430 protein-coding genes, 1 tRNA gene, 1 other RNA gene, 3 pseudogenes, 1 CRISPR repeat array, 3 riboswitches and 3 other annotated features (2 of these 442 running past the window's edge) are annotated in these 461,373 nt (G+C 26.1%); of the genes and pseudogenes, 67 read left to right on the forward strand and 368 right to left on the reverse strand.

Annotation, left to right across the window (positions count from 1 at the left end; translation table 11 throughout):
• The 9 genes from smc to pta form a co-directional block, all read right to left on the reverse strand.
• Window positions 1-2,939, reverse strand: the 5' portion of a protein-coding gene (gene smc, locus J2Z53_RS00585) for a chromosome segregation protein SMC (RefSeq protein ID WP_209795278.1). 619 nt of this gene lie to the left of the window's left edge; 2,939 of the gene's 3,558 nt are visible here — the first part of the coding sequence; the start codon lies at window positions 2,937-2,939; its stop codon lies beyond the left edge, outside the window.
• A gap of 184 nt (window positions 2,940-3,123) precedes the next feature.
• On the reverse strand, window positions 3,124-4,149 hold the full coding sequence (locus J2Z53_RS00590; protein WP_209795279.1) for an elongator complex protein 3: 1,026 nt from the start codon (window positions 4,147-4,149) through the stop codon (window positions 3,124-3,126).
• Window positions 4,142-4,840 carry a ribonuclease III gene (gene rnc / locus J2Z53_RS00595; RefSeq protein ID WP_209795280.1) on the reverse strand — a complete coding sequence of 233 codons (699 nt, stop codon included), beginning with the start codon at window positions 4,838-4,840 and terminating at the stop codon, window positions 4,142-4,144. The genes J2Z53_RS00590 and rnc overlap by 8 nt, the downstream gene beginning before the upstream one ends.
• Before the next feature lie 108 nt (window positions 4,841-4,948).
• Complete coding sequence (acpP, locus tag J2Z53_RS00600) at window positions 4,949-5,179, reverse strand: acyl carrier protein (RefSeq protein ID WP_209795281.1); 231 nt, start codon at window positions 5,177-5,179, stop codon at window positions 4,949-4,951.
• Window positions 5,180-5,255: 76 nt separating this feature from the next.
• Window positions 5,256-6,254, reverse strand: coding sequence for a phosphate acyltransferase PlsX (gene plsX / locus J2Z53_RS00605; protein ID WP_209795282.1), 999 nt, complete (start codon window positions 6,252-6,254; stop codon window positions 5,256-5,258).
• A 54-nt stretch (window positions 6,255-6,308) separates the two neighbouring features.
• A complete protein-coding gene (gene rpmF, locus J2Z53_RS00610; protein WP_209795283.1) occupies window positions 6,309-6,491 on the reverse strand; it encodes a 50S ribosomal protein L32 in 183 nt (60 codons plus the stop codon).
• Between the two features lie 2 nt (window positions 6,492-6,493).
• Window positions 6,494-7,000, reverse strand: coding sequence for a YceD family protein (locus J2Z53_RS00615; RefSeq protein WP_209795284.1), 507 nt, complete (start codon window positions 6,998-7,000; stop codon window positions 6,494-6,496).
• A 176-nt stretch (window positions 7,001-7,176) separates the two neighbouring features.
• Entirely contained in the window at window positions 7,177-8,373 is a 1,197-nt protein-coding gene (locus tag J2Z53_RS00620) for an acetate/propionate family kinase (RefSeq protein WP_209795285.1), read from the reverse strand.
• A 45-nt stretch (window positions 8,374-8,418) separates the two neighbouring features.
• Window positions 8,419-9,420 carry a phosphate acetyltransferase gene (gene pta / locus J2Z53_RS00625; RefSeq protein ID WP_209795286.1) on the reverse strand — a complete coding sequence of 334 codons (1,002 nt, stop codon included), beginning with the start codon at window positions 9,418-9,420 and terminating at the stop codon, window positions 8,419-8,421.
• Between the two features lie 226 nt (window positions 9,421-9,646).
• On the opposite strand from pta, the gene J2Z53_RS00630 reads away from it, so the two are divergent.
• Window positions 9,647-10,849: a nucleotidyltransferase gene (locus tag J2Z53_RS00630; protein ID WP_209795287.1), complete on the forward strand. Its 1,203-nt coding sequence runs from the start codon at window positions 9,647-9,649 to the stop codon at window positions 10,847-10,849.
• Window positions 10,850-10,900: 51 nt separating this feature from the next.
• The gene (gene ylbJ, locus J2Z53_RS00635; RefSeq protein ID WP_209795288.1) at window positions 10,901-12,073 is read left to right on the forward strand and encodes a sporulation integral membrane protein YlbJ; all 1,173 of its coding nucleotides are present in this window, start codon (window positions 10,901-10,903) and stop codon (window positions 12,071-12,073) included.
• Here ylbJ and J2Z53_RS00640 read toward each other — a convergent pair.
• The 6 genes from J2Z53_RS00640 to J2Z53_RS00665 all read right to left on the reverse strand — a co-directional run bounded on the left by J2Z53_RS00640 (window position 12,063) and on the right by J2Z53_RS00665 (window position 17,921).
• Window positions 12,063-12,602 (reverse strand): ATPase, encoded by a 540-nt coding sequence (locus J2Z53_RS00640; RefSeq protein ID WP_209795289.1) that lies wholly within the window; start codon window positions 12,600-12,602, stop codon window positions 12,063-12,065. The genes ylbJ and J2Z53_RS00640 overlap by 11 nt on opposite strands.
• Before the next feature lie 11 nt (window positions 12,603-12,613).
• Complete coding sequence (gene coaD, locus J2Z53_RS00645) at window positions 12,614-13,099, reverse strand: pantetheine-phosphate adenylyltransferase (protein WP_209795290.1); 486 nt, start codon at window positions 13,097-13,099, stop codon at window positions 12,614-12,616.
• Window positions 13,099-13,659 (reverse strand): 16S rRNA (guanine(966)-N(2))-methyltransferase RsmD, encoded by a 561-nt coding sequence (gene rsmD / locus J2Z53_RS00650; protein ID WP_209795291.1) that lies wholly within the window; start codon window positions 13,657-13,659, stop codon window positions 13,099-13,101. Before rsmD ends, coaD begins: the two co-directional genes overlap by 1 nt.
• Window positions 13,660-13,727: 68 nt before the next feature.
• The gene (recG, locus tag J2Z53_RS00655; RefSeq protein ID WP_209795292.1) at window positions 13,728-15,758 is read right to left on the reverse strand and encodes an ATP-dependent DNA helicase RecG; all 2,031 of its coding nucleotides are present in this window, start codon (window positions 15,756-15,758) and stop codon (window positions 13,728-13,730) included.
• Between the two features lie 151 nt (window positions 15,759-15,909).
• A complete protein-coding gene (locus tag J2Z53_RS00660) occupies window positions 15,910-17,556 on the reverse strand; it encodes a DAK2 domain-containing protein (protein WP_209795293.1) in 1,647 nt (548 codons plus the stop codon).
• 14 nt (window positions 17,557-17,570) lie between these two features.
• Window positions 17,571-17,921, reverse strand: coding sequence for an Asp23/Gls24 family envelope stress response protein (locus J2Z53_RS00665; RefSeq protein ID WP_209795294.1), 351 nt, complete (start codon window positions 17,919-17,921; stop codon window positions 17,571-17,573).
• A 196-nt stretch (window positions 17,922-18,117) separates the two neighbouring features.
• Here J2Z53_RS00665 and rpmB point away from each other — a divergent pair, with 196 nt between their 5' ends.
• On the forward strand, window positions 18,118-18,309 hold the full coding sequence (gene rpmB / locus J2Z53_RS00670) for a 50S ribosomal protein L28 (RefSeq protein ID WP_024614610.1): 192 nt from the start codon (window positions 18,118-18,120) through the stop codon (window positions 18,307-18,309).
• Between the two features lie 214 nt (window positions 18,310-18,523).
• Here rpmB and J2Z53_RS00675 read toward each other — a convergent pair whose 3' ends face one another.
• The 73 genes and pseudogenes from J2Z53_RS00675 to J2Z53_RS01035 form a co-directional block, all read right to left on the reverse strand.
• Window positions 18,524-19,171: a thiamine diphosphokinase gene (locus tag J2Z53_RS00675; protein ID WP_234925738.1), complete on the reverse strand. Its 648-nt coding sequence runs from the start codon at window positions 19,169-19,171 to the stop codon at window positions 18,524-18,526.
• Complete coding sequence (rpe, locus tag J2Z53_RS00680) at window positions 19,164-19,814, reverse strand: ribulose-phosphate 3-epimerase (RefSeq protein ID WP_209795295.1); 651 nt, start codon at window positions 19,812-19,814, stop codon at window positions 19,164-19,166. The genes J2Z53_RS00675 and rpe overlap by 8 nt, the downstream gene beginning before the upstream one ends.
• Window positions 19,814-20,677, reverse strand: a complete 864-nt coding sequence (gene rsgA / locus J2Z53_RS00685; protein ID WP_209795296.1) for a ribosome small subunit-dependent GTPase A — start codon at window positions 20,675-20,677, stop codon at window positions 19,814-19,816. The genes rpe and rsgA overlap by 1 nt, the downstream gene beginning before the upstream one ends.
• A 209-nt stretch (window positions 20,678-20,886) precedes the next feature.
• A complete protein-coding gene (pknB, locus tag J2Z53_RS00690; protein WP_209795297.1) occupies window positions 20,887-22,929 on the reverse strand; it encodes a Stk1 family PASTA domain-containing Ser/Thr kinase in 2,043 nt (680 codons plus the stop codon).
• On the reverse strand, window positions 22,926-23,645 hold the full coding sequence (locus tag J2Z53_RS00695) for a Stp1/IreP family PP2C-type Ser/Thr phosphatase (protein ID WP_209795298.1): 720 nt from the start codon (window positions 23,643-23,645) through the stop codon (window positions 22,926-22,928). Before J2Z53_RS00695 ends, pknB begins: the two co-directional genes overlap by 4 nt.
• 11 nt (window positions 23,646-23,656) lie before the next feature.
• Window positions 23,657-24,688, reverse strand: a complete 1,032-nt coding sequence (rlmN, locus tag J2Z53_RS00700) for a 23S rRNA (adenine(2503)-C(2))-methyltransferase RlmN (RefSeq protein ID WP_209795299.1) — start codon at window positions 24,686-24,688, stop codon at window positions 23,657-23,659.
• A 14-nt stretch (window positions 24,689-24,702) separates the two neighbouring features.
• Window positions 24,703-26,016, reverse strand: coding sequence for a 16S rRNA (cytosine(967)-C(5))-methyltransferase RsmB (rsmB, locus tag J2Z53_RS00705; RefSeq protein WP_209795300.1), 1,314 nt, complete (start codon window positions 26,014-26,016; stop codon window positions 24,703-24,705).
• 23 nt (window positions 26,017-26,039) lie between these two features.
• Window positions 26,040-26,732 carry a zinc metallopeptidase gene (locus J2Z53_RS00710; protein WP_209795301.1) on the reverse strand — a complete coding sequence of 231 codons (693 nt, stop codon included), beginning with the start codon at window positions 26,730-26,732 and terminating at the stop codon, window positions 26,040-26,042.
• A 14-nt stretch (window positions 26,733-26,746) separates the two neighbouring features.
• The gene (gene fmt, locus J2Z53_RS00715; RefSeq protein WP_209795302.1) at window positions 26,747-27,676 is read right to left on the reverse strand and encodes a methionyl-tRNA formyltransferase; all 930 of its coding nucleotides are present in this window, start codon (window positions 27,674-27,676) and stop codon (window positions 26,747-26,749) included.
• A 23-nt stretch (window positions 27,677-27,699) separates the two neighbouring features.
• Window positions 27,700-28,143 (reverse strand): peptide deformylase, encoded by a 444-nt coding sequence (gene def, locus J2Z53_RS00720; protein ID WP_209795303.1) that lies wholly within the window; start codon window positions 28,141-28,143, stop codon window positions 27,700-27,702.
• Between the two features lie 12 nt (window positions 28,144-28,155).
• Window positions 28,156-30,351, reverse strand: coding sequence for a primosomal protein N' (priA, locus tag J2Z53_RS00725; protein ID WP_209795304.1), 2,196 nt, complete (start codon window positions 30,349-30,351; stop codon window positions 28,156-28,158).
• 48 nt (window positions 30,352-30,399) lie between these two features.
• The gene (gene coaBC / locus J2Z53_RS00730; protein WP_209795305.1) at window positions 30,400-31,590 is read right to left on the reverse strand and encodes a bifunctional phosphopantothenoylcysteine decarboxylase/phosphopantothenate--cysteine ligase CoaBC; all 1,191 of its coding nucleotides are present in this window, start codon (window positions 31,588-31,590) and stop codon (window positions 30,400-30,402) included.
• Window positions 31,591-31,596: 6 nt separating this feature from the next.
• The gene (gene rpoZ / locus J2Z53_RS00735) at window positions 31,597-31,818 is read right to left on the reverse strand and encodes a DNA-directed RNA polymerase subunit omega (protein WP_209795306.1); all 222 of its coding nucleotides are present in this window, start codon (window positions 31,816-31,818) and stop codon (window positions 31,597-31,599) included.
• Entirely contained in the window at window positions 31,799-32,428 is a 630-nt protein-coding gene (gene gmk / locus J2Z53_RS00740) for a guanylate kinase (protein ID WP_209795307.1), read from the reverse strand. The genes rpoZ and gmk overlap by 20 nt, the downstream gene beginning before the upstream one ends.
• A complete protein-coding gene (remA, locus tag J2Z53_RS00745; RefSeq protein ID WP_209795308.1) occupies window positions 32,428-32,697 on the reverse strand; it encodes an extracellular matrix/biofilm regulator RemA in 270 nt (89 codons plus the stop codon). The genes gmk and remA overlap by 1 nt, the downstream gene beginning before the upstream one ends.
• 13 nt (window positions 32,698-32,710) lie before the next feature.
• Window positions 32,711-33,592 (reverse strand): YicC/YloC family endoribonuclease, encoded by an 882-nt coding sequence (locus tag J2Z53_RS00750; RefSeq protein ID WP_209795309.1) that lies wholly within the window; start codon window positions 33,590-33,592, stop codon window positions 32,711-32,713.
• Window positions 33,593-33,726: 134 nt separating this feature from the next.
• Window positions 33,727-35,091: an NCS2 family permease gene (locus J2Z53_RS00755; protein WP_209795310.1), complete on the reverse strand. Its 1,365-nt coding sequence runs from the start codon at window positions 35,089-35,091 to the stop codon at window positions 33,727-33,729.
• Window positions 35,092-35,167: 76 nt separating this feature from the next.
• Window positions 35,168-35,267: riboswitch (purine riboswitch) on the reverse strand.
• Window positions 35,268-35,364: 97 nt separating this feature from the next.
• The gene (locus J2Z53_RS00760; RefSeq protein WP_209795311.1) at window positions 35,365-36,357 is read right to left on the reverse strand and encodes an asparaginase; all 993 of its coding nucleotides are present in this window, start codon (window positions 36,355-36,357) and stop codon (window positions 35,365-35,367) included.
• A gap of 206 nt (window positions 36,358-36,563) precedes the next feature.
• Window positions 36,564-36,959, reverse strand: a complete 396-nt coding sequence (locus J2Z53_RS00765; RefSeq protein ID WP_209795312.1) for a PBECR3 domain-containing polyvalent protein — start codon at window positions 36,957-36,959, stop codon at window positions 36,564-36,566.
• Between the two features lie 133 nt (window positions 36,960-37,092).
• The gene (gene spoIVA / locus J2Z53_RS00770; protein WP_209795313.1) at window positions 37,093-38,568 is read right to left on the reverse strand and encodes a stage IV sporulation protein A; all 1,476 of its coding nucleotides are present in this window, start codon (window positions 38,566-38,568) and stop codon (window positions 37,093-37,095) included.
• Between the two features lie 195 nt (window positions 38,569-38,763).
• On the reverse strand, window positions 38,764-39,756 hold the full coding sequence (locus J2Z53_RS00775; RefSeq protein ID WP_209795314.1) for an NAD(P)H-dependent glycerol-3-phosphate dehydrogenase: 993 nt from the start codon (window positions 39,754-39,756) through the stop codon (window positions 38,764-38,766).
• A 2-nt stretch (window positions 39,757-39,758) separates the two neighbouring features.
• The gene (gene der, locus J2Z53_RS00780; protein WP_209795315.1) at window positions 39,759-41,075 is read right to left on the reverse strand and encodes a ribosome biogenesis GTPase Der; all 1,317 of its coding nucleotides are present in this window, start codon (window positions 41,073-41,075) and stop codon (window positions 39,759-39,761) included.
• A gap of 498 nt (window positions 41,076-41,573) precedes the next feature.
• Window positions 41,574-42,230 carry a phosphate signaling complex protein PhoU gene (gene phoU / locus J2Z53_RS00785; RefSeq protein WP_209795316.1) on the reverse strand — a complete coding sequence of 219 codons (657 nt, stop codon included), beginning with the start codon at window positions 42,228-42,230 and terminating at the stop codon, window positions 41,574-41,576.
• A gap of 25 nt (window positions 42,231-42,255) precedes the next feature.
• On the reverse strand, window positions 42,256-43,005 hold the full coding sequence (pstB, locus tag J2Z53_RS00790) for a phosphate ABC transporter ATP-binding protein PstB (protein ID WP_209795317.1): 750 nt from the start codon (window positions 43,003-43,005) through the stop codon (window positions 42,256-42,258).
• A gap of 9 nt (window positions 43,006-43,014) precedes the next feature.
• On the reverse strand, window positions 43,015-43,899 hold the full coding sequence (gene pstA, locus J2Z53_RS00795; protein ID WP_209795318.1) for a phosphate ABC transporter permease PstA: 885 nt from the start codon (window positions 43,897-43,899) through the stop codon (window positions 43,015-43,017).
• 1 nt (window position 43,900) lies between these two features.
• Window positions 43,901-44,791 (reverse strand): phosphate ABC transporter permease subunit PstC, encoded by an 891-nt coding sequence (pstC, locus tag J2Z53_RS00800; protein ID WP_209795319.1) that lies wholly within the window; start codon window positions 44,789-44,791, stop codon window positions 43,901-43,903.
• Between the two features lie 28 nt (window positions 44,792-44,819).
• Entirely contained in the window at window positions 44,820-45,695 is an 876-nt protein-coding gene (locus tag J2Z53_RS00805; RefSeq protein WP_209795320.1) for a phosphate ABC transporter substrate-binding protein, read from the reverse strand.
• 312 nt (window positions 45,696-46,007) lie between these two features.
• Window positions 46,008-47,213, reverse strand: a complete 1,206-nt coding sequence (megL, locus tag J2Z53_RS00810) for a methionine gamma-lyase (protein WP_209795321.1) — start codon at window positions 47,211-47,213, stop codon at window positions 46,008-46,010.
• A 205-nt stretch (window positions 47,214-47,418) separates the two neighbouring features.
• Window positions 47,419-48,999, reverse strand: a complete 1,581-nt coding sequence (locus tag J2Z53_RS00815) for a sigma 54-interacting transcriptional regulator (RefSeq protein WP_209795322.1) — start codon at window positions 48,997-48,999, stop codon at window positions 47,419-47,421.
• A gap of 130 nt (window positions 49,000-49,129) precedes the next feature.
• Window positions 49,130-50,809, reverse strand: coding sequence for a sensor histidine kinase (locus J2Z53_RS00820; protein ID WP_209795323.1), 1,680 nt, complete (start codon window positions 50,807-50,809; stop codon window positions 49,130-49,132).
• Between the two features lie 5 nt (window positions 50,810-50,814).
• On the reverse strand, window positions 50,815-51,513 hold the full coding sequence (locus J2Z53_RS00825) for a response regulator transcription factor (RefSeq protein ID WP_209795324.1): 699 nt from the start codon (window positions 51,511-51,513) through the stop codon (window positions 50,815-50,817).
• A 13-nt stretch (window positions 51,514-51,526) separates the two neighbouring features.
• Window positions 51,527-52,261 carry a peptidoglycan editing factor PgeF gene (gene pgeF / locus J2Z53_RS00830; protein ID WP_209795325.1) on the reverse strand — a complete coding sequence of 245 codons (735 nt, stop codon included), beginning with the start codon at window positions 52,259-52,261 and terminating at the stop codon, window positions 51,527-51,529.
• 131 nt (window positions 52,262-52,392) lie between these two features.
• Window positions 52,393-52,842, reverse strand: coding sequence for a transcriptional regulator NrdR (gene nrdR / locus J2Z53_RS00835; RefSeq protein WP_209795326.1), 450 nt, complete (start codon window positions 52,840-52,842; stop codon window positions 52,393-52,395).
• Window positions 52,843-52,933: 91 nt separating this feature from the next.
• A complete protein-coding gene (locus J2Z53_RS00840; protein WP_209795327.1) occupies window positions 52,934-53,197 on the reverse strand; it encodes a YlmC/YmxH family sporulation protein in 264 nt (87 codons plus the stop codon).
• Between the two features lie 96 nt (window positions 53,198-53,293).
• The gene (sigG, locus tag J2Z53_RS00845; protein WP_209795328.1) at window positions 53,294-54,067 is read right to left on the reverse strand and encodes an RNA polymerase sporulation sigma factor SigG; all 774 of its coding nucleotides are present in this window, start codon (window positions 54,065-54,067) and stop codon (window positions 53,294-53,296) included.
• A gap of 78 nt (window positions 54,068-54,145) precedes the next feature.
• Window positions 54,146-54,853 (reverse strand): RNA polymerase sporulation sigma factor SigE, encoded by a 708-nt coding sequence (gene sigE, locus J2Z53_RS00850; protein ID WP_209795329.1) that lies wholly within the window; start codon window positions 54,851-54,853, stop codon window positions 54,146-54,148.
• Window positions 54,854-54,863: 10 nt separating this feature from the next.
• Complete coding sequence (locus J2Z53_RS00855; protein ID WP_209795330.1) at window positions 54,864-55,667, reverse strand: sigma-E processing peptidase SpoIIGA; 804 nt, start codon at window positions 55,665-55,667, stop codon at window positions 54,864-54,866.
• 257 nt (window positions 55,668-55,924) lie between these two features.
• The gene (locus J2Z53_RS00860; RefSeq protein WP_209795331.1) at window positions 55,925-58,603 is read right to left on the reverse strand and encodes an SH3 domain-containing protein; all 2,679 of its coding nucleotides are present in this window, start codon (window positions 58,601-58,603) and stop codon (window positions 55,925-55,927) included.
• Window positions 58,604-58,792: 189 nt separating this feature from the next.
• Complete coding sequence (gene ftsZ, locus J2Z53_RS00865) at window positions 58,793-59,947, reverse strand: cell division protein FtsZ (RefSeq protein ID WP_209795332.1); 1,155 nt, start codon at window positions 59,945-59,947, stop codon at window positions 58,793-58,795.
• Between the two features lie 13 nt (window positions 59,948-59,960).
• On the reverse strand, window positions 59,961-61,244 hold the full coding sequence (locus J2Z53_RS00870) for a cell division FtsA domain-containing protein (RefSeq protein WP_209795333.1): 1,284 nt from the start codon (window positions 61,242-61,244) through the stop codon (window positions 59,961-59,963).
• A gap of 125 nt (window positions 61,245-61,369) precedes the next feature.
• On the reverse strand, window positions 61,370-62,428 hold the full coding sequence (locus J2Z53_RS00875; RefSeq protein ID WP_209795334.1) for a type IV pilus twitching motility protein PilT: 1,059 nt from the start codon (window positions 62,426-62,428) through the stop codon (window positions 61,370-61,372).
• An 86-nt stretch (window positions 62,429-62,514) separates the two neighbouring features.
• Entirely contained in the window at window positions 62,515-63,216 is a 702-nt protein-coding gene (sigK, locus tag J2Z53_RS00880; protein WP_209795814.1) for an RNA polymerase sporulation sigma factor SigK, read from the reverse strand.
• Between the two features lie 117 nt (window positions 63,217-63,333).
• Window positions 63,334-64,941, reverse strand: coding sequence for a penicillin-binding transpeptidase domain-containing protein (locus tag J2Z53_RS00885; RefSeq protein WP_209795335.1), 1,608 nt, complete (start codon window positions 64,939-64,941; stop codon window positions 63,334-63,336).
• Window positions 64,942-65,017: 76 nt separating this feature from the next.
• Window positions 65,018-65,635: a uridine kinase gene (gene udk, locus J2Z53_RS00890; RefSeq protein WP_209795336.1), complete on the reverse strand. Its 618-nt coding sequence runs from the start codon at window positions 65,633-65,635 to the stop codon at window positions 65,018-65,020.
• Window positions 65,636-65,646: 11 nt separating this feature from the next.
• Entirely contained in the window at window positions 65,647-66,891 is a 1,245-nt protein-coding gene (locus tag J2Z53_RS00895) for a peptidase U32 family protein (RefSeq protein ID WP_209795337.1), read from the reverse strand.
• Between the two features lie 6 nt (window positions 66,892-66,897).
• Window positions 66,898-67,542 carry an O-methyltransferase gene (locus tag J2Z53_RS00900; RefSeq protein WP_209795338.1) on the reverse strand — a complete coding sequence of 215 codons (645 nt, stop codon included), beginning with the start codon at window positions 67,540-67,542 and terminating at the stop codon, window positions 66,898-66,900.
• A gap of 14 nt (window positions 67,543-67,556) precedes the next feature.
• The gene (gene mltG / locus J2Z53_RS00905; protein ID WP_209795339.1) at window positions 67,557-68,570 is read right to left on the reverse strand and encodes an endolytic transglycosylase MltG; all 1,014 of its coding nucleotides are present in this window, start codon (window positions 68,568-68,570) and stop codon (window positions 67,557-67,559) included.
• Window positions 68,571-68,668: 98 nt separating this feature from the next.
• A complete protein-coding gene (typA, locus tag J2Z53_RS00910) occupies window positions 68,669-70,495 on the reverse strand; it encodes a translational GTPase TypA (protein ID WP_209795340.1) in 1,827 nt (608 codons plus the stop codon).
• A gap of 179 nt (window positions 70,496-70,674) precedes the next feature.
• Window positions 70,675-72,342, reverse strand: coding sequence for a ribonuclease J (locus J2Z53_RS00915; RefSeq protein ID WP_209795341.1), 1,668 nt, complete (start codon window positions 72,340-72,342; stop codon window positions 70,675-70,677).
• Window positions 72,343-72,419: 77 nt separating this feature from the next.
• Window positions 72,420-72,881, reverse strand: a complete 462-nt coding sequence (locus tag J2Z53_RS00920) for a Fur family transcriptional regulator (RefSeq protein WP_209795342.1) — start codon at window positions 72,879-72,881, stop codon at window positions 72,420-72,422.
• Window positions 72,882-72,903: 22 nt separating this feature from the next.
• The gene (locus tag J2Z53_RS00925) at window positions 72,904-73,164 is read right to left on the reverse strand and encodes a DUF1292 domain-containing protein (protein WP_209795343.1); all 261 of its coding nucleotides are present in this window, start codon (window positions 73,162-73,164) and stop codon (window positions 72,904-72,906) included.
• Between the two features lie 70 nt (window positions 73,165-73,234).
• Complete coding sequence (gene ruvX / locus J2Z53_RS00930) at window positions 73,235-73,651, reverse strand: Holliday junction resolvase RuvX (RefSeq protein ID WP_209795344.1); 417 nt, start codon at window positions 73,649-73,651, stop codon at window positions 73,235-73,237.
• A gap of 45 nt (window positions 73,652-73,696) precedes the next feature.
• The gene (locus J2Z53_RS00935; RefSeq protein ID WP_209795345.1) at window positions 73,697-73,954 is read right to left on the reverse strand and encodes an IreB family regulatory phosphoprotein; all 258 of its coding nucleotides are present in this window, start codon (window positions 73,952-73,954) and stop codon (window positions 73,697-73,699) included.
• A 137-nt stretch (window positions 73,955-74,091) separates the two neighbouring features.
• Entirely contained in the window at window positions 74,092-76,737 is a 2,646-nt protein-coding gene (gene alaS, locus J2Z53_RS00940; RefSeq protein WP_209795346.1) for an alanine--tRNA ligase, read from the reverse strand.
• Between the two features lie 48 nt (window positions 76,738-76,785).
• Window positions 76,786-76,965 (reverse strand) — a binding site (T-box leader).
• Window positions 76,966-77,054: 89 nt separating this feature from the next.
• Entirely contained in the window at window positions 77,055-78,086 is a 1,032-nt protein-coding gene (locus J2Z53_RS00945; protein ID WP_209795347.1) for an AI-2E family transporter, read from the reverse strand.
• On the reverse strand, window positions 78,070-78,564 hold the full coding sequence (locus J2Z53_RS00950; RefSeq protein WP_209795348.1) for a PRC-barrel domain-containing protein: 495 nt from the start codon (window positions 78,562-78,564) through the stop codon (window positions 78,070-78,072). The genes J2Z53_RS00945 and J2Z53_RS00950 overlap by 17 nt, the downstream gene beginning before the upstream one ends.
• Before the next feature lie 202 nt (window positions 78,565-78,766).
• Window positions 78,767-78,946, reverse strand: a complete 180-nt coding sequence (locus tag J2Z53_RS00955) for a hypothetical protein (protein WP_209795349.1) — start codon at window positions 78,944-78,946, stop codon at window positions 78,767-78,769.
• 7 nt (window positions 78,947-78,953) lie between these two features.
• Window positions 78,954-79,826: an SPL family radical SAM protein gene (locus tag J2Z53_RS00960; RefSeq protein WP_209795350.1), complete on the reverse strand. Its 873-nt coding sequence runs from the start codon at window positions 79,824-79,826 to the stop codon at window positions 78,954-78,956.
• Window positions 79,827-79,867: 41 nt separating this feature from the next.
• Entirely contained in the window at window positions 79,868-80,308 is a 441-nt protein-coding gene (locus J2Z53_RS00965; RefSeq protein WP_209795351.1) for a GyrI-like domain-containing protein, read from the reverse strand.
• A 68-nt stretch (window positions 80,309-80,376) separates the two neighbouring features.
• Window positions 80,377-81,272, reverse strand: a pseudogene (locus J2Z53_RS00970) (helix-turn-helix transcriptional regulator).
• A 129-nt stretch (window positions 81,273-81,401) separates the two neighbouring features.
• Window positions 81,402-81,578 carry a hypothetical protein gene (locus tag J2Z53_RS00975; protein ID WP_209795352.1) on the reverse strand — a complete coding sequence of 59 codons (177 nt, stop codon included), beginning with the start codon at window positions 81,576-81,578 and terminating at the stop codon, window positions 81,402-81,404.
• Between the two features lie 31 nt (window positions 81,579-81,609).
• Window positions 81,610-82,092: a hypothetical protein gene (locus J2Z53_RS00980; RefSeq protein ID WP_209795353.1), complete on the reverse strand. Its 483-nt coding sequence runs from the start codon at window positions 82,090-82,092 to the stop codon at window positions 81,610-81,612.
• Between the two features lie 124 nt (window positions 82,093-82,216).
• A complete protein-coding gene (locus tag J2Z53_RS00985; protein ID WP_209795354.1) occupies window positions 82,217-82,393 on the reverse strand; it encodes a hypothetical protein in 177 nt (58 codons plus the stop codon).
• Between the two features lie 833 nt (window positions 82,394-83,226).
• Entirely contained in the window at window positions 83,227-83,775 is a 549-nt protein-coding gene (locus tag J2Z53_RS00990; RefSeq protein WP_209795355.1) for a hypothetical protein, read from the reverse strand.
• 254 nt (window positions 83,776-84,029) lie between these two features.
• Window positions 84,030-84,785 carry a toll/interleukin-1 receptor domain-containing protein gene (locus J2Z53_RS00995; protein ID WP_209795356.1) on the reverse strand — a complete coding sequence of 252 codons (756 nt, stop codon included), beginning with the start codon at window positions 84,783-84,785 and terminating at the stop codon, window positions 84,030-84,032.
• Window positions 84,786-85,039: 254 nt separating this feature from the next.
• The gene (gene mnmA / locus J2Z53_RS01000; RefSeq protein ID WP_209795357.1) at window positions 85,040-86,119 is read right to left on the reverse strand and encodes a tRNA 2-thiouridine(34) synthase MnmA; all 1,080 of its coding nucleotides are present in this window, start codon (window positions 86,117-86,119) and stop codon (window positions 85,040-85,042) included.
• A gap of 8 nt (window positions 86,120-86,127) precedes the next feature.
• Complete coding sequence (gene nifU, locus J2Z53_RS01005) at window positions 86,128-86,562, reverse strand: Fe-S cluster assembly scaffold protein NifU (RefSeq protein ID WP_209795358.1); 435 nt, start codon at window positions 86,560-86,562, stop codon at window positions 86,128-86,130.
• A gap of 2 nt (window positions 86,563-86,564) precedes the next feature.
• A complete protein-coding gene (gene nifS, locus J2Z53_RS01010; protein ID WP_209795359.1) occupies window positions 86,565-87,746 on the reverse strand; it encodes a cysteine desulfurase NifS in 1,182 nt (393 codons plus the stop codon).
• 2 nt (window positions 87,747-87,748) lie between these two features.
• A complete protein-coding gene (locus J2Z53_RS01015; protein ID WP_209795360.1) occupies window positions 87,749-88,201 on the reverse strand; it encodes an RrF2 family transcriptional regulator in 453 nt (150 codons plus the stop codon).
• 161 nt (window positions 88,202-88,362) lie between these two features.
• Window positions 88,363-89,631: a replication-associated recombination protein A gene (locus J2Z53_RS01020; protein WP_209795361.1), complete on the reverse strand. Its 1,269-nt coding sequence runs from the start codon at window positions 89,629-89,631 to the stop codon at window positions 88,363-88,365.
• 246 nt (window positions 89,632-89,877) lie between these two features.
• Window positions 89,878-90,849 (reverse strand): NrtA/SsuA/CpmA family ABC transporter substrate-binding protein, encoded by a 972-nt coding sequence (locus J2Z53_RS01025; protein ID WP_209795362.1) that lies wholly within the window; start codon window positions 90,847-90,849, stop codon window positions 89,878-89,880.
• A 6-nt stretch (window positions 90,850-90,855) separates the two neighbouring features.
• Window positions 90,856-91,569 carry an ABC transporter ATP-binding protein gene (locus J2Z53_RS01030; RefSeq protein ID WP_327786688.1) on the reverse strand — a complete coding sequence of 238 codons (714 nt, stop codon included), beginning with the start codon at window positions 91,567-91,569 and terminating at the stop codon, window positions 90,856-90,858.
• Window positions 91,562-92,326 (reverse strand): ABC transporter permease, encoded by a 765-nt coding sequence (locus J2Z53_RS01035; protein WP_209795364.1) that lies wholly within the window; start codon window positions 92,324-92,326, stop codon window positions 91,562-91,564. Before J2Z53_RS01035 ends, J2Z53_RS01030 begins: the two co-directional genes overlap by 8 nt.
• 281 nt (window positions 92,327-92,607) lie before the next feature.
• On the opposite strand from J2Z53_RS01035, the gene J2Z53_RS01040 reads away from it, so the two are divergent.
• Window positions 92,608-92,931, forward strand: a complete 324-nt coding sequence (locus J2Z53_RS01040; protein WP_209795365.1) for a thioredoxin family protein — start codon at window positions 92,608-92,610, stop codon at window positions 92,929-92,931.
• A 40-nt stretch (window positions 92,932-92,971) separates the two neighbouring features.
• Here J2Z53_RS01040 and J2Z53_RS01045 read toward each other — a convergent pair whose 3' ends face one another.
• From J2Z53_RS01045 to J2Z53_RS01145, 21 genes are all read right to left on the reverse strand, one after another.
• Window positions 92,972-93,385, reverse strand: a complete 414-nt coding sequence (locus J2Z53_RS01045) for a hypothetical protein (protein WP_209795366.1) — start codon at window positions 93,383-93,385, stop codon at window positions 92,972-92,974.
• Between the two features lie 41 nt (window positions 93,386-93,426).
• Window positions 93,427-93,840 (reverse strand): HutP family protein, encoded by a 414-nt coding sequence (locus tag J2Z53_RS01050; RefSeq protein ID WP_209795367.1) that lies wholly within the window; start codon window positions 93,838-93,840, stop codon window positions 93,427-93,429.
• Between the two features lie 33 nt (window positions 93,841-93,873).
• The gene (locus J2Z53_RS01055) at window positions 93,874-94,833 is read right to left on the reverse strand and encodes a DUF4003 family protein (protein WP_209795368.1); all 960 of its coding nucleotides are present in this window, start codon (window positions 94,831-94,833) and stop codon (window positions 93,874-93,876) included.
• 130 nt (window positions 94,834-94,963) lie between these two features.
• Window positions 94,964-95,779 (reverse strand): acetyl-CoA carboxylase carboxyltransferase subunit alpha, encoded by an 816-nt coding sequence (locus J2Z53_RS01060; protein WP_209795369.1) that lies wholly within the window; start codon window positions 95,777-95,779, stop codon window positions 94,964-94,966.
• Window positions 95,772-96,641: an acetyl-CoA carboxylase, carboxyltransferase subunit beta gene (gene accD, locus J2Z53_RS01065; RefSeq protein ID WP_209795370.1), complete on the reverse strand. Its 870-nt coding sequence runs from the start codon at window positions 96,639-96,641 to the stop codon at window positions 95,772-95,774. Before accD ends, J2Z53_RS01060 begins: the two co-directional genes overlap by 8 nt.
• Window positions 96,634-97,986: an acetyl-CoA carboxylase biotin carboxylase subunit gene (locus tag J2Z53_RS01070; RefSeq protein WP_209795371.1), complete on the reverse strand. Its 1,353-nt coding sequence runs from the start codon at window positions 97,984-97,986 to the stop codon at window positions 96,634-96,636. Before J2Z53_RS01070 ends, accD begins: the two co-directional genes overlap by 8 nt.
• A 9-nt stretch (window positions 97,987-97,995) precedes the next feature.
• Window positions 97,996-98,418: a 3-hydroxyacyl-ACP dehydratase FabZ gene (gene fabZ / locus J2Z53_RS01075; protein ID WP_209795372.1), complete on the reverse strand. Its 423-nt coding sequence runs from the start codon at window positions 98,416-98,418 to the stop codon at window positions 97,996-97,998.
• A 1-nt stretch (window position 98,419) separates the two neighbouring features.
• The gene (gene accB / locus J2Z53_RS01080; RefSeq protein WP_209795373.1) at window positions 98,420-98,935 is read right to left on the reverse strand and encodes an acetyl-CoA carboxylase biotin carboxyl carrier protein; all 516 of its coding nucleotides are present in this window, start codon (window positions 98,933-98,935) and stop codon (window positions 98,420-98,422) included.
• Between the two features lie 12 nt (window positions 98,936-98,947).
• Window positions 98,948-100,186, reverse strand: a complete 1,239-nt coding sequence (fabF, locus tag J2Z53_RS01085; protein WP_209795374.1) for a beta-ketoacyl-ACP synthase II — start codon at window positions 100,184-100,186, stop codon at window positions 98,948-98,950.
• Window positions 100,187-100,207: 21 nt separating this feature from the next.
• Window positions 100,208-100,948: a 3-oxoacyl-[acyl-carrier-protein] reductase gene (fabG, locus tag J2Z53_RS01090; protein WP_209795375.1), complete on the reverse strand. Its 741-nt coding sequence runs from the start codon at window positions 100,946-100,948 to the stop codon at window positions 100,208-100,210.
• Window positions 100,949-100,957: 9 nt separating this feature from the next.
• Window positions 100,958-101,899, reverse strand: coding sequence for an ACP S-malonyltransferase (gene fabD / locus J2Z53_RS01095; protein ID WP_209795376.1), 942 nt, complete (start codon window positions 101,897-101,899; stop codon window positions 100,958-100,960).
• Complete coding sequence (gene fabK, locus J2Z53_RS01100) at window positions 101,892-102,830, reverse strand: enoyl-[acyl-carrier-protein] reductase FabK (RefSeq protein WP_209795377.1); 939 nt, start codon at window positions 102,828-102,830, stop codon at window positions 101,892-101,894. The genes fabD and fabK overlap by 8 nt, the downstream gene beginning before the upstream one ends.
• Window positions 102,831-102,979: 149 nt before the next feature.
• Window positions 102,980-103,204 carry an acyl carrier protein gene (acpP, locus tag J2Z53_RS01105; protein ID WP_209795378.1) on the reverse strand — a complete coding sequence of 75 codons (225 nt, stop codon included), beginning with the start codon at window positions 103,202-103,204 and terminating at the stop codon, window positions 102,980-102,982.
• A gap of 48 nt (window positions 103,205-103,252) precedes the next feature.
• On the reverse strand, window positions 103,253-104,230 hold the full coding sequence (locus J2Z53_RS01110) for a beta-ketoacyl-ACP synthase III (RefSeq protein ID WP_209795379.1): 978 nt from the start codon (window positions 104,228-104,230) through the stop codon (window positions 103,253-103,255).
• A 10-nt stretch (window positions 104,231-104,240) separates the two neighbouring features.
• Window positions 104,241-104,693: a MarR family winged helix-turn-helix transcriptional regulator gene (locus tag J2Z53_RS01115; protein WP_209795380.1), complete on the reverse strand. Its 453-nt coding sequence runs from the start codon at window positions 104,691-104,693 to the stop codon at window positions 104,241-104,243.
• A 217-nt stretch (window positions 104,694-104,910) separates the two neighbouring features.
• Window positions 104,911-105,747: an MBL fold metallo-hydrolase gene (locus tag J2Z53_RS01120; protein WP_209795381.1), complete on the reverse strand. Its 837-nt coding sequence runs from the start codon at window positions 105,745-105,747 to the stop codon at window positions 104,911-104,913.
• Window positions 105,748-105,831: 84 nt separating this feature from the next.
• Window positions 105,832-106,839: a serine hydrolase gene (locus J2Z53_RS01125; RefSeq protein WP_209795382.1), complete on the reverse strand. Its 1,008-nt coding sequence runs from the start codon at window positions 106,837-106,839 to the stop codon at window positions 105,832-105,834.
• A gap of 182 nt (window positions 106,840-107,021) precedes the next feature.
• Window positions 107,022-108,416 (reverse strand): NCS2 family permease, encoded by a 1,395-nt coding sequence (locus J2Z53_RS01130; protein WP_209795383.1) that lies wholly within the window; start codon window positions 108,414-108,416, stop codon window positions 107,022-107,024.
• 74 nt (window positions 108,417-108,490) lie between these two features.
• Window positions 108,491-108,592: riboswitch (purine riboswitch) on the reverse strand.
• Between the two features lie 40 nt (window positions 108,593-108,632).
• Window positions 108,633-109,049, reverse strand: a complete 417-nt coding sequence (locus J2Z53_RS01135; RefSeq protein WP_209795384.1) for a DUF3592 domain-containing protein — start codon at window positions 109,047-109,049, stop codon at window positions 108,633-108,635.
• 114 nt (window positions 109,050-109,163) lie between these two features.
• Complete coding sequence (locus J2Z53_RS01140; protein WP_209795385.1) at window positions 109,164-110,048, reverse strand: NAD-dependent epimerase/dehydratase family protein; 885 nt, start codon at window positions 110,046-110,048, stop codon at window positions 109,164-109,166.
• A 136-nt stretch (window positions 110,049-110,184) separates the two neighbouring features.
• Window positions 110,185-110,397 carry a hypothetical protein gene (locus tag J2Z53_RS01145; protein ID WP_209795386.1) on the reverse strand — a complete coding sequence of 71 codons (213 nt, stop codon included), beginning with the start codon at window positions 110,395-110,397 and terminating at the stop codon, window positions 110,185-110,187.
• 141 nt (window positions 110,398-110,538) lie between these two features.
• Here J2Z53_RS01145 and J2Z53_RS12890 point away from each other — a divergent pair, with 141 nt between their 5' ends.
• Window positions 110,539-110,664 (forward strand): hypothetical protein, encoded by a 126-nt coding sequence (locus J2Z53_RS12890; protein ID WP_268835729.1) that lies wholly within the window; start codon window positions 110,539-110,541, stop codon window positions 110,662-110,664.
• Between the two features lie 30 nt (window positions 110,665-110,694).
• Here J2Z53_RS12890 and J2Z53_RS01150 read toward each other — a convergent pair whose 3' ends face one another.
• Together J2Z53_RS01150 and yaaA are read right to left on the reverse strand one after the other, a co-directional pair.
• Window positions 110,695-110,907, reverse strand: coding sequence for a hypothetical protein (locus J2Z53_RS01150; RefSeq protein ID WP_209795387.1), 213 nt, complete (start codon window positions 110,905-110,907; stop codon window positions 110,695-110,697).
• An 83-nt stretch (window positions 110,908-110,990) separates the two neighbouring features.
• Window positions 110,991-111,758, reverse strand: a complete 768-nt coding sequence (gene yaaA, locus J2Z53_RS01155; RefSeq protein ID WP_209795388.1) for a peroxide stress protein YaaA — start codon at window positions 111,756-111,758, stop codon at window positions 110,991-110,993.
• Window positions 111,759-111,890: 132 nt separating this feature from the next.
• Window positions 111,891-112,152: a binding site (T-box leader), on the forward strand.
• A 53-nt stretch (window positions 112,153-112,205) separates the two neighbouring features.
• Between yaaA and trpS the strand changes: the two genes are divergently transcribed.
• Entirely contained in the window at window positions 112,206-113,222 is a 1,017-nt protein-coding gene (trpS, locus tag J2Z53_RS01160) for a tryptophan--tRNA ligase (RefSeq protein ID WP_209795389.1), read from the forward strand.
• Window positions 113,223-113,336: 114 nt separating this feature from the next.
• Here the strand turns inward: trpS and J2Z53_RS01165 are convergent, their stop codons facing one another.
• The 10 genes from J2Z53_RS01165 to J2Z53_RS01210 form a co-directional block, all read right to left on the reverse strand.
• On the reverse strand, window positions 113,337-114,095 hold the full coding sequence (locus tag J2Z53_RS01165; RefSeq protein ID WP_209795390.1) for an acyl-CoA dehydratase activase: 759 nt from the start codon (window positions 114,093-114,095) through the stop codon (window positions 113,337-113,339).
• A gap of 8 nt (window positions 114,096-114,103) precedes the next feature.
• Window positions 114,104-115,255: a double-cubane-cluster-containing anaerobic reductase gene (locus J2Z53_RS01170; protein WP_209795391.1), complete on the reverse strand. Its 1,152-nt coding sequence runs from the start codon at window positions 115,253-115,255 to the stop codon at window positions 114,104-114,106.
• 201 nt (window positions 115,256-115,456) lie between these two features.
• Window positions 115,457-115,765 (reverse strand): nucleoside triphosphate pyrophosphohydrolase, encoded by a 309-nt coding sequence (locus J2Z53_RS01175; protein WP_209795392.1) that lies wholly within the window; start codon window positions 115,763-115,765, stop codon window positions 115,457-115,459.
• A gap of 3 nt (window positions 115,766-115,768) precedes the next feature.
• Window positions 115,769-118,261: a DEAD/DEAH box helicase family protein gene (locus J2Z53_RS01180; RefSeq protein ID WP_209795393.1), complete on the reverse strand. Its 2,493-nt coding sequence runs from the start codon at window positions 118,259-118,261 to the stop codon at window positions 115,769-115,771.
• An 8-nt stretch (window positions 118,262-118,269) separates the two neighbouring features.
• Window positions 118,270-118,683 carry an HIT family protein gene (locus tag J2Z53_RS01185; protein WP_209795394.1) on the reverse strand — a complete coding sequence of 138 codons (414 nt, stop codon included), beginning with the start codon at window positions 118,681-118,683 and terminating at the stop codon, window positions 118,270-118,272.
• A gap of 75 nt (window positions 118,684-118,758) precedes the next feature.
• Window positions 118,759-120,819 carry a DUF262 domain-containing protein gene (locus tag J2Z53_RS01190; RefSeq protein ID WP_209795395.1) on the reverse strand — a complete coding sequence of 687 codons (2,061 nt, stop codon included), beginning with the start codon at window positions 120,817-120,819 and terminating at the stop codon, window positions 118,759-118,761.
• 86 nt (window positions 120,820-120,905) lie between these two features.
• Window positions 120,906-121,805 (reverse strand): hypothetical protein, encoded by a 900-nt coding sequence (locus J2Z53_RS01195; protein WP_209795396.1) that lies wholly within the window; start codon window positions 121,803-121,805, stop codon window positions 120,906-120,908.
• Window positions 121,806-121,832: 27 nt separating this feature from the next.
• Window positions 121,833-125,081 carry a DEAD/DEAH box helicase family protein gene (locus tag J2Z53_RS01200; RefSeq protein ID WP_209795397.1) on the reverse strand — a complete coding sequence of 1,083 codons (3,249 nt, stop codon included), beginning with the start codon at window positions 125,079-125,081 and terminating at the stop codon, window positions 121,833-121,835.
• Window positions 125,082-125,238: 157 nt separating this feature from the next.
• Complete coding sequence (locus tag J2Z53_RS01205; protein ID WP_209795398.1) at window positions 125,239-125,859, reverse strand: nuclease-related domain-containing protein; 621 nt, start codon at window positions 125,857-125,859, stop codon at window positions 125,239-125,241.
• Between the two features lie 309 nt (window positions 125,860-126,168).
• Entirely contained in the window at window positions 126,169-127,278 is a 1,110-nt protein-coding gene (locus tag J2Z53_RS01210) for a 3'-5' exonuclease (protein WP_209795399.1), read from the reverse strand.
• A gap of 130 nt (window positions 127,279-127,408) precedes the next feature.
• Between J2Z53_RS01210 and J2Z53_RS01215 the strand changes: the two genes are divergently transcribed.
• A complete protein-coding gene (locus tag J2Z53_RS01215; protein WP_209795400.1) occupies window positions 127,409-127,831 on the forward strand; it encodes a PPC domain-containing DNA-binding protein in 423 nt (140 codons plus the stop codon).
• 63 nt (window positions 127,832-127,894) lie between these two features.
• Here J2Z53_RS01215 and J2Z53_RS01220 read toward each other — a convergent pair whose 3' ends face one another.
• The 15 genes from J2Z53_RS01220 to J2Z53_RS01290 all read right to left on the reverse strand — a co-directional run bounded on the left by J2Z53_RS01220 (window position 127,895) and on the right by J2Z53_RS01290 (window position 146,871).
• A complete protein-coding gene (locus J2Z53_RS01220) occupies window positions 127,895-130,069 on the reverse strand; it encodes a DNA topoisomerase III (protein ID WP_209795401.1) in 2,175 nt (724 codons plus the stop codon).
• A 111-nt stretch (window positions 130,070-130,180) separates the two neighbouring features.
• The gene (locus tag J2Z53_RS01225) at window positions 130,181-130,417 is read right to left on the reverse strand and encodes a DUF454 family protein (RefSeq protein WP_209795402.1); all 237 of its coding nucleotides are present in this window, start codon (window positions 130,415-130,417) and stop codon (window positions 130,181-130,183) included.
• A 159-nt stretch (window positions 130,418-130,576) separates the two neighbouring features.
• On the reverse strand, window positions 130,577-130,882 hold the full coding sequence (locus J2Z53_RS01230; RefSeq protein WP_209795403.1) for a nitrous oxide-stimulated promoter family protein: 306 nt from the start codon (window positions 130,880-130,882) through the stop codon (window positions 130,577-130,579).
• Window positions 130,883-131,281: a YbaN family protein gene (locus tag J2Z53_RS01235; RefSeq protein ID WP_209795404.1), complete on the reverse strand. Its 399-nt coding sequence runs from the start codon at window positions 131,279-131,281 to the stop codon at window positions 130,883-130,885.
• 20 nt (window positions 131,282-131,301) lie between these two features.
• Window positions 131,302-132,969: an ABC transporter ATP-binding protein gene (locus tag J2Z53_RS01240; RefSeq protein ID WP_209795405.1), complete on the reverse strand. Its 1,668-nt coding sequence runs from the start codon at window positions 132,967-132,969 to the stop codon at window positions 131,302-131,304.
• Entirely contained in the window at window positions 132,969-134,738 is a 1,770-nt protein-coding gene (locus J2Z53_RS01245) for an ABC transporter ATP-binding protein/permease (protein ID WP_209795406.1), read from the reverse strand. The genes J2Z53_RS01240 and J2Z53_RS01245 overlap by 1 nt, the downstream gene beginning before the upstream one ends.
• A 179-nt stretch (window positions 134,739-134,917) precedes the next feature.
• Window positions 134,918-135,829: a tetratricopeptide repeat protein gene (locus J2Z53_RS01250; RefSeq protein ID WP_209795407.1), complete on the reverse strand. Its 912-nt coding sequence runs from the start codon at window positions 135,827-135,829 to the stop codon at window positions 134,918-134,920.
• A gap of 181 nt (window positions 135,830-136,010) precedes the next feature.
• Window positions 136,011-136,166: a zinc-ribbon domain-containing protein gene (locus tag J2Z53_RS01255; RefSeq protein WP_209795408.1), complete on the reverse strand. Its 156-nt coding sequence runs from the start codon at window positions 136,164-136,166 to the stop codon at window positions 136,011-136,013.
• Between the two features lie 337 nt (window positions 136,167-136,503).
• Window positions 136,504-136,773: an ArsR/SmtB family transcription factor gene (locus J2Z53_RS01260; RefSeq protein WP_209795409.1), complete on the reverse strand. Its 270-nt coding sequence runs from the start codon at window positions 136,771-136,773 to the stop codon at window positions 136,504-136,506.
• 1 nt (window position 136,774) lies between these two features.
• Entirely contained in the window at window positions 136,775-139,093 is a 2,319-nt protein-coding gene (gshAB, locus tag J2Z53_RS01265) for a bifunctional glutamate--cysteine ligase GshA/glutathione synthetase GshB (protein ID WP_209795410.1), read from the reverse strand.
• A 7-nt stretch (window positions 139,094-139,100) separates the two neighbouring features.
• Window positions 139,101-140,450, reverse strand: a complete 1,350-nt coding sequence (locus J2Z53_RS01270) for an MATE family efflux transporter (protein WP_209795411.1) — start codon at window positions 140,448-140,450, stop codon at window positions 139,101-139,103.
• A 184-nt stretch (window positions 140,451-140,634) separates the two neighbouring features.
• Window positions 140,635-140,808: a hypothetical protein gene (locus J2Z53_RS01275; RefSeq protein WP_209795412.1), complete on the reverse strand. Its 174-nt coding sequence runs from the start codon at window positions 140,806-140,808 to the stop codon at window positions 140,635-140,637.
• 125 nt (window positions 140,809-140,933) lie between these two features.
• Window positions 140,934-144,200, reverse strand: coding sequence for a sensor histidine kinase (locus J2Z53_RS01280; RefSeq protein ID WP_209795413.1), 3,267 nt, complete (start codon window positions 144,198-144,200; stop codon window positions 140,934-140,936).
• 103 nt (window positions 144,201-144,303) lie between these two features.
• Window positions 144,304-145,569, reverse strand: a complete 1,266-nt coding sequence (locus J2Z53_RS01285; protein WP_209795414.1) for an alkaline phosphatase family protein — start codon at window positions 145,567-145,569, stop codon at window positions 144,304-144,306.
• Between the two features lie 36 nt (window positions 145,570-145,605).
• Complete coding sequence (locus J2Z53_RS01290) at window positions 145,606-146,871, reverse strand: M20/M25/M40 family metallo-hydrolase (RefSeq protein ID WP_209795415.1); 1,266 nt, start codon at window positions 146,869-146,871, stop codon at window positions 145,606-145,608.
• 396 nt (window positions 146,872-147,267) lie between these two features.
• Between J2Z53_RS01290 and yjeM the strand changes: the two genes are divergently transcribed.
• Entirely contained in the window at window positions 147,268-148,833 is a 1,566-nt protein-coding gene (gene yjeM / locus J2Z53_RS01295; RefSeq protein WP_209795416.1) for a glutamate/gamma-aminobutyrate family transporter YjeM, read from the forward strand.
• Between the two features lie 127 nt (window positions 148,834-148,960).
• Here yjeM and J2Z53_RS01300 read toward each other — a convergent pair whose 3' ends face one another.
• Window positions 148,961-149,650: a hypothetical protein gene (locus tag J2Z53_RS01300; RefSeq protein WP_209795417.1), complete on the reverse strand. Its 690-nt coding sequence runs from the start codon at window positions 149,648-149,650 to the stop codon at window positions 148,961-148,963.
• A gap of 155 nt (window positions 149,651-149,805) precedes the next feature.
• Here J2Z53_RS01300 and J2Z53_RS01305 point away from each other — a divergent pair, with 155 nt between their 5' ends.
• A complete protein-coding gene (locus J2Z53_RS01305; protein ID WP_209795418.1) occupies window positions 149,806-150,333 on the forward strand; it encodes a hypothetical protein in 528 nt (175 codons plus the stop codon).
• Between the two features lie 84 nt (window positions 150,334-150,417).
• Entirely contained in the window at window positions 150,418-151,065 is a 648-nt protein-coding gene (locus J2Z53_RS01310; RefSeq protein ID WP_209795419.1) for a PspA/IM30 family protein, read from the forward strand.
• Window positions 151,066-151,200: 135 nt separating this feature from the next.
• Here J2Z53_RS01310 and pdxR read toward each other — a convergent pair whose 3' ends face one another.
• On the reverse strand, window positions 151,201-152,646 hold the full coding sequence (gene pdxR / locus J2Z53_RS01315; protein WP_209795420.1) for a MocR-like pyridoxine biosynthesis transcription factor PdxR: 1,446 nt from the start codon (window positions 152,644-152,646) through the stop codon (window positions 151,201-151,203).
• A gap of 73 nt (window positions 152,647-152,719) precedes the next feature.
• Complete coding sequence (alr, locus tag J2Z53_RS01320; protein ID WP_209795421.1) at window positions 152,720-153,880, reverse strand: alanine racemase; 1,161 nt, start codon at window positions 153,878-153,880, stop codon at window positions 152,720-152,722.
• Between the two features lie 591 nt (window positions 153,881-154,471).
• Here alr and J2Z53_RS01325 point away from each other — a divergent pair.
• Window positions 154,472-155,656 (forward strand): class I SAM-dependent methyltransferase, encoded by a 1,185-nt coding sequence (locus tag J2Z53_RS01325; RefSeq protein ID WP_209795422.1) that lies wholly within the window; start codon window positions 154,472-154,474, stop codon window positions 155,654-155,656.
• A gap of 141 nt (window positions 155,657-155,797) precedes the next feature.
• Window positions 155,798-156,061, forward strand: a complete 264-nt coding sequence (locus J2Z53_RS01330) for a hypothetical protein (protein WP_209795423.1) — start codon at window positions 155,798-155,800, stop codon at window positions 156,059-156,061.
• 96 nt (window positions 156,062-156,157) lie between these two features.
• On the opposite strand, the gene J2Z53_RS01335 is transcribed toward J2Z53_RS01330, so the two are convergent.
• Window positions 156,158-156,715: a biotin transporter BioY gene (locus J2Z53_RS01335; protein ID WP_209795424.1), complete on the reverse strand. Its 558-nt coding sequence runs from the start codon at window positions 156,713-156,715 to the stop codon at window positions 156,158-156,160.
• A gap of 223 nt (window positions 156,716-156,938) precedes the next feature.
• On the reverse strand, window positions 156,939-157,391 hold the full coding sequence (locus J2Z53_RS01340) for a hypothetical protein (RefSeq protein WP_209795425.1): 453 nt from the start codon (window positions 157,389-157,391) through the stop codon (window positions 156,939-156,941).
• Window positions 157,392-157,589: 198 nt separating this feature from the next.
• Here J2Z53_RS01340 and J2Z53_RS01345 point away from each other — a divergent pair, with 198 nt between their 5' ends.
• Complete coding sequence (locus J2Z53_RS01345; protein ID WP_209795426.1) at window positions 157,590-157,892, forward strand: hypothetical protein; 303 nt, start codon at window positions 157,590-157,592, stop codon at window positions 157,890-157,892.
• Between the two features lie 62 nt (window positions 157,893-157,954).
• On the opposite strand, the gene J2Z53_RS01350 is transcribed toward J2Z53_RS01345, so the two are convergent.
• The 7 genes from J2Z53_RS01350 to J2Z53_RS01380 all read right to left on the reverse strand — a co-directional run bounded on the left by J2Z53_RS01350 (window position 157,955) and on the right by J2Z53_RS01380 (window position 167,033).
• Entirely contained in the window at window positions 157,955-159,994 is a 2,040-nt protein-coding gene (locus J2Z53_RS01350; RefSeq protein WP_209795427.1) for a YgiQ family radical SAM protein, read from the reverse strand.
• A gap of 292 nt (window positions 159,995-160,286) precedes the next feature.
• A complete protein-coding gene (locus tag J2Z53_RS01355; protein ID WP_209795428.1) occupies window positions 160,287-161,207 on the reverse strand; it encodes a lipoate--protein ligase in 921 nt (306 codons plus the stop codon).
• Window positions 161,200-162,894, reverse strand: coding sequence for a dihydrolipoyl dehydrogenase (lpdA, locus tag J2Z53_RS01360; protein ID WP_209795429.1), 1,695 nt, complete (start codon window positions 162,892-162,894; stop codon window positions 161,200-161,202). Before lpdA ends, J2Z53_RS01355 begins: the two co-directional genes overlap by 8 nt.
• Window positions 162,895-163,061: 167 nt before the next feature.
• Complete coding sequence (locus J2Z53_RS01365; protein ID WP_209795430.1) at window positions 163,062-163,415, reverse strand: carboxymuconolactone decarboxylase family protein; 354 nt, start codon at window positions 163,413-163,415, stop codon at window positions 163,062-163,064.
• Window positions 163,416-163,541: 126 nt separating this feature from the next.
• The gene (locus J2Z53_RS01370) at window positions 163,542-163,964 is read right to left on the reverse strand and encodes a MarR family winged helix-turn-helix transcriptional regulator (RefSeq protein ID WP_209795431.1); all 423 of its coding nucleotides are present in this window, start codon (window positions 163,962-163,964) and stop codon (window positions 163,542-163,544) included.
• A gap of 128 nt (window positions 163,965-164,092) precedes the next feature.
• Complete coding sequence (locus J2Z53_RS01375) at window positions 164,093-165,754, reverse strand: acyl-CoA dehydratase activase (protein ID WP_209795432.1); 1,662 nt, start codon at window positions 165,752-165,754, stop codon at window positions 164,093-164,095.
• Between the two features lies 1 nt (window position 165,755).
• Complete coding sequence (locus tag J2Z53_RS01380) at window positions 165,756-167,033, reverse strand: 2-hydroxyacyl-CoA dehydratase subunit D (RefSeq protein ID WP_209795433.1); 1,278 nt, start codon at window positions 167,031-167,033, stop codon at window positions 165,756-165,758.
• Between the two features lie 250 nt (window positions 167,034-167,283).
• On the opposite strand from J2Z53_RS01380, the gene J2Z53_RS01385 reads away from it, so the two are divergent.
• The 3 genes from J2Z53_RS01385 (at window position 167,284) to J2Z53_RS01395 (ending at window position 171,476) form a co-directional block, all read left to right on the forward strand.
• A complete protein-coding gene (locus J2Z53_RS01385; RefSeq protein ID WP_209795434.1) occupies window positions 167,284-168,714 on the forward strand; it encodes an anion permease in 1,431 nt (476 codons plus the stop codon).
• A 22-nt stretch (window positions 168,715-168,736) separates the two neighbouring features.
• Entirely contained in the window at window positions 168,737-170,365 is a 1,629-nt protein-coding gene (locus tag J2Z53_RS01390) for an NAD-dependent malic enzyme (protein WP_209795435.1), read from the forward strand.
• Window positions 170,366-170,600: 235 nt separating this feature from the next.
• A complete protein-coding gene (locus tag J2Z53_RS01395) occupies window positions 170,601-171,476 on the forward strand; it encodes a LysR family transcriptional regulator (RefSeq protein WP_209795436.1) in 876 nt (291 codons plus the stop codon).
• Here the strand turns inward: J2Z53_RS01395 and J2Z53_RS01400 are convergent.
• Both J2Z53_RS01400 and J2Z53_RS01405 read right to left on the reverse strand, forming a co-directional pair.
• Window positions 171,457-172,272: a hypothetical protein gene (locus J2Z53_RS01400; protein ID WP_209795437.1), complete on the reverse strand. Its 816-nt coding sequence runs from the start codon at window positions 172,270-172,272 to the stop codon at window positions 171,457-171,459. The genes J2Z53_RS01395 and J2Z53_RS01400 overlap by 20 nt on opposite strands.
• A gap of 145 nt (window positions 172,273-172,417) precedes the next feature.
• Window positions 172,418-173,074, reverse strand: a complete 657-nt coding sequence (locus J2Z53_RS01405; protein ID WP_209795438.1) for a TIGR01906 family membrane protein — start codon at window positions 173,072-173,074, stop codon at window positions 172,418-172,420.
• A gap of 389 nt (window positions 173,075-173,463) precedes the next feature.
• Between J2Z53_RS01405 and J2Z53_RS01410 the strand changes: the two genes are divergently transcribed.
• Entirely contained in the window at window positions 173,464-174,141 is a 678-nt protein-coding gene (locus tag J2Z53_RS01410) for a YczE/YyaS/YitT family protein (RefSeq protein ID WP_209795439.1), read from the forward strand.
• 64 nt (window positions 174,142-174,205) lie between these two features.
• Here the strand turns inward: J2Z53_RS01410 and J2Z53_RS01415 are convergent, their stop codons facing one another.
• Entirely contained in the window at window positions 174,206-174,493 is a 288-nt protein-coding gene (locus J2Z53_RS01415; RefSeq protein ID WP_209795440.1) for a hypothetical protein, read from the reverse strand.
• Between the two features lie 291 nt (window positions 174,494-174,784).
• Between J2Z53_RS01415 and J2Z53_RS01420 the strand changes: the two genes are divergently transcribed.
• Window positions 174,785-175,324 carry a 50S ribosomal protein L25 gene (locus J2Z53_RS01420; RefSeq protein ID WP_209795441.1) on the forward strand — a complete coding sequence of 180 codons (540 nt, stop codon included), beginning with the start codon at window positions 174,785-174,787 and terminating at the stop codon, window positions 175,322-175,324.
• Window positions 175,325-175,365: 41 nt separating this feature from the next.
• Here the strand turns inward: J2Z53_RS01420 and J2Z53_RS01425 are convergent, their stop codons facing one another.
• From J2Z53_RS01425 to J2Z53_RS01470, 10 genes are all read right to left on the reverse strand, one after another.
• A complete protein-coding gene (locus tag J2Z53_RS01425) occupies window positions 175,366-177,180 on the reverse strand; it encodes an AAA family ATPase (protein ID WP_209795442.1) in 1,815 nt (604 codons plus the stop codon).
• A 118-nt stretch (window positions 177,181-177,298) separates the two neighbouring features.
• A complete protein-coding gene (locus J2Z53_RS01430) occupies window positions 177,299-178,996 on the reverse strand; it encodes a diguanylate cyclase (RefSeq protein ID WP_209795443.1) in 1,698 nt (565 codons plus the stop codon).
• Between the two features lie 50 nt (window positions 178,997-179,046).
• Window positions 179,047-179,181 carry a cyclic lactone autoinducer peptide gene (locus J2Z53_RS01435; RefSeq protein ID WP_209795444.1) on the reverse strand — a complete coding sequence of 45 codons (135 nt, stop codon included), beginning with the start codon at window positions 179,179-179,181 and terminating at the stop codon, window positions 179,047-179,049.
• Window positions 179,182-179,207: 26 nt separating this feature from the next.
• Entirely contained in the window at window positions 179,208-179,849 is a 642-nt protein-coding gene (locus J2Z53_RS01440; RefSeq protein ID WP_209795445.1) for an accessory gene regulator ArgB-like protein, read from the reverse strand.
• Between the two features lies 1 nt (window position 179,850).
• Window positions 179,851-180,309, reverse strand: a complete 459-nt coding sequence (locus J2Z53_RS01445; RefSeq protein ID WP_209795446.1) for a hypothetical protein — start codon at window positions 180,307-180,309, stop codon at window positions 179,851-179,853.
• 13 nt (window positions 180,310-180,322) lie between these two features.
• Window positions 180,323-180,877 carry a DUF5317 family protein gene (locus J2Z53_RS01450; protein WP_209795447.1) on the reverse strand — a complete coding sequence of 185 codons (555 nt, stop codon included), beginning with the start codon at window positions 180,875-180,877 and terminating at the stop codon, window positions 180,323-180,325.
• Window positions 180,878-181,082: 205 nt separating this feature from the next.
• On the reverse strand, window positions 181,083-182,099 hold the full coding sequence (locus tag J2Z53_RS01455; protein WP_209795448.1) for a LacI family DNA-binding transcriptional regulator: 1,017 nt from the start codon (window positions 182,097-182,099) through the stop codon (window positions 181,083-181,085).
• A 140-nt stretch (window positions 182,100-182,239) separates the two neighbouring features.
• On the reverse strand, window positions 182,240-183,757 hold the full coding sequence (galT, locus tag J2Z53_RS01460) for a UDP-glucose--hexose-1-phosphate uridylyltransferase (protein ID WP_209795449.1): 1,518 nt from the start codon (window positions 183,755-183,757) through the stop codon (window positions 182,240-182,242).
• A gap of 9 nt (window positions 183,758-183,766) precedes the next feature.
• A complete protein-coding gene (locus J2Z53_RS01465; protein ID WP_209795450.1) occupies window positions 183,767-184,930 on the reverse strand; it encodes a galactokinase in 1,164 nt (387 codons plus the stop codon).
• A gap of 133 nt (window positions 184,931-185,063) precedes the next feature.
• Entirely contained in the window at window positions 185,064-186,095 is a 1,032-nt protein-coding gene (locus tag J2Z53_RS01470; protein ID WP_209795451.1) for an aldose epimerase family protein, read from the reverse strand.
• 316 nt (window positions 186,096-186,411) lie between these two features.
• Between J2Z53_RS01470 and J2Z53_RS01475 the strand changes: the two genes are divergently transcribed.
• Window positions 186,412-186,900 (forward strand): DUF1648 domain-containing protein, encoded by a 489-nt coding sequence (locus J2Z53_RS01475; protein ID WP_209795452.1) that lies wholly within the window; start codon window positions 186,412-186,414, stop codon window positions 186,898-186,900.
• 102 nt (window positions 186,901-187,002) lie between these two features.
• On the opposite strand, the gene nifJ is transcribed toward J2Z53_RS01475, so the two are convergent.
• The 5 genes from nifJ to J2Z53_RS01500 form a co-directional block, all read right to left on the reverse strand.
• Window positions 187,003-190,515, reverse strand: a complete 3,513-nt coding sequence (gene nifJ / locus J2Z53_RS01480; RefSeq protein ID WP_209795453.1) for a pyruvate:ferredoxin (flavodoxin) oxidoreductase — start codon at window positions 190,513-190,515, stop codon at window positions 187,003-187,005.
• A gap of 250 nt (window positions 190,516-190,765) precedes the next feature.
• The gene (locus J2Z53_RS01485) at window positions 190,766-191,740 is read right to left on the reverse strand and encodes a GH25 family lysozyme (protein ID WP_209795454.1); all 975 of its coding nucleotides are present in this window, start codon (window positions 191,738-191,740) and stop codon (window positions 190,766-190,768) included.
• An 89-nt stretch (window positions 191,741-191,829) separates the two neighbouring features.
• Entirely contained in the window at window positions 191,830-192,453 is a 624-nt protein-coding gene (locus tag J2Z53_RS01490) for a DUF975 family protein (RefSeq protein WP_209795455.1), read from the reverse strand.
• A 278-nt stretch (window positions 192,454-192,731) separates the two neighbouring features.
• Window positions 192,732-193,787, reverse strand: coding sequence for a DUF2776 family protein (locus J2Z53_RS01495; RefSeq protein WP_209795456.1), 1,056 nt, complete (start codon window positions 193,785-193,787; stop codon window positions 192,732-192,734).
• Between the two features lie 170 nt (window positions 193,788-193,957).
• Window positions 193,958-194,392, reverse strand: a complete 435-nt coding sequence (locus J2Z53_RS01500) for a GNAT family N-acetyltransferase (RefSeq protein WP_209795457.1) — start codon at window positions 194,390-194,392, stop codon at window positions 193,958-193,960.
• Between the two features lie 226 nt (window positions 194,393-194,618).
• Between J2Z53_RS01500 and J2Z53_RS01505 the strand changes: the two genes are divergently transcribed.
• Window positions 194,619-195,461 carry a patatin-like phospholipase family protein gene (locus J2Z53_RS01505; RefSeq protein WP_209795458.1) on the forward strand — a complete coding sequence of 281 codons (843 nt, stop codon included), beginning with the start codon at window positions 194,619-194,621 and terminating at the stop codon, window positions 195,459-195,461.
• 109 nt (window positions 195,462-195,570) lie between these two features.
• On the opposite strand, the gene msrB is transcribed toward J2Z53_RS01505, so the two are convergent.
• The 6 genes from msrB to J2Z53_RS01535 form a co-directional block, all read right to left on the reverse strand.
• On the reverse strand, window positions 195,571-196,023 hold the full coding sequence (msrB, locus tag J2Z53_RS01510) for a peptide-methionine (R)-S-oxide reductase MsrB (RefSeq protein WP_407927645.1): 453 nt from the start codon (window positions 196,021-196,023) through the stop codon (window positions 195,571-195,573).
• Window positions 196,024-196,162: 139 nt separating this feature from the next.
• Complete coding sequence (locus J2Z53_RS01515) at window positions 196,163-197,884, reverse strand: PAS domain-containing sensor histidine kinase (protein ID WP_209795460.1); 1,722 nt, start codon at window positions 197,882-197,884, stop codon at window positions 196,163-196,165.
• A gap of 248 nt (window positions 197,885-198,132) precedes the next feature.
• On the reverse strand, window positions 198,133-198,669 hold the full coding sequence (locus J2Z53_RS01520) for an ECF transporter S component (protein WP_209795461.1): 537 nt from the start codon (window positions 198,667-198,669) through the stop codon (window positions 198,133-198,135).
• A gap of 161 nt (window positions 198,670-198,830) precedes the next feature.
• Complete coding sequence (locus J2Z53_RS01525) at window positions 198,831-202,889, reverse strand: Ig-like domain-containing protein (RefSeq protein ID WP_209795462.1); 4,059 nt, start codon at window positions 202,887-202,889, stop codon at window positions 198,831-198,833.
• A gap of 143 nt (window positions 202,890-203,032) precedes the next feature.
• Complete coding sequence (locus tag J2Z53_RS01530; protein ID WP_209795463.1) at window positions 203,033-205,045, reverse strand: penicillin-binding transpeptidase domain-containing protein; 2,013 nt, start codon at window positions 205,043-205,045, stop codon at window positions 203,033-203,035.
• 194 nt (window positions 205,046-205,239) lie between these two features.
• Entirely contained in the window at window positions 205,240-206,052 is an 813-nt protein-coding gene (locus J2Z53_RS01535; protein ID WP_209795464.1) for a RelA/SpoT domain-containing protein, read from the reverse strand.
• Between the two features lie 105 nt (window positions 206,053-206,157).
• Between J2Z53_RS01535 and J2Z53_RS01540 the strand changes: the two genes are divergently transcribed.
• The 3 genes from J2Z53_RS01540 (at window position 206,158) to J2Z53_RS01550 (ending at window position 208,408) form a co-directional block, all read left to right on the forward strand.
• A complete protein-coding gene (locus J2Z53_RS01540; protein WP_209795465.1) occupies window positions 206,158-207,090 on the forward strand; it encodes a hypothetical protein in 933 nt (310 codons plus the stop codon).
• 111 nt (window positions 207,091-207,201) lie between these two features.
• Complete coding sequence (locus J2Z53_RS01545) at window positions 207,202-207,963, forward strand: DUF7852 domain-containing protein (RefSeq protein ID WP_209795466.1); 762 nt, start codon at window positions 207,202-207,204, stop codon at window positions 207,961-207,963.
• Window positions 207,964-208,207: 244 nt separating this feature from the next.
• The gene (locus J2Z53_RS01550) at window positions 208,208-208,408 is read left to right on the forward strand and encodes a hypothetical protein (RefSeq protein ID WP_209795467.1); all 201 of its coding nucleotides are present in this window, start codon (window positions 208,208-208,210) and stop codon (window positions 208,406-208,408) included.
• 54 nt (window positions 208,409-208,462) lie between these two features.
• Here the strand turns inward: J2Z53_RS01550 and pepT are convergent, their stop codons facing one another.
• Together pepT and J2Z53_RS01560 are read right to left on the reverse strand one after the other, a co-directional pair.
• On the reverse strand, window positions 208,463-209,692 hold the full coding sequence (gene pepT / locus J2Z53_RS01555) for a peptidase T (RefSeq protein ID WP_209795468.1): 1,230 nt from the start codon (window positions 209,690-209,692) through the stop codon (window positions 208,463-208,465).
• Between the two features lie 108 nt (window positions 209,693-209,800).
• Window positions 209,801-211,747, reverse strand: coding sequence for a GTP-binding protein (locus J2Z53_RS01560; RefSeq protein ID WP_209795469.1), 1,947 nt, complete (start codon window positions 211,745-211,747; stop codon window positions 209,801-209,803).
• Window positions 211,748-213,125: 1,378 nt separating this feature from the next.
• Here J2Z53_RS01560 and J2Z53_RS01565 point away from each other — a divergent pair.
• Complete coding sequence (locus tag J2Z53_RS01565; RefSeq protein ID WP_234925743.1) at window positions 213,126-213,464, forward strand: DUF898 domain-containing protein; 339 nt, start codon at window positions 213,126-213,128, stop codon at window positions 213,462-213,464.
• Between the two features lie 173 nt (window positions 213,465-213,637).
• Here J2Z53_RS01565 and J2Z53_RS01570 read toward each other — a convergent pair whose 3' ends face one another.
• The 26 genes from J2Z53_RS01570 to J2Z53_RS01695 all read right to left on the reverse strand — a co-directional run bounded on the left by J2Z53_RS01570 (window position 213,638) and on the right by J2Z53_RS01695 (window position 239,638).
• Window positions 213,638-214,588 (reverse strand): ABC transporter permease, encoded by a 951-nt coding sequence (locus tag J2Z53_RS01570; RefSeq protein WP_209795470.1) that lies wholly within the window; start codon window positions 214,586-214,588, stop codon window positions 213,638-213,640.
• A gap of 1 nt (window position 214,589) precedes the next feature.
• Window positions 214,590-215,681 carry an ABC transporter permease gene (locus J2Z53_RS01575; RefSeq protein ID WP_209795471.1) on the reverse strand — a complete coding sequence of 364 codons (1,092 nt, stop codon included), beginning with the start codon at window positions 215,679-215,681 and terminating at the stop codon, window positions 214,590-214,592.
• Window positions 215,671-217,200 carry an ABC transporter ATP-binding protein gene (locus J2Z53_RS01580; protein ID WP_209795472.1) on the reverse strand — a complete coding sequence of 510 codons (1,530 nt, stop codon included), beginning with the start codon at window positions 217,198-217,200 and terminating at the stop codon, window positions 215,671-215,673. The genes J2Z53_RS01575 and J2Z53_RS01580 overlap by 11 nt, the downstream gene beginning before the upstream one ends.
• A 62-nt stretch (window positions 217,201-217,262) precedes the next feature.
• A complete protein-coding gene (locus J2Z53_RS01585; RefSeq protein ID WP_209795473.1) occupies window positions 217,263-218,378 on the reverse strand; it encodes a BMP family lipoprotein in 1,116 nt (371 codons plus the stop codon).
• Between the two features lie 252 nt (window positions 218,379-218,630).
• The gene (locus J2Z53_RS01590) at window positions 218,631-218,999 is read right to left on the reverse strand and encodes an RNA-binding protein (protein WP_209795474.1); all 369 of its coding nucleotides are present in this window, start codon (window positions 218,997-218,999) and stop codon (window positions 218,631-218,633) included.
• A gap of 79 nt (window positions 219,000-219,078) precedes the next feature.
• On the reverse strand, window positions 219,079-219,558 hold the full coding sequence (locus J2Z53_RS01595) for a thioredoxin family protein (RefSeq protein ID WP_209795475.1): 480 nt from the start codon (window positions 219,556-219,558) through the stop codon (window positions 219,079-219,081).
• Between the two features lie 123 nt (window positions 219,559-219,681).
• Window positions 219,682-220,398 (reverse strand): purine-nucleoside phosphorylase, encoded by a 717-nt coding sequence (deoD, locus tag J2Z53_RS01600; protein ID WP_209795476.1) that lies wholly within the window; start codon window positions 220,396-220,398, stop codon window positions 219,682-219,684.
• Between the two features lie 146 nt (window positions 220,399-220,544).
• Window positions 220,545-222,029, reverse strand: a complete 1,485-nt coding sequence (locus J2Z53_RS01605; protein WP_209795477.1) for an amino acid permease — start codon at window positions 222,027-222,029, stop codon at window positions 220,545-220,547.
• Between the two features lie 107 nt (window positions 222,030-222,136).
• Window positions 222,137-222,309, reverse strand: a riboswitch (Lysine riboswitch).
• Between the two features lie 96 nt (window positions 222,310-222,405).
• Window positions 222,406-224,124, reverse strand: coding sequence for a sensor domain-containing diguanylate cyclase/phosphohydrolase (locus J2Z53_RS01610; RefSeq protein WP_234925760.1), 1,719 nt, complete (start codon window positions 224,122-224,124; stop codon window positions 222,406-222,408).
• 190 nt (window positions 224,125-224,314) lie between these two features.
• On the reverse strand, window positions 224,315-224,968 hold the full coding sequence (gene trmB, locus J2Z53_RS01615; protein WP_209795816.1) for a tRNA (guanosine(46)-N7)-methyltransferase TrmB: 654 nt from the start codon (window positions 224,966-224,968) through the stop codon (window positions 224,315-224,317).
• 77 nt (window positions 224,969-225,045) lie between these two features.
• The gene (locus J2Z53_RS01620; RefSeq protein WP_209795479.1) at window positions 225,046-225,828 is read right to left on the reverse strand and encodes a putative ABC transporter permease; all 783 of its coding nucleotides are present in this window, start codon (window positions 225,826-225,828) and stop codon (window positions 225,046-225,048) included.
• 136 nt (window positions 225,829-225,964) lie between these two features.
• On the reverse strand, window positions 225,965-226,762 hold the full coding sequence (locus J2Z53_RS01625) for a putative ABC transporter permease (protein ID WP_209795480.1): 798 nt from the start codon (window positions 226,760-226,762) through the stop codon (window positions 225,965-225,967).
• Between the two features lie 273 nt (window positions 226,763-227,035).
• Window positions 227,036-227,881, reverse strand: coding sequence for a DegV family protein (locus tag J2Z53_RS01630; protein ID WP_209795481.1), 846 nt, complete (start codon window positions 227,879-227,881; stop codon window positions 227,036-227,038).
• A gap of 130 nt (window positions 227,882-228,011) precedes the next feature.
• Window positions 228,012-229,184: a hypothetical protein gene (locus J2Z53_RS01635; RefSeq protein WP_209795482.1), complete on the reverse strand. Its 1,173-nt coding sequence runs from the start codon at window positions 229,182-229,184 to the stop codon at window positions 228,012-228,014.
• 29 nt (window positions 229,185-229,213) lie between these two features.
• Window positions 229,214-230,470, reverse strand: a complete 1,257-nt coding sequence (locus J2Z53_RS01640; protein WP_209795483.1) for a type II secretion system protein — start codon at window positions 230,468-230,470, stop codon at window positions 229,214-229,216.
• Between the two features lie 18 nt (window positions 230,471-230,488).
• A complete protein-coding gene (locus J2Z53_RS01645; protein ID WP_209795484.1) occupies window positions 230,489-231,070 on the reverse strand; it encodes a type IV pilus modification PilV family protein in 582 nt (193 codons plus the stop codon).
• Window positions 231,024-231,734 carry a hypothetical protein gene (locus tag J2Z53_RS01650; protein ID WP_209795485.1) on the reverse strand — a complete coding sequence of 237 codons (711 nt, stop codon included), beginning with the start codon at window positions 231,732-231,734 and terminating at the stop codon, window positions 231,024-231,026. Before J2Z53_RS01650 ends, J2Z53_RS01645 begins: the two co-directional genes overlap by 47 nt.
• Complete coding sequence (locus J2Z53_RS01655) at window positions 231,721-232,419, reverse strand: PilN domain-containing protein (protein ID WP_209795486.1); 699 nt, start codon at window positions 232,417-232,419, stop codon at window positions 231,721-231,723. The genes J2Z53_RS01650 and J2Z53_RS01655 overlap by 14 nt, the downstream gene beginning before the upstream one ends.
• A 1-nt stretch (window position 232,420) precedes the next feature.
• A complete protein-coding gene (gene pilM, locus J2Z53_RS01660; RefSeq protein WP_209795487.1) occupies window positions 232,421-233,458 on the reverse strand; it encodes a pilus assembly protein PilM in 1,038 nt (345 codons plus the stop codon).
• 11 nt (window positions 233,459-233,469) lie between these two features.
• Window positions 233,470-234,222 (reverse strand): prepilin peptidase, encoded by a 753-nt coding sequence (locus J2Z53_RS01665; RefSeq protein WP_209795488.1) that lies wholly within the window; start codon window positions 234,220-234,222, stop codon window positions 233,470-233,472.
• 64 nt (window positions 234,223-234,286) lie between these two features.
• Window positions 234,287-234,754, reverse strand: coding sequence for a prepilin-type N-terminal cleavage/methylation domain-containing protein (locus J2Z53_RS12815; protein ID WP_327786691.1), 468 nt, complete (start codon window positions 234,752-234,754; stop codon window positions 234,287-234,289).
• An 80-nt stretch (window positions 234,755-234,834) separates the two neighbouring features.
• Window positions 234,835-235,272 carry a prepilin-type N-terminal cleavage/methylation domain-containing protein gene (locus J2Z53_RS12945; RefSeq protein WP_327786692.1) on the reverse strand — a complete coding sequence of 146 codons (438 nt, stop codon included), beginning with the start codon at window positions 235,270-235,272 and terminating at the stop codon, window positions 234,835-234,837.
• Between the two features lie 40 nt (window positions 235,273-235,312).
• Window positions 235,313-236,518, reverse strand: a complete 1,206-nt coding sequence (locus J2Z53_RS01680; protein ID WP_209795489.1) for a type II secretion system F family protein — start codon at window positions 236,516-236,518, stop codon at window positions 235,313-235,315.
• 17 nt (window positions 236,519-236,535) lie between these two features.
• The gene (locus J2Z53_RS01685; protein WP_209795490.1) at window positions 236,536-238,212 is read right to left on the reverse strand and encodes a GspE/PulE family protein; all 1,677 of its coding nucleotides are present in this window, start codon (window positions 238,210-238,212) and stop codon (window positions 236,536-236,538) included.
• Between the two features lie 166 nt (window positions 238,213-238,378).
• Window positions 238,379-239,248 (reverse strand): methionyl aminopeptidase, encoded by an 870-nt coding sequence (locus J2Z53_RS01690; protein ID WP_209795491.1) that lies wholly within the window; start codon window positions 239,246-239,248, stop codon window positions 238,379-238,381.
• A gap of 243 nt (window positions 239,249-239,491) precedes the next feature.
• Window positions 239,492-239,638 (reverse strand): hypothetical protein, encoded by a 147-nt coding sequence (locus tag J2Z53_RS01695; RefSeq protein WP_209795492.1) that lies wholly within the window; start codon window positions 239,636-239,638, stop codon window positions 239,492-239,494.
• A 220-nt stretch (window positions 239,639-239,858) separates the two neighbouring features.
• On the opposite strand from J2Z53_RS01695, the gene J2Z53_RS01700 reads away from it, so the two are divergent.
• On the forward strand, window positions 239,859-240,014 hold the full coding sequence (locus J2Z53_RS01700) for a hypothetical protein (RefSeq protein WP_209795493.1): 156 nt from the start codon (window positions 239,859-239,861) through the stop codon (window positions 240,012-240,014).
• A 114-nt stretch (window positions 240,015-240,128) separates the two neighbouring features.
• Here the strand turns inward: J2Z53_RS01700 and J2Z53_RS01705 are convergent, their stop codons facing one another.
• From J2Z53_RS01705 to J2Z53_RS01745, 9 genes are all read right to left on the reverse strand, one after another.
• A complete protein-coding gene (locus J2Z53_RS01705; RefSeq protein WP_209795494.1) occupies window positions 240,129-240,521 on the reverse strand; it encodes a hypothetical protein in 393 nt (130 codons plus the stop codon).
• Between the two features lie 153 nt (window positions 240,522-240,674).
• Complete coding sequence (locus tag J2Z53_RS01710) at window positions 240,675-241,568, reverse strand: tocopherol cyclase family protein (protein WP_209795495.1); 894 nt, start codon at window positions 241,566-241,568, stop codon at window positions 240,675-240,677.
• The gene (locus J2Z53_RS01715; protein WP_209795496.1) at window positions 241,561-243,000 is read right to left on the reverse strand and encodes an FAD-dependent oxidoreductase; all 1,440 of its coding nucleotides are present in this window, start codon (window positions 242,998-243,000) and stop codon (window positions 241,561-241,563) included. The genes J2Z53_RS01710 and J2Z53_RS01715 overlap by 8 nt, the downstream gene beginning before the upstream one ends.
• 121 nt (window positions 243,001-243,121) lie before the next feature.
• Entirely contained in the window at window positions 243,122-244,231 is a 1,110-nt protein-coding gene (locus tag J2Z53_RS01720) for an ABC transporter ATP-binding protein (protein WP_209795497.1), read from the reverse strand.
• Window positions 244,232-244,250: 19 nt separating this feature from the next.
• On the reverse strand, window positions 244,251-245,117 hold the full coding sequence (locus J2Z53_RS01725; RefSeq protein WP_327786693.1) for a carbohydrate ABC transporter permease: 867 nt from the start codon (window positions 245,115-245,117) through the stop codon (window positions 244,251-244,253).
• A 19-nt stretch (window positions 245,118-245,136) separates the two neighbouring features.
• Window positions 245,137-246,042 (reverse strand): carbohydrate ABC transporter permease, encoded by a 906-nt coding sequence (locus J2Z53_RS01730; protein ID WP_209795498.1) that lies wholly within the window; start codon window positions 246,040-246,042, stop codon window positions 245,137-245,139.
• Between the two features lie 75 nt (window positions 246,043-246,117).
• Window positions 246,118-247,434, reverse strand: a complete 1,317-nt coding sequence (locus tag J2Z53_RS01735; RefSeq protein ID WP_209795499.1) for an ABC transporter substrate-binding protein — start codon at window positions 247,432-247,434, stop codon at window positions 246,118-246,120.
• 227 nt (window positions 247,435-247,661) lie between these two features.
• Complete coding sequence (locus J2Z53_RS01740) at window positions 247,662-248,195, reverse strand: 2'-5' RNA ligase family protein (RefSeq protein ID WP_209795500.1); 534 nt, start codon at window positions 248,193-248,195, stop codon at window positions 247,662-247,664.
• A 233-nt stretch (window positions 248,196-248,428) separates the two neighbouring features.
• Entirely contained in the window at window positions 248,429-249,208 is a 780-nt protein-coding gene (locus J2Z53_RS01745) for a histidinol-phosphatase (protein ID WP_209795501.1), read from the reverse strand.
• A 288-nt stretch (window positions 249,209-249,496) separates the two neighbouring features.
• On the opposite strand from J2Z53_RS01745, the gene J2Z53_RS01750 reads away from it, so the two are divergent.
• Window positions 249,497-249,919 carry a zinc ribbon domain-containing protein gene (locus J2Z53_RS01750; protein WP_209795502.1) on the forward strand — a complete coding sequence of 141 codons (423 nt, stop codon included), beginning with the start codon at window positions 249,497-249,499 and terminating at the stop codon, window positions 249,917-249,919.
• Between the two features lie 64 nt (window positions 249,920-249,983).
• Here the strand turns inward: J2Z53_RS01750 and J2Z53_RS01755 are convergent, their stop codons facing one another.
• On the reverse strand, window positions 249,984-250,439 hold the full coding sequence (locus tag J2Z53_RS01755) for a peroxiredoxin (protein ID WP_209795503.1): 456 nt from the start codon (window positions 250,437-250,439) through the stop codon (window positions 249,984-249,986).
• A gap of 153 nt (window positions 250,440-250,592) precedes the next feature.
• The gene (locus J2Z53_RS01760) at window positions 250,593-251,651 is read right to left on the reverse strand and encodes an endonuclease/exonuclease/phosphatase family protein (protein ID WP_209795504.1); all 1,059 of its coding nucleotides are present in this window, start codon (window positions 251,649-251,651) and stop codon (window positions 250,593-250,595) included.
• A gap of 215 nt (window positions 251,652-251,866) precedes the next feature.
• On the opposite strand from J2Z53_RS01760, the gene J2Z53_RS01765 reads away from it, so the two are divergent.
• Window positions 251,867-253,318, forward strand: a complete 1,452-nt coding sequence (locus tag J2Z53_RS01765) for a cation:proton antiporter (RefSeq protein ID WP_209795505.1) — start codon at window positions 251,867-251,869, stop codon at window positions 253,316-253,318.
• 84 nt (window positions 253,319-253,402) lie between these two features.
• Here the strand turns inward: J2Z53_RS01765 and J2Z53_RS01770 are convergent, their stop codons facing one another.
• Window positions 253,403-253,747 (reverse strand): hypothetical protein, encoded by a 345-nt coding sequence (locus tag J2Z53_RS01770; RefSeq protein ID WP_209795506.1) that lies wholly within the window; start codon window positions 253,745-253,747, stop codon window positions 253,403-253,405.
• A 187-nt stretch (window positions 253,748-253,934) separates the two neighbouring features.
• Here J2Z53_RS01770 and J2Z53_RS01775 point away from each other — a divergent pair, with 187 nt between their 5' ends.
• Both J2Z53_RS01775 and J2Z53_RS01780 read left to right on the forward strand, forming a co-directional pair.
• Window positions 253,935-254,837, forward strand: coding sequence for a M15 family metallopeptidase (locus J2Z53_RS01775; RefSeq protein WP_209795507.1), 903 nt, complete (start codon window positions 253,935-253,937; stop codon window positions 254,835-254,837).
• Window positions 254,838-254,867: 30 nt separating this feature from the next.
• Complete coding sequence (locus tag J2Z53_RS01780) at window positions 254,868-255,983, forward strand: amidase domain-containing protein (protein WP_209795508.1); 1,116 nt, start codon at window positions 254,868-254,870, stop codon at window positions 255,981-255,983.
• An 87-nt stretch (window positions 255,984-256,070) separates the two neighbouring features.
• Here the strand turns inward: J2Z53_RS01780 and J2Z53_RS01785 are convergent, their stop codons facing one another.
• From J2Z53_RS01785 to J2Z53_RS01805, 5 genes are all read right to left on the reverse strand, one after another.
• The gene (locus J2Z53_RS01785) at window positions 256,071-258,239 is read right to left on the reverse strand and encodes a HelD family protein (protein ID WP_209795509.1); all 2,169 of its coding nucleotides are present in this window, start codon (window positions 258,237-258,239) and stop codon (window positions 256,071-256,073) included.
• Between the two features lie 82 nt (window positions 258,240-258,321).
• A complete protein-coding gene (locus J2Z53_RS01790; RefSeq protein ID WP_209795510.1) occupies window positions 258,322-258,852 on the reverse strand; it encodes a DUF5662 family protein in 531 nt (176 codons plus the stop codon).
• A gap of 159 nt (window positions 258,853-259,011) precedes the next feature.
• Window positions 259,012-259,584, reverse strand: coding sequence for a hypothetical protein (locus J2Z53_RS01795; RefSeq protein ID WP_209795511.1), 573 nt, complete (start codon window positions 259,582-259,584; stop codon window positions 259,012-259,014).
• A gap of 146 nt (window positions 259,585-259,730) precedes the next feature.
• The gene (locus tag J2Z53_RS01800) at window positions 259,731-260,894 is read right to left on the reverse strand and encodes a class I SAM-dependent methyltransferase (RefSeq protein WP_209795512.1); all 1,164 of its coding nucleotides are present in this window, start codon (window positions 260,892-260,894) and stop codon (window positions 259,731-259,733) included.
• A 138-nt stretch (window positions 260,895-261,032) separates the two neighbouring features.
• Complete coding sequence (locus tag J2Z53_RS01805; RefSeq protein WP_209795513.1) at window positions 261,033-261,842, reverse strand: MerR family transcriptional regulator; 810 nt, start codon at window positions 261,840-261,842, stop codon at window positions 261,033-261,035.
• 132 nt (window positions 261,843-261,974) lie between these two features.
• On the opposite strand from J2Z53_RS01805, the gene J2Z53_RS01810 reads away from it, so the two are divergent.
• Complete coding sequence (locus tag J2Z53_RS01810) at window positions 261,975-263,306, forward strand: MATE family efflux transporter (protein WP_209795514.1); 1,332 nt, start codon at window positions 261,975-261,977, stop codon at window positions 263,304-263,306.
• A 67-nt stretch (window positions 263,307-263,373) separates the two neighbouring features.
• Here the strand turns inward: J2Z53_RS01810 and J2Z53_RS01815 are convergent, their stop codons facing one another.
• From J2Z53_RS01815 to J2Z53_RS01925, 24 genes are all read right to left on the reverse strand, one after another.
• On the reverse strand, window positions 263,374-264,711 hold the full coding sequence (locus J2Z53_RS01815) for an MFS transporter (RefSeq protein WP_209795515.1): 1,338 nt from the start codon (window positions 264,709-264,711) through the stop codon (window positions 263,374-263,376).
• Between the two features lie 589 nt (window positions 264,712-265,300).
• Complete coding sequence (cas2, locus tag J2Z53_RS01820) at window positions 265,301-265,594, reverse strand: CRISPR-associated endonuclease Cas2 (protein ID WP_209795516.1); 294 nt, start codon at window positions 265,592-265,594, stop codon at window positions 265,301-265,303.
• Complete coding sequence (cas1b, locus tag J2Z53_RS01825) at window positions 265,594-266,592, reverse strand: type I-B CRISPR-associated endonuclease Cas1b (RefSeq protein ID WP_209795517.1); 999 nt, start codon at window positions 266,590-266,592, stop codon at window positions 265,594-265,596. Before cas1b ends, cas2 begins: the two co-directional genes overlap by 1 nt.
• A 69-nt stretch (window positions 266,593-266,661) precedes the next feature.
• Window positions 266,662-267,153 (reverse strand): CRISPR-associated protein Cas4, encoded by a 492-nt coding sequence (gene cas4, locus J2Z53_RS01830; protein WP_209795518.1) that lies wholly within the window; start codon window positions 267,151-267,153, stop codon window positions 266,662-266,664.
• Between the two features lie 24 nt (window positions 267,154-267,177).
• Entirely contained in the window at window positions 267,178-269,823 is a 2,646-nt protein-coding gene (gene cas3, locus J2Z53_RS01835) for a CRISPR-associated helicase Cas3' (RefSeq protein WP_209795519.1), read from the reverse strand.
• A gap of 64 nt (window positions 269,824-269,887) precedes the next feature.
• A complete protein-coding gene (gene cas5b / locus J2Z53_RS01840) occupies window positions 269,888-270,682 on the reverse strand; it encodes a type I-B CRISPR-associated protein Cas5b (RefSeq protein ID WP_209795520.1) in 795 nt (264 codons plus the stop codon).
• 4 nt (window positions 270,683-270,686) lie between these two features.
• A complete protein-coding gene (locus tag J2Z53_RS01845; RefSeq protein ID WP_209795521.1) occupies window positions 270,687-271,649 on the reverse strand; it encodes a type I CRISPR-associated protein Cas7 in 963 nt (320 codons plus the stop codon).
• 6 nt (window positions 271,650-271,655) lie between these two features.
• The gene (locus tag J2Z53_RS01850) at window positions 271,656-273,419 is read right to left on the reverse strand and encodes a type I-B CRISPR-associated protein Cas8b/Csh1 (protein WP_209795522.1); all 1,764 of its coding nucleotides are present in this window, start codon (window positions 273,417-273,419) and stop codon (window positions 271,656-271,658) included.
• A 15-nt stretch (window positions 273,420-273,434) separates the two neighbouring features.
• Complete coding sequence (gene cas6 / locus J2Z53_RS01855) at window positions 273,435-274,127, reverse strand: CRISPR-associated endoribonuclease Cas6 (protein WP_209795523.1); 693 nt, start codon at window positions 274,125-274,127, stop codon at window positions 273,435-273,437.
• 13 nt (window positions 274,128-274,140) lie between these two features.
• Window positions 274,141-274,266, reverse strand: coding sequence for a hypothetical protein (locus tag J2Z53_RS12895; protein WP_268835739.1), 126 nt, complete (start codon window positions 274,264-274,266; stop codon window positions 274,141-274,143).
• Window positions 274,267-274,576: 310 nt separating this feature from the next.
• Window positions 274,577-278,483: a CRISPR direct-repeat array (repeat unit 30 nt; unit sequence ATTTAAATACAACTCTTGTTAAAGTTAATC).
• Between the two features lie 303 nt (window positions 278,484-278,786).
• Window positions 278,787-279,419: a hypothetical protein gene (locus J2Z53_RS01860; protein WP_209795524.1), complete on the reverse strand. Its 633-nt coding sequence runs from the start codon at window positions 279,417-279,419 to the stop codon at window positions 278,787-278,789.
• Window positions 279,420-279,925: 506 nt separating this feature from the next.
• Window positions 279,926-281,659, reverse strand: a complete 1,734-nt coding sequence (locus J2Z53_RS01865; RefSeq protein ID WP_209795525.1) for an NADH-dependent [FeFe] hydrogenase, group A6 — start codon at window positions 281,657-281,659, stop codon at window positions 279,926-279,928.
• 13 nt (window positions 281,660-281,672) lie between these two features.
• Window positions 281,673-283,562: an NADH-ubiquinone oxidoreductase-F iron-sulfur binding region domain-containing protein gene (locus J2Z53_RS01870; RefSeq protein ID WP_209795526.1), complete on the reverse strand. Its 1,890-nt coding sequence runs from the start codon at window positions 283,560-283,562 to the stop codon at window positions 281,673-281,675.
• Between the two features lie 9 nt (window positions 283,563-283,571).
• On the reverse strand, window positions 283,572-284,057 hold the full coding sequence (locus J2Z53_RS01875) for an NADH-quinone oxidoreductase subunit NuoE family protein (RefSeq protein ID WP_407927650.1): 486 nt from the start codon (window positions 284,055-284,057) through the stop codon (window positions 283,572-283,574).
• A 659-nt stretch (window positions 284,058-284,716) separates the two neighbouring features.
• Window positions 284,717-285,967 carry a phosphoribosylamine--glycine ligase gene (gene purD, locus J2Z53_RS01880; RefSeq protein WP_209795528.1) on the reverse strand — a complete coding sequence of 417 codons (1,251 nt, stop codon included), beginning with the start codon at window positions 285,965-285,967 and terminating at the stop codon, window positions 284,717-284,719.
• Window positions 285,968-286,055: 88 nt separating this feature from the next.
• Window positions 286,056-287,555 carry a bifunctional phosphoribosylaminoimidazolecarboxamide formyltransferase/IMP cyclohydrolase gene (gene purH / locus J2Z53_RS01885; RefSeq protein ID WP_209795529.1) on the reverse strand — a complete coding sequence of 500 codons (1,500 nt, stop codon included), beginning with the start codon at window positions 287,553-287,555 and terminating at the stop codon, window positions 286,056-286,058.
• 12 nt (window positions 287,556-287,567) lie between these two features.
• Window positions 287,568-288,182: a phosphoribosylglycinamide formyltransferase gene (purN, locus tag J2Z53_RS01890; protein ID WP_209795530.1), complete on the reverse strand. Its 615-nt coding sequence runs from the start codon at window positions 288,180-288,182 to the stop codon at window positions 287,568-287,570.
• Entirely contained in the window at window positions 288,170-289,171 is a 1,002-nt protein-coding gene (gene purM / locus J2Z53_RS01895; RefSeq protein WP_209795531.1) for a phosphoribosylformylglycinamidine cyclo-ligase, read from the reverse strand. The genes purN and purM overlap by 13 nt, the downstream gene beginning before the upstream one ends.
• A 10-nt stretch (window positions 289,172-289,181) precedes the next feature.
• A complete protein-coding gene (gene purF, locus J2Z53_RS01900) occupies window positions 289,182-290,618 on the reverse strand; it encodes an amidophosphoribosyltransferase (protein WP_209795532.1) in 1,437 nt (478 codons plus the stop codon).
• A 27-nt stretch (window positions 290,619-290,645) separates the two neighbouring features.
• On the reverse strand, window positions 290,646-291,356 hold the full coding sequence (gene purC, locus J2Z53_RS01905) for a phosphoribosylaminoimidazolesuccinocarboxamide synthase (protein ID WP_209795533.1): 711 nt from the start codon (window positions 291,354-291,356) through the stop codon (window positions 290,646-290,648).
• Window positions 291,356-291,835, reverse strand: a complete 480-nt coding sequence (gene purE / locus J2Z53_RS01910; RefSeq protein ID WP_209795534.1) for a 5-(carboxyamino)imidazole ribonucleotide mutase — start codon at window positions 291,833-291,835, stop codon at window positions 291,356-291,358. Before purE ends, purC begins: the two co-directional genes overlap by 1 nt.
• Window positions 291,836-291,851: 16 nt before the next feature.
• Complete coding sequence (locus J2Z53_RS01915; RefSeq protein ID WP_209795535.1) at window positions 291,852-295,604, reverse strand: phosphoribosylformylglycinamidine synthase; 3,753 nt, start codon at window positions 295,602-295,604, stop codon at window positions 291,852-291,854.
• Window positions 295,605-296,074: 470 nt separating this feature from the next.
• Window positions 296,075-298,705 (reverse strand): hypothetical protein, encoded by a 2,631-nt coding sequence (locus J2Z53_RS01920; protein ID WP_209795536.1) that lies wholly within the window; start codon window positions 298,703-298,705, stop codon window positions 296,075-296,077.
• An 18-nt stretch (window positions 298,706-298,723) separates the two neighbouring features.
• The gene (locus tag J2Z53_RS01925; protein WP_209795537.1) at window positions 298,724-300,814 is read right to left on the reverse strand and encodes an efflux RND transporter permease subunit; all 2,091 of its coding nucleotides are present in this window, start codon (window positions 300,812-300,814) and stop codon (window positions 298,724-298,726) included.
• A 205-nt stretch (window positions 300,815-301,019) separates the two neighbouring features.
• Here J2Z53_RS01925 and J2Z53_RS01930 point away from each other — a divergent pair, with 205 nt between their 5' ends.
• The 3 genes from J2Z53_RS01930 to J2Z53_RS01940 are packed head-to-tail and all read left to right on the forward strand — an operon-like array spanning window position 301,020 to window position 303,068.
• Window positions 301,020-301,922 (forward strand): DUF5685 family protein, encoded by a 903-nt coding sequence (locus tag J2Z53_RS01930; RefSeq protein WP_209795538.1) that lies wholly within the window; start codon window positions 301,020-301,022, stop codon window positions 301,920-301,922.
• Window positions 301,923-302,543 (forward strand): J domain-containing protein, encoded by a 621-nt coding sequence (locus J2Z53_RS01935; RefSeq protein WP_209795539.1) that lies wholly within the window; start codon window positions 301,923-301,925, stop codon window positions 302,541-302,543.
• Window positions 302,544-302,567: 24 nt separating this feature from the next.
• Window positions 302,568-303,068, forward strand: coding sequence for a hypothetical protein (locus tag J2Z53_RS01940; protein WP_209795540.1), 501 nt, complete (start codon window positions 302,568-302,570; stop codon window positions 303,066-303,068).
• Window positions 303,069-303,094: 26 nt separating this feature from the next.
• Here the strand turns inward: J2Z53_RS01940 and J2Z53_RS01945 are convergent, their stop codons facing one another.
• From J2Z53_RS01945 to J2Z53_RS02010, 14 genes are all read right to left on the reverse strand, one after another.
• Entirely contained in the window at window positions 303,095-303,925 is an 831-nt protein-coding gene (locus tag J2Z53_RS01945) for a pyridoxamine kinase (protein ID WP_209795541.1), read from the reverse strand.
• 17 nt (window positions 303,926-303,942) lie between these two features.
• On the reverse strand, window positions 303,943-304,470 hold the full coding sequence (locus tag J2Z53_RS01950) for an ECF transporter S component (protein ID WP_209795542.1): 528 nt from the start codon (window positions 304,468-304,470) through the stop codon (window positions 303,943-303,945).
• Window positions 304,471-304,638: 168 nt separating this feature from the next.
• Window positions 304,639-306,036: a peptide MFS transporter gene (locus tag J2Z53_RS01955; protein ID WP_407927647.1), complete on the reverse strand. Its 1,398-nt coding sequence runs from the start codon at window positions 306,034-306,036 to the stop codon at window positions 304,639-304,641.
• Between the two features lie 405 nt (window positions 306,037-306,441).
• Complete coding sequence (locus J2Z53_RS01960) at window positions 306,442-307,221, reverse strand: nuclease-related domain-containing protein (RefSeq protein WP_209795544.1); 780 nt, start codon at window positions 307,219-307,221, stop codon at window positions 306,442-306,444.
• Between the two features lie 89 nt (window positions 307,222-307,310).
• Complete coding sequence (locus J2Z53_RS01965) at window positions 307,311-308,915, reverse strand: ClC family H(+)/Cl(-) exchange transporter (RefSeq protein ID WP_407927648.1); 1,605 nt, start codon at window positions 308,913-308,915, stop codon at window positions 307,311-307,313.
• A 275-nt stretch (window positions 308,916-309,190) separates the two neighbouring features.
• Window positions 309,191-309,820: a DUF3793 family protein gene (locus J2Z53_RS01970; RefSeq protein WP_209795546.1), complete on the reverse strand. Its 630-nt coding sequence runs from the start codon at window positions 309,818-309,820 to the stop codon at window positions 309,191-309,193.
• Between the two features lie 22 nt (window positions 309,821-309,842).
• A complete protein-coding gene (locus tag J2Z53_RS01975; RefSeq protein WP_209795547.1) occupies window positions 309,843-310,268 on the reverse strand; it encodes a flavodoxin in 426 nt (141 codons plus the stop codon).
• Between the two features lie 182 nt (window positions 310,269-310,450).
• Window positions 310,451-310,876: a flavodoxin gene (locus J2Z53_RS01980; RefSeq protein ID WP_209795818.1), complete on the reverse strand. Its 426-nt coding sequence runs from the start codon at window positions 310,874-310,876 to the stop codon at window positions 310,451-310,453.
• A gap of 137 nt (window positions 310,877-311,013) precedes the next feature.
• Window positions 311,014-311,676, reverse strand: a complete 663-nt coding sequence (locus J2Z53_RS01985; protein ID WP_209795548.1) for an amino acid ABC transporter ATP-binding protein — start codon at window positions 311,674-311,676, stop codon at window positions 311,014-311,016.
• An 11-nt stretch (window positions 311,677-311,687) separates the two neighbouring features.
• Window positions 311,688-312,326: an amino acid ABC transporter permease gene (locus J2Z53_RS01990; RefSeq protein ID WP_209795819.1), complete on the reverse strand. Its 639-nt coding sequence runs from the start codon at window positions 312,324-312,326 to the stop codon at window positions 311,688-311,690.
• Entirely contained in the window at window positions 312,326-313,138 is an 813-nt protein-coding gene (locus tag J2Z53_RS01995) for an amino acid ABC transporter substrate-binding protein (RefSeq protein WP_209795549.1), read from the reverse strand. The genes J2Z53_RS01990 and J2Z53_RS01995 overlap by 1 nt, the downstream gene beginning before the upstream one ends.
• 91 nt (window positions 313,139-313,229) lie before the next feature.
• The gene (locus J2Z53_RS02000; protein WP_209795550.1) at window positions 313,230-313,571 is read right to left on the reverse strand and encodes a hypothetical protein; all 342 of its coding nucleotides are present in this window, start codon (window positions 313,569-313,571) and stop codon (window positions 313,230-313,232) included.
• Window positions 313,572-313,727: 156 nt separating this feature from the next.
• On the reverse strand, window positions 313,728-314,669 hold the full coding sequence (locus J2Z53_RS02005) for an SPFH domain-containing protein (protein ID WP_209795551.1): 942 nt from the start codon (window positions 314,667-314,669) through the stop codon (window positions 313,728-313,730).
• Window positions 314,670-314,680: 11 nt separating this feature from the next.
• On the reverse strand, window positions 314,681-315,109 hold the full coding sequence (locus tag J2Z53_RS02010) for an NfeD family protein (protein ID WP_209795552.1): 429 nt from the start codon (window positions 315,107-315,109) through the stop codon (window positions 314,681-314,683).
• 280 nt (window positions 315,110-315,389) lie between these two features.
• Between J2Z53_RS02010 and J2Z53_RS02015 the strand changes: the two genes are divergently transcribed.
• The gene (locus J2Z53_RS02015; RefSeq protein WP_209795553.1) at window positions 315,390-317,297 is read left to right on the forward strand and encodes an NAD(+) synthase; all 1,908 of its coding nucleotides are present in this window, start codon (window positions 315,390-315,392) and stop codon (window positions 317,295-317,297) included.
• 94 nt (window positions 317,298-317,391) lie between these two features.
• On the opposite strand, the gene J2Z53_RS02020 is transcribed toward J2Z53_RS02015, so the two are convergent.
• Window positions 317,392-318,045 carry a deoxynucleoside kinase gene (locus tag J2Z53_RS02020; protein ID WP_209795554.1) on the reverse strand — a complete coding sequence of 218 codons (654 nt, stop codon included), beginning with the start codon at window positions 318,043-318,045 and terminating at the stop codon, window positions 317,392-317,394.
• A 328-nt stretch (window positions 318,046-318,373) separates the two neighbouring features.
• Here J2Z53_RS02020 and J2Z53_RS02025 point away from each other — a divergent pair, with 328 nt between their 5' ends.
• Window positions 318,374-319,945 (forward strand): DEAD/DEAH box helicase, encoded by a 1,572-nt coding sequence (locus J2Z53_RS02025; protein WP_209795555.1) that lies wholly within the window; start codon window positions 318,374-318,376, stop codon window positions 319,943-319,945.
• 194 nt (window positions 319,946-320,139) lie between these two features.
• On the opposite strand, the gene J2Z53_RS12900 is transcribed toward J2Z53_RS02025, so the two are convergent.
• From J2Z53_RS12900 to J2Z53_RS02055, 7 genes are all read right to left on the reverse strand, one after another.
• Entirely contained in the window at window positions 320,140-320,271 is a 132-nt protein-coding gene (locus J2Z53_RS12900) for a hypothetical protein (RefSeq protein ID WP_268835743.1), read from the reverse strand.
• A gap of 100 nt (window positions 320,272-320,371) precedes the next feature.
• A complete protein-coding gene (locus tag J2Z53_RS02030) occupies window positions 320,372-321,226 on the reverse strand; it encodes an NAD(P)/FAD-dependent oxidoreductase (RefSeq protein ID WP_209795556.1) in 855 nt (284 codons plus the stop codon).
• Window positions 321,227-321,238: 12 nt separating this feature from the next.
• Window positions 321,239-321,553, reverse strand: coding sequence for a thioredoxin (trxA, locus tag J2Z53_RS02035; RefSeq protein WP_209795557.1), 315 nt, complete (start codon window positions 321,551-321,553; stop codon window positions 321,239-321,241).
• A gap of 224 nt (window positions 321,554-321,777) precedes the next feature.
• On the reverse strand, window positions 321,778-323,490 hold the full coding sequence (locus J2Z53_RS02040; protein WP_209795558.1) for an ABC transporter ATP-binding protein: 1,713 nt from the start codon (window positions 323,488-323,490) through the stop codon (window positions 321,778-321,780).
• A 9-nt stretch (window positions 323,491-323,499) separates the two neighbouring features.
• On the reverse strand, window positions 323,500-324,171 hold the full coding sequence (locus J2Z53_RS02045; RefSeq protein WP_209795559.1) for an ABC transporter ATP-binding protein: 672 nt from the start codon (window positions 324,169-324,171) through the stop codon (window positions 323,500-323,502).
• Complete coding sequence (locus tag J2Z53_RS02050; RefSeq protein WP_209795560.1) at window positions 324,164-324,925, reverse strand: ABC transporter permease; 762 nt, start codon at window positions 324,923-324,925, stop codon at window positions 324,164-324,166. The genes J2Z53_RS02045 and J2Z53_RS02050 overlap by 8 nt, the downstream gene beginning before the upstream one ends.
• Entirely contained in the window at window positions 324,900-325,892 is a 993-nt protein-coding gene (locus tag J2Z53_RS02055) for an ABC transporter substrate-binding protein (protein WP_209795561.1), read from the reverse strand. Before J2Z53_RS02055 ends, J2Z53_RS02050 begins: the two co-directional genes overlap by 26 nt.
• Window positions 325,893-326,115: 223 nt before the next feature.
• Here J2Z53_RS02055 and J2Z53_RS02060 point away from each other — a divergent pair, with 223 nt between their 5' ends.
• On the forward strand, window positions 326,116-328,737 hold the full coding sequence (locus J2Z53_RS02060) for a cation-translocating P-type ATPase (protein ID WP_234925747.1): 2,622 nt from the start codon (window positions 326,116-326,118) through the stop codon (window positions 328,735-328,737).
• Window positions 328,738-328,836: 99 nt separating this feature from the next.
• On the opposite strand, the gene J2Z53_RS02065 is transcribed toward J2Z53_RS02060, so the two are convergent.
• The gene (locus J2Z53_RS02065; protein ID WP_209795562.1) at window positions 328,837-329,667 is read right to left on the reverse strand and encodes a CvfB family protein; all 831 of its coding nucleotides are present in this window, start codon (window positions 329,665-329,667) and stop codon (window positions 328,837-328,839) included.
• 14 nt (window positions 329,668-329,681) lie between these two features.
• Window positions 329,682-330,182, reverse strand: a complete 501-nt coding sequence (locus tag J2Z53_RS02070; RefSeq protein ID WP_209795563.1) for a gamma carbonic anhydrase family protein — start codon at window positions 330,180-330,182, stop codon at window positions 329,682-329,684.
• Between the two features lie 117 nt (window positions 330,183-330,299).
• On the opposite strand from J2Z53_RS02070, the gene J2Z53_RS02075 reads away from it, so the two are divergent.
• Window positions 330,300-331,307, forward strand: coding sequence for a CehA/McbA family metallohydrolase domain-containing protein (locus J2Z53_RS02075; protein ID WP_209795564.1), 1,008 nt, complete (start codon window positions 330,300-330,302; stop codon window positions 331,305-331,307).
• A gap of 14 nt (window positions 331,308-331,321) precedes the next feature.
• Here J2Z53_RS02075 and J2Z53_RS02080 read toward each other — a convergent pair whose 3' ends face one another.
• Window positions 331,322-331,657: a hypothetical protein gene (locus J2Z53_RS02080; protein ID WP_209795565.1), complete on the reverse strand. Its 336-nt coding sequence runs from the start codon at window positions 331,655-331,657 to the stop codon at window positions 331,322-331,324.
• A gap of 252 nt (window positions 331,658-331,909) precedes the next feature.
• Here J2Z53_RS02080 and J2Z53_RS02085 point away from each other — a divergent pair.
• Window positions 331,910-332,377 (forward strand): annotated as a pseudogene (locus J2Z53_RS02085) (Lrp/AsnC ligand binding domain-containing protein).
• Window positions 332,378-332,457: 80 nt separating this feature from the next.
• Window positions 332,458-332,661, forward strand: coding sequence for a DUF378 domain-containing protein (locus J2Z53_RS02090; protein ID WP_209795566.1), 204 nt, complete (start codon window positions 332,458-332,460; stop codon window positions 332,659-332,661).
• 164 nt (window positions 332,662-332,825) lie between these two features.
• Here J2Z53_RS02090 and feoB (J2Z53_RS02095) read toward each other — a convergent pair whose 3' ends face one another.
• The 6 genes from feoB (J2Z53_RS02095) to J2Z53_RS02120 all read right to left on the reverse strand — a co-directional run bounded on the left by feoB (J2Z53_RS02095) (window position 332,826) and on the right by J2Z53_RS02120 (window position 338,489).
• Complete coding sequence (gene feoB, locus J2Z53_RS02095; protein ID WP_209795567.1) at window positions 332,826-334,829, reverse strand: ferrous iron transport protein B; 2,004 nt, start codon at window positions 334,827-334,829, stop codon at window positions 332,826-332,828.
• Window positions 334,830-334,856: 27 nt separating this feature from the next.
• The gene (locus J2Z53_RS02100; RefSeq protein WP_209795568.1) at window positions 334,857-335,072 is read right to left on the reverse strand and encodes a FeoA family protein; all 216 of its coding nucleotides are present in this window, start codon (window positions 335,070-335,072) and stop codon (window positions 334,857-334,859) included.
• 12 nt (window positions 335,073-335,084) lie between these two features.
• A complete protein-coding gene (locus tag J2Z53_RS02105; protein ID WP_209795569.1) occupies window positions 335,085-335,303 on the reverse strand; it encodes a FeoA family protein in 219 nt (72 codons plus the stop codon).
• Between the two features lie 34 nt (window positions 335,304-335,337).
• Window positions 335,338-335,595 (reverse strand): FeoC-like transcriptional regulator, encoded by a 258-nt coding sequence (locus J2Z53_RS02110; protein WP_209795570.1) that lies wholly within the window; start codon window positions 335,593-335,595, stop codon window positions 335,338-335,340.
• Between the two features lie 225 nt (window positions 335,596-335,820).
• Complete coding sequence (locus J2Z53_RS02115; protein WP_209795571.1) at window positions 335,821-337,572, reverse strand: phosphoenolpyruvate carboxykinase (ATP); 1,752 nt, start codon at window positions 337,570-337,572, stop codon at window positions 335,821-335,823.
• A 206-nt stretch (window positions 337,573-337,778) separates the two neighbouring features.
• A complete protein-coding gene (locus J2Z53_RS02120; protein WP_209795572.1) occupies window positions 337,779-338,489 on the reverse strand; it encodes a lysophospholipid acyltransferase family protein in 711 nt (236 codons plus the stop codon).
• A 78-nt stretch (window positions 338,490-338,567) separates the two neighbouring features.
• On the opposite strand from J2Z53_RS02120, the gene J2Z53_RS02125 reads away from it, so the two are divergent.
• On the forward strand, window positions 338,568-339,476 hold the full coding sequence (locus tag J2Z53_RS02125) for a ComEC/Rec2 family competence protein (protein ID WP_407927651.1): 909 nt from the start codon (window positions 338,568-338,570) through the stop codon (window positions 339,474-339,476).
• A 21-nt stretch (window positions 339,477-339,497) separates the two neighbouring features.
• On the opposite strand, the gene J2Z53_RS02130 is transcribed toward J2Z53_RS02125, so the two are convergent.
• The gene (locus J2Z53_RS02130; RefSeq protein ID WP_209795573.1) at window positions 339,498-340,214 is read right to left on the reverse strand and encodes a ribonuclease H-like domain-containing protein; all 717 of its coding nucleotides are present in this window, start codon (window positions 340,212-340,214) and stop codon (window positions 339,498-339,500) included.
• A 14-nt stretch (window positions 340,215-340,228) separates the two neighbouring features.
• Window positions 340,229-340,960, reverse strand: a complete 732-nt coding sequence (locus J2Z53_RS02135) for an HAD-IB family hydrolase (RefSeq protein ID WP_209795574.1) — start codon at window positions 340,958-340,960, stop codon at window positions 340,229-340,231.
• A 231-nt stretch (window positions 340,961-341,191) separates the two neighbouring features.
• Between J2Z53_RS02135 and J2Z53_RS02140 the strand changes: the two genes are divergently transcribed.
• Genes J2Z53_RS02140 through J2Z53_RS02150 form a run of 3 tightly spaced genes read left to right on the forward strand, consistent with a single transcriptional unit; the run spans window position 341,192 to window position 343,342 of the window.
• The gene (locus J2Z53_RS02140; protein WP_209795575.1) at window positions 341,192-341,410 is read left to right on the forward strand and encodes a FeoA family protein; all 219 of its coding nucleotides are present in this window, start codon (window positions 341,192-341,194) and stop codon (window positions 341,408-341,410) included.
• Window positions 341,411-341,423: 13 nt separating this feature from the next.
• Window positions 341,424-343,184, forward strand: coding sequence for a ferrous iron transport protein B (gene feoB, locus J2Z53_RS02145; protein WP_209795576.1), 1,761 nt, complete (start codon window positions 341,424-341,426; stop codon window positions 343,182-343,184).
• Window positions 343,185-343,198: 14 nt separating this feature from the next.
• Window positions 343,199-343,342 carry a FeoB-associated Cys-rich membrane protein gene (locus tag J2Z53_RS02150; RefSeq protein WP_209795577.1) on the forward strand — a complete coding sequence of 48 codons (144 nt, stop codon included), beginning with the start codon at window positions 343,199-343,201 and terminating at the stop codon, window positions 343,340-343,342.
• 41 nt (window positions 343,343-343,383) lie between these two features.
• Here J2Z53_RS02150 and J2Z53_RS02155 read toward each other — a convergent pair whose 3' ends face one another.
• Entirely contained in the window at window positions 343,384-344,496 is a 1,113-nt protein-coding gene (locus tag J2Z53_RS02155; RefSeq protein WP_209795578.1) for an AI-2E family transporter, read from the reverse strand.
• Window positions 344,497-344,615: 119 nt separating this feature from the next.
• On the reverse strand, window positions 344,616-346,310 hold the full coding sequence (gene argS, locus J2Z53_RS02160) for an arginine--tRNA ligase (protein ID WP_209795579.1): 1,695 nt from the start codon (window positions 346,308-346,310) through the stop codon (window positions 344,616-344,618).
• A 56-nt stretch (window positions 346,311-346,366) separates the two neighbouring features.
• Window positions 346,367-346,595: a binding site (T-box leader), on the reverse strand.
• A gap of 148 nt (window positions 346,596-346,743) precedes the next feature.
• On the opposite strand from argS, the gene J2Z53_RS02165 reads away from it, so the two are divergent.
• Window positions 346,744-348,255: a Ppx/GppA phosphatase family protein gene (locus J2Z53_RS02165; RefSeq protein ID WP_209795580.1), complete on the forward strand. Its 1,512-nt coding sequence runs from the start codon at window positions 346,744-346,746 to the stop codon at window positions 348,253-348,255.
• Window positions 348,256-348,298: 43 nt separating this feature from the next.
• Here the strand turns inward: J2Z53_RS02165 and J2Z53_RS02170 are convergent, their stop codons facing one another.
• Both J2Z53_RS02170 and J2Z53_RS02175 read right to left on the reverse strand, forming a co-directional pair.
• Window positions 348,299-348,943, reverse strand: coding sequence for a site-2 protease family protein (locus J2Z53_RS02170; protein ID WP_209795581.1), 645 nt, complete (start codon window positions 348,941-348,943; stop codon window positions 348,299-348,301).
• An 87-nt stretch (window positions 348,944-349,030) separates the two neighbouring features.
• Window positions 349,031-350,428 (reverse strand): LCP family protein, encoded by a 1,398-nt coding sequence (locus J2Z53_RS02175; protein WP_209795582.1) that lies wholly within the window; start codon window positions 350,426-350,428, stop codon window positions 349,031-349,033.
• A 259-nt stretch (window positions 350,429-350,687) separates the two neighbouring features.
• On the opposite strand from J2Z53_RS02175, the gene J2Z53_RS02180 reads away from it, so the two are divergent.
• Window positions 350,688-351,650, forward strand: coding sequence for a biotin--[acetyl-CoA-carboxylase] ligase (locus J2Z53_RS02180; RefSeq protein ID WP_209795583.1), 963 nt, complete (start codon window positions 350,688-350,690; stop codon window positions 351,648-351,650).
• 114 nt (window positions 351,651-351,764) lie between these two features.
• Here J2Z53_RS02180 and asnA read toward each other — a convergent pair whose 3' ends face one another.
• Together asnA and J2Z53_RS02190 are read right to left on the reverse strand one after the other, a co-directional pair.
• On the reverse strand, window positions 351,765-352,778 hold the full coding sequence (asnA, locus tag J2Z53_RS02185) for an aspartate--ammonia ligase (protein WP_209795584.1): 1,014 nt from the start codon (window positions 352,776-352,778) through the stop codon (window positions 351,765-351,767).
• A gap of 94 nt (window positions 352,779-352,872) precedes the next feature.
• Window positions 352,873-353,823: an L-lactate dehydrogenase gene (locus J2Z53_RS02190; RefSeq protein ID WP_209795585.1), complete on the reverse strand. Its 951-nt coding sequence runs from the start codon at window positions 353,821-353,823 to the stop codon at window positions 352,873-352,875.
• Window positions 353,824-354,019: 196 nt separating this feature from the next.
• Here J2Z53_RS02190 and J2Z53_RS02195 point away from each other — a divergent pair, with 196 nt between their 5' ends.
• Window positions 354,020-354,631 carry a 3'-5' exonuclease gene (locus J2Z53_RS02195; protein ID WP_209795586.1) on the forward strand — a complete coding sequence of 204 codons (612 nt, stop codon included), beginning with the start codon at window positions 354,020-354,022 and terminating at the stop codon, window positions 354,629-354,631.
• A 95-nt stretch (window positions 354,632-354,726) separates the two neighbouring features.
• On the opposite strand, the gene pflA is transcribed toward J2Z53_RS02195, so the two are convergent.
• The 16 genes from pflA to manA all read right to left on the reverse strand — a co-directional run bounded on the left by pflA (window position 354,727) and on the right by manA (window position 370,505).
• Window positions 354,727-355,434 (reverse strand): pyruvate formate-lyase-activating protein, encoded by a 708-nt coding sequence (gene pflA / locus J2Z53_RS02200; protein ID WP_209795587.1) that lies wholly within the window; start codon window positions 355,432-355,434, stop codon window positions 354,727-354,729.
• Window positions 355,435-355,574: 140 nt separating this feature from the next.
• Window positions 355,575-357,803: a formate C-acetyltransferase gene (gene pflB / locus J2Z53_RS02205; protein ID WP_209795588.1), complete on the reverse strand. Its 2,229-nt coding sequence runs from the start codon at window positions 357,801-357,803 to the stop codon at window positions 355,575-355,577.
• A gap of 216 nt (window positions 357,804-358,019) precedes the next feature.
• Complete coding sequence (gene pyrE, locus J2Z53_RS02210) at window positions 358,020-358,694, reverse strand: orotate phosphoribosyltransferase (RefSeq protein WP_209795589.1); 675 nt, start codon at window positions 358,692-358,694, stop codon at window positions 358,020-358,022.
• Between the two features lie 25 nt (window positions 358,695-358,719).
• Window positions 358,720-359,616: a dihydroorotate dehydrogenase gene (locus J2Z53_RS02215; protein ID WP_209795590.1), complete on the reverse strand. Its 897-nt coding sequence runs from the start codon at window positions 359,614-359,616 to the stop codon at window positions 358,720-358,722.
• 13 nt (window positions 359,617-359,629) lie between these two features.
• A complete protein-coding gene (locus tag J2Z53_RS02220) occupies window positions 359,630-360,370 on the reverse strand; it encodes a dihydroorotate dehydrogenase electron transfer subunit (RefSeq protein WP_209795591.1) in 741 nt (246 codons plus the stop codon).
• 14 nt (window positions 360,371-360,384) lie between these two features.
• Window positions 360,385-361,257, reverse strand: coding sequence for an orotidine-5'-phosphate decarboxylase (pyrF, locus tag J2Z53_RS02225; RefSeq protein ID WP_209795592.1), 873 nt, complete (start codon window positions 361,255-361,257; stop codon window positions 360,385-360,387).
• A gap of 14 nt (window positions 361,258-361,271) precedes the next feature.
• Window positions 361,272-362,468 (reverse strand): dihydroorotase, encoded by a 1,197-nt coding sequence (locus J2Z53_RS02230; protein ID WP_209795593.1) that lies wholly within the window; start codon window positions 362,466-362,468, stop codon window positions 361,272-361,274.
• A 25-nt stretch (window positions 362,469-362,493) separates the two neighbouring features.
• Window positions 362,494-362,919, reverse strand: a complete 426-nt coding sequence (locus J2Z53_RS02235; RefSeq protein WP_209795594.1) for an aspartate carbamoyltransferase regulatory subunit — start codon at window positions 362,917-362,919, stop codon at window positions 362,494-362,496.
• A gap of 1 nt (window position 362,920) precedes the next feature.
• The gene (gene pyrB, locus J2Z53_RS02240; protein ID WP_209795595.1) at window positions 362,921-363,844 is read right to left on the reverse strand and encodes an aspartate carbamoyltransferase; all 924 of its coding nucleotides are present in this window, start codon (window positions 363,842-363,844) and stop codon (window positions 362,921-362,923) included.
• Window positions 363,845-364,079: 235 nt separating this feature from the next.
• Entirely contained in the window at window positions 364,080-365,117 is a 1,038-nt protein-coding gene (locus tag J2Z53_RS02245) for a TDT family transporter (protein ID WP_209795596.1), read from the reverse strand.
• Window positions 365,118-365,283: 166 nt separating this feature from the next.
• Window positions 365,284-365,595, reverse strand: a complete 312-nt coding sequence (locus J2Z53_RS02250; RefSeq protein ID WP_209795597.1) for a hypothetical protein — start codon at window positions 365,593-365,595, stop codon at window positions 365,284-365,286.
• A 32-nt stretch (window positions 365,596-365,627) separates the two neighbouring features.
• The gene (locus J2Z53_RS02255) at window positions 365,628-365,834 is read right to left on the reverse strand and encodes a hypothetical protein (RefSeq protein ID WP_209795598.1); all 207 of its coding nucleotides are present in this window, start codon (window positions 365,832-365,834) and stop codon (window positions 365,628-365,630) included.
• Window positions 365,835-366,148: 314 nt separating this feature from the next.
• Window positions 366,149-366,928 (reverse strand): serine hydrolase, encoded by a 780-nt coding sequence (locus J2Z53_RS02260; RefSeq protein ID WP_209795599.1) that lies wholly within the window; start codon window positions 366,926-366,928, stop codon window positions 366,149-366,151.
• A gap of 155 nt (window positions 366,929-367,083) precedes the next feature.
• Entirely contained in the window at window positions 367,084-368,184 is a 1,101-nt protein-coding gene (locus J2Z53_RS02265) for a 6-phosphofructokinase (RefSeq protein ID WP_209795600.1), read from the reverse strand.
• Window positions 368,185-368,498: 314 nt separating this feature from the next.
• Window positions 368,499-369,359 carry an undecaprenyl-diphosphate phosphatase gene (locus J2Z53_RS02270; RefSeq protein ID WP_209795601.1) on the reverse strand — a complete coding sequence of 287 codons (861 nt, stop codon included), beginning with the start codon at window positions 369,357-369,359 and terminating at the stop codon, window positions 368,499-368,501.
• Window positions 369,360-369,527: 168 nt separating this feature from the next.
• Window positions 369,528-370,505 (reverse strand): mannose-6-phosphate isomerase, class I, encoded by a 978-nt coding sequence (gene manA / locus J2Z53_RS02275; protein WP_209795602.1) that lies wholly within the window; start codon window positions 370,503-370,505, stop codon window positions 369,528-369,530.
• Window positions 370,506-370,721: 216 nt separating this feature from the next.
• Here manA and J2Z53_RS02280 point away from each other — a divergent pair, with 216 nt between their 5' ends.
• Both J2Z53_RS02280 and J2Z53_RS02285 read left to right on the forward strand, forming a co-directional pair.
• Window positions 370,722-372,080 (forward strand): MurT ligase domain-containing protein, encoded by a 1,359-nt coding sequence (locus J2Z53_RS02280; protein WP_209795603.1) that lies wholly within the window; start codon window positions 370,722-370,724, stop codon window positions 372,078-372,080.
• Between the two features lie 15 nt (window positions 372,081-372,095).
• The gene (locus tag J2Z53_RS02285) at window positions 372,096-372,827 is read left to right on the forward strand and encodes a type 1 glutamine amidotransferase (RefSeq protein ID WP_209795604.1); all 732 of its coding nucleotides are present in this window, start codon (window positions 372,096-372,098) and stop codon (window positions 372,825-372,827) included.
• Between the two features lie 33 nt (window positions 372,828-372,860).
• Here the strand turns inward: J2Z53_RS02285 and J2Z53_RS02290 are convergent, their stop codons facing one another.
• Window positions 372,861-373,616 carry a polysaccharide deacetylase family protein gene (locus J2Z53_RS02290; RefSeq protein ID WP_209795822.1) on the reverse strand — a complete coding sequence of 252 codons (756 nt, stop codon included), beginning with the start codon at window positions 373,614-373,616 and terminating at the stop codon, window positions 372,861-372,863.
• Window positions 373,617-373,787: 171 nt separating this feature from the next.
• Here J2Z53_RS02290 and J2Z53_RS02295 point away from each other — a divergent pair, with 171 nt between their 5' ends.
• Window positions 373,788-375,095 (forward strand): D-alanyl-D-alanine carboxypeptidase family protein, encoded by a 1,308-nt coding sequence (locus J2Z53_RS02295; RefSeq protein WP_209795605.1) that lies wholly within the window; start codon window positions 373,788-373,790, stop codon window positions 375,093-375,095.
• Window positions 375,096-375,109: 14 nt separating this feature from the next.
• On the opposite strand, the gene J2Z53_RS02300 is transcribed toward J2Z53_RS02295, so the two are convergent.
• The 3 genes from J2Z53_RS02300 to ppaX are packed head-to-tail and all read right to left on the reverse strand — an operon-like array spanning window position 375,110 to window position 376,810.
• Window positions 375,110-375,817 carry a flavin reductase family protein gene (locus J2Z53_RS02300; protein ID WP_209795606.1) on the reverse strand — a complete coding sequence of 236 codons (708 nt, stop codon included), beginning with the start codon at window positions 375,815-375,817 and terminating at the stop codon, window positions 375,110-375,112.
• Between the two features lie 7 nt (window positions 375,818-375,824).
• Window positions 375,825-376,163 (reverse strand): arsenate reductase family protein, encoded by a 339-nt coding sequence (locus J2Z53_RS02305; protein ID WP_209795607.1) that lies wholly within the window; start codon window positions 376,161-376,163, stop codon window positions 375,825-375,827.
• Window positions 376,164-376,174: 11 nt separating this feature from the next.
• The gene (gene ppaX / locus J2Z53_RS02310) at window positions 376,175-376,810 is read right to left on the reverse strand and encodes a pyrophosphatase PpaX (protein WP_209795608.1); all 636 of its coding nucleotides are present in this window, start codon (window positions 376,808-376,810) and stop codon (window positions 376,175-376,177) included.
• 149 nt (window positions 376,811-376,959) lie between these two features.
• Between ppaX and J2Z53_RS02315 the strand changes: the two genes are divergently transcribed.
• From J2Z53_RS02315 to J2Z53_RS02340, 6 genes are all read left to right on the forward strand, one after another.
• Complete coding sequence (locus tag J2Z53_RS02315; RefSeq protein WP_209795609.1) at window positions 376,960-377,934, forward strand: acyltransferase family protein; 975 nt, start codon at window positions 376,960-376,962, stop codon at window positions 377,932-377,934.
• An 85-nt stretch (window positions 377,935-378,019) separates the two neighbouring features.
• Window positions 378,020-379,039 carry an ABC transporter substrate-binding protein gene (locus J2Z53_RS02320; RefSeq protein WP_209795610.1) on the forward strand — a complete coding sequence of 340 codons (1,020 nt, stop codon included), beginning with the start codon at window positions 378,020-378,022 and terminating at the stop codon, window positions 379,037-379,039.
• Between the two features lie 208 nt (window positions 379,040-379,247).
• Window positions 379,248-380,012 carry an ABC transporter ATP-binding protein gene (locus J2Z53_RS02325; protein ID WP_209795611.1) on the forward strand — a complete coding sequence of 255 codons (765 nt, stop codon included), beginning with the start codon at window positions 379,248-379,250 and terminating at the stop codon, window positions 380,010-380,012.
• On the forward strand, window positions 380,008-380,796 hold the full coding sequence (locus tag J2Z53_RS02330; RefSeq protein ID WP_209795823.1) for an ABC transporter permease: 789 nt from the start codon (window positions 380,008-380,010) through the stop codon (window positions 380,794-380,796). The genes J2Z53_RS02325 and J2Z53_RS02330 overlap by 5 nt, the downstream gene beginning before the upstream one ends.
• A gap of 179 nt (window positions 380,797-380,975) precedes the next feature.
• Window positions 380,976-381,362, forward strand: a complete 387-nt coding sequence (locus tag J2Z53_RS02335) for a CidA/LrgA family protein (protein WP_209795612.1) — start codon at window positions 380,976-380,978, stop codon at window positions 381,360-381,362.
• Complete coding sequence (locus tag J2Z53_RS02340; RefSeq protein ID WP_209795613.1) at window positions 381,346-382,062, forward strand: LrgB family protein; 717 nt, start codon at window positions 381,346-381,348, stop codon at window positions 382,060-382,062. The genes J2Z53_RS02335 and J2Z53_RS02340 overlap by 17 nt, the downstream gene beginning before the upstream one ends.
• Window positions 382,063-382,118: 56 nt before the next feature.
• Here J2Z53_RS02340 and J2Z53_RS02345 read toward each other — a convergent pair whose 3' ends face one another.
• From J2Z53_RS02345 to glsA, 12 genes and pseudogenes are all read right to left on the reverse strand, one after another.
• A complete protein-coding gene (locus J2Z53_RS02345) occupies window positions 382,119-384,083 on the reverse strand; it encodes a DNA topoisomerase (RefSeq protein WP_209795614.1) in 1,965 nt (654 codons plus the stop codon).
• A 93-nt stretch (window positions 384,084-384,176) separates the two neighbouring features.
• The gene (locus J2Z53_RS02350; protein WP_209795615.1) at window positions 384,177-384,677 is read right to left on the reverse strand and encodes a TspO/MBR family protein; all 501 of its coding nucleotides are present in this window, start codon (window positions 384,675-384,677) and stop codon (window positions 384,177-384,179) included.
• 57 nt (window positions 384,678-384,734) lie between these two features.
• Window positions 384,735-386,753: a PAS domain-containing sensor histidine kinase gene (locus tag J2Z53_RS02355; protein WP_209795616.1), complete on the reverse strand. Its 2,019-nt coding sequence runs from the start codon at window positions 386,751-386,753 to the stop codon at window positions 384,735-384,737.
• Entirely contained in the window at window positions 386,737-388,689 is a 1,953-nt protein-coding gene (locus J2Z53_RS02360; RefSeq protein ID WP_209795617.1) for a sensor histidine kinase, read from the reverse strand. Before J2Z53_RS02360 ends, J2Z53_RS02355 begins: the two co-directional genes overlap by 17 nt.
• 213 nt (window positions 388,690-388,902) lie before the next feature.
• Window positions 388,903-388,998, reverse strand: a pseudogene (locus J2Z53_RS12985) (PTS transporter subunit EIIB); the annotation flags it as partial.
• 185 nt (window positions 388,999-389,183) lie between these two features.
• Window positions 389,184-390,113: an alpha/beta hydrolase gene (locus J2Z53_RS02370; protein WP_209795618.1), complete on the reverse strand. Its 930-nt coding sequence runs from the start codon at window positions 390,111-390,113 to the stop codon at window positions 389,184-389,186.
• A gap of 117 nt (window positions 390,114-390,230) precedes the next feature.
• Window positions 390,231-392,387 carry a YhgE/Pip domain-containing protein gene (locus J2Z53_RS02375; RefSeq protein WP_209795619.1) on the reverse strand — a complete coding sequence of 719 codons (2,157 nt, stop codon included), beginning with the start codon at window positions 392,385-392,387 and terminating at the stop codon, window positions 390,231-390,233.
• A gap of 160 nt (window positions 392,388-392,547) precedes the next feature.
• Window positions 392,548-393,672 (reverse strand): glycosyl hydrolase family 8, encoded by a 1,125-nt coding sequence (locus J2Z53_RS02380; RefSeq protein WP_234925750.1) that lies wholly within the window; start codon window positions 393,670-393,672, stop codon window positions 392,548-392,550.
• A gap of 60 nt (window positions 393,673-393,732) precedes the next feature.
• Complete coding sequence (locus J2Z53_RS02385; protein ID WP_209795620.1) at window positions 393,733-394,275, reverse strand: lytic transglycosylase domain-containing protein; 543 nt, start codon at window positions 394,273-394,275, stop codon at window positions 393,733-393,735.
• A gap of 13 nt (window positions 394,276-394,288) precedes the next feature.
• Window positions 394,289-394,888 (reverse strand): dephospho-CoA kinase, encoded by a 600-nt coding sequence (coaE, locus tag J2Z53_RS02390; protein ID WP_209795621.1) that lies wholly within the window; start codon window positions 394,886-394,888, stop codon window positions 394,289-394,291.
• A gap of 17 nt (window positions 394,889-394,905) precedes the next feature.
• Complete coding sequence (gene polA / locus J2Z53_RS02395; protein ID WP_209795622.1) at window positions 394,906-397,497, reverse strand: DNA polymerase I; 2,592 nt, start codon at window positions 397,495-397,497, stop codon at window positions 394,906-394,908.
• Window positions 397,498-397,598: 101 nt separating this feature from the next.
• Entirely contained in the window at window positions 397,599-398,516 is a 918-nt protein-coding gene (gene glsA, locus J2Z53_RS02400; RefSeq protein ID WP_209795623.1) for a glutaminase A, read from the reverse strand.
• A gap of 172 nt (window positions 398,517-398,688) precedes the next feature.
• Between glsA and J2Z53_RS02405 the strand changes: the two genes are divergently transcribed.
• Window positions 398,689-399,924, forward strand: a complete 1,236-nt coding sequence (locus J2Z53_RS02405; protein WP_209795624.1) for an aminopeptidase — start codon at window positions 398,689-398,691, stop codon at window positions 399,922-399,924.
• Between the two features lie 35 nt (window positions 399,925-399,959).
• Here J2Z53_RS02405 and J2Z53_RS02410 read toward each other — a convergent pair whose 3' ends face one another.
• The 8 genes from J2Z53_RS02410 to J2Z53_RS02445 form a co-directional block, all read right to left on the reverse strand.
• Window positions 399,960-400,841 (reverse strand): LysR substrate-binding domain-containing protein, encoded by an 882-nt coding sequence (locus J2Z53_RS02410; RefSeq protein WP_209795625.1) that lies wholly within the window; start codon window positions 400,839-400,841, stop codon window positions 399,960-399,962.
• Window positions 400,842-400,881: 40 nt separating this feature from the next.
• The gene (locus tag J2Z53_RS02415) at window positions 400,882-401,178 is read right to left on the reverse strand and encodes a hypothetical protein (protein WP_209795626.1); all 297 of its coding nucleotides are present in this window, start codon (window positions 401,176-401,178) and stop codon (window positions 400,882-400,884) included.
• 167 nt (window positions 401,179-401,345) lie between these two features.
• A complete protein-coding gene (locus J2Z53_RS02420; RefSeq protein ID WP_209795627.1) occupies window positions 401,346-402,668 on the reverse strand; it encodes an NCS2 family permease in 1,323 nt (440 codons plus the stop codon).
• 337 nt (window positions 402,669-403,005) lie between these two features.
• On the reverse strand, window positions 403,006-404,319 hold the full coding sequence (locus tag J2Z53_RS02425; RefSeq protein WP_209795826.1) for a hemolysin family protein: 1,314 nt from the start codon (window positions 404,317-404,319) through the stop codon (window positions 403,006-403,008).
• Between the two features lie 79 nt (window positions 404,320-404,398).
• Entirely contained in the window at window positions 404,399-404,779 is a 381-nt protein-coding gene (locus tag J2Z53_RS02430) for an HsmA family protein (protein ID WP_209795628.1), read from the reverse strand.
• Window positions 404,780-404,956: 177 nt separating this feature from the next.
• Entirely contained in the window at window positions 404,957-406,000 is a 1,044-nt protein-coding gene (locus J2Z53_RS02435) for a polysaccharide deacetylase family protein (protein WP_209795629.1), read from the reverse strand.
• Window positions 406,001-406,545: 545 nt separating this feature from the next.
• Window positions 406,546-407,547: a GGGtGRT protein gene (locus tag J2Z53_RS02440; RefSeq protein WP_209795630.1), complete on the reverse strand. Its 1,002-nt coding sequence runs from the start codon at window positions 407,545-407,547 to the stop codon at window positions 406,546-406,548.
• A 31-nt stretch (window positions 407,548-407,578) separates the two neighbouring features.
• Window positions 407,579-408,271, reverse strand: coding sequence for an iron-sulfur cluster assembly scaffold protein (locus J2Z53_RS02445; protein ID WP_209795631.1), 693 nt, complete (start codon window positions 408,269-408,271; stop codon window positions 407,579-407,581).
• Window positions 408,272-408,539: 268 nt separating this feature from the next.
• On the opposite strand from J2Z53_RS02445, the gene J2Z53_RS02450 reads away from it, so the two are divergent.
• Window positions 408,540-408,623, forward strand: a tRNA-Leu gene (locus J2Z53_RS02450).
• Between the two features lie 263 nt (window positions 408,624-408,886).
• Here J2Z53_RS02450 and J2Z53_RS02455 read toward each other — a convergent pair.
• Genes J2Z53_RS02455 through J2Z53_RS02465 form a run of 3 tightly spaced genes read right to left on the reverse strand, consistent with a single transcriptional unit; the run spans window position 408,887 to window position 410,614 of the window.
• Window positions 408,887-409,573, reverse strand: a complete 687-nt coding sequence (locus J2Z53_RS02455; protein WP_209795632.1) for a hypothetical protein — start codon at window positions 409,571-409,573, stop codon at window positions 408,887-408,889.
• 7 nt (window positions 409,574-409,580) lie between these two features.
• Complete coding sequence (locus J2Z53_RS02460; RefSeq protein WP_209795633.1) at window positions 409,581-410,000, reverse strand: protein-export chaperone SecB; 420 nt, start codon at window positions 409,998-410,000, stop codon at window positions 409,581-409,583.
• A 26-nt stretch (window positions 410,001-410,026) separates the two neighbouring features.
• Entirely contained in the window at window positions 410,027-410,614 is a 588-nt protein-coding gene (locus J2Z53_RS02465) for a hypothetical protein (protein ID WP_209795634.1), read from the reverse strand.
• Between the two features lie 575 nt (window positions 410,615-411,189).
• Here J2Z53_RS02465 and J2Z53_RS02470 point away from each other — a divergent pair.
• Window positions 411,190-411,615, forward strand: coding sequence for a hypothetical protein (locus J2Z53_RS02470; protein WP_209795635.1), 426 nt, complete (start codon window positions 411,190-411,192; stop codon window positions 411,613-411,615).
• 115 nt (window positions 411,616-411,730) lie between these two features.
• On the opposite strand, the gene J2Z53_RS02475 is transcribed toward J2Z53_RS02470, so the two are convergent.
• Together J2Z53_RS02475 and J2Z53_RS02480 are read right to left on the reverse strand one after the other, a co-directional pair.
• Window positions 411,731-412,093 carry a hypothetical protein gene (locus J2Z53_RS02475; protein ID WP_209795636.1) on the reverse strand — a complete coding sequence of 121 codons (363 nt, stop codon included), beginning with the start codon at window positions 412,091-412,093 and terminating at the stop codon, window positions 411,731-411,733.
• Between the two features lie 4 nt (window positions 412,094-412,097).
• Window positions 412,098-412,286, reverse strand: a complete 189-nt coding sequence (locus J2Z53_RS02480; RefSeq protein ID WP_209795637.1) for a hypothetical protein — start codon at window positions 412,284-412,286, stop codon at window positions 412,098-412,100.
• 1,048 nt (window positions 412,287-413,334) lie between these two features.
• On the opposite strand from J2Z53_RS02480, the gene J2Z53_RS02485 reads away from it, so the two are divergent.
• Window positions 413,335-413,682 (forward strand): hypothetical protein, encoded by a 348-nt coding sequence (locus J2Z53_RS02485; RefSeq protein WP_209795638.1) that lies wholly within the window; start codon window positions 413,335-413,337, stop codon window positions 413,680-413,682.
• A 34-nt stretch (window positions 413,683-413,716) separates the two neighbouring features.
• Entirely contained in the window at window positions 413,717-414,100 is a 384-nt protein-coding gene (locus J2Z53_RS02490) for a hypothetical protein (RefSeq protein WP_209795639.1), read from the forward strand.
• 348 nt (window positions 414,101-414,448) lie between these two features.
• Here J2Z53_RS02490 and J2Z53_RS02495 read toward each other — a convergent pair whose 3' ends face one another.
• From J2Z53_RS02495 to J2Z53_RS02510, 4 genes are all read right to left on the reverse strand, one after another.
• Window positions 414,449-415,171 (reverse strand): GIY-YIG nuclease family protein, encoded by a 723-nt coding sequence (locus tag J2Z53_RS02495; RefSeq protein WP_209795640.1) that lies wholly within the window; start codon window positions 415,169-415,171, stop codon window positions 414,449-414,451.
• A gap of 536 nt (window positions 415,172-415,707) precedes the next feature.
• Window positions 415,708-416,142, reverse strand: a complete 435-nt coding sequence (locus J2Z53_RS02500) for a hypothetical protein (RefSeq protein WP_209795641.1) — start codon at window positions 416,140-416,142, stop codon at window positions 415,708-415,710.
• Window positions 416,143-416,397: 255 nt separating this feature from the next.
• Entirely contained in the window at window positions 416,398-417,417 is a 1,020-nt protein-coding gene (locus J2Z53_RS02505) for a pyruvate kinase (protein ID WP_209795642.1), read from the reverse strand.
• Window positions 417,418-417,539: 122 nt separating this feature from the next.
• On the reverse strand, window positions 417,540-417,977 hold the full coding sequence (locus tag J2Z53_RS02510; RefSeq protein WP_209795643.1) for an N-acetylmuramoyl-L-alanine amidase: 438 nt from the start codon (window positions 417,975-417,977) through the stop codon (window positions 417,540-417,542).
• A 117-nt stretch (window positions 417,978-418,094) separates the two neighbouring features.
• On the opposite strand from J2Z53_RS02510, the gene J2Z53_RS02515 reads away from it, so the two are divergent.
• Window positions 418,095-418,565 carry a DUF4883 family protein gene (locus tag J2Z53_RS02515; RefSeq protein WP_209795644.1) on the forward strand — a complete coding sequence of 157 codons (471 nt, stop codon included), beginning with the start codon at window positions 418,095-418,097 and terminating at the stop codon, window positions 418,563-418,565.
• A gap of 31 nt (window positions 418,566-418,596) precedes the next feature.
• Here the strand turns inward: J2Z53_RS02515 and folK are convergent, their stop codons facing one another.
• The 7 genes from folK to J2Z53_RS02550 are packed head-to-tail and all read right to left on the reverse strand — an operon-like array spanning window position 418,597 to window position 423,988.
• A complete protein-coding gene (gene folK, locus J2Z53_RS02520; protein ID WP_209795645.1) occupies window positions 418,597-419,409 on the reverse strand; it encodes a 2-amino-4-hydroxy-6-hydroxymethyldihydropteridine diphosphokinase in 813 nt (270 codons plus the stop codon).
• 13 nt (window positions 419,410-419,422) lie between these two features.
• Complete coding sequence (gene folP, locus J2Z53_RS02525; protein WP_209795646.1) at window positions 419,423-420,232, reverse strand: dihydropteroate synthase; 810 nt, start codon at window positions 420,230-420,232, stop codon at window positions 419,423-419,425.
• Window positions 420,233-420,249: 17 nt separating this feature from the next.
• On the reverse strand, window positions 420,250-420,726 hold the full coding sequence (locus J2Z53_RS02530) for an HD domain-containing protein (RefSeq protein ID WP_209795647.1): 477 nt from the start codon (window positions 420,724-420,726) through the stop codon (window positions 420,250-420,252).
• A 13-nt stretch (window positions 420,727-420,739) separates the two neighbouring features.
• The gene (folE, locus tag J2Z53_RS02535) at window positions 420,740-421,294 is read right to left on the reverse strand and encodes a GTP cyclohydrolase I FolE (protein WP_209795648.1); all 555 of its coding nucleotides are present in this window, start codon (window positions 421,292-421,294) and stop codon (window positions 420,740-420,742) included.
• A complete protein-coding gene (locus tag J2Z53_RS02540) occupies window positions 421,295-422,053 on the reverse strand; it encodes an aminotransferase class IV (protein WP_209795649.1) in 759 nt (252 codons plus the stop codon).
• Window positions 422,050-423,399 (reverse strand): aminodeoxychorismate synthase component I, encoded by a 1,350-nt coding sequence (pabB, locus tag J2Z53_RS02545; protein WP_209795650.1) that lies wholly within the window; start codon window positions 423,397-423,399, stop codon window positions 422,050-422,052. Before pabB ends, J2Z53_RS02540 begins: the two co-directional genes overlap by 4 nt.
• Complete coding sequence (locus tag J2Z53_RS02550) at window positions 423,389-423,988, reverse strand: anthranilate synthase component II (protein ID WP_209795651.1); 600 nt, start codon at window positions 423,986-423,988, stop codon at window positions 423,389-423,391. Before J2Z53_RS02550 ends, pabB begins: the two co-directional genes overlap by 11 nt.
• A 120-nt stretch (window positions 423,989-424,108) precedes the next feature.
• Here J2Z53_RS02550 and J2Z53_RS02555 point away from each other — a divergent pair, with 120 nt between their 5' ends.
• Window positions 424,109-424,942, forward strand: coding sequence for a PHP domain-containing protein (locus J2Z53_RS02555; protein ID WP_209795652.1), 834 nt, complete (start codon window positions 424,109-424,111; stop codon window positions 424,940-424,942).
• A 71-nt stretch (window positions 424,943-425,013) separates the two neighbouring features.
• Here J2Z53_RS02555 and J2Z53_RS02560 read toward each other — a convergent pair whose 3' ends face one another.
• The 4 genes from J2Z53_RS02560 to J2Z53_RS02575 form a co-directional block, all read right to left on the reverse strand.
• Window positions 425,014-425,229: a phage holin family protein gene (locus tag J2Z53_RS02560; protein WP_209795653.1), complete on the reverse strand. Its 216-nt coding sequence runs from the start codon at window positions 425,227-425,229 to the stop codon at window positions 425,014-425,016.
• Window positions 425,230-425,332: 103 nt separating this feature from the next.
• Entirely contained in the window at window positions 425,333-426,712 is a 1,380-nt protein-coding gene (locus J2Z53_RS02565; RefSeq protein WP_209795654.1) for an aminopeptidase, read from the reverse strand.
• Window positions 426,713-426,801: 89 nt separating this feature from the next.
• Window positions 426,802-427,713, reverse strand: a complete 912-nt coding sequence (gene hprK / locus J2Z53_RS02570) for an HPr(Ser) kinase/phosphatase (RefSeq protein WP_209795655.1) — start codon at window positions 427,711-427,713, stop codon at window positions 426,802-426,804.
• Window positions 427,714-427,727: 14 nt separating this feature from the next.
• Entirely contained in the window at window positions 427,728-427,922 is a 195-nt protein-coding gene (locus J2Z53_RS02575) for a DUF896 domain-containing protein (protein WP_209795656.1), read from the reverse strand.
• A gap of 308 nt (window positions 427,923-428,230) precedes the next feature.
• Between J2Z53_RS02575 and J2Z53_RS02580 the strand changes: the two genes are divergently transcribed.
• A complete protein-coding gene (locus J2Z53_RS02580; protein ID WP_209795657.1) occupies window positions 428,231-428,437 on the forward strand; it encodes a hypothetical protein in 207 nt (68 codons plus the stop codon).
• A 60-nt stretch (window positions 428,438-428,497) separates the two neighbouring features.
• Here the strand turns inward: J2Z53_RS02580 and ssrS are convergent.
• From ssrS to J2Z53_RS02615, 7 genes are all read right to left on the reverse strand, one after another.
• Window positions 428,498-428,691: non-coding RNA, 6S RNA (ssrS, locus tag J2Z53_RS02585), on the reverse strand.
• Between the two features lie 71 nt (window positions 428,692-428,762).
• Window positions 428,763-429,158 carry a hypothetical protein gene (locus J2Z53_RS02590; protein WP_209795658.1) on the reverse strand — a complete coding sequence of 132 codons (396 nt, stop codon included), beginning with the start codon at window positions 429,156-429,158 and terminating at the stop codon, window positions 428,763-428,765.
• 16 nt (window positions 429,159-429,174) lie between these two features.
• Window positions 429,175-429,417 (reverse strand): DUF1292 domain-containing protein, encoded by a 243-nt coding sequence (locus J2Z53_RS02595; protein WP_209795659.1) that lies wholly within the window; start codon window positions 429,415-429,417, stop codon window positions 429,175-429,177.
• Between the two features lie 133 nt (window positions 429,418-429,550).
• The gene (gene helD, locus J2Z53_RS02600; protein WP_209795660.1) at window positions 429,551-431,839 is read right to left on the reverse strand and encodes an RNA polymerase recycling motor HelD; all 2,289 of its coding nucleotides are present in this window, start codon (window positions 431,837-431,839) and stop codon (window positions 429,551-429,553) included.
• 94 nt (window positions 431,840-431,933) lie between these two features.
• Window positions 431,934-432,449 (reverse strand): ECF transporter S component, encoded by a 516-nt coding sequence (locus J2Z53_RS02605; protein ID WP_209795661.1) that lies wholly within the window; start codon window positions 432,447-432,449, stop codon window positions 431,934-431,936.
• A 168-nt stretch (window positions 432,450-432,617) separates the two neighbouring features.
• Entirely contained in the window at window positions 432,618-433,691 is a 1,074-nt protein-coding gene (locus J2Z53_RS02610) for a pyridoxal phosphate-dependent aminotransferase (RefSeq protein ID WP_209795662.1), read from the reverse strand.
• A gap of 122 nt (window positions 433,692-433,813) precedes the next feature.
• Window positions 433,814-435,193, reverse strand: a complete 1,380-nt coding sequence (locus tag J2Z53_RS02615) for an APC family permease (protein ID WP_209795663.1) — start codon at window positions 435,191-435,193, stop codon at window positions 433,814-433,816.
• A gap of 327 nt (window positions 435,194-435,520) precedes the next feature.
• Between J2Z53_RS02615 and J2Z53_RS02620 the strand changes: the two genes are divergently transcribed.
• Complete coding sequence (locus J2Z53_RS02620) at window positions 435,521-436,654, forward strand: DEAD/DEAH box helicase (protein WP_209795664.1); 1,134 nt, start codon at window positions 435,521-435,523, stop codon at window positions 436,652-436,654.
• Window positions 436,655-436,689: 35 nt separating this feature from the next.
• Here J2Z53_RS02620 and J2Z53_RS02625 read toward each other — a convergent pair whose 3' ends face one another.
• Window positions 436,690-438,669: a fructose-1,6-bisphosphatase gene (locus J2Z53_RS02625; RefSeq protein WP_209795665.1), complete on the reverse strand. Its 1,980-nt coding sequence runs from the start codon at window positions 438,667-438,669 to the stop codon at window positions 436,690-436,692.
• Window positions 438,670-438,914: 245 nt separating this feature from the next.
• On the opposite strand from J2Z53_RS02625, the gene J2Z53_RS02630 reads away from it, so the two are divergent.
• Window positions 438,915-439,433, forward strand: coding sequence for a ferritin (locus J2Z53_RS02630; protein ID WP_209795666.1), 519 nt, complete (start codon window positions 438,915-438,917; stop codon window positions 439,431-439,433).
• A gap of 104 nt (window positions 439,434-439,537) precedes the next feature.
• Here the strand turns inward: J2Z53_RS02630 and J2Z53_RS02635 are convergent, their stop codons facing one another.
• The 3 genes from J2Z53_RS02635 to J2Z53_RS02645 all read right to left on the reverse strand — a co-directional run bounded on the left by J2Z53_RS02635 (window position 439,538) and on the right by J2Z53_RS02645 (window position 442,580).
• Window positions 439,538-440,152 (reverse strand): DUF488 domain-containing protein, encoded by a 615-nt coding sequence (locus J2Z53_RS02635; RefSeq protein ID WP_209795667.1) that lies wholly within the window; start codon window positions 440,150-440,152, stop codon window positions 439,538-439,540.
• Between the two features lie 108 nt (window positions 440,153-440,260).
• Complete coding sequence (locus J2Z53_RS02640; protein ID WP_234925752.1) at window positions 440,261-441,184, reverse strand: CAP domain-containing protein; 924 nt, start codon at window positions 441,182-441,184, stop codon at window positions 440,261-440,263.
• A gap of 427 nt (window positions 441,185-441,611) precedes the next feature.
• Window positions 441,612-442,580, reverse strand: a complete 969-nt coding sequence (locus J2Z53_RS02645) for a Gfo/Idh/MocA family protein (protein ID WP_209795668.1) — start codon at window positions 442,578-442,580, stop codon at window positions 441,612-441,614.
• 139 nt (window positions 442,581-442,719) lie between these two features.
• On the opposite strand from J2Z53_RS02645, the gene J2Z53_RS02650 reads away from it, so the two are divergent.
• Entirely contained in the window at window positions 442,720-443,400 is a 681-nt protein-coding gene (locus tag J2Z53_RS02650) for a hypothetical protein (RefSeq protein ID WP_209795669.1), read from the forward strand.
• A gap of 55 nt (window positions 443,401-443,455) precedes the next feature.
• Here the strand turns inward: J2Z53_RS02650 and J2Z53_RS02655 are convergent, their stop codons facing one another.
• The 16 genes from J2Z53_RS02655 to J2Z53_RS02730 form a co-directional block, all read right to left on the reverse strand.
• Window positions 443,456-444,127 (reverse strand): TVP38/TMEM64 family protein, encoded by a 672-nt coding sequence (locus J2Z53_RS02655; protein ID WP_209795670.1) that lies wholly within the window; start codon window positions 444,125-444,127, stop codon window positions 443,456-443,458.
• A gap of 166 nt (window positions 444,128-444,293) precedes the next feature.
• A complete protein-coding gene (locus tag J2Z53_RS02660; protein ID WP_209795671.1) occupies window positions 444,294-445,148 on the reverse strand; it encodes a homocysteine S-methyltransferase family protein in 855 nt (284 codons plus the stop codon).
• Window positions 445,149-445,422: 274 nt separating this feature from the next.
• Entirely contained in the window at window positions 445,423-445,878 is a 456-nt protein-coding gene (locus J2Z53_RS02665) for an S-ribosylhomocysteine lyase (RefSeq protein ID WP_209795672.1), read from the reverse strand.
• A 373-nt stretch (window positions 445,879-446,251) separates the two neighbouring features.
• Window positions 446,252-446,803: a GNAT family N-acetyltransferase gene (locus J2Z53_RS02670; protein WP_209795673.1), complete on the reverse strand. Its 552-nt coding sequence runs from the start codon at window positions 446,801-446,803 to the stop codon at window positions 446,252-446,254.
• Between the two features lie 151 nt (window positions 446,804-446,954).
• A complete protein-coding gene (locus J2Z53_RS02675) occupies window positions 446,955-447,908 on the reverse strand; it encodes an MraY family glycosyltransferase (RefSeq protein WP_209795674.1) in 954 nt (317 codons plus the stop codon).
• Window positions 447,909-448,128: 220 nt separating this feature from the next.
• Entirely contained in the window at window positions 448,129-448,770 is a 642-nt protein-coding gene (locus J2Z53_RS02680) for a V-type ATP synthase subunit D (RefSeq protein WP_209795675.1), read from the reverse strand.
• Between the two features lie 3 nt (window positions 448,771-448,773).
• Window positions 448,774-450,153, reverse strand: coding sequence for a V-type ATP synthase subunit B (locus J2Z53_RS02685; RefSeq protein WP_209795676.1), 1,380 nt, complete (start codon window positions 450,151-450,153; stop codon window positions 448,774-448,776).
• On the reverse strand, window positions 450,146-451,924 hold the full coding sequence (locus tag J2Z53_RS02690) for a V-type ATP synthase subunit A (RefSeq protein WP_209795677.1): 1,779 nt from the start codon (window positions 451,922-451,924) through the stop codon (window positions 450,146-450,148). The genes J2Z53_RS02685 and J2Z53_RS02690 overlap by 8 nt, the downstream gene beginning before the upstream one ends.
• A gap of 18 nt (window positions 451,925-451,942) precedes the next feature.
• Window positions 451,943-452,254, reverse strand: a complete 312-nt coding sequence (locus J2Z53_RS02695; RefSeq protein WP_209795678.1) for a V-type ATP synthase subunit F — start codon at window positions 452,252-452,254, stop codon at window positions 451,943-451,945.
• Complete coding sequence (locus J2Z53_RS02700) at window positions 452,247-453,248, reverse strand: V-type ATP synthase subunit C (protein ID WP_209795679.1); 1,002 nt, start codon at window positions 453,246-453,248, stop codon at window positions 452,247-452,249. Before J2Z53_RS02700 ends, J2Z53_RS02695 begins: the two co-directional genes overlap by 8 nt.
• Before the next feature lie 12 nt (window positions 453,249-453,260).
• Complete coding sequence (locus J2Z53_RS02705) at window positions 453,261-453,860, reverse strand: V-type ATP synthase subunit E (protein ID WP_209795680.1); 600 nt, start codon at window positions 453,858-453,860, stop codon at window positions 453,261-453,263.
• A gap of 22 nt (window positions 453,861-453,882) precedes the next feature.
• Entirely contained in the window at window positions 453,883-454,368 is a 486-nt protein-coding gene (locus J2Z53_RS02710; RefSeq protein WP_209795681.1) for a V-type ATP synthase subunit K, read from the reverse strand.
• Between the two features lie 25 nt (window positions 454,369-454,393).
• Window positions 454,394-456,334: a V-type ATP synthase subunit I gene (locus J2Z53_RS02715; protein WP_209795682.1), complete on the reverse strand. Its 1,941-nt coding sequence runs from the start codon at window positions 456,332-456,334 to the stop codon at window positions 454,394-454,396.
• Window positions 456,321-456,647 (reverse strand): ATPase, encoded by a 327-nt coding sequence (locus J2Z53_RS02720; RefSeq protein ID WP_209795683.1) that lies wholly within the window; start codon window positions 456,645-456,647, stop codon window positions 456,321-456,323. Before J2Z53_RS02720 ends, J2Z53_RS02715 begins: the two co-directional genes overlap by 14 nt.
• A 208-nt stretch (window positions 456,648-456,855) precedes the next feature.
• A complete protein-coding gene (locus tag J2Z53_RS02725; RefSeq protein ID WP_209795684.1) occupies window positions 456,856-458,520 on the reverse strand; it encodes a B12-binding domain-containing radical SAM protein in 1,665 nt (554 codons plus the stop codon).
• A gap of 19 nt (window positions 458,521-458,539) precedes the next feature.
• A complete protein-coding gene (locus tag J2Z53_RS02730) occupies window positions 458,540-459,037 on the reverse strand; it encodes a hypothetical protein (protein ID WP_209795685.1) in 498 nt (165 codons plus the stop codon).
• 132 nt (window positions 459,038-459,169) lie between these two features.
• Between J2Z53_RS02730 and spoVB the strand changes: the two genes are divergently transcribed.
• Window positions 459,170-460,663 carry a stage V sporulation protein B gene (spoVB, locus tag J2Z53_RS02735; protein ID WP_209795686.1) on the forward strand — a complete coding sequence of 498 codons (1,494 nt, stop codon included), beginning with the start codon at window positions 459,170-459,172 and terminating at the stop codon, window positions 460,661-460,663.
• Between the two features lie 40 nt (window positions 460,664-460,703).
• Here spoVB and J2Z53_RS02740 read toward each other — a convergent pair whose 3' ends face one another.
• A protein-coding gene (locus tag J2Z53_RS02740) for a putative polysaccharide biosynthesis protein (RefSeq protein WP_209795687.1) crosses the window boundary here: on the reverse strand, window positions 460,704-461,373 show its final stretch. 953 nt of this gene lie beyond the right edge of the window; only the last 670 of its 1,623 coding nucleotides appear in the window; its start codon lies off the right edge, out of view; its stop codon occupies window positions 460,704-460,706.

Genomic DNA, 461,373 nt, shown 5'->3' on the forward strand with positions numbered 1-461,373 from the left:
GAATGTACATTTTCTTTAAAAAGAACTAAATTTTCAATAGGCTTTGCTATTTCTAATGCTTCTTCATAAGTTAGATCAAGTTCTTCATTAAGCTTTTTATAATAATTTTCTATTTCCATTTCACTTTTAGCTTTAAGAATTTCTCTTTTATTAAGTTCTCCCTCTTCTTTGTTTATTATTTCTCTCATTTCTATAATTAAACTATCAATTTTTCTAAACTCTTCTTTAAATTTTATTTTATTTATCTCATCTTCTTTAAATATTTCTTCAAGTATAATTATTCTTTTAGAATTTTCCTCTATAATATTTTTCTTTTCTTCTATTTCTTTTTTACTTCTATTTATATCTTCTAAAGCTTCTTTATTTTCTTTTTTTATTTTTTCAATTTTTAATTCTCCATCTTTAAATTCATTATCTTTTCTTATAATTTCATTTATTTTATTTTGAATATCTGCATCCGCTGAAGCCTTTGCTATTCTTACATCTGTTAATTTTAAGTTATATTCTTTAATATATTCTTTTTCTTTTTCAATAATATTTTCAAGTTCAACGGCTCTTTCTTTATTTAATGAATTTTCATCTGTTAGCTTATTAAGATTATACTCATATTCTTCTAATTTTTTATTTAAAGATAAAATTTCTTCATCTAAAGATTTTTTTTCATCTTGTAATGAATTTAAATTAATATTTAATTTTTTTATTTCATTTTCTAAATTTGATAATTCACTTTTATTAGTAACTATTTCTATCTTTATTTCATGAGCTTTATCAGTATAATTTAGTATTTTTTCATCAATAGTTTTTCTTTCATTTTTTAATTTTTCTAATTCTTTAGAAAGACTTTCTAGTATTTCCTTTTCAATTGAAATTCTTTTTTTAAGATCATCAATTTCTCTTTTTCTACTTAGTATGTTTGAAGCTTTCCCTTTTATACTTCCCCCTGTTAATGCACCACCTGCATTTAAAACTTCCCCTTCTAATGTTACAATTCTATTTTTATAATTAGTAATCTTTGCAATTTTAAAAGCACTCTCCATATTAGTGCATATTAAAGTACGACCTAAAGAATAATCCATGATTTTTGTATACTTACTATCAAATTTGACTATTTCAGATGCAATTCCTAAATATCCATCTATTTCTTTAACTCTATTATCAATAATTATTCTCTTACCATTTATTATGTTAAGAGGAAGAAAGGTTATTCTACCTAACTTATTTTTCTTTAAGTATTCAATTAAATCCTTCGCAACATTCTCAGTGTCAGTAATTACATTTGAAATAGCAGATCCTAAAGAAGTTTCTATTGCAGTTTCATATCCTTTTGGAACTTCAAAAATTTCTCCAAGTACTTCTATTCCTTTTGTATGAGGGGTTAAATTTTTAGAAACACTTTCCATTAGGTTTTTAAGAGACCTATTATATCCTTCATATTGATTTTCAAGACCTTCTAATATTGTCTTATTAGCTTGCAATTTACTTAAAGATATATTTTTAGCCTTTATTTCATTTTCCTTTTTAGAAAAAATATTATTAAGTTTTCCTAAACTTTGCTTATTTGAATAAAGTTTTTCTTTTAAAATTTCAAATTCTTTTTCTTCTGATTCAATTTTTAACTTTAATCCATTAAAACTGGATCTATTTATTTTTATATTACTATCAATATTTTTTAAAGATGAATCTATTCTATCTTTTCTTTCTTCTTTTCCTTTTATATTACTTTTTACTTCAGTTATTTTATTTTTTATATTAGAATTTCCTCTTAATAACTCTAATTCATTATTTTTTAAAGTTTTAAGTTCATATTCTAAATTATTTATTTTTAAATTTAAAGCTTTATTTTTTTCTTCTAATTTTAAAATTTCTTCATTTATATTTTTTTCTTCTTCTTTTTTATTTAACAACTGCTTTTGTAATAGTTCTTTTTCTTTATGTAAATCTGTATTTTTACTATTAATTCCATATTCTTCGAATTTATTTTTTTCTAAAATACTATTTAAATTTTTTATTCTTTCATTAAAAAGTTCAATATCACTTTTAGCCTTTGTTATATCTTCTTTTTTTGTAAAATATTCAAGTTTTTTATCTGTTGTTTTTCTGTCTAACTCTTCAATATTTTCTTCTATATTTTTTAAATCTTCTCTTTTTAATTTTAATTTTTCTTTTTTTAAATTTATTTCTTTTATTCTATTATTTAAATCTTCATTAAAAACATTTAAATCTTTTTCTATATTTTTAATAGTATTTACTATTAAAGAAACTTCTTTCTCCCTTAATTCATTAGATAAATCTTTAAATTTTAATGCTTTTTCCATTTCAATTTTTAAAGGCTCTAATCTTTCTTCATAAGTTGAAATTATATCTCTTATTCTTACTAAATTATCATCTGTATTAGACAACTTTTTTTCTGCTTCATTTTTTCTATACTTATATTTAACAATTCCAGCCGCTTCCTCTAATAAAGCCCTTCTGTCTTCTGCTTTTCCACTAAGTATAGCTTCTATTTTACCTTGTCCAATAAGTGAATATCCTTCTTTACCAATACCTGTATCCATAAAAAGATTTATTATATCTTTAAGTCTACATTTATTATTATTTAATAAGTATTCAGTTTCTCCAGATCTGAAAATTCTCCTAGTTACTTTCACCTCATTATAATCAGTTTTTAAAACTTCATCTGAATTATCTAATGTAATAGATACTTGAGCTAATCCAAGAGGTTTTCTATATTGAGTGCCTGAAAAAATTACATCCTCCATTTTTCCACCTCTAAGAGTTTTTACACTCTGTTCACCAAGAACCCACCTTACAGCATCTGAAATATTACTTTTACCACTACCATTAGGTCCTACAACTGCTGTAACACCTTTTTTAAATTTAAATTCTGTTTTATCAGCAAAGGATTTAAATCCTCTAAGTTCTAAAGATTTTAAAAACAAGCACTCCACTCCCTATTATAAAAATATTGGTATTAAGGTTACTAAAAATACTAAAACTAAAAATATAGCAAGGGCAACTTGCACTTTTTCTCTAGTTTTTTTTCTCAAATAAATCACCTCTAATTTAACGTTATATTAAATATTAACAATAATGGCACAAAACGAGAGTTTCCTCTCGCTTTTATTATATCATTATTTTTTTTTCATATTTTCCTTTAATAATTATAGTTCCTCTATTAATATTGTCTTCTACTTTTACTTTTAAATTATAACCTGCATCTTTAAGTTTATTAAAATATATTTTTTTGTTAGCATAAAGTTTGCTTAGATCTTTATTGTTAATTAAAATAGTACAAACTTCATCTTTACTAATTTCATCTCTTATTTTATCTATAATTAAACTACTTTCAACAAGTTCTCTAAAAGCTGGATGAAATGGTCCATCTACTATATCTTTACCAGTATTTATTGTATCAGTTGGTTGAAGACCTATTCTTATAACATTTACTCTTGCTTCATTAAAGATACTATATATCTCTTTACTTACTTCTACAGCTTTTTCTAATGTATATGGAGTATAATCTCCTCTTAAATACATTTTTTCCATAGGAGTATCTTTTATAACAAGAGATGGATATATTCTTACAATATCAGGTTCCATTTTTAAAGAATCCATTGCACTTTTTATATCCTTTTCTGGATTTGACTTTGGAAGTCCAGGCATTAATTGATGCCCTAAAGTTATTCCATACTCCTTTATAAGTCTTGATGCATTAATAGCATCTAAAACTGTATGTCCTCTTCCAGCAGCTACTAATACCTCATCATCTAAAGATTGTATACCAAGTTCTATTATATCTACGCTATATTCTTTTAAATAACTTAATATATAGTCATTTATGTAATCTGGTCTTGTAGACATTCTAATCTTTTTGACTATTCCTCTATCTTTATAAGCTTTAGCAACTTTTAATAGTTCTCTTTGTTTTTCTTCTCTTATAGCTGTAAAAGTTCCTCCAAAAAAAGATACTTCTATAATTGCGTCTTTATTTTCTATTGTTTCATAATACTCTTCTATAATATTTTTAACCTTTTCAGCATCTACTCTGTCTTTGACACCAGTTATTCTATCTTGATTACAAAATACACAATTATGCGGACATCCCTCATGTGGAACAAATATAGGTATAATGTAATGTTCTTTACTCATCTATTGCCCCCATCCTTTTCAAAGCTTGTTTTGCAGAAGCCTGCTCTGCTTCTTTTTTAGAGTATCCTTCTCCTTCTCCCATACATTCACCATTTATAATTACTTTAGTGAAAAATTTTCTTCTATGAGGTGGACCTTCAAATTTTACTAAATCATATACTATGTTTACTTCACCATTTTTTTGCAAATGTTCTTGAAGCTTTGTTTTAAAATCTAAAATTATTTTATTTTCTATTGCTTTGTTTATTATGTCTTTAAACTGATTTAAAATAAATTCTCTAGTAAACTCTAATCCTTTATCTAAATATATTGCAGCTATTACAGCTTCTACTGCATCAGCTTGTATTGAAGTCCTATTTCTTCCCCCTGTAAGTTCTTCACCTTTACTCATTCTAATAAAACTACCTAAATTTAATTTTTTAGCAATTTCAAATAAAGAATTTTCACAAACTATAAGACTTCTAATCTTAGTTAATTCCCCTTCTGCTTTATCCTTATAATTAATAAATAAATATTCAGTTATACATAATTGTAAAACAGAATCACCTAAAAATTCTAATCTTTCATTATACTCAACGTCCTTATATTGATTTGCAAAAGAACTATGTGTTAACGCCGCTTTTAAATAACTTAGATTAGTGAAACTCACTCCAAGTGAGTTTTCAAACTCTTTCAATTTTAATTTACTCATTTTATACACTCCTCTAAGTTTATTCTTCAGTTTGCTTTAGGTAAACAAATTCAAGAATAAACTATTTAATTTTAAAATATAAAATCCCGCAAAATGAGCGGGATTTTACTACTCTTCAACATGGTTTTTTACGTATTCTACAACATCTCCAACAGTTTTAAATCCCTCAACATCTTCATCTGGAATTTCCATATCTAATTCATCTTCTAATGCCATTATTAATTCTACTATATCTAGTGAATCTGCATTTAAATCATCAATGAAAGATGCATCTGGTGTAACTTCACTAGCATCTATGCTTAACTTTTCTGCTATAATTTCTTGAATTTTTTCAAACATATTATCACCTCCTAATTCCTTCCCTTAGATAATATTATATATTAAATATACAGTCAATATTCTATAATAATAAATTTTAATTATTTTGTCCTATTTCTGCCTTTATTTTTTCTATTACCTTACCATTATGGAATATTATAGTTTGTCTTATTGCGTTTTTAAATGCTCTTTCATCTGAACTTCCATGGGCTTTAATACAAATTCCATCCACACCTAAAAATGGAGCTCCACCAACTTCTTTATAATCAAACTTGACCATAAGAGATTTAAATACTGGTTTAAGTAAAGCTGCTCCTAATTTAGGAATAAATGCTGCTCCCATTATTTCATCTTTAATTATTCCAAGTAGATTTTTTGCAGCTCCCTCATAAAGTTTAAGGGCAGTATTTCCTACGAATCCATCACAAACTAATACATTTGTATCTCCAGTTGGAACTTCTCTAGGTTCAACATTTCCAACAAAATTAAACTTTTCTTCTTTTAAAATCTTATATGTTGTCTTTGTAAGTTCATTACCTTTTTCTTCTTCAGCACCAATATTTATTAATCCAACTGATGGATTTTTTTTATTAAATACACTTTCATAATATATTTTACCCATTTTAGCAAACTGAACAAGATAATTAGGTTTACAATCAACATTAGCACCAGCATCTACTATCATAAAGCTTCCTCGTCTTCCTGGCATAATTGGAGCTAAGGCTGGTCTTTCTACTCCTTTAATTCTACCTACAATAAGAGTACAACCTGCTAAAAATGCTCCTGTGCTTCCAGCTGATATAATTCCATCGCACTCTCCAGATTTAACTAGATTTAAAGCTTTTACAATACTTGAATCTTTTTTTCTTCTAAGAGCCATAACTGGATGTTCATTTGTTGTTATTACTTCATTTGCATCAATTACAGTAATTCTTTCTTTTGGATAACTATATTTATTTAATTCTTTTTCTATTTTATCCTTTGGTCCTGTTATATACATTTCAATATCATTATATTCTTTTACAGCATCAACTACCCCTTTGACTACTGCCATTGGTGCATTATCTCCACCCATTCCATCTATTGCAATTTTCATTTAGCTCACCTCTTTTCTCTATATATAAAGAAAAGAAAGTCATATGACTTTCTTTTATTCTTCTGAAGATGTTACTTCTTTACCCTTATAGTATCCACAGTTTTTGCAAACTCTGTGAGCTAGCTTCATTTCGTGACATTGTGGACATTCAACTATTCCTGGTAAGCTCGCTTTAAAAGTTTGAGCTCTTCTTGAATCTCTCTTTGCTCTATATGTTTTTCTTGCTGGATTTCCCATGCTTACACCTCCTTATTTTCAAGCAGTGCTTTAAGACCTGCTAATCTTACATCTACATCTTCACTATTGCAAGTGCAAGTTTCAATGTTAAGATTTTTACCACACTTGTGACAAAGGCCTTTGCAATTACTACTACAAAGTCTTTTAATCGGTAAGGTTGAAATTATTTCTCTTTCAACAAAATCTGTGATATCTAATTCATCACTCTTTACAAATATTACATCATCATTAGCTGATTCGTCAATATTTGTAAACCTTTCTTCTATTTCAAAATCTATTGGATAGATAAAGGTTTCTAAACATCTTGAACAAGCAATCTTAAGCTCTGTTCTAACGTGTAGGCTAATCACAAGCTCTTTTTCTCTTGAAGAAATAACTCCTTCAACAGAAACCTTTGAAACTGGTTCCATTAATTCGCCTTCAAAGTGAAAATTATCCATATCAAATTGATAGCTAATCTTTTTTTCTCTTTCTTTTCTTGAAAGAAAATCTGAAAATTGTAACTTCATAATTTTAATGCTCTGGATAAAATCCTTATGCTTAAATAAGCACATTATACCAAAATAATTGATATAGCTCGAGCGAAAGCGCTTTTTTCACCCCTTAGCTTAAAATATTTACTGAACAAACACAATTTATTATATAAAGAGGTGTATAAAAAGTCAAGAAATTTTATCAATAATTACTATTTTATTAAATCTAAAGTTTCTTTAGCAATCATTAATTCTTCATTTGTAGGAATAACAAAGGCTTTTACTTTGCAACCATCTTTTGATATTTCTGCAATTTTTCCTCTTACGTTATTCTTTTCTTTATCTATTTCTACTCCTAAGAATTCTAATCCCTTAAGAACATTTTCTCTAGTTTCAATTGAATTTTCTCCAACACCTGCTGTAAATACTATAACGTCAACTCCACCCATAGCTGCAGCATATGCACCTATTTGTTTTCTAACACTATATTCAAATACATCTAATGCAAGTTTAGCTCTATGATTATTATGGTTAAATGCAGCATCTTCAATATCCCTGAAGTCTGAACTTACACCTGAAATTCCTAAAACACCTGATTTTTTATTTAAAATTGTATTTACTTCTTCTGCTGAACAGTTAAGTTCTGACATTAAATATGTTGCTATAGAAGGATCTATATTTCCTGATCTTGTTCCCATAACTACACCTTCAAGAGGAGTAAATCCCATTGAAGTATCAATTGACTTTCCACCCTTAACAGCTGTTAGAGATGCTCCATTTCCTAAATGGCAAGTTATAATTTTTAAATCCTCTATGTTTTTATTCATAGCTTCAGCAACTTTAGCTGAAACATATTTATGTGAAGTTCCGTGGAATCCATATCTTCTTACAGCATTATTTTCATAATACTCATAAGGAATAGCATATGTGAAAGCTTCCTCTGGCATTGTTTGATGGAATGCAGTATCAAAAACAGCTGACATTGGTGTATTTGGCATTAAAGCTTTACAAGCTTCTATTCCTATTATGTTTGCTGGATTATGAAGTGGTGCAAGTTTTACACATTCTTCTAAGTATTTCATAACTTCATCGTTAACTAAAACTGATTCTGAATATTTTTCTCCACCATGAACAACTCTATGTCCAACTGCTGAAATCTCATCCATTGACTTTATAACTCCGTTATTTTCATCAATTAATGCATCTAAAACTAATTTTATTGCATCTTTATGATCATTCATTGGTTGTTTTATTATATATTTATCTCTTCCCTCAACTTTTTGAGTTAAGATTGATCCTTCTATTCCTATTCTTTCAACTAATCCTTGAGCTAATGCTTCTTCATTTTCCATATCTATTAATTGATATTTTAAAGATGAACTTCCACAATTTATTACTAAAATTTTCATTTTTGAAAACTCCCTTCCAACTTCAATGTAAACTTTTTATCAATATTATTTTGTAGATTGAGCTTGAACTGCTGTTAATGCAACAACATTAACTATATCTTCTGAACTACATCCTCTTGATAAGTCATTAATTGGCTTAGCAAATCCTTGACAAACTGGTCCTATAGCTTCTGCATTTGCAAATCTTTGAACTAATTTATATCCAATATTACCTGCTTGTAAATCTGGGAATACTAATACATTAGCCTTACCTGCAACTTTACTATTTGGTGCTTTTTGATCTGCTACTTTTTGAACTATAGCTGCATCTAATTGCATTTCTCCATCTATTTGTAAATCTGGTCTTAATTCTTTAGCTCTTTCTGTTGCTATTCTAACTTTATCAACTAATTCGTGATCTGCACTTCCCATTGTTGAGAATGAAAGCATAGCCACCTTTGGATCCATTTTGCAAAGACTCTTTGCAGTTTCTGCTGTAGCTATTGCTATTGCTGCTAATTGTTCTGATGTTGGGTTTGGGTTAACCGCACAATCTGAGAATAAAAGCATTCCTTCTTCACCATATTTTGATCCAGGTACAAGCATTATAAAGAAACTTGATACTACTGAAACTCCTGGTGCAGTCTTTATTATTTGAAGACCTGGTCTTAAAAGATCTCCTGTTGTATGAACAGCTCCTGAAACCATTCCATCAGCATCATCTAATTTTACCATCATTGTAGCAAAGTAAAGAGGATCTCTAACTATTCTCTCTGCCTTTTCTATTGTCATACCTTTTTTCTTTCTTAATTCATAAAAAGCTTGTATGTACTCATTAAGCTTTGGTGAATCTTCTGGATCTATTATATCTATTCCTTTAAGATCTACCCCTTGCTCTTTACCAGCTTTTAATACATCTTCTTTATTACCAATTAATATTGGTGTTGCTATTCCTTCCTCAACTATTTTCTTAGCTGCTACTACAGTTCTTGCTTCATTACCTTCTGGAAGAACTATTTTCTTTTTATCTGACTTCGCAGCTTCCCATATTTTGTTCATAAGTTCCATGTTCATTTCTCCTTTCAAAGATCCGTGTTTATCTCCACATACTACTATACTCCTAAATACTATTTATTTTCAACCTTTAGGGCTTAAAATTTTTCTTTTTACTTGAATTCATTAGATTTAAAATACTCTTAATTTTCTGAAAATTTATCTCAATCCTTTAAAAGTGCTATTTTTTTTTAATTATGATATACTTATTAATATTATTTTTTTAGGAGGAAATATTCTCATGAATTTAACAGGAATTGTTACTGAATATAATCCATTTCATTTAGGTCATAAATATCACCTTAAAAATTCCATAAAAGATACAAAAACTGATGGTATTGTATGTGTAATGAGTGGAAACTTTATGCAAAGAGGTAATCCTGCAATAATAGATAAATTTAATAGAGCAAAAATAGCTGTTTTAAATGGAGTTGATCTTGTTTTAGAACTTCCACTAGTATATTCTCTGTCCTCTGCTGAGAATTTTGCTTATGGTGGTGTAAAATTACTTAATTCATTAAATTGTATAAATAATATTTACTTTGGAAGTGAAAGTGGAGATATAAATAAATTAATTAATATTGCAAAAATACTACAAAATGAAAGTAATCTTTATAAAAATTTATTAAAAGTTGAATTAAAAAAAGGATTGCCTTTTCATACTGCAAGAATGAATGCATTAAATTCACTAAATGCTAATTTAGATGCAAATAATATTATAGGAAATTCTAATAATATTTTAGCTATTGAATATATTAAGGCATTATTAAAACTAAATAGTAAAATTAAACCATTTACTTTAAAGAGAGAAGGAAGCGATTATAATGATACTTCTTTAAATACTGAATTTTCATCTGCAACTTCTATTAGGGAAACTTTAAAAAATAATTTTAATTTATCATCTATAAAAGATTCTTTACCTATAGAAACTTATAATGAATTTAAAAGATTATATAATGAAAATTATAATTTTGTATTCGAAGAAAAACTTTTTCCTTTTATAAAATATAAACTTTTAACTTGTGGAGAAAGTCTTAATCTTATTAACGATATTTCAGAAGGTTTAGACAATAAAATTTTAAGAGAAATTTTAAATTCTAATTCATTAAATGAATTAATACTAAAATCTAAGAGTAAAAGATATACTTATACTAGAATATGTAGAGTTTTATCTCAATTTTTCATAGGATTTGAAAAATATGATATAAATACTATACAAAATGAGCCTATAAATTATATTAGACCACTTGCTTTTAATAAAAAAGGAGCCAAAATACTTAAAGAAATAAAAAACAATAGTAATCTAACTATATTAACCAAATTTCCTAAAAATATTGAAGATGAAATGTTAAAATTAGATTTGTTAGGTTCAAAAGCCTATTCATTACTTAACACTTCTGTCTCACCTATGGAAGATTATTTTAAAAGCCCATATATTTTATAAAGAATTTAACTTTTTTTTGTGCATATAAATACTATTGATGGGAGTGATTTCATGAATAGTATTTTTATTTTATCTTTTTTTATACTTATTTTTACTTTTATATTGTTAAAACTACTTAATATTAAAAAAAATTATATTTTTTGTTTTATTATTACAATATTCATAATTTTATTTGTATCTAATATTGAAACATCAATAACAGCTGCTATGGAAGGCTGTAAACTTTGTTTTAAAGCTATTATACCAACTGTATTTTCCTTTTCTTTAATTTGTAATTTACTTATTTCTTATGATGGAATATCAATATACTCAAAAATTTTAGGTCCACTTATATGCAAACCATTAAATCTTTCAGAAAATTGTTCTTTTCCTATTGTAGCAAGTATGCTATGTGGCTATCCCTTAGGGGCTAAGTATACATCTGATATATATGAGCTTGGCTATATAAATAAAAGTGAATATTCAAGACTTATTAATATAGCATCTAATGCAGGACCAATATTTTTAATAGGTGCTGTAGGTGCTGCTCTTTTAGGTAGTCCTAGATATGGTTATTTTCTTTTAATAAGTAATTATATATCAATGTTTTTTATTGCTTTTATAACTAAAAAAAAGTCTTTTTCTTATAATACTTTAAAGAAAAAGACTTCCAATAATTCTAATATAAATTTCGGACTTGCAATTGATGAAGGAATTAAAAATGCAATTAATACTACTTTATCAGTATGTGGTTATGTAGTTATATTTTCTGTAGTTATATCTATATTAAAAAATACTTCTTTTGTGTATAACTTTTTTAACTATATAGAAAAATTTTTTAATATACCTAAAAATGTTTTATATGGAACATTTTTAGGTAGCATTGAGTTAACTAATGGTTGCAACATAATTGCTTCAAGTAATATCACAATACATCTTAAATTAGCTATAATAAGTTTTTTTGCTTCTTTTGCTGGGTTATCAGCAATTGCACAAACTTCATCTTTTATAAGTAAAAATAATATATCTATAGTTAAATATATATTATTAAAATTTATACAAGGAATATTCAGTTTTGCCTTAAGTTTTATATTATCAAAATTAATATTTAAAACTATAGAAACTTCACCAACTGTATTATCAACTAATTTATTTAATAATATATTTTTATATTCAATTCCAATAGTAATATTATTATTAACTACACTAATAATAAAAATATTATCTAATAGAATTAATTCATAGTTCTTAACTCCTTGATATTTTCTTTTACAATGGAGCATGCATTTGTAAGATTCTCATCAATTTCCTTTGCAGTATCCTCAAAGCTTATTTGAAGAGATTTTATAAGCTCCATTTTATTTTTTTCCATTTCTCTATCTAAATCTGATAAAATTTCATCTGCATAATCTCTAGCTCCAACTCTAATTTTTTTAGAATCCCTTTTAGCTGATGCTAAAATTTCTTGAGCTCTTATTTTAGCTTCTTTAACAATATCATGATTTTCTATATTCTGTCTCATAAGTTGCATTGTTTCTTCTTTAACTGAATCATATTCTCTCTTTGCTTCAGCAAGTATTCTTTCTCTTTCATTCATTACCCATTGAGCTTTTTTAAATTGATCTGGAAGATAATTTATTATTTGATCTATAACACTTAAAAATTCTTTTTTATCTATCATAGTCTTCCCACTCATAGGCACCTTTGGTGAATTATCTACAAGATCTTGCAAATATTCTAAAAGTTCAATAATATTAATTTCTTGCTTATCCATTGAAAACACTCCTATTTTTCCCTATTAATCTTTTTTTCAATATCTTTAATAATATTATTTGGAACTAATCCATTAATGTTCCCACCAAACTTTGCTACTTGTTTAATTGCTGATGAGCTTAAGAATGAATTTTCAGCCGATGTCATCATAAATACTGTTTCAACATTTGAATTTAATTTATTATTCATTAATGCCATTTGCATTTCATATTCAAAATCTGACACAGCTCTCAATCCTCTTAATATTACATTAGAATTTTTTTCTTTAAGTAAATCTATAAGAAGACCTTGAAAACTTATAATTTCTATATTTTTAATATCATAAGTTGCTTTTTTTATAAGTTCTACACGTTCTTCTATATTAAATAATCCTTTTTTATCTACATTAATAAGTACAGCAACAATAATCTTATCAAAAATTTCTGCTCCCCTTTTAATAATATCTAAATGCCCATTAGTAATAGGATCAAAACTTCCAGGATATATTGCTGTTCTCATTATTCTTCTCCTTTAATCTTATAGAAACAAACTGTAGTATTTCCATATTTTCTACTTTTAGTAAGTATTATATTTTCATAACCTTCATATATTTCTTCTATACTATCTATTTTAGTAACTATTATTCCATTATTATCTAGCATATTATTTTCTTTAATTACCTTTATTGCTTCTGGAATCATCTCTTTACAGTAAGGTGGATCAATAAATATTATATCAAACACTTTTCCCTTTTTTGCAAGAATTTTAAGTCCTTCATATGCATCTATATTTAGCGGATGACAAAAATCCTCAAATTTAAGATTGTAAACATTTTTCTTTAATATTGGAAAAGTTACTGAGCTTTTGTCAAATAAGTAGCACTCCTTAGCTCCTCTACTTGCAGCCTCTAAACCTAAACTTCCAGTTCCTGCAAAAACATCAACAACTGTAGCGTCTGGTATGTATCCTTGAATCATACTAAACATAGCCTCTTTTACCCTATCTAATGTAGGCCTAGTTTCGTATGTTGCTGGTGATAATAATTTACGTCCTCTTGCTCTTCCTGCTATTATTCTCACTACTTTATCCTCCTTGGTGCTATATATCTTTTATTCTATCATAATAGGCTTTTTTATACAATTTATAATTAATTAAAACATATATATTTACTACTTTTTTCTAAATTATTCTTTATCTCCCTTATTAAAAGCTTATTTTTTTCAGTTTCATTAATTAAAATATTATTAGCTTCCATCCTAGCTTTCATTAAAATTTTCATATCATTATATAAATCTGCAAGTAAAAATCCTTCATCTCCACTTTGTCTCATTCCAAACATTTCTCCAGAACCTCTAATTTTTAAATCCTGTTCTGAAATGTAAAATCCATCTGTTGATTCTGTAAGTATTTCCATTCTCTTTTTGGTTGTATTACTTTTTGCCTTTGCAATAAGAATACAATAAGATTCATATTCCCCTCTTCCAACTCTACCTCTAAGCTGATGTAATTGTGCTAAACCAAATCTTTCAGCATTTTCAACTATCATAACAGAAGCGTTTGGTACATTAACTCCAACCTCTATAACAGTTGTTGAAATTAAAACTTTAGTATCACCATCTTTAAATCTATTTATAATCTCATCTTTTTCAATACTCTTCATTTTTCCATGAAGATACTCAACCTTAATATTTCTAAATATTCCATTAGTTAATTTTTCATATACACTTTCAACTGAATTTAGCTGTTCTTTTTCATCTTCTTCAATAAGAGGACATACTATATAAACTTGTCTTCCCTTTTTAATTTCACTTAAAGTTAAACTATATGCTTTATCTCTAGCTTCATCACTGAAAAATCTTGTATCTATCTTTTTCCTTCCAGGTGGTAGTTCATCTATTATAGATACATCTAAATCTGAATAAACATATAGGGCCAAAGTTCTTGGAATTGGTGTTGCAGTCATAACTAAAACATCAGTTTTTTTACCTTTGTTTATAAGTTTACTTCTTTGTTCAACTCCAAATCTATGTTGTTCATCTGTTATAACAAGACCTAAATTATTAAATTCAACATCTTCTTGAATAAGAGCATGGGTACCTACTACAACTAAAGGTTCCTTTTCTTTTATTCTCTCCTTTATTCTTTTCTTCTCTTTCATAGAAGTACTTCCAGTTAAAAGTTCTATTTCTATATTAAAGTTTTTAAAAATATTTTTAGCTTCTTTAAAATGTTGATTTGCAAGTATTTCAGTTGGTGCCATAAAAGCTGATTTATATCCATTTTTATAAGCATTAAATATTGCAATTAGCGCAACTATAGTTTTCCCTGAACCAACATCTCCTTGAACAAGCCTATTCATTGGATAAGAAGATTTTTGATCTTTAAGTATAGCTCTAACTACCTTTGCTTGTGCATTTGTTAACTTAAAAGGAAGAGACTCTCTTAAATCATTAAGTTCTTCGCTCCAATTAAATCCTATTCCATTTTTAATTCTTGACTTCTGCTTTAATAAAAGTAACTTCATAGAATATGTAAATAATTCCTGAAACTTTAATCTTTCTATTGATTTTTCTAATTTACTTTTATCCTTTGGAAAATGTATCTCTCTTATTGATTCATCAAGAGAAATTAAATTATATCTTTTTATAATATCTTTAGGTAGATTTTCAGCTACAACAATATTATCTAAAACTTCTCCAACTATTTTAGCTAAAAAATTATTAGTTAGCTCACCCTTTAAAGAATACTTAGGGATTATTTCACTTTTTAAAGCTTCATTAGAGCTTATTTGAGGATTAACTATTTCAAGAATATTTGAAACCTTCTTATACTTACCTAATAAATTATATTTTTCTCCCCGTTTAAATTTTGTTTTTATATAAGGTTGATTAAACCATTTGCCTACAATTGTTATTTCATTATGTTTAAATTCAATTGTAGTTATTATCTTTCCTGTTTTTGTTCTAAAGTCTCCTTTAATTCTGTTCATATAGCAAGTTATTATTTGTTTTTCATTTTCATCTATATCTTTAAGATCACTATTTCCATTTACAAACTCATAATCTCTTGGAAAATATAAAAGCAAATCTAATATACTAAAAATACCAGCTCTATTTAATCTTTCTGTAGCTTTTGGACCAACACCTTTTATATTATTTACAGGTGTATATATATTCATTTTTACCACCTCTTTTCCATAAATAAAAAGCACCTTTCGGTGCCTTTTATTTTTAGTTTAATATTTATCTTAATATAAAGCATCTTAATACTATTATCTAATAAAAGTAATAGCTTAAAATTATAAGCTTATATAGATAAAATTTAACTTATTATTCTACTGACATTAAGAAATAGTATAAAGGTTGATCTCCTTTATATAATTGAATATCACAGTCTTCATACTTTTCTTCTAATTTTGATACAAATGAATTTGCTTCATCTTCTAAAACACCTTCACCATAGAATATAGTTATAAGTTCACTATCATCATCAATCATATTTTCAAGAACTCTTAAAGCAACATTAAATTTATCTTCCCCAACTTCTTTAATTTTGCCCTCTACTAATCCAAGCATATTTCCTTCTTTAATTTGTATTCCATCAATCTCAGTGTCTCTTACTGCATATGTTACTGAACCTGTTTTTACTGTTTCCATAAGTTCTTTTAGTTCTTCTTCATTTTCAGATACATCTGCATCTCTATTAAACATTGATACACATGTAATACCTTGTGGAATTGTTGTTGTTGGTATAACAATAACATTTTTTTCTGATATATCTCTAGCTTGTGTTGCAGCCATTATTATATTTTTATTATTTGGGAAGATAAAAATATTTTCTGCATTAATCTTTTCTACACAATCTAAAATATCTTGAGTTGAAGGATTCATTGTTTGACCACCTTCAATTACATAGTCTACTCCTAGATCTTTAAATATATTTGTAATACCATTACCCATTGCAACAGTTACAAAACCATATTGTTTCTTTTCTTTTGAAATTGCAGCTTCTTCTTGTTTCTTTTGATCTTCTCTCATCTCTTCTGCTAAAAGTTCTCTATGTTCTTCTCTCATATTATCTATCTTTATTTTTGAAAGTTCACCAATTTTTACTGCCTTTGACAAAACAAGACCTGGATCATTTGTATGGATATGAACTTTTATTACATCATCATAACCAACAACTATCATTGAATCTCCTAAAGGTTCAATTTCATCTTGTAATTCTTTTGCATGAGTTGCATCTCCTAGTATTATAAACTCGGTACAATATCCAAATTTAATATTTGCATCTCCAGTAGATTTAGCTCCAGTAACACTTCCGCCACCTTCACCAATTTTTATATCGCTAATTTCTGCAACAATTCCTTCTTTTAATGCTTCAAGCATACCTTGAAGTATTATATAAAGACCCATACCACCTGAGTCAACAACTTTTGCCTTTTTAAGTGCTGGCAATAAATCTGGAGTCTTATCAAGCATATCCTTTGCAGCTACTGTAACTTCTTCCAAAAGTTCTGTTATATTATTAGCTCTTGAATGCATTCCAGCCTCTGCTGCCATTCTTACAACTGAAAGAATAGTACCTTCTGTAGGTCTCATAACAGCCTTATATGCAGCATTTGATCCTTCTTGTAATGCATTTGCAAATTCATGAACTGAAGCTTCATCAATTCCATTTAATCCTTTTGAAATTCCTCTTAAAATTTGTGAAAGGATTACTCCTGAATTACCTCTTGCTCCCATTAAAGCACCTTTAGCAAGTTTTTTTGATACTTCTCCTATAGAATCAGAATCTATATTTTCAATTTCTTTAACGGCTGCTTTAAATGTCATTGACATGTTAGTTCCTGTATCACCATCTGGTACAGGGAATACATTTAATGCATTAACAAAATCACTTTTTTCAGCCAATTTGTTGCTAGCATTTACAACCATGTTGTAAAAATCACGGCCGTTTATCTTATTAAATTCCATTAGTTTTTTACCTCCTAGACTCTTACCGCTTGAACATTTACTGATATTGATGAAACACTTAATCCAGTAAAGTTTTCAACATTATAACGTACTTTTTGAATTATGTTGTTTGCTATAACGGATATCTTTGTTCCATACTCTACCATAACAAATAATTCTATTCCTAATTTATCATCATCATTAACAGTTATTTTAACACCTTTATTAAAATGCTCTATTCCAATTAACTCCCAAAGACCTTCTGTAGCATTCTTTGAAACCATACCTACTACACCATAGCATTCCATTGTTGATAAGCCAACAATTTTAGCTAATACTTCTTCTGAGTAGTGAACTTTTCCATTTTCTCTTGAAAATCCTACCATCTCTATTCCTCCTCATACATATCATATATATATTTTATATTAGAAACTTTTAATATTCAAGATTTATATATAAATATAGAAAATATTATGTGTAATTTTTAAATATATACTTGCAAAAAGCTATAATATTATGATACAATGAATTCTGTCCTATTGAAGAGAAATATATCTTCACTTAACAAGGAGGTGTTTTCAAGTGGCAAGAAGATGCGAAATTTGTAATAAAGGCGTTGTTTCAGGTGTACAATACAGCCATTCACATCGTCAATCAAAGAGAACTTGGGCTCCTAACATAAAGAAAGTAAAGGCTTTAGTTAACGGAACTCCAAAGAAAGTTCATGTTTGTACAAGATGTCTTAGATCTGGTAAGGTTGAAAGAGCAATATAGTTCAAATAAAAAAAATGCATTGCATAAGCACTGCATTTTTTTTATACCATAAATTCTTATGTATATTATTTTTTTCTTCTAAAAAATTTTATTATATTAGATATAAATTTAGGTAACTTTATTGCTACAATCTTCATTTTTCCTCCAAATATAATTAATAATAAAACCAATATCCCTTTTTACATTATATGTGAAAAAGAAATATTGGTTACAATTAATCTCTAGTATACATAACTAGTATTATACCTTGAGAAAAAGTTATATTAATATCTCCATCTAAAAATTCATTACATATAGCCCTTGGCTCTAAAAGTTTCATATTATAATCGGTTAAATCATATTTTCCACCTCTTATAGTAAAGTTTTTAACAACTTCACTTAAAGCATGAAAAGATACATAACTTCCTTCTTCCTTTTTTATTACAGAACTTTTATCTACAATAAACATTCTATTATGTTCATCAATAATTTGAATATTTATATTATCTTTAAGACCATTAGATAATAATCCAATGTTTCCTAAAGTATGATCAAGTCTTGTTCCTGTAACTCCAAACATAAGAATTTCTGAAACATTATAAATTTCCTTAGCTCTTCTATATGCTAAATGAGTATCTGAATAATCTTTATGGGAACTATACCTTTCTAAATTTATCTCTTTAGATAAAAAGTAATTTAAAACATTTTTATCTATTGAATCAAAATCTCCAAGTATTAAATTGGGCATTATATTAAGTTTATATAATGTATTACATCCACTATCTACTCCAATTATAATGTCATCTTCTCTTAAATAAGATTTAAGTAACTTCTCAGATGGTGGAGTACCACCACTTACTATAATTGCTCTCATTTTATGCATTCCTTTTTAGTTCGCTAATATTTTTTAATACCTCTCCATTTTTATATACAGCTGAACCTGCTACTGCAACATCAACACCAGCTTCTCTAACTTTTTTAATGTTATTAACGCCAACGCCTCCATCTATTTCTATTATTAAATCTTTATTATATTTCTTTCTCATCTCATCTATTTCTCTTACTTTGTCTAAAGAATATTCAATGAAACTTTGTCCTCCAAAACCTGGATTAACACTCATAATTAAAACCATATCTAATTTTTGAATTAAATCTTTAATCATTATAGTTGGAGTTCCAGGATTTAAAACAACTCCTGCTTTAACTCCTTTTGATTTAATATATTGAATAGCTCTATCTATATGTTTTTCAGCTTCATAATGAATTGTGATTATATCTGCTCCTGCATCTACAAAATCATCTATGTATCTTGATGGTGATTCTACCATTAAATGAACATCAAATACCTTATCTGTTCTATTTCTAATAGCTTTAACTATAGGTGCTCCAAGAGTTATATTAGGTACAAAGGCTCCATCCATAACATCTATATGTATATAGTCTGCTCCTCCTTTGTCTAAAAGCTCTATTTCCTCCCCAAGCTTTGAAAAATCTGATGATAAAATTGATGGTGCTATTTTTATCATTAATACTTCCTCCCTTTTAATATTTCTTCTAATGTTCTTATATAAAATTCATATCTATATTTATTTATTTCACCATTTTCTACAGCTTCTTTAACTGCACAACCTGGCTCTTTATAGTGAAGACATCCTCTATATTTACATTTATCATTATACTCCTCAAAATCTGGAAAACAATATTTTAAATTTTCTTTTTCTATAAAGTTTACATCAAGTGTTGAAAATCCAGGAGTATCAACTATATATCCATTTAAAACATCAATAAGTTCGCTATGTCTTGTTGTATGTTTTCCTCTACCTATTTTTTCACTTACACTTCCTGTTTCCATATGACTTCTTTCAGTAAGTGTATTTATAAGTGTTGATTTACCAGCCCCTGAAGGACCACAAAGAACTGTTACATTTCCTTCTAATCTATTTTTTAATTCTTCTATACCTATTCCTTTTTTGGCATTTATAAATAAAACCTCATAGCCTATAGAATTAATTTTTTGCTTTAATTCTTCTCTTTCTTCATCATTTACTAAATCAATTTTATTTAAAGCTACTACAACTTTTATATTATTACTTTCACATAAAACTAAAAATCTATTTAATAAATCAAAATTTAAGTCTGGATTTTTTATTGCAAAAACAACAAAAGCTTGAGTTACGTTTGCAACAGTTGGTCTTATAAGCTCTGAACTTCTCTCTTCTATATCTTCAATTGTTCCTTTTCCATTTTCTATTTTAATTTCTACATTATCTCCAACTATTGGCTTAAGTGATTTGTGTCTGAATTTTCCTCTAGCTTTGCATTCTATTATTCCTTCATCTGTTTTTATATAATAGAATCCACCTATTCCTTTAATTATTTTTCCCTTCATAATTCCTCCAAAAAATTATTTCTTACCTTTTTATATAAACACTTTTCTTTTATTTTTGCAACCTTTTACTTTTAAATTAAATTTTAAATAAGGTATTAGTGTATTTTATAATATATGATTTATTAATATATACTGAAATAAAAAAGCGCACCTAAAATATTATTATTTCATAAACATTTTAAGTACACTTTTTTAATATATTTTATAGTTTATTCCTTTTTATGACCTTTTGGATCTTCATTGTTTCCACTATTTTCATTGTCTGGCGCCTTATATTTTCCAACTTTAATAGTTATACTTGTATTTTGATCAACCTTTGCTCCCGCTTGAAGAGATTGTGATATTACCTTACCATCTAATGATTTATCATCTGTATCTTGTGTAATAACATTAACATTTAATCCTGAAAGTTTATTTATAGCAACATCTTGAGATAAACCTGTTACTGGTGCTACTGTAATAGTATCTTTCTTTGGTTCCTCATAATTTCCAACTATAATAGTAATATTTGATCCCTTATTAACTGTTGTTCCAGCTGAAGCTTTTTGATCTAATACTTTACCATCTGAATCCTTGTCAGTTGTTTTCTTACTCTCAACAGTAACACTTAATCCAGCATTTGAAAGAGTTGATTTTGCATCATTTACTGACATACCAATTACCTTTGGTACTGTTACATTTGTAACTTTTTGGCCTTTACTTACAACTAATGTAACAGTTGTATCTTTAGAAACTTCTTCTCCACTGTTTGGTGATTGTGATATTACTTGACCTTTTGAAATGCTATCACTATATTCTTCATCTATATTTATATTTGTAATTCCTAAAGCTTCTAATTTTGCCTTTGCATCATTTAAATCATCTTCTGCTAAATTTGGAAGTTTTACTTTTTCTCCACCACTTACTGTAACTTCAACCGTTGTTCCTTCATCAACAGATTCACCAGCTTTAGGATTTGACTCAATAATTGTTCCCTTCTTTTCATCACTTTTTACTTCTTTTGCTTTAGTTACCTTAAGACCTACACTATCTGCTTCCTTTTTTGCTTCATCCATAGTCATTCCAACAAAATTAGGAACTTTTACTTTTTTAGATTCTTTCGAATTTCCAAAAAGAGAATATGCTCCAAATCCTAAAAGGGCAATAACAACAACTGAAACAACTCCTATTATAATGCCTTTAAGATTCTTTTTGCCTTTTCTACTCTTCTTTTTCTTAGCTGAATCTTCTTCTTCCGCATCATCATAGTAATCATCATCATAATAGTCATCATCATAATAATCATCATCTTCTGCTAAATCACCATCATCTAAATCTTCATTATCATCCTTTGTAATAATTGGCTCTTTTACTGGACTCATAATAATTGTATGCTGAGCAGTAACATCATTTTCATTTGTTTCTTTATTTTTTCCTTCTCCTATTTTAGCATTAGGATCTTCTTTTATTTTTTCAAGATCTGAAATTAAATCTTTAACATCTTGATATCTCTTATCAGCATCTTTTTCCATACATTTTAAAACTACTTCATTTAAACTATCTGGAATTTTACTATTTATATTTTTTGGTTGGACAACTTCTTCTTGAAGATGCTTTAAAGCTATTGTTACAGGAGAATCTGCTTCAAAAGGCACTTTTCCTGTTAACATTTCATAAATTACAACTCCTAAAGAGTATATATCTGTTCTGTTATTTATAAAGCCTCCTCTTGCCTGTTCAGGTGAAAAATAATGTGCTGAGCCCAAAATAGTACTTGTATTTGTTAGTGTTGCAGAGTCTGAGGATTTAGCAATACCAAAATCAGTTACTTTAACTAATCCATTCTCAGTAACTAATATGTTTTGAGGTTTTATATCTCTATGAATTATATCATTTCTATGAGCACAATCTAAAGCTTTTGCTACTTGTAAAGCAATTGCTATAGCAGTTTCATAATTAACTTTACCAAATTCACCAATAACTTCTTTTAATGTTTTTCCACTTACAAATTCCATTACAATGTAATTTGTTTCATCTTGGGTACCTACATCAAGCACATTCACTATATTGTTATCAGATAACTTTGCAATAGCTGTAGCTTCTTTTTTAAATTTATTTACTATTTCTTCATTATCTGAATATTCATCTTTTAATATTTTAACTGCAACATACCTATTTAGCTTATTATCTCTAGCCTTATAGACGATAGCCATTCCACCTTCGCCAACTTTTTCAATTAGCTCATATCTATCCCCTAATATTTCCCCATTCATATTATCTCTCCTCCAAACAACATTACTGTAATATTATCTCTGCCTCCATTTTCATTAGCTTCATTTACTAATTTTACACTGGCAAGTTTATTATCTTTTTCTGTATTTAATATACTAATTATTTTATCTACTGATACTTCATTAGTAAGCCCATCTGAACATATCAAATATCTATCATACTCGCCAATTTTAAACTTAAAAATATCAACATCAACTTCTTCACTTGTTCCAACAGCTCTTGTAATAATATTTTTATTTGGATGATTCATAGCTTCCATTTCAGATATGCTTCCTGCATCTAAAAGCTGTTGAACTAAAGAATGATCTTTTGTCAATTTATATATTTTATTATTTTTAATTCCAAAACAGGAGCTATCACCAACATTTGCCACTATTACTTTATTATTATAACATAAACAAGCAGTTATTGTTGTTCCCATTCCATTTAGACTATCATTATCCTTTGAATGATTATAAATTTGTAAGTTTACATATTTTATTGCTTCTTCAAGAACATTGTCATCAAATTTATTTATATTCTCACTTATAAATTTTATGACGCTATCTACTGCCATTTTACTTGCAACTTCTCCAGCTTTATGTCCGCCCATTCCATCTGCAACTATATATATTCTATATAAGTCACATTCAAAATAACCTAAATTATCTTCATTAAATTTTCTTTTTATTCCAACATCACTTTTATATCCTACCATATAATTTCCCCCTAACCTTGGGATTTAATGTAACTTCTTCTCAATTGACCACATGCTGCATTAATGTCACTACCCATTTCTCTTCTAACTGTAGCTTCAATACCTCTTTCCTTTAATATTTCAGCAAAGGTATCTATTGTTTTACTAGAAGATCTTTTAAAAGAATTTTCTTTTACTTCATTAACAGGTATTAAGTTAACATGACAAAGCATACCTTTTAATAAATTACCTAATGCTTTAGCATCTTCTACACCATCATTAACATCCTTTACCAAAGCATATTCAAAAGTTATCCTTCTATTTGTCTTATTAATATAATAATAACAAGAATCTAAAATTTCTTTTATTGAATATTTATTAGCAATAGGCATTATCTGTCTTCTCTTTTCATCACTAAAAGCATGTAAAGAAATTGCAAGAGTTATAGCCATTTCTTCATCTGCTAACTCATAAATTTTTGGTACTAATCCACAAGTTGATAATGTAATATGTCTTTGACCTATATTAAATCCATATTCAGCATTGACTTCTTTTAAAAATTTTAAAACATTATCATAATTATCAAGTGGTTCTCCACTTCCCATCAAAACAATGTTTGATATTCTTTCGCCTAAAATCTTTTGAGCTATCATTATTTCAGAAAGTATTTCTCCTGATGATAAATTTCTAACTCTACCATCTATTGTTGATGCACAAAATTTACATCCCATTCTGCATCCAACCTGAGTTGAAACACATATTGTATTTCCGTGTTTATATTTCATAATTACACACTCTATTAAATTTCCATCTTTAAGTGCTAAAAGTAACTTCCTTGTGTCATCATCTGATGATTTAAATTCATGAACTACCTCTGGAATAACAATTTCAAAGTTTTCACTTAATTTTATCTTTAAATTTCCAGGCAAATTTTTCATATCATCAAAATTCCATACATTTTTATAAATCCAAGAAAATACTTGTTTTGCTCTAAAAGCACTTTCTCCATTTTCTTTTAGCCATAATGAAAATTCTTCTAAAGTATAATCTAATAAGTTTTTCATATTTTTTCTCCTGCTTAAATTTTCTTAAGTTTAGCTATAAAGAAACCATCCATATATTCATTTGGTAATACTGTAAGCATTCCATTTTCATACTTTAAGTTCTCACCATTACCTATAAATATTTTTTCTAACTTACAATTTTTATATTTATTTAAAAACCATTCTATATTTTTTTCATTTTCTTCTTTATTTAAGGTACATGTTGAATATACTATATTACCACCTTCTCTTAAATATTGCCAAGCATTTTCCATAATTTTTCTTTGAACATTAATTATTTCTTTAAGATCTTCACGGTTTTTATTCCATTTTATTTCTGGTTTTCTCTTTATTATTCCAAGTCCAGAACAAGGAACATCTAATAAAATCTTATCACCAAGTCCTACAAGGTCTACATTTATTTTTGTGGCATCCATTTCTTTAAGAGTTACATTTTTTATTCCTAATCTATCACAGTTTTCTTTAATTAAACTTAATTTGTTTTCATGTAAATCAAAGGCTAATATTTTACCAGTATTTTCAAGAAGTTCTGCTATATGAGTTGTTTTCCCTCCAGGTGCACTACATAAGTCTAATACAGTATCCCCTTTTTGTACTCCTAAAAGAGGTGCAACTAACATTGCACTTTCATCTTGAACAGTAATTTTACCTTCATTAAAGACTTTGTTATTTTCTATACTTTTTCCACCTTTTATAAAAATAGCTTCAGGACATATATCTCCTTCTTCTACATTATAATCGCTCTCTTTTAACTCTTCAAATACTTCATCAAAATTACCTTTTAAAGAATTTACTCTAACTGTAACTTTAGGTGTTATATTTAATCCCTTTAAAATTTTTATAGTTTCTTCTTCTCCATATTGTTTTATAAACAATCTTATAAGCCATGGTTCAAAGGAATAAATATATGCTAATTCATATATTCTATTTTTAAATTTTAAATTACTTTCTCCTTTTTTGCCATAAGTTCTTAAAATTCCATTAACTAACTTACCTGATTTTTCAGATATTTTTTTAGCTTCTTCTACAGCCTCATTACATGCAGCATAGCTTGGAACTTTATCTAAGAATTTCAATTGATACAGAGCCATTCTTAATATATTTAATATTCTTTTATCCATTATGCTTATATCTCTAACGAAGGATTCTATAAGAATATCTAAACTTCTTTTTCTCCTTATAGTTCCATAAACTATTTCTGTTACTAAAGCTTTGTCTTTATCATTTAAATCTGAATTATTAAGTTCATTTGATAAGACTAAATTTGAGTAGGCACCTTCATTAAAAACTCTATTTAGTACCTTTAAAGCTATGCTTCTACTATTCATAAAATACCTCTTCCTTTAGTTTTTTAATCTCTATTATTATTACTTATTGCTATTAATCTTAATAATTGTGCAATTGCCATTAATGCTGATGCAATATATGTCATAGCAGCTGCTCCTAATACTTTTTTTGCTCCACTTACTTCATCTCCATATAGTATACCTCTTCCTTCAAGTATATTAATTGCTCTTTTAGATGCATTAAATTCTACTGGAAGTGTAACTAATTGAAATATTACTACTCCTGAAAACAATAATATTCCTAAATTAAGAAATAAACTACTTCCCATAAAAATTCCTACAAGAAATAAAATCCAAGAAATACTTGATCCAAAATTTACAATTGGTACAATTGAATTTCTTAATATAAGTGGTTGATATGCTTCTTTATCCTGTATTGCATGACCTACTTCATGAGCTGCAATTCCAGCTGATGCAATTGATGTTCCACTATAAACTTCTGGTGATAACCTTAAAACTTTTTGACTTGGATCATAATGATCTCCAAGTTTTGTATTAACTACCTCAATGTTTACAAAGGAAAGCCCTGCTTCATTTAACATCATTCTTGCAACTTGCTCTCCTGTATATCCATTTCTTGTCCTTACATTTCTATATTTATTGTATGTTGAACTAATCTTTGCTTGAGCCCATATACTAATTAAAAGGGCTGGAAGTAATATAAGCATTGTTTTATCAAAATAAAATGGATAATACATAAAACATCTCTCCTTTATTTACCTAAAATAAATTCTGTATTAATTTCATGCCCATTTATATATTCCTTAACTGTTAATGGTTTAGAATTCGGAAATTGCATCTTTTTAATTAAAAGAGTTCCTTCCCCTGTTGATACTTCTATTCCATCTTTTGAAACATTTATTATTTTTCCACATTCTTCCTTACTTTCTTTATTTAATACTTTACTTTCAAAAATTTTCATAGTGCTTCCATTATATAAAGTATGGGCAATTGGCCAAGGATTTAATCCTCTAATCATATTATTAATATCTTTAGCACTTTTATTCCAATTTATTTGGGCAATTTTTTTATTAAGCATCTTTGCATAAAAAGTTTCTTCTGTTTGTTTTTCTGGAGTTATAGTACCATTAACTATTCCTTCAATAGTATCTACTAGTAACTTTCCTCCTCTTTCTTTAAGAATGTCATAAAGTTCTCCAGCTGTCATATCTTCTGTAATTTCTACTTCATCCTTTAAAAGCATATCTCCAGTATCTAAACCAACATCCATAAGCATAGTTGTATTTCCTGATACTTTTTCTCCATTCATTATTGCCCAATTTATAGGAGCTGCTCCTCTATACATTGGAAGAAGTGATCCATGTAAATTTATGCATCCATACTTTGGAATATCTAAAACTTCTTTTGTAAGAATTTGACCAAAGGCCACAACTATAATAAAATCTGGATTCATTTCTTTAAGCATTTCAATCATTTCTTTTTCATCTTTAAGTTTTTCTGGTTGATAAATTTTAATATTATGCTTTAATGCTTCTTCTTTAACAGGAGAAAATGCTATTTTCTTTCCTCTACCCTTAGGTCTATCAGGTTGAGTAAATACTGCTTCTACTCCATATTTATCTATTAATTCCTTTAATGATGGAACTGCAAAATCTGGAGTTCCCATAAATACAATCTTCAAAAATATTCCTCCTTATTTTACACCTATTGTGCTCTATCTATAAATAATATACCATCTAAATGATCATTTTCATGTAAGATTGCCCTTGCAAGTAGTTCTTCTGCTTCTAATATAAATTCTTCTCCCTTTTCATTTAAAGCCTTTACCTTAACATAGTTTGCTCTATCTACTTCTTTACATTCTCCAGGTATACTAAGACATCCTTCTTCTCCAACTTGACTTCCACTTGTTTCAAGTATTTCTGGATTTATAAATACTCTTATTCCTTCACCATCATAAACATCTATAACAAAAATTCTTTTAAGTATTCCAACTTGAGGAGCTGCAAGTCCAACACCATCAGCTTCGTACATAGTTTCTATCATATCATTTATTAATGTTATTGTTCTATTATCTATTTTATCAATAGCCTTACTTTTCTTTCTTAAAATTTCGTCGCCTTCAATTCTTATATTTCTAATTGCCATAATAAATTCCTCCTATAATAAATTGTTTGGATTAATATCAATATTTATTCTTATTTCATTATATACACTCTTGTTCATTTCATAAAGTCTATCTTTAATTTTTTTGGCTAATTCATCTGTTATTTTACCTTTAATTAAAATTTGCCATCTATATTTATCTTTTATTTTTCCTACTATACACTGAGTAGGTCCTAAAAGATTTATTTCATCATTTAATATTTTTTTTATTTCTTTTCCTAAGGTATTCATAAATTTTTTTAATTTTTCTTCATCTTTTGAAATTCCTCTTATTAGTAATATTTTTCCAAAAGGTGGATATCCCATATTCTTTCTTATTCCAATTTCTTCTTTAAACATATCTTTATAATCATTGTTAACTACATATTTTAAACTAGGATGATCTGGATTATAAGTTTGAATAATAACCTTACCTTCCTTATCTCCTCTACCAGATCTTCCTGCAACTTGAGTGATTAATTGAAATGTTCTCTCTCCTGCTCTATAATCTGGTATATTAAGGGACATATCAGCAGCTAATACTCCAACTAAAGTAATTCCTTTAAAATCTAAGCCTTTAGTTATCATTTGAGTTCCTATTAAAATATCTGCTTCTCCATTTTTAAAGGAATTATATATTCTTTCATAAGAATCTTTACTTCTTGTAGTATCTGCATCCATCCTAAGAATTCTTGCATCTTTAAAATATTTTTTAACTTCATTTTCTACCTTTTCAGTTCCAGCGCCAAAAAATTTAACATATTTACTTTTACATTTTGGGCATACTTTAACTTGCTTTTCTGCTTTCCCACAATAATGGCAAACTAAATATCCATTTTTGTGATATGTCATTGCAATATCACATTTATCACATTTAAAGACATATCCACAGCTTCTACAAGATATAAAGGTAGAAAAACCTCTTCTATTTAAGAATAATATAATTTGTTCTTTTTTGTCTAAAGCTTCCTTCATTTCTTTATAAAGTTTTCTTGAAAACATAGAAAGATTTTTAACCTTTAACTCCTCTCTCATATCCACTATTTCCATAGTTGGGAGAGGCTTATTATCTATTCTATTATTAAGTTCTATTAATTCAAGCTTTGAAACCATAGCATCTGCAAAACTTTCAACAGATGGAGTTGCAGATCCTAATATATATTTACATCCCTTTATAACACTTAAAAATTCTGCTACATCTTTTGTATTATATTTGGGGTTATGTTCTGATTTATATGTTCCTTCATGTTCTTCATCAATAATTATTAATCCTAAATTGTTTACTGGTAAAAATATTGCACTTCTAGCTCCAACTACCAGTCTACAATTTCCTTCTTTAACTCTATACCATTCATCAAATCTTTCACCTTCTGAAAGTTTACTATGAAATAGAGCTACATCTTCTCCAAACCTACCTTTAAATCTTTCAATCATTTGAGGAGTTAATGATATTTCTGGTACTAAAACAATAGCACCTTCTCCTTTATTTAAAGCTTTTTGTACCAAATTCATATATATTTCTGTTTTTCCTGAACCTGTTACTCCCTTTAAAAGCACTCCATTTTTGTCTGTATTCTCAATTTTTATTATTGCTTTCTTTTGTTCTTCTGTTAATTCTTTTAAATTATCTTCTTCATAAACTCTCTTATTAAATCTATGAATTACTTTTTCTTCTACTTCTAAAAAATTTTTTTCTATAGATTTATTTATCACATATGTAGAAAATCCATATTCTTTTGAAAGTTCTGCTTTTGAAAATATACTATCATTTTCTTTAATAAATTCTATTAACTTTTTATATTTATCCTTATTTTTAAAATCATCATCTAATTCATTTATAAATTTAATAACATTTTTCTTTTTACTTTTAAGACCTTTAGTAAGTCCTGTAGGTATTAATACCCTTATTGCATCTATATATTTACAAAGGGTTTTTCTTCTTAAAAATTCTATTAAAAGTAAATCTTCTTTTGTTAAAATAGGTTCTTCATCACATAACTTAAATATATTTTTTAGTTTATATTCATTACTAAATTCAGTTGAAAGAGAAATAACAAATCCTTCTGTAGGCTTACTTTTAGTGCCAAAAGGAACCTTTACTCTATGACCTACACTAATTAAAGATATAAGTTCATCTTTAACTTTATAAGTAAATGGTTTATCTATATCTACAGCATCACTATTTACAATTACTTCAGCATACAGTTCCATTTAAGTTCACCCTTTCATAAACTTTGTAATAATAGAAGAAAGCGCATATTAGCGCTTTCCACAAATAATATCAAACAAATTACTAGCTACTTCTCTTTTGCTCATTATATCAAGTTCCTTAATAGAACTATCCTTTGAAATTACAAAAACTTTATTTTGATCACTTCCAAAACCAGTTTCCTTTGATGTAATATCATTTGCTATAATATAATCAAGATTTTTTCTACTTAATTTGCCTTTTGCATTTTCTATCAAGTTGCTACTTTCAGCTGCAAATCCAACTAATATTTGCTTATCCTTTTTCTCTCCAAGTTCCTTTAATATATCTACATCTCTTGTGAGTTCTATATTTAAATTCCCTTCGCCTTTTTTAATCTTTTCACTGCTGTATTCCTTTGGTTTATAATCTGCAACAGCAGCAGATTTAACAACAATATCAGATGAAGAATAATTTTCAAGGACAGCTTTTCTCATTTCTGAGTTAGTTTCTACTTCTATAACCTTTATTCCATAAGGTTTATCTATATTTTTAGCTCCAGTTACAAGTACAACTTCAGCTCCTCTGTCTCTAGCTTCTTCTGCAATTGCATATCCCATCTTACCAGTAGACCTATTTGTAATAAATCTAACTGGATCTATGTTAGCTCTAGTTGGACCTGCTGTAACAAGTACTTTTTTAGATACTAAATCTTTAATAGGGTAAAGGGCTGTTAATACATTTTCAAATATAACCTCTGGCTTTGGCAATTTACCTTTTCCTATGTCACCACAAGCAAGTCTACCAGAATCTGGCTCAATAAATTCATATCCATATTCCTTTAACTTTTTAATATTTTCTTGGACTATTTTATTTTCATACATATTTGTATTCATTGCAGGTGCAAAAATTACTTTTGCCTTAGTTGCCATAATAGTTGTTGAAAGCATATCATCTGCAATTCCATTTGCAACCTTACCAATTATATTTGCAGTAGCTGGGGCTATAAGCATTACATCAGCCTTTTGTGCCAAACTTATATGTTGAATTTCGAAAGCCTTTGGTTCTGCAAACATATCTGTTATAACCATATTTTGACTCATTGATTGAAAAGTTAAAGGAGTAACAAACTCAGTAGCTGATTTTGTCATTATAACTCTAACTTCAACACCTTTTTTGCGAAGAGAACTTACAACATCTAAAACTTTATAAACTGCAATTCCTCCACAAACTCCTAATACAACACATTTATCTTTATACATTGTATACTACTTTCCTTCTGAAGATTCTGGTATTTCATAACTTACTTTACCTTCATTTACCTCATTTATTGCTATTGTTAAAGGTTTTTGTGAATCTATATTTATAAGTGGTTCACTTCCTGCAATTATTTGTCTAGCTCTTTTTGAAGTTACAATAACTAATGAATATCTGTCATCTACCTTTTTTAATAAGTCTACTACTGATGGATTAATCATAGAGTTGTTCATGTATAAAACCCTCCTTAGAATCTATTACTTTATTTTTCATTCTATCTACTCTACATTTTTCTGCTGTTATTATTGCTTCAAGTTTTGAAACAGCAGTATCTATTTCATCATTTACTACAGCATAATTATATTTTGAAATATAATTTATTTCTTTATATGCTGATTTAAATCTTCTCATTAAAGATTCTGGCGTTTCGCTTCCTCTTTTAATGATTCTTTGTTTTAATTCTTCCATTGATGGTGGAAGTATAAAAATAAATATACCTTCTTCACAGTTTTCTTTAACTTTTAATGCACCTTGTATATCTATTTCAAGTATTACATCTCTTCCTTCATTTAGCATTTTTTGAACACTAGATTTTGGTGTTCCATAATAATTCCCATAAACCTCTGCATGTTCTAAAAAATCGCCTTCTTCAACTTTTTGAAGAAATTGTTCCTTAGTTGTAAAGAAATAATTTACTCCTTCTACTTCGCCAACTCTTGGTTCCCTAGTTGTTGCTGAAACTGATAAATATATGTCTTTATGCTTTTCTAATAATGCCTTACATATTGTTCCTTTACCTGCTCCAGATGGACCTGATATAACTAATAAAACACCTTTTTTCATTATTCTTCTACCTCATCTTCATGATCATCCTTACTTGATAATCTATGAGCTACTGTTTCAGGTTGAACTGCTGATAAAATTACATGGTCACTATCTGTTATAATAACTGCTCTTGTTCTTCTTCCATAAGTTGCATCAATAAGCATTCCTCTATCTCTTGCTTCTTGGATTATCCTTTTTATTGGCGCAGATTCAGGACTTACAATAGCAACTAGTCTATTAGCTGATACTATATTTCCAAAACCAATGTTTATTAATTTAATACCCATGTTTCTCCTCCTATTATTCTATATTTTGAACTTGTTCTCTAATCTTTTCGATTATATTTTTTATGTCAATGACTATATTAGTCATTTTCATATCATTTGATTTAGAAGCTATAGTATTTGCTTCCCTATTCATTTCTTGAACTATAAAGTCAAGTTTTCTACCTATTGGTTCATCTAAATTCAAAGTACTTCTCATTTGAGATATATGGCTTCTAAGCCTTATAATTTCTTCATCAACAGCAGCTTTATCAGCAAAAATTGCAATTTCAGTTGCAATTCTGTTTTCATCTATTTCAATTCCTTTAGTTAGTTCTTTTATTCTTTCTTCTAACTTTATTTTATATTGTTTTGGAATTAAATCTGCAATTTCTTCTATATTAAAAACAAGTTCTTCAATTACTTGAAGCTTTCCTAATATATCTTCTTTAAGTTTTTCCCCTTCTCGAACTCTCATCTCAACCATTTTGTCAAGAGAAGCCTCTATTAATATTTTTATTTCTTCAAAAATTTCATCAATATTTTCTTCTTTTTCCTCTATTGAAATGACATCTGGAAATCTTGCTATCTTAGTTGTAGTAACATCATTTTCAATTGAAAGTCCTTCTGCTATTTTATTTAAACATTCAAAATAACTTTTAGCCAGTTCTTCATTAAGCTTTGCAACTTCTCCACCGTTTGAAAAGTTTTTTAAATTTATATAAACATCAACTTTTCCTCTATTTAATCTAGCACTTATTAATTTACGAATCTTTTCTTCTAGAGGAAAAATTGACTTTGGCATTCTAATATTCATATCTAAATATCTATGATTTACACTTTTCATTTCAATTGAAAAAAGTCTATTTCTTCCTTCTTCGCTTCTAGCTCTTCCAAAACTAGTCATACTTTTAACCATTATCTTCCCTCCTTACTACAAAATCTAATCTTTAAATACATATTATTTTAGGAACAAAGTAAAGTCAATAGTTTGTTAACACATTATTTACATTTATAAAAAAGACTACCTTTTCGGTAGCCTTAATAATTTTATTATAATAAAAATAATTTAAATAAAAATATACAAGCAAGAACTATCATTACTATAGATACTTTTTTCTTTTCTTCTCTATTTCTAACAAATAAAATATTATATAAAATATTAACAAATACATAAGATAGTACTCCTAAAGTTAATCCATCCCCTATACTGTAAGTTAATGGCATTGCAACTATTGTTATAAATGCTGGGAAACCTTCTGTTATTTCGTGAAAATCAATATTTTTAACTGCTCCAAGCATTAGATAACCAACATATATAAGTGCTGGTGCAGTTGCACATGCTGGAATTGCCACAAAAATAGGTGAAAAGAAGATTGCAACTAAAAATAACATTCCTGTTGTTATTGATGTCCATCCAGTTCTTCCTCCTGCAGCAACACCTGTTGAACTTTCAACAAAGGTTGTTACTGTAGATACTCCAATACAAGCTCCTATTGTTGTTCCAACTGCATCAACTAATAATGCTTTTCCTACATTTGGTATATTACCATCTTTATCAAGCATTCCAGCTCTTGATGATACTCCAACTAATGTTACAATAGTATCAAAGAAATCAACAAATAAAAATGTAAAAACTATTGTTATAAAGCTCCATATTGTACTTGGATGTAACATATAGTGGAAATCAATTTTTCCTGCAATTGGTGCTATACTTTCAAATTTTATAATTCCATTTGGCAAAAATATTCCAAGTACCTTTGCATATTCAGGATCAAACATTGCATATCCCCATGCAATTAATGTTGAGACAACAATTCCAAATAAGATTGAAGCCTTAACTCCTTTTTTATCTAATATTGCAATTACTATAACCCCAATAGATGCTATAAGAACTGTTGGAGTAGAAAAATGACCTAATGATAAATATGTATCTGGATTTGCAACGACTATTTTACTTCCTGTAAGTCCTATAAATGCTATAAATAATCCTATACCTGCTGTAACTGCATATTTCATGTTCATTGGTATAGCTTTAACTACAACTTGACGAACTTTAAATAGTGACATAAGTATAAATATAATCCCTTCAACAAATACAGCAGTTAGCGCAATTTTCCATGATATCCCTTGTCCTATAACTACTGAAAAAGCAAAATAAGCATTAAGACCCATACCTGATGCTAAAGCAAAAGGTAGATTTGCAAATACTCCCATTAAGATTGTTGCAATAGCTGCAGCTAAACAAGTTGCTGTAACTAATGCACCTTGATCCATTCCGGTAGCTCCTAATATACTTGGATTTACAGCTATTATGTAAGCCATAGTTAAAAATGTAGTTATACCTGCAATAATTTCTTTCTTGAAATTAACATTCTTATTTTCAAGAATTTCAAAAAATCTTTTTTCTGTTCTCATATCTTTTCCCCCCACAGAATAAAAAAGTCATTATAAGCACCTTAATAGATAACTCATAATGACTTTTTTGAATTTATTATTCAAATAGTCTTCTCATAGTCAGATATTTACGGCATCTGATAGAAACTAGTGGTCCATATTACCACTATTATATGAGTATCCTCTTTCAATTACTATTCTATTAATAAATCCGAATATTGTCAATATATTGTTATATTATTATTTTTACCAGTATGAATATTTTCATTTTATGAATTAAGTTCATTCATATTGTTAATTATGTTCATATAATCCTTCTTCAAATAAACCTCTTATTTCATCTATTGTTTTACCTGAATTTATTGCAACTAAAAGTTCTATTCTAGCTTTTTGTCCTGGCATAGTATCTCCGAATATTACTCCAAGATTCATAAGGTGCTTTCCACCACCTTCATATCCATAACTTTCAAAAACTCTTCCTTCAAAACATCTAGATACAAGAACAACAGGTATATTTTTTTCTATAGCTCTTTTAATACCTGGAACTACTGTAGGAGGAACATTCCCTCTTCCCATACCTTCTATTACAATTCCTTTAAATCCCTTTTCTAAAGCAAAATCTATAAAAGATGAGTCCATTCCTGAAACACATTTTATAAGTGCTACATCTTTATCCATGTTTTTTGGAGATAATTTTTCTCCCTTTTTACCTTTTCTATAAAATATAACCTGATTATTATCAACTATTCCAACAGGTCCAAAATTAGGAGTTCTAAAAGCATTTAAAGCCATTGAATTTGCTTTTGTTACTTCTCTTGCATCATTTAATTCTCCATTAAAGCAAACGATTACACCCCTTCCCTTTGATTCCTCTGCTATTGCTGTACAAATTGATGTAGCTAAATTAAAGGGACCATCATATCCAAGTTCAGAACTACTTCTCATGGCTCCTGTTACAACTACAGGTTTTTCAGTTTTAACAGTTAAATCTAAAAAATAAGCTGTTTCTTCTAAACTATCTGTACCATGAGTTATAACTATACCTGAAATATCTTCTCTATCTGCTAATTCTTGTACAAATTTTGATAATTCAAGCATAATCTCTGGACTAACATGTGGTGATGGAAGGGAAGAAAAATTATAATTTATTATTTCAGCGTAATCTTCTATCCCAGTTACCATAGCCATAATTTCTTCTCCACTAAGGCTTGGAACCGCTGCCTTTATTCTTTCATCAACCTTCATTGATATTGTTCCACCATTAAATACAACTGCAACTTTTTTCATAACATCATCCTCCTAATCATCTTTTGTATTAAAAAGAACTTTTGGGATCTTCCCAAAAGTCTTTAAATATTTTTGGTAGGTCGGCGTATCCTACATCTCTGGTTACTAATTTTATTAGCGCGTGAGGAGCCTTTGCTCACCTCAAAAATTTTTATCTACTTTCATTATACATACATAATCAAATATTTTTCAAGGAAATATTAGTATTATACTGCTTCTTTTAAACTTCCACTATATATTTTATTTTTCATTTTGCTTTTAGTTACTGGATACATACTAGAAACATAAATATATTTTTTATCTATATCTACTGCTAAAACAAGCATTATATACGCATCTATTTTTTTAACAAGTTCTAACGATCCTTCTTTACTATTTCTTTTATTCATTCCTATAAAATCTGGATTTATTATTATTCTTTCAATTATTACTTTTAAATTATCTTTTATATTTCTTGTAAGTTGTTTTCCATGTTTTTTTATTATATGCTTTAATACCCCTGGTGAAGCATAGACATTACCATAAAATTTAAATCCTACCTTATCTGCTATATCTTTATCTATTGATCCAACCTTCTTATAATTTTTGTACTTATTAATCATAATACCTCACCATGCCTTTTTGTATTATATTTTTGTAATATATACTATATTATATGTTATTTAATTTGAATATAATCTAATAATAAGTAAAAGGCTAGTATAATGATAAACAAAATACTAGCCTCTTTACTATCTATAAAATTATACAGATTAATCCTCCGTTACCTTCATTTATTATTTTTTGAAGTGTTTTTTGTATTTTCACTTGAACATCTTCTGGCATTTTATAAAGTTTATTTTGCAGTCCTTCTTTAACTAAAACTTCTAATGATTTTCCAAACATATTACTTTGCCATAACATTGTTGGATCATTTTCAAATTGTTCTAGTATAGATTTAACTAACTCTTCTGATTCCTTTTCTGAACCCATTATAGGACTAATCTCAGTTTGGATATTAGCCTTAATAAAATGTAATGATGGGGCACTAGCCTTTAATTTAACTCCATATTGTGAACCATGCTTAACTATTTCAGGCTCTTCAAATTTCATTTCTTTAAGTTGAGGTGCAACTAATCCATAACCTGTTTCATTAACATCATTTAAAGCATCTTTAACTTTATCATATTCTTTTTTAGCATAATTTAATTCCTTAATTATTGAAAGAAGATCATTCTCTGAATGTACTTCCAATTCACATATTTCACTTAATACATTATAAAATATTCCATCCTTTGGTTTCATTATAACATTAGCAGTTCCAATACCTAGGTCTATTTCTTTTATAAATGTATCACCTAAAAATTCCTCATCTAAATTATCAAGAGAAATTTTTACATCTCTTACTTTTGATATGTTTTTGCTCATTCCTTTTATTATGTTAAAGAAATCTTTTTTAAGCCAGTGTTCAGATTCTAACTTTTCAAGCCATTCTGGCATATCAATATTAACTTCTTTTACTGGAAACTCTTTAAGAACATTCTTAAATAGATTTTCTATATCATCTTCATTCATATTGGCTATGTCCATTATTTGAACTTCAACATTATACTTTTCTTCCATTTCTTTTTTTATTTCTTGTGTTTCTTTTGAATTTGCTCTTGCGCTATTAAGTACTACTACAAATGGTTTATTTATTGATTGTAATTCAGATATTACCCTTTCTTCAGCCTCAATATAATCTTCTCTTTTAAGGCCAGTTATACTTCCATCTGTAGTTATAACTAAACCAATTGTTGAATGATCTGTTATAACCTTTCTAGTTCCTATTTCAGCTGCATCTTCAAATGGAATTTCATAATCATACCATGGAGTATTAACCATCTTAGGATTTTCTCCCTCAATATAGCCTAAAGCCTCCTTTACTATATATCCTACACAATCAACCATTCTAACTTTAAATTTTATTTCATCTTCAATGTTTATTTCAATAGCTTCATTTGGGACAAATTTAGGTTCTGTAGTATGAATCATTTTTCCAGATCCACTTTGTGGTAATTCATCCTTAGCTCTTTCTTTTTTAAACTCATTATCTATCTTTGGTATTACCATAAGGTCCATAAATTTTTTAATAAATGTTGATTTTCCTGTTCTTACAGGTCCAACAACCCCTACATATATGTCACCTTGGGTTCTTTCTGATATATCTTTATAGATTTTAAAATTGTCCAAGAAATTACCTCCTAACTATTTATAACAATATATATATATTCGGAAGTTTAAAATTATATACTATTTTATATAATTATTTTGCACTTAGAAAAATTTTTAGTATCTATAAATTTTTAAATAATTGTATTTTTATTGTAATTAATAAAAAAATAAAAAAGATGACATAACTAAAAATTATATCACCTTTATATGTTATTAATGAGTTTCATTTTTCTTTTCTCTAAGCATAAGTTCATTAACTACTTCTCTTGGATTTTTGCCTTCAAATAGTACATCATATAATGCATCAGTAATTGGCATACTAACTCCAATTTCTTTATTTAATTCATGAAAAGCCTTACAAGCTTTAACGCCTTCAACTACCATTCCAACTTCTTCTAATGCTTCATCTAATGATGCACCTTTTCCTATAAGAATACCAGCTCTTCTGTTTCTTGAATGCATTGATGTACAAGTAACTATTAAATCACCCATTCCTGTAAGTCCAAAAAATGTTTCTGCTTTTCCTCCAAGTGCCATTCCAACTCTTGAAATTTCCTTCATCCCTCTAGTCATAAGTGCAGCTTTTGAATTATCTCCATATCCAACACCATCACTAATACCTGCAGCTAATGCGATAATATTTTTGACAGCTCCACCTATTTCAACTCCAATTATATCTTCATTTGTATATACTCTAAGAGTTGGTGTCATAAATAATTCTTGTACCTTTTCTGCATATTTCATATTATTTGAAGTTGAAACTAAAGTAGTTGGAATTTTAATAGCAACTTCCTCTGCATGACTTGGCCCTGAAAGTATTACTACAGGATTTTTAAGTTCATCTTCTATAACCTTTGATAATCTTTTATTAGTTTTAGGTTCAATCCCTTTAGCTATTGATATTATAACTACATCTTCTTTAATTTTTCCTTTTAAGGATTTAGTAACATCTCTTATTACATGAGAAGGAACTGCTAAAACTAAATAGTCTACTCCTTCTATTGCCTCATCTATATTATTAAAGGCTGTAATATTTTCTGGAATATGTAAGTCTTTAATATATTTATCATTTTTTCTGTTTTCATTAATGTCTTTGCAAACATTAATATCTCTATCAAATATATTTACTTTATTACCTTTTTGGCTAAGCTGCACAGCTAATGCTGTACCAAAACTTCCTCCTCCAATAAATGCTACTTTACTCATAATTACATTTTCCTTTCTCTATACTCTATTTGTATACCTGTTCCTTCAAAATCAAAACTTTGTCTTAATTGGTTTTCTAAATATCTTTGATATGAAAAATGTGTTGCATTAGCATCATTTACAAAGAAAATAAACTTAGGTGGTCTTGATGCAACTTGAGTTGCATAATAAATTTTCATTCTCTTTAGTCCTACAATTGGTGGTTCTTTCATAAGAACAGCTCTATTTATTACATCATTTAAAACTCCAGTTGATATTCTCTTTGAATAATTATCATAACACATCTTTGCAGTTGTTAATATTTTATTAGTTCTTTGTCCAGTAAGTGCTGATATAAATACATAAGGAGCATAACTTAAGAATTTAAGTTCACCTTGAAGTTCCTTCTTTAATTTATCTAAAGTTTTATCATCTTTTTCTATAAGATCCCACTTATTAACAACTACCATAATAGCCTTATTAAGTTCATGTGCATATCCTATTATTTTTTCATCCTGCTCTGTTACTCCCTCTTGTGCATCTATCATTAAGATACAAACATCTGCTCTTTCAATAGCTGCATAAGTTCTTATAACACTATATCTTTCAATTTCTTCTTTTACTTTGCTCTTTCTTCTAAGACCTGCTGTATCTATTAAAATAAATTTGCCTTCTTCTGTTTCTAAATAAGAGTCAATAGCATCTCTTGTTGTTCCTGGAACATTTGAAACTATTACCCTATCTTCTCCTAAAAGTTTATTTATAAGAGATGATTTACCTACATTTGGCTTTCCAACCATAGCTATTCTTATATACTCATCTTCCTCTTCTTCTAAGTATGAAGAATCAAAGTTTTTAACAACTTCATCAAGCATATCTCCAAGTCCTAAACCTTGAGATGCTGATATTGTAATAGGATCTCCTATTCCTAAATTATAAAATTCCCAACCATTTTCTTCTTCTTTTAGTGAATCAATTTTATTAACTACAAGAACTATTGGCTTTTTACTTTTTCTAAGCATTGTAGCTACTTCTCTATCAGCTGATGTTAGTCCTTCTTTACCATCTACTATAAATACTATAACATCTGCTGTTTCTATTGCTATATTTGCCTGTCTTCTCATTTGCTTAACTATAATGTCATCTCTTTCAGGTTCTATACCACCTGTGTCTATCATTGTAAAATTGTAATTAAGCCACTCTGCTTCTGCATATACTCTGTCTCTTGTAACTCCTGGTGTATCTTCAACTATAGAAATTCTCTTTCCTGCTAATCTATTAAATAATGTAGACTTACCAACATTTGGTCTTCCTACTATTGCAACAATCGGTTTTCCCATTATTATTCCTCCTCATTGTAATTATTTATTATATATAAAACTATCTCCTGAGTAATAACTTTCTGTAAGTTTAACCATTAAAACTTTCTTTAAAATACCAAAATATAATTATGTAAATTAATACATTTCTCTGGAGCTAATTCATATATTCTTTTAAATTGTTTTTTAACACAATAATTATTATAAGTATTGTGTTTTTATTTTTAAGTTTCTTTTTTACATATTATAATTATATCTATATCCTTTTATTTTATATTTGTCAATGTAACAAAATTATATTAAATTCTTTTTCAATACTTATTATAAAATATATTTCTATTAAATTTTAATATGTTCATTTTTCTCCATTACAACTAGTGTATCTTTTGTTATATTACATTAATATACTTTGTTAGTCAATAAAACTAACTAAAAACAAAGTATTTATATATTTCAAAGTAATATAATTAAAATATTTATAAATAAAAACCACACTACCTTTATAGCGTGGTTTTTAAATTATTCATTTAAATCTACGTACTTTCCTTTTTTGCTAAATATTATCCACTCACAAATATTTGTTACATGATCTCCAATTCGTTCTAAATATTTACTTACAAATAATAATTTAGCTCCTACATCAACTTTACTTTCATCATTCTTTATATAAGTTAATGTTTCTTTAAATACTTCATTATATATACAATCTATTTCATCATCTAATTTACATATATTATAAGCCCCATCTACATCCCTATTATCATATGCCTTTAAAGCTAATGTTATCATGTTTTGAATTTTTTCTTCCATAAGCCAAAGTTTTTTTGCTTCAGAGATATAAGTTTTGACTTCAACATCTTTTGCAATTTTACATATATCAACTGCATGGTCTGCCATTCTTTCTAAATCTGTAACTATTTTAGATGCAGTAAATACTCTCCTTAAATCTTTGGCAACTGGTTGTTCTGTTGCAATAAACTTAATACATTCTTCTTCAATTAATTTTTGAAGTAGATCTACCTTATCATCATTTTTTATAATTTTATCTGCTAATGTAGTATCTCTATCCTTTAAAGCTAACATACTATAATTTAGTTGTTCTTTAACTAAATTTGCCATCTTATTTAAATTGCTATTTATATTATTTATTCTAAATTTTTGAGATTCCCTTATCAAAAAAATCACCTCTTAATTATTTTTATTAACCAAATCTTCCTGTAATATAATCCTCTGTCCTTTTATCTTTTGGTTTATAAAATATATCTTCTGTCTTTCCATACTCTATAATTTCACCATTTAAGAAAAATGCTGTTTTATCAGCTATTCTTCCTGCCTGCTGCATATTATGAGTAACTATTATAACAGTATAATCCCTTTTTAATTCATCAATTAATTCCTCTACCTTATTAGTTGAAATTGGATCAAGGGCTGATGTTGGTTCATCCATAAGTATTACTTCTGGTGAAACTGCAAGAGTTCTTGCAATACAAAGTCTTTGCTGCTGTCCTCCTGATAATCCCATTGCACTTTTTTTAAGTCTATCCTTAGTTTCATCAAAAAGTGCTGCTCCCTTTAAACTTTTTTCTACTATCTCATCTAATTTTTTCTTATCTTTAATCCCATGTATCCTTGGTCCATATGCAACATTATCATATATTGACATTGGAAATGGATTTGGCTTTTGAAAAACCATACCTATTCTTTTTCTAAGATTAATCTCATCATAATCATCAAAAATATTATTTCCTTCAAATAGTACTTCTCCTTCTATTTTTACTGACTCTATAAGATCATTCATTCTATTTATTGTTCTTAAAAAAGTTGATTTACCACAGCCTGATGGTCCTATAAGGGCTATAACTTCATTTTTATTAAACTTTATATTTATATTTTTAAGAGCTTTATTTGTTCCATAGTAAAGATTTAAATTTTTAGTTTCTATTATACTCATAACTTCCTCCTATTCCCCACTATATGATTTTAGCATTCTATTTCCTATTAATTTTGCTAATAAATTAAATAATAAAATCATTATTATTAAAACTGCTGCTGTTCCATTTGCAATATTTGCAGCATCTGGCACAACACCTTCTGAATTTAATTTCCATATATGAACTGCCAAAGTTTCTGCTGGTCTAAAAAGTGAAAAAGCTGAATTACTTCCTGTTAAACTTATATTGCTAAAGTTTAAACCTCCAGAACTTAATCCTGCTGTATATAAAAATGCTGCAGCTTCACCAAATATTCTTCCAGATGATAGTATTATTCCAGTTAAAATATCTTTCATAGCTACCTTAATAGTTACTTTCATTATAGTTTGCCATTTTGTAGCACCAAGTCCTAAAGAAGCTTCCTTAACCATTTTAGAGGCGTTTCTTATTGCATTTTCAGATATTCTTGTCATTGATGGTATATTTAAAATACTTACTGATAAAGCACCTGCAATTATTGAATATCCAAAACCTAAGAAATTAACAAATATTAAAAGACCAAACATTCCAATTACTATAGAAGGTAAAGAGGACATTGTTTCAAGGGATAATCTTATTATATTTAATATAACACCCTCCTTAGCATATTCAGCTAAATATATTCCAGCACCTATTCCTATTGGTACTGTTATTAATAGTGAAATAACTAACATATAAAGGGAATTAAAAATTTGTGGTCCAATTCCTCCACCTGCTCTTGTTAATGTAGGCTTTCCAAAAATAAATGAAGGAGTTAACATTCCAAAACCTTTATATAAAATATAAATAAGAAATAAACCAAGTATAAAAACTACAAAGGCAGCTATTAAATAAAAGACTACAGTTGCTATCTTATCTATTTTTTTTGCGTCCATTTTAATTAACTCCTCCTTTTTCAATTCTTCTAATTATTAATATAAAAATAAATGATATTACTAATAATATTAAAGCTAATGTCCATAAGGCATCATTCCAAGCTGATCCACTTACTGTATTTGCCATATCCATTGTTAGTATACTAGTTAAAGTAGCAGCAGATGATGTTAAACTATTTGGAATTTTTATAGCATTTCCAATTACCATTTGAACTGCAAGAGCTTCTCCAAAAGCCCTTGCTATTCCAAGTACAACTCCTGTAAGTATTCCAGATTTTGCTCCAGGCGTTATTACATTTTTAATTGTTTGCCATCTCGTTGCCCCAAGTCCATAGGAAGCCTCAATATGCTCCCTTGGTATTCCTTTAATTGCATCTATTGAAAGAGTTGCTATAGTTGGAAGAATCATAAGAGATAAAACTAATATTCCTGCCAAAAGTGAAAATCCCATGCCTCCAAAGTTATCCTTTAAAAATGGAACTAAAACTGAAACTCCAACCCATCCATATACTACAGATGGTATTCCAACTAATATTTCAAGGGATGGTTTAATTATCTTTTCTCCAAAGCCTTTAGAAATAACATTAACAAATACACCTAAAGCAATTGCAACTGGAGCACTTAAAATAACTGCGCCTAAAGACACTAATGTTGAACCTAATATAAATGCAAGAGCACCAAAACTTTTAGGATTCCCTGTTGGATTCCAATTATTTGTAAATAAAAACTGTGTTAACCCATACTCCCCTTTAGTAAATATTTGTATCCCCTTTGAACCTATAAATATTATTATAAGTACTGTAATTAATATTATTAAAATTCCACAGAAGTTTGAAAATATTTTTCCTAAATGTTCATTAAAAAACCTTTCTTTAAAACTTCTTTTTTTCACATTTATCATTCCTATCTATATTTCATAGTTATTTTTTTATTTCATTTCCAGGAATTAATCCAAGATTATTAATACTATCCATATTTTCTTTACTTCCTACAAAATCAATAAATTCTTTTGAAAGACCTGTTGCTTCACCTTTAGTATACATATGTCCCCATGACCAAAAATCATATTTACCATTTTTTATATTTTCCAAATTAGGAGTAACTCCATTTATTTTTACTAAATCTAATGTATTCTTAGCCTCCTTATTATTCATATAAGAAAGAGCTATATAGCTTATTGAACCTTTATTTTGTTTCATAGCATTTATAACTGCTCCATTACTATCTTGAAGAGCACCTATTGAATCATTTTCTAATTTTTTGTTACCATCTAAAACTTTCTCAATAAATGTTGCTCTTGTTCCTGAAGAAGCTGGTCTATGAATAACTAATATTTCCATATCCTTTCCTCCAACTTCTTTCCAATTTTTTATTTTTCCTGAAAATATATTTTGAATTTGTTTTTTAGTTAAACTTTTTACTTCTGTTTCTTTATTGACAACAACTCCAAAACCTTGTGCTACAATTTTATGATCTACTAATTTCTTTGCATCATCTTTTGATAATTTTTCTTCTGCAAATACATCTGAATTTCCAATATTTACCGATCCTTCTAATACTTGAGTTAATCCTGTACCAGAGCCACCTGCTTGTGCATTAATTGTATTTCCTGGCTTTACTTCATTAAATTTTTCTATTGATTGTTCCATTAATGGTAAAAGAGCTGAAGAGCCACTTATTGTAATTGTTTCTCCACCTTGTTTAGAAGCTTCTTTACCTCCACAACCTACTAATAATCCTCCCATTGCACTTATTAATAATGTGGCTACAAGAATTTTAAGATTTTTATTTTTCATTTTTAATCTCCTCCATAAAATAATTTAATGAATTTGTTATCCACATCTTTATATTATCTTTTGAAAGTTAAAACATTATTATTCAAAAGTTAAATAATGAATAGATTTAGTTAAATAAATTTAACACTTTTATTAAAATAACTACTTTTTACTATTATTTTAATAAAATATTTTTTAATAATTTAATATAAAAAAAGAAACTATCATTAAAAATAAATTTAATTATCTTTAAAAATAGTTTCCTTTAAATAATCAACCTATGTTCATTTTATTTTATACTTTTAGGAATACTTACTAACTTATATAAAAATTCTATTTTTCAATTAAATCTAAAGCTTGTTTTAAGTCAGAGATTATATCTTCAGCAGTTTCAAGACCAACTGATAATCTTATTAATCCATCACTAATTCCAGCTGCTTCTCTTTCTTCTTTTGTATATGGTGAGTGAGTCATTGATGCTGGATGTTGAATTAATGTTTCAGTATCTCCTAAACTTACAGCAAGTGTTGCAAGTTTAACATTATTCATTACTGTTTTTCCTCCATCTACTCCACCCTTTACTTCAAAAGATATCATAGCACCTGGTAAATCCATTTGTTTCTTAGCTAAGTCATGATATTCAAAACTCTTAAGTCCTGGATAATAAACTTTTTCTACCATTGGATGACTTTCTAAGAATTCAGCTACTTGCATTGCATTTTCACAATGTTTCTTCATTCTAACTTCTAATGTTTTCATTCCTCTTATAATTAAGAAAGCATCGAATGCACTCATAACTGAGCCTGTCATATCTTTTATTCCTTGTAGTTTAACATTGTTTATAAAATCTTCTTTTCCTACTACAAATCCAGCAACAACATCTCCATGTCCATTTATGTATTTAGTTGCTGAATGAACTACTACATCTGCTCCATGTTCTAAAGGTCTTTGAATAAATGGAGTACAGAATGTATTATCTACAAAAACCAAACAGTCTTTTACTTTATGAGCAATCTTTGATATTTTTTCAATATCTGTTACTTTTAAAGTTGGGTTTGCAGGTGTTTCTAAATAAACTACTCTAGTATTTGGTCTAATAGCTTTTTTAACTTCTTCTTCATTACTAATATCTACAAAAGTTACATCTACTCCAAATTTTGTAATTCCATGATTTAATAATGCAAATGTACAACCATAAAGAGTGTCTGATGCAACTATATGATCTCCTGCCTTTAAAGCTGTCCATAATGCTGATGATATAGCTCCCATTCCTGAAGCTGTTGCAGCTGCAGCTTCTCCACCTTCTAATAAAGCTACCTTTTCTTCTAACTCTGCAACTGTTGGATTTCCTAATCTTGAATAAATATATCCTGTTTCTTCACCAGCAAATCTTCTTCCCCCTTGTTCTGCTGAATCAAATATAAAGGTTGATGTTTGACATATTGGTGTTGAAAGTGCTCCGTATAGACCATCTTTCTTATGTCCTCCGTGGATAGTTTTTGTTCCAAATCCTTTGTTCTTCATACAATCTTTACTCATAAACTTAATCCCCCTTAGATTTTTTTAATTACATTAATTTTTTAATCTAATTTCTCACTTATATACTTAGCATTTATTATGCCAATTATTTCACAGTTTATGAAAACTTTATCTAGCAAGGATTTTATTCTTAAAAATTTTTAATATGTAAAATTTTTTATCCATTATATTAGTTTTTTGTGTAAAAATAATTTACGAGTGTAAATTATTCTTTCCACTCTATACAATATTTTTTAACTTTATTAATTACAGTAGTATGAGATACTCCAAGGGCAATTGCTGTTTTCCTAAAAGTTTTATTTTTCTTTAAAGCTCTTATAATTGCTTCTTTTTCATAAACCTCAATTATATTCTTTAATTTTAAGTTATCATCAATTTTTTTAAATTCCATTAAATTATTGCTGTTTTCTTTATTTAAATTCTTATTAAAATGTATTATAAAATGTTCTTCCTTTAAAAAATCTTCATTACATAAATTCATACTTCTTTCTATTATATTTTCTAATTCTCTAATATTACCAGGCCAAGTGTATGCCAAAAGTTTATTTATAAATTCAATGTCAGCACCTAGAATATGTTTGTTTAACTTTTTATTTAATTTATTTATAAAAAATGTAACTAAATTAGGAATATCTTCTATATGTTCTCTTAATGGTGGAATAAATATAGGTATTACATTTAATCTATAATATAAATCTTCTCTAAATTCCCCCTCCTTCACCATGTCTTCTAAATTCCTATTTGTTGCACAAACAATTCTAACATCAACTTTTTCTTCTATATTGCTTCCTATTCTTCTTACAACACCTTCCTGTAAAACTCTTAATATTTTTGCTTGCATAAGTAATGGAAGTTCACCAATTTCATCTAAAAATAAAGTACCTCCATCTGCTTCTTTAAAAAGACCATCTTTACTTTTAATTGCTCCTGTAAAGCTCCCCTTTTCATAACCAAACAGTTCACTTTCAATTAAATTACTAGGAATTGCAGCACAGTTTATAGGAACAAACTTTTTATTTTTTCTATCACTAAACTTATGAATTGCCTTTGCAAATAGCTCTTTTCCTGTTCCACTCTCCCCTCTTAACATTATTGTAGAATTATTTTTAGATACAGCTTTAATTATTTCCTTTACTCTTTCCATACTTGGACTACTTCCAATAATATCTTTAAATACTCCATTATCTGAATCTGAAACAACATCTACAATCTCCATTGCCTTTTTAAAATCTCTTATTGAAGCTACTGCTCCAATAGTTTTGTTACTATCATCTTTTATTGGTACTCCTGCAATTAAATACCTATTATCTTCTTTATTATTTTTTAATTTCATTTCTATGTTATAATATCTACCACCATTATTAAGTAATTTTATAATTGATTTATCTTTTATTACTTTATTTAAATTTTCTCCCAATACATCTTCTTTTTTTATATTAAATACATCTTCACAATAGCGATTAAATATTTCAATTTCTGAATTTCTATTAATATACATTATTCCATCATCTATAGCATCAATAATTGCAAGAAGTTTTTTTTCATTTTTTTCATATTCTAATAGTTCAATAGTGCTTACCTTTTTTATTCCTTTTATTTTAAATAGCTCATTAATTAAAAAATTAATTTTACTCCTATATAACTCCTTCATTTTTACAAAAACCTTTTCAGAAAATACTTCTAGTGCAATAATATCTATATCAAATTTATAAAATTGCTTTAATATATCTAAAGTTATACCAAGTCTGTCTTCTGTTACAATTTCAAATCTAATATACTTTTTCATAATGTTCTCCTTTGCTAAATATTATTTAGTAATATTACTTTTATTATAATACAAATTTTTCTAATAAAAATGTAAAAAGTGTTAGAAAAAAACTATATTTTTCTAACACTTTTAATTAAATTTAATAAATCTATCTATATTTAATTTTCAAAACAAATTTTGTTCCTTCATTTAATTTAGAATAAACTTTTATTGTTCCTCCAAAACTTTTAACTATATGCTTAACTATTGCAAGACCTAAACCTGTACCGCCACTCTTTCTTGCTTTATCTACTCTATAGAATCTTTCGAATATTCTTGGTATATCTTCATCCGGTATTCCTATTCCATTATCTTCAACTTCAAATGTATAATAACCATTAAAAGAATAACTTCTAACATTAACAATTGAACCTTCATTTGAATATTTTATGGCATTTTCTATTATATTAATAGCAACTTGAAAAAATTTATCTTTTTGTCCTAATATATAGTTTGCATTTTCTTTATGAAAATATATTTTAATATCTTTTTTTATTGCCTGATCATTTAGTATATTAACTACATCATCAATTATATCATCTGGTAAAAATTCTTCCATTTCTTCAACTACAGAACTTTCTAAATTAGATAAAACTAATATGTCATTTATAAGCCTTGTAAGTCTAACAGATTCTTTATCTATTATATCTAAAAACTTCAATTTAGTTTTCTCATCATCAACATACCTCAAAGTCTCAGCAAATCCTTTAATTGATGTAAGAGGGGTTTTAAGTTCGTGTGAAACATTCGCAACAAATTGAGTTCTTATATTTTCTAATCTTTTCATTTCTGTTATATCCTGAATAGCAATGACACGACCAATTCTTTTATATCCCTTAATTATATATGCTCTTTTTATTTTTAAAAATCTTTCAACTGGATTTTTAATTTTAACTTCAACTTCCTTGTCGCTTTCATCTTGTAAAATATTTTTTATATTTTTTTCTTTAATACAATCAATTAAATATTTTCCTGTTACATCAAAATTTATGCCAAATATAATCTGTGCATAAGGATTAATTGTAATTATTCTATTATCATTATCTACAGCAATTACTCCACTTTGCATACAATTTAAAATAGATTCCAAACCACTTTGTTTATCTAAAACTTCATTTATTTTGCTTTGAAGCTGATCTGCCATATTATTAAAGGTTTTCCCAAGCTGACCAAGTTCATCATTAGATGAAATATTAACTCTAGTTTGAAGATTTCCATTAGCTATTTTCGATGTAACACTTTCTAAATGTTTAACTGGATCTACTATTATTCTTACAAGTTTAAAAGCTAAAGCTATTGAAAAAATTAAAACCATAATACTTGCAACTATGTAATATTTCATATTTCCTTCATAAAATATTTTTATTGTAGATTCTGGTACACCACTTCTTATTATTGTGCCATCTTTAAATTTTGTTGCACAATAAATCATATCAGTATTTAGGGTGTTACTATACCTATCTGCATATCCAATACCTTTTATTTTAGCCTTTTTTATTTCTTCCCTTTCATTATGATTTTTATAATCACCTTCTTCTAGAGAATCAAATATTACTTTTCCATGTTTATTTATTATGCTAAATCTTATGTTTGTATTATTTATCTTAAGCTTATTTAAATCTTCTTTGCTTATACTTTTCCAATTTGCAACTATTTCATTGTAATTTTTTAATATATTTCTTGTGTTTTGGATTTCTTGCATACTTGATAATGCCATAAAAGAAGATGTTATTATTACAAGGGCAAATATTACTGTAATTATTACTGAAGTTATAATTTTCTTTTTCATAACATTTACCCGTTAAATCTATATCCTACTCCTCTTATAGTTTCAATAAGCTTTGGATTCTTATCATCTTCTTCTATTTTCTTTCTTAAATATCTTATATGAACATCTACAGTTCTAGTTTCTCCAATATATTCATATCCCCAAATTTTATCTAATAAAATTTCTCTTCTTAATATTTTTCCTCTATTTCTAATTAATATTCCTAAAAGTTCAAATTCCTTTAAAGTAACATCAATTTTTTTATTATTAATTAAAACTTCATGTCTTTCAAAATCTATTTTGAATCTTCCATTTTCATAATAAAGTTCTTCTTTGTCCACCTTTAAAATTGAACTTCTTCTAAGAACTGCTTTAATTCTTGCTAAAAGTTCTCTAATTGAAAAAGGTTTTGTTATATAATCATCTGCTCCAAGTTCTAGACCTAATATTTTGTCAAGTTCTTCTCCCTTTGCTGTAAGCATTATTATGGCAGTATTACTAGTTTCTTTATCTTTTTTTATTTCCTTACATACATCGAAACCATCCATTCCAGGAATCATTAAATCTAATAAAACTAATGCTGGCTTTTCTTCTTTTGCAATTTTTAAGGCATCTATTCCATTATTTGCTGTAACAACTTCATATCCTGCATTTTTAACATTAAATTTTATCAATTCTAATATATGTTCCTCATCATCAACTATTAAAATTTTATCTTTTGCCAAAATATTACCCCCTTTATTTTAATATTACAAATGAAAATAATCTTCCATAAGACCCTGATGACTTTCTATATGAATGAAGCTTTATTTTTTCTTCACAATAAGTACATAGGTCTAATTTATAAATGTTGCTGTCTAAAATTCCACTATCTATTGCATCTTTTTCAATACAAATTTCTAAATTTAAATTTCTTCCTTTAAATAATATATTTTTATCTATATCTTTTTCCTTTAAAAACTTTTCTTTTAGTTCTTCAGATACCTCATAACAACATTTTCTTATATGAGCTCCTATATAAACTTTTGTATTTTCATGATTAACTCCATATAAATCTCTCATTTTTTCTAAAGCTTTTTTTGTAATTGAATTAAAAGTACCTTTCCATCCACTATGAACTGCACCTATTACTCCACTTTCTTCATTTACAATAATTACTGGAACACAATCAGCAGTAAATACTCCTATTGCAACATTTCTTTTATTTGTTATTATTCCATCCCCATCATTTTCAATAAAATTTTCTTCTCCATCATATTCTAAAACTTTATCTGAATGAATTTGATTTAAGTAAATTACTTCATCTACTAAGAAATCTTCTTTTATACTATTTAATGCTTTAATTCCATCTTCTGTATATCTATTAAAACTTCTATTTTCTTTTGCTGTTGAAAAAACTATTTTTGATTTATTTTTATCTAAAACTAAAAAATCTCTTTTTTCATTAAAATCTTCTATATTGATAATATTCATAATATCCTCCCTATCTTTTAATATTATTTTAACATTTAATACATATATTATCTATTAAACAAATAGTTTTTTACTTAACTTTAACTTAAAAAGCATTTTAATTCTTTTCATTAGAATTAAAATGCCTATTATTATTTCATTAATCTATTTATTTCCTCCATAAAGGTATTAATATCTTTAAATTGTCTGTAAACAGATGCAAATCTTACATATGAAACTTCATCAATTTCTTTTAGTCTTTCCATTACCATTTCTCCTATGTAATTAGATTGAACTTCTGTCATCATTTTATTTGATATAGTCTTTTCTATATCCTCAGCAATATCTTCTATTTGCTTTCTAGAAATAGGTCTTTTTTGACAAGCTATAATTAAACCATTTACAATCTTCTCTTTGTTAAAATTTTCTCTAGTTGAATCCTTTTTTATGACTAATATTGGAATATCTTCTACCTTTTCATATGTTGTATATCTCTTATTACAATTTAAACATTCTCTTCTTCTTCTTATTGTAGTATTATCATCTGTTGATCTTGAATCAACTACTTTACTTTCTTGAAAAGAACAAAAAGGGCATTTCATAAAGCATTCCCACCTTTCTGTACATTACCTTATCCTATATGGTTATTATACATATTTTTTACATTCCTGACTAGATATTATTATAAATATTCTACTTTCCGGTAATTATATTAACATCGTCTAATGAAACTAATATAACATCTACTCCAATTTTCTCTATATTTTTCCATGGAATTTCTATTTCTTCTCCTTTTCCAAACCAACTCTTTACTTCTCCTGGAATTATTAAAGATTCAACTTTATCTTCTTCACAATCAAGTTTAATATCAGCTATAAATCCTAATTTCCTTCCTGTATTTATATCTATTATCTCCATATTTCTCATTGAATTAATTGAATGTAAACTCTCTTCCATACATACCTCTCCCTTCTATATTTTAATTTATATTCTAAAATATATTTATTTATTAATATTTATGTATAGAAAAAGAACTCTCTAGGAGTTCTTTTTCTATACATACTTTCTCATGTGTTTAAGTGCTGTCTTTTCTAATCTAGATACTTGTGCCTGTGATATCCCAATTTCATCTGCTACTTCCATTTGTGTTCTTCCTTTAAAAAACCTAAGATTTAATATTAATTTTTCTCTATCTGTTAATCTTTTCATAGCTTCATTTATTGATATATTCTCTAGCCAATTCTCATCAGTATTTTTTGAATCGCTAATTTGATCCATAACATATATTGCATCTCCACCATCATGATATATAGGCTCAAATAAAGAAACTGGATCCTGAATTGCATCTAATGCAAAAACAACATCTTCCCTAGGAAGTTCTAATTCCTTTGCTATTTGAGAAATATTTGGCTCTTTATTATTATTTTTAACTAATTTATCTCTTACTAATAATGCTTTATAAGCTATGTCTCTTAAAGATCTACTAACTCTTATTGAATTGTTATCTCTTAAATATCTCCTTATTTCTCCTATTATCATTGGAACTGCATAGGTTGAAAACTTAACATTTTGAGATAAATCAAAATTATCTATAGCTTTCATAAGTCCAATACACCCAACTTGAAATAAATCATCTACGTTTTCGCCTCTATTATTAAATCTTTGAATTACACTTAAAACTAATCTTAAATTACCTTTTATAAAGGTTTCCCTTGCACCGCTATCTCCAGATTGCATCTTTAATAAAAGTTCTCTTTTCTCCTTTTCCTTAAGTATAGGAAGTTTTGCAGTGTTTACTCCACATATTTCAACTTTATTAATGATCAAAATCATCAGCTCCTTAGAAGTTATGTCATCACAATAAGAAGTATTTCCTTATAAGAAAAGTTTTATACTAAAGACAACCTAAACCATTTTACTTATTTCTTTCTTAAGTCTATTTATTATTTTTTTTTCTAATCTTGATATATAAGATTGAGATATTCCTAATATGTCAGCTACTTCCTTTTGTGTCTTTTCGTTTTTCCCATTTAATCCAAATCTTAATTTTACAATTTCCTTTTCTCTTTCATTTAAATTTTTTAATGCAATAAATAATAATTGCTTGTCTACTTCATCTTCAATTAAGTTGTAAACTTCATCATTTTCTGTTCCTAATATATCAGATAAAAGCAACTCATTCCCATCCCAATCTATATTTAAAGGTTCATAAAATGATATTTCTGCTTTAATTTTATTATTTCTTCTTAAATACATAAGTATTTCATTTTCAATACATCTTGATGCATAAGTTGCAAGTTTTATTTTTTTCTCAGGATTGAATGTATTTACAGCTTTTATTAGCCCTATTGTTCCAACTGAAATTAAATCCTCAACGTATACTCCAGTATTCTCAAATTTTCTTGCTATATAAACAACTAATCTTAAATTTCTTTCTATTAATATGCTTCTTACACTTTCATCTTTATCTTTCAACTTATTTACTAATTCTTCTTCCTCATCTTTAGATAATGGAGGTGGAAGTGCATCGTTTCCTCCTACATAATGAAGTTTTTTCCTAAATAGCCCTAATTTTTCTAATATTCTGTTTAATAAAATTTGTATACTTCCCATAAAATCCTCCTTATATTACCCCTCTTGATAATAATGCATTAAATTCATTGTCCCTACTTAAAGTATCTTTACAAGGACATAATATTGCATCTATTTCTCTAAATAATTCTCCACTTTTCCTAAGCTTAATATTATTAACCTTAAATCCTTTTAAGCTACCATTATATCCAATAGCACTATATGGAATATAAAGTGCACCCTCACTATTAATATCTAACTCCTTTAAATAAGCCTCTTCCACTAAAATACAAGGTAAATTAGTAATTGGTTCTCTTAACTCATTACCAGAATCTAAAAATCCTTTTACTGATATTTCTGTACCTTTAAATCTTATTTCAATATCATAAAAAAAATCTCTTATAATATTTTTTTCTCTAATATAACTTGTAGTTCTTTCTAGAAAAATAAAAATAATTCCCGCTGATAAAATTAAATATTTAATATTGAAATTATTTATAACGATTCCATTTTTAATTGAATATTCTTTAGTTAATATAGCAAATTTAAAACAAATTCCACTTAATAAAAAAGATGCAGATATAAACATAAGCCAACTTTTTAAAACATTACTTATTTTTTTATTATGAATTGGAATATAAACTAAAATTAATGAAACTATAATTTGAAATACATTATTAGATAAAAAATTTAATTCATTAAAAATCATAGTTAAAGTATATAGAGCCCCTATAAATGCTGAGAATATACATTTTTTAAAAGAATATCTTTCTCTAATTACTTTATATGATATTATTAATAAAAATAAATTAACTACCAAATTTTCAATTATTAAAACATCTACATATATATTCACACTCATACCCCCTAAGAAAATTATATAACTATATTCTTTAAAATTTTGTCATATTAATTGTTATAAATCATAGTTTTATACTAATTTTTTTTACATTTAATTACACTAAAATATGTTTTTATTTTTTTATTACTTTTTATTGATATTTAAATTTATAATTCATCTTTTAAGTTTTTTTGCATAAAAAAAAGACTCATATTTAATAAACTATTTTAGTTTATTAATACAAGTCTTTAATATTAAACTTTTTTTATTTTCTAATTAAATTTAGGCATATCATAAACGAAATCATTTTTTCCAGAATACATACCTCTCATTCCATGCATTAAATCTCCTATTTCTTTAGCATACCATGGAGTTGTAGCATATTGATGCCAAATTAAATCAACATTAGGAATAAATCTCATTTTATAAAGTGTATTTTGCTTATAAGTTGAACTATTTATATAATTATCTGATACAAATTTTGCAGCTCCTTCTATTGCCTTATCAACACTTGTCCAACCATGAGTATAAGCATATGTTGTTCCAAGTATTAGCGCCCTATTAGGGAAAGCTTTTGAATTATCATAAGCACCTATTCCAAATAAATTATATACTGTTACAGGTTTATCTAATTTTATCATTTCATAACCAATTAATTCACCTTTACTGTTTTTTATTTCTTTATTTGGATTTGCTATTTCAGTTATTTTAACACCCATAGCTAGTTTGCTTTTTCCATGACCTGTTTCATGAATTGATTGTGCAATAAAATATATTGGATCTATGTCAAACTTTTTACAAGCATCAACAAATCCTTTAGCATGTCCAGCTAAAATACCAGAATTACTTAAATAACTATTTAATTTACTTACACTAACATTTCTAAATTCATCTAATCTTAAAAATTGTTCTATATTACTTGCTTTATTAGGATTAATATATTTTTCAAAGTAATCATAACTATATGAAGAAACCCTTTTTTGTTGTAACTTTATATAAGAACTCATTGACATATGATAATTTGTATGAATGCTAGTTCCATTATCAGGAGTAATATTATTATTTATGTCACCTTCTGAAACCTTTTTTATATATTCTTTTGATGAATATCCTGTTATTCCAGCATCTTTTATTTTATAAAAGCCATTTTCTTCTCCTAATATTTCAACTATTTCTCCATTTCTTAAGTTACCTATTATCTTAGAATTTGTACTTGGCTTTTCTCTAATTCTAAGTTCACTACTTACATTAACTCTTCCATATTTTTTTGTTGATTCTGGTTTTACATTTGGTTTACTATCAGGCTTGTTATTAGGTTTTTCATCCTTTGAATAAAATTTTACATAATCTTCACTTACATATCCTTGTAAACTTCCTTTTTTTATTTTATACCATGATCCTTCTTTTCCTAAAACATCAAAAGTATCTCCATTTACCATATATCCAGCTATTCCATAGTTTGTTCCTGGTCCTTTTCTTACTCTTAAGTTACTTGTGATATTTATAACCTTACCTGTTCCTTCGAATTTATTTGAAGGTTTTTCACTTGGTTTATTTTCCGGCTTACTACTTGGCTTGTTTTCTGGTTTGTTATTGTTTTCTTCAACTATTTTTACATACTCACCATATACATAACCATAGTCACCTTTATATTTTATTTTATACCATGAACCTACTTTTGAAACTACTTGTAGTTTTTCTCCATTTTTTAAGTATCCTATTGCTTTTGATTTTGTACTTGAATCTTTTCTTACTGTTAAACTACTAGTTATATTTACTACTTTTCCTGTTTTTATACTCTCTGAAGGTTTACTGCTTGGTTTATTTTCCGGCTGACTACTTGGCTTGTTTTCTGGTTTGTTATTGTTTTCTTCAACTATTTTTACATACTCACCATATACATAACCATAGCCGCCTTTATATTTTATTTTATACCATGAACCTACTTTTGAAACTACTTGTAGTTTTTCTCCATTTTTTAAGTATCCTATTGCTTTTGATTTTGTACTTGAATCTTTTCTTACTGTTAAACTACTAGTTATATTTACTACTTTTCCTGTTTTTATACTCTCTGAAGGTTTACTGCTTGGTTTATTTTCTGGCTTACTACTTGGCTTGTTTTCTGGTTTACTATTGTTTTCTTCAACTATTTTTACATACTCATCATATACATAACCATAGCCGCCTTTATATTTTATTTTATACCATGAACCTGCTTTTGAAACTACTTGTAGTTTTTCTCCATTTTTTAAGTATCCTATTGCCTTTGATTTTGTACTTGAATCTTTTCTTACTGTTAAACTAGTAGTTATATTTATTACCTTTCCTGTCTTTATACTTTCTGAAGGTTTACTGCTTGATTTATTTTCTGGCTTACTACTTGGCTTGTTTTCTGGTTTACTATTGTTTTCTTTAATTACTTTTACATACTCTCCGTAAACATAACCAACTTTTCCATCAACTTTTATTTTATACCATGAACCCTCTCTACCTAATATATCAAAAGTTTGTCCATTTCTAAGATATCCTATAGACTTACTTTTAGTTGATGCTTCTTTTCTTAAAGTTAAAACTGAAGTTATATTTACTACTTTTCCTTTTTCTACATCATTATTCAACTCTTTTACGTAGTCTTTATGAATGTATCCACTTTTCCCTTCATATTTAATTTTATACCATGAACCATCTCTACCTAATATATCAAAGATTTGTCCATTTCTAAGATATCCTATAATACTGTCACTTGTACTTGGTCCTTTTCTTACTCTTAAATTAGTATCTACATTTATTACTTTTCCTTTATGTGAACTGCTTTCTGCTGCAAAAGACCTAATATTATTTTTATTATTACGACTATGATTATCTGCAAATGCATTTGTATTATCTAAGAGTAATGAACTAGTAGCAGCTGCTACAACCAACAACATTGTTGTAATTTTCTTCTTATTCATACATATCTCCCCATATACTACATTATTTTTCTATTTTATTAATATTCCTTTTAATTTTACCATATTTTTTTATTCTATTAAACAGCTTCATTCTTTCTTTTTTCACATTTTCTTAATTTTTTTGTAACCTAAATGAACAAAAATAAAACCTTGAAATTTAACTTTCAAGGTTTTATTTTAAAATATATTTTAATTTGATCTTCTTGGTCTTCTTAAGAATGTAGGAATTGATAAGTCTTCTTCTGTGTAAGTAATTGTTGAACTTACAGTTTTATCTTCAGTTGTTGCAGCAACCTCTTCCTTAGGTGTTTCTATATTTTCTTCAGCCTTTTGTTTTATTTGAGGTTTAACATCAACTTTGGTAGTTTCCTTTGATGGAGCTCCAATTCCATCTGCTTCAAATCCTGTAGCAATAACTGTTATTCTTATCTCATCTTGTAAAGTTTCATCTATAACAGCACCAAATATTATGTTTGCATCAGCATCTGCTGCTTCTCTTACAACATCTGCTGCTTCATATACTTCTAAGGCTCCAAGATCTGAACCACCTGTAAAGTTAAGAATAACGCCTGTAGCTCCTTCAATTGAAGTTTCAAGTAATGGTGATGCAATTGCTTCCTTAACGGCATCAGAGGCTCTATTATCTCCTTTACCATGTCCAACACCCATATGAGCTAATCCTTTATCTAACATAACAGCTTTTATATCTGCAAAGTCTGCATTAACTACTCCTGGGATAGTTATTAAGTCTGAAATAGCTTGAACACCTTGTCTTAAAACATCATCAGCTAGTCTAAAAGAATCTAAAAGAGTTGTCTTTTTATCTGCCATAAATAATAATCTTTCATTCGGTATTATTACTAATGTATCAACTTTTTCTTTTAATTTAGCAATACCCATTTCAGCATGTCTCATTCTTCTCTTTCCTTCAAATGGGAAAGGTTTAGTTACAACACCTACAGTAAGTATTTCTAATGATTTTGCAATTTCAGCTACAACTGGTGCAGCACCAGTTCCAGTTCCACCACCCATACCAGCAGTTATAAATACCATATTAGCACCTTTAATAGCTGCTGTTATTTCCTCTCTACTTTCTTCTGCTGCCTTTTGTCCAATTTCTGGGTTTGCTCCAGCTCCTAGACCTTTAGTAAGCTTTTCTCCTATTTGAATTTTTTGATTAGCATGTGACAACATAAGTGCTTGTTTATCAGTATTTATAGCTATAAATTCTACATTTTTTAATCCTTCAACTATCATTCTGTTTACGGCGTTACTTCCTCCGCCTCCACAACCTATTACCTTTATATTAGTTAATTCTTGCATATCCACTTCAAAATCTAACAAAACAATTCCTCCTTTAGAAAATATCCTCTAGTAAACTTCTTAATTTTCCTATAATGCCTTTATTCTTTTTTTCTATTTTATCACTAGTATCACCTAGCACACACTCATGCTTTTTATCTATATCATTTAAATTTTCAAATCTTAAAGTATTATCTTTAACTTCATTTGTAAAATCTTCATATATTAATTCTACCCTATCGTGTACCTCTTTAACAATAGCTAAAGACGCAATATTTGAAAAACTTTGCATATTAAACTCATTTTTTGTAATTATATGAACATTTTCACCTATAATTTTATTTGATAATTCCTTTATATTTTCAAAATTTGTTAAAGAATCACTACATAAAATTATACTACAAAAATCCTTGTAATTACTAGTATTTTTTAACTTATTATTTACATAATTAAGTATTTCTTCAATTCTTGCTTCACAAACTTTATAAAAAAGTTCCTTATTAATTTTACTTCCCTCAAAAGAAATACTTTCTTCATCTTTTTGATTACAAATACTTTTATAAGTTGCACTATAATTACATTTAATTTTTTCAGCAACTTCATTAGAAATATCTGCACAAATAGTAAGATCATTTGTTATATTATTTCCACCTAATGGAATAAAATACACTTCTTTAACTACTCCATCTTCTAAAATTGCAACTTCTGTAGAAGATGCCCCACTTTCTATTAAGACTCTATTTCCTAGCTTTTCTTTAAATAAAAATATATTTTTAAGTGACATTATGTTAACTACAAAACCTTTAATTTGATATCTTGTACCTATACATAAATCGATATACCTTTTAATTATATTTTTCTTGCATACAATAATTGTGGCATTAACTACAAGCTTTTTCCCAATTAATTTTTCGGATAGATTAGATACTTTTTTATTATCTACATTATAATGGTTTATTACAATATCACATATTGCTTCATCTTCATTTAAAAAAATCTCTTTTTTTAATTTTGCTTTTACTTCATTTATATGTTTAGGTGTTACCTCACCATCTATATCCACTTCAACATTCTCTTCTTTAAGTTTAATATTTGAAGATGATATACCTATGTAAATTTCTCTAATTTCTCTATTTATATTTTTTTCTAATTTATCTAAAACTTCAAGAAATCTTTCTCGACACCTATAAATATCAACTATTTGTCCATTTTCAACGCCTTCTGAATAAACACAAGAACTTCCTAATATTTCAACTTCCTTTCCAATTGATGATATTCCACATGAAGCTGAAATTTTTTTAGTTCCTATATCTACAGCTGTAACTAAAAATTCTTGCATTTTTTAGCCCTCCCTCCTGTCAATTAATTTCTTCATACAATTTATATATTCAACATACATTTATAAATTCCTTTTTAAAATTTTCTAATATTAATATTTTAATAAAATCTTTATTTTATTATTGATTATCTTAATATTATCATTCTTTCTAGTACTTCTTTATCAATACAATATTCCATTGCATTTTCGTATGATATTTTTTCTTCTTTAACAAGCTCTGCAAGAGCCATATCCATAGTTTTCATACCATATTTGCTACCAGTTTGTATTGCAGATTCTATTTGATATGTTTTTCCTTCTCTAATTTGATTTTGTATACCAGAAGTCATAGTCATTATCTCTAAAGCTGCAACTCTTCCTTTGCCATCTTCAGTTTTAATAAGTTGCTGTGATATTACTCCTTGTATAACAGATGCAAGCTGAATTTTTATTTGTTGTTGTTGATAAGTTGGAAAAACATCAATGATTCTATCTATTGTCTTTGCAGCACCTATTGTATGTAATGTAGAAAAAACTAAATGTCCTGTCTCAGCTGCAGTTATAGCTATTTTTATTGTTTCAAGATCTCTCATTTCACCTATTAATATAATATCTGGATCTTCTCTTAAAATTCCTCTTAATGCATTTTCATAACTTTTAGTATCTCTTCCTATTTCTCTTTGACTTATTATAGACTTATTATGTTTATGAACATATTCTATTGGATCTTCTATTGTAATTATATTTTTGCTTCTTGTTAAATTAATTTCATTTATCATAGCTGCTAAAGTTGTACTTTTACCGCTTCCTGTAGGTCCTGTAACTAATACAAGCCCCCTTTGCTTTTTAGTCAAACCTTTAATAATATCTGGATATCCAAGTTCATCCAAAGTTGGAACCTTCAATTTTATTGATCTTAGTGCTATTGCATCTCCATTTTTTTCTTTAAATACATTTACTCTAAACCTTCCTTTTTCATTTAATGAATAAGTAGCATCAATTTCTCCTATATTTACATATTCTTCAAATTCATCTCCTAAAATTTCTTTTGCAAATTCTCTTACTAATTCTTTACTTAAATCTTCATTATTTAAAGGAATTAAATTACCATTTACTCTAACTATTGGTGGCATTCCAATAGTTAAATGTAAGTCTGATGCATCTAATTCTATTGTTTTTTCTAATAGTTCTTTTAATTTAATCATCTTTTTCCTCCATATTAATTATAAAATTTTATTTCTATAATAAATGAATAAATTCCTCTATTTTTATAGAGGAATTTAGAACAAGTTTAGTTACACTTTCCATATAAAACTTTTTGCAATTTCTTTAAAGCCTTTTTTTCTATTCTTGAAACATAAGATCTTGAAATATTAAGCTTTGCAGCAATTTCTCTTTGAGTTTTACTTTTCCCATCTTTAAGTCCATATCTCATGATAATTATATCATGTTCTCTCTCTGTAAGTATTTCTTCCATTTTTTTATATAATGCTTTTATCTGAAGATTATTTTCTACCTTTTCTAAAACTGAATCTTTCTCACTACTTAGAACATCTATTAAACAGATTTCGTTTCCTTCCCTATCGATTCCTATAGGATCTTGTAAATACACTTCCCCTTTTTGTTTTTTGTTGTTTCTAAATAGCATTAGTATTTCATTTTCTATACATCTAGATGCATATGTTGCAAGCCTTGTTCCCTTATCCACATCAAAAGAGTCTATTGCTTTAATAAGCCCAACTGTTCCAATAGATATTAATTCATCAACATCTTTATTTGGAAAAGAATACTTCTTTACAATATGAGCTACTAATCTTAAATTTCTTTCGATTAAAACACTTTTAGCCTTCTTATCTCCAGCCTTTAACTTTCTCAAATATTTTTCCTCTTCTTTTTCATCAAGGGGTGTTGGGAAAGTGTTATTGTTAGATATATACCCTGTTAAAAATACAGTATTACATAATAAATTAATAAAATTCGATAGTACTAACACTTTCATCCTCCTTATAGTGCTTAATACTATCATATGATTTTTTTATAAGAAACTTGCTTCAACTTATAAAAAATATAAATTTTTATAAAAAAATTATATTTTAATTATAGTAATTTTTTATTTTGATTTTAATTCTAATACAATATCTTTAAATATAGGTGCTGAAGTATTTCCTCCCCCTATATCTTCATTTTCCTTTTCAACTAGGTCAGGAATAAAAACTATCATTGTATATTCTTTATTCTCCATTGTAAAATATCCAACAAACCACCCATGAGTTGTGTTATTACTACTTGATGATGATCCAGTTTTTCCTCCCATATTCACTCCATCTACAAAGGCACTTTTTCCAGTTCCATTTAAAACTACTTGTTGCATTCCACTTTTAAGAATTTTGCTAGTTGTTTCTGTAAATAATTTTTCTTTTTTAGTATTATATTCTTTAATTACTTTATCTTCAGTATCTAATATTCCTTCTAATATATAAGGCTTTACATAAACTCCATTGTTAACAAAAGTATTAATAGCCCCTAACATCTGTATTGGAGATACATTAATTGATTGACCAATTGGAATAAGTGCCATTTTATTATTATTGGTAGGATCTTCATTTAAAGGCTTAACTCCTTTAGTTTCATTTCTTCCTTCTCCTTCTATTCCAATAACTCTTTTAAACAAACCTAATTTTTCACTATATTCCATAAGTTTTTCATACCCAACCTTCCGTCCTATAGCTCCAAAAACATCATTGCATGACTTTGTAAGTCCATCACTAATAGTAATATTTCCATGGACTCTTCCATTGCACATCTTCCCATTACAATTTACAGTATTATAAGGTGTTACTAGACCTTCTTCAAGCGCAGCCCCATAAGTTATTAATTTATATATTGAACCTGGCTCATACCCAATTCCCTCAATTCCTAAATTAATGTTAGCTTTACTTTCATTCTTTTGTACCAGTGATTTAATTTTACCACTTTCTTTTTCCATAATTATTACGCCAATATTATCATATTTTAAATATTTTTCATTTGATAAAACTTTTCTAATTTTATTTTCAAATTCCTTATCTATTGTTAGCTTTAAGTTTTTATTATTTTTATTAATATCTAGTTCACTTGTTGAGTAAATATTTTTCTCATCTAAATAAAATTTTTTTCTAGGAAGTTCATTATATTTTATGTTATTGTATATTTCTTCTTCTATAGACCCTTTTACAATATTTTTATCATTTATATTTGATAACATTCCATTAACTGACCACGCTTCCTTTTTATCAACATTATCTCTAATAAAAGTATAAACCCCTTTTAAATTCTTTAATTTTTTTATTTTATTATAAGTTTCTTCAGATATCGTATAATAAAGCTTTCCTTGACTTTTCATTACATCAACATAATTAAATGTATTATCTTCACCTTTCATAATAAAGTTCAAAGCCATTAAATCCTCTAGGGTTTCTCCATAATTGTTTAAACTAAAGGGTTTGGAATCTATTACAAGAACATAAGTCTTTTTATAATCTATTAAATCTTTACCATTTGTGTCTAAAAACATATATCTATTATCGCTTATACTTTCAGTTTGATGATTTTTATAATTGGCCTCAACTCTTTCTGTAGGATGTATATTTAAAAAATATAATCTTACTGACAAGGCAAAAAATATACTAATTAATAATCCTAATAAAATCTTACACCTATATAAATTTATTCTTTTCATAAAAAGGAAAAACACCTCCTCTTAGACGATTCTTGACTAAGAAAAGATGTTTTATTCAGCTAATTTATAATATATTTTATTTTAATATATCTTTAATTTTTGAAACTAATATATCAATAGCTACTTTATTGTGTCCACCTTCTGGAACAATTATATCTGCATATTTTTTTGTTGGTTCAGTAAACTGCATGTGCATTGGTCTAACTACTGAAAGATATTGTTCTACAACTGAGTCTACAGTTCTTCCTCTCTCATTTATATCTCTAATCATTCTTCTTAGTATTCTTATATCAGCATCTGTATCAACATATACCTTTATATCTAGTAAATCTCTTATTCTTTCATCCTCTAAAATAAGTATACCTTCAACAATTATAATATCTCTAGGATTAACTATAACTTTTTCCTTTGCTCTTGTATGAACAGTAAAATCATATATTGGTTTTTCTATAGCTTTTCCATTTATTAAAGATTTTAAATGTTCAATTAATAAATCATTATCAAAAGCTCTTGGATGATCATAGTTAGTTTTTACTCTTTCTTCCATTGTAAGATGACTTTGGTCTTTATAATAAGCATCTTGTTGTATCATAGCTATACAATCTTCATTAAAGCTATTATAAATTTCATCTGCAATTGTACTCTTTCCTGAACCAGTTCCTCCAGTTATTCCAATAAGTATAGGTTTTTTCATCAGTTTTCCTCCTATTTATCTCCAATTTCTAAAGTTTGTTTTCCTTTAATGAGCATATCATTCTTCTTTAATGGGGTATCAACCTTCATTTTAAAGATCATTTGTGCTCTATTGGCAACATTAGTTTCAACATCTTTTTCAACATCATACATTGAACTCATTTCTATTGAAAAATTTGGTGTATAAGGTCTTAATACATCAACTTTATCACCTGTGAATACTCTATTTTTTTGCATTATAGTAGCTGTTTTTGTTTCTTCATCATAATCTTTAACCATACCAACTATATCAAATTCTCTTATGTATGATGAATCTTCATAGTTTTGTTCTCCAGTTTTTCCAAAGAAAAATCCTGTATGATATGGTCTATGACTAACCTTTAATAATATATCCATCCACTCTTGTTTAAATTTATAGTTTTCTGGATCTTCAAAATAACTATCTACAGCTTCCCTATAAGCTTTTACAACTGATGCAACATAAAATTCGCTCTTCATTCTTCCTTCTATTTTAAATGAATATATACCACTATTAACTAGTTCTGGTATGTGCTTAATCATGCATAAATCTTTTGAATTCATTATATATGTTCCCTTATCATCTTCTACTACTGGGAAATATACATCTGGTCTTGTTTCTTCAACTAAAAAGTATTTATATCTACAAACATTAGCACATGTACCCTTATTAGAATCTCTTCCTAACATATAATTAGATATTAAACATCTTCCTGAGTAAGCCATGCACATTGAACCATGAACAAATCCTTCTAATTCACAGCCTTCTGGTAAATTATCTCTAAATCCATGTATCTCATTAAATGTTAATTCTCTAGCAAGAACTATTCTCTTAACTCCAAAATCATACCAAAACTTTGCAGATTTCCAATTTACAGTATTAGCTTGAGTACTTAAATGTATTTCTAAGTTTGGTGCTACTTCTCTAGCTGTTGATATAATTCCAGGATCTGAAACTATAATAGCATCAACACCTAAACTTTCAATTCCTTTTATATAATCTTCTATTCCATTTAAGTCAAAATTACGTGGAAAAACATTCATTGTTACATAAAGTTTTCTTCCTCTTTCATGACAATATTTAACACCTTCAGCTATCTCTTCATTTGTGAAGTTTCCTGCAAAAGCTCTTAAATTTAATTTACTTCCACCTATGTATACAGCATCAGCTCCAAAGTCTATTGCTATTTTTAATTTTTCTAGATTTCCTGCTGGTGCAAGTATTTCTGGTTTTTTCATAAATTTTTACCTCCTTTTTGTAATTGCAATACCATCTCCCATTGGAATGACAGAGGTTATTAATTTTTCATCATTTGAAACCATATCCAAATAAGTTCTCATTCTTTTTACTATAGTAATCTTCCTTCTTTTTACTAACTCTTGAGAAGGAACCATACCTCTAAATAGAACATTATCTGCTATTATAATCCCATCTTCTTTTAATAATCTTAAACAATGTGGTAGGAAATGATTATAATGCCCCTTTCCAGCATCCATAAATATTAAGTCAAATTCTTCATTAAGATCTTCCAAAATTTCAAGACAATCTCCTTCTTTGATTTTAATTTTATCTTGAAGATTAAACTTTTCAAAATTAATTTTTGCAAGTTTAATCATTTTTTCATCTCTTTCTATTGTAATAATATCAGGATTTGTTTTTGAGGCTTCATACATAAGTATAGAAGAATAACCTATTGCAGTACCAAGCTCTAAAATTTTAAGTGGTTTTTTCATGTTAACCATAAATTCTAAAAATCTACCTGTTTCTTTTTGAACTATAGGCACTCCATTTTCTTTTGCAAAATTTTCCATTTCCTTAAGTTTACCACTATTTTCTCCAATTAGTTTTCTTAAATATTCTTCCATATAATCATAAGTAATTCCGCTCATATATTCCTCCAATATTATTTATTATATCCATATTCTTCTCTTAACTTATTAAATTCAACACCACTTGATGTAAATTTATGTTCATCTGAATTAGGAATTAATAAATAATATAAATAATTTGTTTTTGCTGGTTTAACTGCAGCAATTAATGATGGTTTACCTGGATTTGCAATTGGTCCAACTGGCAATCCTTTAAACTTATAAGTATTGTATTGTGAATCAATTTTTAAGTGTTTATATAAAACTTGATCTACATGCTTCCCTAATGCATAAATAACAGTTGCATCTATTTGAAGGGGCATACCCTTTTTCAATCTATTATCAATAACAGATGATATAAGAGGTCTATCTTTTTCTATTCTTGCTTCTTTTTCTATTAACGATGCCTTTGTTACTACCTCATCAATTTTATTATTAGGTATAGTTACACCTGTTTCAACTTCAACTTGTTTCATAGTTTCTTGAAATTTATCAAGCATTGTCTTTATAACTTGATCTGGTGTAACTCCTTTTTCAAATGAATAGGTATCTGGAAATAAAAATCCTTCTAACTTATATTTTCTTTTACTTGATTCTTTTATATAACTTGGAAGCGTATAATTTTTAACTGCATTTAAAAATTGTTCTTTTGAAAATAATCCGTCCTTTTGAAGAACATCTGCTATTTGTACCACAGTATATCCTTCAGGAATTACAACATTTGTTACACTTTTAGTTTCTAAAGTTTTTAGAAATTCACTTAATGTTACATCTGTTTTTATAGTAAACGTTCCTGATTCCACCTTCGGTACAATATTATTTAGCTTTAGATAAACTTTAATAAAAAACTCATTTTTTATTAAGCCTTTATCTTTTAACTCATTAAGCAATGAATAAAAGCCTTCTCCTTGATTTATTTGAACTTCAATACTGTCTTCATTAGATTTTAAGGGATGATTTATAGTTCTACTATACATAAAGATGATACCACCTAATATAATTAATAGTACTATAAAAAATCTTAAAAACTTTTTCTTAAAATTTCTCATAAAATCCCCCTATATACAAAAGTAAATAGCCTATATTTTGGCTATTCACTTTATTATAATACTTTTTTTACATTTTATAAAGATACTTTCTTTTTAGATTATTTTTTACTTCTGCTAATCTTCTTTCTTCTTTCAGCACTATCTAATATAGTCTTTCTCATTCTTATACTCTTTGGAGTAACTTCAACCAACTCATCACTATTAATAAATTCTAGTGCTTTTTCTAAAGTCATCTTTATTGGAGGAACTAATTTAACAGCATCATCTGCTCCTGATGATCTTGTATTAGTAAGTTTCTTTCCTTTACATACATTTATATCTATATCTTCTGATCTTCCACATACTCCAACAATCATTCCTTGGTATACTGGAACACCAGCATCTATAAATAAAGATCCTCTCTCTTGAGCATTAAATAATCCATATGCAATAGCATCTCCTTGTTCAAATGATACTATTGATCCTCTACTTCTACCTGGAATATCTCCCTTGTATGGTGAATATCCATTAAATACATGGTTCATTATTCCATTACCTTTAGTATCTGTCATAAATTCATTTCTGAAACCTATAAGCCCTCTAGCTGGTATTATAAACTCTAATCTTGTATAACCATTAACAGCTGAAGTCATATTAACCATTTCACCTTTTCTTGGTCCAAGTTTTTCCATTACAGGTCCCATAAACTCTTCTGGTACGTCTATAGTTAAATATTCCATAGGTTCTAACTTCTTACCATCTTCTTCTTTAAATATAACACTAGCTTTTGATACTTGTAATTCATATCCTTCTCTTCTCATTGTTTCGATTAATACTGAAAGATGAAGTTCTCCTCTTCCTGATACTTCAAAACAGTCTGGAGTTATTTCTCTAACTCTTAAACTAACATTTGTTTCTAACTCTTTCATTAATCTATCTCTTAAATGTCTTGAAGTTATAAAGTCTCCTTCTTGTCCTGCAAATGGTGAATCATTTACCATAAAGTTCATACTAAGTGTTGGTTCATCAATTTCTACGAATGGAAGAGCTTCTGGACATTGTGAATCAGCTATTGTTTCACCAATGTTTGCATCAGTTACACCACTTAATGCTATAATATCTCCCATGCTAGCTTCTTGAACTTCTTCTCTTTTAAGTCCATTGTATCCAAATAAAGCTGTAGCCTTATAATTTGATGTACTTCCATCTTGTTTTACTAAAACTACTGGTTGGTTCTTCTTTATAGTCCCTCTATGAATTTTACCAATTGCTATTCTACCAACATATTCATTTGAATCTAATGTTGTAACAAGCATTTGGAAAGGTCCATCAATATATCCTTCTGGACATGGAACATGATCAATTATTGTATCGAATAAAGGTATCATATTTGTATTTGTATCTTCAACATTTACTCTTGCAAAACCTTCTCTAGCTGAAGCGTATATTATTGGGAAGTCTAATTGTTCATCATTAGCTCCAAGTTCTAAGAATAATTCAAATACTTCATCAATAACAGCTTCTGGTCTAGCATCTGGTTTATCTATTTTGTTTATAACAACTATTGGATTTAATCCTAATTCTAGTGCTTTCTTAAGAACAAATTTAGTTTGAGGCATTGGTCCCTCATATGAGTCAACAACTAGTAGTACTGAATCTACCATTTTAAGTACACGTTCAACTTCTCCACCAAAGTCAGCATGTCCTGGAGTATCAACAATATTTATTTTTACTCCATTATAATGTACAGCTGTATTCTTTGAAAGAATAGTTATACCTCTTTCTTTTTCTAAGTCATTTGAATCCATTACTCTTTCTGCCACTTTTTCATTAGATCTAAAAGTATGGCTATCTTTTAATAAGGCATCAACTAATGTAGTCTTACCATGGTCAACGTGAGCAATGATTGCAATGTTTCTAATATCTTCTCTCTTAAATAATTCCATTATTTTCCTCCATCTTTTTAGCTTTACTTTTCAATATTTTCTATGTAAACCTATAATATTTTTTTTCAAAAAGAAAATTGGATACTTTGTGTGTACCCAATTCTCGCACTATTTTATATTCTAATATTTACTTTTTAAAAAGTCAATATAAATGATAATTTAACAAAGTGATTATTCTGTTAAATTTCCATTATTATTGGAAGTATCATAGGTTTTCTCTTAGTCTTTTCATATAAGAAATTTCTAAGTTCATCCCTAATTCTACTTTTTATAGTAGCCCAATCAGTAATTTTTGATTTTTCACACTCACTTAATACATCTTTAACTATTTCTCTAGCTTCATCCATAAGTCCTTCTGATTCTCTTACATAAACAAAGCCTCTAGAAATTATGTCTGGTCCTGCAATAACTGAAGCACTTTCTCTATCAAGAGTTACAACTACAGTTAATATACCATCTTGTGAAAGATGTTTTCTATCTCTTAATACAATATGACCAACGTCTCCAACACCTAATCCATCTACAAGAACTTGCCCTGATGTTACAGATCCATTTTTCTTAATTGAATTACGAGTAATTTCAATTACGTCTCCTGTTTCAGGTAATACGTAATTTCTTGGATTTAATCCAACACTTACCGCCAATTCTGCATGTTGTTTTAAATGTCTAAATTCACCATGAACTGGAACAAAAAATCTAGGTCTTATAATAGTTTGCATAAGCTTTAATTCTTCTTGACATGCATGACCTGAAACGTGAACATTCTCATTAGCTCCATATATTACTTCTGCACCTTTTTTGAATAACTGGTTTATAACCTTTGAAACTAATTTTTCATTTCCAGGTATTGGTGTTGCTGATATTATAACAGTATCCCCTTCAACAATTGTTATTTTTCTATGCTCTGAAGCTGCCATTCTAGCAAGGGCTGACATTGGTTCTCCTTGACTTCCAGTTGTTATAATAACAATTTCTTCATTTTTATATTTTTGTATTCCATCAATTGTTATTAATGTATCTTTTTGAATTTTTAAATATCCAAGATCTATTGCTACTTGAACAATGTTTTCCATACTTCTTCCAGATACAGCAACTTTCTTATCATACATTTCAGCTGCAGTTATTATTTGTTGGATTCTATGAATATTTGATGCAAAAGTTGCTACAATTATTCTTCCTTTTGCTTTACTAAATAATCTTTCTAAATTTTCTCCAACTACCTTTTCTGATTTCGTATAACCTGGACGTTCTACATTTGTAGAATCTGCCATCATTACAAGAACGCCTTTTTTACCAAGTTCTGCAAATCTTGCAAAATCTGTTTTTCCTCCATCTATAGGCGTATAATCAATTTTGAAGTCTCCTGTATGAAGAACAACTCCAAGTGGTGTGTGAATAGCTATTGCAACAGAATCAGCTATTGAATGATTTGTTTTAATAAATTCAACTGTTACATTTTGTAATTTTATTTTATCTTTAGGTTTTACTACAAATAGTTTTGTAGTAGCTAAAAGACCGTGTTCTCTTAACTTTGTTTCTACAATACCTAAAGTAAGTTTAGTTCCATATATAGGTACATCTAATTGTTTTAAAACATATGGTAGTGCACCAATATGGTCTTCGTGTCCGTGAGTTAAAAATATTCCTTTAACTTTATCTTTATTTTTTAGTAGATATGAAACATCTGGTATTACTATATCAATTCCATACATATCTACATCTGGAAACTTCAAGCCGCAATCTATAATAATAATATCATCTTTATATTCTACAACTGTAAGATTTTTCCCAATTTCATCTATTCCACCTAAAGGAATTATTTTAACCTTAGCTCTTTCATTTTTCATATTTCCCCTCCTTATTCAAGAATATGTATAAACAAAGGATTTCATCTCTTTTTTATTTTGAGAGGATTCTCCTTCAATTATTCCTTTTCCTTTTCACTACATTCATTGCATATACCAAAGAATTTTACACTATGATCTTGAATTTTAAATTTATACTTTGTTTCAATTCTTTTTTCTAATGCTTCTAGTAAATCTTCTTCAACTTCTATAACTTTATTACATTGATTACATATTAAATGGTGGTGTCTATGTTCTTCATCTTTATGAATAATTTCATATCTGCTACATCCATCACTTAAATCTAATCTAGATAATAATTTTACTTCCTCAAGTAATAATACTGTTCTATATACAGTAGCTAATCCAATCTCTGGACAATCTTTTTTTACTTCATCATATATTTCTTCAGCAGTTAAGTGTCTACCTTCATTTTTTATTATAGTATCAACTATTGCTCTTCTTTGAGGAGTTAATTTATATCCTTTTTTCTTTAAATCTTCTTTAAGTTCTTGCATGTCAACTGAAATTAAGCTTTCCATTTACAACACCTCTTTCTATGTTCTACTCTTCTTGCATTAATAAATTATAAGCTTCTTCTACCATTGCAAATTCAGCTTCATCTTCTATATTTATAAGATTATCATTTCCATCTTCATCATTTACTACTTTAAGAACAACAGCTTCTTCACTATCTTCATCAGCTGGAGTTAGTACTACATATTCACTATTTAAATCATCTATCTTAAAAAAGCTTATCACTTTAAATGATAACTCATTTCCTTCCTCATCTAATAAATCAATGTATTCTATATCTTTTTCCATAATAATTCTCCTTTTTATATATTTTAATTACTATAATCAAGTGTTGTCAATAATTATTTTCAATTAATAATTATTTATTTGCTATTCTATCTAAATATCCTTGTAAAATATAAGTAGCTGCAACTTTATCAACTATTTTCTTTCTTTTTCCTCTTGATAAATCTGCTTCAAGCATTGCTCTATGAGCTGCAACAGTTGTAAGTCTTTCATCCCAAAAAACTATTTCTAAGTTAATTGATTCTTTTAAAAGTTCACTAAATTCTTGTATTTTTTCTCCTGCAAACCCAATTGATCCATTCATATTTTTAGGTAAACCAACAACTATAGTTTCAACTGAATATTCATTACATATCCTTTTTACTTCTTCTATATCATTAATTTTTTTTGTTCTTCTTATAGTTGTTATTCCTTGAGCAGTATAGCCTAAAGGATCTGAAATAGCAACACCTATAGTTTTTTGTCCAACATCTAATCCTAATATTCTCATATTATCTCCTTGAAAACAAAAAGCGCCCTCAACAGGGCACCTTTTTTATTTTATCTCTAAATAAGATTTTATAACTTCTTCAAGAATTTCATCTCTTTCAAGTTTTCTTACTAAAGCTCTTGCTCCGTTGTAATTTGTAATGTAAGTAGGGTCTCCTGATATTAGATAACCAACAAGTTGATTAATAGGATTATACCCCTTCTCTTGAAGTGAATTATAAACCTCTGTTAAGATTGATTTTGTTAACACTTCTTTATTTTTTGATAAATCAAATTGCATTGTATGCTCTAAATTGTTACTCATATTCACGCTGCTTCTAAAGCAGCTCACCCCCTTACCTTGTGTTAAAGGAAATCTATATACAAATAGTATTCTCCATAAATTTATCTTATATACAAAACTTATAAGTTAATTATAACCCATATTTTTTTAAAAGTACACTATTTTACTAAACTTTCAATTATGGAATATGATTTCTCTATTGCTTCATTAATTTTTTCTGGAAGTTTTCCACCAGCTTGAGCCATGTCTGGTCTTCCACCACCACCGCCGCCTACAACTTGTGCTACTTCTTTAATTATTTTTCCACAATGAATTCCTGATGCTACTGCTTCCTTTGTTGCCATTGCAACTAAATTAACCTTACCATTTACATTACTTATTAATACAACTACTGATTTTGGCTCTTTATTTCTAATCTTATCACCAAGATCTCTTAAAGCATTACCATCAACATCTTCTAAAGGATAAGCTATTACACTAACACCATTAATATTTTTTGCTGAATTTAATATATCATCCTCTGCACCACTTGTAAGTTTTGCTTTTAATTCTGATATTTCTTTTTCTTTTTCTTTTATTTCTGAATTTTGCATTGAAATTTTGTTTATTATATCTTTTTCATTACATTTTAATGCTACACAAGCTTCCATAAGCATCTCTTGTTTTTGTTCAACATATTTAATAGCTGCAAATCCTGTTAATGCTTCTATTCTTCTAACACCTGCTGCAACTCCTGATTCGTTAACTATTTTAAATAGTCCAATTTCTCCTGAATTTAATACGTGAGTACCACCACATAATTCCATTGAGTAATCCCCAACTTCTACAACTCTAACTTTATTTCCATATTTATCATCAAATAAAGCCATAGCACCTTTAGCCTTTGCTTCTTCTAATGTCATAAGATTTGTATCTACTTTATAAGTTTCCATTACCTTTTCATTAACTAAATTTTCTACTTTTTGAATTTCTTCTTTAGTTAACCCTTGGAAATGAGTAAAATCAAATCTTAATCTTTCATCATCAACATATGAACCTGCTTGATTTACATGTTCTCCTAAAACTTCCTTTAGTGCTTCATGTAACATATGAGTTGCTGTATGATTTTTACGTATATTATTTCTTCTCTTTACATCAATTTTTAAGTCAGCCTCTTCATTTAATTTAACTATTCCACTATTAATTTTTACATAATGAATAGTTTTTCCTGAAACATTATTTTTAGTATCATAAACATAAGCTTCGAAGCTATGTCCTTTTATTATTCCCTTGTCACCTACTTGACCTCCCATTTCTGCATAGAAAGGAGTTTTGTCAGTTACAATATATCCCTTTTGTCCTTCTTTTAATTCTGAAACAGCTTCTTCATCAGTTGCTAAAAATAATATTTTTCCTACGATCTCATCATTATCATATCCAACAAATTCAGAATTTATTTCTTTATTCATTGAGTTAATTGGTGATTCTTCACTTCCCATATAAGTAAATTCGCCTCTAGCACTTCTAGCTCTTTCTCTTTGTTCTTGCATTTCCTTATTAAAAGCTTCTTTGTCAATTGTCATATTTTTTTCTTCTAATATTTCTTCTGTTAATTCATATGGGAATCCATAAGTGTCATAAAGCTTAAATGCTTTTTCTCCATCTAATACACTCTTATTTTCCTTTTCTAGTTCTTCAATGTATTCTAAAAGTATTCCCATTCCAGAGTCTATTGTTTCATTAAATCTTTCTTCTTCTAAAGTAACTATCTTTTTAATATAATCTTTTTTAGATACAAGCTCATCATATTCAACGCCATAATTTTCAACAACTGATTCTACTATATCCTTTAAGAATAATCCTTTTATTCCAAGAACTCTTCCATGTCTTGCAGCTCTTCTTAAAAGTCTTCTAAGTACATATCCTCTTCCTTCATTACTTGGTTGAACACCATCTGAAATCATCATAGTAACTGATTTAACATGATCTGTTATTATTCTAAGAGACACATCTTTTTGAGGATCTTCTCCGTATTCAACACCTGAAAGTTCTGAAACTTTTCCTAATATATTTTTAACAGTATCTATTTCAAATATATTTTCAACACCTTGCATTAATGTAGCAAGTCTTTCAAGTCCCATTCCTGTATCAATATTAGGATGTTTTAATCTTTCGTAATTTCCTTTTCCATCTCCATCAAATTGAGTAAATACTAAGTTCCAGAATTCAATTATTCTATCTTCATCACTAGCTTTAACAAATTCTTCTGCTGTCTTAACTGGTTCTACTCCTATTCCTCTTTCAAAATGAATTTCTGTACATGGACCACATGGACCTGCACCATGTTCCCAGAAGTTATCTTCTTTTCCAAGTCTAAATATTCTGTTTGTATCTATATCAGTTTTATTTTTCCAAATTTCAAAAGCTTCATCATCATCTAAATAAATTGTTACATATAACTTATCTTTTGGCATTTTAAGAACTTCTGTTATAAACTCCCATGCCCATGGAATTACCTCTTCTTTAAAGTAATCTCCAAAAGAAAAGTTTCCAAGCATTTCAAAGAAAGTACCATGTCTTGATGTCTTACCAACATTTTCAATATCTCCTGTTCTAATACACTTTTGACATGTTGTAATTCTAGTTCTTGGTGGTTTTTGTATACCTGTAAAATATGGCTTAAGTGGTGCCATACCTGCATTAATTAATAATAAACTTTTATCATTTTTTGGTACTAAAGGAAAACTCTTTAATCTTAAATGTCCTTTTCCTTCAAAAAATTTTAAATAAGCTTCTCTAAGCTCATTTGTTCCCATATACTTCATATATTTTCCCTCCATTACAATATAAAAAAAGCCTTCATCCCAAAAGACTTAAGGGACGAAAGCTAACTCTTCCGCGGTACCACCCTAATTATGTAAATTAAATTTACATCACTTTAAATGGTTATAGCTCATAGGTAGCTTCAAAATGAATTATTTAAAAGTTTTCACCAACCACTTCTTCTCTAAAAAAATAAAATCAAATTTACTCATCCTAATCATAGCTAAATATTCAATTAACTAAAGAAATTATATTTTATATACTTAAATATGTCAATATTTTTCATAATTTTTTGTGATTTTTCTAAAATACATAATGATTAAAAAAGATAATAATTTAAATCATCATAAATCACCTTCAAAATAACTCCAATTGGAACAGCAAGAACCATACCTGTAATTCCCCCTAACTTTTCTCCTATAAGAAGTAATATTATAATTAAAAGAGGATGTATATTGGTACTATCTGCTGTAACTTTAGGTGCTAATATATTTCCCTCTATTTGCTGAATTAATAGTATTCCAATTATTGCCCAAAGACCCTTTGCTTCAGAATCAAAAAATGCAATTAAAACAGCAGGAATACCTCCAAATAAAGCTCCAAAATAAGGTACTATATTAAATATTCCATTTATAATGGAAAGAAATATAGCAAACTTTATATCTAATATTAAAAACAATATTAAACACATAATTCCTGTAGCAATAGATAACAAAACTTGACTTACTATATATCTTTCTAAAAGTAAATTAACATCTTCTATGATTTTTTTAGCTATTCTTCTATTTTTGACAGGTATTAATAAATACATTTTATTAGAAAGAATTTCTCCATCTGATAAAAGATAATATGTAACAATAGGTATTATAACAATTGAAGCTATATTGCTTGTAAAATCAATAATATAGCTTATTGTATTTTGAGATAAATTCATAATATATGCCCATAACTTTTCTTCTACTTCATTATAAATAGTTAGTGCAATAGAAGAATTTTTTATTTTTAAATTTTCTATAAAATTATTTATATAAATTGAAATCTTATCTATAATTAAAGCAGTGTTTCCTACTTCTTTCATAAGTTTCGGAACTAATATGTAAAAAATTAAACCTAATATTAAAATTATTCCAAACATAATTATAAGGGTAGCTTTTCTTTTAGATATTCTTTCTTTTCCTATAATTAAATTTCTTAAAGGTCTTAATATATAAGCTAAAATAGAGGATATAATTATAATATTTACTACCTCTCTAAATACATTCCATTTTAGATATAAAATTATAAATAAAATTATAATTAATATTAAAACACATCTTATTATTAATCTTTTATTTTTAATTGGTAGCTTCATTTTTATCTACCTTCCTAGGCATAGATTTTAAAGTAACACCATCTTCTCCCATGTATAATATATATTCTTCTCCTAGTATACATTCACCTATAAGTAAAATTTTCTTTCCCTTTATAAGTCTTTCTATTATTCCTGTACTTATTACAAGTCCTTTTATATAAAAGTTTTCCTCTTCAATTATTATATCTTCAACCACACCTTTAATATCACCATTTGAATCTATTATATCCATAGCTTTAATATTTTTAAATTCTATACCCTCACCTTTAATACTTTCTTCTACTATTATCTCTTTGTTTATAGAAATTATACTTTTAATTTCAACAAAGTTTTTTTTAGAAAATAAACTATAATTTGATACCTTTAACCCTTTAACTTTTCCCTCAAAAAAATCAATAAATAAATCCTCTACTATTCCAATCTTTTTTCCTCTAACATCATATACACTTTTCATATAAAAATCTTTACTTCTAAGCATAAATTTCCTCCTAAACTCATTAACTTTATCTTTCCCTAAATTTCCTTTTTTAAACTAAATTACTAATTATTTATTAGAAGAAAATTAAATATTTTTTGTTTTATCATATAGAATTCTAAAAGTCTTAATATTTATATCTATTTCTTATTTATATAAATAAAAAACAAGCCCCCTAATTTATACAGAACTTGTTTAAAATTTATTATATTTTATATTTATCAAATGCCTTTTCTGGATCAATATGGACATCCTTTATAAAAAGAATTACCCAAATTATCATTGAAAAAGTAGCAAAATATTCATTTATAAAATAAGATGTTGTAGCTCCAAAAATTAAAATTATTGACCAAATAAGAAATGAATTTCTCATATCTTTACTCATTTTATTTCTATATATCAAATCCTATTTGAACTTCATTATTTTTCTCTTCAAAAGCTCTAATATAATTAAAAACTTCTTTTATGTCACAAATAATATTATTTTTCTGACATGTTTCTTTAATAATTTCCATCAAGCTTCCATGATTTTTGCTTATTACTTCATAGCTATTTCCATATTGCCTTATGTACTTTTCTTTTAAACCTTTAAAATGCTTATCTAAATTCTTATAATAATATTCTCTATTTCCATTTCTTAATGTTAGCCCAATACCAAATACTATAATCCCTTTAACTTCAGCCTCTATGCAATAATCTAAAATCCCTCTTATATTTTCTTCAGTATCATTTATATAAGGTAAAATAGGAGTTATCCAAACTACTGTAGGAATTTTGTTATCCCTAAATATCTTTAAAGCTTCAAATCGTTCTTTTGTTGTAGAAACATTTGGCTCAATAATCTTGCATAATTTTTCATCATAAGTTGTTAATGTCATCTGTACAACACACTTTGCTTTATTATTTATACTTCTTAATAAGTCTAAATCTCTTAATATTCTATTTGATTTAGTTTGTATTGATAGTCCAAAACCATACTTATCAATTATTTCTAAACATTTTCTGGTATTTTGAAGTTTTTCTTCTAAATGAATATATGGATCGCTCATTGCACCTGTTCCAATCATACACTTTTTCCTTTTTCTCATAAGTGTATTCTCTAGTAACTTTGGTCCATTGGTCTTAACCTCTATATCTTCAAAAATATGATTCATTCCATAACAAATACTTCGGGAGTCACAATATATACATCCATGAGTACATCCCCTATAAATATTTATTCCATTATTACTAGATAAAATACCCTTTACTATAACATCATGCATATAATCATAACTCCCTTCTAACAAATTGTATCTTTTAATAATTACTTCAATGAAATATAGATATTAATTTTAGCATTATCAAAATCTGCATTTAAATATTCTTCAAAATCTGCTTCATAACTTCTATCTAAATCCATTTGACAAATTTCATTACAAGCTTCTGCAACCACTTTTTGCATATTTCCTTCAATAAAAAACTTAGCATATTTTCCTGAAGGAATTTTCTTTATTGTAATTTCTTCATTTTCAGCCTTACATACCTCATTGCCTACTGTAACTGTATACTTATTATTTTCATAATCTGAATAAAGTCCTATGGCGTATTCATTCACCTTATTTTTTATTGTTTCGTTAATCCCATCTTCATATAATTTTCCCCAAAGACCTCCAATAACTTTCCCCATATTAGGATCATCATTACTTATAATCGCGCTAATTCCTACTACTATTTTTTCTTCTAAATTAACAATTTCATAATTCATATTAATAACCTCCATATATATTTGATAAGGCTATTATACTTAAGTTAATATGACAACTACATGTCATATTAAGAATAATTTAAAAGCATTTTTTCAATTTTATTCTTTATTTCCATTCTTATTTCTTGTGGTTCTAAAATTTCACATTCTTCTCCAAATGAAAATATATGGCTAAAAAGCCATTCTCCTTTTGGATATTCAATAGTAACAAGAAAACTACCATCATCTAATTTCTTAAAATCTTCAAATTCATCATAAACCCTATATTCCATTTTAGAGGAAATTTTCATTTTTAAAGTAATAAATTCGCCATTAAAAATCTTATCTTCCTTCACTATTTTTGTTGATGTTTTAATATTAAAGCTTTCTTCAGAAATATATAAATCCTTTATCCTTCTTAATTTAAAAAATCTATAATCATTTCGTACTCTACAGTATCCATACATATACCAACTTTGCCCTTTAAAATATAATTTTAATGGACATACTTCCCTGCTAATATTTTCACCTTTGCCACTACTATAATTAAAATTCACTACTTTTTTACTTAATATTGAATATTTAAGATTATTAAAAGTTTCTTTTTCTGCATTTCCCAATTTGAAAAATCAACTTCTATCCAATCAGTATCATTTTTGCCTAATATATTATTTAATTTTCTAAAAACCTTTTCAATCTTTTTATCATTAAAACTTATAGCATTAACAGCTCTTATAAATGATAGTATTTCTAATTTTTCTTCTTCTGTTAATATAGCTTTATTTAATACAAAGCCTGATAATATAGATATACCTCCACCTTTTCCCTTACTCATATATACTGGAATTCCTGCTGTCGAAAGTGCTTCAATATCTCTATAAATAGTTCTTTGTGACACTTCAAATATTTCTGCTAATTCTTTTGCAGTTACAATATTCTTCTCTAAAAGAATATATATAATCTCAAATAATCTATTTACCTGCATAATAAAGCCCTTCTTCCTTTTGAAATTTATTAATTTAATTCCTAACTCTATTATAATAATTGATTCTTCATGCTCACCAATCATTTCAACAGATATTTTTTTAATCATAGTGCTAAATTTATCATTACATTAACACTCTTTTAAATATAAACTAAGTTCCTCATTAGTAATTTCACTATAAAAATGAAAAACCAAAGTAATATGTGGTAATACTAAATCTGCTAAAGACTCATATTTCTTACGGATATTATTAATAACATCAATATTTTTAAATTCAGAAAAAATCATAATAGTTCTTGTATTCATCTCATATCACCTCTAAAAATTAAAATTTATACTATTCTTTTTTATTCTTATAAAAGTTAAAATCAAAATAATGTGTCTTCTTGTCCACAAGTATTGTTCCAATTTCCCCTTTTTCACATTTATCCACTGGTATAGCTTTTGTGCTATTAAGACATTCTAATGAACCAAAGTATACAGAATAATCATGCATATCGAATTGAATAGCCATCCAATAGGCTTCTGCATTATATTTTTCAGATGCCTTTTTTGCTTTTTCATAAGCATTAGTTCCGAGATTATATCTAGAATTAAGTTTCCCATCTTTTCTAAATTTATTTCGTGCCTTAACACTTATTATTATACGTCTATCTCCTTTTTCACAATATATATCTGCATATGCTTCGTTCATATGTTCATCATTTAAATTTCGAATTTTATCATATTGTCCATCAACTAGTGTTTTAATTGCAAATAATTCACCAAGTTCTCCTAATGATTTTCTTCTAGCAGCTTCTTTTTTGTTTTCTATATTCATTTCATCGTCCTCCATATATCAAACCTTACAATATTTATAAATATTATAATATTTATTGCATTTAAATTAAAATATTTTAATCTACTCACAAAAATTTCTCTTGAATAACAGCTCTAATTTCGAATTAATAATAAAACTTCTTATTTACTTTTCTCTTATAATCCGCTTTAACTGCCCATTGAGGTAAAACAAATAACATTGAAACAATAATAATAGTTAAAAGACATAATAAACTTGCAGTAAACAAGTCAAGTTGTACTATATTCATAATATTTTTTACTACTACATCTTTAGTACACATAAACGTAATAACAGCTACTATACAGTATTTTATTATATCAAATATAGCTCTAGTAATATTATGTTCCTCTGCTTCTATATTTTCCTTAATTAATACCTCACATATTTTATCTAACTGTTTTAAATAATATTTCTTCTTTAGCTTTGCCTTTTCTTTTTCATCTTTATTGAAAGTTTTATCAATTTCATCTAATTTTTTATCTATTGTTATAGAAAATTCATCTAAATCTTTTTCAAGTTTAAATATTTTTTATCTATATCAAATATTCCTTTACACAACTCAATCACCTCATATATATTCACTGATTTTACAATTAGAACTTTAATTTATATTATATATCAATTATTAAGTTTAACATAGTTATGCCAATATTTCTTGACATAAAAAAAGAAGGAGCATCATTTATGAGCACTCCTTCTTTAATTGTATAATCAAATAATTATCGTTTATAGTTAACTCTTATTATCTAATCTCAAACCAAGGTGTCGCTTGTATTCCTTTGGGATATCCATATGTTGGATATATAGCTTTCATTTTATTCTCTTCCTTCTATAACTGCTCATAATTAAATTATATACCTATTAAAATTATTAAACTATATTTTCAAATAATTTATCCTAATGTATACTTTAAAATTTATAGTTATATATGTTTTAATCTTCTTATACCATTCTTTTGTCAACTATTTATATTCAAATATCTAAATTTAATATACTCATTCCAATATTTCTTTACATAAAAGAAAAAGGAGTATCATTCATATATACTTCTTCCTTTTTACTTATACAATATAATAACTTATAATTTCTAAGATAACTTTACTTTGCTATTGCTTATAATAGAACTCTCCGTAACTGTATTGAGTGAGATTTCCCGTAAACAAATTTATTATCTATTATATTTAGAAATTCTTTTACAATAAATAATACTATATCTTTATTGTCTTTATGTTCCAACTCTATTGTCTTCAATATACTAGTTATCTGTCCACTATTTAATATTTCTTCAGCATCAATTTCTTTATTAAATGGTAACCCTTCATGAGCTAAACTATTTCTTTTAGGTCTAATTTTAGTATTTATAAACTTAAATATTTTCTTTTCTTCATCCATTAAATAAATCCCTTGTATTTCTATTAAATATTGAACCTTATTATATAATTTACTTTTTTTATTGTGATTTTTCTCAAAAACTTTATATCGATTCTTATCTTTGATATATTTATCTATATATGACTCTAACTCTCCATATATAAGTGTTATAAAATCTCTATAATCAATCAAAAACATATCTAATATATCTTTAACCTGTTTTATAAAGTATTCTCTTTCCTTATTATCTTTAGGTTCAAAATTTTCTTTTAATATTTTTCTCTCACCCAAATAAACATCTGCTGAAATAGGTATTACATCATCTACATCTCTGTTCTCGTCATAGTTTTAATTACTTCTAAAGGATAATTCCTTAACGCTCCTAATTGTTTATTTAAATAAATTTTCTTCATTAACTTTTATCTCTTCTAGAAAATTAAAAAAGCTAAATAAAATAATACTCATATTTTACCTAGCTTTATCCTATTTATAATAAATATTTTTAATATATATTTCTTAATATTACTAATTATCTTATAAAAACTCTAAATTTTAAATTTAGAATTACTCAACACACTTCCTAGTTTTCCCAATCGCTCTATAAAGCATGTAAAATATATTCCAGTCGTTGTAATAGTAGTAGTACCTGTTCTTGTAAATTTAATTAATTCATAATTATTAAAAAATTCTTCCATAAGCTGTTCTAAATAATTTATTTGACTTTCTGTTAGTTCTATTCGTATACTCTCTCCTTGCTTTAATGCATTAACTATATTAGGATTAATTTTTAATAATTTTTCAAAATATATATTGCAGTCATCCCAAAATGTATAGGTTTCTTCAAAGTTTTTAACATTATTTGTAAAATCACTAAAATCAACCTTAGGCTCTTTTGAACCTATTGAACTTGAAAGTAAAGGCAATAAAAGTTTTAATCCTGATATTTCTGAAATCTTTATTGCTTGTAATAAATTTAATGGTATTGGTAATTTGTTTGGCTCCATGCCAGAATGACATAAAGGTACTACAGGTATATTTCTAACCCAACCTGCCCCTGCCTCAAAGTTTATCCATGGTTTTTTAACAGACTTAGGACTACATAATATCAATTCTATTGAACAAGTTCCTAATGAATTGGATATATTATCTAACCATCTTGCTCCTGCTGATATAGATGTATCATCCGATGAAACAAATATATCCATCATGCCTAAAAAACTTTCTTCTAATAGAGCCTTTAATTCCAATGCTAGATCTTTCTCTTCAGTTATATGAGAAATAAATATTATTGGCTTATCCATAACAACACCTCTTATACTAAATTATTTATTACGATAATTATATCTCATTTTACATAATATTACAAATAAAACTCTATTTATCCAATTATCTAAATTTAGAGAAAACATCATTTATTTATAATATGGCTCTCTTTATCAAATTCCATAATAATACTATTTAATGTTAATCATATACAAACAAAAATTATTTTCTATAAAAAAAAGTGCCAATAAAATTGACACTTTAAAACTGAATATTTTTTATTTACCATATTTTATGCTAATCCTTCTATTATTCCACCGCCAACAACAACATTTCCATCATAGAAAACTACTGATTGACCTTTTGTTATTGCTCTTTGCTTATCTTTAAATGAAACTTTAACCTTTCCATCTTTAAGTGGTGAAATTATAGCATCTGCAGGCTTTGCTGCATATCTAACCTTAGCTTGAACTTCCATATCTTCCTTTAATTCATCAAAAGGAATAAAATTAACATCCTTAGCTACTAAATCTGTTTTAAATATATTTTCTTCTGATCCTATAACAACTTCATTTTTCTTAGGATTTATTCCTATTACGAATACTGGCTTTCCAAGAGCTAATCCAAGACCTTTTCTTTGACCTATAGTATAATAAACTATTCCTTTATGTCTTCCTAGTATATTTCCTTTACTATCAACAAAGTTTCCTGGTTTAACTTCATTTGGACGTTCTTCCTTTATAAATCTTCCATGATCGTTATCTGGTATAAAACATATTTCTTCACTATCTTTTTTATTATGAACTGCAAGACCTATTTCCTTTGCAATTTCTCTTATTTTATCCTTAGTGTACTCTCCACAAGGCATTAATGTATGAGCTAATTGATCTTGAGTAAAATTATAAAGAGCATAAGTTTGATCTTTTTTATCATCATCAGATCTAATTAAAAGATATCTTCCATCTCTTTCTTCTATTTTAGCATAGTGACCAGTTGCTACATATTCAGCTCCAATTCCTCTAGCTTTTCTTAAAAGTTCATCAAATTTTAAATGCTTATTACATGCAATACATGGATTTGGAGTTTTTCCATCTATATATTCTTGAACAAAATATTTAATAACTTTATTTTTAAATGAATCTCTAAAGTTTAAAACATAAAAAGGAATATCTAATTTTTCGCAAACACGTCTAGCGTCTTCTACAGCAGATAGAGAACAGCATCCACCTTCTCTTTCTTCATATTCCTTATCCTCTTGCCAAATTTGCATAGTAATTCCTATTACATCATATCCTTGTTTCTTTAAAAGGTAAGCAGCGACGGAGCTATCAACTCCGCCGCTCATACCTACAACTACTTTTTTCTTTTCCATTCCATCACCTATTCTTGGCCATGAACATGGTCATGTAGGTCATCTCCATGTTCTTTGAAATCCCAAGGTTCTAATCCTTGTCTATTTCTGTAGTCATTTATAGCCTTATGAATTGCTTCTTCAGCTAATACTGAGCAATGCATCTTTACTGGTGGAAGTCCATCTAATGCTTCTGCAACTGCTTGATTTGATAAGTGCCATGCTTCTTTAATTGGCTTTCCCTTTATTAATTCTGTAGCCATTGATGATGAAGCTATAGCTGATCCACAACCAAATGTTTCAAATTTAGCATCTTTTATAATATCATCCTCTATCTTTAGGTACACTCTCATAATGTCTCCGCATTTAGCGTTTCCAACTTCTCCTATACCATTTGCATCTTCTATAATTCCTACATTTTTTGGATTTCTAAAGTGCTCCATAACTTTTTCACTGTATATCATAATTAATTTTCTCCCTTCTTTATGAAGTCGGTCCAAAGTGGGGACATACTTCTAAGTCTTTCAATAATTGGTGGTAAAACTTCTAGTAAATAATCAACATCCTCTTCTGTTGAACTATCACCTAAAGTTAATCTTAATGATCCATGAGCCTTTTCATGTGGTAAACCTATTGCTAGTAATACATGTGAAGGATCTAATGAACCTGATGTACAAGCACTACCACTAGATGCACATACACCTTCAAAATCTAATGAAAGTAATATTGATTCTCCTTCTATAAACTCAAATGATACATTGACATTACCAGGAAGTCTTTTATCTCCTGTTGGTCCATTTAATCTTGAGTAAGGAATCTTTAATAGACCGTCTATTAATTTGTCTCTTAAAACTGTCATATTTTTAATATGATTTTCTAAATTATCTGTTGCAAGTTCTATAGCTTTTCCAAGTCCAACTATTCCAGCAATATTTTCTGTTCCAGCTCTTCTATTTCTTTCTTGTCCGCCTCCATGGATAAGGTTATGGATTCTAACACCTTTTCTTATATAAAGAACACCAATTCCCTTTGGTCCATAAATTTTATGACCTGCAAGTGATAAAAGGTCTATATTCATATCTTTAACATCTATTTTTACATTTCCAATTGCTTGAACAGCATCTGTATGGAATAATACTTTTCTTTCTCTACAAATCTTACCAATTTCTTTAATTGGTTCTATTGTACCAATTTCATTATTAGCAAACATTATAGAAACTAATATAGTTTTATCTGTAATTGCATTTTTTAAATCTTCTAAATTTATAAATCCTTCTTCATCAACATCTAAATAAGTAACATCAAAGCCTAATTTTTCTAAGTATTGGCAAGTATGTAATACAGCATGATGTTCTATTTTAGTTGTTATTATATGATTTCCTTTATTTCTATAAGCAGACGCAATACCTTTTATAGCCCAGTTATCAGCTTCTGATCCACCGCCTGTAAAATATACTTCACTTTCATCAGCATTTAAAGCTTTTGCAACTTGTGCTCTTCCTTTATCTACTGCCATTTTTGTTTTTCTTGATATTTCATAGAATGATGATGGATTTCCAAATTTATTTGTGAAGTATGGAAGCATTTCTTCTAAAACTTCTGGTTTAACATATGTTGTTGCAGCATAATCCATATATACTGGTTTCATTTCTATTCACCTCTATTTATAAAATTTATTCCTTCATTTTTTTGTTTTATTTCTTTAGAATCATTTACTATATCCTCAAGTGTTATTGATTCCATAACACTCTCTATACTATTTTTAATTTTCTTCCAAAGAATTCTTGTTGCACAGCAATCTATATTATCGCATTTTGCTCCTTCTATGCAATCTGCAATTTCAATAGGACCTTCTAAAACATGTATAATATCAGACACCTTTATGTCTTTAGGCTCTCTATTAAGTACATATCCTCCTTGAGCTCCTCTTATACTTTTAATAAGCTTCGCCTTTCTAAGGGGACTAAAAAGTTGTTCTAAATAATATTCAGATATATTTTGTCTTTTTGAAATTGTCTTTATTGATACTGGTGCATCTCCATAATTCATTGCTAAATCAACCATAGCTTTAACACCATATCTTCCTTTTGTGGAAAGTTTCATTTTATCACCCCTTAAAGTAGAGTAACTTACTACGATTTCTGTTTATATCTTACCAAATCACTCTGCTATTGTCAATAATCATATATTAATTAATTATGAACAAAATTTTTGTCTAATTTTCTAAATAAAACTATCATAAATTTAAAACACTTTAAAGCATTTTAGTTTTTTATTTTATTCCAATATTCTTCTATAGCTTTTTCAAATTTATTGTTTCCCGGATTATAATATTTTTTATTTTTTATATTGTTAGGTAAATATTGTTGCTTAACATATGAATTTTCATAATTGTGAGGATATTTATATTCAAGTCCTCTTCCAAGTTTTTCTGCTCCACTATAATGAGCATCTTTTAAATAATTTGGAATATCATCTATTTTCATGTTGTATAAATCACTTAAAGCAGAATCTATTGCAAGATATGCTTTATTAGACTTTGGACTTGTTGCTAAAAGTATTGTAGCTTCTGCTAAAGGTATCCTGCACTCTGGAAATCCAAGTTCCCTTGCTGAATCAACTAATGATTTTACTATCATAGCTGCCTGTGGATAAGCAAGCCCTATATCTTCACTTGCAATAACTTGTAATCTTCTGCATATTGAAATTAAATCCTCTGCTTTAATAAGTCTTGCTAAATAATGAATTGCAGCATCTGGATCACTACCTCTAATAGATTTTTGAAATGCACTTAAAATATCATAATGACTATCTCCATTCATATCATAAGCTACAACCTTTGTTTGTGTGCTTTCCTTTGAAACTTCTAAATCTATTATTATTTCTCCATCTTCATTAGGATTTGTAGAATTTATTGCAACCTCTAATCCATTTAAAGCTTTTCTAACATCTCCATTTGAAGATGCTGCAAAATATTTATAAGCATCATCATCAATACTTATTTTTAAATTTTCATATTCTTTTTCTTCAATTTCAACAGCTCTTTTTAGAGCACAGATTACGTCTTCTTCAGTTAATGGCTTAAATTCAAATATAGTTGACCTACTTAATAAAGCTTTAAATATATAATGATATGGATTTTCTGTTGTTGATGCAATTAAAGTAATTCTTCCATCTTCAATATATTCAAGAAGAGATTGCTGCTGCTTTTTATTAAAGTTTTGAATTTCATCTAAATATAAAACTACTCCATCTCTTCCCATAAAGGTATCTAACTCTTTTCCTATTTCTTGAATATCCTTTAATGAAGCTGTTGTAGCATTTAATTTATAAAACTTTTTATTTATTCTCTTTGAAATAATATTTGCAACTGTAGTTTTGCCAACTCCAGGTGGTCCATAAAAAATCATATTATTTATGGTTCCACTTTTTATTATTCTATTTAAAATTTTATTTTCTCCTAATATATGCTTTTGACCAAATACTTCTTCTAAAGTTTCAGGTCTTATTTTATCTGCTAAAGGTTTAAACATTAAAATCCCTCATTTATAATTTTATTTATCAAAAACAATTATATCAGATTATAGTTATAATTAAATAAAATACTCATTTAAACTAATACACAAAAAACACAGTAACAAATATTAAAAATAGATTTGTTACTGTGTTTTTCATTTTTAGTTACAACTAAGACTAATGTTAATTTTACATAGAACTATAAAATCATATTAATAAACAATTAAGTAAGTCTAAAGAACTATCTAAAATCAACACTTAAATTATTTAAATATTATACTATTTATATCTATCTTCTTCTTTTGCATACCATTTTTAATTAAGAAATCTTGTGTTTTTTCTAAATCCTTAATATCTGACTTAGTTATTTGTGGATCAAAGTTATACCAAGAATACATTTCTCTTGTTTCCTTATCTGTTAATCCAACTTCCTTTGCAGTTTCTTTTATTACTTTGTCTTTATTTTTCTTCATGTACTCTATAGTTTCACTATGAACTTTTTCAAATCTCTTTACAAGGTCTGGATGTTCATTTAAGAATTTTCCGCTAACTGCTGTAACTATTGTTCCATCTACTAATCCTTCACCATTTACAACTAATTTTGCACCATTATTTTCTGCTTTAAGAGCTGCTGGTCCTGCAAGTAATGCTGCATCAACACTTCCATTGCTTAAAGCTGCACTAGCTTCTGGTATTCCCATATTTACAAACTTAACGTCTTTTATACTCATACCATTTTTATCTAAAGCTGAAACTAATAGTTGATGTAAAACTGTTCCTTTAGGTCCTGCTATTTTCTTACCCTTTAGATCTTTTACATTCTTTATCTTTTTATCTTTAGTTAATATCATAAATCCCTTTGGTGCTCTACTATATACATTTAATATTTTTAAGTCAACACCATTTGATGCAGCTAAAATAGCTGATGTTCCTCCAAGGGCATGAAGAAAATCTAATTCTCCTGCAGCTAAAGCTGATGTTTGATCTGGTCCTGATGTTATTTCATGAAATTTTACACCTATTCCATCTTTACTAAATTCCTTTTCAAATAACTTATCATTTTTTTCAAGTATTGATGGTACATTAAGTGGTGCCTTTACATAAGTAATATTAATTTCTTTAGGGTTTTTAGCTTCTTTTTTATCATTTTTGCCACTATTATTACCACATCCTGCAAAAAGGAATAATCCCATTGCAACTGTTAACATTAAAGCTAAAAATTTCTTTTTTCTCATATGTATCTACTCCTTTAAAATATTTAGAATTTCTTTTTTTAATTCTATAAAATATTTCTCATCAATATCTCTATTAAACCCTTTATTAATACTAAACTCATAGACTCCTTTTTTCTTTGATAAAACAATTATCTTTGTAGCAATAAGCATTGCCTCTTCGATATTATGAGTAACAAAAATAACTCCTTTTTTAGTTTCCTCATAGATTTTAATAACTTCCTTTTGCATGTCCATTCTTGTAAAATAATCTAATGCAGCAAAGGGTTCATCCATAATTAATATGTCTGGATCGTATATTAAAGCTCGTCCAATAGAAACTCTATTTGCCATACCTCCTGATAATTCATCTGGATATGCATTTTCTAAACCTGATAGTTTAATTAACTTTAATACTTTTTCTAGATTCTCCTCATTTTTACCATGTATTAATATGTTTTCTTTAACATTTAGCCATGGCATAAGTCTGCTTTCCTGAAATACCATAGCAGCTTTAGGTTCACAATAATTATCATTATCATCTTTAAATAGAATTTCTCCACTTTGATATTCTTCTAATCCTTTAAGTAATCTTATAAAAGTAGTTTTTCCACAACCACTTTTGCCTATAATAACTGTAATATCTTTAGCGTCTATTTCTAAATTAATATTTTTAAGTACCATAATTTCTTTGTTATCTTTTTTGTATGTTTTACTTAAATTTTTTATTAAATACTTACTCAAAAGCTTTGCTTCTCCTTCCATACTTAGATTTAGTTATAATCATACCAAATAATTTATCAGTTAAAATTCCTAAAGTTCCAATTAAAATTATTCCAACTATAACTTCATCACTTCTTGACATTTCCTTTGCATCAAGTATTAAATATCCAAGACCTGATGAGGCTGCAATCATTTCAGCTCCAATTATTGCACGCCAGCTATATCCAATTCCTAGTTTTAAACCTACTAAAATATTTAGCATAGCACTTGGCATTATAATTTTCTTTATAATGTCCTTTCTATTTAATTTAAAACTTATACCAACTTCTAAAAGTTTACTATCTGTTGAAAGAACTCCATTTAAAGTATTTAAAAATATTGGGAAAAATGATGCAAGAATTATAACTATAATCTTTGATTTCTCTCCTATTCCAAACCATAATATAAGCATTGGTATAAGAGCTAATGGTGGAGTATTTCTCATAAACTCAAATAATGGTTTAAAGTATTCATATATTTTAGGCTTTAGTCCAAAAATAAATCCTAATGGAACAGCAAATAAAGCACTTATAAAAAATCCAATTATTATTCTATAAAGACTTGATCCTATATTAATAAATATTTCTCCATTATTAAGCATAGTAAAAAAACATTTTAAAACAGTAATAGGTGATGGTAATATATATCCACTCCAAACTTTAAAATAAGTAACTAATTCCCAAAGACTTAATATTATTAAAAATACTAATGTCTTTTTAAATATTTTCAAAATAACCATCTCCTATCTTTTGAAAGATAACATACATTTTTTATTTTATCACTTTTATAAAAATGATTAAAACTTTATATAAATTCAAAATAATCTATTTTCCGGTTTCTTTTATTACCTTACATAAATTTTCTACACTAATTACGTTTTTATATATTCTTTATTAAAATTATAAAAACCCAACAATGAAATTCTATATATACTGTTCATTAAATTTATATGTTTATTGGAATATTTTCCAGTAAATTAAATTGACATATATGCTAAAATTAAATAAAGGAGATGTTAATATGGTTATTGTAGATAATGAGAAAACTATAGAAAACTTATTAAAAAATAAAGGTATAACTTTATTATATTTTTCTTCACCAACTTGCAGTGCTTGTGCTGCAATAAAATCTAAACTTGAAGTAGAATTAGTTAAATTTCCTAACATTTCAGCTTATGAAATTCCACCTTTTAATACTGAAAAAATATTAGCAAATTTTAATATATTTACCTTTCCAGCAATTCTTTTATATATAAATGGAAAAGAATACTTAAGAGAAGCTAGATATTTTAGCGTTGAAAAACTTATTAAAGATATTAAAAGATATTATAAATTATCTCAATAAAAAAATTTGCTCTAATTTATAGAGCAAATTTTTTTATATACTATTCTACTTGTTTTAAAAGTCTTTTTAATACATCCATCATTCTATTTTCTTTTATTTCATCATTACCAACTACAAGTATTCCTTTAATATCATTGTCTGATAAATCCCATTTATATGTTACAAATCTAACTTTGCTTTCCTCTGGTAAATATTCTTCTATTTCCATAGCAATCTCTTCTGCTATTGCTACATATTCTTCAAATAGGGTATCTTCATCAATATCATTTATATTATAAGATTCTTCTATTTCTTCATTCAGTATATCTACTGAAATACTTAAATTGTATGCACAAACATCTTCTCTCTTTATTCCATTAGTCATATCTTTAATAACTTTAAATTCCGTATTTGCTTCAATACTTTCACCAATTTCTTTTGTATCCATAATTTTATTTCCAAACACAATATACATAAACATTACTCCCTTTCTTTTAGGAACAGATCTTTTTAATTCTATAATGGAATTGCTCTATGTCCTATTCCAATTACAACTTCATCTAAATGAAGTAATCCTATACTTAAAAAAATGCAAACTGATAGGTGTTCACCTTTCCTTGCAATTCCAATTTTTCCTCCTACGTTTTGACCATTAGCTCTACTTTCCACTTGCATCAATGCATCTCTAGTAGCTCCAATTACAGCTCCTTCATGAAGATGTTCCTCTCTTATAAGTCCGTTTCTTTTTGATGCAACAAGTGCTCTCTCTAAAATTTTATGAATTGAATCATTAATATTTCCTCCAATATTTACAGCAGTAACTAAACAATCCTTTTCTTTATACTCTAATTTTAAATTTTCTTCTTCTTCTCTACTTGAAATTGCCATTTTTGTAGCTATCTTAGCTACTTCAGTGCTAGTGTTCTTCATTTTTCATCTTCTCTCCATCTTTTAACCTTTAATTTATAAAATAATTGAAAAAACTATATATTCTTCAATTATATATATAAGATCCTTCTCTTCTTCTGTACCTATATCAATTATATCACCTTTTATATATTCTAAGTATCTAATTAATACAATACACAAAGAAATTTTAAATATACTTTTCTTTGATAATCCATTGCTATTAAAATTACTCTTTTCACTTAACATTTCATAAATATTACATACTCCCTTAGAAAACACATCATCATTTTTAACAAAACTAGATGCAAGTCCTATTAGTGGAAATATATCATTATCAATAAAATCATAATTTCCCATTAAAGTTCTTCTAATTTTAATTGCTCTTTCAATTTTATTTTCTAAATCTAAATTTGTAATTAATAATGATACATAAAAAGGTTCTAAATTTCCTTTAATATTTAATTCTAAATTTTTTATCTTTAATGAAATATCCTTTACATCTTCTATTATTTTATCAAAATCTTTATTTATTATTGTTAAATAACTATAAATTATATAATCTTCATTTGATAAAGAATCATATTTATTTTTTTCTATTTCATATTTTATATTAAATAATTTGCTTAACTTATCCTCTAATTCTTCTCCTTTAAATCTTTTTGACAATAAAAATGAAGCATAAATTGCTTCTTTATTATCCTTAAAGCCTCTATCTATTAAAGAATAATTTATATATTTGGTATTTTCAAAGACTTCCTCATAGTCTTTTCTGCCATTCATAAGAATAGAGAAAATATTTTTAAACTCTCCTCTGAATTTTGAATTAAATCTAGTGTTCTTTCTAATATGTTTCCTTATAACCTTTAATTGCTTTTCATTAATACCTTTTTCTGAAACATTTGCTATTAAAGAAGCTAAGCAATTAATTTCCTTTCCATCCCACCTTAAATTTCTTTTAAATTCATCATTAAGTTCAATAAAAATTTTTACTTTCTCTTTCAGCTCAATATCCATTTCATCATCCTCATAAAATTATTACTTAAAATTTATATATTTATATATTATTTCTAATATAACATAACTGTCAATAAAATTAAAAAGAATTAGAATAAATATTTATCCTAATTCTTTCTCTTTAATAAGTTTAAAAACCTGTCCCATAACTTCTAAACTTATTATATCTTTTTTTTAAAAGTTCTTCTAAATCTAATTTTTTTAAATATATAAGTTCTGATATAATAGATTTTTTTAAACTTTTAGCCATCCTTAATGGATTTTTATGTGCTCCTCCATTAGGTTCTTTAACTATAAAGTCTATAATATTAAACTTTCTTAAATCTTCAGCTGTAATTTTCATAACTTCAGCTGCCTCTGCTGCTCTATCACTATCTTTCCAAAGAATAGAAGAAAACCCCTCTGGAGAAAGTATAGAATATATTGAATGTTCGAGCATTCCTACTTTATCTCCAACTGCAAGAGCTAAAGCACCACCACTTCCTCCTTCTCCTGTTATAACTGATATTATTGGAGTTTTTAATTTGCTCATTTCAAATAAATTTACAGCTATAGCTGAGCCTTGACCTCTTTCTTCTGCATCTACACCACAAAAAGCTCCTGGGGTATCTATTAAACAAATTATAGGTCTTTTAAATTTTTCTGCTTGTTTCATAAGTCTTAAAGCTTTTCTATATCCTTCTGGTTTTGGCATGCCAAAGTTTCTTTTTATATTTTCTTTTGTATTTTCACCTTTTGTAATAGCAATAGCTGTAACTGCTATACCATTTATTTCACCAATTCCTCCAATTATAGATTTATCATCACTAAAATTTCTATCTCCATGAAGTTCTATAAATTCATCTAATATATTTTCTAAATAAAATTTTCCTGTTGGTCTATTTTTATCTCTTGCAATAAGAACTTTATTCCAAGCTTTCATTGTTCTTGGCATTATTCTATTCATACATATTCACCTCATGTAACTTTAATAACTTATATACACAGGTTCTTAAATCTTTTCTATTTACTATTTTATCAATAAAGCCTTTCTCTAAAAGAAATTCTGCCCTTTGAAAATTCTCTGGAAGGGTTTCCTTTATTGTATTTTCAATTACCCTTCTTCCTGCAAATCCAATTAATGCATTAGGTTCGCTTAAAATTATATCCCCTTCCATTGCAAAACTTGCAGTAACTCCTCCAGTTGTAGGGTCAGTAATTATTGTTATATAGAGAAGTCCTTCATCACTATGTTTAGCTAAAGCTGCACTCACCTTTGCCATTTGCATAAGAGAAAATATTCCCTCTTGCATTCTAGCTCCACCTGAAGTAGTAAATATTATAATTGGAAGTTTATTTTCTGTTGCAAATTCTATCATTCTAGTTAATTTTTCTCCTACAACAGTTCCCATACTTCCCATCATAAAAAAACTATCCATAATACCTGCACAAACTTTTATTCCATTAACCAAACCAGTTCCTGTAACAACTGATTCATTACTTTTAGTTTTTTCTTTAGCAGATTCTAATTTTTTATCATAATCATTAAAATCTAATGGATTTTTAGTTTTTAAGTTTTTATCAAACTCCTTAAAAGAATTTTTATCAAAAAATATTTCTATTCTCTCATTAGCTCTAAGTCTAAAATGATGATTACAATTTGTACATACATATTTATTATTTACTAAATCCTCATGATAAACTATTGAGTGACAGCTATCACATTTAGTCCACATTCCTGAAGGTATGTTAGGTTTTTCATTTTCTTCTGTATTTATTTTTTTTACTGTGGCATATTTTTGTTTTTTACTAAATAAATCCTTAAGCATTTCTCTTCACCATCTTATTTTCTAAAAATGAGGTATCATATTCCCCTTTTAAAAATTCTTCCATTTCTAAAATTGAATATTGAAATTCTATATTTGTTTTAACTCCACCTACACCAAATTCACTTAAAGCTCTTTTCATTCTTGTTATAGCTTCTTCTCTATCTTTTCCATATGATATAAGTTTTGCAAGCATTGAATCATAACAATGAGGAATTTTATAACCACAATAAATTGCAGAATCTAATCTAATTCCTAATCCCCCTGGTATATAAAGCTCATTTATTAATCCAGGACAAGGTCTAAAATCATTTTCTGGATCCTCTGCATTTATTCTACATTCAATTGCATAACCTTTAATTTCAACATCCTCTTGAGTAAAATTTAAATGTTCACCACTTGCAATTTTAAGTTGTTCCTTTAAAAGATCTACTCCTGTTACCATCTCTGTTATAGGATGCTCAACTTGAATTCTAGTATTCATTTCCATAAAATAATAATTATTATCTTTGTCAAGTAAAAATTCTATAGTACCTGCATTTTTATAATTACAAGCTTTAGCAGCTCTTTTAGCTACTTCTCCCATTTCTCTTCTAAGTTTTTCATTTAAAACTGAAGATGGAGCTTCCTCTAGAACCTTTTGATTTTTTCTTTGAAGAGAACATTCCCTTTCTCCTAAATGAACTACATTTCCATATTCATCTGCTAATATTTGAAATTCTATATGTCTTGGTTTTTCAATAAATTTTTCAATATATAAAGTATCATCACCAAAGCAAGCTAATGATTCAGCCTTTGCTGTATTATAGCCTTTTTTAAATTCTTCATCATTTTTTGCTATTCTAATACCTTTACCTCCACCACCAGCTGAGGCTTTTATCATAATAGGATAGCCTATTTCCTTTGCAATAGTTAATGCATGTTTTTCATCCTTAATTATTCCTTCAAAACCTGGAACAACTGGAACCTGTGCTTTTTTCATTAACTCTCTTGCTTTAGCTTTATTTCCCATAAGTTCTATACAAGTATAATCAGGTCCTATAAATTTTATATTACATTCTTTACACATCTTAGCAAACTTAGAGTTTTCTGATAGGAACCCAAATCCTGGATGAATAGCATCTGCTCCTGTTAAAACACACGCACTTAATATATTTTTTATATTTAAGTAACTATCCTTTGCAGGATAAGGTCCAATACAGATAGCTTCATCAGCTATTTGTGTATGAAGTGCTTCTTTATCTATCTCAGAGTATACTGCAACTGTTAAAATGCCAAGCTCTTTGCAAGCTCTTATTATTCTAACTGCTATTTCTCCTCTATTTGCAACCAATACTTTCTTAAACATATATTTCACCTATCCTATAGCAAACATTATTTCTGCTTCACATACTTTCTTTCCATCTACTGTAGCTATACCTTTTCCTATTCCAACTAGTCCTCTAAGTTTTATTATTTCGCACCTTAATTCTAATTTATCTCCAGGAACTACCTTTTGTCTAAATCTAACCTTATCAGCTCCAGCAAAAAGTGGAATCTTCCCTTTAAATTCTTCCTTTGTAAGTATTGCAACTGCTCCAACTTGTGCTATAGCTTCAAGTATTAAAACGCCTGGCATTACTGGTTCTTGTGGAAAATGTCCTCTAAAAAAACTTTCATTAAAAGTTATATTTTTATATCCTTTAACTAATTTTCCTTCTTCCATTTCTGTAATTCTATCCACAAGTAAAAATGGATATCTATGGGGTAGTATCTCTTTAATTTCTTTTATTCCCATCATATTAAATACCCTCCTTTATTTTAAATAATGGAGTACCGTATTCAACCATATCCCCATCCTTTACTAAAATCTCAGCAACAGTTCCTGAAAATTCGCTTTCTATTTCATTCATAAGTTTCATTGCTTCAATTATACAAAGGACATCACCTTTTTTAACAGGATCTCCAACCTTTACAAAGCTTTCACTATCTGGTGAAGGCGACCCATAAAAAGTTCCAACCATAGGCGATGTAACTATACTTCCTGAAATTTCTTCCTTTTCATTAATGTTTTCTTTAAGGTTATTTGTTTTATCTTCTTTTACTTCATCACTTAATTTTTTTTCTAAAATATTTTTTTCTAATACTTTATCCCCTGTATTTATTTTTTTATTATTATCTTGTTTATTTAGGTTATTAACTTCTCTTGTTAAGGATTTATCCATTTTTATATTTGAATTCTTATCTTTATATTCAAAATAAGCAAGATCTGAATTATTTATAAGTTCAATAAGTTCTTTAATTTCACTAATATCCATATAAATAACCTCCTATTTTTCATTCCACTTCTTAAATAATAGTGTTGCATTATGACCACCAAATCCTAATGAATTTGTTAAAACATAATTAACTTCTTTTTCTCTTCCAATATTAGGTACATAATCTAAATCACATTCTTCATCAGCTGTTTCATAACCAATTGTTGGTGGCACAAAATTATCTAATAAAGCTTCTACACAAATTATTGCTTCAATAGCACCTGCTGCTCCTAAAAGATGTCCTGTCATTGATTTAGTTGAAGAAACAGGTATTTTATAAGCATCTTCTCCAAATGCTTTTTTTATAGCTCTTGTTTCAAATTTGTCATTTAAAGGTGTAGAAGTTCCATGAGCATTTATATATGAAATTTCTTCTTTTTTAATTGAAGCCTCATTTATTGCATCAAGCATTGCTCTAGCAGCGCCTTCTCCTTCTGGATCTGGTGATGTTATATGATATCCATCACAAGTACTTCCATACCCAACAACTTCTGCTAAAATTTTAGCCCCTCTATTTTTAGCAGATTCTAAACTTTCAAGAACTAATATTCCAGCTCCTTCCCCCATTACAAATCCACTTCTATCTTTATCAAAAGGAATTGATGCCTTCTTTGGATCATTTGATGTATTAAGAGCTTTAAGACTTGCAAAACCTTCTATTCCTATTTTAGTAATTGGTGCTTCAACACCACCTGCTATCATAACATCTGCATAACCATGTTTTATTTGTCTAAAAGCTTCACCTATGCTGTTAGTCCCTGTAGCACAAGCTGTTACAATAGAAGTTGAAGGTCCTTTAAATCCATATTTTATAGATATATTACCAGCTGCCATATTTATTATTGCCATTGGTATAAAAAATGGAGATACCCTTTTTGATCCTTCAACCATTTTAGTTATTTCAGTTTCAATAGTTTGAAATCCTCCAATGCCAGAACCAACCAAAACTCCTATTCTATTCTTATCCATATTTTCTAAATCTAATCCTGATGATTTAATTGCTTCTTCTGTTGCAACTAGTGCAAATTGAGAAAATCTATCTAATCTTTTACTTTCTTTTTTACCTAAAAGTGCTGCTCCATCAAAATTTTTAACTTCTCCAGCAACTTTAACACTAACCTCGTCTTTATTAACTAATGTTACATAGTCTATTCCAAGCTTTCCAATTTTTGCATTATTCCAAAAATCTTCTACATTATTTCCAATTGGAGTTAATGCTCCCATTCCAGTAACTACAACTCTTCTATTCATAAAAAAATTCCTCCAAAAAATTTACATTACCATTCCACCATCTACATTCATAACTTGACCTGTTACATACGATGCTTCATCTGATACTAAAAATGCTACCATATTTGCAACATCTTCAGGGTTACCAAGTCTTTTAAGTGGTATGCTTTTTTTTATTTCTTCTTTGTATTTTTCTCCAAGAATATCTGTCATATCAGTATCAATAAATCCTGGTGCTATAGCATTAACTGTAACTCCTCTACTACCAACTTCTTTAGCTAATGACTTAGTCATTCCAATTACTCCAGCTTTTGATGCTGCATAATTTACTTGACCTGCATTTCCAACTAATCCAACAACAGATGATAAATTAACTATTTTTCCATATTTTTGTCTAACCATTACTGGTGTTATACCTTTTAAGCAGTTAAATACTCCCTTTAAATTTACATCTATAACATTATCAAAATCTTCTTCTTTCATTCTTAAAATTAAAGTATCTTTTGTTATACCTGCATTATTAATCATTATATCTATTTTCCCAAACTTTTCTTTAGCTGCCTTAATCATTCCTTCTACATCTTTACTATTGCTTATATCACATTTATATAAAAGTACATCTATTCCCATACTTAGAAGTTCTTCTTTTACCTTTTCTGCCTCTTCTTCATTACTTCTATAATTTAAAACAATATTTGCCCCAAGAGAAGCTAACTTTTTTGCTATTGCCTTTCCTATTCCTCTTGAAGCTCCCGTCACTATTGCACATTTATCCTTTAACATATAACCCTCCTATTGCTCCTTCATTTCTTTTATAATTTTATTTAATGATTCCAAATTTTCTATATTATAAATTTTTACTTTTCTATTAATCTTTTTAACAAATCCACTAAGAGATTTTCCAGGACCTACTTCTATAAATGTATCAACACCTTTGTCTAACATATCCCTTATAGTTTTTTCAAATAATACTGATGACATTATATGTTTTCTTAAAATATCTTTTAAATTATCTTCATCTTTATATGGAAGTCCTGAAATATTTGAATAAACTATTTTATTAAATTTATTAAATTTAACTTTTTCAAGTTCCTTTAAAAATTCAAAACTTGCATCTTTAAGTAATGAACTATGAAATGGACCACTTACATTAAGTGGTACTCCAAGCCCTCCAAGTTCCTTTGCTATTTTTACAGCTTCTTCTATTGCTTTATTTTCTCCTGATACAACAATTTGACCTGGACAGTTATAATTTGCACATTCAATTATTCCAAACTTTGAAGCTCTATTTAAAAGTTCTTCTATTTTTTCATTATTTAATTTTAATATAGCTGCCATTTTCCCAAGACCTTTTGGAAGAGAGCTTCCCATAATTCTGCCTCTTTCCTTTATAAGTTTTAATCCATCTGAAAAGTCTAATGCTCCTCCATAAATTAAAGCTCCATACTCTCCAAGGGAAAGTCCAGCTGTATAATCTCCAATTATTCCATTTTTTTCTAATACTTTTATGATCGCTAAAGAAGTTAGTAATATAGCAGGTTGTGCATTTTCTGTAAGCTTTAAATTATCTTCATTACCACTAAATATTAAATCTTTAATATTCATATTTAATATTTCTTCACCTTTATCAAAAACTTCCCTGCACTCTTTAATATTTTCGTATAAATCCTTTCCCATTCCTATATATTGAGATCCTTGACCTGCAAATAATATAGCAATATTTTCACTACTCATATAAACCTCCAAATTTTGAAATTGTATCTTTAGCTCCATTAATTAAATCTTCTATTATTTCCTTGCAGCTTTCTTCTTTATTAATTAGTCCAGATATTTGACCTGCCATAACAGAACCATTAATAACATCTCCCTCTATTGCTGCTTTTGGAAGAGATCCTTTTCCAAGGTTTTCTAATTCTTCAATTGTTCCATTATTTTTTTCTAATTTTTGAAATTCTCTAGATAATTTATTTTTTATTACTCTAACAGGGTGACCAGTTGATCTTCCAGTTACATCTGTATCAATATCTTTAGCCCCTAAAACTTTATTTTTATAATTTTGATGTACTGTACATTCTTTAGCAACTAAAAATCTAGTTCCAACTTGAATTCCTTCTCCTCCAAGCATAAAGGCAGCAGCAGTTCCTCTTCCATCTCCTATTCCACCAGCAGCTATTACTGGTATTTTTACAGCATCTGCAACTTGTGGAATTAAAGTCATAGTTGTAAGTTGACCAACATGACCTCCTGATTCATTACCTTCTGCAATAATTGCATCTGCTCCCATCTTTTCCATTCTCTTTGCTAGAGCAACTGATGCAACAACTGGAATAACCTTTATTCCATGAGATTTCCACATTTCCATATATTTTCCTGGACTTCCTGCACCTGTTGTAACTACTGAAATTCCTTCTTCACAAACAAGTTTTGCTACTTCATCTGCATGTTCAGACATAAGCATTATATTTACTCCAAAAGGTTTATTTGTAATTTTTTTAGCTTTTCTTATTTCTTCTCTTATCCATTCAATTGGTGCTGTTCCAGTAATTATTCCAAGACCACCAGCCTCACTTACAGCAGCTGCTAAAGATGCATCTGCAATCCAAGCCATTCCACCTTGAAGTACTGGATATTTAATATTTAATATTTTGCAAACTCTATTACTCATTAAAGTTCCTCCTAAAATTACTTATAAAACTTAATTTATCCATAATAAATAAAATCGGGCTTTAAATTAAGGCCCGATTTTATTTTCAGAATATTCTGTTAACTCTAATTAAAACTACCATGAGCAACAGATTGTAGCCTTAAAAATAATTAGTTATTCTTCTTTTTTTCAACATAGTCTACTGCATCTTTTATGCTTTTAATGCTTTCTGCATCCTCTAATTGAATTCCAAACTTTTCTTCAATTTCAATTACAACTTGAAATAAATCAAGTGAATCTGCTCCTAAATCTTCAAATGTAGTGTCCATTGTTACTTCACTTTCATCTACTCCTAATTGTTCACAAACAACTTCTCTAATTTCTTCAAATATCATATTTCTTACCTCCATAATTTACAAAAATCTATATATTTTAATTTATAATTACCACTTAATTAATGTAGCACCACAAGTTAATCCTCCACCAAAAGCAACTAACACAATTAAATCTCCAGTCTTTAATTTGGCTTCTTTATTTAAATCTGCTAGTGCTATTGGAACAGATGCTGATGATGTATTTCCAACTTTATTTAAGTTTGTATAAAACTTTTCCATTTCAAGATTAAGCTTTCTTGCAGCATAATCTATTATTCTTAAATTAGCTTGATGTGGAATAATATAATCTACATCATCTAATGTGTAGCCTGTATTTTCTAATACTTTATTTATAGACGTAACCATTGCTCTAGTTGCAAATTTAAATACTTCTCTTCCATTCATTTTAATATACTGCTCTTTAATGTTTTCTTCCTTTACAAAAGGATTTATTACACTATTTGCTTCTGCAGTTAATGCATCTCCTTTATCTCCTTCTGAAATTGAATAAGTATTTATAATTCCACTTTCATCATCTTCAGACACTTCTATAACAGCAGCTCCTCCACCATCTCCAAAAAGTATGCAAGTACTTCTATCTTTCCAGTTAACAATTTTAGAAAGAGTTTCAGCTCCAACTATAAGGGCATTTTTATATCTACCTGTTTTAAGTAAACTTTCCCCAACTTCTAATGCATAAATAAATCCTGTACATGCTGCATTAATATCAAAGGCTGTTGCATTTATCGCTCCTAATTTCTTTTGAAGAATACATGCAACTGATGGAGTAAATGAATCTGGAGTAATAGTTGCAACTATTATTAAATCCAATTCATTACCTTCAATATTTGATGATGCTAGTGCAGCAATTGCTGATTTATAAGAAATACTTGATGTATCTTCACCTTCTGATATCCTTCTTTCACAAATTCCTGTTCTTTCAATTATCCACTTATGATTTGTTTCTACTAATTCACTTAAATCATTATTAGTAACTATTCTTGAAGGAATATAAGAACCTACACCTTTAATTTTTACTTTCTTCATTATTTTCTCCTTAATTATTTAAGTTGTACTCCACTTTAAAGAACTCATTTAATCTTTCTAATGAGGACATAAGAACTTTTTCCTCATCTTCTGATAGTCCTTTAATAGTTGCATTAATCATATCGCTATGGAATTTCTCATGTAATCTATACGCAAGCTTTCCTTTTTTAGTTAATTTAATTAAAACAACTCTTCTATCTTCTTCGATTCTTTTTCTCTCTACATATTCTTTTTTAATTAATTTATTAATTGCTGTTGTTAATGTTCCAACAGTAATTTTTAAATCTCCAGCTACTTCTGACATTGTTCTTTCTGTATACATTCCAATTGCCTCTATTGTATGCATTTCTGTTACTGATAAATCATTAATTACTCCTTGTTTTAATGCTCTCTCTTCAATTTGAAGTATATCATTAAAAATTTGTACCAATAATTCATTTAATACTTTTTTATTTTTATCCATTAATAAATCCTCCATACTTTGTATATTCTATATATACTATAAATATTTTTAATGAATAAATCAATTATGTCAAATATTTTATAATTCAAATTATTTGATAATCAAAATATAATACAAACAACTTAATTTGTCAATAAAACATTTACTTGTTTTTAGAAAAAACTATGGTATTATTTAGTTAATTTTTTATTAAGGAATATTGAATTCATGTATTAATTTATTTAATTACACTTCCCGTAAAAACTTCTATAACTTTATTTCCTTCATTTTTTAAAATGTTAATAATCTTCTCTCCACTACAATGACATAAAGAAAATTTTTTAATGTTTAGTTTTTTTAACTCCTCTGAAACTTTCATATTTTCCTCTAAAGAATTTTTTGAAAGATGAATTCCACCTATTACTTCAATTACTTTCTTACCTATAATTTTTTGAACTTTTGAAATACTATTAATAATACCTGTATGGGCACAACCAGTTATAAGAACTATCCCCTCTTCCTTTTCTATTACTAAAACTATTTCTTCTTTAAAATTATCTTTTTTAGGTATACCATTGTCTTTTCTATATAATATATCATAATAATCTTTAAGATTTATCTCTTCTTCTTTGAAACTTTGTAAATTAGAAATTGCATACATATGATTTCCAATTTTAAAAATATTATATATTTCTTTATAATCTACTTTATTTTCTTTTAAAAATTTTTCATCAAAATTAATCCCTATATATTTTTCATAACCATTTTTTAAATGATATTTATTTGATCTATTAAAAAAATTAGCTCCAATTATAACCATTGGCTTATTTTCAATACTATTTATAAAATATTTAAATCCACCAGCATGATCATAATGAGCATGACTTAATATTATATAGTCTATTTTTTCAAGGGGTAAGTTTAATTTATTAAAATTTGATAATGCCTTTTTTGTTTGTCCAGTATCAAATAATATTTTTAAATCCCCTTCTTCAATAAAATAACATAAGCCATGTTCATTCTTTAAATTGCTATTTTCTTTTTTATTGTTTTCAATAACAGTTGTTATCTTCATAAATCAAATACTCCTATACTAAAAATTAAAGGCAAAATGATAATATTATACTATCTTATACCATTTGCCTTTTAATAACTAATTCTATTTATTTTTATATTTAGATTCTATTTCATTAATTTTTTTCTTATAATCCTTTTCTATATTATTAATTTCTTTTTCACTTTCTATATGTATGTCATATATTTTTTTAGATAAATCTGAAATTGTTCTATCTGCACTTGATATCCTGTTTTCTGTATAAACAGTTATTATATAAGGATTTTTAGTAAATATTATTCCTGTATCATGAACACAGGATTTATAATCACCTATTTTATGGGCACATATTTCATGTGGTATATATTTATCTAGTCTATCATGAAATACTGTATTTTTCATGTTTTTAATTATATCATTATACATAGGATTCTTTTTGGGATTATTATATAACCTTTCCAAAATAAGTCCTTGTTGTTTTGCCGTTATATAATTTCCTCCAGACTTTCTCTTTTCACCACATATATTTTTTATGTATTTATCAAGATTTCCAGATAACCTAAGTAACATATGTGTTGCAATATTATCTGAATAAACAATAGCATATTTCATTAATTCTGTATACTTAATAGGATGTCTAAGCTTTGCTGTATTTCCTTGTAATACTCCACATCCTCCTTCGTAATCGCAACTTATATACCTTACACTCCCATTTTTAGAAAGCTTTCCTTCTTGAATTTTATCTGCTATATCCATAACTAATGAAACCTTTATTGTACTAGCTGCAAGAAATGGCTTGTCTGCATTATATTCATATGTATTTTTTGAAACTAAATCTTTATAATAAATTCCATAATCTTTTGAATCCTTTACATAATAATCTATAGTATCTTTAATTTTTGTAAACTCTTTATCATAAACTAATTGCAATTTCTTATCTTTTTTTGTTTTTTCCTCATCTTTTAATTGATTACATTGATTAATAGTATTTTTCTTAAATTCATATTTTTTAGTATTTGCAAAAAATTTTGCTCCTTTAGCTCTTCCTAAAATAATAATTAATGATACTACAGTTATTGTAGATATTGTTAATATTCTCCTCTTTTTCTCCATTGCATCCCCTCCAACTATATTATATCAAAGTCTTAAAAAAAATATAATCTATTTAAAGTTAATCCATTTATTAAATTCATTAAATAATTTTTATTACTTGTAAAATAATTATCTACTTTATTTTTCGCATATTATAAAACAAAAAAATAACCTATGTATTTTTATTACATAGGTTATTTTTATTAATCTGGCATAAGAATAAATCTTAAAATAAATAATATTGCAAATATATATAAAAGTTTATGTACTTCTTTACCTTTTCCTGTAGCTATCTTTCCTATTGGATAAAAAATCATTCCTATTGCTATTCCATTTGCTATTGAATAAGTAAATGGCATCATTGCTATAGTAAAGAATGCTGGAACTGCTTCAGTAAAATCTGAAAAATCAATTTGAGTAACTGCACTCATCATAAGTATACCAACAATAATTAAAGCTGGTGCTGTTGCACTTTGAGGAACTATTCCAACTAATCCACTAAAAAATAATGATAATATAAGCATTATGCTTACTACAACATTTGAAAGACCTGTTCTTGCTCCTGCTGCTATTCCAGATGCTGATTCAACTACTGTTGCAAGAGTTGTAGTTCCAAGTATAGCACCACAAGTTGTTCCAACTGCATCAGATGTAAGAGCTTTTCTTAAATTTTTAACTTCTCCGTCAGCTTCAACCATACCAGAACTTTGAGCCGTTCCAAGCAAAGTTCCAATTGTATCAAAAAGATCTACTAAACTTAAAGTAATTACAACCATAAATACAGTAAGTAAAGCACCTAAAAATCCACCACCATTACTTGTTAACAATCCTTTTAAGTCCATTGCAAAGAATGTACTTCCTATAGTAGGAATTGAAAAAATCTTCATTCCTTGAAGATTTGTAACCCCCATTGGAATACCTATTATTGTTGTAACAATTATTCCAATAAGCATTGCACCTGTTACTCTTTTGGCCATAAGAATAACTCCAATGATTAATCCTATTATTGTTAAAATAACTGCTTTGTTAGTAAAATCTCCAAAAGCAACTAATGTTCCTTCACTTGCAACAACTATTCCTCCACTTTTTAATCCTATTAAAGCAATAAAAAGCCCTATACCTGCTGTTATTGCAAATTTTAAATTTTTAGGGATTGCCTGTACTATTTTCTCTCTAATAGATGTTAAGGTAATAATTATAAATAAAACCCCTGAAATAAATACTGCTGCTAATCCCTCTTGCCATGAAAAATTTAATTTTAAACATATATTATAAGCAAAAAATGATACTAATCCTAAACCTGGGGCTAAAACAAAAGGTAAATTAGCATGAAATGCCATTATTAATGTTCCAACTGCTGCTGCTATACAAACAGATGCAAAAGCAGATGCAATAATTGGGTCATGAGCCATTGTAAGATTTGCTGCTGCATCACCTTTAAGTCCCGCTGAGTTCATTCCCCCCATCTTTAATATGTTTGGAATTACTAAAAGTGCATATGCAAATGTAACAAAAGTTGTTAAACCACCAATTATTTCTGTCTTAACATTTGTTTTGTTTTCTTTAAGTTTAAATACTTTTTCTATAATGTTTTTCATTATTTTCCTCCATTTTATTTTGTATAAAATAAAAAAACTAGTAGGTTTTAGATAAACCAATACTAGTTTTAAAATTCACTTTGCTTTTTACCCATAGTGAAAAAATTAATGGTTTTCTCATAGAAACATCTGAACCCTATTATCAGACTTATATGGGGTATATTCTTTTCTAATCATTATACTACAACATTCTAGAATTTTGCAATGTAATTTTTACTAAATCAAATATAAAGTAATTGAAAAAGCAAAAAATAATATTGACACTACTACTAAAATTATAGGAAGTCTAAAAAATTCCATCTTATCATCTACATAAAAATCCTTCGACTTCTTCCTGTTGTAAACGATTTTAATTTCATTTCCAACAGCTAAGCTTTTTTCACTTTTAATATCATTGTGAATAAATGTTATCTTTTCTCCATCTAAAGTGGTAAATTCGATTACAGGTCTATATAAAGTTATAAAGGTTGCTTGATTAAACTCATCTAATATTGCTTCATTGCATTGTTTAATATCTATTACTTTTCCTAATACTCTTATTCCATTTTTATAAATATTATATTTAACAAAAAATAAAACTATAGAAACAACTAATAACATAATCCCTATAATTAATAACATATGTGCTTCCATATCTCTCCCTCCATTATGGTAAAGTAATATTTAATACATTATATGTTAATATTTTGCATAATGTTAAAGGAGCCTTATAAAAATAGAACGTTAATTTTAATTAAATATAATAATCTATATGTTAAAATTATTTTTATAATATTTTATAATATCTCTAACTTCTGAATGGACTTCTTTAAACCTATATCCACCAATTTCCATTATATTTTTTATATCCATTGTAATATCAGTCCATTTATTATAAGGAGAAGTTTCTTCTTTATCTATATTGTTGTTTACAATTCCTTCTATTTTTAATTCATCTTCAATAGAATTTATTATTCCTTTTATACTTATTTTTCCAATACAAGCAGCATTTATAGGTCCGTGTATATCCTTATCTAAAAGCCAAGCTAAAAATATTCCTGCTTCATTTTGAGTTATCATATTCATATATGAATTTAATTTAGTAGAATAAATAGTTTCTTTGTTTTTTACTTTTTTAATATATGTTAAAAGTCTTTCTGAAGAATCATCTTTTCCTATAACAACTGGAAATCTAACAGCTATTACTTTAAATTTAGCATTTTTATATGTTGAAGCTTCCATTAATCTTTTACCTTCTTTATATGAAAAATCTTCCTTTTCTCCCATAACTATATTATATTTATTAGGATCAAAACATTTTTCACCTAAATTATTACCATAATCATATACTGCAATTGAAGAAACAACTATATATTTTTTAATCTTTCCATTTAAAGCTTTGCACATTCTTATTCCGTCATTTGAGCTATATGAAATAGTATCATAAACTACATCATATTCTTTATCCTTTAAAGCATTAGATAAATCATTATAATCTCTTTTATTTACAAATATACGTTTAACTTTATCTTTAAAACTATCCTCCATTTCTTTTGTTGTTGCTATTGTTACATCATGTCCATTAATTAAAAGCTCTTTTACAAGCTCCTTTCCCAAAAATCTCGTCCCACCAAATACCAAAACTTTACTCATAGCAAAAAATCCTTTCATATTAATATAATAATAATCTCATATCTTGCTTAATTATATGATACTATATTTAAATATATTATCCAAATTACAAAGTAACTTGTACAAAAAGCAACCCAAATTATTTTGAGTTGCTTTTTTAAAATAAGAAATATTCAATAATAATTTTAAATGAAAGAAATATAAAAACTGGGACTAATATAACGGATATAATCATATATCTGCTTGCCTTTTTATTTATTTCCCTTAATTTATCTTCATCACAATTTTCTTTTTTAGCCTTTTTAAATGTACTTATAGATTTTATAAAAAATGTAATCATTAATATAATAATAATTGCTAATAATAACATAATAAAATCCCTCCTAACCTTTATTTACATATTATCATATTTTCACATAAATTTTAAATCTTATATTTAATAATATAGAGTATTTTATACATATGTTGTAGAATGTATATTATATTAATTAAATAAAATAGGAGGTATCTTATGAAACTATTATTATATTTAATAATTGGACTACCTTTAATATTTGTAATAATTTTAATGACTCGTAATATCATTAGAATAAAAAAATCTAGAGATGAAACATTAAATAAAAAAAATAAAAAATGAAACCCTATTAAATTTAATAGGGTTTCATTTTTATTTTAATATAGTAAATATCATATATAAAGTTAACAATAAACTGATAGGAACTAATATGACAGAGGTAATCATATACTTCTTTGCCTTTTTACCTTCAACTTCCATACTTCCTTTACCTTCAGCAACCTTTCTGAAAATACTTGATGCTATAAAAAATAATATAAGCATTACAATAACTATAATTATATTCGCAATTACTAAGTATACCATAATATAATCCTCCTCAGTTTAAAAATTCTTACTTTAATATATTAACATATTTATTTATGTTTAAATTGTTAACTTAATGCTAATTATCCTAAAGTAAATACCATATCAGTATTGTTACTTAAATCTTCTCTATATACATACCCTTCTTCATTAAATTTCTTCAATCCTGAAATATCATTTATTTTATTTTTTATAATAAATGTAGCCATAAGACCTCTAGCTCTCTTTGCATGAACAGTTACAACTTTATACTTTCCATTTTTAAATTCTTTAAATATAGGATTTATTATTTTAATTCCGTTCATTTTGGATAATTTTGCAGATTTTGAATATTCATTAGATGCTAAATTCACTAAAATATCACTTTCACTTTCTTTTATATCCTTAATTAATAGCTTGTTTATTTTATCATTCCAAAAAGAATACAAATCTTTATTATCTCCAATAGTTAATTTAGTTCCCATTTCTAATCTATAACTAGCTATTAAATCTAAAGGTCTTAAAACTCCATAAAGACCTGATAAAATTCTTAAATGATTATTTGCATATTCTAAATCTTCTTTAGAATATGATTCTATATTAAGTCCTCTAAAAGCTTCACCATTAAATCCTAAAATAGCTGGAAATAAGTTCTCTTCTTTTTCTATAGTCCATTTATGAATATTTGAAAAAGTATCATCTCTTAATTTTTCTGAAATTTTCATTAAAGAAGCTAATTCATCTGGATTAAACTCTTTTAATCTTTTATTTAATTTCTTTGCTTCACTTTTAAATCTTACTTCTGTTAAATCTATATTATAATTTAATTTTTTTATTTCTATTTTTTTTGCTGGTGATAAAATTACTATCATATTTTCCTCCTATTACTTACTTTCTTAAATAAAATAATAACATAAATACTTTATAAATTGTTTTTTAATTTCTTAAATGTAACCTATTGACAAAAAAAATTATAAGAGTTAAGATTTATTTAAATCTAATACATTAATCCGTTGATAAGGAGAAGTAATTAAATTTAGGTTCAATAAAGAGAGCTTTAAGTATTTTGGTGAGAACTTAGCAAGAAAGAATTTAATGAATGGACCTTAGAGGAATAGGGGGAAATCTTTTTAAAAGAGAGTATCTTATATCGTTTACCTTACGTTACAAAGGTTAGAGTATGTTAGTACTTGAAATTAAGAGGTATAATAAATTAATTTATTATGCAAATTAGGTGGTACCGCGGATATTATCTCCGTCCTATTTATTTAGGACGGAGTTTTTTTATTATTTTTTAATTATGAGAGGAGTTTTTTAATATGAAAAAAGAAATAATGCTTACAGGAGATAGACCAACTGGTAAATTACATTTAGGACACTATGTAGGTTCTCTTAGAACTAGATATGAATTACAAGAAACAGGAAATTATGAAAATTTTATTATGATTGCAGACCAACAAGCTTTAACTGATAACGCTAGAAACCCTGAAAAAATAAGAAATAGTTTATTAGAAGTAACTTTAGATTACTTAGCTGTTGGAATAGATCCAAGTAAAACAACAATTTTTGTACAATCTCAAATACCTGAATTAAATGAATTAACAATGCATTATTTAAATTTAGTTACTCTTTCAAGACTTGAACGTAACCCTACTATAAAAGAAGAAATAAAATTAAGAGGATTTAATACAAGTATTCCAGCTGGATTTTTAATATATCCAGTAAGCCAAACTGCTGACATTACTGCCTTTAAAGCAACTAAAATTCCTGTTGGAGAAGATCAATTACCTATGATTGAACAAACTAGAGAAATAGTTAGAAGTTTTAATTCAATTTATGGTGATGTATTAGTAGAACCTGAAGCTTTAATTCCACAAACTAGTTGTAAAAGACTTCCTGGTATTGATGGTAAAGCTAAAATGAGTAAATCTCTTGGAAATGCTATATATCTTTCAGATGAAGCTGATGTAATAAAAGAAAAAGTTATGAGTATGTATACAGATCCAAATCATATAAAAGTTTCAGATCCTGGGGAAGTTAAAAACAATCCAGTATTTATGTATTTAGATGCCTTTGGAAAGGATAAAAAATATATAGAAGAACTTAAACTTCAATATACAAAAGGTGGCCTTGGTGATGTTAAGGTAAAAAGATATTTAAATGAAGTTTTACAAGCTGAACTTGAGCCAATTAGAAATAGAAGAAAAGAATTTGCAAAAGATAAAGAGCTTTTATATAAAATACTTTTAGATGGTAGTAATAAGGCTCGTGAAACTGCATCAAAAACTCTTACTGAAGTTCGTGATGCAATAGGTATAAATTATTTTACTAAATAATTATTTACTATAATACACTTTAAATTAAACACTTTATAAATCCATTATATTTTTGCTTTTTAAATTAAATAAGATGTATAAAAATTTCTTTTTTATACATCTTATTTTTATAAACTATTTTATTTTTCTAAATCCTATAACTGCAGCTCCAATTGCACCTGCAAATTGACTTAATTTATGAGTATAAACTTTTTTATTTAAGTAACTTTCTAATGTTTCCTTAAAAACTTTTGATGTAGCAAGTCCACCACTAAAAAATACATCGCCTTCTATATTTAACCTTTGTGCAAAATTTGAAGTTCTCTTACTTATAGAATGAACTACTCCAAGGGCAATATCTCCCCTATCTACATCATTTGCAAGAAGACTTATTATTTCACTTTCTGCAAAAACGGTACACATACTTGATATATTAACAGGAGTTTTACCTTCTACAAATTCATCAATATTATTAATATCTTCTTCTAATATTCTCATCATAACATCAATAAATCTACCTGTACCTGCTGCACACTTATCATTCATTAAAAAATCTACAACATTTAAAGATCTATCTAATAAAATAGCCTTTGAATCTTGTCCACCAATATCAATAACAGCTCTAATATTTGGATTTAAAAAGGCTGCTCCTTGAGCGTGACAAGTTATTTCTGTTATCTTTTTGTCTGCTTCTTTTAAAAGATTTCTTCCATAGCCTGTACTTACTACATATTTTACAGAATCACTATAAAGTTCATTAAAAACTTTATAAATACTCTCCTTTGGTTTTGCTGCTGTTTTTATAATTAAAGTCTTTACTATATTTTTACCATCAAATAAAACACCTTTTGTTGTTGTTGATCCTGAATCAATGCCTAAAGTATAAGTATTCATAAAAATTCCTATAGCATTTCAATAAATGCAGCCATTCTAGTATTTAATTGACCAATGTCAGATTCTGAGAAGTCAGTTTCAACACTCATATAAGGTTTATTCTTTTCATCATTTACAAATCTCTTTATTGATAAAGTTTCAACATTATATGTGTGGCAAGCTGTTAATATAACATCAACAACTGCATCAACTTTATATTCATCAATCATTTTATCTAAAAGTTTTATTCTGTTTGGATTTGCTGTCATACAAGAACATCCAATAGATAAATATTTACGAGCTAATGCATCATAAACATCTGGATTATCTTCATCAACTAAATCTTCAACAGCCTTTGCTCCACTACAATTTTCAAAGGCAACAACATGTCCACCATTATCTTCAATTGCTTTAATAACCTTTTCTGTAGCACCACCTATTGGGCATCCTGTAATTAGTATACGTGGCTTTTTATCATATTTCTTTTCCTTTTCATATTCAGTATTAATCTTTTCAATTAATTCATCCATTTGAGCTGGTATTTTATCTCTTTCAAAACTAAATGTTGTTCCATTTAAAACTTTAAATATATCTTGTCCTAGCACTGGAACTGGTTCCTTTTTTGCAAGCTCATAAAATCTTTTTAATGCTTTTCTCTCATTATTTTTTATTTTAATTGCTTTTTTAATATCTTCTTCTGTTATTTTTACATTAAACATTTCTTCAAGACGTTCTTTAAGTCTTATAATCTCATTTTTCCATAATTTTAATCCATCTTCTGTTTGAGAATTTGGAAGTTGCATAACATGAACTGGCTTAAATTCTGAAAGATATTCATACATCTTTTTCTTACCATCACAAGTTGTTTCTCCTATTACTAAATCTGAAAAATAAAAGAAAGGACATTTATCAGTTTTTCCAAAACCATAACTTGATTTAATTAATGGACATAAATTACGTGGTAAATCCTTTTCAGCATCTGGTATTGTTTCATCTGAACTTGCACAAAGTGATACAGTTGCAGCTCCCATTGCTAATGCTAACTCCTGTGGAAAATATGTACAAAATACTCCTATTAAAGGAATATCCTTATCCTTTAATTCCTTTGCTTTTATAAAGGCATTTCTTCTTCCTTCTCCAAATTCATTGAATATTTCTGGTAAATTCTTTTGTAAATCCATAAATTCTAAACTCCCCTTTACAATTTATTTTAAATGCATTAATTTTTATTTATGGTAACGTATACAATTAAATATTACCACAATTTTTCAATTATAAACTAAATACTATTGTTAACTTTATATTAATTAATAATATAGATTTTAAAACTAAATAATTTAAATAAAAAAGTACTGTCTAAATTTAAACAGTACTTTTTTTATTTATTTAACTTCTTTAAGTATTATTCCTTTTTTAAAGCCTCCTCGCTCTAACTTTTTTTCTTCCCTTTTATTTAAAAGATCTTCTTCCTTATATCCTAGATTATCAGCAAGGGCACATAAAACTTCCATTACATCTGCAAGCTCTTCTAAATTTTTATCTTCTAAATATTCATTTACTTCCTCTTTTAATTTTTCCTCTAAATATTCTTCTTTTTCTTTTCCAGTTACAACTTCTATTACGCAAGTTTTATTTGAATCTTCTATTATTTTTGGTATATTATCTCTAACTAATTTATTATATTTTTTCATATATTAGTCCTCCTCATTAGCATTATTTATTCCTCTATTTTTGTAATATTCAATTACTCTCATATTAATTGAATCAATAACATTTTCTTTAAATATATCATTACTTAAGAATTCTTCTAATTCTTTTGTTATTGTAAAATCTTTTCCTTCAAAAGAAAAGAATTTACTGCCAGAATTTAATAAAAATTTAAGAGGCATTTCTTTAGCTTTTTTAATATAGTCTTTTTTCTCCCATTTTTCTAAAAAATCTTTATTATTTTTACCTATAATGTCCTGCTTATTAGAAGGTTTACTATAAAATTCTTTCATAGATTTATATATATCATCCTCACTAATTGAAAGTTTCATATTTCCATTATTATAAAAGGCTAAAAGTATTGGCATTTTATAAGTTTTACTCATATTGGTTGATTCTATATAATTAATAAATTCTTCTGCAATTGTACCTTTTAAAGCTTTTTCGTAAATATTTAATTCATCAATAGAATCTAAAAAAGCTAAATAGTTTCTAAAAGGACTTTTCTTTCCTTTTTTTCTAACTTCTCCATAAATTTCTCCATCCATTAAAGTTATAAATTCTTCTCTGTTTGGAATTTTATTTATATATTCTTTAACTCTATAAAATTCTTCCTTTAATTTTTCTTCAAACTTCATTTCCTTACTTAAAAGTTTCTTGTATAAATCCACAAGTTCAAAATCAAAATCTATATAACAATCCTCTGGATATTCAAAATAATTAGGATTATTAGAAATGCTTCTATCCTTTGGCTTAATTCCTCCAATAAGCTTTGGAATCATATCTGCCTTTTTATAGTTACCTATAAAATCAAGTACATTTACATACTCTTTATTTTTATCTAATCTTAAACCTCTTCCAAGCTGCTGCATAAATACAGTTTGAGATTCTGTAGGTCTTAAAAACATAACCATATCTAAAGATTTTATATCTACACCTTCATTAAACATATCAACTGAAAAAATTATATTTATTTCATTATTTTTTAACCTATTAAGAGCTTCTTCTCTATTTAAAGAATATTCACCCTTTGAATCACTATATACAGCACAGGATTTTACTCCATTTTCACTAAAATATCTTGCCATATATTCAGCATGAGCCTTTGAAGAACAAAATCCTAAAGCCTGTTTTGAATTAAATTTTTTATAATGTTTAAGTATTAAATTAGCTCTCCTATCAAGCATTAAAGCTTTTTCAAGTTCTAAAACATTGTATTTCCCATTTTTAATATTTATATTGTTATAATCTACTGTTTCATCATAAATACCATAATATCTAAAAGGACAAAGATAACCTTTATTAATAGCCTCCCTAAGCCTTATCTCATAGGCTATGTTGTAATCACATATTGAGAATACATCTCTATTATCCATCCTCTCTGGCGTTGCTGTTATACCAAGTAAAAATTTAGGATTAAAATAGTTTATTATGTTTTGATAATTTTTTGTAACTGAATGATGAAATTCATCTATTACAATATAATCAAAATAATCTTTAGAAAACCAATTTTCATTTAAATATTCTTCCTTGCCAAGGCTTTGCACAGAAGCAAAAAGAGCATCTGCATCCTTATCCTTTGATTCCCCTCTAAAAAATCCTGTTTTTAAATTATTTCGTACATTTTTAAAACTTTCTTCAGCTTGATTTAATATTTCCTCTCTGTGAGCTATAAATAATACTCTATTAAATTCCAAAGAATCAAAAGCTGCAAGATAAGTTTTACCTATACCAGTTGAAGCTACAACAATCCCCTTATCCATTCCATCTTCTCTTAATCTTTTAAGTTCTACTAAAGCTTCAATTTGAGCACCTCTTGGAGAAAATAATGGAATAATATTATTATCACAAGAATTATTATCCTCTATATTCCCTGTCTTATATATTTTAGGTTTTTTCCATGACTTAGAATATTTTTTAAGTTCCTGATCATTTAATATTATTGACTCATTTAAAAATAAATTTTCAAACTCTTTGCAAAAATAATTAAAATCTTCTTCGTTTTGCTCTTTTTTAAGTCTATAATTCCATTCTAACCCTGATGTTAAAGCAGATTTTGAAATATTTGATGAGCCTATAAATATATCTCCCTTTCCATTTTCATAATAGAATATGTATGCTTTAGGATGAAAAGACCTTTTAGAGTCCTTATAAAATCTCATATCAGCTTTATCTTCTAATATATCCTTCATTAAATATAAAGCAGATGGCTCTGTTATACCAAGATAATTACCTGTAAGTATTCTTATTTTACATCCATTTTCTAATGCAACCTTTAAATCATTATTTAGAAGCTTAACTCCTGTTTCTCTTAAAAAAGCAACAATTATATCAACCCTTTTTTCTCTTTTAAAAGAATCTCTTAATTTATGTATAAGAAAATTACTATCTCCACCTGTTATACAATTAATATTTTCTTCTATTCCCTTTTCTTTTATTTCTGTTATACTAATCTCTTTTTCTATTGCTTTATTTTTCATAACTTCTCCTAACCATTATAAAAAACTAATTGCTCTTTTATTCTTCTTATTCCACCTCTTGGATTTTCTATATCTCCCTTATATCTTGGAATAATGTGCATATGAAGATGCATTATAGTTTGTCCACCATAGAAGCCAACATTTACTCCAATATTATATCCATCTGGATTGTATTTTTCATCTAAAATTTCTTTTATCTCTTTTGATAAGCTATACATTGCTTTTATTTCTTCTTCTGTGGCATCAAAATAATTTTGAAAATGTCTTTTTGGTATTATAAGAACGTGTCCTTCATTTACTGGAAATTTATCATATATAGCAAAACATAAATTGTTTTCTGCTATGTAGTCTTCTTTTTTGTAATTACAAAATAAACAATCCATAATTTTCTCCTTATTTGTTTTATGTAAATATTTTAACATATATTAGAATAAAGTATAAATTTAAACATAAAAAAGGTATTAATTAAGAAACTTAATTAGTACCTTTTTTACTACTTATTCTATATAATAACTTAATTCATTATAATCAATTCCATACTCATCCAATAAAATTCTTAAAGTATATATTTTTGCATTAGTATTTAAATTTTTCTCTACATAAACATCCTCTGCAAGTCTTACTTCAGCTCTTATATCTTTATTACTTGAACTAAATCTTTTATTTAAATACTCATCACCAAAATCTTTTTTTGTTATTTTTCTAAATATAACAGAATCTAAATCATACAACATCTTACATACTTCTTCAAACAGTTCAGTCCATGTTTTACAAGACCTCTCTATTCCCATAAATGAAAATCCTTTAACTTTTGAATTTGTTAAATCTTCTTCTTCTGAAAGATAAAATAAATTTTCTTTTTCCTTTTCTATCTTATAATCAGTATATGGATATTCCCATATTTCTTTAGCTAAATCAAATAGAATTTCGCCTCTCTTCTTTATTTCTTCTTCATTCCATTTATCTACTGATGCAACATATTTATTGAGTTTTAATCTACTATTATTAAATCCAGCCTCTATATTTTTCTTTTCATGAAATGGTCTATTACTCATTTGAGAATTATATCCTGTAAGTGTTAAATTACCTATTGTATGAAGATATTTTTCTTTAACTTCCTCATAGTTTTCACCAAGCATTTCTATCCAACTTGGAGTTAAATTTTGAGGCATAATATGTTCTATACTTAATTCATTTTGCTCTACTAATTTCTCTATAGCAACTTTTTCAGTATTATTATAATTTTCTAGTCTTTCTAAAAGATAAAGCTTATTTTTACTTTTCCAATTATAAACATTATTTTCAAGAAAGTTTCTTTTAAATTCCGTATCATCTGGTATACGCTGAGATAAATTTTTATTAGCTAACACATATTTAAAAACTTCAACATAATTATTTTCATAATCCCTATGAGATTTTATTTCCTTACATAAATTCATAAATACTTTGTTTAAAGCATTAGTTGCCACTCCACACATTATTCTTCTAAAAATATAACTTTCTATTACTTTAAATATTTCAGTTAAATCTTCTGATGTTATTGTTCCATTATTATAATCATCAATTACCTCAAGTAAACAAGGATATGAAACTCTTACTTCAAGCTTATTAATCTTTTGTAGGTGCTCGTCTGCTTCTTTTACTCCAGTATTACTCGTTAATATCTTATTGTAATACTCTGAATATTTAAGAATATCTTTTAAACACTCTTTTATATCTATATTATTATCCTTTATATAAGATTTAAAATTTATATATACTTTACTTATATTAGAAATTCTTTTTTCTTTCATTGTCATATAATCTCTTATGAAACTTGTTACATTATAAAGAGTATTTTTTTCAACTTTATTCCAATAATTATTATAAAGATTTTCTTGCTCTTTTGATGTCTTATCCATAAGTATAAAATTTCTAACCTTATCTGCATCTGTTAAATCAAGCCCTGTTGAGTTTAAACTTTCAAATATTAACTGTGGATCATCTTCACCATTTTTAAGTTCAATTTCAACAATCATTAATCTTTCTATTGCTGAATATAATTCATCTAAAGATATTTCTCCATCAATAATTCTCTCATAAAAATATTTATAATTTGATGATATATTTGATTCTTCATTTAATTCTTCATCATTAAATATATTTTCAAAAGCTTTTCTATCATCTTTAATAGGTTTTAATTTCAACTTGCTATCATCATCCATATAAGGATTAACTAAATATTGATTATATATTTTCTCTTTTCTTATTTTATCGCTTTTAAGTCTACCTTTGTTTAATATATTATAGATAGCTAGAAGTATTAAAGATACTGTTGTTATTCTTTGTTGCCCATCTATAATTAAATATTCTCTATCTCTTGATGAATCATTATAAATTGAAACTATAGTTCCAAAAAAATGTGATTTGTAATCATATTTAACTACATTTACTAAATCATCATATAATTGCTTACATTGTTCTTTTTTCCAATCGTAATTTCTTTGATATACTGGTATTACAAAGTTTGTATCTGAACTATCTAAAAATCTTAATAACCATTTTTCATTAGCCTTCATTTTATATCCCTCTCAATTTTTATAGTATATTATTATAATGTTTTTCAATTCAAATTTAATAGTATTTATTTATATAATTGTATATTTTATTTTTTCTCTTTTAATAACATTTTTCTATAATCTTCTGCATACTCATAACTATTATTTTCATCCTTTGGAGTAACGTTTTTATAATTTTCATTTATAATAAGCCACATTCCTTGATTTATCATATATACTTTATTATTTTGTGGATTATAATAAAATTCATTTGGTCCTGTAAATTCTTTTGGAATATAATGATATAAAGGTTTATTATTCATTTCTGGAATATTAAAGTTTTCTTTTACTATTTCTTTATAAATAACATTCTTAAATCCCTTAGAATTTATTATCTTTAATCCTTTTTTTATATTATCTTCTTTTTTAGAATTTTCTTTTTTCTTTGCTTCTTCATCTTTCTTCTGTTCTTGCTTTTTTAATTCTTCCTGCTTTTTTGTAATCTCATCTTTTACCTTATTAACTTCAGATTTTTGCTTATCTGATAAATCTTTTATATCAATACTATTTACTAATTCCTTTGCTTTATTTAATGATTCTTCTTTTAATAATTCATTTATTTTTTTAATATTATCATTATATTCTTTATCTATTTTTTCTTTTTTCTCTATATTTTCATGTAAATTTTTAATATCATTATTTAAATTCTCATAATCTCCAACTTTTTTTATATTATTTAGTAATTCTAATGCCTTATCATAATTTCCATCTTTATATTCTTTCTCTGCTTCTAAATAACTATTTAACATATTATAAGTTTCCTCAGCTTGTGATCCACCATTTTCATTCATTGCTAGTTTAAATAAATTTTTAGCTTTATCATATTCATTAGAAGCAATTGCTATTTTTCCTTCCTCTATAGCCTTTTTAGATGTTGAATTTCCACACCCATATACTCCTAGTAACATAAAAACTAATACTAAAATAATTATACTTCTTTTCTTCATCTTCTATTATTTCCCCTTTAAGTTATTTTATTGTTTTCCCATATTTTTATTTATCAATTTAATATTTTTAACATACAATTTTTCATCTGGATTTAATTCATGTGCTTTTTTATAACATGCTAATGCTTTAATATTATCTTTCTTCCTATCATAACTTACCCCCATGTTATTCCAAAAAATATCATTTTGCTCATCTAAATTTATAGCCCTTTTAAAATATTCTATAGATTTATCATATCTTCTTTTTCTTTGCATTTCATTTGCTAAAGCTTCTAAAACCTCAGTATTCTCTGGATCTATAGTTTCTGCCATATTTAACTGTTCTTCAACAAATGTATATTGTTTTAATCCTTTATAAGCTTCTGCTAATCTTAAATATATATCAGAATCATTTTCTTCCCTATATTCTGCTAGCTTTAAGTATTTAATTGCATTTTTATAGTTTTCATTTTTTAAATAACACTTTCCTAATCCTAAATATCCTTTATAATTATTTTCGTCCAAATTTATTGCATCTTTAAAAGTTTTTAATGCTAATCTTGGTTTACCTAAATTATATAGGTATACATGTCCAATACTACTTAATGCATCTATTTTTTCATTTACATATGCTTCCTTTGAATTTACTATTTTTTGAAACATTTCTAATGCCTTTTTATAATCATTATCATAGTCTGCATATATTGTTCCTAAAGAATCTAATGCATAAGCATTTTCATTTTCTTCTAATAAACTCTCTTTAAAATACTTTTTACTTAAATCCATATCTTCTAAATAATAATAAATTTGTCCTAAAGTATTATTTCCATATACTTTATCCTTAGCTCCTTTTTTTAATCCTTCTTTTATTACATTTATTGCTTTTTCAAAATTGCCATCTATAAAATATGCCTCACCTAAATTAAGGTAAATATCAGGATTTTCATTTTCTTTTATAAGATTATTACAAAATTCAATAGCTTCCTTAGAACTTTCTTCAATTATTTCATCAAAAGCATCATTAATATTTTCTCTTATATCTTCTTTATCACAATTTAAAAGATTACCTTTTTTCATATTCTCCCATCTTGTAAGAAGTTGAAGGTTGCTAAATTCTGTAAGACCACCTTCTGATATTGGAATTATGTGATCTATTTGAAAATTCACCTTGCTTTTACTTTTATAATCACTTATAGCTGAATGATAATATCCATCTTCATCTTTAAATTTATTAAAAACTGCTTCTCTTAATTCTTTTGCTTTAGTTGGATTTTGATCTTCTAATTCTTTTAAAGTTAATATTTTATCTTCTACCTCTTCATAATCTACTTCTATACAATCTATACCTTCTTCTTCTGCAAAACTTATTTTTGATAATTCTTTATTTAAAATATCGTATAACATTCTCTTATTCCCATTAAAAAATAATTTTAAAAAGTTATTTTCATTTTTCCATAACTTATCAATATATTCTTTCTTTGCCTTTTCCCCAAAATCCTTATCATATATTTCTTTAGCTATTTTTGATATATCAAACTTTTCTCTTTCTTCTAAAGGCATAAACTTAGGCTTTTCTCCTGTTTGAGAATAATAAATTATAATATCCTTTATATCATCCTCATTGTAAGCTATTGAAGTATCTGATTCTTTTAAATATTTATCTTCACCATACTTACAAAGAATATTTACTTCTTTATCACTTAAATATTCTTTTTCTTCTATGTTACAATTTTTAAATATATCTCCTAAATTATCTATAAGATTATTAAGCTCATCTTTAAAGCAATCATAAACTAATATATCGCATATTTTTTCATTATGTTCATCTTCATCATTATTTAATAAAATACTAAAAGAATATATTCCAACTGGTATTCTTTTGATAAAAGATATCTTTTCTAGTTCTTCTGTATTTACTGTATTATCCATAATTCTTGCAAATTCTTCAATTTTATTTAAAGAAATTAATCGTATTATATTCTTATTTCTTTCTTTTGAATCTTTTCCAATTCCATTATAATTACTTTCAATTAATCCTTTAGGATTTACCCATGATATTTTATCTTTCCAATCGTCTACAAAACTAACTATATAAGCATCCTCAGTTCCTCCTGCTTTTTTACCTCTTAAAGCTCTTCCTATCATTTGAGTCATAAGTATAGTTGATGTTGTTTGCCTTGCTAAAAATACTGTTTGTATATTAGGTATATCTGTTCCTTCTGTTAATATATTTACGTTTATTAATATATCTAAATCTCCATTTTTAAATGAACTTATTATTCTATCCTTTTCCTCATTACTTATAGCAACTTGTGTTCCTTCTGTTTTAATTCCTGATATAACATATTCTGCTTTTATACCATGCTTTTCAAAAATACTTTTTAATGCGATTGCATGCTTTTGATTAACTGCAAATATTATTGTTTTACCATATTTTTCTTTATTATTTATATAATGATCTACTATAAACCTATTTCTATCTTTATTCTTTACAATATATTCTGCAATACTTTCTGGAAGTATATCATTATTTCTTATTAAATTTAGCTGTTTATCAGTTAAATCCAAACTCATATCCACTTTTGTTTTCTCTTCTATAAATATTGGCTTAGAAAGTATTTGCATATTTATAAGTTTTCTTAAATCTATACCATATGTAATATCATCTTTAAATATTTTCTTTAAAGCACCTTTTTCATCATCTGATGTTCTAAAAGGAGTTGCTGTTAGTCCTAAAACCTTTACAGTACACTTTGCACTTTTTTCTACTTCTTTTAATATATCAACATATCCCTTTGCTACTGAATGATGAGCTTCATCTATAACTACAAATATATCTTCTTCTAAAATTGAAACCCAATTTTTTATTAAATACTTAATTCCACTTCTTAAACTATCTTTACTTGCTATTATAATATCATCATATTCTTTTATATTTACTGGCCTATCATGTTTACCTGATATTATTCTATAATTATAAAAACTTCTATTAGGAACTAAACTACTATAACTATTATCTATAAAAGATTTTAATGCTTGGTCTAATAATTCATGTCTATGGGCAATCCATAAAACTTTATTTTTATTATTTATTACATTTTTTAATATCCATTGAACAGCAGTTAAAGTTTTTCCTCCCCCTGTTGGAAGTACTAAAAGCCCCTTATAATCTTCTTTATTTTCTACTTCAGAACTTAATGCTTTCATTGCTTCAATTTGATGTGGATAAGGTTTTCTGCTAACCTCTCCATTAACTATTTTTATTTGTCCTGCATATTTATTTTTAACCTTTACCATAGTATCTTCTCCTTAATTAGTTATTTATCTTATATAAAATTCTATTAATACCATAATTTACACTAAATATTATACAACAAAAAAATTTAAAAGTTTAATTTTAAAAATCTATTTTCCAACTAAAAAAGGTGCCAATAAAATTATTAGCACCTTTTTTCTATGAAGCTTTAATACTTTTAACCCTCTCTAAATGTTCCATTCTAAGATTTCTATCGGTTATATTGGCATTATTTAAAGCATCATATATCTTATTAACTTCATCTTCACTTAAATTATATTCTGAGTTATACCTCATTAAATATCTTTTTAAATCAGCTCTATGTAAAACTTCAGTAACTGTATTTACCCTTTTAAATTCACAACTATCTGAAAAAACAATTATAGATGTTGGAACTACATCAATTACATTTTTTATTACATTCTCTGTAGCTTTTATATGTCCATAGTTTTGTCTAATTGGATTAAAGAACCTATTTTTCTCTTTATAAATAGTTTGAGTCCAATATTTTGAGTTTTCATCACCAAATATCCACCCACTATAATTTTTATCTTCTATTACAAATACTCCTTTAGGTCCAATACAAATGTGATCTATTTGAGTCGTTCCATTTTTTGATTCTAAAAGTATATCATCTAATACCTTATACCCTTGTAATGAAAGCAAAACTTTTTTTGTTCTCTTTTCTCCTAAATCTCCTTTTATTTTTGTCAAAGATTTTTTTGAAGTTAATACTTTTAAAATTATAATTAACCCAAATAAAATAATTAAATATTTCATAATGAAAACTCCTTTTTTCTAATTATTATTTTACTCTTTTTTACATTATTTTTATAATACAAGAGGTTTGTTGCTAGAAATAATAGTTATTGTTAAATCTGTATTTAAAATAGCTTACTTTGAACTTGTTACATCAATTATTTTAGTATTTAACCTAAAAATTTTTTTATTCATCTATTTCTATAATTTAACTATAGTATTGTAAATTAGTAAATTCAAGTTAATGTTTATTAATAGTTTTTTTACATATTAATACAAATAAAAGCTATTGCAATAAAATATATTACAATAGCTTAGTAAATTTATATATTATTTTAAAAGTTCTAAAAAATCTTCTTCTTTAACTATATTCACATTAAGATCCTTAGCTTTAGAAATTTTACTATTACCTGGATTTTCACCTATAACTACCATATAAGTTTTTCCACTAACACTTTGAGTAACTGCCCCTCCATACATTATTGCTAATTCTTGAAGTTCTATTCTATCCTTTTTTGTGTCCCCAGTAAAAACTATTTTTTTGCCATCAAAAATATTTTTAATTATATTTTCTTTTGCTTTTTCTAATCTTCTTTTTTCTTCTTCTCTATCAGCCTTACTCTTCCTTACAAATTTAGCTGGTTGTTTTTGTTCTATATCTTTTTTATTATTATTTTTATAAGAACTATAATAATTACCACTCTTTTCTATTGTCTTCCATCTTTCTGGCTTTAATTTCTTTAAAAGTTCTAATAAATCTAATACATCCTGTAAGGCATTGTGATCTTGTCCTTCTTTTATTCCATAGTAGGATAGTAAATTAACAAGTTTATAACTATCTAATTTAACCATACTTCTTATTGTATTTAAACTACAATAAAATTTTTGATCTTCATCTATAAATCCCCAATGAACTAAAAACCTTCTATCAAAGTCTGCATTATGAGCTATTAAAGGACATTTATATTTTTTTACTAACTTTTTAAACTTATCCTTAAACTCTTCATTTTCTTCTATTGCTTCTAAACCATTTCCATAACCTTTTTTATATTCTTCTTCATCAATTACTTTTGCCAAATGAAGAGTTTCTATAACCCTATAATCTTCTACTACAACTGCTGCTATTTCCCTTATTCCATCTTCCTTTTTAAAACTCATTGGAGTTTCTATATCAACAATTATAAATCTTTCTTTTTTCTGCATATCTATGAAATATTCTGGATGTATACTATGAAGTTCTCCATTTATATTTAAAATTATTTCATTATCATCTACAAATCCTACAACATCACATAGTGTAGCATCTTCTGTATAAATACCTTTATAATATAAATCTTTAACCTCTTTTGATTTTGATGATATTACTTTTAACTCCTTTAATTTTTCTAACTTTTCTTCTTTAGATTTAAATTCTGTCCAATCTCTTTTAGGATTTATCATTTTATTCCTCCAACTTATTTTTTACATATTATTATAACATATATAAAACTTTATTAACTTTTAATGTAAACTTTTTAGGTTTATAATTAAATTGTAAACTAAAGAAAAATATAATAATGGAGGGGATTTAATGGATTTTAAAAAAGCAAACAATAACTGGATATTAAAAATTAATAAAGGTGAACAAATTGCAAGTTCTATAAAAGATTTCTGCAAAAAAAATAATATAAAACTTGCTTCAATATCTGGAATAGGTGCTGCAACAGATATAAAAATAGGTTACTTTAACTTAAATACAAAAGTTTATAATGAAAAAGTATTTACTGACAAATACGAAGTAACAAGTCTTTTAGGAAATGTAACTACAAAAGATAATGAACCTTATCTTCATCTTCATATAACTTTTTCAGATGAAGATTGTACAACTTATGGTGGACACTTTGTAGAAGGTACTATAAGTGGAACTTCTGAAATTTTTCTAACTGTCTTTGATGGAGAAGTAGGAAGATATGTAGATTCTGAAACTGGAATAAATGTTATGGATTTAAAATAATATTAAAACTCTAAAGAAAAGATAGTATAAATTTTATTTTTTATCTTTTCTTTAGAGTTATTTTTATTTAAATTCCTTTAAAAGTTCTGCAAATGGATTATTTATATCTTCCTTTGCTTCCTTTTTCATTTTTTGCATTATTTTATTTACTTCTCTTTTATTAACTTTATCGTTTTTATTAAATCTTTTCTTAAATTGAGATTCCTTTTCTCTGAAATTACAATTAGTGTTTGGACAAACATATATTTTACCCTCTCCACTACCTCTAAGTTCTAATCTCTTTTTACATTCTGGACATCTTGCATTTGTAATTCTTGATAAATTTTCTCTATGCCCACATTCTCTATCTTGACATACATACATAGTTCCATTTTTCCCTTTAACTTCAAGCATATACTTTCCACACTCTGGACATTTCTTTCCTGTTAAATTATCATGATGGAACTTAACACTTTCTTCTTTTACAGCTTCTACTAATGCTGTTGAATAATTTTTCATATTTTTTATAAATTTATGTGGATCTTCCTTACCCTTTGAAATTTTTTCAAGCTCTAATTCCCATTTTGCAGTAAGAAGTGGTGATTTAAGCTCATTAGGAACTAACTCTATAAGTTGTTTTCCCTTTGATGTTGGGAAAATCTCTTTTCCTCTTTTTTCAATAACAAAGGAATTAAATAATTTTTCTATTATATCTGCTCTAGTTGCAACTGTTCCAAGTCCACCTGTTTCTCCTAAAGTTTTAGCTGAGTTTTTATCTATATTTACATACTTTTGAGGATTTTCCATTGCAGATAAAAGTGTTCCTTCATTAAATCTTGAAGGTGCCTTTGTTTCTCCCCTTTTAAGATTTACTTCTTTTATTTTAAAGGTATCTCCTTTATTAAATTTAGGAAGATTTTGTTCTTTAATATCTGAATCATCATCTTCTTCATCTCTATCAAATACTCTCTTCCATCCCTTAGCTTTAACAACTTTTCCTTTAGCTATAAGTCTTTCTCCATTTGCATCTCCCTCTAATGTAGTTTGAATATATTCAAATGGAGGCATTAAAACTGATAAAAATCTTTTTACTACTAAATCATAAACGTGTCTTTCTTCTAAACTAAGATTTGCTAAGTTACCTCTCTCTTCTGTTGGAATTATAGCATGGTGGTCTGAAACCTTTGTATCATCTACAAAACTTTTATTACCATTTATTTTTCCTTTAAGTAATTCTGTTGCAATGGCTCTATATTCTCCTATTGCTATTCCTTTAAGTCTTTCAGGAATTGTAGCTACAATATCCTTTGAAATATATCTTGAATCTGTTCTTGGATATGTTAAAAGCTTATGATTTTCATAAAGTCTTTGCATTATATTTAAAGTTTGCTTTGCAGAATATCCCCATATTTTGTTACAATCTCTTTGAAGTTCTGTTAAATCATAAAGTTTTGGAGAAAAAGTCTTTTTATTGCTTTCTGTAATCTTTACAATTTTTCCTTCACAATTTCTAAGTTTTCCTTCTACCTTTTCTGCAAATTCCTTATTAAATATTCTTGAATTGTTATCCTTATTTACCCAAGTAAAATTACATTTATCACTTTTTACATCTATTGTATAATATTCCTTTGGTTTAAAGTTTTTAATTTCTTCTTCTCTATTAACTATCATAGCAAGAGTTGGTGATTGTACTCTACCTGCTGAAAGTTGTGCATTATGCTTACAAGTTAATGCTCTTGTTACGTTAAGTCCAACAATCCAATCTGCCTCTGCTCTACACTGTGCTGCATGATAAAGATTATCATAAGCTCTTCCGTCCTTTAAATTTTTAAATCCATCTCTTATTGCCTTATCTGTTTGAGATGATATCCAAAGTCTTTTTAGCGGCTTTTTAACATGTGCCTTATCTATAATCCATCTTGCAACAAGCTCTCCTTCTCTTCCTGCATCTGTTGCAATAATTATTTCATTTACATCTTTTCTATACATTTGATCTTTTACAATCTTATATTGTTTAAAACTTCCTTTAATAACTGTAAGTTTCATATTTTTAGGTAACATAGGAAGAGTTTCCATGCTCCATTTCTTCCATTCTGGATTATATCCTTCTGGTGCATCTAATGTTACTAAATGTCCTAGTGCCCAAGTTACTATATATTTATCACCTTCTAAAAATCCATTTCCCTTTTTGTTACATTTTAAAACTCTTGCAAGTTCTCTTCCTACTGAAGGTTTTTCTGCTAAAACTAATGATTTCATAAATCTTTATTTCCTTCCTCTTTTTTAACTTATTTCTTTTATTATACTACACTAATACTTAAAATTTATAAATAAAAAGAGTTAATGAGATATATTATTCTCTTAACTCCTTTAATCATCTTTATTATTATCATCAATATGCTTTCCTATATATTTTTTTAAATACTTTTTATAAATTTTTGTTTTCTTTAGCCAATTATTAAATTTAGTAGATCCTTTAGCAAAAAAAACTCCTGCAATAACTAAAAATATTGCACCTGGCATTATTGGAAGCATTCCTCCTATTAAAGCTAATATTAAGCATAAAATACCTAAAATCATAAAAATAACTTTTTTTACTTCCTTCATATTTAAGTCACCTTACTTTATTTATTTAATTATTATAAGTTTACCTCAAAAAAGGTATTAATTATACAAATTATAATATAATTAACACCTTTTTCAAAATAGAATATATTTAAAACCACTTAATTAAAATTTGGTTTTAAAATAATATAAAAATTTAACCTATTTAAATATATGTCTTATAAATTCATTAGGCTTATAAATTATAAGTCTCCATCCTGAAAACTTCATAACTTCCTTTATTTTTAATTTCATATCTTTTTTATAACAATGAATAGGACATTTGCTACAGGAACTTTTTTCATTTCCAAATTTACAAAGAGTAAGTCTTTTTTGAGCATATTCTAAAAGTTCTTTGCAATCATCACATAACTCTCCAGATTTTCTTCCATGCTTTTTATGACAATAAATTTCTATCATAAGTTTAACTATCTCTTTTTCTTTTTCTATCCTATTTTTCTTTTTCATTTACACTACATCCTTTGATAATTCTTCTTTTTTTACAGTTTTAATCCTAAATATAAAATACCATAGTTTTACTACTATAACTAGTAAAATTGATATTCTCATAATTGTAGAATCTATTAATATAACTGGAATCATCATCATAGTGTCTGCAAATACTAATATAACTATCTTTTGTTTTAAGGTCATCTCCCTGTTTTTAACAAAGCCATCTAAATGCTTCTTATATAATTTTGTTCCTTTAAACCATCTATCAAACTTATCTGATCCTCTAACAAAACAAAGAGATGCTAATAAAAGAAAAGGTGTTGTTGGAAGAACTGGAAGGACTACTCCTACAGCTCCTAGTGCTAGTGCAATAAAACCTATAATAATATAAAAACATTTTTTTATTTTATTCATAAATCAAAACACCCCTTATTTTATTCTTTAACTAAATTTTTATTTTGAAGCCTATATACTTTTTCACATATTGAAGAAGTTGATTTTCTATGAGTTATTAAAATTATAGTTTTATCTTTTCTATTTTCGTTAATAGATTTTAATATTTCTCCTTCATTTAATGTATCTAAATTACTTGTTGGTTCATCTAGTATTAAAACTTCACCATTACTTAAAAATGCTCTTGCAAGTCCAATTCTTTGTTTTTCTCCTGAAGATAAGTTTCCACCAAGTTCTAAAACCTTCGTTTTATATCCCTTTGGAAGACTTTCAATAAAATCATCTATTGCTGCTTTTTTTGCAGCTTCTTTAACTTCCTCATAAGTTGCATCTAATTTACTTATTTTAATATTATCTTCAATTGTTTCATTAAAAAGATAAGTTTCCTGACTCATTAATACTTGATGCTCTCTTAAGGCTTTTGTTTCTAAAGTTTTTAAGTTTTCTCCTCCAAATTTTATACTTCCTGAATTTACATCCCAAAATCTCATAAGTAATTTAACAAAGGTACTTTTACCACTTCCACTTTCTCCAACTATAGAAATGCTATCTCCTCTTTTAATTTCTATATTTAAATCCTTTAATATTTCTTCTCTTCCCTTATATCCAAAAGTAACATTTTCATAAGATATATCAGTATTATTTAAAGCTCTATCTCCATCATTTTCATAAACTTCTGGCTTTTCATCTAAAAGATTAAATATTCTTTCTGCTGAAGCAAAGGTTTGTAATAAATTATTAGATAAATTACTTAAAGCAACTACAGGTCCAAAGGATGAAGATAAAATAACAATAGCTAATATCATTTTTCCAAAATCTATACTTCCATTTAAGTATAAATAAATACCTAATAATAAAAATCCAATCATTCCTATCATTATAGTAAAATCAGTTGTTGCTCTTATAACTCCCTCATGAAATTTTATTTTCTTTTGTTTTTCATTTAACTCCATTGAATATTTATGTATATTTTCTTTTCTCTTTTCTCCATTTTTAAATACTAAAACTTCCTTAAGCCCTCTTAAAGAATCAAGAAGATATGAGTTTGTTTTTCCAAATTTATTTCTATATTCCATTCCTGCTTTTTTACCAATTCTTGAAGTAAAATAAGGAATACAAAAACCAATTATAATATATAAAATTAATGATACTAACCCATAGTAAGGATTAATATTATAAAGAATTATAGCTATTATTGTATTTGTAATTATAGCTATAGAAATTGGTGCAATAGTATGGGCATAAAAAACTTCTAAAAGTTCAATGTCTGAAGTTATTAATGATACTAAATTTCCCTTTTCTTTATTTTCAAGTTTAGCAGGTGCAAGTCTTCTAAGGGCAGTAAATACTTTGTCTCTTAAAATAACTAATATTTTAAAGGCAATATAATGTCCTGAAAGCTGTTCACCATATCTTAATGGCCCTCTTAAAAGAGCACAAACTATCATTATTACAACAGCTAACATAAAAGATATTTTAAAGCTACTATTAATTACGGATAATATAGCTACTGCTCCAAAGGAAGTAATTGCAATTGATGATAAAAATCCTAAAACTCCAATTGTTACTGTAATTATCATAAATGGTATTAATGGTTTTAACTCTAAAATTAATCTTTTCATAATATAAAATCCAGATTTTCTCTCCATTATATCACCTCTCTTCTTTCTAATAATTCCTGTTCTTTTATCATCTTATAATATTTATCCCTTCTATTTATAAGTTCTTTATGATTTCCCTTTTCTAAAACTTCTCCCTCTTCTAAAAGATAAATTATATCTGCATTTTTAACATTAGCTAATCTATGAGATATTACAATTACAGTTTTTTCTTTAGCTAATTTATTTATTGCATTCCAAATTATTTCTTCTGATTCAACATCTACATTTGATGTTGCCTCATCAAATATGTAAATTTCTCTATTTGCAAGAACTGCCCTTGCAAGAGCTAATCTTTGTTTTTGTCCCCCTGAAAGTAGTGATCCTCCTTCACCAACTTTAGTATTAATTCCATCCTTTAAACCTTGTACAAAACCTTTTAAATTTGATATTTCTAAGGCATATTGAATTTCATTATCATTTAAATCTTCTTTTGCAACCTTTAAATTGTCTAATATGCTTCCATTAAAAATATAACTATTAGTACTTATAAGAATTATCTTTTCATATATGTCATCAAAAGCTATATTATTTATATTTGTATTATTAAAAAGAATTTTTCCTTTATTTACTTCATATGTATTTAACAAAAGGCTTGCAATAGTACTTTTTCCACTTCCACTTTTTCCAACTATAGCAGTAAATCCTTTATTTTTAATATTTAATGAAACATTTTTTAAAATATCCCTTTCTCCATTATAAGAAAATGTTACATTATCTATTTCTATATTAATATTATCTAAATTTTTAGATTCATTATTAATATTTTTTATTCTTTCTTCACTATCTAAAAGTTTAAAAATTCTATCTGATGCAGCTACCCCATTCATAGCTACATGGAAAAATGAACCTAATAATCTAAGTGGTATAAAAAATTCAGAAGATAGTAATATTATAACTATAGTTTGTCCTAAATTTATTTCTCCATTTTTAAAGGCATAAAGAGCTACTATAGATCCAAAAGCTGCTCCTCCAAAAGCAATAAGGTCCATAACAGTAATTGAGTTTAACTGCATACTAAGAACTTTCATTGTTATTTTTCTAAAGCTTTCTGCTTCTTCATTCATTTTTTTATGTCTTTCTTCATCAATATTAAAAACCTTTAAAGTTGTTAAGCCTTGAAGATTATCTAAAAATGTTTCTCCAAGATTTGAATAATTATTCCAATAATTTTTTAGAAGTCTTTTTGCAAATTTCATTATTGCAATAATTGATAATGGAATTAAAGGCACACATAATATAAAAATAATAGCAGCCTTTAAGGAAATAAATGAAACTACAAAAAATAAAGTTATTGGAGCTAATAGTGAATAAAATAACTGAGATAAATATTTACCAAAGTATATTTCTAAAGCCTCAACACCTTCTATTGCACTTTGAACAATTGATGAAGTTGAAAGCTCTTTGTTGTAATCTAATCCAAGTTTTAATAACTTTTCATATATTTTATCTCTAAGCTTTACCTTTACAACTTCTGAAGATTTATTAGAAAAATATCCATAAAGTATATTAGAAGAAAATCTTACTATTAATAAAATAATAAATATTCCTAAATATAAGCCTATTTCTTTTTCTAAAAATTCTTTAAAGTTTAGTCCTTTCAATGAATTAAAATTATAAAATACAATATTTATTATTTTACCTATTAAAAGTATCATAACTAAATTGCATATTGTAGTAATCCAACTTGATAGTACCGTAAGCCCTATATATTTTTTTGATTCACTACATAAATTTATTAGTCTTTTATTTATCATCATAATAACTTACTCCTTTCTAACAATTACTACAATAATATATCACATTTGATAATGATTATCAATATTATGCATCTTTTCATATTTATTTCTTTTAATTCTTATACTAAAAAAAGACTAAATAATAACTTTTAAAGTATATTATTTAGTCTTTTTTCTTAATTTTATTTGATATTAATTATTTATAAAAATTTTTCTTTATATTCTTTTAATTCTCTTATACAATCTAATTCATTATCCTTTTTCATATAGTCTATAAAAAAATCATCTAATTCTATAGATTTAAGTACACCTTTTAGCGCTTTATATTTTTCTCCAATTAATGCATAAAAGCAGGCTCTATTATAATATAAAAATCCAACCTCTGGATTTTCTTCTATTCCCTTTGAAATTATATCTATGGCTTTAGTATAATTTTTATCTTCTCTATAAATAACTCCTAGATTTAAATAACTAAAAGGATATTTAGGGTTACTATTTATAGACTTTATATAATATTCTTTAGCTATTTCAATATTTCCTAATCTTTTTTGTATAACTCCCATGTTAAATAATATTCTAAATTGATTTGGCTCTATTTCTAATGCTTTTTTATTATATTCTTCCCCCTCTTTAAGTCTACCTAGTTCCTCCATTATACAAGCAATATTTGCATTTGCCCAAAGATCCATAGGATTAATTTCAAGTACCTTTTTATAAAGACTTATTGCCTTTTCTTTTTCTCCTTCTTCATCATAAATATTTGCTAGAAAAAAATATGCTTTATCATAATTTTTATTAAGTTCTATAGCCTTTTTATAATATTCCTTTGCTTCTTCAAAAAAACCATCTTCATCATAAAGTGTTCCAATTCCATAAATGGCTCTCTCATCTTTCTTATCTATATTTAAAACTTCCCTATACTTTTCCTCTGCTAAATCAATTTGTTCTAATTCATGATATAAAAGTGCCATATCTAAAAGAAGTTCAACATCCTTTTTTCCTTCTTCTAAATTATAAGCCTTTTTATAAAATTGAAGTGCCTTAAGTTTATTTCCTTCTTCTTTAAAACTTCTAGCCAAATTTATATGATTATTAAATAAATAACTGTTCATTTAAATTTTCTCTCCTTAGTTTATTTATGAAATAATTATATCAAATAAATTATATAAATAATTAAATTTTTATTCATCATACATAATATTATCTTAATTATTTTTAACATAATATTACATAAAATTTGCATAATAAAAAAAGTCATAGAACAAAAGTTCTATGACTTGTAATTAACAAATACTATCTATTGTTAAATCTTTGTTTTCTAGCTTTTCTACATTCAGGACATCTAACTGGTTCGTTATCGAATCCTTTTTCTTTGTAGAATTCTTGTTCTCCTACTGTGAAAACAAATTCTTTTCCGCAATCTTTACATACAATAGTCTTATCTTCCATTTTTCATTCCTCCAAAAAATATAAAGTGTTCTAAATAATTAATCTTTTCTATACCTTTGGAGAAAACTCTAAAACAAGAAAATATTTAACTACTTGAAACTTTATTTAATTTACAATATTAGTATATCATACTATTTTTATCATTTCAATATAATTTTCAAAATATTCTCAACTTTAATCTTCTCTTGGTATAGAACCCTATTATAGATTCCCCTAAATATTAAAAAATATTCATATAATAAATTTGCAAGTCTCAAATATATTTTAAATAATTTATATAAGTTTGTATACTCTTATATAAATATATATAATTTTTATATAGCTATATTAATATTTTCTATTTTAATATTATGTCTTCTGCTAAGTTTATTATTTTTTTAACATTTTCATCTGTTAATTTATAATACTGATACATTCCCTCTTTTGTTGATTTTACTATTTTAGCATTTTTTAAAATTTTTAAGTGTTTAGAAATATTAGCTTGAGAGTAATCAATATTTCTATTAATATGACAAACGCATATAGGTCCATTATAAAGTTGTTTGATTATTTTTATTCTAACTGGATGGGCTAAAGCTTTAAATATTTCACTTGTCTTTTCATCCATTTTAATTTTTCTCCTTAAAAAGTAAATCTAACACTTTATCTCCAACCTTTCTGTTAAGTCCTTTATATGGATAACAGTGTATGTGAATAGCTGGATTAAAGTTTATTTCAATAATTCCATAATTATTGTCATTTGCCTCTTCTTTTATATCTTTAATCATCATATCAACGCCAGTTATTTTAGCATTTACACTCTTAGTAGATTCTATAGCTAGTTTCTTGTAACTATTATGAATATCATCAGTATAATCTATACTATCTCCACCTGTACTTATATTTGAATTTTCTCTTAAATATACTATTTCTCCACTCTTTGGAATGTAATCAAAGTTTTTATTTTGTTCTTTTAAGAACATTTCTTCAGCTTCTCCTAATGAGATTTTTTCAAGAGGAGTTTTATAGCCCTTTCCTCTTAGAGGATTTTTATTTTTTTCATTAACTAAATCTCTTATTGTACTTATTCCATCACCTAACACATTAGCTGGAACCCTATGAAGTATACCTACAACTTCATTATCTATAATTAAAAATCTATATTCTTTTCCTTCTATAAATTCTTCAATTAATATTTCATTGTCATTTGCAAAGGCTATTTCACAGGCTCTTTTATATTCTTTTTCTGAAAAATCTCCCTTAAATATTGTTATTCCTATTCCAAAGTTTGTAGATTTTGGCTTTATAACAATTTTATTATTTTTATACTTATAAAAATCTACTAAAGCATCAGAAATATTATCATAAAATCCCCCTTTAGGAACTCTTATATTATTTTTCTCTAATACTTTTTTTGTAACAAGCTTATTTTCCATAATTAAAGCTGTTATATAACTATCCTTTGAAGTTTTTGTAGCTTGTTTTACATATTCTACATGATTATTTTTTTCTAGAGATATAAAATTATCTTTTCTATCTAAAACATTAAATTCTATTCCTCTTTTTATACTATCTATAATTAAAATTTGAGTAGATAGTTCTAAATCTTCATATCCTTTTAATTTAAATACATTTTTTTCACTATATTTTAAGTATTCTCTACTTAAATTCATAAAGTAGTCAATATAATTTGTTTCTTTCATTCCATTAATAAGTTTACTTGCTATAGTTTCTTTGTAATTATTAAATCTTTCCCTTGAAATATTAATAGCTCTTTGTAAATCTTCATTTCCTTTAAATAATTTATCGCAAATATCTTGTATTTCGTCTAATAATTTAAGTCCTTCTTTTCTTAATCCTACTTTTTTACCATTAAGTTTAATTAATTTATACTCTTGATTTTCAATAGCACTATTTTCATTTTCAACATACTCTTCATGTAATTGAATTGTATATTTTTCATCCTTAGTAAATATTGTAAATAATATAAATAAGAAAATTAAATTTAATGTATCTTTACTTATACCAATAGGACTTAAAGGATCTAAATCAAGTAATCTAATTTCTATATATTTAACTCCATCATTTAGAAGATTTTCTAGCATATCTCCTTGCTCTTTAGTTTTAAATCTAATTGGACTATAATACTCCCTTGCTCCTTGAATACACTTATCATCAATTAACCTTCTAATATCCTCTACATATTCTTCTACATTATTGTATGAAACATAAAAATCTTCTGCATTTTTATATCCACATTCACTATTTCTTAGAGAATTTACTCCTTTAAAATAATAATCATCTTTTCCTATTTTTCTAGATTGCTTATTACAAGTTCCTTTATAGCTTCTATGAAAAACTGGACTTGCCCCTGTTAAATATATTAAAAACCATTTATATTTTATTAAATTTCTTCCTACTTTAAAATAAATACCATTTTTAAAATCTTTATAATCTTCTTTGCAGTTTGTAAGTTTATAAAGTTCTTTTATTAAATCCTCATTAAAAGAAAAATTAAAGTGAACTCCACTTACTAATTGTCTTTTTGCACCATATTTTTTTACAAGTTCTTCTCTATATTTAATTTCATCTTCATTATGAAGTATTGCAACTGGTATTTCTTCATCCTTTGGTATTATTGGAGGATTACTTTGTGGCCATAAGTATTCTCCCTTTAATGTTGTTGAAACTATATTATGTAAGTTCTCCATAAAATCATAAACTTCATTTATTGAATTACATATTGGTGTAACCATCTCAACTTGACTTTCAGAAAAGTCCCTTTTTATATAAGGATTATCTTCTTTAAAAATTTTAGGATGCTTTGTTATTGCAAGCTTTCCATCTTCAAAAACTCTTAAATTTTCTTTTTCAAGACCAAAACCACTTTTTAAAAGTTTTCTGCTTAAATTATTATCTCTTATTAAATTTAATAAATTACTGTACATATTCTTTCTACCTTTCTTTAATATTAAATTTTAATTTTTTAAGTTCTATTAAAAACCAAGTAACTAGTATTGTTCCCTTAAATAAACTACTAACACTTATACTCATCCAAACACCATTTAATCCAAAAAGATTTTCATTTGATAAAAACATTGCCATTGGTATTCTAAGTCCACTAAAAATTATACTTATAATTGGTGGAGCATAAGTTTTTCCTATTCCATTAAAAGCACCTACTGTTAAAAGTTCCATACACATAAAAACTTGTGAAAGACCAAGTATTTTCATGTATATATTCCCCATATTTAATGCTTCATTTTCAGATAAAAATATTCCAAATATTTGTTTTGAAAAAATAAAGAAAGTAAGTGTTACTAAAAACCCAAATATAATTGTTAATTTTAAAGCTTTATAATATCCAAGTTTTATTCTTTCTTCTTTTTTTGCTCCATAATTTTGACCAACAAAGGCAGCTATGGCTCCTTGAAGTCCTCCAATTGTAATATAGGATATTGATTCTATTTGAACTCCTACTTTTTGAACTGCTATTGCAGTTGCACCCCAGTTAGCAATAATTTTAGCTATAATTATAGATATAAGAGTAAATATAACTCTTTGTGCTGCTATTGGTAAACCCATATGAATAACTTCTTTTGCTTTTTTTATATTTAATTTTATTCCTTTTCTTAAAAATGAAAATCTTCCCTTTGAAATTCTTAAAAACATTGTAAAAACTACAATTCTTGCAATTAAAGTTGCAAGAGCTGCTCCAAAAACACCTAATGGCTTAATTGGGCCAAATCCAAAAATTAATATTGGATCTAATACTATATTGAATATAAAACCTATAGTATTTGCTCTAAAAGGCATTTTACTTTCTCCATAACTATTAAAAATCGTAGTTAATAAGGAATTAAAATACATAAATATAATTCCAATGGAAGAAATAACTAAATAATTTTTTGCCATATTTTCAACAACAACATTACCAAGTTCATAAAATCCTATAAGTTTATTTTTAAAAGTGAAAATAAATATTATATATAAAAGAGCTAGTGTAATTGAAAGAATAAATCCATTTGCTATATAATCTTTTCCTTCCTTTTCTTCTCCTCTTCCAACTGCATGGGATATTTTAACTCCAGTTCCTATAACTATTAAAGTAAACAAAGCCATTGCAAGATTTATAAAAAAACTGGCTGTACCAATAGCTGCAACTGCTCCACTTCCAACTCTTCCAATCCAAATCATATCTATCATTCCATAAGCCATTTGTATAAAATTTGTAGCTATTATAGGTAATGATAATTTTAAAAGCGATTTTGTAATATCTCCTTTTGTTAAATCAATCTTTTCCATTATTTCACCTCCACTATATAACTATATAGGAATATAGTTATGTAGTAAAGCTTTTTCTTTTAATATAATATACTATTTGATAATATTTTTTCTTTAATTATTGTTAAACATATTTATTTAAATAAAAAGTTAGCTGATTAAAATTTATATTTATATTTTTTATCAGCTAACTTTCTAAAATATTCTAACAATTTTGCTCTAAGAAATCATACAAATCATCAATAATTTTTCCTTCACTTGAATAATGATCAATAACAGCCTTTTCCATCTCTTCTATTGTTGCTTCATCATGAAATAATCTTTTATATTCTTGTTTTAGCTTTGCTTCTAAAGTTTTGGTTCTTGCTCTTAAAATCATTCTCATTCACTCCTTAAAAAACTCTTTATATTTACATAATAACTCTTTATTATTTTCTTTAAAGGACTTTATTATAAACTTTCTATTAATAACAAAAAAGCCGTACAAACTGTACGGCTTTTTAATTACTTTTCTGAATTTGGTTTTACTTTAAGAGTTATTCTAAACTCACTTCCAACGCCAACTTCACTTACTAAAGTTATCTTTCCATTATGAAGTTCAACTAAGCTTTTAACTAAAGTAAGACCAATTCCACTACTACAATGTTTACTTGAAACTTGTGTTTCTAATTGAGAAAATCTATTAAATATTATATTTTGATGTTCTTTAGGTATTCCAATTCCATTATCTCTAACTATTATATCTACGGTATCACCATGATCTTCAATTCCAATAAATATAGTTCCTTTCTCTCTTGTAAACTTTACAGCATTTGATATAAGATTCATGACGCATCTTTCAATATTTGTTTTATCACATTCAATAATCTTTTCTTCAACTTCAGGATCTATTATAAGTTCAAGTCCATTACTTTCTATATAACTTTTCATTGATAATGCAACTTCTTCAACTAAATAAACAATATCAGTTTTTTCTATATTAAGTTTATAACTTCCTGAAGTAATCCTAGAACTATCAATTAAATCATTAATAACCTTTAAAAGAGTTTTAGAATTTTTCTTAATTATTTTCATATACTTATCTAAATCTTTTTTAGGTATTTTAGATTCTTTTTTATTTAATGCTGAAATTAACTGCTCACTTGAAAGTATTACATTAAGAGGAGTTCTAAGTTCATGAGATAAATTAACTAAATAAGTATTCCTATATTTCTCATATTTTAAAAGTTTATTATACATTTTTTCATTTTCTAAAAGTTCTTTATTTAACTCCTCAGTTCTTTCCTTAACTAATCCATTTAATATTTTAAAATAATTTATTATAAAATATATTAATCCTATTAATATTGATATATAGATAATATAAGCTAAATTAGAGTTATACCAAGGTTTATTAATTTTTATATTTACACTTTTAGTTTCTCCTATATTACCATTTTTATCTCTAGCCCTTACTTTAAACACATAATCTCCAGGAGCAATATTTGTATATCTTACATAATTTCCTTTATCTAAGAAAACCCAATCTTTATCAAATCCTTCAAGCATATATTCATAATTTAAAGATTTAAGCCTCCTATAATCTGGAAGAAAAAACTCAAAAGAAAAAGTATTTTCATTATTTTTAAGTGTTACTTTATCTCCATTTAATCTTATATCTTTATTATTGTATACTTTAAAATCTCCTATTGTAACCTTTGAAGTTGTTATATTATTTTTTATATTCTTTGGATAAAATGCAGTAACTCCATTTATACCACCAAAAAACATTTCTCCATCTTTACATTTATATTCAGCTGTTCCATTAAACTCATTATTTTGTATACCATCTACAAAGGTAAAGTTATTAAATGTATTACTCTTTTTATCATATTTAGATAATCCACCATTTGTACTTACCCATATATTATCATCTTCATCAGTTAAAACTCCATAAGCATAGTTATTTGCAAGTCCATCTTCTTCTGTAAAAACTTTAAATTCTTCTGTTTTAGGATTAAGTTTATTAAGTCCAAAAGAGGTTGTAACCCATATATTTCCTTCCTTATCTTCAGTTATTCCTTTTACTGCATTATCACTTATAGAATTTTTATTTCCTTTAATTGATTTATAATTTATTACCTTTCTCTTATTTGGATCAATCTTTATAAGTCCACCATACCATCCTGTAGCTATCCAATAATTTCCCTTGGAATCTTGAAATATTCTTCTTATAAATGTTTCTTCAATATTATTTTCTTTTAATAAATAATCTAAATTTTTAAACTTTTCTTTTTTAATATCAAATACATCTAATCCATCTCTAGTACCAATCCATAAATAACCTTTATTATCAACAAAAACTTCTTTTACATCATTATTTACTAATGAATTTTTATTGTCATTATGTTTATATCTTTTTATATTACCAGTTTTTTTATTTATCCTACAAAGTCCATTTTTAGTTCCAACCCATATATTACCGTAATCATCCCCAGTTACTTGAAAGATAGTATTACTACTTATACTATTTGGATTATTTTTATCTAACTGATAATGAATTATTTCATTAGTCTTTCTATTTAAATAATTTAATCCATCATTAGTGGTTCCAATCCACATATCTCCATCTTTATCTTCATATATACCACCTATGCTATTACCACTTAAAGTATTTTTTTCTCCTGGTTTATTTTTATAATGTATAAATCTCTCAGTTGGATTTACTATGCTTATTCCATTATATGTTCCAATCCACATAAGTCCATCTTTATCTCTATAAATACTTTGTATACTATTATTTATTAAACTTTCTCTATCATATGGATTATTTACGTATTTTTCTACCTCATTATCATCTAAAGAATATTTTATTAATCCACCTTTGCTACCTAACCATATATTGTTTTGAAAATCTTCATACATATCATTTATTGCAAATTTTTCAAAACCATATAATTTATTAATTTTTTCTAGATTATCAAATTTTTTTGTATTTAAATTTAATTTAACTATTCCTTTATTTTGTGTACTTATCCACATATTATTTTTTGAATCTTTATAAAGCTTTATTATATAACCACTTGGTAGCTTTTCTTTAGGTACCCTTATAATTTTATCTGTATTAGTATCTAAAATATTAAGTCCATCTTTAGTAGCAACATATATTTCTCCATTATTACCTTCTTGTATACTAGTTATAAAATTATCACTTAAAGATTCATTATTATTTTTATCATTAAAATACTTTTTAAATTCTTTAGTTTGAAAATTATATTTATTTAATCCATTTTCAGTTCCAACCCAAAGATTATTTTTGGAATCAATACATAAACTCCAAATATGTTTATTAGATGTTTTTTTAGGATCATTAATATCAGCTTCAATTCTTTCTACTTTTAATGTTTTTTTATCTAATTTACAAAGTCCAGCGCTTGTACCAACCCATAAAAATCCTTCTTTATCTTCAACTATACAACCTATTATTCCTGGATATAATGTATTTTCGTTTTTATAATTTGCCTTAATAACTTCAAAATCATAGCCATTAAATCTATTTAAACCATCATTTGTGCCAAACCACATATATCCATCTTCATCTCTATATATTGAATAGATTGAACCTTGTGACAATCCATCATTGGTTGATATATTAGTAAATTTTAAATATTTGTTATTTTCTTCTGCTGATGTTTTTATACATAAAAAATTGCTTATTAAAAATATACTTAGAAATATTAAACTTAGTAACCTCTTCTTATTTATAGCTTCCAGCTCCCCACTTTTCGACATTTTACTTCAAATACATATTTATTTTTACATAATGAACATTTATTGTCAATTAGTTAATTTTATGAACTAAAAGTTAATAAAAAATTGTACTAAAAATTATCAATTATTGTTTTTCTTTCCTATAATATAAAAATGGTATTTCCATTTCAGATATACTAGCTCCTCCATGAACACCCTTAAACAAAACTTCAAAAAATCCCTTTTCATACCACCAAATATTATTATTTTCTTTTGGAATAATGATAATATTTCCACACCTATCCATTAATCTTTTATTATTCTTCTTAAAAAATCCTATATCTATTAATTCATCATAAGTAAAAACATACACAGAATCCTTTAGTTTATCTTTAATTATTTTTTTTACCTCTTCTAAGTAGTTTTCTTTAACTATTAAAAATAAATCCCTACAATATCCTCCTGGCGACATAAAATCTCCATTCTTATTTTTCATTAGATAATTTTTTATTTCTGGCAAAATTTCATTTAAATAATTTTTCTTACTTAAATCTGTTTCTATCTGTCCATGATCAGCTGATATTATTATTGAAATATCATTTATCATTTTAATTTCTTCATAAAATTTGTCAAAAGATTCTAGTAATTTAATTACTCCAAGGTCAAATTCCTTAGACTTCCACCCAAACTCATGGGCTATAGAATCTATTTCAGGTAAATATACATAATAATATTCTTTATTATTATTTTTAAATAAATCATCAGCTAAGTTTCTAAATAAATCCTCATACTCTTTGTATCCTTTTAAATTAGCTCCTTCACACATAGTTTTTGTATATTCACTATTGTTTATATATGAAGGCTGATAAACATAACTTTTTATTTTAAACTTACTTAATTCTTTAAATATGCTATCTGGAAGAAATTTTTTTGGATCTATATCCCTATCCTTTAGACTTTGACTTTTATTATTTCTAGCCTCTTTAAAAAGAAATGCTGTTATTATATCATCTACTTCCTTTTCATAATAAAACCACTCATAAATTCCATGTTCATAGACAGGTAATCCTGATAAAGCAGTTGTTATATTAGCAGTTGTTGTAGATGGAAATTGAGAAGTTAATTTTGAAACAACACCTCTTTTTTCAATATCTAATAAAAATTTTGAATAGTTCTTATACTTTTCATAAAAACTCCAACCAAAAGCATCTATTAGAAAGAATACTACTTTATTTGATGAAATATTTTTTTCTCCAATAACATCTAATGGTAACAATTTTGATGTTTTTATATTAAATAAACTTTTTATTGTTCCAAATATATTAGAAAAGCAATAACTATCATATAGAGGAACTCTAAGTTCCTCATAATTACTACTTTCAACTTTTTTAATAGAATTTTTATTTATCAAAAAAAAACACCTCTTTTATATTGTTTATTATAAATTCTAATTATCATACCCTTTTATAAAATTTTTATAAAAATCTATCATCTTGTAAAAATTCTTAACTTCTAATCTTTCATTTACATTGTGTACCCTTTTTAAATCTTCCATCTTTAAATCCAAAGGAGCAAACCTTAAAGAACATTTGCTTATAGAATCATAATGTCTTGCATCAGTTCCTGCAATCATAAGATAAGGCGCTACTCCAACATCCTTATATACTGTTTTTAAGCTTTCTTTAACTTTTTTAAATCCTTTGCTGTTCATAGAATAAATTTCTGAAGGAGGATACTTATATAAGATTTTACTTTTTAATTTATATTTTTCTCCTATATTCTTAACTAAGTTTATTGAATAATCAAGTCCATCCTCCTTACTTACCTTTATTACTACTCTAATTTTATTTTCTTTTTCATTAAATTTTACACTACATGTACTTTTAATAATACTTCCTGCTTCTTTACTAACCTTAGATAATACTTTAATTAATACCTTTTCTAATTTCTTCGAATTTTTAAATATAAAGGATAATGGCATTTTCATTTCTTTACTTGTTTCAAGAAACATATCTCTAACTACATCATTTATTTTACCTTTAAATGGTGAATCTTCCTCGAGATATTTTTTTATATATTTAAAATTATCTTTTAAACTAACATTATCTTCAGTATAAAAGTCTAATATAACATGTCCTTTTTCTCCAACTCCAATTAATGCAAATTTCTTTTTTAATAAAGGTAATGGTTTATCCAGAATAGCTCCGCCTTCATCTAATAAAGTTTCAAAGCATATATTTTTACTTTTTAAATATTCTACTATTTTAGGTGCTCCGTCTCCTGCTATTTCCTCATTTCTTGAAGAAGCTAAATATATATCTCTATAAGGTTTATAACCTTCTTCTAATAATTCTTCTAAAGCTGAAAATATTGCACATAAAGGACCTTTTGTATCTAAAGTTCCTCTTCCCCATATATATCCTTCTTTTATTACTCCACTTAATCCATCATATTTCCACTTTCCATTTATCGGCGCTGTATCCATATGATTCATTAAAAGAATCGGTAATTTTTCTTTTGATTTGCCTTCCCATTTATACAATAAATTTCCATCTATATTTACAATCTCTAAATTACTGTGTACTAAAGGAAATAAGTTTTTAAGTAATATATGAAAACTTTTAAACTTATCTATATTTTCTTCTCCTTCAATAGATATTGTTTCATGTTGAACCATTTTGCTTAAAGAATTTATAAAATTATCCTTATCCATATTTTCACCTTCTAAATTAAAATATTTTTATAATTTATTACTTACTTTTTCTTTCAATAATATTATATAAAAACTTCTAAATAAATATAGTTATAAGGATCTTATAATAATAATTTCTCAATAAAAAACCTTAATTAATAATTCAAAGTTATTTAAGTTTAATTATGCATTTTTTATACATATGAAATTTTAAAATTTATATTTTATCTATATTTTGTATATTCTTTATTAAAAAATATAGAGTAAAATTAGATTAATTTAAATCGCAAAAACATTTGTATTTCGTTAAAAAACATATTTAAGTTATAGAAATGTATAAATATACACAAATGGAAGGGGGTAGCATTTTTGATTGGCATAAACTTTAGCTTATTTTAAAATCAAAAATGCGAAGACATGAGTAAAACTAAAGAAAAAAATTTAGAAAAAACTAAAGCTGAGACAGAATATTCAATTTCTTTTTGGAGTTTTGTTTCAATGATATTTTTAACTGTATATGGACTTGGTAATAGTCTTCAAGTTTATTATCAAATGGGCTATGCTTCAATAACTTATTTCTTAATAGCTGCAGTATTCTTTTTTATTCCTTATTCATTTATAGTTGCAGAAATGAGTTCGGCCTTTAAAGATAAATCTGGTGGAATATTTTCTTGGATGCGTGAAAGTGTAAGTGAAAAATTCGCACTTATCGGTACATTTATTTGGTATGGAGGCTTTGTTATATTATGGTTTGGAGCCTCAACAATATGTATATCTCTATCAGTTGCAGTTTATGGTGTTGATACCACTTCAGATTGGCATTTTCTAGGATTTAACTCTCCTCAAACATTAGCTTTAGTTGGAGCTATTTATATGATAATTGTTGCTTTTATTGCTACAAGAGGATTGAAGAAATTAACTTTTCTTTCTAATATATCAATGATAACAGTAATTCTTTCACATATACTTATTTTAGGAGGAGGTTTAGTAATATTTATTCTTCAAGGATGTAAATTTGCACAAGGCTTTGATTTTTCAAATGTTCATTCATATTTTTATGGACCAAATCCTAGTTATTCAAGTTTTTTACCAGCACTTGCATTTTTAGTCTTCTCTATATTTACTTTTGCTGGAATGGAAAATAGTGGCGGATTAGTTGATAAAGTTGAAAATGCAAAAACAAATGTTCCTAAAGCAATTATACTTTCCACTATTGTAATTACAATACTTTACATATTGAGTGTATTAATACTTGGTATGGTTTGTAACTGGAATGATACTTTTGGTTCTGACAAAGTAAACCTTGCAAACTTTTCAGTATATATATACCAACAAGAATTTTATAGACTAGGAGTAATATTAGGATTAAATAATGCTGATTCTATTTTACTTGGACAATGGGTAAACAGACTTATGAAAATTTTATCTCTTATTGCCCTAACTTCTGTTCCACTTAGAATCTATACTCCAATAAAACATATGTTTGAAGGTCTTCCAAAAGGAATTTTACCTAATAAACTTTTAAAAAATAATAAACATGGTATGCCTCAAAACGCAATAATTCTTCAAACATGTATAATAGTATTCTTCGTATTACTTTTAGGATTTGGAGGTGGAAGTGTATCTTCTATATTTAATAAGATGACTCTTATGACTTTCGTATCAGGAACAGTTCCTCTTTCATTTATAATTTACTCATATATAAAATTTAAAAGAAATGATAATATAGTAAAAGAATATCAATTCTTCTCTAAGAAGAAAGGTCTTATAGTTGGCGTTATGTGTTTTGTAGTTGTTACATTTACTAATATCTTCTCAATTATAGAACCAGCTTTAGAAGGTGATTTACAAAAAAGCCTTTGGGTAGGTGGTGGACCTTTATTATTTGGAATAGTTGCATATTTACTTTATAGAAATTTTGAAAAAAATAAAGTTGTGGATACAGAAAAAGAAACTTTAACTATTGCAAATGATAATATATAAAAATTTAATAAAAACTATTTTATGTAAATTGTGATTGTAGTTTAAAAAAAGCCAAAATAATAAATCTTTAAGAAATAAAGCAAATTTTTTATTGCAATATTCTTATTAGTTTATTATTTTGACTTTCTTATACTAAATTTTCAATATTTCTTTCATATAAATCAGCTATAAAATTAAATATTTCCTTATCCTTTACTGCACCGTAGTTATCATTTCCATCTATGTTATTTGTATATGTAAGTATTAAGAAATCTCCAGAAGATTCAATAACTCTAAATGAAGTTTCTTCTGAAAGCACATCTACTTGACAAAGAACTTTTACTCTATCATTTGAATTAGTTTCTGAATTGTATAATTCAGTATAATATTCCTTAAACATTGTTATATTATATTTTTCTTTATCACATTCAGTTACCCTTCCAGTTTTTCCACAAGATAAGCAGCTATGAAACTTACAATCTCTTAAGCATTTTAAACATTCACATTTAGAACAACATTTAAGTTTATTTAATATATCTTTACAATTGTTTTTATAATCCATAAATTCATTAATAGCCTTGTTTATATCATTAGAATCAGCATCATTTACAGTAAAAAATAATACTTTTTTCTTCTTATTTAATATACTTTCACCTTTATCAAGGATTTCCATATATTTATCAAGAACTTTTATATTTTTTACAAAATATCTTGTTTTAATATCTGTTCCTTCTTCAAACTCAATTATATCATTTATAGAAAATGTTAAATTAGTATAATCTTCAACCCAATAGTCTTTCTCTTTTTGTATAAGTTCTTTAGCTTTATCTATATTCATTATTTTTCACCTCTTATTAATTTTAATACTTTTTTAGTAAAATAAATGTTAATTTAATAAAATAATACAAATTGTTAATTATTTGTTTTTAAAATTGTATATTTTTTATAGTAAATTAAATATAAGACTATATTTAGGAAGGAGCTTTAATATTAATGAAAAATAAGAAAAAATCTATTATTAAATTTCTTATTATACTTACTATATTTTTAACGAATCTTTTATCTTCAGTTATGCCAGCTTATGCTATTGGCTTTAAAAGTTCATCAAACTATAATAGTTCAAGTTATAGTCAAAGTAAAAGTCCAAGTAGTTCCTCAAGTAGCAAATGGAATTCAAGATTTAATACTTCTGATAAATATAGTAATCCAAAAAGTTATAATAACTCAAAGGATAAAATAAATTCAAAGTTTAAAACATCAGATAAATACAATAATAATGGTTCAACAAACAAAAGTAATAATAAAACTAATAATCAACAAAATAATGATAATTCAAATAATAATTCTAAACAATATACTGATGATTATAATTATGGAGGAAGACGATTCAGCATTATCCCAGGCTTTTCTCTATTTGGACATTCAATGGGTATGGGATTTGGATTTATATTTAAAGCAATAGTTATAATTTGCATTATTGCTGTTATATTAATAGTTATATATTATTTCTTCTTTAATTAATAATTTATTAATTATATATTTTTTAGCTATTATTTTAATTAACTTAAGTATTATAATTATAAGAAAAAAGGAGGCTTATTTATTATGGGTATATTTAATAGAATATCAAATATGGTTAAAGCAAAAACAAATGCCGCTTTAGACGATATGGAAAATCCAATAGAATTATTAGATCAAAAAATAAGAGATATGGAGGAAAGTTTAAATAAAGCAAAAATATCTTCAGCTCAAATTTTTGGTAATTTAAAAAATACACAAAAAGAAATGGATAAAACTAAAGAATTATCTAATGAATATGATGAAAAAGTAAGACTTGCAATGAGTAAAGGAAATGAAGAACTTGCTAAAAAAGCTCTTAAGTTAAAACTTGATGCAGATAAAAAATATGAAACTTTAAATAAATCTTATGAAGAATTAAGTATTAAAGCAAATACTTTAAAGGAAAATTTAATTAAACTTCAAGAAGAAATAGATAAAACAAGAAGTTATAGAGATGAAGCTTCTGCTAGACTTAATACTGCAAATGCAACTAAACAAGTTAATGAAATAATGGCAAATGTTCAAACAAAGAAAAATTCAATTAATTTAGATGATATTGAAAGAAAAATCACTAAAGAAGAAAGTTATGCTGAAGGTTTAGGAGATTTAAAAACTCCTTCTTTAGATGATGAGTTTGAAGAACTTGAAAAAACTAATTTAGATGAAGAATTAGAAAAATACAGAAATAAATAATATAAAATTTTATTTAAAAAGGACTTTTCAATTAAATGAAAAGTCCTTTTTTTATTTTATCATAATAAATTTTTTCTTATTTTGGAAATATTATTTCTAATTATTTTTGGTTAAATTAATGGTTATAATAAGTTTTTATTTAGTTAATTTATAAACAACATCTCCAATTATTTTTATTCCTTTTTCTATATCTTCTTCACTTACCCTAGAAAATCCAATTCTTATTCTTTCCGAACCATCAGACTCATTATAAAAAATATCTCCTGGCATAAATACTACCCCTCTTTTATAACACTCTTCTAGGACATCCCTTCCTTTAACCCCCTTTAACTTTATAAATATATGTAATCCTCCCTCTCCTAAAATATATTCATATGGAATATATTTTTTTACTTGAAGAAGAGTAAAGTTATACTTTTCTTTATAATGTTTTCTTATTTTTTTCATATATCTTGTAAAGGCTCCACTCTCCATATATTTATGAAAAATTGCTTGATCTAAAAATGAAGAATGTATATTTCTTGCCCTTTTTACACTTTCTAATTTGGATATTAATTTTTCATCTCCAAAAATCCATCCAATTCTTATACCTGGAAAAAGTACCTTTGAAAAGCTACCTATATATACTACTCCGTTTCCATTATCACAAAGAGAAGCTATTGGAGCTACATGAGAACTAGAATATAAAAGTTCCTCATTAAACCCATCTTCTAATATTGGTACTTTATATTTTTCGCAAAGATTGTATACCTTCTGTCTTTTTTCCCCTTTCATAACTATTCCAGTTGGATTGTGATAAGAAGGAATTAAATAAACAAGCTTTGGATTTTCTTCTTTTAATGCCTTCTCTAAAAGCTCAATATTTATTCCATCCTTATCCATTTCTACAGATTTTATATTAATTCCATTTGCTTTCATAATTTTTAATGCTGTATTATGAGTTGGCTCTTCACAAATTATTATGTCTCCTTTATTTGTAAGGGAACTTATTAAAATATCAAAGCCTTCTGTAAAACCATTTGTAATTAAAATATCTTTTTTTTCTGTATTAACACCTTTTTTATTCATATAACCTTTTAAATATTCAATTAATGGTTTATAGCCTTTAGCATATCCATAATTTAAAAGTTTATCTCCTTCTAATGAAAATACACTTAAAAAAGCTCTCTTAAATTCTTCTAAATCAAAAAGTTTTTCATCAGGTGCAATACTTTTAAAAGAAATCATTCCTTTCTTCCAAGGTAATTCATTCTTTACTATATCTAAATTTTCACATACTTTCCCATAATCAGTTATCATATTTTCCCAATTTATATTTAAATCACCTTTATTACTTTTCTTTTCAACTGCAACAAAAGTTCCCTTACCTTTTAAACTTTTAATTATTCCTTCACTTTCTAGTTCTTCGTAAGCAGTAATAACTGAATTTCTACTTATTGAAAGAAATTTACTTACTTCTCTAGTAGATAGAAGTTTACTTCCCTTTTGAAGTATTCCATTTTCTATATTTTCTTTAATATGATTTTCTATCTGAACATGTATTTTTTCTTCTTCATTTATTTTAAAGGAGGAAAAAATCAAAAAAATCACCTTCTTTTCTAATTTTGTCTTCCTTTATTATATCTTAAATACTTATTTTTAACTTAATTTTCTTTTAAATATAATTTATTGTTTTAAATATTTTATTGTCTTTAATATACACTCTAGGTATTCTATGCTTTATCATACAAAGGACATCATAATTTATAGTTCCTATAATCTTAGCCATATCGTCTGCATTAAACTTTAAATTATTTTCTTCTCCAAGTAAGATAACTTCATCTCCTACTTTTACATCTTCAATATCTGTAACATCAATCATACATTGATCCATACATATTCTTCCTACAACTTTTGCAAACTTTCCATTTACAATAACCTTAGCTTTTCCACTTAAAAGTCTTGAATATCCATCTGCATATCCTATTGGAATAGTTGCAATTATGCTATCTCTTTCTGTTTTGAAAGTTCTTCCATAACTTATATACATATCCTTATCTAATTTTTTAACATGAACTATTTTAGTTTTTAATGTTAAAACTGTTTTTAAAGGAAGTTTTTCCTTTTTAACTTCATCAGATGGATAATATCCATATAAAATTATTCCAGCTCTTACACAATCTAAATAAGTTTCAGGTAAATCTATAATAGCTCCACTATTTGATGCATGCTTTAATGGAATATCTAATCCTTTTTCTAAAAGCATATTATTGAAATTTTTAATTTTTGAGAATTGTTCATAAGTATATTCTTTATTTTCTTCATCAGCTGTAGAAAAATGAGTAAATATTCCTACAATTTCTATACCTTTTAATGAAGCAATTTCTAAAACTTTATTCAAACTATCTTCATTAGGTAAAAATCCTATTCTACCCATACCAGTATCTAATGCAATATGAATCTTTGCTTTTTTCCCCATATTTATAGCTATATCTGATAAGCTTTTTGCATATTCTAAATCATATACAGTTTGTTCTATATCATTATTTACTAATGTTTCTCCAAATTCTAAAGGAGTATATCCTAATATCATAATTGGAGCTTTAATATTATTTTTTCTAAGTTCTACTGCCTCAGTTATAATTGCAACTGCAAGTCTTGATGCTCCATTTTCTAATAGTACTTTTGAAACTTCTACTGATCCATGTCCATAAGCATCTGCCTTTACTACTCCTATTACTTCTCTTCCATTAGCTAATTTTTTAATGTTTTTCATATTATATGCTAATGAATCTAAATTTATCTCAGCCCATACTGGCCTTATAAGTTCTTTCATTAATATCACCTCAAACCTTAATCCTACATACAATTATAAATGCTTTTAATTACAAATAAAGGACCACTAAGAAGCAATTTTTAATCCCTAGTGGTTCATTTTATATGTATTAATTTTTTTTATTTAATTTAATGATAATACATTAATTAAATAACTTATAGTACTTTTTATATTTTTTACATTTTGTTTACTCTAAAATTACTAAATATATTTATTAATTTTAAATTTGTTAACTGATTCTCATATTTATTTATTATTTATTTAACAATTGAAATTTAAATCAATTACATATGAATTTTTTTTAAACTTGTTAAATAATATACAACTAACTTCATTAAAATTTATTATATATATTTTTTTTGAACAATAAAAATATAATCTCTCTAAATGCTTTATATTACTTAGATAAGGTCATTTAAATATTATTCAAAAATTAGAAATCATTAGTATTTTTAAGGTATTCATAGCATTTTATAAAATATTTATATTATATTTCATAAAACATCATTATACGTATAATTTTGAGAATTAAATAACAAATTAATAATAGATATAATCTAGGGGAACCGTTAAATAAATGAGGTGTAAAATATGGAAATGAACAAAAGTATAGTTAAAACATTTGCTAAACATTTAGCTGATGAAACTTTCAATTTAAAATTATGGGATGGAGAAGTAGTTAAAGTTGGAGATGGAGATCCTAAATTTACAATAATAATAAATAAATTTCCAAGTAAAAAAGAACTACTTTCCGATGCAAGTGTAGCTTTAGGTGAAGCTTACATGGATGGATACATAGATTTCGAAGGTGATCCACAAGAAATATTTGAAAGTATGATGAGAAATAAAGATAGTTTCTTAAATCATAGTACATTATTAAAGCTTGCTGGAAAAATTAAAGCTCCTTCACTTTTAAAATCAAAAAAGGATATAGCTCATCATTATGACATAGGAAATGACTTTTATAGTCTTTGGCTAGATAAAACTATGAGTTATTCTTGCGGATATTTTGAACATGAAGATGATACCCTTTATGATGCTCAAATGAATAAAATAAAACATATTTTAAAGAAACTAAATTTAAAGGAAGGTCAATCTCTTCTTGATATTGGATGTGGATGGGGTTACCTAATTATTGAAGCTGCTAAACTTTATAAAGTTAAAGCTATGGGAATCACTTTAAGTGAAGAACAATTTGCAAAAGCAAATGAAAGAATTAAAGAAGAAGGTTTAGAAGATTTAGTTACTGTAAAATTAATGGATTATAGAGACTTAAAAAAATCTGGATTAATGTTTGATAGAGTTGTAAGTGTTGGTATGGTTGAACATGTAGGTCATACAAATATTCCTTTATTTTATGATAATGTAGATGCTGTTTTAAAAGAAGGTGGACTATTCCTACTTCACAACATTACAAATTTAGTTGAAACTGAAGGTAATAAGTGGATTACTACTTATATATTCCCTGGTGGATACTTACCAACTTTAAGAGAAGAAATTTCTATTTCTGCTGATCATAACTTCCACGTTATTGATGTAGAAAGTTTAAGACTTCACTATATGAGAACATTACAAGAATGGGTTAAAAACTTTGAAGAACATATTGATGAAGAAAGAGAAATGTTTGATGAAAGATTTTTAAGAATGTGGCATATATACTTATGTTCTTGTGCTGCTGCTTTCCATTATTGGACTATAGATATACATCAAACACTATATTCAAAGGGAATAAATAATGATCTTCCATTAACTAGAAAATATTTATATGAAGATTAATTTAAAGTATGATAACTAACTTTTAGTTATCATACTTTTTATTATATATTATAAATACATACTATTAATTTATAGTAAAATAATATAAATTTTTGCCATAGATTAAATTTTAAATGATAAAATATAATAGAGGTGATAATTATGAAAAATATAAAAGATTACATAAAAATAGAAAAACAAGAGGGTAAAGATAATGAAAACTCTTCAACTATCTTTCATAAAATTACTTTAGAAAAAGAAAAAGAATTAGGCGAAAATAAATCTCAAGAAATAAAAAATTATTTTGCTAAAATAAAATCAAAGTATGAAGAAAAAGATAAAGATAAATATAGAATATTAATTCCTAAAGATGCTTACGATTTAAAAGTTTTAATTGATGATTTAAATACAATATTAAATAGTTAATAAAATAAGTGTTATAGATTTTTTTCTATAACACTTATTTTAAATCTTTTATTTAATATTTATTTTCTAAACTTTATATAAACTAAAATATAATATTTAATTTATATAACCTAACCTTTTTAATTGTGGTAAGACTTTTATAGAAATTATAGACGTTACAAGGCTTAATAAGAAATCGCTTGGAATAAAAGTAATAGCTCCAACACTAATTGCTGTCCAAATACTCATTGTTTCTCTTAAGTAAAAATTATAAATTATAATCATATGAATAATTCCAAATAAATAAATTGCTAATAATCCTAAAATACAACTTATAAAAACTTTAAATATATTTAAATTCTTAGATTTTTCTGTTATTTTTCCAATTATAAAAGCTCCAAATATAAATCCTATTAAATAACCAAATGTAGGCTTAAATATATATTGAGGGCCTCCACCTTGTGTAAATATTGGAACTCCAATAAGTCCAATTACAACATATAATATTTGAGCTAATGCTCCTTTTTTTGCTCCCAAAATTATAGCCCCTAAAGCACAAAAAAAATACTGAAGTGTAAAAGGTACAATTGGTATAGGAATTCTAATAAAAGCTCCTACAGCTGTAAAAGCTGCAAACATTGAAATAAGTATTAAATCTCTAGTTTTTAACTTCATAAATTTTCCTCCAAGTAAATATTTTTATTTTCATTGTGATTTAATTTGATAATCAAAGTATATTAGAATAATAACTTTTTACATTTAAATTGTCAACTTAATTTTATTTTTTAGTTGACAATTTAATTCATCACTATAACAAAAAAGTTTTTCTAAAAACTTAGAAAAACTTTTTAATCTATAAACTATATTAATATTTTAATATTTTATCTATTATATTAACTTATTCAGAAATAGACTCTACTAAATCTCTTAATAATTCAAAATTATAGTGAAGATAAAAAGAAACATTTATATCATCTTCCTCAAGATTATACACTATAAAATTAACAATCTTTCTTCTTGTATCATAATCCAAATTCATATTTGTATTAATTTCTATAATATCTTCATTTGATAAATTAATAACCTCTAATACATTATTTTCTTCATTTTCATAGTATCTTATTGTTACAGTTATACAATCTCCTTCACAGCAACTTAGTTCTCTAATTTTTGTTGCAAGTTCTTCTGTAAATCTATTATCATCAATAAAATCATACTCTATTTCATCTGAAAATGCATTATTATCATTTATTAAATAACTGTCATCTTCAATTTTTATAATATCAAAATTCTCATAGGCTTTTTCCTCAATTTTTTTCTTATGTATTTCATTAAAATCTATTACTTCCATAAAAAAACCTCCTTAAAGTTCTATACCCTCTTCTCCCTAAATATATTATATCAATTTATTAATCTATTTTGTATCATCCTTTAATTTTCTTACTTAATCTGATATACTTATACTATAGTAAACATTTACATAAAATATTTTTATAGTATTTTATAAAACGTTATATTAAAATTATTTTTTTATTTGAGGAGTGATTTTATGAATATAGAAACAAATAAAAATGAAGAAAAGATATTATACTCATTAGCAAATGATGTTAATTTATTTCTTGCTAAAAATCCTGGTAAGTACTTTACTTCCCATGAAATTGATGCAATGTTAAATTCAATATCATATAGTCATTTAAAAGCAACATTAATGCTAAATGATAGTATAAATTCAACTGATCCTTCAACTTATATTGATTCAATTTGTTCTTATCTTTCAAAAAAGAACTTAATTAAACACTCTAAAAAGATTTGTCCTTATGAAAATAAAACTGTTGATGCCTTTTCAATTTAATTATTAATATATTTAAAAGCATGCTTATCCTTTAAATTTAAGATAAGCATGCTTTTTTATTTTTATCTTTTCTTTTTATTTCTAAGTCTTGCAGGTCCTCTACTTTTTTTACCTTTATATCTTGGTGCATCATCTACTCTAGAACTTTTCTTACTTCTAAAATCATTATCTTTTGAGAACTTTTCTTTATTTCCTCTTCCCTTATTGTTAGAAGTTTTATCGTGTCTACCTTCATTATTTTTATTTCCTTTGTATCCAGAAGAAGATTTCTTCTTACCATGCATACTTGCAATATAGCGAGTTTCTCTTGATTGAATTAAACATTTTGGTCCGTTTCCAATTAAATCTTCCCTTCCTGCAAGTTCTAATGCTTTATGAACTAAATTATAATTTTTAGGATTTTTAAATTGAAGAAGTGCCCTTTGCATAGCTTTTTCTTCTCTAGTTTTTGGAATATAAACTTCTTCCATTGTTAAAGGATCAAGTCCTGTATAAAACATTGTTGTTGACATTGTTCCTGGTGTTGGATAGAAATCTTGAACTTGCTCTGGTTGATACTTTGTATCTCTTAAATATTCAGCAAGTTCTACTGCTTCTTTTAATCCACAACCTGGATGACTTGACATTAAATATGGAATTAAATATTGTTCTTTTCCAAGTTGCCTATTTATTTTAAAGAATTTTTCTCTAAATCTATCATAAGTTTTTCCAGCCGGCTTATTCATATACTTTAAAGCCTGAGGAGCTACATGTTCTGGTGCAACTTTTAATTGTCCACTTACATGATGTTCTATTAATTCTCTAAAGAAAGTATCATCTTTATCAGCCATTATATAATCATATCTAAGACCTGAACGTACAAATACTTTTTTAATCTTTGGAAGTTTTCTTATTTTTCTAAGTAAATGTAAATATTCTGAATGGTCTACAATCATATTTTTACATGGCTTTGGAGTTAAACATTGCTTATGTTTACATGCACCTAATGTAAGCTGAGTTTTACATGCTGGCTTTCTAAAGTTTGCAGTAGGACCACCTACATCATGAATATATCCTTTAAAATCTTTAAGATTTGTTATTTCAACAGCTTCTTTAAGAATTGAATCTTCACTTCTACTTTGAACTGCTCTTCCTTGATGGAATGTTATAGCACAGAAATTACAATTACCAAAGCAACCTCTTGAGCTTACTATTGAAAATTTAACTTCCTCTATTGCTGCAATTCCTCCATCCTTTTCATATATAGGATGATAGTTCTTTGCATATGGAAGGGCATAAACTTTATCAAGTTCTTCTCTAGTTAATGGCATTTCTGGTTTATTTACAACAACATATCTATTTCCATGTTTTTGAATAATTTGTTTTCCCCTAACTGGATCCTGTTCTTCATATTGAATCTTAAAAGCTTCTGCATATTTTCTTTTGTTAGATGAAACTTCCTCACAGGATGGAATTTCAATATAATAATTATAAACTTCATCTAAGGATTCCACTGCATAGCAAGTACCATTTACATGTCTTATGTATTTAGCTTCAAATCCATCATTTAAACAATTAGCTACTTCAACTATTTGTCTTTCACTCATTCCATATACTAAAAGGTCTGCTCCACTATCTATAAGAATTGAATTTCTTACATTATCTCCCCAGTAATCATAATGAGCAAATCTTCTAAGACTTGCTTCAATTCCTCCAATAATTAAATTAACGTGCTTATAAGCTTCCCTAATTTTATTACAATAAACAATAGTAGCTCTATCTGGTCTAGCTCCCATCTTTCCACCTGGAGTATAAAGATCTTTGTCTCTTCTTCTCTTACTTACAGTATAATGGTTAACCATAGAGTCCATGTTTCCACCGTTAACTAAAAATCCAAGTCTTGGTTTTCCAAGTTTCATAAAATCTTTTGTACTATGCCAATCTGGTTGAGGAATTATACCAACCTTATATCCTGCATCTTCCAATACTCTAGAAATAATTGCAGTACCAAAGCTATGATGATCTATATAGGCATCTCCTGTAACAATAATAAAGTCACATTGTTCCCAACCTCTATCTTCCATATCTTTTTTACATATTGGTAAAAATCTATTTTCTGTCATATTATCACCTTCTATCTATATTATTAACATCTATATTCAAATTTTAGTCCAATTTAATATTATAAAGCATATTTCTCTATTATAATACTTTAATTTAAGAAAAAAAGATATTTTTTTAATTTATTTATTATTTTATATAATTTTTTGCATAAAATAATAAAAGAACAAGATAACTTGTCCTTTTATTATTATGAAATGGATAGTAAAAACCCGCTCTAAAAAAATTTAAATAAGCATAAGGCAGTATCTAAAATTAACACTACTTTAAATCATAGCTAAATTTAATAATTTTCTACATTAAATCTTCTCTTATTATATTTAAAATATTATCTTTTAAAAATATTTTCCCAATTAATTTTTCTTCTATATTTTTAAAATCTATATTTTTTAATGTATCTGAATGTATTCTTCCTTCTTTTACTATTCCATTTTCTATATTTAAATTTACTTGAATATTTCCTATTGGTAATTTTTCTTCTAATATAACATCATATTTAGGGCTTTCTCCAAAGTTCCATAATGGATTTTTATATTTATCATAAAATTTAGGGATTTTTAAATTAACATTGTAAATATCTTTTTCTGATATTTTCCCATATATCTTTTCAAAGGCTTTTTCTAAAGAATTTTTTAAACTTTCAATTGTAATTTCATTATTTAATTCATTTAAATTAATAACTCTGCTCTTTACAGATTTTATTCCCTTTGACTTAAGTTTTAATTTAGAAGGATTAAGAACATCTCCTAATATATTAACATTTACATTAACCATTAATGTTCCATGATGAAAATAGTTTCCATCTTCATTATAAAAAGCATGACCTGAAAATTTTCTTCCATTTACTAAAAGGTCATTTCTCCCTGAAAATTCAACCTTCAATCCAAAACCTTCTACCACTAATTTTAAAACCTTCATTTGTTTTTCTAAATTTACATTTTCTTCCTTTGTTACAAATGTAAAGTTTAAATTAGCTAAATCATGAAATACTGCTCCACCACCTGAAATTCTCCTAGCTAAAAATATATTATTTTCATTCATATAATCAATATTACATTCTAAATATGGATTTTGATTTCTACCTATAACTACAGTTTTATCATTTTGCCAAAGATATAATATAGTTTCATTATTTCTTACAGTTTTTAAAAGCTCCTCTTCTAATGCTAAATTATAATATGGATTAGTTTCCTCTGATATAACAAGTCTATTCATGATAATGTATAGCTCCAATTGAAAGTCCAAGGGCTGCTTCATGAATTACTTCACCAGTTGTTGGGTGAGCAAATATTGTATCTATTATATCCTCATCTTTTATATTATTTTTTATTATTACTGTTAATGTACTTATAAGTGAAGATGCATCAACACCTATTAATGAAGCCCCTACTATTTTATTATTGTCAATATCTTTAATTATTTTTATAAATCCTCTACTTTCACCCATTGTAAGTGCCTTACCATTAGCTGAAAATGGGAATTTACTTATCTTTGTATTTATTTTATTTTCTATACATTCTCTTTCTGTTAATCCAACAGATGCAATTTCTGGCGCTGTAAATATTACATTAGGAACACAATCATATTTCATTTTCTTATCCTTTGAAAGTATGTTGTCTACTGCAACAATTCCTTGATGAGAGGCAACATGTGCAAGTTGCATTTTATTATTAACATCACCTATTGCGTAAATATTAGGAACATTAGTCTTTAATGTATCATCAACTTTTATTCCTCTTCCTCTATTATTTAATTCTATGGAAGTTTTTTCAATATCTAATCCGTCTATATTTGGTTCTCTTCCAATTGCAACTAAAACATTTTCTGAAATTAAATATTTTTCCTTTCCTTCATTTTCAAAAAATACAATTGCATCTTTATTTTCTGCTTCTTCAATTTTAGTAACCTTTGAAGATGTATATATGTTTATTCCATTATCCTTTGCTATATTTTTAATTTCTTCTGATATATCATCATCAACCATTGTAAGAAGTCTATCCATATATTCAACTACATTTACCTTTACACCAAAGTTTGAATATATAAATGCAAATTCCATTCCAATAACTCCACCACCAATTATTGTAATAGATTTTGGTAAATTTTTATTATCTAATGCAGATGTACTATTTAATACAAATGGTAAGTCTATACCTTTAATATTTATTTTAGAAATTTTAGAACCTGTAGCAACAATAATATTTTTAGCTTCTATTTTGTACTCATCTTTTCCTTTTTTTGCAACTACTGTTTTATCATCTAAAAATAATGCACTTCCCTTAATTACTCTTACATTATTTTTACTTAATAAATAATCAATTCCTGAAACTAAATTTCCTTTTATTTTATCTTTTCTATCTATAACCTTATCCATTTTAACTTTTATATTTTCTACTTCAAAACCAAACTCTTCACCTAAAAGAGCATCTTTATATACTTCAGAAGATTTTACTAAAGCTTTTGTTGGAATACATCCTACATTTAAGCATGTTCCTCCAAGTTCTCCCTTTTCTACTAACACTGTGTTTAATCCTTTTTTTGCTGCATATATAGCTGCAACATATCCTCCTGGACCTCCTCCAATAATTAAAAGGTCAGTTTTTATATCTTCTTTCTTACCTTTAATCATATTTCCAAAATAATCAACTTTTGGTTTACTATTTATTTTATTTTCTCCACTTACTACAAATAAAATATCATTAACCTTTACTTCATCACCTTCTGAAACTTTGATTTCTTCTATCTTAAAATTACCTTTTGCTTTAAAAGGACTGTTTCCCTTATTAGTTTCAAGTTGAAGCAATACATCATTAACTTTAACTTGATCTCCTACTTTAACATTTATTTTTCCAATTTTTGATGTTTTACTGTGTCCACTTATAGTCTCTAATTTTATATCCATATTTATCCCTCAATCCTTAATAAATTTATTTTAAATATTTGCAATAAAAATAGGCTACTTTAAAAGTTATTTAAATTTTAATTTTCTTAAAATTTCTAAAAATCTAAAAAAAATTAAATTATATATAACTTTTAGAGCAACCTATAAAAAATTAATTAAATTTATTCTTATTTAAAATCCTTTTCGAATTCATCAAGTGAGTCTTTTAATAAAGTAACAGAATATGCCATAGTTGGTCCACCACCAAAGGCAACAGATACCATTGCTGATTCTAATATTTCTTCTCTAGTTGCTCCAGCTTCTAATGCTTTATATGTGTGGAATACTATACAATATTCACATCTATTATAAACAGCTATAGCAACACTTATTAATTCTTTTGTTTTAGTGCTTACAGCACCTTCTGCATAATTTGTACCTAAAAGATTCATAAAAGCGTTAACACTTTCACCATTTGTTTCTCCTAAATCATTTAATCCATTCATAAAACTATTTAACATTGCTCTTACATCTTTTTTCATTAAAAAAACCTCCTAAAATATTTTTAATTTAAATACTTGCAGTATTAATACTTGTAATATTAATTCTTAGCATTACAAGTATTTGTTAATATAAAAATACCACCAAAAGATGGTATTGTCAACTTATTAACAAATGTTTTTTATCATTTTTTCTAAAACTTTTTTAAAATTATCTAATTCCTCTGATGAAATTCCTTTTGTAGCATCATCTTGAAATTCTTGTCCTAACGGTAATACTTTTTCTCTAAGCTCTTTTCCTTTAAGAGTTAAAAATATACTTGTAACTCTTCTATCATTTGTTTGTTTTTTTCTTATAACTAAATCTTCTTTTTCCATACGGTCAATTAACCTAACCATTGATGACTCTTTTACATTCATAAGGTCAGAAAGTTCTTTTTGAGAAACACCATCTGATTTTCCTATATAAAATAAGGCTATCCATTGAACTCTTGTCATGCCATATTGTTGCACTCTTTTATTAAATTCATCTGACAACTTTTTTGCTCCCTTATTTGTTATAAAACCAATGCAATCATCTATATTGAACATAGCCTCATCTCCTTTTAAAAATTTTACAATACTAAATATTATATTGCTAAAATTAATTTAATTCAATATAATTTTTAAATTTAAATTGGGAATAATTTTAATTATTCCCAACTTAAAAATGTTAAAACTTAATTTTCCAATATTTTTTCAATTCCTATAATAGCAGCTCCAAGGGCTCCACATATTTGTGGCTCTTCTGCTATAAATATTTTGCTATTTAATCTTTCCTCTAAAGCTTTTATAACACCTTTATTTTTTGCAACTCCACCTGTCATCATATACTTTTCCCTTCTTGAAACTCTCTCTACAAGACCAACTGTTTTTGTTGCTATTGATTTGTTTATTCCATGAATTATATCTTTTCTTTCTTTATTATCTGCAATTAAAGAAACAACTTCTGATTCTGCAAAAACTGAACATACACTTGTTATTGTTAAATCTTCTTTATAAGAAAGTCCTTCCTCTGACATTTGTTCTAAATCAATTTCTAATGTTTTAGCTATCATTTCTAAAAACCTTCCAGTTCCTGCTGCACATTTATCATTCATAACAAAACTTTTTACATTTCCATTTTCATCTATTCCTATTGCTTTACTATCTTGACCACCTATATCTATTATAGTTCTAACTTCTGGATTTAAAAAATGAGCTCCCTTTCCATGACAAGTTATTTCTGTTATATTTTCATCTACAAAAGGAATATTATACCTTCCATATCCTGTACCAACTATAAGAGATATATCTTCTTTTTTAAGATTTGCTTCTTCTAATGCTAGGTCAAAAGCTTTAAATGCTGAATCCATACTTTTAGCACCAGTTTTTACTATTATACTACTTAATATATTTTTATCTTTATCTAATACAACAGCATTTGTAGATGTTGAACCACTATCTATTCCCATAACATATATTTTATCTTTATTTTTAATATCTTTCATTTTTATGTTTCCTCCACCTAATTGCTCATTAAAAGCTTCTATACGTGTTTTTATTTGCCCATTACTTTGATTTGTAAGATCTGTTTCTATTTTTAGTATAGGTAAGTTTCCTCTTTGAAGACTCATATATTCATAAGAATAATGATCGCAAAACTTAATTGTATTATAAATAATTCCTTTTAAATTAGGGTCTTCTAATAAAGCTCTTCTATTTGTAATATCTTCCATTCTCATACAAGGAGTATAATTTAATATTTCACTTGCATACCAACTTATTGCTTCCTCTTTATTATTAAAATTTTTTATATTAGTTAGATAATGCTTTCTTGAGCAAGTATTATTTACTAATGGATAGCTTAAAGAATCTTCTATCTTTTGAATTAAATCCTTTGAAGCTCTTGCCCCTAGTATAGAAACATATTTATTTTCAGGTAAATTATTTGAATCTAAATATTTATATAAACTTTTATTGAATTTATCTAAATCAAACTTTTTTAATGAAAATTTTTCATATTCATCTATAAATTTTAGTATTTCATTTTTTAAAATTTCTTTTGCACAGCAATTATTTTTTCTAGGTAAATCCATCATATATACAAATTTTATTGAAGGTATTTTTTCTAAAGTATCTTTAAGCCTTCTTATTGAATCACAGCAGTTCACTAAAAATACCTTATCTATATTTTTATCAATTATAGTATCTATTAATACCTTACTATATGAACACATATTAGGATGAAGTAAAATTTCTGAATCTTTAAACCCATTAATTTCACTTTCTATAACTATTCCCTCTTCTGAAAATCCATCAAACACTGCAAATGGACTATATTTGCAAATACAAGCTATCAATTTATTTATCCCCCTTATTATCATTATCAAGCATTTCAAAAAAGGCTTCTAACCTTGTTTTATTTTGTCCCTCTTGACTATTTCTTCTATCAACTGCATCTCCATCTAAATTAAGAACTGGAATATTATTTTCTTTAAGAAGTTCCTTCAATATTAAAGCTCCTCCACTTGATTGTTTACATCCAAAATGGCAAAAATTAATAACTCCATCTGCATTAAGATTTTTTGAAAGATTTAATATATTTTCAGCACGTCTTTCATAAGGTCCATTAAAAGAATTTAGAATAAGCTTTTTAGCTATTGATTCATAAGGGTTATCTACATCTAACTTATGAAGATAGTCTCCATTCATATCTGACATTATAAGTTGATATTTTTCATTTTTATTTAAAAATCCTTTTATTGATTCACTATAAAATGGAAGTAAATGAACCCATAGAAGCCTTTTTCCTGAAATATTTTTAGGAGCATTTTTTACATCTTCTAAAAGTAATCTAAAAAATTCTAAAGTGTCTTTCCTGCCCATTCCCATATGAGTTGCAAAAACTTTAAACATTTCACAGGTTAATGTATTTGTAAAATATCTATCCTTTAAAAGATCTAAATATTTTAAATAATATTCAATAGATTTATTTTCATTTTTTATAATTTCTTTTAACTTATCTTCATCTAATTTTTTATGTACATGATCTTCAATAAAAGTTACCATTTCTTTTAATTGTACTTTTACATATTGTTCTGCATCCTTTGAATATTCATAAGGAATATCAATTACAAATTTATCTATATTATATATATCTGACAAACATCTAAATGTATTTATGTTTCCATCACAAGCTGTGGATGTTGTAATTGCAAATTTTGGTTTATTTATTATTCCAGTTAATGCACCTCCTATAAAGGTTTTATGATAAGAGCATAAGCTATCTGATATTCCAAAGCTTTCTGCCTTATCTATTAAAACATCTTCACATTGAGTTCCTGATATATATGAGGAAAATGCCTCTATAAGCTGTGGATTAATATCAAAAGCATGCAAAAATTCAGTTGGAGTAAATACATTTACAAAGGCTGAATTATCTGGATTATTCATAGGAGCTAACGTAAATTCCATACAAAGTTTAGATAAATATCTTAATGATTTTGGTAACTCTTTATCTCCTATAAATTTTAAATTAAAATGTTCAAGATTATATCCAAACTTAAGCATCTTTTTAATTTTTTCTGGATTATTAATATTTTTTTTTAAAATATCACTATAAATTTTTATAAAATCCATAATCTCTCCTTAATTTTTTAAAGTTTATTTATTAATAAATTATTATTAATATTGTTTTTTATTATACATTAATTATTGATAATATTTTTAATAATTTATATATTTAAAATTAATAAATTAAAAACTTTGTATTTAAAATGATTACATTACTTATAAAATTTGTTTATGAGTAAATAAATAAACAATATTTTATTTATTTTAATTATAGATTTATAATTATTATGTAGACAGTATGAAAGGAGCTTAAATAATGGAAAAAAATAATATTAATTCTCTGCCCTCAAGTAAGTATATAAAATTCTTATTATGTATTGCAATTGCCATTATAATTTGGCTTATTCCACATCCTATTGGCGTTTCAAGTATAGCATGGCATATGTTAGCTATATTTATAGCAACAATACTTGGATTTATTTTAAGACCATTTCCTATTGGTGCAGTTGCAATAATCGGTGTAACTTTAGCTATAATAACTCATACAATTACAATGAAAACTGCCTTTAGTGGTTTTAGTAAAAATATAATTTGGCTTGTTGTTATGGCATTCTTTATATCAAGAGGACTTTCAAAAACTGGTTTAGGTTCAAGAATAGCTTATAAGTTTATAAAACATTTTGGTAAAAAAACTTTAGGTCTTTGCTATTCAATTGTTTTTTGTGATTTAATTTTAGCCCCTGCAACTCCTAGTAACACAGCTAGAGCTGGAGGAATTATTTCACCAATTGTTACTTCACTTGCTAAAAGCTTTGGATCTGACCCTGAAAATGGAACAGAAAGAAAGATTGGATCTTTCCTTATGTTTTCAGAATTCCATGGAAATATTATAACTTCAGCAATGTTTATGACTGCAATGGCTGCAAACCCATTAGCTAAAAGTTTAGCTGCAAGTTTTGGTATACAAATAACTTGGTTTAGTTGGTTTCTAGCAGCTTTAGTTCCAGGTGTAATTTCTTTAATAGTTATACCATTTATAATATATAAATTATTTCCACCAGAAATTAAGATTACTCCTGATGCTCCCAAAATTGCAGAAGAAGCTCTTAAAAAGATGGGAAAACTTAAGAATTCTGAAAAGATAATGGCTTTGATTTTTATTCTTGTATTAGTTTTATGGATACTAGGAGGATTCTTACATATAAATACAACTCTTACAGCTTTAATTGGATTTTCTCTACTTTTAATATTTGATATATTAAATTGGGATGATGTTAAATCAGAGAAAGGTGCTTGGGATGTTCTTATTTGGTTCTCTATTCTTGTTATGATGGCAGATCAATTAAATAAGCTTGGACTAATCTCTTACCTTAGGGATATAGTAAAAGTAAATTTAACAGGTTTCCCATGGCCTATAATATTAATTATTTTAGTTGTAGTATTTTTCTATAGCCATTATATATTTGCAAGTGCTACTGCCCATGTAAGTGCTATGTATTCAGCATTTCTTGGTATAGCTTTAGCTGAAGGAGTTCCTCCAATGCTTGCAGCTATTTCACTTGCTTTATTTGCAAATCTATTTGCATCAACAACTCACTATGCAAATGGTCCTGCAACTATTCTTTACAGTTCAGGGTATGTTCCACAAAATAAATGGTGGGGATTAAACTTTATATTAGGATTATTTTATTTTATAATTTGGTTAGGTATTGGTTCCTTGTGGTGGAAACTACTTGGAATATATTAAATATAAAAGGAGTGTATAGTTTATGAGTAATTTAAAAGAACAAGATATTTTAAGAAATCCTTTTTTAAACAAAGGAACAGCATTTACAGAAGAAGAAAGAGAAAAATATAATTTAAATGGTCTTTTACCAAGTGCTGTGCAAATGATAGAGGAACAAGAAGTATTAGTTTATGAAAAAACAAAAACATTCAATAATAATTTAGATAAACATTTATTTCTTATGAACCTTTACAACACAAATAGAACATTATTTTATTATACTGTTGGAAGACATATAACAGAATTTCTTCCAATAATATATACACCAACTATAGGAGATGCAGTAATAAACTATTCAAAAACTTTTGATACACCAAAAGATGCAGTATTTTTATCTGTAGACCATCCTGAACTTATTGAATCTTCAATAAAATCTGCTTTAAAAGATCTTGATGAAATAAAATTAATAGTTGTTACAGATGGTGAAGGTGTTCTTGGTATTGGTGATTGGGGTGTACAAGGAGTTGATATTTCAATTGGTAAGCTTGCAGTTTATACTGTAGCTGCTGGAGTTAATCCAAAAAGTGTATTACCTATAGTTATAGATGCTGGTACTAATAATGAAAAGCTTCTAAATGATCCTTTCTATTTAGGAAATAAACATGAAAGAATTACAGGAGAAAAATATTATGATTTTATAGATAAATTTGTTAATATATCACTAAAACTTTTCCCTGAAGTTCTTATTCACTGGGAAGATTTTGGACGTTCTAATGCTAGAACTATATTAGAAAAATATAGAGATAAAATATGTACATTTAATGATGATATTCAAGGAACTGGAGTTATGATGGTTTCTGCTTTAAATGCTGTAGCTAAAGTTACAGGAATTCCAGTAAAAGATCATAAAATTTTAGTATTTGGTGGTGGTACTGCAGGTGTTGGAGTATCTGATCAAATATTATTTGAAAAAATGATAAGTGGCTTAAGTGAAGAAGAAGCTAAAAAAGACTTCTATTTAGTAGATAGACAAGGACTTCTTACTAAAGATATGAATGATCTTACAGAAGGACAAAAACGATATGCAAGAGAAATAGGTGAAATTAAAAAACCTTTAACTGATCTTGAAGAAATAGTTAGAGAAGTTAAACCAACTGTTATAATAGGAACTTCTGGTGTACCTGGAGCCTTTACAGAAGGAGTTGTTAAGGCAATGTCTGAAATTAATGAAAGACCTGCTATTATGCCTATTTCAAATCCAACTAAACTTTGTGAAGCAAAAGCTTCTGATATTATAAAATGGAGTAAAGGTAAAGCTTTAGTTGTAACTGGAAGCCCTTCCGATCCTGTTACATATAATGGAGTTACTTATACAATAGGTCAAGCTAATAATGCCCTACTTTATCCTGGTCTTGGTCTTGGAATAATTGTTGCAAAATCAAAGACTGTTACAGATAATATGCTATCACAAGCTGCACATGGTATTGCATCACTTCAAGATCTTTCAGAACTTGGAGCGCCAATTTTACCTCCTGTTAAAGATCTTAAGGAAGCTTCAAAATTAGTTGCAACAGCAGTTGTACGTGAAGCTGTTAAAGAAGGTATAAATAGAGCTGAAATTTCTGATCCAAAAGAAGCAGTACTTAAAGAAATCTGGGAAGCAAAATATTAATTTTTTAATTCTAATTAAATAGTAATTAAAGGAGATAAGGAATGTAAATTTACATTCTTTATCTCCTTTTAATTTTAACTGTAATTTAAATTAGTATTTTTTTATAAAAGCAAAATAGTATTTTAAAAATATATTTATAAAAACAATATGGTGTAGATTATAGTTCAAATTTTTACTTTTTGTTCATTATTTTATAACTATAATAGTGTATTCTAATATGAAAGGAGTTGTATGTATGAATATAAGAGATTTAGAATACTTTAATCATTTATGTAAAACAAAAAGTTTTACAAAGGCTGCAAAGGAACTTTATGTATCACAACCTTCTATTACTATGTCCCTTCATAGACTTGAGAAAGAATTAAATTCAAAACTTATAATAAGAGATCATTCAAAAAAACTTTTTACTCTTACAGAATCTGGTATGGTATTTGAAAAACGTGTTAAAAATATTTTATATCAAATGAATGAAGCAAAACTTGAAATTGCTAAAATACATAATGATAAAATTAAACTTGGAATTCCACCTATTATAGGTGCTTATTTCTTTCCTTTATTTATTGATGATTTAGTTAAAAATGATTTTATAAAATGTATTGAGTTTGTAGAAACAGGATCTCTTGCAATGAATAATCTTTTAAATTCAGGTAAAGTAGATATAGCTTTTATAGGTTCCTTATCACCTTTAAATGATGATAATATAGATTCAAAACTCTTAAAAAAAGATTCTTTTATGTTATGTGTAAGTAAAAATCATCACTTATCTAAAAAATTAGTAATAGATTTTAAAGACCTTAAAAATGAACAATTTATAGTTTTAGGAAACTCTTACATACATAGCAAAGTACTTAATAATCTTTTTAAAGAAAATGATATAATTCCTAAAAACATATATCATACTGATGAAATTCAAACAGCAAAATCTTTAATTGCATCAGGACTTGGTGTTGGAATTATGATTGATATGGCAGTCAAAAATATGCCTGGAATAAAAACAATACCACTAAAAAAATCTGTTCCTTTTTATATATCTTTAGCCTTAAAAAAAGATCACTATATTACAAAAAAAGAAAAAGAAATTAGAGATTTAATTATAAACAAAAAGATATAAGTTTTACTATTAAAAATGTTATAAATGAAAATAATAATCCAATAGATAAAAAGGAAATAATTATTATATTAAAAACACAAACTATAGTTACTGCCTTGCTAAAGGAAACTTTGAATATAAAAAACAAAATTCCAAGTATAACACTAAATAAAAATATAAATCCTATTCCATCTAAGGAATTTTTTAAATCTGCTTTACTTAATGACATATGAGTACTTACTGAAGTAGCTACAATCATAAATATCCAAAAATTTAAAGTTTTAATATTTTGCAATGTAAACAAAGACTCCATAATATTTTTAAATTCTAAAATAATATAATTAAGAAAATTTATAATACTAAAATCTTTACCAATTTCTAAATAGTTTTTAAAATTAATAGTTTTTATAAATTCATTAAAGCTATCTCTCATTAAAAACTTATATGCAATAATTAAAATAAAAGTTCCTATTAAAACTGGTGCAACTCCTATAAAAAAGTTTCCTATCCTTTGATAAATACTTTTTAAGTTATAAGAGTGTCTTACATATCCAAGTTCTCCTCCATTATTTATATTTAATGAAAACCATTTAACATCTGTAACTTTATGAAGAAATAACTTACACATAATAAAATGACTAAATTCATGAACTGTAGTTCCTATAATACCTGTAAAAATTATTCCACCTTTCCCAAGTCTTCCATATATTAAACTACTACTCTTTCTTTCAATATATCCTATTAATAATCCAAAAACTATTAAAGAAGCAATTATTCCTAGAGTAAATAGTATACTTAGTTTAAATATTTCAATCATATTTTTCTGCCTCCTCTTTAAACTAATTATAATTATAAACCATTATAAAAATAAAAGTTTCTTTTATTGTTTTTAAAATATTAAGATTTATTTTTTATTTTAACTAAACAATTTTCTTCTATTGCCATAATATTTTTTATTTTAATTAATCCATTTTAATTTCTATCTTATTTTTATAATATAAATATATTAATTTTGAAATTATTGAAATAATTATAACAATTAATATACAAACTACTCCACATACCATAAAAAATTCCTCTGGTAAGGCTTTAATTATTGGATCTTTCCTTTCATCAAAAATCCAATAATCATTATTAAAAAGAATTTCATGAAATTTGTTAAATACATAAGAAAAATCAAAATAAAAAGAAACTAAAAGTGAAAAGAACCCTACAATTACAAAATTAAACATATAACTTAAACTCTTAATTGGAAATTTAAATTTCTTTCTTTTATATAAAATAAACAAAATAATTCCAATTATTAAAAAAATACAAAATAATATTTCTATAGTAAATATTATTTTTTTAACCTCAAAGAAGTGATATTTTCCTTCATAACTCATAGGAAAATTTTCAAAATTAAGTTCCTTGATAAATGGATTTCTTAAGTATCTAATTATTTTAGTGTACTCATTAATTAAAACTTCTCTTTTTACTCCACTAGCACTTTCTATAGAATATTTAGTTATACAAAATTTATATATTGAAGTAGTATTTACAACAGCTATAACTGAAGTTACAAGTGAAAATAAGAAAATATATATTGAAAATAATATTTCTTTAAATTTATTTTCCATAGGCACCCCCTAATAATTAAAATTAATTTTAATATACCATATAATTTATCGCTTTACCATATTTATACAATTTTATATTGTTATTTAATATTTTGTGACACTTTATCTTTGTGTCACAGTATTTTTATACATTTATTCTATTATTTTCTTTACATAATGACAGATAATTTTTTATTAAAATTTTATTAATATAATAATATATTTTATATATTATTATTAATATTTTATATGAAAACATTATTATTTTAATATATTTTTTGTAAACATTATATGTAAACATGCACATTTTGAATTTTTAACATTTCATTTATAAATTCTTTTATGCTATTCTTACCTCGTTAATTAATTAAATTTAAGCACTTATATTTTTTTATATTTGGAGGTAACTAATGAAGAAGCTAAATTGTAAACAATTAACTAAGAAACTTATATTCTTTTTTCTTGGTGTATGGATAATTCAAACAGGTGTTGCAATATTTATAGGAACTAAAATAGGTTCTGATCCCTTTACAGTATTTACTCAAGGAATATCTAATGTTATTAATATAACTCCTGGTAAGGCAAATATGCTTATTACTTTTACTTTCCTTGTAATTATATTACTATTTTCAAGAAAATCTATAAATATAGGTACTGTTCTTGCAATGATATCTGCTGGACCTTTTATTGACTTAATGCTTAAGATTTTTGAAAATATTAACTTTGATAGTTATAATATTATAATTAAAATGTTATTTTTAGTCCTTAGTTGTGTAATTATTGCAATAGGTTTCTCATTACTTAAAGCTACTGATTTAGGAGTTGCTCCAAATGATGTTATTCCATTTATATTATCTGATAATATAAAAATACAATATCGTTTTGTTCGTATAGGATTAGATGTAACTTTTGTTGTTGTTGGTTTCTTACTTGGAGGAGTTATTGGAGTTGGTACTATAATTGCAGCTCTTCTTACAGGACCATTAATACAATTTTTTATGCCTAAATTAGAAAAAGTTGCTCATAAAATAATATATGACATTGAAGAATTAGAAGAAAAAATAGCTACTGGTGAGTTAGCTAAATAATATATAAAAAAGATGTACTTAATTTTGATTAAGTACATCTTTTTTTATATGTATTTTCATAATATTAATCTTCTTTATATCCATCTTTTAATATATTTAATATTCTTTTAAAATTATTTCTTTCATTATAATTAAAACTTATATTAAATACTTTAACTTTTCCTTCTGTTTCTATCTCTAATATAAAGTATCCACCTAAAAATCTATTTTTTGCATCTTTAAATTTTACTATATTAAATTTTGAGTTTTCAAGAATATATTCTTTTTCTTTAAAAGTTGATGCTCCTTTTATTTTTAAAACATTATCCTCTAGTTCCATTTTGTCATTCATTCCAATTGCTGTTATTTTCATATTTCTCCCCCTCATATATATAATATATATTATTTTCTATATTAAGTATAATTTATTATGTAATGTATTACAATTAATATTAATCTAAAAAACTTTATATTAAGTTCTACATAAATTAGTATTTATTTTTTATTGTGATATAATGTAAATATATTGTATTTAAGGAGGCGTATGCAAATGGTGGATTTAAGAAACCAAGTGCTATAACGATTAAATAAAATATTTTTAAAATCTTAATCTGCTTAGCACTTGATAAACCTTACTATTATCAAAAGAAAAGAGGAATTTATTATGGCAAAAGAAGCATTTAAGATATGTAAAAGAAATTCAAATGAAAGTACACATAAAATAAGAAGAAATGGACAAACTCCATGTATAATTTATGGAGAATTTTTAAAAACTCCAATTATATCAAAAATTGATAACTCTGAACTTTTCAAATTATTTAAAGAGAATACTCCAGGTTCAATAATTCCATTAGATGTTGATGGACAAATTATGAATTGTGTAATTAAAGAAATTCAAAAAGATAATTTAGGAAAAGTTATTCACCTAGATTTTCAATTTGTAAAACAAAATGAAGTTATTAAAATGAAGATTCCAGTTAAATTTATAGGAGAAGAAAATATAGAGAGCAGAAATCTAGTTTTTGAAATTTGCAATCCGACCCTTGAGTTCCATGGAAATGTAGAAAAAATACCTGAAGAAATTGAATTTGATGTTTCAAGTATGAATTTTGAAGACAAAGTTTTTGCTAAAGATATTTGTGTTCCTGAAGGGGTAGAACTTGTAACTGACCCTGATACAATTTTAGCTGTTGTTAATGCTTAATATAATAAAAATGAGATGCCAGTAAGGTATAACTATATACCTTACAAGCAACTCATTTTTTCTTTTATACTATTATAAAAATTATCAAACTCCCTGTTTCCTCTATTTATTATAAATAAATTTCTTTTACATCTTGCTATTGAAGTATATATAAGTTCATTATTTTTATTATTTTCCCTATCCAATATTAAAACTAAATTATCTATTTCCCAACCTTTAAAGCTTTCACTTTGACACATTTTTATTCCACTTCCACAAACAATAAAATTATACTTTCTTGATTTTCTTAAAAGATCTATCTTTTCTTCATTTTCTATATCAAGATAAAGCTTAGAGTACTCTTCTTTTGTTTCAAACATTCTCTCAACTTGTACATTATATAATTTCCTTGCATAATACTCCATATCCCTTAAATATTCTATATTATTTCCAACAATACAAGTATTGTTATAATCTATATTATTTTTGTAAAAATATTCTTCACTTATATCAAAGGCTTCAGAAAAGCTTATATTAGGTTTATAAATATACTCTATCTTATCATCATTAATTTCTAATCCAATTTGCTCCTCAATATGAATATAATCTAACTCATATTTATTTAAAAAAAATTCTTTTTGAAACTCCCTTAAAAGTTTTGCTATGTTAGTTGATATTCTATAAGATTTAGTTAATTCATTCCATCTTCCTTTAACATTTGTTTTTACCATTTTCTTATTATCTAAAGCTCTATTATAAATATTTTGCTTCTCATCACCAAAAAGTACATACTCTCCATTTTCTTTTAAAAATATATCTTTTAATAAGTTAAGCCACTCTCTTTTAAAATCCTGTACCTCATCTATAAATATTCCATCATACCTATCTTCTTCTATAACATTTTCTTTAAAAAAATCATAACTTTCATAATTTATAAAATTATTAAAGTCCTTTTTAATATTTCTCCCATATTCCATAGTTTTTTGATTAATAAACATATTAAAGTTTGTTATATAAAAATTTCTAAAGCAAAAATCTTCATTAATATCATTAATTTTTTCTTCTATATAATTTTTTAATGTACTGTTATAGCTTAATATTAAAATTTTCCCCTTTTCTTTAGTTCTTTTTAAAGCTCCAACTGCTCTATTAGCTAATAATATAGTTTTACCACTTCCAGCTATACCTTTTATCTTAACACTTGTATTTTCTTTACTTCTCATTAAATTTCTTTTCTTTTTTTCTAATATAATGAATTTTCCCTTTTCTTTTTTATGATACTTAAAATTAAATTTATTAAAACATTTTTCGTATAAGTCCTCACTAAATAATTTATTATACCTAAATGCCGAATTTATACTATTTATAATATCAGAATCATTTCCCCATATAATTACATCATTTATTATATTATAATTATTTCTAAACTTATATTTTATATCTTCCTCTTTTTCTTCATAAAAATAAACACATGTTTTTATTATTTTATTATATTCATTATCTAATATACTCTTTTTTAAAATGTCCTCAATGTGATAAATAGAAATATTATCTTTATAATTTATAACTTTTTCAAAAGGAGTTATAAAACATACTTCCTTTCTATCCTTTAAAATAATATGTCCATATTTGCTTTCATCATCTTTATTACTATATATATAATTATCTAGCTTTAAACTTTCAATTTCTATAATTAATACTCCTGAGTCCTTCTTTAAAATTATAATCTTTGGAATGTCTCCATTTAAATTTGGTTTGAAAAATATATTAAAATTCTCATCTAAATTATCTTTTAAATATCTTATTAAATTTATTTCTTCATTAGTAAATGGTATAAATTTCTCGATAATTTCAATACTTGGATATAACTTTCCCATACCTTCCTCCATATTTGCATATTCACTAATATATTTCTATAATTTACCTTATTTTCCCTTTAAATTAGTAATAAAAAAAGTTATACATTTTAAAATGTATAACTTTTTATTACTAATTCTAATATAATTCACCTAATTTATCTTTTTTATCATTTATTAAATCAATAAAAACTTTAGCTATTTTAGGATCAAATTGAGTTCCACTACAAGCTTTAAGCTCCTCAATTCCTTCATCATAAGTTTTTCTCTTATTGTAAGGTCTATTTGATGTCATAGCATCAAAACAATCTACAACAGTTAAAACTCTTGCAAGATATGGTATAGCTTCACCTTTCAATCCTGATGGATATCCAGTTCCATCATATTTTTCATGATGATGCAATATTAAAGGTGCTATTCTTTGTAATGATGCTACTGGCTTTATAATGTCAACTCCATTTTGTGGATGTTGTTTTAACATATTCCACTCCTCATTAGTTAATGGCATCTTCTTTATTAAAACTTCTTTAGAAATATTTATTTTACCTATATCATGCATATAAGCTCCATAAACTAATGTCATTTTATCTTCTTTATTTAAATTTAATTTATCTGCTAAAAGTCTACTATAAAAAACTAATCTTTCACAATGTCCATATGTATACCTATCTTTTGCATTTATTACACTTACTAATGTTTTTATAGATGCAACCAATTCAATTTCACTTTCATCTATCTCATTTTTTAATTCATCTAATATTGATACATAAGTTTCAACTCTGTTTTTGTTAAAAAACTTTGCCCTATATAGAGCATCATCAGCACTTTTAATTAATTCAAATTCATTTGTTGCTTTATCTGGATAAACTGAAATTCCAATAGACACTGTTAAATTTTTATTAGGCTGATTTTGTTGCCCATAAAAATATGTATTTTCTATACTATATCTAATTTTTTCTGCTATTTCAGTTGCACCTTTTTCATCAGTGTTAGGTAAAATTATTGCAAATTCTTCTCCACCATATCTAGATACTATATCACAATCCCTAGTTATTTCTTTAAGTGTTTTACCTATTTTCTTTAATACTTTATCTCCTTCTTGATGACCATATAAATCATTATAATGTTTAAAATAATCTATATCTAAAAATATCATAGATATTTTTTCATTATTTTCTTTAGAATATTTTATTTTTCTGTCTAGTGCTTCATAAAAATATCTATGGTTATATACTCCTGTTAATCCATCTTCATTTGCTAAACTTATAAGTCTATTTATATGTTCTCCTTCAATTTTAACATAAAATCCAAGAGGCCATGCTGTTAATATAAATACTCCTGACAGAACTAAATCATTTTCAAAGTATACATTTATATTATCTAAAGGGACATATATAATATCTATAGATAATATTATAAAAGATGCTATCACAGAAAATATTAATCCTTTTTTAATTCCTGATTGTATTGTAGTTGTTATTATTATAAATAAAAAAATAATCTTGTATTCACTCTCATTTGCCCCAGATATTATTATAGCAATAGAAAATATTATAACAAATATAATGTTTTCAACAATTTGTATAGTTAACGAATTTTTTCCTTTTAATTTTTTAGAAGTAGATAATGTCCATATTAAATAAATTAGTAATAACAAAAATACTATAGCACCTGAACCTATAACACTATATTGTGCATATAAGTAATTCTCAATTTTACTATATTTCTTAAAAAAATATTGTAAAAATATTAAACCAGCAAATAATAAAGAACCTAGCTTTACTATTGCTACTATTTCATCAATTTGTTTACGTCTATCCTTTTCGATTCTATCCATGTATGTTAATCCTCATATTTTAAAAGGCCGGTAAAACTCCGGCCATATTTCTACTTTTCTCTTAGACTCTTTGGTTCTTCTGGTTGATAGAAATACCACATACAAGCAGATGTAGATATAACTCCTGCAAATACAGTTGCAATAGTTGCAATTCCCATTAACAACTTACTATTTAATTTTTTCATATGTAAACCTCCTAAATTTATAATATTTAAATAAATTTATTAAAAAAAGAATCTATTTTACCCAATACTATATATCCCACCTTAGTAATTGAAAAAACTTGCCACATTATACCTGCATAAATACAAATACAATAAATAAGCATATTTTTATTAAGTAAATTATAATAATTAAATATAAAAATACAAACTAAAGTTAAATAGAAAGTTAATACTACTATAGATTTCTTTTTTAATATCTTTTTCTTTTTTATACTTTTTATAGGTTTTTTTATACTATCAACTGGAGCTAACTTAAATATTAAAAAATAAGCTAATATAAAAGTAAATATTCCAGTTATAATTATCATTTTCAATGTAAGAGGTAAGTATTTTATTACAATTGGAACTATCGTGCAATTAAATGTTCCAATGATCATACAAGTTTTAGAATTGCTTGCATGTACTCCTCCAGAATATTTCCTTAAAATGCCCGTACTAAATGACATCATAAGTCCTTCTATGAGAACATTGAATATAATTCCAAAAATAACAACAAGTAAAATTGATAATAATGTTTGTATTATTCCAAATATTCCATAGGCTATAACTTCTTTTTTTTCATTATCTGCTTTTATTTCTTCTGCAATTTTATCTGCAATTCTATTTGATATTACTTCTATATCAATCATTTTACTTTTCCTCTTTTTTATACAGTAAGAATTTAATAATTAAAATAACTACGAAAAATATTATTAATGATGGTAATCCATATATTGTCTTCAATGTAGGATTAGTAAATATTCTAATTATATTATTTCCACATAAACATTGGATAAAAAACATATTTATTCCTTCACATATAAACATTATAATTGCAGTTATTATTCCAGCTTTTATAGATTTTAGTATATTAATTTTATCTATATATGTTGTTAATATAACTAATAGAATTATATTTAATATAGTATGTATACCATAACTTATAGGAAGTCTTCTAATAAAAAATGTTACTACAACTAAAATTGTACTAGTCAAAAAATATAATTTTTTATTAAATTTTGTATTTGATAATATATAAACTGAGTATACAAATAAAAAGCTCTCTGGGACTCCCCTAACAATTAATTCCAAGAATGATACTGCTAACATACTGATTTCTCCTTTACACTTTTTTATATAATTTTAATATATTTATATTTTTAACTGCATTATATATAATAAGAAAAACATACAGCCGTATAAATATATCTCCAATACTTAAAATGCTATACCCTAAATCAAATATGTCTGTTAAGAATTTTAAATTTGTATGAGTTCCACCTAAAATATGTATATCGTTTACTTTAGAAAAAGATTCCTTAGTTGCATATCCAGTTAAATATGATAATTTTGGGAATACTGGCATAAAACCATTATTAGCTTTTATTGCTATATCATTTAAAATGCCTCCAAAAACAATACAAATTGAACCTATAATAGCACTAATATATTCTTTATACTTAAATACTAATGGCAAATAGGAACATAAATAGATCATCTTCAATATTCCTGCATATTTTATTAATTCATAATTTTTTATAAATATATTCACTTGAAAAATTATGTTTAAAAATTCCATAAATACAATGGGATATATTGTCCAACTTTTAAACAAAGGACTAATCTTATATCCTTTTATCTTACAAATTATTAAAGCAATTATTATAGTTTCTAACATTAGCTGTCCTTTCTTTCTTGCATTTAATTTAAGTGAAATTTTTCAATTAATCTTTTTACATTATACTATATTTTTCAATTTTTTTCTATATTGTTTATATTTTTAAACCTTTTTACATAAATACTATAAACTAATTATTAAACTTATAAAAATATTTTACTTTTTAAATGAATAAATATAAAAATTATATTTTTATTTTACATTATTAATATTTAGCTTTACAGCTTTCCCTAACTATAAGCTTAACTGGAAGAACTATTTTTTTACTAAGTTCTCTATTATTACCTATTCTATCTATTAATGTATCAAGTGCTGTTTCTCCCATAAAATCAGTATATACTTTAACAGTTGTAAGGGCTGGTGTCAAAAATTTCGCTGTCATAATGTCATCAAATCCAATTATACTTATATCATCTGGAATTTTTAATCCTTTTTCTGTTATAGCTTTATATGCTCCTATAGCCATTGGATCACTTGCTACAAATACTGCTGATGGCATATTATCTAAACCTAGCATTTCTTTCATAAGATTATATCCATCCTCTAAAGTAAAATCTCCTTTATAAACCCATTGTTCCTTATAATTATTAGTTTCATTCATAAATTCTTTATAAGTTTTTTCTCTATAATTGATCAATTCCTTTCCATTAGAATCACTATGAGGAACAACTTTTGCACCTATATACCCAATATCTCTATGGCCTAAATCATAAAGATAATTTAATGCACTTTTCACTCCATTTTTAAAATCAATAACTATAGAATCATATTTCCACTCATTCGGAGAAGAATCTACAAATATAATATTTTCTGTTATATCATCTAATTTTTTTATTTCTTCATCTTTAAAAATTCCTATTGCTATTATTCCATCTAAATCATTGTATCTTGAAGATTTTTCATTAATAATATTAGCCATATATAATGATTTAAAATCTATATTTTTTTCACTACATTTTTTTTCTATTGCTATTCTTATTGATAAAAAATATGGATCATTTAATTCCTTCAGCTCTACATAACTACTTACAATTCCTATTTTATAAATTTTTTTCTTGTTTTTTCTATTTTTCAGTGTAACATAGTTCATTTCTTCTGATATTTTTAATACTCGTTTCCTTGTTTCTTCTGATACATTTAATGTTTTATCTAAATTAAGTATTCTTGATACTGTTGAAATTGAAACTCCAGCTTCATTTGCTATATCCTTTATTGTAACCACTTAAAATAACCTCCTTTTATAAAAACATTATATATTAACATAACTAATTTTTTAAATATTAATACTTACTAAATTTTATTTATAACAATTCCTTTTAACTAAAATTCAGATAGAGTTAAAAACTCTATCTGAATAAATCTTTACTTTATTTCATTTTTTAAAGTATTAATATATTTTTCCATAGATTTTTTACCTTGTTCATTCCATTTAAATACTCCACAATCCTCTAAAACTTTTACAAATATATCTGAAACTTCTTTTTCAATTATAATTTGTACATTTTCTTTATTTATATTAGGATTTCTCTTTTTTATTTCATAAAACCAATCTAAATGGATTTTCATTTTTTCTATATCTATTAAACTCTCATCCTTTTTAAGAAGATTTTCCTTTATAACTTCAAGTTCATCCTTTAATCTAGATGGAAGAACTGCAAGTCCTAAAACTTCAATAAGTCCTATATTTTCTTTCTTTATGTGATGTAATTCTTTGTGAGGATGAAATATTCCATCTGGATGTTCATTGCTTGTTCTATTATTTCTAAGAACAAGGTCTAAAACATATTTATTTTCTTCAAATCTTGCAATTGGAGTTATTGTATTATGAGGTATTCCTTCACTATAAGCTAATACGTCAGCATCAGAATCACTATATTCTCTCCAATGTTTTAGTATTTTTTCTGAAAGAACGCTTAATTCTTCTCTATTTTCCCCTTTTAATCTTAAAACAGTTAAAGGCCATTTAACTATTGATAAATCTATGTTTTCATAGTTTGGAATTTTAAATTTATAAACATCCTCTGCTTTATTCATAGCAAAAGTATAATTACCACCTTGATAATGATCATGAGTTAATATTGATCCTCCAACTATAGGTAAATCTGCATTTGAACCTATAAAATAATGTGGAAACTTTTCTACAAACTCTAATATTCGATCAAAGGTTTTCTTATTTATAGTCATTGGTTCATGCTCACCTTTAAACACTATACAATGTTCATTGTAATATGCATAAGGTGAATATTGAAAAAACCAACTTTCATTACATAAATTTAATGGTATAACTCTTAAATTTTGTCTTGCAGGATGATTAAGTCTTCCCCTATACCCTTCATTTTCCTTACAAAGAAGACATTTTGGATATTTTGCAGTTGGAAGATTTTTTGCTGCTGCAATTGCTTTTGGATCTTTCTCTGGTTTTGATAAATTAATTGTTATATCCATTTCTCCATATTCACTTTTTGATTTCCATATAAGATTTTGAGCTATTCTATCTGTTCTTATATAATCACAAGCCTTGCTCATATTATGAAAATAAGTTGTTGCCTTTTTAGGATCCTCATTATAATTAATATTAAACTCTTTAATAATTTCTGATGGTCTACCAACTAATATCCCCATAATTTTAGTATCAAAAAGATCTCTATATATTGGAGTATTATGTTCTATTAGTCCTTTATCATAGGCATAATCTAAAAGATCATTTAAAATGGAAGTTGGTGTTTCAAGATTTTCCTCTAAAACTTCAACATACTCATAGTCATCAATATTAAAAACATCAAGCAAACTATTTCTTATGAATATTTTATCTTCTTCTTTTATTAAGTTCTTTTTAATTCCATATTGAATTAATCTTTCAATATTTTTATAAATATTCATATTTTCCTCCTATATTTCTTTAGTTCCTTCACCTATATTAGCTATATAAAAACTAGCATCATAGCCTATTTTTTCTTTATATCCTTTACCTACATTTTCTATAAAATCTTCAACCTTATCTTTTTTTACTAAAGAAACTGTACATCCTCCAAAACCAGCTCCTGTCATTCTACTTCCTAATACACCTTCTTCATTCCATGCAAGCTCAACTAAAGTATCAAGTTCAACTCCAGTTACTTCATAATCGTCTCTTAAAGAAATATGAGATTCATTCATAAGTTTTCCAAAAGTAATTAAATCATTTTTTTCAAGAGCTTCTTTAGCCTTTAAAGTTCTTATATTTTCATAAACAGCATGTTTAGCTCTCTTTCTTCTTACTTCATCCTTTATAAGATCCTTATTATTTTCAAATTCTTCAATGGATAATTCTCCTAATGCATTAATATTTAATTTACTCTTTAATTCCTCTAATGCAGTTTCACATTCACTTCTTCTTTCATTATATTTAGAATCTGCAAGACCTCTTCTTTTATTTGTGTTTGAAATAACTAATACTTCATCCTTTAAATCAACCTTTGAATAACTATATTTTAAAGTATTACAATCAAGAAGTATTGCACTATCTTTTTTACCCATTCCTATTGCAAACTGATCCATTATTCCACAATTTACTCCAACAAAAGCATTTTCTGCTTTTTGAGAAAATTTTACTAAATCTACTCTATCTATATTAAAATTAAATAACTTGTCCATCATAACTGCAATAAGCAATTCTAAAGATGCTGATGATGAAAGTCCTGCTCCATTTGGAATGTTTCCACATATAGCTACATCAAATCCTCTATCTATGTTATATCCATTTTTCTTCATAACATCTATAACACCCTTTGGATAGTTTACCCAATCATGTGCTTTTTCATATTTTATACTATCTAAATCAAATTCAATTACACCAATATCTTCAAAGTTGCTTGAATACATTCTAACTTTTTTATCATCTCTTAATGATATTGCTCCATAAGTACCAAAACTAAGTGCACATGGAAAAACATTTCCTCCATTATAATCTGTATGTTCTCCAATTAAATTAACTCTTCCTGGTGAAAAAAATATTTTTAAATTTTCTTTATCTCCAAATATTTTAATAAAAGTATCCTTTATTTGATTTTTCATAATATTCCTCTACCCTCTTTCAAATATTGTATATTTAAATAATATCACTTTAGGAAAACATTTTCAATAATTTTACTTAATTTTTACTAATATTTTCCCTAAACACTTTCTCATTTCTATACATTAATTACTTTTATATAAATTTATATTTTATATACTTATTATATTCCTCTCCTGCTCTTAAAATAGAACTTTCTTTAAAAGCATCTTCATATCCTATAGGAGGATTTTGACATTCAAAGCATATTCCATATCTTCTCTCTATATCCTTATTTCCATATACTTTTTTGCCATCTATAAAATTCATGGAATAAATAACTACTGCTTCATTGTTTGTTTCAATTTGCATTTCTCTTCCACTTTTATCATCTTTATAAACAATATTTCTTTTATCATTAAATAAAAATGTATGATCATAACCTGAACCTAGTTTTATTTGTTCTTCATTATTATCTATATCTTTTCCTATTCTTTTTTCTTCTCTAAAATCAAAGGCAGTATTAAAGGTATTTATCACTTCTCCTGTTGGAACACTATTATTATCTATAGCTAAAATTTCATTTGATGTAACCATTAATTTATGATCTAAAACTGATTCTTTATAATCACCACTTAAATTAAAATAAGAATGATTCGTCATATTTACTAAAGTATCTTTATCACTTATTCCTTTAAATTCAATCATGAATTCGTTTTCTTTATTTAGAGAGTAAATTACATTAACATCTAAATTTCCTGGATACCCTTCCTCTCCATCTACTGATTTATAAGATAATATAAGGCTTACTTTTTCTTTTCCTATTTCTGTTTTTGCATCCCAAACCTTTTTGTTAAATCCTATATTTCCACCATGACACTGACATACTTCATAATTTTTATTAAATGTAATCTTTTCTCCATTTATAGTTACTTCTCCTTTATTAATTCTACCAGCTGTCCTTCCAATAATTCCTCCATAGTATGATGGACTTTCAATATAAGTTTCTAAATCTTCATATGCTACAACTATGTTTTCCTTTTTACCATTTTTATCTTTAGTGAAAATACCTGTTATAGCTCCACCTAAATTAAGAACCTTAATATCAACATCTCCATTACTTAATGTATATTCAATTATGTCTTTTCCTTTATAGTCAAAAACTTTTTGTTCTGACATTTTAATCATAAAATCCCTTCCCCCTTTATTTTAAAAATAGCTAAGCAAATAATCGCTTAGCTATTTATTTAATTACTATTTAATAAAAATAGTAAGATGAGTTATCTTCTTTAAAATTAATGTTTATACTTAAATAATAATACTTTAGAAAAATTTTTTCAATATTTTTTACTGCTTTTTTACTAAATATTTTTACTATATATTTGTTAATGTTTAAATATATTTTATTAAATATTTTACTTTGTATTATTTTTATAGAATTTTTAGGTAAATTAGATGTACAATTGATTTATACATTTTATAAATAGGAGATGATTTTATTGATATGAATAGACCTAAAATCAAAATAGAAAAAACTTTATTTCATAAATTTTTAATTGTATTATCCACAATTATTTTAGCATTTCATTTAATATATATTGCTTTTGTTTTTAATAAACTTCCTAATGTTATACCTACTCATTTTAATTTAAATGGTATCCCCGATTCTTATGGTTCTAAGGGAAACCTGTTTATTTTAATAATTATTTCAATAATATTTTATATATTATTTATGCTACTTACTCGTATTCCTAATCATTATAATTATTTAGTTACAATAACACCTAAAAATGCAAAAAGGCAATATAAAAATGCAGTAACTTTAGTGCTTTCTCTTCTAAGTGAGTTTTTAATTCTTTTATTTTATATGGATTATAAAACAGTTGAAATTAGTTTAGGTAATGCATCTAACATAAATTTTATGTCCTTATTTATTTTAATTATATTCTTAACATTAGCATACTTTATTTATAAGATGATAAAACTTAAATAAAATAAAAGAGGTAGATTTTTTAAATTATTCTACCTCTTTATTTATATTATATTTTAGGATCACACGCACTATTTAATTGTAAATTTTATAATTATAAAGATCTTATTTTGAAGCTAGTTTCTTATAGTTTTCTAATCTTTCCATAGCATCATTATATGTCTTTTCAAATAATGCTTCTGCAGCTTCTGGGAATGACTTAGCAAGAGATGCATATCTAACTTCTCCCATTAAGAATTCTCTAAAATCTCCTTTTGGTTCTTTTGAATCTAAAGTAAATGGATTCTTACCTGTTCCCTTTAATTCTGGATTATATCTATATAAACTCCAATATCCACAATCAACTGCTCTCTTAGCTTCTAATTGGCTATTACCCATTCCAAGCTTAATACCATGGTTAATACATGGAGCATAACCTATAATTAATGATGGTCCATCATAATTTTCAGCTTCTGCTATAGCCTTAAGAGTTTGATTCTTATCAGCTCCCATTGAAACTTGTGCAACATATACATAACCATAACTCATTGCAATCATACCAAGGTCTTTCTTCTTAGTTTTCTTACCTGATGCTGCAAATTTAGCAACAGCTGCTGTTGGAGTTGCTTTTGATGATTGTCCACCAGTATTTGAATAAACTTCTGTATCAAATACAAATATATTTACATTTTCTCCAGATGCAAGTACATGGTCTACTCCACCAAACCCTATATCATAAGACCATCCATCTCCACCAAATATCCATTGTGATGGTCTTATTAAGAAATCTTTTTCTTCTAGTATTTCTTTTGCAAGTTTATTATCTAATTTTTCTAAAGCATTTATTACTCTATCTGCCCTTTCTCTAGTTCCTGCTCCTTCTTCTACGTGTTCTACAAAGTCTCTAAGAGCTTCTCTTGCTTCTCCTTCTTCTAATGATTCTATAAGTTCATTTGATTTTTCAACTAATCTTTCTCTTATAGCTTTTGCTCCTAAGAACATTCCAAGTCCGAATTCAGCATTATCTTCAAATAATGAGTTAGCCCAAGCAGGACCATATCCCTTATGATTAGTTGTGTATGGAGTTGAATGTGCAGAACCTGCCCAAATTGATGAACATCCAGTAGCATTAGCTATTATCATTCTATCTCCAAATAATTGAGTTATAAGTTTAGCATATGGAGTTTCTCCACATCCTGCACAAGCTCCTGAGAATTCAAGTAATGGTTGTTCAAATTGGCTACCCTTAACTGTATTTTTATTCATAGGATTTTCTTTTGGTTTAACACTCTCAACTACATAATCCCAATTAGGAATTTCAACTTCTTGAGTATAAGCTGGTTTCATAACTAAAGCCTTTCCTGGTGCTGGACAAACTTGAGCACAATTTCCACAACCAGTACAATCAAGTGGATCTACTTGAATTGTGAAATTCATTTGTTCAGATGTTTTTAAGCCTTTAGCAGCTACTGACTTAAATCCTTCTGGTGCATTTTCCTTTTCTTTTTCATTTAATAAGAATGGTCTTATTGCAGCATGTGGACATACGTATGAACATTGATTACATTGTATACATTTATCCTTATCCCATTCTGGTACATTTATAGCTATTCCTCTTTTTTCAAAGGCAGCTGTTCCAGGTTCAAAAGTACCATCTTCCATTCCATTAAATGCTGATATTGGTAAATCGTATCCTTCTAATTTATTAATAGGATCAACAATTCTCTTTACAAATTCTGTTCTTGATTTTTCATCTTTTTTAGCTTCGCATTTAGCATCTTTCCATTCTTCTGGAACTTTTATTTCAATTACTGATTCTATTCCTTTATCAATTGCAGCATTATTCATATCAACAACCTTTTGTCCTTTTTTGCCATATGAAGTTACAACTGCATCTTTTAAGTATTTAACTGCATCTTCTACAGGAATAATATTAGCTAATTTAAAGAATGCTGATTGCATTATCATATTAATTCTTCCACCAAGACCAATTTCTTGTGCTATCTTAACAGCATTTAAAGTGTAGAATTTAATATTATTTTTAGCTATATATCTCTTATATGAAGCTGGTAAATGCTTATCTATTTCTTCTGGAGTCCAAATTGTATTTAATAAGAAGGTTCCATTTTTCTTTAATCCTTCTAAAACATTATATTTATGAACATATGCTTGATTATGGCAAGCAACAAAATCAGCTTTATCTATTAGATAAGGTGATTTAATTGGAGTTTTACCAAATCTTAAATGTGATACTGTAACTCCTCCAGACTTCTTAGAATCGTATGAGAAATATCCTTGAGCATACATGTCTGTATGGTCTCCAATAATCTTAATAGCACTCTTATTTGCACCAACAGTACCATCTGATCCAAGTCCCCAGAACTTACAAGCAACTGTTCCTTCTTTAGTTGCATCTATATCTTCATAAACTTCTAATGAAGTATTAGTTACATCATCAATTATTCCTAAAGTAAATTTATCCTTTGGTTCATCCTTAGCTAAATTATCATATATTGCTGCAATATGACTTGGTGTTGGATCTTTTGATCCTAATCCATATCTACCAGCAATAATTAAAGGAGCATCTTTTTCATTTGCATATGCACTTAAAACATCTAAGTATAATGGTTCTCCATTACATCCAGGCTCTTTAGTTTTATCTAAAGCAGCTATTTTCTTAACTGTAGATGGAATAGCTTTCTTTAATTTTTCAGCATCAAATGGTCTATAAAGTCTTACTTTAACAACACCAACTTTTTGTCCATGTGCATTTAAGTAATCTACTGTTTCTTCACATACATCTATACATGATCCCATGGTAACAATTACTCTATCTGCATCCTTTGCACCATAATAATCAAAGCAATGATATTCTCTTCCAGTTAGTTTTGTAATTTCAGCCATATAACCTTCAACAATATCAGGTACAGCATTATAAAATTTATTTACAGCTTCTCTTTGTTGGAAATAAACATCTGAGTTTTCAGCAGTACCTCTAGTTACTGGATGATTTGGACTTAAGGCTCTTTGTCTAAATTCTTTTAAGGCTTTCATATCAATTAATGATTTTAAGTCTTCTTGCTCTAATACTTCAATCTTTTGTATTTCATGAGAAGTTCTAAATCCATCAAAAAAACTTAAGAAAGGTACTCTTGATTTAATAGCTGATAAATGTGCTACTGCTGATAAATCCATTATTTCTTGAACTGATCCTTCAGCAAGTATTGCAAAACCAGTTTGTCTTGTTGCCATAACATCTTGGTGATCTCCAAATATACTTAAAGCTGCAGCTCCAAGTGATCTAGCAGCTACATGAAATACTCCAGAAAGTAATTCACCAGCAATTTTATACATATTAGGAATCATTAATAATAAACCTTGTGATGCAGTATAAGTTGTAGTTAATGCACCAGCTTGTAATGATCCATGAACTGCACCAGCTGCTCCTCCTTCTGATTGTAACTCAACAATCTTAACAGGTTGTCCAAATATATTTTTTCTTCCTTGTGCTGCCCACTCATCAACATGTTCAGCCATTGGTGATGATGGTGTTATAGGATAGATTGCTGCAACTTCAGTAAACTCATAAGATATATGAGCTGCTGCAGTATTACCATCCATAGTCTTCATTTTTCTCATAATACAATCCCTCTTTTCTAAATTTAACTTTTATAGATAAAAGCTAAAATGCCTTCTATATTCTATTATAGAATAATAAAATCAATTTTTTCTTTTTATAACATTATTTAAAAAATTATTTTGAAAACGTTAACAATTTAACTTGTTGTTAATATTTAATTTATATAAAAAAAGGAGCTAAAAAGAAGAATCTTTTCAGTTCCTTAAAATTTTAGATATCTTTATATAATATTTTAAATTAAATTATAATCTATTTCTTAAATAATACCTTCCACGTATCTTTTCCGACTATTCCATCAATCTTTAATTTATTTTTCTTTTGTAATTCTTTAATTGCTTTTTCTGTTTTATCCCCAAAAATTCCGTCAACCTTTAACTTATACCCAAGAGCAGTTAACCTCTTCTGAATTATTTTTGTAATGTTTCCTTTAGCTCCTAAAGAAACATTAATACATTTCTTCAATGTATTAGATCCAAAATAACCGTCAACTTTTAAGTTAGCTTTAAATTGTTTGTTAAGCTCCATTTGTAAGTCAGATACAATTGGACCACATATAGAAAGTTGCCATAATTCTTTTTTAGTGCTGGAGCTATTACTATTAGAGCTGGAGCTATTAGATTTTTTTATAAATATTCCTTCGGTAAATTCGTTTAAATCACAATAACCAGTAATGCCATTAATCTTTCCTTTATCCGTATATTGAAAGCCTACCCAGTCTTTCCATATTCCATTATTACTAGGCGTATTCACGCCGTAATGAGCTATCCAAAGAGGATAGCTTTTTAACCTACTATCTAATTTAGATTTAGCAAAGAATGTATAAGTATATACAATACACTCATAACCACTTAAAGCTTTAAACTCCTTTAAAAATTCCAAACATCTATTTGTTACTTCTGTTTTACCTCTTCCCATTGTTTCTCTTTCTATATCAAGAACGGGGATAATATGAAATTTTTTGTCTTTAATTGCACTCCAAAAATCTCTTGCCTGTTCCTTCGGGCTTGTTTTATCACTCATAAAGTGATAAAAGCCTATTTTAAGCCCTTCTTTACTTGCTCCTACATAATGTTCATTTAATCTCTTATCAACGAAATTTACCCCTTCTGTGGCTTTTATAATGACTACTTTTATGCCTTCTTTCTTAACACTTGCAAAGTTTATATTATTTTGCCAGGCACTAATATCTAAGCCTTTAATATTATTTTTATATCTTCCTTTCATTAAAAACACCTCTAATAAATAATATATTTATTAGAAATAATGTGATACATTATTTCATTTTCGTATATTATATATGCACTTAGATATTTTTAATAAATTCTATTATTATTTTCTTTTAATTCTAAATAAAAGTTTGTTTCTGTTATTCCTTGATATGGTACTACCCATAATGCACCTATTCCTAGAGTTAAAATTGATAATATCCACCAACCAATAAAACTTAGTTGTAACATAAAATAATCCCATTTATATCCTTTCATTAATTCTCTGCTTTCTGATAAACATTGAATTATAGATTTTTCTTTATCATCACTTAAAATATAATAAGCTTGTGAAAACATAATTGCTACTATAATTCCAGGAATTATAAAAAATATTGTTGCTAAAGATATACAAATTCCTAATAATATATATAATCCTAAAGTTTTTAAATAAATATCAAAATTAGAAAATAAATCTTTTATACTTAATTCCTTACCTCTTACAAGATTTAATGAAAATTTGCTTATTCCAACTGTAATAAGACCACCAAGTAAAAATGCTACTGCATTTATAAAAAATGACAATTTATAAATACCAAAATTATCTCCTACATCTTTAGGAATATTTGTACTTATTATCAAGCTATAAATTAAAAATGTTACAATTGCTATTCCCCATTTTCCCCTTAATTGCATTCTTGCACGATTTTTTAATTCACTTATACTACTCATAGATATCTCCTCCAATTACTGTTTATTATTTATAGTATATTTTAATTATACAATATATCAATTATATAATAAAGTATTAATTAACTCTTTTTGTATTATTAATTATTTCTTAACATATTATCATTTAACCTTACTGCTATATTTTATTATTCCATAATATATAAAATACTATTTAAGCTTAAAACAAAAAACTATGAAATCATATATAAACATAATTTCATAGTTTTTTGCTTAAATTTAATATTAAATATTTAATAAAAGTTTATGTTTTAATATATCTATGAAGATGTTCCACTTTCTAATATTGATACTATTGAAAACAAAGTGAAACATACTGCTCCTAATCCAACCATAACACGTGCTGGTATAAAATAAGCTGGATTAAATAATGCAGCTTCAAACAAAAATGCTCCTATAAATAAGCAAGAAAGTGCTGTTACTACTGGTATTATTGGTATTCTCTTTGCTAAATCGCATTTGTTACGCCATACTAATGCAAGTAATACTACCTTACTTGAAATACTATAACATATAAGACCTAACCCAATTAAAACAAACCCTGGAGCTATAAGTGCTTCATTATTACAAGTAATTAATGTTACTATCCCCCATATTATATCTATACTTCCCATTAACAATACAATCTTTGACCATGTCCATCTTTCTTTATTTTTGAAAGTATTTTGAATTTGTTTTACAATACTAACTACTAACGAAATAAGACTTACACATATTAATGATATTCCAATTAAAACATGAGCTGCAATAGAATTAGGAACTGAAGATGAACTAAACATAAGATAAAATCCCCTAGTTAATCCAGCTAGTGAGCATATAATTGGAACTGAAATTAAAACCTTACCTTGTTTATCTTTAAAAGCTCCTTTTGGAATTTCACCTTCTTTTAAATTTGCAGAATTTTTTGGTATAAGAAGAAACTTAGTTGATGCTGTTGCTACAGTAGAAATGCAACAGGCTATTAATCCAATACCAAAAATAATATTTCCTGATACAAAATATGGTGGTTTATTTTTATAAATTGTCCAAAAATAAATCCCTACAATTGCTGTTGTAACTCCAACTGTATAACCTATTAGAGGTAAAATAAATTTATAAAAATTATTATATTTCTTTATTAACTGTCTAATTATAGTTGCAGCTGTTGTAAATAATGCAATGCATATTGCTGTTAATGCAATTAAAACATGACTTGCAACAATATACTGAGTTCCAACTGTTTGCTCTAATTTATCTACATAAAATCCATAACCTAAACATATAGCTCCCATAAGTAAAGGAACTAAACGAAAGAATATACTCATATAAATATTCATGACTTTTCCTCCAATTAACAATATTCTAAATTTTTATGTTAATTTTAGTGCTAAAACAAATATAAGTCAAAGAATAAACAATGAAAGATTTTAATTTTTAAATAAACTATTTTTGAAAACATGTAAATTTTTCATATATGAATTTATTTATATATATTTTTTAATTTATATTACTTTATTATAAAAGTATATTTTACATAATCCTCTTTTTCTTCCTCTATTTTAAAACCTAAAGATTTAAATATTTTAGTTGATTGTATGTTATTTTTATAAACAAAAGCACTTAATCTATTTATTTCATCTATATTTTCTTTAGTAAAGTCTACCAAATACTTTACTAACTTCTTTCCATACCCTTTTCCTCTTTCTTCTTTATCTACACAATAATTAATTATACCTTCATCTCCTACTGCATCATAACAAATCTGTCCAATAGGAAATAAATCTTCTTCTAAAATAAATAATTTATCTATTCTATCATCAAACCAACTATTAAATTCTTCTAAAGTCATTTTCTTTCTATAGCGTGAAAACTTTATTACATCCTCATCATTAATCCATTTAAAAAGTATATCAAAATCCTCTAAATTTCCTCTTCTTATCATAATTTAAACTCCTAGTCTTTATAAATTATTATTATATATTAGTATACATAATAATAATTATAAAAAAAATTGTTATGACTTACAACTAATATAATTGTTAGTATTTTATATATAATAACTTTTGTTTAATTTTTCATTATTTTTGTAAACATAAAATTTGATATTTATAAAAGTTAGTTATATACTTTTTGTTATATTAAAATAATTAAATTTATAAGGAGGATTTATGCCTAGTTTAATATTAGAAGGAGGTACCTTTAGACCAATATTTAGTGCTGGTATAATGGATGCTCTATTAGATAATAATATAATGTTTCCATATTGTATTGGGGTTTCAGCAGGTATTGCAAATGCTTTTTCTTATTTTTCCAATCAGAAGGGAAGAAATATTGATATTTTAGAAAATTATAGAAATGATAGTAGATATTTAAGTTTAAGAAATTTTTTAAAATGTAAAAGTATTTTTGGGTTAGATTTTGTTTTTGATGAGATACCTAATAAATTACTTCCTTATGATAACAAAGCTCTTTGTAATTATAAAGGTAAAATTTTAGTTGGTGTAACTAATGCTAAAAACGGTAAAACAGAATATTTAGATGGCAAAAAAATTGATAATAAAAATACTATGCTTAGAGCAACATGTGCAATACCCCTTTTCTTTCCACCTATTAAAATAAATAATAATTTTTATTATGATGGAGGACTATGTGATCCTATTCCTATAAGAAAGGCTATTGAAGATGGTAATGATAAACATCTAATTATACTTACAAGACCTAAAAGTTATAGAAAAAAATTAGGTCGTGGAAATATTTTAGCTGCAAAATTAGTAGGAAGAAAATACTCTAACTTAAAAAATGCCTTTCTAACTCGTCATGAACTATATAATAAAACAGTAAGGTATTGTGAAAAACTAGAACAAGAAGGTAAAGCAATTATTTTAAGACCATCTGAAGATCAAGCAATTAATAGCTTTGAAAAAGATATAACTAAACTTAAAGAAGCTTATAAAAATGGTTATGATCTTGCTATAAAAAGATTAGATGACATAAAATCTTTATTTAACTAAAATTATATTTTTAGTTAAAAAGCAAAATAATAAACATCAAAGAAATATTTTAAATTCCTAAGAGTTTATTATTTTGCTTTTATATTTAAATTTATATTTTATTAAATCTCTATTTTATTAAATCTATATACTCACCATAGCCTTCACTTTCCATATCTTCTTTTCTTATAAATTTTAAAGCTGCAGAGTTTATACAATATCTTAATCCACCAAGTTCTTCAGGTCCATCTGTAAATACATGTCCAAGATGAGAATCTGAATTTTTAGTTCTTACTTCTATTCTATCCATATTAAAACTCGTGTCTCTCTTTTCATTTAATAGGCTCCTATCAATTGGTTTAGAAAATGCTGGCCATCCACATCCTGAATCAAATTTATCACTAGATACAAATAATGGCTCCCCACTAGTTATATCAACATAAATTCCTTCCTTAAAATTATCCCAGTAATCATTGCCAAAAGGAGGCTCTGTTCCATTTTCCTGTGTAATTTTATATTGTAAATTTGAGAGTTCCTCTTTTAATTGTCTTTTACTTAATTTTTTATATTTTTTCATAATCATCCCTCTTTAAAATTTTATATTAAATGTTTATAACTATATTTTACCCTATAATCTATGTTGTTATAACTAAAATTTATTATATCTTTTGCTACATAAATATAAAATTTAAAGATCTGTATAATTTTATATTTAAAACTTACTATAAATATATATCTGAAAATTCTATTTTCATTCTATCTACACCTAAATAGTCTATATTGTTAATTTCTGTTAATGCACATTCTAAATTATAATTTTCATCTAAAATATCTGGTATCTTAACAATAACTTCAGTTCCTACACCAAGTTCGCTACTTATTTCTATATCCCCTTTATTTATTATTGCTAATTTTTTTGCAATATAAAGTCCTATACCAAAACCTTCACTTATTTTTGTCATTCTATTATTTATTATTTTAAATCTATCAAAAACAAATTCTAAATTGTCTTTTGATATTCCAATTCCATTGTCCTTAATTTTTATTTCCAACATACCATTTTTAGAAAAAATATAAACTTCTATTTTACCTGGATTCTCACTAAACTTTATAGCATTAGATAGAATATTTAATATTACTCTTTCCATATGTTCTAAATCACATAAAATTATTTTTTCTTCAATTTGTGTATCAAAAATTATCTCTATAGATTTTTTTATAGCAATCTTTGATGCTTTAATACATATTTCTTCTATAAAACTTACTATTTCTATAAATTTAGGATTATATCTAAAAAATCCTGCTTCTATTTCTACACTATCTATTAAATTATTTATTAACTTTATCATTCTAAATACATTATTCTGAGAAGAATTTATATAGTTTAAATAATCATACTTATTTATTATTTCAGGGTTTTTTATTTTAAAATTTAGAAGTTGTAAAGAAGTCGCAATTACATTTATTGGTGTCTTAAACTCATGTGATAGATTTGCAAAAAAATCTCTTTTAAGCTTATCTAATTCCATTTCCTCATTCATTTTATTAGTAATATCATTTATAATAATAACTATCCTTAAAGTATTATTATTTTCATCTTTTATAGGATTGCTTCTAAACCAAGCCCATCTAATTTCATTATCCTTCCTAATTATTCTAGCTACTTTATCTAAAGGTTCATCATAATTTATATTTTTAAATAATTTTTTATCATCTGGGTGTATCCTATCATAAGCTACTAATACTTCATTAGATTCATTAATTTCATTAATACTTATTCCATATAACCTTTCAAAAGCATCATTTATAAATAGTATTTTCTTTTTATCTTTAATTATAACTACATCATCTAAGTAATTAAGAATATTGAAAACTGCTTTTTTATTTTTCATGAATCTATTTTCAAATATTTTTTCATAACATATATCATTAGAAATTCTAATATATTCTGAAATATTATAGCATTCGTGAAAACATGGTGTTTTTATATTTTTTTTATCTATTTCTCTAAATTGTTTAACTTTATCTAAATCATATATATCATAATCAAACTTATTTACTGCATTTTCTTTTTTTCTTTTTAGATGTTTTGAAAATTTTCTATTATAATTTTCATTTTTTAGTTTATTTATCTCTCCTAAATTATCTTTTTTATACCACAAAACAATATAATCTTTACTTAAGTTTTTTATTTCTAAACATTCTAAAACATGTTCACTCTTATTATTTAAAATATTAATCAAATACTTAAGTAAATGCATATTAAATTTTAAAATTCCCTTTTCTTTAAATACTAATTGCATATCTTCAGTAATTTTTGTAATATCATAGTTACTTTCTTCGATAATTAAATCTTTAACTTTATTATTATCATCAATTATAATCTTACAATAAAAATAAGTCATCGACATAGTTTCTAATATTTCTCTACTTTTATTACCCATTGAATTAACCCCTTTAATTCATTTTGTATATTTTTACATATTATGAGTGAATTATATTATTTGTTTTAATTTAACACAATATGTTTATATGTGTTGTAACCTTTTTTTATATATGTTTTAACCATTTTGTTATTAATTCAACAAGTTTATTTAAAATAAATTTATTAAATAAAAATTTATTTTAAATTATTATCTTTTTTTATTTTATTGTTATAATTTATCGAAAATTCTAATTAGTAATATTTATATTAAACTACTTTTATTTTACGAACAAATGGTGATAATAAAAAAGCTAAAACTACTCCAAGTATAGCTTGAGCAGCATCTCCAGGAACATGAAATGCTGAATATATAATGCTTCCTAAAAATCCATTAGAAGCACCGAGTATTAATCCACCCATAATTGCATTTCCTATAAAATATCCTATAACATCCACTATCCCTCCAGTTATAAAAGCAATTAAATAAGTTTTAATTTTATCATTTTTATATTTTTCTATAATTAGTGCAGTTACAAAAGCCATAGCTCCCTTTATTACAAATGTAAATGGTGCCCAAATTAAATAACCACTTAGCACATCAACTAAAGCCATTCCAAAAGCACCAGCTACTGTTCCATACTTTTTACCTAATAAAACAGCTGATAATAAAACCATACAATCTCCTGGTTGCATAAATCCATTTAATGTAGGTATTCTTATTATACTTCCTGAAACAAAAACTATAGCAATCATAAGTCCAGTTAAAATAAGTTTTTTTATTTTATCATTTTCTGTATATTCCATAATAATTTCCTCCTTAGTTATAATTATAAAAAATAAATTATTATACTATATTAAACTATTTATTTTATTTTTTAATTTTAACATATAAATAAATATTTTTTAAATGTATGCATACAAAAATAACCTAGATTTCTTTCTAGGTTATTTTTAAAATTATTGAATTATCTTCTCTTAATTAATATTCCTACCAATACAGATAAAATTCCAAATACTAAAAATTTAGTTGAATCAGTTCCTGTCTTTGGCAAATCTTTTTTATCTTTATTATTCAAATAAATTTTATCACTTGAGTTATTATTTGAAATACTTTTTGTTTTATTTTTATCTATTGTGTTGTTATTTTTAGAAACTTTATTTGCTATTTCTTTATTTGATTTTAAGCTATCTTTATTAGGTTCTTTATTTTCTATATCATTTTTATTGTTAATTAGATTTTTATCCTCTTTATTTAAAGGATTATCTTTATCAATTTTTTCATTTTTCCAATCCTTTAGAGCTAATATCACAGGTTCCTTAGTTGGAATTTTTTCTCCTTCTATAAATGGAGACATCCATATATCAATGCTACCTTCTTTTCCCTTAACCTTTACAACTAATTTCTTTATTCCTGCATTAGATTTTTCCTCTGGATTTTTAGTTAAAGAATAAGACTTAGCATCAAGTACTTCAAAAACTGAATTTCCTTTAGTTAAAATTTTTACATAAAGTCTCTTATTACCATCTTTTAATATAGCAGCCTTTCCACCTTCAACTAATTGAATATCTTTATTAGTATGCATTTGCCATGCTATTTCTCCAGGTTGTTTTAACTTATATTCATCTCTTATAAGTAATTCTTTTCTATTTATAAATTTTATTCCTCTTTTTATGTCTAAAGCTTCTTTTTCATATGCCTTAGTCATATCAATTATTCCATAAGGACTCATAGTATTATTTAATCTACTATCAATTATTGGAGAGAAAGCACCAACTTCTTGGTCATAGCCTGAACCTGGATTTATTATTAAAGTATTATGACCTTCAGCTCTCTTTCTATAATAATTCCATCTTCTTCCTCCCTTTTCTTTTTCCCAATATCCTGGAAGGTTATAATTTCCTTTTCCTAGGTCAAGTGCCCATCTAACACCTAATGAATCATAAACAAAAGAACCTATATCCAAATCACCATGAGGTGATCCATTTAATCCACCTTTAAATCCAACAAAACTTGAATTAGGATCTTTAAAATCTTTTCTCATTGTTATAACAGCTTGTCTACTAGGATATGCTTTATCTAATTCCTTAGGAGCCTCTCCTTTGTATAAAGAAGGTTTATACCATAATAAATCATATACATTTAATACTGGATCTTTTTTTGACATATAATATTTATGATACCATGTTAAGTCTGGTCTATTTAATTCTTTAGCAAACCAAAGACTTAAATATCCAGCTGGTAATAAATCTTTATCATTATCTGAATAGTTATATTCTCCGTCTTTTCCTGTCATAAATATTGGATAATCTGGTGTTTCTTTAATTCCAGGTGCATTTATAAATGGATTATCTCCCTTCATTGCAGAACTTACAGAAGATAAGAAATAAACTAAATATCTTGTTCCATAATCCCAATAAGAAATTCCTTCTATTGAATCTCCTTCTGGATAATATTGAGTCAATCCATTTTGAATAGATTTAAATGATTCTTGAACAATTTCTTCTGCCATCTTATCATGTTTTTCACCCATAATTGCAAGAGCACCAGCAGTCAATCCAGTATTACAAACAAAATTCCAATTATATCCATCTTCAACAAAGAAATGTGAATTATTTTTGTAATAATCAAGTCCTATACTTAAACAATTTTTAACTAAAGCATTTTCAATCATTTCTTTTTGTTTGTCATTCATATAATCATAAAGCCAATCATAGCCTATAGATACACCAAAGGATGTCATAGTTGCATCTAAGAAATGTTGATAACTCCAATCAGGATATTTTAAACATACATTTTCAAGTTCTAAAAGAGCTCTATCTGCATATTTTTTATCTCCAGTTATTCTGTACATAAAAGATAAATCAACAATATTTTTTGATGCAGTAGTATCTAGTCTTAATCCATCTGGTTTATTATATGGAACTACTTTTGAAGTAAGTATATTATCTATTCTTTTCTTTAAAGTATTAAACCACTCTTTAGCATTTTTATCTGTCTTAACAAGATTTTTTAGTGAATTAAAATCATCTTTTGATGCTAAAAGTCTTGGATGTTCATTTTTAACTAATGACTTAATTTCATTTAAAGAAGGAGCAACAAATATTCTTCCCTCTGCTGTTGTTTCATTTCCATAACTATCTTTAACTTTAACCTTAACAGAATCATATCCATTAAAGTCTTTATTTGGTTTATAACTATATTTATCTTTATTAATAGTAAATTTCCCATTTTTAGGAACAGATACTATTTCAAAAGTTAATTTATCTCCCTCTGGATCCTTTGCATTAAAATCTTTATCATTTACTAATTCATTTTCATTTAATTTAATATTAAAGTTTTTAAATTCAGGAGCTTTATTAACCTTTTCTATTTCTAAATCCACCTTATAAACTGCAAAATTTTCATCTTTATCCTTTATAACTACTGTAAAACTATCTTTTCCACTATAATCTTTATTAGGATAATAAGTAAAGCTTCCATCTTCTTTAAAATCCACATCTCCAAAAGAAGGATTACTTAACAATGAATAATTTATTTGTAAACCGGTTAATGACTTACCTTCTACTTTTCCTTCAATAGTTTTATTTTCCTTTCCCTTTAAAGTTCCTATATCATTTATTTTGATTTTATCTGATTCACCAACTACTACTGGTACCTCAATTTTAATATTATCACTTTTATGTTTTATAATTATATTGCTTGTTCCATTATTAATACCTTTTACAACTCCATCTTTATCAACAGTTGCAATATTTGTATTTGAACTTTCAAAAGTAACATCCTTATCTGTTGAATCACTAGGATTGTATGTTAATGATAATTTTTTATTTTCACCTTTATTAATTTTAACTAATGTAGGATTGACTGATATTTTATTCAATTTAACATATTTAGTAATGTTTACATCATCAATCCAAACCTTACCTTCTGCATCATCATATAAGTATTCAAAAATTATACTTCCTATATTTTCTTTTGGAAGATTTATAATATAATCGAATTTCTTCCAATCCATTGTTCCATTAACATTTATAGATGCCATTCCCATAGGTTCTATTTTATTTCCTTTAGGGTCTTTATATTGAAGTCTTAAAGTAAGTCCCTTTCCTTTAAAATTTTCTGTTTTAATAAATTGACTTACTTTAATAGATTTTCCTTGTAATTCATCTGGAATATTTCTAATTGTTTGATTAAGTGTTCCTCTACCTGTTTTTCCATTTATAGAGTTTTCAATCTTAACTGAAGATTTTCCTTCTTTAAAAACTGACTTATCAATAGTCATTGAAAGTTTACTACTTCCACTTTCCCATTTACCCCACTTATCTGGAGTTCCATCAGCTTTTGCTATTTCAAAATTATTATTTTCTAAAATACTATTACCTTTATTATCATCTTTAGAAGTCTCTAAAGATTTAACTGCAGTTAATGTTGGATTATTAAAATATACCTTTCCCGTACTATTATTAGAAGTATAATTTTCTATTTTTAATCCGCAAACCTCTACCCCACCTATTTTATCTGGTATATCTAGTTCATATTTTAGTTCCTTCCAATCTGAGTTTCCATTAACTTTAGGAGATAATTCAAATATATCAAGCTTTTGATTACTACTATTTACTATTTGTAATCTAATATGTGCTCCAACACCTTTAAAATTTTCAGTTTTTATCCATTCAGTAAAAATGTATTTTTTATTTAATTCATCTTTAGATAATTTAACTGTTTGATGTACTATTACAGGATTAATATTTTTATCCTTTAGATTAATAACTAATGAATTTGGTTCTTTTTTGTAGTCTTTATCGGATATTGAAATGTCATAATTATTTCCTTTTGCATAAACATTCCAGTAATCCGGTTTACTATCTAAATTTTCATCTAAGTATGTACTATTTTTTACTAAGTTATTTTTTGTATTTACATCTGCTAATGCTAATGTGCCTGGCATAAATAAATTAAATAAAAATACAAAAGATAACATTTCAGCAATTCTTCTCTTATATTTACTAATTTTTAATTTCACTAATACTCTCCCCCTTTAATATGTAGTACAAAGAAATTATATATCATTATTTAAACGTTATCAACAAAAATTTTAATATATTTTTAGTAAATATTTAATTAAAATAAAAAAAAGGAGACAGTTATACTATCTCCTTTTTAAAATTATTTTAAATAAGATTCTAAAATTTTCTTTACTCGTGGTGTAACTGCATGAGATCCACCTTGATCTTTAACATCTTCTAAAATCATTGAAATTGCAATTTTTGAATCCTTTGTATCAACTGCTACAAACCATCCATTTTCTTTTCCATTTTTATCATTTTGACTACTTTTAATTTCAGCAGTTCCTGTTTTACCAGCTAAACTAATTCCTGGTATTTTTGCATCTGTAGCTGTTCCTCCTGAACCATTTATTGGAGCTTCAAAAACTTTTATAAGATCAGCTAAATATTTTTTATCAATTGCAGATTTTTTCCAAACCTTAGCTTCACCATCAATGCTTGTTACTAACCTTGGCTTCATAATATCTCCATTATTTCCAAGTGCACTATAAGCTAATGCTATATTTAAAGGTGTTACTAAAACTTGACCTTGTCCATATCCTGTATCTGCTAAAGCTATATTATCTTTTATTTTGCCATCATTTGAAATTTGAGAATTTTCCATTGGATATCCACAATCAAGTTTTTCTCCTATTCCAAATTTTTTAGCACCATTTATAAGATTTTCACTTCCAATATCTAAGGCAGCTTGAGCAAAATAAATATTATCTGAATACTTAACTGCATCAAGTAAATTTACTGGTTTTCCTGGATCATCAACTCTTGTAACTTTATAATTTCCCCATGTACTATCTTGTTGCCAAGTAGTTCCTTTAATATTCTTTGCATCATCTAATTTAATCTTTCCATCTTCCAAACCAGTTGCAGCAGTTATAAGTTTAAATGTGGAACCTGGTGAATATGCCTTACTAAATCTATTTTGTTCTGCTGCATATTTTGTATCTTCTAAATTCTTCTTTTCAGTTTTTGTCATATATGTTGTAAACATATTTGAATCATAAGAAGGGGCACTTACCATTGCTAATATTTCTCCTGTCTTTGGATTAACAGCTGTAACTGCACCTTTTTCTCCATTCATTTCTTCATATGCTTTCTTTTGAAGTTTTGAATCTATAGAAAGTTTTATATCTTTACCGTTTTTTGCATCCTTTTTAAATACTGGTATTTTTTCATTTCCTCTTTCTATATATATTTCTCCCCCATTTTCTTTTCTTAATGTATCTTCATAAACTTGTTCTAGTCCACTTTTACCTATATAACTAGATTGTGTATATCCTTTATCTTTCATTTTTCCAAGTTCTTCTGCTGTAATTGGTCCTATATATCCTACTAGTCTACCAAAAGCTTCTCCACCATTATATATTCTAGAAATTGTATTTTCAACTAAAATTCCATCACCTTCACGATTTTCAAACTTTTTAACTTTATCATCTGATGAAGGAATTTTAACTATTTCTACAAATTGTCCTGGGTCTTTATTTGCCTCAAGTTTTTTATTTATTGTATCTTCACTTATATCAAGAGTTTTTGCCATATCTTTTATTTTAGCTTCTTTATTTTTTTGATTAAATACAGCTGGATGTATTCCTATAATACTAACCTTTCCATCCTCTGCTAATACTTTTCCATTTCTGTCTAATATTTTTCCTCTAGTTCCTTTATAAGTTTCAACTTTAACCTTATCTCCATTAACCATTTTAGGGAATATTAAGTCATCATTCCATTGAATTTTATATCCATCATCACCTTTTACTATAACAGCTTTAAAGTCTTTTAAATCAACTTTTCCAACTACAGTATCCATAGTTAATGTAAATGGTATATCTACCTTACCATCATCTTTATTAGCTTCTCCTGGGGTTATTGATATATTACTTGCTCCAATTGCTCCATATATATTTGTATATCTACTTACAAATTGTTCTTCAGTAATCTTACTTTTAGAATCACTACTAAGCATTTGGTACATTCCTTTAAAATCCTTTTCACTCCACTTTTGCTTATAAGTATTGAATGCTTCATTAGCCTTATTGGTACTTGTACATCCCATTAAAAATATTGACATTCCAAAAACCATTAATATTGATAAAATTAATTTTTTAGAAATTCTCATACCTTTTCCTCCATTTTATATAATTGTATAAATTATATCATATTATTTTAAGGTAAAAAAACTTTTGACATAAGTTAATTTTTTAATTAATTATAAAATTTTAATCATTTTAATATATAAAATAACAAAAAAAACTTTTATGATTAATTAAAAGTTTTTTTTATAATTAATTCATTATTTTACTATAATATTTACTATTTTTCTATCATCTCTAACTGACGTCTAAGTTCTTTAATTTCCTCTTCCTTTGCCTCAATTAAATTTTTATAATCAACTTCTTTTTTATCCCATTCCTTATTAAGAGTATTTATTAATGATGCCATCTCATCTGCACTTCCAACAATTCTATTAAATAGGAGTAAATTAGATTTTAGTAATTCAGGTATTTCATTATTAGAATATCTTAATCTATGGTCTATTTCTCCATATCCTTCTTCAAAAATAGTTCTAACTTGTATTTCTGCAATTACTTTTTGATTTGTTGGATAAAATTCCACTAAATAATGCACTGACCTATATCCTGATTGTCTTGATCTAACTTCTATTCCTAAATCATCAAAAATTTTTGTATTATCTCCATCTCTAACATTTGCTGTTATTTCTATTACTTTCCATGTATTAATTATGAAATCATGAATTTCTTCCCATTGTTCTTTAAATATATGTATAACTCTTATTCCTATTAAATCATTAATTTCATTTTTATAATTGTTAACTGTAAAAGAAAATTCATCTCCATACTTTTCTTTTCTATTTTTTGTTTTTCTTATAACTTTTTCAATTAACCTATAGGGCATCTTTATTCTTGATTTAACAGAATGTACGTTATCATTAGAACGTAAAATATTAGCTATAAAATTTGCTTGGTTTTCATAAGATTCTATATATTTTATATAATCATTATATATTTCTTCTAAATTCTCCATTCTAATTTTATTTTCTTTAATAATCTCCTTACAAATAGGATATTTACTTAAAAATTCATCACTATTAAATTTATTTTTCATATACTTATACTCCCCATTACATTAAATTTAATTTTATTATATCACTAATAAATCTTTATATTTTTTAATATTTTATATAAAGAGTAATTTTTGTAGGATGCTTTAATGAATTTAATATATATATCTAAACTTTATCAGCTTAACAAATTAAATTATAAAAATAATAACAATATTTTATCTATTTTATTATTACTTTTAATCTATAAAAACGGTAAAAATAAAACTAACTTTAATAATGCTACGTCTAATTTAAATAATAATACTATTAATTACAAAGTAAAAAATAATAGAACTACTATTAATAAAAATAAACAATTAAAACTTAATCATAATTTTATAAATAAAACTGAAAAATCTGAAACTAAATTTAACTATAATATAAAAGATAAGAACACCTTATTTTCAGATACATATAACAGTACTAAATTTAATACTATTACAGATTTTATTAAAAACATTACTAATGATATTCATCATCTTAAAAATAGTACTATCATAACTAATAATGAAATAATTGATTATAAAAATACAAATTTAAATAATGAAAAAAATAAATCTAACATAAAGGTTTTAAAATTATTATCTAAATGCCATATTAATGATTCTTTTAAAGGAACTATAAAATTTTCTGATTATATATATGAAATAACTAATATAGAGAATAAATTGACTTTAACAGAAAACCTTTTACTTATTGATATTAATAAAAGAAATGAAGGTACTCTATTTTTAGATGGATATTTAGAAACTAACATTGACTATTCAATACCATTATGTTTTCATCTTCCATTAAGATGTAAAATTAGTAATTATGTAATAAGAACTCCTTTTAAAATATCATCTATTATTAACTTACAATATGAAATTACAAATAATGAAAATACTTTTTATAATTTAAACTTTTCACTTTCTAACATTTCTTTCAATATGAGAAATATATACTTAGATAACAAACCTTTAGAAGAATTTATCAACTTACACAAAGAATTTAATATGACTATAAATGTAAATTATGATTTACTACTTTTCAAAAAATAATTGTAATGTAATTTTCAACAAATATATGTTATATTTTGTAACTTTTTATGTTCTATTTAATACTATATACTATAGTTTTAATTAAACAAAAGATTATTATGAGGTGATAAAATGAACTCAGTATGTGACGAAAGATTTCCAGATAATGCTTGTGCTGAAGATATAATTGTTAATTCCCAATCTTTTAACGCTGTTAATACAGCTCCTACAACTGCTCCTCCTTCTCAGATTAGGGTTCCTGTATTAGTTGCAAATGCAGTTGTTAATCAACCAATAAGAGATTCAATTTGCATTCCTGAAAGATTTTATAGTATAAAGGCAGTTTCAAGAAGACCTATATTAACTCAATGTTATGTTGTTGTAAATACTCCAGTTGCAACTCCTGCTACTGGTACTCTATATGTAGAAGGATATATTTTAAAAAATGTGCAGTATGCAACTCCAATAACTACAACACCTACTCCTCCAACTCCATGTTGTGGGGAAGAAGAATGTTTAGCATTTAGAAATGACTATAATGATTTAACAGCAAAAATTAAATTCGACTTTGCAGTTCCAGTAACTCTTTTTAATTTAGTTCCAACTTCTCCTACAACAAATTTAATTACTGAAAGGTCAGTATTTAAGGATTGTCATAAACAATGTGATAGTGGAACTATAAGTGAATCTGATTGTGAAAAATTATATTCTCAAACTATTGCATTACAAGAACCTTTCACTTGTAGATTAAATAGCTATGCTATAAATGAAGCACTAATTTCTAAAACAACTTGTGAAAATGATGAAGATAATACTTTGTTTGACACAATAGTTGAAAAGATTAATTTAAATTTAAATATTTCTATTTATCAAATTCAAAATAGAAATGCATAACCATTAAATTTATTAGTTAATTCTTTATTATAATATAGAAAGGGAATTATTTTAAATAAAATTTATTTAAAATAATTCCCTGTTAAAATATAAAATAATTATGTTGCTATTATTTTACTTTCCTTACATATAGTCTAAGTAAACATTTACACAAGTTTTAAAATATAGTATACTATTAATATACAATATATTAATTATTCCATAAGCTTAATTTATAAATATATTATAAAAGGGGATGCTTTTTATGATTAAATTAAAAAATAAAAACCAAGTTGTTTCTCCTAAATCAATACTTACTACATTAGGAACTATTTGTATATTGTGTGGTATTTCATCCTTTATATTTGATTTAATGTCCGTAATAAATACACATAGTGGATTAGCTATTACTACTATATTAAGTGGATCTTTTTGTTTATTTGTTGGAAGTATTCAAGAAAGCTAACATATATTTATATAAAAATACTCTAGGAAAACTCCCAGAGTATTTTTTTATTTATTATCTTTCACTATATAATTTTACAATATTTATTATAGTTTCTACAGCCTTTTCCATTGATTCTATTGCTATATATTCATATCTTCCATGGAAGTTTTCTCCACCTGTAAACATATTTGGTGTTGGTAATCCCATAAATGATAATCTAGCTCCATCAGTACCACCTCTTATTGGTTGAATCTTTGGAGTTACATCTGCCATTTCCATTGCTTTTTTAGCAATGTCAACTACAAACATTACAGGATCAATCTTTTCTTTCATATTTCTGTATTGATCTTTAATTTCTACTTTAACAATTTCTTTTCCATATTTTTTGTTTAATGTTTCTGCTGCTTTTACAAATTCTTCTTTTCTTCTATTAAACTCATCTTCAAAGAAATCTCTTATTATAAATGACATTTCTGTTTTTTCAACTTCTCCATTTATATCTAAAAGGAATGAGAAACCTTCGTAGTTTTCTGTTTTTTCTGGAACTTCATCTAATGGAAGTAACTCTAAAAATTCATGAGCTACTAATATTGAATTAATCATCTTGCCTTTTGCACTACCTGGGTGAACATTCTTTCCTATTATTGTAACTTTAGCTCCTGCTGCATTAAAGTTTTCATATTCTAATTCTCCAAGTGCTCCACCATCAACAGTATAAGCATATTTTGCTCCAAATCCTTCTACATTAAAGTGGTCTGCACCTTCTCCAATTTCTTCATCAGGAGTAAATCCAACTTTTATTTCTCCATGTTTGATTTCAGGATGATTTATTAAATATTCCATAGCTGTTATTATTTCTGAAACACCAGCTTTATCATCTGCACCTAAAAGTGTAGTTCCATCTGTAGTTATAAGTGTTTTACCTATATAATCCTTAAGTTCAGGTAATTCTTTTGGATCTAATTTTACATCTAATTCTTTATTTAAAACAATTACACTTCCATCATAATTTTTTACAATTTGTGGTTTTACATCTTTACCACTTATATCAGGTGCTGTATCCATATGTGATATAAATCCTATTGTAGGAATATTTTTATTTTCTGAATTACTTGGAAGTGTAGCATAAACATATCCAAATTTATCTACATGAACATCCTTTAATCCAACTTCTTTAAGTTCACTTTCTAAAATTTTTCCTAATTTTAATTGACCTTCTGTACTTGGAGTAACTCTTGTAGTCTCATCTGACTTTGTATCAACTTTTACATACTCTAAAAATCTGTCTTCAACTTTTTTCATATCATAAACTCCCTTCAAAATAAACTTATATTTATATTATACAACAATTATAATTATAAGGTAGTCCTTATTATGACTTTATATAACAAATCACATGTAAAATTTTTATTACTTCAAACAATGTAAATAATCCATAACATCTTCACCTTTTACTAAATAAGATTGTCCTTTTGAACAAAAAATAGAAGTACTTGTATATTCAATATCTGAATCCTTATTATATTTTTTTCTTTCAATTACTTCTTCTTCATTATGACAAAAATCATAGCCGTCAAAATTAAAACTTAATGATCCCTTACCCTTTGTAAAGCTAACAAACTCTATACCATAATTTATAAATTCTGATACTGGTCCTCTTCCATTTATTATAACATTATCCCCATTATTTATTGGATCATAAAAGCTTCCACTCATTTTTTGTATATCTGATAAAACTCTTCCTATTAAATCTCCTTTAACACTTATCTTAAATTTATAATAAGGTTCAAGCAATCTACTTTTTCCTTGTTCTAATCCTTGTCTTAATGCCCTCTTTGTTGCTTCCCTAAAATCTCCACCACTAGTATGCTTATTATGTGATCTCCCTGTAATTAGTGTTATTTTTAAATCTGTAACGGGACTTCCTGTAAGTATTCCATTATGCTCTTTCTCAAAAATATGTGTTTTTATAAGGTTTTGATTCCCAGAAGTTAAGTCATCTTTACTACATTTATTAATAAACTCTATTCCAGTATTTCTCTTATTTTCTTCTAATTTCAAATAAACTTCTGCATAATGTCCTAATGGCTCAAAATGACCTCCGCATAAAATTTCACCTTCAATTGTTTCTTTATATAAAATTTCTGGCACACCAAATTCTACTTCTAAATTAAATCTATCATTTATAATTTCTTTTAATACTTCAAGTTGAATTTTTCCCATTATACTTATATGGATTTCTTTTAAAGTTTCATTCCAAGAAACATTTAGACTTTCATCTTCACTTTCTAATATTTTAAAAATATTTAAAACATCTTTAGGATTAATTTTCTCATCATAAATAACTTTTACCTTTAATGTAGGCGTCATCTCATAAGAAAAATTGTCTTCAACTCCAATTCCCATTCCTGCCTTTAAACTTTCAATTCCAATAACTCCAAATACATCTCCTGAAGAAACTTTATCTAAAGCTTTAAATTTCTCCCCATTATATACTCTTATTCCATTTACTTTTTCAATTATCTCTTTATTATTTACATTAAACTTAAGTATATCTTTTACTTTTAAACTTCCAGCTAAACATTTTATAAATGTAATCCTATTTCCTTTTTCATCATATTTTATTTTAAACACTCTACCTTTAAAATCTTTATTATCATTAAATTCTGTAAATGTTAATAAATCAAAATTTTCTAAAAATTCTTCTATTCCATCATCTAATAATGCAGATCCCTTAAAACAAGGAAATATTTTATTTTCTTTTATAAGTTTTTTTAGACTTCTAATCCATAATTCACTATTATATCCTTTATCTAAATAAATATTTAATAAGTCATCATCTCTTTCTGCTATAAATTCTATGTTTTCTTCATTTAATTCATTATTAATTTTATCTAAATAAATTATATCCTTACTTAAATTATTTTTTAAATCTTCAAAAGTCCTATTAAAATCTGAACCTATCACATCAATTTTATTTATAAATATAAAAGTTGGTATATTATTTTTTCTTAATAAATTCCATATAGTTTCTGTATGTCCTTGAATTCCACATGTAGAACTTACTATTAATATTGCATAGTCTAATATACTTATTGCCCTCTCCATTTCTGAAGAAAAATCTACATGTCCTGGAGTATCAATTAAATAATATTCAGAATCTTTATATTTAAATATACCTATATCTGAAAATACTGTTATTCCTCTATCCCTTTCTATTTTATTACTATCTAAATAAGCATCCTTATGATCAACTCTACCTCTAGTTCTAATACTTTTTGTGTGATAAAGTAATTGCTCTGAAAATGTTGTTTTTCCTCCATCTACATGAGCAAATATTCCTATTGTCTTTTTCATATTACTACTCCTTAAAACTTTTAATACTTATAATTATAACAAAATAAAAAGTAAACAATATTAATTTAAATTTTATTAAATATACCTTTAATTAACTTCTTGCTTAATTTGGTCTGCTTGTTTTTTCTAGTTTTGTTTCTTACATTTTTTTCATAATTATTCTGCTTTCAACATTATAATTTAAAACACTTAATTTTTATACTATTAAATCTATTTAAAGCCTTCTTGTCTGAATCAAATTTAGACTTAATTCCCGATATATAGGTAAATTAACCAGCATATTGAATAATTTTTAATTCTATGTTCAATAACATCTTAATTTCAGAACATTTAAGTTTTTTAGTTATTTTAAAAATTACAAAAGGTAATGCATCTATAACATCTCCTTTTGTAATAGTTCATCTATTTATACTTACCATAATTCCACCACCATTTGAAATCCTCCAATATTCTCCTTATATTTCCAATTGCTCACTACTATATTATTTCACATAAAATCCATTTTCAAATTTTATATGGCTATGACCATCTACTATTACATAAGTTTTTTAATATTCTCTGCGATATCTTATGTTGTTATCTAACTTTTTATCTGTTCAAACATGAGCAATAGAACCAATTACATCAGCACCTTTATTTTTAAGTTCTTTAACTTAATTTTTGGCTATATTAATAATATTTCTATCGAGCAATAAAAAAAATAAAATCTTTGAAAACACTTGGGGCAAGCTAAAAAATTTGATTTTTTTGCATTACTATTTTATAATTTTAAGTATTGAATTCAAAAAATAAAATAATTAAAAAAGAATAAAATTCTTTTAGTTCCAATAGGGCTTTTTTATTTATTTTTTATATCCTTTTGTCAGAACAAAAGAATTACAATTAATGATGAATAATAATAACAAAAAAGAACTATTATTATATAAAATTAAATTTAAAAATAGGAGACTTAGAATCTAATTTCAATACTTATAATCCAAATTTTCATATAGTTTTAGTTTTTTCTAAATCTTATTTTAATAAAAAATATATATCACAAAAAGATGGCTTAAATTTTGGACAAAGTCAATGAGAGATTAAATAATAACTAAAATAAATATAATAAAAGCTAAATAATTACAAATAAATGTACGAGCTATCAAATTTTTCAGATAAGGATACTGATTATTTAATCAATATACCAATGTTTTATAAATTATTAGAAAACACTTATTAATTTTTAGTGATATATTTAAAGATGTTCCTAAAATGTATTTAAATGGTAAACTATATATTTGTAAGAAAATAGATAAAATCGAAAAAGTTAATTAATTTAAGATGAGATTTTTTAGATAAAAAGATAAAATAATTAATAATACATAGAAAGGATTTTAAAATTATGTTTCAATCATCAATTATAATTAATAAAGAAAAATATAATTCATTTTTTGATAAAAAATTAAAAGATTATATAATATTGCATTTGAAAATGATATTTCTTGGAATAATTACATTAGGATTAGCCTATCCTTGGATTCTTTGTATAAAAAACAAAGCAAGATGTAAGCATACAGTGATTTGTGGTAAAAGATTAAAATTTATAGGTAAACCTAAGGAATTAATAAATCATTGGATTTTATGGTGGTTTTTAATGATTATAACAATGGGTTTTTATGGTATAGTTGTTAAGCTTAGATTTGAACAATGGACTGTTGCGAATACAATTTTTGAAGATTAATATTTATAATTGCATCAAAATCTATATCAAAACTAACCATTCTATTTTTTTAATCTTTTTGATTTTTAGTTTTATGGCTAATAAAAATTTTCTATAGTTTTTTAAAATTTTTCATACATACTTATAATTAAATGGGAGAAATTAAATATAAATAATTTCTCCCTAAAATTTATTTATCTCTTTCCTTTATCAAAAGGTTCTCCAACAGCTTTTGGTGCTCTTGAACTTTTTGAAAAAATAATTAATGCAATTAAAGTCATTACATATGGGAATATTTTTAATATTACTGGTGGAAAATATGAAAGTTCTGGTATAACCTGTGATACATTAGCTATTGTACTTGCAAATCCAAAAAACAATGTTGCTCCTAATATTCCAATTGGTTTCCATTGTCCAAATATTAAAGCTGCAAGAGCTAAGAAACCAAGACCTCCAACATTACCATTAAATTCTCCTGAATAAGTTACTATCATTATGGCTCCTCCAAGTGCTGAAAGTCCACCTGATATCATAACTCCAATATATCTCATCTTATAAACATTTATCCCCGCTGCATCTGCTGCTTGTGGATGTTCTCCACAGGCTCTTAATCTCATTCCAAAAGGAGTTTTATAAAGAACAAATGTTAAAACACCAAAAATCACTAATGCAAGCCAAGTTGAAGCATAAGTATTTTTAAAGAAAAATTCTCCTATTATAGGTATATTGCTTAAAACTGGTATATCTTTTGGTATAAATCCTTGCATTATTCTTATATTTCCACTTCCAGTTATATTTCTAGCTAAAAATATAGTAAGTGCACCTGCTATCATGTTTATTGCAGTACCACTTATTATCTGATCAGCATTTAGGTTAATACTTGCAAAAGCATGTAAAAGTGAAAATATAATACCTGCAACAACAGCTACCAATAGTCCTATCCATAATGGAAGATTTCCTCCTAATTTATCTTGAAGTTGAACAATAGTAAATGCACCAACAAAAGAACCTACTATCATAAGTCCATCAAGACCAATATTTGTAACTCCACTTCTCTCACTATAAAGAGCTCCTAATGCCGTAATTAATAATGGTATTGTAAATGAAATAACATAAGGAAATATTTGCTGTAATGTATCTAACATATTATCTTCCCTCCCTTTCTATTTCTTCACCATTAACTGGCATCATGAGTTTTTTCTGTTTTTTCTTAAGTTTTATTTTATTCATAATTCTCTCAATTACAATACTTGTTGCTGCAAAATAAATTATTGTAGCCATAATTGTATCTGCTATTTCTGGTGGAATATCTGTCATAGCACTCATAAATCCACTTCCTGTATAAAGTAAACCAAAGAAAAGTGCTGCAAATAAAACTCCAATTGGTGTATTTGCTCCAAGAAGTGATACTGCTATTCCATCAAATCCTTGAGGCGGTAAAACTCCAATTTGCATTATATTAGCATTACCAGCATACTCAACTACTCCCGCAAGTCCTGCAAGTGCTCCTGATATCATCATTGAAATTACAATATTTTTATTTACAGATATTCCTGCATACTCAGCCGCATCCCTATTTAATCCTACAGCCTTAAGCTCATACCCTAAGGTTGTCTTATTTAAAATAAACCCAACAATAATTATTGCTATAATAGCTAAAATTATTCCAAGATTTATATATGATCCCTTAAATAATTCTGTAAGCCATTCCATATTTAAAGTTGCAAATGCACTAAGAGGTTTAGACTCTGTATCATATTCTCCTTTAAAATAAGTTGGTATCATATAATAAACAAACCAATATGCTGTCCAATTCATCATTATTGTAGATACAACTTCATGAACATTAAATTTTGCTTTAAGTATTCCAGGAATTATTGCAACTAAGGCTCCTCCTGCTATTCCAGCAGCTATCATTAATATTAAAAGAATTGGTCTTGGAGCATTAACTGTTAATCCAACTCCTGTTGCACAAAAAGCTCCAAATAACATTTGACCAGCTGCACCAATATTAAATAATCCTGTTCTAAAAGCAAATGTAACTGAAAGCCCTGTTAAAATTAAAGGAGTTGCTGTTGCAATGGTATTTCCTATTCTTTCAATACTTTTTAATCCACCTTGAAACAAATAAATGAATCCTTCTATAGGACTATGTCCCATAGCAATCATTAATAATGACCCTGTAAACAATCCTAAGATAACAGCTAATATGGATATTAACCCCTTATTAATTTTCATTTTTTGCTCCCCCTTTTACTCCAGCCATCATTAATCCTATTTCATTTTCATTTGTTTCATTAGCTTTTACAATTCCGATAAGTTCTCCACCATTTACAATTGCAATTCTATCTGAAACATTTAATACTTCATCAAGTTCTAAAGATACAAGGAGTACAGCCTTTCCTTTATCCCTTTGCTCAACAAGTCTTTTGTGAATATATTCAATAGAACCCACATCAAGACCTCTAGTTGGTTGTACTGCTATTAAAAGTTCTGGATTTAATTCAACTTCACGTCCAATAATAGCTTTTTGTTGATTTCCGCCTGATAATGTTCTTGATTTTGAAATTGGCCCTTCTCCTGATCTTACATCAAATTCCTCTATTATATTTTTGGCATAATTTCTAATTGATTCTTTATTTAATATTCCCCTTTTTGAAAAAGGTTCCTTATCATAAACTTCTATTATCATATTTTCTTCTAAAGAATAATCTAATACTAGACCTCTCTTATGCCTATCTTCTGGTATATGTGCTATACCTTTATTTATTCTAGTTTTAATTTTTTCATTAGTTATATCTTCGCCTTTATAAATTATGCTTCCACTTTCTGCCTTTCTAAGTCCAGTTATAGCTTCAACAAGCTCACTTTGACCATTACCCTCAACTCCAGCAACTCCAAGTATTTCTCCAGACTTTACATCTAGTGTAAAATCCTTTAGTCCTAAAACTTTTTTATTATTTTTTACAAATAAATTTTTAATTTCTAATACTGTTTCTCCTGGAATTTTTTCTTCCTTTTTTACCTTAAAATTTACTTCCCTTCCAACCATCATTTTTGCCATTTCTTCTTCTGATGTTTCTTTTACATTAACAGTACCAATATATTTACCTCTTCTAATTACTGTGCACTCATCTGCAACTTCCTTAATTTCTTTAAGTTTATGAGTTATAATTATGATTGATTTTCCAATCTTAACAAGATTCTTAATTATTTTCATTAAATCAATTATTTCTTGAGGTGTTAAAACAGCTGTTGGTTCATCTAATATTAAAATATCTGCATTTTTATAAAGCATTTTAAGTATTTCAACTCTTTGTTGCATACCAACTGAAATATCTTCTATCTTTGCATAAGGCTCAACATTTAGCCCATATTTTTTTGATAATTCTTCTACTTTTTTAGCAGCATTTTTTATATCTACTACTAATCCCTTTCTAGGCTCACAACCTAAAATTATATTTTCTGTAACAGTAAAATTTTCTACTAATTTAAAATGTTGATGAACCATTCCTATACCTAATTCATTTGCAACATTTGGATTCGTAATTTTTACTTCTTTCCCATTTATCTTTATTGTTCCTCTATCTGGCTGGTACATTCCGAAAAGCATCCCCATTAAAGTTGATTTACCAGCACCATTTTCTCCTAACAGTGCATGAACCTCACCTTTTTTCAATCGAAGAGTAACATTGTCATTTGCAACAATGCCTGGAAATTCCTTTCGAATATTAAGCATTTCTACTGCATATTCCATTTAAATCCTCCCCCATAAGTGATGTATAAAAAAGGGGCGTATATCGCCCCTAATGTATTAAATTATTCAAGTAACTTTCCTTGTTTATCTGAAACCTTAATTTCTCCTGCTTTCATTTTTGCAAAAGCATCATCAGCTGCTTTAGTAGCTTTTTCACTTAAATTAGGATTTTTTTCTGGTAATCCAACACCATCGTTTTTAGCATCATATATTAAAGTTTTTCCACCTTGGAATTTTCCTTCAGTTTCATCTTTAATCATGTCAAAAGTAGATTTTTTAATATTTTTTGTAGCTGAAGTTAAGATAACAGATTTTTCATTTCCATCTTTATCTTTATATATACCTTCTGAATATTGGTCAACATCAACACCAACTACCCAAGCCTTCTTACCTTTTTTAGCTCTAGATTTAGCTTCTGTTATAGCTCCAACTCCTGTACCACCTGCTGCTGTAAATATTACATCTACACCTCTATCGTACATTGAAGCTGCTATTTGTTGTCCACCTGCTGTGTTGTTAAATGATCCTTCATATATAACATTTTCTTTCTTTATAGTTATCTTAGTTCCTAACTTTTCGTTAGCATATTTAACTCCTTGTTGGAATCCCCAGTTAAATTTTTGAACTGCTGGTATTTTCATTCCACCAATAAATCCAAAATTACCTTTTTGCATTTCAACTGCTGATGCAACTCCTGCTAAAAATCCTGATTCATGTTCTGCAAAAAATATTGATACAGTATTATCTGCAACTACTGGTTTACGATCTCCACTATGTGGGTTTCCATCTAATATTACAAACTTTGCATCTTTATATTTTTCTTGTGCCTTATATATAGCTGTTTCAAATTTAAATCCTGGTGTAACTATAAATTTATTTCCAGCTTCATATTGATTACTTATTTCTTTTAAGTAATCAGCTTCTTTTTCACCTTTAGGTTGTAAATATTTAGGTTTTGCAATTCCAAGTTCCTTTTCAGCTTGTTCAATTCCTTCCCATGTACCTTGATTAAATGATTTATCATCAATTGTACCTGAATCTGTTATCATTCCAACCTTTAAATCTGATTTTGATGCAGATGTTGTTCCATCTCCACTCTTTTCTCCGCTACCTCCACATGCAACTAATCCAGTAGCCATAACTAATGTAAGAGCTAACGCTATAAACTTTCTTTTCATTTTTTCCCCTCCCAAAATCCTCTCATTATCTAAAATAATGCAATTTACACCACAATTATACAATAGGAAATTATGTAATTCAATATTTTTTGTAACTTTTATTAAATTTTAATGAACTTTTAATTAATATTAGTTAACTTTAATACTTTAATTTATACTCTCATAATATTTTTATAAATTTACTTTAAAATCTTATAAAGATATAAATTTAGCCACTTTAGAATAAAATCTAAAGTGGCTTATACAAGTATCCTATCTTCTATGCCTTTTATTAGTTTTTGAATTATTGTAACTATTATTATTCATATTTTGCATAATAATTTCCATAAACCTATTAATATCATTTGAATCAATACAATTATTGTTTCCAAAATTATTGTTCATATTTGTATTCACAGATCCCATATTATTCATATTACTCATCAACATATTTAATAATTGATTAGAACCTTGCATATTATTCATTCCATTCATCTGTTGAAACATTCTATTTCCCATGGGAAACATTCCACCCATTAGCATATTAATTAATGGATTTCCCATAAATGGATTATTCCCCATAAAATTTTGTTGTCCCATTCCACCTAATAACATGTTTAGTAATGGATTAATACCATTCATTATATTTAGTCCTTTATATATTAATTCTCATTATAATATATTTTAATTTTTTATATTTTGATACAATTTTAAAATGTAATTACTTTAATATTATATCTATAAGTTCATCTTGAATCTGTTTAGAATATTTACCCTGTCTAAATTCATTAACAACCTCTTCTCTTTTTTCAATTTTTAATCTTTCTTTTATACACTTTGGAAATTCTATATACTCTCCTAAAATATTTCCTTTATCATCTATTTTTAATATTGTTGGAATTCTACTTTCTCCAAATTTTTCTTCTAACATATTTTTATACTTTTCCATATTAAAAAATCTAACATTTATATTTTTATTAAACTTTTTTAACTTTAAAAGTATCGGGATAACTGTTGCTGCATCTTTACATCTTGTTTCTGAAAAAACTATTATCTCTGACTTTGAATTTAAATTTTTTATATAATCTAATTTATTATTACATAAATTTGAAACCCTCTCTTGAGACTTAATCATATTAAGTTCCTCTGAAGTAGCACTTTTTAAAAATTCATTATAATCTAATCCATTATCTAATTTCATATATACCCTCCTTATAATTTAATTAGAATAATACAAATAATTTATTTATATTGCTATAATTAAATGTTTTATTATGCAAAAAAGCTTGTATCAATTTTGATACAAGCTTTTATAAAAAGACTTTTATGCTAATTCTAATGCAATTTTCATCATGTTAGTAAATGCTAATTGTCTTTCTTCTGAAGTTGTTAATTCTCCAGTGAATGGACAATCTGATATAGTTAATATACATAATGCATTAACACCTGCTCTAGCTGCATTCATATAAAGTCCTGCTGATTCCATTTCAACAGCTAGTACACCCATCTTTTGCCACTTCTTTAATGTATCTAATCCATCTTCATGATAGAATATATCGCTTGATAAAATATTTCCAACTCTTACATTTACATTTAAATCTCTTGCTGCACTAACAGCTTTTTCTACTAAATTGTAATTTGCAATTGGTGCAAAAGTTCCTGGTAAACCATATTGACTTGCAAAATTTGAATCTGTACAAGCTCCCATTCCTATTACAACATCATGAAGTTTTAAATCTTCTTGTATTGCTCCTGCTGAACCAATTCTTATAAGATTTTTAACTCCATAAAAATGTATTAACTCATATGAATAAATTCCTATTGATGGTATTCCCATACCACTTCCTTGAACTGATATTCTTTTTCCTTTATAAGTTCCTGTATATCCATACATACCTCTTACTGTATTATATTGAACAGGATTTTCTAAAAAAGTTTCTGCTATATATTTAGCTCTTAATGGATCTCCTGGTAAAAGTACAGTTTCTGCTATATCTCCTAGTTTTGCATTATTATGTGGTGTTGGTACTTTTTGTGTCATAAATAATTCCTCCTTTACTGTTCTGTCATAATTATATCATATATTTTTATTACAGAAAACCTTTTCTAAAATTTAAAACTATCCTTATTTGTATAAATATTTAAAATAAAAGTTCTCATAAGTTATGAGAACTTTTATTTTATAATTTAGTTTTCTTCAAGAACTAATTCTTCAATATCTTCTTCACATGCTTCTTTATTTTTCATACATGTATCTAATTCAACATCATCTAATTTTACAATCTTTGTTTTATTTTTTATTTTATAAGAAATCCATAAAATGAAGAATAATGGTATTCCTATATATGATGAAATTATCCCCATCCATTCTATTCCTTCAGGCTTAATATAAGAAAATCCTTGTCCAATAATAACTACTGCACAAAGTACTAATGCTATTATTGGTCCTATTGGAAACATTTTTGCCTTATATGGTAAATCCTTTATATCTCTTCCTTGATGTATATAAGCTTTTCTAAATCTATAGTGACAAAAAGCAATTCCAAGCCAAGCTATAAAACCTGCAAGACCTGATGCTGCAACAAGCCACACATAAACTGTATCTTCTGCATAAACTCCTGTTAAAAAACAAGCTGATGCAACAACTGTTGTTAAGATTATTGCATTAACAGGAACACCTCTTTTATTTAATTTTGCAAAAATCTTTGGTGCCATTTTATCTTTTGCCATTGCATATAACATCCTACTTGAAGCGTACATTCCTGAATTACCAGCTGATAACACTGATGTTAAAATTACTGCATTCATAAGTGATGCAGCACCTGCAACACCTGCCTTTTCAAATACCATTGTAAATGGACTTGTATTAACACCTGCTTGTGTTGAAGGTATTATTAATCCAATAACAATTATTGTTCCAATATAAAATAATAATATTCTCCAGAAAACTGTATGTACAGCCTTTGGTATTGTTTTTTCTGGATTTTCAGATTCTCCAGCTGCGATTCCAATAAGTTCTGTTCCTTGGAATGAAAAACCTGCAATTAAGAATATTGAAAATATTGATTTTATACCTCCTACAAATGGTCCCCCATTAGCATGTAAGTTTTTTAATCCAACAGCATTTCCTCCCATGATTCCTAAAATCATAAGAACTCCTACTACTATAAATACTAATACTGTAATAACTTTAATACTTGCAAACCAAAATTCTGATTCACCATAAGATTTTGCAGATAAAAGATTTAATCCAACTATAAGTACTAAAAATATACTACTCCAAATAATTCCTGGCACATTAGGAAACCAGTATTTCATTACTAAAGATCCTGCAACCATTTCTGTTGCAATAGTTATAGCCCAGTTATACCAATAATTCCATCCAAGAGCAAATCCTAATGCTGGATCAACAAACTTAGTTGCATAAACTCCAAAAGAACCTGATACTGGCATATATGTAGCCATTTCACCTAAACTTGTTATTAGAAAATAAACCATTATTCCAATTACGCCGTAAGCTACTATTGAACCTCCAATTCCTGCTTGATGAATACTGTCTCCCATTGCAAGAAATATACCAGTTCCTATAGATCCACCTAATGCAATCATATTTAAATGTCTTGCTTTAAGTCCTCTCTTTAATTCATTACTTCCACTTTCTGTATCACTCATTTTTTTCCTCCTTAGTTTAAACATATAAAAACAAAACCCTGAGGAAATTATCACTCAGGGTAACAAGTCATTTTATTATATGCGATACAATTAAACTAATTAGTCCTATGAATGATAGCTCTCCACAAATATTTGTGACAATCTTATATATATTATATATAAGACCAGCAATATAACCTTAAAGCATCAGTTATATACTTCGGCAAATTTACCTTTCCTATTAAATCATAGTGCTTACCTCATTAATAGTACTATTTAAATTTGCTCCTCTACCTCAATTATTTCATTCTTATTATGTCTGTTTTCTTTATTATTATCTTCTAAAATAAATAAATATTCAATAGTCTTGTTTATTTATTTTTATTTTATTTACATTTTATTCTTCTAATATTTTAATTAACTCTTTAGTTAAGAAAGGATCAAATTTTTTACCAGACTGTCTTTTTAGCTCTTCTATACATTCTTTTTTACTTCTTATTTTGCTATTATCTTCATTGTTATACATATAATCATAAGAATCTAATAAATAAACTATTCTAGCTTCAAGTGGTATATTTTCTTTTTTAATTCCTAATGGATATCCCTTTCCATCCCATCTTTCATGATGAGATAATATGCTATTTGCAATATGAGATATAGTTGGATCTGATAAAGCTATTCTATATCCCTTTTCTGTGTGTTCATTAATTAATTCTATTTCTTCTTTTGTTAAATGTTCTTGTTTAGAAAGCAATTTATCTGGGATTCCAATTTTTCCAACATCATGAAACATTATAACTAAAATTAGGTCTTCCATCTGTTTTTGTGATAAATTTAATTTTTCACCTAATTTTTTTGCTAATTTAATAATTCTTTTATTATGGTTTTTTGTTCCAACTTCTTTATCGTCTAAGTTCTTTTTTATTGAAGATAGTATAGCTTCCCTAATTTTTGAATTACTTAATAATTTTCTTTTGTATAATTTCTTTTCAGCTATTAATATTAAATCATCAATTGTTTTATTACTTTTACATGTAGTTGCAACCCCAAGTGAAATACTAAGTGGAACCGGTTTATAATTTGCTTCTCTGCATTTTCTATAAATTAAATTTGTCATTTTTATAGAATCTTTTTTATCTACATTTGGTAATAATATAATAATTTCATCTCCACCCCATCTTATAGCAAAACCTTTTTCCTTAATAACCTCTTTAACTATATTAGATATTCCTACTAAAAATCTATCACCCTCAAAATGACCTAATGAATCATTTATTATTTTAAGTCCATTCAAATCTCCCATAATTAAACTAAGACAATTACATCCTTCTTTCTTTAATTCATTGACCTTCTTATCAAAAAATGCTCTATTATAAAGACCTGTTAACTTATCTATATAACTTAAATGCTTAAGTTCATCCTCAAAATTTTTTCTTTGAGTTATCTCTCTAGAAACTCCAACTAATCCTATTATTTTATTATCTTTATCTCTTATTGGAGCTTTCATGTCTTCTAATACCTTTTTTGCTCCTATCTTATTTATATACTCAGTTTCTACTGTTTCAACTCTTCCAAATTTCATTAAATTTTTATCATTTTCCCGAATACTATCCTTTTTTACTTCTGTATATGGTAATACTTCTGGACCTTTTCCAATAATATTATTTCTATCTACATCTAAAATCTTTTCAAAGGCTTTATTGCATCCTAAAAATTTATCATTCTTATCTTTATAAAATATAGCTTCAGGTATAGAATCAATAATTAACTCTAACATGTTTTTTTCATTTAAAATTTTTTTATTTAATTCTAATATTTTGGTTTTATCAATAATTATTCCAATTGTGGCTATACCATTATTTTGTTTAATAGGAACAATATGAATCTCGAAAGGTTTATTTTTTATAGTATGATAAAATATTATTTCTTCAGTTAAATTTTTGTGTAAATCAATTTGTATTTTTTGTTTTTCCAAAATATCATTTAAAGAATTATTTATTACTTCTTCCTCATCAACATTAAAGATATTACAAAATTTTTTGTTAACTATTACCAAATTCCCATTATTGTCAGTTTCCCATATAGCAAAAGGTATATTTTCTAAAAGAATTTTCATAAAATCCACAAAGTTACCTCCATTTGTTTCCTTTTCTTTCGTTTATTTATTAATATACTATAATACTTTAATGTTTTTACTATAATACTGTATATTTAATTAATGATTTACTTTTTTAACATTTTTTACATAAAAAATTATAAAAATTAAAATAGCCTCCCTTATTTTAATAAGAGAGACCTTTTATAATTTATTTTGTGGCTATTAAAAACTTAGTTTTAATCCCCTTAGCTGTAAACATTTCTTCATGTTCTGTAGTGACATTTCCTTCAAATTTACTTTTATGCAAATCATATGTTATAAATTTTATAGTAAATCCACACTCTTTAAAGTACTCTAATGATTCTTCAAACAGCTCATCATCATCTGTCTTAAACCAAATTTCTCCATTATTAACTAAAAACTTTTTATAATTAGTCAATTGTCTTGGATGCGTAAGTCTTCTTTTTTTATGTCTTTCCTTAGGCCATGGATTGCAAAAATTAATATAAATCCTCTCTATTTTATCATCTTCTCCAAGAATTTCATCGATTAAAGCAATTTCTTGAGCCATAAGTTTAACATTATCTATTACTTCATTTTTTTCCTTAAAAGCCTTTTCTATATTTCTTTTTGCAAGAACTAAAACTTCATCTTTAATATCTATAGCAATATAATTAATATCTTTATTTTGTGATGCATGTACCGCCATAAATGTGCCTTTTCCACATCCTAATTCTAAATAAATAGGACTATTATTTACATATGATTCATTCCACTTTCCCTTTAATTCCTTTGGATTAACTATAAAAAAATCACATGCTTCTAGTTCAGGTCTAGCCCAAGGCTTCCTTCTCATTCTCATATTTTTGTTCACTCCATCTTCATAAGTTTCATTATTATTATACATACTTTAAATGTCATTAACAATAAAATTTAATATTACTTATTATTTATAAGATTTTTAAGATAATTTAAATGTTTATGTTCTTCCATGTGTTTTGCATTTGGAAAAGCATTTAGAATTCTTCTATTTCTTTTTGATTCTTTCTTAAGTAAATTTAATTTTTCTATTAAATTTCTTACCTTATCTTTATTTTCATTATTATTTTCTTTTTCAATTTCTAATCTTAATTTTTCTAATTCACTTTCTGTAAACTCTTCTAATTCTACACCTAATTTTCTTAGATCATTCTTAATATTTTTAATTTTTAATAAATGTTCTTTTAAATGAATTAAATGAGCAACTGTAAAAATAAGATCTACTATAAAAATGGTAGTTATTACTGCTGAGAGTGGATATATTGTTTTATCAGGTATTGATCTTACTATTCCTCTAAGCATTGGTTCTATTACTTCAACTATAACAAGTGATAATATTCCAAATAATACAGAATTCAAAAGACAAACTCTTCCATTTATATTAAACTTATGCTTTGAGTAATCCCACCACTTCATATGAAATAGCTTCTCAAGTATGTATGATGTTATGTATTCTAATACACTTGCCAAAATCATTCCTTCAAAAAACACTTTAATTGGATTGGAGCCCATTCCCCTTAATAATATAGTTACTAAAACTCCACCAAAACCATATATTGGGCAAACTGGACCATATAAAAATCCTCTATATGTAAATTTTTTATCTATTATGTAACAATAAATTGTTTCACTGAGCCACCCTAAGAAACTATATATAGTAAAATATACAATTAATTGTCTCAAAATAAAAACACCTCCATTTGTATATATTATATACCTATAGAGGTGATCATGTGTTTAATTAACTGTAAATTTATTTTTTTTATTATATTTTAATAAATTCTAAAAATTAACTATATAAATTTATTAATTTATATAGTTAATTTTTGTTCCAGTAATCTGATATACTATCTTTGAATTTTTTAAATTGCTCTCCATATAATTTAGACTTCATATCTGGAAATGCTTTCATAAGTCTATTTTGAATACTAGATTTTATTTGTATTCTCTTAAAATAATTATAAGTATCCTCTATTTTTTCCTTTATTCCTTTAATATCTCCCTTTTTTTTGATTGTATTAAAGACTTTATTAAATTCAATATCATTGAACTTTTCCATTGAAATACCTATACTTTTCAATTCTAAACTAGTTTGTGTAATTTTTTTGAGCATTTCATTCATATCAACTAAAGATGTTACCGTTTCAATAATATCTACAATAAAAATAATAATAATTATTATAACTAATATTAGAACATATTGTGATTTTATAAGACTAACTTTTGATATAATAAATGGATTTAATACTTCAATTAAAAATAATGATAAAACTCCAAATATTAATGAATTTAATACACATATACGACCTTTATAATTTAATTTATAATTTGAATAGTCCCACCATTTCAAATTAAAAGCCCTTTCTAAAATTACCGCTGTTAAATATTCTATAAAAGTAGTTATAATTACTGCCATTACAAATAATAATACTACATTATTTTTAAATGAATCTAATAACCCTATAACTAACATTGCTCCAAATCCATAAACTGGACATACAGGTCCATTTAAAAATCCCCTATTTACCCATACTTTATCTATAGCAGCACAATATATACATTCACTTATCCATCCTAATATACTATAGATAGTAAAATATAAAATCCAATATTCCATACCTATTTTTAAAGTCCTCCTTGTTTTTCTCGTATTATTATAAATTTTGTTAATTTTCTTTTAATCTTTCAATATGTAACTATAATTAATTTAATGATACACTTTTTAGTCTTTAATTTCAAATTTAACCATTTAACCCAATTAAAAAAGGAGTAGTTACATACTCCTTCTAATAATATTTTATACAAATTTACAATAATATATTCACTTAGAGTAAGCTAACCCCTTATATAATAAACAAAATTAAAATAACTATTTAATAATTAATCTTATTTATATTTCTTCTAACAGTGCTAATCCAAGTGCTCCAGGTCCTGTATGAATTCCCATAGCTGCACCAATTTCCTGTAATGATATTTCAATTATATTAGGGTGATTTTTAACTAACTCAAAAAACTCTCTTGCCTCATCATCACAATCTCCTGAAAGTATCCAAACTTTACATTTACATTTATTTAAATATTCATTTAATATATTTTTCATCTTTAACAAAGCTTTTTTTCTTCCTCTAGCCTTTGCATAATTATACAATACTCCTTCATCATTAGATGATACTATTGGTTTTAAATGTAACATATCTCCAATAGTTCCTGCAACTTTTCCTATTCTCCCACCTTTTTTTAAATATTCTAAAGTCTTAAATGTTATATAACCATGTGTTCTTTTTCTAATATCTTCTAACTTATCTAATATTTCTTCAAGAGGCTTGTCTTCTTTTATCATTTTAGCAGTTTCTAAAACAATTACTCCTTGTGGATATCCTAATGTTTTTGTATCAAAAAAATGAAAATTTAATTCATCATGATCTTCACATATTAATCTTAAACTATTATATGTTCCAGATAATTTACTTGAAACAGTAATTACTATTGCATCAGTAAATCCTTCTTTTTTAATTTTTTTTATTATTTCTTCAGTATATTTTAAATCTGGAAGAGATGTAGTAGGAATTTCTTCTTCTAGCTTAGCATACATTTCTTTTGGAGTTAATGTAATTTTATCTAGAAATTCTTTATCCTTATATATAATTCTAAGTGGTAACAGTTCTATATTATATTCTTTTATTATTTCTAATTTTAAATCACAACTACTATCAGTTATTAATGCAATTTTTTTCAAAAACATTCCTCCCCTTCTTTTGTTTAAAATATTATCATAAAATTTACAGTTTAGCAATAATTTTTTGGCGAATTACACCTAATTCGTCTTAAAATACGACAAAAAAATAGATTTAATTAGTAAATTAAATCTATTTTGTAAATTTTTTTAAGCAATTTTTAATTTCATTTTCATTTTTATCAATATTAAATTCATTTCCATCTATCTTAATATAACATTTTTTAATATTTATCTCATTTCCTGCAATAATGCTTATATTATTTTTATAAGTTCTAAAAACATTACCGACAGTCCCCCAAAAATTCCCGTTTATAGTAACAGAATCTGTTGAATATATAAATAAGTTAACATCATTTGGTAAATCCTCTGTTATATTTAAGTCTCCATTACATAAGAAAACATAATTATCTCTATTTAATCTTATTAATGCTGCAGAATATTTTTTTAATATTTCATCATTTATTTTATTTAAATTTGAATCATAAAATTCACCATCAGGTCCATCAAATAATACTACACTATTGTTGTACCTAAGATCATTATTAATAAAACTTTTAAATACTGATCTTGAAATACTTAAGTCCTTCTTTCCAAAATTTAAGTCTAAACCTAAACTTCTATCATTACCATCATTTTTATTTATGATATTTGTTGCAAAACTTAAAAGTGAAAAACTATTATCATCTTTTAAATATTTAGATAACTGCTCATCATCATTCCCATAAGAATAAATATTTTTAAAATTAAATGATGAATCGTTAATCTGAACTACTGACCATTCAACTTCAAAATCATCATCATTTAAAATAGTAAATCCACTATTTGCTTTTAAAAATAAATCTATTTTTTCATCTATTGTTGGTCCATTATTAAAATTTAATATTACTGTGCTATTTCTTCTACTTTCAGCCTCACCTTTTTTTGCAATAGCTGTTATAGTATAACTATTATTACCATTATTTTTTAAATCTATTTTATAATTAAAAGATTCTAAACTATTGTTTTTTGAAACATATTCTGATCCATTAAAATTATTGCTTGATAATTTACTTTTTATATAATCTTCTGGAACAGAACTAACTTCATTTTTATATATATACTTATAGTTTTTATCATCAATTAAATAATACTCCCCAACATTAAGTGCTGAAATAGCTGCCGTTTCTCTAATTTCCTTTTCTTTTTCATTGTTATTAACTTTACTAGTACTTACAACATAAGAATAAATTGCAGCTCCTAATATAGTTAATGCTGTTAATATTAATAAAACTACAATAAGAGCAGAACCTTTTTTCTTTTTCATTTACTTCACCTATTTTTCACTGTAAATTGTTATTTTCTTAAAAATGCTGATATATACTCTTTAGTTTTATCATCAGCGGTAAATTCTCCATTCATCATAATTGATGTTTGTATATATAAATTGTTTCCAGCAACTAAACTACTATTATTTAATATTTTCCCATTTCCTTCTAATTTTAAATTATTACTTGCATAAATTAATAAACTATTATAATTATCTAGTTCATCTTCTATAGTTAAACTACCATTTATTAAAACTACATATTTATTATCTCCAGTTTTTATTACTACACCAATAGGATACTTATTATCTTTTAATAATTTATACGAACCAGATTCTTTTAAACTTAAATCTTTAATTTCATCCTCTAGTCCTCTATTTAATTTATAATTTTTATTACTTTCTTTATTAAATATAAGATCTAGAATTTGTGGATTTAATTTTCCATCATTTTTATTTTCAACATTGTTTATTGAAACAGTTCCCCAAAATTCTTCATTGTTTCTTATTACATTGTATAATTGTCTTGCATCAGATATTGTATCTGAACTTTCTACTCCATTAAGAAAATATGAGCTATTACTAAGAAAAAGACTTCCCCTTACTCTTATTTTACTATTATTTAATACTGTTAATGTACTTAAGCTTTCATAAAAACTTTTTAATGAAGAAACCTGATTATCTGTATCTCCATTATTTTCAGCATTTTTATCTGTAACATTTATTATTCTATCTTTAACTTTATTTATTGAAAATTCATAAGGCATACTTATTTTATCTTTTAAATATACTATTTTAAAATAAAAACTGTTATTAAACTCACCTAATGAAAATTCTTCTATGTTTTTTGATATTTCATTTAAAGATAAAATATTATTTATTTTAATCTGGCTTTCACTATTATTTTCATAATCTTCATTTACATTTATAGCATATAGACTTTTTTCATTAGTACTTATATTTTTAAATGTAGCAATTAAAATATTGTTATTTGAATTATTATTTTTAATAAAAAGCCAAACTTTATCTTCAACTAAATTATTTGAAATATTATTTTTATTGATTGTAAAGCTTTTATTTAGTATAGAAACCTTATCTCCTTTTTCAATTGAATTTTTTAAAATATCATATGTATTTCTATAGCTGTTTTCTATATCAGTCTTTATTTTTACTTCTTCACTTCTTTTAGTGTAACTTACATATATTCTCCCAATAAATAATGTAAGAATTGACATGATAGCCATAACAGCAATTAACTCAATTAAAGTAAATCCTCTCTTTTTCATACAGTACACTCTTTTCTCCTAAATTGGCCTTATAATCATTTCTTCACTAAAGCTATAACTTTCATTTTTTTCTTCATTTATATTTAAATTAGCACCTACACCCTCTTTATTTCCATTTATATAGTAATAATATTGAGATTTTTTTAGAGAAACTATAGTAACAACTATTGAATATAAATTTTTGTTTATTTCTTTTGTGTTCAAATATACAATATACTTTACAGGTTCATCTTCGTTACTATTAGAAATATAACTATTATCATTAAGTTTTTTTACTCTTCCATTTTGAATTTCTCCTGTAAGCATTTTTTCTATAGAGTACAAATCAGTTATTTCAAACTTAACTTTTCTATCTTTTAAATATTTATCAAAAAATGAATTATTTTCTTTATATAATGTGTCCCTTATTCCCTGTGCCATAGTTATTCCTTTTAAATTTTCATTTGTTGACTCCTGACTTTTCATAAGCGACATAACAAGCCCACTAACTCCTATAAATAAAACAATAAATATTGCAATTGCTGCTACACACTCTACAAGGCTAAACCCTTTTTTATTTGAAGTAATCTTGTTTTCCAAATTTTCCTTTATTAAAATCATACTTCTCATTCTCCTTGTAATTTAGGTTGTAATAATTAAATGTTATTACCCCTTCAAGTACACTGCTATTATTGTTTCCATCAATTGCCTTCTTTAGTTCTACATTTGTAACTGTTATTTCTCTTTTCATATTTTCAATTTTTTTAATAAATTGAACTAAACTAATAAAATCACCACGAACAGTTACCGTTCCGCTATGAACTAATATACTATTTTTTTTATCTGTCTTATTGTTATTTTCATCTTGATTATTATTTTCATTATTTTTTTGTCCTAAAATAGTAGTTCCACTTTTAAATTTTGCTCCTATAATATTTAGGTTATTTTTTTTTGATATAGTTATTAAATCATTTATTATAGATGCTTGTCCCTCAGTTTTTGGAAATGCTTTCACTATTTCGTTATATTCAAAAGTTATATCTTGAAGTTTTTGCTCTAAATTATCTTTTTGTGCATTAAGAGTTATAGCATCTATTTTTTTACTTTTTAAAGTTGCTATTTCATTTTGTAAATTATCTTCTTCTTTGGTTAATGGTCTAACTATTCCTTCTTGTATAATTATAAAGGTAAAAATTAATATGCTAATGAATAAAAGTAATTTTTCTTTTTTCTTTAATCCTTTTAAATAGGATATAAACCTATTATTTTTTTTATTTCTCTTCATTATTTTTTACCCCTTCTACTGAAATAGTAAATCTAAATTTTTTATTTGAATCATTATCCTTTGTTAATGTTTTTAAATAATTTTCTACATTAATCAAGGCATTATTTTCTGTATTAGCATTAGTATCATTATTATTACCTTTATTTTTATCTTTTTCATTACTAGTAATTAAATCATTTCTAGATGGTTGCATATTGATACTATCATCTACTTTTTCAATTGATACAACACTTGCATTTTTATATAATTTACTCATTTGAAGATTTGCCAAAAATACCGCAATATCTTTATCGGTGTTAGCAATACCAATCATTTTTATACCTTTATCATCAAATTTTATAGAACTTAATGTTAAGTCCTTTGGTACATAATCTCCTAACTTTTCTAGCCACTTCCATGCTTGTACATTCTTATTTAAACTATTTACTTCATCTATAAAGTTCTTCTTTTCTTTAATATCATCAGATATTTTATTATAATTACCATTTTGAGTTGTATAATTTTGAATTTCTGATTTTAAAGTATTACTATCTTGTTTTAAGCTTCTATTATTTAAATATAGTACTAATGCATTTATTAAAAGTAAAATAGTTAAGATTATGTAAACTACTATTAATAACTTTCCTATATCTTTCTTTTTATTTTTTTCAATGCTACTTGGATTAAGATTTAAATATTTCTTCATATCAATTTCTCCTTAAAAACAAGCCATAAAGAGATAAAAATCTAATAAACTCTCTATTGTTATTTTTAACTTCTAAACCTAACTCTTGTATATTTGTTATTACATTACTTCTTATAGTAAAATAATTTTCTATGTAACTTCTTATAGCTTTATTAATATTTAATGTTGATAATATTACTATTTTACTAACTTTCTTTTCTCTATTTCCTGATTCATAAAATTTTATTGCTTTATCTACAATAGATAAAAGATTATTTATTAATTCTTTTATCTTAGGATGATCATTAGCTAATTTTTTTAAATCATATCCCTCTAAACTTATATCTCTTAATATTTTTTCTAATGATAAATTTTCTTCCTCATTACCTTCTAGTTCCTTTTGATATTCGTTAATTAAATTTTGAAAACCAAAAGGTATATTTCTTTCAAGCTTTAAAATTCCATTTACTGAAATTGCCACATTACTAAAGCTATATCCTAAGTAAAACATAGCAATTGTTTTATTTTCATATATTAAAGAACTATTTACTAAAATTTTATTTATAGTATTTGTTAAAACATCAATTACGTCTAACTTTTTATTTAGTGCCTTACTTAACTCAACATAAGAATCTATTTTTTTCTTTATACATGCTGCAACTAAAATATCTAATTGAGGATTATTTTTATCATTATCTTTATTCATTATCTCATAATCTAAATAATAATCTTCTCCATTTATAAGTTCTTTTATTTCAAATTCAATAGTTTCTCTTAGATTTTCTTTTCTCATATAAGGTACTTGAATATACCTTGTTATAACATCACTTCCAAATATAACAAAAGAAACTTCTTCTTCTTCTATGTTGTTTTCCAAAAAATATTTTAGAAGAATTTCTGATAAAGTTCTCGTATCTTTAATAAATCCTTCTTCACATAATCCCCTTGGAATAGGAATTGAATCACAAATTTTAACTTCCTTTATATTCCCAACTAATATATCAATGAAGTCATCTTTAAACTCTAAAACAATACTATTTTTTTCTTTTAATCTAAACATTCATTTCCTCCTTATAAAAATAAGGATAAATATACATTAAGTATATTGCTTCCCCATAATATTGCAATCATTGCTCCTAATGAAATAAAAGGGACAAATGGTATTTGAACTTTTCTTTTTCCCATACATAAAAGTATTATAGAAAAAATTCCGCCAAGTACTATTGAGAAAAATATTGTAAGTCCTATTAACTTAGGAGTTAAATATAATGCTATAAAAAGATATACTTCTAAATCTCCTCCTCCAAAGCCATCAAATCTTTTTGCTATTAAATAAATTATTCCAACAATAATGAGAGGTATTAATATGCTAATTATTCCTTCTTTTATAGGCTTTCCATTAAATACATCTATTACTATGAATATAATTCCAAATATAAATCCAACCAAAGAAATACTAAAATAAACTTCTTTGGTTTTTATATCTATAAATGTTGATATTATAAGTATTGAAAATAAAATTATATATTTAAATGTGTTAATTGAAATCCCAAAATTCATATATGTAATTAAAAAAGTAAATGCTGTTATCAGCTCTACTAAAGGATAAATACAACTTATCTTTTCTTTGCAACTTCTACATCTTCCTCTTAATACAACCCAACTTATTACTGGTATTAATTCATATGCTTTAAGTTCTCTACCACAGTTTGCGCAATGTGATGGAGGAAATGCTATATTTTCTTCTCTTGGTATTCTATAAATGCATACATTAAAAAAGCTTCCAAATACTAATCCAAATATAAAAAATATTAATCCTATCATTTATTGCTCCTTTAAAAGTTCTTTTAATAAATCTTTTTAATCTTATAAATTTAATTATTATCAATTACCAATTTTTTAAACTTCCATCATCTTCTAAAATTAATTTAGAAGGATCTGCATTAATTATATTTTTTAACATTCCTAATGTATAAGCCGGCCCAAACATTTTATCATCCTTAATTTCATTTGCATTCAAACGGTTATTCTTAATTAAAATTTCTAATACTCCACCTTTACCATCTTGACATAAACTTGAAAAAAGAACCATATTATCAAATTTAACTGTTTCATTTGACACTGGTTTACCATCTTCATTTCTCTTAACATATACATTATTACTATCAGGAACTAAGAGTCCATCATTGTAAGCAGCTTCTGCTGCATTATATATTACTTTTGCTTCTGATTGTATAGCTACTTTTTTTGAATTATCCACATATTGTATCACTCTTGGAACTGCAATTGCAGCTAATATTGCAAGTATTGCTATTACTGCTATAAGTTCTATTAACGTAAATCCTTTTTTCTTCACTATATACGCTCCCCCTTACGATATAATTCATTAAAAGGCTGCCATAAGACAGCCTTTTAAATCCATATTGATAACATATTTTAGTGGCTAACTTGATCAGTAGCTTGTGGTAATGTAGTTAATTGTCCTTGACTATTAACTGCTAATTTAGCTTCATTTGTATTCATTATATCTGCTAAATTTTTAAGTGTTAGAGTATCCTTAAGATTACCAAACTTATCTAAATTAGTTGAAGTACTTAATAAATTAGCACCTTCTAAAGTTGTAACAACATCACTAACTTTTAAAGCATCAAATGCCGTTTTATCTGCAGCTACTATTTTACCATCATTATAAGCAGCTTCTGCAGCATTATATATTGTTGTTGCTTCTGTTTGAACTGCAACTCTCTTTGATTTATCTACATATGATATTACTCTTGGAACTGCAATTGCAGCTAATATTGCAAGTATTGCTATTACTGCTATAAGCTCTATTAATGTAAATCCTTTCTTTTTCTTCTTCATAAGTTTATTCATAATTTATTCCTCCTTAAATATTTATATATAAGCTTTTCGCCTATTTAACAGCATCATACATTGAGAATATTGGTAAAACTAAAGATATTACAACAAATCCTACTAAAAACGCTAATAATATAATCATTATAGGTTCAACTAGATTTGATAGTTTTTCCAATGCAAAATTCGCCTCAGAATCATAAAATTCTGATGCTTTTTTTAAAATTTCTTCTACTGTTCCTGATTCTTCTCCAACCCTTATTGATTGTATAAGCATTTTAGGAAAAGTATTTTCCATACCTAAGCCTTCTGCAATACTTGAACCATTACTTATAAATTCTTTACTTTGCAAAAGTCTACTTTTTATAAATTCATTTCCTATAACATCAGCACATATTTCAATACACCTTGTAACATTTACTCCTCCACCAAATAGAATAGAAAAGGTTCTTGCAAATCTAGAAGTAAATATTTGCATTGAAATTGTTCTAATAAATTTAGAATTTACTATAAACCTATCTTTAAAATAAATATATTTTTTATTTTTATTTAAAATAAATATTTTTAGTATACTAATTACAATTAAAAATGCTATTATGTACATCCATTTATTTTTTATGAAACTACTTATCCAAATTACAATTTTAGTTGGAACTGGTAAAACTTCATTTGCTGACAATAAATTTTGTACAAATATTGGTACAACAAAGGCAACCAATATACTTACAACAATTAATGAAAAACATAATAAAAATTTAGGATAAATTAAAGCATTTTTTATTTTTTTTTCTTGCTTATATTGATTATTATAATAATCAGCTAAATTTCCCATTACTTCATCTAATCTTCCAGTTTCTTCCCCTACTTGAAGCATATATATAAATAGATTTGGAAGATCATCATATTGTTTAAATGCATCAGAAAGCATTCTTCCTCTTTTTATATCATCAAAAACATTATACAAAATATTTTTAAGCTTTTTATTTTCAATTTGTTCTTTTACAATTTCTAAGCTCTGAACAATACTAATACCAGATGTCAGTGAAAAGTACATTTCTCTACAAAATATTGATATGTCTTTTTTAGGTATTTTCCTAAACATTCCTAAATCTATATTAATAGACATTCCAGAATCCTCATAATCTACTAAAAAGAATCCCCTTTCTCTTAATAGCTTTCTAAGTTCCTCACTATTTTCTATATCTATTTTTCCCTTAATTACTTTTCCATCAAGATTTTTTGCTTTATATTTATATAAAGGCATATTTTTCTATATCTCCTTTATTTACTTATTAAGGTTATTCTCATAAGTTCATTAATACTACTTACTCCACCTTTTACAATTTCACTTCCAGATTCAAATAGTGTTTTCATTCCATTCTTAATAGACTCTTCCCTTATTTTATCAAAGGATTCTCTATTTGAAATAAGTTCTCTAATATTATGATTTATTTCCATAATTTCAAATAATCCAGTTCTTCCTTTATAGCCTGTCCCAGAACACTTAGGACAACCAACTGGTTTATATAAAGTAAGATCTTTATTAATATCTACTCCTAATAACTTTTTTTCATAGTCAGTTGCCATATATGGCTCTTTACAATTATTGCAAAGCTTTCTAATTAATCTTTGTGCCACTATACCAACAATTGATGTAGCAATTAAATATGATGGAATTCCCATATCCATCAATCTTATTATAGCTGAGGGTGCATCATTGGTATGTAGAGTGCTTAAAACATTATGACCTGTTATAGCTGCTCTTATTGCCATAGATGCTGTTTCTTCATCTCTAATTTCACCTATCATTATTACATCTGGATCTTGTCTTAGTATAGCTTTAAGACCTGACTTAAATGTTAGCCCTGCCTTTGTATTAACATTTACTTGAATTATACCATCCATACTATATTCAACTGGATCCTCTAAAGTTATTACATTATTTTCTTCTGTTTTTAAATCTTTAAGCAATGAATAAAGTGTTGAAGTTTTACCACTTCCAGTTGGCCCTGTAACAAGAAGCATTCCATAAGGATTTCTTGTTATTTTTTTTAAAAGTTCTATGTCCTTTATTGTAAAGCCTAAATTTTCCTTTGTAAATTCAAAAGAAGAGTTATCAAGTATTCTTATAACTAAATTTTCCCCATTTATAGAAGGTAAAATTGATACCCTTAAGTCAATTTCTCTATCATCAATACGAACTAAAATTTTACCATCTTGAGGAGCTCTTCTTTCTGAAATATCCATACCACTTAATAGTTTTATTCTAGTTACCATTGAATTTAACGGTTCCTTTGGAGCTTCAAATTGTTTTCTAAGCTTTCCATCTATCCTATATCTTATTATTATTTTATCTTTCTGTGGTTCAATATGTATATCACTTGCTTTATTTCTAATTGCATTTTCTATAATTCTATCTATAAGTTTTACTGCTGGAGACTCATTTTGATCATTTTTTATTAGATCTTCTTTCTTTTCTTCTAACTTTTCTCTTTCATTAAGCTTTGCTTCTGCTTTTTCCATATAATTTTTAGAATAATATTTTGCAATTGCTTCATTGATTTCTTTCTCCATAGCAATTCCAACTTCTATTTTATATCCTGAAGATAATGCTACATCTTCCTCTGCAAATATATTTAGTGGGTCAGACATTGCCACAATAAGATTTCCATCTCTAAATTTTACTGGTATTAAATTATATTTCTTTGCTAAAGCTTCTGATATTGTTGAAACTGCCTTCATATCAATATCAATTAATTCTAAATCTATTCTCGGAATACCAAGTTGAAGTTCTAATAAATTTAATAAACTTTCTTCCGTTATAAGTCCTTGTTCTACAAAAATTCTTCCAAGTCTTTTTCCTGTAGCTTTTTGAACTTTTATCGCATCTTTTACTTGATCTTCTGTTATATATCCAAGCTCAACTAAAAGATCACCTAATCTTTTTTTAGTATTCATATAATCACCTTAATTTCATAATAATTATACAATATTTTAATACATACTTCTAATGAAATTCTATCGATTTTATAATTTTATTATTTAATTTACAAATTAGATTAACTTTTTTAATTTTATAGCAAAAAATGTAGAAAATAAACCTTTCTACATTTTTGTATAATATTTAATATGCTATTATTTCCACTCCATCTTCTGTTACTAAAATTGTATGTTCCCATTGTGATGAAAGAGAACCATCTTCTGTTATTGCTGTCCAATCATTATCTGCATCAACAAAAACTTCATATTCACCTTGATTTATCATAGGTTCTATAGTAAATATCATTCCTGGTGCAAGTACCATTCCTTCTCCTCTAGTTCCTACATGAGCAACAAATGGATCCTCATGAAACTTAATTCCAACTCCATGTCCCCCAAAATCTCTTACAACTGAATATCCATTTTCTTCTGCATATTCTTGAATTGCAGCTCCAACATCTCCTAGAAATCCCCAAGGTTTAACTGCCTCAATTCCTTTTCTTAAACACTCTCTTGAAACTTCAACTAATCTTTTAGCTTCTTCTGAAACATTACCCATCATATACATTCTTGAAGCATCTGAATAATATCCATCTTTTATTGTTGAGACATCTACATTTATTATATCTCCTTCTTTTAAAATTATATTTTCATCTGGGATACCATGGCAAACCTCTTCATTTATTGAAGTACAAACACTCTTAGGAAAGCCACCATAATTTAAAGGAGCAGGTATAGCACCCTTACTAATTGTATAATCATATACTATCTTGTTAATTTCTTCAGTGCTCATTCCCTCTTTTATTTTTTCTCCAACTAAATCAAGAATTTCATTATTTATTTTTGCACTTCTTCTTATACCTTCTATTTGTTCTTCATTTTTTATAATTTCTCTTGAAGGCATAATATGTCCCTGCCTTTTTAGTGCTTCATATTTTTCATCAAAATCAGCATGACACTTTTTATATTTCTTGCCACTACCACACCAACAACTATCATTTCTATTTATCTTCATATTTTTACCTCTTTCCTCTATTTCAAAATAATATCTTAATTTATATTATATCCATTACCTAAATTTTTTTCAAAAATAATAATCTTTAATTAAAATTATACTAAATTTAATTAAAGATATACTAATTAAAAATATTATTATAACTAAAAAAGCAAAATAATAAACCTAAAAATAATACAAATTAATTGTAATTTATTTATTAGTTTATTATTTTGCTTATTTGTATAAATATATTAATAATTTTTATTCAAGCTCCCTATTATATTTTTGATTAAAAACAAGTTCTTTATCTAATCCTAAATCATTACATGCCTCCTCAAAACTGCATCCATTATCATCCATATACTTTGCTACATAACTATCTATATTTGGTATAGAATTCATATTCATAAGTTTAAATTCCTCCTTTTATTTACTGTTTCACATTCTTATCTCCTTATACAAAAATTATATTCTTTTAATATTCTTTTAATTCCAATAAATTTAAATTTACTTAATATAAATTATATTTAAATAACCTTTTTTTATTAAAAAATGAATTATTAATATAATATAATTTTTAAATTAATTAACATACTATAAATGAATAAAACTTTTAAGGAGTGATATTATGAAAAGTAAACATAAAAGAATTTATTCTAAAGAAAACTATAATGAAAATGGGTTTAAACATAAACAACATTGGTCAAAAAATACATTTACTACAACAACAAAAGAACCAGGAATAAATGAAAGTGGAATAGAGGCCAAAAAGGAAGGCTTTTAAATTAAAAACTCTTATATTCTAAATATATTTAAAATATAATATTAATTAAAATTTATATAAAAATTAAATTAAGCTAGTAATTTTTATTTTACTAGCTTAATTTTTTCACTCTTTTCAAATATAACATATCTTTTCTTTAAATTTAGTATACCATCTCTTTATTGAAGCTCTTTCTCCAATATTTATTCTTTTATATACTATATTAAGTGGTAATACTTTGTTATTATAAACTTCTAGAAATATTATTTTCCCATTGTTTTCTTCCCATACTCCTCCAATATTCTTACTTATTACTTCTCCAAGGTATCCTCCAAATGCCATTGATAAGTCTATTATCTTATCATTATTAATAGTATCTAATTCAATTTCTTTATGAAATACTTCTAATATATCATCAAGGAAATTTAAACTTTCCTCCGAAAAATCCAACTTTATTCCTAAATTCTTTTTTGAAAAAATTACAGCTCTAAGGGAAGCTTCTTTAAAAATTCTTTCTAATCTTTCCATATTTTAAAATACACCTACTTCCTTATAAGCATTTAAAGGGCTATCTTAAAAAATTTTAAGATATCCCTACTTAATATTAGTGTATTCAAAATAATAGGTTTAAGTGAATTTCATCTCCTAAATATCTATTTATTGTATTATAATTATACATTATTAGACATATTCAAAACTACAATTATCACTATAAAGATTAAATGCTAATTCATTATTTATATAAAATTTAAAAGTTGCCCTACATGATGGATTTTCATGTATTATTTTTTCCATATTCCCCTTTAAAGGAGCTAAAAGTTTTTGTGGTTTTTGGCTCATTACTTTAATTTCTAATTTATATTTACCTCTTTTTAATACTAATGAATCATTACTATATTTTAAAACTCTAACTCCATTATATGTAGCTAATCTATATTCTTTACCTTTATAATAAACAATACATATGCATCCTCTAAAATTTCCTCCCATAAAAGGTATATTTGCAACTGATGCCATTATTGAATATTTATAATCTTCTGTAGTATTTTCAAATAGGTTACATTGAGTCCATAAATATTCCTTTGGAAAGGAAGTTCCAAAATCTTTTTCAATATATCCTATTCCATTATCTAAATTTATTTTTTCATTATTAATAATAAATTTTCCCTTTAATTTATGATACATACTTAAAACTCCATGGTTACATTCCATAAATGGTACATATTTAAAAGGTCCCATAATATCATATTTTATTGGTGTTAATTCTCTATATTTTACCTCTCCCTTTATTATTAAATTTTCATCCTTTATATCTATATAAATGCCTTCTTTTGAAAAAATATTATTTCCTATTTTTATTCTTAATTCATTTTTACTTACCTTAAAATCTGAAAAATCATATTTAAAATTATAAGAAAATTTATTTGTTATAACTTGAATAAATGCATATTTGTATCCTTTACCGTCTATATTTATACCTGGAATAAAGGCTATTGTATTCTCCTTTGTTTGATGCTTAAAATACCATCCTTCAAAAAAGTTTCTTTTTTTATTATATCCGTGAAAATTAATCATCTTTAAGTCCTTTAGTTGCTGGTCCCCCTAACCAATTTCCTTTATAATCAAATCTTGAACCATGACATGGGCAATCCCAACTTAATTCATCACTATTCCAATGAAGTTCACATCCTAAGTGAGGGCACTTAGTTGTTACAAAAAATCCTTTTCCTTCCTTATCCTTATATACACCAACCTTATCTCCTTTATATTCAATAACTCCTCCATAACCATTTCTAATATCCTTTAATTCACTATCTGGAATATATATCTTTTGTGCTATATAATTTTTTGCTGTTTCTAATCCATCTTCTATTAAATTATTAATTGATAAAGACATATCAAATCTTTTTGGAGAAAAAATTTCTGAAAAATTATTTTCTTTTCCAGTTATCATATCACTTAATATCATTGCAGATACCATAGCACTAGTCATTCCCCACTTATTAAATCCAGTGGCTACATATAAATTAGATGTTTTCTCCGAATACTGTCCAATATATGGTATCCCATCTAAAGTCATGCAATCTTGAGCAGACCAACAATATTTTTCCTTGGATTTTGGATAAAGCTCCTTAGCTATTTTCCTTAAAGCATCATAACTTCCACCTTTTTCATTTTGCCCAGTTCTTTTTGGAATTCCACCTAATAATAATAAATCCTTATAATTTCTAAAGGAATATCCATTTTTATTAATATCAATATACATTCCACAAACATCATCTGCATTTTCTAGAGCTATTACATAGGATCTTTCTTGATGCATTCTCATAAAATAATAACCAGGAACATTTAAAAATGGAAAATGGGTAGCAACTACTATATTATTTGCTTTTATTTTTCCTTTATTTGTTATAACTAAGTTTTCTTTAATATCTATTGCCATTGTATTTTCATAAATAACTAATTCTTTTGCTATTTCATTTAAAAATTTAAGAGGATTAAATTGTCCTTGATTGTTAAACTTTAATGCTCCTTTAACCTTAAAAGGAAGTTTTAAATCATATACTAATTCAGCATCTATTCCTAAAGATTTTGCTGCCTCTAACTCATCTTTAAGTAAATCAATATTATCTAATGAATATAAATAAGCTGGCATCTCTTCAAAATCACAATTAATATTTTCTTCTTTAATTATTTCTTTATATTTTTTTATTGCTAATTCATTTGCATATGCATACTCTTTTGCTTTATCTTTTCCAAACTCCTTTATTAATTTACTATAAATTATGTCATGTTGTGATGTTATTTTAGCAGTAGTATCTTTTGTATTGCCACTTAAAATTTCTTTAGCTTCAATAACTACCACTTCTTTTCCTTTTTTCTTTAAAAAATATGCTATTAATAATCCTGCAATACCTCCACCTATTACTACTACGTCTGTTTCTATATCTTTACTTAAAGTTTCTCTCTTTCTTAACTTTAAACTTTCACTCCATACCGATTTCATAAAATCACCTCTTAGTTAGTATTCCATTTTTTATTATTTAAATTCAATTTATTCCATAAAAATAACATCACCTGTAAATTTAACAAATGATGTTACTTTTAATAATATATTATTTAATTTATTAAAATATTGTCTCTTCACTATTTTTATCAAATATATGAAGCTTATTTAAATCCATTACAAATTCAACTAAACCCTTTGTATTTATATTATCAGCTGTTGCAGTTTTTATTATTATAGTTTTATCTTCACTTTTAAGATGTAAATAAGTTTCTGCACCTAAATTTTCTGAAACTTCTATATTAAGTTTAAATACAGAATTTTCTTTATTTTCTATATCTTCTCTTTTGCAACTTATATTTTCTGGTCTTATTCCAACAAATAAATTAGTATTTAAATTATTTGTCTTCTTAAGAACTTCTCCCTTTTCCTTTGGCAATTTTATTTCTGTATCTAAAATTTTTAAATATACTGTACCTTCCTTTTCATATGATTCTCCATTTAATATATTCATTTGTGGACTTCCTATAAATCCAGCTACAAATAAATTTTTAGGATTTTCGTATATTTTCTTTGGAGTATCTATTTGCTGAACTACTCCATCTTTCATAACTACAATTCTTGTTCCAAGGGTCATAGCTTCTGTTTGATCATGAGTAACATATATAAATGTAGTATTTAATTCATTATATAATTTTGCTATTTCTGTTCTCATTTGAACTCTTAATTTTGCATCTAAATTTGAAAGTGGCTCATCCATTAAAAAAACTTTAGGATTTCTAACTATAGCCCTTCCCATAGCAACTCTCTGTCTTTGACCTCCTGATAATGCTTTAGGTTTTCTGTCAAGTAAATGAACTATATCTAATACCTTAGCTGCTTCATTTACTTTTCTTTTTATTTCTTCCTTAGGTACTTTTTTTAATTTTAAAGAAAATGCCATATTTTCCTCTACTGTCATGTGAGGATATAATGCATAATTTTGAAAAACCATTGCAATGTCTCTATCTTTAGGTTCTACATCATTTACAATATTTCCATCTATATATAATTCTCCTTCTGATATTTCTTCAAGTCCTGCAATCATTCTAAGTGTTGTTGATTTTCCACATCCCGAAGGTCCAACAAAAACAATAAATTCTCTATCTTCAATTTCTAAATTAAAATTTTTTACAGCCTTAAAACCATTTTCATAAACTTTTTCGATATTTTTTAATACTACTGCTGACATAATATTACCTCCTAATTTATTAACCCTTTACAGCTCCAATTGTTATACCTTGGGTAAAGGATTTTTGGAACATTAAAAATATTATTATCATAGGTATTGATGCTAAAGCAGCACCTGCCATCATAAGACCATAATCAGTTGCAAATTCTAATTGCATTGTAGCTATTCCTAAAGGAAGAGTTTGCATTGTTTTGCTTCTTATTAATATTAATTGCATAAAATAGTCATTCCAAGAACTTATGAAAGTAAATATTCCAAGGGCTGCTATGCCTGGTTTAACTATAGGAATCACTATATTTTTAAATATACTAAGTTCTGAACAACCATCAATTTTAGCTGCTTCTATTAATTCAGTTGGTATTGTTTCACTAAATTGTTTCATTAAAAATATTCCAAAAGGCCATCCTACAGCTGGTAATATTAATGATTTATAAGTGTCTATCCAATCTAAGGTAGTTAGTATATTAAATAACGGAACCATTATTACTTGTTTTGGAAGTGCCATAGCTACTATAAGTAGCCAAAAAGCAAATTTTCTTCCTGGAAATCTTTTTTTTGCTAAAACATATCCAGCTAAAGCTGATGTTAAACAAACTAAAAAAGTAGTAGATATTGCTATAAAAAAACTATTAAATGTCCATCTTACTAAAGGTTGCTTTGATAAACTTAACCAATTTTGCATTGTAGGGTCTGCTGGAAACCATTGTGGTGGCATAGCAATTGCTGCCCCTTGATCTTTAAAAGCTCCTGTTATAATCCAATAAAAGGGGAAAATAAATATTACAGTAAATAAGCATAATACCATAAAAGCAGTAATATGTTTTGGAGTCCATTGATCTCTCCAGTCATATAATTCTTCTTTTTCCTTTTTCTTTTTAAAGAACATGAATTTTTTCTCCTTTCCTCTAATATTCCACATCAGTACCTAAGTACTTATATTGAATTACTGATATTGCCATAACTATAATTGCAAGAACAACTCCCATAGATGAAGCAAGTCCATATTGTCCTAAAGTAAAGGATCTTTCATAAACTTGATACATAATTGTAGTAGTTGCATAATTTGGTCCACCTGCTGTTAATAGCTGAATAAGTGAAAAACATTGGAAGGAATTTATTGTAGTTATAATAACTATATATAATGTTGTTGGTTTTAATAAAGGCCATGTTATATGTCTAAATACTTGGTTTGAATTAGCTCCGTCAATTTCTGCTGCCTCTAAATAATCTTTTGGTATGTTTCCTAGAGATGCCATATAAAGAACTATTGGTTGTCCAACAGATAATGTAACAAGAACCATTAATATTGCCCATTTTGCAATACCAGGATCTCCAAGCCACACTTGTGGATCTACTCCCAAAAAACTTAAAATATAATTTAATATTCCATAATTAGGATGAAATATCCATCCCCATACAACTGTAATACTTACTACAGAAGCTATAGCTGGAAGATAGAAAATTGATCTAAAAAATGATCTAACTTTTGATGATTTTTTAAATATGTTTAAAGCAACAAACATAGAAAAAACTACTACTATAGGCACATTTCCAATAACTAAAAATAAAGTATTCCATAAAGATTTTCTAAATACTTCATCTTGGAATATATTTATATAATTTTGTAATCCTATAAATTCTGAAGTTTTTGGATTATAATCAAAAAAACTCATAATAGCTCCACCAATCATTGGTAATATTACAAACCCAAAAAAGAATACAGCAGCTGGTAGTAAAAATAAATAAGCAGCTATCCATTCTTTTCTTGCTAATTTATTATGATGCTTTTTATTTTTTAATGCATTGCTCATATAAACTCATCCTTTCTTTATAATCTATTAATATGAAGGGAGTATTTTTATACTCCCATTCATTATTATTTTCTATTATTTTTTATTAAGAGTTTCATTTGCCTTGTCATTAAAAGCTTTTAAAGCATCTTTAGGAGAAGCTTTTCCTAAAGTAATTTCTTGAAGTGCTGGGAACCAATGAGTTCTCATTTCAGCAAATCCATTTACTGTATTATAATATTTAGCAGTATATTTACCCATTCTCTCTGCAAACTTCATTTCTTCATCATCATATAATCCCTTTACAGAATCTCTAACTGAAAATGTTCCAGTTGCTTTTAAGTTTTTCTTTTGCCACTCTTTATCATTGCACATAAAATCTATGAATTTTTTTGAAGCTTCTATTTTTGCTTCATCACCATTATCAAATACACATAATCCACCAATAAGAGATTCTAATGCTAGTTTTCCCTTTGGTGCAGGTATTGGTAGTAATATATCATCAAATTTAGTAGATTTCTTTGATTCATTACTCTTTATTAATCCAGTTGAAGATAATATACTTATAGCAGCTTTTTGTTGTAAGTATAAATCAATTGCATCATTTGAAGCTAAAGCTTCAGTTCCCTTTCCAATAAGACCTTGATCAATTGCTTTTTTAACCCATTCCATTGATTTTATAGCTTCAGGTTTATCAAAGGTATAAGCTGTTTGATCTTTATTCATTACACTTCCACCGTAAAGGTTTGCAACAAAAGCTCTTGTTCCTTGGTCCCCTGCTGTACTCTTACTAAAGAATGTTAATGGCATTACTTCTGGTTTTGCTTTTTTAATAGCCTTTAATACTTTTTCAAATTCTTCTACTGTCCATTGCCTATCCTTTTTATCTAAAGGAAGCATATCTAATAGTCCAGCCTCCTCAAACATTTGCTTATTTGCAGACATCATAAAATTAGTTGTATTAAATGGATACATATAGTACTTATCATCTAATTTACAACCTTGAAGGATTGACTCAGATACATCACCTTTTAAATCTTTTATCATATCATCTACTGGTGCTAATGCTCCAATTCTTGCATAATCAATTATTCTTCCTGGTGCATCATATAAAACATCTGGTGCAGATTTTGAAGCTATTGCTGAATTTATTTTTTCACCACCACCATTAAAAGATAACATTTCTACATTAACTTTTATATCTGGATTCTTTTTCATAAAATCTGCTGCTATTTCTTCCTCATATTTACCAACTACCCCATCTTTAGTTTCAAAATTTGGAAAAGCCCACCAAGTTATTTCCACTTGGTTAGATGAAACCTTATCTTCTGCCTTTTTTCCACCACACCCAGCTAATAATGATATACTTAAAGTAGCTGCAAGTATAGTTGACAATAATTTTATTTTTTTCATAAAATAATTCCCCCTATATTATTTTTATTTTAAATATGTTTTACATATTAGAATCTTTTTAATAATTTTATGAAAACTTTATATAATTTCTTAGATATTTAATTTTATTCACCGTTTACTTGTGTTATTACTATATGTAAATCAAATTTAATGGAAAATTTTTAAATTGATAAATAAAAAGAGTTATTTTATTTACTAACTTAATAAATAAAATAACTCTTTTTTATTTAAAATAATCTTATACTATCTGTAAACTTTCCATTTTCCATCTCTATTTCATATAAAGCAATATCCTCCAAACTTGCTTCAAAAGGTTCATACATATTTAAAATAAATTTAAAAGCCTCCATAAGCTTTTCTTTATCTAATCCCATTGCTAAGCTACAATGAGGATTCCAATTGTCTGGCAAATAATAAGCTCTTGCATTACTATTAAACTCTTTAAAATAATCATAATATTTTCTATGAAGAGTTAATAGTTCTTCTGTTACTACTGGCGTTGTTATGCAAGCTCCTGTCGTTGGAAATGCCCCTAAAACATCAAATTTTGTATCAATAACATCAAGTTGCAACTTAAATTCTTTCATCTTTTCTATAAATTTATTTTTATCTATATCATCATAAACTGCTAAAGTAATATGTGGAAAAAGTCCATCCATATTAATAAGACTTGAATCAATTCCATTTTCACTTAAAGCTTGCCAAATAGATTTAACATATCTGGATGATTTTTTATCTAAAAACATATCTACTACATACATATTATTCCTCCAAAGTAATCTTCTTCTTATATACCTAAATTTATAAAAATTATCCTTGATATATTTTATCACATTTTAAACTTTAGATTTTAAATATATCTTTTTATAATATAAAATTTACTTAATTAACTTTTATTTCAATATATAACTATATATTGAAATATATAATTTTTATAAATATATTTTAGATAAGCTTTTATTTAAAACATATTTAAATATTTGAAATTTAATATTTATATGTATAATCTATCTATTAAACTTAATCCAAGTTCCTTTGCAAATTTTAATCCTATATCTAAATCTGCCATTTCACAAGGATTATGTGCATCAATTCCAACAATTATTTTCACATTATATTCCTTTGCAAGTTTCCAAAAATCTTTTATTGGATAACTATATCTTTCCCCATTGTTATATTTAACTTTAGGTTTTCTAAAACCATTAACATTTATTTCTATAGGTATATCTAGTTCTTCTGCTGCTTTAAGTATTTTTCTAGATGATTTAATTGTATGTTCATCCCAATTTATATAATCAAGTCCAAATAAATCAGGATGAGCAAGACATTTAAACAATCCTGTCTTCATAGATTTTACTACAAAATCTACATAGCACTCTAATTTCTCTGGAGTTAAATTAGCTCTTCCTACATAAACCCACTCTCCATTGTAAGGAAAAAAATGTGCTCCTAATAAAAGATAATCAACTTTATACTCTTCTAAAAGTTCTTTATATAACCATTCAAAGTGAGGAAAATACTCACATTCCATAGATTTTTTAATTGATATTTTATCTCCATACTTTTTAATAACTTCATCTATCTCCTTAAAGTATTCTGGCAAATCCTCATAATTCATCCTACTTCCATTGTCAATATCCATTCCTGGATGAGGGAGATGATCTGAGATACCAATTTCATCAAAACCTTCTTCTATTGCCATCTTTACATAATCTTCAATTTTCCCTTTTGCATGTTTACACCTATAATTATGTGTATGGTAATTACTCTTCATTCTTATTCCTCCTATGTAAAAATATAATATATAAACCTTAACAAAACTTATAAAAATATATATTCACTTTATTATACTTTTATAAATTTAATATGAATTAAAAACTAATTTATAGTTTTTAATTCATATTATAAGTTTAAAATTTATTTTATATATATAATTTTACATAATTATGATTAAATATCCAATATAATTTAAATATATCTTAATTCTAATTTATAACATTAACCTTACTAATTGTATTATATTATGTTAAAATATTTTTATATATTTTTGAGAGGTGAACATATGAAAATATTTTATGGTGCTTATGGCTTTGATATACTATCAATTTTTATGCTGTTATTAACTAGCCTTCTTGGATTTAATTATTACACTAAAATTTTAGGTACAGTTTTATTAATATTAGTTATTTATAGAGCTTTTTCTAAAAATATTTATAAAAGAACAGCTGAACTAAATAAATTTATTGACATTATAAATAAGCCTTTAAGTAAATTTGGAAAAAGAATACCTTATAATTTACCTAGAATAAGTCTAGATAACATACCAATGTTATTTAATAGAATAAAATATAATATAAATCAGAAAGTTAAATTTAAAATAGTTAAATGTCCTAATTGTGGACAAAAATTAAGATTACCTAGATGTAAAAAACGTATAATTGTAACTTGTAGAAGATGTTCTCATGAATTTCGTATAAAAACTTAAAAAAAAAAAAATCGCACCTAATTTTCAGGTACGATTTTTTTACTATACTAGTTTATAAATTTATTTATATTAGGCTTTCTACATGACCTTTTACTTTTACTTTTCTATATATATCTTCTATTTTACCATCTTTATCTATTACAAAAGTACTTCTTTCTATTCCAAATACTTTTTTACCAAACATGTTCTTTTCTTTTAATACATCATATAGTTTACAAACTTCTTCATTTTCATCTGATAATAAAATAAATGGTAAATCATATTTTGTAATAAATTTATCATGAGATTTTAATGAATCTCTACTTACACCTAAAATTACTGTATTATTATCTAAAAATTTTTGATAATGATTTTTAAAATCTTGAGCCTCTAAAGAACATCCTGGAGTATTATCTTTAGGATAAAAATATAGTATTACTCTTCTTCCCCTATAGTCACTTAATTTATGTTCTTTATTATCTGATCCTATTAAACTAAAATCTGGAGCTATCATACCTTTTTCTAAACTTTTATTTTCCATAATATCACCTTCCAAGCTTTCATTTTATTAATAATAATAATTATTATATAATAACATTTTAAATTTTTCAACTCTGGATCTCATATTATGAATTTACTCTTATTTTTATATGTAAATATATTTTTAATAGTATATATAATACCTTAGCTTTTCCTATTTTAAAATAAAAGTAAGAGTTGTTGGATTATGATCACTATATCTAAAATTATATTCACTTCCATGAATTTTTTTAACTTCTACATTGTCAGACACCATAAAACCATCTATTATTGATCTTAAATTTTCACCTTCAGTATATGGTTTTTCAACAGTTCTATTACTTGGTACATTTTTATCGGAATATATTTTAAATCCATTTTTAGCAAAATCATCTGGTATTCTTTTTAGCCAATTAGGATGTGTTTCTGTTGTTTTAAATTTAGATGAATCAGTTCCTGGAAGTTCATGATTCCAGTCTCCTCCAAGTATTATATAGTTTCCTTTTTTATATTCATTTTGAACAAAATTTTCAATAAATCCAAGCTGAACCTTTCTAACTTTTCCTCCTTTATCGTAAGCTGAAAGATGGACATTTATTAAAAGTAATTCTTTGTTATTAGAAAGTTTCACCCTATTAACTAACATACATCTATCAAGATCTCCCAATTGTCTAAAAAATTCTTCTTTTCCTGGTAAATCATATCTTATACCTGAATTTAAATTATACTTAGACATTGTCATTATTCCACTTAAAACTTGTCCATGAGGATGAATAAAAGGAAGAGGTACCCAAGGAACATCAAAGTTCTTTGCAAAAGATGTGCTATAATTAGTAAACTTATTTTTCATACTTTCATATTCATTTACTTCATAACTTCTTGTTGATTTCTTATCTAATTCTTGAATATAATAAAAATCTGAATTTAAATCTTTCATTATATTTTCTATACCATTTAAGTTTTCTAAAACAGCATTTTTATTTATAGCCCTTGACATCTTCCCCCCATCCATAAAAAAGTCTACATTTTTATCCATACCAGCATATCCAACATTAAATGAAGTAACTGTGTATTCTTTGTTTAATTCAATTTTTTTCTTTTGATTATTTTCAATTTGAACTATTTCTTCTTTTGCTGGTTTATAATCTGTTATTATCATAAATCCAACATAACCTAATAATATTAATATTATAGCTCCTATTATAGAGCCTAATGCTTTAAAAATTAATTTCATATGATTCCTCCTAAGTTTGATTATTATATTATACATAATTCACTACTTTGAAGCTATAAAAATTTTCTTTATATAAAACTTTATTTTTATATAATTAGTAATTAAAAATATTTCATAAAATGGATGATTTTATTTTTATTATTATTTTCTATTGATAAATTATATAAATTTGTTTTAAAATGTAATTTGAAAACTTAAGAAAAGAGGAATACTAAATGGAAGAGAGTTTAAATTATGATTCTTTGCTAATTTTATCTGTTGTTGCTTTTTTTACTCCATTTTTAGTAGCAAAATTAAAAAAATTAAAAATACCTTATCAAGTTGGAGAAATATTTATAGGAATAATAATTGGTAAAAGCTTCTTAAATATAATAAAACCAGATATATGGATTATTTTTCTTTCAAATTTAGGCTTAGCTTATTTAATGTTTTTAAGTGGCCTTGAAATAAACTTTGAAGATTTAAAACTAAAAAAAGGAGAATCTATATTAAATTCAAAAATATTTCTTAGTATAAAAATGTTTTTGGTTTCGTTTTTGGTTTCATTTATTTTATCTTTTGGACTAAAAGCAATTAATATAAATAATGGAAGATTATTTTTTGTTATGCTTTTTACTGCTACTACTCCAGCATTACTTGTACCAATATTAAAGGGAAAGAATATATTAAATAGTGATTTAGGTCAAACTGTATTAATATTTGGACTTATATGCGAACTAGTAAGTTTAATTGGCATTACATTTATTTCATCTGTTATGCAATATGGTTTCTCACTTAAAAGTTTTACATTTTTAATAATATTTTTTGCCGCTATAATTATTTATTTTTTATCTAAAATAATATTTAAAAAAGAAGATTTTTCTACATTAGCTTTTAAAAATCTTCATTTAAGTGTTAGAGGAGCTTTTGTTTTAGTTTTAATATTAGTTGCAATTACAGAAAAGGTTGGTTCTGAAATAGTTTTAGGTTCATTCTTAGCTGGAATAATATTTTCACTAGTAGTTGGAAGAGCAAAGGAAGAAATATCACATCAACTTGATGTTATAGGTTATGGATTTTTAATACCAATATTTTTTATAATGATTGGAGTAAATATAGATTTGACTTCAATAGTTAAAAATCCTAACTCAATTGCTAAAATACCAATTTTTTTAATTATGTTCTTTTTAATAAAACTAATACCATCATTATTATTAAAGAAAAGATATGGAACAAAAAATGCCTTAGCCTCATCAATGATATTAACTACACAATTAAGTTTATTAATTGTAGGAGCTCAAATGGCTTTAAATTTAAAGTACATAAATGAAGCAGATTACTCTGCATTTGTAGTAACTGCTATAATATCTTGTGTTCTTTTTCCAATATTGTTTGAAAAGTTAATTACTGTAGATAAAAATACTATTAAACAAGTAGAAGAAAAAGAAAAAATAATAATAAGAGAATTTTTAATTTCTAATACATTTTATATTGGAAAATCATTAAAAGAATGTCGTTTCCCTAAAGGTTGCAAAATTTTCCTAATAATTAGAGATGATGAAGAAATAATGCCAACTGCTGATACAATACTTAAAGAAAATGACTTAATAATTTTAGCTGGAATACCAATAGATGTTGAAAACACAATTAATATGCTAACAGTTTGTGATTTATCATTACCTAATTAAAAATAAAAAGCGGAATATAAAACTTATAAAAGTTTTATTATTCCGCTTTTTTAATATGTAATATAATAAATTTTAATTTTGTATTTAAAATCCAAGTTCTGATCTTCTTTTTTTATTAATATAGTTTACTAATCTCATTTTAAATCTCTCTTTTTCTTTACAGAAATAAAAGTTAGAAAGATCTGTTGCAAGAAATAAACTATCTAGAGTTAAATACTTTAAATCATTTAAATTATCTTCATTCTCTGATGTTTCTTTTTCTAAAGTAGTTTTGTCAAGTATTTCTTCAAATTTAACCTTATATTCTCTAAGTTCCTCCAATATAGAATCACTATATTCTTCTAGATTTTGATCAATTACATTATTTATAAAATCTAAATATCTTTTATTTAAACTATTATATTCTTCATATATCAGAAGCAAACTCATATATACCATCTCCTTTTTTTATTCTATATACTTATTTTAACATTTTAATCACATATAAAAAAGCTATTATATTAATTACATTTATTTACTGAAATATATAATTGTTATATGAACCTTAAAATTACATATTAAAATAATTTCTAGGATAAACTATTATTAATATATCTTTTAAAAGGTAGTGAATAATATGAAAAAAATTTTTAACATTTTTATAGTATGTTTTTTGTTAATTAATATACCTATTCCAGTAAAATCAATAGAAAATAATGATTATATTACAGAAATGAAACAAGACCTTTTAACTATAATGATAGCTTACCCGAATTTAATATCAAAAATAGAAAAAATTGATAATAAAGTTTATTTAGTTACTAAATCTAACAAAAAAATTATTTATGATGACAAAAAACAAAAAAGCTATAATGAAAAATTAATAAATCCAGATATACAGGATGTATTAGAGCAACCTTACCCTCTTTATAAAAAAAATAAAATTATGGATAAAAACTTTGACCCTGGAAGATTTAGACACTATGAACTTTTAAATGAAGTTTATGGGAACTCTAAAAATTCTATAGAAAAAAACTTAAAGCCATTAAAATATTGTTATACAAATTATTTATTTAATAGTAAAAATAATGCTATTAACTATTTAGAAAATACTTTAAAGGAACTCCTTTCTATATCAAAAAATAGACCTGATATAAAAAATTTACTTTATCCAGCTAGTGGAACTTATAATTACAGAGTTATATCTGGTACTGGGAGATTAAGTCCTCACTCTTATGGAATAGCAATAGATTTAAAAAGTAACCCAAATGATTATTGGAAATGGACTTCAAAGGATAAAGGGGAAGATAGACTTTCTAAATATCCTGATGATCTAATTTCTATCTTTGAAAAAAATAATTTTATCTGGGGAGGTAAATGGGAACATTTTGATATATTACATTTTGAATATAGACCTGAAATAATATTAAAATCTAGATATTTTTCTAATTGGAATTGTAATAAAAAGTGGTATGAAGGTGTTCCATTAAATGAAGATACAAAGATGTATATAAATATAATAGAAAGTAGCCTAAAATAAATTTTTATAAAAAGGGGATGATAACATATTATGCTAATACCTAGACTTAAAAAAAATTATTCAATTTACAAAAAATTTTTTATATTTATATTAATATTTTTTTGTATTAGTAATTTTCTTAAAGTAAAAGCTTTTTCTTATGATAACCAAAACCATAGCAACTTAAAAAATTTTGTAGAAAATATATTCATAAAAAAAAGTAAGTCTATATTAACACAAGATTTAGATTCTATTTGTTCTTTATATAATACTGATACAAAATATGGTAGATGGGCTTATGAATACGAAGAAAGAAAAGTAAAATACATAAATAATTGGGCAAAGAAACAAGGAGTTAAATTTATAGATATTACTCCGAAAATAATATTTAAAAGTTCTAAGATTTCTAATAAAATATCTTCATTTTATATATTATGTAATACAGAATATAAATATATATATGAAGATGAACCTAAAAAAGTTAATAGTTCATTTATAGGAACTTATCATTCTCTTCAACTAACTAAAAATAATAATGAATGGATAATAACAAAAGAATGGTATACTGACCCTTTTGCTGATTCTTTAAAACTTGAAAATATAAAGGTAGATACTATTAAAGATTATATTAAATCTCAACAAACTAGAGATTTTTCTAATATTAATGAAAGAAGAAAAAAAGCAGTAGAATATGCAATGGAATACTGTGGTTCTGCAAGCAATAACAAAAATGATTTTAAATATAATAAAAAATACAGGGACTTTAATTGTGAAGGTGGTGATTGTGCAAATTTTGCATCACAAATACTTCATGAAGGTGGAAACTTTAAAAAAAATATTATATGGAATTATGATAAAGGAAGTGCAACAGGTCCTTGGATAAATGCTGATAAATTTAATAATTATATGATTTATAGTGGTAGAGCTTATGTTCTTTCTAAAGGAAGTTATGAAAAAGTGTATAAATCATCCTTTAAACTTCTCCCTGGAGATTTTATAGCCTACGAAAAAAAAGGAGATATAACTCATATTTCTGTTGTTACTGGTGCTGATTCAAAAGGATATCCTTTAGTAACTTGCCATAATACAGATAGAAATAATGTTCCTTGGGATTTAGGATGGAGCAATAAAGATATAAAATTTTGGTTAGTTAGAGTAAATTATTAATTAATATATAAAAAATTATTTTATACAAAAAGGCAAAATAATAAACTTACAAGATTATTATTTTGCCTCTTTCTATTTTCTAATAAATTATTTTACCATATTATATAAGCTACTATCCTTAGGTAATATTTCACTTATATCCCTATTTGATAATATATAAAGTTCATGTAATGCTCTTGTACAAACTGTATAGAATAAATTCTTATCATTTTCTCCTAAGTAATTTTCTCCATCAGCTATAATTACTCCATCAAATTCTAAACCCTTCGCTAAATAAGAAGGTATAACATTAACTCCAACTTTAAATTCTGCCTTATCATTATCAATTAAATTTATATTAGAAATTAATCCTTTTAACTTTTCATAAACCATTTCAGAAATACTTTTGTTCTTACAAATTACAGCTATTGATTTGTATTCTTTTTCCTCCATACTAGAAATAATTTTAGCTATTTTTTCTTCTAAATCATTATTTAATATATGAATTTCCGGGTTGTTTCCCTTTCTTTCAACAGCTTCAATAGGTTCATGAGTATCTAGTATCTCTTTAGTAAAGTTAGTTATATTAAATGTTGAACGATAACTCTTAGTTAATACAGCCTTCCTTACATTTTGGAAAATATTTATTATACTATCCTTATCTTTAACATTTGAGTGTTTATCAATTCTTTGGTTAAGATCTCCCATAATTGTAATTGAAGCATCCTTAAAAGATTTCTTTATTATTTCATAAAATAATGGACTATAATCTTGAGCTTCATCAATAAGAATATGCTTAACTCTATTATAATTTCTAAAGCCCTCCATAGAAGCTCTTATATAAATTATAGGAGTTATATCTTCATAGTTAACTTCACCATAATTTAAATGATTTAATGTAAGCTCTTTTATATCTTCTAAATATTTATTTGTATATTTTTTTATATTTTCCCATAACATTTTATAAATTTCTACATTATTTAAAGTTTTAATCATTTCATCTACTTGTATATCAACTTGCTCTTTACAGTAATCATAAAACTGTTTTTTATCTTCCACATATTCAAAATCATCATTATTTGATAAATATTTAGTTTCTACCTGAGAAAATAAACTTTCTTTAATTACCTTTATTCTATTTAAAAATGGTATATTGTTAAATCTCTTCAAGAAAGTATTTTCAACAGCTCTTTTACTTAATATTTCCTTATCATCAATTGTGATTGCCTTAGCTTTAGTTAAAAGATTTGGAATATCTATAGTAAATTTATTTAATACTTCCATAAATTCAATAGTATTTTTATATTCCATACCCTTAGTTCTTAATTTAAACTCCTGTTCATTATTATGTTTTGAATAAATATAATCTAAATGATAATTTTTATTTTCATATAAATAATTAGCTGGTAAAAATGGCTTTGAATATAACTCAAAAGTAGTTTGAAGTATATTAGTTTCTCCAAGTTCAGGTAATACATCTGAAATATATTCTGCAAAAACTTCATTTGGACTAAATATTAAAATATTGTCAGCCTTAAGATCTTTTCTATGTTTATACAGAATATAAGCTGCTCTATGTAATGCTATTGATGTTTTTCCAGAGCCTGCTGCCCCTTGAATAAACAATACTTTACTATCATCATTTCTAATAATATCATTTTGCTCCTTTTGAATAGTTGCTACTATATTTTTCATTTTATCTGTAGCATTTCCTCCAAGCATTTGCCCTAAAGCTTCATCACATAAAGACTCATTTGAGTTATGCATAAAAACTATTTCACCATTTTTTATATTAAACTGTCTATTAAATTCAATTGTTCCAGTTACCTTTCTATTTGGTGCTTCATAAAAAGCATCTCCTATTTCAAAGTCATAAAACATTGTTGCAACTGGTGAACGCCAATCAAAAACTAGAAATTCAAAATTTTCTTCATCTTCAACAGTAGATAAACCTATATAAAAACTTTCTAATTCTTCCCCATTTTCTCTAAAATCTAATCTTGCAAAATATGGTGAGTTAAGTTGTCTTTCAAGAGTTCTAATTCTATTTACCTTTCTTGAATGCATTTTTTCCTGTAATGCAACTTGACTACAATTTTCATTTATTTCTATTTCATCTAATTCACTTCTATTGTCCCAAAGAAATTTTCTATGTTTTACTATTTCCTTATCTTGTATATCTCTTAAATCAATATATTTGCTTAATAATTCCTTTATTGTTTTCTGTGTTAATTTTAAGTAATTTTCTTCATCTAAATGTTGTCTACCTATTAGCATATTTAAATTTCTCCTTATATAAATGTCATTAAATTTTAAATTGTATAAAAAAATATGTCAAGTTATACATTGTTATATATTTCTATTTATTTAAAATTTCATTTTTTATGTAAATTAAAGTTTTATCTTCTCCATCAACAGCTAACATATTAAGTAATTTTTCCAAAAGAGTTCTTGTTTCTTCATGTAAAATATAATAATCCTTTCTAGCATTATAATATTCTAATGGACTTTTATCAGTATACTTTTCCTTTTGATAATTTTTTGATGCCGACATTCTATCTATAAACATTTCAACAATATAATTAACTGGCATTTTCATTCCCTTTAATCCATCCTCAGGATTCATTCCATAATCAATCCAATATTCAAAATGATGTTTATTTCTTCCCTTATGGTGTAACCATGCAGTTGATAGTCCTTCAATTTCTTTTTGAACACCATTTGGACTTTTAGTTCCTCTATAATACTTTATTCCAGCCTTAAATTCTTCTTTAGTATATTTTGATAAATCATGAAGTAAACCTTGTTTATATAAACCTACTTTAAAACAATATTTCATTACAAGAAGTTTATGATTAGTAATTGTTTTAAAATGATTAATTGCATTCATTTATTTATTCCCCCTAAAAGCTTCCTTTAAAATTATTCTACAATCTATATTATCATTTTTAATTAATTAATGCATAAAAAATGTTCTACCACCTAAGTGATAGAACATAAAAATTATAGAAATAATTTTTTAATAGTTACAAATATAACTATAATTTAATTATTTTATTGTATTTAAAACATATTTTTTATAAAGGTCAAAACTCATCTTTTCTATAGTTGCACCTCTATTAATTTTTCCACTTATAAAATTATATTCTGCTGATCCATAATTAAATGCAGGACTTGTTACTATAATGCTTGTTTCCGAAGTCCTATAAACTACTTTTCTTTCTAATACTTCTTTTAGAAAATCCAAAACTTCTTCATAATTTTTTATAAAACCTGCACAAGTCATCTTAACAATAAATGAAAATAAATGATATCCTCCAAGTAACTGATACATTTCTCCATTTCTAGTATCAAAAACCTTATCTGTTCTATAAAAATACTTTATATTTCCAAAAGTTAATGTATTATAATCATTATTTATTTCTAATTTATTATCTTTAACATCTTCTAAATCTTTTAATATATTATCCCAAGCTATTCCCTTAACAACTGCATTATCAGTTATTACTTGAGTAAAGCTTTCAATTGCATTATCCATATATTTATTTACATTTACTATTTTATCATTTATAGATACTGTATATTCTCCATTTTCATATACTAAAGTTACTTTATCACTCATAACTTCTACCTCTTTTCTAACTAATAATAATTATTATATCATAATCAATGTCATCATTCTACAATATTAAAAATAATAATATACTTTACTTTTCTAATTAATTATTCACATAATTTATTATAATATTAATTTTAAATACACTAAATTTAAATTAAATTATCTTCCTTTAATAAATTATATAATGTTGGTTTAAAATTAAATTCCTTCATTAAATCTTTTACTTCATTTAAAGATTTTTCTCTTTTTTCATTAGAAACCTTTCCTTTTGATGCCCTAATTAATATATTTTTAGGTGAATGAGCTATATCTATAAATTCTAAAAGTTGAGTTTTATATCCAACACATTCTAAAAGATTTGCTCTAACTGAATCTGTCATAAGAGCTGCAACCCTCTCTTGTATTATTCCATACCTTGTAAGTATTTTTAAAGATTCTGCCTTCATTTGATGATTTAATTCGTGTTGACAGCAAGGAACTGAAAAAATCATTTTAGTGTTCCACTTTATTGCATTATATAAAGCATAATCAGTAGCTGTATCACAAGCATGTAATGTAATTACCATATCAACTTTATTGTTATATTTAAATCCATTAATATCTCCAAGTTCAAAATGTAAATTATCATAATTATATCTTTGGGCAATATCATTACATTTCTTAATAACATCTTCTTTAAGATCTAAGCCTATCATTTTAACATTAATTTTTTTAATCTCTACAAAATAATAATAAAGTACAAAAGTTAAATAAGATTTTCCACAACCAAAATCTAAAATAGTAAGTTCTTTATAGTCATTCTTTTTAATTTCATCATCAATAATTTCTACGAATCTATTTATTTGTTTGTATTTATCATATTTTGAATTGACAACCTTACCTTCCTTTGTAAAAACTCCTAAATCTATAAGTGGCTCTATAATCATACCTTCTTTAAGTATATAATTTTTCTCTTTATTATGACTTTTCTTAATAATATTTTTATTATCACTTTTTTTCTTCTTTAAAAATATTTTTCCTTTTTTAGATATTTTCAAATCGAAATTATAGTCTTTTGACCAAGCTGAAAGTTGCTTATAATTTTCTAATAAATATTCTAAAACTTTTTCTTCTAAAATCTCTTTATTTATATTTTCATGAAAAACTTGCTTATCAGTATACTTTTCTATTTGATAATATTCTTTTTTATTATTTACCTTTAAAGTAAATGTTATTTTATTATACTTAACATTTTTATTTACTTTATTACTAATAACTAACTTTAAAATATCTTCACTAACAATTTCATTAATTGCTTTATTTAAATCTTCCATATTTTTATACTCACCTTATCATTTATTTAAATTAAATTTTACATAACACTATATTAACTATATCATTTATATAAGATTAAACATATATTCATATTACCAAAAAAATCTTTATTACTAAAGTTTTTATAATATTAAAAATTACTTAATTGGTATTTCAATTCTAGTTATATATTCTTTAGGTGTACGACAAGTTAAACTATCTAAAATACAATATTCATAAGAATGTCCATAAGGAGTTAAATTACTCTTTTTTATTTCTTTTAGTATTTCTTCATAAGTTTCTCCAACTCTATCATAACTTCCTTTATGATAGGATATTGCATACATTCCCTTAGGTTTTATTATTATATCATCTTTTTTTAACCTTCTATCTACTGGAGTAAAAACAAATTCTGCTGATGTATATAATTTATTTTTAATATTATCAATTGGAATCATTACTCCTAATTGATAATTATATGGATAATTTTTATCTGTTACATTTTTTAATAAATTTTTTAATGCAATATCTGTTTTTATTAGATCATAAGGTTTATTAACTCTCTTTATTGCTAAATAATCCTCATCAACTTCCTTAAAAGAAACTCTCTTACCTAAAAATTTTAATTGTTCAAAAGTTTTAATTTTTTTTCCTAATCTTTCACTTATAATACTAAGTTTTTCAACTTGCTTATCTAATTCTTCCTTTTGTTGTTTCATAAGTTTTAATGCTTTTTCATCATCTCGATCTTCTAAAAACTGTTTTATTTCTTTTAAAGGAACGCCTATTTCCTTTAAAATAAGAATACTATCTAAAATTTCTAATTGCTTAGGAGTATAGTATCTATATCCATTATTTTTATTTATAATTTCTGGTTTAAATAAATCAATTTTATCATAAAAAATTAAAGTTTGTTTTTTCATATTATGCAGCTTTGCAAATTCGCCAACTGTAAATTTAATATCCATTTAATCACCTACCCTAAATTTAACATTAAAATTATTTTTAATATAAAATTTAATTTCAAATTTATTATTGACAATATAGTTACTATATCCTTTAAAATAGATATTGTCAATAAAAGGGATGAGGTCGATAAAATGAAAAAAGAATTTACAGAGAAACAAAATTACATAGAATTTTTAAGATATGTATCTCCTTCTATTGTTACAATGGTATTTTTATCTTTTTATACTACAATAGATGGATTTTTTGTTTCAAGATATGTTAATTCAGATGCATTAGCAGCTATAAACATAGTAATTCCTTTAACTTGTATAGTTTTTGGAATAGCTGTAATGTTAGCTACAGGTTCTGGTGCATTAGTTGGAATGAAACTTGGAGAAGGAAATAAAAAAAAAGCAGATAAACTTTTCTCCTTTATTACTATCACTTTAGGCGTTATTGCTATAATACTTACAATACTTGGATTAGTATTTTTAAAACCTATTCTTATATTTTTAGGAGCAACTGAAAAGTTACTTCCTTATACTATGTCCTATGGATTTATTACTGTTTTAATGACTATTCCAATGATGTTTAAATTATATTTTGAATATTATGCTCGTGTAGACGGAGCTCCTAAACTTTCACTTATAATGTCCACATTAGGATTAATTTTAAATATAATTTTAGACTTTTTATTTATAGTTATATTTAAAATGGGAATCCTCGGTGCTGCTCTAGGAACTTTTTTCTCTATAACAATTTCAGCACTAATTGGACTCTTTTACTTTCTTAGTAAAAGTTCACTTTTAAATTTTTGCAAAACAAAATTTTATGGAAAATTGTTATGGAATTCTTGTTATAACGGAAGTTCAGAAATGTTTACAGAATTATCTACTGGAATAAGTACCTATCTTTTTAATATAAGTATTTTAGCATTCCATGGTGAAAATGGTATTTCTGCAATGTCTATAATAATATATATATATTATTTCTTTATAGCAATTTATTTTGGAGTATCTGTTGGAATATCTCCTATTATTAGTTTTAATTATGGTGCGAAAAATAAAGAAAAAATACTAGAGAGCTTAAAGCATAGTTTTGTAACTATAGCTTGGAGTTCAATATTAATATTCTTAATATCTATGTTTTTAGGAAAATATATAATTGGAATATTTACAACTGACATAGCTGTCTATAATATTGCAACCTATGGAATTAAATTATTCTCCTTTGCATTTTTAATAATAGGAATAAATATATTTGTATCTGGATATTTTACAGCTATTGGTAACGGAAAAATTTCTGCTATTATTTCAATTTCTCGTTCACTTATTTTTGTAGCAGCCACCATAATGATTCTTCCAAAATTTATAGGAGTAGATGGTATTTGGCTTGCCATTCCAGTTGCTGAACTTATTACAATATTTATTACAATATATTTTTATAGTAAAAATGGACGAGTTTCATCTTATATGAAAGATTAATTTAAATAAATCCCCATAAAGTAACTAACTTAATGGGGATTATTTTTTGTATTATTATTTTATAAAATTATTCTGCATCTGCTTCTACAGCTACTTGACTTTCTTGTTTTTTAGGAACTCTGTTATATTTTTTAGTATATACAACTAATAACATTACTGAAGCTATTGTATATATAACTGCTGTAACATAATAAGCTTTTCCATATCCATTTGGTAACCCAAATATAAATGTTTCTCCTATAATTCCTGCTATAACTTGTGCAAAACCTTGAACTATATATATTACTGAATTATAAGCTGGTCTTGCATCTTTTGTTACAAATTCCATTGGAAGTGATTGTTGTACTGGTAATGCAGCATTCATAAATCCTGATCTAAAGAATAATCCAAGACCAACAGCTAATACCATATGAGCTCCAAAAGCTGCACCATTTGCAATTATCAACATAAAAGGTATAGATAATAAAGCTAGTCCACCTAAAGATGTAACTCTTCCTATCCTCTTAACAATCCAAGGTGATATTATCATAAATATAACCATAGCAAAATATTGATAAGAAATAAGTGATGAAGTTGTTGCTCTATCAATTCCCATTCTACTTAAGAATACTGAGAAGTATGGAGTTATTAATGATGCTCCTAATCTTATTAAAAATGCGAAAACTACAAATAGAACTATATATTTATTTAAGAAAGCACTCCAATTAAGTTTTTCTTTCTTCTTTTTAGTTTTAGCACTTCTATAATCTGTTGGTATTTCTTTTATAAATAAAATTGGTATTAAACATAAAATAGCTACTATTATATACATAAGTAAAGCATCTCTATGTGCTGCTATATATGCTTGTAATTGAACTGAATCAAAACTTTTAATTTTTTCTGTTAATGCTCTTGCTTGATCGTAGCTAATTCCTAATCTTTGGGCAAATCTATAAGCTATTAATTTTCCACCTGACCATGTTCCAACAATCATACCTGCTGTATTAGTCCATAATGTAGTTGAAAAAACTTTTTCTCTATTTTCCTCTGTAGTAAAACATGTTAAAAATGGTGATAAAATAGCATCAAACATACAAACTCCAATCATAACAATTGAAGCTGATATAGCAACTACAGGAACTGATTTAAATTTAGTTATAAGTAACATTCCTAGTATAAAAGCTATTGGTGAAATAATAAGAGTCTTTTTATATCCTATTTTAGGAATTATTAATAATATAAGTGCGCCTCCATAAAATCCAACTCCCATTATAATTGACATACTGGCTGCTATTCCTTTAGTTGCTGTTGATGCATCAAGGAAGGTAACCATTGTATCCATAGCTACTCCACCTAAAACACCCATAAATATGTATGCAATGATAAACATCCAACTATTACGCTTAGCTCTTTTTTCAAAATCCATTATACTGCCTCCAATCATCCTTTGTTAAATTAATTACTAATACTTTAATTAAATATATATTTTTTTAATTTATGTTTAAACTTATGAAAACAATTACAAACATGGCAAAAAAAATTTACTTATTGCAAATAATAAAAAAATATATATTATATAAGTTTTTCCTCCTTTCTTAATTTATATAATTTAAATTTATATAATAAAATATACCAATATTTAATAATATTAATAAATTTTAATTTACTTTGTATACTTTTTTATATTCGATGACCTATAACTAATGGTTTCTAATTTTAAATTAATAATACTTATTTAATCATTTTTAATAATTGAATTTTCTAAATATTTTGTACATTTATAATGTACTACTATAGGTTTTTATTGTAAATATTATATATGTAAACTTTGTTAACTTTTTTATTTTATCTTATTAATTTTTATTTAAATATAATACAAAATACTAATGAGTAATTTTTAGATTATTTTTAATTCTTTAATATTATTTAAATACAACTCTTGTTAATGTTAATCCATAGTAAATTAAACATTCTACAAAATAAGAATAGACGTAAAAGCCTTTAAATTAAATAACCTAGATTATTAAACTTTCACCATTAACAACTTCCTCTATTCCAAGTACTTCTTCCCCGAATACGTTTCCGTTTAACAATTTAACTATGCAAATAAAATCTTCATTTTTATCTATAACCTTATTTAAATCCTTTCTCAAAGCTATTAATTTTGATGGAGTTATTTCTCCTCTAAAAACAGATTTTTGAAAATGAGAAAGATATTTTTTACAAACCTTAAAAACTTTATTTACTCGTTTCTCATTTACATCATAAAAAACAAAGGCATAATTATAATTAATTTTCTTATTAGCCATTAATACCCCTCCTTAAGACTAAAAGGCTTGAATTCTTTGTCCTCCATTATAAATTTAATAAGTTTATAACAATCTAATTTTATAGCTGTTTTATAACTAATTTTTCTTTTTAATTTTGGATGAGCAAATACTGATTCTAATCTTTCTTCAAAAGCTTTTATAAATATATTTCTTCCTTCCTCATTAAGTAAACAATAATTAACCTTTCTATCAAAATGCTTATCCACCTTAAGCATCTTCCTATTTACTAAATCAAAAATAGTTCTATAAACAATAACTGGCTTAAATACCTCACTTATATCTAAGCTTAATGAAAATCTTCCTTCAGATGGTTCATGCAAAAAACTTATTCTTTGATCTAAATGAGTTCTATATATTGATGATATGGTCTTTGTATATAACAATGAATTACCAAAGGATATTAATGCATTTATAGGATTATCTGGTGGCCTTTTACATCTTTTATTCATAACAAAATCTTCTGGAAGTATAACTTTAAACTCTGAATAAAATCTTTGCCAAACCTCTCCTTCTATAGACATTAAAGTATTTATATCATTTGCTTCTGTAACTCTTTTATAAAACTCAAGTTTTATAAAGTCCAAGGTTCCCTTTACTTCTTTTTTATTATGTTTATAGTAATGGTATAAAACTTCATAAATATTTTCTCCAATTCCATTTACTATTTTTTTAGCTATTGTGATCCTATTATTTTCAAAAGATTTTACTTGTTTTACAATAAGTTTTCCACTATTGTATTTATTTTTAGGATAAAAGGTTCCACTATAACCCTCATAATAATTAAAGAAATGTATTATTATATTATTCCTTGATATAAAATCTAAAAGTTTTGTATTTATACTAATTTCATTTAAGCAGTAAATTTCTTTAGTTCCCTCAACTGGAATATAAACATTTCTTCCATTTTTTCTAAAACATAAAGAATTATCTTTTCTTGTAAGCTCTCCCATTGAAGTTATATATTTTGTACTTGCCATATTGTCACTCCCTTAAATATCTTAATTCCTAAATACCATTCTCCACATAACTATTTTTAAAAACTATTATTATATATAACAATATTCATAATAAGCACACTTTTTACATTTTAGTTCATTTATAACTTTAGGAATTTCATCTTTATTTAGTAAATTCTCAATTTCTTTTACATATTCATCAAGTTTATTTTCTTCTTCCTCATTTAATTCTATTATTACCGTTTTTTTCTTTATTTTATTTTTTTCTATAAATTCAAGTTTTCCTTTTCTAATAATACCTTTCTCCTTAAGTACTTTAAGATAAAATAGTAATTGCCACTTTGCAGCTTCTACATCAGCATCAGATTTTTTCACTTCTGTTAAGTATTCTTTTGTAAGTTTATCTATCTTAACATTGTCTATTTCAATTTCTGTATTTTTATTATTTTGTCTCTCTTCATGTAATGTTCTTCCAATATTAACTATCTCACTGTTATCTTCTAAGTTAATCCTATTTCCATGAAGATAACACTGCCTTTTACAATGAAAATAATAATTTATTAATGTACCATTAACCTTCATATTTTTTCACCCTTTACTTTAATATTAAATAAATTCTCCTATTTTACTTTCAAATTTTTCTTTATTAAGCTTTCCATCTTCATCAAAATATTCATTTCCATCTTCTATATAAAGAAGTTCCCCAATTCTATCATTGTAATTAAATGAATCCTTTGTTCTTATTCTATATATAAAATAATTCATTTTTGCTTTAACTTCTGATAGCTTAACCTTTTTCTCTGCAAAACCTATTGAATTATTCATAAGTAAATCTCTATATTCATACCAAACAGCCTTACCTACTATCTCTTCTTTATTTCCACTATTATTTTCTTTTTCTAATTTATAATTTAAAAATATTTGAATATCATTTTTATCATCATCTATTAGTTTCATTTTCTCTTCAATTTTTTTAAAATTTAAATTTCCTACCTCTTCTTTAAAAAAACTTTCTGTATTTAATTCATTATACCTTGATGTATTATTAAGTAACTTTACATTTATTTTTTTAAAATATTTAGGAAAATCCTTAGTTACTAATATTTCTCTTATTTCCTTATTTTTAAGTGTTACATCATCATTATTTCTAACATCTTCTTTATAAATAGCAGTTGCTGCATCTAAATTAAAGAAATATACAATTGAATCTTCTTTTAGGCAAGATCTATTTATTCTTCCTAAAAATTGCTCTTCACTATCAAATATAGAATAATCTTTAAATCCTATATCCATATCAATGTCCACTCCAGCTTCAATGACTTGAGTTGCCACTAATATAACATCTTTTAATCCATCTACTTTCTTTTTTTTATTTCCCTTTATTTCATTTATTATTTTTTCTCTTTCAACAGAATTATCATCGCCTGTTAAAAGCCTAACTTCACTATTAATTTCACCAAATTCTTTTTCTTCTTTAAGTCTATCAAAAAATTTATAAGCACTAGATTTTTTAATAAATTCAACTAATATTCTTTTGCATTTATACTCTTTTATTTTTTCTACTAAATCATTAAATACATTTTCTTCATTAACATCTTCCTTATCTCTTATTAAGTCATAGTTAATTTTTACTCTATCTTTAAATAGCTTGTTATTAAAATATTTTCCTCTATTATTTATTAATGAATGGGATATACTCTCTCCCATAATAAGATCATTTAAATTTGGAAGAGTTGCAGACATTATTATTATTTTTATATTTAATATTTTAGAAAATCCATTTAAAAACTCTATAATTTCTCTCCAAATTTTATTTTTATAACTTTGAATTTCGTCTAGAATAATTACACTATTTGCAACTTGATGAAATGGGAATATATCTTCTTTTCTACTTCCAAACATATAAGAAAATAAAGATACATGGGTTGTTAAAATCATTGGATAATTTAAGAATTCTCTATTTAAAAGAGCTTTTTCAAAACTTTCAAAGGATTGTTCTTCATTCTCTTTTACCTTTTTATTGTTTTGAATTTTAATAGGAAATAATGAGTTTATAACTGATATATTATTAAGCACTTCCTCATTATTTTTATAAATTTCTTCTAAAATACTTATATTTTGTTCAACTAATGTATTAAAAGGATATACATAATATATTTTGTTTAACTTTTTATCTTTTTCAAGAAGTTTAAAAGCTAAATTATTTGCTACATTACTTTTACCACTTCCTGTTGGTGCTTCTAAGTAAAAAATATTTTTATCTAAATTTTTTTCTAATTCTTTTTCTGCATCTAAAAACATTTCTGTTCTAAGAATATTTATGTTACTTACATTTGATAAATCTTTATCTTTTGAATATTCTTCTTTTTCATATTTTCTTATTGATTTGTATATTTCACCATTTTTAAAATCATCATAAAAGGTATTTATATTATCTATTTTCCCTATATTCTTTATTTTAGTTCCACTCATATATTCACTTGTTCCATAATAATCACAGGCTATAAGTATTGAAAGCATAAATCTTACATAAGTATATATAGTTATTTCAGCTATAAATTTACTATCATCTTCACTTAAAGTATTTTTAAATTCATTATATCTTTTATATAATTTATCTATTTTCCCTTCACTTAGATTTAAAATTTCAAAATAAACTGGATTTATTATAGACTTAGTTCTATCAATTTTATCTTTATTAAAATTCTCTAAAAGTTTATTAATAAACTCTTTCATAGAATCTAATCCTGAATGATGTCTTGATATAATATAAGAATTTAAAAGTATTAATGCTAAAAACTTATAATAATTTTCTTTCGTAATTAAGCCTGCTTTTTTAAGTTCTAAGGCTCTTTTAAAATAATAGTCTATATAAATTATTGAAGAATAAATAGAATGCTTTGAATCATCAATATTTTTTGAAATTTCAACATCCAATTTATTATTCATTTTTTTCTTTTGAAATATAGGATTTATTTTGCCTATATCATGCATTGTTATTATTGAAATTAGCATTTCTTTGAAAAAATCTTTTTCATCATTACTACATTCTTTTAAAAATATATTTTCAAAATTAGAAAAAATATTATTTAAATCTTTATCTACAAGTATCTTTTTAAAATATTTTTTACATAAATTAATATGACAACTTAAAGTTTCATCATTTTTTTCTTCATTTATATGTGCCAAAATTTTGTAATCTTCTTTTATTAAATCTTCTATATTAAATTTATCAATTAAATCTATATACATATCCTTCTCCTTTTTTATATTTACTTAAAATTAAAGGAGGGATAGTCACCCTCCTTTAAATTAATTATATAAATTGAATATTTTTATTTAAAACTTTATAGCTTAAACTACCATCTATCTCTTCTAAATAATTATTTGTATATATTAAATCTTCTAATATATATTTATTAGTTTCAGCATCAAGTTTTAAAGGAAGCCTCTCTTCATATTTAAATACATTCCTTATATTCTTCTCATTCTCATCATCATCTTCTTCGTCATCTTCATAATTTATTTCTAATTTATACGTTCCCTTTATAAAAAAACTATTAATATAATGAGCATGAGTTATCTTTTCGCATTCTTCTAAACTTGGATGTATTATTTCTGCCATATGGTCATTTTTCCCTAAATAAGGTATATATATATAACTTTTATTTAGTATAGATTCTGAAACTTTTATAGCTTCTTCATTATCTAAAAGCACATATATATCCCAAGATGGATTTTCAAGCCATTGTTCTTTTACAATAAGATTTCCCCCCTGCTCCTTTGAAGCATATCCAACAGAATTATTAAAAACATTAACTTTTTTATCGATTATTCCATTTTCATTATTTGGAACAATAGAAATTTTTAAATCTTTAAGTTTCTCATAAAACTCTGGAAAATCTATATTGTTTTGATCCTTTTTATCTTTTTTATTCTTTTTACAATATGAGTTCATACTGTTATAACCTTTATATCCAAGTATTGCTCCAAAAAGGCCTGTAAGGGCAACTTTATGAATATGCCCATAAGTAAAATAAAGGTAACTATTAACATCAGGCTTTTTGAAGAATGCTGTACTTCCCCTTAATGTAAATTTTAAAGCCTGCATTTAACTACACCTCTTTTTTGCTAAAAATATTGTAGCATTTAGCTCCTTCAAAATCAGGTTCAATTTCTATAGTTAATGGGTTATAATAAATCTCTATACTTTTAATTCTATCTTCTACACCATCTAATACTTCTTTAAAATTAAGTTTAAAAATATTTTTATTTTCACCCTTTATAAATTCAATGTATTTATCTAAGTTTGGTAAATATAATGTTTCATCAGTTTCAATAAATATAGATATTTCATTTTCACAGCCAACCTTAGAATTTGTTGCAAAAGCTGTTGCTGATGAAATTGCTGCATCTTTAAATTTTTCATAGTCCTCTTCTGTATATCCATCAGTTAAATCTAAATCTACAAACTCCTTATATGCTAAAGGATTTATAACAAATGGATAGCAATAGTGTGCTTCTGGTGTTACAATTTTACTACCTAAAGTTGAATTTTTTGCATCTTCTTTATCTTCTTTTTTAATTTTTTTATCAAGTTTTTCACTTGCATCTCTAAAAGGTGAAAGAATTTTTTGTTCTTCAGCTTCAGCATCTTCATATATGTTATATCCTTGTCCTATTTGTACTGCACCTGTTATAGAAATATTATTTCCTTCCTCTGCAAATGTTGCACCAAAGTTTTTAACATCTATTGCATTAAAAAGATTTTTTAAAACCTTTGTTCCATCTTTTTCATCTTTCAAGTTTTCCACTTCAAAAATTTGCTCATATCTTTCTTTTAATGATTTTGGAACTAGGGAAAGCTCTCCATTTTTATTTTCTGAAAATCTCATTGATTTTATATAAAGAACCTTTTCTCCAGCATTATCCCAAGATTTTTTCATAGGATATTTTAGTGCTTTATCACTTCCAAATATATTCCCATCAGAAGTAGTCTTTGGATATCCTGTAAAATCAGCATTCCAGTTTGCCATTATTGATGAAATTCCAATTATTCCATAAACTCTCTTATTCATAATTACCTAACTCTCCTTCTTTTCATAAATTATATTATTACTTAAATATCCTGCAATAATTAAATCCTTATTAATATTCCCTTCAATTTCATACCCAATAATCATTGAATATAAATTTTTAAATCTAACATCTTTATCTAAATCTAAATCATAATTATATTTCATATATAATTGCCCAAGTTTTCTTTTTATAAGTTCATTATTTTTAGCATTTATTATTGGATTAGCTAATGATAAAGGTTTATTTTTCCCCTTACTTTTACCTAATAAAAATCCTGTTAATTGACCTACTGCAAAAAAGTACTCATTGTCATTATCTATTTTTGAATCACCCTTTTCAAATATCTTAATTCTTAAATTATCCTTTATAGAACTTAAAATATCTGCCATACTTTCATCACCTTTCACTAAGTATTCTTTTAATGAATACTTTAAATTAAATTCATTCATAGCTTTTATAAAATATCCATTTTCTAAATTTGATTTTATAACTAAATCTGCTGATTTATTTAATACATTCCAAAGATTATTATTGTTTCCTTTATAAAACCATTCACCTAATTTATTTCTAGACATTATTAATGCTCTTTTTATTGCCTCTTCCTTTATTGGAATATCCTCTGAAAAATAATTCTTAATTAAAAATCTATTAAAGAAAAATATATTAATAAGACTTTCAATATCTCTTAATTTAATTTTCTTATCATATTCTTCAACATCATCATTCTCTTTTTTGTTCTTATATAAAATATCCGTATCTATATCTAAAACATTTTTAAATTCAAAGGATGTTTTTAAATATGGACTATAATTTGATATTACATCAGAATCAATTATTTCAGTTTCTTTACCTTTTCTAATTCTTAAATACATTCCACTAAAGTTTCTTTCTAAAGATTCTCCATCCTTTAAAGCCTTTATATCGTCCTCTCCTATATAAATGTTATATTTACCTTCAGATGCTAAATTAAATAAATAATCAAAAATCTTCTTTTGTAATAAAACTTCTTCTTGATTTATTAAATAAGGTACTTTAACTTTTCTTGTTTTATTTTCAAGATAAGGTTTTTTTGAATTTAATCCCATATTGTCATTAGGAAGTCCAATTATCCCCTCTTCAGTTTCTATATTAAAATCATTACTGTTATAAATATTAGGTATAAGATAACGTTTACCTTCCCTTTCAAAAGAGTCTTCATCATAAAAGAAAAATATCTTAAGATAATTTTTGCTTGAATCTATATTTAAATTAAATATATTTTCTTTAATCCAATTTTTTATTTGTAATATTTTTTCTTTATCAACTTCTCCAAGTTCTTCTTCAACGCTTAAATATAAAGCTTTAGCTTTAGGTTTCTTTTCATATTTAATTAGTGGATTTTCTAATATTTTATAATAGTTATCAATTATCTCTTCTGTAAGCTTTCTTTTCTTAGTTTTACTATCTTCAATTAAGCTTTCTTTCTTTATAAAGAAACTTAAATAATTATTGCTCTGAATTATCTTTTTTCTATCAATAGCCTTTTGAATATCTAATTTACTATTATAATCTAATTTACATAAAAGACTAAACTTATCTATTGTTCTATCTACTGTTTTTGTCTTTTTATCCATTAAAATATCTGTTCTAAAGGTTTCATGTAAATTACCGCCTTCATCTGGCTCTATAATTATATATGTTCCATCTGCTGGTACATACCCATCTAATATTACATCATCTAAATGATCTTTTTTAATAGATTTTATAGAGTCCATAACTTTACTTATCATATTTTTTCCTCCTTTCTATAGGTATCTAAAGTTCATATAACCTGCTCCTCTAGGATTAAATTCTCCAACTCCAACCCCTAATGCAAAATAAGCTAACTCTTGAGATTTCTCATCATCTGCTATATTATACGAAACTTTATCTCCTAATAATTTTCTACCTTTATAGTTTATAGCTACTGGTTTTCTATTCTTAAATTCCATAGCTATAAATAATGGAAAGTCTTCTTCTATTTTTTCTCCTGTATAGTTATTATATTTTTTAATTAAATTAGATTTAACTCTATTTTCAAAGTATTCTAAAGAATAATTTCCTCTCCAATAGCCTACTTCGTTCTTTAATATTATTGGAGTTATAGAATATATTTTAGATATATTCTTTTTCTTAATTATTTTTTCATCAACCTTTAAAACTTTTAAATAATTTGTATAGTTTTTAGGAAGTTCTTCTGCTAAATATATTGCTAATTCTTTACTAACGGTTCTTATTTGAAATGTATAAATATTATCTTCTTTATAAACCTTGTCATTTTCTAAAGGATAAAATCCATTAAAGCAATAATTTTTAAAGCAATTTTTTTTGTGTAATTCTAAAAAATTTTCACTTTTACCTAAAACCAAGTCTATTAAAAAACCTTCTTGAGATAATATTTCATTTTCTAATATATTTTTTAATAAATAAACTTTTACCGACAATTCAAAAACTTGCATAAATCCAGCTCCTTTATAATGTTCTATTTATAATTAATTTTTTAATAATATCAATAGTAATAAGTTTTTTTGATATTTCAGTTATCATTTTTCCATCTTTATATTCATTTTTTAGATTTAAACTATATTTATTTTTCATATAATTTCTCCATATTTTCATTCTTTTATTAATAATGATTATATAATAAAATAAATAACATCTCATGTTGCTGTTAATTAATAAACCATTCTTTTATTAATAAATTTAAAAACATAATTATGTTAATGTTTACATTTTTATGTTAAATCTAATTTATTTTAATGTAAATACATATTTAGTTAAATAATCGTTTTAATTATAAACTATTATTTAACATTATCTTTTGTTTATTAAGTTATTGCTTTTTAGATTAATTTTTTTAATTATTTGTTAACTAATAAATTAAATACTTTAATATTATAATATAGAAATTTAAATTTAACTCTTGTTAAAGTTAATCTGTTCCTGGCAAAGAAAATCAAACTTTGCTTTGTATATTTAAATACAACTCTTGTTAAAGTTAATCATAAACAGAGAGAATTTATTGATATATATATAACAGGATTTAAATACAACTCTTGTTAAAGTTAATCTGCCTAAAATTAGACTAGGAAGGTGAGGACATTGTAATTTAAATACAACTCTTGTTAAAGTTAATCAAATTAAACGAAATTTTAAAAAAGACTATAAAAGGATTTAAATACAACTCTTGTTAAAGTTAATCGCTTTAAGAGATTCAGCTAATGAAATAAAAATCACATTTAAATACAACTCTTGTTAAAGTTAATCTTCCTTCAAATTTGCCTGCTTGTAAAGATATTGGCAAATTTAAATACAACTCTTGTTAAAGTTAATCGTATTGAACCTGCTAATTTAAATGTTCCTTCAGCATTTAAATACAACTCTTGTTAAAGTTAATCTTCTATTGGCAATGCTATTCCGTTAGGTAAGACTTTATTTAAATACAACTCTTGTTAAAGTTAATCACAAACTGGAAAGCTATTTGCTCTGGATCTGTAATATTTAAATACAACTCTTGTTAAAGTTAATCTATTAACAATATGAAACTTCCAATAAACTCCGTATATTTAAATACAACTCTTGTTAAAGTTAATCTTCCTATATACATACTAAAAAATTCCAATGTTTCACGATTTAAATACAACTCTTGTTAAAGTTAATCTGCAGCTAATAATGTTGGAGATTGTAGTGGAGGATTATTTAAATACAACTCTTGTTAAAGTTAATCAAGCAAAACATTCAGATTTATTAGCTAGTAAAATATTTAAATACAACTCTTGTTAAAGTTAATCAGTTCTAATTGAGTTGATTTACTATTTTCTTCTAATATTTAAATACAACTCTTGTTAAAGTTAATCTTATTGGCACTGGACAATAGAAGTTTCCACTATTAAATTTAAATACAACTCTTGTTAAAGTTAATCCTCCTTTATTTTTAATTTTCATTTAAAGTATTTCCATATTTAAATACAACTCTTGTTAAAGTTAATCCCCTAAGAACCCTAACTTAATGTTAGATAAGAGTGAATTTAAATACAACTCTTGTTAAAGTTAATCATACAATTTAATGTCATAGCAAAACAACAAAGTATATTTAAATACAACTCTTGTTAAAGTTAATCAAATAATTGTAATAGAAGTTTAATCTTTGTAAAGCATATTTAAATACAACTCTTGTTAAAGTTAATCTAATCAATCCTTCAAAACCCCATTAACCCAAAGAGATTTAAATACAACTCTTGTTAAAGTTAATCATTAACATTAGCATTAATTAAACGCCTTAACTTAAACATTTAAATACAACTCTTGTTAAAGTTAATCAAATGAAAACCCCGCAGAGTTTTCAACGTGGACGTATTTAAATACAACTCTTGTTAAAGTTAATCCTAACTTACTTAAAAAACTATAAGGCATCACTTGTATTTAAATACAACTCTTGTTAAAGTTAATCATTGTTATCTCACCAGGAGCTATTTGCCCAACTTTTATTTAAATACAACTCTTGTTAAAGTTAATCTTAATCGGGGGTATGGGGATTGCTCCCCATAGAAGATTTAAATACAACTCTTGTTAAAGTTAATCTTAAAGCACTTCCAACAATCCCCTTTTTCTTCATTATTTAAATACAACTCTTGTTAAAGTTAATCACTTTTTACAACCTGTTAATGATAATTTTAATTCTTATTTAAATACAACTCTTGTTAAAGTTAATCGGTGACAAATTAGAAGGAAATGGAACATCAAAACTAATTTAAATACAACTCTTGTTAAAGTTAATCATAAATTAAAGGAGTGATTAATATGGCAGTAAAAGAATTTAAATACAACTCTTGTTAAAGTTAATCAATTTTCGCATTGTCTGAAATTCTATATTAATAACAATTTAAATACAACTCTTGTTAAAGTTAATCATAATTCCATTGGTTCTAAATTTCCTATTGGGACTAAATTTAAATACAACTCTTGTTAAAGTTAATCTTTAATTGAAAACTTTTTAAACTATCCATTTCCATAATTTAAATACAACTCTTGTTAAAGTTAATCTGTACTTATAAAATCTTTAGATAATAAGGGCGTGTAATTTAAATACAACTCTTGTTAAAGTTAATCGAAACTGCAAATGCTAGTCCATTGATTCCCCTGGCATTTAAATACAACTCTTGTTAAAGTTAATCTTAGAATTAATTAAACGCCTCAAATTAAGTTTAGCAATTTAAATACAACTCTTGTTAAAGTTAATCAAAAATTTAAAGTTATTTTTTCTCCTATTTTTCCAAATTTAAATACAACTCTTGTTAAAGTTAATCTGCATACAAACTAAGTACACTATAAACGTTCCAAGATTTAAATACAACTCTTGTTAAAGTTAATCTTGTCATTAAATAAATTTTTTCGCCTAATATAAGATTTAAATACAACTCTTGTTAAAGTTAATCGAATATCTGGAACATTAGCAGAAGGCAGAGTATACTAATTTAAATACAACTCTTGTTAAAGTTAATCATCTTATCAATGGTGAATGTAAAAGCTCTATCCTTATTTAAATACAACTCTTGTTAAAGTTAATCAAACATATTAGCTTTAACTACCAATTATAAATGTAAATTTAAATACAACTCTTGTTAAAGTTAATCGTCCTTCTACTGTTAAACGTATTAAGCATATTTTGAGATTTAAATACAACTCTTGTTAAAGTTAATCTTTTAAGGGAGGGATTATTATAGAAGATACATTAATATTTAAATACAACTCTTGTTAAAGTTAATCAGAGTATTGGTTTAATGCTAAACTTATTAATTTTTAATTTAAATACAACTCTTGTTAAAGTTAATCTAAAGCTTTTTCTTTATCTAATTCAGAATTAAATTATTTAAATACAACTCTTGTTAAAGTTAATCAACAGTTGTAGCTCCTGCAATAAAAGAAGTTGCAGAATTTAAATACAACTCTTGTTAAAGTTAATCCTTTTGTATTCCATTTAATATAGAATCTTTACCCTTATTTAAATACAACTCTTGTTAAAGTTAATCTTTAATTTTAGGTGGTGTTGCTTTCCATTATAGGAGAATTTAAATACAACTCTTGTTAAAGTTAATCGGGGAATAACCCCCTCTTAAAATTACTTAGATACATTTAAATACAACTCTTGTTAAAGTTAATCTAGTTCTTGCACTTGGGAATTAGGTTACAATAGTTAATTTAAATACAACTCTTGTTAAAGTTAATCATATAGTTCTAATGCTGCAGATTCAAAAAATTTAATATTTAAATACAACTCTTGTTAAAGTTAATCATATTGTTGTATAAGCATAACCATAAAAGAACTTTGATTTAAATACAACTCTTGTTAAAGTTAATCTCAAAAAAAATATGGTATAATTAAAAAAAATTCTAATTTAAATACAACTCTTGTTAAAGTTAATCTTTAGAATTCCTAGTAAAACCATAAACTATATCTTGATTTAAATACAACTCTTGTTAAAGTTAATCTGGATCACTAAAGAATGTACTTATTAGATTTGTACAATTTAAATACAACTCTTGTTAAAGTTAATCCAAACTGCAAATGCTAGTCCGCTGATCCCATTGGCATTTAAATACAACTCTTGTTAAAGTTAATCTTATCAGTTCAGCCACCTGTTCTTCTGACATTTCAATTTAAATACAACTCTTGTTAAAGTTAATCCTAAAAGTGCTAGTGTTTCTGCACAGAATGTCGTATTTAAATACAACTCTTGTTAAAGTTAATCTCTTTTAAAAAAACTAATAAGTAAACCAATACCATAATTTAAATACAACTCTTGTTAAAGTTAATCCATAGCATTTAAGCCATTCATATATTTTATAATACCTCCAAATCCAACTAAATTCAATATATTCCATAGTTTTATACCAACCAAAAACTAATTTTAAAAATATAAAAATAAATCCCTTATAAATATAGTATTTATAAAGGATTAAACCCATTTCAACAAAATCTTAGGTTGGTAAAACTTAAAGCTATATTTTGATAAGAACTAAAATATAGCTTAATAAAAAAAGCAATTACTAATCAAATTAATTATAATTTATGATTAGTAATTGCAAATACATCTAAACTTTTCTATTTTATTTTTATGCTACTTAACAACAATTTCAGCATCATCTAATTTAATATATTCACCATCTTTTAATGTTACTTTTGTACTCTTTTTAAATTCTTTCTTTGAAATTACACTCTTATCTCTATGAGTACTATCCTTAGTAATTTCTATAGATGCATCATCATTTTTATCCTTTTCTATAGATTTTACTTCATAAGTTCCAGCTTTTATATCTCTTCCAACCTTAAACATACCATCTTTATAAACTTTATCTTTAGGTGTTGTTGAAGGTGCTTTATCTATTGGGAAAATATCTCCATTCTTAACTTCTATATATTCACCTTTTGACAAAGTTACATAGATATTTCCTGAAACACTTTCATCAAAAATTTCATCTTCTTTTTTGCTATCCTTTGTTACTTCAATAGAAGTTTCAGCTTGCTTATTTCTCTTATCTGAAATTATTACATATTCTCCAGCAGGTAAATCCTTTCCTACTTCGTAAAATCCACTTTTATATTCTTCCTTTTGAGTATTTTGTTTATTTTCTTGTTTTTGCTCAGTTTGTTCTGTATTAGATGTAGTTTTATTATCCTTTGATCCACAACCTACTAATAAGCTTGCCCCCATTAATACACTAAGTACTATTAATATAGCTTTCTTTTTCATTAAATTACCTCCTATCAAATATTAATTTTAATATTTAAATATATTTAAATGAAAGTTCTCTTTAATTATCAAGTATACTCTTAGAAAAAACTTTTTCAATTTATATTGTGTTTTGTTATAAATTTTTTTCTAATTTTTATTATTATTCTTTAAAAGAAATATTTTATTATTATACTTAACTATTTATTAATAGTTATATTATAATTAATATTATTTCTCATTTTGATTAAAAACAATTAATTCATTATAAATTATAAAGTAAAGTTCATGATTGAATTTTTTATACAACAATATAATAAAAGACCCTAAATAAATTCTTTTAAACCTAAAATCTATTTATGGTCTTAAAATTTATACTATTTTTATAGTCTAAGAAAATTTTTCATTAATTCTCTCTGTTAAAATTTTATATTTAAAAAATATACATTAATATTTTTTACAAATGTTTTTATTTAACATTAAATATTTCTATGATGTGTAATTTCTATCTTATAAAATAATTTTTATTATTTTGCTTTGTAGTAAGTGTGTAATAATTCATGGGCTATATCGCCATTTGGCTCTATTAATAATTCTTTATAAACTTTTTTAATAGAAGGATTTTCATGGGACTTTCTAATAGTTTTATTTTCATCTTCTGCATATAATCCTGCCATTCTTTTTTTAATCATATTAACATCTGCTTTATTAAAAGGTTGACCACCACCATTTATACATCCACCAGGACATGCCATAACTTCTACAAAATCATATTTAGATCTTCCAGATTTTATTTCATCCATTATTTTTTTAGCATTTCCAAGAGAACTAACTGTTGCAATATTTATTTCTTGTCTACCTATTTTTATAGAACCCTCCTTAATTCCTTTAAAGCCTCTTACATCTTTAAAATCCACCTTTTCTAAAGTTTCTCCTGTAATTATTTCAGAAGCTGTTCTAAGTGCTGCTTCCATAACTCCACCTGTTGTTCCAAATATAACTCCAGCACCACTTGATTCTCCGAGAGGATTATCAAATTCATCATCTTTTAAATTTTTTATATTAATTCCAGCCTCATTTATCATTTTTATAAATTCCCTAGTTGTAATAACTACATCAACATTTTTAACTCCATCATTAGTCATTTCTTCCCTGTTTGCTTCATATTTTTTTGCAACACATGGCATTATAGAAACTACAACTATATCTTCTTCTTTAATATTTAATTTTTTGCTTAAATATCTTTTAGCTATACTTCCAAACATTTGCTGAGGAGATTTACAAGAAGATAAATGATTTATTAATTCTGGATATTTACTTTCTACAAAATTTACCCAAGCCGCACAACAACTTGTTAACATAGGTAGATTTTTCTTTTCTTCAAATCTTTCTATAAACTCATTAGTTTCTTCCATAATAGTTAAGTCTGCCCCAAAATTTGTATCATAAATAGCATCAAAGCCTAATAATCTTAAAGCTGCTACCATCTTTTTAGTAATACTTTCTCCAACTTCAAAACCAAAGGCTTCTCCTAATGCAACTCTTACTGCTGGAGCTGTTTGAACTATAACATATTTATTTTTATCTTCTAAAATACTCCATAGCTTATCATAACTTCTCGCTTCTCTTAAAGCACCTGTTGGACAAACTGCTACACACTGTCCACAATAAGTACAATCTGTTTCTACTAAAGGTTTATTAAAAAATGTAGATATTACAGTATTAAAACCTCTATTAATAGGTGTTAATACATTAACCTTTTGAACTTCATTACACATAGTAACGCATCTTCTACATAAAATACATTTATCCATTTCTCTTACAATTACATTTGAAGAATTATCTATTTCATATTGTGACATTTCACCTTCATATTTATTATTTATAATTCCTAATTTTTTTGCTAAATCTTGAAGCTCACAGTTACCATTTTTATCACATTTTAAGCAATCCTTTGGGTGATCTGATAATAAAAGCTGAACTATTGTTCTTCTAGCTTCAATAACTCTTCTTGTATGTGTATTTATAACCATTCCATCATTTGCTTTAACTGAACAAGATGGAATTAATTTACCTCTTCCTTCCTGTTCAACTAAGCATACTCTACATGTTCCCTTACAATTTCTTGTATTGTCAGTTCCCATATACATATTACATAAAGTTGGTATTTCTATATTTATTTTTTTAGCTGCATCTAATATAGAAGTCCCTTGTTCTACTTCTACCTTTTGTCCATCTATAGTTAAATTAATTGTATTCATATCTCTCACCTCTTTATTCAATTACTATTGCTTTTACTGGACATGAGTTATAGCAAGTGCCACATTTTATACACTTATCTAAATCTATAATATGCTTTTCCTTAACTTTTCCTGTAATACAACTAACTGGACAATTTCTAGCACATTTTGTACATCCTATACATTTATCAGTTATTTTGTAAGTTAAAAGATCTTTACAAACTCCTGCTGGACACTTTTTATCTTTTATATGTGCTTCATATTCATCTCTAAAATATTGAATTGTACTTAAAACAGGATTTGGTGCTGAAACTCCAAGTCCACAAAGAGATGTATCTCTAATTACATTACAAAGTTCTTCCATATTTATTAGGTCTTCTTCCTTTGTTTTTCCTTCAGTTATTTTATTTAATAACTCTAAAAGTCTTTTATTACCTATTCTACATGGAGTGCATTTTCCACAAGATTCATCTACTGTAAAACCTAAATAAAACTTAGCAACATCAACCATACAGTTATTTTCATCTAGTACAATCATACCTCCTGATCCCATCATAGAACCAATCTCTGTTAAAGTATCATATTCAATAGGGATGTCTATAAGAGATTCTGGTATACATCCTCCAGATGGTCCTCCTGTTTGAACAGCCTTTAATTTTTTATCATATTTTATTCCTCCACCTACATCATAAATAATATCTGTTAGTGGTATTCCCATAGGAACTTCAACTAATCCAACATTATTAATTTTTCCTGCAAGTGCAAATACTTTAGTACCTGAAGATCTTTCTGTTCCAATAGAACTATACCATGAAGCACCCTTATTAATAATTGAAGGAATATTAGCAAAGGTTTCAACATTATTTACACAAGTTGGTCTTTTCCATAATCCTTTTTCTGAAGTACGTGGTGGTTTCATAGTTGGCTCTCCTCTTAATCCTTCAATTGAATGAATAAGTGCTGTTGCTTCACCACATACAAAGGCTCCTGCTCCATATTTTATTTCTATATCAAAATCAAAACCTGTATTTAATATATTTTTACCTAATAATCCAGCCTCTTTAGCTTGATCAATTGCTATTTTTAATCTTTTAACTGCTAATGGATATTCAGCTCTTATGTAAATAAATCCTTTATTAGATCCAGTTGCATATCCACAAATCTCCATAGCTTCTAATACACTATGTGGATCTCCTTCTAATATAGCTCTATCCATAAAAGCTCCAGGGTCTCCTTCATCAGCATTACATATAACATATTTAATATTACCTTTAGCTCGAAGTGCTGTATTCCACTTTCTACCTGTTGGGAATCCTCCACCGCCTCTTCCTCTTAGTCCTGATTTTGTAATTTCTTCTACAACTTCTTCTCTTGTCATTTCTGTTAATACTTTTCCAATTGCTTTATATCCGCCAGCTCCTAATGTTTCAGTAAAATCTTCTGGATCAATAATTCCACAATTTTTCAAAGCAATTTTTACTTGTTTTTTATAAAATGGAATTTCATTTTTCTTTTGAATTCTTTCATTTGTTTTTGGATTTTCATACAAAAGTCTTTCTACAATTGTTCCATTTAATAAATGTTTATCTACAATTTCTTTGGCATCATCTTTGGATACCTTTACATAAAATACATTATCTGGCACTATTTCAATAACTGGACCTTCTGAACAAAATCCAAAACATCCTGTCATTATAATCTTTACTTTATCTGCTATTTGATTCTTTCTGAGTTCTTCTTCTAATGCATCCTTTATTCCATAAGAATGAGCAGATTTACAGCCTGGTCCTCCACAAATTAATATTTGTCTTTCTTTTATTGTATTTAAATCTTTAATATCTTCATTACAATACCTTAAATCTATAATATCTTTATATTTTTTATTAATTTCTAATAATTCCTCATAATTTTTTATTTTATTCATCTCTAATTATCACTCCTTAAATTCATTTAAGATTTCATCAACTTGAGATTTTTTAAAATAACCATAAACTTTATCATTAACTAAAACTACTGGTGCTATTGAACATGCACCTACACATCTTAAAACATCTAAGGTATAAAGGTTGTCTTTAGTTGTTTCCCCTTCTTTTATTCCTAATTTATTTTTAAATTCTTCAAGAATTTCTCCAGATCCTCTTACAAAACATGCTGTTCCTGTACAAACACTAATTACATATTTTCCTTTTGGTTCTGTTGTAAAATAAGAATAAAAAGTTACAACTCCATATACTTTAGATTCTGGTATTTCTAATTTTTTTGCAATAAATTTTTGTACATCTTCACTTAAGTATCCATAAATTTGTTGAGCTTTATGTAAAACTGAAATTAATAATGATTCTTTAAATTCTTCATTTTGAGCTTCTATAAATTCATTTAATTCCTTAAACTTTACACAATCACTACAGTTTGTACACACATACATTCCCTTCCTTCTTAATTGTTTCTTAATCAAACTTTTTAAAGTAAAAATTATTAAATATTAATTTAAATCTTTTTTAAATTTTATTAATGTGCAATAAATATTTCCCCTAAAAAAACTAAATTTTAACTTCTACAACTAAATTATAACACCTTTTGAATTTTTGTTAATTTGCATGATTTACTTTTATTATCTATCATTTTTCGAAATATTCTATTTATTATATCATAGTGCTAAAAGGCGTTATTTTTTTAACATATATTAGTATGTTTAAAGTGTATAACAATGATAATTATTTTTTCAAAATCTGTTTCAATTAATAATTTCACATATATTATTGTATTTATAATGAAATATTATTTTAATAAAATTTCATTTAATTTATAACATTTTAATTAATCCCTTATAAATCATTGTGTTTTTTTTATCACATTTTTGTTAACTGAAATTTTACAATTTAAAATATAAATTTTATTATTTTAATACTTCATAAAGTATATTTTTCTAAAATTTAAATAAAATAAAAACGTATAAAATCACTTTAGATAAAAATGATTTTATACGTTTTATATTTATTTCTATGTTTTTAACTGTTGTTGGTTTTACATAGATTTTTAAGGACAATAATCAACTAAAACTTATCCTTATTTATATTTTTATTTGGCTATTCCAATATCTTTTCTATAATAAGATCCTTCAAAATTAACTTTAGAAATATTTTCATAAGCTTTAGCCCTAGCTTCTTCTAAAGTTTTTCCCTTTCCTATAACTGATAAAACTCTTCCACCACTAGTTATAAGGTCTCCATCTTTTAAAGTTGCACCAGCTATAAATATATTTTCCTTTATATCTTCATCAATATTTATCTTATATCCTTTTTCATAGCTACTTGGATATCCCTTTGATGCCATTACAACATTTATGCAAAATCCATCTTCAAATTCTACTTTCATATCCTTTAAATTTCCATCTAAAGCTCCACAAATAAGTTCTAATAAATCACTATTCATAAGGGATAATACTGATTGAGTTTCAGGATCACCCATTCTTACATTATATTCAAGAAGTTTAGTTCCTTCTTCAGTTATCATTATTCCAAAGAAAATTATTCCCTTAAAATCAAATCCTTCTTTTTTAATTCCAGCTAATGTTTTATCCATTATGTTATTTTTAAAATCCTCTAAAACTTCCTCTGTAACATAAGGATTAGGAGATACAACTCCCATACCACCAGTATTTGGTCCTTTATTATCATCAAATATTTGTTTATGATCCTTTGCTGAAAGAAATGGAATTATTGTATTTCCATCTGTAATTGAAAGTATTGAAGCTTCAATACCTTTTAAAAATTCTTCAATTACAATCTTTTTACCAGCACCATTAAATACATCTTCTACCATAAAGGAATCTACTGCTTTAAAGGCTTCTTCTTTATTTTCGCATATTACTACACCTTTACCTGCTGCAAGTCCATCTGCCTTTATAACTGTTGGATATTTACAATCCTTTAAATATTCTTTAGCCTTTTTTTCATCATAAAACACTTCATATTCAGCAGTTTTCACTCCATACTTTTTCATAAAGTCTTTAGAAAAACTTTTACTTCCCTCTAATTTTGCCCCTTCCTTTGAAGGTCCAAATATTTTAAGTCCTTCTTCTTGAAATCTATTTACAATTCCTTTTATTAAAGGTTCTTCTGGTCCAACTATTGTTAAATCTATATTTTTCTCTTTTGAAAACTTTACTAATTCTTCTATATCAGTAATATTTATATTTTCACATTTAATACAAGTTGCAGTTCCTCCATTACCTGGTGCTACATATATCTTATCAACTTTATTACTTTTTCCTATTTTCCATGCTAAAGCGTGTTCTCTTCCACCTGAGCCTATTAAAAGTATTTTCATAAACTATCCATCTCCCTTAACCTACAATGGACAATTTAAGAATATACTCTATAAATTGTCCATTATTAATTAGAATTTATAATTTTTCTTAGTGTTTAAAATGTCTAACTCCTGTAAATACCATACTTATTCCATGCTCATTACAAGCTTCTATTGATTCTTCATCTCTTATGGAACCACCTGGCTGTATTATAGCTTTTATTCCATATTTTGCAGCTTCATCAACACAGTCTCTAAATGGGAAGAAAGCATCTGATGCTAGAACTGTTGCCCCTTTTCCTCTTTCTAAAGCTTCAGTTGTTGCCCATATTCTATTAACTTGTCCTCCGCCTATTCCAAGAGCAACACCATCTTTAGCTACTACTATTGCATTAGATTTTACATACTTACAAACCTTCATTGCAAATATTAAATCTTCCATTTCTTTATTAGTTGGAGATTTTTCTGTTACAACTTTTGTTTCTTCTAAAAGTTTTCTATCCTCTTCTTGAACTAATATTCCTCCATCAACTGAAACCATGCACATTTTTCCCTTTGGAGCTACTTTACACTCTAATACTCTTAAATTCTTTTTAGTTTTTAAAACTTCTAAAGCCTCTTCATCATATTCTGGTGCAATTATAACTTCTAAAAAGATTTTCTTCATTTCCTCTGCTGTTTCTTTATCTATTTTTCTATTAATTGCAACTATTCCTCCAAATATTGATACTGGATCTGCATCATGAGCTTTTTTATAAACTTCAAAAACTGATTCTCCAACTGCAACTCCACATGGAGTATTATGTTTTAATGCACAACAAGCTGTTTCTTCAAATTCATTACAAACCTTCCATGCAATATCTACATCTTTTATGTTGTTATAAGATAAAGCTTTTCCATTTAATATTTTAAAACTATTCATTGCACCTTTAAATTCATTTGAACTATAATAAGCTGCACTTTGAGTTGGATTTTCTCCATATCTTAAATCCTGTACCTTACTATAAGATAATGAAAGATATTCTGGATATTCTTCATTTAATAAGAAGTTTGAAATTGCAGCATCATAAGAACTCATTAAATTAAACACTTTTCTTGCTAATGTTTTTCTAGATTTATAAGAAACTTCATTATTTTCTTGTATTTCTTTCATTACAGTTTTATAATCTTCTTTATCTGAAATAACTACAACATCCTTAAAGTTTTTAGCTGCAGCTCTTAGCATTGTAGGTCCACCTATATCAATAAATTCTATCTTTTCATCAAAACTTATATCTTCATGAACCTTTTGAAAGAATGGATATAAATTAACTACAACATAATCAATTGTATTAATTTTTCTTTCTTGTAATGTACTCATATGTTCTGCATTATCTCTAATTGCTAATATTCCAGCATGAATAGCTGGGTGAAGAGTTTTAACTCTTCCATCTAACATTTCAGGAAAATCAGTTACATCATTTACTTCAATTACAGGTATTCCATTTTCTTTTAAATGTCTATATGTTCCTCCTGTTGATATAATTTCAACATCTCTATCACTTAAAAATTTTGCAAATTCTAGTACTCCTTCTTTATCAAATACACTAATTAAAGCTCTCTTTTTCATAAAAGTACCTCCCTATTTTAAAATATTCACTCTACCACTTTTAATTTCAATTTTTCCTTCGCTTATATATTTAATAGCAAGAGGAAGAATTTTATGTTCTTCTTTTAATATTCTCTTTTGAAGAACTTCTGCTGTATCCTCAAAATATACTGGAACAGCTTTTTGAATAATTATTTCTCCACCATCTACTTCATCATTTACAAAGTGAACTGTACACCCTGATACTTTAACTCCTTTTTTTATTGCAGCCTTATGTACATTAAGTCCATACATTTTTTCTCCACAAAAGGATGGTATTAAAGATGGATGGATATTTATAATTTTATTTTTATATTCTTTTAAAATATTTCCTTCTAATATAGAAAGATAACCAGCAAGAACTATTAAATCTATATTTCTTTCTTTTGCAAGTTTTAAAATTTTATCAGAGGTATCATTTCCATAGTCTTTTCTTGAAACTACAAAAGTTTCTATCCCCTTTTCTTTGCCTCTCTCTAATGCATAAATTCCCTCTTTACTTCCAATTATCATCTCTATAGTGCAATTTAAAAATCCATTTTCTATATTATCTATTATTGATTGAAGATTACTTCCACCACCTGATGCAAGTACTGCTATCTTAAACAAACTCCTTCACCTCCAGAAGTAACAAAACCTATTTCATATGCTACCTCTCCCATTTCTAGGAGTTCCCTTAAAATATTTTCTACATCCTCTTCTTTAACACATAATACAAACCCTATTCCCATGTTAAAAGTGTTATACATATGATCTTTATCTACTCCAAGTTCTATCATCTTTTCAAATATTTCTGGAAGTGGATAACTATCTTTATTTATAACTGCTGTTAAACCTTCTTTACTAAACATTCTTGGAACATTTTCTATAAATCCTCCACCTGTTATATGAGACATACCCTTTATCTCATATTTCTCTAATAGTTTAAGTACAGGTTTTACATATATTTTTGTTGGGATTAATAATGTTTCCCATATAGGTTTACCAAAATATTCTTCATCTAAATCTTTAAATAATTTTCTAACTAAAGAATATCCATTTGAATGTATACCTGAGGATTTAATTCCAATTAATTTATCTCCTGGTATTATATCTTTTCCATTTATAATTTTATCTTTATCAACTATTCCTACTGCAAATCCTGCTATGTCATAGTCTCCTTCTTTATAAAATCCTGGCATTTCAGCTGTTTCTCCACCAATTAATGAACAGTTTGACTGTATACATCCATCTGCTACCCCTTTAACTAAACTTGCTGAAACATTAGCTTCTAACTTACCACAAGCTATATAATCTAGAAAAAATAAAGGCTTTGCACCATGGCATAAAATATCATTTACACACATAGCAACACAATCAATTCCTACGGTATCATATTTTTTCTTTTTGCAAGCTATATCAATTTTTGTTCCAACTCCATCTGTTCCAGATACTAATACTGGAGTTTTATATCCTGATGGAAGTTCAACCATTCCAGCAAAGGATCCAAGTCCGTTTAAAACATATTCTCCCATTGTTTTTTTTGCATATTCTTTAATAAGCTTAACTGATTTATATCCTTCTTCAATATTTACTCCACTATCTTTGTAAGTTATCATTTATAAAACCCTACCTTTCAAGATTATCATCTAAAGATTCCATTGGAGCTGAAACTGGATATATTCCATTAAAGCATCCAACACATAATTTTTTTCTTCCGCTACAACTTTTATATACACCATCTAATGTTAAGTAACCTAAATAATCACATCCTATAATATCTTTTATTTCTTCTAAAGTATTATTTGCAGCAATTAAATCTTTTCTATAAGGTGTATCTATTCCAAAGTAACATGGATATTTAACCATAGGTGATGCAACTAAAAAGTAAACTTCTGAAGCTCCAGCCCTTCTTAAAGATTCAACTAAATGTTTTGATGTTGTCCCTCTAACTATTGAATCATCTATTAATATAACTTTTTTTCCTTCTATATTTTTCTTTAATGGATTAAGTTTTACAGCAACTGCTCTTTCTCTCATTTCTTGAGAAGGTGTTATAAAAGTTCTTCCAACATATCTATTTTTTATAAATCCTGTATCATAAGGTATTCCAGATGCCCTTGCATATCCCATAGCTGCTGGTATTCCAGAGTCTGGTACTGCAATTACTATATCTGCTTTAAGAGGATGTTCTTTAAATAATTCTTCCCCTTGCTTTACTCTAGTATTATGAACATCTAGTCCATCAATTACTGAATCAGGTCTTGCAAAGTATATATACTCAAAGGAACAGGTTTGGCATACTGTATTTTCTGAATATCTATAGCTTTTAATTCCGTCTTCATCAATTACAACTATTTCTCCTGGCTTTACATCCCTTACAAGTTCAACTCCAACAGTATCTAATGCACAACTTTCAGAAGATAATACATAACCATCTTCAAACTTTCCAATACAAAGAGGTCTTATTCCATGAGGATCTCTAACTCCTATAAGTTTGTTATTTGTCATTATTACCATTGCAAAAGAACCTCTAACTGCTGATATTGCATCTATTACTGCTCTTTCAATTCCTCTTTTTGCTCCCCTTGCAATAAGACTAGTTATAACTTCTGAATCTACAGTTGTGTGAAAAACATATCCACTTTCCTCTAATAAATCCCTTATAACATCACCATTTACTAAGTTGCCATTATGAGCTGTTGCTATAGGTCCAAGCTTTGTTCTACTTAAAAGAGGCTGTGCATTTTCAATTGTTTTAGAACCAGCAGTGGAATATCTAACATGTCCAATTGAAATATGACCATTAGCTTTTTCTAAAGATTTTAAATCTTCTTTTGTAAATGCTTCAGTTATAATTCCAAGTCCTTTATGAACTTTTATTTCTTCTCCATTTGCTACTGCAATACCTGTACTTTCTTGACCCCTATGTTGAAGAGCATATAATCCATAATAAGTAAGTTCTGCAACATTTATTTTATTATTTGAATATACGCCAAATACTCCACATTCATCTTTAAACTTATCATTTTCTGGATCTATAATATTAATTTTTGAATTAATCATAAGCCATACCTCTCTTTAAAATTAATTTTACCCTTTAATTCTCTTTAATATTTCTTCATAAGCTTCTTCCACATTTCCCATATCTCTTCTAAATCTATCTTTATCAAGTTTTTCTCCTGTTTTGGCATCCCAAAATCTACATGTATCTGGAGATATTTCATCTGCAAGTAATATTTCTCCATTTTCATCTTTTCCAAACTCTATTTTAAAATCAATTAAATTAATGTTTTGTTTCTTAAAAAATTCTTTTAATAAATTATTTATTTTATCTGTCATAGAATAAATTTCTTTTAATTCTTCAAAAGTTGTAGCTCCAATTGCTACTGCATGATAATCATTTATAAGTGGATCTCCAAGTTCATCATCTTTATAAGATAATTCAAAAACTGTAGTATTTAACTTTGTTCCTTCTTTAAGTCCAAGTCTCTTTGCCATACTTCCCGCTGCAACATTTCTAACTATAACTTCAAGGGGAACTATTGAAACCTTTTTACAAAGCTGATCTCTATCATTTAACTTTTTAATAAAGTGTGTTTTTATTCCTTCTTTGTTTAGCATTTCAAAAATCATAGATGTTATAGCGTTATTTAAAACTCCTTTATTATCTATTTGAGCCTTCTTTTCTCCATTAAAAGCTGTTGCATCATCTTTATAATGAACTATTACCTCATTTTTATTATCTGTAGCAAATACTTGCTTTGCCTTTCCTTCATATAACATTTCAAGTTTTTTAGTCATTATAATTCCACTCCTTCTTTATTTTCTTCTATAAATCTTTTTTTCATTCTTTCTCTAAAATCAATTAAATCTTTCTTTATTTCTGGATATTTTAATGAAAGCATCTCAATTGCAAGAATTCCTGCATTATAACTATTATTTATTCCAACAGTTGCAACTGGTATTGATTTTGGCATTTGTACTATTGAAAGTAATGCATCCATACCTTCAACTGCTGCCCTTATAGGAACTCCAATAACTGGCATAGTTGTATGACTTGCTATTACTCCTGGAAGATGTGCTGCAAGTCCAGCCCCTGCAATAATTACTTCACAACCTTCATTTTCAACTTCCTTTATAGTTTCCACAAGTTTTTCTGGAACTCTATGGGCTGAAAGTACATATGCCTTATACTCAATATTAAATTCTTTTAAAGCATTAGAAGCTCCCTTCATAATTTCAATATCTGATTTACTTCCAAAAAATATTGCTACTTTCATTTAAAACACTCCTTTATTATTTAAAATAATTTACTCCTGATTTAAATATTTTTTCATCAAAATTTCCTTCTATATTTTTATAAAGATTGTCTCCAATTCTTTCACTATGAGCCATCTTTCCAAGTATTCTTCCATCAGCACTTGTTATTCCTTCAATTCCAAGCATTGAACCATTTGGATTATATGGCATGTCCATAGCAATTTCTCCATTTAAATCTACATATTGTGTTGCTATTTGGCCATTTTCTAAAAGTTCCTTTAATACCTTTTCTGATGCCACAAATCTTCCCTCTCCATGAGATATTGGAACTGTATGAATTTCTCCAAGGTCTACCTCATTAAACCAAGGTGACTTTTTAGAAACTACCTTTGTTCTAACCATTGTTGACATATGCCTATTTATATTATTGTAAGTTAATGTTGGCATATCTTCCTTTATATCTAAAATTTCTCCATATGGTAAAAGTCCAAGTTTTATAAGTCCTTGGAAGCCGTTACAAATTCCAAGAATAAGTCCATCTCTATTATTTAGTAATTCCATTACTGATTCTTTTATTTTTTCATTTCTAAATATTGTTGCTATAAATTTAGCTGAACCATCTGGTTCATCTCCAGCTGAGAAACCTCCTGGAAGCATTATAATTTGTGATTTATCAATTTCTTTTTTTAAATTCTCTATAGAATCTAAAAGACTTTCTCTATTTAAATTTCTTAAAAGAACTTCTGATACCTCTGCTCCCTCTTTTAAAAATGCTCTTTTACAGTCATATTCACAGTTTGTACCTGGAAATACTGGAATAACTACTTTAGGTTTAGTTACCTTTATTTTTGGTGAAATAATTCCTTTTTCACTTTTTAAAACAGTTTCTACTTTATTACAATTTTCATTTATCTTTGACTTAAATACAGGTTCTAATTTTTCTTCATATGCCTTTTCTAACTCTTCTAAATTAAATTCAACATTATATTCTGGACATTTAATATATTCTTCTTCTAATGTTTTTCCTATTAATTTATAGTTTGTTCCTTCAAAAGCTTCCTTTATATAAACTTCTTCTTTAACTTCTAATATTAAGCTTCCATAATTAAATCCAAATAATTCATCCTTTGAAAGTTTATCTAATATAGCCCCTATTCTATTTCCTATTGCCATTTTTGTAATTCCTTCAGCAACTCCTCCAAATTTAAGAGAATAAGCTGAAATTATTTTTCCTTCTGAAATAAGTTTATAAACTTTATTTAAATTTTTCTTAAATCCTTCCATTTCAATTGTTCCATCTTCAAGTTTTTCAGCTTTAAGGAGAACAATATTAGAATTTATCTTTTTAAATTCTGGTGAAATAATTTTATCTGCCTTTTCCACTGTAACTGCAAAGGATATAAGACTTGGTGGTACATCTATATCTCCAAAACTTCCAGACATTGAATCTTTTCCTCCTATTGCTGGAATTTTAAGATCTTCCTGTGCCTTATATGCTCCAAGTAATGCACTAAATGGCTTTCCCCATCTCTCTTTATTTTCACCAAGTTTTTCAAAATACTCTTGGAAGGTTAACCTAGCCTTTTTATAATCTCCCCCCATTGCAGTTATTTTTGTAACTGACTCTATAACTGAATAAAAAGCCATATGGAAAGGACTCCACATTCCAAGGTATGGATTAAATCCATAAGCCATAAGTGATGCATCCTTACTTTCCCCATTTAATACTGGAATTTTTGCAGCCATTCCTTCTGCTGGTGTCTTTTGATACTTTCCTCCAAGAGGTAATAAAACTGTATTTCCTCCTATTGTTGAATCAAACCTTTCTATTAAACCTTTCTTGCTACAAACATTTAATTCTTTTAATGTATTTATCCATTTTTCTTTAACATCTACATCTTTAATTTCATATGGATATTCTTTAGGTGCTTTAACTTTTATATCAGTAACTGCTGTAGCTCCATTTGTATCTAAGAAACTTCTGCTTACATCAACAATTGTCTTTCCTCTCCAAGTCATTTTTAATCTATCATCATCTGTAACTTCTGCTACAATTACTGCTTCTAAGTTTTCTTTCTCTGCAAATTTAATAAACTTTTCTGCATTTTCTTTAGCTAAAGCTACTGCCATTCTCTCCTGTGATTCTGAAACTGCAAGTTCAGTTCCATCTAAACCTTCATACTTTTTTAAAACCTTATCTAAATTTATATTAAGCCCCCTACATAATTCACCAATTGCTACAGATACTCCACCTGCCCCAAAGTCATTGCATCTCTTTATCATAGTTGATACATCTTTATTTCTAAATAATCTTTGAATCTTTCTCTCTGTTACTGGATTTCCCTTTTGAACTTCTGCACCACATTCATTTATTGAATCTTCAGTATGTTCTTTAGATGAACCTGTTGCCCCACCAACTCCATCTCTTCCAGTTCTTCCTCCAAGTAAAATTACAACATCACCTAATTTTGGTTCTTCCCTTACTACATTTTCTTTAGGTGCTGCTCCTAAAACTGCCCCAATTTCCATTCTCTTTGCTACATAATTTGGATGATAAACTTCATCAACTTGTCCAGTTGCAAGTCCTATCTGATTTCCATAAGAACTATAACCACTTGCTGCCCCTAAAGTAATTGTTCTTTGTGGAAGTTTGCCCTTTAATGTTTCATTAATATTAACTGTTGGATCTGCTGCTCCTGTTACTCTCATTGCTTGATACACATAAGTTCTTCCTGATAGTGGATCTCTTATTGAACCACCTAAACAAGTAGCTGCACCACCAAAAGGCTCTATTTCTGTTGGATGGTTATGAGTTTCATTTTTAAACATTAAAAGATATTCTTCTGTTCCATTAGTTGTTTCTAAATTTACTTTTATTGAACAAGCATTTATTTCATCTGAAAGATCTAAATCTTCTAAAAGACCTTTCTTTTTCATTTCCTTCATAGTTATAACAGCTATATCCATTAATGATATTTTTCTATTTGTATCTTTTCCATATACAAATTCTCTAGATTTTATATAAGCCTCATAAGCTTTTTTTATTGGAATTGTATATTTATTTTCTTCTATTTCAACCTTTTTAATTGATGTTTCAAAGGTAGTATGCCTACAATGATCTGACCAATAAGTATCTATTACTTTTATTTCTGTAATAGTTGGATCTCTTTTTTCTTCTTTAAAATAATCCCTTATCATTATTAAGTCTTCAATACTCATTGCAAGACCTTGTTCTTTATGAAAACTTTTAAGTTCTTCTCTACTTTTTTCTCTAAAACCATTTAATATTTTTACATCTTTAGGTACTATGAAATCTTGTGATAATTCTTTAGAATATAGATTAACTTCTTTTGAATCTACTGGATTGATATAATAGCTTTTTATTTTAGCTATTTCTTCTTTAGACAGGTTACCCTTTAAAATAATAACCTTTGATGATTTTACTTCTGTTTCATTGTTATCCTTTGTTAATAACATTATACATTTTTTTGCCCAATCGGCTCTTTGATCATATTGTCCTGGTAAATACTCTACTGCAAAAACTGTTTCATCCTTACCTAGCTCAATACTTTCTTCATATATATTATCTACTGGTGGTTCCATAAAAATTCTATGTACAGCTTTATTGTAATCTTCTTCGCTAAGTTCTCCAATTATATACTTATTTAAAACTCTTACCTTTTCTAAATTATAAGTTCCTAGATTTTCTTTAAAATCATTTAATAAAAGTTTACCCTCTACATTAAATCCATCTTTCTTTTCAACGAAAATTGTTTTTATATTAACCATATCTTCCCCTCCACCATTTTAAAAATACGAACATTATTACTTGTTTTTTAATAATTGTTTTGGTAATTTCAGCATACCACCGCCTATAAATAATGTCAATATTAATTAATATATATATTATAATTATTCGTGTATTAACGAATTATATTATATATATTTCAGTTTTTATTACGGATTTTTGTGTTTTATTTACTTTTTATGGATAACATTTCTCTTTTTTGTAAATAATAAATTTATATATAAAATTAAATTTAATTATATTATTATTTATTTAAATAAGCCTCAATATACTAAAAGTTAATCACAATTATACCCAGAAATTATATATCTCAATAAGCCTAATAACACTAAATATATTAGAAGTTAATACAAAAAAGCTGGTGAATAAATCACCAGCTTCCTTTGTTTAAACCTACGTAACCCTCCTAGCCTTGAAAGGTCAATATTATTATTAACATTTTCCTTATATACTATCCAAATATTTTTTCAAATATTCCTTTTAACCAATCTATAAAACCACCTTTATTTTCTTCTGTATCAACAGAAGCTTTTTCCTTTTCTGGTGCTTTTATTTCATTTGTTTTCATAATAAATTTTACAGATCCATCCATATCTTTTTCTTTTCCTGAAAATGTATTATAATCCTTTGACATCTTAACTAATTCATCTTTAACTTCAATTGCATTATTAATATTTTCTACTCCATCATTTCCTTTGTCATAAATTTTTTCTATTCCTTCTTCATTGAATTTTTTCATTCCATCATTAAGTTTTTGACTTCCATCTGCTAATTTATTAACTCCATCCTCTAATGATGGCAAGCTATTTAATAACTCTCTAGCTCTATTAACATTATTTTTATCTAATGAAGTTTTAGTTATTCTTAAAATATCACTACTATCTTTTAAATCTTGTTGCATACTTAAAAGTTTTTCACCCATTTTTTTAGCTTCTTTAATGTCATAACTGCTTCCATTTCCTAAAACATTTTCTATTTGTTTTATTGTGCCTTGTGATTTATTTAAATCATTAGAGAACTTTTCTATTTTAGATACTAATTCTTTATCATCTTTTAACCCCTTAACCATTTTATTTATAGTTTCAATATTTTCTTTATTTTCCTCAATATCTTTTGAAACTGTCATTAAATTATCCTTAAGTGAATTTATAGCCTTTAAGTCTTCTTCATTTAAGCTTAAAAAACCTTCTGCTGCTGCATTCATAAGTTTTTGATTTTCTTTATTATTTATATCTGAATAGAATTTAGCAAATTTCTTTGTTTGTCCAGGCTTTGATAGAAAAGCACTTGTTTTATCCAAAACTGGTGTTAATCCCTTAACTGTTTCTACATCTTTCATCAAGCCATTCATTGTTTTACCATATGCATTCATTTTAGTATAGTCATTTCCTATACCTTCTTTTGATATATCTTTTAATGTCATACTATTTACTAAGGCTTTAAGTTTAGCACCATTACCTCCATAAACTCCATCTATATACTTACATAACTTAGCTTTTGACATTGCTAGTGCTTTTGAAGGCTCTACTCCTTGTTTAGCAAAAGTAGCAACATCACCTGCAAGTATTCCTTTAAAGATTAAATAACCTTCACCATAACTAGATACATCTTTTGACATTGCTTGCATTTTGTTAGAATCAATTCCATTTATCATTAATGTTGTTTTCTTAATTTGTCCATTAACACCATTTAAGAAGTTATTAGCCTTCTCTTCCGTATTATTTCCTGGTGCATTATTTATTAGTGAATTTAATGGACCTTGAACTCCAGCTAATTCCTTTTGTATTTCTAATGTCTCTTTTAATAGATTTTGACTTTTATTTAAATTACCACTTGTAGCTAATTCACTCATTTTATTCAACTTTTTAATGGTACTTGGATTTACATTTTCATATACTTTTTTAGCCTTCATAGTATCATTTAAAAGTTTATTAAAGCCATCATCCCTTGAAAGTCCTTTAAATGTATTAACTGCTGCCTCTATTTGCCCCTTATGAACTAAAATTGCTTGTCCATCAGAAACTAAAGTATTAATATTATTAATATTATTTTCAGTTAATAATCCTAAAACTTGTTTTCCTTTTTCAGTATTAATATTTTTTGCAAAATAGGCATCATCAATTAATTTATTGGCTCTATTTATCTTTTCATCAGATTGTAATATCCCTATAGCCTCTTGTAAAGTATTATCATTTAATTTACCTTTGCCTTCATCTAGTTTTTTCTTAGCTGTCATAATACCATCACTTAAAGCTCCAGTACCCTCTAATAATTCATCTGATGCATCCTTTAATTTATTTAAAGAATCCTTTAACTCATCTATTGAATCTGCCTTTTCTATTTTATCTAAGTTAGGTAATTCTGTAGTTGCAGTTATCATTATTGGTCCAAGTTCAAAATTATCTGTATATCCTTCTATAACAAGTTTGTTGTCAAGATTTATATCTAAATCTTTATCATCTAAATCTAAACTTTCTTTTAAACCTGGACAGGCTGGAAATGCAACAACATTATTATTTCCTTCTGATACCATTGTTCCTTCGTTTATAGTTATATCTTTAAATTTATCTACTGGAAGAGTAACTACAGTAGCTGCTAAAAGTGGAGTATATATTTTTCTATCCTTGCCTCCAATTTTAACGTTTTTATAACTATTATTTTTAAGTTCTATTTCAATTTTTATTTTTCCTGACTTACCTGCTATATCCTTTTCTTCAACTCTCTCATCATTTAAGTAATACTTAATATTTACATCAAGAGGTAATTCAGCTTTTGTATCTCCTTTATAATAAATATCACTACTATTTGTTTTCCATTTAAGAGTATCTCCTTCTTTAACTGGAGCCTCTTCACCTTTTACATTTTGTATATTAGAAAGATTTGATTTATCAGTAACATCTATATTTCCTTTATCTGAATGTAGCCAGTTAGTTACTGTTATCTTTTCTACTTGCCCACTAGATCTTAAATTTACATAAACACTCTCATCTTTCTTTACTTCTGATGCACTTGCAACTGTAGTTGCACACATACTTCCTATTATAACTAATGCTATTACTCTTTTAGACATTGATTTATACATATCTATCCCCCCTACCTTTTATACTGTTTCTTCTTTTAAATTTTCAGGTTCTGTACGCCATTTAATTGATGTTTTATTAATTAATCCTTCTGAAACTAATAATAATGATGGAAGTATAAATAAAATTACTAACATACTAATTATTGCTCCTCTTGAAATTAAGAAACAAAGACTTTTAATTAATGCCATATCAGAAACTATTGCAACGGCACCTGTTGCTCCAAAGAATGTTAATCCAGAAGTTACTATAGATTTTGCTGAACCTTTAACTGCAATTAAAATTGCTTCTTGTTTCTTATAACCTCGTCTAAGTTCTTCTCTAAATCTAGAAGTCATAAGTATTGCATAATCAACTGTAGCTCCAAGTTGTATTGTTCCTATTACTATACTTGCAACAAATGGTATTGTAGTGCCTGTATAATAAGGTATTCCCATATTTATAAATATCGCAAACTCTATAGCTGCAACTAATAAAACTGGTACTGATATAGATTTAAATACTATTAATATAATTACAAATATTGCAATTATTGAATATATTGAAACCATTTTAAAGTCTCTATCTGAAGTTGTTATAAGATCCTTTGTAAGAGGTCCTTCTCCTGCAACTAAAGCTTCCTTATCATATTCTTTGGCAATAGTTGTAAGTTCATCAATTTGCTTATTTTCCTCGTCCTTTGCTGCTTTATATTCTGAATTTACTAATATAAGATTATAGCCACCCTTTTTAAATGTTTCCCTTACATCACTTGGAATAAAACTTTCTGGCATCGCAGGTCCTATTAATTTATCGTAAGAAAGAACTGATGTTATACCATCTATTTTTTCTATTTTACTTGTCATTTCTTTCATTTTATATGGTTTAATATTATCTTTTACAAGAACAAAATGTGTTGTCATCATATTAAATTTATCTTTTAATTTATTAGTTGCAACTATAGATGGCATATCCTTTGGTAATGTCTCATCTAAATTATAATAAGCCTTAGCATGTTCTGACCCCCAAATTGCTGGTAGTAGCATAACTAAAAATATTCCTATAAATACTTTATAATGTGTTGTTACTACCTTTGAAAGTTTATTAAATTCAGGAATTATTGTCTTATGCTTAAATCTGTGTATTAATTTATCAAAAGTTAGTATAAGAGCTGGTAATACTGTTACTGAACATATAACTCCAAGTACAACTCCTTTTGCCATTACAATTCCTATATCTTTTCCAAGTGTTAAATCCATTGCGCATAAAGCTAAGAAACCTGCAATTGTTGTTAAAGATGAACCTGAAATAGATAACATTGTAGTTGATATAGCTTCTGCCATAGCTTCTTTTCTATTATCAAATTTTAAAAGTTCTTCTTCATACCTATGCATTAAGAAAATAGAGTAATCCATTGTAACCCCAAGTTGCAATACTGCCGCTAAAGCTTTCGTTATATAGGATATTTCTCCAAATATAATATTAGATCCAAGATTGTATAATATTCCAATTCCAATAGAAATTAAAAAGATTATTGGTACAAAGGTAGATTCCATTGAAATTAGTAAAACTCCTAATGATATAATTACAGCTAATATTACATAAAATGGAGTTTCTTTATCCGCTAAATCCTTAGTATCTTTAATAATAGCTGACATTCCACTTAAGAAACATTGCTTGTTCATCATAGTTTTTATTTCACTAATTGCATTTAATGTGCTTTCTGATGCTGCTGATCCCTTATACTTTATAATCAGCATTGTGGCATCTCCACTAAAAATTTTACTTTTAACCTTATCTGGTAATATCTCCTTTGGAACAGATATATCTACTACATCATCAATCCAAAGTGCATTTTCTACCCCTTTAACTTCCTTTATTTTATTTTTAAGGTTTACCACATATTTTTCTGGCATACCTTCAATTATTAGCATTGAAGTTGCAGCATCTGAATATACATCATCTAAAATTTTCTGTCCCTTAGTTGAATCTAGATTTTGTGGTAAATAACTTAAAATATCATAATTAATTCTTGTACTTATCATTCCAAATATAGCTGGAACTATTAATATGACCGTTATTAATAATGCCAATTTAGTATGATTTGAAATCCATTTCGCAATTTTTTTCACTGTTCTCTCCCCCCTTGTATGACTAATAGTCATTTAATATATTTTCATTATATCACTATATGACTGATAGTCAATTATTTGTTCCACTTTTTATAAAATTTTGAAAATATCCTATAACTTAACTTTTTAGTTTTTTAATGTGTTTTTATTTATAAGGAACTATTGTATAATGTTTTTATACTAAAATAAGGAGTGTTGTTTATAATTGTTTGGATATGTTACTCCATTAAAACCAGAATTAAAAATTAGGGAATTTAATCAATTTAGAAGTTATTATTGTGGAGTTTGTTTTCACATAAAAAAATATTTTGGAAACATACCTAGAATAACTTTAAATTATGATATGACTTTTTTAGCTCTATTATTAGATGGATTAAATCCTAAAGAGCTTGAAGTTAAGATGAAAAAATGTATAGTTCATCCAATAAAAGAAAAACCTATAGTTTTAAATAATGAGGCTCTTTTTTATGCAGCTAGTATGAATGTATCTCTTTTTTACTATAAATTATTAGATGATATAGAAGATGATAATAATGTAAAAAGCAAAATAGAAGCATTCTTTTTATCACCCTATAAAAAGAAATTTAAAAAGGAAATACTACATATAAATGATATAATAAAAGAGAATTTAAACCTCTTAACTAAATTTGAAAAGGAAAAGAACTTTTCATCAATTGATGAAATATGTGATCCCTTTAGCAAAATAGTTGGAGAAATATTATCAAAATATCCTTATTCAATTAATAAAGATTCAGATGAACTTAGAAGTAATCTTTATAACTTTGGATATTCCCTTGGAAAATGGATATATCTAATAGATGCATTAGATGACTTAGAAGAGGATATTAAAAATAACAAATTTAATCCTATTAATTTCTTATATAATAAAGATAATCTACCTTATAAAGAATTTTTAGAAAATATAGAAAAGAGATTAGAATTTAGTATCTTTAATTGTGCATATACTTGCAAGGAAATATTAGAAGTACTTCCACTTGCAAGAAATAAAGAAATTTTAGAAAATATAATCAATCTTGGAATGATGGATAAATATATGAAAATAATAAATAAATGTGATTGTACAAAAAAGAAAGGCAGGGAAATATAAATGAATCCATACGAAATACTTGGAGTAAAAGAAGGTGCTTCTCAAGAAGAAATTAAAAGTGCATATAGAAAATTAGTAAAAAAATATCATCCAGACCAATATGGTGATAATCCTCTTAAGGAGCTAGCACAGGAAAAACTTGCTGAGATAAATCAGGCTTATGATACCCTAACAAAAGGTAATAACTCTTCAAATAATTCATATAATACAAATAATAGTTACAATAACAATAGTTATAATAACTCAACTTCAGGAGATGCTTATGCTTTTCAAGAAATAAGAAGACTTATTCAAATGAGAAATATAGATGCAGCAGAATCCAAATTAAATTCAATGTCTAATAGAAGTGCTGAATGGAACTTTTTAATGGGAATATGTAAAATTCAAAGAGGATGGTATGATTCAGGAGTTCAGTATCTTCAAACAGCAGTAAATATGGATCCTAATAATTTTGAATATAGACAGGCGCTTAATCAAGTAAATCAAAGAACTGTAAATTACGGAAATCCTTATAGAACAGCTGGAACAGGTGGAGTTGATCCTTGTAGTTGTTGTTTAAATTTATGGTGCTTAGATTCTCTTTGCGAATGTTTTGGAGGCGATTTAATAGGTTGTTGTTAGTAATTTTAGGAGGTACTAATTTATATGAAGGATTTAAAAGCTAAAGATTTAAGTGTTGGTGGAATACTTATTGCATTAACTATTTTAACCTTATATATAAACTTAATAATACCAATAAATACTTTTGCAATACTTACTATCTCATCCTGTTATGTACCTATTGCAATAATGAGAAGTAACATAAAAACTGGTATTTTTGTTTATGTAGCTTCCTCTATTATAGGTTTTTTCTTTATTCCATTAAAAATAATGATTCCTTTTATACTTTACTTTGGAATATATGGTCTTATTAAATACTATATAGAAAAGCTTAATAAGTTGCCCTTAGAAATAATATTAAAACTAGTATTTTCAAATATTATGTTATTTATAGGTTATTATGTTTTTACATCTTTTGTAGGAAATATTAACTTTAAATTTCCTTTATGGGCACTTTTAATTGCAGCACAATTTGCTTTTATTATTTTTGATTATGCATTAACATTAATAATAACTTTCTATATATCAAAATTTCATAAAAAATAAAAAGGTGGTAATTTTACCACCTTTAATTATTTTTCAATTAATTTATACAATTGCTTTTCTAATAGTACTCCTTCTTTTGTACTATAATCATATTTCATACTATACTCTATACAACCTTTTACAAAATCTGATCCTTTCTTAACACTGTCCTTTATTGAATTTCCATTAAGAATTTCTGCTGACATAACTGCTGCAAAAATATCTCCTGTACCAGGATAAGATTTCTCTAATTTTTCATGATAAATAATATTAAATCCATTCTCATCAAGAACTGCTATTTCAATTAAGTTATCCTTACAAGGAACAGATGTAATTACTATATTTTTAGCTCCAAGTTTTCTTAAATCATAGGCTATATCCTTTATATCATCATAACTAAAACTATTATATTGCCCTTCTCTACCAGTTAAATATAATGCTTCAGTAAAGTTTGGAGTAATAACATAACTAAATTTCAAAAGTTCCCTAATCTTTTCTACATATTTAAGATCAAAACCACTATATAACTTTCCATTATCTCCAAATATAGTATCTAATATAACTAATTTATTTTCTCTTTCCTTTAAAAAATTTATAATTTCTCCTACTTTTGTAATGTCTCCTAAATATCCAATAAAAAATAAATCAAATTTAATTTCATTAGAAAACAGACTATTAATTCCTTTTTCAATAAAATCTTTACTATCTAATTTAGATATATTCGTAAATCCTCCTGTATGAGTTGATAATATAACAGAAGGTATAGGACATACTTCTATTCCCTTTATACTCATTATTGGAATAATATTTGTAAGAGATGCTTTTCCAACGCTACATAAACTGTGTATTACTAAGGCTCTCTTTATAGGTTTTTTCAAAACTTTTTCTTCCTTTCTTAGTTTAGTTTTTCTACAAAACCTTTAGTTGCTGATTTTAGTGCCATTGATAATGGAATTGCTATAACAATACCTATTGCTGTTGTTGTTATTGAAGTTAAAAGTGATGTTACTGCTCCTTGCCACCCTTTAAATATTGCCCAATTTACAACAAAATATCCAAATAAAGATACTATTCCACCTAATATAAATCCAATTATATTTTGTATTGTGCTTTTTCCTTCTTTTCCATTCATAAAGGCAACTTTACCAGCTACATATCCTGTTGCTCCTTTAATTATAAATGTTGGTATAACCCATAGTGCAAATGCTGGAGTTAATGCATCCATAAGTGCACTTCCTATTGCTGCTGGAAGAGCAGCCTTTTCTCCAATTAATACTGCAACTATAAATATAACAGTTGTTCCTAAATGAATCATAGAAACTCCTCCACCTATTGGAATTTCTATATGAATATAAGTCCCTAAAAAAATTAATGCAGCAAACATAGCCATCATTACAAGTTTATTTGTTCCCATTTTTTTCATTTTTTATTTCCTCCAAATTATCAATTATAATTTCCTTCTTTATATTATTATTACCCTATACACTTGTCAAATGTACTCATACAATATTTTTATTAAAAAAATTTATTTTTTAATAAAAGACAAAAAGAGCTATTTTCTAATTTTAGAAAATAGCTCTAATATATTATTTTATTCCATTAATTTTGAAATCTTTTTGCTAAGTAATAATAATACTACTCCAAGTGTTATACAAACAGCTGATATTCCTCCGAATATTTCTAAAGGTCCAAAAGCTTCTAATCTTGATGCTATAAGACCAGCTGAAAGATTAGCTATACCTGATGCAGCCATCCATATTCCCATTAATAATGATGCATACTTAATAGGAGCAAGTTTTGATACCATTGATAAACCTATTGGTGATAAACATAACTCTCCAACTGTATTACAGAAATATGTTAATACAATCCACCACATACTTGCTTTTGCTACTGGATTTTCAGCTCCACCAATTGAAAGAACAGCACCAACCATAAATAAGAAACCTATTCCTAGTATAATCATACCCATTGCCATTTTAACTGGTACTGATAAATCACCTTTTTCTCTATTAGCTAATTTAATCCATAGTTTAGCTAATATTGGTGAAAGAATTAAAACAAATACTGGATTACATGATTGGAACCATGCAACTGGAACTGTCATTCCACCAATTTCTCTATTAGTTAATTTTTGAGTAAATATTGTTAATGAGCTTCCTGCTTGTTCAAAACCTGTCCAGAAGAAAATAACAAATGCTGCAAGAACTAATATAGCTCCAATTCTTCTCTTTTCTTGTTTAGTTAAAGGTTTATTAGCATTAGTTTTTTTATATTCATTTGTCTTATTAACCTCTTTATTAAGTCCTCCAACATGAGCTAAATACTTAGGTGAAAATGTAACAAATATAATTGCTCCAAGTACCATTCCTATAGCTGCTGCTAAGAATCCATATTTGAATCCGTAATGTATAATTGCACCATTTGCAGTTTTTGCAAAAATATCTTCTGCTAATAATCCGCATATTAAAGGTGCTATTAATGATCCTAAGTTAATTCCCATATAAAATATTGTAAAGGCTGAATCTTTACGCTTATCTTCTTTATCGTAAAGCTGACCTACTACTGTTGATATGTTAGGTTTAAAGAATCCGTTACCTACAATTAATAGTGCTAATCCTATGTAAAGACCAATTCTGCTTCCATCTGCAAATAAAGCAAAATTTCCAATTGCCATAATAATTGCTCCAATTATTATAGCCTTTTTTTGTCCCAAGAAATTATCTGCAAGCCATCCTCCAATTATAGGAGTAAAATATGTAAAACCTGTATAAACTGCATATATAAAGGCACCTGAACTTACACTGTATCCTAAACCACCTTGTACAAAGCTTACTGTTAAGTAAAGCATTAAAAGTGATCTTAAACCATAATAACTGAATCTCTCCCACATTTCTGTTAAGAACAATAGATAAAGACCTGGTGGGTGTTTTAACCTACTCTTTTTAACAGATACGTCTAATGTTGTCATAAAAATTCCCCTTTTCATTTGTTTATGTCTTTGCTTATTTTGCAATTAATTATATCCCAAAATTCTTTTTGTTCTTTTTGGTTACTATGAAATTGTATCATTTTAGAGTTGAAATTTCAAGTTCTTTATTATTCCTTTAAATTTTTTTGTCTATTTATAATGATATTTTGTTATTTTAAATGCCTATTTTTTATTAATAAATTAATAAATTGATTATTTTATTAGTTTTTGAATTATTTATATATTACTTTTTTATTGTATTTCTATATAATACAAATGCCTTTTTATAAAATACAATTGCAGGATTTTATTTTGAAATATTTATTTTTATATAAAATATATATAAGTAAAAATTATATATATTTGCATAATTTACTAGTTGTTTTTATATAAAAAATAACTAGTAATAAAAAATATTACTAGTTACTTAGCTTTTATTTTTAAAATAATATCTAATATTTCTTCAACACTTATATTATTTTTGGATTTATAACTTTTTATATATTCTATTAAATTTTCATTTCCAGACTCATTAAAGATCGCGACTTCATTAACATTATATTTTAAGTTAACTTCAATTTCTTTATTATTATAATATATTATAGGTATAATATTTATATCGTAACCATTATCTTTCAAATATTCTTTAAATCTATCCCTTTGTTTTTTTGCTAAAAATATAGGATTTTGTATTTTTTTAATCCTTCCATTTAAATTTAATTTCCATTTGCTATCTTCTAAATTTCCTGTAATTACACCTCTATCATTTTTAATATATATAATAAATGCCCCTATTTTATTTATTACTACTGTATCTATATTATTTATTCCTTTCCTATCTTTAAAACTTAAATTTTTTAATATGTAATTTTCATCATTTAAGTTAACTAATACTTTTGGAATAATATTATTTTCTAAAACATTATCTATTTTTAATTTAGTAAAGCTACTATCTTCATATTGTTTTTTTAAATATCTTTTTTTAGAATATATATAAGTTGAAATTAGTGCTAATATTATGATAACTAAATCTTCAAAATCTCCTAATAAAATATAGATATTAAAAATCTTATTTACTAGTTCAAAAATAAACTTAACTATAACCATATTAATTAAAAAAGTAAATATTGTTGAAAATTTATTTAATTCAAATTTCAATCTTTTTTTATTTTTAATTTCATTCATCTTAACTAGAATGGCCATTTAATCACACCTTTTTTAATTATATAAATAAGGAGCTAGAATTTAATCTAACTCCTTTTTTAGTATTACCAAAATATTATATATTATAATCACTCTTCAATTTCTACTTTTGATGAAAGTTCCTGTAATTTTTCTAATGCACCTGCCGCTTTATCCTCATCTACAAGAACAACTAAAAAGTCTCCTGGCAATATTCTAGTACTACCATTTGGTATTATTTCTTTTCCACCTCTTTTTATAGCAACTAAAAGACAATGGTCTGGCCATTCTACACTTTTTATAAGCTTACCTTCAACTTTACTTCCCATAAATACTGATATTTCAAGTAATGTCTTTTTTGTATATGCCTTACTTTCATCAATTTCACTTTCATTTTCATTTTTATCAAGATTTTTAAGTCTCTTTTCAAGAAGGCTTTCATATATAGGCTCTGATTTTAATATATCTGATGTTGCATATGAAACAATTACAACAATAGTAAGAGCTAATAAATGTTCAAAAGATCCTGACATTTCTGTAATTAATACTATACCTGTAATTGGTGCTTTTACTATTGAAGCAAAATGCCCTGCCATTGCAAGTATTATAAAATTTATTATGTAAATTGTTGGTATATTAGTAGATCCACAAATTATTATTCCAAAAATATTTCCAACTATAGCACCCAAAACTAATAAAGGAAAAAATATTCCCCCTGGTGCATTTGATCCAAAACTTATAAAAGTAAATAAATATTTAACTAATAAAAATACAAATAAAATTTGTATTGAAAAGCCTCCATTTACTAAGCTCATTATAAGTTTATGTCCACCACCTAAAAGAATTGGTGCTGTAAGACCAACTATTCCAGCAAATAAAAATGGTACCATAACCTTTACTTGAACTGGAACTTTTTTAAAAGATGCATAAATATCTTGAGTTTTAAGTATTCCTTTACTAAAGGCTACTCCAGTAAAACCAACAACTATACCTAATATTATAAGTGCCCAATAATATTTTAATGGAAATACACTTACATTAGAAAATCCAAGTGATGGTTTAAGTCCTAAAAAGTTTTTACACATAAAATCAGCTGCAATAGATGCTGACATTGCTGATAATAATACTAAAGGTGAAAAATTTTTATGTACTTCCTCTAAAGCAAAAATAACTCCTGATAACGGTGCATTAAATGCTCCTGCAAGACCTGCACTTGCACCACTTGTAATTAAAAATTTATCTTCTATGTTTACTCTTTTGCATACTTCTGAAAAACCTTGACCTACTGAAGCTCCCATCTGTACTGATGGTCCTTCACGTCCAACAGATAACCCTGCTACTAATGCCATAGTCCCACCTATAAACTTATAGACTAAAACTCTAAGCCAATTAACTTTAAGCTTTTTCATAAGTATACCTTCAACTTGTGGTATACCACTTCCTGAAATCATAGAATCTCCCTTTACTAAACAACCAACAAAAAATCCCATAGCTCCTAAAACTACAAAAGCTAGTATTATTGTCAATGGATGCCCTTTAGAATATGTATAAAATTTAATTAATACAGGAGATAATTTTTCAACTAATAATCTATTTGCAACAATAATTAACCCTGTGATTATTCCTATAAGAGCTGACTCCCATATTAATCTAATTTTTAAATTATTCCTATTGGGAAAAATATCACTGACTCCTTCTTTTATCTTTTTCATCATACTTCCCCCTTTAAATTACAGTCCATTTTATATTATATAACTTATTAACATCTTTATAAAATAAATTTATCTTTAAAAAACTTAAAATATCAACCATTAATCGTAATTTAACCATATTAATTCTAAATTTCTTTTAATTATATGGGAAATTATAAATATAACCACTATATATTCCATTTTTCACTTAATTTTTTATTATTTTTCTATTTTATATTTTGTAAATTTATTATTTTTAATTTGTTATATATTAAAAAGAGTCTTAAATTAAGACTCTTTTAAAATACCATTTTAAATTGATTTTTTAATAATAAAATTATATCTTCTACTTTATTATCTTTAATTACATAGTCTAAAACAATACCTTTGGACTTATCATAACTTTCAAAAATTTCTTCAGCATTTTTAGAGTTGTTAAATACTTTCCAGTATCCACATAACAGGCATTTCTTAGTTGTACATTCCATAAAATCTATAACATCTTCTAGTGGAATACCTAAAAATACTCCAAGTTCATGGGGACAATGAAATTTGTTATATCTTTCAACTAATTTATGTAATGTAACATCTAAGTCTAATTTAAGATTATATCCTAACTTTGATAAAAAATTTACAGTGCTTTCATTATTTATAAAATCTTTTAATCTGTTTTCTTCGTATATTAATAATATTATTGCTTTGTTATCTTCTCTAAGTAATATATGTTTTAAGCTAAATTTTTTTAAAAAGTCATCTTTATAATAATTCCAAGTAATATATTCAATACTTTCTTTACTTAGAGTAATTGTTGAAGATGGTTTAAGTCCACTTACAACAGGGGCTAATAAAAATAACATATATTTATCAAAATGTTCTATGTCATTCATATATTTTAATTTGTTCATAAACTGCTTAATTTTTATCTCCATCTTCAACACTCCTATGTACTTATTATCTGTTTACTATAGTTTTACCAAGTTCTATTAATTTATTCTTATCTTCACCTTCTGGAAATTCATTTGCTATTACTTCTCTCTCTAAAAGATCAGCTCCTGCATCTAACATTCTTTCTTCCCATTCTGTCATCCATTGTCCACTTCCCCAGCCATAAGATCCAAATAAAATCATTTTCTTTCCTGAAATATTACCTTCTATTGATTGAATAAAAGGTTCCATTTCACACTCTTCTATTACTTCATCTCCCATTGCTGGTGATCCTAATAAAACTACATCACAATTTTCAACATCATCAATTGATGCTTCACTTACATGTTTTATATTTACTTCTGCTCCTTCTTCCCTTGCTCCACTTGCAATTAAATTTGCCATTTCCTCTGTATTACCACTACCAGTCCAATAAATAATATTAATTTTCATACTATCATCTTCTTTCTTAATTGATATTGATTATCATTATTTATTGATAGTATATTATTTCTTTTTTATTTTGTCAATAAGTTACCTAAATTTAACTCTATATTTTAAGTTCATATAAAATATTAAAAATAAAAATACCCTTACACATAATGTGTAAGGGTATTTTTTTAATTTAATAATTTCTATTTTGAAATTTTTCTTCCAAGTTCAACTAACTTTTCAGCAGCTTCACCTTCTGGAAACTCTTGAACAACAACTTCTCTTTCTAAAAGATCAACTCCTGCATCTAACATTCTATCTTCCCATTCAGTCATGAAGGCTCCGCCGCCCCATCCATATGATCCAAACAAAATCATTTTCTTTCCTGAAACTTCTCCTTCTATTGATTCAACAAATGGTTCAACTTCTGTTTCTTCTAAATTTTCAGCTCCCATTGCTGGTGATCCTAATAAAACTATATCACAATTTTTTACATCATCAATTGATGCCCCATCCATTGTAATTAAATTTACTTCTGCACCGCTTTCTTTAGCTCCACTTGCAATTAAATTTGCCATTTCTTCTGTATTTCCTGTACTTGAATGATATATAATATTAATTTTCATAATTCCTCTCCTCTTCGTAAACGATAATTATTATTTGTTAATAATATATATCATTTTCTTTTTTAAGTCAATACTTTTTAGAAAAATTCTTATCATTTTACTCAGAATTATTTTTATAAAGAAGCACTTCAATAAAAATTTTATTGAAGTGCTCCATTTTCCATTTTTAAAACCTTATTTGCAACTATATTTGCAAAGGAAATATCATGGGTAATAATCATTATTGTTATTCCTTTTTTATTTAAATCTTTTATAATCTCACTAACTTCTAGAGTAGTTTTAGGGTCTAATGCTGAAGTTGGTTCATCAAAGCACAATACTTTAGGTTCCATAGCTAAAGCCCTTGCAATAGCAACTCTTTGCATTTGTCCACCTGAAAGTTCACAAGGATAATTATCTTCTTTACCATCCATTGATAAACTTTTTAATATAGACTTTCCCATTATAATAGCCTCTTCTTTGCTTTTCTTTAATACTTTAATTGGGGCTTCAATAACATTTTCAAGTACTGTCATATGTGGAAAGAGATTAAAGTTTTGAAATACAACCCCTATATCCTTTCTAACTTCTTTTAATTCTTTTCCTTGAACGTATTTCCCATTTTTACAAAATACTTTATTATTTACTATTATTTCTCCATCATCACATTTTTCAAGACCTGTAATACATCTTAAAAGAGTTGTTTTACCTTCTCCTGACCTCCCAACAACAACAACAGTTTTACCTCTTTCTATATTTAAATCTAAATTTTCAAAAACATTGTTATTTCCAAAACTTTTTTTAATGCCTTTAACCTCTAACATAATATTATCTCCTATCTATAATAACTATTTCTTTTCTCTAATCTTTTAAATATATTAGTTAATATAATTACTAATATTAAGTATATTGCTCCTACAATTACTAATGGAAAAAGTGACGCTTCTCTATTTGTTGCTATTTTTCCAACCATTAAAATATCTTGAAGTCCAACTATGTAAACAAGAGCTGTATCTTTTATTAAATTTATTACTTCATTACCTATTGGAGGAATTACAACCTTAAATGCCTGTGGAATAATTATTCTAGTATAAATATCCCATTCTGATAATCCAAGCATCTCACAAGCTTCAAATTGCCCCTTATCTATTGATTCAATACCTGCTCTAAATATTTCTGCAAAGTATGCCCCATAATTTAGTACAAAAGCAATTATAGCTGCATTGAACCTTCCAAATCTTATTCCTATTAGAGGAAGTCCAAAGAAAATAAATATTATTTGTAAAAGTAATGGCGTTCCCCTCATAATTAAAATATATAAATCAATAATTCCTTTAGATAATTTATTACCTTTAATTCTACCTATTGATGTTATCATTCCTAAAGGTATTGATATAATTAATGTTAAAATAAATACTCCAAGAGTAATCTTTAATCCTCCTAATATTTGAGGAAGTAATACTTCAAAATTTATCATTTTTGTCCCTCCTTAAGAACTATATCTTTTCCAAACCACTTAATTGATATTTTTTTTGCACTACCATCTTCTATTACAGCCTTTAACCCTTTATTTATTTCCTTTTGCATAGAAGTATCTCCTTTTCTCATTCCAACAGCAAAAAATTCTTTTCCAAAGTCATCTTTTAAAACCTTATATTTTTCATTTCCACGTGCATTCATATAATATCTTGCAAGAACTTCATCTGCCACAACTCCATCTATTCTCCCTGCATCCAAATCCATTAAAGCATCATTATTTGATTGGTAAGATACAAAATTTCCTCCATTTAGACTATTTACAAAACTCTTATCTTTCATAACAGCATCTGCTGCACTTGATGCTGCTTGAACTCCAAGTTTTTTACCTTTAAAATCTTTTTTATCTTTTATCTTTGAATTTGCTCTAACAATTATAACTTGTCTGTCTGCTATATAGGGAATTGAAAAATCTACTTCTTTTTCTCTATCCTTTGTAATAGAATATCCATTCCATATTAAATCTATATCTTTATTTCTAAGTTCTGTTTCTTTCATTGTCCAATCAATTGGCTGAAATATTATTTTTTTATTTATCTTTTTACCTACTGCTTTAGCTAGATCTATATCAAATCCAACTACTTTTCCATTGTTATTTATAAATCCCATAGGAACGAAAGTATCGTCATATCCTACTACAATTGTATTTTCATCTCTTTTATAATTATTTTTGTTTAAAATATGTATAAGTGATGCTCCTACTAATACAACTAAAATCCATGCAACTAAATTAACTCCTACTTTTTTCATTACTCTCCCTCCTTGCTTTATTACTTTATCATGCTAAATTAATAAAGTCAATAAATAAATAAAAAGCTTCAAGAAATCTCCTTGAAGTTTTTTATTTATTTAGTAACTCTTTTAATGTTCCAGTTACTTTATCTTCATGTCCAGTAACTGTGTTATTATTACTTATTTCATTTTGTATGTTATTTTTACTTTTATCTAAGTCTTCTTTTATTTGTTTATATTCACCTATTAAATTATCTATATTATTTTTATCTTTATGTATGTTTCTATCAGAAAAATCAATATTTAAAGAAATATTTTTTCCTTGATCTTTTATATTATGTTCGTTATTAGAAGTGTTATCTACTTCAACTTTATTATCTTTTGTACAACCAATTAACGATGTAGCTAATAATATTACAACTAATAAATTTATAAATAAATTTTTCTTCATACACTCCTCCTTTTATAAAGATATACTTATATTATGATTTTTTCATTAAATTTTTCAACTGTTTTTTTAAACTTTTACACATTGTTAATATAAAAAAACTTCTAGAAATAAATTATTCTAGAAGTTTTTAGCCATTATTATATTTATTTATTATTTTTATTTATTATTTTTTAACATATCTGCAATTGCTGCTATGCTACCTAAAGAAGACAATGTCTCATTTGGTAATATAAGTTTATTAGCTGGATTTGCAGCCATTTCTTTTAATGCTTCAATTTGTTTTAATGCAATTACTCTTTCATCAGTTCCTGAATCTAATATTGCTGCATTTACCATTCTTACAGCTTCTGCTTCTGCTTTTGCTATTTCCTCTATAGCTTTTGCTTTACCTTCTGCCTCTAAAAGTTGAGATTCTTTTAAACCTTCTGCTTTTCTTATTTGAGCCTCTTTTTGCGCTTCTGCCTCTAATATTCTAGCTTGTTTTTCTCCTTCAGCCTTTTCTATTTGAGATTGTCTTGATCCTTCTGCTTGAAGGATCATAGCTCTTTTATCTCTTTCTGCTTTCATTTGCTTTTCCATTGCATTTTGTATTTCAGCTGGTGGAATAATATTTTTTATTTCTACTGATAATATTTTTATTCCATATGCATCTGTAATTTGATCAATTATAATTAATAATTCTTGATTTATTTTATCTCTTCCTGATAAAACTTCATCTAAAGTCATATTACCAATTATATTTCTTATGTTCGTTGTTGCTGAATACACTATACCTGCTCTATAATCTTCAATATTATATACTGCATCCTTTGCATTTAAAAGCTTATAAAATATAACATTGTCTACTGATATATTAACATTATCCTTTGTAATAACTGTTTGTGGTGGTACGTCTATTATTTGTTGTTTTGTTGAAACCTTCTTTCTTACAAAATCAGCAAAAGGAATTGTTACATGCCATCCTGGTTCTAAAACTCTATGGAATTGTCCAAACCTTTCTACTACATAAAGATATCCTGTATTTACAATTTTAATTGATGATAAAATAGTTATTAATATTAATGCAACAATAACTATTAAAACGATTAATCCAGCCATTATTATTCCTCCTATTTTTTGTATTTTTTAATCATTAACTGAGTTCCTTCTATTCCTGTAATAATAAATTTATCCCCCTTTTTAATTTCTTCTCCTTCATTTATTACAGTCCAATATGAACCCCTTACTTTAACTAATGCTGTTTCCTTAATATTTTTCTCTGAATCCAAAATCATACCAATATAAGTTTCTTCCATTAATGGAATTGTTTTTATATCAGTTTTAAATTTTTTCTTAGCCCAAGGATATCCAATACCTATTGCTATTAAACTAACTACAGCAAATATTATAATTTGTACTAAAAGACTAAATTTTAATAGATTGAAAATTACAGCAGCTATAGCTCCAAGTCCAATCCAAGAAAATAGAAAAGCACTAGTAACTAGATCAATGATAACCATAGCAATAGCAATTCCAATCCATACTAACATTAAATACATATTCCCCTCCTTTTTATTATTTAAATTATATCATTTAAATGTATAATTCTCTTTTAGTTTTTCAATTTTATTGTTTATATTTTGTAATTTTATTATATGTTTTTTGTTATTTCTTTACAAATTTTAATTTAACCCTTTAAAAGGTATTTTATACTATTTAAAGATGACTTTATAAACTTCTCTCTTGTTTTCATTGATTTTCTAATATTTTCATCTTATTATTGTTATATGTATAGTGAAAACTATTAATACTAGTAAATTAATTGGAGATGGTAAATTTATGGATTTTATAAAAGTTGCAGCAGCATGCCCTAAAACCAAAGTTGCTGATATTGAATATAATGTAAATGAAATTTTAAATTGTATAAATTCCGCAAAAGAAAAGGAAGTAAAAGCTATTGTTTTTCCAGAACTATCTATAACCTCCTATACTTGTGGTGATCTTTTTCTTCAAGATATACTAATAAAAAAGTCTTTAAAAGGCTTATTTAAAATTATATCTGAAACATCAAATTTAGATATGTTAATAGCTGTTGGTGCACCTCTTTTAAAGGGATGTACTCTTTATAATTGTGCTTATATTTTATTTAAAGGAACAATTCTTGGAATAGTTCCAAAATCATTTATTCCAAACTATAGTGAGTTTTATGAAAAAAGATGGTTTTCTGAAGGTATTGGAATAATTAACGAAAAAGTTGATCTTCCTTTCCAAAAAAATATACCTTTTGGAACTGACTTAATTTTTTCATCAGATTCTTTTAATTTTGGTGTAGAAATATGTGAAGATTTATGGGTAACAATACCTCCAAGTTCTTACCTTTCATTATTAGGTGCAAATATTATTTTTAATTTATCAGCTTCAAATGAACTTGTTTCTAAAGCAGATTACAGAAAAGAATTAATTAAAAATCAAAGTGCTCGTTCAATTTGCTCTTACATATATTCTTCTGCTGGTGTTTTTGAATCCTCTACAGACCTTTTATTTAGTGGTCATTTATTAATAGGCGAAAATGGAACAATTTTAAAAGAAAATGAAAGATTTCAAAGAGAAAATGAAATTATATATTCAGATATTGATGTATTTAAATTAAAGGCTGAAAGACTTAAAAATTTAAGCTTTAGAGATTCATCAAAAATAACTCCTTTTATTCCAAGGATAATAAACTTTGACTTTAAATCAGTAACCTTAAATAAATTTGATAGATATATAGACAAACATCCCTTTGTTCCTTCTAGAAAAGAAGAAATGGAACAAAGATGCAAAGAAATATTTAATATTCAGTCTTCTGCTCTAGCAAAAAGATTAGAACATGTTAATCTAAAAAAAGCTGTTGTTGGAATATCTGGAGGTCTTGATTCAACTTTAGCTCTTCTTGTAATTGTTAAAACATTTAAATTACTTAATATTGATAATAAAAATATAATTACAATTACAATGCCTGGCTTTGGAACTACAGACAGAACTTACAATAATGCTTTAACTTTATGTAAAGAACTTGGCTGTGATTTAAGAGAAATAAATATTGTTAAAGCTTCTTTACAGCATTTTGAAGATATTGGTCATGATAAAGAAATTCATGATGTTACTTATGAAAATGTTCAAGCAAGAGAAAGAACTCAAATTCTTATGGATATAGCTAATAAAGAAGGGGGAATATTAGTTGGTACTGGTGATCTTTCAGAATTAGCCCTTGGCTGGTGTACATATAACGGAGATCATATGTCTATGTACTCAGTTAATCCATCAATTCCAAAAACATTAGTTAGATATTTAGTAAAATATGTTGCAGAAAATGAATCTACTAAAAAAGTATGTGAAACTTTATTAGATATATTAGATACTCCTGTAAGTCCAGAGCTTCTTCCAAAAGATGAAACTACTGGAGAAATAGTTCAAAAAACAGAAGATATTGTAGGTCCATATGAATTACATGACTTTTTCCTATATCATTTTATAAAACATGGTTCATCAAAGGAAAGAATACTTTTCTTAGCAGAACATGCCTTTAAAAATGATTACTCAAAAGAAACAATAGAAAAATGGCTTGATAAATTCCTTTGGAGATTCTTCTCTCAACAATTTAAGAGAAGTGCCTTACCTGATGGTCCTAAAGTTGGAAGTATTTCTTTAAGCCCTCGTGGTGACTTTAGAATGCCATCTGATGCATCAGTAAACTCTTTCAGATAAATATATTATATAGATTAAATTTTTCTTTATTATACTAATTTAAATAAAAAAGAGTAACTTATTGTTACTCTTTTTTATTATGAAATTTAAAAAATTATTTTTCTCTAATTTCATTAATTTTAGCTTCTACTAATTTTACTAATTCTTCTCTATCCTCTTTATTTTTTACTACATCCATCTTGTCCATATCTATTATTAATACATCAGAAGCATTATAATAATTTTCAACCCACTCGTCATAGCCTTCCCATATAAATTTATAATAGTCTTTTAAATTATCATCTATTTCAAATTCTCTTCCTCTTAATTTTATTCTATCTAAAACTGTTTCAAAAGATCCCTTTAAATAAACCATTATATCTGGAGCTTTTTTTGGCAATTCCTCAAGTTCTTCCATCATGTTATTTAAAAGATTTTCATATATTGACATTTCAAGTTCTGAAATTCTTCCAAGTTCCATATTCTTTTTAGCAAAATACCAATCTTCATAAATTGATCTATCTAAAATATTATTATTTTTTACTAAAGCTTCTTTTATGCTCTTAAATCTAGTATTTAAAAAATATAATTGTAAAAGGAAAGGATATCTTTTCTTTTTTATTTCTTCCTCTGATTCACTATAGAATAAAGGTAATATTGGATTATCATCTACACATTCATAAAAAACTTCAGACCCAAAATGATCTCCTAAAATTTTAGCCACTGAACTTTTTCCAAGTCCTATCATTCCACCAACAACTATCAACATATCTCACCTGTCCTTAAAAATATAATTTCCATATTATTTACATATTTCTGTAAAATTCCCTATTTATAAGAATACAAATTTTAAGTTTTTTAGTCAATAGTCATTTAGTTTTTATTAAATTTTTCTTTATTCTAACAATATAACTTAATCAACTATTTCCTTTAAAATATAACTTATTTTAAAAATTTCTTGTTATGTAATTGATTACTTAATTAAATATATTAATCCTCCTTTACAATTACCCATTCTATAAGATATACTTAGTAAGTTGATAATAATTAATTATAGAATGTACGGTACAAATATATATAAATGAAGGGAAATTTTAATGAATAATATAAAATTTGAAGATTTAAACTTAAGACCAAGTATCTTAAAGGCAATAACTGACTTAGGATATGAGGCACCATCACAAATACAAGCTCAAAGTATACCACTAGCTACAGAAGGATATGACTTAATAGGTCAAGCTCAAACAGGAACTGGAAAAACTGCTGCATTTGGTTGCTCAATACTTAATACTTTTGAAAAATCAAATAATGTTGGTGCACTAATTCTTACTCCTACAAGAGAACTTGCAATTCAAGTTTATGAAGAATTTAAAAAACTTACTAAATATGAAAAACTACAAGTCTTACCTGTATATGGTGGAGATTCAATAACTAAACAAATAAAGGCATTAAACCAACATGTTGATATAGTTGTCGGAACACCAGGTAGAGTTCTTGATTTAATAAGAAGAAAGAAGCTTATCTTAAATAATGCTAAATATTTAGTATTAGATGAAGCTGACGAAATGCTTAACATGGGATTTATAGATGATATTGAAAGTGTTATAAAGGAGCTTCCAGAAGAACGTCAAACACTTTTATTCTCTGCCACAATGCCAGCTCAAATTAAAAAATTAGCTAATAAGTATATGAAAAAAGATGCTAAGCATATAGAAATTAAAAAAGTTGCTATGACAGTATCAAAAATAGAACAAAAATACTTTGAAGTTAATCATAAAAATAAATTTGAAGCATTATGTAGAGTTTTAGACTTTGATACTCCAGAAATCGCTATAATATTCTGTAAAACTAAAAAGGGTGTTGATGAGCTAGTTCAAGAAATGCAAAGTAAAAATTATGTTGTTGAGGGAATGCACGGAGATATGTCTCAAGTTCATAGAATGAAAACTTTAAAGAGATTTAAAGAAGGCTCTTTGAACTTCTTAGTTGCAACAGATGTTGCTGCAAGAGGAATAGATGTTGATGGAGTTACTCACGTTATAAACTATGATTTAACTCAAGATGTTGAAAGTTATGTTCATAGAATTGGAAGAACAGGAAGAGCTAATAGAGAAGGTACTGCTTATTCATTTGTTACTCCAAGAGAAAATGGAATGATGAGAGAAATAAAAAAAGTAACTAAAGGCAATATAGAAAAGGGAACTATACCTACAGTTGATGAAATACTTGAAAATAAACTTAAAAACAAGTATTCAAGTATAGAAGGAGCTCTTCAAAAGAAAGCCTATAAGAAATACTTACCTCTTGCTGAAAATATAGCTGAAAACTTTGATCCAGTTGATGCTATTGCTGCATTATTAAAAATGCAATTTGACAAAGAAATGTCTTTTGATTATAAAGAAAATGCTTTAAAATCTCCAAAATCACAAGAAGTTAGACTATTCTTCTCAATAGGTAAAAGGGATAAACTTTCACCTAAAACTTTTGTTAAATTTATTGTAGATAAAGCTAGAGTAAACGGATCTAAAATAAATAAAATCGATATACTTGAGAGTTTCTCTTTTGTTTCAGTAGAACCAGATATACAAAAGAAAGTAATTGAAAAATGTTCAGGACTAAAACTTAACGGAAGAAGAGTTAACGTAGAAGTTGCGACAAAAAGAAAATAAATTTTAAGCAAGGTTAATCTACCTTGCTTTTTTTATAATATATTTTTATTGAATTCTAAAGTTATATAAAATTAAAATATAAATCTATTTTTTAAGTAAATATTTATTATAACAAAAAAAGAAAAGAGTAGTATTTAATTAAATCACTACCCTTTTCTAAATATCTTCTATAAACATAAAAATTTATATCCTTTCTATTTTGAAGATAATCTTTCTGATAAAGTCTTTAATTCTTTAAGATTTAATGATGAAAGACTTTTTCTTGTGTATTTACTTTTAGATGAATTTTTTCTTATTCTTGATATAAATACTTCTCTATAATTCATATAATACCCTCCTTTTTAAATTTAATTACATTATACCTATTTATATTATAATTATGAAATATAAATAACAAAATGCCAGATATATAAACTGGCATTTTTATTATCCTAAATATGAAACTGCACTAAGTGCAGCAATATTGCCTTCTCCAGCAGATTTTATATATTGATAAGGCTTACCAACACAATCCCCTGCTGCGAAACATCCTTTAATATTTGTGCGCATTAATCTATCTACTTTAATATGTCCATCTTCTATTTCAAGACCTGGAACTAATTGAGTTGGTGGAACAGCATTTTTTAATAAAAATATCCCATCTGTTTCTAACTCTTTCCCACTTTTAAATATTATTTTTGAAACTTTAGAATCTCCTACAATTTCTGAAGGTCTATCATCTATAATAGTTATTCTTTCATTCAATTTATAATTACCCTTATACATTGGAACAAAGAATACCTCTCCTGCTAACTCATTAACAAAATTTGCTTCTTCTTCTCCTTCTTCTGTATAACTTATTATTGTTACCCTTTTGCCTTTATAAAGTGGGGCATCACAAGTTGCACAATATCCAACTCCTCTACCAAGGAATTCTTCTTCACCCTTTAATGGTTTAGTATACTCTGTACCTGTTGCTAATATAACTGTTTTAGCTTCATACATATTTTGATTAACCATTAAAGAAAAATAATCACCCATTGAATAAATGTTATTTATTCTTTCAGGTATAATTTCAATTCCCATTTTATCCAAATGACTTTGAAAATCATTTAAAAGATCTTTACCAGTTCCTGAAGTAAAACCTAAGTAATTGTTAACTTTTGGAGCTTTTTCTAACTTGTCACTAAGATTTTTGCTACCAAAAATTATAAAAGATTTATTTCTAATCTTTGCATTTAGTGCTGCTGATAAACCTGCAGGTCCACTTCCCACTATTGCAATATCATATCTTTTTTCCATAAAAGTAGCCTCTTATTTATTTTTTTCAATTAATGCTTTTATTTGATCCTTTGGTAAAAATCCTACAACAGTATCAACTTCTTTTCCATCTTTAAACAATTTTATTGTTGGTATACTTTGTATTTCATATTTATTTGCTACATTTGGACTTTCATCAACATCTATCTTTATAAACTTAATATCTTCCATTTCTGTTTCTAATTCTTCTAAAATTGGAGCTATCATCTTGCATGGTCCACACCAAGTTGCAAAAAAATCAACAAGAACTACTCCCTTTTCATCTATAACTTCTTTATTAAAATCATTATCTCCTATATGTCTTGGCATAATTTTTTCCTCCTGTTTTATACCCCCAAGGGGTATATCTTTTTTTATTAATAATATACCTTTTTATATTATTAGTCAATACTATTTTTAACTATTCTTTTTAATGTTTCTCATAATAATTTTTCAAGTTTCAAATTTATTTTTATTATATCTTAAATTATTTTTATTAAAATATAATTATAAAAAGGACTTTTATAATAAAAAGTCCCTTTTTTATAATTTTTTTAATCAATTTTCATTGCTAAAGTATATAGATCATAATAAGTTCCTTTTTTATTCATAAGCTCATTATGACTACCTTTTTCTTCAATGCCCTCATCAGTTAAAACAACTATTTCATCTGCATTTCTTATAGTTGATAATCTATGGGCAACAACTATTGTTGTTCTTCCAAGGCAAAGTTTCTCTAATGATTTTTGTATCATAGCCTCAGTTGTATTGTCAAGTGCTGATGTTGCCTCATCTAATATTAAAATTTTAGGATTCTTTAAAAATACTCTAGCTATTGATATTCTTTGTTTTTGACCACCAGATAATTTCACTCCACGCTCTCCAATATAAGTTTCATATCCATCCTTTTGTTCCATTATAAAGTCATGAATATTTGCCATTTTACAAGCTTCTATTATCTCTTCATCGGTAGCTTCCATATTACCATAGAGAATATTTTCTTTTATTGTACCTGTAAATAAAAATACTTCTTGTTGAACCATACCAATATTTTTTCTTAAAGAATCAGCTTTAATATTATAAATACTTTCTCCATCAATTAAAATATCTCCACTATCTATTTCATAAAATCTAGGAATCAAATTACAAAAAGTTGTCTTACCTCCACCTGAAGGTCCAACTAATGCTACCATCTTTCCAGCTTCAATATCTAATGAAATTCCTTCTAATATTTTTTTATCTTCATAACTAAAGTGAACATTGTCAAACTTTATATCCCCTTTAATATTCTTTAAATCCTTAGCATTTTCTTTATCCTTTTCTTTAGGTAGCTTTAAAATATCAGTAAATCTATTAAATCCGCTCATTCCATTTTGATATTGTTCCATAAAGTTTATTAATTTTTTAATTGGATCTGTAAATAACTTTATATAAAGAACATAAGCCATAAAATCACCAATATTAATCTTATTATATAAAGTAAAAATTCCACCTAAAATTAATACTACATAATTTAATAAATCAACATAAAAATTAGCTCCTGCAAAATACTGAGCCATAACTTTATATGCCCTTTCTCTTGCTCTTTTAAATCTTGTATTACCAACTTCAAACTTTTCTATTTCATACTTTTCACTTACAAAAGCCTTTGAAACTTTAATTCCAGAAATACTATTTTGAAGTGTCGCATTTACAAAACCTGTTTCTTCCCTTGTTTTAAGAAAGGCTCTATGCATTCTCTTTCTTTGAATTAAAGTGAAAATAACTATTATAGGAATAAAAGCAAATATAATAAGAGTTAATATTAAATTTATATTTACAAGTATAATAAATGAACCAAATAGCATTATAATTGAAATGAATAAATCTTCCGGTCCATGATGGGCAAGTTCTGAAATATCATTTAAATCATTTACTATTCTAGACATTATATCTCCAGTTTTATTATTATCAAAGTATGTATTAGGAAGTCTTTGAAGGTGAGTATATAAGTCTCTTCTCATATCTCCTTGCATTCTAACTCCAACCACATGTCCCCAATACTGCATAAAGTAACCACAAATAGCTTTAACAATAAATATTAAAATAAGTGTTATTCCAAAGTAACTTATCATTTTTAAATCTTTATCTGGTATAGATATGTTTATAAGTTCTTTTGTCATATATGGATATACTAAATCACAACCTGCTGCAATTAATGCGGCAAGTAAATCTAATAAAAACAACTTTTTATATGGTTTATAATAAGTAATAAATTTTTTTAACATTTTCTCTCCTTATAGTAAATTTATAATATCTCCTTTGTGTTTTTGAAGTTCTTCTGTGAAAACTCCTTTAACCTTTAAAGGTGATTCTCCAACAACAATTACCTTTCCTTGGAAATATATACATTCATCCACATCATGTGTAACAAAAATAACTATTCTCTTATCTTCATTAAAAATCTTCTTAAATTCATCCATAATAGAATATTTCGTTTTATAATCTAAAGACTTAAATGGCTCATCCATAAGTATTACCTTTGAAGGTTTACCTAAAGCCCTTGCAATATTAATTCTTTGCTTCATTCCACCACTTAGCTTATCTGGATAAGTATTTACCCAGTCTTCTCCTGAAACCTTTTTTAATACCTCTAAAACCTTATTGTCAAGGTCTATTCCTTTATAATAATTTTTTAAAGCTAATTTTAAATTTTGTGACACTGTAAGCCATGGTATTAATCTATCTTCTTGAAAAATATAACTAACATTATTTAAATTACATCCTTCTATTGTTCCAGAATCTAATTTAAGTAGCCCTGAAATTAAATTTAATATTGTACTTTTTCCTTTTCCCGATTCTCCTATTAAACAATTAATTTTGCTATTATCTAGCACTAAATTAAAATTATCTAATACTTTCTTTTCGCCAAAACTTTTACATACATTTTTAAGTATTAATTTACTCATCTTTTTGCCACCTATAATATTTTTTAGTTAAAATTTTATTTACTAATTCAAAAAGTAAAGATATTATAGCAATAATTACTATCCAAGCAAAAATAGTTGGAGTATCAAAGTTCATCTTTGCAAGCTGTACTGATGCCCCTATACCATATTTAGGCTGTCCGTGAACTTCTCCAGCAATTACTACCTTAAAGGCTAATGATATAGTAGGAACTAATATTTTTAGTATATAAAAAATTATATTTGGCACATATACCTTTTTAACTTTTTCTAAAGTTGGTACTTCATATATTTTCATCATTTCTTCTAATTTTTTATCATTTTTAGTTAAAGTATTTAAAATGCCATCATAAAGAATTGGAAATACAATTGCTATTCCTACTATAAATGGAGCATTATCTTTATCAACCCATATAAGGGCAAGAACTACTAATACAAGAGTTGGGATTGTTTTTCCTATAGAATTCAAAGGTTTTAATAGATTATTTATAAGAGGGTACAAACTTGACAGTACCCCCATTATTATTGCAAATACAAGTGCCACTCCAAAGCTGATTATTGTTCTATAAAAGCTTGAAAATACAATTAGCAAAAAATCCTTTTCTTTTACTATTTGAAATAATGAAGTTAGCACCTCTTGAAGCTTTGGAAGATATATATCATTATTAATTTTTAATGCAATTACCTGCCAAAGTAATAATAATATAAATCCTCCTATTAATATTTCAAATTTACTTTTCCATGTAGATTCCTTCATTTGGAACCTTTCCGCCTATTGACTTACTATCAAATTTATCTAATTTTTTAAAGTAAGTATTATATTCTGTCTTTGAATCCTTTATTGGAACATATTTAAGATTTGATTTTTTAATAGCTTTTCCTATTATGTTTTTATTTGCTGAAACGCCTATGCTTTCACAAATATCTCCAAGGTCCTTTTTATCTTCTACTGCATATTTTACACTGTCATCTAATTTATCTAAGAACTTTTCAACAAATTTATTATCATTTTTAATTAAGTCTTCCTTAACTATTACAGTAGCTTGAGGGAAACCGTATTTTGAATTATTTTCTTTCTTCCACTCATCATTTAAATTCATTATTACATTTAAATTTGGCTTCTTAGCTAATACTTGACTTAAAGCTGGTTCTGGAACAACTGCAAATTTTGCTTTTCCTGAAATTATTGTTGGTGCAAGTTCTGTAATTCCATTTAAATAACTAAACTTAATATCCTTATTTACATTTAAGCCTAAGTTGCTTAAAACATCTCTAGTAACTATATCTGGAGTAAGACCTTTACCTATATTATAAATTTCTTTTCCTTTTAAATCTTTTATATTTTTTATTTTTTCTGTTGATACTAAGTAAAAAGATCCCCAACCTGTTGTTGCTGCTATTTTATAACCTATCTTTTTGTTATATTGTATTGCAGCTACATTTGATGGAACTATTGCAATGTCAGCTTCGCCCTTCATTACAGAAGTTACTAATGCATCTGGAGTCTTTTCTATTGTATATTTAACATTAAATCCATCTTCTATCTTTGGATTATCTTTTATTAATTTAGCTGCACTTATAGCTGGAGGTCCATCTGGTACCATTACCTTTATTTCCTTTGCTTGTTTTGAAGCATCTGAAGTACTTTTATTACCTTCACCACAGCCTACTAACGTAAAGACTGCTACCATCATCAATAAAATACTTGCTATCTTTTTTTTCATAACTTATATCCCCCTTATATTATTAAGTTGTATTTTTAAGCTATAATCAGTATGCCTTTATAGCATATTTCATAAAGTAAATTTTGCTTTAAATTAAATTATACCAAAAAAATGCAAAATTCTCTATAAAATTACCATGTATTTATTTTACCTAATATGATTACCCTATATTTAGTAAATATTTTTAACCTTAATCATATTTTATAACGAGGTGATAATTTATATGTACAATAAAAGTATAGATAATGTATTAATAGAATTTTCTTCAGATAAAATAACAGGTTTAACTACAGAAGAAGCAAAATTAAGATTGAAAAAAAATGGTTTAAATAAGTTAGAATCTAAAAACTCTAAAACTATTATTAATATATTTTTTGATCAACTAAAGGATGCAATGATTTATATATTAATTGCTGCTGCCATAATATCTGCCTTTATGGGAGAATATAGTGATGCAATAATAATACTTATAGTTATTTTAATAAACGCAATAATAGGAGTAGTTCAAGAATCAAAAGCTGAGAAAGCTTTAGCTGCATTAAAACAATTATCAACTCCTAAAGCATTAGTTAAAAGAGATTCTGAAATTATTGAAATTCCATCAGAGGAAGTTGTACTTGGAGATATCGTTATTATTGATGCTGGAAGATATATTCCTTGCGATTTACGTTTAATTGAAACAGCTAATTTGCAAATAGAAGAATCTGCTTTTACAGGTGAATCACTTCCTGTAACTAAAGATGCAAATAAAATTTTTAATTCAGAAGAAAAAGAACCTCCAATTGGAGATAGAATTAATATGGCTTATATGTCTACCCTTTCAACTTATGGTCGTGGAATTGGAGTATGTACTGCTACCGGAATGGATACTGAAATTGGAAAGATTGCAAAAATGCTTCAAGAAGAAAAGGAAGATATGACTCCTCTTCAAAAAAGGCTATCCTCCCTCGGAAAAATTTTAGGTATAGCTGCCCTTTGTATATGTATTATTATATTTATTATTGGAATGTTTCAAGGAAGAGATTTATTTGAAATGGCATTAACTTCTATAAGTTTAGCAGTTGCTGCAATTCCTGAAGGACTTCCTGCTATAGTTGCTATAGTTTTAGCCCTTGGAGTTCAAAGAATGATTAGCAAAAATGCAATTATAAAAAAACTTCCTGCTGTTGAAACTTTAGGCTCTGTAAATATAATATGTTCAGATAAAACTGGTACATTAACTTTAAATAAAATGACTGTTAGAAAAATTTATAATAATACTGATTTAATGGATACTTCATCTATTAAAAATATTAATGAAAATACAAATATATTATTAGAAACAATGATTCTCTGTAATGATGCAACCTCTTCTGATAAAGGTGGTACAGGTGATCCAACTGAAGTTGCTCTATTAGATGTTGGAAGTTCCTTTAATTATTTTAAAGAAGATTTAGATAAAAAGTATGAAAGATTAGATGAAATCCCTTTTGATTCTGATAGAAAACTTATGAGTACATTAAACAAATATAATAATAAATTTAGGATTCATACTAAAGGTGCAATAGATTCCCTTTTTAAAATTTGTACTAAAATTTTAATTAACGATGAAATTAAACCATTAACTGATGATATAAAAAAAGATCTACTATTAAAATCAAACTTAATGTCAGATGAAGCCTTAAGAGTACTTGGGGCAGCCTATAAAGATATAGAATCTAAAGATATTAAAATTTCAGATATAGAAAAAGATTTAATATTTGTTGGTTTAATGGGAATGATTGATCCTCCAAGAAAAGAAGTGAGAGATTCAATTAAACTTTGTGATAGAGCAGGTATTAAAACAATAATGATAACTGGTGATCATAAAAATACTGCTTATGCAATTGGAAAAGAACTTGGAATATGCAATGACTTTAATGAATGTATAGAAGGAAATGAATTAGATAAATTTTCTATGGATGAACTTAAAAGTAATATAAATAAATATAGAATTTTTGCTCGTGTATCTCCAGAGCATAAAGTGAAAATAGTTAAAGCCTTTAGATCTTATGGCAATATTGTTTCTATGACTGGTGATGGTGTTAATGATGCACCTTCTTTAAAGTCTGCTGATATTGGTGTTGCTATGGGAATAACAGGTACTGATGTTGCAAAAGGTGCTGCTGATATGATCCTTACAGATGATAACTTTACTACAATAGTTGATGCCGTTGAAGAAGGAAGAAACATATATTCTAATATAAAAAAATCAATAACATTCTTACTTTCCTGTAATTTTGGGGAAATAATTGCCTTATTTATTTCTATACTTTTAAACTGGCAAGCTCCTCTTAAGCCAATTCATATTTTGTGGGTAAATCTTATAACAGATAGCTTTCCAGCTCTCTCTTTAGGTGTTGACCCTTTAGATGATGATGTTATGAATGAACCTCCAAGGGCTAATACAGAAGGATTATTTACTAAGGGAACACTTATTACTTTAATACTAAATGGACTAACAATTGGAATAGTTACGCTAATTGCATTTTTAACTGCATTAAAATACTATCCAAATTCAATTACTCATGCTCAAACTATGGCTTTTGTAGTTCTTAGTGTTTCTCAACTTTTCCTATCCCTTTCTATAAGAAATGCTAAAAAATCTATTTTTAAAATTGGATTATTTAAAAATAAATATTTAATCTTTTCAATTTTAGGAGGAATAGCTATTCAATTAGTAATAATATCAGTTCCTTTTTTAGCATCAATATTTAAAGTATATCCACTTTCCTTTGGAGACTTTGGCTTTGTATTTTTAATATCATTAGTACCTCTTATTATTAATGAATTAAGTAAGATATTTACAAAAAACATTAAATATTAAATTTATTATATAAAAAGAACCTATATATTTTAGATTATCTTTTAAGATTCTCCATTATATATAGGTTTAGTTTTTTATCTAAAAATTTTTAATGTATTATTATTTTAATTTTGTTCCTTCTTCACTTTGTTCAATTAGGCCTTCTTTCATTAATCCACCTAAAGCCATCTTAAAATAATTTTTACTTGTTCCAAAAACTTCTCTTATTTCTTCTGGATTAGATCTATCATTATATGCCATTACTCCATCATTTTCTCTTAAATACTTAAGAATTTTTTCTTGAATTTCAGATCTAGCATCTAATCTCTTCTTTCTTGTTGATAATCCAACAGTTCCATCTTCATATATTCTTTTAACTCTTGCTTTTAATTCATCTCCTGGATATATAGTTTCAATATGCTCATTTCCAAGTATTATGCCTCTATATTTACCATCTATTGCAACTTTAATTGTTGTTGATGTTCCTTTTCCATAAGATATTACATTTACTATATCATCAACTTTATAACCTTCTCCTTGATCTAAATAGTCATCAACATCTGTAGTTGCTGCAAGTCTTCCTGTTTTATCTAAATAAGCATAGAAAAGATACTTTTTACCTACTAAAAGTTTAAATCTTTGTTCCTTTAATGGTACAAATAAATCTTTTTCTAATCCCATATTACAGAAAGCTCCAAATTTATTTTCATCAACAACTTCTAAGTATGCAACCTTTCCAACTTCGATTAAAGGCTTTTTCATAGTTGCAATTGGTCTATCTTGAGAATCCATATATGCAAATATTTCTACCTCGTCACCAACTTCTAATGTATTGCCATTTAATAATGACTTTGGTAATAATATTTCATTATTTTTATTATCACTTAAAAAGAAGCCAAAATCTCTTTCTTTAACAACTTCTAATTTATTATATTCACCTATTTTTATCATTTTTCCTCCTATATTTAAGCATATTCTTTGCTTAACTCAATGTAATGTTTTGCAGAATTTTTTATTTCTTCTATTTCTTCTTCTGTTAATTTTCTAACTGCCCTTGCAGGATTACCAAGTATTAAAGAACCTTCTTCAAATTCTTTATTTTGAGTAACTAATGCCCCAGCACCAACAATTGAATTTTTACCTATCTTTGCTCCATTTAATATTATTGAACCCATTCCTATTAATGTATTTTCTCCTACAGTACATCCATGAACAATAGCACCATGTCCTATAGTTACATTTTCTCCAATATTTACTTCATGGTTATTTTCCACATGAATAACTGAATTTTCTTGAACATTGCTTCCCTTACCAATGTATATTCTATTTACATCTCCTCTTAATCTACTTCCAAACCAAATACTGCAATCATCTTCTATCATAACATCACCTATTATATCTACACTTTCTGATATATATGCTAGTTCGCTAATTTTTGGTTTTTTATCTCTAAAACTTTTAATCATTTTAATTCATCTCCATGTAAAATTCTTATACTATTTTATCATCTAAACAAATCATTGTCATTATTTTATATGTTATATAACTATATATAATTATAAACAATTTTAAGGATATTATTTATGAGTAAACATACTAAAACTAATATAAGCATTTTTAATTCAAAAGAACTTAATGTATTTTACGGGATACCAAACTGCTACACTTCTTATTCTTTAGGTATAGCTAATCTTTATGATGCTCTTCATTATAGCTATCATAATAATTTAGATTTTTTAATAACTACAGATCAAAATGATCTTTTAGCTCAAAATTCTTCTTATGACAAGAATAATAAATCTAAGTGGTTATCAGCCCAAAGTCTAGGAAAAAAATTTATGAAAAAAAGAGAAAACTTTGTTTATTTACTAGGCTTTGAAGGGAAAACTACCTCCTACGGTAATATTGATATAATAAACTCAAATACATTCTTTACTGGAGAAATTAAAGATATTAATTTATTAATTTTTTGGATGCTTAATAATCCAAATGCCTTCATAATAATAAAAAGACCTATTAAAACTACCTTATCAATTCCATATAGCAAAATACTAAATAGTATGATTACGTCAATAGAAGTATGTTATGGTACATTTGGAAATCGCTACAGTAGACGTGAAAAATATTATTTTAGTCTTTTGGATGCAGGATGGAAACTTGGTGCAGTAAATAGTCAAAATAATAAAAAATTAGATTTTGGAGATTATGACAACCTTACAGGGGTAATTATCCCCAAATTAACAAAAAATAATTTAATAGAAGCTTTTAGAAAACGTAGAACTTTTTCTTCTGAGTCAAGAAGCCTAAACTTTTATTTTTTAGCAAATGATACTTTAATGGGAGGAGTTCTTCCTTCTTATTGTGAAAAAATAAAATTTTCTATTATTGCGGAAGATAAAAATTACCCTATAGAAAAAATAGAAATAATTAAAAATCATGGCAAAATAGTTCATACTTTAACAAATATAAATTTATCTAAAATAAAATATTTATACGAACATACATTAGAAAATGATGAAAGCTGGTTTTTAATAAAAATATATCAAAAGGATGATAGAATAGCTATAAGTTCTCCAATATTTGTCCACTAAAAAATCCAAAGTTATTACTTTGGATTTTTATCTTTCATATGTTTAGCTCTATTTGGTTTTGCTTTTGATTTTATAACTATTTTCTTTTCTACTTTTGGTCCACCAGTTTGTTGTATATCTAAAAACCACAAGAAAAGAACCACAATAATAGGTGTCATAATTAAAGAAACCCATTGTATTTTAACTATTCCTGTCATTTGTATAACAAGTAATATGATAGCTATTGCAAGTGGTATAAACTTATTTATACGTATTTTAGTAAATACATATTTTTTACAAAGGATATATAATCCAAATATAATTGCTAACATTATTATAAATTGTAAAATTGTAAATAATACTCCAGCCATAAATTAATTACCTCCTATTTTATTTTATATACTTAATATTAAGTTAAATTTATAATCTTTTCAAGTATAATAATTGTGAAATTAACTTTATTTAAATTTTATTACTTTTTAGTAAATTTTATGTTGTTTTTATTAAAATAATAATATTTCTTAAATTTTTTAAACATTTTTCAATTTTACCTTTCTGAAATGATGATTCTTTGATAAAATATATTTTGATTTATAAATTTATTAATTCCAAGAGGTGATCCAATGGCTATAAATACAAATTTACAATTAGATGAATTAGATCTTCAAATATTAGATTTATTAATAAAGGATTGTAGAACACCATATTTAGAAATAGCTAGAATATGTCATGTAAGTGGTGGTACTATTCATGTTAGGATGAAGAAAATGGAAGATATGGGCATAATTAAAGGAACTCGTATTATTCTTAATCTTCCAAAGCTAGGATATGATGTTTGTTGCTTTGTTGGTATATATATTGATAAAACTTCTTAATTTGATTATGTAGTTGAAGAAATAAAAAATATTACTGAAGTTGTAGAACTTCATTTGACTACAGGAAATTATTCAATGTTTGCAAAATTAATATGTAGAAACATTGCTGACTTACAAGATGTATTAATGAATAAAATAAATAATATTTCTGGAATTCAAAGAACTGATACATTTATATCTCTTTCTCAATCATTAGATAGAAATATAACATTATAAACTTATAAACTTAATGAATAATATTTTCTTAAAATACTAATACTATGTTATGAAAAAATATTTTAAGGAAGTGTTTTTTTATGAAATTTCTTGATACTTTAGCACTTTTATTAGTAATAATAGGTGCAATAAATTGGGGGCTTATTGGATTTTTTCAATTTGATTTAGTTAAAGCCCTATTTGGTGATATGTCAGCTTTAAGTAGAATTGTATATTCAATTATCGGAATAGCTGGACTTTATTCAATTTCCTTTTTTGCTAAAAGCAAATATGTAAATGATTAATCAAATTTTAAATAGCATGAATTTATTATTCTATTCATGTTGGATTTTACATAAAAATATTTTTATGTAAAATCTTTATTTATTAAAGTTTTAATCATTAAGTAAAAAAAGGTTGAATTTTCTAGAATTCAACCTTTTTTTATACTTTTTTTAATATTTAAATTTTATTTAAATCCTAAGATTAATCCAACTTGATATACTATTGTAGAAACTATTAAAGCCACAATAAATGTTCCAACAGCTGCAAATACTGTCCATTTAATTGAGTTTGTTTCTCTCTTAATTGCTCCAAGCGCCGCAAGACATGGAGTAAATAAAAGCGTCATAACCATATAAGACATAGCTGATAAAGGAGTAAAATGTGCAGCTATTGCTGAAGTAATCTCTGCCCCTTCTGATACTCCGACATATAACATACCTAAAGTAGCTACAACAGTTTCTTTTGCAATTATCCCTGAGAATAGTGCTACTGAAGCCTGCCATGTAGCAAATCCAGCAAGTGCATATATTGGTGCTATAAAATTCCCAACCATTCCAAGAATTGAATTTTCTCCATATTGTTCTACTCCAAATGGTAAAACTGATAATAGCCATATTACTACAACTGCTGGGAAAATTATAACTCCAGCCTTTTTAACGAAAGCTCCGCCTTTCTCCCAAGTTAAAGTTAATACATTTTTAATTGATGGAACTCTGTAACTTGGAAGCTCCATTACAAAATATGATGTATCTCCTTTAAATAATGTCTTACTTAAAAGTTTTCCACAAAGTAATGCTATTATAATTCCTAACGCATAAAGGCTTACTAAAATAAGTGAAGCATGTGTTTGGAAGAATGCATCAATAAATACTAAGTATATTGGAAGTCTTGCTCCACAAGATACAAAAGGATTTATAAGTATAGCTATCATTCTATCTTTTTTACTTTCTAAAGTCCTTGTTGACATAATACCAGGAACATTACAACCAAATCCGATTATCATTGACACAAATGTTTTACCATGTAATCCTAAAGCTCTCATAATTCTATCCATAATATAAGCAGCTCTTGCCATGTATCCACTATCTTCTAATAATCCCATTAAGAAATACATAACCATAATTAAAGGTAAGAAGCTAAGTACAGCTCCAATACCTGCAAAAATACCATCTCCTACAAATCCAGTTAAGAAATCTGGTGCTCCAAGTCCTTGTAATTTCTCAACTACAAACCCTCCAGCATCTCCTATTAATTCTGCAACCCATTCTTGTACAGTTCCACCAATTTTAAAAGTTATATCATATAATATATACATTATAATTGCAAATATTGGTATTCCCAAAAACTTATTTGTTACAACTGCATCTATTTTGTCTGATAATGTTTTAACAGAATTCTTAGGTTTTTTAAGTATTCCTTTAGTTATATTACTGATATAATTATATCTATCATCTACTATAGCCATTTCTGGATCTAATCCTTCTGACTCTATGTATTCATCTATAAGTTCGTCGGTATTTTTTATAATATTATCGTAACCTTTTTCTTTTATGTATCCTCTTATATAACTATCATTTTCTAGTAATTTTAAAGCTATCCATTCTGATGAATAATCTAAATTTTCACTATTAACTTCTAGTTTTCTTTTTAATATATCTACCTTTTTCATTAGTTTATCATTAATATTAAAGTGTTTACTGCTATTACCACTAATATTAATTGCTTTTTCTATAAGTTTATCTATTCCATCTTTTTTAGTCGCTACTGTTTCAACAACTGGAATTCCTAATCTTTTAGATAACTCATCAGAATTTATATTTATTCCTTTACTTTTTGCATTATCCATCATATTAAGGGCTAATACTACATTTACACCAAGTTCAAGTAATTGAGCAGTTAAATATAAATTTCTTTCTAAGTTAGCTGCATCAATAACATTTATAACTACATCAGGCTTGTCTTTAATTATATAATCTCTTGCAACAATTTCATCTTCTGAATATGCACCTAAACTATATGTTCCTGGCAAATCAATTATACTGTATTCCTTATTTTTATGTTTTAGTATACCTTCTTTTTTTTCAACTGTAACTCCAGGCCAATTTCCTATATGTTGTCTTGATTTAGTTAAAATATTAAAAATACTACTTTTCCCACAATTTGGATTTCCTGCTAAAGCTATTTTCATCTTTTTGATTCCCCCTTAAAGCTCATTTTATTCTGCTAAAATTTTCTGTGCCATTCCTTTGCTGATTGCAAGTCTTGAACCACTTATTCCTATTATTAATGAAGAACCATCATTTTTTATTATTTCAATTTCTGTTCCTCTATTAACTCCCATTTCTTTAATTTTTTTGCCCATTTTCTCATTCATTTTAATATCTTTAATCATTACTGATTTTCCTTCTTGAACAAATGATATTGGCATCATAAAAATCACTCCTTATATTAAAATTGCATCAGCTTCTTCTTTTCTTAATGTTAGTTTATATCCTCTAACATAAACTTCTATTGGATCTCCAAGTGGAGCTTTACCTGTTATTTCTATTGAAACTCCTGGCGTTATTCCCATATCCATAAGTTTTCTCTTTACTAAACTATCCTTATTAAGCCCTTTAACTACTAGCTTATCTCCAACATTATAATTACCTATCTTTTTCATAAAAACACCTCTTTTAATATTTTTTTAGCTAACTTTAATCTCTTTTAGCTAAAGCTAAACCTTTATCTGTAAATTCCCATTTAACTATAGGATTTAATGACTTACTACTACATCCACAACCACATTTTTCACATTTTGTCGTACTGCAACCTTCTTTTTTTATGTATCCACTAAGTTCTAATTTCTCTTTATATTGAGCTACTATTTCTTCACTTATATCTAATGTCTTTGCTATTCCCTTTACAGAAAAGTCATGACTTTTATACATATAACTTATAATTTGTTTTAACATCTAATCACCTCTATTGATATTGATTATCACTACTGATATACTATTCATTTTCAACTTATTTGTCAACTTTTTCAATCTTTGTATAAATTAATTAACTCATTAATTCTTTATATTAATAAGTTTTACTTTAATTGTTGTTATCAATTGATATTAAAATTCACTTTCTATTAAGCTATAAAAAAAGAGCTAAGTTATCTTTTTTAACTTAACTCTTAAAATTTAATTTTATAAATTTTTAATTTCTTCAAATAATTCTAATGCAGCATCTCTTGGACCTTTCTTTTCTTCTCCCTTAACACCAAGACAAGTTCTTAACTGACCAACCTTAACATTACCTTCAAACATTGCATTAAAATATTTATCTAATAATATATCAGTTTCCTCTTGTTTTTGTGCAGGTCCAAATGGATTAGCAAAATATGATTCAACAAGTCCTGTTTCTGATGTAGTTCCCTTTGCCATTCTAGCACCTGATCTAAATACTTTAATAGCTTCGTTTGCATTATCAAAATAACTTATTGAATTCTCTCCATCTGAAACTTTATCATAGTTATTTGCATAATAGAATAAATCTACATCATATCCTTTTACAATTGCATTGTATGGTGCAACTGGCATAACAAGCCTTGCATTAATTTTGTCTGGATTCATAAATATACTTCTATCCATTTCTTTAAAGGCATAACCTTGATCTAAATCATCTAATCTTACAAAGGCACCTATTTCTGTACCATAACCAAATATTTTTCCATCCTTTAATTTGAATGTACCCATATCATCAAATATTATAGTCATATCTGAAATATAATCTTCACTTAGTGCTCTAAAAGCTTCTAAACTTTCTGATTTTCCAGCTCCACTATCTCCCATAATTACCACATTTGCAGTTTTGCCATTTTTAAGAACTATATTTACCATAGCCCCATGTATTGGAAGATTTCCTCTTTTTATCATTATTAAGTTATGAAGTGTAAGTGTCATCTTTTTCATATATCCAAAATAATCTATTTCTTCTGAATGATTTATATATCCTACCATTATATCGTTTTTCTTATCTTCATAAAATACTGTTTTTAATTCACTATCTTTTTCTTCATCTTTAACACCAAACATAAAAATCATATCTGGCTTTCTTCCTCTACACTCTTCTTTTCTAGCCATTTCAAAAAGATTACATAAAGTTATTCCATGTTCCATAAAGTCTCTGTGGAAATAAATATATGCTAAAAGCTCTCCAACCTTTGCAGGATAACAGAACCAATGGTCTTTATTCATACTTGCATATTTCAATGGATTTTCCTTTATCTCACTAAACATTCCTGTTCTTGTATTTCTCTTTGGATAAGTAATAAATGGAGTTTCTAAAAGTATACTATCTATAAATGGTATCTTTTCTAATATTTCATATCCATCTGGAACAGGCCATATTATTTTATTTAACATAAGGCATGAATTTCCTCCAGCAGGTATTTGTCTAAATACTTTTGGTTGAACTCCTAATATGTTTTTTTCAATTTTTCTATAAAGACGTAAAATTAATTTTGATAATCCATCATTGGCTTCTGTGAAGCTCATCTGAGCTAATCCACCATCAACTTTTCCACCATGAACTAAAGTATATCTTTCAAGTCTTCTCCAGAATAAATAAAATCCTTCAATTAATCTTATAAAATCTTCTTTATTTGTTAATAGCCCTCTATAATGTTCATTAAATTCAATTATTTCTTCTACATTCATTACTGTTAAAAATTTAAAAATTCTTATTAATTCTTTTCTTAATTTTATAACATCATCACAATTTAATGAATTTTGTAAATATCTATAACTTAAAGAATTCTTTCTCTTTGATTTCTTTAAAAATAAATCTAATACTCTCCTAAACCCATCACTTTCTAACAAAGATTCAAATGTAGCACAATACTTTGCTGTGAAATTAATTATTACTTTATCATTGCTCATTGAAAATTCTTTTTGCATAATTTTGCCCCCTCATGAATTTTTTACACTTTAAAAATTTCATTTTTATCACTTTTTTATCGATTTAAACCAATTATATCACACTTTTTGAAATTTTGTGAATAAAAATTTTTCATTTTTAAATTATATTCGCTTATATTCAAATTGTTCCTTTTATCTTTTATAATAAATTTTATAAAAAAAAGTTGCTTTATAAGCAACTTTTATTATACCCAAATCATATTATCTATAACCTCTTTTTGAACTCTTTCAGTTAATGTTTTTTCTTCATCTTTTGTTAAACTATCTGTATATATAGGTTTTCCAAAAACTATTGTAACTTTCCCCTTAGAAAATTTTCTATTATCTTCAAAGCATTTTGATGTTCCATCTATTGAAAATGGTACTATTGGAACTTTCGCTTTTGTTGCAAGCTTCATACTTCCTTTTTTAAATTCATGAACTTTCCCATCTTTAGCTCTAGTTCCTTCTGGAAAGATTGCCATATCATATCCACTTTTTAAGAATTCTGCTCCTTTTGCAATAACTTTAATTGCTTCTCTAACATTATCTCTATCTAAAGCTACGCAATTCATATTTTTAACCCAAAATCCTAATACAGGAATTTTAAGTACTTCTTTTTTAGCTATAAAGCCTACACCTCTACGTGATGCGTATCTTAATACTGGAATATCCAATATACTCATATGGTTTCCTATAAATGCACATGTTTCATCAGGTATATTTTCATAACCTTTTATTTCAATATCCATTCCAACTGTCTTTATTGTAACTTCACTCCATTTACCAAAAACATCTTGTCCATACTTAAATGCTTCCTTTTCTCCTTTAGTTTTATATATATAATTAAATTTAATTCCCTTTAATCTTACAAAAATCATATATATTCCATATTTAATCATCTTAAATATTTGCATTTTCTTATCCTCCTAGCATTTTTCTTAAGTCTTTAATATAATAAAAACCTTTCTTTATCTTTATTATTATACAATATGATGATAAACTATTACAGTATATATTATATAAGGAGGGATTCTTTGAATAAAAAGTTTAGAAACTTATTATGTATTTTAATGCTATTGTTATCAACTGTTTTATTTGGATGTACTAATTCATCTGATAAAAATAACTTAAATTCTTCATCTAATATGTTAGTTCACTACATAAATGTTGGACAAGGAGATGCAGAACTTATACAAGTAAATGGGAAAAATATGCTTATTGACGCTGGACCTAGATCAAATGAAAAAGATATAATTTCATATTTAAATAAACTTAAGATTAAAAAATTAGATTATGTTATTGCTACTCATCCTCATGAGGATCATATAGGTAATATGGCTGAAATAATTAACAAATATGAAATTGGAAAGTTTTATGCTCCAAAAATAGAACATAATACAAGAACTTTTGAAAATATGATTAAAGCTCTTAAAAAGAAGAATTTAAAAATCAATGTTATTAAAGAAGGAACTGATACTATTGACTTAGGTAAAAATACTAAAGTTACAGTATATTCTCCTAAAGCCAATGGCTATGGTGATAAGGGTGATTTAAATAATTACTCTCCAATAATGAAAATAACTTATGGTAAAAATTCTTTCCTATTTACAGGAGATGCAGAAAAGCTTGAAGAAAATTATGTATTAAGTAAAAATTATAACCTTAAGGCAGATGTTTTAAAATTAGGTCATCATGGTTCATCAACTTCTACAACTGATAAATTTTTAAAAGCAGTAAATCCTTCCATTGGAATTATTTCCTGTGGAATAGATAATAAATATGGACATCCGCATAAAGAAACATTAAGGAAACTAAAAAAATATAATATTAAAATATATAGAACAGATAAAGATGGTACTATAGTTCTTTCAAGTAATGGTACTGATATAACTAAAAAGTAAAAATTAAAACACTTAGAAATATTATTTTATTTCTAAGTGTTTTTCTTCTAATATATCAGTTTCTTCTTTATTTTCTATCTCTTCTTCTTTTTCTTCTAACTTAATATATTTTTTCCAGTTAGTATATATATAATATAGGTTAACAACATCTTGTTCATTGTAAAGAAGAATTTTTTCTATCTTTTCCTTTGGCATTCTTTTTATATAATCATTGTCCTTCATAACTTTATGAAAAGTCTTTGCTAAATTCGAACCACTAATAACTTCCCCTTGTCTATCAATATCAAAAATCTTTTCTAATTTTTTAAGACCTATAGAAGTTTTCATTTCTTTCTCATATGCCTTTTGAATATCTATTGAAAAAAATTCTTCTTCAAAATCATATGCTATATTATTTTTATTGAATAAGTAATTTATTACTGTAAAATCATTATTACCTGAAAATGTTGATATAGCTTTTTTACCTTCTTTTTTCATATTCGTAAAATAATTTAGAGCTAAAGTTAGAATATCTTTGCTTTCCTTTTTGTTTTCTATCATATATTGAGTTACATGAAGTATTTTTCTTTCCTTATTATATACACATGCTCCAAAGACACCTATACATTTAGGTTTTTTGTATACATAATGTTCTAAATCAAAGAATATTATATCTTCTGGTAAAACCTTATATTCATTTTCTAAAAAATCTTCTGATTCTAAATTATCTACAGGTATAATGTTTTCTTTTATAATCACAGTATCACTCTTTCTTACTCAAATTGTATATCACCTATATTAAGATTATACGTTACATCTTTTCTTTCTACAATAACATTTATTCTCTCTGACAAATCTTTATCAGATATTATTTTCTTTAAAAGTTCCTTTGTTGGATTCATACAATAAGGATTTCCTACTTTGCTAAGCATTGTATAATCTCCAGCAGTATCTCCATATGCATAACTTTCTTCTAAATCTAAATTATACTTTTCTTGTAATTCCTTAATTGCTTTTTCTTTACTTTCACTATCCCACATAGGTATTACATCACCAGTATATTTATTATCCTTATCTAATATATACTTAGCACCTCTAAAATCATTAAATCCATATTTTGATGACATCTCTTTTACTAATTCTATAGGAGAACCTGAAACGGTAATTAAAATATGTCCTTGTTCCTTGTGCCATTTTATTCTATCCCTTGTAAATGTATATACTCTATCACCTTTTTGTTCAATAACTCTCTTAGCTATAAATTCTATTTGATCGTTCTTTAATCCTTTTATAGCTTCCATATATATATCAATCATTTTTAATAAATATGTATCATAATCACCTTGGCGTCTATCCCACTTTTCAAAATCTTTTCTAACATCATTGTACCATTTTTCTGGTTTAATTATTTCATATTTAATCATTTTTTTAAAAACTTCTGTAATTAAACCTTCTCTATATAAAGTTCCATCAATGTCAAAAAAAGCTGCAATATTTTTCTCCATAAAAAAAACCTCCTCATCCTCTTTAGTAATTAACTTTTCTTTATATTATACCCATAAAAAATTTTTTTGCAAAATAATTCTACAATTATATACTTTTTAGAATATATATTTATATATTTACAAAATTTTTTATACATATTATTTTCATATTAAACATTGACTTCTAAATTCATATAGTGCTATTATAATTATATAATATGATAATGATTTTCATTGTGAGGTGTTAAACAAATGGAATTAATAAAACTAAAACCTGGCGAGCACGGTGTTATAAATGCCATTGGTGGAGATGCTAAATTAGCCAAAAGGTTGTTAGCTTTAGGCTGTATTGAAGGTACTGAAATAACACTAAAAAGAATAGCTCCTTTAGGAGACCCTTTAATAGTAAATTTTAGAGGCTTTGATTTAGCAATAAGGAAAAAAGACGCAAAGAATATTTTACTAACTTAGGGAGGAAATACAAATGACAACAATTGCTTTACTTGGCAATCCAAATGTGGGTAAAACAACTCTTTTTAATGCATTAACTGGTTCAAAACAATATGTTGGTAATTGGCCTGGTGTTACTGTTGAAAAGAAAGAAGGATACTACAAAGATATAAAAATAGTAGATTTACCTGGTATTTATGCAATGGATACTTTTTCTCATGAAGAAAAAGTTGCAAAAAACTTTTTAGAAGATGGCGATGTAGACATTATACTTAATATTGTTGATGGTTCTAATTTAGATAGAAATTTATATTTAACTACTCAACTTAAACAATTTAATAAACCAATAATTCTTGCCATTAATATGATAGATGTTGTTAATAACAAAGGTTATGAAATTGATTATAAAAAGCTTTCAGAAGAATTTGAAATTACAGTTATTCCTATTGTGGCTTCAAAAGGAAAAGGCATTGACTTAGTTAAAAATACATTAGAAAATAATAATTTTACTTATAACAATAATAATTCAAAGTACGATTTTAAAAATGAAAAAGAAGCTTATAAGTATATTGAAAAAGTGGTTCATGATTGTTTGAAGATAAAAGATTCAAACAAAAAGAATTTAACTGAAAAATTAGATAAAATTTTCTTAAATCCAATTTTAGCCTATCCTTTATTTATCATAATAATGGCATTTATGTTCCAATTTACATTTTCATGGGTTGGACAACCTATATCAGATTGGCTAGATGGATTATTAAATGATTCATTTATCCCTTGGATGCATACAGTTTTAAGTAGTGCTTCACCTTGGTTTCAATCATTATTAATTGATGGTATTATAAGCGGTGTAGGTGGAATATTAGTTCTTTTACCTGTAATACTTGCACTATTTATTTGTATAACTTTTTTAGAAGATAGTGGTTACATGGCAAGAGTTGCTTTTTTGATGGACAAACTTATGAGAAAAATGGGACTTTCAGGTAAAGCCTTTATACCAATGATTGTAGGTTTTGGTTGTACAGTTCCTGCAATTATGTCTGCAAGAACATTAGAAAGCGAAAAGGATAGAAAGCTAACAGCTCTACTTGTTCCTTTAATGTCTTGTAATGCTAGACTTCCTGTTTACGCATTATTTGCTTCAGTGTTTTTCACAGAACATAGAGGTTTAGTTGTGGCTTCACTTTATTTGTTAGGTGTTATAGTAGCATTTTTACTTGGTATTTTATTTAAGAAAACTATATTTAAAAAGGATGAAGAACCTTTTATAATAGAACTTCCAAATTATAAGTTACCTCAAGTAAAATCACTTTTAAAACAAACATTTGATAAAGGTAAGGGCTTTTTAAAGAAAGCTGGTACAATTATTTTTGCTATGAGTGTTCTTATTTGGTTCTTATCAAACTTTAATTTTCATGGAATGGTTGAAAATATTGATGAAAGTTTATTAGCTTCAATTGGTTCATTTATTGCTCCAGTTTTTTCTCCACTTGGTTTTGGTAACTGGCAGTCATCAGTTTCTCTATTAAGTGGTTTACTAGCAAAAGAAACTGTTGTTTCTACAATGGAAGTAATATTTAGTGGTGATTTAAGAGTTATTTTACCTCACTTCTTTACATCAATTTCAGCTTATTCATTTTTAATATTTACTTTACTTTATGTTCCTTGTATTTCAGCAGTAGGTACAATGAAGAAAGAATATGGAAATAAGATTACACTTTTTTCAGTTTGTTATCAACTCGTACTTGCTTGGGTTGTTGCATTTATATTCTACAACTTAGCCTCATTATTTTAATAGAAGGTGATATTATGGAAATTATAATAACAGCTGGAATTGTAATATTAGCTGCCTTTATAATATATAAAAATGTTAAGAAATCCTCTAGTGGACAGTGTAATTGTGGTTCTTGTAACAAAAATTGTCCTTCTAGAAAATTAAATATAAAAAAATAAAAATATCAGTAGGTTTTAACCTACTGATATTTTTATTTATCTTATAATTCATCTACTACATCTTTATGTTTTTCCTTAAATCTATTTACTATAATATCATAATAAATTTTTATTGTTGCCATTGTTGGTGATGCAAGAAGCATTCCTATTGCACCAAAAAATCCTCCCCCAATTGTTACGCCAAGTACAACCCAAAAAGGTCCTATTCCAACCTTTCCGCTTACTAATTTAGGTTCTAAATACCATGCATCAAATTGTTGAAGTAATAGTAAGAAGATAAAAACTCCAAGAGTTTTCCATGGAGATATAAATATTGCAACAATACAGCAAACAACTTCACCAACAAATGGTCCAAAATAAGGTATCATATTTGTAAATCCTACTACTATTGCAAGTAATATTGCATAAGGAACTTTTAATATTATAAGACCTATTAATGATATTAGCCCAATTATTAATGAATCTAAAGCTTTAATCCCTATATATGTTCCAATCATATAATTATATGTTCTAAATAAGTTTAGTATCCACTTTCCTCTTTTCTCACCTATAATCATAACTGTAAGTAATTTTCCTTGTTTTATAAATCTTTCTTTATCAGCTAACACATATATTGATATTAAAAAACCAAAACCAATCATTATTATATCTGTAGTTATTGTTAAAAGTGATCCTGCTGCCCCTTCTAATAAATTTACAGCAATAGCTCCAAACTTTGTGGATACTGATGTCAATGTATGAAGTACACCAGCCTCTTTCATTATTGCATAAAACTTATCATTTTGCAGAGCAGAATTAATCCATCCTTGAGCTGTACTAATATAACTTGGTACTTCTTTTGCTATTGATATTATACTATCTATTACACTTGGAATTACATATATTCCTATAATAACTAATATTCCTAGAAAAATTAAATATGTTGCAGCAACTGATAGCCCTCTATTTAATTTAAGTTTTTTTTCAAATAATTTCATTATAGGATTTAAAATATAAGCAAAAATAAAAGCATATATAAATGGTGTTAAAACATTTATAAACTTCTTTAAGATTGCTAAATATATAGGATAATTGTCAACAACTTTATAGACAATAAAAACTATTAAAACTGCAATTAAAATATCTTTATATTTTATGTTTCTATCTAATTTCAAACCGTTCACCACCTTTTAATTTTTCTTTTAGTTATATTATACATTAAAAATTTTAATATTCTATAATGACACAAAAAAATACTAGAAAGTTAACTTTCTAGTATTTTTTATAATTATCTTTACATTTTTTCTACAACATCTATTCCTAATAATCCTAAACCATTTTTAATTACTTGTAGACTTGATTTAACTAGGCTAAGTCTTGCTTTTTTAAGTTCTTCATCTTCTAAATTTAATACTGAATGAGAATTGTAGAACTTATTAAATAGTTTAGCAACTTCTACAACATATCTAGTTACAACTGATGGCTCATATTTTTCAGTTGCTAGATGGATATTTTTTCTAAAGCTTTCTATAGCTTTAACTAATTCAAATTCTTCTTTTGAATTTAATTTACTATAATCTATATTTGTAAGTTCAATATCTTTAGCCTTTTCTAATATACTATTTCCTCTTGCATATGAATATTGAACATATGGTCCAGTTTCTCCTTCAAATGAAAGTATTTCTTTCCAATCAAAGATAATATCTTTTTCTCTTGAATTTTTAAGATAAGTAAATACTACTGCACCAATACCTATCTTCTTAGCTACTTCTTCTTTGTTTTCTAAATCTGGATTTTTTTCATTTATAATTTCTAATGTTTTTGCAATTGCTTCATGTAATAAGTCATCTAATAATATAACTTTACCTTTTCTTGTTGACATTCCACCATCTGGGAACTTAACTAATCCAAAACCTACATGAACACAATTCTTTGCCCAGTCTTTTCCTGCAAGTTCTAATACTTTAAAGAATTGTTTAAAGTGTAATGCTTGAGGTGTTCCAACTACATATATTGATTTATCAAAGTCATAAGTCTTTTTTCTGTAATTTGCAGCTGCTAAGTCTCTTGTTGCATATATAGTAGCTCCATCTCCCTTTAATATAATACAAGGTGGCATATTATATTCATCAAGCATAACAACTTGAGCTCCATTACTTTCTGTAAGTAAGTTTTTCTCTCTTAACTCATCAATTATATCTTGCATTTTATCATTATAGAATGCTTCTCCTGCTAATGAATCAAATTTAATTCCTAAAAGATCATAAACTCTATTAAATTCTTTTAAACTTAAATCTCTAAATCTCTTCCATAATGCTGTTTCTTCTGGTTCGCCATCTTCAAGTCTCTTAAAGTGTAATCTTCCTTCATCTACTAATGATGGATCTTTTTCAGCTTCCTCATGGAATTTAACATATATTCTTAATAATTCTCCTATTGGATCCTTTTCTAAAGCTTCTTCATCTACCCATCTATTATAAGCTGCTATAAGCTTACCAAATTGAGTACCCCAGTCTCCTAAGTGATTTATACCAACTACATTATATCCTTCTTCTTTAAATAATTTATAAAGAGAATTACCTATAGCTGTTGTACAAAGGTGACCAACGTGGAAAGGCTTTGCTATATTTGGTGATGAATACTCAACACATACAGTTTTACCTTCACCAATATTTGATGAACCATATTTATCTCCTTCTTTAAGAACTTCTTCTATAGTATTTTTTGTAAATGTAGTTTTATCTACAAAGAAATTAACATATGGTCCTAAGTTTGTTATTTTTTCAAATCCATCTTTATTTAATTTTGATGCTAACTCTTCAGCTATCATATTTGGAGCTTTTCTTAAAACTTTTGCTAATTGAAAGCAAGGAAAAGCATAATCACCCATTTCTGATTTTGGTGGTATTTCTATAAGTTTTTTAATATCTTCTACATTTAAATCAACATGTTGCTTTATTAATTCTGCAATAATTTGTTTATAATCCATTAATTATTCCTCCTTATTTTGCTACGTAAAATATAAAAAACCGCCTCTTATTAAAAATAAGAGACGGAATACTATTCTATTAGTTTTTCCGCGGTACCACTCTACTTGCATAAAGAAATGCCACTCTTTTTTGATAACGCAAATGATTAAAATTTGCGGCGATCCCTACTCATTTCAGGTGCTTCTCCAAGGTTCTCTTCAAATAATCTATCTACAAGGCTTCCAGCAAAATCCCCTGCTCTCTCTAAGAATCAATTATTCTACTCTCCTTTTCATAGAATTTATATTTTACTTTCTTTCATACATTATACATAGTTTTTCGTATGAATGTCAACAAATAGTTAAATATTATTATTTTTAACATAAGCTTTAAAAATGTTGTATAATAATAACAATACATATATAAATTTAATTATTATTTAAGGAGTTTGTTATGAAAAGAATTGGTGTTATTGAAATAGGTGCTAACTCAGTTACTCTAACCTTAAATGAAGTAGAGGAAGACGGTTATTTTAAGACAATTGATGAATTAAATACATCCATAAGACTTTGTCAAGATCTAGTAGATGGAACTGAAATATCAAATGAAAAACTAAATATAGCCCTATCAACTTTAAGGGTATTTAAATCAATGTGTCAAGTATCTGGTGCTAAAAAAATTATAGCTATTGCAACAGAAACTTTTAGAAGTGCCTCAAATAGTCAAAAACTTTTAAATTTAATAAAAGAAGAATTAGATATAGATATTCATATATTAACTATAGATAAAGAAATATATTATAATTTTTTAGGAATAACAAATACATTATATTTTGATAATTCCTTAATGTTAGATATAGAAGGTACTGTAACTAATTTAGCTTGGATTAAAGACGGAGAAATAAAAAAATTTCATTCCCTTCCTGTTGGAACATTAAACTTAACTTCTGAATTTAATTTGCAAGACAGAATAGTAAGAGAAGATATTGAAAAGGCTACAAATAAAATAAATGATTCTATATCAGAATGTGATTGGCTTTTAAATGGAGACTTCGATTCAATTATAGGTGTAGGTGGAACTATAAAAGCCCTTGGAAAAATTGATAGAATTAAAAAACGTTATCCATTTGATATAGAACATAACTATACACTAAATGATATGGATGTTCATGAAATATATAACTTATTAAAATGTAAAAGCTTAAAACAACGTCATCAAATTAGGGGACTTCCTTATGAACGTGCAGACATAATTGTTGCCGGTCTTTGTATATTTCAAAATATACTTAAAGCAACAAATATAAGAAATATAATTACATCATCAAGAGGTTTAAGAGATGGAATTATGTATGAATATATTAAAGAAAACTATAATTATGAAAAAGATATGTTGATTTTTAGTATTAAGGGAATAATGAATAAACTTAATATTAATAAAGGACATGCTAAACATGTTTATGAAATTTCAAAAACTCTTTTTGAAGATTTAAAACCCCTTCATAAGTTAAATGATTCCTATAAAAGAATTATAAGAACATCATCACTACTTCATGATTGTGGTATAAGTATAGATTATTATAATCATCACAAACATAGCTTTTATATAATATTAAATTCATGTATAAATGGATTAACCCATAAAGAGCTAATATTAAGTGCAGCTGTAGCTGCTTGTCATAGAAATAATAGGTATCATATACCCCTTCCTCAATATAGTTCAATATTAAATAGAATTGATGTTAAATCAATAGAATATCTTGGAACTATTTTAAAAATTGCTGAAGGACTTGATAGAAGCTTAGAAGGTGCAGTTAAAGAAATAAAAACTGTTATAGGTGATGATTCTGTTAGAATATATCTTAAATCTCCATTAAACTTAGAACTTGAAATACGCCAAGCTATGAGAAGTGCTTGCTCCTTTAAAGAAACATTTAATAGAGATTTAATTATAGAAAAAATAGATTAATATATTAGAGCAGTTAGTTTTTTATAAACTAACTGCTCTTTTTTTAAAATATCATTCCAAAAAATATTCCTACAATTTTAAAGAAAAATCTAAAAATTAAATCTGATGGTATTTGGATAATCCATCCCCCAAACACTATTATAAAAATAAAAATTAAAAATTGATATTGATAAATTGAATCAGAAATCTTATAAAAATGTTTAGGACTTAAATCTCTAAGTACACTAAAACCATCTAATCCTGGAAGTGGTAATAAATTAAATACAAATAAATTTATATTTAATATTATTATAAAATAAGCTATTCTCAAAAGTACTGAAAACAACGCTCCATTTAATATTTCATATCCACCTAATAAATATATAGCAACATATAATATCATACCTACAAAAGCAACAATTAAATTAGCTATTGGTCCTGCAATACTTACCTTTAAATCATCTTTATAATAATTTTTAAAAGCTCTAGGATTTACCTGCACTGGCTTTGCCCATCCTATTCCACAAAATAATATTAATAAAGTTCCAATTGGATCTAAATGATTTATAGGATTTAAATTTAATCTACCTTGAAATCTTGGAGTTTTATCTCCTAACTTGTCTGCCATTTTAGCATGAGCAAATTCATGAAAAGTAAATCCAATTAATATAGCAGGGAGCATAAGTAATTTCCCAAGTAAAAAATTCATCTACAAATTCTCCTTTTATTTATTTTAAAGTATTATAACATAAAACACAGCTTGAAAAAACAAACTGTGTTTTATTATATTAATTAATTATTTATCTTTGTTATTTTCTGAACTTGGCTTATTTGTATTTTCTTTATCTTGTGAATTTGATCCATTTTGATGTGATTCATTTTGATTACCTGTACTTGGTTTATTGTTTTGTGAGTTTGACTCTCCTTTATGTGAATCAGACTCTCCTTTATTTCCTTTGTCTGTTGTAGTAGTATTTCCACTACCTGAAGCTGGTTTCTTATTATTTGTAGGTCTTTTATTTGTAGTTGTACCACTACCATTATTTATATTATTATTTAAACCAGTATTATTCTTCTTTCTAACTGGTGGAACATAACCTTCATCATCCTTAGTTGCCTTTAATGGACCATTTTCTTTAATATGCTCTTCATTTTGGTTCATATATGTTGCAAGTTTATCCTTCCACTTAGAAATACTATAACTCTTTGATGTAGGTTTTATATCATCAAATATGAAATCATGCATCATCTTAGCATTCTGCTCTTTATCTACAATAAGAACCCATCCTTTAGCTTTATAAAGTCCTCCCCAAGAAATATCTTCACTTACTGGAATTCTTAATTGTTCAAATTTTAAACTTGGGAATTTAGAAACAGTATAAGCATAATTTAAAATCATTGCTGGTTCTATATTAGTTTTTACATATGGTAATAAGTCTGACATAACAGATGGATATTTAAGAACACTTAAATCCTTAAATTTTTGTGTAACTAAATCTATAACTCTTCTTTGTCTTTCAGTTCTTTCATAATCTCCATCTCCAACTTTTCTAATTCTTGCATAAGCTAAAGCTTGTTGACCATCTAAATGTTGCATTCCTGGCTTAGTTATCTTTGGAGATTTATTTTTTTCATATTCTCCAATAAACTTATTTAATTCTTTTATTTCATAATCATGGACATCTACATCAATACCACCAACTTGATTTATTATTGACTGAAATCCTTTAAAATTAACCATTACATATTTATTTAAAGTTAAATCAAAATTATCTTTAATAGTTTGCATTAATAGATCTGGTCCACCAAATGCAAGAGCTGCATTAATCTTTTGCTCTCCATGACCTGGTATTTTAACTAAAGTATCTCTCATTATAGAAGTTAATTTTAACTTTTTATGATTACTATCTATTGTTGCAATAATTATAGCATCTGCTCTAGCTGCCTCATCAACCTTACGTGCATCTGTACCTATTAATAATATATTTGTAATACCTGATTGTTCTTTATAATCTACATTCTGTATCTTAGAACTATCATCATAAACTTTTCCTCTTATATACATATAAGCTCCTCCAGCTCCTATTATAATAAGAAGAAGTAAAGATAGCACAGAAATTAAAACTTTTTTCTTTTTGGACATTTTTCTTTTTTTAGTTTCTCTTCCCTGTGTATTATTTCCCTTATCTTGCATTTTTTACCTCCCTAATGTTATTAAGAAAATAATTCTAAATAACACCCTCTTCCAAAATAAATTAACGTGAATTTTAGTATAACAATTTTATTATAATAAATAATTTCAATTTACACCAGCATATTTAGACTTAATTTTCTTACATTTTAATTAAAATTTATTAATATTATTAAATAAAAGTCTTTATAATCTGCTGTTTTTTATCTTTTTATGTATATGATATAATTATAAAAAAAATATTATTTTTGGGAGGGAAACCGTGAAAAATAAAATATTAACACTACTAGAAAATAGTAATAATTATATTTCTGGAGAAAAGATAAGTAATTATTTAGGGGTTTCTAGAAACTCTATTTGGAAGCATATAAATAAATTAAAAGAAGAAGGTTATATTATTGATGCAATTAAAAATAAAGGATATAAGTTAATAAAAAGTCCTGACATTATAGATTTCTCTTCTGTAAATAAATTTTTAAGTACAAAAACTTTAGGTAGAAAATTTTATTACTTTAAAGAAATTAATTCAACAAATACAGTGGCTAAAGATTTAGCTAAAAAAGAAACTTCTCACGGTACAATTATAACAGCAGAAATTCAAACTAATGGTACTGGAAGATTTAAACGTAATTGGCACTCACCTAAAGGTGGAATATGGGCATCTTTAATACTAAAACCAAACCTTTCACCTAATTATGCAAACAAAATTACATTAATTGCAGCAGCTTCAGTATTTAAAACATTAAAGTATTTAAATATTGAAAGTAAAATAAAATGGCCAAATGACATTTACGTTAATAACAAAAAACTTTGTGGAATATTAACACTTATGAATTGTGATATGGACACTATAAATTACATTATAGTTGGAATTGGAATGAACATAAATATTACTAAAGATGAATTTACAGGTGATTTAAGTAACGCAACTTCATTATTAATAGAAAAAGGTAAAAAATATAATAGAGGAGAAATATTAGCCTTATTTTTAAATAACTTTGAAAATTTTTATGATGATTTTCTAGAAAATAATAATTTATTAGAAGTGATAGATATATGTAGAAATAATGCTCTATTTAAAAATACAAAAGCTAAATTAATTACTCCAAGAGAAGAAAAAGATGTAATATGCCTTGGAATAGATAATGAAGGTGAACTTATAATTAAAGAAACAAATGGACAAATAAAAAAAGTTTTAAGCGGAGAATTAACATTTAAAATTTAACATATAAATAAGATAAACATTAATTATATAATTTTAAACATATATATTAAAATAATTACTTCTAAAAATATATAACTTAAAATACCCAATAGCCTATAAGCTACTGGGTATTTTTTATAATAATTCTATTCCATATTGTTCACAAATTCTTTCATTCTTTTCATCCCAAACAGATGCTTGAACTTCTCCAACATGAGCTTTTCTTAAGAAATACATACATATTCTTGATTGTCCAATTCCTCCTCCAACTGTATACGGAAGTTTTCCATTTAATAATTCACTATGGAATTTTAGTTCTTTTCTTTCTGTGCAATTAGCTTCTTCTAATTGTTTTGCTAAAGATTCTTCATCTACTCTTATTCCCATTGATGATAATTCTATTGCGCTATCTAAAAGTGAATTCCAAAATAAAATGTCTCCATTTAATTCCCAATCATCATAATCTGGTGCTCTTCCATCATGTTTTTCTCCAGAATCTAAAGTTTTTCCTATTTGCATTATAAAGACTGCCCCTTTATCTTTACATATTGCATTTTCTCTTTCCTTTGGAGTTAAATCCTTATACATGTCTTCAAGTTCTTGAGATGTTATAAAGAATATTTCATCTGGCAATTCTTCATCTATGTTTATTAGATTTTCTTTAACATATTTTTCTGTATCCTTAAATACACTATATATTTTTGAAACAATGTTTTTTAAGAATTCTAAGTTTCTATCTTCTTTATTTATTATAAGCTCCCAATCCCATTGGTCAACATAAATAGAATGTAAATTATCAAGTTCTTCATCTCTTCTAATTGCATTCATATCTGCATATAAGCCTTTTCCTACTGGGAATTTATATCTATGTAAACTCATCCTTTTCCATTTTGCAAGAGAATGAACAATTTCTACATCTTCGTTAGATGCTAAAACATCAAATTTAACTGGTCTTTCAACACCATTTAAATTATCATTTAATCCTGATTTAGAATCTACAAAAAGTGGTGCTGATACTCTTACTAAATTTAATTTTTTAGCTAAATTCTTTTCAAAATAATCCTTTATAGCTTTAATATAAATTTCTGTTTCAATTAATGTTGATTTACTTTTATATCCTTCTGGTATAATAATTCCGTCTAATTTCATAAATAGCCCTCCTTAATTTTAATTATTATTATATACAAAAAAATATAAAAAATAAAGTATTCTTTAAAATAAAGAATACTTTTATTATCACTTTTTAAATATGACATTGATTTAGATGTAATTTTAATATTTCAGCAGATTTTTTTAATCTAGCTTCTTCATCCTCTGATAATGGTATTTCTATTACCTCTTTCGCACCTGATCTATTAACTATAGTAGGTATTGCTAAGTACATATCATTTATTCCATATTGACCTTCAAATAATGAGCCTACAGTTAAAATACTATTCTCATCTCTAAATATAGCTTCTACAATTCTATTAACTGCAAGAGCTACTGCAAAATATGTTGCTTTTTTTCTATTAATTATTTCATATGCAGCATTTTTTACATCTTCTTCGATTACCTTCTTTATTTCTTCATCCCAAGCAAGATCTGTTTGATCTGCATAAAGATCAAAACTTTCTCCACCTATTCTTCCATTACTCCAAGTAACAACTTCGCTGTCTCCATGTTCTCCAATAACATATGAATGAATATTATTATTGTTTACATTAAAATACTTTCCAAGTATATATTTTAGTCTTGAAGTGTCTAAAACTGTACCTGAGCCAATAACTTTTTCCTTTGGAAATCCAGATAGCTTATATGTTATATAAGTTAATACATCAACTGGATTTGAAACTACTAATAATATTGAATTTGGACTTAATTTTGCTATTTCTGGAATAAAACCTTTAAAGATTTCATAATTTTTACCTATTACATCTAATCTAGTTTCTCCTTCTTTAGGTCCAACTCCTGCTGTAATTATTACTATATCTGAATTTTTAGTTTCTTCTAATGATCCTGCATATATATTCACAGGTTTTACAAAGGATGTTCCATGAACTAAGTCCATAACCTCTCCCATTGCCTTATCCATATTAATATCATATACACAAATTTCTGTGGCTATTCCACTATTCATTAAAGCATAAGCTGTTGTTGCTCCTACGAATCCTGCTCCAATTATTGATACTTTTCTTTTTCCTTCAATTAACATATACGATGCCTCCCCACTTAAATATTCAATTTAAGTTTGCCCATTTTTTTTAATTTTATTATGGAATAATTATACTATAATCGATAATTGATTTCAATTAATTCTTAGTTAAATAATCTGATATTTTGTTATTTTATTATGAATAAATATGGTATATAATTATTAGTATACTTAACTAACCTAGGAGGATATCTTAATGAAATTATTATTTTTTGATACAGAAACAACAAGCATAAGACCCGGTCATATATGCCAGTTAAGTTATATAACAGTTGATACATCAACAAAACCTCAAACTACTATAGGTAAGAATTTCTTTTTTACTGTTGATGAAATGGATCCAAATGCTGAAGCAGTTCATGGATTTTCATTAGAAAAATTGTATGAATTATCAAATGGAATGTATTTTGAAGATTCTGTTTCTGAATTTGTTGATGACTTTTTAGATGCAGATTTTGTAATAGGACATAATGTTAACTTTGATGTTAAGTTTATGCATAGTGAGCTTTTAGGTTTAGGTGCTAATTATGAACCTAAGAGAACTTTCTGCACTATGGATTATTATAGAGACATATGCAAAATACTAAAGCCAAATGGCACTTATAAAAATCCTAAGCTTGAGGAAGTTGTAAACTACTTAAATATTACAAAGGAACAAATAGAATCTAAAGCTAAAGATTTATTTGGAGGTACTGGTAACTATCATGATGCTAGATTTGATACTGCTGCAACTTATTTAGTAGTTATTGAAGGATTAAAAAGAAAAATAATTCCTCATGGATATTTTTCAAATATTGTAAAAGGATAATTTATATTTTTACAATATATTAGTATCAAACTGAAAAGAGGCTGCTAAAAAAATACAATATATTTTTTTAGCAGCCTCTTTTTTATAAGTAATTTTTATTCATCAATTATTTTTTTGTATTCTTTTATTTTTTCCTTATCCATAGCTTCAGTTCCTTCTAAAGGGTATTTAATTCCCATTTTTTCATATTTATTTACACCTAGAAGATGATAAGGCAAAAGTTCAACCTTCTCTACATTATCTATAGTTTCTATAAATTTCTTTACTTCTTTAATGTGCTCTGTTCCATCTGTAAGTCCTGGCACAACTACATGTCTTATCCATATTTTAGTTTTATTTCTTTTCATAGCTTCAAGAAAATTTAAAGATTCATCTATATCAACTAATGTAACATTTTTATAGCCTTCACTTGTTACATCTTTTATATCGAAAAGAATTAGATCTGTATATTTTAATATTTCATCATATTCTCCAAATCCAAATCCTGAAGTATCAATACAAGTATGAATTCCTTCTTTTTTGCATAACTTTAAAGCTTCTAATAAAAATTTTGGTTGTCTTAAAGGTTCTCCTCCAGAAAAAGTTACTCCACCATTAGACGTATTAAAATAGGGTTTATACCTTTTTAACTTACTTACCAATTGTTCAGGAGTATATTCTTCCCCTGCTCCATATTCCCAAGTATCTGGATTATGACAATATTTACATCTTAAAGAACAACCTTGTAAGAAAACAACAACTCTTATTCCTGGTCCATCAACAAGTCCCATTGTTTCCATTGAATGAATTCTCCCTGTAGTCATAATATATATCCTCCTAATTTTAAACTTTAAATATCCAATAATTTTAGAAATTTAATATTTACTAAAACATAGATATTTTTAAATTATAATACATATCCTCTGCCAAATAAACTTTAGCAGAGGATACTTTAAAATTTAAATTACATTTTTGAATGGAATGTTCTGTTTATAACATCTAATTGTTGTTCTCTTGTTAACTTAATGAAGTTTACAGCATATCCTGAAACTCTTATAGTTAATTGAGGATATTCTTCTGGTCTTTCCATTGCATCTAATAATGTCTCTCTATTAAATACATTAACATTTAAATGATGAGCATTTTGACCAAAATATCCATCCATTAAGTTGCTTAAATTAGATATTCTCTCTTCTTTTGACTTTCCTAATGCATCTGGTATAATTGAGAAAGTATTTGAAATACCATCTTGTGAATGTTCATATGGAAGCTTAGCAACTGAATTTAATGATGCTAGTGATCCACTTGAATCTCTTCCATGCATTGGATTAGCACCTGGTGCAAATGGTTCTCCAGCTTTTCTTCCACATGGAGTAGTTCCTGTCTTTTTACCATATACTACATTTGAAGTTATAGTTAATATTGATTGAGTATGATATGCATTTCTATAAGTCTTGTTCTTTTTGATCTTATCCATCATATTTTTAACTAAATATACAGCTATTTCATCAACTCTATCATCATCATTTCCGTATTTAGGGAAATCACCTTCAACTTCAAAATCTACAGCTATTCCATTTTCATTTCTAATTGGCTTTACTTTAGCATATTTAATAGCTGATAATGAGTCAGCACATACTGATAATCCAGCTATACCACAAGCCATTGTTCTAAATACATCTCTATCATGTAATGCCATTTGTAATGATTCATATGAATATTTATCATGCATGTAGTGAATGCAATTTAATGTATTTACATAAAGATTTGCAAGCCAATCTGTCATTGCATCAAATTTTTCCATTACTTCATCATAATCTAGATATTCACTCTTTATTGGCTCCATCTTTGGTGCTACTTGTACTCCTGATTTCTCATCTACACCACCATTTATAGTGTAAAGTAAAGTTTTAGCTAAGTTAACTCTTGCTCCAAAGAATTGCATTTGCTTTCCTACTCTCATTGCTGAAACACAACAAGCTATAGCATAATCGTCTCCCCAATATTCTAACATTAAATCATCATTTTCATATTGAACAGAACTTGTATCTATTGAAACCTTTGAACAGAAATCTTTAAAGTTTTGTGGTAATCTTTTTGACCATAAAACTGTTAAATTTGGTTCTGGTGATGGTCCTAAAGTATAAAGTGTATTTAATATTCTAAATGAATTTTTAGTAACTAAAGTTCTTCCATCAAGTCCCATACCTGCTATTGATTCAGTTACCCAAGTTGGATCTCCTGAAAATAAATCATTATATTCTGGAGTTCTTAAGAACTTAACTAATCTAAGTTTCATTACAAAGTGATCCATTATTTCTTGAGCTTCTTCTTCTGTTATAGCCCCAGATTTTAAATCTCTTTCTATGAAAATATCTAAAAATGTTGAAGTTCTTCCAAGTGACATTGCTGCACCATTTTGTTGCTTAATTGCAGCTAAGTATCCAAAGTATAACCATTGAACTGCTTCTTTAGCACTACTTGCTGGCTTAGATATATCTATTCCATAACTTAATGCCATTTCCTTAAGTTCTTTTAAAGCATTTATTTGTTCTGTTATTTCTTCTCTTAATTGGATTACATCAGAATCAATTGTTCTAACTTCTAAACTCTTCTTTTGCTCTATTTTATCTTCTATTAGTCTGTCAACACCATATAGTGCAACTCTTCTATAGTCACCTATAATTCTTCCTCTACCATAAGCATCTGGAAGTCCAGTTACAATACCATATTTTCTAGCTAATCTCATTTCATCTGTATATACATCAAATACACCTTGGTTATGTGTCTTTCTATACTTTGTAAATATCTCTGATATTTTTGGATCTACCTCATATCCATAAGCTTTAGCTGCATTTTCAGCCATTCTTATACCACCTTGTGGCATAACTGCTCTTTTAAGAGGTGCGTCTGTTTGTACACCAACAATTTTTTCGATTGCTTCATCTATATAACCTGGTTTATAAGCATCAATTCCAGATATTGTTTTAGTATCAACATCCAGAACTCCATTTTCTCTTTCTTTTTTAAATAGTTCACTAACATCATCCCATAACTTTTTAGTGTTTTCAGTTGCACCAGCTAAAAATGAAGCATCTCCTTCGTATGGTGTATAATTCTTTTGAATAAAGTCTCTAACATTAATTTGTTTTTCCCAGTTTCCCTCTTTGAAACCTTCCCATTCTTTAAACATTAATTTACGTCGCCTCTTTTCTTTTTAAATTCTATTAAATTATAAATGATAAATTTTTCATAGTCAATAATATTTTTCACTTGAAAAATATTATCATATTATAATTTTCTATACATTTATATTTTAAATAAAAAAAGACCAATTGTAAATTTTATTTTAACAATTAGTCTCTTTTTTTATATTTTAAAAATATTTTCTAAACTTTATACGTTTTATTTAGATTGCTCCGTATTGTTTATAATAATTATTTATTCTTTCCATTACATTATCATCAATAAGAACTTTTCCATTTATCTCTTTATTATAAAGATAATCAATTACTTCTTTCATAGTAACAATTGCACAAGTTTTAAAGTTAAATTTTTCTTTTATCTCTTTTAATGCAGATTTTTCACCTTGACCCTTTTCCATTCTATCTACTGATATTATAAGTCCATTAACTGAAACATCTCCTTGACTTTTTATTATAGGCATAGTTTCATATATAGATGTACCTGCAGTTGTAACATCCTCAACTATTAGAACTTTATCTCCATCCTTTAATTTTCCTCCTAATAAAATTCCTTTATCTCCATGATCCTTTACTTCTTTTCTATTAGAACAATACTCTACATCTATATCATAAAGATTTGATAATGCAATTGATGTTGTAACTGTTAATGGAATTCCTTTATATGCAGGCCCAAACAAAACATCATATTCATCTCCAAAATTTTCTCTTATTGCTTTTGCATAAAATTCACCAAGTCTTTTTAATTGACTTCCACTTTTATAATTTCCTGTATTCACAAAGAATGGAGTTTTTCTACCACTTTTTGTTACAAAATCTCCAAAAGTAAGTACTCCACACTCTACCATAAATTCAATGAATTCCTTTTTATAATCTTTCATAAGAAACCTCCAAAACTTTAAACAATTATATAATTCCAATTATCTCATTTATATCTTTTATACCTTCTCTTATTAAAAATTCTTCCATACCTTTTATTATTTCTTTTCCAGCTAAAGGATTACTAAAATTAACCGTTCCAATTTGTATTGCAGTTGCACCTGCCATAATAAATTCTATTGCATCTTGCCAATTTGATATTCCTCCAAGACCTATTACCGGAATATCAACATTTTTTGAAACTTCATGAACCATTCTTAGTGCTATTGGCTTTACAGCTGGTCCTGAAAGCCCTGCATAAACATTATTAAATACTGGTTTTCTTTTATTTATATCAATTGCCATTCCCTTTAATGTATTTATTAAAGATAAAGAATCCGCCCCAGCTTCTCTACACTTAACTGCCATATCAACTATATTTTCGGCATTTGGAGATAATTTAACCATAAGTGGCTTATTTGATATTTTCTTTATTTTACTTACAAAATCATAAGCTACATCTGATTTTATTCCATAAGCCATTCCTCCACATTTTACATTTGGACATGATATGTTAAGTTCTATAATATCTACATCTGTATCATTTAACTTACTTATTGCCATTTCGTAATCTTCTAGGCATCCCCCTCCAACATTTGCTATTATGTTAGTGCCTAAATTTTTCATATCTTCTAATTCATATTTTATAAAATGATCTATTCCTGGATTTTGAAGACCTACAGAGTTTAACATTCCACTTGGAGTTTCAAATACTCTTATACCTTCATTTCCCTCTTTTTTATTTATTGTTAGTCCCTTTGAAGAAATGCCCCCTAGAATTCCCACATCATAAAAGTCATTGTACTCTTTTCCAAATCCAAATGTACCAGAAGCTGCTATAACAGGATTTTTAAATTCTATTCCATTTATATTAACTTTCAACATATAAACTTTCCTCCTATAGTTCTACATAATTTCCATCAAAAACTGGTCCATCTTTACAAGTCCTTTTATGACCATCTTTTGTTTTACAAGTACATACTAGGCAAGCTCCAACTCCACAAGCCATATGCTTTTCCATGGATACAAATACTTTTGTATTACTTTCTTTACACATATCTATAACTTTTTTCATCATTATTTCAGGTCCACAACATAAAACTACATCATATTCCTTTGGATTTAAAATTTCTGTTACAAAACCTTTTTTGCCATGTTTTCCTGTATTTGTTGTAATTTTTATATTATCAACATAGTTTTCAAAGTCTTTTGTTAAATATGTATCATCTCTAAAACCTGCATACAAATCTATTTTACTTGAATTTTTATTATTTTTAAGTTCCTTTGCAACTTGAAGCATTGGTGCTATTCCAATTCCCCCTACAACTAAAGCAACTTTTCCTAAAGGTTCTTTTACATTAAACCCATTTCCTAGTGGTCCTGTTATACTTATCTCATCCCCCGTTTTTAACTTACTTATCTCTTCTGTTCCTTTTCCTACTACTGCATAAAGAAAAGTTAATTTATTTTCTGTCTTTTCGCATATACTTATAGGTCTTGGAAGTATTCCTGAGGAAACTTTTATCATATAAAATTGACCACAATTTATATCATTGTCATTTTCAATAATTAATTTAAAAATTCCCTTTTCTATCTCTTCATTACTAATTACAGTAGTCTTTTCATAGACAATACTCATAACTAAAAATCCTCCTACTTATTACATGCTGATCTTATTTCATCTCTCATTCTAATAGCTTCTTCTCTAGCACATTTGCCGAAATTTTCTTCTTTTTCACCTTTATTTTTATATGCTAAAAGTATACCTCTTGATGAATTAACTACTCCTCCATTACCATTATTTAAATAAAGTGCCACATCAGATGCCTTTCCACCTTGGGCTCCATAACCTGGTATTAAGAAAAACATTTCTTTTAAATTTTCTCTAATCTTTGCTCCCTCTTCTATATGTGTACATCCTATAACTCCCCCCATTGGAGTATAGCCACATTCACCTATATAAGGTTTTCCCATATTTAAAATCTTTTCACCAACTATATCATATACATTCTTGCCTTCTTCATTTTTAATATATTCTATATCAAAAGCTCCTTTATTTGAGGTTCTAACTAAACTAAATATTCCTTTTTCTCCTTTTTCTATATATGGAATGTAAGGTTCTATACTATCCATCCCCATATATGGATTTAAGGTTATAAAATCAGCCTCAAAATCTCCTTCAAAATGAGCTTTTGCATACATTTTAGCAGTTGCTGAAATATCTCCTCTTTTTATATCTGCAATTATAATTAAATCTTTTTCTCTAAGATATTTTAAAGTTTCTTTATATGCCATTAATCCTTCAATTCCTAAAGCTTCATAATAAGCAATTTGAACTTTAAAACAGGCACAAACATCAAAGGTTTTATCTATTACCTCTTTATTAAACTTTACTATTGCATCCTTAATTGAATTGTTATTTTTTATATATTCAGGTATATAATCAAGTGATGTGTCTAAACCAACACACACCACTCCTCTCTCTTCAACCCTTTTATATAATTTATCTATAATTTTACTTCTCATATTTAAATCCCCACCTATCTTTTATAGAGTACTCTTCCACCTTTTATTGTCATAACTACTTCACCATAAAACTCCATACCTTCAAATGGTGTATTTTTTCCCTTTGAGTAAAATTTAGTAGAATCTACTTTTATTTTTTTATTAAGATCTAGTAGAACTAAATCTCCATCTAACCCTATACTAATATTTCCTTTATTCATTTTTAATATTTCTGCTGGATTTTTAGACATCATCTCTGAAAGCCTGTTTATTGTAATAACTCCATTTTTAACTAATGTTGTATAACATATTGGAAATGCAGTTTCAAGTCCTACCATTCCAGGTGATCCCTTTTTCTTATCCTCTAAAGTATGAGGTGCATGATCTGTTCCTATGCAATCTACATCACCATGTTTTATAGCCTTTATTAGAAAACCTACATCTTCCTTTTCCCTTATTGGTGGGTTAACTCTATAATTATTAATATCATTAGTTAAGGAAATATGGTGGGGTGTAACTTCACAAGTTACATTTACCCCATTACATTTTCCATCTATTATATATCTCATAGCTTCCTTAGTGCTAACATGAGCCATATGAAGTCTAGCTCCTGTAACTTTAGCTAAGGTTATATCTCTCCAAGTCATCATATTTTCAGCAAGACGCATATCTATATCTGAAAATTCCTTTGACTCTGCGTGAGACATTATAACCCAATTATTTTCTTTAGCTACTTTCATAGCCTCCATCATAACTCTTGAATCTGAAACGCCAACTCCATCATCTGATATAACCTTTACTCTATGGTCATCTTTAAAATTTTCTAAGTGAGAAATTGTTTTTCCATCAAAATTTTTTGTTATTGTAACGCATTGGCATATGTCTATTAAGTTTAAATCTTTTTCTTTATTTTTTACATAATCTAAAACTTCCTTAGATGAACATACTGGACTTGTATTTCCCATTAAGCAAACTCCTGTATATCCTCCTCTAAGTGCTGCTTTAGACCCTGTTTCTAAATCTTCTTTATAAGTAAGTCCTGGATCTCTAAAGTGAGCATGTGTATCTACAAAAGCTGGCATTAATACTAAGCCTTTTGCTTCTATAGTTTCTACTCCATTTTTATTTAATTCAGTTCCGATTTCTTTTATCTTTCCATTTTCTATATAAACATCACCAAAAAAATTTTGACTAGAATCAATTACATTGGCATTTTTTATTAAAATATTCAAATTAAGCACCTCTTTAAAATAATTCTTACACCAATTTCATTATGTGATCGCAATATTCACATCTATAAGTTGCCTTATCTCTATCCATTAAGTTAAAGATTTGAGGAACATATTTTTCATCACTTGTTATACATCTTACATTGTCACAAGTTATAACATTTTCAACTCTTTCTGGAAGTTCAGGTATTAATTTATTTACTATTTTTTCGTCTCTTACTTCATTTATAGTTATATTTGGTGAAAGCATTGCAATTACACTATAATCTATATCTTGAATTCCCTCTATTTTTATAATATCTTTTCTTCCTAATCTATTACTTTGTACATTCATTATTAATGCTACACTTGAATCTGATTTTTCTAAGTTTAAGTGTTTAAATATTTTTATTCCTACTCCTGCTTTAATATGGTCTATAACTAATCCATTTTTTATACTTGTTATTTCTAACATACTAACACACCCCCAAAAGTTTGCAAATTAATGCCATTCTTGCATACATTCCATATCTTGCTTGTTCAAAATAAGCTGCTCTTTTATCTCTATCTACTTCAACTGCAATTTCATTAACTCTTGGTAATGGATGCATAACTATCATATCATCTTTAGCTTGTCTCATTTTTTCCATATCTAATATATAACTATCTTTCAATCTTAAATATTCTTCTTCATTGAAGAATCTTTCTCTTTGAATTCTTGTCATATATAATATGTCTAATTCATCTATTACATCTTCTAGCTTTTCAACTTCTTTAAACTCAATATTATTTTTCTTTAAAACATCTTCTATCATATAATCTGGTACTCTAAGTTCTTTTGGAGATATTAGAACAAATTTATTTCCTTCATATCTTGACATTGCTTTAATTAAAGAATGTACTGTTCTTCCATACTTTAAGTCTCCACAAATACCTATTGTATGATTTGCAAGATTTCCTTTTAGTGTTTTTATTGTTAATAAATCTGTTAATGTTTGAGTTGGATGTTGATGTCCACCATCACCTGCATTTATAACAGGTACATTTGAGTACATACTTGCAACCTTTGATGATCCTTCTTTGGGATGTCTCATTGTTATAATATCTGAGTAAATTGATACCATCTTTATTGTATCTGCAAGTGTTTCTCCTTTTGATGTTGAACTTGAATTTGGCTCTGAAAAGCCTAAGATATTTCCACCTAGTCTCATCATTGCAGCTTCAAAGCTAAATCTTGTTCTTGTACTAGGTTCATAAAATAGAGTTGCTAAAATCTTCCCATCACATATATGAGAATATTTTTTTGGATCTTCAATAATTTGATGTGCTAATTCGAAAATTTCTTCTAGTTCTTCTATGGTAAAATCCATAGGTTCAATTAAATCTTTGTTTTTTAACATAATTTCACTCCTTCTTAACCTCTCAGTGTTAAATTAAAAGGGAAATATTTTCCTACAATTGTTTATAAAAAAGTCTTCCTTAGAAAACCTAAGGAAGACGCAATTATCCTATTAACAATCGTACTACTATTACTTCCTTAATGATCTCTCTGTATCAAATTAAAGGTTATCTTTGCTATGATAATAGCACTTATACTATTTAATGTCAATAATTTTATTTTTAATTTTTTAATGTTTATTTTATTAATTTCTCAACTTTATCATCTGAAAGAGTTTCTTCTTTAGCTGTTTCTTCGAATAATTTTTCTTCTTTCTCTAAATTATTTTCAAAATTAGGATTTATAGCCTTTGCAAATAACATTAAGAAATTGAATGTTACATAAAGAATTACACCAGTTCCTATAAATATTTCAATATCTCCTAACAATTTAAAAATATTTGCAAAAAGACCTATTCCAAAATATGCACGAAGTTTATAGGCAGCCATTATGCTTATTGCAAGTGGGAAAGTTAATGAAGCATATGTTGGTGCAAAACCCTTTTTTATAAAATCAATTATATAAGTATATACAATAATTAAATTTATTAATGATACTATAGCTAAAATTATTACTATTGCTGGATTTAAAACTTTAAATGCTGTAAGATATCCAACTAAGCAAAGGCTAGCTGGTGCTGCCATTATACCTATAGTAGGCAAAGTATGAGCTTCTAAAGCCTTATGGTTATATACTCTATATAACATTATTGGCCACGTAATTATATATAATATAAATCCAAAATAAAATAATCCTCTAGCTAAAGCATCGTGTCCCATTCCTGGACTTGCAACTGTTGCAACTACTACTCCTATCCATATTACAAACCAACTTGGAACCATATGTTCTAATTTAAAATTTTTTGCTCTAACTATTGAAAAGAAAATAAATAATCCAATATGAACTGCTATACATAAAAGCCATACTATTTTTGCTATATTAGGAGTTACATTTAAAAAGTATGCTGCTATAAGCATAAGTGCCATGTCTATAGTTGGATAAAAACTGCCTAAAACTGGATGTTTTAATTCTTCTAATATTTTCTTAGGAAATAGTACTATTCTTAAAAACATTAATAATAATGCAAAAATAGAAAATACTATTGCTAATGGTTTAAAGAATAGTATTCCATTTAATTGCCAAGCAGTACCTAATGTAATTAAAGCTAATGAAGTACCACATATACCTATAGGGTAATTTTCTAATTTACTTAAAATTTGTCTATTTATATTCACTTTTTCTCCTCCATTTATCAATTATAAATGAATTATATATCAATATTTTTAATAAGTAAAATATTATATTATTATAATATTAATAATCATATACCTATATCATTTACAAAATTATGTTTAAATATAATCAAATATCATAAGGTCTTTAATAATAAAAGCATATCTATTAGTCTATTTTAGAAATAACTCTAAAATCAAGAATTATTTTTTCCAATAACTCCTTTTGTAATTCATTTAATAAATCATCATTACCAGTTGTATCAACTTTCTCTAACATCTTAAATTTAGTAATATTCCTTTTAACTATTTTATCAAGTATTTTATCAAGTTTAATCTTTGAAGAAGTTTCTAAATTATCGTATTTTGTTAATAATTCATCAGAATAAAATCCATTATCATCCATTATTCCAGTTAAAAAATTGCAATAACACAAGTCAAAAAGTTCCTTCTCACTAAAAATTTCTAAAAAATTTGCCATACTGAATCCCTCCTAAAATATTTTATATAATTTTACTTTTGCTCCTTTTCTTTAATTTTCAAATATAATTTTTCTATCTTTTTATCTATAGTTTCTATTTGAAGTTTTAATTTTTGTTTTTCATCACTTAATTCATCAATTTCATCTTTAATTGTTTTTATTTCTAACTTTTCAATTTTCCCTCTCTTTTTTATATCTTTATAAAATTCTTTATTTTCTATATCATTAATTATATTCATAAATTTTTTCTCCTTATTAAAATTAGTTATATCATAATTTTATAATATAAAATTATCCTCATTGTAAAACTTCTATTAATTAGCAAATAAATTTGTATAAATAATAAACAAAAAGCAAAAAATAAATATTAACCTGAATTATTTAGCTATATTTTAACATAGTAAATTTTACTCGTAAGTCTACGTTAATTATTAAAAATTTATATAAAAAAGACATTAGATTAATTTAATCTAATGTCTTTAGAATAATAATTATAAATATTTTTAATATGTTAATTTTTGTTTTAAATCTTAATGTCCTAAAATTTGTAATGTTATTTCCAATTATTCATTGCATTATCCCACATCATTTTACCAGTTTTTGCAAGAGTAACTGTTCCATATACACTATTTGGTATGCCCATTGATAAAACAGTAAAAGAAAATGTTCCCTTTGAAAGCTGAACAAGTGCAGTATCATTCTCTACTCCAGTTTTATCTCCTGTCTTACTTGATATTTCATATTTTAAATCATCAGGTATATAAAGAGCTAACTTATTCTTAATTTGCTGTCTTCTTAATATATCTATTAACATAATACTATTTTCTTCGTTTAAATAAGTTCCCTTATATAAATGCTTCCACATTTTTGACAAATCCCTAGCTGATGTTAAATTTTCACTTTCAGAACTATTGTTTCTTTTATCTGCTATCTTTCTATTTAATATAGTATTTTCTAAATTCATTTCTCTTATGTCTTCATTTATCCTATCTATTCCAACAATATCAATAATCTTATTAGTTGCTGTATTATCACTTTGGATAAGCATAGCAACTAATAGTTCAAATACAGTATATTTTCTTGAATCAAATTCATGTATTATTCCTGTTCCATAAACTTTATCAGAACCATCTATTTTTATTCTGTCCATAAAAGATACATTGCCTCTTTCAACATCTTTTATTAAAGAAATAGCTATTGGAAGTTTTATGCAACCTGCAGCAATCATTTTAACGTTTTCATTACAACCATAAATAAAACCACTGTCTAAATCTTCAAAGAAAAAACTATAAGTACCAATTCTTGATTCTAAATATTTTTTAATCTCTCTCATAATATCCTCCAGCTTTCAAATTTAAATATGTCCTAATTGTTAATAAAATTATAGCATATTCAAAGAATTTTTTGAAGTATATAACAAATATTACTTTATTTAAAATATTATCTTTAGTTTACTGTTTTCTAATCTAATTTATTTTATAATATTAATTAATCTCCAAATGAAATTCCTATTTTTTTAGCAATTGTAACTAATTCGCAATTTGGATTAACTTGTTTAGTTTTTTGACCTATTACATTTTCTAAACTATCATAAGTTAACTTATCTCCTCTTAAACAAACCATATTTCCAAAAAGTCCTTCATTAATCATTTCAACTGCTTCTACTCCATATCTTGTTGATAGTATTCTGTCAAAAGTTGAAGTTGTTCCACCTCTCTGAATATGTCCAAGAACTGTACATCTTATTTCATGATCTTTTATTATTTTTTCTAGATCATCTGCTAGTTTATTTCCTATTCCTCCAAGCCTTATTGGATCTGGACTATCAGAAACTATTTTGGAAATTATTACTTCTCCATTTTTAGGCTTAGCCCCTTCTGCAACAACTATAATAGTAAATAACTTTCCTTCAGCTTTTCTTTCATTTACCTTTTCTACTATTTTATTTATGTCGTATGGAATTTCAGGTAATAAAATAACATCAGCAGAACCTGCTATTCCAGATTCTAATGCTATCCATCCAGCGCCCCTTCCCATAACTTCACAAATCATTATTCTATGATGGGATTCTGCTGTTGTATGAAGTCTATCTAAAGCTTCAGTTGCTACATCTATTGCAGTATTAAATCCAAAGGTTACATCAGTTGATGCTAAATCATTATCTATTGTTTTTGGTACTCCTATAACTTTTACACCCTTCCTTGCAAAATCTCTAGCAGAGGTTAATGTACCATCTCCACCTATTACTACTAAAACATCAATTCCTTCTTTTTTAAGATTTTCAACTGCAATATCTGATACATCCTTATTTATAAATACTCCATCTTCCTCTACTCTGTAGTCAAAAAGATTATCTTTATTAGAACTATAAAGAATTGTTCCTCCTCTATGAAGTATTCCAGAAACTGATTCTAAGGTTAATTTTATAAAATCATTATTATATAATCCACGATATCCAAATTTATATCCTATAACTTCATATCCATAATTTAATATTGCTGTTCTAGTTACTGCCCTAATTACTGCATTTAATCCAGGACAATCTCCCCCTCCAGTTAACAAGCCTATTTTTTTAACCCTATTTGACATCTCTCAACTCCCCCTCTACTATATTATAGATAATTATTTTTTATTTATAATTTTATAAAATAAATCCTTTTCTTTAGCATTTGTAGTATAATTATTTTTATTTATTTACTTAAATGTAAAATATTTACTTTCAACATAATAATATCACATTTTTTTTAATTTATAAAGTTATTTATAATTCTTCTATAATATATAAAAATTATAATTAAATATTATTTTATCTATTTATATTCAAACAGATTTATTCTTATTATTTTATAAAAAAAATTCAGCTAAATTTTGTTTAGCTGAATTTTTTATAATTTTCTATAAATTTATAAAGGTGGTAAAACCATAAATCCTGTAAATACAAGTACAGCAAGTATTATACCTACTACTATTCTATATATAGCAAAAATTCTCATTGGCTTCTTCTTTAAATAACTTACAAATCCATCCATTACTAATAATGCAACTATAAATGCAACTATAAATCCAATAGCTAAAGCTATCCATTTTGTTCCATTCATTTGAGAGTAATCAAACTTTAACATATCAAGACCAGTTGAACCTACCATTGCAGGAATAGCTAAAAAGAATGAAAATTCTGCTGCAACAGGAGTTGAAAGTCCTGCAATCCAACCACCCATAATAGTTGAAGCACTTCTTGACATTCCAGGCCACATTGCAAAGCACTGTGCGACACCAACAACTAAAGCTTCTTTTGCAGTAATTCTATCTATATTTGTTGCCTTTGGTCTTCTTTTTCTATATATATTTTCAATAACTATTAATAAAATACCTCCAACTATAAAGCCATAAATAACAGCTCTTGGAGTAAATAATGACTTTATTTTGTCATGAAGAGCTAATCCAACTATAAGAGCTGGAATTGAACCTACAATTACATTAATTCCAAATCTAAAACCAGTTTCCCCTTCTTCTCCTTTTGTAAATATAAATTTAAAAAATTCTACTACGCTTGTACTAATTTTATTCCAATACAAAACTACTACTGCAAGAATTGCCCCAAGTTGTATAACAACTTCAAACATACTTGCAAAAGAGCCAGTAAAGTTAATTAAATTTCCCACAAGTATCATATGTCCTGTTGACGACACTGGTACAAATTCTGTAAGGCCTTCTACTATAGCAATAATAATTGCCTTAAAAATTAATAGTATATTTATTCCCACTAATTCTCACTCGCTTTCAAAATTATTTTCGACTTATTAATTATAAGTTATATTGTAATATATTGTCTACATTATCAATTTAATTAAGTAAATTTTAAGAATAAGGGAGTTTAAATTTTAAATTTAAACTCCCTTATTCTTAAAGATATTATAGAAATTTATATTATATTATTTTAAAACTACTGATAATATTTTTTCTTTTTCTTCTGAAACATCTGGGACAAAACTTTTAAGTAGTGTAAAGCTTCCCTTTAATTCATATTCTCCAAGATATGCAGGAATAAGTATACTATCTCCCTTCTTTATATCTAATGAACCTTCATTCCATAATATTTCTCCATTTCCTTCAACACAAGTAAATAAGAAAAATCTATTTTTATCACTTTCTTCCTTTGCACTTTCTTTGATTTCATACTTTTCTATTGCAAAGTATTCACCTATACAAAGTATAGTTTTATCATATCCATCTTTATGAATAGTTATTCCTTTAATATTTTCTCCCTTTAATGAGAAATCTATAACATCTAAAGCTTTTTCTACATGAATTTCTCTTCCTCTATTATAGTCATAAACTCTATAAGTTGTATCACTACTTTGTTGTATTTCTGCTATTACAACTCCTTCACAGATCGCATGTACTAATCCACTTTTAACGTAGAACATATCACCTTTTTTTACAGGAATTTTATTTAAGTACGGACTTAAGTTTCCATCCTTTATTGCCTTTTCAAAAATTTCTTTATCACAATTTTTTGTACCTACTATAAGAGATGCTCCTTCTTTTGCATCTACAACATACCAAGCTTCTGTCTTTCCAAGATCATTATCTTTAACTTTTGCATATTCATCTCCTGGATGAACTTGAACTGATAACTTGTCGTTAGCATTTATAAGCTTTATTAGTAAAGGAAAGTTTTCTACTCCTATTTTATCTCCAACTAACTTATGTTGTAATTTTTTTATAAGTTCATCAAATTTAATTCCTTTAAATTCACCATTTTTTACAACTCCTGTACCATTTCTATGGCACGCTATATCCCATGTTTCTCCTATTAGACCATCTGGCATGTTATCTCTAAAATTTTCTAAGTCTCTACCTCCCCAGATCTTGTCATAGTATAAATTTTCAAATATAATTGGATACATTTTAAATATTCTCCTTTTCTCTTTTGAATACATTTTTAATTATATTATTTAACATACATTAATAATACGATAAAAATTTTTTTCTCTCAACATTATAATAATTTTTTTATTAATAATTAGATTAAATGTTGTATTAAATAAAATTTCGATATAATATATTTTATGTTATACTAATTATTATTTAAATAATAACTGTCAATACTTAAAGATAGGGTGGTGAATACTATTAATATAAAATCATTTATAAGTATTATTTCTAGTAAAATAGTACTTTTCATTTCAAAAAACTTTTTAAAAGGTGGTAGTACTTTTCCTGGAAGAATTGCTTTAAAGATAGACAAAAATATCTTAAAAACTGTTTCTAAAGGTTATAAAGTTATTCTTATTACAGGTACTAACGGTAAAACAACAACTACCAGTATGATTACAAATATACTTAAAGAAAATGGATTTAAAGTAATAACAAATAATACAGGAGCAAATCTTTTTCCTGGAATTGTTTCTTGTTTTGTAGATAACTTTAAATTTAGTGATAGCAATTCTTCTAAGTATGCAGTTATAGAAGTTGATGAAGCAAACGTTAAATTTATTACAGAATACATAACTCCAGAACTTCTTACTATAACTAACTTATTTAGAGATCAGCTTGACAGATATGGAGAAGTATATACAACACTTACTAAAATTTTAGAAGGAGTTAAAAAATCACCAGAGACTAAGCTTATTTTAAATGGTGATGAATCTTTACTTGGAAAATTAGATATTAAAAATCCTACCGAATTTTATGGATTTAATGTTCCAATTCAAAAGGATACAAAGGTTGATGTAAACTCTGATTCTAAATTTTGCAAATTTTGTAAGTCTCCTTATAGCTATAACTTCATTACATACAATCACTTAGGAGATTTTTATTGTCCTAATTGTGGATATAAAAGACCTACTCTAAAATATACTGTTAATGAAATAATTGAGGCTACACCTGAATATTCAAGGGTTGTTATTAATAATACTCCAATTACAATTAGTCAATCTGGAGCTTACAATATATATAATGGTCTTTGCGCTTATTCTATTGCAAAAGAACTTGGCGTAGATGATAGTGTAATATCTAAATCTCTAGGAAAACAAGATTCAAGTTTTGGTAGACAAGAAGTTATAAAAATTGATAATAAAAATATAAAAATAATTCTTGTAAAAAATCCTGCTGGATATAACCAAGCAATAGATACATTATGTTTAAACAAAGGTGAATTTTCTGCATTATTTATGTTAAATGATAATTATGCAGACGGACGTGATGTATCCTGGATATGGGATGTTAATTTTGAAAAACTTAAAAACCTTTCAATAAATAATGTTTTTGTTTCAGGAATGAGAATGTATGATATGGCTGTCAGACTTAAAACTGCAGGTCTTAACTCTGACAACTTTATAATTGAAGCTGATTATGAAAATTTAACAAATAAAATTAAAGAATGTAAAGATACTAATATTTATGTGCTTGCAACTTATACTGCAATGATTAATTATAGAAAGTATTTACATTCAAAAGGATATATCAAAAAACTTTGGTAAAAGGAAGGAAATATTATGGAATTAAATATTTGTCATCTTTATCCTGACCTATTAAATGTTTATGGTGATGTAGGAAATATATTAATACTTAAGTCTAGAGCAGAAGCTAGAGGAATAAAAGTTAATATTATTGATGTATCTATAAATGATGAATTCAAAGGAGATAATTATGATATTGTATTCTTTGGTGGTGGTCAAGATTATGAACAATCAATAGTTTCAGATGATTTAAAAAACGGAAAAAAAGAAGCATTAACTAAATATGTAGAAGATTCAAAAGTTTTAATTGCCATATGTGGTGGATATCAACTTCTTGGTAACTATTATAGAGCTCCTAATGGAGAGAAACTTGAAGGATTAGGAATATTAGATATATATACTGAAGGTGGAGATACTCGTTTTATTGGTAATACAATAATTAAAAATGAAGATTTATCTCAAACTTATGTTGGATTTGAAAATCATTCAGGAAGAACTTATATAAATAATTTAAAACCTCTTGGAAAATGTATTGAAGGTTACGGAAATAATGGCGAAGATGGTTATGAAGGTTGTATTTACAAAAATACATTCTGTACTTATTTACATGGTTCCCTACTTTCTAAAAATCCTGAACTTGCAGATAGATTTTTAACCCTTGCTCTAAATAATAAATATGGTGAAGTTAATTTACAACCTTTAAATGATGAACTTGAACTTAAAGCTAAAGAAACCATTATAAAAAGATTTGAAAATAAAGATAATTAAGAAAAAGAAACCTATATTATAGGTTTCTTTTTCTTAATTTCTGTTTATTACTCTATTAGTCTTTAGATATTTAATTTCTTCTTTTGATATATTATCTAATGTCTTAAATTCATAATTCATACGCTTATATTCATTTATAATACTTTGTAATGAATTTACAGTGCTTTTTTTCCCTGCTGCATCATGCATTAAAACAACTTCAATATTATATGTACCAGCATTTCTTTTAATATTATTTTTTATAACATCACTAGGTACATTTGCAAATTTTGCATCTCCTGAATCAATATTCCAATCAATGTACATTTTATTTTTTTTCTTTAACTCTTTTTCTATACTATTTATAACACTTCTATCGCCTACTGTATTTGTAGATCCACCTGGTAATCTTACAAAATTTAATTTTGTATTTTTACCTAATACACTTTTTATTCTTTTTTCACAAATATTCAAATCTTTAAAATACTCGTTCTTATTTTTATAAATTTTTTTATAATTATGAACGTTACAGTGAGGATATATTGCCATATTATTATTTTTTAATTTCTTAATAATCCCCTTATTTTCTATAACACTATTTCCAACTACAAAAAATGTTGCCTTTACTTTATTTTTATTAAGTATATTAAGTATTTTACCTGTATTTTCATAAGATGGTCCATCGTCAAATGTTAAATAAACAACTTTCTTTTTTAATGTACTACAATTTCCTTGAATATAAGCTGAATTTAAAGTAATAATTAAAATAATTGCTAAGCCTAAGGCTATATTCTTAAATGTTTTTATAATATCACCACCTTATATATATTTTTCCTACAATCTTAATTTTTATTTAATTATATTGTAATAAATTATATTATTTTTTATTTCTATTGTTTATTGTTATTACTTAATTAAGATGTTATACTTTTTTATAGGCATATCCATTAATACTAGCAAAATAAAAAACGAGGTGGAGAAATGAATTCAACTAAGAAAGGATTATTAATAAAAACAATGGTACTTGTTTTTGCTATGTATTTATTATCTCCTTTAGGAATAACAAAATCATATGCAGATACAACATTACCTAATCCAAATATAACTGCAAAATATGCAATTACTATGGATTTAAAAACTGGTGAAGTTATATATTCAAAAAGTGCAGATGCAAAAGCATATCCTGCAAGTATAACTAAACTATTAACAGCACTAATTTTTGCAGAAAAGGCACAAAAAGACACTCCAATTAAATTTACTGAGTCTGCAAAAGCTCAACCTCAGTATTCATTACATTCAAACTGGCCAGGAGTTAAAATGAAAGTCGGCGATACAATGACTGCTGATGATGTTATGAAAGGATTATTAATGTTTTCAGGAAATGATGCAGCTTACATGATAGCTGATTATGTTGCTGGAAATGCTGATAATTTTGCAAAGCTTATGAATAAAAAAGCTCAAGAAATTGGAATGAAAGATAGTCACTTTGTAACACCAAATGGATTACATAATCCAAATCATTATACAACAGCTTATGACTTAGCATTGCTTACTAAAGCTGCCTTTAATAATCCATGGGTTAGAGAAGTAATGGAAACTAAAGATGCAACTATTAATATTTCAGGAAAACCTGTTAAATTAGAAAATAGAAATAGAACACTAGGTAAATACGGTAATATAGGTGGTAAAACAGGAACTACTAATGAAGCTGGTGAATGTTTAGCTACTGTTTATGATAGAAATGGTAGACAACTTATCGGTGTAGTTTTAGATTCAAGTGTAAGTGCCAATGACACAACAAGATATAATGATATGAATGCAATAATGGATTATAGTTATGCCGCAAAACCATCAATTTACAAAAAATCTGGTGATTCAATAAATAATGTAACTTTAAAATATAAAATGTTTAAATTTTTTGGTCCAGAAAAGACAATAAAAGCTCCAGTAACTTTATCACAAGATGCTATGCTTTATAATAATTCATTTAACGAAAATAATGCTAAGATAACATTTAATTCAGATACTAAAGATGCATGGTCTGTAGCTGCAAGTAATAATGTTAATCTTAATCTTTCAGTTAAAGAATATAAAACAGCTCTAGCAGGTACTATTGGAGTATCCTTTGGACAATTATTCAAGGCAAATATATTTGCTTATTTAGGAATAATTTTAGGTATCGTTATAGTTATTCTTATAATAATATTTATAATAAGAATGATTAATAAGAGACGTTACAGAAAAAGACGTTACGGAAGATCATCTTATAGTCACTATAGAAGATACTAAATAAAAAAGAGGAATTACTTTCCTCTTTTTTTATTTTTCTTATTTATTTTTTTCTTATTTACGTTAATCTTTTTCTTAGGTTTTGAAGATTTTAATTTTTTATTTTCTATTTTTTTATCACTTACTTTTTTTTCTGAAATTTTATTTTTTAATGTTTTTTTCTTCATTACAGAATATCCAAAGGAACCAATTGAAGTTCTAGGTAATTTATAATACTCTCCATGACAGTAAGCTAACAAATCTCCTTTTTCAAAATGTATTTTTCCTTTTTCATCTATTAAATCTTCATTTATATGAGAGCTTAAAACCTCTGCTACAAACATATCATGACTTCCAAGTGGAATTATTTGTTTAACCTTACATTCTATATTAATTGGACACTCTTCTATATAAGATGCATTAATATTATCACATTCTATCATAGTGAAATTCATTTCTTTTATTTTATTAATTTTTCTTCCACTTCTAACTCCACAAAAGTCAACTTTTTTTACCATATTTCCATGTGGAATATTAACTACAAATTCCATGCTCTCTTTTATATATTCATAAGATAATCTTTCTGGTCTTATTGATATTGAAAGCATAGGTGGTCTTGTACATACAGTTCCAGCCCAAGCAACAGTAAATACATTTTCCTCTCCTTTATTATTTCTTGAAGAAATTAAAACTACAGGAACTGGATTTAAAACTACACTTCCTTTAAAACTTTCTTTTTTCATATATTTATTACTCCCATTCTTTCCATACTTCTGGTTTATATCCTACAGTAGCCTTTTTTCCATTTCTAACTATTGGAGTTTTTATTACACTTTGATTTTTAAGTAAAATCTCAAGTTTCATATCATTACTTCTTATTTTATCTAAATTTGATTTTTTATAATCTTTACTTTTTTCATTTATTAATTCATTAACAGAAATTGAATTACTAACACTAGTTAATTCACCTTTACTAATACCCTTTTCCTTCATATCAATAAATGCATATTTTATTTTTCTTTCTTTAAAATATCTTTCAGCCTTTTTTGTATCAAAACATTTTTTTGTTCCAAATATTTGTATATTCATTTTTTACTCCTTTATACTAAATTTAAAATTTCCATTGGAGATTCCACAAAATAATCTGGATTTACTTCCTCTAATTTTTTAATATCTAATGCTGTATATTTAACTCCACAAGTTTTACAGCCAGCATTTTTACCACATAATAAGTCAAAATGGCTATCTCCTACCATAATAGCTTCTTCTGGTTTTACATTTAATTTTTTTAAAGCATATAACGCAGGTTCTCCTTTAGGTTTATGTTCTTTAGTACACTCAGGTGTAACTATTATATCCATATATTTTATTATTCCTGCTATTTCCATACCTTTTTTAGCTAAGGTTTCTCTTTTAGATGTTACTATTCCTATTTTTATATTTTTTTCTTTAAGATTGATTAAAAGTTCCTCTACACCTTTAAAAGAAAAACACATATTATCATGAATTTTTTCGTTATAATTTCTATATGTTTTAATTGCTCCTTTTAACTCTTCTTCATCTTTACAATAACCTATAAGACTATCTTCTAATGGCATCCCATAAAGACTTGTAATTTCACCTTTAGAAAGTTTTAAATTAAAACATTTATCAAATGTGTACTTGAAAGATTCATATATTAATTCATTTGTATCTAATAAAGTCCCATCTAAATCAAATAATATTGCTTTTATCATCTTAATTATCCCCCCTATTATATAATGGTTATTATACCAAAATTCTATTTGTATTACTAATTATAAGTTTAAATTAACTGACTAAATTATTTGTATTTTCAGAATATTTATGCTATCATTTTTAATAGATTTTAGCTTGGAGGCTTATTATGAAATCAGAAAAAAGTACTAGAGATTTTTATTTTGATACATTAAAAGGTTTTCTTATATTATCCGTTATTATAGGTAATTCCATTGAGCTTGCTAGCCCACAAAATATAGACACGCACTACTTTTTATTATTTCTTTATATGTTTCACATGCCTATGTTTACCTTTGTATCAGGATATTTTTCAAAACTAAGTAAAAGAACTACAGTTGAAAAAGCTGCATCTACATTTAAATTATATTTCTTTGCTCAACTAGCTTATATAATTTTTTATAGATATATACTTAGAAGCAACGGATATAAATTTGAATTTATGTATCCTCAATGGACACTATGGTACTTATTATCTCTAACCTGTTGGTATATTCTTGGAGATTACGTAAAAAATAAAAAAAAGTGGCTTATCTTTGCAATTATTCTCTCTCTTATTGCAGGTTTTGATAATAGTATAGGAAGTCTTGGAAGTATGGAAAGAACTATTTTTTATTTCCCATTTTTCATTGCAGGAATGTCATTTGATAAAAAATATATAGAAGTTTTAAAAAAGAATAGATTAAAACTTTTAATATCTTCAATAATCGTTCTTATTTTATTATATATATTTTCTAAATATATTAAATTAGAGTTTTTATTTGAATTATTTAGTTATTCTGCTGCTAATGATGATGTATTGCTTCCACCATTTTTAACAAGAATTTTCCATTACTTAGGTGCATTTATAATAGGTTCATTTATTTTAACTTTAGTTCCAAACATTAAAACTCATCTTTCTGCATTAGGAAGGAATTCATTAATTTTATATTTATCCCATGCAGCTATATGTAATATATTAATTGGAATTGGAATTACAAAATATAATAACTTGATTGAACTTATTCTATCAGAAATAGTTATAGTCTGTATAACAATTATAACTGCAGACATATTTTTAAAATTAAAGAAAAAAATCAAAGAAAAAAGAAGTGGCATTGTTTAATGTCACTTTTTTTCGTTTAACAATATAGCGTATTTTGTCATACTATAAAGCATAAATAATTATTTTGTTAGAGGTGACATTTTAAATGAAAAAATTTTCTAAAATAGCACTTATATTATCGACGCTATTTATTCTTTCAATATGCTTTATTGGTTGCAATAAAAAGGATGCAACTTCTGAATTAAAAACTATAAAGCTAAATGAAGTTGTACGTTCTATATTCTATGCTCCAATGTATATTGCAATAAATGAAGGATTCTTTGAAGATGAAGGATTAAATATTGACTTATCTACTGGTCAAGGTGCTGATAAGGTTATGCAAAATGTTTTATCTAAAAATTCAGATATAGGTTTTTGTGGACCTGAACAAGTAGTATACATTTATAATCAAGGAAGAGAAGACTATCCTGTTCTTTTTGCCCAACTTACTAAAAGAGATGGTTCTTTCTTAGTTGGAAGAAAAACTGAAGATAATTTTAAATGGTCAAATTTAAAAGGAAAAGACATAATAGGTGGAAGACCTGGTGGTGTTCCTGAAATGTCTCTTGAATATGTATTAAACAAAAATAATATAAAACCTAATAAAGATGTTAATATGGTTACAAATTTAGATTTTACTGCAACAGCTGGTGCTTTTAAGGCTGGTACTGCAGATTATGTTGCACTATTTGAACCAACTGCTTCTATGCTTGAAAAAGAAGGTACTGGCAAAATAGTTGCATCAATTGGAGAATCTTCTGGAGAAATGCCCTATACTTGTTTCTTCTCAACTAAATCTTACATGGAAGATAATCCAGAAGTAATTGAAAGTTTTACAAAAGCTATCTATAAAGGTCAACTTTGGTTTGAAAAACATTCATCTGAAGAAATTGCAGACTCTATATCTTCATTTTTCCCTGGAACTGATAAAGATATAATGGTTTCTGTTATTGATAACTATAAAAAAATTGATGCTGTTGCAAATGACCCTAAATTAAGTGAAAAAGGATTAAATCATTTAATGGATATAATCACTAAATACGATTCATCATTAATCCCTTCTAGACCACCTTTTAATGATATAGTAAATAATAGTTTTGCAGAAAAAGTTACAAGCGAAAAATAAATTAAAAAATTAAAACTTCTAACTATAAAAGGCAAAATAATAAGTAACTTTTAAAAAATAATAAATTTTTAATCCTTCTTTGTTATTTTGCCTTTTTTATTTAAATCATAATATTTTAACAAATTGAAATATATTAATATGAATTTTTTTAAAATCAACTTTTATATAATTTTTTACATATCTTTTTAAATTAAAGGTGGTGAAATTATTGGCTCTATTAGATATTAAAAATATAAAAATGCGTTATCATTCCTTAAAAGGAGAAACTGAAGCTATAAAAGATGTAAGTTTTTATGTAAATGATAAAGATTTTTTGAGTATATTAGGTCCTTCTGGCTGTGGTAAATCAACTCTTTTAAATATAATGAGTGGTCTTTTACCACAATCAAGTGGACAAGTATTATTTGATAATAAACCTATAAAAGATAATTTAGATAAAATAGGATATATGTTTCAAAAGGATCATTTATTTGATTGGACTTCTGTTTGGAACAATGTAACTCTTGGCTTAAAAATTAAAGGGTTACTTACAGATGAAAATATATCTAGAGTTGAAAATTTATTAAACAATTATGACTTAAGTAAGTTTAAAGATCATAAACCTACAGAGTTATCTGGAGGAATGCGTCAAAGGGTTGCTCTAATTAGAACTCTTGCATTAAACCCTAGAGTATTATTTTTAGATGAACCTTTTTCTGCATTAGATTATCAAACAAGACTTAATGTTTGTGATGAAATTTTTGAAATAATTAAATTAGAAGGTAAAACTGCTATTATGGTAACCCATGATATAAGTGAAGCCATTTCTACTTCTAATAGAATTATTGTACTAACAAAAAGACCTTCATTAATAAAAAAAGAATTTAAAATTAATTTTAAAAATGATCCACTAACTCCTTTTAATAGAAGAAAAGAAGAAGAATTTAAAATTTATTTTGATTTACTTTGGAAGGAGCTTGATAATAGTGATTAGTAATGAACATGAACTTTATATAAAAAAGTTAAAAAAAGAAAAATTAAAAATAACTTTCTTTAGAATTTTTATTTTAATAACCTTTATTTGTTTATGGGAAGTTTTAGCTGACCTAAAAATAATTGATCCTTTTTTAACATCTTCTCCATCTAGAATGTTAAGTTCGCTTATAGATTTTATTAAAGAAGGAACTATATGGACACATATATGGGTTACTTCCTATGAAACAATCTTAGGTTTTGTATTAGGTACTTTTATAGGTACTATATTTGCAATTATTTTATGGTGGTATCCTTCAACTTCAAAAATATTAGATCCATATCTTGTTGTGTTAAATGCTCTTCCAAAAGTAGCATTAGCTCCAATAATAATTTTTTGGGTTGGAAATGGAATTACTGCTATAATTGTTATAGCTTTATTAATATCTTTAGTTACTACAATAATAAGTGTGTTAACTGGATTTAATGAAGTTGATAAAGATAAACTTTTATTAATGAAAACTTTTCAAGCATCTAAATTTCAAATATTAAGATATTTAATTTTTCCATATACAATACCAGTTTTAATATCTGCATTAAAAATAAATGTTGGTTTATCTTGGGTTGGAGTTATTATGGGTGAATTTTTAGTAGCTAGAGAAGGCCTTGGATTCTTAATAGTTTATGGTGGACAAATTTCTCAACTTAATATGGTAATGATGAGTATAGTTATACTGTCATTAATTGCCTTTATAATGTATAAATTGGTATCTATTGCAGAAGATAAATATAAGAAGCATAATTAACAATATATTCATTTTTTAAAAATCTTTTTATTAGATAACCATTTCATTTAGTAAAACAAAGGATTTGTGGGATTTTATATATTGTAAATCCTTTGTTTTTATTTGTTTATTTTTTGTTTACTTAATTAACTTAAAGTGATACATTAATATGGTACAAAAGATACTAAGGAGAGATTAGCTTGAAATTATTTAGAGAAGCACTTATTGTATTCGGAATTTATTTAATAGGAGAAGTAATAGTTGCTCTAACTCATATACCTATACCAGGTAATATTATTGGACTTCTTTTACTTTTTATAGGTCTTTGTACTAAAGTCATAAAGGTCAGTCAAGTTGAAACTTTAACAAATTTCTTTTTGGATCATTTAGCTTTCTTCTTTTTACCAGCAGGAGTTAGCTTAATGAATTCACTTGGAATTATTAAAGCAAGTATTCTTCAAATTATAATAATTTGTGTAATTACAACATCTATTACCATTGCCTCAACTGGTTTAATAGTACAATTTGTCGTAAACCTATTAAATAAAAAAAAGAAAGGAACTGAAAAAAATGAGTGTAATAACTAGTAACATATTCTTTAGCATAGTTTTATCCCTTATTGCATTTGAGATTGGATTATTCTTTTACAAAAAAACTAATTTACCACTGTTTAATCCTTTACTTATAGCAATAGTAATTGTAATTGCTTTTTTAACTGCATTTCATATTGATTTTAAAACATATAATTCAGGTGCACAATTTATAAATATGTTTTTAGGACCTGCAACTGTAGTTTTAGCAGTTCCCCTTTATAAACAATTTGAACTTTTAAAAAAGAATGCTATAGCTATTTTTATTGGAATTTTCTTTGGAACTTTAATTGGAATATTCTCAATAATACTTTTATCACACTCACTAGGACTTAATGTTTCAATGATAGTATCATTAATGCCTAAGTCAGTAACAACACCAATAGGTATTGCTATAAGTAAAGAATTTAATGGAATAGTTCCTGTTACAGTTCTTGCAATTATTCTATCTGGAATAATCGGTGCAATAGTAGGTCCAACTATCTGTAGAATATGTAAAATTACAAATAGAATTGCAATTGGTATTTCACTTGGGACAGCTGCTCACGCTGTTGGAACAAGTAAAGCATTAGAACTTGGAGAAACAGAAGGTGCAATGAGTTCACTTTCAATTGGTATAGCTGGAATGATGACAGTTTTTGTTGCTCCTCTTGCCTTTAATATTGCAATGTTTATATATAAATTAATAATACATTAATTTATATATTTGTAATAAAAAACAGCTTATTAAAATTTTAATAAGCTGTTTTTTAATTAGTTTTTACTATAAACTTTCTTAACTTCTAATAATTTTCTATTTAAAAATCCCATTTTACTATCTCTAAAAACCATATAAGTTGATTTTTTAGTATAATTTTCAAGTTTACTCATAAATTCTTCTGGTTTTATATTTTCTTCTTGCACAAGTTTTAAACCTTTTTCCCATGAAGCTGTAAGTTTTGGATTTAAAAGAGATGGTATAGAATTACTTATAACTTCATAAATCATTTCTCCAAGCTCTGTTGGAGTAAGGGTTTGAGTTTTATTATTAGATTTAACATAATCAATATTTATAAGCTTCTTTAAAATCTCTGCTCTTGTTGCTGATGTTCCAATACCAGCTCCCTTTATATGTTCTCTAAGTTCTTCATCTTCTATAAGCTTACCTGCATTTTCCATAGCTATTATTATTGAACCTGTTGTAAATCTCTTAGGAGGACTTGTTTCTCCCTCTTTCATTTCTAATGAATTAATTAATACCTTTTGCCCTTTTTTTAAATCCTTAGGAAACTCACTACTATCATCTTCTTTTTTATGTTCTAATATATCTAAATATCCTCTTTCTATACAAACTTTTTTTGTTGTATAAAAACTTTCATCCCCAACATCAATTGTAATTGCCTGTTTACTAAATTGAGCTTTTTTATAAAATATTGCTATAAATCTTCTAAGAATTAAAAAGTACATTTTTCTTTCTATTTCTTTTAGAGAGTTTATCATAGAACTCCCCTCTCCTGTTGGAATTATAGCGTAGTGATCTGTTATCTTCTTATCGTCAACATATTTGCTCTTTAAAATACTTGTGTACCATTTATTATCTAAAATTGTTTTTGAAGCATTTAAAAGTTCTTCTCCAATATCTAATTTTGTTAATTTAAATAATGTTTTATTAATTACCTTTGCAACTGCTGTAGATAGTACTCTAGCATCAGTTCTTGGGTAGGTTACCATCTTCTTTTCATAAAGAGTTTGAAGATGCTTTAATGTTTCATCTGGGCTTATTTTAAACTTTCTAGAACACTCATTTTGAAGTTCTGCTAAATTAAAAAGTAATGGAGCATTTTTATTTTCTTTAGTTTTTTTAATATTTGCTATTACTCCCTCTTCTAAAACTTCAAGTTCTTTTATAAGTTCTTCACAGTCTTTTTTATTTTTAAAGCCACCTTCATTGTATAATTTAGGTGAATCTTTAAACTTAGATTTTTCTAATGCTTTCCATTCAGCTATTATTTCTTCATCTTTTTCTTCTCTTTTAAAATTCCCTGAAATCTTATAAAATGAAGTCTTTTTAAAATCTCTAATTTCTCTTTCTCTATCAACTACCATTCCAAGAACGCAGCTCATAACTCTTCCAACTGCAACAACAGAACTTTTCTCCTTCTTAAGTATGTTTGATAACTGCTTACCATAAATAAGAGTTAATAATCTTGAAAAATTAATTCCAATTATATAATCTTCCTTTGCTCTTAAATAAGCTGAATGAGCTAAAGAATCATATTCATTTAAAGGTTTTGCTTCCTTTATTCCTCTTTTAATCTCCTCTTCTGTTTGAGAATCAATCCATACACGAAGTTTTTCTTTGTTTGGATTTCCTGATAAGTCATCAACAAGCCTATATATATATTCACCTTCCCGTCCTGAGTCTGTACAAACATATATTTTATCAATGTCAGCTCTATTTAATAACTTGCTAACTACATTAAATTGTCCTTTAGCTGAATTTATTACTTCATACTTATATTCTTTGGGCAAAAAAGGAAGATCTTTTAAGTTCCAATATTTTAATTTTTCATTATAAACTTCCGGATAAGACATTGTTACCATATGTCCTACGCACCATGTAAATATTGCTTTATCGCTTTCTATGTATCCGTTATTTCTTTTTCCATCTACCTTTAATAGCTTTACAAAATCCATTGCTACTGAAGGTTTCTCTGCTATAAATAAAGATTTTCCCATATCTATTTCCTTTCTAAAGAAAATAAACCCTCAAACTTTGAGGGTTTATTAAAATTATACTATGAAACTTGTATTTTTCCAAATTTAATGTTTTTACATTTCATTTAAAATCCATATTACTACATTTAAATATGTTGCATAAAAAGTCCATATTAAATATGGAATAAATAATACTCCTGATAATTTATCAATTTTAAAAAATTTTATAGTTGTTATAATTATAAATATAATAAGAATTACAATCTCTATTACTGCTAATCCATATAATCTAAATTTAAAAAATATTATTGGCCATAAAAAATTTAATATAAGCTGTATAAAATAAGCACTTAATTCAAAATAACTTTTTTTCTCTTCCTTTAACCTCATAAAAACTCTGTATGATGCAAAACCAATTAATATATATAAAATAGTCCACATAACTCCAAAAATCCATCCTGGTGGAAAAAATGGGCTTTTTATAAGACTTTTATATATTATGAAAGAATCTTTCGTAATAGTTGCTACTAGCAAACCTCCAACAATTGGCAATGCTATTAGAGTAATAAAACTTATAATATTAAATTTACCATTTACTTTAAAAATATTTTTCATATATCACCTCAAATATACTTATAATATTATTATACTTTTTAATTATTAAAATATTCTTTAAATATAAATATCAGAAAATTCAATATCTACCTTTCTATTTAATGTAACTATCTCACTATTTTCTCCCCTATCATAATTTAAAGTATCTTCTAAAGGGATTTTAATAATAAATTTATTTTCACCCTGTCTGCTTGCTTTAAACTTAATAGATCCATTATGAAGTTCTATAAGAGTTTTACTTAAAAATAATCCTAAACCGCTTCCTTCTTTAGTTCTATTTAAATCTTTATTTATCTTTGTAAATTCATCAAATATATATTTCTTTTCATCTTTTTCTATTAGTTTTGCATTATTTGTAACTATAATAAAAACATAGTCCTCTTGTAAATTTATATTTACTTCTATCTTTTTATTATTTTCTCCATGCTTAACACTATTTGATAATAAATTAAGCATTGTTCTTTCTATCATATTCTTATCTATTGGAATATATATTTCCTCATGAGATGAATCAAATATTAATGAGTTATTTATCTTTTTTACATATTTATTAGTTGCTATTGTAACATTTTCAATAATCTCAACTAAATTATAAATCTTTTTGTTAGGTTTTAAATATCCTTCCGAAATTTTATTTGTATCTATAAAATTATTTATAGTTCTTATAAGTCTTAAACAATTTTGTTTTATTACATAATTATTTTTACTTATATTCTCTATACTATTATTATTTAAATGTATTTGATTTAATGCTAATGCTGAATTTATAACATTAATAGGAGTTCTAAGTTCATGAGATATATTAGAATAAAATTTATTTTTAACTTCTTCTTCTCTTAAATATTTCTCATATTTTTTTCTCATTTTATTATACTTATTTACTTCCTCTATATCTCTAATATATAAAATTTGTCTTTTTTCATCATCATTAACTAAGTGCATTTCAATTTCTCTAATATTCTTTCTTTTATTTCTAAATTTACATAAACTCTTTACAAAAGATATTAAATCAATTTTCTGAATTAAATTTGAATCTTTAATATAAGTCTCATCCCATATAACACCGACTACAAATTCAATATCTTTTCCAAGTAATTCTTCTTTATAATTAAATCCTATAATCTTTAATGCTTCATTATTAATGTATGTTAATTTACCCATATTAAATATTAGAATACCATCTTTAAAAGCCTCTATTAAATTATAATATCTTTTTTCACTCTTTTTATTTATAGCCTGTAACTCACTTAAAATAATATTTCTTTGCTTAAGCTTAATATTAAGTTCACTTTGCTTAACTCTTAGTTTTTCTAAATTATTTTTCATTTCATAATAAGCAAGCTTTAATACATTATTTTTTATTCCCTCATATATTGAGAAATACGCCATGTACTTAAATACATCTGCTTCAAATATTGTATTATATTTATTTGATAATGCAATACAATAACAAAACTGATATAGTATAGTAAATATTAAATAAATATATATATATATATACTTTAATTTATCATTATTTTTTCTAAGTCTAAAAACTACTAATATATCACCAAAGATCAAAATTAATTTTGATACATATAAGAATATTATAAAAAATTCTTTATTATTTTTTGATATACTAACAAAAAAATAATTAATAACAATTACTAATATAGTAATAATTGTGTATATCTCTATACATTTAATATTACTAACTCTTTTTCTATTAAGTATGAAAGCTATTAATATTACAAGCATCAATAAAACATTATTTGAAATTTCAATGGCAAATATAGGTGTTATATCTAATCCTTCTTGAATAGTTTTACCTATTAGAATTTTAATATATTCAATAATACCTATAAATAAAAAACCAATACCAACATAATTATAATATCCCTTTGTATTTCTAAGCAATGTAACTATTGATAATGATATTCCAAAGGTTGCACAAAAAATTCCTATCATATAATGGAATAGAATATTAATACCGAAGATTTTATAAAATATAATAAATAATAATAGTACTAATATTGCAATATTAAATGAATTTTGTTTAATACTTTTTTTATAATCTATATTATATTTTATATTCATTTAAACTACTCTCCTTTTTAAAGGTTATTACAATTTTTGTACCCTTTCCTCTATTACTACTTACATTTATATCTCCATATTGAAGTTCAACTAACTTTTTTACTACAAATAAACCTATTCCACTTCCTTTTTCATCTATGGTATTATTGTTTTCACCCATTGAATATTTAATGAATATTTTATCTATAAATTCTTTACTCATTCCAACCCCATTATCTTTAATAACTATATTTACATCATCATTATCTTCAAATACTCCTACAAATATTTTTCCCTCTCTTAAAATATATTTAATTGAATTTGATATAATATTTAGTAAAATTCTATGCATAAAGTTTTCATCTAATTTTAAATATATCTCCTCATTATTTGTATCAAATAATAATTGAATTTCTTTTTGCTTTGCATAATAGATTAAACTATTTACAGTTTCCTCTACAAATTCAACAACGTTTATTGTTTTCAAATTAGGATATAAATAACCTGATTCGATTTTGCTACTATCTATCAAATTATTAGTTAGCTTCATAAGTGACAAACAATTTTTTTTAGCTATACCATTATATTTTAACAATGCTTGTCTATCTTTGTTTTTTATAAATATCTGTTCTAATTGGATAGCTGAATAAATAACATTTATAGGTGTTTTTAAATCATGACTTATATTAGAAAGAAAATCTCTTTTGATTTTTTCTTGTACAAGCTTTCTTTCTATATCTTCTCTCATTGAGTTTATTTTTATTTTTGATGTTATATCAGTTACATTTAATATAATTTCTCCATTTTCCTTGTTATGATCTATTATCTCTATATTTAAATATTTTTTATCATTATTACATTCTATTTCTCCTCTATATATCTTCTTATAAGGTATATCTTTACATTTAAATATATCATCTTCATTAAACTTAATTAATTTAGATATTTTTTTATTTATTATGCTTCTAATATTTTCTTCTCCTATTAAATCCAAAAAATATTTATTACAATAAATAACTCGTCTTGTGTTATCACTTAATATTATTATTGGAACAGGTATTCTCCTAAAAAAATCCTTAAACATCATTTCTTTTTTCCTTATTAAAATATGAGATACTTCAAGTTCACTATTTTTAATTAAAATATTAGTATTTATATTATTTAATTTTTTATTTCTTTCATATAATTCTTTAAATAAAATCTTATACGGAAGATTTATAATTATATATATAGTACAAGAAACCATACTAGAAAAAGAAACAAAAAATATTAGATTAACAAGTTCTGCAATAATTAAACTTTTAAAAATATCTGCTATATAATTTACAATTACTATTAACAAAACTGAAATAGCATATAAATATATATAATTAATTTTATATTTGTAATAAATTTTATATTTATTTACTATAAAAATATTTTTTAAGCATATTGATAAGATTATAATTAAAGTAAATGTATCCAAAAGAAAATACATCTTAAATATTTTTAATAAATTCATAATTAAAATAATTACTAAAATTCTACTTATACTTTCTAATAATTTTATCTTAGGATTACCTAAATATTTGTAAAATAATCCTATTAATAATATAAATATCATTCTGCTCAAATGTTCATATAAAACTTTATTATCATAACTAATATTTAAATTAGTCAATTCAAATACCAATAGATTTATATTTATTAAAGCTATCGAAAGGAAATGAATTGATAAAAATTTAAATATTCTAACATTAAATACATTTTTAGTAGAGTATATTAAAAGCAAAATTGAAAATGTTGATATTAAAACAAATATTCTTATAATAAAATCCAACATATTTATGGTTTCTTCAGCAAAAATAGATGTTATAAAATATAAAAAAATATATATTGAAAAAAAAGTTGCAGATATAATAAAATAATTTTTCTTATTAATATATATAATATCTCTCATTCTTCTATTAAATTCCATATTACCCTCCATACCATTAATATTCTACTTTATTTTTCCTATTTTGTGAAGTTTTTATGAACAAAACCTTCTTAAAATAATTTAACTTTGTTTTATAACTATTTATTAATTATTATTTCAACTGCATCTTTTTAAATTTTTGCTTCCCTATATCTTATTTTTAGATTGAATATTCTTTATAGCTTCTATAACAGCTGTCCATAAAGCTTTTAATTAATATGTATTAACTTTTGATACGTCTTTTACAATTATTCTAAGGCTAGTTATAAAGACATCTAAATTTTCTATATTTTTCTTTCCTACAAGTAGTTTTAAAACTTTACTTTAAAGGAAGGCTTAATATGGAGCTGTTGTACTTAACTTTTTAATAACAAGATTATTTTTTTATTTATTTTCTTCATTTATACTAGATAAAATCCTCAAAAAAAAAATAGTGAGCAAAATATTATTTACTCACTAAAAATTAAACGTTATTTATATAATCTATTTAATATTTAAACAAAATGTCTTTTATTAATCCAAGATATTATATTTTCAATAACCTCGTCCTTGTTTTTTTCATTTAACATTTCATGTCTTCCTGACTTATAAAGTTTATAATCTAAATCATAAACACCTGCACCCTTATACAATTCATAAAGATTTCTTACTCCTTTTCCAAAATCTCCAACTGGATCATCTTCTCCTGAAAAAATATATATTGGTACATCTTTTCTTATGTTATTAAAATTTTCACCTTCATGTATACTCCAAATTCCATTTATTAAATCATAATAAAATGATGTTGTTTCTATAAAACCACAATAATCATCTTCAATATATTTTTTAACTTCTTCTTCATTGCCACATATCCAATCATAATCTGTTTTTGCATCTGGAAACCTTTTATTAAAACCTCCAAAGGATAACTTATCCATAAGTGGACTTTTAGCTTTTCTTCCTTTTAACTTCATTTCTATTTTTGCAATAAATTTTCCAACCTTAGTTATGAATTTAGGTTTACCATTGCTTCCAGATAGTATTAGTCCATCAATAGTATCTCCATATAATTGCATATATCTTTGACTTAAAAATGATCCCATACTATGTCCAAATAATATTATTTTTAAATCTTTATTTTCTTCTCTTATAATATCATTTAATTCTTTCATATCAGATATCATTAATAAAAAGCCATCACTATCACCTACAAATCCGAGTTTTTCTTTGCTTTCAGATGTTTGTCCATGTCCTCTATGATCGTTTGCATATACTATATAACCTTCATCAGTTAACTTATTTGCAAAATAATCATATCTTAATGCAGTTTCAGCCATACCATGTGCTATTTGTACTACACCTTTAATATTAGTTTTATCTTTAGGAATCCACTTATATACATGTATTTCTTTTCCTAATTTATCTTTAAATTTAAAAGTTTCCATAAAATAACCTTCCTCCATAAATTCATAACCTTTATTTAATTATGCATTAATAACAAAAAGACTGTCAATTAATTTAAGTGTTAAAAATTAAATGCCAGTCTTTTTTTGTACTAAATTTTAATGCTCTACAATGTCACTTTCTTTAAGCTTATTAACAAACTTTTCACTAGTTTTATTTATTGGTTTCTTTAAGAATATACCTATAATCATAAATATTAAAGCTACAATAATTAATATAATTATATCTCTTTGCATAAGTTCTGGTACAACTCCACCTACTAATCCTCTCATACCTTGTATCGCATACTTAAAAGGTAGTACTGGATTTATTTCCTTAAAGAAATTTGACATAACTTCAACTGGAAATGTACCTCCTGATGCTGCAACTTGAAGTACTAAAAATATTATACATATAGCTTTACCAACATTTCCAAATACAGAAACTGTCGAGTATATTATAGTTATAAATATTAAGCTTGCAAACATTCCAAATAATACAAATAATACTGGATGTATTACATAGGTTTTTAATATAAATATATCTCCCAATGTAACAACTGCACCTTGAAGTATTCCTATTGTAACAAAAGTTAAATATTTTCCAAAGAAAACTTCAATAGGCTTTGGAACTTCTCCATCTTCAAAAGGTTTTACCTTAACTGTAAGAATTGAAACAAGTATTAATCCTCCAACCCATAATGCTAAAGTTGTATAAAATGGTGACATTGCTGAACCATAATTAGGAACTGGGAATAATCTATTAGTTTCAATTTGTACAGGACTAACTAAGAAATCTGTTTGTTTTTTCCAGTCTCCTGTAATAATTTTAAGAATTTCATCTATTCCAGATTTATTATCTATTTTCTTTATTTGATTAGCCATTTTGTTAAATGACTTTTTAAATTCTGGAAAATCCTTTTTAACTTTTATTAATTGTTCATTTGTAAGTTTTGTTCCCTTTGAAAGTAATGATAATACATTTTTAACATCTGGCATTACATTTTGAGTACTGTCTATTAAAGATATAGCATTTTTAGACATATCATCTAATTTAGTTAATGATCCATTTATAGCAGGTACAATATTACTATCATATTTTGAAATTATTTCTCCTAAATTTGATGATATTGAATCTACTTTATTCTTTAATTTAACAATAGACTCAGGTTGTAATACTTTATTATTATTTACTAAGCTTATATCTTTGTTTATTTCTTCTATTACAGATGATATTTTACTTTCAATTGCCTTTAATCTAGTTAGTGTATTACCAATTAAATCTTTATTACTTATTTTATTTATAGACTCTAATATATCTATAACTGAACTTAAAGTTTTATTTACTGTAGTTAGTTTATTATTTGCATTATTTAATACTTTAAGAAGTGTTTCCTTATCATATTTTTGTGATACGTTACCTAAAATCTCACTTGATCCATTTAATAAATCTCTTCCAAATATTAGATCTTCTTTTATTATTGGTGAAAGACTATTAAAGCTTTCCTTTGATTTATCAAGAAAAGTTTTTCCTTTATTTAAAGCACCATTAGCATCCTTTAATGTACTCTCTAAATTAGGAATAATCTTATCTATTTTAGTAAGCATTTGATCTATTGTAATTGTTCCATCATAAGCTTTATTTATTAGATTTTCAATTTCTGGCATATTATCATTTACTTTATATATTAAGTCAACTACTTCTCTAATTTTATCTCTAGAAGATTTATATTCTATGCCAACATTATTTAAAACTTTAAATATTATACCATTTACTGTTTCTGAAACTGTATTATCAACATTTTCTTTTAAAGTATTAACTCCTTTATCAGTAATTTTTGGTGCTATTGCATTTGAAGATTCATTTACTGTATAAATAAGCTTTGGTTTTACTATTTTGTTTGAAGCTGGTGAAATTAAATCTTTTGAAAAATCTTCTGGAATAATAATACTTGCAAAGTACTCTCCCATTCTTATTCCATTATCTGCTTTTTCTTTATTTACAAACTGCCATCCAATTTTATCATTTTTTGAAAGTTCTTCTGTTACTTTATTACCAACATTTAAATCTTTTCCTCCAAAATCTGCTCCTTTATCTTCATTAACCACTGCTATTTTAATGCCTTTTGTACTTCCATATGGATCCCATGATGATTTTATATTAAACCATGCATATAATGAAGGTAATATTATAAGTCCAAGTAGAACTACAATTGCAACCCAATTAGTAACTACTTTTTTTATGTCCCTCTTAAAAATCTTTAAAATATTTCTCATAAAGCCTTCCTTTCTTTAAAAATTAATAATGTAAAGATTATAACATATTCAATGACTATAAGTCATTAATTAAATTATATTTTTCTATTTTAAATCTATTATTTACTATTTTATAAAAAAATACCCTAGAAAAAAACTTATTCTCTAGAGTATTTTATAATTATTTTACACATCTATATGCTAATAAAGAATTTAGATTATCAAAAGAGTATACTTGTAAAGTTTTAGGATCTCCATAGGCTCCATAAATTGGACTATTTTTATTAATTATTTGAAAGTCTTTAAGTTTTTTAAGAGCCATATTATATAATTCTTTATTTCCTGTTTTTTCTCCTATTCTTACTAGTAATGCATAAATTGATGTTGATTGAACATCAGATGATTTAATTCCAGTATTAGAATTATATTTTGCATAAATTGCTCCATCAGTTTTAAATTTTTCTGTTAGCCAGTTAACACTTTTAAATGTACTTTCAGAAACTTCTGCTTTATTTAATATACAAATTAAAGATAGCAATGTATCAACATCACCATTATCATATTTTTTAGTTTCTCTGTTATAAGATTTTTTATATAACGGAACTTTATCACTAATATATCCATTATTTAAAACATTAATAGAAGCTGTATATACTTTTTTCCATGCATAATCTATATTGCTTAAATATTTTAATGTAGGAAGATCAATATAACAAAGAGTTGTTATATTACTTTTATTGTATCCATCATTAAAATCACTTAATAAATTATTATCTAATAAATTTTTACTTATAGCCTTGAAGGTTTTAACAGCCATTTTTCTATATTCAAATTTTCCCCATCTTTCATTTGCTAATAAAAGTGCCTTTACTATTCTTAAATCATCAATTGTTGCTGATGTAGATTCTTTATTTTTTCCTGTAACTCTCCATGAAATCAAATTATTTTTAAGAATCATATTATCTTTAATATACTTTAATGTATCATTAAATTTTTCTTCATCATTTCTTTCTAAATAATACAAAAGCATCATTCCTTCTGATTCTGATAAAACAGAATATCCCTTTGTTATATCTCCTTGTGATTTCTCATCTTTATAATTTGTTTTAATTCCTCCATCTTTAAGAGTTAACTTATTATCTAAAAAATTTAGTAATATATTTTCTCTTTCTGAAACTGGATTATTTTTATAAGTAACTCCGCTATTAATTGGTAATATGTAAGGCATAGCTATTCTTACAGCTATTAGGACAAGTAATAATAATAAAAATATTATTCCGTAATTTTTGTATTTTAATTTTTTCAAATATCTCCCCCTCTTTCTATTCAAAAATGTAGCTGATTACAAAAAATAATCAGCTACATTTTAATTATATAAATATTTATAAATTTTATAATATATATTTACCTTCTCTACATAGTTTTTAGTTTCAGGAAATGGTATATAATGTATGGCCTTGCCATCTTTAGAATAATTTTGATCATTAAGCCACTTATTAACATTACCTCTTCCTGCATTATATGCCGATATTACTAAATCCTTGTCTTTGAATTCTTTATATAGATTATTTAAATACCAACAACCCATTTTTATATTTATTTCTTCATTATAAAGCATATTAGTTGAATAATTTTTAATTCCCATTTCTCCTGCAATCCACTTTCCAGTCTCTCCTGTTATTTGCATAAGACCAACTGCATCTTTATGTGAATGTGCATTAGAATTAAATTTACTTTCAGCTTTAATTATAGATAATACAAATAATGGATCTAAATTATATTTCTTACTATATTCATTAATAATATTCTTATGTTTGTATGGAAAAACATATTTTTTTAATCCAACCTTTATACCTAAAAAGGCAATTACTATAACCATCAAACAGATTATTATCTTTTTAAACTTCATTCTAATGCTCCTATCAAATTACTTCATTTATAAAATCTATAAAATCATCTACTTGCTCCTTAGTATATAATAACTCTTTATTATTATCTATTATTATATTACAAACTTCCTTCTTTTTATCTAAAGGCATTTGTGAATTAATTCTATTTAGTGCATCATTATTACTTAACTTGTCTCTAGCTTTTAGTCTTTGAAGTTGAGTTGAATGATCTACTGACACTAATATAACAAAATCCATTTCTTCATTAAGTTTTGTTTCTATTAATGTAGGGGCGTCTACTATTACTATTTTTTCACCTTTTTTTTCTAATCTATCTATTTCAGAAAATATTTCTTTTTTTATATAAGGCATTATAATATTTTCATACTTTAATCTTTGTTTTGGAAACCTGAATATATGATTACCAAATTCTTTTCTTCTAAAGTCTCCTCGCCAGTCAAAAAAGCCTTCTCCAAACTGTGCTCTAACTTTTTCTAATATTTCAGGATATTTTACTAAAACATTCCTCGATATTACATCAGCATCAATTATGTTAAATTTAGCTTCTTTAAGCATTAAAGAGACTGTACTTTTTCCTGTGCTTATTCCACCAGTAAGGCCAACTTTTATCATAATAAACCTCGTCTCCTTTATTTAGTGCTATACCATGTATCACCAAAGTTTAAATCTACATCTAATGGTACACTAAGTTTAAAAACTTTCTCCATTTCTTCTTTTACTAATTTTTCTACTTCTTTAACTTCATCTTCTTTTACATTTAATATAAGTTCATCATGAACTTGAAGTATAAGAGTACTCTTTAAGTTTTCTTTTTTCAGTCTATTAAATACATTAATCATAGCTATCTTTATTATATCTGCTGCACTTCCTTGTATAGGTGCATTCATAGCAAGTCTTTCTCCTAATGCCTTAACTATTTTATTAGAAGATTTAATCTCTGGTATAAACCTTTTTCTGTTTAATATTGTAGTTACATACCCAGTTTCTTTAGAATCTTTAACTATATTTTCTAGATATTCTTTTATTTTAGGATATCTATCAAAGTATATAGCCATATATTCTCCTGCCTCTTTTTTAGTAATCCCCAAATCTTGAGCTAATGAAAAATCACTTATTCCATAAACAATTCCAAAGTTAACTGCCTTTGCTCTTGAACGCATTAATGGAGTTACCTCATCAACAGGTACATTAAATACTTCTGATGCAGTTTTTGTATGGATGTCACTATGATGTTTAAATGCATTTATCATATTTTCATCATTACTTATATGAGCTAAAACTCTAAGTTCTATTTGAGAATAGTCAGCAGATAAAAGTTTATCTGTCTTTTCTCTAGTTATAAATATTTTTCTTATTTCTCTTCCCATTTCATATCTTATTGGGATATTTTGAAGATTTGGCTCAGTACTTGATAATCTTCCTGTTGTAGTTACAGTTTGATTAAATGTTGTGTGAATAGCCCCATCTACATCTATTAATGACTTCATTCCTTCTACATAAGTAGAATTTATTTTAGTCATTTGTCTATAATAAGTTATTTTATCTATTATAGGATGTTTGTCTCTAAGTTTATCTAAAACATCAACATTTGTTGAATATCCTGTTTTAGTTTTCTTTATAACAGGAAGGTCTAATTTCTCAAATAAAATTTTTCCAAGTTGCTTTGGCGAATTTATATTAAATTCTTCATCAGCTAATTCATAAATTTCCTTTTGGACTATATCAATTTCCCTCTTGAATTTAATTGCTAACTCATCTAATACTTCTTCATCTACCTTAAAACCATTTTCCTCCATGTAAGCTAAAACAGTTATTAAAGGATGCTCTACATTATAATAAAGATCTTCCATATTTTCTTTTTTAATTTTAGAATTAAGAATTTCATAAAGCTTTTTCATAAAGCTTACACTTTGAAGTAAACCTTCTTCACCCTTTTTAACTTCATCTCCAATGTAAGTTTCTATAATGCTACTTAGAGGATATTGACCTTTAGATGAATCTATAATGTAGGCAGCTATTTCTGTATCAAAGAAAAAGCCTTCTATGTTTATATCCATTCTAGTTAATATTTTAATTAATGATTTACCATCATGTATTACTTTTTTCTTATTTTTATCTTCAAAGAAATTTTTTAATATAGATATTGTTTCTTCTTCATTGCTTTTTATAAAGTCTTCAAAATTAAATACAATACTTATATTTTCTTCTCCAAAATATAATTTTCTAAGTCTTCTCTTTGAATTTAAAGGAGCTTCCTCTATTAAATAAGTAATATAATAATTTTTTTCTTTCTTTAATAAATCTTTTAATTCAGCTAATGAATTTATTTTTTTAGTTTTTACTTCTTCTTTTTCCTCTTCTCCAATAAATTTTACAAGAGAAGATTTCATTTGAAGTTTTAAAAGTAATTTTTTTAAACCTTCTTTATTAATAATATTTTCTACTGATATATCTTCTATTATATTTTCTATTGGAACTTCAGTCATTATAGTAGCAAGCTTCTTACTAAATATTGCTTGTTCACTATAAGTTTCAAGATTTTCTTTTAATTTTTTACCACTAATTTTATCAATATTTCTTAAAACTTCCTCAACTGAACCATACTCTTTTATTAATTTATAAGCTGTCTTTTCTCCAACCCCTGGAACTCCTGGAATATTATCTGATTTATCTCCCATAAGTCCTTTAACATCAATAAATTGTGTAGGAGTTACCCCAAATTCTTCAATAAATGATTCTTTATTGTACTCAGCGGTTTCTGATACTCCCTTTTTTGTTATAACAACATTTATATGATTATCAGCTAATTGAAGGGCATCTTTATCTCCAGTAACAACATAAACTTCCATACCTTCTTTTTCTGCAAGTTTTGCAGTTGTTCCAATTATATCATCAGCTTCAAAGCCATCTAATTCATATATTTTTATTCCAAGAAGAGTTAACATTTCTTTTATTAAGGGAAATTGCTCTCTAAGTTCTTCAGGCATTTTCTTTCTTCCTGCTTTATAATCTTCATATTCTTTATGTCTAAAAGTTGGTGCTTTTTTATCAAAAGCTGCAACTATATAGTCTGGCTTAATATCCTCTTTCATCTTTAACAACATATTTGTAAACCCATATATAGCATTTGTATGAACACCTTCACTATTTGTAAGAGGTGGCAATGCATAAAAGGCTCTATTCATAAGTGAGTTAGAATCTAATATAAGTAATTTTTTCATATATTCCTCCCTATTTAAGCCTTAAGCTCTATTTCTTTTATAATTATATCCCACGATGCTTTATTATAACACTTCATATTAAATTAAAAGTAACAAGTAAATTAAAAAATACTAAGATCTAATTCCTTAGATAAATCTTGTAATATTTTTAATCCTGCAATACTATTCCCCTTTTTATCTAATGCAGGTCCATAAACGCCTATTCCCATATTTTTAGGAACAGAAGCAAGTATCCCTCCACCTACACCACTTTTTGCAGGTATACCTATATTTACTGCAAATTCTCCTGATGCATCATACATACCACAGGTAACCATTATAGATTTAACTATTTTGCAAATTTCCTTATCTATTAATTTCTCACCGCTCCAAGGAATTATACCATCATTTGCAAGAACTGCTCCAAATTTAGCTAAATCTCTTGCATTAGCTTCTATTGAACATTGTCTAAAATAAAGGTCTAATACCTCTTCTACATTTCCTTCTAATATTCCACTACTTTTCATGAAATATGCTAATGCTCTATTTCTATCTCCTGTTAATTTTTCTGATATATAAACCTCTTCATTAATTGTAATATTATCATTATTTGTAGCTTTTTTTATAAAGTCTATAAGTCTTTTAAGTTTTTCTTCTTCTGTTTTTCCTTTAATAAGAGAAGTTGTGACTATAGCACCTGCATTAATCATAGGATTATATGGTCTTCCTGTATCAGTTGTTTCTAATTTTACTATTGAATTAAATCCTTCTCCAGTTGGTTCAACATTAACTTTTTTAAGTACATTTTCTTTTCCATTATCTCTTAATGCAATCATTAAGCTCACAATTTTTGAAATACTTTGTATAGTAAAAACTTTTTCACACTCACCTGCAAAATATTCTTTTCCTTGCAAATCAACTACTGCGATTCCTAAATCATTTACATCAGCTTTTAACAATGCTGGAATATATGAAGCTAACTGCCCTTCTTTTCCATAAACTTTATTTTTGTCTACTAACCTTTGTAATATATCAAACATATTAAAGCACTCCGTTCTATTATGTATAAATTAAACAAATTTAAGTAAATATATTATATTACTTATTAACTTTACTTACAACAAATATAAGGGTTAATTATTACCTATTATCTTTGCAAACAACTTAATTTATATGTTAAAATTATAATTAAAATATGGGAGGTGTTTTAGAATGGATAAATTCGAAAATTTATTAGGAAAATATGCTAATCTAGTTATTTCAAAAGGAGTTAATATTCAAAAAGGTAAGTTATTATTTATTAACTCACCAATAGAATGTGCACCTTTTGCAAGACTTTTATGTAGTGAAGCTTATAAAGCTCAAGCAAAGGATGTATATATAAATTATTCTGATGAATTATTTACAAGATTAAGATTTGAAAATGCAAGTTGTGAAACTCTATCAAATATTCCTCAGTATGAAATCGATAAATATAACTATTTTACTGACAATGGTGCTTCTTTCATTTCAATTTCTGCAAGTAATCCATCCCTTTTCAATGGAATAGACTCAAAAAAAATCGCTTCTGCATCTAAAGCTAGAAGTATTTCCCTTAGAAATTATTCAGATAAATTAATGAATAATGAAAATTCTTGGTGTGTTATTTCAATGCCTACTAAAGCATGGGCTACTAAAGTATTTAAAGATGTTAGTGAAGATGAAGCTATTGATAAATTATGGGATGCTATTTTCTCTGTTATGAGACTTAAAGAAGAAAATCCAAATGAAGCTTGGGAAAAACACTGCGAAAGTTTAGAGTCAAGAATGAAAAAACTTCAAGATTATAATTTTGATAAATTAGTATACAAAAATAGTTTAGGAACTAATTTAGAAATAGGTCTTGCTCCAAACCATATATGGTGTGGAGGTGCTGACCATACTAAAGAAGGAGTTGAATTTATTGCAAATATGCCAACAGAAGAAATTTTCACAACTCCAAAAAGAGATGCTATAAACGGTATAGTATATTCAACTAAACCATTAAATTATAGTGGTAATTTAATAAATAATTTTTCATTCACTTTTAAAGATGGTAAAATAATAGATTTTACAGCCGAAGAAGGCTATGATGCTTTAAAAGAACTTTTAGATACAGATGAAGGATCTAGATATCTTGGAGAAGTTGCTCTTGTTCCTTATAATTCTCCAATATCAAATTCAAATATTTTATTTTATAATACATTATTTGATGAAAATGCATCTTGCCACCTTGCACTTGGTAAAGCTTACCCTTCTTGCATAAAAGGTGGAGAAGAAATGAATGATGAAGAACTTATTAATGCATCTTCTAATATTTCATTAACTCATGTAGACTTTATGGTAGGATCAAAGGATCTTAATATAATTGGTGTAACTCATGATGGAAAAGAAATTCAAGTCTTTAAGGACGGAAATTTTGCATTTTAAACTAAAAAGCTTGGAGCTTAATTACTCCAAGCTTTTTAAATTTTTTGTTTTGCTTCTTCTATAAATTCTCGCATATTATTGCTTATAAACTTATCTTTATGTGCTACTAATAACAAATCCCTATAAATTCTTTCTTTATTAAATGTAATTTTAATAAGTTCTTTTCTTTCTACTTCTTCAAGGGCACATTCCTTAGAAATACATCCTATTCCAAGTCCTGCTTCTACGCTTTTTTTAATAGCCTCTGTACTGCCTAACTCCATAAAAGTTTTATATTTAATTCCATGCTCTTTTAAATAAATCTCAACTATTTCTCTACTTCCACTTCCTTTTTCTCTCATAATAAATTTTTCATTTTTTATGTCATCTTTATTTAAATATTTTTTATTAGACCATTTATGATTATAAGGTGCTATGAATACAAGCTCATCTTCCCATATTTTTTCATATACTACTTCTTCTGAATGAATATTTCCTTCAACAAAGGCAAAATCAACTTTATTTTGAAGAATCATTTTTTCTATGTTTTCAGTATTTTCAATTATAAGAGAGATATCTATCCCTTTATTTTTCTCCACAAAATTTTTAATTATAGCTGGAAGTATGTATGTTCCTATTGTTGTACTTGCTCCAATAACTATCTTCCCTTGCTCTTTATTGTTTATTTGTCGTATTGTATCAACACCTTCATCATATAAATTAAGTATTCTTCTTACATAATTAAAATAAACTTTTCCTTCATATGTAAGAGTTAATCTTTTTCCTATTCTATCAAAAACTTTTACCCCAAGTTCTTCTTCTAATTCTTGTATTGCTTGACTTACAGAAGGTTGACTTATATACAAAGACTTTGCAACCTTTGTCATATTTAAATTTATAGCAGTTTCATAAAATATTCTTAATTTTCTAAAATTCATATTTTCACCTCAACTAAATAAGCTACGGAAATACCATAGCCTACTCTTTGTCCACATCTTCATAATCAACATCTATTGCTTTTGAAGTATCATAATCTTCATCATTATTTTCTTCATTATATATATTATCATTTGAGCTTGTGTAGGTTGTAGTTTCTTCATAAGTATTATATTTATTTTTCTTTTGATTAATATACTTTCTAATTTTAAATATAGCCCAAATTATTAATCCAATAAGTATTACATAAGGTAATATTGTTATCATTAAAGTAGCAACTGCTCCAATAACTAAAATAGTAATTAGAAAGTACATTGCCATCTTAAAATTTCTATTCATAATCTCAGTCCTTTTTAAATATATCATTTGTACTATTATACAATTTAATCATTAAGTAATAAAGGGGTTTATGTTCTATTTTATTAGTTGATACAAAAAAGTAGCACTTAAATTAATAAATGCTACTTAAATATTATAAATTAAATATATTAATTAATATATTTATACTAAACTAAAAACTTTAATATAAATACAAATCCAATAATAACTGTTGTTATACTTATTTGTTTCCACTTTCCTGTAAATAATTTAAGAAGAATATATGAAATTACTCCAAATATAATACCATCTGAAATACTATATGAAAATGGCATCATAATCATTGTTAAAAATGCTGGGATTGATTCTGTATAATCTTCTAAATTTATTTCTCTAATTGGTTCTATCATAAATAATCCAACTAATATTAAAGCTGATGCTGTTACAGCTGGTGTTATTGATGCAAATATTGGTGCAAAAAATAATGATAATCCGAACATAAGAGCTGTAACTACTGCTGTAAGACCTGTTCTTCCACCTTCTGCAACTCCTGCTGCACTTTCAACAAAAGTACTTACTGTACTTGTTCCAACACAAGCTCCAAAAGTTGTTCCTATTGCATCTGATAGAAGTGCTTTTTTAATATTTGGAACTTTTCCATTTTTATCAAGCATTTTTGCTTTTGTAGCAACTCCAACTAAAGTTCCTATTGTATCAAATAAATCCATAAATAATAAAGTAAATAAAACTATTACCATATCTATTGAAAAAATATTATTCCATTCAAAATCAAATAAAACTGAGCTTATTGAAGGTGGTGCACTCATTAATGCTTTTGGCATTGGAGTTAATCCAAATGGAATTCCTATAATTGCAGTTATCATCATTCCAAAGAAAAGTGCTCCTTTAACATTTTTTGCTAATAAGATTGCTGTTATTATTAATCCAACTATTGCAAGAAGTCCAGCACCCTTTGTAATATTTCCAAGTGCTACTATTGTTCCTCCGTCTTTTGGATGAATAACTATTCCAGCTCCTTCTAATCCTATAAGTGCTATTAAAAGTCCTATTCCAACTGAAATTCCTTTTTTTATACAATCTGGTATTGAATCTACTATTGCTTCTCTAACATTAAATAATGTTAATAATATAAATACAATTCCTTCTAAAAATACAGCAGTTAATGCAAATTGATATGAATATCCCATTCCAACAACTACAGTAAATGCAAAGAAAGCATTAAGTCCCATTCCTGGTGCTTGAGCAAATGGTAATTTAGCATAAAGTCCTGTAAGTAATGTAGCAACTAAAGCTGATAGAGCTGTTGCAGTAAATACTGCACCCTGATTCATGCCTGCAGCTGCAAGTATTGATGGATTAACAATTAATATGTAAGCCATTGTCATAAATGTTGTAAGACCTGCAACACATTCTGTTTTAGTAGTAGAACCACTTTTTGTTATTTCAAAATAATTATCAAGTAATCCATCTTTTTTAAAGAAGTTTCTCATTTAATCACTCTCTCATTAATATTTTTGTCCGAAAACTATAATATAATATTTTTCACTAAATTTCCACCCTTTTTCCGAATATTTTTTAAACCTTTTAATTTTTTTTATGTTTTTTATAAAAATATACGAACTTTATACCCTTAAAAAGTTAATTATTATACGTATTTTGCCAATTATAGTATTTTTGCTCTATATTTAATAAATAATTATAATACTACATTTTATATTATAGATTAATTTCTAATAAATAATATTTAGTAATATTTATAAAATAAAAAAGATTAATCTAAATAAACTATATCTAGATTAATCTTAAATTTGTTAAATTAAATTTATATTAATTAATAAGTACAACTTCAACTTCTTCAATTCTTCTATCCATAACTTTAGTTACTTTCAAAATAAGATTTTCAATAGTAAGTTGTATATCTATATCTTCCTTTGGTATTTCTCCGATTTGGGTTATTATATATCCATTTAATGTATCATAATCTCCCTCTTCTATATTTGAATTAAACTCTTCATTAAATTCGTAAATATTTATTGTTCCTTTAACTAAATATTTATTTAAATCTATTTGTTTTATATCTGGACCATCTAAATCATATTCATCATCTATATCGCCCATAACTTCTTCAATTAAGTCTTCCATAGTTACAATTCCTGAAAAGCCACCATATTCATCAATTAATATAGCCATATGATTTCTATTACTTTGTAACTCTTTAAATAATTCGTTTATTTTTTTAGTTTCTGGAACAAAATATGGTTTGTGAAGAATTTTTCTTATATTTACATTCTCAAAACCTACTTTTCTTGCTTCAACAAAAAAATCCTTAATATAAAGTATTCCAATTACATTATCTATATCATTTTCATAAACTGGCACTCTTGAATATTGAAAATTTATTAAATCATCTAAATACTCATTTACATCATCACATATATCTATTAAATAAGTATCTTTTCTAGATGTCATTATTTCCTTTGATAATCTATCATTAAATTCAAATATACCATTTATCATGTCCTTTTCATCTTCATCTATAGCACCTTCTGCTTCTCCCTCTAAAATTAGAGCTTGTATCTCTTCTTTAGATACATTTTCTTCACTTTTATTTTCGTTAAATCTTATAAGCTTTAAAATAATTGAAGATGATATCGATAAAATTTTTATAAATGGTTTGGCTATTATAGAAGTCATGTAAATTATATTAACAGATGATAATGCTATCTTCTCTTTTCTTTGAAGTGCTATTTTCTTTGGAATAAGCTCACCAAAAACTAATGTTATATAAGAAAGTAATATAGTTACAACAATAATTGAAATTTGATTCTTATATGGAATATTAAAATTTTTAAGTTTTTCAAAAACCATTCCTGATATACCTGTTGCAGCTACTGCACTAGACAAAAATCCTGCAAGAGTAATTCCAACTTGTATTGTAGCTAAAAAACTACTTTGATCTTCTATTATCTTTTCTAATAGTTTTGCTCTCTTATCTCCATCTTCAGCTAATATTTTTATTTTATTTTTATTTACTGACACTATTGCCATTTCAGCTGATGAAAAAAATGCATTAATTGCTGTTAAAATGAATACTAATATTAATTGGGGTATAATGCTCCCCGGGGCGGGTTCTACCATAATTTTTTATCCTCCTAAAAATATATAATAAATTGATACTATCATATTTTTTTATAAATTTCAATTTGGAATCTTTTTATTGCTAATGTATATTATTCATACCAACAATCATACCTGTAAAGTATGGAATTAACCATATTGCCCAAACAATTATACTAAATTTATGAAATTTAGCTTTTGATTCTGGATTATTCTTTATAAGTACTACTGTTGCCCATATTGCATGGAAAAGCATTAATAAAATTGCTAAAAGACCTGTAACACCATGAAGATTAGCTTTAAAACCTCCTGCTATATTACTCATAAAGTGTGTACCTAAAGCATCGCAAATTAAACCTATATAAAATATTATAACATGCCATTTTTTAAGTATTCCTTGTTTCTTCTCTGACCAAACACCTATTGTATAAAATACTAGTGCTGATGATATAAATATAATTGCCTTTAATAATTCTGCTGACATAAAGTTCACCTCTAAATTCTAATTTAGTTAATACATACTTTATCTAAATTACTATTAATTAGCGTACTAACTATGTACAAATAATACTTTGATATAATATATTTTGCAATTAACATTTAGTTAATTAATTATGAATAGTTTTTATCATAAAAAAATAGAGGTAAAAACCTCTATTTTTTATTTGCCTTTTTGTCCTTGATTAGAATCTGTTTTAGTTGAATTTGTAGGTAAATCCTTAAAAGAATCTATTGGAGCATTTTTAATTACTTTAAATGAATATCCTTTTTCTTTATAAAAATCTATTAACTCTGGTAATGCTTTTACTGTTTCAACCTTTGCCCCAGCATCATGCATTAATAATATCATATGTTTTTGTTCTTTCATGTATCTAGCTGAATTTGCTATTATTTGTTTTGTTGTATAATGTTTTGAAGAACCATCTCCAATTGATGCATTCCAATCTATTGATGTTATATGAGCATTGTCTAAATTTTTATTTAAACTTGGAAGTCCTTCATCTTTATAATAACGTCTTGACATATATCCACCAGGCATTCTAAGAACTCTACAGTCAAAATTAGAACCTAAAATATCTTCCATCATTTTATTAACATCTTTTACTTCTTTCATAAAATAAGATACATTAACTCTATTGTTAGGATATAATTTTTTGTAATCATGAGTTAAAGTATGATTTGCAATTGCATTTCCTGACTCAAATTCATCTTTTAATAATTTCTGATTCTTTTCATTATTTTTTAAATTATTTCCCATTACAAAGAATGTTGCATGAACACCCTTTTCTTTTAATATTTTTAGTATTTTAGTAGTATTTGGACTTGGACCATCATCAAATGTTAAGAAAATTTCCTTATCATTATTTTTACTGTTTCCAGCTATCATTTGAGCTACTTCATTAGCTGGAACTGCATAGCTTTCTGCTGAACTTATAATATTTTCTCCATTATTAGCTTCATTATTTAATTTTTCTTTATTTGCATCTAAATTTTTATTATTATTTTCTTCTTTAACTTGTTGTTCTTTTGCAGTGGCATTAATTCCTTTTGACTTGTTGCTACTATGTATAAAAATACTAATTCCTGAAATAACTAAAATAAGTGCTATAATGCTTACAATTATTTTTTTATTTTTTCTCCTCCTTTTTTTATTTCTAATTTTAGCTACTCTTATTTTATTGTCCCTTATGTTTTTTCTCCTCATTTTACTCATCCTTTGATTAATTATTTATATTATTATTTTACCTTTTAATTATATATTTAAAATTAATTTAATTAATTTTTTGTGTATAATAAGTTAATATTTAGTCTTTTTATATTAATTTATTAAATTTACTACTTATTTCAATAATTATATTTAATAATATTATTATAATATTAAATATTTACAAAAAACATCAACACTTTGGTGTCTTATTACTAAAAAACAAAAAATACTTACATTATTAATAGAAAATACAATTATAACTTATAAACTCCCATTAAAATAACCATTTGCTACAACAAATATAAAAAATCAAAATACAACCACTATTCAAGAAAAATGATTTTTTTGTAAAAATCAAAAGGCAAATGGAAAATTAAAAATAATATATTTACTAAAAAACTTAATAATTTTAAATAAACTATTTTTTAATAAATTCTGTATTTAAAATATAATGTATATAAAAAAGCGCGTATCTATATAAGATAAATACGCGCTTAAAAACAAATATTTATAATCTAATACTTTTACATAAAAAGCTTATTTTACTTGTTCATTGCTTCTTCTACAGCAACAGCTACAGCAACAGTAGCTCCTACCATTGGGTTGTTACCCATTCCGATAAGACCCATCATTTCAACGTGAGCTGGAACTGATGATGATCCCGCAAATTGTGCATCTGAGTGCATTCTTCCCATAGTATCAGTCATACCGTATGAAGCTGGACCTGCAGCCATATTATCTGGGTGAAGAGTTCTTCCAGTACCACCACCTGATGCAACTGAGAAGTATTTCTTTCCAGCATTTACACACTCTTTCTTATATGTTCCTGCAACTGGATGTTGGAATCTAGTTGGGTTAGTTGAGTTACCAGTAATTGATACGTCAACTCCTTCGTGATGCATTATAGCAACACCTTCTCTAACATCATTAGCTCCAAAACATCTAACCTTTGCTCTTTCTCCATTTGAATAAGCTTTTTCTTTAACGATCTTTAATTCTGAAGTATAGAAATCAAACTCAGTTTGAACATAAGTAAATCCATTAATTCTTGAGATTATCATAGCAGCATCTTTTCCAAGACCGTTTAATATAACTCTTAATGGTTCTTTTCTTACTTTATTAGCTTTTTCAGCTATTTTAATAGCACCTTCTGCAGCAGCAAAACTTTCATGTCCTGCTAAGAAAGCAAAGCATTTAGTTTCTTCTCTTAAAAGCATAGCTCCTAAATTTCCATGTCCTAAACCAACTTTTCTATCATCTGCAACTGATCCTGGGATACAGAAAGCTTGTAATCCTTCTCCAATTGCTTCAGCAGCATCAGCAGCTTTTTTGCAACCTTTCTTTATAGCTATAGCAGCTCCTAAAGTATAAGCCCATCCAGCATTTTCAAATGCGATTGGTTGAGTTTCCTTTACGATTTTGTATGGATCTATACCTGCTTCATCACATACAGCCTTAGCATCTTCTATTTTTTCCATTCCGTATTTATTAAGTACTGGAACGATTTGATCTATTCTTCTTTCATAACTTTCAAATAATGCCATGATTAAATTCCTCCTTACAAATTAATTTAAATTATGCATGTCTTGGATCTATTAACTTAACAGCATCTTCAACTCTTCCGTATTGTCCTGATGCTTTTTCCATTGCTTCGTTAGCACTCATTCCCTTAGCAACGAATTCCATCATTTTACCTAAGTGAACAAATTTGTATCCAATAATTTCATTGTCTTCATCTAAAGCAACTTTTGTTACATATCCTTCTGCCATCTCAAGGTATCTTGGTCCTTTAGCAAGTGTTCCATACATAGTACCAACTTGTGATCTAAGTCCTTTACCTAAATCTTCAAGACCAGCTCCTATAGGTAGTCCACCTTCTGAGAATGCAGTTTGAGATCTTCCATATACTATTTGTAAGAATAATTCTCTCATTGCAGTATTTATAGCATCACAAACTAAGTCTGTGTTTAATGCTTCTAATATAGTCTTTCCTGGTAATATTTCTGAAGCCATAGCAGCTGAATGAGTCATTCCTGAACATCCTATTGTTTCTACTAATGCTTCTTGGATTATACCATCCTTAACATTTAAAGTAAGTTTACAAGCTCCTTGTTGAGGTGCACACCAACCTACTCCATGAGTAAGACCTGAGATATCTTTTACTTCTTTAGCTAAAACCCATTTTCCTTCTTCAGGAATTGGTGCTGGACCATGGTTAGGGCCTTTAGCAATTACACACATTTCTTGAACTTCTGTTGAATACATCATATTCTAATTTCTCCTCCCTAATTATTAGATTATAAACTGTTTTTTTATGTACAAAAACTTAGTTTACTTTTCTAGCTAGGTCAAAAACCATCCCACTGGGTTAGTTTTATCCTAGTTATATTTTAGCAAATGTACACCAATCAAACAACTGTAATATTAAATTTTTTTATATTTTTGGTAAGTTTTTATTTCATTTAATTTAATAATTGAATTTTTTTGTTAATTCTGATATAATTTATTTCATTGATATATATTATATTTATTTTATGCCACCATGGCGGAACTGGCAGACGCACATGACTCAAAATCATGCGGTTTTACCGTGTGGGTTCGATTCCCACTGGTGGCACCATAGTTTTATAAGAATAGCACTATCACTTACTTTATCAGTATTTCGATAGTGCTTTCTTTTTATGTTTACCACTATTTTTACCACTTCTACAATAAAAACTTTTAAAGATTCTTAAACATAAATATCTCAAAAAGTAATAAAAAAATTTATTAAACTTTAAATTAAAAAGTAGTCTATCTAAGATAATAGGCTACTCTTCACTATTTACAAAATATAATTATTACTTCTTAACTTCTATAATCTAGTGCTTGTACTTTTAAAGCTTATCCAAAAGATCTATTGCATAATTCTTCTATATCATTTCCTGATATAATCATTAAATTATTTATATTGTATCTAGCAAGAAATCTTAAGCATTTTTTAGTACTTGTTGAATATGTTACTAAATAAGGAAACACTTCTATACCATTATCAACATGGTCTCTAATACTATTCATCAACTCAAATTTCTTTCTATCAGAATTATTTTTATAAAATGGTGGCCTGCAATTATTTGTTAATGTTGCTTTACATTCCTGCAATTCTATCTTATTACCATTATAAACTGTATCTATATCCTTTTTTGATATTAATACACCATTTTTATATACTAGTGCCTCTTCTATTTTATCAAATTCTATAATATTATTGATAACTCCTATTCTATCCATAATCTTTTCTAAAAGTCTTCCTCTTCTTTTGTTAAGGACATCATCATCACAATTATAAAAATCATACATAACAGACTTATACTCATCTATGTGTTCGTCTTTTATTACAAGTTCTGAAATAGGATCATTATCAATTGTACTATTTAATTCATTTTTATCATTTATATTATATCTAACTCTAGCAAGAATATTTATAGTAATTTTTATATATTTCTTATTAGAAAATATAAACCCAATTAATTTATCAATTTCACAACTATTTATTCTAGTTGAATTTGGATTAGTTTTAAACTCTATCATAGCTTATTTATCCTTTGTATGGTGATATTATTAATGATGGATAACCCATTCTAGAAGTTATTGAACTAATTATTTCTCTTGCATAAGGCCATATATTTATAGGTACATTTTTATCAGTAAAATGTTGTACATATTCTCTACTAAATGAATCTAAATTTTTAACACTATATTTTATATTAAATTTTAAATTTAATACTAAGCATACTTCATCTCCATCTTCACTTTTAAGTTTAACATTAAATTTAGGATACATATTAATTTCATTAATAGTCTTTACTTCTATATCTTTACATTCATAAGTCAATTCTACTTCTAATGAACTATCTATTTCCTCAATATACTTTAAACATTTTGTATTAACTTCATTTAACCTAATATCCATTATCTCCAAATTTTTTATAAATTCACTATATTTTTTATTATCCATCTAAAACAAAACTCCTTATTTATATACTATGCTGCTATACCTAAATTATCTTTATATATATTTTTTGTATTTGAATATTTTTTATTATTAACTATTATTGAATACTTTTGTATATCTATTTTTTCCCCAGTATCATAATTATTTCCATTATTATTTTTAGTTTCATTTATAAAATTATTTAAAATAATATCTGTATAATCATATATATTTGAAAAAATCTCACTTAAAAAATCAAACATTATACTATCTCTATCCTCTATTTTTTTATTATTTATATTTTTTATATTATTAAATATTTTTGTATATAATTCTCTATATTTGTAATCAATAAATTTTTTATATACTATATTGTTAAAAAACTTATTTATTATATTCTTTTTTATTTCTTCTGCTTCTTCTTTTATTATACTTAATTCCCACAACTGTTCTTCATCACTATAAAATGATTTTTCCAAATTTCTTATTTCCTTATTAAGCAAATTGTATATTTTATCCATATTTTTTTCTTTATTAATTTTATTTTCTTTTATTTCTATTTTCATATTAATATTGCATCTTGAACTACACATATTATACACCTCTTTATATATAACATTTTTACAACCTTTATTCATAAGTCATACTCCTATTTATAATTAGTACAACCTATATCTTACATAAATTGTACCATTGATAATAAATTTTTCAATACTTTCTCATATATTAACATGTTAACTTTTTCTATTATTTTAATAAGCTTTCTTAATAAATATAGTATTATATTATCTCCCAAAAATGATAAAATAATCATACATTTTTTAAATATATATTAATAACAATCTAGAATTTTATTACCTTAAATTTTAAAATATAGTCAACTAATTTTTTTCTAAACACAAATATATGTGCATATGTTACTACTTGTATTTATTAAATTCTTATATAATCTCTTTATTATTAATTCTCTATACTCAATTACCTATTCTCATCAATAGATCCGTTAAATATTTTACACCAATATATAAATAAAAGAATACGAGCTTTAATCTCCTATCAATCATATTTTACTCTTATAAACTTTTAATTTTTAGTACTATATTTCCTAACCTATTAATTGTAAACATTCTCTTTAAATTATTTATTATATATTGTGCACTAAAATTTATTCACCTAAAATATACTTATAATAGTATAAGGAGAGTAAAATCTAATGAAAAAATTTATATCAATTTCACTAATAATATTGATACTTTTATTATTAAGTTATAAGGTATATTCAAATATTCCATCTATTCCATATAAATCTAAAACCTTAAACTTAACAATTAAATTTCCTAAAAATTGGACTAATAAGTATGTGGTTGAAGAATCTAAAGATTCATTATCTGTATATTTTAAACCACAAAAGTCAGATAATTTAAAAGGTCTTTTATTCATTATTGCTAATGCTAATACTGAATCAATAAACTCCTCTGAATATGACAGCATAAATTCCAAAAAATATATAAATATAAAAAATAATAAATATTTTATTGGTGGCCCTACTGATATAGGCTTTCCAGATAATAATTCGGAATACTCTACATACAACAGCATGAAAGATCAAGTTCCTAAAATTATTAATTCAATAAAATAAACTTTCTAATATTACTTTTATTCAAACCTAAAATATAACTTCTAGTCCTTCTATGCTAATAAAATAAGGATAAGATCTTTAATCTTATCCTTTTGATTTAATACATAAATTCATTTTATTTTTCTATCTCATTAATTATCTCTTCATTATTATTATAATATGTAATTCTTTTAGGTGTTATTTTTTCCTTTGAATCAAATGGATCATATCCTCCAATTCCATAATCCTCGTATATTCTTAGTTTATTATCTCTTACGAACGGATTTATATAATCGTAACATTCTACTCTAACCTGTAAAAAGCTATCTACAATAGCTACCATCTTTTTACCATCTTTTTCTACAATATGCTCAGGATAAGTAGCAAATACATATAAAATAAATCCAATAAATATATAAATGCCTATAATTAAAACTATTAATGAAATTCCAATTTTGCATAAAATCCGTGTAGATGTTTTATCATTACTCTTGCTCATAATCTTATATAAAAAAATAATTATTTGAATTAGAATTGAAAATACTAATTATAGTAAAAATACTTGCAAATGCAAAATTAACCCAATTTAATAATACAAAATCATTTAATTTAATTATATATTCGGGAATTTCATACACTATTATTAATAAAAACATCATAATACAATTAATAATAAAAAATTTCTTTTTCATAAATCCTCCTAAAAAAATTAATTCAATATTTAATATAAAATTCCTTCTATGAATAATAGATTAATTTATATATTAAAACAATCATTATTATCAATGTATTACATTTTATTAATACAAAATTTATTTCCCAACAATTGCACCCTTTTAGACTTTGCACCATTTTTTTGTGTGCGAGTTGCGTTTCCAATTAAACTCATTTTCCATAACTTAATTGTATTTATATATAAACCCATATTGTAAAATACCTTCCATTTAAATATAGTCTTTATAAGCCTTATCGCTAATACTTAAACTTACTTTTCATTCATAATCACTCTCTCATTTCTTCTAAAAATAGTATAAAATGCACCCTTTTTTTAAGGGTGCATACCCCCCCTCATGTGAAACTAAAAAAAATATCTATTGTCTCTACCATTACCCGACCGATACCAGTTATAAAAATATAATTTTTTTTAATACGGGGGCTATATAAATAGGCATTTTTTATACTATTTTATATACTTTTTTTAATAATTTTAATAAATTTCTATACCATTATACCTTTATAAAAATGGCTTGGTTGATTGATTCATCTTATATTTTATTATTTTATTTTGCATTATAAATCTGAAAAAATTCGTATGGGGAAAATCCGCGGAGAAAAAGTGCTAACCATGGACTTACTTAATTAAATAAAAATTCTTAATATACCCCTCCCCTATAACAGATATTATCTTATATTCTTATTCATAATGCATATACAGGCTTTTGCTTAAAGCTAATATATAAAATACTTGTCTTTGCTTACAAATTACATTCTATTAGCCTTATATCGCCTCATAGCTATACATATACTTCATATATCTATATATAAATGCCTCATAATATATGTTTTGTCCTTTTTTATAAATCTCTTTAAATCCCCACTATATCTAATATTAATAACATTATTAATAACCCTATGTCACATACTCTAAATATGTCCTATTTGTATTTAATTCCCATAATTGTATACTTACTTAATTTGCTATATAATACACTAAACACACTATATTAAGGAGGTCGAATAATGGATTTATCTTTAATTAAAGAAAATAGATTAAATTCACTTAACCAAAAATATAAACCTATAATTAAAATTTATAATGATACTGTTAATATTGTTAACTCTATATCTATAGCTAATAATGAACCCATTGATATTATAATTTGTAAATTATATATACTAACTAATAATGTAAATCAAACTTTAAAAATTCTTACTAACTCTAATTTTAAAATTAATAATAGAAAAATTAACTCAACTGATATTTCTGAAACTTTAAAATCAATTCCTAAAAGCGAAACAAATATCTATAGACTATTTGCAAGAAATCAATTTATAAATAATAAAAAGAAATCAAAGTTACTAACTTAAATTCAATTATTCTAATTTAAGGAGGGCTTTATTTATGATTCACTTAACTACTGAAGAACGTAATAAATATAAAAATATATTAGGTAGCTATAATATGTTAACTGCACTTATAAAAATATTAGACATAGAAATAAATACTATAAATATATCTAACACTAAAAATGATACAAATACTCTCAATCATTTAAAACTACTAAATGATAATAAAAAATACTATAAAGATATTACATCTAAAATTGATATTGGTCTAAAACAATTGAATGATAAAGAAAAACAATTAGTTCAATTGCGATATTTAAGTAAAAATCCATATACTTGGTATAAAATAGGTAGTATCTTACACTTTAGTGATGGTTATTGTAGAACTAAACTAAATGATAAATGTCTTTATAAATTATTTAAACTGAAAAATAATTAAATATTAAACCACCCTACTCAAAAGTAGGATGGTTACTATAAAAAAGAAGAGGTTTAATCCCCTTCTATGCTTTTCTTTTATTATTTTCTCTTATAAGTGTACTTTTACTTATGCCTAAAAGTTCGGCTACTTCATTATAACTTTTATTGTCACAATTAATATTGTATATTATTTATTATTTTTAATAGATTAATATTTTTTCAGACTTTTGATTACATAAGGTTGGACTTTTAAGTACATAAGTATCAAAACTTTTAACTTTTTATACTTAAATTCAATTTATAATTACTAGCAAACAAAGGGGTATTTTTAATTAAAAATACCCTTCTTAAATATCTTAGAAATGAATTAATTAAAATTAATTGGAATTCTCGCACTTTTAGTATGTTTTTGAGTTTCTAAAAAAATTCCTGATGTTCCTCTTCCTGATCCTTTACTCTCAGGAATTATTTTTTTAGATTTATAGTCAATAGAAAGCTTTTTAAACAAACTTGGAATTTTATATATTTCAACCATCAAATTATACTTCCAATAAGAACAATTTAATATATTTGCATATTCTTTAGTTATAGAACATTGATTTTTGGTATAAAAGCTTACTACAACAGAATTATCAATTGCAACCATTTTAATACCATTTGAATTATTACTAGTTGGTTGCCATTTTTCATTTTTTTCATAAATTTTCAATCCATATTGTTGCAATTCAAAAATTATATCATGTATATTATCATTTGTAGAATTAATAAGTAATTCTGAAATACGGTTTATTTCATAGTCTGTACATCCAACAATAACTTGTTCTCCACCTTTTGCAAGATTATATCCTATGGAAGGATTTCTTGATTGAAAATGCTCTATCCAATAAATTTCTCTTTCGTTTAAACTCTGTGGACTTTCACATTCTTCAATAATCTCACAAATGAAATTGTTTTTCCCATATTTTTTTAAAACTGAACGAAACCAAGAACCAGAGCCATAATAATGTGGATCAAATACTTTACTTTTATGTTGACCAATATAAATTTTTTTGTCTAACAAATTAGTAGTTTTATAAATATACCCATACATATCTTTTATCTCCCCTTAATAAACCACTTTAGTTTTAATCATTTAATCAACTTTAAAACTATTCAAATAAAAAATATAAATTTACCATTATTATATATATAAATATTTTTTAATTTTTAGTATAACTTTTAATATTTATTTTTTTATGTTTTATCGTGTAACTAAACTTGTCCTTTATATCCGCATTTATCTATATTTTATAAATATGATTTTTTCTGTGATAACAGACACCTAATATTTTTATTTCGAGTTACTTATAAAAGGATTTTTATACTTTTTATGATTATTTAAGTTAATTACTTTTATTATAAGTATGTTAACATTAAAAAAAATATTTATTTTTAATGTAAAATCAAAGTTAAATACATAATAAAAATAGTATATTAGGTATATAATTTATGTGTTGAATATAACCTTTTAATATATAATTTTTTTAATATAATACTACTAAATAAAAACCTAAGAGATAAATTCTCTTAGGTTTTTATTTATACAATATTATTAAAATACTCATAAATTTATATTTACTTAAATTACTAATTAACCTTAAAAATTAATGGACCACCATTTTTTGTTTTATATGGTCCTATTTCTATATAAGCAACCTTATTTAAATCTCCACCAATAAGTTTTAATTCAGCTTGTATGTTTGTTTCAACAGGATCTAATTGCATTTTTTCATATTCAATTCTACTACCATTTACATCTATAAGTTGTACAAATAAAAAATTATCAAACGCATAATCTAATTGTTTTATTGTTGGAGATCCTATTTGTATTATTAATCTTCCATTTTCTTTTTTTATATTTTTTATATTTATTATAGGAAATGACCCATCATCTTCTCTATCATTCTTATCTATATAATTTACATTATATTTTCCAAGTTCATCTGGTTCATATTTTCCACAACCAATAAATATCCCATTTAGCATTACTATAGCAATAAAAATTGATATAAATTTTTTCAACCACTTCACTTCTTCCTAAGTTATAAATTTATTTAATTTTATCATAATTATTTCAATTTATAGTAAACGTTTTATTAAATCTAGGTTAAATCTTACATTTTTATTAATAAATAGTCTTAAATTAATTCATTCATAGTCTTATAAATTAAAAACAGCATCAATCCCCCAATAAATATCCATACTAATTGAGTAATTCTAGTATATAAAACACTTTTCCCTACACCCTTATCTCCCATATAATCAAACCTTTCTTTTTTATTTATATTTTTTTATAAGACTAACTAAAAATTTTATTGTTTTTATAGGTGCTTTTCCTATTGATGTTTCTCCTGATAGTAAAAATCCATTGCACCCTTTTAAAATTAAATTATATATACTATCAACTTCAGATAAATCTGCTCTCTTCCCTCTTTTCATGCTATTTAAAATATGAGTTGCAACTATTACCTCACCTTTATAGCTTTTCAAATCATTGAAAATTTTATCTTGATAAATTGGTACATCTATTATATTACTTTCTGGAATTAAATCACCTCGTCCAATTACAATTCCATCAACACTTTTAGAAATAATACTTACATTTTTAACCCCCTTTTTAGTTTCTAATTTTCCCCATATTTTAGGCATATAATTTTCTTCCGTATTATTTAATTTTATAAAATTTTTAACCTTTTCTATATCAAATAAATCTTCAACAAAAGATTGACATATTATATCTGCTTTATTTTTAATTCCCCAGGAAATTGCAATCTTATCTTTTTCTGAAAGTTTTAAGTTTTCTCTTGAAAATCCTTTTATATTAACTCCCTTTCCTGCTCTTATTATTCCTCCTCTTTTTACTTTAACTTTAATTCCATTATCATCTATAGAAAGTATTTCAAAATTCATTGTATTATCTTTCATAGAAATATTTCTTATATTTTTATCCTTTAAAAATATATTTTGTATATTTAAAGGAATAACCTTTTCCCTATCATTTTTTACTATATATCCTTTATTTATATAAACATCTTCTCCACAAAATAAAAGTTTTTCCCCATTATAAACCTTATATATATATGGTAATTTATCCGAGATTCTTATTTTACTTCCAGGCAAATCCACCATAATATGTATATTTTTATTTATGTTTTTTATTAATTTATATTTTGCATCAAAATCCTCAATTGTTCCATGAGAAAAATTAAATCTGAAGGTATTAGCTCCAGATGAAATCAATTCTTGAATAACTAATTTTTCATTAATGCTAGGTCCTAAAGTTGCTATTATCCTCATAATGTTATCCCCCTCTTTACCCTTACTATAAATGTTACTTTTGTTCATCTATTTTTATCCATAAATATTTATAATTACCTTTTAAATCATTAATAAAATAAAAACTTAAAAATATAATTAAATTAATCTTTAAGTGATTCTAAACAGCTAATTAATATTTGTATTAATTCTTCTTTTTTCTCTTGAATTTTTTCTAAATTCATTTTTATAATTACAGTTGGAACTTCTGTATTTTTCATTAAATAAAATTTATTTCCATTATTATAATTGATATTATTTATTCCAATATCCCTTAATTTTCTTTGTAGTTTCAGGGAAAAATCTTTAGATATCTTATCTTTGTAATAAATTTTTGTATTTTCCTCTTTCTCGTTAATTTGAACAAGCAAAAAGAAATCTAATTTTGAAGTATTAATAAGAATTGCCTTTTTAAATACTTCCTCTCCAATAGTTATTTTCTCTTCCAAGAACATATCAACAATATAATATCCCTTTTTCTTAAGCTCTGTCCTTACAGCCCTGGAAATATCAGAACAATTTATATCTATTCCAATTTTCATAATAATACCTCCAAGGATTAAATTTTATTATATTATATTCATAACCTTTCAAAATGTTCTAATTAAAGATTAATTAGAATAAATTATTAAAGAGATTTTAAATGGGAGGTTTTATAGTTGAAACATATTAAGTTTTTATCTTTAATATTAGCTTTAATATTTCTACAAGGTTGTACTTTAAATAGTTCAAGATATGTTCACTTTGAAAAAAGTCCTTCAAAAAATTATTATTCTAATAAAATTAAAGATAATTTAATGGATAATAAAACATATTCTCTTCAAGTGTTTGACACAAATCTTTATAAATATTTTCCAGTAGATGAGAAGGATAATGATATTTTAAAAAATTTTATAAATACTTTAGATGAAAGTGCCTTTTTAGATAAATTTGAAATTAAAAACAAAGAAGTTTTTAGACTTATTATTAAATTTCCAGAAGAAAATTACATTATAAAAATTTATGATAATAAAATAGCCACTCTCAATCCTTGGGATGGTCATTATAGTGAAGATATAATTGACATGAGTAATCTTCCCCTTCATTTTAATCTTTATGATTTTTGTAATTATATTAGAAACAAAAAATAGGAGTGCAACAATTAATTTGCACTCCTAAACTTTAATTTAATTCTTCAAGTAATCTAAATACTCTCTTTTTTAATAGTGGGTGAACCTTATTAGGTGCTATTTCACAAAGAGGTTTTAATACAAATTCTCTCTCTTCCATTCTTGGATGTGGAATAGTAGTATAATCATCATCCATTATAATATCATCATAGAATATAATATCTAAATCTATTATTCTAGGTCCCCACTTTATTATTCTTTCTCTCTTCATTAATTTTTCAATATTTAAAAGCTCATCCATAAGCTCCCTTGGAGAAAGTATTGTTTTTAATTTAATTGCCCCATTTAAGAAATCTTCCTGATTTTCAACTCCCCAAGGTTTAGTTTTTATAAATGATGATATTTTATCTATAGTAACTCCCTTTATATCTTCTAAGTAATTTATAGCTTCCCTTAAATTATTTTCTTTCTCTCCAATATTAGTTCCAATTGAAAGATAAGCTTCATGCCATCCTCTATTTATTTCAATAGCTGCATATTTTAAATGTCTTCCTATAGGTGCCCATGGTTTTTTTACTTTAACCTTAACATTTTTAATAAATCTATATTCATTAAGTATATATTCTGAAACTCTTTCTCCAACAGTTTCAATTAAATCATAGCTTTTTTCACATACAACCTTCTCAATTCCATATACAAGTTCTCCATAATGAACAGAAGATTTTAAATCACCAGTTTTTCCTGCCTTTGAAAGGTCTAATTCTAACTCTATATCAAATATAAATTTTTGTCCTAAACTTTTTTCTTCTTGAAATACACCATGATTTGCAAATATTTCAACATCCTTTAAATAAATTTTATCCATAAGCTATACCACCTTATTTAGCTTTTAAAATTGCATCTGTCATAACGCAAGCTCTCTTATTTTCTAGAACATCATGTACCCTTATAAATTCGCATCCTTTAACTATTCCAAGTACTGTTGTTGCTATAGTTCCTTCTAAACGCTTGTCTACTGGAAGATCTAGTGTTAATCCTATCATTGACTTTCTTGATGTACCTAAAAGAACAGGATATCCCATATCTCTAATTTTTTCTAGGTTATTCATAACCTTTAAATTTTCTTCTAATGTTTTTGCAAATCCTATACCTGGATCTAATATAATATTTTCCTTTTTAACACCAGCTTCTAATGCTATATTTATACTTTCTTCTAAATCACTTATAACATCTTCCATTAAATTGTTATACTCAGCCTTTTCTCTATTATGCATTAAAATACAAGGAACTCCATATTCATAGGCAACCTTTGCCATATTTTTATCCTTTTTAAATCCCCATACATCATTTATTAAATCAGCACCAGCTTCTATAGCTGCCTTTGCTGTTTCACTTTTATATGTATCAATTGATATTGGTATATCAAAATTTTCTTTTATTGCTTTTATTATAGGTACAACTCTCTTTATTTCTTCTTCTGCCTTAACAACTTCAAAGTTAGGTCTAGTTGATTCCCCACCAATATCTATAATATCAGCTCCATCATCTATAAGTTCTTTTGTTCTTTTTAATGCTGCCTCTATATTATTAAACTTTCCTCCATCTGAAAAAGAATCTGGAGTTACATTAAGTATTCCCATTACATAGGTTCTTTCACCTAATTTAAATTCAGTATTTCCTATCTTCATTAAATTCACTCCTTAATTTAATACTTAATTATATTGTTTTTCTTATTTTTATCCCAATAGCATTTATTATAACTTTTACAAGTAAAGCAGTTTCTAGATAGCTTATCACTTTCTCTAATTAATTTATTAAAATAATTAGAATTATTATCTTCTCTATGATTTTCTATTCCACTTATTATTAAGTTTTGTTCTTCATTACTAAAGGAAGTTTCCTTTAATATTTTTTCAGCTAATATTCCACTTCCTTTATGGTGTGGTATGTTTTCTTTGTATTGCAAAACTCTACCTATATCATGTAAAAGAGCCACTGCATATATAACTTCTTTTGAAATATTAATATTTTCTTCTAAAGCTTTTATATATGCTATTCTTGCAACATCTAAGCTGTGATCTAACCCATGTCTACAAAATTCTCTATCTATTTCTAGATCTTCTAAAAGCTTCATATTTTCCTTAAAAATATTATTTTTTAAAATCTCATTTACCTTATCCATAAATTACAGACTCCTATCTCATAAGGGAAAGAATTTCTCCTCTAAGTTCCCTATCCTCTTCACATACACCTCTATAAGTAGTTGTTATTGTTTTTGTTCCAGGTTTTTTAACTCCTCTCATTGTCATACAAGTATGCTCTCCTTCAAGAACAACAATAACTCCCTTTGCATCTAAATACTTCATAATATCATCTGCAATTTCACAAGTTAATCTTTCTTGAAGCTGTGGTTTCTTTGAATGTAATTCCACTGTTCTTGCAAGTTTAGAAAGCCCTGCTACCTTTCCATTTGGTATATATGCTATGTGAGCTTTACCAAAGAAAGGTACAAAATGATGTTCACACATTGAATAAAAAACTATATCCTTTTCTATAACTAAATCATCTCTTGAAACAGTAAAGGCTTTGCTTAAATATTCCTTAGCATCTTTATTAAGTCCTGCAAAAATCTCTTCATACATTCTAGCTATTCTCTCAGGTGTTTCTATAAGTCCTTCTCTATTTGGATCTTCCCCAATTCCTTCTATTATTAATTTTGCCCCTTCAATTATCTTATCTTTGTTTATCATTTATCCTTTGCCCTCCAATTTTATTAAATCTTCTCTATACTTATTGCTTATAATATTTGTAACATCTTCTTTATTAAGTTCTATATCTTCTATAAAATTAACTTTCATTATACCAATTAAACTGTTAGTTAAAAATACTTCATCCATATTTTTTAATTCTTCTAATGTAATATTACACTTAGAAACTTTAAAATTTCTTATAATCCAATCTCTTACTGTTCCATTTAATAATCCATTAGAACATTTTGGAGTATATATTTTTTTATCTTTTATACAAAATACATTAGAAACTGTAGTTTCACATAAATATCCCTTTTCATTAAAAAATATAGCATCATTAAAGCCTTCTTTTGCTGCCTTTCTTTTTTCTAATATATTTTCAATATAATTAGTAGACTTTATTCTAGGCATAATAGATGTTGAATTTCTAAGTACTTTTGAAATTTTAAGGTTAAATCCTTTTTCATACATTTCATCAGTATAACTATTGTCTCTTGTAGTTAATATAATATTTTTTTCTGTAACTGTTATCTTTAATGCTTTATTTACTAATTTTAATTTATTTATATATTCTACTACCTTTTCTTCTTCTATTAAAGGAGACATGTTTAAAATTTTTAAAGCTTTTTTCAATCTTTCTATATGAAATTCTAAAAAATAAGGGCTTTCATTAAAAAAAATTGTTTCAAAAACCCCTTCTCCAAAGAAAACGCCATTATCTAAATTAATTTTATTTTTATCTATTATAATCTCTCTCATCTTAACACCTGCATTAATGCCTTTGCCTTTTGAAGTGTTTCATAATATTCATCTTCTTCATCTGATTCAAAGGTTATTCCTCCACCTACTCCAAAGTAAGCTTTGTTATCCTTTTTTAGTATAGTTCTTATTACTATATTAAAGTCACTATTTCCCCTTAAATCAAAATATCCTATACTTCCTGTATAAAGATTTCTTTTAACCCCTTCAAGTTCTTCTATAATTTCCATTGCACGAATTTTAGGTGCACCTGTTATAGATCCTCCTGGAAATGCTTCTTTCATACATTTAACTGCTGAATTTTCCTTTTTTAATTTTCCTTCTATTGTAGAAACTAAATGAAATACAGTTGCATATTCTTCTATTTTAAAAAGCTCACTAACCTTTACAGAATTATTTTCACATACTTTACTTAAATCATTTCTTTCTAAGTCAACAATCATAAGTAATTCTGACTTATCCTTCTCACTATTTTGTAGCTCTCTTCTAAAAATATCATCCTCTTCTTTATTTTTGCCTCTTGGTCTAGTTCCCTTTATTGGACGAGTATTTACATTTCCATCCTTTATTTGAATAAATCTTTCAGGAGAAGAACTTATAATTTGAAAGTCCTCATAATTTAAAAAAGCTGAAAAAGGTGCCTTATTAATACTTCTTAATTTAGAATATATTTTAAAGGAATCCTCTAGGGATTTACAATAAAATCTTTGAGTCATATTGGCAATATATATATCACCATTTACTATATATTCCTTCATCTTCTTAACTGCATTAATATACTCTTCCTTTGTGAAGTTAGAATAAAATTCATTCTTTCCTTCTCTTATAGTTTCATAACCTTTAGGAGATGCATATTTTATTTTTTCTTTAATTAAATCTATATCCTCTTCTTTTTTTAATCCTAAAGATGTTATAAAAGTTTTATTTTTTATTAAGTCAAAAATTATTATATTATTATATAATATAAACCTCATATCAGGAATAGTAAAATCTTCTTTTGCTATATTAGGTAGCTTTTCTAATAATCTTCCTGCATCATAGGATATATATCCTATATATCCTCCAATTAAAGGAATATCACTTTCAATATGTAATTTATAATTTTCTATTCTCTTTTCTAACTCTAAAAAGCCATCTCTTTCTTCTATTTTTTTAGAATTTATATAAACTTCTCCATTTAAAACTTCAAAGGTTTCAATTGGATTTATTCCTATAAAAGAATATTTTGATAACCTTTCATCTTCCTTTGAACTATCTAAAAAAACACTATCTTTTTCTTTACTAAATAAATTATATATATCAAAAGGAGATAAATTTGTTTTAATCTCTTCTATACTAAATTTCATTTTTTCTCTCCCTTCCTTTTTCTTTGCAAATATTAATAAAATTATTAAGAAGTGTATGTCCTTCTTCTGTAAGTACTGCCTCTGGATGATATTGGACACCATATATAGGTAAAGATTTATGTTCAATTCCCATAATAACTCCATCTTCTGTTACTGCAGTAATCTCTAATTCAGAAGGTAAGTTTTCCTTTTCTATAATTAAAGAATGATATCTTGTAACTTTAATTTCCTTTGGAATACCTTTAAATATTCCCTTTCCATTATTTAAAACCTTAGATATTTTCCCATGCATAGGTCTTGTACCTTTTACTATCTTACCTCCAAAGTATTCCCCTATACTTTGATGTCCAAGGCATATTCCTAAAATAGGTATTTTTTCTTTAAATTCTTCTATTATTTTTAAAACTTCTCCAGCATCCTTAGGACTTTTAGGTCCTGGTGATATAACAATTCCATCTGGATTAATATTATTTATTATGTCACTATTTACTTCATCATTTCTAAAAACTTTTACTTCTTCATCTAATTCATTAAAATATCTAACTAAATTGTAAACAAATGAATCATAATTATCTATCATCACTAACATAATATCCCCCACTTCTATTCATTTATCTTATCTTATGCTAAAATACTTATAATATTTAAATTATAGCATAGCTTTTTATCTTAAAAAAATAAATAAGCTTAAGAAAGGAGTTTAAATTATATGCCAAAAGTTGATTTTCATGTACACACAAATAAATCTGATGGAATACTTAGTCCAAAAGAAGTTGTTGATAGAGCATATAAAAACGAAGTAGAAATACTTGCAATAACAGACCACGACACTATAAATGGTCTTTCAGAAGCAATAGATGAAGCAAAAGTTAAAAATATAAAATTAATTCCTGGAATAGAATTTTCATGTAACTATAACAATGAAAGTATCCACTTATTGGGATTTTTTGGAGATGATAGTTATAAATCAGAAGATTTTATTGAAATATTAAACAATATACAAGAAAAAAGACTATTAAGAGCAAAAAAAATGATAGAAAAACTATCTGATGAATTTAATATAAACATAAATTTTGAGGATGTTTTAAAACATGGTAAAAATATAATTGCAAGACCTCATATTGCAAAGGCAATAATAGATGCAGGTTATCCTTACACTCATGATTATATTTTTGATAATTTTATTGGAAAGGATAAACCAGCTTATGTACCAACTAATAAAATAACTATTGAAGAAGGTATAGAACTTCTTCATAAGTTTAATGCTCTTGTATTTTTAGCTCACCCTGTATTAATTAAAAATTCTCCTTTAGAAGATTTTTTAAAATTTAATTTAGATGGAATTGAAGCAATATACTTTTTAAATTCTAAAGAAGATGAAAAATACTTATTAAATTTTGCAAAGGAACATAATCTTTTAGTTTCTGCTGGTTCTGATTGTCATGGTGATTTTAAAAACGATAAACGTCATGGTGATATAGGAGATATGACTTTAAAAGATGAATATTTAAGTAAACTGCTAGAAAAATTAAATACTAAATAAAATAAGTGCCTATTTTACTTTAATTATAATTGTAAAATAGGCACCTTTATTTAATTAAAGAGGTGTCATTTTTATTTATTACACTTATTTTTATCATCAATATACCATTTGCAATCAGTTGTTGGATTACTTAATATACCTAACATTACTAAAATAGAAAGTATAGCACTTGTTATTTCTTGATAATTATCTGGTAAAACATCAAATCCAAATGCATGTAAAACCATTGGAATTAACGCAGCAATAGATATCCATAAACCATAATTTCTAAAACGTGATTTATCCATTATATACTTTCCTCCTTTGTATTATTAATATATGTAAGTATATTAATTAAGTTACAAAAATAAAAAAAGCTTACCTTAAAATAAGGTAAGCTTTTTTTATTTATTAAGCTTCTTTTAAGAAAGCAACATATCCATTTTTAGTTTCAAATACGTCAACTTTTGATGCAACTTCCCATGGTGCATGCATATTTTGAAGAGCAACTCCACAATCAATTACTTCCATATTATATTGTGCTAATATATAAGCGATTGTACCACCGCCACCTTGGTCAACTTTACCAAGTTCTGCAGTTTGGAAAGATACATTATGTTTTTCCATCATAGCTCTAAGTTCTGCAATATATTCTGCATTTGCATCATTACAGCCACCTTTTCCTCTTGCACCTGTATATTTATTAAATACAATTCCTTTTCCAAAGAAAGCAGTATTTTTCTTTTCCATTACTGATGGATAATTTGGATCGAAGGCTGCACTAACATCAGATGAAAGCATCTTTGAGTTAGTTAAACATCTTCTTAATTTTATTTCTGAATAATCTCCTACTCTATCCATAACTTCAGCTACTACATTTTCAAAGAATTTTGACTGCATTCCAGTAGCTCCTATACTTCCAACTTCTTCTTTATCAACAAGTAAGCACACACAAGTTTTATCTTGTGCTTCCTTAATTTCTGTTAAAGCTAATAATGAAGTATAAGCACAAACTCTATCATCTTGACCATATCCCATGATCATACTTCTATCTAATCCATAATCTCTTGCATTTCCAGCTGGTACAACTTCTATTTCTGCTGATAAGAAGTCGTCTTCTTCAAAGTTATATTTTTCTTTTAATATTCTAAGAATGTTTGCTTTAACAGCATCTTTTTCTTCATCCTTTAAAGGCATACTTCCAATTAGAACATTTAAGTCTTCTCCTTCAACTACTTTTCCAGCCTTTTTATCCATTTGATCTGCTGCAAGGTGAATTAAAAGATCAGATATTCCAACTACTGGATCACTTTCATCTTCTCCAACAACTACATTTATTTTTGTTCCATCTTTTTTAACTACAACTCCATGTAAAGCAAGTGGAAGAGTAACCCATTGATATTTTTTAATTCCACCATAATAATGAGTGTCTAAAAGAGCTAAATCAGTATCTTCATATAATGGATTTTGTTTTAAATCTAGTCTTGGTGAATCGATATGAGCTCCTAAAATCTTAAGACCTTTTTCCATTTTTTCTTTACCAATTACAAATAATGCTAATCCTTTTCCCATATTATTTGCATAAACTTTATCACCAGTTTTTAAAGTTTCATTAGAATTTATTACATCTTCTAAATTTTTAAATCCATGTTCTTCTGCAATTTTAATTGATTCTACAACGCATTCTCTTTCTGTTTTGCATTTTGAAATAAATTTCTTATAACCCTCATTGAAATTAAATATTTCTTGAATTCCTTTCTCATCATACTTTTTCCAAGCATTCTTTGCCATATAAAATTCCTCCCTTTTGTTAATTATATTATTATCTTTATCTTTTGTTATTTATATTATTATTATCTTTGATAATAATAATTACATTTTTAATTATCGCTTATTTGACTTATTCTGTTTTCTATAATGTCAACTGGTGTCTCTTTAGACATAAGTGAATATCTAAAGTTTACTGCAGCCGCCTCAATAATTACTGCAATATTTCTACCAGGTCTTATAGGAACAGTTAATTTTCTAACTGGAACGCCTAAAACATCCATATACTCATAGTTTGTTCCTAACCTATCATAGTCCCCTTCGCTTTTCCAATGTTCGAAATGCATTACAAGTTTAATATCCTTTTCTTGAAGAACTGAACTTAACCCATATAATGCAGAAACATCAATTATTCCAATACCTCTAACTTCAAGCATTCCAATAGTTATTCTAGGAGATGAACCAATAAGTTCACCATCTATTTCTTTTATATCAACAGCATCATCTGTTACTAATCTATGTCCTCTTTTTATAAGTTCAAGGGCAACTTCACTTTTTCCTATTCCACTTTCTCCTGTTATTAATATACCTATTCCATAAACATCAACTAAAACTCCATGTAGTCTAGTTTCTGGTGCTAATTTATCAGCCATATAAATAGTTAATTTACTAATAAAATTTGTAGTTACCATGCTACTTCTTAAAACCCAAATTTTCTGTTTTTCAGCATATTTTATTAATTCTTCATGTGGTACAAGATCTCTTGTTATTATTACACACTTCATATCAAAGCTAAAAAACTTTTTAAGTCTCTTTTTTCTTAACTCAACTTGCATGTCATCTAAAAAGCTCCATTCAGCCTTTCCTATAACTTGTATTCTTTCAGGTGTAAAATAGTTATAAAATCCAGATAGTTGCAGTCCAGGCCTATTGATATCGCTTACATTTATTTTTTCACCTTCACATCCTTCTACCAATATTTCAAGGTCGAAGTCTTTAATTAATTTTTCAACAGTTACTGCCATATACTATCCACCCTTTATTTCTTTTTCTTAAGCTCTATTCCTTCAAGTTGAGCTTTAAAATTTTTCTTAACATTATTTATATATCTTTGTCTTAATTTTTTTTGTAATTCTTTTTCTTCCTCTGTTAATCCATCTTCTTTACTCTTTTTGTACAACTCATTTATTTTAACTATTACTTCATCTATATTCATCTTATCTATATTGTTCATATAATACTCCTTACAAAATCAAAAATTTTCTCTTTATACTTATTTTACTAATATTTTTATACATAATCAACTTTTATCACCAATGATTTTAACTTTTAAACAACTTATTTACAATTATTTATTTTATAGAATAATTTAATGCAACAAATATCCCTATAATACTTATAAAACCATCATTTTATAAGTATTAACGAGCTTTTTTTACCATAAAAAATTATTTTTTGTCGCTATTTGTATAACGATTAATTACCATAATATTGTAATAAATGTTATAATATTACTATAAATTTGTAAAGAGAGGTATTTTTATGTCAATAAAAAAATTAAATAAAAGAATTAAAAATAGAAAATTATTATTAAATATATTATTAAAATTTATAAGCCCATCTAATAAATTTATAATAAAACTTTCTCAAAATTTAGATAAAGACATAAGTCGGTATCAAGTTTTTATGTATAAACTTCATTTAAAGAAATTAAAAAGACGTAACACAATAAAAAGTTTAGCAGCTTAATTTATTTAATTATTTGTAAAAAAAATACCTCTACTAAAGAGGTATTGTTTCTACAAATATATCATCCCAACATGCCGTTTGCTTATATATTCAAAACCTGCTCCTCACAGGTGGGTTTCACTCATATTATCTCTGCCATCTCCTGTCATAGTGAAAGCAAAAGCTTTGAAGCCCGACATAACTAATACTGTTGCAAATCCCGTTTCACATATGTAGGTTGAACATGATAAGCTTGGCGAACATCTCAGGAATGTTATGCTTTTATTATAACACATTTTTTTATCATTTCAAGCTTTTATTAAAACTCTATAACATTAATTATTATCTATAAGTAATCGTTTAACATATCCTCTAATGATAAATCACAGTCCTCTGTACAAAATACTGCAACAAATTTAATATAATCTGTATTATTACCATCTATATTTAATTCATGCGCCATTCCTTCAACTTCAAATTCATCACCTATATCTTCAATAATATTTTCAATATTATCTTTAGCAATATCTAAAAGATAAGGTATATACCAATCTTTCTTCCATTCTTCACTTTCCTTTTCTGTATCACTTTCTTCGTTTGCATAAGATTCAGCAGCTTTAAGCTCATCTCTATCAAAATCATAGAAAAATTCCACTATTACCTTATCATCATCTACTAGAATCTCCTCAATTTCTGTTAATCCATTTTCTTCTAACATTTCAATAATATCAAAAGCTCTCATCTTTATTACTCTCCTTTTAGTATATAAGCTTACTATATTCTTTTTTTACTGCTAAAAATTCTTTATCATCTTCAACAAGATTTAACTCTTCTTTATCATCTACTTTATCTATTCTAAAAACAAATATGTCTTCTGCATCTTCCTCAACAGGTGTTAATAATAAATATTCCTTCTTTTCAAGAAATATTTTTGCAACAGCCTCAAAATCTACTTTATTTCCATCCTCATCTTTAAAAGACATTATCTCTTTTTCTTCCATATATGTATTCCTCCTAATATTTTTATGTTCTTATTATAATTATAATTGCCTATAAATACAAACCTAATATAGGTAATTTTAAAAAAGACTACCTAAAAATATAAAAAATTTTTAAGTAGTCCTTTAATATTATTTATTTAATTAAGGAAGTTATACCTTCTAAATCTATAATATATTCAGTATGAAGTGCTCTAGTAAGAGATACATATAAAAGTCTTTGATCTAATATACTATCTTCATTATAACTAACCTTGCTTGGATTATAAATTATACTACAATCAAACTCTAATCCCTTTGTTAAATATGATGGAATTATTATATTGTCCCCTTTTGCTTCCTTTTCTTTTCCTTTAATTCTTTGGAATTTATATTTACATTTTCTCCTTAAAAGTTTTTCTAATTTTTCTGCTTCTTTTGAATCTTTTGTTATTAAAGCTACACTGCTTTTCCCTGATTCTATAACTTTATCTATTATATTTTCTACTGTCTGCATTACTTCTTTTTCATCTTTTAATTTTATTATTTTTGGCTTTTCTCCATGCCTTAAAACAGGTTTTGCATCTTTAAGTCCAAGATTTTGAGCATCTAATGCACCTTTTGCAAAATCTATAATTTCAACAGTTGAACGATAACTTTGAGTTAAACTTATAAATGTTGCTTTATCTTTAAATAATCCTTTAGTTATATCTTCCCAAGTTTTAAGTCCCTTATAATAATAAATTCCTTGAGCTAAATCTCCAACTAATGTTATAGAATTTCCCTTTGCCATTTCATTTACTAAATATATTTGAAAAGGACTATAATCTTGTGCTTCATCTACAACTATATGTTTAAACTTTTCATTATCTTCTATTCCTTCAAGTAAAACTCTAATATATAAAAGTGCAGCTAAATCATCTTCATCTATTATTCCTTCTTCATCTCTTTTATTAAATTCATCTTTCATAAATTTTGCTAAAGCCTTTGGAATCTTACCATCTGTAGCTATTTCGAATAATTCAGTGTCATTATAAAAACCTCTATATATATCACTTGAATTTATACCTCTCCAAGCCTTAAAGTAATCATTCATTGCAGTCTTAGCATTGTTTTTAATAGAATTTTTAATTCTATCTCTTTCATCATAAAGTTCTATAAGCCTTTTTCTTCTATCTTCTGAATCTTCTTCATTAAGTTTTATTTTTCTTATTTTACTGTCCCATTCTATATTTACCTTTTCAAGAACTATCTGAATTTTTTCTTTAAGTTTTAAATTTAAATATCTTTTTATTTCATCTTTTCTTTTATTTATAGGATATGATTTTAAGTCCTTTAAATATAATCTCATTATTTCTTTTCTATTAAATAATATTTGATTTTCTATCTCTATATCTTTAATATCTAAAGCCCTTCCTTCAATTAAAGTTATATATCTGTCAATCATTACTTTAAAAATCAGTGATCCTCTTATTTTTGCTGAGTTTATTATTAATTTCTTTTTTAACTCATCATTTTCTTCCATTATACTTTTAAGTTTTTCATCTTTATTGTATATTTTACCTTTAATCTTAGCTTTAGATTTTGCCATTTCTTCAAAGGTACTTTGCTTTACTTCATTAGCTCCAAGGCTTGGTAAAATTTCTGAAATATAATCTAAAAATAACTTATTAGGAGCAAGAACTAGAATATCTTCTCCACTCATATTTTCTTTATATCTATATATAAGGTAGGCAAGCCTATGAAGGGCTATTGTTGTCTTTCCAGATCCTGCTGAACCTTGAACTATTATAGGTAAATTCCTAGGCCATCTTATAATATCATTTTGTTCCTTCTGAATTGTTGCAACAACTTCCTTAAGTTTCTTTCCTCTACTTTCTTCTAGATTAATTTTAAGAAACTCATCAACTAAACCTTGACCTTCTTCTCCATTTATCATAAGTTCATTTATACTTTCATCAAAAATTCTTTCAAGTATTCCTTCTTCATCAAACAAAAATTTCCTTTTTAATGAAAGTTCACCCTCTATAATTCCTGCTGGTGCTTTATAATAAGCCTCTCCCCCAGTTCCACTATAATAAAGATCTGCAACTGGTGCTCTCCAATCAACAACAACTTCTTCTCCATTTTTAGAACTACTAATCCCATGCTTTCCAATATAAATATTTTCTATTTCTGCTGATCTTTTTTCTCTAAAGTCAACTCTTCCAAAATAAGGACTATTATATACTTCTTCATATTTTTGTATATCAGTTTTTGCAAGATTCATAGCTTTTTCTATAGATTCTTTTTCAAAGTTATACTTTCCTTTTAGTGCCTTACTTAATTCTGTAAATTTATTAGTTATTTGATCAACATAATTTTGCTTCTCTAAAATTTCCTCATCTATAAGTTTTCTTTTTTCTTTTAGTATTAATCTTTCTTTATTTAATTCACTATTACTCAAAATAAATACCTCTTAATTTAAATATTATCTATAAAACTTCTAGTACTTATTATATACTTAAATACTTCAAGGTATCTAGTAGAATTATTTTTATTTATTCTTCCTGAAAAATTGTATATATTTTCTTGTTTCTAACCTTTGCAAAAGCATTTAAAAGCCCATAACTTATAAATGCATCTACTATATGATGCAAAAATGCACCTACAAATGTTACAATTAAAAGCTGAAATAAATCAAATCCAACAAAAGGTATAACTACTAAAGTTTCAAGTCCAGAATGTAAAACTGATGTTATTGCAGTCATTTTTGTATAAGACTTATATTTTTGTATAAGCTTTGCTCCAATATATCCAACTATAATATGAGTCGCTGATCTAAAAACTACTGGCATTGGCATTCCTGCTATAAAAAAACCTAAAGTAGATCCAATACCTGTAACTACTGCAACCATTGGTGATATCATAATAGATATAAACATTGGTACATGAGCTGCTAAAGTTGCACTAAATGGTGGTATATAAATTTTTAAAAAACTAAATTGTATAGGAATTATTATTGCAAGTGCTGTTAAAAGTGATGCATATACCATTTCTTTTGTTTTATTATTCATAAAAAATCTTCCCCCTTTTTTTGTTTAGTGTATATACACTAACATACTCATTATATATTGATTGGAAAAATTTTTAAAGCACTTTAATTTTTTTAATAAAACTTTATAATAAAAAAAGAGCTATGCACATTAACTATTTAGTGCCTTAGCTCAATTTTATAATTACTATTAATTTATATTTTTAAGTTCTCTTATTAAAAATTCATTTTCTTCATGTTTTAAAACACAAACTCTGAAAAATTTATTATCTAATCCTTCAAAGGATTCACAATTTCTTATTATAATCTTTTTGTTAATTAATTTATCATATATATAATCCGCTGTTAATCCTTCTTTTTTTATTTCACATAATATAAAGTTTCCTTTACTATCATAGATTTTAATCCAATCTATAGTACTTAGTTCTTCATTAAGATATCTTCTCTCATTTGTCATATGATCTATTGTATTATTTATGTAATCTGTGTCATTAAACATTTTTTCTCCCATTAAAGTTGCAAAAATATTTATATTCCATAAGTCTAAATTAAATGAAATTCTATCTTTAATTTTATAATTAGATATTAATCCATATCCAAGCCTTATTCCTGGAGTTGAAAAAAACTTTGATGTTCCTCTAATTACAAAAAGATTTTTATATTCATCTACTAAACTTGTTGATGAATATTCTTTTGTATTAGTAAATTCTACATAAGTTTCATCTACCATAACAAAAGCCTTTGTTTCTTTTAAAATTTCTCTAATTTCTTCCTTTTTAAAAGCAAATCCTGTAGGATTATTAGGATTACAAATAATTATTAAATCATAATTTTCTTTTATTATTTTTTCTTTTAGACTATTAACATTGATTTTAAAATCATTTTCTTTTTTAGCAAAGTATTTTGATATTTCACATCCTATCTTTTTAAGTTCTTTTTCATATTCAGAATAGGCTGGTGATAAAAGTAATGCTCTTTTAGGATGAACTGTACCTATAAATAAAGTTATAAGTTCTGTTGCACCACCTCCTAAAATAATATTTTCACTCTTACAGTTACAATATTTTGATATTGAACTTTTAAGATTTTTATATTCAGGATCAGGATATATTGAAACCATATCTATATTATTTATAACAGCTTCCTTTGCTTTCTTTGAAGCTCCAAAAGGATTTATATTTGAACTAAAATCTAAAATTTCTTTTCTATTTATTCCAAGTTTATCTGAAAGTTCAAAAAGGTTAGCACCATGATTAATTGACATAATAATACCTCCTATCAATATTATCTACTATTTACTATTATAATAAATTTATCTTAAATTAATAATAATTTATGAGATATTATAATAAATTTTAAGCTAAACATTTCTTATATAATAGCTAATTATTTATCTAATTCTTTTGTAATTAATGAATTTTTCTTACCATAACCAAAATATCCTATAATCATAAATCCTAATATAATTAAAAATATAATCCATGTTGTTTTCTTTAAATTTAACATTAAAAACAAACAACATAAACTTCCTAGTAAAGGAAGTATAGGAACAAATGGTGTTTTAAAACTTCTTTTTATGTTAGGATATTTTTTCCTAAATATAATTATTGAAAAGCATACAAATCCATAAACAAGTAAAAGTGCAATACTTGCAAAATTAGCTAAATCCTTTAAGTTAAAAAATCCCGCAAGAATTGATGATATAATTCCTATAACCCAAAGTGAAACAAATGGAACATCATTTTTATCCTTTTTACTAAAAACTTTAGGAACTAACCCATCTCTACTCATTGTTGATAGTATTTGAGAAGTTGCAAAATTTCCTGCAAATATTACTGCAAGTATTCCAATAATTGTTCCTAATGAAACAACAAAAGCAACCATTGGTTTTCCTGCAATTTTTAAAGTATAAGAAAGAGCATCTGGAACATTTAAGTTACTATATGGTGTTATTCCTGTTAAAACTAAAGAAACTCCCATATAAACTAGTGCACATATAAATAATGATGTTAAAAGTCCAATTGGTAATGCCTTTTTAGGATTTTTTACATAAGGTGCTGCTGATGCTGTTGCATCAAATCCACAATAAGCAAAAAATACAGATGCAGCTCCAGTCATAACTCCTGAAGTTCCATAAGGTGTAAATGGTATCCAATTTGATGTATTCATATGCATTGAACCAACTACTAAAAATAAAGCAATAACAAAAAGCTTTACTATTACCATTGCATCATTTACTTTTTTACTTGATTTTGTTCCACCTGAAATAACAAATGTAATAAGTATTATTGCAGAAATTGCTGGTAAGTTAACTATTCCACCTTTTGCTGGTATTGTTGTAATTGCTTTTGGCAAGTGTATATTAACTACATCTAACAAACTTAAAAGATAACTTCCCCAACCTGATGCAACTGTTGCTGTTGAAAGAATATATCCAATTACTACACTCATTCCCACAATATAAGCAATGAATTCCCCTAATGTTACATATGTAAATGTATATGATCCTCCAGAACTTTGTATACTTGCACTAAGTTCTGCATAACATAAAACTATTAACGCTGCTGCAATAGCTCCAATTACAAAAGAAATTGTAACTGCTGGTCCTGCCTCTTTAGCTGCTACTATTCCAGTTAAAACCATAACGCCTGTTCCTATAACAGAGCCTACACTCATTAATGTTAAATCTAATGTACTTAAATTTTTTTCACTATCTTTAACACTTTGAGATACTTTTTCAATTTTTTGAGTTCTAAAAATACTCAAATAACTCACCTCTTCTGTTCATAAAAATTACTAAATATTTTTTAAATAATACTAAAATAAAATAAAACTTTTTTAATTTTAACACAGAGATTATAGCAATATTCTAAAAAATTTCTATGTAAAATTTCTTTCAAAATAGTAAACTTTTATTTTTTTATAATCTTTTTTATAAAATTCATTTATTATTTATCCTATATTTAAGACAATTTATTATTTTTTTACTTAAATCAACATATATTTATCTTTATTTTCTAAAATTAGTACACTTTTAGTCATATTATGTATATACTATAATTTATGACTAACTTCTTAAAGGAGGATATATTTATGAAGAACTTTAGTGAATTAAATTTAGATGATAAAATAATTTTTGGTTTAGAAAAACAAGGAATTACTGTACCAACAGAAATTCAATCTTTAACAATTCCTGAAATATTAGATAATAAGGATGTTATAGGAGAAGCTCATACAGGAAGTGGAAAAACTCTTGCTTTTTTAGCTCCTCTTTTCCAAAAGATAGATGCAAGTAAAAAAGACCTTCAAGTTTTAATTCTTGCTCCAACTCGTGAACTTGTTATGCAAATAGAAAAACAAGCAAAATTATTATCAAAAAACTCAAATATACAAGTTAACTCAATATCAATTATTGGTGATGTTAACATGGATAAGCAAATTAAAAAATTAAAAGAAATTAAACCACAAATTGTAGTTGGAACTCCAGGAAGAGTTTTAGATTTAATTAGAAAGAAAAAAATCAAAGCTCATACAATAAAAACAATTGTTCTTGATGAAGGCGATAACTTATTAGACAACACCCATTTAAGAACTATAAAAGATATAATAAAAAGTACAATGAGAGATAGGCAACTTTTAATTTTTTCTGCAACAGTAAGTGCAAAAGCAATGCCTATTGCAAAGGAATTAATGAAAGATCCTATAATCTTTAAAAATGAAAATAAAGCATCTTTAAATCCTAATATTGAACATATGTACATTGAAGTTTGCGAAAGAGATAAAGCTGAAGTTTTAAGAAAATTAATTGCTGCAGTTAATCCTTCAAAGGCAATTGTATTTATAAATCGTGGATTTGATGTTGAAATGATTGCAGATAAATTAAAATATCATAATCAAAATGCCTTTGCTATGCATAAAAGAATAACAAAAGAACAAAGACAACAAGCTCTTGAAAACTTTAGAAATGGAAAGATAAAGATATTAGTTTCATCAGATATCTCAGCAAGAGGTTTAGATATTGATGGAATTTCTCATATTATAAATTTAGATTTTCCTGTAAATGCCAATGAATATCTTCATAGAGCTGGAAGAACAGCTAGAGGAAATGCTCATGGAACAACTATATCTTTAGTTACAAAAAAAGAATTCCCAGCTATTAGAATATATGAAAGAGAATTTAACATAAAAATAGAAAAGAAAACTTTATCTTATGGTGAATTAGTTTAAACTAAAAAATAGATGAGCAAAAAAGCTCATCTATTTTATCTCATTTCATTTATAAATCCTTTTCTATAAGCTATAAGCAGTAATTTTAAATCCTTTATTTGATTTTTTAATTCTGCTCCAACATCAGTATCTCCTACTCTTTTTCTATTTACTTTTCTTTCAACAATAATACTTGTAGATAAAATATCCTTTTCTTCAATAATAGCATTTTCAATTGATTCAAAAGGCTGATGGGATACTAATTGAAATCCATAGGAATTATATATAAGAGTATATCCTGCAATGCCAGTATCTCTCCTATATGCCTTTGCAAATCCTCCATCTATAACTAGTATTTTTCCTCCACATTTTATTGGACTTTCTCCATACTTTTTCTTAACTGGAACATGTCCATTTACTATTATTGACTCGTTTATATCTAAATCAAATTCTTCTAAAATTTTTCTAACAATATCTTCATTTTCTCTAAACTTATAATATGGATTTTTCTTTTCTATATGTGTTTCCTTATCTTCAATAAAATATCTTTCAAAGGTTGTCATTTCATTTTTACCAAATAATGATGATGCAGGACCTGTCCATAAATACCACATTATATCCATTCCATATAATTTTTCTTCTGTTCCTACTTTATTAAAATATCCTTCCCTTGCTAAAACATCAAATTTTTCTAACAAAGCTTTTCCTTTATAGTCTTTACCTTGAATTGTCATACTTTTAAAAGATCCATCTTCATTTAAAGGTATACATCCATGTAGTAATAAATTTGAATTATATTTTAAATATATACTTCCCTTTGCAAATAAAAATTTAACATGTTTTTGAAGCTTTTCACTATTTACAAATGAATCTCTTAATTTTTCTATTAACTTTTCTTCTTCATCAGTAAGCTTATAAGGATCTTTAGGATCTATTGTTGGGAAGTCTTTATCCTTTAGTTCATAAGTTTTTCCTTTTAGATATATAGTTCCTTCATCATAATTTATTTTATCTAAAAGTAATCTATGGTCTAATTTAAATTCTGGTCTTCTTTTAATAATTTCTTTTTCTAACTTAAATTGTATAATTGCAATTGCCTTATGCATCTTAGAAATTAAATCTATTTCAAATTTTCCATATCTTTTATCATCATTTAATTTTGGGATAAATTCTTTACATGGGTCTTTTTTATAATGTTCTAAAGCAAAGGTTGCAAGAGGCAATAGGTTTATACCGTATATATCTTCTATTGTATCTAAATTCCCATATCTTGTCGCTATTCTTAATACATTTGCTATAGATGTTTTTACTCCTGCTGCTGCTCCCATCCATAACATATCATGATTTCCCCATTGTATATCTACTGAATGATAGTCCATTAATTTATCCATAATTATATCTGCTCTTGGACCTCTATCATATATATCTCCCAAAATATGAAGTCTATCTATAATTAGTCTTTGTATTACATTAGATAAAGCAATAATAAATTCCTTAGATCTTCCAATGTCTATAATTGTACTTATTATTCCATCATAATATTCATGTTTATCAACACCATAAAATTCTTCATGTAATAACTCTTCAATAACATAACTAAAATCTTTAGGCAAAGCTTTTCTAACTTTTGATCTTGTATACTTAGATGATACATTTCTACAAAGCTCTATTAATCTATATAAATTAATTTTATACCAATCATCTATATTATCTTCTTCTTTTAAAACTATTTCTAATTTTTGTTCTGGATAATAAACTAATGTTGCTAAACTTTTCTTTTCACTATCTCTAAGGGAATTTCCAAAAACACTTTCTATTTTTCTCTTTACAACACCTGAACCATTTTTTAAAACGTGCACAAAAGGTTCATATTCTCCATGTAAATCTGTTAAAAAATGTTCTGTTCCTTTTGGTAAGTTTAATATAGCACTTAAATTAATAATTTCTGTTGATGCTTCTGCTATAGTTGGATATTGTTTGGCTAAAAGTTTTAAATATTTTAATTTTTCAATAATTTCGTCATCACAATTATTCATTTTTGTCCTCCAGTAATTTCAAATCTTCAATAACAATTCCTGTAATCCTTTCAAAATAATTATAGCTTAATTTTAATTCCATCACAATAACTTATACTATATTTTAATTTAATATATATAATCTATACTATATATTTCATATAAATATATATTATATACTATTTGATTTATGTATAAGTTTGCTAATTATTATTAAAAGATATACAATAACTTCATAGATATTTTTAATTAAAGGAGAGATAAAAATGCTAAGTAAAAATTTATTAGAAAGTCTTAACAAACAAGTTAACTTTGAATTCTATTCATCTTATCTTTATTTATCAATGGCAGCCTATGCTGAATCTGTTGATTTAAGTGGGTTTGCAAATTTTTTTAGAGTTCAAGCACAAGAAGAATTAGCTCATGCAATGAAATTTTATGATTACATATTCCAAAAGAATGGTGTAGTAACTTTAGAAACAATTCCAAAACCTGATCTTACTTTTGATAATATAATAGATGTTTTTCAAAAAGGATATAATCACGAACAACTTGTTACAAAAAAAATATATGAACTTGCTGATATTGCAAGTGAAGAAAGAGAACATTCAACTATGAGTTTACTTAATTGGTTTATTGATGAGCAAGTTGAAGAAGAAAATAACTTTAATTCTCTTCTAAAAAGAATTAGAAGATCTGAAGGAAATCCAGCTGCTATATATATGATGGATGATGAACTTGCAACAAGAGTATTTGTTCCTATAAACAATAATAATAATCAATAAAATATTAAAGAACTCAGATTATACAAAATAACCTGAGTTCTTTAATTAATTTTTCATTTACTTATAATATCCTTAATTATATTTCATAAAAAACCTTAAATCTTTTATTTTAAGTGTTCTATTCTATAACCAATATCTTTATTAGCTAATTTATAGCTTTCTTTTATCATCTCATCTTCATTTAATCCATTGCCAAGGAGGCAATCTATTGTTATTTGATTTCTAGTTTTAAAATATTTATCTAAAAGATTATGTTCAATATCCTTCTGAGATGCTATTGAATAATCATCAAGTATATGATTTACCTTAATTCCATTTTCCTCTAAAAACTTTCCAAGTAAAATAGCTCTATGACATCTTATTGGATCTTGCATAGCTCCAAGCAATGCTATTTTATATCCTTTTTTTAACCCATTTTTTAATCTTTCAATACCTGTTTTAAAGCTATCTTCATTAATTATCTTTTTAAAATCTGCATACCCTTCCTTATTATAGGATTCTTTAGTTTTTCTTTTAGCAGCTAATTCTTCACCCATATAAATATATAAAAATCCAGCATTTTTTAAGGAATATCTTATTGCTTCTTTATCAAATTGTACATTATATTTAGAATAAGGTGTCCCTCTTATATCTACAACACAATCAATATTAAAATGTTTTAGCATATCTATCAATCTTTCCATACTGTAATTAGAATGTCCAATTGTAAATATTTCCATTTAAAATCACCTCTTTAATTATTTTCACCTTATTTATAAGTTAATATTTATTTTAATATTAAAAAGCTATGTGCATATTTTAGCACATAGCTTTATTATTATAAATTTCTATCTATAAAACTCTTGGGTTGCATAAACTGTATTTCCTGTTTTATAAACTCCTACACCAATACTTGAAAAATTATTTGATAAAATATTCGCTCTATGTCCTGGTGAATTCATCCAATTAGTCATAAATTGATTTGCTAATTCATTTGCATCAGATACTCCACCAATATAAGCAATATTTTCTCCCCACGCTCTATAATTTACTCCATCACCCTTCATTTTAACTGTTATAAGATTTCCTTCTGGATCCTTATGATCAAAATATTTTCTATCTCCCATATCTTGAGATTTTATTTTTGCATACTTTTCCATAGTATTATTATATGATAATTCTGGAATTCCAGCCTTTTTTCTCTCTTCATTTACTTTTTTAAATATCATAATTTGTACTTGTTCCATGAATTTATCACTACTATTTATAGCTGTTTTAGCATTGCTAGTATTCTTTAGTGTTTGTGATCTGTTTGAATTTTCTTCCTTGTTTTGTACAGTTTTAGTCCTTTTATCAACTTTAGAAACTTTTTTATTATTTAAAGTTTTCTTTCTATCTTCTACTTTTTTACTATCATTATTTTCTTTATTGTTTTGAACTAAGCTTTCATTTTCTCCATATGAATTTAAGTTATTAAAATCTATTTGTCCATATATAAGTTGTCTAAGATTCTTTGATATTCCTCTAAAATATGAAATACATTCTCTATTTAAATATCCATCTTTTTGTAATGATAATGGTGATACTTTTTCATAGTTTATGTTGCAATTTTGTGCTTGTTCTCTATTATTAGTAATATTATCTTTATTACATTCAATAGAAGTTTTACAATTTGATAAACTATCATCTGTATTTGCAGAAGCATAAGCAGTAGCTCCTACTCCCCCTAGTAATGTAGTAGTTATTAACATAGCAATTAGTTTTTGTTTCATTTGTACCACTCCTTTTTATTTTTTCAGGCCTACAACATAGGTCCAATATCTTATTAGTTAAAGTACTTTTTACTTTTCTAATGCTAACATGTATATTTATAACATACTTTTAACCTTAAAATAACAGTAAATCACTGCCATTAGTTCATATGTAAAGGCTAATTTCAAGTATATTCCTAATCTAAAAACTCTTATTTTTTAAAAAGTTGGCAGTATAACTTACTCTCAATGGTTTTTCCATTATATTCTTTGGGTAAAATTACTAGGCATAATTTATTTATTTTTTGATTAATATTTTCAAAAAATAAAAGCTAAAGAAACTATTAAGTTCCTTTAGCTTAAAATTTTTAACTATTTAATTATAAGTTTTAATGTTAAGTATTATTTGAATAATCTTCATTATGCTCCTTTAATTATTTTAATTTTTTTACTCAAAAGGATACTTTATTCCCCACTGATTTCTAACCTTATCCATTATATCCATTACATCAATTGATAATTCTAAAGTATTATCATTTCTTTTCTTTAAAATACTTTCATTAATATCTAAAACTTCATACATTAATGCCTTTGAAGTCTCTCCAGCTTCTATGACCTCTGTCCTTCCATCTAAATAAGTTATAGTTGCTCTATCTGCCCTTGGAAAATTATCTACTGTTATAAAACCTAATTCCCCTGCTACAACTCCTCTTTTAGGCATCTTTGCTCTCATAGTTAAAGAAATTACTCCCATTTCATCAAAAGAATTCTTAAGTATTATTCCAGATTGTTCATCTACTCCAGTTTCAAATTTCTTAACTGTTGTTAAAACTTCTTCTGGTTTTTCTGAAAAAAAGTATCTAGCAAAAGATAATGCATATGTTCCTATATCAAGAAGAGCTCCTCCAGCTAAATCTCTATTAAAAAATCTATTATTAGCATCATTTTCTTTACAACTTCCAAAAGATACTTGTATCATTTTAAGTTTTCCAATTTTTTCGGAAACAACTATTTCTTTTAGTTTTTTATATAAAGGCATATGATAAATTGTCATAGCCTCTCTAACAATTAAATTTTTAGATTTCGCTAAATCTGTTATTTCCTTTAATTCTTTACTATTTACAGTTATTGCTTTTTCACAAAGTACATGCTTATTATTTTTTAAACTTTCCATTATATATTCATAGTGATTACAATGAGGAGTTGATATATATACTATATCAATATTTTCATCCTTTAGCATATCTGTATAATTTCCATAAGCTTTCTTAACATTATGATTTTTTGCAAATTTTTCTGCTTTTAAAATATTTCTTGAAGCAACTGCATAAATTCCTATATTAGATTCATTTAATGCCTTTGCGAATTCTTCTGCTATTGTTCCAGGTCCTAATATTGCCCAATTTATATTACTCATACTCTACACCTCATTATATTTTTATATTAATTAAATTTTAACATCAGTGAAATATTTAAGCTATATATATTTTGATAAAATATATATATAGTTATTTTTATCTTATAATAATAATTTAATTTAAAAGGTGGCGATTACTTTGAAATTATCAGTTGAAATTTATGATAATATTCCAAGATTTAATTGTGATGAGTGCTATAAATGTAATAGTAAAATCGGTGTAAGTTTATGTAAATACAAGCATAGAGGCTGTTGTTTTTATTATCCTAAATTTAATTTAGTAGATTTACAAAGAATGGTTAAAGACCCTGAAGGTAAACCTGTTATTAATAAGATATTAAATAATAAAAAAGCTAAAATATTTAATTATTATATTCAAGAAGTTGGATATTTTGATAAAGAAGGTTATAACAATTATTTAAAAAGTCCAAATTTTAAATTTGATAAATCTGAACCCTTAGATAAAACTCTGTATTTTAAATCTTGCCCTTTTGTAGTAGATGGGAAAGGCTGTTCTATACCTTCAAAATTTAGAACTCCAGTATGCAATTTTTTTCTTTGCACTGAAATAAAAAATACTGCTAATTATAATAATTTAATACATAGCTATGAATTAGCAGCTAGAGAATATTATCATTACTATGAATGGGAAAATGAAAATCTTATAGAACTCTTTGAAGAAAAAGGATTAACCCTAAAAAATAATCTTAAAGAATCATTAGAATTCCTAAAAAGCCTTAAAATTTATTATTGTGAATTTCCTAAATTAAAAGATTTTAATTCAAATGATATTAATTCTAATTTTCCTATAGCAAAATAAAAATCTAATAATAATCAGAAAGTGACCTTAAACTATAATTTAAGATCACTTCTAATTAGCTTTCTGTTCTGCTATTTTTCTTTTGATTTATTAAATATTTTGAAGATATAACTCCAATAATAAGCACTGCTATTGGAATTAAAAATTGAATTGAAAATGGATTACTAAAGCTTCTTCCAAGAATTGAATAGCATATTGTTTCTGGAATAACTCCTAAAAGTGATGCTAAAATAAAATCTTTATATTTTATTTTAGTAAATCCACAGGCATAACTTAATGGATCAAAGGGAAGTATTGGTGGTAATCTTAAAAGAAATAAAATTCTAAATCCATTCTTCTCTATATTTTTATCTAATTTAATAAATCTGTTTCCAATTATACCTTCAACAAAATCTCTTCCTAAAAGCCTTGATGTATAAAAGGCAATAGTCCCTGATATAAAAAATCCTACCATTGTAAGTAAAAACCCCTTTATAGGTCCAAATAATGTTCCTCCAACTATTGCAATTAAATTTGTTGGAATAACTACAAAAAATGGTTTTAATACAAAAATTCCCATATATACTGATGAAGAAAAGGCTCCTTTTTCTTTAATAAACTTTGACACCTTTTCAAAATCTAAATTCTTTATAAATTCCAAGTTTTTAACTAATATGAATAAACAAACTGCTACTAATACTAAAAATATATAAAACTTTATTTTGCTTATATTATTACTTCTACTCATTCTAACTCCTCTTATTAAACTACTTATATTGATTTTTTATAACCTATGCTTTGATAAATAAAAGTAACATAAAAACTTAATAATGTAAAGTAAGTATAATCAGTATTTATAATTTATATGTTAATTATAAGAATTTCTTAATTATTCATAAAAATATCTTAATTATTTATAATATTTTAGAAAGTTCTTTTATAAATTCAGGGGTTGTTCCACAACATCCTCCAACTATTGAGGCTCCGTTATCAATAAGTTTTTTTATTCCTTTACTAAATTCTTCTTTAGTAATATCATATTCTAATTTTCCATTTATAACTTTTGGAACTCCTGCATTTGGCATAGCTATAACTGGTAAAGTTGTATTCTTACTTGTTCTTTTTATTATATCTTCAAGATTTTTACCTTCTTCCGTACAATTTACACCTATTCCATCAACATCTAACTTCTCTAGCTCTAAAGACATAGTTTCTGGTAAACACCCACCATAGGTTATTCCTTCCTTGGAAAAGGTCATAGTTGCAAAAATAGGAATATCACAAACTTCTTTTATTCCATAAATTGCTGCTTTCATTTCATATAAATCAGTCATAGTTTCAATAATAACTAAATCAACTTCATACTTTATCCCTTCTTTTATTTGCCTTTTAAAAATATTTTTAGCTCTATTAAAATCTATTTCTTCATTTTCTCCTACTTTTCTTCCAATAGGTCCAATATCTAAAGCAACAAAGCCATTTTCCCTATCCATAACCTCTTTAGCTATATTTACTCCACTACATATTATCTCTTCAACAGAATACGGTGTGTTTTTTAGTCTTATTTCATTTGCACCAAAGGTATTAGTAGTTATAACCTTAGCTCCTGCTTTTATATACTCCTTATGTATATTTTTTACTATTTCACTATGAGTAATATTAAATTTTTCTGTACCTTTATTTATATTCAATCCTTTTCTTTGTAGCATAGTTCCCATAGCTCCATCAAATATTAAAATGTTATCTTTAATATATTCTCTTATATTCAAATATTTCAACTCATTTCTATACTTAACTATACCTTGATTTTATATGTTTATATAATATAATACAAATTTTAATCAATCCTTAATTAGTATTTTTAATATATACTTTTAAATAACCACTAATTAAAATATATATTAATAAAAAAACAGGCGTAAATTTTTAAATATATTTTACGCCTGTAATTTATAATATTTTCGCCGCATTCTATTTCCTCTGTATCCTAAATATTTTAAAAATAAATTATTTTTAAAATTATTAAAAATAAGAGGCTTTCTGCTACTCTCCATATATATTTAGGGAAAACCCCTTACTTATTGCATTTTCTGCACATTCTCTCATCCCTAAAAGAGAACTTTCCTCATAATTATTACACTCTACTGAGTTTCCTTCTGGTATGCTATCTGAGATCAATAGGTTTCTTAGTACAGCTTCTACAGCAGCTTTTATTTCTATAGAATCTTTATCTCCCCAAGTACTTAAATAAAATCCTGTTCTACATTCCATAGGAGAAATTTCTATTACTCCATCTAATTCCTCTCTTATACAATAGTTAAAGTGATGTTCTAATGCATTCATAGCTTCTATTGAAAACTCTTCTTTATTTGGTTGCAAAAATCTAATATCAAATTTACTTATCTTATCTCCATTTGCCCCCTCATAAATACAGGATTTTCTTATAAATGGTGCCTTTACCTTTTTGATGTCAAAATCAAAGTTTTCTACCTTTTTCATAATATTACCTCCTATTATAAATCTTTTATTATGCCTTGATTAAATTTGTTATTCTATCTATATACTAAACCTAGTAAATATATGCATAAATTTTGAATAAAAATTCTACATTTTAAATTTTAAAAATACTATCACTATTAATTGTATCCATTTTTTTAAAATTTAAACCAAATAACAAAATATAACCAAAATGTCTTTACATATTTTTAAGTAAACTTAACTTATATATAAGTAATAAACAAATATTAAATAAAAAATATATAAGTCTAATTTTATATATAGAAGATAATATTATAATTAGTATTATTTTATTTTTAGTAATTAGATATTTATATTCTTATGTATAATTATAAAGTTAATATACATTTTAATATTAATTATACATATTTATATTATTTAAATAATAATCTTTAAATAAAGCCATTAATATTTCATCATGGTATTTTCCTTCTCGAAATATTTCTTTTTTAAGTCTTCCCTCTTCCTTAAAGCCAAGTTTCTTATAACAAGCTAATGCTCTTGGATTTAAAGAAAATACACTTAGCTTTATTTTTTCCATATTACATTCTTCAAATATAAATTTAATTAAAATAGATAAGGCATCATAACCGTATCCTTTACCCCAATAATTTTTATTTCCTATCATAATTCCTATAGTACAATTTCTATTTTTTATATTTGTAGAATTAATGCTACATCCACCAATTATTTGTCCACTTTCTAAATCTTCTATAGCAAAATCATAAGTTTGATCATTTGAATTACAATCTTTTTTAACCCAATTTTCTTCTTGCCAAAAAGTCATAGGAAATGGTGTATTAGGATCCACAAACTTCTTCACTTCAAAATCATTAATAAAATTTTGAACTATTTTTATATCTTCTTCACAATATGCTCTAAGTCTTACCTTTTTTCCTCTATACATTTTAATGCCCCCTTTTTATTTTCTATAAATAATAACAAAAACATATTTATATGTCAATATTTACATAAAATATTTATTTAAATAAAACTTAACAACAAAAAAATAAAAAAAAATAAGCATCACCTTAGAATTCTAAGGTGATGCTTATTTTTTATGGATGGTTGTAAAACAATAATACTATTGATAGAAATGAGCACACTATACTTATTCCTACAATAAAATGTACAACCTGTGGTTTATTTAAACCCTTCTCTTCTAATCTAAAATGCATTTGACTTCTATCAGCTTGATATACTGGCTTACCTTCATTAAATCTTTTAAATATAACAAATATATTATCAAATATAGGTACTGCAAGTGCTAATATAGGTAATAATAAGCTAAGTACTGTAGCTTGTTTAAATGCACCATCTAAGGCAATTATACTCAAAATAAACCCTAAGAAATTTGCCCCCGAGTCTCCCATAAAAACTTTAGCTGGATACCTATTATATAATAAGAATCCTGCTATTACACCAGCAAGTACTATTGATGATGTTGCTGAGTAATTTTGTCCTAAAATTATAGCTGCTATAAAAAATGTAATTGAAGAAACTAATGAAATTCCCCCTGCTAGTCCATCCATTCCATCAGACCAATTTATTACTGTTGTAACTCCAAAAATCCAAGTTATACTTAAAACAAATTGTAAAAAAGAATTAAGAGTTACATAATTACCTGTAAATGGATTTGTAAAACCTTTAAATGCAATTCCTGCATTAAATACTAGTATCGCCGCTAATATTTGAATTATTAATCTTGGTAATATAGGGAATTCCTTTCCAATTGCCTTATAAGAATCATCTATTAACCCTATAAGTAATATTAGTGTAGATGATATAAATATCCATATAGCTTCATTTTTGTCTTCCTTTGCTACAAAATAATATACTATAAAAAATACTATAAACATTGCAAGTCCACCACATAATGGTGTTACTTTATTATGTTTCTTCCTTTTAGTAGGTTTGTCTGTAAAACCTATTTTATTTGATAATTTCATTAATATTGGCATAAGTAATGCAACCAATAAAAAAGAAACCATAAATTCTATAAAATAATACATATATTCCTTCTCCTAAATCACGCTCAATTGTAAATTCTGTGTTAAAGAAATTATAACCTACAATGAATTATACTATTAATATATATTATTATCAATTATATTAATACAATTTTAATTTACTTTTAAGTATTTATCAAATATAGATAATAATTATTTTAATATTATTAAATACTAAAAGAATTACACCTTAGAAAAACCTAAGGTGTAATAATAATTATAACTATCCTCTTTCTTCAATCATACTCTTAACTTTCATAAGTCTAGTTAAGGCACTTCTTTCATTCTCATCAAGTTTCATTCTTATATACTTGATAGTTTCTTGTAATTGAGGAATTGTCATATATTCAAGAGCGTTAACTCTTCTTCTAGTTTTCTCTATTTCATCTGCCATAAGCTGACATGACTTTTCTACTTCTGCTAACTCTAAAAGCTTTGGTAATATTCCATAAAGCTTTGTTATTGCATCATCAAGTTCTGATGAAGTATTCGCAAATCCATATGGGAAGATACTACCTTCGTCTCCTTCAAGCTGTCTTTTAAAGTTCATAACAGGAACATTAACACTCATTATGTTTTTCTTTCCAACATCTACAGAAATGCTTTCTTTAGGATAAGCAATTGCTTCCTCTAAAAATTCTGAGCTCATAACAGCTCTTGCCATAACAAAATCTTTTAAAGAACCTTCTAGTTCATTTTCTACATCTTTTCTTATGGAGTTATTATATTTTACAAGGTTTATGAATTGTCTCATTAATTCATCTTGCTTATCTTTTAAAAGCTTATGACCTCTAGTAGCTGTAGTTAATCTCTTTTTCAGCTTTGTGAGTTCCATTCTAGTAGGATTCACATTTAACTTAGCCATAGCCTATTCTTCCTCTCTTGGCATATATTTTTCAAGGTATTCGTCTCTAATTCTCTTAAGTTCAGTTCTTGGAAGTAATTTTAATAACTTCCAACCTAAATCTAAAGTTTCAATTATTGTTCTATTTGTAGTAAAGCCTTGTGAAACATATTCATTTTCAAAAGCTTCTGCAAATTTAGCAAATGCCTTATCAGTTTCTGAAAGAGCTGATTCTCCTAAGATTGCTGATAATTCTTTTGCTTGTTTACCTTGAGCATATGCTGAGAATAATTGGTTCATTGTATCTGCATGGTCTTCTCTAGTTTTTCCTTTACCTATACCTTTATCTTTAAGTCTTGAAAGTGATGGTAAAACATCTATTGGAGGCATAATTCCTTTTTTGTAAAGTTCTCTTGAAAGAATTATTTGTCCTTCTGTTATATATCCAGTTAAATCTGGAATTGGATGTGTCTTATCATCTTCAGGCATTGTAAGTATTGGAATTTGAGTAATTGAACCTTCTTTTCCTCTAAGTCTTCCTGCTCTTTCATATAATGTTGAAAGGTCAGTATATAAATATCCTGGATATCCTCTTCTACCTGGAACTTCTTTTCTTGCAGCTGAAACTTCTCTTAGTGCTTCTGCATAATTTGTTATATCTGTCATAATAACAAGAACGTGCATTCCTTTTTCATATGCTAAATATTCAGCAGTAGTTAATGCCATTCTTGGAGTAGCTATTCTTTCTATAGCAGGGTCTGAAGCTAAATTCATAAATAGAACTGATCTATCTATTGCTCCTGTTTCTTTAAATTCATCAACGAAGAATTGAGCTTCTTCGAATGTAATACCAATAGCCGCAAATACAACTGCGAACTTTGAATCAGAATTTAAAACTTTTGCTTGTCTTGCTATTTGTGCAGCAAGTTCTGCATGTGGAAGTCCTGATCCTGAGAAAACTGGAAGCTTTTGACCTCTAACTAGAGTGTTAAGTCCATCTATTGCTGATATTCCTGTTTGAATGAATTCTGATGGGAAATCTCTAGCAACTGGATTTATTGCTTCACCATTTATATCAAGTCTTTGTTCTGGTATTATCTTTGGACCATTATCTATTGGTTTTCCCATACCATCAAAGACTCTTCCAAGCATATCTTCTGAAACACCAAGTTCAAGTGGTCTTCCTAAAAATTTTGCTTTAGTTCCTTTTAAGTTTATTCCTGAAGAACCTTCAAAGATTTGTACCATAGCTTTTGAACCGTTAACTTCTAGTACTTTACCTCTTCTTTTTTCTCCATTTTGTAATTCTATTTCAACTAATTCATCATATTTAACACCTTCAACGCCTTCAACAGCCATTAAAGGTCCTACAACTTCTGTAACTGTTCTATATTCTTTAAGCATCTAGAACCCCTCCTTCGCTGATTAATTTATTCATCTCAGATGTTAAATCAGTTCCGATTTTATCAATTTTTGATAACTCGTCTTCATGGATATACTTAGCTCTAGCTATTCTATCTCTTATTTCACTCATACCTAAAATCTTATCTAAATATACTCCATTTTCTAAAGCTCTATCTGCTTCGTGTTTAAATTGAAGTATAAGTTTTAACATTTTGTGTTGCTTATTTAATGAAGCATATGTATCTACTTCATGGAAAGCATTTTGTTGAAGATAGTCTTCTCTTATTGACTTAGCAATTTCAAGTTTTAATCTATCTTCTTCTGAAAGAGCATCTATACCAACAAGTCTAACTATTTCTTGTAAGTTAGCTTCTTCTTGTAATAACGCCATAGCCTCTACTCTTAAACTTGACCAATCTGGTGCAACTTCTTCATCCATCCATTTGCCAATTCTATCTGCATATAATGAATAAGAATTTAACCAGTTTATTGATGGGAAGTGTCTTTGATATGCAAGTTGAGCATCTAGTCCCCAGAAAACTTTAACTATTCTTAAAGTTGATTGAGTAACTGGCTCTGAAATATCTCCTCCTGGAGGTGATACTGCACCTATTGCTGTAACTGCCCCTTCTCTTCCATCTTTACCAAGACAAACAACCTTACCAGCTCTTTCATAATAATCTGCAAGTCTTGATCCTAAGTATGCTGGATAACCTTCATCACCAGGCATTTCTTCAAGTCTACCTGACATTTCTCTTAAAGCTTCTGCCCACCTTGATGTAGAATCGGCCATAATAGCTACTGAATATCCCATATCTCTAAAATACTCAGCTATAGTTATACCAGTATAAATTGATGCTTCTCTAGCTGCAACTGGCATATTTGAAGTATTTGCTATAAGAACTGTTCTTTTCATTAAGCTTTCACCAGTTTTTGGGTCTTTAAGTTCTGGGAACTCATTTAAAACGTCTGTCATTTCATTTCCACGTTCTCCACAACCAACATAAACAACTATTTCAGCATCTCCCCATTTAGCTATTTGGTGTTGAACAACTGTTTTACCAGCTCCAAATGGTCCTGGAACTGCAGCAGCTCCTCCTTTAACAACTGGGAAGAAAGTATCTATAACTCTTTGTCCTGTAGTTAATGGCGCAACTGGATTTAACTTATTTGCATAAGGTCTTCCTTTTCTTACTGGCCATTTTTGCATCATAGTAACTTCTTTATCTCCATCTTTAGTTTCTATAACACAAACTACTTCTTCTATATTAAATTCTCCTGATTTAATATCTTTAACTTTACCTTCAACTCCAAAAGGTACCATTATCTTATGAAGTACTACTGGTGTTTCTTGAACTGTTCCAATAACATCTCCAGCAGCAACTTCTTCTCCAACTTCAACTGTAGGAACAAATTCCCAAATCTTTTCTCTATCTAATGATTTAACAGAAACTCCTTTTGTTAGGAAATCTGATCCTGCTGCTTTCATAAAAGCATCAAGTGGTCTTTGTATTCCATCAAACATTGCTTCAATAAGTCCTGGTCCAAGTTCAACACTTAGTGGTTCTCCAGTTGTTACAACTGGGTCTCCAGGTCCTATTCCTGAAGTTTCTTCATATACTTGTATTGATGCCTTATCGCCTCTCATCTCGATGATTTCGCCGATAAGACCTTTTTCTCCAACTTTACATACGTCATATATATTAGCTTCATCCATACCTTCAGCAACAACTAAAGGTCCTGAAACTTTAATTATTTTCCCGGTCTTCACCTTACAAAACCTACCTTCCTATAAGATATTAACGCCAACAGCTTTCTCAACATTATCGCTTATTCTTTGCATTCCTATATTTAATGATCCTTGATTACTTGGAATTAATATTACAGCTGGAAGTGTTACTCTATTGTATCTTTCAATAGTTTCTTCTACTTCTTGTGCTACTTGTTCAGTAACAAATATAACTGCGTAATCTTGCATTGCTAATTTATCTATAGTTTTTCTAGCCTCATCAGCTTCTACCACCGGAAACACATCTATCCCTAAAGCTTTAAATGCTAAAACGGAATCCTTATCTCCAACTACACCGATCTTCTTATACATAAATATCACGCAGCCTTTCTCTAATTACTTCCCCTGATATATTATTGAGTTTACCAACCATTATAATTCTTATGACTTTTATTTCTGTTTCTTTTGCATAGATATAGGCCAATACTGGTTCAACTCCAAAAGGAATAAACTTTGCTTCCTTCATCATATCCATAATATAGTTATCAATTAGCTTTTCTAAAAGACTTGCTGATCCAGTTTTAATATAACTTTCAATTCCAAACCTTATCATCTCTCCATAATCAGTGAAAGACAATTTATTAGATATATTTTCTGGAGCATCATTTAATAATGAAATTAAAATATCTTCATCTATCGCTCCACCTTTTATTAAAACTTCAACTAAGAAATCCCTATCTTTCCTTTGCTTTTTAACCCTTAATAAAGTTTTTATGTTTGTAGAATCAATTAATACTCTAACATATTTATCAACAAATCTATCATCTAACTTCTTAGCTATTTCCTTCATTTCTTCAAACATAGCATTATCTAAAATAATATCAATTTTTTGAGGATCTTTATTCACTTCAAAATCTTCCTTAGCTTTTTCAATACCTTTTTGCATTGCTTTAGGTAAATCTCTAAGGTTATTATTTTCAATGTTATGTTTTAATAGTGATGGATCTTGTTTTCCTACTGGGATTAACATATTTCCAAAATCTTTTTTGAGAAACATTCCCTTTAAAATAACCTTTATATTATGGTAATCATACTTAATGCTCATTATATCTATTAATGCCTTTGATGGTGATGCATCATACATAAGTTCATATATTCTCTTAAGTTCTCTTGCAAGCACCATTTCATAATCTTCTGGCCTTTTAACGCCTGTCATCACATTGGCATACTCAGATTCTTGAAGCACCTTTAGTGCTTCTTTTGCAGAATCTCCATCTATCATTCTATCGATTTTAGATTTATCAAGGAGTCTTGTTTCTAATACCCTAAGTCTTGGTATAACTTGAGTAAATTCCATTGAATTCATTTATTGTCCTCCTTAATTAAATAAAACTTTAGCTACTTCGAATTCTAAATCATCTCTTAATGAGTTAACTAAGTCTTCAAAAGTATTATTTATTTCTATGCCATCCTTTTCTAAGATAAATCCACCTTTAAAATTTCTTACCTCACTACTTATAGTAAGTTCACCAATTTTACCATTTGATTTTAATTCACTATTTATTTCTTCAAGTAATTTTTTATCAAGTATTGATTTACCTTTTTCATTTAAAATAATATTTTCATCTCCAGTTATATCTGAGTTAACTATCACATTTTTCATGAAATTTTTCATTTCTTCATCTGACATTGAACATAATTCATCTACGCTCTTCTCAAAAACTGAATCTATTACAACCTGCTTAGCTGCAAGTTTTTCATTTCTTGCTTTTAATTCTGCACTTGAAACTATTCTTTCATGTCTTGTTTTAGCTTCAACTTCTGCTTTTTCAATCATTGCTGATTTTTCTAACTCAGCAATAGATTGTTTTTTTGCAATTATTTTAGCTTTTTCTTCATTTGCAGCCTTAATTATGCTTTCCTTTCTTTCTTCCGCATCACTTATGATTTTAGAAGTAAGATTACTTATGTTTGACATAACTTCACTTCCCCAATCTTAATTAAAATAAGCTATTTACTAATAAGAATGACATAACGAATCCTAATAATGCGTAAGTTTCAACCATTGCTGCAAAGATTATACCCTTAGTTGTTTGTTCTGGTTTTTTTGCTAATATTTGAATACCAGCTGCTGCTGTCTTACCTTGTGATATACCTGACCATAATCCTGCTATTGCAATTGGTAAACAAGCAAAGAATAAATATAAACCTTGTGCAAAAGTAGTTTGTGCACTTAATTTATTTAATACTAAGAAACCTATAACAAATCCATATAAACCTTGTGTACCTGGTAATAATTGAAGAACTAATGCTTTACCAAACTTTTCTGGTTCTTCTGTCATTAATCCTGCTGCTGATTGACCTACAAGACCAACTCCCTTAGCTGATCCAATACCTGACATTCCTACTGCTAGAGCTATTCCTAATGCTCCAAATATAAATCCTCCATTGTTTTCTAAGAAAAACTTAATCCAACTCATTTCCATGATGAAATCCTCCTATTTCTTTCAATTAATTTACTTTTTTTATTTTTATAAATTTATCTAAAGTCTTAAATGGTTGGAATGCTCTTCCCCCACCTTCGTAAAACTTAGAAAAATATTCAACATATTCTAATCTACATGTATGAACATATGCACCTAGTAATGATAATCCTAGGTTAAATATATGTGCAAGTATAAACACTACTGGTCCAAATATTATTAAAGAAACTCCTGGGAACATTCTTATTATAAGGTTAAGTGCTCCTGCAATTGAACCACCTGCAAGTCCTAAAGCCATAAGTCTTGTATAAGAAACTAAATCTCCTACATATCCGGTTATACCGTATAAAGCATATAATCCTTGACCAAGCTTTGCTCCAGTTGATTTCATATGTCTGCCTTGGGTTAATACAATTAACACCATTCCAAATATCATGCAATACTTACCGATTGTTCCTATTGTTCCACCTAAAGCAAATAATGCAACTGAAACTAATGTTATAACCCATGATCCTACATCAAAAAATGCATCTAGTGGTTTGCCATCTCTTATTAAGACATAAGCTTTAATTCCTAGTCCAAAGAATATTTGAATAACACCAAATATAACTGATAAAACTAGTATAGTATTTACATCCTTACTTGGATCTATTAATCTAACTTTATCTAAATTAATAAAATCACCAAAGAATGAACCATATATTATTCCAAATATTATAGTAGGTATACTTAAATACATAAAGAATTTAGCAAATCCTTTTTGCTTATCATCCAAATTAAGAAATTTAAGTGCTAATACTGATCCAATTAAAACAAGTAATCCATACCCTGAATCTGCAACCATCATTCCAAAGAATATTAAGAAAAATGGGGCCAAAAGTGGGGTAGGGTCAATTTCATTATATTTTGGTAAACTATACATTTCTGTAATATTTTCAAATGTAGAATTTAAATCATTATTTTTTAACTTAATTGGAACATCATCTATCTCTTCTTCTTGTACTTCATCAAATTTAAGATAATAATCTTCTCCTAGTATACTTTGAACAATTTCTGTAAATTTTTTATTTTCTGATACTGGAGTCCAACCTTGTATTAAAGATACTTTATCTGTTTTTAAGAAGTTATTTTTTACGATTTTTCTTGTATAAATATTATAGTAATACTCATAAGCAAGTTCTAAATACTTAACTTCTTCTTCTAAAGCTCCTAATTCTTCTTTAATAAAGAATTTTTCACTTTCAATCTTTTCTATTCTATCCATATTATTATGGATAATTTTAATTGGAGTTTCAGTATGTTCAATTTTAAATGAACTAAATCCTATTCCTCTTAAAACCTCTTCAACCTCTTCTTTATCCTCTTTATTACATAAAGCTAAAAAGAATATATCTTGGTTACTTCTTGCTATTATTTCTAAATAGCAATTAGATAAGCCTTCAACTAAGTTTTCTTCATATTGCTTTGCAACAGAACCTAAGAAATGTGGTGTTTTAATATTTTCTAGATCTTTAAAAGCTACATCTAGACCTTCCCATGGTTTAAGAGCATTTATATCTCCCTCTAACTTAGTTTTTTCATTATCTAAATTCGCAAGGTGAACTTCTTTTTCTTTAACTTTAGCATAAAGCTCTTCCCAAGCACTTTTATCTACTTGTTCTTTAAGTTCTTCTAAAGTTAAAGTTTTCTTTCCTTCACGCATTGCTTTCAAACCGGATTTTTGAGGTACATAGTCTTTTAAAAACTCTAAAGCAAATCTTACTTTAGATAAGTCTTCTTCACATTTTGCATACTCTGAATCAACAGTATCTTTTACTAAATCCTTAAGATCTTCATGATCTTCAAGAAAATCTTCGTTTTGAAGATTTATAAATTCTACTTCTGAGAATTCTTGTAAGGTTTCTAAAAGTTCATCTTTTTTTGATTCAAAAGAAAGCAAAGTGAATTTATTCATCTTAACTATTGCCATGAATCTTCACAATCCTCTCAATCACTAATTTTACAGCATTATTTTTTTTGTTATCTTCAATATTATAGATAGCTTCTGCATCTTGCTTTCCCTTTTGTAAAATAGGTTCCGCTTCTTTATTTCCAGATTCAATAGCATCATTTATTATACTATTGCACTTATTCTTAGCTTCTACTAAAACCTTATTATAATTATCAGTAGCTTCTATGTTAGCTTTTTGAAGTATATCTTTTGCTTCAACATTAGCAGATTTAATCATTTCATCTGCTTTAGATTCTGCTTTTTTTATTTCTTTAATTGCTTCTAATGCCAAAATCTCACCACCTTTTGCACTTAAATGTATAATAATATATAAATTAATACTTAATATAGTATTAATTACTTTTTTGTCTACAACTCTAATTATACACTTTTTATAGATAATTTCAATAAAATTCTTTATTTTTGTCAATAATTCAATTAACAGAATGTAAACTTATTTAATTAAAAGTAAATATATATATTATTTTGCAATTGTTTGTTTACTTACTTTCTAAAAAAATAATTTTTTTGTCGTTATTTAAAAGTACATAAATATCTTTCATTTCAATATCATTTTTTTCTATAAATTTAATAATATCAATATTAAATTTTTCTATTGTGTATTCTTTAAAAGAATATTCTTCTCTTAAATTTTCTTTTATTTCCTTCTCTTCTTCTTTTGAAATATCACTTTTTATATATTCTGGAATTCCTCTTCTTTTATTATGTAATAAATAATCATATCTTATTATTTCTCTTAGAATATTATTATCTCCATTTAAAATCTCTTTATTAAAATCTAAGAAAATTTTATAATATTCATTATTACCTATACTTCTATCAAAGTATCCCTTCTTATCATAAAAAATTGATAATTCATGGAAAAATTCAAAAGGTTTTTCAAATTTAGGATAGAAAAATTTAAGTATATTATTAAACTTTTGACTATTATAATACTTATCTACCATATGTTCAACTTTCTTTAAATCTATTAATTCCAAATAACTTATCTTATTTGTACTTAATATTTCATAAGGTGGATATGGTGAATACTTCATTCCATATTTTTCACTTTCTTCTCTCATAGAAGATCCTTTTAATAATTTTAAGAAACCTAATTGTATTTCTTCTGGTCTAATCAAATGAACATCATTAAAAGAATTCTTAAAAGATTCATAATCCTCTCCTGGAAGTCCTGCAATTAAATCTAAATGTTGCTTTATATTTCTTATAGATAGTAATTCCTCTACCTTTTCTTTAATGTCACTGAAATTAACAAATCTATTTATATTTGAAAGAACTTCATCATTAGTTGTTTGTACTCCAACTTCAAATTGAAATCTTCCCTCTGGTGAATTTCTTAAAAGCTCTATTTCTTCATTTTTTAAAATATCTGCTGATATTTCAAAATGAAATTGTGTGTCTGTATCACTTTCTATTAAAAATTTCCATATTGCCATTGCAAACTTATGATTGCAATTAAAAGTTCTATCTACAAACTTAACTAATTTTACTTTTCTATCAATAAAATACTTAAGTTCATTAATTACTCTTTCAATTTTATGAAATCTAACTCCATGTATAGTTGATGATAAACAATATTTACAATTAAAAGGGCATCCTCTTGATGCTTCATAATACACTATTTTATTATCTAAGTTTTCTCCCTCTTCATAAGGAAATACTAAATCATCCATATTCATAAGAGGTCTACTTCCATTAAATTTAACTTCTCCATCCTTTTTATATACTAATCCTCTTATGTTATCTAATTCTCTTTCTCCTAGCTTAAACTCTACAAATTCTCTAAAGGTTTTTTCTCCTTCTCCTTCTATTACATAATCTCCAACAGTTTCCTTTAAACAAACAATACTATCATAAGATACTTCTGGGCCACCATATAAAATTTCTATTTTTGAATCTACTTTTTTTATAAGATTAGAAATTCTTTCAACCATTTCAACATTCCATATATAAGTTGAAAATGCAACTACATCTGGCTTTTCCTTTATTATTTCTTCTAGAATCCTCTCTTCTCTATCGTTAATTGAAAATTCTCTTATTTTACATTCAAAAGGCATATCTTTAGTAAATGCTTTTAAATATCTAACAGCCAAATTACTATGAATAAATTTTGAATTTATAGCTGTAAGTAATATCTTCATAAAATTCTTCCTCTCTAAGTTATTTTTTTATTCCTTTTATGAAATAAATATCTTCCCAAACTTTAGTTTCTTCTATTTTAAAGGTTTTTTCAAGGATTTTTTTTGTTTCTTCAAAATTAGATGATGAAAAAATATTATTATTTTTTATTTTATATTCTTTTATTTCTTTATTAGGTAATATACATTTAAGTTTAACATCAATTAATTCACCTATATTTTTATTTATATCCCATATATAAACTTCTCCACTTTCTTTTATATAATCTGACATTTCATTTATTAAGTTTTCTTTTTTATTTATATTCCAAAAGGAATTAAGATTAAAGAAAAATGTACAAACATCATACTTATTTTTTTCTAATGTTTTTATATCTCTATTTTCAAAATTATCAATTGCCATCTCTTCTTGTATATCTTCTGAAAGATTATGAATAACTTCTAAATCTTCACATACAACATCTAAAATATTTCCTTTAATTTTTATATTTTCTAAATTTAAAACTAAGGTTTTTTTCATAAATCCCACCCTTTTAACATAATATATTTCTATATTACCATTTTTTTACTTTTATATAAAGTGAAATAACCTTTTTATCTTAGGCTTAAATTAAATATTATTTATTGTTGTTTAAAGGGGTGAGACTTTATTTTGGAGAAAGATAACTTTTTTAAAAATTCATTTATGCTTACAGCTTCAAATATAACTACAGGTTTACTAGGCTTTGCCTTTTCTATATACTTGTCAAAAATTTTAGGAGCTGAAGGAATAGGACTTTATAACATAATTATGCCAATTTACAATCTATTTATATGTTTAATGACAGCTGGAATTGTTGCTGCACTTTCAAAGGTATCTGCCGTTTACTCTGAACGTAATGAAACTAACAATTTAACTAAAACAATAAATTCAGTTGCTCTTTTTAATATTATATGGGCTCTTTTAATAGGTGTTTTAGTCTTCTTCCTTGCACCTTTAATTAGTAAGTACGGAATAAATGATATTAGAACAATTAATGCAATAAAAGTCACCTGTCCTGCTATGGTATTTATTTCTCTTAGTAATATTTTAAAAGGATATTTTTTAGGTGTTTCAAAAATTAAAGTTCCAGCACTTATAGACATATTTGAAAAAGGTATGAGAATAATTACAATAACTATTTTGGTGTATGCTTTTAGCACAAATAATTTAACTACCCTTGTAACCTTAGCTTATGTTTCTCTTGCCATTGGAGAATTTCAAAGCTTAGTACTATTATTTATTTATTATAGAAAATGTATTAAAAAATTACCTAAATCTAATGTTAAAGCAGATGGAAGAGCCCAGCTTCTTTTTAATGTTTTAATTATTTCCCTTCCATTATGTATTAATGGATTTTTAAGTAATATTTTTGCTACTTTATCTACATTAATTGTTCCAAGAAGACTTTTAGTTGCTGGATTTTCTTATGTAGAAGCTCTATCTTTAATTGGTAAATATACTGGAATGGCTGTAACTTTAATTGGTATTCCTTTAATAGTTGTTAATTCTATAAATTCTCTTTTAATACCTGACCTCTCTCAGTCATTAAGTAGAGGAGATAGTTATGAAGCTTCCGTAAGAATAAAAAAAGTTATGAAAATTTCCTTTTTGCTAGGATTATCAACAACAGTTATTTGTTCATTAATCCCTTATGAATTGGGTAATTTATTTTATAGCAGAAATGACTTAGGTAGCTTTATTTTTATGGCTTCTTTAGCAGCACCAATATTTTTTACTTCATCAATAATGTTTGGCGTTTTAAACGGTTTAAATAAACAAGGAATTATAGTTAGAAATTCATTTATAATTGCATTAATAGAAGTAATCTGTTTATTTATTTTTACTTCAATTCCAAATATAAATATTTATGGATATAGTATAACATTATTTATAACTTCATCATTTTCTATACTTTTAAATTTACACGAAGTAAAAAAAGAAATTAGAATAGACATTTCATTAACTAATGTTGTAATATTTATACTTTTATCTATATTAACCTTTTTAATTTTAAACATATTTATAAAAAGATTTTTATACCCACTTAATACATTCGAAACATTATTTGTTATATTAATTACTTTTCTTATTTTTATTTATTACTCTAAATTTGGAGAATATTAAAAAAGATGCAGGGAAAAATCCCTACATCTTTTAATATTTTTTACATTAATTTTCTTCTCATAAATTTTGGAAGCATAGTATATACTCTTGGTGATATAGATTCTATATCTAACTTTCTTATTCCACCTAATAGTATCATTATATATAAATATACAAATCCACCTATAGCAACTAAAACTAATGTGTATATAACTGTATACAAATACATAACTATTCTAGAACTTCCAAGGAAGCCACCTAAAACATTTATAGGTTGTTTTAAAATAAATATTACAATAGCCATGCATATTGAAGCTAAAATTGGCTTAACACAATTTTTTAACATAGGAACCTTATATCTTATACTTCTTGTTAGAATTCTATGATTTATTAATATAGGCACAAAATAACATAGGAAGTTACCTATTAAAACCCCTAGTATATTTATTGATGGAATTCCAACCAAAATAAAGTTTGCAACAATTTTAAGAAAAATTCCTATTGAAAATGATATAATCATTGGATAAAACTGACTTATTCCTTGAAGTATTACACTTTGAAGTTGTGCAATTGCAGTAAGGACCAATATAAAAGCTCCATATTCCATAATATAAGCTCCCCTATCACTTTGATAAAGTAGTGTATATATATCTTTATTTAAAACTGTAAGTCCAACAGCTGATGGTATAGTTATTGCAAATGTAATTCTAAATGCAAAGTTAGCACTTCTT

The sequence above is a fragment of the Clostridium moniliforme genome (genome assembly GCF_017873235.1).
Taxonomy (GTDB): domain Bacteria; phylum Bacillota; class Clostridia; order Clostridiales; family Clostridiaceae; genus Clostridium; species Clostridium moniliforme.

Excerpts from the sequence above, each read along its gene's own strand:
- J2Z53_RS00590 (WP_209795279.1), bottom strand. The coding sequence starts at position 4,149 with ATGAGTAAAGAACATTACATTATACCTATATTTGTTCCACATGAGGGA.
- rnc (WP_209795280.1), bottom strand. The coding sequence starts at position 4,840 with ATGAGTAAATTAAAATTGAAAGAGTTTGAAAACTCACTTGGAGTGAGT.
- acpP (WP_209795281.1), bottom strand. The coding sequence starts at position 5,179 with ATGTTTGAAAAAATTCAAGAAATTATAGCAGAAAAGTTAAGCATAGAT.
- plsX (WP_209795282.1), bottom strand. The coding sequence starts at position 6,254 with ATGAAAATTGCAATAGATGGAATGGGTGGAGATAATGCACCAATGGCA.
- rpmF (WP_209795283.1), bottom strand. The coding sequence starts at position 6,491 with ATGGGAAATCCAGCAAGAAAAACATATAGAGCAAAGAGAGATTCAAGA.
- J2Z53_RS00615 (WP_209795284.1), bottom strand. The coding sequence starts at position 7,000 with ATGAAGTTACAATTTTCAGATTTTCTTTCAAGAAAAGAAAGAGAAAAA.
- J2Z53_RS00620 (WP_209795285.1), bottom strand. The coding sequence starts at position 8,373 with ATGAAAATTTTAGTAATAAATTGTGGAAGTTCATCTTTAAAATATCAA.
- pta (WP_209795286.1), bottom strand. The coding sequence starts at position 9,420 with ATGGAACTTATGAACAAAATATGGGAAGCTGCGAAGTCAGATAAAAAG.
- J2Z53_RS00630 (WP_209795287.1), top strand. The coding sequence starts at position 9,647 with ATGAATTTAACAGGAATTGTTACTGAATATAATCCATTTCATTTAGGT.
- ylbJ (WP_209795288.1), top strand. The coding sequence starts at position 10,901 with ATGAATAGTATTTTTATTTTATCTTTTTTTATACTTATTTTTACTTTT.
- J2Z53_RS00640 (WP_209795289.1), bottom strand. The coding sequence starts at position 12,602 with ATGGATAAGCAAGAAATTAATATTATTGAACTTTTAGAATATTTGCAA.
- coaD (WP_209795290.1), bottom strand. The coding sequence starts at position 13,099 with ATGAGAACAGCAATATATCCTGGAAGTTTTGATCCTATTACTAATGGG.
- recG (WP_209795292.1), bottom strand. The coding sequence starts at position 15,758 with ATGAATATATATACACCTGTAAATAATATAAAAGGTGTTGGTCCAAAA.
- J2Z53_RS00660 (WP_209795293.1), bottom strand. The coding sequence starts at position 17,556 with ATGGAATTTAATAAGATAAACGGCCGTGATTTTTACAACATGGTTGTA.
- J2Z53_RS00665 (WP_209795294.1), bottom strand. The coding sequence starts at position 17,921 with ATGGTAGGATTTTCAAGAGAAAATGGAAAAGTTCACTACTCAGAAGAA.
- J2Z53_RS00675 (WP_234925738.1), bottom strand. The coding sequence starts at position 19,171 with ATGCATAAAATGAGAGCAATTATAGTAAGTGGTGGTACTCCACCATCT.
- rpe (WP_209795295.1), bottom strand. The coding sequence starts at position 19,814 with ATGATAAAAATAGCACCATCAATTTTATCATCAGATTTTTCAAAGCTT.
- rsgA (WP_209795296.1), bottom strand. The coding sequence starts at position 20,677 with ATGAAGGGAAAAATAATTAAAGGAATAGGTGGATTCTATTATATAAAA.
- pknB (WP_209795297.1), bottom strand. The coding sequence starts at position 22,929 with ATGAATGGGGAAATATTAGGGGATAGATATGAGCTAATTGAAAAAGTT.
- J2Z53_RS00695 (WP_209795298.1), bottom strand. The coding sequence starts at position 23,645 with ATGGTAGGATATAAAAGTGATGTTGGAATAAAAAGAAAATTTAATGAA.
- rlmN (WP_209795299.1), bottom strand. The coding sequence starts at position 24,688 with ATGAAAAACTTATTAGATTATACTTTAGAAGAATTTTCATTATGGCTA.
- rsmB (WP_209795300.1), bottom strand. The coding sequence starts at position 26,016 with ATGAATAGTAGAAGCATAGCTTTAAAGGTACTAAATAGAGTTTTTAAT.
- J2Z53_RS00710 (WP_209795301.1), bottom strand. The coding sequence starts at position 26,732 with ATGTATTATCCATTTTATTTTGATAAAACAATGCTTATATTACTTCCA.
- def (WP_209795303.1), bottom strand. The coding sequence starts at position 28,143 with ATGGCAATTAGAAATATAAGAATTGAAGGCGACGAAATTTTAAGAAAG.
- priA (WP_209795304.1), bottom strand. The coding sequence starts at position 30,351 with ATGGAACTGTATGCTGAAGTAATTGTAAATAGTGATGCTGTAGATATA.
- coaBC (WP_209795305.1), bottom strand. The coding sequence starts at position 31,590 with ATGTATAAAGATAAATGTGTTGTATTAGGAGTTTGTGGAGGAATTGCA.
- rpoZ (WP_209795306.1), bottom strand. The coding sequence starts at position 31,818 with ATGAACAACTCTATGATTAATCCATCAGTAGTAGACTTATTAAAAAAG.
- gmk (WP_209795307.1), bottom strand. The coding sequence starts at position 32,428 with ATGAAAAAAGGTGTTTTATTAGTTATATCAGGTCCATCTGGAGCAGGT.
- remA (WP_209795308.1), bottom strand. The coding sequence starts at position 32,697 with ATGGGTATTAAATTAATAAACATTGGTTTTGGAAATATAGTATCAGCT.
- J2Z53_RS00750 (WP_209795309.1), bottom strand. The coding sequence starts at position 33,592 with ATGGTTAAAAGTATGACTAGTTTTGGAAGAGCTAGAAGCGAAGAAGGA.
- J2Z53_RS00755 (WP_209795310.1), bottom strand. The coding sequence starts at position 35,091 with ATGAGAACAGAAAAAAGATTTTTTGAAATTCTTGAAAATAAGAATGTT.
- J2Z53_RS00760 (WP_209795311.1), bottom strand. The coding sequence starts at position 36,357 with ATGAAAAAAGTTGCAGTTGTATTTAATGGTGGAACAATATCAATGAAG.
- J2Z53_RS00765 (WP_209795312.1), bottom strand. The coding sequence starts at position 36,959 with ATGATTAATAAGTACAAAAATTATAAGAAGGTTGGATCAATAGATAAA.
- J2Z53_RS00775 (WP_209795314.1), bottom strand. The coding sequence starts at position 39,756 with ATGAGTAAAGTAGCATTTATTGGAGGAGGAAGTTTTGGTACAGCATTA.
- der (WP_209795315.1), bottom strand. The coding sequence starts at position 41,075 with ATGGGAAAACCGATTGTTGCAATAGTAGGAAGACCAAATGTTGGTAAG.
- pstB (WP_209795317.1), bottom strand. The coding sequence starts at position 43,005 with ATGAGTATAATAGAAACTAAAAATTTAAATCTTTACTATGGAACAAAT.
- pstA (WP_209795318.1), bottom strand. The coding sequence starts at position 43,899 with ATGGACGCAAAAAAAATAGATAAGATAGCAACTGTAGTCTTTTATTTA.
- J2Z53_RS00805 (WP_209795320.1), bottom strand. The coding sequence starts at position 45,695 with ATGAAAAATAAAAATCTTAAAATTCTTGTAGCCACATTATTAATAAGT.
- megL (WP_209795321.1), bottom strand. The coding sequence starts at position 47,213 with ATGAGTAAAGATTGTATGAAGAACAAAGGATTTGGAACAAAAACTATC.
- J2Z53_RS00815 (WP_209795322.1), bottom strand. The coding sequence starts at position 48,999 with ATGAAAAAGTATATTAGATTTGAAATTGTAACAGAAGACAGACTTGGT.
- J2Z53_RS00820 (WP_209795323.1), bottom strand. The coding sequence starts at position 50,809 with ATGAAAAAGAAAATTATAACTTCAGTAATAATTACAGTAATATTTGCC.
- pgeF (WP_209795325.1), bottom strand. The coding sequence starts at position 52,261 with ATGAATATTATCAATATAGAAGATTTTAATGAAAAAAGAGATTTTTTA.
- nrdR (WP_209795326.1), bottom strand. The coding sequence starts at position 52,842 with ATGAAATGCCCTTTTTGTTCTTTTCAAGAAAGTAAAGTAGTTGATTCA.
- J2Z53_RS00840 (WP_209795327.1), bottom strand. The coding sequence starts at position 53,197 with ATGGAAGAGAGTTTACATTCAATTAATTCAATGAGAAATATGGAGATA.
- sigE (WP_209795329.1), bottom strand. The coding sequence starts at position 54,853 with ATGGGAAGTATACAAATTTTATTAAACAGAATATTAGAAAAATTAGGG.
- J2Z53_RS00860 (WP_209795331.1), bottom strand. The coding sequence starts at position 58,603 with ATGAATAAGAAGAAAATTACAACAATGTTGTTGGTTGTAGCAGCTGCT.
- J2Z53_RS00870 (WP_209795333.1), bottom strand. The coding sequence starts at position 61,244 with ATGCAAGAATTTTTAGTTACAGCTGTAGATATAGGAACTAAAAAAATT.
- J2Z53_RS00875 (WP_209795334.1), bottom strand. The coding sequence starts at position 62,428 with ATGATTAAATTAAAAGAACTATTAGAAAAAACAATAGAATTAGATGCA.
- J2Z53_RS00885 (WP_209795335.1), bottom strand. The coding sequence starts at position 64,941 with ATGAAAAGAATAAATTTATATAGGTGTAAGATTTTATTAGGATTATTA.
- udk (WP_209795336.1), bottom strand. The coding sequence starts at position 65,635 with ATGAAAAAACCTATACTTATTGGAATAACTGGAGGAACTGGTTCAGGA.
- J2Z53_RS00895 (WP_209795337.1), bottom strand. The coding sequence starts at position 66,891 with ATGAAAAAACCAGAAATACTTGCACCAGCAGGAAATCTAGAAAAATTA.
- J2Z53_RS00900 (WP_209795338.1), bottom strand. The coding sequence starts at position 67,542 with ATGAGCGGAATTACTTATGATTATATGGAAGAATATTTAAGAAAACTA.
- mltG (WP_209795339.1), bottom strand. The coding sequence starts at position 68,570 with ATGAGAAATTTTAAGAAAAAGTTTTTAAGATTTTTTATAGTACTATTA.
- typA (WP_209795340.1), bottom strand. The coding sequence starts at position 70,495 with ATGGAATTATTTAAGAGAGAAGATATTAGAAACATTGCAATCATTGCT.
- J2Z53_RS00915 (WP_209795341.1), bottom strand. The coding sequence starts at position 72,342 with ATGAAAAATGAAAGAGCTAAGGTTAAAATAATTCCTTTAGGTGGAATA.
- J2Z53_RS00920 (WP_209795342.1), bottom strand. The coding sequence starts at position 72,881 with ATGGAAAGCTTAATTTCAGTTGACATGCAAGAACTTAAAGAAGATTTA.
- J2Z53_RS00925 (WP_209795343.1), bottom strand. The coding sequence starts at position 73,164 with ATGGAAAAAGATATAGAATACATTGATTTATTAGATGAGGAAGGAAAT.
- ruvX (WP_209795344.1), bottom strand. The coding sequence starts at position 73,651 with ATGAGAATATTAGGATTAGATGTTGGACAAAAAACTATAGGTGTTGCT.
- J2Z53_RS00935 (WP_209795345.1), bottom strand. The coding sequence starts at position 73,954 with ATGAGTAACAATTTAGAGCATACAATGCAATTTGATTTATCAAAAAAT.
- alaS (WP_209795346.1), bottom strand. The coding sequence starts at position 76,737 with ATGAAGTATATGGGAACAAATGAGCTTAGAGAAGCTTATTTAAAATTT.
- J2Z53_RS00945 (WP_209795347.1), bottom strand. The coding sequence starts at position 78,086 with ATGAAGCTACCAATTAAAAATAAAAGATTAATAATAAGATGTGTTTTA.
- J2Z53_RS00950 (WP_209795348.1), bottom strand. The coding sequence starts at position 78,564 with ATGCTTAGAAGTAAAGATTTTTATATGAAAAGTGTATATGATGTTAGA.
- J2Z53_RS00955 (WP_209795349.1), bottom strand. The coding sequence starts at position 78,946 with ATGAGTAAAGATATGAGAAATTCATTTCTTATTTGGTCAATAATTTTA.
- J2Z53_RS00960 (WP_209795350.1), bottom strand. The coding sequence starts at position 79,826 with ATGCATGATGTTATAGTAAAGGGTATTTTATCTAGTAATAATGGAATA.
- J2Z53_RS00965 (WP_209795351.1), bottom strand. The coding sequence starts at position 80,308 with ATGAATTATGAAATTGTTAATTTAGAAGAAAAAATAGTAGTAGGAATT.
- J2Z53_RS00975 (WP_209795352.1), bottom strand. The coding sequence starts at position 81,578 with ATGAATACAAGAACTATTATGATTTTTTCTGAATTTAAAAATATTGAT.
- J2Z53_RS00980 (WP_209795353.1), bottom strand. The coding sequence starts at position 82,092 with ATGAATATAGAAAACAAAAAAGAAGCTGCTAGAAGAAAATCATTAGGA.
- J2Z53_RS00985 (WP_209795354.1), bottom strand. The coding sequence starts at position 82,393 with ATGTGTACTAAAGATGTAGTAGTAAAAAATATTATGAATATAGTACAA.
- J2Z53_RS00995 (WP_209795356.1), bottom strand. The coding sequence starts at position 84,785 with ATGGATAAGCCAATAATATTTATTTCTCATATAACTGAAGAGAAAGAT.
- mnmA (WP_209795357.1), bottom strand. The coding sequence starts at position 86,119 with ATGGAAAAGAAAAAAGTAGTTGTAGGTATGAGCGGCGGAGTTGATAGC.
- nifU (WP_209795358.1), bottom strand. The coding sequence starts at position 86,562 with ATGATATACAGTGAAAAAGTTATGGAGCACTTTAGAAATCCAAAAAAT.
- nifS (WP_209795359.1), bottom strand. The coding sequence starts at position 87,746 with ATGAAACCAGTATATATGGATTATGCTGCAACAACATATGTTAAACCA.
- J2Z53_RS01015 (WP_209795360.1), bottom strand. The coding sequence starts at position 88,201 with ATGAAACTTTCCACAAAAGGAAGATATGGTGTTAAAGCTATGGTTGAT.
- J2Z53_RS01020 (WP_209795361.1), bottom strand. The coding sequence starts at position 89,631 with ATGTTTAAACCTTTAGCAGATAAAATAAGACCTGAAACTTTAGAAGAA.
- J2Z53_RS01025 (WP_209795362.1), bottom strand. The coding sequence starts at position 90,849 with ATGAGAAAAAAGAAATTTTTAGCTTTAATGTTAACAGTTGCAATGGGA.
- J2Z53_RS01035 (WP_209795364.1), bottom strand. The coding sequence starts at position 92,326 with ATGGTTATTTTGAAAATATTTAAAAAGACATTAGTATTTTTAATAATA.
- J2Z53_RS01040 (WP_209795365.1), top strand. The coding sequence starts at position 92,608 with ATGGTTATTGTAGATAATGAGAAAACTATAGAAAACTTATTAAAAAAT.
- J2Z53_RS01045 (WP_209795366.1), bottom strand. The coding sequence starts at position 93,385 with ATGTATATTGTGTTTGGAAATAAAATTATGGATACAAAAGAAATTGGT.
- J2Z53_RS01050 (WP_209795367.1), bottom strand. The coding sequence starts at position 93,840 with ATGAAGAACACTAGCACTGAAGTAGCTAAGATAGCTACAAAAATGGCA.
- J2Z53_RS01055 (WP_209795368.1), bottom strand. The coding sequence starts at position 94,833 with ATGGATATTGAGCTGAAAGAGAAAGTAAAAATTTTTATTGAACTTAAT.
- J2Z53_RS01060 (WP_209795369.1), bottom strand. The coding sequence starts at position 95,779 with ATGAATAGAATAATGCCAAGAACAATGAAAGCTTGGAATAAAGTTCTT.
- accD (WP_209795370.1), bottom strand. The coding sequence starts at position 96,641 with ATGCTTAAGGATTTATTTAGTAAAAAACAAAAATATGCCACAGTAAAA.
- J2Z53_RS01070 (WP_209795371.1), bottom strand. The coding sequence starts at position 97,986 with ATGTTTAAGAAAGTATTGGTTGCAAATAGAGGAGAAATAGCAGTTAGA.
- fabZ (WP_209795372.1), bottom strand. The coding sequence starts at position 98,418 with ATGATGGGAATAAAAGAAATTAAAGAGATACTACCCCATAGATATCCA.
- accB (WP_209795373.1), bottom strand. The coding sequence starts at position 98,935 with ATGGATATTAGTGAAATTAAAGAACTTATTGAACTTATAAATAATTCA.
- fabF (WP_209795374.1), bottom strand. The coding sequence starts at position 100,186 with ATGAATAGAAGAGTTGTAGTTACTGGAATGGGAGCATTAACTCCAATT.
- fabG (WP_209795375.1), bottom strand. The coding sequence starts at position 100,948 with ATGTTAAAGGATAAATGTGCAATAGTGACGGGAGCTTCAAGAGGAATA.
- fabD (WP_209795376.1), bottom strand. The coding sequence starts at position 101,899 with ATGAGTAGTGAAAATATTGCTATATTATTTGCAGGTCAAGGATCTCAA.
- fabK (WP_209795377.1), bottom strand. The coding sequence starts at position 102,830 with ATGAGTAATAGAGTTTGCAAAATATTAAATATTAAATATCCAGTACTT.
- acpP (WP_209795378.1), bottom strand. The coding sequence starts at position 103,204 with ATGATATTTGAAGAAATTAGAGAAGTTGTTTGTGAACAATTAGGAGTA.
- J2Z53_RS01110 (WP_209795379.1), bottom strand. The coding sequence starts at position 104,230 with ATGAAGAAAGTAAAAATTAAAGGTGTAGGTTCTTATATTCCTTCAAGA.
- J2Z53_RS01115 (WP_209795380.1), bottom strand. The coding sequence starts at position 104,693 with ATGGATAAAAATAAAAAAGTATTAAATGAATTATTGGTACAAATTTTT.
- J2Z53_RS01120 (WP_209795381.1), bottom strand. The coding sequence starts at position 105,747 with ATGAAGATAACAACTGTTATTGAAAACAATAAAAAAGAAAATAGCAAT.
- J2Z53_RS01125 (WP_209795382.1), bottom strand. The coding sequence starts at position 106,839 with ATGGAGAAAAAGAGGAGAATATTAACAATATCTACAATAACTGTAGTA.
- J2Z53_RS01130 (WP_209795383.1), bottom strand. The coding sequence starts at position 108,416 with ATGAAAAACATTATAGAAAAAGTATTTAAACTTAAAGAAAACAAAACA.
- J2Z53_RS01135 (WP_209795384.1), bottom strand. The coding sequence starts at position 109,049 with ATGGAAGCACATATGTTATTAATTATAGGGATTATGTTATTAGTTGTT.
- J2Z53_RS01140 (WP_209795385.1), bottom strand. The coding sequence starts at position 110,048 with ATGAGTAAAGTTTTGGTATTTGGTGGGACGAGATTTTTGGGAAAGGAG.
- J2Z53_RS01145 (WP_209795386.1), bottom strand. The coding sequence starts at position 110,397 with ATGTTATTATTAGCAATTATTATTATATTAATGATTACATTTTTTATA.
- J2Z53_RS12890 (WP_268835729.1), top strand. The coding sequence starts at position 110,539 with ATGAAACTATTATTATATTTAATAATTGGACTACCTTTAATATTTGTA.
- J2Z53_RS01150 (WP_209795387.1), bottom strand. The coding sequence starts at position 110,907 with ATGGTATACTTAGTAATTGCGAATATAATTATAGTTATTGTAATGCTT.
- yaaA (WP_209795388.1), bottom strand. The coding sequence starts at position 111,758 with ATGATAGTAATTTTATCACCAGCAAAAAAAATAGAAATAAAAAAATTA.
- trpS (WP_209795389.1), top strand. The coding sequence starts at position 112,206 with ATGAAAAAAGAAATAATGCTTACAGGAGATAGACCAACTGGTAAATTA.
- J2Z53_RS01165 (WP_209795390.1), bottom strand. The coding sequence starts at position 114,095 with ATGAATACTTATACTTTAGGCATTGATTCAGGATCAACAACAACAAAA.
- J2Z53_RS01170 (WP_209795391.1), bottom strand. The coding sequence starts at position 115,255 with ATGGATTTACAAAAGAATTTACCAGAAATATTCAATGAATTTGGAGAA.
- J2Z53_RS01175 (WP_209795392.1), bottom strand. The coding sequence starts at position 115,765 with ATGAAAAAATATAATAAATTAGTTAGAGATAATATACCAAAAATAATA.
- J2Z53_RS01180 (WP_209795393.1), bottom strand. The coding sequence starts at position 118,261 with ATGAAAAATAAAGCAATAGAAAAAGAGATTAGTATAACAGAAATAAAA.
- J2Z53_RS01185 (WP_209795394.1), bottom strand. The coding sequence starts at position 118,683 with ATGTTAAAATATTTACATAAAACAAATAAGGAGAAAATTATGGATTGT.
- J2Z53_RS01190 (WP_209795395.1), bottom strand. The coding sequence starts at position 120,819 with ATGAAGGCTAATGAAAAATGGTTATTAAGATTTTTAGATAGTTCAGAT.
- J2Z53_RS01195 (WP_209795396.1), bottom strand. The coding sequence starts at position 121,805 with ATGAAGAAAAGAAGTATAATTATTTTAGTATTAGTTTTTATGTTACTA.
- J2Z53_RS01200 (WP_209795397.1), bottom strand. The coding sequence starts at position 125,081 with ATGGTAAAGGTTAAAAATAAATATGCAGGACAAATAAAAATAGTTAAT.
- J2Z53_RS01205 (WP_209795398.1), bottom strand. The coding sequence starts at position 125,859 with ATGAAATATTTAATTATTTTATTTGGGTTAATTATAATTTTAAAAGTA.
- J2Z53_RS01210 (WP_209795399.1), bottom strand. The coding sequence starts at position 127,278 with ATGATAAATCCTAAAAGAGATTGGACAGAATTTAAATCTAAAGAAGAA.
- J2Z53_RS01215 (WP_209795400.1), top strand. The coding sequence starts at position 127,409 with ATGGATTTTAAAAAAGCAAACAATAACTGGATATTAAAAATTAATAAA.
- J2Z53_RS01220 (WP_209795401.1), bottom strand. The coding sequence starts at position 130,069 with ATGAAATCATTAGTTTTAGCAGAAAAACCTTCAGTAGGAAGAGAACTT.
- J2Z53_RS01225 (WP_209795402.1), bottom strand. The coding sequence starts at position 130,417 with ATGAAGGAAGTAAAAAAAGTTATTTTTATGATTTTAGGTATTTTATGC.
- J2Z53_RS01230 (WP_209795403.1), bottom strand. The coding sequence starts at position 130,882 with ATGAAAAAGAAAAATAGGATAGAAAAAGAAAAAGAGATAGTTAAACTT.
- J2Z53_RS01235 (WP_209795404.1), bottom strand. The coding sequence starts at position 131,281 with ATGAATAAAATAAAAAAATGTTTTTATATTATTATAGGTTTTATTGCA.
- J2Z53_RS01240 (WP_209795405.1), bottom strand. The coding sequence starts at position 132,969 with ATGGAGAGAAAATCTGGATTTTATATTATGAAAAGATTAATTTTAGAG.
- J2Z53_RS01245 (WP_209795406.1), bottom strand. The coding sequence starts at position 134,738 with ATGATGATAAATAAAAGACTAATAAATTTATGTAGTGAATCAAAAAAA.
- J2Z53_RS01250 (WP_209795407.1), bottom strand. The coding sequence starts at position 135,829 with ATGAACAGTTATTTATTTAATAATCATATAAATTTGGCTAGAAGTTTT.
- J2Z53_RS01255 (WP_209795408.1), bottom strand. The coding sequence starts at position 136,166 with ATGGAAGATAAGACTATTGTATGTAAAGATTGCGGAAAAGAATTTGTT.
- J2Z53_RS01260 (WP_209795409.1), bottom strand. The coding sequence starts at position 136,773 with ATGGATGAAAAGACAAGTGAAATATTTAAAGCTTTAGCCCATCCAGTT.
- gshAB (WP_209795410.1), bottom strand. The coding sequence starts at position 139,093 with ATGTACAGTAATTTATTAAATTTAATAAGAGATAATAATTTAAGCAGA.
- J2Z53_RS01270 (WP_209795411.1), bottom strand. The coding sequence starts at position 140,450 with ATGGAAAAGATTGATTTAACAAAAGGAGATATTACAAAATCGCTTTTA.
- J2Z53_RS01275 (WP_209795412.1), bottom strand. The coding sequence starts at position 140,808 with ATGATTTTAAGAGCAAGAACCAAAACTTTAGAAGCAAAGCTAAAACAA.
- J2Z53_RS01280 (WP_209795413.1), bottom strand. The coding sequence starts at position 144,200 with ATGTCGAAAAGTGGGGAGCTGGAAGCTATAAATAAGAAGAGGTTACTA.
- J2Z53_RS01290 (WP_209795415.1), bottom strand. The coding sequence starts at position 146,871 with ATGGATAAGGATAATTTTATAAATTCTTTAAGCAAAATGGTTCAACAT.
- yjeM (WP_209795416.1), top strand. The coding sequence starts at position 147,268 with ATGAGTAAAACTAAAGAAAAAAATTTAGAAAAAACTAAAGCTGAGACA.
- J2Z53_RS01300 (WP_209795417.1), bottom strand. The coding sequence starts at position 149,650 with ATGAATATAGATAAAGCTAAAGAACTTATACAAAAAGAGAAAGACTAT.
- J2Z53_RS01305 (WP_209795418.1), top strand. The coding sequence starts at position 149,806 with ATGAAAAATAAGAAAAAATCTATTATTAAATTTCTTATTATACTTACT.
- J2Z53_RS01310 (WP_209795419.1), top strand. The coding sequence starts at position 150,418 with ATGGGTATATTTAATAGAATATCAAATATGGTTAAAGCAAAAACAAAT.
- alr (WP_209795421.1), bottom strand. The coding sequence starts at position 153,880 with ATGAAAGAACTTATAAGGCCAGTATGGGCTGAGATAAATTTAGATTCA.
- J2Z53_RS01325 (WP_209795422.1), top strand. The coding sequence starts at position 154,472 with ATGGAAATGAACAAAAGTATAGTTAAAACATTTGCTAAACATTTAGCT.
- J2Z53_RS01330 (WP_209795423.1), top strand. The coding sequence starts at position 155,798 with ATGAAAAATATAAAAGATTACATAAAAATAGAAAAACAAGAGGGTAAA.
- J2Z53_RS01335 (WP_209795424.1), bottom strand. The coding sequence starts at position 156,715 with ATGAAGTTAAAAACTAGAGATTTAATACTTATTTCAATGTTTGCAGCT.
- J2Z53_RS01340 (WP_209795425.1), bottom strand. The coding sequence starts at position 157,391 with ATGGAAGTAATAGATTTTAATGAAATACATAAGAAAAAAATTGAGGAA.
- J2Z53_RS01345 (WP_209795426.1), top strand. The coding sequence starts at position 157,590 with ATGAATATAGAAACAAATAAAAATGAAGAAAAGATATTATACTCATTA.
- J2Z53_RS01350 (WP_209795427.1), bottom strand. The coding sequence starts at position 159,994 with ATGACAGAAAATAGATTTTTACCAATATGTAAAAAAGATATGGAAGAT.
- J2Z53_RS01355 (WP_209795428.1), bottom strand. The coding sequence starts at position 161,207 with ATGAATAGACTTGTTATATCAGAGGAAACTAATCCATATTATAATTTA.
- lpdA (WP_209795429.1), bottom strand. The coding sequence starts at position 162,894 with ATGGATATAAAATTAGAGACTATAAGTGGACACAGTAAAACATCAAAA.
- J2Z53_RS01365 (WP_209795430.1), bottom strand. The coding sequence starts at position 163,415 with ATGAAAAAAGATGTAAGAGCAATGTTAAATAGTTTTATGAATGGATTA.
- J2Z53_RS01370 (WP_209795431.1), bottom strand. The coding sequence starts at position 163,964 with ATGTTCAATATAGATGATTGCATTGGTTTTATAACAAATAAGGGAGCA.
- J2Z53_RS01380 (WP_209795433.1), bottom strand. The coding sequence starts at position 167,033 with ATGGATTTTATAAAAATTTATAGTGATATTTTAAAAAAAAATATTAAT.
- J2Z53_RS01385 (WP_209795434.1), top strand. The coding sequence starts at position 167,284 with ATGGAAAAAAATAATATTAATTCTCTGCCCTCAAGTAAGTATATAAAA.
- J2Z53_RS01390 (WP_209795435.1), top strand. The coding sequence starts at position 168,737 with ATGAGTAATTTAAAAGAACAAGATATTTTAAGAAATCCTTTTTTAAAC.
- J2Z53_RS01395 (WP_209795436.1), top strand. The coding sequence starts at position 170,601 with ATGAATATAAGAGATTTAGAATACTTTAATCATTTATGTAAAACAAAA.
- J2Z53_RS01400 (WP_209795437.1), bottom strand. The coding sequence starts at position 172,272 with ATGATTGAAATATTTAAACTAAGTATACTATTTACTCTAGGAATAATT.
- J2Z53_RS01405 (WP_209795438.1), bottom strand. The coding sequence starts at position 173,074 with ATGGAAAATAAATTTAAAGAAATATTATTTTCAATATATATTTTCTTA.
- J2Z53_RS01410 (WP_209795439.1), top strand. The coding sequence starts at position 173,464 with ATGAAGAAGCTAAATTGTAAACAATTAACTAAGAAACTTATATTCTTT.
- J2Z53_RS01415 (WP_209795440.1), bottom strand. The coding sequence starts at position 174,493 with ATGAAAATAACAGCAATTGGAATGAATGACAAAATGGAACTAGAGGAT.
- J2Z53_RS01420 (WP_209795441.1), top strand. The coding sequence starts at position 174,785 with ATGGCAAAAGAAGCATTTAAGATATGTAAAAGAAATTCAAATGAAAGT.
- J2Z53_RS01425 (WP_209795442.1), bottom strand. The coding sequence starts at position 177,180 with ATGGGAAAGTTATATCCAAGTATTGAAATTATCGAGAAATTTATACCA.
- J2Z53_RS01430 (WP_209795443.1), bottom strand. The coding sequence starts at position 178,996 with ATGGATAGAATCGAAAAGGATAGACGTAAACAAATTGATGAAATAGTA.
- J2Z53_RS01435 (WP_209795444.1), bottom strand. The coding sequence starts at position 179,181 with ATGAAAAAATTAAATAGTAAGTTGTTAATGGGAATTGCAACTATTGCA.
- J2Z53_RS01440 (WP_209795445.1), bottom strand. The coding sequence starts at position 179,849 with ATGATTGATATAGAAGTAATATCAAATAGAATTGCAGATAAAATTGCA.
- J2Z53_RS01445 (WP_209795446.1), bottom strand. The coding sequence starts at position 180,309 with ATGTTAGCAGTATCATTCTTGGAATTAATTGTTAGGGGAGTCCCAGAG.
- J2Z53_RS01450 (WP_209795447.1), bottom strand. The coding sequence starts at position 180,877 with ATGTTAGAAACTATAATAATTGCTTTAATAATTTGTAAGATAAAAGGA.
- galT (WP_209795449.1), bottom strand. The coding sequence starts at position 183,757 with ATGAATATTTATAAAAATATTGAAAGATTAATTCAATATGGAATTAAA.
- J2Z53_RS01465 (WP_209795450.1), bottom strand. The coding sequence starts at position 184,930 with ATGAAAAATCAAATAAAGGATACTTTTATTAAAATATTTGGAGATAAA.
- J2Z53_RS01470 (WP_209795451.1), bottom strand. The coding sequence starts at position 186,095 with ATGATTAAAATGTCAGAACAAAAAGTTTTTGACTATAAAGGAAAAGAC.
- J2Z53_RS01475 (WP_209795452.1), top strand. The coding sequence starts at position 186,412 with ATGAATAGACCTAAAATCAAAATAGAAAAAACTTTATTTCATAAATTT.
- nifJ (WP_209795453.1), bottom strand. The coding sequence starts at position 190,515 with ATGAGAAAAATGAAGACTATGGATGGTAATACTGCAGCAGCTCATATA.
- J2Z53_RS01485 (WP_209795454.1), bottom strand. The coding sequence starts at position 191,740 with ATGAAAGGAAGATATAAAAATAATATTAAAGGCTTAGATATTAGTGCC.
- J2Z53_RS01490 (WP_209795455.1), bottom strand. The coding sequence starts at position 192,453 with ATGAGTAGTATAAGTGAATTAAAAAATCGTGCAAGAATGCAATTAAGG.
- J2Z53_RS01495 (WP_209795456.1), bottom strand. The coding sequence starts at position 193,787 with ATGAATATTTATATGAGTATATTCTTTCGTTTAGTTCCTTTACTTATG.
- J2Z53_RS01500 (WP_209795457.1), bottom strand. The coding sequence starts at position 194,392 with ATGATAAGAAGAGGAAATTTAGAGGATTTTGATATACTTTTTAAATGG.
- J2Z53_RS01505 (WP_209795458.1), top strand. The coding sequence starts at position 194,619 with ATGCCTAGTTTAATATTAGAAGGAGGTACCTTTAGACCAATATTTAGT.
- msrB (WP_407927645.1), bottom strand. The coding sequence starts at position 196,023 with ATGATTATGAAAAAATATAAAAAATTAAGTAAAAGACAATTAAAAGAG.
- J2Z53_RS01515 (WP_209795460.1), bottom strand. The coding sequence starts at position 197,884 with ATGGGTAATAAAAGTAGAGAAATATTAGAAACTATGTCGATGACTTAT.
- J2Z53_RS01520 (WP_209795461.1), bottom strand. The coding sequence starts at position 198,669 with ATGGAATATACAGAAAATGATAAAATAAAAAAACTTATTTTAACTGGA.
- J2Z53_RS01530 (WP_209795463.1), bottom strand. The coding sequence starts at position 205,045 with ATGAGAATTTCTAAAAAATTAATTTTATCAATATTAATGGTTTTTGGA.
- J2Z53_RS01535 (WP_209795464.1), bottom strand. The coding sequence starts at position 206,052 with ATGAAAAATAAATTTAATAGTGATGAATTTTTAAGTAAATATCCTATT.
- J2Z53_RS01540 (WP_209795465.1), top strand. The coding sequence starts at position 206,158 with ATGAATTTAATATATATATCTAAACTTTATCAGCTTAACAAATTAAAT.
- J2Z53_RS01545 (WP_209795466.1), top strand. The coding sequence starts at position 207,202 with ATGAACTCAGTATGTGACGAAAGATTTCCAGATAATGCTTGTGCTGAA.
- J2Z53_RS01550 (WP_209795467.1), top strand. The coding sequence starts at position 208,208 with ATGATTAAATTAAAAAATAAAAACCAAGTTGTTTCTCCTAAATCAATA.
- pepT (WP_209795468.1), bottom strand. The coding sequence starts at position 209,692 with ATGAAAAAAGTTGAAGACAGATTTTTAGAGTATGTAAAAGTTGATACA.
- J2Z53_RS01560 (WP_209795469.1), bottom strand. The coding sequence starts at position 211,747 with ATGAAAAAGACAATAGGAATATTTGCTCATGTAGATGGAGGAAAAACA.
- J2Z53_RS01565 (WP_234925743.1), top strand. The coding sequence starts at position 213,126 with ATGTTTCAATCATCAATTATAATTAATAAAGAAAAATATAATTCATTT.
- J2Z53_RS01570 (WP_209795470.1), bottom strand. The coding sequence starts at position 214,588 with ATGTTAGATACATTACAGCAAATATTTCCTTATGTTATTTCATTTACA.
- J2Z53_RS01575 (WP_209795471.1), bottom strand. The coding sequence starts at position 215,681 with ATGAAAATTAATAAGGGGTTAATATCCATATTAGCTGTTATCTTAGGA.
- J2Z53_RS01580 (WP_209795472.1), bottom strand. The coding sequence starts at position 217,200 with ATGGAATATGCAGTAGAAATGCTTAATATTCGAAAGGAATTTCCAGGC.
- J2Z53_RS01585 (WP_209795473.1), bottom strand. The coding sequence starts at position 218,378 with ATGAAAAGAAAGTTTATAGCGTTAGCTCTTACATTAGTTATGGCTACT.
- J2Z53_RS01590 (WP_209795474.1), bottom strand. The coding sequence starts at position 218,999 with ATGAATGGTATTAATCCATTACTAAACATGTTATTAGGTGGAATGGGA.
- J2Z53_RS01595 (WP_209795475.1), bottom strand. The coding sequence starts at position 219,558 with ATGAAATTAGATAATGGATTAGATTATAATGAATTTTTAAAAAGTGCT.
- deoD (WP_209795476.1), bottom strand. The coding sequence starts at position 220,398 with ATGACACAAAAAGTACCAACACCACATAATAATGCAAAACTAGGAGAT.
- J2Z53_RS01605 (WP_209795477.1), bottom strand. The coding sequence starts at position 222,029 with ATGAGTGATACAGAAAGTGGAAGTAATGAATTAAAGAGAGGACTTAAA.
- J2Z53_RS01610 (WP_234925760.1), bottom strand. The coding sequence starts at position 224,124 with ATGAAAATTCTTTTAGAAAATATACCTTTTGCTATATGGGAAACTGAC.
- trmB (WP_209795816.1), bottom strand. The coding sequence starts at position 224,968 with ATGAGAATGAGAAGGAAGCCTTGGGCTAGACCTGAACTAGAAGCATGT.
- J2Z53_RS01625 (WP_209795480.1), bottom strand. The coding sequence starts at position 226,762 with ATGGAATATTGGATTTTATATTTTACTATCTATAGTATATTAGGATGG.
- J2Z53_RS01635 (WP_209795482.1), bottom strand. The coding sequence starts at position 229,184 with ATGAAAAAGAAAAAAGGTTCTGCTCTTATTGTAGTTTTATTAATATTA.
- J2Z53_RS01640 (WP_209795483.1), bottom strand. The coding sequence starts at position 230,470 with ATGAAAAAGAGAGGATTTACTTTAATTGAGTTAATTGCTGTTATGGCT.
- J2Z53_RS01645 (WP_209795484.1), bottom strand. The coding sequence starts at position 231,070 with ATGATTTTAATAAAGGAAAATTTGGAAAACAAGATTACTTCAAATAAA.
- J2Z53_RS01650 (WP_209795485.1), bottom strand. The coding sequence starts at position 231,734 with ATGAAGAGAAATAAAAAAAATAATAGGTTTATATCCTATTTAAAAGGA.
- J2Z53_RS01655 (WP_209795486.1), bottom strand. The coding sequence starts at position 232,419 with ATGAAGAAATATTTAAATCTTAATCCAAGTAGCATTGAAAAAAATAAA.
- pilM (WP_209795487.1), bottom strand. The coding sequence starts at position 233,458 with ATGTTTAGATTAAAAGAAAAAAATAGTATTGTTTTAGAGTTTAAAGAT.
- J2Z53_RS01665 (WP_209795488.1), bottom strand. The coding sequence starts at position 234,222 with ATGATAGGATTAATATTTTTTATATTTGGATTAGTATTTGGAAGCTTT.
- J2Z53_RS12945 (WP_327786692.1), bottom strand. The coding sequence starts at position 235,272 with ATGAATAAACTTATGAAGAAGAAAAAGAAAGGATTTACATTAATAGAG.
- J2Z53_RS01680 (WP_209795489.1), bottom strand. The coding sequence starts at position 236,518 with ATGCCTTTATATAAATATAAAGCAAAAAATCTTGATGGAAAAGTAATT.
- J2Z53_RS01685 (WP_209795490.1), bottom strand. The coding sequence starts at position 238,212 with ATGAATACTAAAAAAAGATTAGGTGATCTTTTAGTTGAGCTTGGATAT.
- J2Z53_RS01690 (WP_209795491.1), bottom strand. The coding sequence starts at position 239,248 with ATGAAGATAAATAGAAATGATAGTTGTTGGTGTGGTAGTGGCAAGAAA.
- J2Z53_RS01695 (WP_209795492.1), bottom strand. The coding sequence starts at position 239,638 with ATGAATATGAATTCTATACCAAATATAGATAGTTATGTAGCAAAGTAT.
- J2Z53_RS01700 (WP_209795493.1), top strand. The coding sequence starts at position 239,859 with ATGAAAAGTAAACATAAAAGAATTTATTCTAAAGAAAACTATAATGAA.
- J2Z53_RS01705 (WP_209795494.1), bottom strand. The coding sequence starts at position 240,521 with ATGGAAAGATTAGAAAGAATTTTTAAAGAAGCTTCCCTTAGAGCTGTA.
- J2Z53_RS01710 (WP_209795495.1), bottom strand. The coding sequence starts at position 241,568 with ATGATTAATTTTCACGGATATAATAAAAAAAGAAACTTTTTTGAAGGA.
- J2Z53_RS01715 (WP_209795496.1), bottom strand. The coding sequence starts at position 243,000 with ATGAAATCGGTATGGAGTGAAAGTTTAAAGTTAAGAAAGAGAGAAACT.
- J2Z53_RS01720 (WP_209795497.1), bottom strand. The coding sequence starts at position 244,231 with ATGTCAGCAGTAGTATTAAAAAATATCGAAAAAGTTTATGAAAATGGT.
- J2Z53_RS01725 (WP_327786693.1), bottom strand. The coding sequence starts at position 245,117 with ATGTTCTTTAAAAAGAAAAAGGAAAAAGAAGAATTATATGACTGGAGA.
- J2Z53_RS01730 (WP_209795498.1), bottom strand. The coding sequence starts at position 246,042 with ATGAGCAATGCATTAAAAAATAAAAAGCATCATAATAAATTAGCAAGA.
- J2Z53_RS01735 (WP_209795499.1), bottom strand. The coding sequence starts at position 247,434 with ATGAAAAAAATAAAATTATTGTCAACTATACTTGCAGCTACTTTAAGT.
- J2Z53_RS01740 (WP_209795500.1), bottom strand. The coding sequence starts at position 248,195 with ATGTATGTAGTAGATATGTTTTTAGATAAAAAATCATCCAGATATGTT.
- J2Z53_RS01745 (WP_209795501.1), bottom strand. The coding sequence starts at position 249,208 with ATGAAGAGTAATTACCATACACATAATTATAGGTGTAAACATGCAAAA.
- J2Z53_RS01750 (WP_209795502.1), top strand. The coding sequence starts at position 249,497 with ATGAAAATATTTTATGGTGCTTATGGCTTTGATATACTATCAATTTTT.
- J2Z53_RS01755 (WP_209795503.1), bottom strand. The coding sequence starts at position 250,439 with ATGGAAAATAAAAGTTTAGAAAAAGGTATGATAGCTCCAGATTTTAGT.
- J2Z53_RS01760 (WP_209795504.1), bottom strand. The coding sequence starts at position 251,651 with ATGAAATTAATTTTTAAAGCATTAGGCTCTATAATAGGAGCTATAATA.
- J2Z53_RS01765 (WP_209795505.1), top strand. The coding sequence starts at position 251,867 with ATGGAAGAGAGTTTAAATTATGATTCTTTGCTAATTTTATCTGTTGTT.
- J2Z53_RS01770 (WP_209795506.1), bottom strand. The coding sequence starts at position 253,747 with ATGAGTTTGCTTCTGATATATGAAGAATATAATAGTTTAAATAAAAGA.
- J2Z53_RS01775 (WP_209795507.1), top strand. The coding sequence starts at position 253,935 with ATGAAAAAAATTTTTAACATTTTTATAGTATGTTTTTTGTTAATTAAT.
- J2Z53_RS01780 (WP_209795508.1), top strand. The coding sequence starts at position 254,868 with ATGCTAATACCTAGACTTAAAAAAAATTATTCAATTTACAAAAAATTT.
- J2Z53_RS01785 (WP_209795509.1), bottom strand. The coding sequence starts at position 258,239 with ATGCTAATAGGTAGACAACATTTAGATGAAGAAAATTACTTAAAATTA.
- J2Z53_RS01790 (WP_209795510.1), bottom strand. The coding sequence starts at position 258,852 with ATGAATGCAATTAATCATTTTAAAACAATTACTAATCATAAACTTCTT.
- J2Z53_RS01795 (WP_209795511.1), bottom strand. The coding sequence starts at position 259,584 with ATGAGTGATAAAGTAACTTTAGTATATGAAAATGGAGAATATACAGTA.
- J2Z53_RS01800 (WP_209795512.1), bottom strand. The coding sequence starts at position 260,894 with ATGGAAGATTTAAATAAAGCAATTAATGAAATTGTTAGTGAAGATATT.
- J2Z53_RS01805 (WP_209795513.1), bottom strand. The coding sequence starts at position 261,842 with ATGGATATTAAATTTACAGTTGGCGAATTTGCAAAGCTGCATAATATG.
- J2Z53_RS01810 (WP_209795514.1), top strand. The coding sequence starts at position 261,975 with ATGAAAAAAGAATTTACAGAGAAACAAAATTACATAGAATTTTTAAGA.
- J2Z53_RS01815 (WP_209795515.1), bottom strand. The coding sequence starts at position 264,711 with ATGGATTTTGAAAAAAGAGCTAAGCGTAATAGTTGGATGTTTATCATT.
- cas2 (WP_209795516.1), bottom strand. The coding sequence starts at position 265,594 with ATGGCTAATAAGAAAATTAATTATAATTATGCCTTTGTTTTTTATGAT.
- cas1b (WP_209795517.1), bottom strand. The coding sequence starts at position 266,592 with ATGGCAAGTACAAAATATATAACTTCAATGGGAGAGCTTACAAGAAAA.
- cas4 (WP_209795518.1), bottom strand. The coding sequence starts at position 267,153 with ATGAAGGTTAATGGTACATTAATAAATTATTATTTTCATTGTAAAAGG.
- cas3 (WP_209795519.1), bottom strand. The coding sequence starts at position 269,823 with ATGTATATAGATTTAATTGATAAATTTAATATAGAAGATTTAATAAAA.
- cas5b (WP_209795520.1), bottom strand. The coding sequence starts at position 270,682 with ATGCAGGCTTTAAAATTTACATTAAGGGGAAGTACAGCATTCTTCAAA.
- J2Z53_RS01845 (WP_209795521.1), bottom strand. The coding sequence starts at position 271,649 with ATGAATAAGAGAGTTTATGGAATAATTGGAATTTCATCAATAATGGCA.
- J2Z53_RS01850 (WP_209795522.1), bottom strand. The coding sequence starts at position 273,419 with ATGATAAGTAAAGTTATGGACTCTATAAAATCTATTAAAAAAGATCAT.
- cas6 (WP_209795523.1), bottom strand. The coding sequence starts at position 274,127 with ATGCAAGTTTTTGAATTGTCGGTAAAAGTTTATTTATTAAAAAATATA.
- J2Z53_RS12895 (WP_268835739.1), bottom strand. The coding sequence starts at position 274,266 with ATGAAAAATAAATATAGTTTAAATCTAAAAAATGAATATAAAGATGGA.
- J2Z53_RS01860 (WP_209795524.1), bottom strand. The coding sequence starts at position 279,419 with ATGAAAAAGAAAGCTATATTAATAGTACTTAGTGTATTAATGGGGGCA.
- J2Z53_RS01865 (WP_209795525.1), bottom strand. The coding sequence starts at position 281,659 with ATGAATACAATTAATTTAACTATAGATGGACAAAAGGTAGAAGTAGAA.
- J2Z53_RS01870 (WP_209795526.1), bottom strand. The coding sequence starts at position 283,562 with ATGAATAAAATAAAAAATTATGAGGAATTATTAGAAATTAATAAAAAA.
- purD (WP_209795528.1), bottom strand. The coding sequence starts at position 285,967 with ATGAAAATACTTTTAATAGGCTCAGGTGGAAGAGAACACGCTTTAGCA.
- purH (WP_209795529.1), bottom strand. The coding sequence starts at position 287,555 with ATGAAAAAGAGAGCTTTAATTAGTGTATTTGATAAAGAAGGAGTACTA.
- purM (WP_209795531.1), bottom strand. The coding sequence starts at position 289,171 with ATGATAACTTACAAAGATAGTGGAGTAAATATTGAAGAAGGATATAAA.
- purF (WP_209795532.1), bottom strand. The coding sequence starts at position 290,618 with ATGATTAATTCAAAAATTAATATTATAGATCCAGAAAATGATAAGTTT.
- purC (WP_209795533.1), bottom strand. The coding sequence starts at position 291,356 with ATGACTAAAAAACTTGAAATGTTATATGAAGGAAAGGCAAAGCAAGTA.
- purE (WP_209795534.1), bottom strand. The coding sequence starts at position 291,835 with ATGAAAGTAGCAATATTTTTTGGAAGTAAATCAGATATTGAAATTATG.
- J2Z53_RS01915 (WP_209795535.1), bottom strand. The coding sequence starts at position 295,604 with ATGGTTAATATAAAAACAATTTTCGTTGAAAAGAAAGATGGATTTAAT.
- J2Z53_RS01920 (WP_209795536.1), bottom strand. The coding sequence starts at position 298,705 with ATGTATAAATCAATGTCTAAAAGAGTAATAGCATTAGTTATAATAGGA.
- J2Z53_RS01935 (WP_209795539.1), top strand. The coding sequence starts at position 301,923 with ATGAATCCATACGAAATACTTGGAGTAAAAGAAGGTGCTTCTCAAGAA.
- J2Z53_RS01940 (WP_209795540.1), top strand. The coding sequence starts at position 302,568 with ATGAAGGATTTAAAAGCTAAAGATTTAAGTGTTGGTGGAATACTTATT.
- J2Z53_RS01950 (WP_209795542.1), bottom strand. The coding sequence starts at position 304,470 with ATGAAAAAAATGGGAACAAATAAACTTGTAATGATGGCTATGTTTGCT.
- J2Z53_RS01955 (WP_407927647.1), bottom strand. The coding sequence starts at position 306,036 with ATGAAAAGGGGAATTTTTATGACAACATTAGACGTATCTGTTAAAAAG.
- J2Z53_RS01960 (WP_209795544.1), bottom strand. The coding sequence starts at position 307,221 with ATGGCCATTCTAGTTAAGATGAATGAAATTAAAAATAAAAAAAGATTG.
- J2Z53_RS01965 (WP_407927648.1), bottom strand. The coding sequence starts at position 308,915 with ATGATGAAAAAGATAAAAGAAGGAGTCAGTGATATTTTTCCCAATAGG.
- J2Z53_RS01970 (WP_209795546.1), bottom strand. The coding sequence starts at position 309,820 with ATGGAGATAAAAATTAAGCAGTTTATGAACAAATTAAAATATATGAAT.
- J2Z53_RS01975 (WP_209795547.1), bottom strand. The coding sequence starts at position 310,268 with ATGAAAATTAATATTATTTATTGGACTGGTAGTGGTAATACAGAGGAA.
- J2Z53_RS01985 (WP_209795548.1), bottom strand. The coding sequence starts at position 311,676 with ATGTTAGAGGTTAAAGGCATTAAAAAAAGTTTTGGAAATAACAATGTT.
- J2Z53_RS01995 (WP_209795549.1), bottom strand. The coding sequence starts at position 313,138 with ATGAAAAAAGTAGGAGTTAATTTAGTTGCATGGATTTTAGTTGTATTA.
- J2Z53_RS02000 (WP_209795550.1), bottom strand. The coding sequence starts at position 313,571 with ATGAAGAAAAATTTATTTATAAATTTATTAGTTGTAATATTATTAGCT.
- J2Z53_RS02005 (WP_209795551.1), bottom strand. The coding sequence starts at position 314,669 with ATGGCTGGATTAATCGTTTTAATAGTTATTGTTGCATTAATATTAATA.
- J2Z53_RS02010 (WP_209795552.1), bottom strand. The coding sequence starts at position 315,109 with ATGTATTTAATGTTAGTATGGATTGGAATTGCTATTGCTATGGTTATC.
- J2Z53_RS02015 (WP_209795553.1), top strand. The coding sequence starts at position 315,390 with ATGGATTTTATAAAAGTTGCAGCAGCATGCCCTAAAACCAAAGTTGCT.
- J2Z53_RS02020 (WP_209795554.1), bottom strand. The coding sequence starts at position 318,045 with ATGTTGATAGTTGTTGGTGGAATGATAGGACTTGGAAAAAGTTCAGTG.
- J2Z53_RS02025 (WP_209795555.1), top strand. The coding sequence starts at position 318,374 with ATGAATAATATAAAATTTGAAGATTTAAACTTAAGACCAAGTATCTTA.
- J2Z53_RS12900 (WP_268835743.1), bottom strand. The coding sequence starts at position 320,271 with ATGAATTATAGAGAAGTATTTATATCAAGAATAAGAAAAAATTCATCT.
- J2Z53_RS02030 (WP_209795556.1), bottom strand. The coding sequence starts at position 321,226 with ATGGAAAAAAGATATGATATTGCAATAGTGGGAAGTGGACCTGCAGGT.
- trxA (WP_209795557.1), bottom strand. The coding sequence starts at position 321,553 with ATGCCAAGACATATAGGAGATAATGATTTTAATAAAGAAGTTATAGAT.
- J2Z53_RS02040 (WP_209795558.1), bottom strand. The coding sequence starts at position 323,490 with ATGTTAAAAAAATTTATTACTTATTATAAACCATATAAAAAGTTGTTT.
- J2Z53_RS02045 (WP_209795559.1), bottom strand. The coding sequence starts at position 324,171 with ATGAGTAAATTAATACTTAAAAATGTATGTAAAAGTTTTGGCGAAAAG.
- J2Z53_RS02050 (WP_209795560.1), bottom strand. The coding sequence starts at position 324,925 with ATGAAGGAATCTACATGGAAAAGTAAATTTGAAATATTAATAGGAGGA.
- J2Z53_RS02055 (WP_209795561.1), bottom strand. The coding sequence starts at position 325,892 with ATGAAAAAAAAGATAGCAAGTATTTTATTGATGATGGTAGCAGTCTTT.
- J2Z53_RS02060 (WP_234925747.1), top strand. The coding sequence starts at position 326,116 with ATGTACAATAAAAGTATAGATAATGTATTAATAGAATTTTCTTCAGAT.
- J2Z53_RS02065 (WP_209795562.1), bottom strand. The coding sequence starts at position 329,667 with ATGATAAAAATAGGTGAATATAATAAATTAGAAGTTGTTAAAGAAAGA.
- J2Z53_RS02070 (WP_209795563.1), bottom strand. The coding sequence starts at position 330,182 with ATGATTAAAAGTTTTAGAGATAAAAAACCAAAAATTAGCGAACTAGCA.
- J2Z53_RS02075 (WP_209795564.1), top strand. The coding sequence starts at position 330,300 with ATGAGTAAACATACTAAAACTAATATAAGCATTTTTAATTCAAAAGAA.
- J2Z53_RS02080 (WP_209795565.1), bottom strand. The coding sequence starts at position 331,657 with ATGGCTGGAGTATTATTTACAATTTTACAATTTATAATAATGTTAGCA.
- J2Z53_RS02090 (WP_209795566.1), top strand. The coding sequence starts at position 332,458 with ATGAAATTTCTTGATACTTTAGCACTTTTATTAGTAATAATAGGTGCA.
- feoB (WP_209795567.1), bottom strand. The coding sequence starts at position 334,829 with ATGAAAATAGCTTTAGCAGGAAATCCAAATTGTGGGAAAAGTAGTATT.
- J2Z53_RS02100 (WP_209795568.1), bottom strand. The coding sequence starts at position 335,072 with ATGATGCCAATATCATTTGTTCAAGAAGGAAAATCAGTAATGATTAAA.
- J2Z53_RS02105 (WP_209795569.1), bottom strand. The coding sequence starts at position 335,303 with ATGAAAAAGATAGGTAATTATAATGTTGGAGATAAGCTAGTAGTTAAA.
- J2Z53_RS02110 (WP_209795570.1), bottom strand. The coding sequence starts at position 335,595 with ATGTTAAAACAAATTATAAGTTATATGTATAAAAGTCATGACTTTTCT.
- J2Z53_RS02115 (WP_209795571.1), bottom strand. The coding sequence starts at position 337,572 with ATGCAAAAAGAATTTTCAATGAGCAATGATAAAGTAATAATTAATTTC.
- J2Z53_RS02120 (WP_209795572.1), bottom strand. The coding sequence starts at position 338,489 with ATGCAAATATTTAAGATGATTAAATATGGAATATATATGATTTTTGTA.
- J2Z53_RS02125 (WP_407927651.1), top strand. The coding sequence starts at position 338,568 with ATGATAAACTATTACAGTATATATTATATAAGGAGGGATTCTTTGAAT.
- J2Z53_RS02135 (WP_209795574.1), bottom strand. The coding sequence starts at position 340,960 with ATGGAGAAAAATATTGCAGCTTTTTTTGACATTGATGGAACTTTATAT.
- J2Z53_RS02140 (WP_209795575.1), top strand. The coding sequence starts at position 341,192 with ATGGAATTAATAAAACTAAAACCTGGCGAGCACGGTGTTATAAATGCC.
- feoB (WP_209795576.1), top strand. The coding sequence starts at position 341,424 with ATGACAACAATTGCTTTACTTGGCAATCCAAATGTGGGTAAAACAACT.
- J2Z53_RS02150 (WP_209795577.1), top strand. The coding sequence starts at position 343,199 with ATGGAAATTATAATAACAGCTGGAATTGTAATATTAGCTGCCTTTATA.
- argS (WP_209795579.1), bottom strand. The coding sequence starts at position 346,310 with ATGGATTATAAACAAATTATTGCAGAATTAATAAAGCAACATGTTGAT.
- J2Z53_RS02165 (WP_209795580.1), top strand. The coding sequence starts at position 346,744 with ATGAAAAGAATTGGTGTTATTGAAATAGGTGCTAACTCAGTTACTCTA.
- J2Z53_RS02170 (WP_209795581.1), bottom strand. The coding sequence starts at position 348,943 with ATGAATTTTTTACTTGGGAAATTACTTATGCTCCCTGCTATATTAATT.
- J2Z53_RS02175 (WP_209795582.1), bottom strand. The coding sequence starts at position 350,428 with ATGCAAGATAAGGGAAATAATACACAGGGAAGAGAAACTAAAAAAAGA.
- asnA (WP_209795584.1), bottom strand. The coding sequence starts at position 352,778 with ATGAAATTAGACGGAATTATTATACCAGAAGGATATAAAAGTAAATCA.
- J2Z53_RS02190 (WP_209795585.1), bottom strand. The coding sequence starts at position 353,823 with ATGTTAATTGAAGGAAAAAGAAAAGTATCAATAATTGGAGCAGGATTC.
- J2Z53_RS02195 (WP_209795586.1), top strand. The coding sequence starts at position 354,020 with ATGAAATTATTATTTTTTGATACAGAAACAACAAGCATAAGACCCGGT.
- pflA (WP_209795587.1), bottom strand. The coding sequence starts at position 355,434 with ATGACTACAGGGAGAATTCATTCAATGGAAACAATGGGACTTGTTGAT.
- pflB (WP_209795588.1), bottom strand. The coding sequence starts at position 357,803 with ATGTTTAAAGAATGGGAAGGTTTCAAAGAGGGAAACTGGGAAAAACAA.
- pyrE (WP_209795589.1), bottom strand. The coding sequence starts at position 358,694 with ATGAAAGATTATAAAAAGGAATTCATTGAATTTATGGTAGAGTGTGGA.
- J2Z53_RS02215 (WP_209795590.1), bottom strand. The coding sequence starts at position 359,616 with ATGTTGAAAGTTAATATAAATGGAATAGAATTTAAAAATCCTGTTATA.
- J2Z53_RS02220 (WP_209795591.1), bottom strand. The coding sequence starts at position 360,370 with ATGAGTATTGTCTATGAAAAGACTACTGTAATTAGTAATGAAGAGATA.
- pyrF (WP_209795592.1), bottom strand. The coding sequence starts at position 361,257 with ATGAGAAGTAAAATTATAGATAAATTATATAAAAGGGTTGAAGAGAGA.
- J2Z53_RS02235 (WP_209795594.1), bottom strand. The coding sequence starts at position 362,919 with ATGTTAGAAATAACAAGTATAAAAAATGGATTAGTTATAGACCATATT.
- pyrB (WP_209795595.1), bottom strand. The coding sequence starts at position 363,844 with ATGTTAAAAAACAAAGATTTAATTGAACCTATGGATTTTACCATAGAA.
- J2Z53_RS02250 (WP_209795597.1), bottom strand. The coding sequence starts at position 365,595 with ATGGCAAATTTTTTAGAAATTTTTAGTGAGAAGGAACTTTTTGACTTG.
- J2Z53_RS02255 (WP_209795598.1), bottom strand. The coding sequence starts at position 365,834 with ATGAATATAATTAATGATATAGAAAATAAAGAATTTTATAAAGATATA.
- J2Z53_RS02260 (WP_209795599.1), bottom strand. The coding sequence starts at position 366,928 with ATGAGAGAGATTAAAAAATATTTAGAATCAAGAATTGGTACTTATAGT.
- J2Z53_RS02265 (WP_209795600.1), bottom strand. The coding sequence starts at position 368,184 with ATGTCAAATAGGGTTAAAAAAATAGGCTTGTTAACTGGAGGGGGAGAT.
- manA (WP_209795602.1), bottom strand. The coding sequence starts at position 370,505 with ATGTATCCAATTATATTTGAAAATTTATACTATGACAAGATCTGGGGA.
- J2Z53_RS02285 (WP_209795604.1), top strand. The coding sequence starts at position 372,096 with ATGGAATTAAATATTTGTCATCTTTATCCTGACCTATTAAATGTTTAT.
- J2Z53_RS02295 (WP_209795605.1), top strand. The coding sequence starts at position 373,788 with ATGAATTCAACTAAGAAAGGATTATTAATAAAAACAATGGTACTTGTT.
- J2Z53_RS02300 (WP_209795606.1), bottom strand. The coding sequence starts at position 375,817 with ATGAAAAAAGAAAGTTTTAAAGGAAGTGTAGTTTTAAATCCAGTTCCT.
- J2Z53_RS02305 (WP_209795607.1), bottom strand. The coding sequence starts at position 376,163 with ATGAATATACAAATATTTGGAACAAAAAAATGTTTTGATACAAAAAAG.
- ppaX (WP_209795608.1), bottom strand. The coding sequence starts at position 376,810 with ATGATAAAAGCAATATTATTTGATTTAGATGGGACTTTATTAGATACA.
- J2Z53_RS02315 (WP_209795609.1), top strand. The coding sequence starts at position 376,960 with ATGAAATCAGAAAAAAGTACTAGAGATTTTTATTTTGATACATTAAAA.
- J2Z53_RS02320 (WP_209795610.1), top strand. The coding sequence starts at position 378,020 with ATGAAAAAATTTTCTAAAATAGCACTTATATTATCGACGCTATTTATT.
- J2Z53_RS02340 (WP_209795613.1), top strand. The coding sequence starts at position 381,346 with ATGAGTGTAATAACTAGTAACATATTCTTTAGCATAGTTTTATCCCTT.
- J2Z53_RS02345 (WP_209795614.1), bottom strand. The coding sequence starts at position 384,083 with ATGGGAAAATCTTTATTTATAGCAGAGAAACCTTCAGTAGCAATGGAT.
- J2Z53_RS02350 (WP_209795615.1), bottom strand. The coding sequence starts at position 384,677 with ATGAAAAATATTTTTAAAGTAAATGGTAAATTTAATATTATAAGTTTT.
- J2Z53_RS02355 (WP_209795616.1), bottom strand. The coding sequence starts at position 386,753 with ATGAATATAAAATATAATATAGATTATAAAAAAAGTATTAAACAAAAT.
- J2Z53_RS02360 (WP_209795617.1), bottom strand. The coding sequence starts at position 388,689 with ATGGAATTTAATAGAAGAATGAGAGATATTATATATATTAATAAGAAA.
- J2Z53_RS02370 (WP_209795618.1), bottom strand. The coding sequence starts at position 390,113 with ATGGAAACTTTTAAATTTAAAGATAAATTAGGAAAAGAAATACATGTA.
- J2Z53_RS02375 (WP_209795619.1), bottom strand. The coding sequence starts at position 392,387 with ATGAGAAATATTTTAAAGATTTTTAAGAGGGACATAAAAAAAGTAGTT.
- J2Z53_RS02385 (WP_209795620.1), bottom strand. The coding sequence starts at position 394,275 with ATGAAGTTTAAAAAGATAATAATCTGTTTGATGGTTATAGTAATTGCC.
- coaE (WP_209795621.1), bottom strand. The coding sequence starts at position 394,888 with ATGATAAAAGTTGGCCTTACTGGTGGAATAAGCACAGGAAAAAGTACA.
- polA (WP_209795622.1), bottom strand. The coding sequence starts at position 397,497 with ATGAAAAAATTACTTATATTAGATTCTAACTCACTTATGAATAGAGCC.
- glsA (WP_209795623.1), bottom strand. The coding sequence starts at position 398,516 with ATGTTTGATATATTACAAAGGTTAGTAGACAAAAATAAAGTTTATGGA.
- J2Z53_RS02405 (WP_209795624.1), top strand. The coding sequence starts at position 398,689 with ATGGATAAATTCGAAAATTTATTAGGAAAATATGCTAATCTAGTTATT.
- J2Z53_RS02410 (WP_209795625.1), bottom strand. The coding sequence starts at position 400,841 with ATGAATTTTAGAAAATTAAGAATATTTTATGAAACTGCTATAAATTTA.
- J2Z53_RS02415 (WP_209795626.1), bottom strand. The coding sequence starts at position 401,178 with ATGAATAGAAATTTTAAGATGGCAATGTACTTTCTAATTACTATTTTA.
- J2Z53_RS02420 (WP_209795627.1), bottom strand. The coding sequence starts at position 402,668 with ATGAGAAACTTCTTTAAAAAAGATGGATTACTTGATAATTATTTTGAA.
- J2Z53_RS02430 (WP_209795628.1), bottom strand. The coding sequence starts at position 404,779 with ATGTCAGCAGAATTATTAAAGGCAATTATATTTATATCATCAGCACTA.
- J2Z53_RS02435 (WP_209795629.1), bottom strand. The coding sequence starts at position 406,000 with ATGAGGAGAAAAAACATAAGGGACAATAAAATAAGAGTAGCTAAAATT.
- J2Z53_RS02440 (WP_209795630.1), bottom strand. The coding sequence starts at position 407,547 with ATGGCATTATTTGAAAGTTATGAAAGAAGAATAGATCAAATCGTTCCA.
- J2Z53_RS02445 (WP_209795631.1), bottom strand. The coding sequence starts at position 408,271 with ATGATGTATTCAACAGAAGTTCAAGAAATGTGTGTAATTGCTAAAGGC.
- J2Z53_RS02455 (WP_209795632.1), bottom strand. The coding sequence starts at position 409,573 with ATGATAGAGTTTAAAACTAATCCAAATTCAACTAGAATAAATAGTTGT.
- J2Z53_RS02460 (WP_209795633.1), bottom strand. The coding sequence starts at position 410,000 with ATGGATAATAAAAAATATAGTGAATTTATAAAAAATTTGGAGATAATG.
- J2Z53_RS02465 (WP_209795634.1), bottom strand. The coding sequence starts at position 410,614 with ATGAATAAAGGTTGTAAAAATGTTATATATAAAGAGGTGTATAATATG.
- J2Z53_RS02470 (WP_209795635.1), top strand. The coding sequence starts at position 411,190 with ATGAAAAAATTTATATCAATTTCACTAATAATATTGATACTTTTATTA.
- J2Z53_RS02475 (WP_209795636.1), bottom strand. The coding sequence starts at position 412,093 with ATGAGCAAGAGTAATGATAAAACATCTACACGGATTTTATGCAAAATT.
- J2Z53_RS02480 (WP_209795637.1), bottom strand. The coding sequence starts at position 412,286 with ATGAAAAAGAAATTTTTTATTATTAATTGTATTATGATGTTTTTATTA.
- J2Z53_RS02485 (WP_209795638.1), top strand. The coding sequence starts at position 413,335 with ATGGATTTATCTTTAATTAAAGAAAATAGATTAAATTCACTTAACCAA.
- J2Z53_RS02490 (WP_209795639.1), top strand. The coding sequence starts at position 413,717 with ATGATTCACTTAACTACTGAAGAACGTAATAAATATAAAAATATATTA.
- J2Z53_RS02495 (WP_209795640.1), bottom strand. The coding sequence starts at position 415,171 with ATGTATGGGTATATTTATAAAACTACTAATTTGTTAGACAAAAAAATT.
- J2Z53_RS02505 (WP_209795642.1), bottom strand. The coding sequence starts at position 417,417 with ATGAGGATAATAGCAACTTTAGGACCTAGCATTAATGAAAAATTAGTT.
- J2Z53_RS02510 (WP_209795643.1), bottom strand. The coding sequence starts at position 417,977 with ATGAAAATTGGAATAGATATAAATTGTTCTGATATTTCCAGGGCTGTA.
- folK (WP_209795645.1), bottom strand. The coding sequence starts at position 419,409 with ATGGATAAAATTTATTTAAAGGATGTTGAAATATTTGCAAATCATGGT.
- folP (WP_209795646.1), bottom strand. The coding sequence starts at position 420,232 with ATGAAGATAGGAAATACTGAATTTAAATTAGGTGAAAGAACCTATGTA.
- J2Z53_RS02530 (WP_209795647.1), bottom strand. The coding sequence starts at position 420,726 with ATGGATAAGGTAAATGAGATTTTAAAAAATAATATTTTTAAGGAAAAT.
- folE (WP_209795648.1), bottom strand. The coding sequence starts at position 421,294 with ATGATAAACAAAGATAAGATAATTGAAGGGGCAAAATTAATAATAGAA.
- J2Z53_RS02540 (WP_209795649.1), bottom strand. The coding sequence starts at position 422,053 with ATGAGAGAGATTATAATAGATAAAAATAAAATTAATTTAGATAATGGC.
- pabB (WP_209795650.1), bottom strand. The coding sequence starts at position 423,399 with ATGAAATTTAGTATAGAAGAGATTAAAACAAATTTATCTCCTTTTGAT.
- J2Z53_RS02550 (WP_209795651.1), bottom strand. The coding sequence starts at position 423,988 with ATGTTAGTGATGATAGATAATTATGATTCATTTGTTTACAATTTAGTT.
- J2Z53_RS02555 (WP_209795652.1), top strand. The coding sequence starts at position 424,109 with ATGCCAAAAGTTGATTTTCATGTACACACAAATAAATCTGATGGAATA.
- J2Z53_RS02560 (WP_209795653.1), bottom strand. The coding sequence starts at position 425,229 with ATGGATAAATCACGTTTTAGAAATTATGGTTTATGGATATCTATTGCT.
- J2Z53_RS02565 (WP_209795654.1), bottom strand. The coding sequence starts at position 426,712 with ATGGCAAAGAATGCTTGGAAAAAGTATGATGAGAAAGGAATTCAAGAA.
- hprK (WP_209795655.1), bottom strand. The coding sequence starts at position 427,713 with ATGGCAGTAACTGTTGAAAAATTAATTAAAGACTTCGACCTTGAAATA.
- J2Z53_RS02575 (WP_209795656.1), bottom strand. The coding sequence starts at position 427,922 with ATGAACAATATAGATAAGATGAATATAGATGAAGTAATAGTTAAAATA.
- J2Z53_RS02580 (WP_209795657.1), top strand. The coding sequence starts at position 428,231 with ATGTCAATAAAAAAATTAAATAAAAGAATTAAAAATAGAAAATTATTA.
- J2Z53_RS02590 (WP_209795658.1), bottom strand. The coding sequence starts at position 429,158 with ATGAGAGCTTTTGATATTATTGAAATGTTAGAAGAAAATGGATTAACA.
- J2Z53_RS02595 (WP_209795659.1), bottom strand. The coding sequence starts at position 429,417 with ATGGAAGAAAAAGAGATAATGTCTTTTAAAGATGAGGATGGAAATAAA.
- J2Z53_RS02605 (WP_209795661.1), bottom strand. The coding sequence starts at position 432,449 with ATGAATAATAAAACAAAAGAAATGGTATATGCATCACTTTTAACAGCA.
- J2Z53_RS02610 (WP_209795662.1), bottom strand. The coding sequence starts at position 433,691 with ATGTCAATTAATCATGGTGCTAACCTTTTTGAACTTTCAGATAAACTT.
- J2Z53_RS02620 (WP_209795664.1), top strand. The coding sequence starts at position 435,521 with ATGAAGAACTTTAGTGAATTAAATTTAGATGATAAAATAATTTTTGGT.
- J2Z53_RS02625 (WP_209795665.1), bottom strand. The coding sequence starts at position 438,669 with ATGAATAATTGTGATGACGAAATTATTGAAAAATTAAAATATTTAAAA.
- J2Z53_RS02630 (WP_209795666.1), top strand. The coding sequence starts at position 438,915 with ATGCTAAGTAAAAATTTATTAGAAAGTCTTAACAAACAAGTTAACTTT.
- J2Z53_RS02635 (WP_209795667.1), bottom strand. The coding sequence starts at position 440,152 with ATGGAAATATTTACAATTGGACATTCTAATTACAGTATGGAAAGATTG.
- J2Z53_RS02640 (WP_234925752.1), bottom strand. The coding sequence starts at position 441,184 with ATGAAACAAAAACTAATTGCTATGTTAATAACTACTACATTACTAGGG.
- J2Z53_RS02645 (WP_209795668.1), bottom strand. The coding sequence starts at position 442,580 with ATGAGTAATATAAATTGGGCAATATTAGGACCTGGAACAATAGCAGAA.
- J2Z53_RS02655 (WP_209795670.1), bottom strand. The coding sequence starts at position 444,127 with ATGAGTAGAAGTAATAATATAAGCAAAATAAAGTTTTATATATTTTTA.
- J2Z53_RS02665 (WP_209795672.1), bottom strand. The coding sequence starts at position 445,878 with ATGAAAAAGGTAGAAAACTTTGATTTTGACATCAAAAAGGTAAAGGCA.
- J2Z53_RS02670 (WP_209795673.1), bottom strand. The coding sequence starts at position 446,803 with ATGTATAGAGGAAAAAAGGTAAGACTTAGAGCATATTGTGAAGAAGAT.
- J2Z53_RS02675 (WP_209795674.1), bottom strand. The coding sequence starts at position 447,908 with ATGTATTATTTTATAGAATTTATGGTTTCTTTTTTATTGGTTGCATTA.
- J2Z53_RS02680 (WP_209795675.1), bottom strand. The coding sequence starts at position 448,770 with ATGGCTAAGTTAAATGTGAATCCTACTAGAATGGAACTCACAAAGCTG.
- J2Z53_RS02685 (WP_209795676.1), bottom strand. The coding sequence starts at position 450,153 with ATGCTTAAAGAATATAGAACAGTTACAGAAGTTGTAGGACCTTTAATG.
- J2Z53_RS02695 (WP_209795678.1), bottom strand. The coding sequence starts at position 452,254 with ATGTATAAGAAGATCGGTGTAGTTGGAGATAAGGATTCCGTTTTAGCA.
- J2Z53_RS02700 (WP_209795679.1), bottom strand. The coding sequence starts at position 453,248 with ATGAATTCAATGGAATTTACTCAAGTTATACCAAGACTTAGGGTATTA.
- J2Z53_RS02705 (WP_209795680.1), bottom strand. The coding sequence starts at position 453,860 with ATGTCAAACATAAGTAATCTTACTTCTAAAATCATAAGTGATGCGGAA.
- J2Z53_RS02710 (WP_209795681.1), bottom strand. The coding sequence starts at position 454,368 with ATGGAAATGAGTTGGATTAAGTTTTTCTTAGAAAACAATGGAGGATTT.
- J2Z53_RS02715 (WP_209795682.1), bottom strand. The coding sequence starts at position 456,334 with ATGGCAATAGTTAAGATGAATAAATTCACTTTGCTTTCTTTTGAATCA.
- J2Z53_RS02725 (WP_209795684.1), bottom strand. The coding sequence starts at position 458,520 with ATGAAGATATTACTTACAGCTATAAATTCAAAATTTATTCATAGTAAT.
- J2Z53_RS02730 (WP_209795685.1), bottom strand. The coding sequence starts at position 459,037 with ATGAAAAAAACCTTAGTTTTAAATTTAGAAAATATAAAAATTAAAGGA.